General features: G+C 62.2%; 395 protein-coding genes, 3 tRNA genes, 1 other RNA gene, 34 pseudogenes and 4 riboswitches (2 of these 437 running past the window's edge). Of the genes and pseudogenes, 201 read left to right on the top strand and 232 right to left on the bottom strand.

The genetic code is table 11. From position 1 onward, the window contains the following. Positions 1 to 1472: the 3' portion of a glycerol kinase GlpK gene (glpK, locus tag RA167_RS02345; RefSeq protein WP_076786119.1), read on the top strand. Its footprint begins 31 nt before the window's first position; 1472 of the gene's 1503 nt are visible here — the last part of the coding sequence; its start codon lies off the left edge, out of view; it ends in the stop codon at positions 1470 to 1472. On the opposite strand, the pseudogene RA167_RS02340 reads toward glpK, so the two are convergent. Next, a pseudogene (locus tag RA167_RS02340) lies at positions 1436 to 1776 on the bottom strand (hypothetical protein); the annotation flags it as partial. The gene glpK and the pseudogene RA167_RS02340 sit on opposite strands and share 37 nt — an antisense overlap. A gap of 124 nt (positions 1777 to 1900) precedes the next feature. Next, positions 1901 to 2078: riboswitch (FMN riboswitch) on the top strand. A 132-nt stretch (positions 2079 to 2210) separates the two neighbouring features. Between RA167_RS02340 and ribB the strand changes: the two are divergent. Next, positions 2211 to 2954 carry a 3,4-dihydroxy-2-butanone-4-phosphate synthase gene (gene ribB, locus RA167_RS02335; RefSeq protein ID WP_370643013.1) on the top strand — a complete coding sequence of 248 codons (744 nt, stop codon included), beginning with the start codon at positions 2211 to 2213 and terminating at the stop codon, positions 2952 to 2954. Here ribB and RA167_RS02330 read toward each other — a convergent pair. Beyond that, positions 2951 to 3262 (bottom strand): annotated as a pseudogene (locus RA167_RS02330) (MFS transporter); the annotation flags it as partial. The gene ribB and the pseudogene RA167_RS02330 overlap by 4 nt on opposite strands. A 294-nt stretch (positions 3263 to 3556) precedes the next feature. On the opposite strand from RA167_RS02330, the gene miaB reads away from it, so the two are divergent. The 13 genes from miaB to gloA all read left to right on the top strand — a co-directional run bounded on the left by miaB (position 3557) and on the right by gloA (position 17911). Continuing rightward, positions 3557 to 4918: a tRNA (N6-isopentenyl adenosine(37)-C2)-methylthiotransferase MiaB gene (gene miaB / locus RA167_RS02325; RefSeq protein ID WP_076786118.1), complete on the top strand. Its 1362-nt coding sequence runs from the start codon at positions 3557 to 3559 to the stop codon at positions 4916 to 4918. 22 nt (positions 4919 to 4940) lie between these two features. Further along, entirely contained in the window at positions 4941 to 6089 is a 1149-nt protein-coding gene (locus RA167_RS02320; protein ID WP_076786117.1) for a PhoH family protein, read from the top strand. After that, positions 6086 to 6559, top strand: a complete 474-nt coding sequence (ybeY, locus tag RA167_RS02315) for an rRNA maturation RNase YbeY (protein WP_076786116.1) — start codon at positions 6086 to 6088, stop codon at positions 6557 to 6559. The genes RA167_RS02320 and ybeY overlap by 4 nt, the downstream gene beginning before the upstream one ends. 25 nt (positions 6560 to 6584) lie before the next feature. Continuing rightward, positions 6585 to 7376 carry a gamma-glutamylcyclotransferase gene (locus RA167_RS02310; protein WP_083703709.1) on the top strand — a complete coding sequence of 264 codons (792 nt, stop codon included), beginning with the start codon at positions 6585 to 6587 and terminating at the stop codon, positions 7374 to 7376. A 52-nt stretch (positions 7377 to 7428) separates the two neighbouring features. Continuing rightward, a complete protein-coding gene (locus tag RA167_RS02305) occupies positions 7429 to 8319 on the top strand; it encodes an HlyC/CorC family transporter (RefSeq protein ID WP_076786115.1) in 891 nt (296 codons plus the stop codon). 56 nt (positions 8320 to 8375) lie between these two features. Beyond that, positions 8376 to 10010 carry an apolipoprotein N-acyltransferase gene (lnt, locus tag RA167_RS02300; RefSeq protein ID WP_370643016.1) on the top strand — a complete coding sequence of 545 codons (1635 nt, stop codon included), beginning with the start codon at positions 8376 to 8378 and terminating at the stop codon, positions 10008 to 10010. Positions 10011 to 10496: 486 nt separating this feature from the next. After that, positions 10497 to 11498, top strand: a complete 1002-nt coding sequence (locus tag RA167_RS02295) for an aminoglycoside N(3)-acetyltransferase (protein WP_237573963.1) — start codon at positions 10497 to 10499, stop codon at positions 11496 to 11498. A gap of 185 nt (positions 11499 to 11683) precedes the next feature. Beyond that, a complete protein-coding gene (gene glyQ, locus RA167_RS02290; RefSeq protein ID WP_076786113.1) occupies positions 11684 to 12697 on the top strand; it encodes a glycine--tRNA ligase subunit alpha in 1014 nt (337 codons plus the stop codon). A 24-nt stretch (positions 12698 to 12721) separates the two neighbouring features. Next, positions 12722 to 14824 (top strand): glycine--tRNA ligase subunit beta, encoded by a 2103-nt coding sequence (gene glyS, locus RA167_RS02285; RefSeq protein ID WP_076786112.1) that lies wholly within the window; start codon positions 12722 to 12724, stop codon positions 14822 to 14824. Positions 14825 to 14867: 43 nt separating this feature from the next. Further along, entirely contained in the window at positions 14868 to 15419 is a 552-nt protein-coding gene (gene gmhB, locus RA167_RS02280; protein ID WP_139337063.1) for a D-glycero-beta-D-manno-heptose 1,7-bisphosphate 7-phosphatase, read from the top strand. Positions 15420 to 15461: 42 nt separating this feature from the next. Beyond that, positions 15462 to 16241 carry a lysophospholipid acyltransferase family protein gene (locus RA167_RS02275; RefSeq protein WP_076786110.1) on the top strand — a complete coding sequence of 260 codons (780 nt, stop codon included), beginning with the start codon at positions 15462 to 15464 and terminating at the stop codon, positions 16239 to 16241. A 59-nt stretch (positions 16242 to 16300) separates the two neighbouring features. Continuing rightward, positions 16301 to 17383, top strand: coding sequence for a M48 family metallopeptidase (locus tag RA167_RS02270; protein ID WP_237574350.1), 1083 nt, complete (start codon positions 16301 to 16303; stop codon positions 17381 to 17383). Between the two features lie 138 nt (positions 17384 to 17521). After that, positions 17522 to 17911 carry a lactoylglutathione lyase gene (gloA, locus tag RA167_RS02265; protein ID WP_076786109.1) on the top strand — a complete coding sequence of 130 codons (390 nt, stop codon included), beginning with the start codon at positions 17522 to 17524 and terminating at the stop codon, positions 17909 to 17911. A gap of 212 nt (positions 17912 to 18123) precedes the next feature. Here gloA and RA167_RS02260 read toward each other — a convergent pair whose 3' ends face one another. The 6 genes from RA167_RS02260 to RA167_RS02235 all read right to left on the bottom strand — a co-directional run bounded on the left by RA167_RS02260 (position 18124) and on the right by RA167_RS02235 (position 24817). Beyond that, positions 18124 to 18513: a type II toxin-antitoxin system VapC family toxin gene (locus RA167_RS02260; RefSeq protein WP_076786108.1), complete on the bottom strand. Its 390-nt coding sequence runs from the start codon at positions 18511 to 18513 to the stop codon at positions 18124 to 18126. After that, on the bottom strand, positions 18510 to 18779 hold the full coding sequence (locus RA167_RS02255) for a type II toxin-antitoxin system Phd/YefM family antitoxin (protein ID WP_076786107.1): 270 nt from the start codon (positions 18777 to 18779) through the stop codon (positions 18510 to 18512). The genes RA167_RS02260 and RA167_RS02255 overlap by 4 nt, the downstream gene beginning before the upstream one ends. Before the next feature lie 261 nt (positions 18780 to 19040). Beyond that, positions 19041 to 19901: a 16S rRNA (adenine(1518)-N(6)/adenine(1519)-N(6))-dimethyltransferase RsmA gene (gene rsmA, locus RA167_RS02250; RefSeq protein WP_076786106.1), complete on the bottom strand. Its 861-nt coding sequence runs from the start codon at positions 19899 to 19901 to the stop codon at positions 19041 to 19043. 86 nt (positions 19902 to 19987) lie between these two features. After that, positions 19988 to 20995, bottom strand: a complete 1008-nt coding sequence (pdxA, locus tag RA167_RS02245) for a 4-hydroxythreonine-4-phosphate dehydrogenase PdxA (protein ID WP_370643015.1) — start codon at positions 20993 to 20995, stop codon at positions 19988 to 19990. 17 nt (positions 20996 to 21012) lie between these two features. After that, positions 21013 to 22371 (bottom strand): peptidylprolyl isomerase, encoded by a 1359-nt coding sequence (locus RA167_RS02240; RefSeq protein WP_076786104.1) that lies wholly within the window; start codon positions 22369 to 22371, stop codon positions 21013 to 21015. Positions 22372 to 22441: 70 nt separating this feature from the next. Further along, the gene (locus RA167_RS02235; protein WP_076786103.1) at positions 22442 to 24817 is read right to left on the bottom strand and encodes an LPS-assembly protein LptD; all 2376 of its coding nucleotides are present in this window, start codon (positions 24815 to 24817) and stop codon (positions 22442 to 22444) included. Between the two features lie 170 nt (positions 24818 to 24987). Here RA167_RS02235 and RA167_RS02230 point away from each other — a divergent pair, with 170 nt between their 5' ends. The 11 genes and pseudogenes from RA167_RS02230 to RA167_RS02180 all read left to right on the top strand — a co-directional run. Beyond that, the gene (locus RA167_RS02230) at positions 24988 to 26037 is read left to right on the top strand and encodes an aminoglycoside phosphotransferase family protein (protein WP_076786102.1); all 1050 of its coding nucleotides are present in this window, start codon (positions 24988 to 24990) and stop codon (positions 26035 to 26037) included. Between the two features lie 12 nt (positions 26038 to 26049). Further along, entirely contained in the window at positions 26050 to 26787 is a 738-nt protein-coding gene (gene murU / locus RA167_RS02225) for an N-acetylmuramate alpha-1-phosphate uridylyltransferase MurU (RefSeq protein WP_235091113.1), read from the top strand. A gap of 21 nt (positions 26788 to 26808) precedes the next feature. Then, the gene (locus RA167_RS02220; protein WP_076786101.1) at positions 26809 to 28413 is read left to right on the top strand and encodes an aminopeptidase P N-terminal domain-containing protein; all 1605 of its coding nucleotides are present in this window, start codon (positions 26809 to 26811) and stop codon (positions 28411 to 28413) included. Between the two features lie 39 nt (positions 28414 to 28452). Further along, complete coding sequence (locus tag RA167_RS02215; RefSeq protein WP_237574362.1) at positions 28453 to 29733, top strand: UbiH/UbiF/VisC/COQ6 family ubiquinone biosynthesis hydroxylase; 1281 nt, start codon at positions 28453 to 28455, stop codon at positions 29731 to 29733. Between the two features lie 147 nt (positions 29734 to 29880). Beyond that, positions 29881 to 30933 carry a tRNA dihydrouridine synthase DusB gene (dusB, locus tag RA167_RS02210; protein ID WP_076786100.1) on the top strand — a complete coding sequence of 351 codons (1053 nt, stop codon included), beginning with the start codon at positions 29881 to 29883 and terminating at the stop codon, positions 30931 to 30933. 8 nt (positions 30934 to 30941) lie between these two features. Continuing rightward, positions 30942 to 31175 (top strand): Fis family transcriptional regulator, encoded by a 234-nt coding sequence (locus RA167_RS02205; protein ID WP_013436270.1) that lies wholly within the window; start codon positions 30942 to 30944, stop codon positions 31173 to 31175. A 69-nt stretch (positions 31176 to 31244) separates the two neighbouring features. Further along, the gene (purH, locus tag RA167_RS02200; protein ID WP_076786099.1) at positions 31245 to 32810 is read left to right on the top strand and encodes a bifunctional phosphoribosylaminoimidazolecarboxamide formyltransferase/IMP cyclohydrolase; all 1566 of its coding nucleotides are present in this window, start codon (positions 31245 to 31247) and stop codon (positions 32808 to 32810) included. A gap of 60 nt (positions 32811 to 32870) precedes the next feature. After that, positions 32871 to 33413: a crossover junction endodeoxyribonuclease RuvC gene (ruvC, locus tag RA167_RS02195; RefSeq protein ID WP_076786098.1), complete on the top strand. Its 543-nt coding sequence runs from the start codon at positions 32871 to 32873 to the stop codon at positions 33411 to 33413. 62 nt (positions 33414 to 33475) lie between these two features. Then, complete coding sequence (gene ruvA / locus RA167_RS02190) at positions 33476 to 34057, top strand: Holliday junction branch migration protein RuvA (protein WP_076786097.1); 582 nt, start codon at positions 33476 to 33478, stop codon at positions 34055 to 34057. Between the two features lie 64 nt (positions 34058 to 34121). Beyond that, positions 34122 to 35183: a Holliday junction branch migration DNA helicase RuvB gene (ruvB, locus tag RA167_RS02185; protein WP_076786096.1), complete on the top strand. Its 1062-nt coding sequence runs from the start codon at positions 34122 to 34124 to the stop codon at positions 35181 to 35183. Positions 35184 to 35234: 51 nt separating this feature from the next. Then, positions 35235 to 35457: pseudogene (locus RA167_RS02180) on the top strand (oxygenase MpaB family protein); the annotation flags it as partial. Here the strand turns inward: RA167_RS02180 and dtd are convergent. Together dtd and tyrS are read right to left on the bottom strand one after the other, a co-directional pair. Beyond that, complete coding sequence (gene dtd, locus RA167_RS02175) at positions 35457 to 35918, bottom strand: D-aminoacyl-tRNA deacylase (RefSeq protein ID WP_076786095.1); 462 nt, start codon at positions 35916 to 35918, stop codon at positions 35457 to 35459. The pseudogene RA167_RS02180 and the gene dtd sit on opposite strands and share 1 nt — an antisense overlap. 46 nt (positions 35919 to 35964) lie before the next feature. Then, the gene (gene tyrS, locus RA167_RS02170; RefSeq protein WP_076786094.1) at positions 35965 to 37209 is read right to left on the bottom strand and encodes a tyrosine--tRNA ligase; all 1245 of its coding nucleotides are present in this window, start codon (positions 37207 to 37209) and stop codon (positions 35965 to 35967) included. A 138-nt stretch (positions 37210 to 37347) separates the two neighbouring features. Here tyrS and RA167_RS02165 point away from each other — a divergent pair, with 138 nt between their 5' ends. After that, the gene (locus RA167_RS02165) at positions 37348 to 38601 is read left to right on the top strand and encodes a M23 family metallopeptidase (protein WP_076786093.1); all 1254 of its coding nucleotides are present in this window, start codon (positions 37348 to 37350) and stop codon (positions 38599 to 38601) included. 175 nt (positions 38602 to 38776) lie between these two features. Continuing rightward, positions 38777 to 39866, top strand: a pseudogene (locus RA167_RS02160) (anhydro-N-acetylmuramic acid kinase). 150 nt (positions 39867 to 40016) lie between these two features. Here the strand turns inward: RA167_RS02160 and erpA are convergent. The 3 genes from erpA to rplM all read right to left on the bottom strand — a co-directional run bounded on the left by erpA (position 40017) and on the right by rplM (position 41452). Continuing rightward, positions 40017 to 40382, bottom strand: a complete 366-nt coding sequence (gene erpA, locus RA167_RS02155) for an iron-sulfur cluster insertion protein ErpA (protein WP_076786092.1) — start codon at positions 40380 to 40382, stop codon at positions 40017 to 40019. A 236-nt stretch (positions 40383 to 40618) separates the two neighbouring features. Then, entirely contained in the window at positions 40619 to 41011 is a 393-nt protein-coding gene (rpsI, locus tag RA167_RS02150; protein WP_076786090.1) for a 30S ribosomal protein S9, read from the bottom strand. A 12-nt stretch (positions 41012 to 41023) separates the two neighbouring features. Next, the gene (rplM, locus tag RA167_RS02145) at positions 41024 to 41452 is read right to left on the bottom strand and encodes a 50S ribosomal protein L13 (protein WP_013436283.1); all 429 of its coding nucleotides are present in this window, start codon (positions 41450 to 41452) and stop codon (positions 41024 to 41026) included. 611 nt (positions 41453 to 42063) lie between these two features. Here rplM and RA167_RS02140 point away from each other — a divergent pair. Then, positions 42064 to 42486, top strand: coding sequence for an OsmC family protein (locus RA167_RS02140; RefSeq protein WP_076786089.1), 423 nt, complete (start codon positions 42064 to 42066; stop codon positions 42484 to 42486). Between the two features lie 19 nt (positions 42487 to 42505). On the opposite strand, the gene rnpB is transcribed toward RA167_RS02140, so the two are convergent. The 3 genes from rnpB to pyrC all read right to left on the bottom strand — a co-directional run bounded on the left by rnpB (position 42506) and on the right by pyrC (position 44941). Beyond that, an RNA gene (gene rnpB, locus RA167_RS02135) (RNase P RNA component class A) lies at positions 42506 to 42913 on the bottom strand. Positions 42914 to 42926: 13 nt separating this feature from the next. Then, positions 42927 to 43835 (bottom strand): DUF3025 domain-containing protein, encoded by a 909-nt coding sequence (locus RA167_RS02130; RefSeq protein WP_076786088.1) that lies wholly within the window; start codon positions 43833 to 43835, stop codon positions 42927 to 42929. Positions 43836 to 43840: 5 nt separating this feature from the next. Continuing rightward, positions 43841 to 44941, bottom strand: a complete 1101-nt coding sequence (gene pyrC / locus RA167_RS02125) for a dihydroorotase (protein WP_076786087.1) — start codon at positions 44939 to 44941, stop codon at positions 43841 to 43843. Positions 44942 to 45126: 185 nt separating this feature from the next. On the opposite strand from pyrC, the gene RA167_RS02120 reads away from it, so the two are divergent. Together RA167_RS02120 and RA167_RS02115 are read left to right on the top strand one after the other, a co-directional pair. Further along, on the top strand, positions 45127 to 46038 hold the full coding sequence (locus RA167_RS02120; RefSeq protein WP_076787682.1) for a class II glutamine amidotransferase: 912 nt from the start codon (positions 45127 to 45129) through the stop codon (positions 46036 to 46038). Positions 46039 to 46433: 395 nt separating this feature from the next. After that, positions 46434 to 47471, top strand: coding sequence for a hypothetical protein (locus RA167_RS02115; protein ID WP_235091208.1), 1038 nt, complete (start codon positions 46434 to 46436; stop codon positions 47469 to 47471). A 64-nt stretch (positions 47472 to 47535) separates the two neighbouring features. Here the strand turns inward: RA167_RS02115 and RA167_RS02110 are convergent, their stop codons facing one another. The 6 genes from RA167_RS02110 to RA167_RS02085 form a co-directional block, all read right to left on the bottom strand. After that, positions 47536 to 48261, bottom strand: a complete 726-nt coding sequence (locus RA167_RS02110) for an amino acid ABC transporter ATP-binding protein (RefSeq protein ID WP_076786085.1) — start codon at positions 48259 to 48261, stop codon at positions 47536 to 47538. Then, positions 48258 to 48935, bottom strand: coding sequence for a glutamate/aspartate ABC transporter permease GltK (gltK, locus tag RA167_RS02105; protein WP_076787680.1), 678 nt, complete (start codon positions 48933 to 48935; stop codon positions 48258 to 48260). The genes RA167_RS02110 and gltK overlap by 4 nt, the downstream gene beginning before the upstream one ends. Further along, positions 48935 to 49675, bottom strand: coding sequence for an amino acid ABC transporter permease (locus RA167_RS02100; RefSeq protein ID WP_076786084.1), 741 nt, complete (start codon positions 49673 to 49675; stop codon positions 48935 to 48937). Before RA167_RS02100 ends, gltK begins: the two co-directional genes overlap by 1 nt. Before the next feature lie 90 nt (positions 49676 to 49765). Further along, positions 49766 to 50659 (bottom strand): glutamate/aspartate ABC transporter substrate-binding protein, encoded by an 894-nt coding sequence (locus RA167_RS02095; RefSeq protein ID WP_076786083.1) that lies wholly within the window; start codon positions 50657 to 50659, stop codon positions 49766 to 49768. A gap of 250 nt (positions 50660 to 50909) precedes the next feature. Beyond that, entirely contained in the window at positions 50910 to 52229 is a 1320-nt protein-coding gene (locus RA167_RS02090; RefSeq protein WP_139337061.1) for a Glu/Leu/Phe/Val family dehydrogenase, read from the bottom strand. A gap of 242 nt (positions 52230 to 52471) precedes the next feature. Next, positions 52472 to 53422: a LysR family transcriptional regulator gene (locus RA167_RS02085; protein WP_076786082.1), complete on the bottom strand. Its 951-nt coding sequence runs from the start codon at positions 53420 to 53422 to the stop codon at positions 52472 to 52474. Positions 53423 to 53874: 452 nt separating this feature from the next. Here RA167_RS02085 and RA167_RS02080 point away from each other — a divergent pair, with 452 nt between their 5' ends. After that, positions 53875 to 55200 (top strand): MFS transporter, encoded by a 1326-nt coding sequence (locus RA167_RS02080; RefSeq protein WP_076786081.1) that lies wholly within the window; start codon positions 53875 to 53877, stop codon positions 55198 to 55200. A 421-nt stretch (positions 55201 to 55621) separates the two neighbouring features. Further along, positions 55622 to 56023 carry an acyl-CoA thioesterase gene (locus RA167_RS02075; protein ID WP_076786079.1) on the top strand — a complete coding sequence of 134 codons (402 nt, stop codon included), beginning with the start codon at positions 55622 to 55624 and terminating at the stop codon, positions 56021 to 56023. Positions 56024 to 56222: 199 nt separating this feature from the next. Here the strand turns inward: RA167_RS02075 and RA167_RS02070 are convergent, their stop codons facing one another. Then, positions 56223 to 57665: an F-box protein gene (locus tag RA167_RS02070; RefSeq protein ID WP_076786078.1), complete on the bottom strand. Its 1443-nt coding sequence runs from the start codon at positions 57663 to 57665 to the stop codon at positions 56223 to 56225. A 439-nt stretch (positions 57666 to 58104) separates the two neighbouring features. After that, positions 58105 to 58578 carry a nitrate reductase associated protein gene (locus tag RA167_RS02065; protein WP_076787676.1) on the bottom strand — a complete coding sequence of 158 codons (474 nt, stop codon included), beginning with the start codon at positions 58576 to 58578 and terminating at the stop codon, positions 58105 to 58107. Positions 58579 to 58706: 128 nt separating this feature from the next. Between RA167_RS02065 and fdhD the strand changes: the two genes are divergently transcribed. After that, on the top strand, positions 58707 to 59717 hold the full coding sequence (gene fdhD, locus RA167_RS02060) for a formate dehydrogenase accessory sulfurtransferase FdhD (protein ID WP_235091217.1): 1011 nt from the start codon (positions 58707 to 58709) through the stop codon (positions 59715 to 59717). Between the two features lie 79 nt (positions 59718 to 59796). Here fdhD and RA167_RS02055 read toward each other — a convergent pair whose 3' ends face one another. From RA167_RS02055 to RA167_RS01965, 19 genes are all read right to left on the bottom strand, one after another. Beyond that, on the bottom strand, positions 59797 to 60561 hold the full coding sequence (locus tag RA167_RS02055; RefSeq protein ID WP_076786077.1) for an enoyl-CoA hydratase: 765 nt from the start codon (positions 60559 to 60561) through the stop codon (positions 59797 to 59799). Positions 60562 to 60720: 159 nt separating this feature from the next. Beyond that, positions 60721 to 61920, bottom strand: a complete 1200-nt coding sequence (locus RA167_RS02050; protein WP_076786076.1) for an acetyl-CoA C-acyltransferase — start codon at positions 61918 to 61920, stop codon at positions 60721 to 60723. A gap of 24 nt (positions 61921 to 61944) precedes the next feature. Beyond that, complete coding sequence (locus RA167_RS02045) at positions 61945 to 64380, bottom strand: 3-hydroxyacyl-CoA dehydrogenase/enoyl-CoA hydratase family protein (RefSeq protein WP_076786075.1); 2436 nt, start codon at positions 64378 to 64380, stop codon at positions 61945 to 61947. Positions 64381 to 64412: 32 nt separating this feature from the next. Next, positions 64413 to 66200 (bottom strand): acyl-CoA dehydrogenase C-terminal domain-containing protein, encoded by a 1788-nt coding sequence (locus tag RA167_RS02040; RefSeq protein WP_076786074.1) that lies wholly within the window; start codon positions 66198 to 66200, stop codon positions 64413 to 64415. 54 nt (positions 66201 to 66254) lie between these two features. Continuing rightward, positions 66255 to 66857 (bottom strand): TetR/AcrR family transcriptional regulator, encoded by a 603-nt coding sequence (locus RA167_RS02035; RefSeq protein WP_076787672.1) that lies wholly within the window; start codon positions 66855 to 66857, stop codon positions 66255 to 66257. A gap of 275 nt (positions 66858 to 67132) precedes the next feature. After that, a complete protein-coding gene (locus RA167_RS02030; RefSeq protein WP_076786073.1) occupies positions 67133 to 68467 on the bottom strand; it encodes a phospholipase D-like domain-containing protein in 1335 nt (444 codons plus the stop codon). Positions 68468 to 68480: 13 nt separating this feature from the next. Continuing rightward, a complete protein-coding gene (nudB, locus tag RA167_RS02025; RefSeq protein ID WP_076786072.1) occupies positions 68481 to 68951 on the bottom strand; it encodes a dihydroneopterin triphosphate diphosphatase in 471 nt (156 codons plus the stop codon). Positions 68952 to 68975: 24 nt separating this feature from the next. Further along, positions 68976 to 70778 (bottom strand): aspartate--tRNA ligase, encoded by a 1803-nt coding sequence (gene aspS / locus RA167_RS02020; RefSeq protein WP_076786071.1) that lies wholly within the window; start codon positions 70776 to 70778, stop codon positions 68976 to 68978. Between the two features lie 78 nt (positions 70779 to 70856). Beyond that, the gene (locus tag RA167_RS02015) at positions 70857 to 71525 is read right to left on the bottom strand and encodes a DUF502 domain-containing protein (RefSeq protein ID WP_139337059.1); all 669 of its coding nucleotides are present in this window, start codon (positions 71523 to 71525) and stop codon (positions 70857 to 70859) included. Positions 71526 to 71535: 10 nt separating this feature from the next. Next, complete coding sequence (locus RA167_RS02010; RefSeq protein ID WP_076786070.1) at positions 71536 to 71892, bottom strand: FmdB family zinc ribbon protein; 357 nt, start codon at positions 71890 to 71892, stop codon at positions 71536 to 71538. Positions 71893 to 71953: 61 nt separating this feature from the next. After that, entirely contained in the window at positions 71954 to 72286 is a 333-nt protein-coding gene (locus RA167_RS02005) for a TPMT family class I SAM-dependent methyltransferase (RefSeq protein WP_237574364.1), read from the bottom strand. Next, positions 72283 to 73884, bottom strand: a complete 1602-nt coding sequence (gene ubiB, locus RA167_RS02000; RefSeq protein WP_076786069.1) for a ubiquinone biosynthesis regulatory protein kinase UbiB — start codon at positions 73882 to 73884, stop codon at positions 72283 to 72285. The genes RA167_RS02005 and ubiB overlap by 4 nt, the downstream gene beginning before the upstream one ends. An 11-nt stretch (positions 73885 to 73895) precedes the next feature. After that, positions 73896 to 74660 carry a ubiquinone biosynthesis accessory factor UbiJ gene (locus tag RA167_RS01995; protein WP_139337058.1) on the bottom strand — a complete coding sequence of 255 codons (765 nt, stop codon included), beginning with the start codon at positions 74658 to 74660 and terminating at the stop codon, positions 73896 to 73898. 103 nt (positions 74661 to 74763) lie between these two features. Then, positions 74764 to 75819 (bottom strand): Tim44 domain-containing protein, encoded by a 1056-nt coding sequence (locus RA167_RS01990; RefSeq protein ID WP_083706024.1) that lies wholly within the window; start codon positions 75817 to 75819, stop codon positions 74764 to 74766. A gap of 19 nt (positions 75820 to 75838) precedes the next feature. Further along, positions 75839 to 76570, bottom strand: coding sequence for a bifunctional demethylmenaquinone methyltransferase/2-methoxy-6-polyprenyl-1,4-benzoquinol methylase UbiE (gene ubiE, locus RA167_RS01985; protein ID WP_076787659.1), 732 nt, complete (start codon positions 76568 to 76570; stop codon positions 75839 to 75841). Positions 76571 to 76629: 59 nt separating this feature from the next. Then, positions 76630 to 77046, bottom strand: a complete 417-nt coding sequence (locus RA167_RS01980) for a gamma-butyrobetaine hydroxylase-like domain-containing protein (protein WP_076787662.1) — start codon at positions 77044 to 77046, stop codon at positions 76630 to 76632. A 19-nt stretch (positions 77047 to 77065) separates the two neighbouring features. Then, positions 77066 to 77545: an HIT family protein gene (locus RA167_RS01975; RefSeq protein ID WP_076786068.1), complete on the bottom strand. Its 480-nt coding sequence runs from the start codon at positions 77543 to 77545 to the stop codon at positions 77066 to 77068. Continuing rightward, positions 77542 to 81615: a DUF3683 domain-containing protein gene (locus tag RA167_RS01970; protein WP_076786067.1), complete on the bottom strand. Its 4074-nt coding sequence runs from the start codon at positions 81613 to 81615 to the stop codon at positions 77542 to 77544. The genes RA167_RS01975 and RA167_RS01970 overlap by 4 nt, the downstream gene beginning before the upstream one ends. Before the next feature lie 366 nt (positions 81616 to 81981). Next, positions 81982 to 83454 carry a beta-1,3-glucanase family protein gene (locus tag RA167_RS01965; RefSeq protein ID WP_076786066.1) on the bottom strand — a complete coding sequence of 491 codons (1473 nt, stop codon included), beginning with the start codon at positions 83452 to 83454 and terminating at the stop codon, positions 81982 to 81984. A gap of 373 nt (positions 83455 to 83827) precedes the next feature. Between RA167_RS01965 and ilvA the strand changes: the two genes are divergently transcribed. The 3 genes from ilvA to RA167_RS01950 all read left to right on the top strand — a co-directional run bounded on the left by ilvA (position 83828) and on the right by RA167_RS01950 (position 86976). After that, the gene (gene ilvA, locus RA167_RS01960) at positions 83828 to 85351 is read left to right on the top strand and encodes a threonine ammonia-lyase, biosynthetic (RefSeq protein WP_076786065.1); all 1524 of its coding nucleotides are present in this window, start codon (positions 83828 to 83830) and stop codon (positions 85349 to 85351) included. 14 nt (positions 85352 to 85365) lie between these two features. After that, positions 85366 to 86190 carry an NADPH-dependent 7-cyano-7-deazaguanine reductase QueF gene (gene queF / locus RA167_RS01955; protein ID WP_076786064.1) on the top strand — a complete coding sequence of 275 codons (825 nt, stop codon included), beginning with the start codon at positions 85366 to 85368 and terminating at the stop codon, positions 86188 to 86190. A 240-nt stretch (positions 86191 to 86430) separates the two neighbouring features. Further along, positions 86431 to 86976 (top strand): YaeQ family protein, encoded by a 546-nt coding sequence (locus tag RA167_RS01950; RefSeq protein WP_076786063.1) that lies wholly within the window; start codon positions 86431 to 86433, stop codon positions 86974 to 86976. Between the two features lie 175 nt (positions 86977 to 87151). Here the strand turns inward: RA167_RS01950 and RA167_RS01945 are convergent, their stop codons facing one another. Together RA167_RS01945 and RA167_RS01940 are read right to left on the bottom strand one after the other, a co-directional pair. Beyond that, positions 87152 to 87679: a MarR family winged helix-turn-helix transcriptional regulator gene (locus tag RA167_RS01945; protein WP_076786062.1), complete on the bottom strand. Its 528-nt coding sequence runs from the start codon at positions 87677 to 87679 to the stop codon at positions 87152 to 87154. Positions 87680 to 87682: 3 nt separating this feature from the next. Further along, the gene (locus tag RA167_RS01940; protein ID WP_076786061.1) at positions 87683 to 89281 is read right to left on the bottom strand and encodes an MFS transporter; all 1599 of its coding nucleotides are present in this window, start codon (positions 89279 to 89281) and stop codon (positions 87683 to 87685) included. 126 nt (positions 89282 to 89407) lie between these two features. On the opposite strand from RA167_RS01940, the gene RA167_RS01935 reads away from it, so the two are divergent. Continuing rightward, the gene (locus RA167_RS01935; RefSeq protein ID WP_170872426.1) at positions 89408 to 90325 is read left to right on the top strand and encodes an EcsC family protein; all 918 of its coding nucleotides are present in this window, start codon (positions 89408 to 89410) and stop codon (positions 90323 to 90325) included. A 21-nt stretch (positions 90326 to 90346) separates the two neighbouring features. Here RA167_RS01935 and RA167_RS01930 read toward each other — a convergent pair whose 3' ends face one another. The 3 genes and pseudogenes from RA167_RS01930 to RA167_RS01920 form a co-directional block, all read right to left on the bottom strand. Continuing rightward, entirely contained in the window at positions 90347 to 91261 is a 915-nt protein-coding gene (locus RA167_RS01930; RefSeq protein ID WP_076786060.1) for an alpha/beta hydrolase, read from the bottom strand. 67 nt (positions 91262 to 91328) lie between these two features. Continuing rightward, positions 91329 to 91672, bottom strand: a pseudogene (locus tag RA167_RS01925) (transposase); the annotation flags it as partial. Positions 91673 to 91803: 131 nt separating this feature from the next. Then, complete coding sequence (locus tag RA167_RS01920; RefSeq protein WP_076787656.1) at positions 91804 to 93027, bottom strand: MFS transporter; 1224 nt, start codon at positions 93025 to 93027, stop codon at positions 91804 to 91806. A 192-nt stretch (positions 93028 to 93219) separates the two neighbouring features. Between RA167_RS01920 and RA167_RS15585 the strand changes: the two genes are divergently transcribed. Together RA167_RS15585 and RA167_RS01910 are read left to right on the top strand one after the other, a co-directional pair. After that, on the top strand, positions 93220 to 93522 hold the full coding sequence (locus RA167_RS15585; protein WP_139337057.1) for a transposase: 303 nt from the start codon (positions 93220 to 93222) through the stop codon (positions 93520 to 93522). Positions 93523 to 93566: 44 nt separating this feature from the next. Continuing rightward, on the top strand, positions 93567 to 94220 hold the full coding sequence (locus RA167_RS01910; RefSeq protein ID WP_422393161.1) for an acyl-CoA dehydrogenase family protein: 654 nt from the start codon (positions 93567 to 93569) through the stop codon (positions 94218 to 94220). A 39-nt stretch (positions 94221 to 94259) separates the two neighbouring features. Here the strand turns inward: RA167_RS01910 and RA167_RS01905 are convergent. Continuing rightward, positions 94260 to 94400 (bottom strand): annotated as a pseudogene (locus RA167_RS01905) (IS701 family transposase); the annotation flags it as partial. Positions 94401 to 94463: 63 nt separating this feature from the next. Here RA167_RS01905 and RA167_RS01900 point away from each other — a divergent pair. Then, positions 94464 to 95414, top strand: a complete 951-nt coding sequence (locus RA167_RS01900; protein ID WP_076786059.1) for an Rpn family recombination-promoting nuclease/putative transposase — start codon at positions 94464 to 94466, stop codon at positions 95412 to 95414. A 999-nt stretch (positions 95415 to 96413) separates the two neighbouring features. Here RA167_RS01900 and RA167_RS01895 read toward each other — a convergent pair. After that, positions 96414 to 96932, bottom strand: a complete 519-nt coding sequence (locus tag RA167_RS01895) for a single-stranded DNA-binding protein (RefSeq protein WP_076786058.1) — start codon at positions 96930 to 96932, stop codon at positions 96414 to 96416. A gap of 54 nt (positions 96933 to 96986) precedes the next feature. Further along, entirely contained in the window at positions 96987 to 98162 is a 1176-nt protein-coding gene (locus RA167_RS01890) for an MFS transporter (RefSeq protein WP_235091464.1), read from the bottom strand. On the opposite strand from RA167_RS01890, the gene RA167_RS01885 reads away from it, so the two are divergent. The 3 genes from RA167_RS01885 to RA167_RS01875 are packed head-to-tail and all read left to right on the top strand — an operon-like array spanning position 98083 to position 102386. Beyond that, positions 98083 to 98283, top strand: coding sequence for a hypothetical protein (locus RA167_RS01885; protein WP_235091483.1), 201 nt, complete (start codon positions 98083 to 98085; stop codon positions 98281 to 98283). The two genes, RA167_RS01890 and RA167_RS01885, sit on opposite strands and share 80 nt — an antisense overlap. Positions 98284 to 98328: 45 nt before the next feature. After that, the gene (uvrA, locus tag RA167_RS01880) at positions 98329 to 101202 is read left to right on the top strand and encodes an excinuclease ABC subunit UvrA (protein WP_076786056.1); all 2874 of its coding nucleotides are present in this window, start codon (positions 98329 to 98331) and stop codon (positions 101200 to 101202) included. Positions 101203 to 101261: 59 nt separating this feature from the next. Continuing rightward, entirely contained in the window at positions 101262 to 102386 is a 1125-nt protein-coding gene (locus RA167_RS01875) for an AI-2E family transporter (RefSeq protein ID WP_370643022.1), read from the top strand. A gap of 143 nt (positions 102387 to 102529) precedes the next feature. Here RA167_RS01875 and purU read toward each other — a convergent pair whose 3' ends face one another. The 5 genes and pseudogenes from purU to RA167_RS01850 all read right to left on the bottom strand — a co-directional run bounded on the left by purU (position 102530) and on the right by RA167_RS01850 (position 107309). Next, complete coding sequence (gene purU, locus RA167_RS01870) at positions 102530 to 103399, bottom strand: formyltetrahydrofolate deformylase (RefSeq protein ID WP_076786054.1); 870 nt, start codon at positions 103397 to 103399, stop codon at positions 102530 to 102532. 77 nt (positions 103400 to 103476) lie between these two features. After that, a complete protein-coding gene (locus tag RA167_RS01865; protein ID WP_076786053.1) occupies positions 103477 to 104388 on the bottom strand; it encodes an NUDIX hydrolase in 912 nt (303 codons plus the stop codon). Positions 104389 to 104491: 103 nt separating this feature from the next. After that, positions 104492 to 104626: pseudogene (locus RA167_RS01860) on the bottom strand (LysE family translocator); the annotation flags it as partial. Between the two features lie 33 nt (positions 104627 to 104659). After that, positions 104660 to 105226 (bottom strand): adenine phosphoribosyltransferase, encoded by a 567-nt coding sequence (locus tag RA167_RS01855; RefSeq protein ID WP_139337056.1) that lies wholly within the window; start codon positions 105224 to 105226, stop codon positions 104660 to 104662. Between the two features lie 79 nt (positions 105227 to 105305). Further along, entirely contained in the window at positions 105306 to 107309 is a 2004-nt protein-coding gene (locus RA167_RS01850; RefSeq protein WP_076786051.1) for a monovalent cation:proton antiporter family protein, read from the bottom strand. 152 nt (positions 107310 to 107461) lie between these two features. Here RA167_RS01850 and RA167_RS01845 point away from each other — a divergent pair, with 152 nt between their 5' ends. The 11 genes from RA167_RS01845 to RA167_RS01795 all read left to right on the top strand — a co-directional run bounded on the left by RA167_RS01845 (position 107462) and on the right by RA167_RS01795 (position 116739). Then, a complete protein-coding gene (locus RA167_RS01845; protein ID WP_076786050.1) occupies positions 107462 to 108445 on the top strand; it encodes a KpsF/GutQ family sugar-phosphate isomerase in 984 nt (327 codons plus the stop codon). Between the two features lie 7 nt (positions 108446 to 108452). Further along, entirely contained in the window at positions 108453 to 108983 is a 531-nt protein-coding gene (locus tag RA167_RS01840) for a KdsC family phosphatase (RefSeq protein ID WP_076786049.1), read from the top strand. Positions 108984 to 108986: 3 nt separating this feature from the next. Beyond that, on the top strand, positions 108987 to 109592 hold the full coding sequence (gene lptC, locus RA167_RS01835; protein WP_076786048.1) for an LPS export ABC transporter periplasmic protein LptC: 606 nt from the start codon (positions 108987 to 108989) through the stop codon (positions 109590 to 109592). A gap of 63 nt (positions 109593 to 109655) precedes the next feature. Beyond that, positions 109656 to 110324, top strand: coding sequence for a lipopolysaccharide transport periplasmic protein LptA (gene lptA, locus RA167_RS01830; RefSeq protein WP_076787652.1), 669 nt, complete (start codon positions 109656 to 109658; stop codon positions 110322 to 110324). Then, positions 110321 to 111100: an LPS export ABC transporter ATP-binding protein gene (lptB, locus tag RA167_RS01825; RefSeq protein WP_076786047.1), complete on the top strand. Its 780-nt coding sequence runs from the start codon at positions 110321 to 110323 to the stop codon at positions 111098 to 111100. The genes lptA and lptB overlap by 4 nt, the downstream gene beginning before the upstream one ends. A 171-nt stretch (positions 111101 to 111271) precedes the next feature. Beyond that, the gene (locus tag RA167_RS01820) at positions 111272 to 112795 is read left to right on the top strand and encodes an RNA polymerase factor sigma-54 (RefSeq protein WP_076786046.1); all 1524 of its coding nucleotides are present in this window, start codon (positions 111272 to 111274) and stop codon (positions 112793 to 112795) included. A gap of 187 nt (positions 112796 to 112982) precedes the next feature. Beyond that, the gene (hpf, locus tag RA167_RS01815) at positions 112983 to 113333 is read left to right on the top strand and encodes a ribosome hibernation-promoting factor, HPF/YfiA family (RefSeq protein WP_076786045.1); all 351 of its coding nucleotides are present in this window, start codon (positions 112983 to 112985) and stop codon (positions 113331 to 113333) included. Positions 113334 to 113586: 253 nt separating this feature from the next. After that, positions 113587 to 114042, top strand: coding sequence for a PTS sugar transporter subunit IIA (locus RA167_RS01810; RefSeq protein ID WP_076786044.1), 456 nt, complete (start codon positions 113587 to 113589; stop codon positions 114040 to 114042). A gap of 97 nt (positions 114043 to 114139) precedes the next feature. Further along, positions 114140 to 115108, top strand: coding sequence for an HPr(Ser) kinase/phosphatase (gene hprK / locus RA167_RS01805; RefSeq protein ID WP_041754506.1), 969 nt, complete (start codon positions 114140 to 114142; stop codon positions 115106 to 115108). Positions 115109 to 115161: 53 nt separating this feature from the next. Next, entirely contained in the window at positions 115162 to 116076 is a 915-nt protein-coding gene (gene rapZ / locus RA167_RS01800; protein WP_076786043.1) for an RNase adapter RapZ, read from the top strand. 24 nt (positions 116077 to 116100) lie between these two features. Next, a complete protein-coding gene (locus RA167_RS01795; protein WP_076786042.1) occupies positions 116101 to 116739 on the top strand; it encodes an LON peptidase substrate-binding domain-containing protein in 639 nt (212 codons plus the stop codon). Between the two features lie 55 nt (positions 116740 to 116794). Here RA167_RS01795 and RA167_RS01790 read toward each other — a convergent pair whose 3' ends face one another. Then, positions 116795 to 117874: an A/G-specific adenine glycosylase gene (locus RA167_RS01790; protein ID WP_237574373.1), complete on the bottom strand. Its 1080-nt coding sequence runs from the start codon at positions 117872 to 117874 to the stop codon at positions 116795 to 116797. 84 nt (positions 117875 to 117958) lie between these two features. Beyond that, the gene (gene mutM / locus RA167_RS01785) at positions 117959 to 118789 is read right to left on the bottom strand and encodes a bifunctional DNA-formamidopyrimidine glycosylase/DNA-(apurinic or apyrimidinic site) lyase (protein ID WP_076786040.1); all 831 of its coding nucleotides are present in this window, start codon (positions 118787 to 118789) and stop codon (positions 117959 to 117961) included. Between the two features lie 91 nt (positions 118790 to 118880). Here mutM and RA167_RS01780 point away from each other — a divergent pair, with 91 nt between their 5' ends. The 7 genes from RA167_RS01780 (at position 118881) to pth (ending at position 125049) form a co-directional block, all read left to right on the top strand. Continuing rightward, the gene (locus tag RA167_RS01780) at positions 118881 to 120671 is read left to right on the top strand and encodes a tetratricopeptide repeat protein (RefSeq protein ID WP_076786039.1); all 1791 of its coding nucleotides are present in this window, start codon (positions 118881 to 118883) and stop codon (positions 120669 to 120671) included. A 110-nt stretch (positions 120672 to 120781) separates the two neighbouring features. Then, complete coding sequence (gene lolB, locus RA167_RS01775; RefSeq protein ID WP_076787650.1) at positions 120782 to 121369, top strand: lipoprotein insertase outer membrane protein LolB; 588 nt, start codon at positions 120782 to 120784, stop codon at positions 121367 to 121369. Between the two features lie 35 nt (positions 121370 to 121404). Then, positions 121405 to 122307, top strand: coding sequence for a 4-(cytidine 5'-diphospho)-2-C-methyl-D-erythritol kinase (ispE, locus tag RA167_RS01770; protein WP_076786038.1), 903 nt, complete (start codon positions 121405 to 121407; stop codon positions 122305 to 122307). A gap of 52 nt (positions 122308 to 122359) precedes the next feature. Beyond that, positions 122360 to 122436 (top strand) — tRNA-Gln (locus RA167_RS01765). 81 nt (positions 122437 to 122517) lie between these two features. Then, positions 122518 to 123471 (top strand): ribose-phosphate pyrophosphokinase, encoded by a 954-nt coding sequence (locus RA167_RS01760; RefSeq protein ID WP_076786037.1) that lies wholly within the window; start codon positions 122518 to 122520, stop codon positions 123469 to 123471. A gap of 186 nt (positions 123472 to 123657) precedes the next feature. Continuing rightward, positions 123658 to 124275, top strand: coding sequence for a 50S ribosomal protein L25/general stress protein Ctc (locus tag RA167_RS01755; RefSeq protein WP_076786036.1), 618 nt, complete (start codon positions 123658 to 123660; stop codon positions 124273 to 124275). Between the two features lie 174 nt (positions 124276 to 124449). Beyond that, positions 124450 to 125049, top strand: a complete 600-nt coding sequence (pth, locus tag RA167_RS01750) for an aminoacyl-tRNA hydrolase (protein WP_076786035.1) — start codon at positions 124450 to 124452, stop codon at positions 125047 to 125049. Positions 125050 to 125105: 56 nt separating this feature from the next. Here the strand turns inward: pth and RA167_RS01745 are convergent, their stop codons facing one another. The 3 genes from RA167_RS01745 to rsmD form a co-directional block, all read right to left on the bottom strand. After that, complete coding sequence (locus tag RA167_RS01745) at positions 125106 to 125378, bottom strand: YfhL family 4Fe-4S dicluster ferredoxin (RefSeq protein WP_013436365.1); 273 nt, start codon at positions 125376 to 125378, stop codon at positions 125106 to 125108. A gap of 207 nt (positions 125379 to 125585) precedes the next feature. After that, positions 125586 to 126089 carry a pantetheine-phosphate adenylyltransferase gene (coaD, locus tag RA167_RS01740; protein ID WP_041753866.1) on the bottom strand — a complete coding sequence of 168 codons (504 nt, stop codon included), beginning with the start codon at positions 126087 to 126089 and terminating at the stop codon, positions 125586 to 125588. Positions 126090 to 126239: 150 nt separating this feature from the next. Continuing rightward, positions 126240 to 126953 carry a 16S rRNA (guanine(966)-N(2))-methyltransferase RsmD gene (rsmD, locus tag RA167_RS01735; RefSeq protein ID WP_076786034.1) on the bottom strand — a complete coding sequence of 238 codons (714 nt, stop codon included), beginning with the start codon at positions 126951 to 126953 and terminating at the stop codon, positions 126240 to 126242. A gap of 224 nt (positions 126954 to 127177) precedes the next feature. Between rsmD and ftsY the strand changes: the two genes are divergently transcribed. Beyond that, on the top strand, positions 127178 to 128617 hold the full coding sequence (gene ftsY / locus RA167_RS01730) for a signal recognition particle-docking protein FtsY (RefSeq protein ID WP_076786033.1): 1440 nt from the start codon (positions 127178 to 127180) through the stop codon (positions 128615 to 128617). A gap of 29 nt (positions 128618 to 128646) precedes the next feature. Here the strand turns inward: ftsY and RA167_RS01725 are convergent. From RA167_RS01725 to RA167_RS01715, 3 genes and pseudogenes are all read right to left on the bottom strand, one after another. Beyond that, positions 128647 to 129217 (bottom strand): annotated as a pseudogene (locus RA167_RS01725) (LysE/ArgO family amino acid transporter). Then, the gene (locus RA167_RS01720) at positions 129214 to 129420 is read right to left on the bottom strand and encodes a hypothetical protein (RefSeq protein WP_076786032.1); all 207 of its coding nucleotides are present in this window, start codon (positions 129418 to 129420) and stop codon (positions 129214 to 129216) included. Before RA167_RS01720 ends, RA167_RS01725 begins: the two are co-directional and overlap by 4 nt. 92 nt (positions 129421 to 129512) lie before the next feature. Further along, complete coding sequence (locus RA167_RS01715; protein ID WP_076786031.1) at positions 129513 to 130208, bottom strand: fumarylacetoacetate hydrolase family protein; 696 nt, start codon at positions 130206 to 130208, stop codon at positions 129513 to 129515. 250 nt (positions 130209 to 130458) lie between these two features. Here RA167_RS01715 and ybiB point away from each other — a divergent pair. Then, a pseudogene (ybiB, locus tag RA167_RS01710) lies at positions 130459 to 131468 on the top strand (DNA-binding protein YbiB). A 202-nt stretch (positions 131469 to 131670) separates the two neighbouring features. On the opposite strand, the gene RA167_RS01705 reads toward ybiB, so the two are convergent. From RA167_RS01705 to RA167_RS01695, 3 genes are all read right to left on the bottom strand, one after another. Next, the gene (locus tag RA167_RS01705) at positions 131671 to 131796 is read right to left on the bottom strand and encodes a hypothetical protein (protein ID WP_255710790.1); all 126 of its coding nucleotides are present in this window, start codon (positions 131794 to 131796) and stop codon (positions 131671 to 131673) included. A 562-nt stretch (positions 131797 to 132358) separates the two neighbouring features. After that, a complete protein-coding gene (locus RA167_RS01700; RefSeq protein ID WP_076786030.1) occupies positions 132359 to 132742 on the bottom strand; it encodes a nuclear transport factor 2 family protein in 384 nt (127 codons plus the stop codon). A gap of 46 nt (positions 132743 to 132788) precedes the next feature. Next, on the bottom strand, positions 132789 to 133367 hold the full coding sequence (locus tag RA167_RS01695) for an acyloxyacyl hydrolase (protein ID WP_076786029.1): 579 nt from the start codon (positions 133365 to 133367) through the stop codon (positions 132789 to 132791). 312 nt (positions 133368 to 133679) lie between these two features. Between RA167_RS01695 and rpoH the strand changes: the two genes are divergently transcribed. The 5 genes from rpoH (at position 133680) to cydX (ending at position 138036) form a co-directional block, all read left to right on the top strand. Continuing rightward, complete coding sequence (gene rpoH, locus RA167_RS01690; protein ID WP_076787648.1) at positions 133680 to 134606, top strand: RNA polymerase sigma factor RpoH; 927 nt, start codon at positions 133680 to 133682, stop codon at positions 134604 to 134606. 204 nt (positions 134607 to 134810) lie between these two features. Continuing rightward, a complete protein-coding gene (cydP, locus tag RA167_RS01685; protein ID WP_076786028.1) occupies positions 134811 to 135089 on the top strand; it encodes a cytochrome oxidase putative small subunit CydP in 279 nt (92 codons plus the stop codon). After that, positions 135079 to 136695: a cytochrome ubiquinol oxidase subunit I gene (locus RA167_RS01680; protein ID WP_076786027.1), complete on the top strand. Its 1617-nt coding sequence runs from the start codon at positions 135079 to 135081 to the stop codon at positions 136693 to 136695. Before cydP ends, RA167_RS01680 begins: the two co-directional genes overlap by 11 nt. Before the next feature lie 39 nt (positions 136696 to 136734). Continuing rightward, positions 136735 to 137874, top strand: a complete 1140-nt coding sequence (gene cydB / locus RA167_RS01675; RefSeq protein WP_076786026.1) for a cytochrome d ubiquinol oxidase subunit II — start codon at positions 136735 to 136737, stop codon at positions 137872 to 137874. A 39-nt stretch (positions 137875 to 137913) separates the two neighbouring features. Beyond that, positions 137914 to 138036: a cytochrome bd-I oxidase subunit CydX gene (gene cydX, locus RA167_RS01670; protein ID WP_076786025.1), complete on the top strand. Its 123-nt coding sequence runs from the start codon at positions 137914 to 137916 to the stop codon at positions 138034 to 138036. Positions 138037 to 138455: 419 nt separating this feature from the next. Here the strand turns inward: cydX and RA167_RS01665 are convergent. The 7 genes and pseudogenes from RA167_RS01665 to RA167_RS01635 form a co-directional block, all read right to left on the bottom strand. Next, positions 138456 to 138707: pseudogene (locus tag RA167_RS01665) on the bottom strand (N-acetylglucosamine-6-phosphate deacetylase); the annotation flags it as partial. A 293-nt stretch (positions 138708 to 139000) separates the two neighbouring features. Next, on the bottom strand, positions 139001 to 139804 hold the full coding sequence (locus RA167_RS01660) for a MetQ/NlpA family ABC transporter substrate-binding protein (RefSeq protein WP_076786024.1): 804 nt from the start codon (positions 139802 to 139804) through the stop codon (positions 139001 to 139003). Between the two features lie 171 nt (positions 139805 to 139975). Then, on the bottom strand, positions 139976 to 140536 hold the full coding sequence (locus RA167_RS01655) for an SCO family protein (protein WP_076787646.1): 561 nt from the start codon (positions 140534 to 140536) through the stop codon (positions 139976 to 139978). A 110-nt stretch (positions 140537 to 140646) separates the two neighbouring features. Continuing rightward, complete coding sequence (gene cyoE / locus RA167_RS01650; RefSeq protein WP_076786023.1) at positions 140647 to 141552, bottom strand: heme o synthase; 906 nt, start codon at positions 141550 to 141552, stop codon at positions 140647 to 140649. Positions 141553 to 141559: 7 nt separating this feature from the next. Continuing rightward, positions 141560 to 142669 (bottom strand): COX15/CtaA family protein, encoded by a 1110-nt coding sequence (locus tag RA167_RS01645; RefSeq protein WP_076786022.1) that lies wholly within the window; start codon positions 142667 to 142669, stop codon positions 141560 to 141562. Positions 142670 to 142710: 41 nt separating this feature from the next. After that, positions 142711 to 143331, bottom strand: a complete 621-nt coding sequence (locus tag RA167_RS01640; protein ID WP_076787644.1) for an SCO family protein — start codon at positions 143329 to 143331, stop codon at positions 142711 to 142713. Between the two features lie 203 nt (positions 143332 to 143534). Continuing rightward, the gene (locus RA167_RS01635) at positions 143535 to 144251 is read right to left on the bottom strand and encodes an SURF1 family protein (RefSeq protein WP_235091467.1); all 717 of its coding nucleotides are present in this window, start codon (positions 144249 to 144251) and stop codon (positions 143535 to 143537) included. Positions 144252 to 144323: 72 nt separating this feature from the next. On the opposite strand from RA167_RS01635, the gene RA167_RS01630 reads away from it, so the two are divergent. Next, positions 144324 to 144533, top strand: coding sequence for a twin transmembrane helix small protein (locus tag RA167_RS01630; protein WP_076786020.1), 210 nt, complete (start codon positions 144324 to 144326; stop codon positions 144531 to 144533). 68 nt (positions 144534 to 144601) lie between these two features. Here RA167_RS01630 and RA167_RS01625 read toward each other — a convergent pair whose 3' ends face one another. From RA167_RS01625 to RA167_RS01600, 6 genes and pseudogenes are all read right to left on the bottom strand, one after another. Further along, positions 144602 to 145459: a cytochrome c oxidase subunit 3 gene (locus RA167_RS01625; RefSeq protein ID WP_076786019.1), complete on the bottom strand. Its 858-nt coding sequence runs from the start codon at positions 145457 to 145459 to the stop codon at positions 144602 to 144604. A 77-nt stretch (positions 145460 to 145536) separates the two neighbouring features. Next, positions 145537 to 145764 carry a DUF2970 domain-containing protein gene (locus RA167_RS01620; protein ID WP_076786018.1) on the bottom strand — a complete coding sequence of 76 codons (228 nt, stop codon included), beginning with the start codon at positions 145762 to 145764 and terminating at the stop codon, positions 145537 to 145539. Positions 145765 to 145988: 224 nt separating this feature from the next. After that, positions 145989 to 147599, bottom strand: a complete 1611-nt coding sequence (ctaD, locus tag RA167_RS01615) for a cytochrome c oxidase subunit I (protein ID WP_076786017.1) — start codon at positions 147597 to 147599, stop codon at positions 145989 to 145991. Between the two features lie 60 nt (positions 147600 to 147659). Continuing rightward, a pseudogene (gene coxB, locus RA167_RS01610) lies at positions 147660 to 148868 on the bottom strand (cytochrome c oxidase subunit II); the annotation flags it as partial. Beyond that, positions 148862 to 149182, bottom strand: a complete 321-nt coding sequence (locus RA167_RS01605) for a DUF2244 domain-containing protein (protein ID WP_255710792.1) — start codon at positions 149180 to 149182, stop codon at positions 148862 to 148864. The pseudogene coxB and the gene RA167_RS01605, both read right to left, overlap by 7 nt. A gap of 174 nt (positions 149183 to 149356) precedes the next feature. Continuing rightward, entirely contained in the window at positions 149357 to 150415 is a 1059-nt protein-coding gene (locus RA167_RS01600) for a methyltransferase domain-containing protein (protein WP_370643023.1), read from the bottom strand. A 68-nt stretch (positions 150416 to 150483) separates the two neighbouring features. On the opposite strand from RA167_RS01600, the gene RA167_RS01595 reads away from it, so the two are divergent. Beyond that, positions 150484 to 151392 carry a ComF family protein gene (locus RA167_RS01595; RefSeq protein WP_083706021.1) on the top strand — a complete coding sequence of 303 codons (909 nt, stop codon included), beginning with the start codon at positions 150484 to 150486 and terminating at the stop codon, positions 151390 to 151392. 76 nt (positions 151393 to 151468) lie between these two features. Beyond that, complete coding sequence (gene trmL, locus RA167_RS01590; protein WP_076786015.1) at positions 151469 to 151939, top strand: tRNA (uridine(34)/cytosine(34)/5-carboxymethylaminomethyluridine(34)-2'-O)-methyltransferase TrmL; 471 nt, start codon at positions 151469 to 151471, stop codon at positions 151937 to 151939. A 29-nt stretch (positions 151940 to 151968) separates the two neighbouring features. Here trmL and RA167_RS01585 read toward each other — a convergent pair whose 3' ends face one another. The 5 genes from RA167_RS01585 to RA167_RS01565 all read right to left on the bottom strand — a co-directional run bounded on the left by RA167_RS01585 (position 151969) and on the right by RA167_RS01565 (position 154970). After that, positions 151969 to 152502 (bottom strand): O-acetyl-ADP-ribose deacetylase, encoded by a 534-nt coding sequence (locus RA167_RS01585; RefSeq protein WP_076786014.1) that lies wholly within the window; start codon positions 152500 to 152502, stop codon positions 151969 to 151971. A gap of 57 nt (positions 152503 to 152559) precedes the next feature. Beyond that, entirely contained in the window at positions 152560 to 153564 is a 1005-nt protein-coding gene (locus RA167_RS01580; RefSeq protein WP_076786013.1) for an NAD(P)H-dependent glycerol-3-phosphate dehydrogenase, read from the bottom strand. Between the two features lie 91 nt (positions 153565 to 153655). Further along, positions 153656 to 154141, bottom strand: coding sequence for a protein-export chaperone SecB (secB, locus tag RA167_RS01575; RefSeq protein WP_076786012.1), 486 nt, complete (start codon positions 154139 to 154141; stop codon positions 153656 to 153658). A 149-nt stretch (positions 154142 to 154290) separates the two neighbouring features. Beyond that, positions 154291 to 154551: a glutaredoxin 3 gene (gene grxC, locus RA167_RS01570; RefSeq protein ID WP_076786011.1), complete on the bottom strand. Its 261-nt coding sequence runs from the start codon at positions 154549 to 154551 to the stop codon at positions 154291 to 154293. Beyond that, the gene (locus RA167_RS01565) at positions 154548 to 154970 is read right to left on the bottom strand and encodes a rhodanese-like domain-containing protein (protein ID WP_076787638.1); all 423 of its coding nucleotides are present in this window, start codon (positions 154968 to 154970) and stop codon (positions 154548 to 154550) included. The genes grxC and RA167_RS01565 overlap by 4 nt, the downstream gene beginning before the upstream one ends. Before the next feature lie 123 nt (positions 154971 to 155093). Between RA167_RS01565 and gpmA the strand changes: the two genes are divergently transcribed. The 3 genes from gpmA (at position 155094) to RA167_RS01550 (ending at position 158403) form a co-directional block, all read left to right on the top strand. Next, positions 155094 to 155840 (top strand): 2,3-diphosphoglycerate-dependent phosphoglycerate mutase, encoded by a 747-nt coding sequence (gene gpmA, locus RA167_RS01560; RefSeq protein WP_076786010.1) that lies wholly within the window; start codon positions 155094 to 155096, stop codon positions 155838 to 155840. A gap of 113 nt (positions 155841 to 155953) precedes the next feature. Further along, positions 155954 to 157528: a S41 family peptidase gene (locus tag RA167_RS01555; protein ID WP_076786009.1), complete on the top strand. Its 1575-nt coding sequence runs from the start codon at positions 155954 to 155956 to the stop codon at positions 157526 to 157528. A 101-nt stretch (positions 157529 to 157629) separates the two neighbouring features. Next, positions 157630 to 158403 carry a HesA/MoeB/ThiF family protein gene (locus RA167_RS01550; protein ID WP_076786008.1) on the top strand — a complete coding sequence of 258 codons (774 nt, stop codon included), beginning with the start codon at positions 157630 to 157632 and terminating at the stop codon, positions 158401 to 158403. A 12-nt stretch (positions 158404 to 158415) separates the two neighbouring features. Here RA167_RS01550 and ptsP read toward each other — a convergent pair whose 3' ends face one another. The 7 genes from ptsP to RA167_RS01515 all read right to left on the bottom strand — a co-directional run bounded on the left by ptsP (position 158416) and on the right by RA167_RS01515 (position 165949). After that, on the bottom strand, positions 158416 to 160161 hold the full coding sequence (ptsP, locus tag RA167_RS01545; RefSeq protein ID WP_076787636.1) for a phosphoenolpyruvate--protein phosphotransferase: 1746 nt from the start codon (positions 160159 to 160161) through the stop codon (positions 158416 to 158418). Between the two features lie 248 nt (positions 160162 to 160409). Then, positions 160410 to 160679, bottom strand: coding sequence for an HPr family phosphocarrier protein (locus RA167_RS01540; RefSeq protein WP_076787634.1), 270 nt, complete (start codon positions 160677 to 160679; stop codon positions 160410 to 160412). Between the two features lie 76 nt (positions 160680 to 160755). Next, entirely contained in the window at positions 160756 to 161274 is a 519-nt protein-coding gene (locus RA167_RS01535; protein WP_076787633.1) for a PTS sugar transporter subunit IIA, read from the bottom strand. Positions 161275 to 161345: 71 nt separating this feature from the next. Next, positions 161346 to 162296: a glutathione synthase gene (gshB, locus tag RA167_RS01530; RefSeq protein WP_076786007.1), complete on the bottom strand. Its 951-nt coding sequence runs from the start codon at positions 162294 to 162296 to the stop codon at positions 161346 to 161348. A 72-nt stretch (positions 162297 to 162368) separates the two neighbouring features. Then, positions 162369 to 163658 carry a glutamate--cysteine ligase gene (gene gshA, locus RA167_RS01525; RefSeq protein ID WP_076786006.1) on the bottom strand — a complete coding sequence of 430 codons (1290 nt, stop codon included), beginning with the start codon at positions 163656 to 163658 and terminating at the stop codon, positions 162369 to 162371. Between the two features lie 378 nt (positions 163659 to 164036). Next, positions 164037 to 165539, bottom strand: coding sequence for an ammonium transporter (locus RA167_RS01520; RefSeq protein ID WP_076786005.1), 1503 nt, complete (start codon positions 165537 to 165539; stop codon positions 164037 to 164039). 71 nt (positions 165540 to 165610) lie between these two features. Then, positions 165611 to 165949 carry a P-II family nitrogen regulator gene (locus tag RA167_RS01515; protein WP_076786004.1) on the bottom strand — a complete coding sequence of 113 codons (339 nt, stop codon included), beginning with the start codon at positions 165947 to 165949 and terminating at the stop codon, positions 165611 to 165613. Positions 165950 to 166344: 395 nt separating this feature from the next. Here RA167_RS01515 and RA167_RS01510 point away from each other — a divergent pair, with 395 nt between their 5' ends. Together RA167_RS01510 and RA167_RS01505 are read left to right on the top strand one after the other, a co-directional pair. After that, positions 166345 to 166602, top strand: a complete 258-nt coding sequence (locus tag RA167_RS01510; protein ID WP_076786003.1) for an accessory factor UbiK family protein — start codon at positions 166345 to 166347, stop codon at positions 166600 to 166602. Positions 166603 to 166656: 54 nt separating this feature from the next. Further along, positions 166657 to 168189, top strand: coding sequence for a YifB family Mg chelatase-like AAA ATPase (locus RA167_RS01505; RefSeq protein WP_076786002.1), 1533 nt, complete (start codon positions 166657 to 166659; stop codon positions 168187 to 168189). 433 nt (positions 168190 to 168622) lie between these two features. Here RA167_RS01505 and RA167_RS01500 read toward each other — a convergent pair whose 3' ends face one another. Continuing rightward, positions 168623 to 169084: a hypothetical protein gene (locus tag RA167_RS01500; RefSeq protein WP_237574367.1), complete on the bottom strand. Its 462-nt coding sequence runs from the start codon at positions 169082 to 169084 to the stop codon at positions 168623 to 168625. Between the two features lie 285 nt (positions 169085 to 169369). Between RA167_RS01500 and RA167_RS01495 the strand changes: the two genes are divergently transcribed. Further along, positions 169370 to 169885 carry a TlpA disulfide reductase family protein gene (locus RA167_RS01495; protein ID WP_076787629.1) on the top strand — a complete coding sequence of 172 codons (516 nt, stop codon included), beginning with the start codon at positions 169370 to 169372 and terminating at the stop codon, positions 169883 to 169885. A 91-nt stretch (positions 169886 to 169976) separates the two neighbouring features. On the opposite strand, the gene lipA is transcribed toward RA167_RS01495, so the two are convergent. The 3 genes from lipA to RA167_RS01480 all read right to left on the bottom strand — a co-directional run bounded on the left by lipA (position 169977) and on the right by RA167_RS01480 (position 172152). Further along, positions 169977 to 170990 carry a lipoyl synthase gene (gene lipA / locus RA167_RS01490; RefSeq protein ID WP_076787624.1) on the bottom strand — a complete coding sequence of 338 codons (1014 nt, stop codon included), beginning with the start codon at positions 170988 to 170990 and terminating at the stop codon, positions 169977 to 169979. A 34-nt stretch (positions 170991 to 171024) separates the two neighbouring features. Next, a complete protein-coding gene (gene lipB / locus RA167_RS01485) occupies positions 171025 to 171723 on the bottom strand; it encodes a lipoyl(octanoyl) transferase LipB (protein WP_076787626.1) in 699 nt (232 codons plus the stop codon). Between the two features lie 102 nt (positions 171724 to 171825). After that, a complete protein-coding gene (locus RA167_RS01480) occupies positions 171826 to 172152 on the bottom strand; it encodes a DUF2917 domain-containing protein (RefSeq protein ID WP_076787622.1) in 327 nt (108 codons plus the stop codon). A gap of 157 nt (positions 172153 to 172309) precedes the next feature. Here RA167_RS01480 and RA167_RS01475 point away from each other — a divergent pair, with 157 nt between their 5' ends. After that, complete coding sequence (locus RA167_RS01475) at positions 172310 to 173251, top strand: transcriptional regulator GcvA (RefSeq protein WP_076786001.1); 942 nt, start codon at positions 172310 to 172312, stop codon at positions 173249 to 173251. Positions 173252 to 173386: 135 nt separating this feature from the next. Here the strand turns inward: RA167_RS01475 and RA167_RS01470 are convergent, their stop codons facing one another. The 8 genes and pseudogenes from RA167_RS01470 to RA167_RS01435 all read right to left on the bottom strand — a co-directional run bounded on the left by RA167_RS01470 (position 173387) and on the right by RA167_RS01435 (position 179988). Next, positions 173387 to 173656 carry a DUF493 family protein gene (locus tag RA167_RS01470; protein ID WP_076786000.1) on the bottom strand — a complete coding sequence of 90 codons (270 nt, stop codon included), beginning with the start codon at positions 173654 to 173656 and terminating at the stop codon, positions 173387 to 173389. A gap of 89 nt (positions 173657 to 173745) precedes the next feature. Further along, positions 173746 to 174953 (bottom strand): annotated as a pseudogene (locus tag RA167_RS01465) (D-alanyl-D-alanine carboxypeptidase family protein). Positions 174954 to 175131: 178 nt separating this feature from the next. Then, complete coding sequence (locus RA167_RS01460) at positions 175132 to 175776, bottom strand: alpha/beta hydrolase (protein ID WP_076785998.1); 645 nt, start codon at positions 175774 to 175776, stop codon at positions 175132 to 175134. A gap of 4 nt (positions 175777 to 175780) precedes the next feature. Continuing rightward, a complete protein-coding gene (locus tag RA167_RS01455; RefSeq protein WP_076785997.1) occupies positions 175781 to 176116 on the bottom strand; it encodes a (2Fe-2S) ferredoxin domain-containing protein in 336 nt (111 codons plus the stop codon). 73 nt (positions 176117 to 176189) lie between these two features. Continuing rightward, positions 176190 to 176846 (bottom strand): ABC-type transport auxiliary lipoprotein family protein, encoded by a 657-nt coding sequence (locus RA167_RS01450; protein WP_076785996.1) that lies wholly within the window; start codon positions 176844 to 176846, stop codon positions 176190 to 176192. A 53-nt stretch (positions 176847 to 176899) separates the two neighbouring features. Then, positions 176900 to 177859 (bottom strand): MlaD family protein, encoded by a 960-nt coding sequence (locus RA167_RS01445; protein WP_076787620.1) that lies wholly within the window; start codon positions 177857 to 177859, stop codon positions 176900 to 176902. 1 nt (position 177860) lies between these two features. Beyond that, positions 177861 to 178817 (bottom strand): ABC transporter ATP-binding protein, encoded by a 957-nt coding sequence (locus RA167_RS01440; protein ID WP_076785995.1) that lies wholly within the window; start codon positions 178815 to 178817, stop codon positions 177861 to 177863. 7 nt (positions 178818 to 178824) lie between these two features. Beyond that, positions 178825 to 179988 carry an MlaE family ABC transporter permease gene (locus RA167_RS01435; RefSeq protein ID WP_076785994.1) on the bottom strand — a complete coding sequence of 388 codons (1164 nt, stop codon included), beginning with the start codon at positions 179986 to 179988 and terminating at the stop codon, positions 178825 to 178827. 73 nt (positions 179989 to 180061) lie between these two features. Between RA167_RS01435 and RA167_RS01430 the strand changes: the two are divergent. The 3 genes and pseudogenes from RA167_RS01430 to RA167_RS01420 all read left to right on the top strand — a co-directional run. Then, positions 180062 to 180976, top strand: a pseudogene (locus tag RA167_RS01430) (biotin--[acetyl-CoA-carboxylase] ligase); the annotation flags it as partial. A gap of 234 nt (positions 180977 to 181210) precedes the next feature. Continuing rightward, positions 181211 to 182068: a type III pantothenate kinase gene (locus tag RA167_RS01425; protein WP_076785993.1), complete on the top strand. Its 858-nt coding sequence runs from the start codon at positions 181211 to 181213 to the stop codon at positions 182066 to 182068. Positions 182069 to 182108: 40 nt separating this feature from the next. Next, on the top strand, positions 182109 to 182366 hold the full coding sequence (locus RA167_RS01420) for a hypothetical protein (protein WP_076785992.1): 258 nt from the start codon (positions 182109 to 182111) through the stop codon (positions 182364 to 182366). Here RA167_RS01420 and rfaE2 read toward each other — a convergent pair whose 3' ends face one another. The 5 genes from rfaE2 to RA167_RS01395 form a co-directional block, all read right to left on the bottom strand. Next, on the bottom strand, positions 182367 to 182846 hold the full coding sequence (gene rfaE2, locus RA167_RS01415) for a D-glycero-beta-D-manno-heptose 1-phosphate adenylyltransferase (RefSeq protein WP_076785991.1): 480 nt from the start codon (positions 182844 to 182846) through the stop codon (positions 182367 to 182369). It abuts the gene before it with no gap. 4 nt (positions 182847 to 182850) lie between these two features. Then, complete coding sequence (locus RA167_RS01410) at positions 182851 to 183729, bottom strand: ferritin (RefSeq protein WP_076785990.1); 879 nt, start codon at positions 183727 to 183729, stop codon at positions 182851 to 182853. Between the two features lie 255 nt (positions 183730 to 183984). Then, a complete protein-coding gene (locus RA167_RS01405) occupies positions 183985 to 184995 on the bottom strand; it encodes a MerR family transcriptional regulator (RefSeq protein ID WP_083706015.1) in 1011 nt (336 codons plus the stop codon). Between the two features lie 310 nt (positions 184996 to 185305). After that, the gene (locus RA167_RS01400; protein WP_076785989.1) at positions 185306 to 186868 is read right to left on the bottom strand and encodes a PhaM family polyhydroxyalkanoate granule multifunctional regulatory protein; all 1563 of its coding nucleotides are present in this window, start codon (positions 186866 to 186868) and stop codon (positions 185306 to 185308) included. Between the two features lie 46 nt (positions 186869 to 186914). Further along, positions 186915 to 187751, bottom strand: coding sequence for an enoyl-CoA hydratase/isomerase family protein (locus RA167_RS01395; RefSeq protein WP_076785988.1), 837 nt, complete (start codon positions 187749 to 187751; stop codon positions 186915 to 186917). Positions 187752 to 187812: 61 nt separating this feature from the next. Between RA167_RS01395 and RA167_RS01390 the strand changes: the two are divergent. The 3 genes and pseudogenes from RA167_RS01390 to RA167_RS01380 form a co-directional block, all read left to right on the top strand. Next, positions 187813 to 188511, top strand: a pseudogene (locus RA167_RS01390) (IclR family transcriptional regulator domain-containing protein); the annotation flags it as partial. An 80-nt stretch (positions 188512 to 188591) separates the two neighbouring features. Further along, positions 188592 to 190130, top strand: a complete 1539-nt coding sequence (locus tag RA167_RS01385) for a DUF3108 domain-containing protein (protein ID WP_237574370.1) — start codon at positions 188592 to 188594, stop codon at positions 190128 to 190130. 222 nt (positions 190131 to 190352) lie between these two features. Then, positions 190353 to 190610, top strand: coding sequence for a BTH_I0359 family protein (locus RA167_RS01380; protein ID WP_076785985.1), 258 nt, complete (start codon positions 190353 to 190355; stop codon positions 190608 to 190610). 77 nt (positions 190611 to 190687) lie between these two features. On the opposite strand, the pseudogene RA167_RS01375 reads toward RA167_RS01380, so the two are convergent. Further along, positions 190688 to 190948, bottom strand: a pseudogene (locus RA167_RS01375) (IS3 family transposase); the annotation flags it as partial. 20 nt (positions 190949 to 190968) lie between these two features. Between RA167_RS01375 and tnpB the strand changes: the two are divergent. From tnpB to RA167_RS01365, 3 genes and pseudogenes are all read left to right on the top strand, one after another. Next, positions 190969 to 191073: pseudogene (tnpB, locus tag RA167_RS15580) on the top strand (IS66 family insertion sequence element accessory protein TnpB); the annotation flags it as partial. 64 nt (positions 191074 to 191137) lie between these two features. Then, positions 191138 to 191413: pseudogene (locus RA167_RS01370) on the top strand (transposase domain-containing protein); the annotation flags it as partial. 232 nt (positions 191414 to 191645) lie between these two features. After that, complete coding sequence (locus RA167_RS01365) at positions 191646 to 191792, top strand: hypothetical protein (protein ID WP_170872370.1); 147 nt, start codon at positions 191646 to 191648, stop codon at positions 191790 to 191792. 114 nt (positions 191793 to 191906) lie between these two features. Here RA167_RS01365 and RA167_RS01360 read toward each other — a convergent pair whose 3' ends face one another. The 4 genes from RA167_RS01360 to RA167_RS01345 form a co-directional block, all read right to left on the bottom strand. Next, positions 191907 to 192254 (bottom strand): putative toxin-antitoxin system toxin component, PIN family, encoded by a 348-nt coding sequence (locus tag RA167_RS01360; protein ID WP_083706012.1) that lies wholly within the window; start codon positions 192252 to 192254, stop codon positions 191907 to 191909. Beyond that, a complete protein-coding gene (locus RA167_RS01355) occupies positions 192151 to 192486 on the bottom strand; it encodes a type II toxin-antitoxin system Phd/YefM family antitoxin (RefSeq protein ID WP_083706087.1) in 336 nt (111 codons plus the stop codon). The genes RA167_RS01360 and RA167_RS01355 overlap by 104 nt, the downstream gene beginning before the upstream one ends. A gap of 296 nt (positions 192487 to 192782) precedes the next feature. Further along, positions 192783 to 194138, bottom strand: a complete 1356-nt coding sequence (locus RA167_RS01350) for a hypothetical protein (protein WP_076785981.1) — start codon at positions 194136 to 194138, stop codon at positions 192783 to 192785. A 263-nt stretch (positions 194139 to 194401) separates the two neighbouring features. Further along, a complete protein-coding gene (locus tag RA167_RS01345) occupies positions 194402 to 195775 on the bottom strand; it encodes a hypothetical protein (protein WP_076785980.1) in 1374 nt (457 codons plus the stop codon). A 415-nt stretch (positions 195776 to 196190) separates the two neighbouring features. Here RA167_RS01345 and RA167_RS01340 point away from each other — a divergent pair. The 3 genes and pseudogenes from RA167_RS01340 to metH form a co-directional block, all read left to right on the top strand. After that, positions 196191 to 196488, top strand: a pseudogene (locus tag RA167_RS01340) (IS3 family transposase); the annotation flags it as partial. A gap of 151 nt (positions 196489 to 196639) precedes the next feature. Next, positions 196640 to 197689 (top strand): homocysteine S-methyltransferase family protein, encoded by a 1050-nt coding sequence (locus RA167_RS01335; protein WP_076785979.1) that lies wholly within the window; start codon positions 196640 to 196642, stop codon positions 197687 to 197689. Then, on the top strand, positions 197686 to 200403 hold the full coding sequence (metH, locus tag RA167_RS01330) for a methionine synthase (RefSeq protein ID WP_235091319.1): 2718 nt from the start codon (positions 197686 to 197688) through the stop codon (positions 200401 to 200403). The genes RA167_RS01335 and metH overlap by 4 nt, the downstream gene beginning before the upstream one ends. A 95-nt stretch (positions 200404 to 200498) precedes the next feature. Here metH and RA167_RS01325 read toward each other — a convergent pair whose 3' ends face one another. Then, positions 200499 to 200825 (bottom strand): DUF1840 domain-containing protein, encoded by a 327-nt coding sequence (locus tag RA167_RS01325; RefSeq protein ID WP_076785977.1) that lies wholly within the window; start codon positions 200823 to 200825, stop codon positions 200499 to 200501. A gap of 193 nt (positions 200826 to 201018) precedes the next feature. Between RA167_RS01325 and argS the strand changes: the two genes are divergently transcribed. From argS to RA167_RS01285, 8 genes and pseudogenes are all read left to right on the top strand, one after another. After that, positions 201019 to 202827: an arginine--tRNA ligase gene (gene argS, locus RA167_RS01320; RefSeq protein ID WP_076785976.1), complete on the top strand. Its 1809-nt coding sequence runs from the start codon at positions 201019 to 201021 to the stop codon at positions 202825 to 202827. Between the two features lie 125 nt (positions 202828 to 202952). Then, positions 202953 to 203720, top strand: coding sequence for an SPOR domain-containing protein (locus tag RA167_RS01315; protein WP_076785975.1), 768 nt, complete (start codon positions 202953 to 202955; stop codon positions 203718 to 203720). Positions 203721 to 203834: 114 nt separating this feature from the next. Further along, a complete protein-coding gene (locus tag RA167_RS01310; RefSeq protein ID WP_076785974.1) occupies positions 203835 to 204482 on the top strand; it encodes a thiol:disulfide interchange protein DsbA/DsbL in 648 nt (215 codons plus the stop codon). 20 nt (positions 204483 to 204502) lie between these two features. Then, positions 204503 to 204915, top strand: a pseudogene (locus RA167_RS01305) (SDR family NAD(P)-dependent oxidoreductase); the annotation flags it as partial. A 191-nt stretch (positions 204916 to 205106) separates the two neighbouring features. Then, a complete protein-coding gene (locus RA167_RS01300; RefSeq protein WP_076787612.1) occupies positions 205107 to 206666 on the top strand; it encodes an ABC transporter substrate-binding protein in 1560 nt (519 codons plus the stop codon). 121 nt (positions 206667 to 206787) lie between these two features. Beyond that, positions 206788 to 207762 (top strand): glycosyltransferase, encoded by a 975-nt coding sequence (locus RA167_RS01295; protein ID WP_076787608.1) that lies wholly within the window; start codon positions 206788 to 206790, stop codon positions 207760 to 207762. A gap of 1 nt (position 207763) precedes the next feature. Continuing rightward, complete coding sequence (locus tag RA167_RS01290; RefSeq protein WP_076787610.1) at positions 207764 to 208153, top strand: GtrA family protein; 390 nt, start codon at positions 207764 to 207766, stop codon at positions 208151 to 208153. Position 208154: 1 nt separating this feature from the next. Then, positions 208155 to 210023 carry a hypothetical protein gene (locus RA167_RS01285; RefSeq protein WP_076785973.1) on the top strand — a complete coding sequence of 623 codons (1869 nt, stop codon included), beginning with the start codon at positions 208155 to 208157 and terminating at the stop codon, positions 210021 to 210023. Between the two features lie 178 nt (positions 210024 to 210201). On the opposite strand, the gene RA167_RS01280 is transcribed toward RA167_RS01285, so the two are convergent. Further along, entirely contained in the window at positions 210202 to 211284 is a 1083-nt protein-coding gene (locus RA167_RS01280) for an MBL fold metallo-hydrolase (RefSeq protein WP_076785972.1), read from the bottom strand. A gap of 80 nt (positions 211285 to 211364) precedes the next feature. On the opposite strand from RA167_RS01280, the gene RA167_RS01275 reads away from it, so the two are divergent. The 8 genes and pseudogenes from RA167_RS01275 (at position 211365) to bioB (ending at position 218667) form a co-directional block, all read left to right on the top strand. Next, positions 211365 to 211793, top strand: a complete 429-nt coding sequence (locus RA167_RS01275) for a MerR family transcriptional regulator (RefSeq protein ID WP_076787606.1) — start codon at positions 211365 to 211367, stop codon at positions 211791 to 211793. Next, entirely contained in the window at positions 211793 to 213625 is a 1833-nt protein-coding gene (gene aceK, locus RA167_RS01270) for a bifunctional isocitrate dehydrogenase kinase/phosphatase (RefSeq protein ID WP_076785971.1), read from the top strand. The genes RA167_RS01275 and aceK overlap by 1 nt, the downstream gene beginning before the upstream one ends. 46 nt (positions 213626 to 213671) lie before the next feature. Then, on the top strand, positions 213672 to 214487 hold the full coding sequence (gene can, locus RA167_RS01265) for a carbonate dehydratase (protein WP_076787603.1): 816 nt from the start codon (positions 213672 to 213674) through the stop codon (positions 214485 to 214487). A 40-nt stretch (positions 214488 to 214527) separates the two neighbouring features. Beyond that, a complete protein-coding gene (locus RA167_RS01260) occupies positions 214528 to 215751 on the top strand; it encodes an acetyl-CoA C-acetyltransferase (protein ID WP_076787601.1) in 1224 nt (407 codons plus the stop codon). 41 nt (positions 215752 to 215792) lie between these two features. Next, positions 215793 to 216218, top strand: coding sequence for a YchJ family metal-binding protein (locus RA167_RS01255; protein ID WP_255710802.1), 426 nt, complete (start codon positions 215793 to 215795; stop codon positions 216216 to 216218). Between the two features lie 142 nt (positions 216219 to 216360). After that, positions 216361 to 217179, top strand: a pseudogene (locus RA167_RS01250) (dienelactone hydrolase family protein); the annotation flags it as partial. 44 nt (positions 217180 to 217223) lie between these two features. After that, a pseudogene (locus RA167_RS01245) lies at positions 217224 to 217370 on the top strand (adenosylmethionine--8-amino-7-oxononanoate aminotransferase BioA); the annotation flags it as partial. Between the two features lie 223 nt (positions 217371 to 217593). Further along, positions 217594 to 218667 carry a biotin synthase BioB gene (gene bioB / locus RA167_RS01240; protein ID WP_370643024.1) on the top strand — a complete coding sequence of 358 codons (1074 nt, stop codon included), beginning with the start codon at positions 217594 to 217596 and terminating at the stop codon, positions 218665 to 218667. 87 nt (positions 218668 to 218754) lie between these two features. Here the strand turns inward: bioB and RA167_RS01235 are convergent, their stop codons facing one another. Then, a complete protein-coding gene (locus tag RA167_RS01235; protein WP_076785967.1) occupies positions 218755 to 219774 on the bottom strand; it encodes a sulfate ABC transporter substrate-binding protein in 1020 nt (339 codons plus the stop codon). Positions 219775 to 220057: 283 nt separating this feature from the next. Between RA167_RS01235 and hemN the strand changes: the two genes are divergently transcribed. Next, positions 220058 to 221449, top strand: coding sequence for an oxygen-independent coproporphyrinogen III oxidase (hemN, locus tag RA167_RS01230; RefSeq protein ID WP_076785966.1), 1392 nt, complete (start codon positions 220058 to 220060; stop codon positions 221447 to 221449). A gap of 92 nt (positions 221450 to 221541) precedes the next feature. Here the strand turns inward: hemN and RA167_RS01225 are convergent, their stop codons facing one another. Together RA167_RS01225 and RA167_RS01220 are read right to left on the bottom strand one after the other, a co-directional pair. Continuing rightward, positions 221542 to 222849: a solute carrier family 23 protein gene (locus RA167_RS01225; RefSeq protein WP_076785965.1), complete on the bottom strand. Its 1308-nt coding sequence runs from the start codon at positions 222847 to 222849 to the stop codon at positions 221542 to 221544. Positions 222850 to 222970: 121 nt separating this feature from the next. Then, complete coding sequence (locus RA167_RS01220; RefSeq protein WP_076785964.1) at positions 222971 to 224644, bottom strand: Na+/H+ antiporter; 1674 nt, start codon at positions 224642 to 224644, stop codon at positions 222971 to 222973. A gap of 170 nt (positions 224645 to 224814) precedes the next feature. Here RA167_RS01220 and RA167_RS15575 point away from each other — a divergent pair. Continuing rightward, a pseudogene (locus RA167_RS15575) lies at positions 224815 to 224952 on the top strand (EAL domain-containing protein); the annotation flags it as partial. Positions 224953 to 225120: 168 nt separating this feature from the next. Here the strand turns inward: RA167_RS15575 and RA167_RS01215 are convergent. Further along, positions 225121 to 228753: an indolepyruvate ferredoxin oxidoreductase family protein gene (locus tag RA167_RS01215; protein ID WP_076785963.1), complete on the bottom strand. Its 3633-nt coding sequence runs from the start codon at positions 228751 to 228753 to the stop codon at positions 225121 to 225123. A gap of 629 nt (positions 228754 to 229382) precedes the next feature. Between RA167_RS01215 and RA167_RS01210 the strand changes: the two genes are divergently transcribed. Continuing rightward, positions 229383 to 231137, top strand: coding sequence for a peptidoglycan D,D-transpeptidase FtsI family protein (locus RA167_RS01210; RefSeq protein ID WP_076785962.1), 1755 nt, complete (start codon positions 229383 to 229385; stop codon positions 231135 to 231137). On the opposite strand, the gene RA167_RS01205 is transcribed toward RA167_RS01210, so the two are convergent. Further along, the gene (locus RA167_RS01205) at positions 231134 to 232141 is read right to left on the bottom strand and encodes a bile acid:sodium symporter family protein (protein ID WP_076787596.1); all 1008 of its coding nucleotides are present in this window, start codon (positions 232139 to 232141) and stop codon (positions 231134 to 231136) included. The genes RA167_RS01210 and RA167_RS01205 overlap by 4 nt on opposite strands. A gap of 264 nt (positions 232142 to 232405) precedes the next feature. Between RA167_RS01205 and RA167_RS01200 the strand changes: the two genes are divergently transcribed. From RA167_RS01200 to RA167_RS01190, 3 genes are all read left to right on the top strand, one after another. Then, complete coding sequence (locus RA167_RS01200) at positions 232406 to 233092, top strand: hypothetical protein (RefSeq protein ID WP_237574375.1); 687 nt, start codon at positions 232406 to 232408, stop codon at positions 233090 to 233092. A 71-nt stretch (positions 233093 to 233163) separates the two neighbouring features. Then, a complete protein-coding gene (locus RA167_RS01195) occupies positions 233164 to 233316 on the top strand; it encodes a hypothetical protein (RefSeq protein ID WP_175972423.1) in 153 nt (50 codons plus the stop codon). Positions 233317 to 233426: 110 nt separating this feature from the next. After that, positions 233427 to 234461: a LysR family transcriptional regulator gene (locus tag RA167_RS01190; RefSeq protein ID WP_076785960.1), complete on the top strand. Its 1035-nt coding sequence runs from the start codon at positions 233427 to 233429 to the stop codon at positions 234459 to 234461. Here the strand turns inward: RA167_RS01190 and RA167_RS01185 are convergent. Next, positions 234418 to 235377 (bottom strand): NAD(P)H-dependent flavin oxidoreductase, encoded by a 960-nt coding sequence (locus RA167_RS01185; protein ID WP_076785959.1) that lies wholly within the window; start codon positions 235375 to 235377, stop codon positions 234418 to 234420. The two genes, RA167_RS01190 and RA167_RS01185, sit on opposite strands and share 44 nt — an antisense overlap. 263 nt (positions 235378 to 235640) lie before the next feature. On the opposite strand from RA167_RS01185, the gene RA167_RS01180 reads away from it, so the two are divergent. Then, the gene (locus RA167_RS01180) at positions 235641 to 236498 is read left to right on the top strand and encodes an alpha/beta fold hydrolase (protein ID WP_076787593.1); all 858 of its coding nucleotides are present in this window, start codon (positions 235641 to 235643) and stop codon (positions 236496 to 236498) included. A 533-nt stretch (positions 236499 to 237031) separates the two neighbouring features. Here the strand turns inward: RA167_RS01180 and RA167_RS01175 are convergent. After that, on the bottom strand, positions 237032 to 238165 hold the full coding sequence (locus RA167_RS01175) for an IS701 family transposase (protein ID WP_076785958.1): 1134 nt from the start codon (positions 238163 to 238165) through the stop codon (positions 237032 to 237034). 209 nt (positions 238166 to 238374) lie between these two features. On the opposite strand from RA167_RS01175, the gene RA167_RS01170 reads away from it, so the two are divergent. Continuing rightward, a complete protein-coding gene (locus RA167_RS01170) occupies positions 238375 to 239133 on the top strand; it encodes a Mut7-C RNAse domain-containing protein (RefSeq protein WP_076785957.1) in 759 nt (252 codons plus the stop codon). Here RA167_RS01170 and RA167_RS01165 read toward each other — a convergent pair. Further along, a complete protein-coding gene (locus RA167_RS01165) occupies positions 239108 to 241012 on the bottom strand; it encodes an ATP-binding cassette domain-containing protein (RefSeq protein WP_076785956.1) in 1905 nt (634 codons plus the stop codon). The genes RA167_RS01170 and RA167_RS01165 overlap by 26 nt on opposite strands. After that, the gene (locus tag RA167_RS01160) at positions 241009 to 241941 is read right to left on the bottom strand and encodes an extracellular solute-binding protein (protein ID WP_139337044.1); all 933 of its coding nucleotides are present in this window, start codon (positions 241939 to 241941) and stop codon (positions 241009 to 241011) included. The genes RA167_RS01165 and RA167_RS01160 overlap by 4 nt, the downstream gene beginning before the upstream one ends. 538 nt (positions 241942 to 242479) lie before the next feature. On the opposite strand from RA167_RS01160, the gene RA167_RS01155 reads away from it, so the two are divergent. After that, entirely contained in the window at positions 242480 to 243346 is an 867-nt protein-coding gene (locus RA167_RS01155) for an SDR family oxidoreductase (RefSeq protein WP_076785955.1), read from the top strand. A 34-nt stretch (positions 243347 to 243380) separates the two neighbouring features. Here RA167_RS01155 and RA167_RS15570 read toward each other — a convergent pair whose 3' ends face one another. Further along, positions 243381 to 243593 carry a hypothetical protein gene (locus RA167_RS15570; protein ID WP_353647132.1) on the bottom strand — a complete coding sequence of 71 codons (213 nt, stop codon included), beginning with the start codon at positions 243591 to 243593 and terminating at the stop codon, positions 243381 to 243383. Between the two features lie 425 nt (positions 243594 to 244018). Beyond that, complete coding sequence (locus tag RA167_RS01150; RefSeq protein WP_076796501.1) at positions 244019 to 244528, bottom strand: hemerythrin domain-containing protein; 510 nt, start codon at positions 244526 to 244528, stop codon at positions 244019 to 244021. Between the two features lie 578 nt (positions 244529 to 245106). On the opposite strand from RA167_RS01150, the gene RA167_RS01145 reads away from it, so the two are divergent. The 8 genes from RA167_RS01145 (at position 245107) to RA167_RS01120 (ending at position 250148) form a co-directional block, all read left to right on the top strand. Then, positions 245107 to 245625 (top strand): DUF6496 domain-containing protein, encoded by a 519-nt coding sequence (locus RA167_RS01145; RefSeq protein WP_076785953.1) that lies wholly within the window; start codon positions 245107 to 245109, stop codon positions 245623 to 245625. A 1034-nt stretch (positions 245626 to 246659) separates the two neighbouring features. After that, a complete protein-coding gene (locus RA167_RS01140; RefSeq protein WP_175972422.1) occupies positions 246660 to 247790 on the top strand; it encodes a replication protein RepA in 1131 nt (376 codons plus the stop codon). 391 nt (positions 247791 to 248181) lie between these two features. Next, entirely contained in the window at positions 248182 to 248736 is a 555-nt protein-coding gene (locus tag RA167_RS15565; protein ID WP_422393155.1) for a hypothetical protein, read from the top strand. After that, a complete protein-coding gene (locus RA167_RS01135; protein WP_235091357.1) occupies positions 248733 to 248978 on the top strand; it encodes a hypothetical protein in 246 nt (81 codons plus the stop codon). Before RA167_RS15565 ends, RA167_RS01135 begins: the two co-directional genes overlap by 4 nt. A 173-nt stretch (positions 248979 to 249151) precedes the next feature. Further along, on the top strand, positions 249152 to 249277 hold the full coding sequence (locus RA167_RS15560) for a hypothetical protein (RefSeq protein WP_353647129.1): 126 nt from the start codon (positions 249152 to 249154) through the stop codon (positions 249275 to 249277). A gap of 93 nt (positions 249278 to 249370) precedes the next feature. After that, positions 249371 to 249649, top strand: coding sequence for a CopG family ribbon-helix-helix protein (locus RA167_RS01130; RefSeq protein ID WP_076785951.1), 279 nt, complete (start codon positions 249371 to 249373; stop codon positions 249647 to 249649). After that, positions 249637 to 249927, top strand: a complete 291-nt coding sequence (locus tag RA167_RS01125; RefSeq protein ID WP_076785950.1) for a type II toxin-antitoxin system RelE/ParE family toxin — start codon at positions 249637 to 249639, stop codon at positions 249925 to 249927. Before RA167_RS01130 ends, RA167_RS01125 begins: the two co-directional genes overlap by 13 nt. 2 nt (positions 249928 to 249929) lie before the next feature. Then, positions 249930 to 250148, top strand: a complete 219-nt coding sequence (locus RA167_RS01120; protein ID WP_237574377.1) for a hypothetical protein — start codon at positions 249930 to 249932, stop codon at positions 250146 to 250148. 79 nt (positions 250149 to 250227) lie between these two features. On the opposite strand, the gene RA167_RS01115 is transcribed toward RA167_RS01120, so the two are convergent. The 7 genes and pseudogenes from RA167_RS01115 to RA167_RS01085 form a co-directional block, all read right to left on the bottom strand. Then, positions 250228 to 250560: a hypothetical protein gene (locus RA167_RS01115; protein WP_235091359.1), complete on the bottom strand. Its 333-nt coding sequence runs from the start codon at positions 250558 to 250560 to the stop codon at positions 250228 to 250230. Positions 250561 to 251897: 1337 nt separating this feature from the next. Next, positions 251898 to 252797, bottom strand: a pseudogene (locus tag RA167_RS01110) (tyrosine-type recombinase/integrase). A 106-nt stretch (positions 252798 to 252903) separates the two neighbouring features. After that, a tRNA-Ala gene (locus tag RA167_RS01105) sits at positions 252904 to 252979 on the bottom strand. 57 nt (positions 252980 to 253036) lie between these two features. Continuing rightward, positions 253037 to 253435 carry a c-type cytochrome gene (locus RA167_RS01100; protein ID WP_083706006.1) on the bottom strand — a complete coding sequence of 133 codons (399 nt, stop codon included), beginning with the start codon at positions 253433 to 253435 and terminating at the stop codon, positions 253037 to 253039. Continuing rightward, complete coding sequence (locus tag RA167_RS01095) at positions 253435 to 254220, bottom strand: BON domain-containing protein (RefSeq protein ID WP_076787585.1); 786 nt, start codon at positions 254218 to 254220, stop codon at positions 253435 to 253437. The genes RA167_RS01100 and RA167_RS01095 overlap by 1 nt, the downstream gene beginning before the upstream one ends. A 22-nt stretch (positions 254221 to 254242) precedes the next feature. After that, entirely contained in the window at positions 254243 to 254830 is a 588-nt protein-coding gene (locus tag RA167_RS01090) for an SIS domain-containing protein (protein ID WP_076785948.1), read from the bottom strand. 32 nt (positions 254831 to 254862) lie between these two features. Beyond that, complete coding sequence (locus RA167_RS01085) at positions 254863 to 255237, bottom strand: YraN family protein (protein WP_076787580.1); 375 nt, start codon at positions 255235 to 255237, stop codon at positions 254863 to 254865. Between the two features lie 314 nt (positions 255238 to 255551). Here RA167_RS01085 and rsmI point away from each other — a divergent pair, with 314 nt between their 5' ends. Further along, on the top strand, positions 255552 to 256379 hold the full coding sequence (rsmI, locus tag RA167_RS01080; RefSeq protein ID WP_076787583.1) for a 16S rRNA (cytidine(1402)-2'-O)-methyltransferase: 828 nt from the start codon (positions 255552 to 255554) through the stop codon (positions 256377 to 256379). A 59-nt stretch (positions 256380 to 256438) separates the two neighbouring features. Here the strand turns inward: rsmI and RA167_RS01075 are convergent, their stop codons facing one another. Further along, positions 256439 to 257068, bottom strand: coding sequence for a septal ring lytic transglycosylase RlpA family protein (locus RA167_RS01075; RefSeq protein WP_076785947.1), 630 nt, complete (start codon positions 257066 to 257068; stop codon positions 256439 to 256441). A 605-nt stretch (positions 257069 to 257673) separates the two neighbouring features. On the opposite strand from RA167_RS01075, the gene RA167_RS01070 reads away from it, so the two are divergent. Both RA167_RS01070 and RA167_RS01065 read left to right on the top strand, forming a co-directional pair. Beyond that, positions 257674 to 258321, top strand: a complete 648-nt coding sequence (locus tag RA167_RS01070; protein ID WP_076785946.1) for an MBL fold metallo-hydrolase — start codon at positions 257674 to 257676, stop codon at positions 258319 to 258321. 11 nt (positions 258322 to 258332) lie between these two features. Then, entirely contained in the window at positions 258333 to 259013 is a 681-nt protein-coding gene (locus RA167_RS01065; RefSeq protein ID WP_076785945.1) for an exonuclease, read from the top strand. A gap of 19 nt (positions 259014 to 259032) precedes the next feature. On the opposite strand, the gene RA167_RS01060 is transcribed toward RA167_RS01065, so the two are convergent. Beyond that, on the bottom strand, positions 259033 to 260166 hold the full coding sequence (locus RA167_RS01060; protein WP_076787578.1) for a glycosyltransferase family 4 protein: 1134 nt from the start codon (positions 260164 to 260166) through the stop codon (positions 259033 to 259035). Between the two features lie 249 nt (positions 260167 to 260415). Here RA167_RS01060 and RA167_RS01055 point away from each other — a divergent pair, with 249 nt between their 5' ends. After that, positions 260416 to 260874 carry an Lrp/AsnC family transcriptional regulator gene (locus tag RA167_RS01055; RefSeq protein WP_076785944.1) on the top strand — a complete coding sequence of 153 codons (459 nt, stop codon included), beginning with the start codon at positions 260416 to 260418 and terminating at the stop codon, positions 260872 to 260874. A 13-nt stretch (positions 260875 to 260887) separates the two neighbouring features. On the opposite strand, the gene RA167_RS01050 is transcribed toward RA167_RS01055, so the two are convergent. From RA167_RS01050 to RA167_RS01040, 3 genes are all read right to left on the bottom strand, one after another. After that, positions 260888 to 262054: a cation diffusion facilitator family transporter gene (locus RA167_RS01050; RefSeq protein ID WP_076785943.1), complete on the bottom strand. Its 1167-nt coding sequence runs from the start codon at positions 262052 to 262054 to the stop codon at positions 260888 to 260890. A 487-nt stretch (positions 262055 to 262541) separates the two neighbouring features. Continuing rightward, entirely contained in the window at positions 262542 to 262841 is a 300-nt protein-coding gene (locus RA167_RS01045) for an H-NS family nucleoid-associated regulatory protein (protein WP_041753907.1), read from the bottom strand. Between the two features lie 458 nt (positions 262842 to 263299). After that, positions 263300 to 263959: a HugZ family protein gene (locus RA167_RS01040; protein WP_076785942.1), complete on the bottom strand. Its 660-nt coding sequence runs from the start codon at positions 263957 to 263959 to the stop codon at positions 263300 to 263302. Between the two features lie 528 nt (positions 263960 to 264487). Here RA167_RS01040 and RA167_RS01035 point away from each other — a divergent pair. Continuing rightward, a complete protein-coding gene (locus tag RA167_RS01035) occupies positions 264488 to 265708 on the top strand; it encodes an MFS transporter (protein ID WP_076785941.1) in 1221 nt (406 codons plus the stop codon). Positions 265709 to 265864: 156 nt separating this feature from the next. After that, complete coding sequence (locus tag RA167_RS01030; RefSeq protein WP_076785940.1) at positions 265865 to 266563, top strand: dienelactone hydrolase family protein; 699 nt, start codon at positions 265865 to 265867, stop codon at positions 266561 to 266563. A gap of 166 nt (positions 266564 to 266729) precedes the next feature. Here the strand turns inward: RA167_RS01030 and RA167_RS01025 are convergent, their stop codons facing one another. The 3 genes from RA167_RS01025 to RA167_RS01015 are packed head-to-tail and all read right to left on the bottom strand — an operon-like array spanning position 266730 to position 270262. After that, entirely contained in the window at positions 266730 to 267974 is a 1245-nt protein-coding gene (locus RA167_RS01025; protein ID WP_076785939.1) for a multifunctional CCA addition/repair protein, read from the bottom strand. A gap of 7 nt (positions 267975 to 267981) precedes the next feature. Continuing rightward, positions 267982 to 268230 carry an NAD-dependent epimerase/dehydratase family protein gene (locus RA167_RS01020; protein WP_076785938.1) on the bottom strand — a complete coding sequence of 83 codons (249 nt, stop codon included), beginning with the start codon at positions 268228 to 268230 and terminating at the stop codon, positions 267982 to 267984. 58 nt (positions 268231 to 268288) lie between these two features. After that, complete coding sequence (locus tag RA167_RS01015; RefSeq protein WP_076787576.1) at positions 268289 to 270262, bottom strand: lytic transglycosylase domain-containing protein; 1974 nt, start codon at positions 270260 to 270262, stop codon at positions 268289 to 268291. A 33-nt stretch (positions 270263 to 270295) separates the two neighbouring features. On the opposite strand from RA167_RS01015, the gene RA167_RS01010 reads away from it, so the two are divergent. Further along, positions 270296 to 270919, top strand: coding sequence for a 5-formyltetrahydrofolate cyclo-ligase (locus RA167_RS01010; protein WP_076785937.1), 624 nt, complete (start codon positions 270296 to 270298; stop codon positions 270917 to 270919). 16 nt (positions 270920 to 270935) lie between these two features. On the opposite strand, the gene RA167_RS01005 is transcribed toward RA167_RS01010, so the two are convergent. Then, the gene (locus RA167_RS01005) at positions 270936 to 271448 is read right to left on the bottom strand and encodes a winged helix DNA-binding protein (protein ID WP_076785936.1); all 513 of its coding nucleotides are present in this window, start codon (positions 271446 to 271448) and stop codon (positions 270936 to 270938) included. Positions 271449 to 271637: 189 nt separating this feature from the next. Here RA167_RS01005 and pxpB point away from each other — a divergent pair, with 189 nt between their 5' ends. The 5 genes from pxpB (at position 271638) to RA167_RS00980 (ending at position 275944) form a co-directional block, all read left to right on the top strand. Continuing rightward, entirely contained in the window at positions 271638 to 272291 is a 654-nt protein-coding gene (gene pxpB / locus RA167_RS01000; RefSeq protein ID WP_076787574.1) for a 5-oxoprolinase subunit PxpB, read from the top strand. A 61-nt stretch (positions 272292 to 272352) separates the two neighbouring features. After that, entirely contained in the window at positions 272353 to 273381 is a 1029-nt protein-coding gene (locus tag RA167_RS00995; RefSeq protein WP_076785935.1) for a biotin-dependent carboxyltransferase family protein, read from the top strand. 15 nt (positions 273382 to 273396) lie between these two features. After that, on the top strand, positions 273397 to 274173 hold the full coding sequence (gene pxpA, locus RA167_RS00990) for a 5-oxoprolinase subunit PxpA (RefSeq protein ID WP_076785934.1): 777 nt from the start codon (positions 273397 to 273399) through the stop codon (positions 274171 to 274173). A gap of 74 nt (positions 274174 to 274247) precedes the next feature. Further along, positions 274248 to 274988, top strand: a complete 741-nt coding sequence (locus RA167_RS00985; protein ID WP_076785933.1) for a DUF969 domain-containing protein — start codon at positions 274248 to 274250, stop codon at positions 274986 to 274988. Beyond that, a complete protein-coding gene (locus RA167_RS00980) occupies positions 274988 to 275944 on the top strand; it encodes a DUF979 domain-containing protein (protein ID WP_076785932.1) in 957 nt (318 codons plus the stop codon). The genes RA167_RS00985 and RA167_RS00980 overlap by 1 nt, the downstream gene beginning before the upstream one ends. On the opposite strand, the gene RA167_RS00975 is transcribed toward RA167_RS00980, so the two are convergent. Next, positions 275865 to 278573 (bottom strand): hypothetical protein, encoded by a 2709-nt coding sequence (locus tag RA167_RS00975; RefSeq protein ID WP_076785931.1) that lies wholly within the window; start codon positions 278571 to 278573, stop codon positions 275865 to 275867. The genes RA167_RS00980 and RA167_RS00975 overlap by 80 nt on opposite strands. A gap of 202 nt (positions 278574 to 278775) precedes the next feature. On the opposite strand from RA167_RS00975, the gene pcp reads away from it, so the two are divergent. Then, a complete protein-coding gene (gene pcp / locus RA167_RS00970; RefSeq protein ID WP_076787571.1) occupies positions 278776 to 279435 on the top strand; it encodes a pyroglutamyl-peptidase I in 660 nt (219 codons plus the stop codon). A gap of 181 nt (positions 279436 to 279616) precedes the next feature. Here the strand turns inward: pcp and RA167_RS00965 are convergent, their stop codons facing one another. The 21 genes and pseudogenes from RA167_RS00965 to RA167_RS00865 all read right to left on the bottom strand — a co-directional run bounded on the left by RA167_RS00965 (position 279617) and on the right by RA167_RS00865 (position 316717). After that, positions 279617 to 280705 carry a TraB/GumN family protein gene (locus RA167_RS00965; RefSeq protein WP_076785930.1) on the bottom strand — a complete coding sequence of 363 codons (1089 nt, stop codon included), beginning with the start codon at positions 280703 to 280705 and terminating at the stop codon, positions 279617 to 279619. Further along, entirely contained in the window at positions 280698 to 281705 is a 1008-nt protein-coding gene (locus RA167_RS00960; RefSeq protein ID WP_076785929.1) for a peptide ABC transporter ATP-binding protein, read from the bottom strand. The genes RA167_RS00965 and RA167_RS00960 overlap by 8 nt, the downstream gene beginning before the upstream one ends. Beyond that, entirely contained in the window at positions 281702 to 282874 is a 1173-nt protein-coding gene (locus tag RA167_RS00955) for an ABC transporter ATP-binding protein (RefSeq protein WP_076785928.1), read from the bottom strand. Before RA167_RS00955 ends, RA167_RS00960 begins: the two co-directional genes overlap by 4 nt. Beyond that, complete coding sequence (locus RA167_RS00950; RefSeq protein ID WP_076785927.1) at positions 282871 to 283797, bottom strand: ABC transporter permease subunit; 927 nt, start codon at positions 283795 to 283797, stop codon at positions 282871 to 282873. Before RA167_RS00950 ends, RA167_RS00955 begins: the two co-directional genes overlap by 4 nt. Positions 283798 to 283799: 2 nt before the next feature. Next, entirely contained in the window at positions 283800 to 284810 is a 1011-nt protein-coding gene (locus RA167_RS00945) for an ABC transporter permease subunit (protein ID WP_076787569.1), read from the bottom strand. A gap of 128 nt (positions 284811 to 284938) precedes the next feature. Continuing rightward, on the bottom strand, positions 284939 to 286582 hold the full coding sequence (locus tag RA167_RS00940; protein WP_076785926.1) for an ABC transporter substrate-binding protein: 1644 nt from the start codon (positions 286580 to 286582) through the stop codon (positions 284939 to 284941). Between the two features lie 140 nt (positions 286583 to 286722). Beyond that, complete coding sequence (metF, locus tag RA167_RS00935) at positions 286723 to 287553, bottom strand: methylenetetrahydrofolate reductase [NAD(P)H] (protein ID WP_076785925.1); 831 nt, start codon at positions 287551 to 287553, stop codon at positions 286723 to 286725. Between the two features lie 48 nt (positions 287554 to 287601). Continuing rightward, positions 287602 to 287967, bottom strand: coding sequence for a phage holin family protein (locus RA167_RS00930; protein ID WP_076785924.1), 366 nt, complete (start codon positions 287965 to 287967; stop codon positions 287602 to 287604). Positions 287968 to 288043: 76 nt separating this feature from the next. Next, the gene (gene ahcY / locus RA167_RS00925; RefSeq protein ID WP_076785923.1) at positions 288044 to 289465 is read right to left on the bottom strand and encodes an adenosylhomocysteinase; all 1422 of its coding nucleotides are present in this window, start codon (positions 289463 to 289465) and stop codon (positions 288044 to 288046) included. A gap of 29 nt (positions 289466 to 289494) precedes the next feature. Beyond that, a riboswitch (S-adenosyl-L-homocysteine riboswitch) is annotated at positions 289495 to 289609 on the bottom strand. A 32-nt stretch (positions 289610 to 289641) separates the two neighbouring features. Next, a pseudogene (locus RA167_RS00920) lies at positions 289642 to 290264 on the bottom strand (LrgB family protein); the annotation flags it as partial. 52 nt (positions 290265 to 290316) lie between these two features. Next, positions 290317 to 290424, bottom strand: a pseudogene (locus RA167_RS00915) (carbamoyltransferase N-terminal domain-containing protein); the annotation flags it as partial. 60 nt (positions 290425 to 290484) lie between these two features. After that, complete coding sequence (locus RA167_RS00910) at positions 290485 to 304026, bottom strand: non-ribosomal peptide synthetase (RefSeq protein WP_076785922.1); 13542 nt, start codon at positions 304024 to 304026, stop codon at positions 290485 to 290487. 1193 nt (positions 304027 to 305219) lie between these two features. After that, positions 305220 to 306848: a pyridoxal-dependent aspartate 1-decarboxylase PanP gene (gene panP / locus RA167_RS00905; protein ID WP_237574379.1), complete on the bottom strand. Its 1629-nt coding sequence runs from the start codon at positions 306846 to 306848 to the stop codon at positions 305220 to 305222. Between the two features lie 1144 nt (positions 306849 to 307992). After that, a protein-coding gene (locus tag RA167_RS00900; RefSeq protein WP_370643028.1) for an IS3 family transposase occupies positions 307993 to 309122 on the bottom strand; the annotation gives its coding sequence in 2 pieces (ribosomal slippage) (positions 307993 to 308861 and positions 308861 to 309122; 1131 coding nt in all). 80 nt (positions 309123 to 309202) lie between these two features. Next, positions 309203 to 309844, bottom strand: a pseudogene (locus RA167_RS00895) (condensation domain-containing protein); the annotation flags it as partial. 651 nt (positions 309845 to 310495) lie between these two features. Further along, positions 310496 to 311287, bottom strand: a pseudogene (locus tag RA167_RS00890) (transposase); the annotation flags it as partial. Positions 311288 to 311451: 164 nt separating this feature from the next. Continuing rightward, positions 311452 to 312069, bottom strand: a complete 618-nt coding sequence (locus RA167_RS00885) for a PepSY-associated TM helix domain-containing protein (RefSeq protein ID WP_235091367.1) — start codon at positions 312067 to 312069, stop codon at positions 311452 to 311454. Further along, on the bottom strand, positions 312066 to 312752 hold the full coding sequence (locus RA167_RS00880) for a Fe2+-dependent dioxygenase (protein WP_076785915.1): 687 nt from the start codon (positions 312750 to 312752) through the stop codon (positions 312066 to 312068). Before RA167_RS00880 ends, RA167_RS00885 begins: the two co-directional genes overlap by 4 nt. A 28-nt stretch (positions 312753 to 312780) precedes the next feature. Beyond that, complete coding sequence (locus RA167_RS00875; protein WP_076787566.1) at positions 312781 to 314976, bottom strand: TonB-dependent receptor; 2196 nt, start codon at positions 314974 to 314976, stop codon at positions 312781 to 312783. A 265-nt stretch (positions 314977 to 315241) separates the two neighbouring features. Beyond that, positions 315242 to 316282: a serine/threonine protein kinase gene (locus tag RA167_RS00870; RefSeq protein ID WP_076785914.1), complete on the bottom strand. Its 1041-nt coding sequence runs from the start codon at positions 316280 to 316282 to the stop codon at positions 315242 to 315244. 222 nt (positions 316283 to 316504) lie between these two features. After that, positions 316505 to 316717, bottom strand: coding sequence for a hypothetical protein (locus tag RA167_RS00865; protein ID WP_076787564.1), 213 nt, complete (start codon positions 316715 to 316717; stop codon positions 316505 to 316507). Positions 316718 to 317071: 354 nt separating this feature from the next. On the opposite strand from RA167_RS00865, the gene RA167_RS00860 reads away from it, so the two are divergent. Both RA167_RS00860 and RA167_RS00855 read left to right on the top strand, forming a co-directional pair. Beyond that, entirely contained in the window at positions 317072 to 318478 is a 1407-nt protein-coding gene (locus tag RA167_RS00860; RefSeq protein WP_076785913.1) for an amino acid permease, read from the top strand. A gap of 150 nt (positions 318479 to 318628) precedes the next feature. After that, positions 318629 to 319396: a BPSS1780 family membrane protein gene (locus tag RA167_RS00855; protein WP_076785912.1), complete on the top strand. Its 768-nt coding sequence runs from the start codon at positions 318629 to 318631 to the stop codon at positions 319394 to 319396. Positions 319397 to 319518: 122 nt separating this feature from the next. Here the strand turns inward: RA167_RS00855 and metK are convergent, their stop codons facing one another. Continuing rightward, complete coding sequence (gene metK, locus RA167_RS00850) at positions 319519 to 320706, bottom strand: methionine adenosyltransferase (protein ID WP_076785911.1); 1188 nt, start codon at positions 320704 to 320706, stop codon at positions 319519 to 319521. Between the two features lie 253 nt (positions 320707 to 320959). On the opposite strand from metK, the gene RA167_RS00845 reads away from it, so the two are divergent. The 7 genes from RA167_RS00845 to dksA all read left to right on the top strand — a co-directional run bounded on the left by RA167_RS00845 (position 320960) and on the right by dksA (position 328048). Continuing rightward, complete coding sequence (locus tag RA167_RS00845; protein ID WP_076785910.1) at positions 320960 to 321844, top strand: lipid A biosynthesis lauroyl acyltransferase; 885 nt, start codon at positions 320960 to 320962, stop codon at positions 321842 to 321844. Between the two features lie 22 nt (positions 321845 to 321866). Beyond that, positions 321867 to 322745 carry a diaminopimelate epimerase gene (gene dapF / locus RA167_RS00840; RefSeq protein WP_076785909.1) on the top strand — a complete coding sequence of 293 codons (879 nt, stop codon included), beginning with the start codon at positions 321867 to 321869 and terminating at the stop codon, positions 322743 to 322745. Positions 322746 to 322884: 139 nt separating this feature from the next. Then, the gene (locus tag RA167_RS00835; RefSeq protein ID WP_076787562.1) at positions 322885 to 323688 is read left to right on the top strand and encodes a DUF484 family protein; all 804 of its coding nucleotides are present in this window, start codon (positions 322885 to 322887) and stop codon (positions 323686 to 323688) included. A gap of 29 nt (positions 323689 to 323717) precedes the next feature. Then, positions 323718 to 324656 (top strand): tyrosine recombinase XerC, encoded by a 939-nt coding sequence (gene xerC / locus RA167_RS00830; RefSeq protein WP_076785908.1) that lies wholly within the window; start codon positions 323718 to 323720, stop codon positions 324654 to 324656. Positions 324657 to 324727: 71 nt separating this feature from the next. Further along, on the top strand, positions 324728 to 325939 hold the full coding sequence (locus tag RA167_RS00825) for a class I SAM-dependent rRNA methyltransferase (protein ID WP_076785907.1): 1212 nt from the start codon (positions 324728 to 324730) through the stop codon (positions 325937 to 325939). A gap of 200 nt (positions 325940 to 326139) precedes the next feature. Further along, a complete protein-coding gene (locus tag RA167_RS00820; protein WP_076787560.1) occupies positions 326140 to 327210 on the top strand; it encodes a CobW family GTP-binding protein in 1071 nt (356 codons plus the stop codon). A gap of 418 nt (positions 327211 to 327628) precedes the next feature. Beyond that, on the top strand, positions 327629 to 328048 hold the full coding sequence (gene dksA / locus RA167_RS00815; protein ID WP_076785906.1) for an RNA polymerase-binding protein DksA: 420 nt from the start codon (positions 327629 to 327631) through the stop codon (positions 328046 to 328048). Positions 328049 to 328123: 75 nt separating this feature from the next. Here dksA and RA167_RS00810 read toward each other — a convergent pair whose 3' ends face one another. Then, positions 328124 to 328300 (bottom strand): hypothetical protein, encoded by a 177-nt coding sequence (locus RA167_RS00810; RefSeq protein ID WP_338877025.1) that lies wholly within the window; start codon positions 328298 to 328300, stop codon positions 328124 to 328126. Between RA167_RS00810 and hslV the strand changes: the two genes are divergently transcribed. Next, positions 328299 to 328835 (top strand): ATP-dependent protease subunit HslV, encoded by a 537-nt coding sequence (gene hslV, locus RA167_RS00805; RefSeq protein WP_076785905.1) that lies wholly within the window; start codon positions 328299 to 328301, stop codon positions 328833 to 328835. The genes RA167_RS00810 and hslV overlap by 2 nt on opposite strands. Positions 328836 to 328934: 99 nt before the next feature. Beyond that, positions 328935 to 330272, top strand: a complete 1338-nt coding sequence (gene hslU, locus RA167_RS00800) for an ATP-dependent protease ATPase subunit HslU (protein ID WP_076787558.1) — start codon at positions 328935 to 328937, stop codon at positions 330270 to 330272. A gap of 27 nt (positions 330273 to 330299) precedes the next feature. On the opposite strand, the gene RA167_RS00795 is transcribed toward hslU, so the two are convergent. Together RA167_RS00795 and RA167_RS00790 are read right to left on the bottom strand one after the other, a co-directional pair. Beyond that, positions 330300 to 330842 (bottom strand): response regulator transcription factor, encoded by a 543-nt coding sequence (locus tag RA167_RS00795; RefSeq protein ID WP_076785904.1) that lies wholly within the window; start codon positions 330840 to 330842, stop codon positions 330300 to 330302. After that, positions 330839 to 332107 (bottom strand): ATP-binding protein, encoded by a 1269-nt coding sequence (locus RA167_RS00790; RefSeq protein WP_076785903.1) that lies wholly within the window; start codon positions 332105 to 332107, stop codon positions 330839 to 330841. The genes RA167_RS00795 and RA167_RS00790 overlap by 4 nt, the downstream gene beginning before the upstream one ends. Positions 332108 to 332442: 335 nt before the next feature. Here RA167_RS00790 and argB point away from each other — a divergent pair, with 335 nt between their 5' ends. From argB to RA167_RS00755, 7 genes and pseudogenes are all read left to right on the top strand, one after another. Continuing rightward, positions 332443 to 333342 carry an acetylglutamate kinase gene (gene argB / locus RA167_RS00785; protein WP_076785902.1) on the top strand — a complete coding sequence of 300 codons (900 nt, stop codon included), beginning with the start codon at positions 332443 to 332445 and terminating at the stop codon, positions 333340 to 333342. Positions 333343 to 333344: 2 nt separating this feature from the next. Further along, positions 333345 to 334145: a pyrimidine 5'-nucleotidase gene (locus tag RA167_RS00780; protein ID WP_237574380.1), complete on the top strand. Its 801-nt coding sequence runs from the start codon at positions 333345 to 333347 to the stop codon at positions 334143 to 334145. A 35-nt stretch (positions 334146 to 334180) separates the two neighbouring features. Then, positions 334181 to 334428, top strand: a pseudogene (locus RA167_RS00775) (nucleoid occlusion factor SlmA); the annotation flags it as partial. A gap of 244 nt (positions 334429 to 334672) precedes the next feature. Continuing rightward, the gene (gene metX, locus RA167_RS00770) at positions 334673 to 335818 is read left to right on the top strand and encodes a homoserine O-succinyltransferase MetX (protein WP_076785900.1); all 1146 of its coding nucleotides are present in this window, start codon (positions 334673 to 334675) and stop codon (positions 335816 to 335818) included. Further along, positions 335815 to 336423, top strand: coding sequence for a methionine biosynthesis protein MetW (gene metW / locus RA167_RS00765; protein WP_076785899.1), 609 nt, complete (start codon positions 335815 to 335817; stop codon positions 336421 to 336423). The genes metX and metW overlap by 4 nt, the downstream gene beginning before the upstream one ends. Positions 336424 to 336449: 26 nt before the next feature. Continuing rightward, positions 336450 to 337733 carry an AmpG family muropeptide MFS transporter gene (locus RA167_RS00760; protein WP_076785898.1) on the top strand — a complete coding sequence of 428 codons (1284 nt, stop codon included), beginning with the start codon at positions 336450 to 336452 and terminating at the stop codon, positions 337731 to 337733. Beyond that, positions 337718 to 338686: a M48 family metallopeptidase gene (locus RA167_RS00755; RefSeq protein WP_237574381.1), complete on the top strand. Its 969-nt coding sequence runs from the start codon at positions 337718 to 337720 to the stop codon at positions 338684 to 338686. The genes RA167_RS00760 and RA167_RS00755 overlap by 16 nt, the downstream gene beginning before the upstream one ends. A 44-nt stretch (positions 338687 to 338730) precedes the next feature. Here RA167_RS00755 and RA167_RS00750 read toward each other — a convergent pair whose 3' ends face one another. The 5 genes and pseudogenes from RA167_RS00750 to gatC all read right to left on the bottom strand — a co-directional run bounded on the left by RA167_RS00750 (position 338731) and on the right by gatC (position 343016). Continuing rightward, on the bottom strand, positions 338731 to 339519 hold the full coding sequence (locus tag RA167_RS00750) for an exodeoxyribonuclease III (RefSeq protein ID WP_076785896.1): 789 nt from the start codon (positions 339517 to 339519) through the stop codon (positions 338731 to 338733). Positions 339520 to 339583: 64 nt separating this feature from the next. After that, positions 339584 to 339730: pseudogene (locus RA167_RS00745) on the bottom strand (polyphosphate kinase 2 family protein); the annotation flags it as partial. Beyond that, positions 339729 to 341204 carry an Asp-tRNA(Asn)/Glu-tRNA(Gln) amidotransferase subunit GatB gene (gatB, locus tag RA167_RS00740; RefSeq protein WP_076787557.1) on the bottom strand — a complete coding sequence of 492 codons (1476 nt, stop codon included), beginning with the start codon at positions 341202 to 341204 and terminating at the stop codon, positions 339729 to 339731. The pseudogene RA167_RS00745 and the gene gatB, both read right to left, overlap by 2 nt. Continuing rightward, complete coding sequence (gene gatA / locus RA167_RS00735; RefSeq protein ID WP_076785895.1) at positions 341201 to 342694, bottom strand: Asp-tRNA(Asn)/Glu-tRNA(Gln) amidotransferase subunit GatA; 1494 nt, start codon at positions 342692 to 342694, stop codon at positions 341201 to 341203. The genes gatB and gatA overlap by 4 nt, the downstream gene beginning before the upstream one ends. A 22-nt stretch (positions 342695 to 342716) precedes the next feature. Next, positions 342717 to 343016 carry an Asp-tRNA(Asn)/Glu-tRNA(Gln) amidotransferase subunit GatC gene (gatC, locus tag RA167_RS00730; protein WP_076785894.1) on the bottom strand — a complete coding sequence of 100 codons (300 nt, stop codon included), beginning with the start codon at positions 343014 to 343016 and terminating at the stop codon, positions 342717 to 342719. A gap of 336 nt (positions 343017 to 343352) precedes the next feature. Here gatC and RA167_RS00725 point away from each other — a divergent pair, with 336 nt between their 5' ends. The 5 genes from RA167_RS00725 to rodA are packed head-to-tail and all read left to right on the top strand — an operon-like array spanning position 343353 to position 349492. Further along, a complete protein-coding gene (locus tag RA167_RS00725; protein ID WP_076785893.1) occupies positions 343353 to 344396 on the top strand; it encodes a rod shape-determining protein in 1044 nt (347 codons plus the stop codon). A 35-nt stretch (positions 344397 to 344431) separates the two neighbouring features. Further along, positions 344432 to 345448, top strand: coding sequence for a rod shape-determining protein MreC (gene mreC / locus RA167_RS00720; protein ID WP_076787555.1), 1017 nt, complete (start codon positions 344432 to 344434; stop codon positions 345446 to 345448). Continuing rightward, positions 345445 to 345957, top strand: coding sequence for a rod shape-determining protein MreD (gene mreD / locus RA167_RS00715; RefSeq protein ID WP_076785892.1), 513 nt, complete (start codon positions 345445 to 345447; stop codon positions 345955 to 345957). The genes mreC and mreD overlap by 4 nt, the downstream gene beginning before the upstream one ends. Before the next feature lie 17 nt (positions 345958 to 345974). Next, entirely contained in the window at positions 345975 to 348335 is a 2361-nt protein-coding gene (mrdA, locus tag RA167_RS00710; RefSeq protein ID WP_083706004.1) for a penicillin-binding protein 2, read from the top strand. An 8-nt stretch (positions 348336 to 348343) separates the two neighbouring features. Then, entirely contained in the window at positions 348344 to 349492 is a 1149-nt protein-coding gene (gene rodA, locus RA167_RS00705; RefSeq protein ID WP_076785891.1) for a rod shape-determining protein RodA, read from the top strand. Between the two features lie 33 nt (positions 349493 to 349525). On the opposite strand, the gene queD is transcribed toward rodA, so the two are convergent. The 4 genes from queD to RA167_RS00685 form a co-directional block, all read right to left on the bottom strand. Next, on the bottom strand, positions 349526 to 349972 hold the full coding sequence (gene queD / locus RA167_RS00700; RefSeq protein WP_076785890.1) for a 6-carboxytetrahydropterin synthase QueD: 447 nt from the start codon (positions 349970 to 349972) through the stop codon (positions 349526 to 349528). Between the two features lie 18 nt (positions 349973 to 349990). Next, entirely contained in the window at positions 349991 to 350632 is a 642-nt protein-coding gene (gene queE, locus RA167_RS00695) for a 7-carboxy-7-deazaguanine synthase (protein WP_076785889.1), read from the bottom strand. A gap of 22 nt (positions 350633 to 350654) precedes the next feature. After that, the gene (gene queC, locus RA167_RS00690) at positions 350655 to 351389 is read right to left on the bottom strand and encodes a 7-cyano-7-deazaguanine synthase QueC (protein ID WP_076785888.1); all 735 of its coding nucleotides are present in this window, start codon (positions 351387 to 351389) and stop codon (positions 350655 to 350657) included. 145 nt (positions 351390 to 351534) lie between these two features. Next, positions 351535 to 352764, bottom strand: coding sequence for a glycosyltransferase (locus RA167_RS00685; protein WP_076785887.1), 1230 nt, complete (start codon positions 352762 to 352764; stop codon positions 351535 to 351537). Between the two features lie 611 nt (positions 352765 to 353375). Between RA167_RS00685 and RA167_RS00680 the strand changes: the two genes are divergently transcribed. From RA167_RS00680 to RA167_RS00640, 9 genes and pseudogenes are all read left to right on the top strand, one after another. After that, on the top strand, positions 353376 to 353582 hold the full coding sequence (locus tag RA167_RS00680; protein WP_076787552.1) for a type II toxin-antitoxin system VapB family antitoxin: 207 nt from the start codon (positions 353376 to 353378) through the stop codon (positions 353580 to 353582). Further along, positions 353579 to 353959, top strand: a complete 381-nt coding sequence (locus RA167_RS00675) for a type II toxin-antitoxin system VapC family toxin (RefSeq protein ID WP_076785886.1) — start codon at positions 353579 to 353581, stop codon at positions 353957 to 353959. Before RA167_RS00680 ends, RA167_RS00675 begins: the two co-directional genes overlap by 4 nt. A gap of 1552 nt (positions 353960 to 355511) precedes the next feature. Further along, positions 355512 to 356632, top strand: a protein-coding gene (locus RA167_RS00670; RefSeq protein WP_139337038.1) for an IS3 family transposase whose coding sequence is annotated in 2 segments (ribosomal slippage) — positions 355512 to 355770 and positions 355770 to 356632 — 1122 coding nt in all. Because the reading frame shifts where the segments join, the coding sequence is not laid out codon by codon here. Between the two features lie 67 nt (positions 356633 to 356699). Beyond that, on the top strand, positions 356700 to 356918 hold the full coding sequence (locus RA167_RS00665; RefSeq protein WP_076785883.1) for a hypothetical protein: 219 nt from the start codon (positions 356700 to 356702) through the stop codon (positions 356916 to 356918). A 5-nt stretch (positions 356919 to 356923) separates the two neighbouring features. Beyond that, complete coding sequence (locus RA167_RS15555) at positions 356924 to 357127, top strand: hypothetical protein (protein ID WP_076785748.1); 204 nt, start codon at positions 356924 to 356926, stop codon at positions 357125 to 357127. Between the two features lie 43 nt (positions 357128 to 357170). Beyond that, complete coding sequence (locus RA167_RS00655; protein ID WP_286132988.1) at positions 357171 to 357689, top strand: hypothetical protein; 519 nt, start codon at positions 357171 to 357173, stop codon at positions 357687 to 357689. Positions 357690 to 357855: 166 nt separating this feature from the next. After that, entirely contained in the window at positions 357856 to 360648 is a 2793-nt protein-coding gene (locus tag RA167_RS00650) for a toprim domain-containing protein (RefSeq protein ID WP_076785749.1), read from the top strand. A 515-nt stretch (positions 360649 to 361163) separates the two neighbouring features. Further along, positions 361164 to 361367, top strand: a pseudogene (locus tag RA167_RS00645) (hypothetical protein); the annotation flags it as partial. Positions 361368 to 361480: 113 nt separating this feature from the next. After that, complete coding sequence (locus tag RA167_RS00640) at positions 361481 to 362602, top strand: tyrosine-type recombinase/integrase (protein ID WP_076785880.1); 1122 nt, start codon at positions 361481 to 361483, stop codon at positions 362600 to 362602. Positions 362603 to 362667: 65 nt separating this feature from the next. On the opposite strand, the gene RA167_RS00635 is transcribed toward RA167_RS00640, so the two are convergent. After that, a tRNA-Arg gene (locus tag RA167_RS00635) sits at positions 362668 to 362743 on the bottom strand. A gap of 372 nt (positions 362744 to 363115) precedes the next feature. Between RA167_RS00635 and RA167_RS00630 the strand changes: the two genes are divergently transcribed. The 7 genes from RA167_RS00630 to RA167_RS00600 all read left to right on the top strand — a co-directional run bounded on the left by RA167_RS00630 (position 363116) and on the right by RA167_RS00600 (position 374201). Continuing rightward, a complete protein-coding gene (locus tag RA167_RS00630; RefSeq protein WP_076785879.1) occupies positions 363116 to 363730 on the top strand; it encodes a c-type cytochrome in 615 nt (204 codons plus the stop codon). A 181-nt stretch (positions 363731 to 363911) separates the two neighbouring features. Further along, entirely contained in the window at positions 363912 to 366050 is a 2139-nt protein-coding gene (locus tag RA167_RS00625) for a UvrD-helicase domain-containing protein (protein ID WP_076785878.1), read from the top strand. 282 nt (positions 366051 to 366332) lie between these two features. After that, positions 366333 to 366436, top strand: a riboswitch (glycine riboswitch). Positions 366437 to 366495: 59 nt separating this feature from the next. Then, a riboswitch (glycine riboswitch) is annotated at positions 366496 to 366639 on the top strand. A 63-nt stretch (positions 366640 to 366702) separates the two neighbouring features. Next, on the top strand, positions 366703 to 367821 hold the full coding sequence (gene gcvT, locus RA167_RS00620; protein ID WP_076785877.1) for a glycine cleavage system aminomethyltransferase GcvT: 1119 nt from the start codon (positions 366703 to 366705) through the stop codon (positions 367819 to 367821). A 94-nt stretch (positions 367822 to 367915) separates the two neighbouring features. Next, entirely contained in the window at positions 367916 to 368296 is a 381-nt protein-coding gene (gcvH, locus tag RA167_RS00615; protein ID WP_076785876.1) for a glycine cleavage system protein GcvH, read from the top strand. Between the two features lie 64 nt (positions 368297 to 368360). Then, positions 368361 to 371363, top strand: a complete 3003-nt coding sequence (gene gcvP / locus RA167_RS00610) for an aminomethyl-transferring glycine dehydrogenase (RefSeq protein WP_076785875.1) — start codon at positions 368361 to 368363, stop codon at positions 371361 to 371363. Positions 371364 to 371714: 351 nt separating this feature from the next. Continuing rightward, positions 371715 to 372728: an alginate lyase family protein gene (locus tag RA167_RS00605; protein ID WP_255710659.1), complete on the top strand. Its 1014-nt coding sequence runs from the start codon at positions 371715 to 371717 to the stop codon at positions 372726 to 372728. Positions 372729 to 372812: 84 nt separating this feature from the next. Beyond that, complete coding sequence (locus tag RA167_RS00600; RefSeq protein ID WP_076785873.1) at positions 372813 to 374201, top strand: L-serine ammonia-lyase; 1389 nt, start codon at positions 372813 to 372815, stop codon at positions 374199 to 374201. A 141-nt stretch (positions 374202 to 374342) separates the two neighbouring features. Here the strand turns inward: RA167_RS00600 and RA167_RS00595 are convergent, their stop codons facing one another. The 23 genes and pseudogenes from RA167_RS00595 to RA167_RS00490 all read right to left on the bottom strand — a co-directional run bounded on the left by RA167_RS00595 (position 374343) and on the right by RA167_RS00490 (position 403545). Continuing rightward, the gene (locus RA167_RS00595; protein ID WP_076785872.1) at positions 374343 to 375494 is read right to left on the bottom strand and encodes a branched-chain amino acid ABC transporter substrate-binding protein; all 1152 of its coding nucleotides are present in this window, start codon (positions 375492 to 375494) and stop codon (positions 374343 to 374345) included. 89 nt (positions 375495 to 375583) lie between these two features. Next, positions 375584 to 379366 (bottom strand): trifunctional transcriptional regulator/proline dehydrogenase/L-glutamate gamma-semialdehyde dehydrogenase, encoded by a 3783-nt coding sequence (gene putA / locus RA167_RS00590; RefSeq protein WP_076785871.1) that lies wholly within the window; start codon positions 379364 to 379366, stop codon positions 375584 to 375586. Between the two features lie 708 nt (positions 379367 to 380074). Next, a complete protein-coding gene (locus RA167_RS00585) occupies positions 380075 to 382366 on the bottom strand; it encodes a primosomal protein N' (RefSeq protein ID WP_076787550.1) in 2292 nt (763 codons plus the stop codon). A 455-nt stretch (positions 382367 to 382821) separates the two neighbouring features. Further along, positions 382822 to 383910: a uroporphyrinogen decarboxylase gene (gene hemE, locus RA167_RS00580; protein WP_076787548.1), complete on the bottom strand. Its 1089-nt coding sequence runs from the start codon at positions 383908 to 383910 to the stop codon at positions 382822 to 382824. A gap of 449 nt (positions 383911 to 384359) precedes the next feature. Beyond that, on the bottom strand, positions 384360 to 386090 hold the full coding sequence (locus RA167_RS00575) for an AMP-binding protein (protein ID WP_076785869.1): 1731 nt from the start codon (positions 386088 to 386090) through the stop codon (positions 384360 to 384362). Positions 386091 to 386303: 213 nt separating this feature from the next. Beyond that, a complete protein-coding gene (locus RA167_RS00570; protein WP_041752940.1) occupies positions 386304 to 386729 on the bottom strand; it encodes a F0F1 ATP synthase subunit epsilon in 426 nt (141 codons plus the stop codon). 105 nt (positions 386730 to 386834) lie between these two features. Next, positions 386835 to 388226: a F0F1 ATP synthase subunit beta gene (gene atpD / locus RA167_RS00565; RefSeq protein ID WP_076785868.1), complete on the bottom strand. Its 1392-nt coding sequence runs from the start codon at positions 388224 to 388226 to the stop codon at positions 386835 to 386837. Between the two features lie 71 nt (positions 388227 to 388297). Then, positions 388298 to 389182: a F0F1 ATP synthase subunit gamma gene (gene atpG / locus RA167_RS00560; protein WP_076785867.1), complete on the bottom strand. Its 885-nt coding sequence runs from the start codon at positions 389180 to 389182 to the stop codon at positions 388298 to 388300. A gap of 79 nt (positions 389183 to 389261) precedes the next feature. Then, positions 389262 to 390803 carry a F0F1 ATP synthase subunit alpha gene (gene atpA / locus RA167_RS00555; RefSeq protein ID WP_076785866.1) on the bottom strand — a complete coding sequence of 514 codons (1542 nt, stop codon included), beginning with the start codon at positions 390801 to 390803 and terminating at the stop codon, positions 389262 to 389264. A 66-nt stretch (positions 390804 to 390869) separates the two neighbouring features. After that, a complete protein-coding gene (locus tag RA167_RS00550) occupies positions 390870 to 391418 on the bottom strand; it encodes a F0F1 ATP synthase subunit delta (protein WP_076785865.1) in 549 nt (182 codons plus the stop codon). 2 nt (positions 391419 to 391420) lie between these two features. Next, positions 391421 to 391891 carry a F0F1 ATP synthase subunit B gene (locus RA167_RS00545; RefSeq protein ID WP_076785864.1) on the bottom strand — a complete coding sequence of 157 codons (471 nt, stop codon included), beginning with the start codon at positions 391889 to 391891 and terminating at the stop codon, positions 391421 to 391423. A 121-nt stretch (positions 391892 to 392012) separates the two neighbouring features. Beyond that, entirely contained in the window at positions 392013 to 392282 is a 270-nt protein-coding gene (gene atpE / locus RA167_RS00540; RefSeq protein ID WP_041752938.1) for a F0F1 ATP synthase subunit C, read from the bottom strand. Between the two features lie 61 nt (positions 392283 to 392343). After that, positions 392344 to 393192 (bottom strand): F0F1 ATP synthase subunit A, encoded by an 849-nt coding sequence (atpB, locus tag RA167_RS00535; RefSeq protein ID WP_076785863.1) that lies wholly within the window; start codon positions 393190 to 393192, stop codon positions 392344 to 392346. 51 nt (positions 393193 to 393243) lie between these two features. Then, positions 393244 to 393783 carry an ATP synthase subunit I gene (locus tag RA167_RS00530; RefSeq protein ID WP_076785862.1) on the bottom strand — a complete coding sequence of 180 codons (540 nt, stop codon included), beginning with the start codon at positions 393781 to 393783 and terminating at the stop codon, positions 393244 to 393246. A gap of 220 nt (positions 393784 to 394003) precedes the next feature. Further along, a complete protein-coding gene (locus tag RA167_RS00525) occupies positions 394004 to 395113 on the bottom strand; it encodes an SLC13 family permease (protein ID WP_076787546.1) in 1110 nt (369 codons plus the stop codon). 104 nt (positions 395114 to 395217) lie between these two features. Next, positions 395218 to 396108 carry a ParB/RepB/Spo0J family partition protein gene (locus tag RA167_RS00520; RefSeq protein ID WP_076787544.1) on the bottom strand — a complete coding sequence of 297 codons (891 nt, stop codon included), beginning with the start codon at positions 396106 to 396108 and terminating at the stop codon, positions 395218 to 395220. 69 nt (positions 396109 to 396177) lie between these two features. Then, positions 396178 to 396948: a ParA family protein gene (locus RA167_RS00515; RefSeq protein WP_076787542.1), complete on the bottom strand. Its 771-nt coding sequence runs from the start codon at positions 396946 to 396948 to the stop codon at positions 396178 to 396180. 68 nt (positions 396949 to 397016) lie between these two features. Next, the gene (gene rsmG, locus RA167_RS00510; RefSeq protein WP_076785861.1) at positions 397017 to 397727 is read right to left on the bottom strand and encodes a 16S rRNA (guanine(527)-N(7))-methyltransferase RsmG; all 711 of its coding nucleotides are present in this window, start codon (positions 397725 to 397727) and stop codon (positions 397017 to 397019) included. After that, positions 397724 to 399733 carry a tRNA uridine-5-carboxymethylaminomethyl(34) synthesis enzyme MnmG gene (gene mnmG, locus RA167_RS00505; protein WP_076785860.1) on the bottom strand — a complete coding sequence of 670 codons (2010 nt, stop codon included), beginning with the start codon at positions 399731 to 399733 and terminating at the stop codon, positions 397724 to 397726. Before mnmG ends, rsmG begins: the two co-directional genes overlap by 4 nt. Before the next feature lie 323 nt (positions 399734 to 400056). Then, a pseudogene (locus RA167_RS00500) lies at positions 400057 to 400752 on the bottom strand (ABC transporter ATP-binding protein). Positions 400753 to 400805: 53 nt separating this feature from the next. After that, a pseudogene (locus RA167_RS15550) lies at positions 400806 to 401269 on the bottom strand (metal-dependent hydrolase); the annotation flags it as partial. Then, positions 401217 to 401510, bottom strand: coding sequence for a hypothetical protein (locus RA167_RS15545; RefSeq protein ID WP_076785859.1), 294 nt, complete (start codon positions 401508 to 401510; stop codon positions 401217 to 401219). The pseudogene RA167_RS15550 and the gene RA167_RS15545, both read right to left, overlap by 53 nt. A 1159-nt stretch (positions 401511 to 402669) precedes the next feature. Then, the gene (locus tag RA167_RS00490; protein ID WP_076785857.1) at positions 402670 to 403545 is read right to left on the bottom strand and encodes a helix-turn-helix domain-containing protein; all 876 of its coding nucleotides are present in this window, start codon (positions 403543 to 403545) and stop codon (positions 402670 to 402672) included. Positions 403546 to 403810: 265 nt separating this feature from the next. On the opposite strand from RA167_RS00490, the gene RA167_RS00485 reads away from it, so the two are divergent. Both RA167_RS00485 and RA167_RS00480 read left to right on the top strand, forming a co-directional pair. Further along, positions 403811 to 404338: a class IV adenylate cyclase gene (locus tag RA167_RS00485; RefSeq protein WP_076785856.1), complete on the top strand. Its 528-nt coding sequence runs from the start codon at positions 403811 to 403813 to the stop codon at positions 404336 to 404338. After that, a complete protein-coding gene (locus RA167_RS00480) occupies positions 404335 to 404637 on the top strand; it encodes a 4a-hydroxytetrahydrobiopterin dehydratase (RefSeq protein ID WP_076785855.1) in 303 nt (100 codons plus the stop codon). The genes RA167_RS00485 and RA167_RS00480 overlap by 4 nt, the downstream gene beginning before the upstream one ends. A gap of 31 nt (positions 404638 to 404668) precedes the next feature. On the opposite strand, the gene RA167_RS00475 is transcribed toward RA167_RS00480, so the two are convergent. Next, complete coding sequence (locus RA167_RS00475; protein ID WP_076785854.1) at positions 404669 to 404890, bottom strand: DUF3717 domain-containing protein; 222 nt, start codon at positions 404888 to 404890, stop codon at positions 404669 to 404671. A 75-nt stretch (positions 404891 to 404965) separates the two neighbouring features. Between RA167_RS00475 and RA167_RS00470 the strand changes: the two genes are divergently transcribed. Next, positions 404966 to 405652 carry a response regulator gene (locus tag RA167_RS00470; protein ID WP_076785853.1) on the top strand — a complete coding sequence of 229 codons (687 nt, stop codon included), beginning with the start codon at positions 404966 to 404968 and terminating at the stop codon, positions 405650 to 405652. A 56-nt stretch (positions 405653 to 405708) separates the two neighbouring features. Then, the gene (locus RA167_RS00465) at positions 405709 to 407199 is read left to right on the top strand and encodes a sensor histidine kinase (RefSeq protein WP_237574192.1); all 1491 of its coding nucleotides are present in this window, start codon (positions 405709 to 405711) and stop codon (positions 407197 to 407199) included. A 56-nt stretch (positions 407200 to 407255) separates the two neighbouring features. Here RA167_RS00465 and RA167_RS00460 read toward each other — a convergent pair whose 3' ends face one another. The 6 genes and pseudogenes from RA167_RS00460 to mnmC all read right to left on the bottom strand — a co-directional run bounded on the left by RA167_RS00460 (position 407256) and on the right by mnmC (position 414938). Next, a complete protein-coding gene (locus RA167_RS00460) occupies positions 407256 to 407813 on the bottom strand; it encodes an SET domain-containing protein (RefSeq protein ID WP_076785851.1) in 558 nt (185 codons plus the stop codon). A 130-nt stretch (positions 407814 to 407943) separates the two neighbouring features. Then, a pseudogene (locus tag RA167_RS00455) lies at positions 407944 to 408127 on the bottom strand (oxidoreductase); the annotation flags it as partial. Positions 408128 to 408160: 33 nt separating this feature from the next. Next, on the bottom strand, positions 408161 to 408805 hold the full coding sequence (locus RA167_RS00450) for a MarR family winged helix-turn-helix transcriptional regulator (protein ID WP_076785850.1): 645 nt from the start codon (positions 408803 to 408805) through the stop codon (positions 408161 to 408163). A 684-nt stretch (positions 408806 to 409489) separates the two neighbouring features. Beyond that, complete coding sequence (locus tag RA167_RS00445) at positions 409490 to 410605, bottom strand: YbdK family carboxylate-amine ligase (protein ID WP_076787538.1); 1116 nt, start codon at positions 410603 to 410605, stop codon at positions 409490 to 409492. Between the two features lie 70 nt (positions 410606 to 410675). Continuing rightward, positions 410676 to 411878, bottom strand: coding sequence for a cation:proton antiporter (locus RA167_RS00440; protein ID WP_076785849.1), 1203 nt, complete (start codon positions 411876 to 411878; stop codon positions 410676 to 410678). 1071 nt (positions 411879 to 412949) lie between these two features. Further along, on the bottom strand, positions 412950 to 414938 hold the full coding sequence (gene mnmC, locus RA167_RS00435) for a bifunctional tRNA (5-methylaminomethyl-2-thiouridine)(34)-methyltransferase MnmD/FAD-dependent 5-carboxymethylaminomethyl-2-thiouridine(34) oxidoreductase MnmC (RefSeq protein WP_076785848.1): 1989 nt from the start codon (positions 414936 to 414938) through the stop codon (positions 412950 to 412952). A 346-nt stretch (positions 414939 to 415284) separates the two neighbouring features. Here mnmC and RA167_RS00430 point away from each other — a divergent pair, with 346 nt between their 5' ends. Further along, positions 415285 to 415563 (top strand): HU family DNA-binding protein, encoded by a 279-nt coding sequence (locus RA167_RS00430; protein WP_076785847.1) that lies wholly within the window; start codon positions 415285 to 415287, stop codon positions 415561 to 415563. A gap of 115 nt (positions 415564 to 415678) precedes the next feature. Here the strand turns inward: RA167_RS00430 and RA167_RS00425 are convergent, their stop codons facing one another. The 3 genes and pseudogenes from RA167_RS00425 to RA167_RS00415 form a co-directional block, all read right to left on the bottom strand. Continuing rightward, entirely contained in the window at positions 415679 to 415855 is a 177-nt protein-coding gene (locus tag RA167_RS00425; protein WP_175972421.1) for a hypothetical protein, read from the bottom strand. Next, positions 415827 to 416000, bottom strand: a pseudogene (locus tag RA167_RS00420) (GTP-binding protein); the annotation flags it as partial. The gene RA167_RS00425 and the pseudogene RA167_RS00420, both read right to left, overlap by 29 nt. 107 nt (positions 416001 to 416107) lie before the next feature. After that, entirely contained in the window at positions 416108 to 416557 is a 450-nt protein-coding gene (locus RA167_RS00415) for a lytic transglycosylase domain-containing protein (protein WP_076787535.1), read from the bottom strand. Between the two features lie 496 nt (positions 416558 to 417053). On the opposite strand from RA167_RS00415, the gene gspD reads away from it, so the two are divergent. From gspD to gspF, 3 genes are read left to right on the top strand one after another with little or no spacing between them, the layout of a single operon-like run. Next, complete coding sequence (gene gspD / locus RA167_RS00410; protein WP_076785846.1) at positions 417054 to 419495, top strand: type II secretion system secretin GspD; 2442 nt, start codon at positions 417054 to 417056, stop codon at positions 419493 to 419495. A 32-nt stretch (positions 419496 to 419527) separates the two neighbouring features. Then, a complete protein-coding gene (gene gspE, locus RA167_RS00405) occupies positions 419528 to 421018 on the top strand; it encodes a type II secretion system ATPase GspE (protein ID WP_076785845.1) in 1491 nt (496 codons plus the stop codon). Between the two features lie 12 nt (positions 421019 to 421030). Then, a complete protein-coding gene (gspF, locus tag RA167_RS00400; protein ID WP_076785844.1) occupies positions 421031 to 422248 on the top strand; it encodes a type II secretion system inner membrane protein GspF in 1218 nt (405 codons plus the stop codon). Between the two features lie 49 nt (positions 422249 to 422297). Here the strand turns inward: gspF and RA167_RS00395 are convergent, their stop codons facing one another. Further along, positions 422298 to 422729: a general secretion pathway protein GspC gene (locus RA167_RS00395; protein ID WP_076785843.1), complete on the bottom strand. Its 432-nt coding sequence runs from the start codon at positions 422727 to 422729 to the stop codon at positions 422298 to 422300. A gap of 237 nt (positions 422730 to 422966) precedes the next feature. Between RA167_RS00395 and gspG the strand changes: the two genes are divergently transcribed. From gspG to RA167_RS00350, 9 genes are all read left to right on the top strand, one after another. Further along, positions 422967 to 423431: a type II secretion system major pseudopilin GspG gene (gene gspG / locus RA167_RS00390; RefSeq protein WP_076785842.1), complete on the top strand. Its 465-nt coding sequence runs from the start codon at positions 422967 to 422969 to the stop codon at positions 423429 to 423431. A gap of 22 nt (positions 423432 to 423453) precedes the next feature. Next, positions 423454 to 423990 carry a GspH/FimT family pseudopilin gene (locus RA167_RS00385; RefSeq protein ID WP_370642877.1) on the top strand — a complete coding sequence of 179 codons (537 nt, stop codon included), beginning with the start codon at positions 423454 to 423456 and terminating at the stop codon, positions 423988 to 423990. Then, the gene (gspI, locus tag RA167_RS00380; protein WP_076785841.1) at positions 423962 to 424372 is read left to right on the top strand and encodes a type II secretion system minor pseudopilin GspI; all 411 of its coding nucleotides are present in this window, start codon (positions 423962 to 423964) and stop codon (positions 424370 to 424372) included. The genes RA167_RS00385 and gspI overlap by 29 nt, the downstream gene beginning before the upstream one ends. Further along, positions 424350 to 425009 carry a PulJ/GspJ family protein gene (locus RA167_RS00375; protein WP_076785840.1) on the top strand — a complete coding sequence of 220 codons (660 nt, stop codon included), beginning with the start codon at positions 424350 to 424352 and terminating at the stop codon, positions 425007 to 425009. Before gspI ends, RA167_RS00375 begins: the two co-directional genes overlap by 23 nt. Next, positions 425006 to 426139 carry a type II secretion system minor pseudopilin GspK gene (gene gspK, locus RA167_RS00370; protein WP_076785839.1) on the top strand — a complete coding sequence of 378 codons (1134 nt, stop codon included), beginning with the start codon at positions 425006 to 425008 and terminating at the stop codon, positions 426137 to 426139. Before RA167_RS00375 ends, gspK begins: the two co-directional genes overlap by 4 nt. Positions 426140 to 426206: 67 nt before the next feature. Further along, positions 426207 to 427634, top strand: coding sequence for a type II secretion system protein GspL (gene gspL, locus RA167_RS00365; protein ID WP_076785838.1), 1428 nt, complete (start codon positions 426207 to 426209; stop codon positions 427632 to 427634). Next, complete coding sequence (gene gspM / locus RA167_RS00360; protein WP_076785837.1) at positions 427610 to 428140, top strand: type II secretion system protein GspM; 531 nt, start codon at positions 427610 to 427612, stop codon at positions 428138 to 428140. Before gspL ends, gspM begins: the two co-directional genes overlap by 25 nt. 16 nt (positions 428141 to 428156) lie before the next feature. After that, positions 428157 to 428936 carry a type II secretion system protein N gene (locus RA167_RS00355; RefSeq protein WP_076785836.1) on the top strand — a complete coding sequence of 260 codons (780 nt, stop codon included), beginning with the start codon at positions 428157 to 428159 and terminating at the stop codon, positions 428934 to 428936. Between the two features lie 269 nt (positions 428937 to 429205). Beyond that, positions 429206 to 430750 carry an efflux transporter outer membrane subunit gene (locus tag RA167_RS00350; protein WP_139337034.1) on the top strand — a complete coding sequence of 515 codons (1545 nt, stop codon included), beginning with the start codon at positions 429206 to 429208 and terminating at the stop codon, positions 430748 to 430750. A 99-nt stretch (positions 430751 to 430849) separates the two neighbouring features. Here RA167_RS00350 and RA167_RS00345 read toward each other — a convergent pair whose 3' ends face one another. Further along, a complete protein-coding gene (locus RA167_RS00345; protein ID WP_139337418.1) occupies positions 430850 to 431218 on the bottom strand; it encodes a hypothetical protein in 369 nt (122 codons plus the stop codon). Positions 431219 to 431419: 201 nt separating this feature from the next. Here RA167_RS00345 and RA167_RS00340 point away from each other — a divergent pair, with 201 nt between their 5' ends. Then, on the top strand, positions 431420 to 432184 hold the full coding sequence (locus RA167_RS00340; RefSeq protein ID WP_076785833.1) for a phytanoyl-CoA dioxygenase family protein: 765 nt from the start codon (positions 431420 to 431422) through the stop codon (positions 432182 to 432184). Between the two features lie 77 nt (positions 432185 to 432261). Here the strand turns inward: RA167_RS00340 and RA167_RS00335 are convergent, their stop codons facing one another. Both RA167_RS00335 and RA167_RS00330 read right to left on the bottom strand, forming a co-directional pair. After that, complete coding sequence (locus RA167_RS00335) at positions 432262 to 432465, bottom strand: DUF3185 family protein (RefSeq protein WP_041753951.1); 204 nt, start codon at positions 432463 to 432465, stop codon at positions 432262 to 432264. Positions 432466 to 432652: 187 nt separating this feature from the next. After that, positions 432653 to 434089 (bottom strand): MATE family efflux transporter, encoded by a 1437-nt coding sequence (locus tag RA167_RS00330; protein WP_370642879.1) that lies wholly within the window; start codon positions 434087 to 434089, stop codon positions 432653 to 432655. A gap of 448 nt (positions 434090 to 434537) precedes the next feature. Between RA167_RS00330 and ada the strand changes: the two genes are divergently transcribed. Next, on the top strand, positions 434538 to 435665 hold the full coding sequence (ada, locus tag RA167_RS00325) for a bifunctional DNA-binding transcriptional regulator/O6-methylguanine-DNA methyltransferase Ada (RefSeq protein ID WP_076787529.1): 1128 nt from the start codon (positions 434538 to 434540) through the stop codon (positions 435663 to 435665). Positions 435666 to 435745: 80 nt separating this feature from the next. On the opposite strand, the gene gshA (RA167_RS00320) is transcribed toward ada, so the two are convergent. Beyond that, positions 435746 to 437362 (bottom strand): glutamate--cysteine ligase, encoded by a 1617-nt coding sequence (gene gshA / locus RA167_RS00320; RefSeq protein WP_076785832.1) that lies wholly within the window; start codon positions 437360 to 437362, stop codon positions 435746 to 435748. A gap of 29 nt (positions 437363 to 437391) precedes the next feature. After that, entirely contained in the window at positions 437392 to 439020 is a 1629-nt protein-coding gene (locus RA167_RS00315; RefSeq protein ID WP_076785831.1) for an ATP-binding domain-containing protein, read from the bottom strand. A 403-nt stretch (positions 439021 to 439423) separates the two neighbouring features. On the opposite strand from RA167_RS00315, the gene RA167_RS00310 reads away from it, so the two are divergent. From RA167_RS00310 to RA167_RS00300, 3 genes are read left to right on the top strand one after another with little or no spacing between them, the layout of a single operon-like run. Continuing rightward, entirely contained in the window at positions 439424 to 440428 is a 1005-nt protein-coding gene (locus tag RA167_RS00310) for a sodium:calcium antiporter (RefSeq protein WP_076785830.1), read from the top strand. A 47-nt stretch (positions 440429 to 440475) separates the two neighbouring features. After that, the gene (locus tag RA167_RS00305) at positions 440476 to 440952 is read left to right on the top strand and encodes a copper chaperone PCu(A)C (RefSeq protein WP_237574189.1); all 477 of its coding nucleotides are present in this window, start codon (positions 440476 to 440478) and stop codon (positions 440950 to 440952) included. A gap of 39 nt (positions 440953 to 440991) precedes the next feature. Next, the gene (locus RA167_RS00300) at positions 440992 to 442146 is read left to right on the top strand and encodes a methyltransferase (protein WP_076785829.1); all 1155 of its coding nucleotides are present in this window, start codon (positions 440992 to 440994) and stop codon (positions 442144 to 442146) included. A gap of 7 nt (positions 442147 to 442153) precedes the next feature. Here the strand turns inward: RA167_RS00300 and metE are convergent, their stop codons facing one another. After that, entirely contained in the window at positions 442154 to 444433 is a 2280-nt protein-coding gene (gene metE / locus RA167_RS00295) for a 5-methyltetrahydropteroyltriglutamate--homocysteine S-methyltransferase (protein WP_076785828.1), read from the bottom strand. 105 nt (positions 444434 to 444538) lie between these two features. On the opposite strand from metE, the gene RA167_RS00290 reads away from it, so the two are divergent. Beyond that, positions 444539 to 445438 carry a LysR family transcriptional regulator gene (locus tag RA167_RS00290; RefSeq protein ID WP_076785827.1) on the top strand — a complete coding sequence of 300 codons (900 nt, stop codon included), beginning with the start codon at positions 444539 to 444541 and terminating at the stop codon, positions 445436 to 445438. 2 nt (positions 445439 to 445440) lie between these two features. Here the strand turns inward: RA167_RS00290 and RA167_RS00285 are convergent, their stop codons facing one another. The 10 genes from RA167_RS00285 to RA167_RS00240 form a co-directional block, all read right to left on the bottom strand. Next, complete coding sequence (locus RA167_RS00285) at positions 445441 to 445866, bottom strand: PPC domain-containing DNA-binding protein (protein WP_076785826.1); 426 nt, start codon at positions 445864 to 445866, stop codon at positions 445441 to 445443. Beyond that, positions 445863 to 446465, bottom strand: a complete 603-nt coding sequence (locus RA167_RS00280) for a hypothetical protein (protein WP_076785825.1) — start codon at positions 446463 to 446465, stop codon at positions 445863 to 445865. Before RA167_RS00280 ends, RA167_RS00285 begins: the two co-directional genes overlap by 4 nt. 577 nt (positions 446466 to 447042) lie before the next feature. Next, positions 447043 to 448200, bottom strand: a complete 1158-nt coding sequence (locus RA167_RS00275) for an iron-containing alcohol dehydrogenase (protein WP_076785823.1) — start codon at positions 448198 to 448200, stop codon at positions 447043 to 447045. Further along, positions 448197 to 448505: a putative quinol monooxygenase gene (locus RA167_RS00270; protein WP_076785822.1), complete on the bottom strand. Its 309-nt coding sequence runs from the start codon at positions 448503 to 448505 to the stop codon at positions 448197 to 448199. Before RA167_RS00270 ends, RA167_RS00275 begins: the two co-directional genes overlap by 4 nt. Next, positions 448502 to 449113, bottom strand: a complete 612-nt coding sequence (locus tag RA167_RS00265) for a glycerol-3-phosphate responsive antiterminator (protein ID WP_076785821.1) — start codon at positions 449111 to 449113, stop codon at positions 448502 to 448504. Before RA167_RS00265 ends, RA167_RS00270 begins: the two co-directional genes overlap by 4 nt. A gap of 9 nt (positions 449114 to 449122) precedes the next feature. Continuing rightward, positions 449123 to 450682: an FAD-binding oxidoreductase gene (locus RA167_RS00260; protein ID WP_076785820.1), complete on the bottom strand. Its 1560-nt coding sequence runs from the start codon at positions 450680 to 450682 to the stop codon at positions 449123 to 449125. After that, positions 450679 to 452358: a glycerol-3-phosphate dehydrogenase/oxidase gene (locus RA167_RS00255; protein WP_076785819.1), complete on the bottom strand. Its 1680-nt coding sequence runs from the start codon at positions 452356 to 452358 to the stop codon at positions 450679 to 450681. Before RA167_RS00255 ends, RA167_RS00260 begins: the two co-directional genes overlap by 4 nt. 18 nt (positions 452359 to 452376) lie before the next feature. Beyond that, on the bottom strand, positions 452377 to 453984 hold the full coding sequence (locus tag RA167_RS00250; protein WP_076785818.1) for an FGGY family carbohydrate kinase: 1608 nt from the start codon (positions 453982 to 453984) through the stop codon (positions 452377 to 452379). Beyond that, positions 453981 to 455444 (bottom strand): MFS transporter, encoded by a 1464-nt coding sequence (locus RA167_RS00245; RefSeq protein WP_076785817.1) that lies wholly within the window; start codon positions 455442 to 455444, stop codon positions 453981 to 453983. The genes RA167_RS00250 and RA167_RS00245 overlap by 4 nt, the downstream gene beginning before the upstream one ends. Before the next feature lie 148 nt (positions 455445 to 455592). Next, on the bottom strand, positions 455593 to 456045 hold the full coding sequence (locus RA167_RS00240) for a hypothetical protein (protein WP_139337032.1): 453 nt from the start codon (positions 456043 to 456045) through the stop codon (positions 455593 to 455595). A 705-nt stretch (positions 456046 to 456750) separates the two neighbouring features. Here RA167_RS00240 and RA167_RS00235 point away from each other — a divergent pair. Further along, the gene (locus RA167_RS00235; RefSeq protein ID WP_076785815.1) at positions 456751 to 457656 is read left to right on the top strand and encodes a helix-turn-helix domain-containing protein; all 906 of its coding nucleotides are present in this window, start codon (positions 456751 to 456753) and stop codon (positions 457654 to 457656) included. Here the strand turns inward: RA167_RS00235 and RA167_RS00230 are convergent. The 3 genes from RA167_RS00230 to RA167_RS00220 all read right to left on the bottom strand — a co-directional run bounded on the left by RA167_RS00230 (position 457625) and on the right by RA167_RS00220 (position 460726). After that, on the bottom strand, positions 457625 to 458404 hold the full coding sequence (locus tag RA167_RS00230; RefSeq protein ID WP_076785814.1) for an SDR family oxidoreductase: 780 nt from the start codon (positions 458402 to 458404) through the stop codon (positions 457625 to 457627). The genes RA167_RS00235 and RA167_RS00230 overlap by 32 nt on opposite strands. Further along, positions 458401 to 460113 carry an ATP-binding response regulator gene (locus RA167_RS00225; protein WP_139337031.1) on the bottom strand — a complete coding sequence of 571 codons (1713 nt, stop codon included), beginning with the start codon at positions 460111 to 460113 and terminating at the stop codon, positions 458401 to 458403. The genes RA167_RS00230 and RA167_RS00225 overlap by 4 nt, the downstream gene beginning before the upstream one ends. A gap of 112 nt (positions 460114 to 460225) precedes the next feature. After that, positions 460226 to 460726: a molybdopterin-dependent oxidoreductase gene (locus tag RA167_RS00220; protein WP_076785812.1), complete on the bottom strand. Its 501-nt coding sequence runs from the start codon at positions 460724 to 460726 to the stop codon at positions 460226 to 460228. A 402-nt stretch (positions 460727 to 461128) separates the two neighbouring features. Between RA167_RS00220 and RA167_RS00215 the strand changes: the two genes are divergently transcribed. Next, positions 461129 to 461373 carry the 5' portion of a hypothetical protein gene (locus RA167_RS00215; RefSeq protein WP_175972419.1) on the top strand. It continues 28 nt past the right edge of the window, so only the first 245 of its 273 coding nucleotides appear in the window; it begins with the start codon at positions 461129 to 461131; its stop codon lies beyond the right edge, outside the window.

Genomic DNA, 461373 nt, shown 5'->3' with positions numbered 1-461373 from the left:
AGGGCACTACCAGTTCGCGCGCGATTGTGTTCGATCACGGTGGACATGTCGTGTCCGTGTCGCAGAAGGAATTCCGCCAGATCTATCCGCAGCCCGGCTGGGTCGAGCACGATCCGCGCGAAATGTGGTCGACCCAGGCCGGCGTCGCCGCCGAAGCCGTGGTCGGAGCTGGGCTCAGTGCCACGTCGATCGCCGCAATCGGCATTACGAATCAACGCGAGACCACGATCGTCTGGGACCGCGATACTGGCGAGCCGGTCTACAACGCGATCGTGTGGCAGGACCGCCGCACCGCCGGCTTGTGCAACGAGCTAAAGGCGCGCGGCTTGGAAACGACGGTGCGCGAGAAAACCGGCCTGCCGATCGATGCATATTTTTCCGCCACCAAAATCCGCTGGATCCTGGATCACGTCGATGGCGCGCGCGCCAAGGCGGCGCAGGGTAAGCTCGCCTTCGGCACCGTCGACAGTTGGCTAATGTGGAACCTGAGCGGACGCCAGTTGCACGTGACAGACGCGACCAACGCGTCACGCACGATGCTGTTCAATATCCATACCCTGCAGTGGGATGATGCGCTGCTCGCGCTGTTCGACATCCCGCGTTCGATGCTGCCCGAGGTATACCAGTCCTCGCAGATCTACGCCGACACACAGACGAGCCTGTTTAACGCCACCATTCCGCTCGCCGGTGTGGCCGGCGATCAGCACGCCGCGCTGTTCGGCCAGATGTGCACGGGTGCCGGCATGGTCAAAAACACCTACGGCACCGGCTGCTTTCTGGTGATGAATACGGGCGAGCAGCCGATCGAATCGCGCAACAACCTCGTGACCACGATCGCATGGCAGATCGGTAACCAGGTAACGTACGCGCTGGAAGGGAGCATTTTTATCGCCGGGGCGCTCGTGCAATGGCTGCGCGATGAACTGGGCATCATCCGGCACGCACGGGACATCGAAGCACTGGCGCGCTCGGTCGAGCATACGGACGGCGTGACAATCGTGCCCGCTTTCGCCGGACTGGGCGCACCGCACTGGAACGCCAACGCGCGGGGCACCGTGTTCGGCATTACGCGTGGCACGCAGGTCGGCCATCTTGCCCGGGCGGCCCTCGAGGCGATCGCTTATCAGTCGATCGACGTGGTCCGCGCGATGGAAGCAGACGCTGGACTGCACATCGGCGAGCTTCGCGTGGACGGGGGTGCGGTGGAAAACGACCTGCTAATGCAGATTCAAGCCGACCTGCTCGGCGTGGACGTAGTCCGGCCTCAAATCCAGGAAACGACTGCGTTGGGTGCTGCCTATCTGGCCGGACTCGCGGTCGGCTACTGGAACGATATTGCCGAGCTACAGCAGCAATGGCAAATGGATCGGCGTTTCGTACGCCACGCACGCGCTGAGGACGTCGAACGCGGGCTGGCGGCGTGGCATCGCGCGATTCATGCCGCGAAGGCGTGGGCCGATGCAGCGTCATGAACCGCACTGTGGCCGGCCCATCTCACTGCCGTTGTATGGCGAGCGAGTGCATAGCTGTCGCCTCGTGTGCGGCCCTCACTCCCCACCTGCAGCGGCCGCAGCGGCGTCGGTAGCGATATGTCATTTTTCGCGGCCGCGACTTCTGGGAGAATCGAGATCGCGATTTCCGGCGGCGTGCGGCTGCCGATATAAATGCCAACCGCAATGCCGACCGCCCGTACAGACCCTACAGTCTGGCGAGTTGCGCACCGTTCAAGTCAAATTCTTGGAGCCACGCACGCCGCGCCGCATTGTTGCGATGCGACGCGAATCGAATTAACTGATGGACGGCACGCCGCTACCAACCGTGCGCAGCACAACGTCGCGTGTTGTTGTATGCTCGCGGATGCCGCTCGTGCGTCATCGAACCGACGCCCGGTGGCACGTTAATGCGTCTTCAGGGCGGGGTGAAAGTCCCCACCGGCGGTATGCCGCGCACCGGTCCTTCTTCGACCGGCGCGCGACGAGCCCGCGAGCGCCGATGCGGCATGCAAACGCCGCGTCGGGTCAGCAGATCTGGTGCGATGCCAGAGCCGACGGTCATAGTCCGGATGAGAGAAGATGTGAGGGCACGACGCCGACAGCGCGCACACGGCCAGTTCGCCGTGCCGGCGGCTGCCCGTGTCGGTCTTCCTTGGGTTGTCTCTTGCCAGCCGTTGCCCTGAAACGTTTTTCGCCAACCCTTGCGAGGAGCGTTTCATGTCGAAACCCACACCGTTGTTCGAGCCGCCGACAGGCTCGGTTCTGTACCCTCGTTATCACGCCGATCCCCACGCGATCCCGACGCGCATCGCCGCCGCATTGCAGGCGATACGCGCCGGGCGTCCTGTCGTGTTACAGGATGACTTCAATCGCGAGAACGAGGCCGACCTGATCATTGCGGCCGAAAAGCTCACGATCGAGACGATGGCGCTGTTGATCCGCGAATGCAGCGGCATCGTGTGCTTGTGCCTGCCAGATGCGAAGATTCGCCAGCTTGCGCTGCCGCAGATGGTGGCGGCCAACCAGAGCCGCCACGGCACTGCCTTCACCGTATCGATCGAAGCACGTGACGGCGTGAGCACCGGCGTCTCCGCAGCCGACCGGCTGACTACGATTCGCGCGGCCATCGCGGACCAGGCCAAACCGACCGACATCGTTCGTCCGGGGCACGTGTTTCCGTTGCGCGCACAACCCGGCGGCGTGCTCGCACGCCGTGGCCACACCGAAGGAACAGTCGACTTATGCTGGCTGGCCGGGCTGAAACCGGCCGGTGTGCTGTGCGAACTCATGAATCCAGACGGCACGATGACGCGCGGTGACGATGTCGAGCGTTTTGCGACGCAGCATCGACTGCCGATGCTGACAATCGAGGAATTGGTCAATTTCCGGCGCGCACTGGAGCAGCCGGGCACCGACGCGTCGATCCCAGCGCCCGCGGCACTCGGCTTGAGCACCTGCTAACTGGCGCAGGGGTTCGCGCGGCCGATACGCGCGGCGCGATGCCCGACGCCGGCGACGAGCAACGTCACCGCGAGCGCCGCCAACGCAACGGTTGCGACGGCCCACGGCAGCGCAGTCAAACCCGCCGCCGTGGGTGATCACCACCACCAAGCCATGCCGCACCCGCATTGCCGAAGTCGAACGCGTCGATATTGAGCGTGGAGACGAGAGTTCGGCGCCACGTGCGCCTTCTCAACCACGCGCATTTGCAGCGGCGGTACAGTGGCAAAAGCAACGATACCCCACGCGAACACCGTTGTGACCGTCGCTCAAAGCGACGGCAGCGTGGCTATGACATCGCGTACAAGTCGATCTAAGATATTGGCAGCGACGTGCGCGCAGGCCACCTGCAAATCGTGATGCCGGCATGGCACGGTCATCCGCGCCGCTGAACGCGATCGCCCACCACAACCGATACCGATCGCCGCGGCTGCGCTTGCTGCTCGACTTCCTGGCGGATCGTTTTGCCGGCACCCTTCGCCGACATGAGGGATGTCACCGGCTAGGCGTATAATTCCAGATTCTTCCCCGCCCCCAGATAAACGACTGCGAACGGCGACACTATGCCCAAAAAAGTCTATATAAAGACTTTTGGCTGCCAAATGAACGAGTACGATTCCGACAAGATGGTCGACGTACTTGGCGCGGCCGAAGGTCTTGTCAAAACCGACTCCCCGGAAGACGCGGACGTCATCCTGTTCAACACCTGCTCGATTCGCGAAAAGGCGCAGGAAAAGGTCTTTTCTGACCTAGGCCGGGTGCGCGAACTCAAGCAGGCGCGCCCCGACCTGCTGATCGGCGTCGGCGGCTGCGTCGCCAGCCAGGAAGGCGCGGCGATCGTCGCGCGCGCGCCCTACGTCGATCTCGTGTTCGGCCCGCAGACGCTGCATCGGCTACCCGCGATGATCGATGCGCGGCGCGCGAGCGGCCACGCGCAAGTCGACATCTCGTTTCCGGAGATCGAGAAATTCGACAACTTACCACCGCCGCGCGTTGAAGGCCCCACCGCGTTCGTATCGATCATGGAAGGCTGCAGCAAGTACTGTAGCTACTGCGTCGTGCCGTACACGCGCGGCGAAGAGGTATCCCGCCCACTGGACGACGTGCTAACCGAGGTGGCTGGCCTGGCGGACCAGGGCGTGCGCGAGGTCACGCTACTCGGGCAGAACGTGAACGCCTATCGGGGTGCGCTCAGCGCCGGCACCGCCGAGATCGCGGATTTTTCGATGCTGATTGAGTACGTCGCGGAGATCCCGGGAATCGAGCGGATTCGCTACACGACGTCGCACCCGAAGGAATTTTCGCAACGGCTGATCGATACGTACGAAAGCGTGCCCAAGCTGGTGAGCCACCTGCACCTGCCGGTACAGCACGGCTCGGACCGGATCCTGATGGCGATGAAGCGCGGCTATACGGTACTCGAGTACAAGTCGATCGTGCGGCGGCTGCGCGCGATCCGGCCGCAGCTCTCGTTATCGACCGACTTTATCGTCGGGTTCCCTGGTGAGACCGACGACGACCATGCCAAGACAATGAAGCTGATCGACGAAGTGCAATACGACACCAGCTTCTCGTTCATTTTCAGTCCGCGCCCCGGCACGCCGGCCGCGACCCTGCATGATGACACGCCGCGCGACGTGAAGCTTGCGCGGCTTCAGCAATTGCAGGCCGCGATCGAAGCACACGCGGCGAAGATTAGCGAATCGATGGTCGGCACCGTGCAGCGCATCCTGGTCGAGCGCTCGGCCCGCAAGGATCCGAACGAGTTAGCCGGACGCACTGAAAACAACCGCGTGGTGAACTTTCCGGCGCCGCAGGCTTCGCACGCCCGCCTGCTCGGCCAGATGGTCGACGTCGAGATTGTCCACGCCTATCCGCATTCACTGCGCGGGGAACTCGCGCTAACGCCAGCAAGCACGCATTGACCGGCGCCCATTCTCACGCATCTTGAAGACACCTCTGCCCACGCTCGAGTTCACCGCGCCTCGCGACGACAACACGCGACTGGCAAACCTGTGCGGTCCGCTCGACGAAAACCTGCGCCAGATCGAGCAGGCGCTCGATGTGACACTGTCTCGCCGCGGCCACCGAATCACGGTTCGCGGCCGCGCCGCAAAAGTCGCTCTGACCGCGCTGGAGAACTTCTACAATCTCGCACGCGACCCGCTGTCCGTCGACGATATTCAACTCGCGCTGGTCGAGGCGCGCTACAGTGCCGAGCACCCGGCACGCGCTCTGGGCCGCGCCGCCAGCCGCGGCAGCACCCGCGCGGCGGGTGCCGAAGGCACCGAGCCGCAGCCGGCTGCAGGTGCCGACGCGACGCGGGATGAGGCAGCGCCGTTGCGCCTACGCGGCGATCCCGACCATCCCTTCGATGGATCAGCCGACGCCGACCTGCTCGACGACGAACGCGGACCAACGCTGTACACGCGGCGCGCCGACCTGCGCGGACGTACGCCAGCGCAGCGCGATTATCTGAAGCAGATTCTGCAGCACGATGTGACGTTCGGGGTTGGACCGGCCGGCACCGGCAAGACGTACCTGGCGGTCGCCTGCGCGGTCGACGCGCTGGAACGAGACCAGGTCAAGCGGATCGTGTTGACGCGTCCGGCAGTCGAGGCCGGCGAGCGGCTCGGCTTCCTGCCCGGCGACCTCGCGCAGAAGGTCGACCCGTACCTGCGCCCGTTATACGACGCGCTGTACGACCTGCTCGGCTTTGATAAGACGGCCAAGATGTTTGAGCGCCAGATGATCGAAATCGCGCCGCTCGCGTACATGCGCGGGCGCACATTGAATCACGCGTTCATCATCCTGGACGAGGCGCAGAACACCACGCCCGAGCAGATGAAGATGTTTCTCACGCGCATCGGCTTCGGGTCCAAAGCGGTGATCACCGGCGACATCACGCAGATCGACCTACCGCGGGGCAACAAGAGCGGACTGGTGGAGGCACAACAGGTACTGCACAACGTGCGCGGTATCGCGCTGACGCATTTCACGAGTGCCGACGTGGTGCGGCATCCGCTGGTCGCACGCATCGTCGAGGCCTACGATGCACACGCCAAGCGCCATCCGGACGGCGCGCATCCGGCATGAACGCGCCCCCTGCCCCGAAGCTCACGCTCAGCGTGCAGTTCCCGGCCAAGGCGTTCGCCGCCCATAAGGCGTTGCTGCCGCGCGCTAGGATCGCCGGTTGGGTCCGCGCCGCGCTCTTCGCGCCCGCTGAGTTGACAATCCGTTTCGTCGACGAGCAAGAAGGCCGCGCGCTGAACCGTAGCTATCGCGGCAAGGACTACCCAACGAACGTGCTCACGTTCGCGTACGGGGAATCGGATAATGAGTCGGTCAGCGGCGACCTGGTGCTCTGTTGCCCGGTGGTCGAAAGCGAGGCGCGCGAACAGCACAAGCCGCTGGACGCACACTACGCGCACCTCATCGTGCACGGCGTGCTGCACGCGCAGGGTTACGATCACGAAGATGACGAGCAGGCGCAGGAGATGGAATCGATTGAAACCGATATTCTGGCGCGGCTCGGCTATCCGGACCCGTACGCGCAACAGGGCTAAACAAGCCACAGCCTGCCTACCGAGAATGATGCAAGACGAACGTGGCAACCACGCCGAACCTGACGAACGCGAGCACGATGCACCGGCGCCGCCGTGCCCCCACACGCCGGCCGTGCGCACCAGTGCCGTGCCGCCCGGGGCGGTGCCGGGTTATCCGCCCACGATCGGCGATGCACGGCTGCTGACGGACGCGGAACTGGCGGCATCGATCGAACATACGCTGGTGCATTGGGACCGCGCGAGCGACTTGTGGCTGTTCGGCTATGGATCGTTGATTTGGAATCCCGGTCTGCCAACAGTCGAATCGTGCCGCGCACGCGTGATGGGCTATCACCGGGGCCTATACCTGTGGTCGCGGATGAACCGTGGCACCCCCGAACTGCCCGGCCTGGTGCTCGCGCTGGACCGTGGCGGCTGCTGCCCGGGCATTGCGTTCCGGCTCGATGGGCACAGTGCGATGCCGCACCTGCAGGTGCTGTGGCGGCGTGAAATGTCGATGGGCTCGTACCGTCCCGCGTGGCTGCGCTGCATGCTCGATGACGGGCGCGATGTACGCGCGCTGGCATTCGTGATGCGCCGCGAAGCGGCAACCTATGCTGGCCGCGTGTCGGACGACGTCATGCGTATCGTGCTCGCCCGGGCAAGCGGCCGCTACGGCACCACTTATGACTACGTCGCGCGCACCGTCGAGGCGCTGCGGGCGCACAAAATCCCCGATGTCGCGCTCGAGAAAATGCTCGGGCGCTGCTCGGGCAACGGCGTCCGGTCAGCAACCACTACCATCGTGCGCGGCGTCACAGACGCGCATTTCGGTTAGTGTATCCTTTGTTTATCTCCATCGCGCGTCCAGTCCCGCGGGACGCTTGAAAATGAACGACCCGTATCCCAGTCGGAAAAGTCACTCGAAACATCCAGACAAACCGCGCTCGCTGCTGGAGCGCTTGACCGATCTCATCTCGCCCGAGCCGGAATCCCGTGCGGAGTTGCTCGAAATCCTGCAGGACGCACACGCACGCAACCTGATCGACGCCGACTCGCTATCGATGATCGAGGGCGTGTTCCAGGTCGCTGACCTGTGCGCCCGCGACATCATGGTGCCCCGGGCGCAGATGGATGCGATCAACATCGCCGACAGCCCCGATCAGTTTATTCCATTCGTGCTGGAGAAAGCGCACTCGCGCTACCCGGTGTACGATGGCAATCGCGACAACGTGATCGGCATCCTGCTCGCGAAGGACCTGCTGCGCTACTACGCGGAAGAGGAATTCGACGTGCGCGGCATGTTGCGCCCCGCCGTGTTCATTCCCGAGTCCAAGCGCCTGAACGTGCTGTTGCACGACTTTCGCGCGAACCACAACCATATTGCGATCGTCGTAGACGAATACGGCGGTGTCGCCGGATTGATCACCATTGAAGACGTACTCGAGCAGATCGTCGGTGACATCGAGGACGAATATGACTTTGACGAAGAGGAAGGCAACATCATCGCGACGCCGGACGGCCGCTACCGGGTACGTGCGCTGACCGAGATCGAGCAGTTCAATGAGACGTTCGGCACGCACTACTGCGATGACGAGGTCGACACGATCGGCGGCTTGGTCACGCACCGCTTCGGCCGCGTGCCGCACCGTGGCGAAAAAGTGCGCATCGACGACTTCGTGTTTGAAATTCTGCGTGGCGACGCGCGACAGGTCCATATGCTGCTTGCTAAGCACGTGCCAGCTGGCGCGCTCGCGGCCCGCGACCGCGATGATCATTAAACTCAGGGCAACCCCCACGCACGTCTTTCCTATACCGACAGATGGTCGATAAACCGATCGCCGATCCCGCGCCGCGCGCTGCCTCACCTGGCTTCCCGCCATTGCAACACGCGTCGCGCAGCCGTCGTGCGGCGGTACTGCATTTGACGCTGGCAGGCACAATCGGCGCGCTAAATACGCTTGCGTTCGCGCCCACGCCACACGGCGGCTGGCTTGAGGTAGCGATCTTCGCCTGTGCGTTCTGGCTCGTTTCGCGCACCCGCACGCTGCGCGGCGCGTTGCTCACCGGTGGCGCATTCGGTTTCGGTCAATTCGTCAGCGGGGTGTGGTGGTTATATGTGAGCATGCATTTCTATGGCTACATGCCCGCGCTCATGGCCGGTGCCGCCGTCGTGCTGTTCTCGCTCTATCTGGCCCTTTATCCGGCGTTTTCGGCCGGACTATGGCATTTATGTCGCGCACCGCGCGGGCAATGCGCGACGTTGACGCCCAGTTGGCATGCGAGCGTGGCGTTCGCCTGCGCGTGGACGTTGGGCGAATGGTTGCGCGGGACCGTCTTCACTGGCTTTCCGTGGCTCGCAAGCGGATACGCGCAAATTGACGGACCACTAGCCGGCTTCGCGCCGCTCGTCGGCGTCTACGGGGTGGGCTGGATCCTCGCGCTCGTCGGCGCGTTGATCATACAGGCAGCCATGCGTATTGGTGGGGCGCGCAGTGCGGTCACGTGGCTCGTGCCCGCCGCCGTTGCTTCAGGGCTGCTCGTTTGCGGCATGCTGCTCGCGCGCGTGACGTGGACCCAGCCGAGCGGGCCCGCATTGTCAGTACGCCTGCTTCAAGGCAACGTCGGGCAGAGCATGAAATTCGATCCGGTCGGCATCCATCACGCCATTACACTGTACCAGCAGCTCATCACGGAAAAGCCGGCCGATCTGGTCATAACGCCCGAAACTGCAATCCCATTGCCACTGTATGAAGCGCCGCCCGAGTTCGGCACGGCGGTACGGCGCTTCGTGGACGCCACACACACATCGGTCCTGTTCGGTGCGGTCGGCACAACAATGACCGAAAACGGGCCGAAGAATTTGACCAACGCACTGTACGGGATCACGCCGGAATCGTCGGGCCTATACCGGTACGACAAGCATCACTTGGTACCATTCGGCGAGTTCATCCCGTGGGGCTTCCGGTGGTTCGTCGACATGATGAAGATGCCATTGGGCGACTTCTCGCGCGGCGGCTCAATACAGCCACCGTTCGTCGTGCATGGGCAGTCAATCGCGCCGAATATCTGCTACGAGGACATTTTCGGCGAAGAGATCGCCCGCACGCTGCGCAGCCAGCCGCAACCCGCCAGCGTGCTGGTCAACTCGACGAACCTCGGCTGGTTTGGCAATACGATTGCCCTGGATCAGCACCTGCAGATGGCACGGATGCGCGCGCTCGAGACCGGGCGGCCGATGCTGCGCGCCACCAACACGGGTGCCACCGCGATGATCGATGCAGACGGCTCGGTCAAGGCCCAATTGCGCCGCTTCACAGTGGGCGCCCTTGACGTACGCGTGCAAGGCCGCAGTGGCATGACGCCCTACATCATAGCCGGCAATATCATCATATTGGTCATATCGCTGGTCGGGTTGGCGATCGGGTTTGGGATGGGACGCGGCGCCCGCGCTGGCCGCCCATGCAAATAGGCACGCCGCTTCTCCCCGCAGCGTTGTTGGAAGTCCTGCTCCAGCATTGCCCGCGCCGCGTCACGCAAAGCTCTTTTGCGCCGCCCTTCGGGCAAGCGTTCGATGCCGTACTACAATTGCGCCACCGTCACCGCGGTAAGCAACAGCGCATGCGACGCTTGGCGATCCAGCCAGGCCAGCCCCCTGCGTCGGGCTGCGCGCGTATCAACTCCGACAGGACATGGGTGTCAAGGACGATCATTCAGGCAGTGCGGCCGGCCGGGCCCTTTCTGTGCGCGGTGGGAATTCCAGTTCAGGTTCGGATAACGCCGCAAAACGATGGTGGTTCCGGCGGCCCAGCCCGCCTTGCGGACTGGGCAGCATCAGTGCTTGCACTGGCATGAGCTAGAACAAGTCTTGCAACAGCGCGCGCGATATTTGGGGTCAAGTACCGTGACAAGATAAGATTGTCGTGCCGTTGAACGATCAACCACACAGGAGCCGAGCATGAAACGACCTTTCTTTTGCGGTTGCCGCCGCGCGTTCACGTCATCTGTCTTCAAGGGCGTACTCGCGTTGCCGTTGGGTGCGCTGATGTCTCAAGTACGCGCGCAGTCCAGGCCGGATACGCATGAACCCCTTAGCCAACAGCCTGTGCTCCAGGACGCGCCTCGATTGACGAATTCCGTGATGACCGAACATAACCTCATCCTAAAAACCCCTGTGCCGCGAACCCGATCGAGTCTCGCCCGGCAGCTCGCGGAAGGTGGCGTGACGGCAGGTAGCACAATCCTCGTGCATTCGTCCCTCAGCTCGCTTGGGTGGGTCGCCGGAGGAGCCGTGGCCGTCATTCAAGCGCTAATGGACTGCGTCGGGCCTAACGGGACACTGGTCATGCCAACCCACACCGCCCATTTGACCGATCCCGCAGAATGGGAAGCGCCGCCTGTGCCATCCAGCTGGGTCGAGACCCTTCGCGAAGAAATGCCGGCGTACGATCCGGCGACCACCCCGACTCGCAACATGGGCGCCGTGGCTGAACTATTTCGTACTTGGCCCGGCGCCCGCCGCAGCCTGCACCCTACCTGCTCGTTTGCTGCAATTGGGCCGCGAGCCGATCAGATCACAGCCGACCATGCGCTCGAGAGCCCGCTTGGTGAAAGGTCACCATTGGCCAAGCTCTACGACGCAGACGCCTTCGTTCTCCTTCTGGGCGTAGACTTCGACGTTTGTACGATGCTCCACCTAGCAGAACAACGGGCGTGGCCGAACAGGCCAAAAACGCGGGAAGGCTCGCCGATCCTCGAGAACGGTATCAGGCGATGGGCAGTCTACGAGGCCCCTGCCCTCCTTGACTCCGAGCACTTCCTACCGGTGGGCCGGGCGATGAAAGACCGCGGGGCAATCAAGACGTTCAGCGTGGGGAATGCACGCAGCATGCTCTTCTCTGGTCGTGAGGCGGTCGACTTTGCGATCCACACTTGGAGAGGCCAGCTCCCTCCTGCCTAATCGGCCTACGTGCCCTGTCCCGCGCCGTGGGGGCGCCCGCAGGCGTGGGCGACCCCGGTACGCGGCAAAGCGATCGGTCCCGCGCCCTTTTCCGCTAAAATCTCCCCCTTTAGCACTTTTCTTGCCCCCGGGGCGGCGGCGTGTGCCGGTGCGCACGTCCAGACGCTTCGCCTGAAAGGCATTTCATGCTCACGTTCCAGCAAATCATCCTGACCCTGCAGTCCTACTGGGACAAACAGGGCTGCGCGCTCCTGCAACCGTACGACATGGAAGTCGGCGCCGGCACGTCGCACACCGCAACGTTTCTGCGCGCGATTGGTCCCGAGCCGTGGCGCGCTGCCTATGTGCAGCCGTCGCGGCGTCCCAAGGATGGCCGCTACGGCGAAAATCCCAACCGGATGCAGCACTACTACCAGTATCAGGTCGTCCTCAAGCCAGCGCCAGAGAATATCTTGGACCTGTACTTGGGCTCGCTGCAAGCGCTCGGACTAGACCTGAAGCAGAACGATGTGCGCTTTGTCGAAGATGACTGGGAGAACCCGACGCTGGGCGCTTGGGGCCTAGGGTGGGAAGTGTGGCTCAACGGCATGGAGATCACGCAGTTCACGTACTTCCAGCAAGTCGGCGGGCTCGATTGCAAGCCGGTGCTCGGCGAGATCACGTACGGCATCGAGCGCCTGGCCATGTATCTCCAGCAGGTCGAGAACGTGTTTGATCTGGTATGGACCGAATGGAAAGAGGATGGCCCGGCCGGCAAGGTGCTGCGCCGGCTAACCTACGGCGACGTATTTCACCAGAACGAGGTCGAGCAGTCGACATACAACTTTGAGCAATCAAATGCCGAGCTGCTGTTCACGTTCTTCAACGCGTATGAGAGTGAGGCCCGGCGCATTATCGAGCAACGACTTGCGCTGCCGGCCTACGAGTTGATCTTGAAGGCCGCGCATACGTTCAACCTGCTCGATGCTCGCGGGGCGATCTCCGTGACTGAGCGCGCCGCGTACATTGGCCGCATTCGTGCGCTGTCGCGGCTGATTGCGCAGGCGTACTACGATTCGCGGGAGGCACTCGGCTTTCCGATGCTGGGCGAGGTGGCCGGCGCGCATGCGCGCGGCACCGTCACCGCTCAGCAAGAGGCCGCCCGCCCCGATTGGGTGCCGCCGCTGAAGGTCGAGCGCAAGCTCGAAGACGACGCCTGAGACGACAGAAGAGAAGCCATCCCAATGAGTCAACCATCCACCCTGCTCGTCGAACTGCTGACCGAAGAGCTACCGCCGAAGGCGCTCGCCCGCTTGTCCAATGCCTTTGCTAACGGTTTGGTCGAACGACTCGCCGCGCGCGACCTGATCGACGTCGCTGACGGCGGCTCGCCTTCATTCGAGCCGTTCGGCACGCCGCGTCGGCTGGCGGTCGCGATCCGCAACGTGCGCGCCGTGGCGCCGCAGCGCCAGGTGCGCGAAAAAGTACTTCCCGTTTCCGTGGCACTCAACGCCAACGGGCAGCCCAGCGCGCCGCTAGCCAAAAAGCTCGCCGCGCTGGGCTTTCCGGACATGCCGCTCACGCAACTGGAGCGCGCGATGGACGGCAAGACCGAGGCGTTCTTCCTGAATTACGCCGCACCGGGCGTGACATTGGAAGATGGTCTGCAGGCCGCACTAGACGAAACCCTCGCCAAACTGCCGATCCCGAAGGTCATGACGTATCAGCGGCCGGACGGCACGAGCGTGCAGTTCGTGCGCCCGGCGCACCGGCTTCTTGCGCTGCACGCGAACCGTATCGTGCCAGTCACGGCGCTCGGATTGGATGCGGACGCGGTCACGCTCGGCCACCGGTTTCTGTCCGAGGGTCGCGTCGCGATCTTGCATGCAGACGACTATGCGCGCACGCTTGAGCAGCGCGGCAAGGTCATCGCCAGCATGCGGGCCCGCAAGGAGGCAATCCGCGCGCAATTGCTCGAGCATGCAGGCGCGGACCACGTACTGATGCCCGAGGCGCTGCTCGACGAAGTCAATGCGCTGGTCGAATGGCCGATCGTCTACGAATGCCGTTTCGATGACGCATTCCTGCAGGTGCCGCAGGAATGCTTGATCCTAACGATGCAGACGAACCAGAAGTATTTCGCGCTGACCGACGCCAACGGCAAGTTGCGGTCACGCTTCCTGATCGTGTCGAATGTGCAGACCCACACGCCGCAGCAAATCGTGCTGGGCAACGAGCGCGTCGTGCGTCCACGGCTGGCCGACGCGAAGTTCTTCTTCGAGCAGGACCAGAAAAAGACGCTCGAGCAACGCGTGCCGCTGCTGGCCAATGTCGTGTACCACAACAAGCTGGGCTCCCAATTGCAGCGCGTCGAGCGACTCGAGGCGCTGGCGGCGGTGATCGCGCCCGGCGTCGGCGTCGATGCGCAGCGGGCAGCGCGCGCCGCGCGGCTGGCTAAGGCGGACCTGCTCACCGACATGGTAGGCGAGTTCCCAGAATTGCAAGGCACGATGGGCGCCTACTACGCGCGCCACGACGGCGAACCCGACGATGTCGCGCTGGCATGCTCGGAGCACTACCGACCGCGCTTTGCTGGCGACGAGCTACCGTCCACCGCGATTAGCACCGCGGTCTCGCTCGCCGATAAGCTCGAGACGCTGGTGGGCATCTGGGGCATCGGCCTGCAGCCGACCGGCGAGAAGGACCCGTTCGCGCTGCGCCGACACGCGCTCGGCGTGCTGCGCATCGTGCTCGAAAAGCGGCTGCCGCTGGATCTGATGGACTTGTTGCGGCATGCGTACGCGCAATTTGCGTCCCAGCCGCAGGTAGCCGACCCCACCAGCGCGTTGTACGGCTTCTTCATCGACCGGCTACGCGGTTTGTTGCGCGAGCGCGGCTACGACGCGAACGAGGTGGACGCGGTACTGAGCCAGAATCCGACCCGCATTGACGACATCACCGGCCGACTCGATGCGGTACGTGAATTTGCCGCGTTGCCCGAGGCAGCATCGCTGGCAGCGGCCAACAAGCGGATCACAAACATCCTGAAGAAATCCGACGGCGCGGCCCAGCACGTCGAGACAAAGCTGTTGGTGGAACCGGCGGAACACGCGCTGTTTGAGCAGTTGCACAACGTCACGCCGACCGTGCAGGGTCGGCTTAACTCACGCGACTACACAGGCGCGCTGTCAGCGCTCGCCTCGTTGCGCGACGCGGTCGATACATTCTTCAACGACGTCATGGTCAACGCCGACGATGCTGCATTGCGAGCGAACCGGCTGGGCTTGTTGGCGCGGCTGCACGAGCAGATGAATTGCGTGGCCGATATCTCGAAGCTCGCAGCATGAGTGACGGCCGATTCTCTTTCCCGGCAAACAGCGTGAATTGACGATGCAAAAGAAACTCGTGATCCTCGATCGTGACGGCGTCGTCAACCAGGACTCCGACGCGTTCATCAAGTCGCCCGACGAGTGGATCCCGATCCCAGGCAGCCTCGAGGCGATCGCGCGGCTGAACCAGGCGGGCTACCGCGTCGTAATCGCGAGCAACCAGTCGGGCATCGGTCGCGGCCTGTTCGACATGGCCACGCTCAACGAGATACACGAGAAGATGCACCGCAAGCTGACGGCGCTGGGCGGGCGGGTCGATGCCATCTTCTTCTGTCCGCATACGCCCGCCGACCATTGCGATTGCCGCAAACCGAAACCCGGCCTGCTCGCGCAGATCATCCGGCGCTTCGAGATCGATGCCGCCAGCACGCCGGTGGTCGGCGATTCGCTGCGCGACCTACAAGCCGGTGCAGCGCTGGGATTCAGCTGTCACCTGGTGCTGACCGGCAAGGGCCAGAAAACGCTGGACGCGGGCCATTTGCCGGCGGGCACGACAGTCTATTCGGACTTGCATGCGTTTGCGCTCGACTTCCTTGCCGCCGAGGCCGACTGAGCTGACGCGCCCGCACCGCCCAAAGCCTTGTACCAAACCATCATGCACGTGATTCGCTCGACGCTGTTCTTCGTTTACTTGATCGTCTATACGATCCCGTATGCATGCGCCTGCTTCATTGTTTTCCCGTTTCTGAACGCACACCGGCGCTATCGGATGGCCGTCGGCTGGTGCCGCTCGACGCTGTGGACGCTGCGGCACCTGGTCGGCGCGAGTTGGCACATCGAAGGCCTGGACAACCTGCCCGACGGCCCGGCCGTGCTGCTGTCCAAGCACCAGTCCGCGTGGGAAACGCTGGCCTTCCCGGCAATCATGCCGCGTCCATTGTGCTATGTCTTTAAGCGCGAGCTGCTGTACGTGCCATTTTTTGGTTGGGCCCTCGGAATGCTGAAGATGGTGCACATCGATCGCAACAAGGGACACAGCGCGTTCAAGTCGGTGATTCGGCAGGGCAAGGAACGGATGGCCGAGGGCTCATGGGTCATCATGTTCCCGGAAGGCACACGGGTGCCAGTGGGCAAGCGTGGCAAATATAAGACTGGCGGCACGCGCTTCGCGGTCGCTGCCGGGGTACCCGTGGTGCCGATCGCGCACAACGCCGGACACGTGTGGCCGCGCAACTCCTTCCTGAAATTTCCGGGTATAGTCACAGTGTCGATCGGCAAGCCCATCGACACCCGTAACCTGAACGCTGACGAAGTCATGGCGCGCGTCGAGGAATGGATTGAAACCGAGATGCGTCGCATCGATCCGCACGCGTATCCTGCGCAGGACGAAACGCCGGTGTATGTCAAACGCGCGTCGTCGTCCGACGCGGTCTGAGCGCGCTCCGATACGATAGCCAGCGACCCGCGCAGCGACACCCCGTCGAACCGATAGCTATGGCTCACGCGCCCCTGCCGCGCCGCGCGGCGCTCGATTCGCGTCAACTCGACCTGCCGCTGTTCGACAGCAGCAACGCGTTGCCGGGCCTATCCGTCGAAGTCCCGGCCGGGCCAGAGCCCACCTGCGCGGCGGCACCCACCGGCGGCGCCTGCTCACCCCGGCCCGGTGCCGAATCGATGCAACCACCGTCGGCGCCGTTGCCCTCGTTGCCACCGTTGCAGGCGCAAACGCCGGTGGAGCCGCTTGCCGCACTGTTGCCATCGTTGCATCCGTCCCCCGGCCCGGCAAACGCGACGCCAGCGCCATTACTGCCGACGGGTGCCACGCCGCGCAACGAGACTCAGCTGCCGGACGGCAACCGGCTGCGCTGCGTGTACCTTGGCTCGCACCGGCTCGATTATCGGCTCAAGCGTTCCGCGCGACGCACTATCGGATTCTCAATCGACGGCAACGGACTGGCCGTCACTGCACCACGTTGGACCACGCTGGCTGATATCGAAGCGGCGCTCGCCGACAAGCAGCGTTGGATCTTCGCCAAGCTGGCCGAGTGGCAAACACGCACGGAACAACGCGCACTGCCGCGGATCGTCTGGACCGATGGCGCGACCTTGCCCTATCTAGGCAAGCCGTTGACCGTCGCTATCACGTCGTCAAGCGGCACGTTGCGGCATGACCCCGAACGGGCCATGCTCGAGCTGGGCTTGCCGCCGGATGCGCACGCGCAGCAGATCAAGGATCGTGTACAGGGCTGGCTGCAGCAGGAAGCCCGACGCCTGTTCGGCGAGCGGCTCGACCTCTATGCACAACGCCTCGGTGTGCGACATAGCGCGTACGCGCTGTCATCGGCGGCAACCCGCTGGGGGAGCTGCTCGAGCGACGGCAAGATCCGGCTAAACTGGCGCTTGATCCATTTTCCGCTGTCGATCGTCGACTATGTCGTCGCGCACGAACTCGCGCATTTGCGTGAAATGAACCATAGCTCGCGTTTCTGGAATACAGTCGCGTCGATCTTCCCGGAATTTCGCGAGGCGCGCAGCTTGTTGAAGAACCATCCGCCCGAGCTGCTGCCCACGCTGTGACGCTCACCGGCGCCGTTTGGTCGCATCGCGCAAAGCCGTGCTGCGCGGGTTAAAATCCTCGCCGTATCGCGCCGTGCCTGCCGTACGGTGCTGTTATCGCGTTCCCCACAACGCCATCGACATTTCAAGGATCCCACCATGCGACTTCTTCATACAATGCTTCGAGTCGGCAACCTGGAGCGATCGCTGGACTTCTACACGAACGTGCTAGGCATGCAATTGCTACGCAAGCGTGACTATCCGGAAGGCCGCTTTACGCTTGCGTTCGTCGGCTACGGTAACGAGGACGACCATACGGTGATCGAATTGACCCATAATTGGGACACCTCGGTCTATGAGCCGGGCACTGGCTTTGGCCATCTGGCGATTGCCGTGGACAACGCCCGTGACGCGTGCGACGCGGTGCGCGCGAAGGGCGGCAAGGTCACGCGCGAGGCCGGCCCGATGAAGCATGGCACCACGGTGATCGCCTTCGTCGAGGATCCGGACGGCTACAAGATCGAGTTCATCGAGAAAAAACGTCCTTAATCCAGGTGGCTGTTACCGCCGCGTTAGTCCGCAAGCCGTTTGATGCCTTCGCCATCGTGTGCTGGCACTGGCGGGCCCAACCGGCACCACCCATGTGGCCGAGTGGACGCTCGTGGCCGTCGTCGGCCTCGCGTAGCGTTGATGCTCCCCAACCTAAACTCCTGAGCTTTACCCACAACGATGTATGCGAATCACCCCCATTCTGGCTATCGTTAGGCTTGCAGCATGAGCGTCGGGTGATAGCGCCACATTTTCGGGTCAGCGCTTAACAGCGCGATCCCCTCGTGGAGGGCTTGCGCTACCATAAGGCGATCAAACGGATCGGCGTGATCTTCATGCGTTGGTAGTAATGCGACCATCTCTGCATGGTCATTGATAATCGGTAGCTGCGCGAAGCCCGCTAGACGGAACGCCAAGCGCGCTTCACGCGGATGAATGCGCAGATTGCCCTTCGCGTGTTTGATTGCAATTTCCCAAATGGCCGCCGCACTGACCAGCAGCGTATTGGCCGGATTCTCGATGATTTCGATGGTTTGGGCAGACAGCTGCGGTGCACCTTCTGCCGCCCACAGCGCAATATGCGTGTCAAGTAGCACTTTCACGGCAAAAGACCTTGCCCTGCACTCGCCTCAAAGTCAGCTGCGATGACATCGTCGTTCGCGTTAAATGCCTCAACGGTAGTCGGCACGCCCAATCCGGCGAGTAAATGCCGTGCCGCGCCAATCCGTTTGGGGGCGGTAAAGGGCACCAACCGTGCGACGGGCGTGCCATGCCGGGCAATGATCACCTCGCTTTCTTGCCCCACTTCAAGTTGTTCAACCAAACTCGACAGCCGCGATTTAGCGTCGTGCATGTTCACAGTCAACATATCGGCCCTCCCACCCAAGTTAGCTAATAAATATTAGCTAACAGTGTAAGTCCAAATCCCAGACAAGGCAATGCGCTGCTGCATCATTCCCACTCTGACGCCGGCCGCGAGCCTCTGCGTGCTGAATGTCAGCGTAAGTTTGCAGCACTCGACCTCCGAGAGGCCCGGCATTTTCTAACCCTACTCGTTAATCAGCACGACCCATGTTTGATTGAAATGGGAACGTCACGGCACGCCGCACGAAGCGGGCAGGCAGACGTGTTAACGCGTCGATTCAGGATCCAACGCACCACCCGCGCCTACGCTACCCATCGAGCCTGCACCGGCGTCAACCTGCTGCGCCAGCGCGACGTATTCAAGCACCGGCACATCCTCGGCACGACGCGCAAGATCAAAGCCGAGCGCGTCAAAATCGACTCGACTCCGATAGGCCGCCAGCGTATTGCGCAACATTTTGCGGCGCTGCGAAAACGCGGCCGTCACGACTTCGCCAAGACGAGTGATATCGACCGGCGGCACGTCGCCGGCGGCGCGCGGAATCATCCGCACCACCGCCGAGGTCACCTTCGGCGCCGGCTCGAACGACTCAGGCGGCACCTCGATCAGTTTGTCGATCGCATATCGATACTGCAGCATCACGGTCAGGCGGCTGTAGTCCTTACTCCCCGGCTCGGCGATCATTCGCTCAACCACTTCGTTCTGCAGCATGAAGTGCTGGTCAATCACGTCATCGGCAAACGACGCGAGGTGGAACAACAGCGGACTCGAGATGTTATACGGCAGATTCCCAACCACCCGGAGCGACGCGCCGATATGCGCCGAATCAGCCAGTGAAGCGAAGTCGAACGCCAGCGCGTCGCCTGCATGCAACACGAGCCGGCTGCCAAAACGCTGCTGCAGCCGCGCGATTAGGTCACGGTCAAGCTCGAGCGCATGCAATGTTTGCACGCGCTCGAGTAGCGGCGCGGTCAACGCGCCCAGGCCCGGGCCGATCTCCACGAGTCGGTCCGCGGGTTGCGGGCGGATCGCCTCCACGATTGCGTCGATCACGCCCGTGTCGACAAGGAAATTCTGGCCAAAGCGCTTGCGCGCAAAGTGGCCTTGGTGCTGACGATGACTCATGAAGCAGCTCGTTTCGAATCAGATGCATGGCGGCGGCCAGCGCGATGCCCGGCACGCCGCCGCGTTCAGCGGGTCATACGCGGCCGTTAACGGCCTGCCGCCGCGTGCCGTCGATGGCGAGCCATCGACACAGCGGTATCGATCGCCGCAATCAAACTGCCGCAATCGGCGCGGCCGGTGCCCGCCAGGTCGAGCGCCGTGCCATGATCGACGGAGGTGCGCACGATCGGCAATCCCAGCGTGACGTTGATGCCCTCACCGAACGTGGCGAACTTGAGCACCGGCAAGCCCTGGTCGTGGTACATCGCCAACACGCAATCGGCATCGCGCAGGTAGCGCGGCTGGAACAGCGTATCGGCCGGATACGGCCCGCGTGCATCGATGCCCGATGCACGCGCGCGCTGCAATGCCGGTGCGATCACGTCAATTTCCTCGCGGCCCAAATAGCCGTTCTCGCCCGCATGCGGGTTGAGGCCCGCGACAAGGATACGCGGCGACGCGATGCCGAAACGCGCGCGCAAGTCACGATCGACAATTGCCAACGTGTCGACCAGCCCGTCGATGCTCAACGCATCGGGCACGTCGCGAAGTGCCAGATGCGTGGTGGCAAGGGCTACGCGCAGCGGCTGCTCGCCGGTGCCGGACAGCATCATCACGACGCGTGGCGTACCGGTACGCTCGGCCAGGTATTCGGTATGGCCGGTGAACGGCACGCCGGCATCGTTGATCGTGCTTTTTTGCAGCGGCGCGGTGACAATGGCATCGAACGTGCCGTCCAGTGCGCCGTCAATCGCCGCATCCAACAGCGCGAGCACATAGCGGCCGTTTGCCGCGTCCAGCACGCCGGCCACACTCGGCGTGCCGAGCGGCACATCGCGCAGCACGACAGCGGCGCCCGCCGCGGTCGACCACACGGCAGGATCCACGCCCGCCTGCTTCGCGCGCTCGGCCAGCAGCCGGCGATCGCCGAGCACCGTGAAGTGCGCGTCCCCGCGCCAGCGCCCGACCTCGCGCGCAAATGCTTGCGCGGTCAACTCCGGACCGACGCCGGCCGGCTCGCCGGTGGTGATCGCAATGCGAACGGGTGTCGTCACGTTCCGCTCCGCGGGGCTCAGGCCGGTCCGTCCAACTTGTACTGCACATACGAGCTGTCACGCAGCTGCCGCAGCCAGTCTGCGTAGGCCTGCTCGGCTTTGCGCTGGCCAATCGCCTGCCGCGCGATCTCCTGCTGCTGCGCAACAGAGCCTTGCGCTTCGCGGCGGCCGATCACCTGGACCAGGTGATAACCGTACTCGGTCCGGATGGGTTGGCTGATTTCGCCATCCTTCAGGTTGTTCATTGCCCGCTCGAATTCCGGCACGGTCTCGCCCGGGCTGATCCATCCCAGGTCTCCTCCCTGCGATGCGGAACCGTCCTGCGAGTAGGTACGGGCGAAATTCGCGAAGTCGCCACCTGCCTCGATCTGTGCGCGCAGTTCAACCAGCTTTTGCCGTGCCGCCGGCTCCGACTGCCCTTCGCCGATCCGGATCAGGATGTGTCGCGCATGCGTTTGCACGAGCTTCGGCGCTTCGCTGCCCGTGCCGCTGGACACCCGGCGATCGACGAGCCGCACAATCTCGAAACCTTCCGGCGTGCGCAGCACCTCTGGATTAACCTGCCCCGGACGCAGCTGCGAGGCCGCCTGCGTCATCGCTTCGGGCAACGCCGACATCGAACGGAATCCGAGGTCGCCGCCGTTGGACGCATCGGGCGCCTGTGAGTTGTCTTTCGCGAGCCGCGCGAAGTCCTCGTTCGCCAGGGCGCGCTTGAGCAAATCCGATGCCTTTTGCCGCGCGGCCTCGATCTCAGTCTGCGGCGCGTTCAGCGCGGCCTTGATCAGGATATGTTCAAAGCGCAGGTCCTGATGCACGCGCTGCGTCGGCCCACGCTGGCTGGCAATATAGTTGGCCACTTCCGCATCCGACACGGTGATCCGGCTGTCCACTTCCTTCTCGCGCAGCTTCGAGAGCAGCAACTCGTTGCGCGCATCGGCGCTAAACACCGACCAGGGCACGCCCTCGGCCTCCAACCGTGCGCGGTACATGTCGAGCGACATGTTGTTCGCCTGCGCGAGCCGGGTCAGCGTGCGTTGCAGCGTCGCATCGTCAATCACGATGCCGTCGTCCTTGGCCCGCTGCAGCTGGATGCGCTCAAGAACTATTTGATTCAGCACCTGCAGCTGCAACTGGTCCGGCGACGGCAACGGCGCGTTCTGCTGCTGCAAGCGGCGTGTGATCAGCGCCATACGCAAGTCAAGCTCGCGGCGCGTGATCACGTCATTGTTCACGACCGCGACAATGCGATCCACCTCCTGTCCGGTCTGATGCGACGGCAACGCTTGCGCGTGCGCACCGTTGAGCGGCGCCAGCGCGCCGAGCGCGGATAGCGCAAGCACGCACTGCAGAAGTGCCGAGCGTATCGTCTTCATCATTCCCACCATTACTCCGTTCAGGTAAAAACCGGCGCGGGCCGGACACCGTCCGCCACCCACCGACATTGTCTCATTGATAGTGAGTGAACCGAGCCTGCGGTGCAGGCAGCGGCGGCACCGGCTGGTAACCCGGCACGCTCGCTCGGAATTGCGGCCCCAGTCCATTGTCGATCGTCGCAAAGCCCTTGAGTTGCAGTTGCGCGAGCATCCGTGTCCCGGTGGACGGCTGGTTCGAACTGTTGACGCCGTTTGCGTATTTCTGCAACCCGATGCCGAATGACCAGCATTGCGCATCGTACTCGAAGCCCGCCAACGCGTCGACCAGGCGGTGCCGGACGAGGTCGTAATTCACCCGGCCCACGCCGTACAGGCGTCGCGCAAGCGGCCACTGCGCGGAGATCACCAACTGGTTGATCGGCTCGTAGGATAGCGTCGTGTTCGAGCGCGTATAGCGGTACGCCGCGTTCAGCACGCGACGCTCGGCCGGGCTCCATGAAAACCCGAGGTTCGTGCGCACCAGCTGATTGTTGTTCTGGTTGTACTGGAACGCCTGTTCGGTCGCAAAGCCGTCGCCGAGCTTGAACGACGAACCGATGATCACGTCCGAGTGCGCGGCCTGTGACGTCGGTTGCGATGGCGTGAACGTCACGCGCTGGTTACGAAAATAATACTGCTGCGCGATCACGAAGCGCGCCCGCTCGTCGCCGGATGCCGCGTCGATGAAGCGTGACGTGAGCGCCGCAGTCAGCCGGTTTGCATCGGCGATGCGGTCATTGCCGACAAAGCTGTTCGCCGTGAAAATCTCGGCCAAGCCGAAGTCCGCCTCCGCGGTATCGAACAATGGCGCAAACTGCTGGTTCCGGTACGGCGTATACACATAGTACAGGCGCGGTTCCAGCGTTTGGATGTAGTCCTGGCCAAACAGGTGAAGGCTGCGGTCAAACACCAGGCCGGAGTCAAGGCTCAGCGTCGGCACGCTGACGTTGAAACGCTTGGGCTGGCCGCCGGGTGCGTCCGCGCCGATCGTGGATAGGTCGTATGACGTGAAATGCCACTGCACCTTCGGCGTGAAGAAGTAACCAGGGCGCAGGATCGGATACGAGACGTACGGGTTGAACACGAAGCGCGCGCCCTCGGTCGCATCGGCCGTGGTGATCGAAAAGCGGGTCGCGTCAACCTCGGCGCCAAAATCCAAGCCGCCGACGTTATAGCGGCTGTATTTCACGTTCAACTGGGGTTCGCGGCCATACGGCGCCGTCGATGGTGGCAGCGTCTGCCAATGCTGCTCGCGCAGCAGTGCGGCCCACGGACCACTGTTGTAAGTCAAGCCGATTTCCTGCTGGTACAGCATCTGCGTGCCGAGCAGGAACGAGTTGCCCGACGCGAGATCCTCCGGATAGGTCTTGTCCGACACTCGGTTGTAGTAGATATATCCGCCGAAGCCGTTGCCAAAGTTCTGGCTGTGGTTGAAAAACACCGCATAGCGCTTGGTGTGCGTGATGCGGTCATACGGCAGGTACTCGACGGTGAGGTTGCCCGAGTACGTCGGCGATAGGTAGCGAAAACTGGGCGCAATTAACACGCCACGCCGCGACATCATCCGGGGCGTAAGCGTCAGATCGTAGTTCGGCGCGAGATTGAAATAATACGGCAGCGACATCTCAAAGCCGGTGGTCGAGCTCATCGTGCCGGTCGGCGGCAGCAAGCCGCTCTGGCGCCCGCCCGAGAGAGGAAACGACAGCCACGGGCTGGCAAAGATCGGCACGCGCTGGAAGAACAACACGCCATTGTGCGCCACGCCCAAGTTGGCGTCGGTATCCATGTTGAACTGCGTGGCCCGCACGTACCACGCCGGATCGCTGTCGCATGGGCATCCGGTATACGTACCGCGGTGCACGACCGAGCGCGCATCGTCGATTATGTCGATCCGCTCGGCAGCACCGGAGCCACCGGTTAGGTTGAAGTGGTACTTCGGCCGCGTGATATAGCCCTCAGACGCGCCCACCTTCAAGTGCGCGTCCGGTCCCGCAAACGCATTGCCATTGTTGACGATATGCACATTGCCGAACGCATCGGCCAGATCGGTGTCCACGTCGTAGTGAATCGAATCGGCCTTGATCACGGACGTGTAGCGGCGCAACTCGGCACTGCCCTCGAGCGACGCGTTGCGCTCCGCGGTGCCGCTAGCCACCTCGCCCAGCCCGAACACTGCCGGCGGCGCGCCTGAGGGCAGCACATGCTCTTCGAGCTGCGGCGCGACGCGTAGTCCCCACGGCGCATCCAGCCGGGTCGGCTGTGCGGCTGCACCGGTCAATTGCGCGTGCGCAAGCGCTGGCAGGAATCCCGGTACCGCAAGCAATGCGGCGGCGACGTGCGTCAGGCGAAGCACGCGTCGCGAATGGGGCGCGGGTGGCAAATTCGTTCGATCGAGCTGTGTTGGCGGCATGAATGCAGTAGACGAAGCGACGCCGCCCCGGTATGAGCGGCCGCCCGGGTAACGTCGCAGCAAAGCTGCCCGCCCCGGCCTCGGGGCCTGCGCCGCGCGCCGGTGCTGGTCGCATCAAAAAAGTCGTGGGGTATTATAGGGCAAGACGTTTTCGTATCCCCGCAACTTTCATGACGCAGACCTGCGCAAGCCCCTCTTTCGCCATTGCCGATCCCCAGCTGGATTTGCTGCGCGACTGGCTCGGCTCGCTGCCCGCAGCACTGGGGCTCGCGCCCGACACACTGACGCTCGCCTCCTCGGACGCGGGCTTTCGCCGCTATTTCCGGGTCGCGGCAAGCTCGGCCGGCGAACGCGGCACGTTGATCGCGATGGACGCGCCACCGCCGGAAAAGTGTCGCGAATTCGCCGCGATCGCCGCGCTGCTGCACGACACGGGTCTGCACGCGCCCCAGGTGTTCGCGCAGGACGTCGAGCACGGCTTCATGCTGCTGACCGATCTGGGCACGAGCACCTACATCGACGTGTTGAACGAGGCTAATGCGCGCGCGCTGATGCGCGACGCACTGGACGCGCTGATCCGGTGGCAGTCGGCATCGCGCCCCGGCGTGCTGCCGGTGTTCGATGAACCGTTCATGCGCCGCGAAATGGAGCTAATGCCGCAATGGTACGTCGAGCGGCATCTGGGCTTGACACTGACCGACAAGCAACGCGCGACGCTCGACACGACATTCGCCGCGCTCGTGCGCAGCGCGCTCGCGCAACCCCAGGTGTTCATGCTGCGCGACTTCATGCCCCGCAATCTGATAGTGGCCGAGCCCAATCCCGGCATCTTGGACTTTCAGGATGCGGTGCACGGCCCCCTCACCTATGACGTCGCATCGCTGCTACGCGATGCGTTCGTCAGCTGGGACGAGTCGTTTGAGTTGGACTGCTTCGCCTGGTACTGGGAGCGGGCGCGCAAGGCCGGCCTGCCGGTGGACGCGGATTTCGGCGAGTTCTACCGGCAACTCGAATGGATGGGCTTGCAACGGCACATCAAGATCATTGGACTGTTCGCCCGCCTCCACTACCGGGACAGCAAGCCGCGCTACCTCACCGACGTGCCGCGCTTTATCGACTATGCGCGCAAGGTGGCCCGACGCTACCGGGAATTGACGCCGTTCGCCGTACTGTTGGACGAACTCGAAGGGCGCGCGGTGCAAGTCGGCTACACGTTCTGAGCGGGGCGAATGATGTTCAAATGCACAGCGCGAGGTATCGATGCGACGCTGGATACCGCGATGATCTTTGCCGCCGGGCGCGGTGAACGGATGCGGCCACTGAGCGACACCTGTCCGAAGCCGCTGCTCGAGGTAGGCGGACGGGCGTTGATTGAGTGGCAGATCGAGCGGCTGGCCGCAGCCGGCTTCACCACCATCGTGATTAACCACGGGTGGCTGGGCGAACAGATCAAAACGCGCCTGGGCAACGGCCAGCGCTTCGGCGTCACGCTGCGCTACTCGCCGGATGCGCTGGAAACGGCCGGCGGCATCGCACAGGCCCGTGCCCTGCTGGAGCACCGCGGCACGCCAGCGCTCATCGTGGCCGTGAGCGGCGACATCTACTGCAACTACGATTACACGCGGTTACGTGCGGCAGCACAACAGCTGACCGCGCTCGACGCGCCGGGCATGCACCTGGTGATGGTGCCCAACCCACCCTTTCATTCATGCGGCGACTTCGTGTTGAACGGCGCCTCGCTGAGTTTGGACGGCGCGCCGCGCTACACGTTCGGCAACATCGGCGTGTACGACACACGGATGTTCGCCGACTTGCCGCGCGGCACGCGATGTGCACTCACGCCGTACTATCGCGCGACAATTGCTGCAGGCCGCGCCAGCGGCGAGCTGTTCCTCGGACAATGGGCCAACGTCGGCACGCCAGCGCAACTAGACGCACTAGAGCGTGCGCTACGCGCGGCCCGCACGTAGCCGGCGCTACAATCTCGCGCCATGGATACTCCAAAGACGAGCCCCGTCGCGCAGCGCGACATGCCAACGGATACGCGCTCCCCTACCCCAGCCGACGGCCCGCCCCCCAAGGCGGACGACGCACTACCGGGGCCGCCCGCCGGCCCGGCGCTGTATCGCGCCCGCCGCGAGCGGGTGATCGATGCACTGCGCGCGCATGGCGGCGGCGTGGCGATCGTGCGAACCGCACCGATCGCGATCCGCAACCGCGACACCGAGTATCCGTATCGGCATGACAGCGCATTCTTCTACCTGAGCGGGTTCACTGAACCGCACGCCTGGCTGGTCATCCGTGCCGACGCAGCGCAGTCGTTCACGACGCTGTTCTGCCTGCCGCGCGATATCGAGCGCGAAACTTGGGACGGGGTGCGGTACGGACCGCAACGCGCACAGCAGCTATTCGGCGTGGACGCCGCCTACTCGGTCGATGAACTCGACGCTCGGATGCCAGCGCTGCTGGCCAATGCGCACACGCTGCATTACGCACGCGACACCTCGCCGGAGCTAGACGAGGCCGTGCAGCGATGGCGGGAGGTAAGCAAAGGCGGCAGCGGCCGCACTTTGCCAGCGCATCAGGTCGATCTGTCGATCCTGCTCGATGAGATGCGTCTGATCAAAGACACGCACGAGCTGTACACAATGCGCCGGGCCGCTTCGATCTCGGCGCGCGCGCATCTGCAAGCCATGCGGGCATGCAAGCCGGGCGTGCGCGAATACGAACTTGAAGCGCAATTGCTGTACGCTTTTCGCCGCCACGGTGCGCAGGCGCCGGCATACGGCTCGATTGTCGCGGCAGGCGCTAACGCTTGCGTGCTGCACTATCCTGCCGGCAACGCGCTCGTGCGAGACGGCGACCTGGTCCTGATCGACGCGGGTTGCGAACTGGACGGCTACGCGTCCGATATCACCCGCACGTTTCCGGCCAACGGTCGCTTCACGGCAGCGCAGCGTGATCTGTACGATGTCGTGCTAGCGGCGCAACAGGCTGCGATCGACGCGACACGCGCCGGCGTGCCGTTCGACGTGCCGCACGATGCGGCGGTGCGTGTGCTGGCGCAGGGCATGCTTGACTTGAAACTGCTCGATGCGGCCGTGCATGGCACGCTCGACGATGTCATTGCCAGCCGCGCCTATACGCGTTTCTACATGCATCGCACCGGTCACTGGATCGGTCTGGACGTGCACGACTGCGGCGACTATCAGGAGCCAGATCCCGACCCGGACAGCCAGAACTCGAATACTGCCTGCCCGAATACCGCCCGCCCGAATGCCCGCTGCGCGCACGCCGCCTGCCCGGATGCCACATCCCTGGATACCCAGCACGCTGGAAGCTTGGCGCGCGATACGACCGAGCGCGACGTGCCGCGTCCGTGGCGCCGCTTGCGCGCGAACATGACGCTGACGATCGAACCCGGCTTGTACGTGCGTGCCGCACCGGATGTGCCGCGCGCGTACTGGAACACCGGAATCCGCATCGAGGATGACGCCATCGTCACACCGCACGGCTGCGAACTGATGACCCGAGAGGTGCCGGCACACGCCGACGATATCGAAGCCTGGATGCGCGATACACCGGCGCGCGCGTGACGCGCGGCCGCGCGACAGAATCCCACGGACATCTGCCCCATGATCGAATCGAATCTTGCCCAACCCCTGCACGATACGGCGCCGGATGCACGCGCCGACGCAGTGCGATACGACTATGACGTAGCGATCGTCGGCGCTGGGCCAGTGGGACTGGCACTCGCCGGCTGGCTCGCACGCCGCGGCGGCACCCGTGCATTACGTGTTGCGTTGATCGACGCGCGCGAACCGGATGCATCGCTGGACGACCCGCGAGCGCTCGCATTGTCGCACGGCAGCCGCATGCTGCTCGAGCCGCTTGGCTGGCCGGTCGACGCGACACCAATCGAGCGCATCCACGTGTCGCAGCGCGGTTACCTCGGTCGCACCGTGATCGAGCGCGACGAGCACGGCGTGCCAGCGCTCGGCTACGTGGTGCGCTATGGCGCGCTAGTGCATGCGCTAGCCACAGCGGTACGTGCCACCGGCTGCGACTGGATCAGCTCGAGCGTGGCTCGCGCGCCGCGGCAAGACGAACACGGCGTCTCGCTGCCGATCGAGCCGGTCGGCGCCCCCTCCGTTCCCGATGGTGACGCGAGCGCCGCGGCACCGCAACGCGTCGTGCGTGCGCGCCTGGTCGTCAACGCGGAGGGCGGGATGTATCACGAAGCCGCGGCGACGCGGTTGGCCGCCGGCCAGCACGCCCAGCGCGACTATCGCCAGACGGCGCTGGTGGCCGTAGTCAGCGTGAGCGCGCCACAACCGCGCGTCGCATGGGAGCGCTTCACGCGCGAAGGGCCCCTTGCGCTGCTGCCGCTCGGCGGCCCACGGCAGGCGGACTATGCGCTGGTCTGGTGCTGTGATCCGGCACAGGCCGCACGGCGCATGCCGCTGTCCGACGCACAGTGGCTGGACGAGTTGCAATGGGCATTCGGCGACAGAATGGGCCGCTTCGAGAAGGTTGGCGCGCGCGCAGCCTTCCCACTTGGGCTCAATGCGCTGACCACGTTGACCGATCGCCGCGTTGCATCGATCGGCAACGCGGCGCAAACGTTACATCCAGTCGCCGGACAAGGACTGAACCTAGGCCTGCGCGACGTGCACGCGCTGGTCGATGCACTCGCGCACCACGGACCCGAGCCGGCTGCGCTGCGTGCCTTCGCCGCACGCCGCGCGCTGGACCGGCGCGTGACCATCGCCGCGACCGACGCGCTGGCACGCGCCTTCACCGTCGACTTTGCGCCGCTGGCGGCGCTGCGCGGCCTGGCGCTCGGTGCGCTGGACCTGGTGCCACCGGTCAAGACAACGCTCGCGCGGCAGATGATGTTCGGGCAACGGCGCTAAGCGGGGCCAAGTCTATGACAGCCGTGACGCTCATTAAACTTTCAAAGCGCTCGGGGTTCGCCGCCGGTTAACGCTAAAATACGCCCCTTTCCAACGTCTTTCGGATCGCGCCGCGCCCAGCCGGGTAGCGGCGCGTCGCCCTTTCCGATGCCTGTAATCGGCAAACATGTACTGCGCAACAATCTGTTCGTCGCCCCGATGGCCGGCGTAACGGACCGCCCGTTCCGCCAGTTGTGCAAGCGAATGGGGGCCGGTTACGCGGTGTCAGAGATGGTCGCGTCCAACGCGCAACTGTGGAAAAGCGAAAAGACGATGCGCCGTGCCAATCACGACGGCGAGGTCGAGCCGATCGCCGTGCAGATCGCCGGCGCCGACCCAGCGATGCTGGCGCAGGCCGCACAATACAACGTCGCGCATGGCGCACAGATCATCGACATCAACATGGGCTGCCCGGCCAAGAAGGTTTGCAACGTCGCGGCAGGCTCCGCGCTGCTGCAGAACGAGGCGCTGGTGGCACGCATTCTCGAGGCAGTCGTGCGTGCGGTCGGCACCGGGCCGGATGCCGTTCCCGTCACATTGAAGATCCGCACCGGCTGGGATCGCGAACACCGCAATGCGCTAACGATCGCGCGGCTCGCCGAGCAGGCCGGCATCTCGATGCTCACCGTGCACGGGCGCACACGCGCGGACTTGTATCATGGTCAGGCCGAATATGACACGATCGCCGCGGTCAAGGCATCAGTGCGCATCCCAGTAGTCGCCAACGGCGATATCACGACACCGCACAAGGCGCGCGAAGTGCTGTCGATCACCGGCGCGGACGCGATCATGATCGGCCGCGCAGCGCAAGGCCGGCCTTGGCTGTTTCGCGAAATCGAGCACTTCCTGGTGACCGGTGAGGTGCTGCCACCGCCACGGATCGACGAGATCCAGCAGTGGATGAACGAGCACCTGCAAGACCATTACGCCTTTTATGGCGAATTTACCGGTGTGCGCACCGCACGCAAGCACATCGGCTGGTACACTCGCGGCCTTTCCGGCGCCAACGCATTCCGGCATCGAATGAATACGTTGGATTCCACCCGGGAACAACTGGCGGCAGTCAACGTGTTCTTCGACGCTCAAAAGACGCGATCGGAGCGCCTCGTCTACGTCGACGACCCATCCGGCACGCACGACACGCTACCCGACACCGACTAATTAGCAGCATGAGCAAGCACAACATCGAACAATGCGTCCGCGACAGTCTCGGCATGTATTTCCGCGATCTGGACGGATCCCGCCCACACGACGTCTATGAAATGGTGATGTCCTGCGTCGAGAAGCCGATGCTGGAAATCGTCCTCGAACAGGCGCGGGGCAACCAGTCTCTGGCAGCCGAATATCTCGGCATCAACCGCAACACGCTGCGCAAGAAACTGCAGGAGCATGGTCTGCTGTAGCGCGGCGCCCGTGCCTGGCGCACATTTGTCATTCGCGCGCAAGCGCGGCTTCGGGTTCTTTTTTTCATCATGATCAAGCAAGCGCTCATTTCTGTTTCCGACAAGGCAGGCATTGTCGACTTCGCCAACAGCCTGCATGAGCTTGGCGTCACCCTGCTGTCCACGGGCGGCACTGCAAAGCTGCTCGCCGACGCGGGCCTGCCGGTCACCGAGGTGGCTGACTACACTGGCTTTCCGGAAATGCTCGACGGCCGCGTAAAGACGCTGCACCCGAAGGTCCATGGCGGCATTCTCGCGCGGCGCGACCTGCCCGCGCACATGGCTGCACTCGAGCAGCATGGGATCCCGACGATCGACATGCTCGTCGTCAATCTGTATCCGTTCGTGCAAACTGTCGCGAAGGAGAAATGCCCGCTCGACGAAGCCATTGAGAACATCGACATCGGCGGCCCAACGATGCTGCGCTCGGCCGCGAAGAACCACCGCGACGTGACGGTGATCGTCGATCCGGCCGACTATGCGGCGGTGCTCGACGAAATGCGCGCGAACAGCAACACGGTCAGCTACGCAACCAACTTCCGGCTCGCGGCCAAGGTGTTTGCGCACACCGCGCAATATGACGGCGCAATCACGAACTACCTGACTAGCCTCGGCGAGGACCTGCAGCATGCGACACGCAGCGCGTACCCAGCCATGCTGAATCTGGCCTTCACGAAGGTACAGGACCTGCGCTACGGCGAAAACCCGCACCAGGGCGCAGCGTTCTATCGCGACCTGCAATCTGCCGAAGGCTCGCTAGCCAACTACCGGCAACTGCAGGGCAAGGCGCTGTCGTACAACAACATCGCTGATGCCGACGCGGCATGGGAATGCGTGAAGACGTTCGATGCGCCGGCATGTGTGATCATCAAGCATGCAAACCCGTGCGGCGTCGCCGTGGCGGCAACGCCGGCCGATGCGTACGCCAAGGCGTTGCAGACCGACCCGACTTCCGCATTCGGCGGCATCATCGCGTTCAATCGCGAAGTCGACGAAGCGGCGGCGCAAGCGGTCGCCAAGCAGTTTGTCGAAGTGCTGCTCGCGCCGTCGTTGACCGACGCGGCGCGACAAGTCTTCGCCGCGAAGCAGAACGTGCGCGTGCTGCAAGTGCCGCTGGGCAATGCAGCCAACGCGTACGACCTGAAGCGCGTCGGCGGCGGCTTGCTGGTGCAGTCGCCGGACACGAAGAACGTGCAGCCGCACGAGTTGCGCGTGGTCACGAAACGGCATCCGACGCCCAAAGAAATGGACGACCTGTTGTTCGCGTGGCGCGTCGCGAAGTTCGTCAAGTCCAATGCGATCGTGTTTTGCGCGAACGGCATGACGCTGGGTGTCGGGGCGGGTCAGATGAGCCGCGTCGATTCGGCTCGCATCGCCGGCATCAAGGCGCAAAACGCAAAGCTGTCGTTGACCGGCTCGGCGGTCGCCTCCGACGCATTCTTCCCGTTCCGTGACGGGCTCGATGTGGTCGTCGCGGCCGGTGCGACCTGCGTGATCCAGCCCGGCGGCTCGATGCGCGACGACGAGGTAATTGCAGCGGCCGACGAGCACAATGTCGCGATGGTCGTTACCGGCACGCGGCATTTCCGTCACTGACGCGGTGAGCGCCGCCGCGCCGTCCGCGTCGGGACAACACCAGTCGGTTATAGTGGCGCGATGAGAATACTTGGCATTGATCCGGGCTTGCGCGTCACCGGCTTTGGCGTCATCGACAAGCACGGACACGCGCTCACCTACGTGACCAGCGGGGTGATCCGTACCGCGGACGCCGATTTGCCGAGCCGCCTGGGTACGATCTTCGACGGCGTGGCGACGCTGATCCGCGAGCACCGCCCGGATCAAGCCGCGATTGAGAAAGTATTCGTCAACGTCAATCCGCAATCGACGCTGCTGCTGGGGCAGGCGCGCGGCGCGGCGATTTGCTCACTCGTATCGGGCCACGTACCGGTGGCCGAATACACCGCGCTGCAACTCAAGCAAGCAGTGGTCGGCTACGGGCGCGCGACCAAGAACCAGATGCAGCAGATGGTGGTCCGGTTGCTGAACTTGAGCGGCTTGCCCGGCACCGACGCCGCCGACGCGCTCGGCATGGCGATCTGCCACGCGAACAGCGGCGCGGCGATCAACGCGCTCGGCACGCTCGCGCCGGCATTGACGAAGAAAGGCTATCGTGTTCGACGCGGCCGGCTGATCGGTTAACCCGGCGCAGTGTTTATGCCGCGATACGCTACACTCGCGCATCCACTCTATATTGATTCGTCATGATCGGTCGCATTGCGGGCATCCTGCTCGAGAAAAACCCGCCTCATCTGCTAGTCGACTGTAACGGCGTCGGCTACGAGGTCGATGTGCCGATGAGCACGTTCTACAACCTGCCGGGCACTGGCGACAAAGTCACGTTGCTGACCCAACTGATCGTGCGCGAGGACGCGCATCTGCTGTATGGTTTTCTCACGCAGCAGGAGCGACAAACGTTTCGCGAACTGCTGAAGATCAGCGGGATCGGGGCGCGCATGGCGCTCGCGGTGCTCTCCGGGATGAGCGTGAGCGATCTTGCGCAGACAGTGACGTTGCAGGATGCCACCCGCCTGACGCGAGTGCCGGGCATCGGCAAGAAAACCGCCGAGCGACTGTTACTCGAGTTGAAAGGCAAATTGGGCGCCGACATCGGCGCGGCCGCCTCCGCCGCCTCATCGTCCGACCACGCGCCGGACATCCTGCACGCTCTACTCTCGCTCGGTTATTCCGAGAAGGAAGCGCTTGCCGCGATCAAGAACGTGCCGGCCGGCACCGGTGTGTCGGACGGCATCAAACTCGCTCTGAAGGCCTTGTCGAAGGCATGAGCTCCACGCGGCGCAGCACGGCATGGCAACTGGCATGCCGGCTACATCGCGGTACAATCAGCATATGATCGAAACGGACAAACTCGGCTCGGAGCGCGTCATTGCAACGACCCCCGCATCGCCCAATGAGGAGGCGTTCGAGCGGGCGCTGCGCCCGCGGCTGCTGGACGAATATGTCGGGCAGGAAAAGGTTCGCGGGCAGCTCGAGATCTTTATTGAAGCGGCAAAGCGCCGCTCGGAAGCGCTCGACCATGTGCTGCTATTCGGCCCCCCGGGGCTGGGCAAGACCACGCTTGCGCACATCGTCGCGCGGGAAATGGGCGTCAACCTGCGCCAGACGTCCGGACCGGTGCTCGAACGGGCCGGCGACCTGGCTGCGCTGCTGACTCATCTCGAGGCGAACGACGTGCTGTTCATCGACGAGATCCACCGGTTGTCGCCGGTCGTCGAGGAAATCCTGTACCCAGCGCTCGAAGACTATCAGATCGACATCATGATCGGCGAGGGACCGGCCGCACGCAGCGTCAAGCTGGATCTGCATCCGTTCACGCTGGTGGGGGCCACGACGCGCGCTGGCATGCTGACCAATCCGTTGCGGGACCGCTTCGGCATCGTCGCCCGGCTCGAATTCTATACCGCAAGCGAACTGGCGCGGATCGTCGAACGCTCGGCCCACCTGCTCGGCGCGCAAATCCAGCCCGAAGGCGCGCTGGAGATCGCGCGGCGTTCGCGCGGCACGCCACGGATTGCGAACCGGCTGCTGCGTCGCGTGCGAGACTATGCCGAGGTCAAGTCCGACGGCCGCATCACGGCGACGACGGCCGATGCGGCACTGGCGATGCTCGATGTCGACCCGGTCGGCTTCGACTTGATGGATCGCAAGCTGCTGGAGGCGATCCTGCACAAGTTCGATGGCGGCCCGGTGGGCCTGGACAACTTGGCCGCCGCGATCGGCGAGGAACGCGACACGATCGAAGACGTAATCGAGCCTTATTTAATCCAGCAAGGCTATCTGCAACGCACGCCGCGCGGACGCGTCGCGACGCTGCTCGCCTATCGCCACTTCGGCCTTGCAGCGCCGGATGCGGGACCGATCCGCGACCTGTGGAGCACCAGCGGCGAATAGCCGATCTGCGTGGTGCGCATTTGTGGGCTGGCCAACGGCATACTGAACTGACTGCGCCGGCGCGTAGCGGCCGGCGTCACTGAACTCACGAGCGGCAAAGGCCCCGCGATCGACTATTCATCACCGCCGGACAATCCGAGGCTGTTCGGCCCGCAGGCAGTGTACTGGACAGGGCATGCCGACTTCACGTCAATGATGATTAGCGGCATCCAGCGCATGATTGCTACAGGCATGGCATCCGCGGGCACTCGCCGGCGTGCTTGATCACTCAAGTCATGCGGCCGGCACGCGCAGCCAAAAGGTTACCGGACCATCGTTGACCGACGATACCTGCATCGCGGCGCCAAATTCACCGGTCTGGACGATGGGATGCTGCTGCCGCGCACGGGCGACGAAATAGTTGTACAACCGCCTGCCTTCGTCCGGTGGTGCGGCGGGGGTAAAGCTGGGGCGCAAGCCGCTATTCGTATCAGCCGCCAGCGTGAACTGCGACACGATCAACAGCCCGCCTGCGCCGCCGGCACCGTCGATGTTCCGCACGGACAGGTTCATCCGGCCCTGTGTATCGCTGAATACGCGATAACCCAGCAGCTTGTTGAGCAGCTTGTCCGCTGTAGCCTCGCAGTCGCCGCGTTCCGCGCAGACCAGCGCGAGCAGCCCGGGGCCGATCGCGCCGATCACCTGCGCATCGACTTGCACGCTGGCTCGCGCAACCCGTTGGATCAATGCGATCAATGCAAGTCCTCGCTATGGTTCGGCTGTCGTCGGGTTGTCCGTTGCTCTAAGCGCGCAGTGTCACGCGCGCAAAACGCCGTTTGCCGACCTGCACGACATACACGCCTGCCTCAAGCTTCAGCCCTTTGTCGGTGATCGTCGTGCCGTCGATCTTCACGCCGGACTGTTCGATGTTGCGCAATGCCTCGCTGGTGGACGGCACCAGGCCAGCTTGCTTCAGCAATTGCCCGATTGGCAGCGGCGCGCCACTCAACGCCATTTCCGGAATATCGTCAGGCACCCCGCCCTTCGCACGATGATTGAAATCCTCTAGCGCGCGCTGCGCATCGGCCTGCGAGTGAAAACGAGCGACGATTTCCTGCGCAAGCAGCACCTTCAGCTCACGTGGGTTGCGGCCGGCCTGCACCTGCCGCTTGAAGTCTGCAATCTCCTCGAGGCTACGGAACGAAAGCAGCTCAAAGTAACGCCACATCAGCGTGTCCGAGATGCTCATTAGCTTGCCGAACATGTCGGACGGCTTCTCGCTGATACCGACGTAGTTGTTCTTGGACTTGGACATCTTATCGACGCCGTCCAGCCCTTCGAGCAGCGGCATCGTCAGGATGCACTGCGGCTCCTGACCATACTGCTTCTGCAACTCGCGGCCCACCAGCAGATTGAACTTCTGATCGGTGCCACCCAACTCGAGATCCGATTGCAGCGCGACCGAGTCATACCCTTGCATCAGGGGATACAGGAATTCATGGATCGAGATCGGCACGCCGCTCTGGAACCGCTTGGTGAAGTCGTCACGCTCGAGCATCCGCGCCACGGTGTAGCGTGACGCAAGCTTGATCATGCCGTCGGCGCCCAGCGGCATTGACCATTCGCTGTTGTAGCGGATCTCGGTCTTTTCGCGATCGAGCACCAGCGCGGCCTGTTCGAAATAAGTCTTCGCATTGGCCTCGATTTGCTCGCGGGTGAGCGGCGGGCGCGTCTGATTGCGTCCAGACGGATCGCCGATCAACGACGTGAAGTCGCCAATCAGGAAAATAACGGTATGACCCAGGTCCTGCAACTGGCGCATCTTATTGAGCACCACGGTGTGTCCGATGTGGATGTCCGGCGCGGTCGGGTCGAGCCCGAGCTTGATGCGCAATGGCTTGCCAGTTTGCGCGCTCCTTGCCAGTTTCTGCGCAAACTCGTCCTCGATCAGCAACTCGTCGCAACCACGACGCGCTATCGCCAGTGCGGCACGGACTTCATCGGTAATGGTCAGGGACGACCCGGCAACGCTGGACTCGGTACTCATTAGGCGGGAACTTTTCACGAAACTGTCATCGAATCACGAGCGGCACGGCGGCGCTCGTCACGCGCCGCACCTCGCAACCCTGCCTCAAACAACCCTCAAGGCCGTCGCTTTTCTCGTGCAAGAACTGGATTTTACGTGATGTGGTACTGCTTCCGGCAGGTTTTTGCACTCGCGCGCAGCGGCACCGTATCGCTGCGTCACTTCGCCGCGCGGCGCCATCAAGCGATCATTCACCCGATCGCCGCCGCGTCCGTGAGCTTGAGCGTAACGATCGCACGCACGATCCCGTACGCTCCCGCTGTGATATCCGCGCTCGCGATACCGGCGCATTCGGCATACACGTCGGCGCGCTCAGCGGCCACGCAAGCCCAGGTCAACAGCAGCATGTTGCGCGCCATCAGTTGGCGCAGCACGGCGCTAGGCCCGTATGGCGATTACGTGGCCGCCGCGCTGGCCACTTCTGCGCCCCCAGCCAGCGCCGCTACCGAGACATTCGCCGCGGAACATCCGCCACAAGCGGCCGGCGCGCTGTCAAGTGCCAGCCCCCTACGGCTGGACGAGCCACACCGCGCTACCACCCCATCCGAGCGCGTGTTCTCGGGCGCGCTCGACAGCCAGTTCGCCAGCGCGATGCGACAAGCCGGCGTATTGAGCAGCTCGATCGACGCAGCGCTCGATGCGCTGCCGACCATGCGCGCGCTGGCCGGCCCGTTGCGCGGACAGCGCTACCGCGTGCTACTGGGCGCAGCGGCCGGCGAGTCATCCCGCACTCGACGCATCCTCGTCCTCGAGGTCCATGCCGTCGGCACCGCGCCCGTGCGTGCCATCTGGTACCGTCCGCCGAGCAAGCGCGGCGGCCACTTCTATGCCGCCAACGGGCACTCGCTGCAGCGCGGGCTCGATCCGCGTCCCGTTGCCAGCGCCCGACTGTCGTCGCGCTTCGGCGAGCGCGTGCATCCGATTTCCAAACGCCGCGCGTTCCACAGCGGCGTGGATTGGGCCGCGCCACGCGGCACACCGGTGCGGGCAAGCGGGGCCGGAACTGTCGCATTCGCGGGGTGGCGGCACGGGTATGGCAAGACGATCGTGGTACGCCATGCTCAGCACTATGAGACTGTGTATGCCCACCTGTCGCGAATCCCACCGAAACTGAAAACCGGTGCGAAAATCGCACGCGGCGATGTGATCGGCTACGTTGGCAGCACCGGCTGGGCGACCGGCCCCCATTTGCACTATGAGGTGCGGCACCAAGGCCGCCATGTCAATCCGCTCGCGGCATCGGTCGGTCAACCCGCGTCATTGCGTGGCGCCACGCTACACGCGTTCGAGCGATACTCGGCTAATTTGTTGATCGACAACGACGTCCTGCCACCGCGCGTCGCATCACAATGACAGCAATACAGCCTGGCAGCAACGCCGCCGCGGCGTGCCACATCGATCGTGCACGCTGACCATTGGGCCGGCGCACCGCTCAACGCCACTGGGGGCTTTAGGTGAGACAACCCAGCGCCGAATACGACGACAGCCCCGACAGACGCATGATGCCGACGGGCTGTATATCGGCCTGATGTCAGGCACGAGCATGGATGGTGTCGACGGCGTGATCGTCGACTTTACGCAAGGACGGCCCCAGGTCCGTGCCGAGGCCTTCATTAGCTTGCCGCCCGAGTTGCGCGACACCTTGTTCGCGTTGCAAGCTGCAGCGGATGACGAAGTGCACCGCGAGGCCCGTGCCGCCAACGCGCTGGCGACGCGCTATGCGGCGTGCCGCCACGCGCTGCAGACCAGCGCACAGGTATCAGCCGAGCACGTCCGCGCCATTGGCGTGCACGGACAGACGATCAGACACCGCCCCGAACTCGGCTATACGCGGCAGATCAACAATCCGGCGTTGCTGGCGGAGTTGACCGGTATCGACGTCGTCGCCGATTTCCGCGCGCGCGACGTGGCGGCGGGCAGCCATGGCGCCCCGCTCGCGCCGGCGTTTCATGCGGCGACGTTCGCGCACGAGCACGAGACCCGCGTAGTGTGCAATCTCGGAGGCGTCAGCAACATTACGATTTTGGATCCGCACAAACCGGTCCGCGGCTTCGACTGCGGCCCGGCGAACGCGTTGCTCGATCTGTGGGCACAACGCCATTTGGACAGACCATTCGACGAGAATGGTCGGTTCGTCGCCCGTGGGCAGGTCAACGATGCGTTGTTGCGCGCGTTGCTCAACGAACCGTTTTTCAGCGCGCCGCCCCCGAAAAGCACCGGCCGGGACTTGTTCAACGAGTCATGGTTGTGCAGAGCCGGCTTTCGTCGTTTGCCGACGTGGCGCCGCACGACGTGCAAGCGACGCTGGTCGCGTTGACAGCTCAGACCGTCGCGCGTGACATCGGACATCATGCAGGCGACTGCCAGGCCGTCTACGTGTGCGGTGGCGGCGCGCGCAATACCGTCCTGCTGGCGGCGTTGCAAACCGCGCTGCAGCGTTTTGATACGGCGGGCGTTCGCGTCGAAACCATGGATGACCTCGGCATGGCCCCACACCAAGTCGAAGCGCTAGCTTCGCTTGGCTGGCGATGCGCCACGTCGCACGCCTGCCTGGCAACCTGCCAAGCGTCACCGGTGCCGCTGGCGACCGCGTGCTCGGCGCATTGTATCCGCGCTAGGCTGTGTCGCTTGCGTAGTTCTCGGCGGCATGCGTCAGCGGCGGTGTGCAAACGACAACGGGAGCTGATCCGCCCTCGTAGTGAACCGACTCGTGATGGGCCGGCCAACTTATTTTGGCAAGTATGCGCTTATATTTCGGTAGTGAACGCTTACACCGAGAATGACGAGCCGCAGCCGCAGGTGGTGGTCGCGTTCGGGTTCTTGATCACGAATTGCGCGCCGGTCAAATCGTCCTTGTAGTCGATTTCCGCGCCCAACAGGTACTGGTAGCTCATCGAGTCGATCAACAGCCGGACGCCGTTCTTGTCCATCACGGTGTCATCCTCGTTGACTTCCTCGTCGAACGTAAAGCCGTATTGAAATCCCGAGCAGCCGCCGCCTTGCACGAACACGCGCAGCTTCAGTTCTGGGTTGCCTTCTTCATCGATCAGCTGTTTGACCTTGTCGGCGGCTGCATCCGTGAAGACGAGCGGGGCCGGCATTTCGGTCACAGGGGTATCGGTCACAGCGTCCATCGAGTTCTCCAAAAATGCCTTTAACGCTATTCTAGGACTGTTCTGAACATCGTGCCGAAGGCCCTGAAATCAACAGGGACTTGCATCCGCAGAACAGGGACTTGCATCCACAGAAGTGCGCCCATGCTGGGCGCACCAAGAAAAAAACCGCGGATCGGCTGATCCGCGGTTTTTTGCACGATGCCGACGCCTGCAGGTGAACCTGCGCGCCGGTCCATCGCGGCGCACGCGCTCGCTTAGCGCTTGGAGAACTGCTTGCGACGACGTGCCTTGTGCAAACCTACCTTCTTACGCTCGACTTCACGTGCATCGCGCGTCACGAAGCCAGCGTTCGACAACGTCGGCTTCAGCGTCGCATCGTAGTCGATCAGCGCACGAGTGATACCGTGACGCACGGCGCCAGCCTGGCCAGTTTCGCCGCCACCGACCACGTTGACCTTGATGTCGAACGTGTTCGCGTGGTTCACTAGATCCAGTGGCTGACGCACGATCATCAGCGACGTCTCGCGCGAGAAGTAGTCGGCGATGGGCTTGCCGTTGACGACGATGTCGCCCTTGCCAGCCTTGATAAACACGCGAGCCACTGCGCTCTTGCGGCGGCCGGTACCGTAGTTCCAATTTCCGATCATCTGACTGGCTCCTTAGATCTCGAGCGCCTTCGGTTGTTGTGCGGTGTGCGGGTGCGTCGCGTCCGCGTAGACCTTCAGCTTCTTGATCATCGCGTAGCCGAGCGGGCCCTTCGGCAGCATGCCCTTGACGGCCTTCTCAAGTGCACGGCCCGGGAAACGCTCCTGCATCTTGCCAAAAGTCGTTTCATAAATGCCGCCCGGATAGCCCGAGTGACGGTAATACTTCTTATCGGTCGTCTTGTTGCCAGTGACCTTCAGCTTGCCAGCATTGACGACGATGATGAAATCGCCGGTATCGACGTGCGGCGTGAACTCCGGCTTGTGCTTGCCGCGAAGGCGGCGTGCCACTTCGCTGGCGACACGGCCGAGGACCTTGTCCGTCGCGTCAATCACGTACCATTCGCGCTTCACCTCGTGGGCTTTGGCGGAAAACGTCTTCATGATCGATCCAAATGAGATACTCTGCCCTTCTGTGGTCCTGCTTGTGGATGCGCATCATGGCGCGGTGCAGGCTCTCCCTGATTCTTCTTCCGCGGGCATTTTCGGAAAAGTTTTAAATTATAAAGGGTTTTCAGGCCAGGTGCTACCCTAGCCCTAACCTAGCCCACATAATGGTGAAAAAAACCGAACCAATGTTCGGGTTCAATCCACCAAAGGAGGAGGTGGAGGAGACAAGCAGAGGTCGAGCAAGCGTGCATCGACCAATAGACGACGTTATGGGACTTACTTACGCTGATAAGCCGCAAGAAAAACTACGTGGCTAAACACACCGCCATCATACAAAATATTGGAATCACACCATAAATAGCCAATATTTCCTTTCAATCAATAGGTTAATGATCTCTCGCCAACACTGCGGCCTAAACGAGCGCTTCACCTAACGACGCCGGACAACCAGGACGATTTCGCCGCCGTCCGCAACCGGCTCGGTCCACAGCGGCGGGTTCCCGTTGCTTGGCGTCGGCCGATGCGACGCTCACGCGGCAGCGACGCGCGACAGCGCTCGTGCGCGTTCGTTACAATGTACAAAAACTCAAGTCTGGAAACGCGCAATGGAATGCAAGGTCAGCTGGTTGGGCAAGGACGGAATGGCTTTTGTAGCCGAGACGGGCAGTGGCCACATGGTGGCAATGGATGGCGCCCCGGAAGGCGGTGGCCGCAACCTAGCCCCGCGACCGATGGAAATAGTTCTGCTGGGCACCGGGGGCTGCACAGCGTACGACGTCGTGATGATTTTGAAGAAAAGCCGTCAGGACATTGTCGACTGCAACGTCACGCTGAAGGCCGAGCGGGCAAGCCAGGATCCGAAGGTATTCACGAAGATCCATTTCCATTTCACGGTGAGCGGCCGGAACTTGAACCCGGCGACCGTGGAGCGCGCGATCAACCTGTCACACGACAAGTATTGCTCCGCCTCGATCATGTTGGCCAAGAGCGCGGAACTCACGCACTCGTTCGAGATCGTCGACGCATAGCGCGTGTCGCGAAAGGAGGGAACAAAGCAGGCCGGTAAGCCGGATTCTGTGCGTGCGCCGGTTACCCGGCACGCGTGACAGCCATTCCTCTAGGCGCGCCATTGCTGACGCGCTCAAGCTTCCTACCCGCAGGTCAAGACGGGGCCCGTCCTTGCGCCTTGCTGCCGACGCACGCCTGCCTACTTGGAATTGCTCCGGGTGGAGGTTACCGTGCCGGACTGCGTCGCCGCAGCCGCGGTGCGCTCTTACCGCACCATTTCACCCTTACCTGATCCCGGCTTGCGCCAGGCCATCGGCGGTTTGCTTTCTGTTGCCCTATTCCGCGTGTCGCCACGGATGGCCGTTAGCCATCACCCTGCCCTGTGGAGTCCGGACTTTCCTCGCCTCCCGCGCGATGCGCGGCAGCCGCGGCTGTCTGGCCTACTTTGCAAGCCATCATCTTAGCATGGGTGGCGCGGCCCGCGCCGGCCGCTGCGGAACACCGACGTGTCCGCGTAGAACCGCGGATTGGCGTTGGCCGCCCACCAGCCCGGCACGCCCAGCACAGGCAACGGCGAAAACCGCGCGATCGTCAGCGCCCCGCCCTTTTGGGCAAGCTCGCGCGACGCCTGCCGTGGCGGGCACTCGACGACGTTATCATCGACCAGTGCCGCGGCGACACGGACATCCACGTCGGCCTGACGCTGCACCGCGGGCGCATCGAACCAGTCCGGCTCGACTTGGCAGACCCATGCATGCGCAGTGCATGCGCGATACGGCGCGAGCAGCTTCTCCAGCAGCGCATGGCCGTACACGTATACAGCACAACGCGCAGGCCACGCCTGGCGATGCTCGACAAACAGACGGCGCCAGTCAAAAGCGTGCAGCGCTTCAGCTAACGAACCATCGGAAGTCACAAAGATTGCGCCGTTTTCGTCAAAGTGAGTCAGCGCATCGCGTACCGGCCCCCTGCCGTTGCCGGGCGCGGGCGCACCTGCCTGCCGCCGCGCCTCGGCCATGCTGCAGCCAATCGTGGCGAGTTTGGTCCGCGGAAAGGCAAACCAACTCGCCGCGTTGAAGAAATCGTGCAGATTATCGCGCGTGGGCACGCAACCTGTCGCAGCAATGTGCGCTTCGTAACGCGTGCCGGGCGGCAACAGAGACTGCGCCACGAAGGTCAGCGGCAGGCCAGCGCCGATGCACAGCGACGCCGCTTGGGCATCCTGCGTCATCGTGCTGAGCCACGCGCCGGCCCCATGAGTATCGAGCACCCGTTGCCAACGCATCCCATGGGCCCGGAACGGCTCGAACCACGGTCGCGACCAGTCGATCCGCGCCACGGCCTCGCGCAGCGGTGACATGTCCGCCATGCGTGTCAGCGCAGCTTCCAGCCGAGCGCTTCGCCGGCCTTGAGCGGCACCACGCTGATGCCGCCTGCGTCGATGGCCTCCGGCAACGTCCAACTCGCGCGCTCGAGCGTCACCGTGTCGGTGGCACGCGGTAATCCATAGAAGTCGGCGCCATAAAAGCTCGCAAAGCCTTCCAACCGATCCAGGGCGCCGGCCTCGTCAAAGGCCTGCGCGTATAACTCCAGCGCATGCAGCGCCGTGTAGCAACCGGCACAGCCGCACGCGTGCTCCTTCAGGCCCTTCGGATGCGGCGCGCTGTCGGTGCCGAGGAAAAAGCGCGGATGACCCGAGGTGGCCGCCTCGACGAGCGCCACGCGGTGCGCCTCGCGCTTAAGCACCGGCAGGCAGTAATAATGCGGGCGGATGCCACCGACCAGCATCGCGTTGCGATTCAGCAGCAAGTGGTGGGCGGTAATCGTTGCGCCCAGCGTGCCCGACGCTGCATCCGCGTCGCGCACATACTGCGCGGCGTCGCGCGTCGTGATGTGCTCGAACACCACCTTGAGCGCAGGGAAATCGCGCCGCAACGGCTCGAGCACTCGGTCGATAAACACCTTTTCGCGATCGAACACATCGATCGATGGGTCTGTCACTTCGCCGTGCACCAGCAGCGGCAGGCCGGTCTGCTGCATCGCCTCCAGCGTAGCCGTGCAGTGGCGCAGATCCGTGACACCGGCGTCCGAGTTGGTCGTCGCACCGGCTGGATACAGCTTCACGCCATGCACGAAGCCGCTTTCGCGAGCCCGCCGGACTTCGTCCGGCGACGTGTTGTCGGTCAGATACAGCGTCATCAGCGGCTCAAACGCTGCACCAGGGCCGTGCGCGGGACGCGCGGCAAGGATTCGCTGCCGATAAGCGCCGGCCTGCGCGGTCGTGGTGACCGGCGGCTTCAGATTCGGCATGATGATCGCGCGGCCAAACTGCCGGGCAGTATGCGGCAGCACCGCTTCGAGCAGCGCGCCGTCACGCACGTGCAAATGCCAATCATCGGGACGGGCGAGAGTCAGCGCAGTGGCGCCCGACGAGCCGACGCCGGCTGCGGTGGAATGGGACTGGGACGAGTTCATGTCGATCGGCAGTTAAGCATGCGCATCACGCATGCGAAGGCTCGCCCGTGGCCACGCATTGAATGCGAAGCGGCGACGCATACGTCGCTGTTTCGGCGTGGGTGGCCCAGGGCTCGGTGATATGCTTCAAAAACATCATTGTAGCGGGCGCTAAGCGCGCTCGCGAAGCATTGCGTGCTCGCATCATGTGCCAACTGCTTGGAATGAATTGCGCGGCGCCCACGGACGTAACCTTTTCGTTCACGGGTTTCGCGGCGCGCGGCGGCGTCACTGACCATCATGCCGATGGCTTCGGCATCGCGTTCTTCGAGGACAAAGCCTGCCGGCTGTTCATTGACCACCAGGCGTCGGCGACCTCGCCGATCGCCGAGCTGGTCAAGCAATACCCGATCAAGTCGAAAAACACGATCGCACACATTCGCAAGGCCACGCAGGGTCGCATCGTGCTGGAGAACTGTCATCCGTTCCAGCGCGAGCTATGGGGCCGGCATTGGATCTTTGCGCACAACGGCGATCTGCGCGACTATGCGCCAGCACTCGGCGGCGTGTACCTGCCGGTCGGCACGACGGACAGCGAGCTCGCGTTCTGCGCGATCATGCAGCACCTGCGCGAGTGCTTTCCCAGCACCCACCCACCGCTAAACGAGCTATTCGACGCATTGGCACAGGCCACACGCGAGATCACTCGGCACGGTGTGTTCAACTTTTTGATGTCCAACGGGCAGGCATTGTTCGTCCACTGCTCGACCCATTTGTATTACCTCGTGCGCAGCTGGCCGTTCTCGACCGCGCACTTGATCGACACGGACGTCACGATCGACTTTGCGCAATACACGACGCCAGAGGATCGCGTTGCGGTGATTGCGACGCAGCCGCTCACCGATAATGAAACGTGGACGCGCTTTGCCCCGGGGGATCTGGCGATGTTCCAGGCGGGCCAATTGTTGTGCAGTGTCAACGTGCCGGTGCCTGCCGACGTGGCGGCCAAGGCGCGAGAGCCGCTGTGCAAGGCCACCGTCGAGTCAGTGTTGAGCACCAACGAGGACGGCGAGTTCACCATCGAATCCGCGTACAACGCCGCAGCAGTGCCATCGTAAAGTTGCCCATTCCGCCCGCCGCCGGTAACCCCATTTGAACTGAATTAACCGGTTCGGTACGACATTGCCCGTTTCGCGCTTAGCGGTGCCGCGCCTCACCTGCGAGATACCCTTCATCGGTTATCGACGTCGCCGATACTATCGCGCCAGCAGAGCCGGCTTTGCGTCTATGCTTTCCATGTACGCCACGAAGGATATCCCGCACCATGCTGAAATGCTTCCCTGTCCTCGGACGCGGTTCGGCGCCGTCCACTTCATCGACAAGCGCCCCCACCCAAGCCGATGGTTTCAAACCGGACTGCATCGGCAATCGTACAGCAACAGATCAGCGATCGACGGGCTTACCGGTGCCTGCCGATTCGCCACTTGCAAAGTTCCGCGAAGCGGTCCGTAAGGTGAGTCGAGACAATCGGCCGGTCAGTGTGCGCGCCATACCGGGCACGGGCATCGTCCACGTGAAGATCCAGGGCGACTCCAAAGTATTCGACAGTGTCGGCATGAAAGGGATCGATACATCGAACGGCCCAAAACGGCTTGAGTACCTGTCAATCCCCGCAGACAGATATGTGCCACATCTGGCGGGCGGCGGCAAACAACCGTACGTCGTCAGCGCCATGTCAGATAAAGAAACGCGGCGATTAATGTCCCCAAATCAGTCTTTGAAAAGCAAGCTGCTGTCTCGCGACCCGCTCGGCCCTATCGCGTACATCAATGGGGGATTCTACGGACACACCGGCATCCGGGAAGACGAGATCGATATCAAATCGTACGCAGCCAACGCCCCGATCGGCGGCGCCAAAGTCAAAGGAATCAAACAAATCGAAGGTGTGCGGCCCCAAGACGCCTATGAGGACGACTATCATAAGGTGACTTTTCCAAACGGATCCTACGTGACCCTCGCGCCATTGCTGGCGCAGATCAACGAAACCACGGGTCAATACGAAAACAAGTTTCCCGCGGAAAAGGCGGCCAATCCGAAATATGCGTTCGAGAATACGCCACTGAACCGCCCTGGAGAACTCGGCCACGCGTCGCACCCGAATGCACGCAGCGCAATTGATTTTCCATCGTCGTCTCGGCCCGCGGCCTCGCCCACCGCACTGAAAACGAATCGGTACAGGACGGTCATCGCCGGAGATGATAGCGGCGTACGCGGCGTCAAGTCGACAGGCATGCAGATGACCGAGATAGCCATCACGGTCACTCGGCTTGGGACATTTAACCGCGACCCGGGTTATGCCATCGCATGCGATGGCGGATCGTCGACAACAATGGGCGTCATCGACGGTAAGGGCAAATCGCTACTTAGCGTCCAAGGGCTGCTCAACGAATCGTCAGCCGTTAATTTCGTCGCGCTCGCATTATCGAACCCGCCAAAACAGACTGAAGACGCAACGGTCAAGCTGACGCCATACGACGTGACGAACCCGTAGCATGCGACCCGCCGGTGGCAACAGGCCGCTCCCCGGACAGTAGATACCGCCGGGGACGCAACGGTCAATGCAGGATCTTGGCCAGGAAATCCTTCGCGCGATCTGATTTCGGATTCGCAAAGAAGTCTTCCTTGCGGTCATCCTCAACGATCACCCCCCGGTCCATGAAGATGACCCGGTGCGCAACCTTCTTTGCAAAACCCATTTCGTGCGTCACGCACATCATCGTCATGCCTTCCTGCGCTAGCTCGACCATCACGTCCAGCACTTCATTGATCATCTCCGGATCGAGCGCCGAGGTCGGCTCGTCGAACAGCATCGCGATCGGGTCCATCGACAGAGCGCGTGCAATCGCCACGCGCTGCTGCTGACCGCCGGACAACTGCCCAGGATACTTGTCGGCATGCGCCTTCAGGCCGACACGATCGAGCAACTTCAATCCCTTGGCGCTCGCCTCGTCCTTCGAGCGACCAAGTACCTTGATTTGCGCAAGCGTCAGGTTCTCGGTGATCGACAGGTGCGGAAACAGCTCGAAATGCTGGAACACCATCCCAACTTTCGCACGCAGCTTTGACAAGTTTGTCTTAGGATCACTGACCGATTGCCCATTGATCATGATCTCGCCTTTTTGAAACGGCTCTAGTCCGTTGACCGTCTTGATCAACGTCGACTTGCCCGAGCCCGACGGGCCGCACACGACTACCACCTCGCCTTTCTTGACCTCGGTCGAGCAGTCCGTCAGCACCTGGAAGGACCCATACCATTTTGAAACATTCTTGATCGAAATCATCTTGCGACCTTTTTCTGAAGACCCTTGACGAGGCTTGACGCCACCGCGCAAATCACGAAATACACGGCGCCCGCGAACAGTACCATCTCGACGATCGTGCCGTCCCGGTCACCGACGTTTGCCGCGGTCCGGAAGAAATCCGCGACGCTGATCACATAGACGAGCGACGTGTCCTGAAACAGCACGATGGCTTGCGTCAGCAACAGCGGCACCATCGCGCGCAGCGCCTGTGGCAACACGATCAGCCGCATGCCCTGGCCGTAGGTCATGCCGAGCGCGGAGGCAGCGCTGAGCTGTCCGCGCGGCACGGCCTGGATGCCGGCCCGGATGATCTCCGAGTAATACGCGGCCTCGAACAACGAGAACGCGACCATCGCCGACACGAGCCGGATATCGACATCAGGCGACACGTCCAGCAACCGCTGTAGCAGCTGGGGCACCAGCAGGAAGAACCACAACAGCACCATCACCAGCGGAATCGAGCGGAACAGGGTCACATAGCCGCGCGCGAACCATTCGAGTGGCTTGAGTCCCGACAGCCGCATGAGCGCGAGCAGCGTGCCCCACACGATGCCCACAACGATCGCCAGCACGGTGACCTGCAATGTCATCACCGCGCCAGTCCACAGCGTCGGCAGCGCATCCGGGATGCCGGACCAGTTGAACTGACGCATCATTTGCCTCCAATGTAGCCCGGCAGCCGAGTCTTTTTCTCGACCCAGCGCATGCAGCCCATCACGACCAGGTTGATCAATACGTAAGCGAGCGTCACCGCAATGAAAGACTCATACGCCTGCGCAGTGTAGTCAACCAGTTGCCGTGCTTGCGCGGACAGGTCCAGCAGACCGATGGTTGACGCCACGGCGGAGTTCTTAAAAATATTGAGAAACTCAGAGGTCAGCGGCGGCACGATGATTCGGAACGCGACCGGCAGCATCACATAGCGATAGGTCTGCGGCAACGTGAAGCCCAACGCCAGGCCTGCGGCGCGCTGCCCGCGCGGCAACGCATTGATGCCCGAGCGCACCTGCTCGCAGACTCGGGCCGCCGTGAACAGCCCCAGACACAGAATCGATGCCGAGAAGAATTGCGCATCCGGCGGCAACTGCTTGAACCACGTGCCGATCGACGGCGGCAGGATCTCCGGCAGCACGAAGTACCAGATAAAGAACTGTACGATCAGCGGGATGTTGCGGAACACCGCGACGTAGACCATGCCAATGCCGCACAGCCATTTGTTCGGCACGGTGCGCAACACGCCCATCAGCGCGCCGACGAGCAGCGCGATCACCCACGCGCATAACGACACCGCGACCGTATTCCACAGCCCCGAGATCAGCCAGCCCAGATAGGTCGTCGGCTCGCCGGTCGAAACCGGGGTCATGAAAATGCCCCAATTCCAGTGATAACCCATGACTCAACTCCAAAAAGAAACGGAAGGCGCGCCCGCAAGCATCCCTTCCGTTTCAGTCACGCCTGTCAGTGAACGATGCGGCCGAGCGGATCAGTCCATCGCCTTGTCGTTCGGATTCTTGAATAGCGCCTTCATGTCGTCGGACAACGGAAAGTTTAGGTTCAGCCCTTTCGGCGGAATCGGGGACTCAAACCACTTCTTGTAGATCTGCGCCGCCTCACCAGATGTCTCGACCTTCGCGATCGCCGCATCGACGACCTTCTTGAACGCCGGGTCGTCCTTGCGCATCATGCAGCCGTACGCTTCGTGCGTTTGCGGGGTGCCGACGATCACAAAGTCGCCCGGATTACTCGACTTCGCACGTTCGCCGGCAAGCAGAGCATCATCCATCATGAACGCGGCGGCACGGCCGGTCGACAGCGTCAAGAATGACTCGCCATGGTCCTTCGCACTGACGATGTTCATGCCCATGTTGTGGTCCTGGTTCATCTTGCGCAGCAACCGTTCGGACGTTGTGCCAGCCGTGGTCACGACCGTCTTGCCCTTCAGGTCAGCGAAGTCCTTGATGCCCGAATTCCTCTTAGTCATCAGCCGCGTGCCGACCACGAAAATCGTGTTCGAGAACACCGCCTGCTTCTGCCGCTCCAGGTTGTTAGTGGTCGAGCCGCACTCGATATCGATTGTACCGTTCTGTACAAGCGGGATGCGGTTTTGCGACGTGATCGGAATCAACTTAACCTTCAGATCGGGCGTCTTCAGTTCATGCTTGACTGCCTCGACGATCTTCAGCGCAAACTCCTGCGAATAACCCACGACGTTCTGCTTCTCGTCATAGTACGAGAACGGAATCGACGACTCGCGGTGCCCCAACACCATGACGCCCGAATCCTTGATTTTCTTCAGCGTCTCCGTCTCCTGCGCCTGGGCAGCCCCGATAAGGGCGGCCAGTGCAGCCAGTGTGAATGCGGCTTTCTTGATGTTCATCCACGATCTCCTTCGCGAAAAGTCGTGTCAGTTTAGCAAAGTAATTATTATGAAAGTAATGAGTTGAAGTACTAATCTACGAGCTTTTGCGTTCGTTGTTCCGTGAATCGCTTCGCGCCGGCTCGCGTATAGGCCGCCACCGCGTTGCCGGTGATCGCGCCGCGCGCGGCCAATGCAAAGACAGACCGCGGGCTCGCGCCACGCGGTCTGTCTGAATTGCAGCAATAGGACTTAGAGACTTAGCAATGGATCACGGATACAGGCCGCGCATCTCGCGCGCCATCAGGATGCGCTTGCACGCAATGATATAAGCCGCGGTGCGCACGGACACGTCATTTTCCTGCGCGACCTGCCAGACGCTGGCAAACGCTTCACGCATCACGCGCTCCAGCCGATGGTTGATCTCGTCCTCAGTCCAGAAGAAGCTGGAGAAGTCCTGCACCCATTCGAAGTAGGACACCGTGACGCCGCCAGCGTTGGCGACCACATCGGGGATCACCAGCACGTTGTTCTCGCGCAGGATATCGTCGGCGAGCGGCGTAGTTGGGCCATTCGCCCCTTCGACCACGATCTTCGTGCGGATCCGCGATGCGTTCTTCTCGTTGATCTGGCCTTCGAGCGCAGCGGGAATCAGAATGTCGCTCTCGATACCCCAGAAATCCTCGTCGCCGAGCGGCTCTGCGCCGGCGAAGCCGGCTACGCCGCCTTGCGCCGCAACATGCTCGAGCAACGCATGCGCGTCGATGCCGGACGGCTTGTAGAGCGTGCCGGTGTGGTCCTGGACCGCGACCACTTTCGCGCCCGCCTCGACGAACAGCTTCGCGGCGATCCCGCCGACATTGCCAAATCCCTGCACCGCGACGCGCGCCGATGCGATATCCAATCCGATGCGCCGTGCTGCCTCGCAACCGACGGTGAACACCCCGCGCCCGGTCGCTTCGCGCCGGCCCAGCGATCCACCCAGCGAGATCGGCTTGCCCGTCACCACGCCCGTCGCCGTTTGGCCGACGTTCATCGAGTACGTGTCCATCATCCACGCCATCACCTGCTCATTGGTGTTGACGTCGGGCGCCGGAATGTCGGTGTTCGGCCCGATGATAATGCCGATTTCGCTCGTATACCGGCGCGTGACTCGCTCGAGTTCGCCGCGCGAGAGCTTGCGCGGGTCAACGCGGATACCGCCCTTCGCGCCGCCATACGGCACGTTGACCGCCGCATTCTTGATCGACATCCACGCGGACAGCGCCATCACCTCGGACAGCGTCACGTCCTGGTGATACCGCACGCCGCCCTTGCCGGGCCCGCGCGATGTGTTGTGCTGAACCCGGTAGCCTTCAAAATGCGCGATCGTACCGTCGTCCATCTCGATCGGCACATCGACGACCAGGATGCGCTTGGGACGCTTGAGCGTCTCGATCCAGCGTGAAAGCGAGCCCAGGTGCGGCGCAACACGATCGATTTGCTGCAGGTAGGAGCCCCACGGACCGAGCGAATCGGCATGTAAATAGGAAGGCAAGGCGTGCTTGGAAGGCATCGGTGAATCGTTCGAAACAGTTTGCTGCGCGGACATGAATGGTCCTCTTCGGTCAAGATGGCCGCCATTGTGAAAAAGCGGCACGACTAAATCCAATGCCGAATTATCATGCTCTATGCTTTCCTTGCATAACGTGCGGCGGCGCACGCAGCGCGCCAGTAACTCGCCGTGGCATCGCTGTCTTCGGAATCGGCCGCACCGTCGACGCTCGGCGGCCGGCGACAGCGGCTGAAGCTAGCGCCCAGAGCCAGAGACCAGCGCCCGAAGCCCGCAGCTGGTTACGCGCCGACAGCCAGCCCAGCCGCCAGGCGCCACACCGTATCCACCAGCTCGCCGCGCGCTTCGTCCCTGTGCGACGCTAGCTTGTCGCGATACAACCGGATCTCCATCGCGAGCGTAAACCGGTCAGCCGTCACGCCCCGCGCCGGCCGGTCGAGCCGCACGAGGCGCTCGGCCGCCACCGCGTCCTCCACCGCGCTGTGCGGCAGGAAGGCGACGCCGTGACCCGCCAGCGTCATCGCCTTGAGCCCCTCGGCCATGTCGGTCTCGTACACTTTATCTAGGTACAACGGAACCGGCGCAGTGCCGATAATCGTCTCCGTCATCCGCCCTAGATAGGCACTCGGCGTATACGACAAGTAGGGAACCGGTGCATCCTTCGTGCCTGGCAGCGTAAAACGCGCACGGCCGCTACGCGTGGTCGCGGCGAACGGGCTAATCGGCTCAATTCCCAGCACGAGCATGTCGTAGCGCGCGGGGTCCAGCGCAACAGGATGACTTGGATGATGATAGCCCATCACCAAGTCGCAACCGCCCTCCACCAGCGACAGTACCGCATCGTGCACGTTCAACGCACGCAGCCGCACATTGACCCGCCCGGTATGCTTCTCGATCCTGTCCAACCAGCGCGGAAAGAAGGTCAACGACAACGTATGCGGCACGGCAAACTCAATCGTCGCAGCCGGCGCGCGCCCGTGGCCGCGCAATACGGTACGGGCTTCGTGAAACTGGGACAGCATCGTCAGCGCCTGCTCGTAGAATACCTGTCCGGCTTGCGTGAGCCGCGTCGGGTACACTGAACGATCGATCAGCTCGGTGCCAAGCCAAGCCTCCAACGCCTGAATGCGCCGCGAAAACGCAGGCTGCGTCACATGCCGCAGTTCGGCTGAGCGGCTGAAACTTCGCGTCTCGGCCAGCGACACAAAGTCTTCCAGCCATTTCAATTCCATGCAACGACTCCATTGGCCATCCCCGCACCGCGCTGCACCCACGCGTCGGACCGTACGGCACCGCGCTGCGCCGCACCAGATGACAGCCACGGCGCAGCGCGCAGCCTCCATGGTAGCGTTTAGCGCCCGTCATGCCGCCAGCGACTACGCAGCAACCGACAACGTACCGTACAGTGCCGACGCGACAATTCCCCAATTAATGCATTTTACGCACAAATTGTTCCACGGCTGCTGTCATGTTCGGCGGCACACATCACCGGCGCGGCGGCGCTGCGAAAGCGTGCCGGCCAGCGCACGATGCCGGCATGCCGCACCGTAAAGTAATGGCACGGTCGTTGCGGTAACGCGTCGGTCGAGGGGAAAACCGGGGCACATCGCACGTTGCGCCGCCCAGCGAACAACACGACGCGATGCCGTTACTCCTCACCATCTGCTCAGCGAGGCATATCTCGATGAAAAACCTGCTCGGCTTGCTCCGAAGCGGCGACTGGCGCGCGCTGGTGGCCTGCTTTCTTTATCTTGATACTGGCTTCACCGTTTGGGTACTGTTCGGCCCGCTCGCACCGTTCATCAACAAAAGCCTGACCATGACACCCGCGGAACAAAGCTTCCTGGTCGCCGTGCCGGTGTTGTCGGCCGCCATCCTGCGCGTGACATTGGGTAACCTGTACCAGTGCACAAATGGCCGAGTAATTGCGCTGGCCGCAGTGGCCTTATCAGCAATCCCGACCATCGTGCTGCCGGCCTATCCGGGCGTGCCTTCGTACACGTTGCTGCTGGTGCTAGGCGTATTCCTGGGCGTAGGCGGAGCGAGCTTCGCGGTCGCGCTGCCGATGGCTGGCAGCAACTATCCGCCGCGCGTGCAGGGGCTCGTGCTCGGGCTGGCTGCCGCCGGCAATATCGGTGCGGTGCTCGACGGGTTCTTGCTCCCGCAATTGGCCACGCACGCGGGCTGGCAGGCTGCCACGCTCGGCGCGTTGCCACTGCTGGCGCTGGCCGGCCTGGCACTGTTCTTCTGGGCCAAGGACAGCAGCATCAAGTCAGGCAGCACAGCTCGCGCAGCGAGCAGCTTCGCCATCACGCTGGTGGGACTCATCGCGCTGGTGCAACTGGTGCATGCCGGCATGCTCGGCTCCGGCACAACCGGCACATTGCTGTTGCCGCTGGCCGGCGCACTGCTTGCGATCGCGGTGCTGCCGCAACGCTACCGCGCCGTGCTGGCCGAGCGCGACACCTGGGTGATCATGCTGGTCTACAGCATCACCTTTGGTGGCTTTGTCGGCATGTCATCCTACGTGACGCTGCTACTCACGGACCTGTACGCACTGCCCAAGCTCGAGGCCGGCTTATTCATGTCGCTGCTGGCGGCGGTCGGTGCCATCGTGCGCCCAATCGGCGGTTTGGTTGCCGACCGCGTGAGCGGCGTGCGAACATTGCTCGTCCTGCTCGCGGTCATCGGCTGCACCGATCTGCTGTTTGCCGCGACGATGCCGCCGTTGGCTAGCGGCATCGCGCTGCTGCTATGTCTATATGTCGCATTCGGGTTAGGCAACGGCGCAACCTTCCAATTGGTGCCGCGTCGCTGGGCCGGACGCACTGGGCTACTGTCAGGCATTGTCGGCGCGGCCGGAGGCATCGGCGGGTTCTACCTGCCAGTCGTCATGGGCATGGCCAAGGAAAGCACTGGCAGCTATCAGATGGGTTTTGCCGCCTTCGGTATGTTGGCGGCCTGCGCCTTCACGCTGGTGCTCACGCTGCGCGGCGAGTGGATCGCTTAGGCAGTGCCGGGCAATCGTGCGCACACGGGCTCGCAACGCGGCGAGGTGCTGCACGCGACGCAATAGCCGGTCGCATGCGGCCATGCGCGCCTAATCGCAAGCCGGACTTAGTGCTAGGGCTCAGCATGCCGAACTCAATGCGCTGGGCCTGGCCCGCCGAACCAGCACGCCAGACCCCGTGCGCCTGAGAAGCCGAATAGTAGTCCACCTCATACTTGACAATGAAACACCCCAGCACCAGCAGCGAATACGGGATCGGCCGGCGGCGGCTCAGCGGCGGCATAGCAGCGCATCGCGGATCGATTGCCGGTAAAATAATGGGCTCCTATTCTCGCAGAAGGCCGCACGATGCGCCGGCCTGGCATCGACATCCACCACTGACTGGCTCGTCGGCCGGCCCACCAATACACAGGAACCGCTCATGACCACTTTCCTGACTGAATTGCCTCATGACAAACCGGTGGCGCTACGCGTCGTGCCGCAGCCTCACGATGCAAATGTGCATGGCGACGTGTTCGGCGGCTGGATCATGGCTCAGGTTGACATCGCCGGTTCAATCCCGGCATCGCGGCGGGCGAACGGCCGCGTCGTCACGGTCGCGGTCAATTCGTTTGTCTTCAAGCAGCCGGTGTTCGTCGGCGACCTGCTCAGCTTCTATACAGATATCATCCGCACCGGCCGCACATCGATCACTGTTGACGTGTCGGTCTATGCACAACGTATGGGCCTGGCCGGCGAGACCGTTAAGGTTACCGAAGCGACGCTGACCTACGTCGCGACCGATTCGCAACGCCGTCCGCGCGTATTGCCGCCGCTCGGCTGAGGCCTGCCGCTTGCGAACAGCGCAGGCGTGCCGTATCAACAATTTAGTCCAAGCAAGACGAAGATGACGCGAGCCAATTGATCCGCTGCGCCGGTAACCTTGAAGCGCGTACAGCTTGTCTATCGAGGCAAAGCCGACATGCAAAGTCGGCTACATTGAGGTTAGTGACGCAAGCTGAAAAGAAAGTTAAACCGGCTGTCTAACGCCGAAACCGCTGATGGAGTCGAATGTTCTGACCACAAACTCCCCGCCATCGAGAAGTAATCGAGAGAATAGAATGAATACTCTCGAGTTGTGTGGCACGAGCTTGCTCAGTGTAGCGGTTCCGATCCATAAAAGCTTGAAGTTCGTCAATAACATATTCCCATTGCAATTTCGTACCGTACAACAAAATATGCGACTTGCTAAGAACCTCTGATAATGCCGTGTCGCTGCTGCCATCGAGCAATTGCAGCGCATGCCGCCACACCTGCTTTGACAGCGCATCGTCCAACTCTGGTGTGTGCTTCAGCAGATCAGTTGCGACTTGGACGCGCTGGGTAGGCGGCACACGCGGCAGCGCAAACGCCAGTCGTTGAAATTCGGGCGTGCGTCGCTCGAGTGGCACGCTACTCAACCCGGCTGCAAAACCGGGCAACGCAATGCCCAGTTGCTCATCCGGAAGCGAGAGTGCCAAGTGTCGCATTTCTGCATAGCGTGCTGCACGCTCCGCCTCGGGCAGCGTTTCTACAGCGGCGGCCAACGTGCCGACCGGTGCGCCTTGAACGGATGCAGGCAACGATAATGTCTGCTGCTGCAATATCGCATAGGCTGAGGAAACACTGCCTCCACCACGAAAAAAAATTCTCGCGTTCAGTTGATTAGTCAACCGTGAAACGAGTTCGGCTTTCTGAAACGAGTCCAGGTGTGCGAGCTGGTTGAGCAGTGCCTGATACCTTGCGACGTACCCCTGATATTCGCTTGATTGCCTTGATGCGATTGATAGGTCTAGCTTTATACTCCAAAGCGCATGGGCCAGTTCAGGCCAAAAATTGTCTTGATCGGGTCGCCGTCTCTCGGCCATCGCATAGGCAAAATCAAATATCCTGGCCCGCTGGCGGGGGTGAATGCGACGCATGGTGGGCCCGGTAAGCATCTTTTTTTGTATTTGAAGACTTTGCTCTGGCAGGCGGTCGGCTGCTGCGAACAGCCGTTCAAAAGCCTCGCTTTGCTGCTCGTAGGGTAAACACGGTAATCGGTTTGACAGTGTGATGAAGGGTTCGGCCCGCAGGCCCGGTTCAGCCTGAATACGCTCGATGTCATCAATCAACTGTTGCCACGACGCGAGGTTGGAGACCTTGGACGTTTGCTCGCCGCAACGTGCGGCCCATCGCCTCTCCTCCATCAGATGATAAGTGCGTTTGTTCACTTGTGAAAACGCGGCAAGATCGGCAAACGACAGATGATCCGCAATATTCAACATCACTTCATCCGGCAGCGCAGTGTGCGTTTTTGGCTTTTTTAGCGGTGTATCGGATACGGGACTTGCCAATCGTTTCACACTCGTAGGCGGTGCAGCCGTGGCCTGCGGGCGGGCTTGTTCGTCCATCGCATAAATGGCGCTCTGCGTGTTGTTCAAAGCGGCGTTTAAATCGAAGTCCATCGGCAAGCTCAGCAAGAAGTGAGAAAGACGCAACGCAAAGCGATGCTGCGTAGCAGGCTAGCTAAAAGCGGGCGGATCAGCGCAGTGATGAACAAAAATGGCAAAATTTTTGGCGGATAGAGAAGGCATTGACCTGCCTGGGCAGCAATGACAGGCCGATGTTGCATTCAGACCAGCTCTGACACCGCGGCCTCTGGCGATATTAGCTTGAGTCGTATCAATGGGGTCTTTTGGGCAGTAGGCATGCGACCATGTTGACACATCACCCTATTAGTACGCCGATTTAAAGTGAAGCGCCTTATGCGGCTCAGCAGCCTTGCCCGGGTTACGCAGGACGGCATTGGCCGAGTTGCGCTAACCCGTGTGGCCTAAGCCTGCGCTAGCCGGCGTTGCCCCGCTTTGCGTTAAACGGCATCCCCAGGTTGCCCGACATGATCAGTCAGATCAGGCCGAAGGACTTCATCGCAGGCACGAAATCGTGGTTCGCCACCGGCCTTCGTGACAGCTTGGTCAGCACATATCGGTGAAACCGCGGCAGTGTGGCCCAGCGGGCGACACTGACTGGGGTCACCCCAGCCAGTGAGCATTGCCTGCGCAACTCGTCGGGCACCGCGTCGGTACGCTGCCATGCGGGCGACACGTCTGGCGCCTGCACGGACGGCTCGGCGTTTAGGTGGGTACGCAGCATCTCGGCAAGCGCCTGGTCAAAGCGGCGCTCAATCTGCGGATCATCGTCCAGCGGAAAACACGCCAATAGCACGCGATCCGCATGCGGCAATGTCTGCCATTGCGTCAGCGAGATACGCACGCCGAAGCGGTCCAGGTTGTAGCGGACCGCCAGCGGGATGTACGTAAGGTTTTCACACGATGAAACCTCAAAGTCGAGCAGCAACGGAGTATCGAGCAACGGCATGGTCGTGAGCGCCCAAAAAAGGTGGTGAATAGCACGGAACATCGGCAGGCCGACCGCAGATGCATCGCATGCAGCCAGCATCGTGCGTTTTTCAGGTATTGTAGGACGATCGAATCGTCATCCCTTCATTGCTCCCCATGCCTTTGCATACCGAGCCTCGCGCCGCCCACCCGCACGGCCCAGACGCCGACCCTGGTGCCAGTACCAATATCGCTGGCACTGCCAATACTACTGGCACTGACACTAGCTCTAGCCCCGACAGCACCAACCCCGACGCCAACACCAATACAGGCCCGATTTCCCGCAACGGGGTCGACATCGACGCTGATACCGGAAAATCCGGCTTGCTGGAGCGCCCCGTACTGCGCACGGCAGCGGGCGGGCGGCGGGTAGAGCACGATGTCGTCGCCGACGAAGTACCGGTGGCGCTGGTATTTAACGGGATTTCGCACGCTGTGATGATGTGCACGCCGCGGGACTTGGATTTGTTCGCAGTCGGCTTTGCGCTGACTGAGGGAATCGTATCGTCAGGCAGCGAAATCCATGACATTGAGGTACTGATGTACGATGAGGGCTACGCGCAGGTGCAGCTCACGCTGGTGCAGCACGCGTTCGCGTCACTGAAGGACAGACGCCGTGCCCTGGCCGGGCGGACCGGTTGCGGCGTGTGCGGCATCGAGAGCGTGCAATTGCTCGACCTAGAGCCGGAGCGCGTCGAGCATACCGGTTTCCTGCAGCGTCTGGCCACGGATGCGCTCGCGTGCGCGGTGCGGGAATTACCAGCACACCAGCCGCTAATGCAGGCATGCGGCGGCGTGCACGCGGCCTCGTGGTGCGATGCCCACGGCACGATCCGCTATGCGTTCGAGGATGTCGGCAGGCACAATGCGCTGGACAAGCTGATCGGACAACTCGTGCTCGCGCGCGAGGACATGCGCGACGGCTTTGTGTTCCTGTCGAGTCGAGCCAGCTATGAACTGGTGCGCAAATGCGCGCGCGTGAGCGTGCCGATGGTGGCGACGATCTCCGCGCCGACCGCGCTCGCCGTGTCAATCGCGGCCAAAGCCGGCATCCGACTGGTCAGTTTTTGTCGCGAATCCGGCTACGTCGAGTACAGCGCGCCGGCACCGCCCCGCTAGATGAGCACGGCCGGCGAGGAACCGTGGCGGCGCCGCGCGACATCGCAGCCCATTGTCCGGCGTTCGTGCGGCGTGGCAGTCACTCGAATGGCGAGAAGTCCGGCTTACGCTTTTGCAGGAACGCGCTCATTGCTTCGCGCGCCTCGGGTGAACGCAGCATCCGGCCGAATTGCTCCGCCTCCTCGGCAATGCGTTGCACGACCTGCGCCTGCGCGTCGCGCTTGAGCAACATCTTGGTCACACGCAGCGACGACGCGGGCAACGCTACTAGCTTGGTCGCCTGCGCCAGCACGAATTCGTGCAACTGTGCGAGCGGCAGGACCTGACTCACGATACCGATCGCTTGAGCTTCATGCGCATCGAACGGCTCACCAAGCAGCAGCTTCTGCGCGGCGCGCTGGTAGCCGGCCAAGCGCGGCAGCAATAGGCTCGACGCCGCCTCGGGACACAGCCCGAGCTGCGTGAACGGCAGCGAGAAGCGCGCATCGTCGGCCGCATAAACAAGATCGCAATGCAGCAGCAGCGTCGTGCCGATGCCAACCGCCGGGCCCGACACGGCGGCGACGATCGGCTTGGCCGCCGTACTGATCTGCTGCAGGAACTGGAGCACCGGGGCATCCGGCCCGGACGGCGGCCGCTGCATGAAGTCCTCCAGGTCGTTGCCTGCGCAAAACACCCCGTCATGGCCGCGAATCAGGATCGCACGCACCGATGCATCGTCGCGAGCCTGGGCGAGCGCGTCGGCCATCGACTGGTACATCACGGCAGTCATCGCATTTTTCTTATCCGGCCGATTCAACTGGAGAGTCAGCACGCCGCGCTCGCGTTTAATTACGATATCCATCGTCCGATGTCTCCTCGGTGGACCGATCGCACGCGGCACGGGGGTAGGGCAACCCGGCACGTGAGTGGCGAATAAATGGCTCGCGCAACAACGCTGCTCACGAGCAGTCGAGCCGTTGAGGCGTCGCGCCAGGTATACATCCCGACGCATCGGCGTGCGTTATACCCGTTCGAGGATACCGGCAGCCCCCATGCCAGTACCAACGCACATCGTCACCATGCCGTACTTTTGCTTGCGCCGACGCAGCCCGTGCACGACCGTAGCGGCGCGGATCGCCCCCGTGGCGCCCAACGGGTGACCCAACGCGATCGCGCCACCCAGCGGGTTCACCTTGGCCGGGTCAAGCCCCAGATCACCAATCACCGCCAGCGCCTGCGCGGCAAACGCCTCGTTCAGTTCGATCCAGTCAATGTCCTGCAGTGCCAGGCCGGCGGCCTTCAGCGCGGCCGGAATGGCTTCCTTTGGGCCGATGCCCATGATCTCCGGCGGCACGCCGCGCACCGCAAAGCTCACGAAGCGCGCCAGCGGTGTGAGGTTGAATTGCTTGAGGATCTTCTCCGACACCACGACCAGCGCACCGGCGCCATCCGAGGTCTGCGAGCTGTTGCCGGCCGTCACCGTGCCCTTGTTCGCGAACACGGCTTTGAGCTTGCCGAGCCCTTCCAGCGTCGTGTCGGCACGAGGCCCTTCGTCCAGCGCGATCTCACGTGGGTTCACGACGATCCGGCCACTCGCCAGATCCGGCATGCGGTCCGTCACCGTGTACGGCGCAATTTCGTCGGCAAATTCGCCCGCCTGCTGAGCGGCCAACGCCTTTTGGTGCGAGCGCAGCGAGAACTCATCCTGCGCCTCGCGTGACACTTCCCAGCGCTGTGCCACACGCTCGGCGGTCAGCCCCATTCCATAGGCAATGCCTATATTCTCGTCGGCATCGAAGATAGGTGGCGGCAACGAAGGCTTGTTGCCCATTATCGGCACCATGCTCATCGACTCGCAGCCGCCGGCGAGCATCACCTCCGCTTCGCCGACACGGATGCGATCGGCCGCCATCGCCAACGCGGTCATGCCGGACGCGCAAAAGCGATTCACCGTAACGCCGCCGACGCTGGGCGGTAGGCCTGCCAGCAGCGCGCCGATGCGCGCGACGTTCAGGCCCTGCTCCGCCTCCGGGATCGCACAGCCGACGATGGCATCCTCGATCAGCTTCGTATCGAGTGCTGGCACCTGCGCGAGGGCCGAGCGGATCGCGTGAGTCAGCAACTCGTCAGGGCGCGTATGGCGCAAAGCACCGCGCGGCGCCTTGCCAATCGGCGTGCGGCTAGCCGCGACGATGTAGGCATCTTGCACTTGTTTGCTCATCTCAAGACTCCTTGTCGGGCCGCGTTAATTGCGCACCGGCTTGCCGGTCTGCAGCATGCCCATGATCCGTTCCTGCGTCTTCTGCGTGCCGAGCAGCGCAACGAACGCACGGCGCTCGAGCGCGAGCAGCCACGCCTCATCAACAGTACTGCCTGCTTCAACGTCCCCACCGCAGATTACCTCGGCGATGCGGCAGGCGATCAGGAAATCATGTTCGCTGATAAAGCGTCCATCGCGCATGTTGACCAACGACGCCTTGATGGTTGAAATTGCCGAACGTCCCGCCACCGGAATCGCGTTGGCTGGCAGCGGCGGGCGATAGCCGGCCGCTGCCAGCGCGCGTGCTTCGTTCTTTGCGGTGTCGAGCAATTCGTGCACATTAAAGACAATCGTGTCAGACGGCTTCAGATAACCCAGCGTGCGCGCCTCGTGCGCGGACGACGACACTTTCGCCATCGCCGCTGCCTCGAAAGGCTTTTGCAGGAACTGCAGCAGATTGCCCGTCGCTCCCGCATCAGTTGCGGCCTGAGCCGCGCGCAGCGCCGCCTCCTTGAGCCCGCCGCCGGCCGGCACCAGCCCCACGCCGACCTCGACCAGCCCGATATAGGTCTCCACGTGGGCGACGCGCTTAGCGCTATGCAGCAGCAGTTCACAACCGCCTCCCAGCGCAATGCCCGACGCGGCCGATATCACCGGCACATTCGCGTACTTCACACGCAGCATGCCCTGCTGGAATTTTTGCACGAATGGCTCAATGCCCTGGGCGCCACCCATCATGAACGCGGGCATCGCTTCCTCAAGATTTGCGCCAGCGGAGAACGGGCCGCCCGGCGCGCCGAGCTTCAGCGACGTCGGCTGCCAGATCACCAGCGCCTTGTATTGCTGTTCAGCAACGTCGATCGCCTGCGTGATTCCGTCGATCACACTCGGCCCGATCGTATTCATCTTCGACTTGAACGACAGAATCAGCACGTCGTCCTCGCCGGCCCGCTCGTCGACCCATGCGCGCACCACGTCGGTCTCGAACACCGTCTTGCCATACGTGCGCGGATCGTTGCTGGCCTCGCCAACCAGCGATGCACGGAACACCTGCTTGCGGTAGACCGGCAGCGTGCTACGCGGCACGAACGTGCGCCGCGCCGGCGACCACGAGCCCTGCGCGGTATGCACGCCGCCCTGCTCCCCAACAGGGCCGTCCAGCACCCATGCCGGCAGCACCACGTCGGCCAATGCCTTGCCGGCGCGGATGTCTTCCTGGACCCATTGGGCAACCTGCTTCCAGCCGGCGGCCTGCCACCCTTCGAACGGCCCCTCGTTCCAACCAAAGCCCCAGCGGATCGCCAAGTCGACGTCGCGCGCGTTATCGGCGATCGATTCAAGGTGCACGGCAATATAGTGGTACACATCACGGAAGATCGACCACAGGAATTGCGCCTGCGGATGCGTGGACTCGCGCAACAGCTTCAGCCGCTCAGCGGGCGCACGCTTTAAGATGCGGGCGACCAGCTCGTCGGCCTTGGCGCCACTGTCCACGTACTCGCCGGTCTTCGCGTCCAGCACCTTGATGGCCTTGCCTTCCTTCTTATAGAACCCTGCGCCGCTCTTTTGTCCGAGCGCTCCCTTGGCCACCAGCGCGGCGAGCACCGGCGGTGTCTGGTAAACCGGGAAGAACGGATCGTCGGCCAGGTTGTCCTGCATCGTCTTAATGACGTGCGCCATCGTATCCAGGCCAACCACGTCGGCGGTACGGAACGTGGCCGACTTTGCGCGGCCTAGCCGTGAGCCGGTCAGGTCATCGACTTCGTCAAAGCGCAGTCCGAACTTGGCTGCCTCGGCGATCACCGCGAGGATCGAGAAGATGCCAACACGGTTCGCAATGAAGTTTGGTGTGTCCTTGGCACGCACCACGCCCTTGCCGACCACGCTGGTGAGCACGGTCTCGAGTTGATCAAGTACCTCCGGGCGCGTATGCTCGGTCGGAATCAATTCGACCAGATGCATGTACCGCGGTGGATTGAAAAAGTGCACGCCGCAAAAGCGCGCTTTCAGGTCATCGGACAAGCCTTCCGAGAGCCGGATAATCGACAGCCCCGACGTATTGGTCGCGAAGATCGCCTTCTCGCCGATATACGGGGACACCTTCTTGTATAAATCGTGCTTCCAGTCCATGCGCTCGGCGATCGCCTCGATCACCAGGTCGCACTCGCGCAGCTTGTCCAGATCGTCCTCGTAGTTGGCGGCAACGATATGCGCGGCATCGCCCTTCACGCCGAGCGGCGCCGGCGACAGCTTTTTCAGGTGCTCAATCGCGTTGAGCGCGATGCCGTTCTTGGGCCCCTCCTTCGCGGGCAGGTCGAACAGCAGCACCGGCACCTTCGCGTTGATCAGGTGCGCCGCGATTTGCGCGCCCATCACGCCGGCGCCCAGCACCGCCACCTTGCGAATGATCAGATTGCTCACGTGTCTCTCCAATTAGAGCCTGCTCCCACCCATTAAAACAGCGCTTCGTCGATCTCGGTCAGCGGCTTGGCGCCGGCACGCGCAGCGCGGATCGTGAAAGCCGTCTCGGGCAACAGCTTCGCGAAGTAGAACCGCGCGGTCGCGAGCTTGGACCGGTAGAATGGGTCACCGCTACCCTGCTTGTCCAGCGCCAGACGGGCCATGCGCGCCCAGAAGTACGAGAACACGAAATGCCCGACCGTGCGCAGGTACGGTACCGCCGCGGCGCCGACTTCGTCCGGGCTCTGCATCGCCTTCATGCCGATTTCCATCGTCAGCTTCTGTACCTTCTCGCCGATATCCGCCAGCGGATTGACGAACTCCTGCATGTCGGGGTTGATGCCCTCGGCCTCGACAAAATCCTGCACGAGCTTGCCAAACTTCTTCAGCTTCGCGCCCATGTCGCCGAGCACCTTGCGCCCCAACAGGTCCAGCGACTGAATCGTGTTGGTGCCTTCGTAGATCATGTTGATACGCGCATCGCGCACATATTGCTCCATGCCCCATTCAGCGATATAGCCATGGCCGCCAAACACCTGCATGGCGTTGTTGGTCGCCTCGAACGCGTTGTCGGTCAGGAACGCCTTGATGACCGGTGTGAGCAACGCCACCAGGTCGGCCGCATCCCGACGCACCGCCTCGTCCTCGTGCGACAGCTCTTTGTCGATCTGCAAAGCCGCCCAGTACGTGAACGCGCGACCCGCCTCGACATAGGCCTTCTGCGTCAACAACATGCGCCGCACATCTGGGTGTACGATGATCGGATCGGCCGCTTTGTCCGGCGCTTTCGGACCGCTGAGCGAGCGCATCTGCAGCCGCTGCCTTGCGTAGGCGAGCGAGTTCTGGTACGCGACCTCGGTCAGCCCCAGGCCTTGCATGCCCACGCCAAGCCGCGCCGCATTCATCATCACGAACATCGCATTCAAGCCCTTGTTCGGCTCGCCGACCATCCAGCCCTTGGCATCATCCAGGTTAATTACACACGTCGCATTGCCATGGATACCCATCTTGTGCTCGATCGAGCCACACTTGACGCCGTTGCGCTGCCCAGGCTCGCCGTTGTCGTCCGGGATGAACTTGGGCACGATGAACAATGAAATGCCCTTGGTCCCCGCCGGCGCGTCCGGCAACCGCGCGAGCACCAGGTGGACGATGTTGTCGGCGAGGTCGTGCTCGCCACTCGAAATGAAGATTTTCGTGCCGGTGATCGAGTACGAACCGTCGCCGTTGGGCTCGGCCCGCGTGCGTAGGATCCCGAGGTCGGTGCCGCAATGCGGCTCGGTCAGGCACATCGTGCCGGTCCATTGACCGGATACCAGCTTTGGCAGGTACTGCTGCTGAAGCTCGGGCGTGCCGTGCGCGTGCAGGCATTCATACGCGCCGTGCGACAGGCCAGGATACATGGTCCATGCTTGGTTCGCCGAATTGAGCATCTCGTACAGCGCGTTGTTCACGAACGCGGGCAAGCCCTGGCCGCCATAGGCCGGATCGCAGCCTAGCGCCGGCCATCCGGCCTCGACATACTGCTGGTACGCTTGCTTGAAGCCCTCGGGCGTGGTCACCACGCCGTCGCCGACGTACGTGCAACCCTGCTGGTCGCCAACCTGGTTCAACGGAAACAGGACCTCGGAGCAGAACTTGCCCGCCTCCTGCAGCACCGCATTGATCGTATCGGCATCCAGATCCGCGTGCTTAGGCAGTTGCTTCAGTTCGGCTTCGACGTTCAGCAATTCGTGCAACACGAATTGCATATCGCGCAACGGTGCGGCGTACTGTCCCATGACTCTCTCCGTTTTGACTAAGGCACCGGCGATGCGCGGAGTGCTCTGCCCGCGTCAGCGACCAGCGTCGCTTTGATACGATACAAAAACTTTGTCGAGCACCCGCCACGCGACCTCGACCGCATCCGGCAAGCGCAGGAAACGCGCATCGTGGTGCAGCCCGAGCGTCACGCTGTACAACTCGAACAGCATTAGCCGCGGGTCGGTGTCTGCACGCAGATGCCCTTCATCCTTGGCTTGCAAGATGGCACGGATCAGCGTGCCGCGCCAAGTACTGACGCTGCGTGCGAGTTCCTCGCGCACGGCGCTGGCGGCTCGATCATCGTACTCGACGGCACCACTGATGTAGATGCAACCCGTGGTGACCTCTTGGATCCGCTTCTCCATCCATCGGCCAACCAGCGCCCTAAGGCGCGGCAACCCGCGCGGCTCCCGGATCGCCGGGAAGAACACTTCCTGTTCGAAGCGCTGGTGGTATTCCCGGATCACCTCAACTTGCAAATCCTCGCGCGAACCGAAGTGCGCGAACACACCGCTCTTACTCATCTGCATGCGCTCGGCCAGCAGACCGATCGTCAACCCCTCGAGCCCATCCCGGCTCGCCAGGGCCAACGCAGCATCCAGAATCGCCGCACGGGTTTGTTCGCCTTTTCGTATCGCCATTTTTACCGTCCATTCATTGCACCGCAAAATAGAACGGCCGTACTATTATTATGGGCGGCCGCCCGCGGAAACAAGCTATTTATTAGAAATGAGTTTCTAACAAGCACGACCGTGCTGTATAGCGCGATGATCGGTCATCAACGTGATGATGTGATTCGATGCTCGTGCTCCGGTCCCGCGCGTTTTGGGTGCTGCGTGGCGCACCGTCGAACCCGCATGTGCGCCATTTCAAGTGATTTTGCGCACCGGATCAAGAATGGATTGCATCGTCAATCGTAGCTGCCGATGGTGAGCAGCTTCATGGCGAGCCAATATCCGTTGTACGCAATCCAGTTCGCCACTCGCACCAGCCACGGCCGCGATGCGTAACGCTGCGGGTCGATGGCGCGCGATTGTTCCACAGCCTCGAGGATGGCCGCGCGTATGCCGGCCACCTCGGGATGCCGGAACAACACTAGATTGGCTTCATGGTTGAGCACCAGCGATAACGCATCGAGGTTGGATGATCCGATCGTGCCCCAAACGCCATCCACCACCGCGACTTTGCCATGCAGCATCGTACGGTCATATTCGGCAATCCGGATACCCACGCGCAGCAACGACTGATAGAGAAACGGCACCGCGTAGTCCAGCGCGACAAATTCGTTGCGTCCGATCACCAATGACACCCGCACGCCACGGCGTGCTGCGCGGACCAACTCGCGGCGCATCCGGCGGCCGGGCACGAAGTACGGGTTAGCCACTAGGATCTCGTCCCGCGCCTGCCGAATCGCCAGCCGATAGGCACGCTCAATCGCGCGTCGATTATTGACGTTATCGCGTGCGACAAACGCGACCTGCGGTACGTCTGCCGGCGTGTCAAGCGCCCCGAGCGCACGGCGGCGCGCCCGAGCGGGACGCGGCGTGGCCTCGCCGGGAGGGTCCCGGCCAGCGGCAGTTAAGCAGCGGGCTGCCGCGGCATCGGTTACCGGGGCGCCGCCCGGTCCGTGCGCCAGACGTTCGTGCGGCACTGCTGGCGGCGGCGGAATCCGAGCTTGGTCGATACGTCGCCATTGCAGGTCGAACGCCTCGACCAGATCCACGACGGCGGGACCGATCACCTCAGCCGAATAGTCCCATCGGGCAAACGGCAACGGTTGGCCCGCTTCCAGCCGGTCGTCTATGACGTTGTGTCCGCCGCAAAAACCATAGCGTCGATCGACGGCAGCCAGCTTGCGATGGGTGCGGGAAAATCCGAAGCGGATACTGAAGACGCCCGGATTGTAGATACGGTGCTCGATGCCGGCATCGTGCCATGCACGTAGCAATTCACTGCGCGGAGTGCCGATGCCGTCGATGATCACCCGCACGTGCACGCCCCTCGCGGCGGCACGCGCCAGCGCCGCGCTGACGCGCGCGCCGCATGGATCGTCGCGGAAAATATACGTCTCGAGCGCGACCTCGTGTTCGGCCGCGTCAATTCGCTCAATCAACGCATCGAACAGCGCGGTGCCGGATCCAAAGATCCGCACGTCATTGCCGGCGGTAAAGCGCAACCGAGGCTTACGATGGCCATCCAGCATCGTCTGTCGAAGCCGAACCAGACGCCTGATGGTGGCCACCATTGCCGCGCTCCGCTTAACTGGCAGCGAGTCGCCCCGGCAACTGCAGGATCGCGTCGCGATTCGATGCCGAAAAACAACGCGCCGCGGCGTCCCGGTAAGGCAGCCACGCATACGCGACGTGCTCACGCGGTGCCAGCGTGATCTCAATGGATTGCGGCACGCAGAGGCTAAACCAGTGCTCGATATTACGCTTCACGCCGGGCGCATAGCGATAGCGCCATTGCGGGTAGATCTCGTACTCGATCGCATGGCACCAATCGAGCAGCGCGTCGGCCGGCACCTGCGCCGTGCCAACCGCGATGCCTGTCTCCTCGAACACTTCGCGTGCCGCGGTCAGCGCAAGCGGCTCGTCGGGCGTGTCCTTCGAACCAGTCACCGATTGCCAGAAACCGGAGCGATCGGCGCGTTCGAGGACCAGCACGTCCAGCTTGGCGGTGTGAATCACCACCAGCACCGACTCCGGGATCTTAAACGGCCGGGACATCGGCAACTTGCGCCGCGCGCCGTACTACGCGTTCACCGGCTCGGCGTTGCGCAGCCGGATATGCAGGTCGCGCAATTGACGCTCATCCACCTCGCTCGGCGCTTGCGTGAGCAGGCACTGCGCACGCTGGGTCTTCGGGAACGCGATCACGTCGCGAATCGAATCCGCGCCGGCCATCATCGTGACGATCCGGTCCAGGCCGAATGCAATGCCACCGTGCGGCGGCGCGCCGTATTGCAACGCGTCGAGCAAGAAGCCAAATTTCGCACGCGCTTCCTCCGGGCCGATCTTCAGCGCGCGGAACACCTTGCTTTGCACGTCTTCGCGATGGATCCGCACCGAACCGCCGCCAATTTCCCAGCCGTTGAGCACCATGTCGTACGCTTTTGCAAGGCAACGACCCGGATCAACCTCGAGATATTCGAGGTGTTCGTCCTTTGGGCTGGTGAACGGGTGATGCGCGGCAACCCAGCGATTATCCTCGTCGTCGTAATCGAACATTGGGAAATCGATGACCCACAGCGGTTTCCAGCCCTGCTCGACCAGTCCGGCACTGCGGCCGAACGCCGAGTGGCCAATTTTTAACCGCAGCGCACTGAGACTGTCGTTGACCACCTTGGCGCGGTCCGCGCCGAAGAAAAGGATGTCGCCGTCCTGCGCGCCGGTGCGCTCGAGGATTGCCGCAATGCACGCATCATGCAGGTTCTTCACGATCGGGCTTTGCAAGCCGTCGCGCCCCTTGGCCACCTCGTTGACCTTGATCCACGCAAGACCCTTTGCACCATAGATGCGCACGAAGTCCGTATAGCCGTCGATATCGCCACGCGTCAGCTCCGCTCCGTTGGGCACGCGCAGCGCGGCCACCCGGCCGTCCTTCGTGTTCGCCGGCGTGCTGAACACCTTGAAATCGACGTCCTTCATCACGTCGGTCAACTCGGTGAATTCTAGCTTCACGCGCAGGTCGGGCTTGTCCGAGCCGAAGCGGCGCATCGCTTCCGCATGCTGCATGACCGGGAATGGATCGGCAAGCTCGACGTTGATCGTCGCCTTGAACACATGGCGAATCATCGCCTCGAATAGGTCGCGGATCTCCTGCTCGTTCAAGAACGACGTCTCGCAGTCGATCTGCGTGAACTCCGGCTGCCGGTCCGCGCGCAGGTCCTCGTCGCGAAAGCATTTCGTGATTTGATAATACCGGTCAAAGTTCGCCACCATCAGCAGCTGCTTGAACAGCTGCGGCGACTGCGGCAACGCGAAGAACATCCCTGCGTTCACGCGCGACGGCACCAGGTAGTCGCGTGCGCCTTCCGGCGTGCTCTTCGTGAGCATCGGCGTCTCGATGTCGATGAACCCCTGCTCGTCCAGGTACTTGCGCGACTCCATTGCGACACGGTAGCGCAGGCGCAGGTTGTGCTGCATCTGCGGCCGGCGCAGGTCCAGTACGCGATGCGTCAGACGTGTGGTCTCCGACAGGTTCTCGTCGTCCAGCTGGAACGGCGGCGTCACTGATGCATTGAGTACCGTCAGCTCGTGGCATAACACCTCGATCTGACCACTGGTCAAATTCGCGTTGAGGGTGCCTTCCGGGCGTGCCCGCACGATGCCGACCACACGCACACAGAACTCATGGCGCACCCCTTCGGCGGTCTTAAACATGTCCGGCCGGTCGGGGTCGCACACCACTTGCACCAATCCCTCGCAGTCGCGCAAGTCGATGAAAATGACACCGCCATGGTCGCGGCGCCGATGCACCCAGCCGCAGAGCGACACCGATTGGCCCAGCAGTTTTTCAGTCACCCGACCACAATATTCAGATCTCATCGACATGATGTTCGTCTTTCATTCGTAAAGATAGGCGACGGCGCGATCGGCATCATGCCGGCGCGCGGGCGACGCCCGCAATAATCAGAGCAGCGGCTCGACGGGACGGCGCGGCGGCGCAACGGCCGGCACCGGCGATGCAACCGGGGCCACCACGCCCATTGACACGATGTACTTCAGCGCGGCATCCACCGTCATGTCCAACTCCACCACCTCGTTTTTTGGCACCATGAGGAAGAAGCCCGACGTAGGGTTCGGCGTGGTCGGTACATAGACGCTGACATGATCGCCATTCAAGTGGTTAGCGACGTCACCGCCTGGAATCCCGGTCAGAAAGCCAATTGTGTACGAGCCCTTGCGCGGATATTCGATCAGCAACGCCTTGCGGAACGCATTGCCGCTGGACGACAGCAGCGTGTCAGATACCTGCTTGACACTCGTGTACAACGGACCGACGACGGGAATATGAGCCAGTAGCTTTTCCCACCAGTTGACGAGCGTCTGCCCGATCAGGTTCTGAGTCAAGAGGCCGACCACGAAAACGAACGCCAGCGTCAGCACCGCACCCAGGCCGGGCAGGCGAAAGCCGAACACGCGCTCCGGCTGCCACGCTTCGGGCAGCAACAGCAGCGTCTGGTCCATCGTGCCGATGATCAACCCCAGCACCCACAGCGTGATTGCCAGTGGCACGAGCACCAGCAGCCCGGTCAGAAATACGTTCTTCAGCGTCTTCTTGGTCGTCTTGATTTTCATGGATCGATGCTCAGGCAGACGTGCCCGCGTTGGACGACGGCGTCGCGCTGCCTGCCGCAGCCGGTGCGGTGGACGCACCGGCGCTGGTCGCGCCGTCCGCGCTGCCGCTGCCCGCCTCCTTCGCGGCGGGCGCCTTGCTCGCGCCGCCTTCCCCGCCCTCGGATTGGTTATTGCCGCCCGAGTTACCGCCGCGGAAATCGGTCACGTACCAGCCGGAGCCTTTCAATTGGAATCCCGCTGCAGTGACCTGCTTGCGGAACGTGTCGCGGCCGCACTCGGGACACTGGCTCAGCGGTGCATCGCTAAGTTTTTGCAACGCGTCTTTCTTAAAGCCGCAGGACTCGCAACGATATGCATAGATCGGCATCGCCCTATCACCCCTCAAGGATCTCGCAAAGCCTTGAATTATAGCCGGAAATGGTGGCGTCTTACGCACGCCGACGCCAGCTTATCCAGCGCTCATGTTGACCGAACACCGGCAGTGAGCCGTTGACCGGACGCTCGTCCACCCGTTCGAACGACGAGTTCAGCAGCGTGTCGCGCTCGATGCCAAACGGCGGGCCTTTCGGCGTCACACCGACAAAGAAAAACCCGGCGAGCAATGCGCCCGGCGGCGCCAGCGCCGTTATTCGGACAGCATACCCGAGCCAGCATCGCGGCGGCATCGAGCACAGGAACGCGCGTTTGTCTACCCATTGCGGCACGTCCTGTTGCGGGCCAAATCCGCCATCGCGGCACGAGCCGCCGCTCGCTGAGTTCATCGGGGACCTCCGATACACGACTCGATACCAACCAGGGACGCCAGCCCGAAGTGGGCCAGCAGCACGCCGGCGCCGACCGCCACCCCGAATACCAGCAGTCCTTGTAGCAAACGGTTGGTCCGTTGCTGCTCAATCAGTATCCGCCGCATCAAAGCCTCGGTCGCACGCGGCGGCTGATCGTGATGCCGGGACAACGCATGATGGATCAGGCGCGGCACTTGTGGCAGCGTCTTGCTCCATTGCGGCGATTCGATTTTCAGCCTTTCCATCCAACCGCGCCAGCCAATCTGATCGTTCATCCAGCGCTCGAGATACGGCTTGGCCGTTTTCCACAGATCGAGTTCCGGGTCAAGCGCGCGGCCCAGGCCCTCGACGTTGAGCATCGTCTTTTGCAGCAGGACCAATTGCGGCTGGATCTCGACGTTGAAGCGCCGCGACGTCGAGAACAGTCGCATCAGCACCTGGCCGAGCGAAATGTCCTTCAGCGCGCGGTCGAAGTACGGCTCGCACACCGCGCGGATCGCGCTCTCCAGTTCCTCGACCCGCGTGTGCGGGGGCACCCACCCGGATTCCAGGTGCAACGTCGCGACCCGGTGGTAGTCGCGTTTGAAAAACGCAAGGAAATTCTGCGCCAGATAATTCTTGTCGAAATCCGACAGCGCGCCGATGATCCCGAAGTCCAGCGCGATATAACGGCCGAAATGGTCCGGGTCTAAGCTCACCTGGATGTTGCCGGGGTGCATGTCTGCATGGAAGAACCCGTCGCGAAACACCTGTGTGAAGAAGATCTCCACGCCTTGCCGCGCAAGCTTCGGGATGTCGACGCCGGCCGAGCGCAGCGTGTCTACCTGGCTGATCGGCACGCCAATCATCCGCTCCATCACGATCACCGTCGACGTGCAATACTCCCAGTACATCTCCGGCACCAGCAGCAGGTCCAGTGCAGCAAAGTTGCGGCGCAGTTGGCTTGCGTTCGCCGCCTCGCGCATCAGATCCAATTCGTCGTGCAGGTACTTATCGAACTCCGCCACCACCTCGCGGGGCCGCAGCCGCTTGCCGTCAGCCCACAGCCGCTCGGTCCAGCGCGCGATGTCGCGCAATAGCGCGAGATCGGAGTCGATCACCGGCAGCATGCCGGGGCGCAGCACCTTGATTGCCACGGGCTTGCCGGCGTGCGTGCCGCTCTTCAGGCGCGCGAAGTGCACCTGCGCGATCGAAGCGCTGGCCACCGGCACCCGTTCGAACTCGTCGAACAGCACATCGACCGGCTTGCCCAGCGACCTCTCGATCAACGCGGTCGCCACCGCAGAATCGAATGGCGGGACCTGATCCTGCAGCTTCGCCAGCTCGGTCGCGATATCCACCGGCAACAGGTCGCGCCGGGTGGACAGGACCTGACCGAACTTCACGAAGATCGGCCCGAGACTTTCCAACGCCAGGCGCAACCGCTGCGCGCGCGGAATCCGGATCGGACGGCCGAACGTCATCACGCGCACCAGCAGCTTCACGCGCCAGTCGGCAATGTGCCCCAGCATCACCTCGTCGAGTCCGAAGCGATAGACTGTAAATAGTATTTTGAAAAAGCGTAGGATTCTCATGGGCGGCCGGATCAGTGCAGGTCGTCAGCCGAGCGGGAGCGTGCTCCCGTGGATGACGCGGCGCCGCCCGGGCGCGTCGCGACGCCGCATTCGGCGCGCTCGATGCGCTTCTCGATCCGAGCAAGCGTGTCGCGCGCGCGCGCGAGCTCATCGCCGAATTGCTCGAATCGTGCGCGGCGGACCAGTTGCGGATTCTCGTCCAGCAGGTATTCGGTCAGCGAACCGACTAAGCCCCCTGCGGTGCGGCGCGCGTAGGCCGAGACGGCCCGCGCCACCGACGCAATGCGGTGGGCTGGCACGTCACCGATCAGACGTGCGAGATCCTCCTCGGCCTCCCAGCGCAAATGCTCCGCGAGCTTCGCGATCGTCGCCGCGAATTCCGCGTCGCCCTCGATCCGCACGTGCTTGAGGATCGCCGCCTGCCCACCGGCAGTGAACGCAGACAACGCCGACGGCGGCACCGTGATCGTTACGTCGACCGTTGGGGGCATAGGCGCGTGCGACGCCGACGCGCCGTCCCGCGCCGCGTGCGGTGCCTTGGCCCACACGTCGCACGCCCCGCCGGATGCGGCCGGTGCCAGCGCAGTGGCGCCGGCAGGCGGACGCTGCCGCACAGCGACCGTGCCATCGCCCTGCACGGCCAACTCTAGCACGGCCGGAGACAACACCAGCCGCGCGGTTTTCCCCGCGTACGGCAGCAGGCGCTCGCGCGCCCACGCTTCGCGGATCAGTAAATGGTTGACGACGGCAACGAAAGGCTTGGCGGCAATGGTCATCGGGGCAGAAAGAAAGCCCGCGCAAGCGGCGCTCGCGCGGGCTGTTATTGTAACGTCCGTGGCGGCGCTTGCCTGCGCCGCCCGATTCCGTGTAGCCGGATCGTCAGGACAGTTGCTGGATGCCGGCCAGCACCCAGCCTTCACCGCTGCGCGCGTTGCGGCTTAAGTTCCACATTTCGGCGAATGGCTCGGCCGCGGCACCCTGGGCCTCGCGCAGCAGACCATGGAAGCGCACCGACGCCACGTACTCGTTGCCACCCCGGTCCTCGACGCCGACCAGATCGGCGTTCAACTGCACCACGTCGGTGCGGTTTTCACCGTGGCGTGAATCGAGATCCAGCTTAATCTCGGCAAACATTTCGGGCGTCGTGAACTCGCGGATGTCGTCGAGATTGCCGGCATCCCAGGCCGCCTGTAGCCGCACGAACGCCACCTTTGCCTGGCGCATGAATGCGTCGACGTCGAAGCCGGCTGGCACCACGGGAACGTCAAGCACGCTAGGATCCGCGGTGACGCGGGCCTGGCCCTCGGGCACGACGCCCGTTTGGCCCAAGCCGTCCGCTGCGGGTACTTGCGACGGCGCGGCCACCGGTGCGTCATATTGCCGCAGTGACGCACTGGAAGGCGGCTCGAAGCCACCATGCGCATAAGCGGCAGCAGGCCGTGCGTTGCGATTAGCGAACTTGCGGAACAGCCACAACCCGACGAGCGCAACCAGGGCAATCAGGATCACGTTGCTTAGTACGCTGGCCAACGCGCCGCCGAGTCCAAAATGCGACAACAACGCCGCCAACCCAAAGCCGGCGGCCAATCCCGCGAGTGGCCCCATCCAATTACGCTTGGGCTGGGCCGCCGCGGGCGGCGGGGTTTGCCCGCGGGCCGCCTGCGCGCCCTGTGCGGGCTGGGACGGCGTGCCCTGCCGCGGCGCGTTCGGTTGTGCGGGCGGCGTCGCCTGCCGCGTGATCTGTGACTGCTTGCCGATCGAGCGGCCGCCGCCCATGCGCTTTGCGTCGGCATCGAATGCGCTGAACGAGCCGATAGCCAACAAGCCGGCTGCTGCAATCACGCCGAACCGGCGGCTGATGCGTGTGCTCAGGCGCGGTGCGCCGGTAGCGGGCAAATGGGAGGAATGACTGGAAAAACGGGACTGAGCCGACATCTGATCTCCTGGACGGTCGCTAGTATTTGGTGGCGACATGCAGTGCAACAACGCCACCTGACAGATTGTAATATTTGACGGCGTCTAGTCCAGCTTGTTCCATCATTGTTTTTAGCGTGTCCTGATCCGGGTGCAGCCGAATCGACTCGGCCAAGTACCGATAGCTGTCGGAATCGCGCGCCACTTTCTCGCCGAGCCACGGCAACACCTTGAATGAATACACATCGTAGAACTTCTTCAGCGGTTGCCACACTTTGGAGAACTCCAGTACCAACAGCCGGCCGCCAGGCTTGAGCACGCGGCGCATCTCGGCGAGCGCGACCTCCTTGTGAGTCATGTTGCGCAGACCGAACGCGACACTCACCACATTGAAGTAATGGTCGGGAAACGGAATTTTTTCCGCATCGCACAATAGCGTCGGCGTGACGATGCCCTGGTCGAGCAGGCGGTCGCGCCCCACGCGCAGCATCGACTCGTTAATGTCGGTATGCCATACCTGTCCGGACGGTCCGGCTTGCCGGGCAAACGCCTTGGCTAAGTCGCCCGTGCCACCAGCCAGATCCAGCACGCTGTAGCCGAGACGCACCCCGGCCTGGGCGATGGCGAAGGCCTTCCACATGCGGTGCAGTCCGCCCGACATCAGGTCATTCATCACGTCATAGCGTGAGGCCACGGAATGGAACACTCCAGCGACCTTATGCGCCTTCTCGCTCTCATCGACGGTCTGATAACCGAAATGGGTCTTCGTCATGGCGGCGGTTCCTTGCGTGAAAGAGCGCGGCATGCGCCGCGGTAATGCGTGTGGGGATGTCAGTGGCGGTGGCCGTCGCGCGTGCGCGCCGCCTCGCCCATCGGCGCGTCACGGTCCACGCCGGCGTCCGCCAGCTTGTCGAGATAGGCTTGCCAGTATTCGGCTTGCCGAGTCGCGAGATCGTACAGCAGATCCCATGAATAGATGCCGGAATTGTGTCCGTCGGAAAACGTCGGCTGCAACGCGTAGTGGCCAACTGGCTCGATTGACACGATCGTCACGTCGCGCTTGCCGGTCTGCAGCGTTTCCTGGCCCGGGCCGTGCCCGCGCACCTCGGCCGACGGGGACCACACCCGCAGGTACTCGAAAGGCAGCCTGTAGCATGCACCGTCCGCATAGCGCAGTTCCAGCACGCGCGATGCCGAATGCACGACGATGCCAGTCGGCACCGGCGTATCGGGAGACAAACCTGCCATCGACAACTCCATTCTCAGTTCAGCCAAATTCGCGCTGCAACGCGTCGCGCACCGCGGCGCCCAAGCCGGCCGCCGCCGCAACGCGTGCGGCATGCTGCCGCGCAGACGGCTCGCGGCACCGGGCGGCCCACACGGGTGCCGGAAAATGCGGATCGTCGGCAAAGCGCGGGATCACGTGCCAGTGCTGGTGAGCGACCATGTTGCCCAGACTCGCGATATTGATCTTGTCCGGATTCAACGTCGCGCGCAATGCGCGCTCGAGCGCAGCCAGCGCACGTATCAGATGCTCACGCTCTTCAGCCGACAGGTCGCTAAACTCGGTGACATGCGCGTTCCACACGAGCCGACAAAATCCCGGATAGTCCGGCTCGTCCGCCTCGATCACCCGCAGCCACGCGTCGCGCCACCACACGGTGCCCCCCTCCTGCGCACAGAACACGCACGATGCCGCGTCGCGCGACGCAACCTCGGCCGACCCAGCAGGCGTACCAGCGTTCATACAAGCACCCGTTCAATGCCGCCGCTGTTCGCCCGTTGCACGTAATCGGCCATCCAGTTCTCACCGAGCATATGGCGAGCCATCTCCACGACAATGTAGTCCGCCTCGATGCCCGCGTCCTCGTTATAGCGCGACAATCCCTGCAGGCATGACGGGCAGCTGGTCAGAATTTTCACGTCGCCGTCGAACGCGGCGCGCGGCGCGTCCACGCCGGTGCCGGTCACGGGCCCGCCGGGCACATCGGCCGGCGCGCCGGCGCCGAGCGGCGCTGCTGCAATCGGCATGCCGCGCAATTTGGCCGCCCCCTTGCGGATTTCCTCCTCCTTGCGAAAGCGCACTTGCGTGGACACGTCAGGACGCGTGACCGCGAGCGTGCCCGATTCGCCGCAGCAGCGATCGTTCTTCTCGATCCGGTAGCTCTGCTTCTGGCTGCCGACCAGCTCGTTGACCAGCTTCACCGGGTCCACGGTCTTGATCGGCGTATGGCACGGGTCGTGATACATGTAGCGCACACCGGACACGCCGTCCAGCTTAAGGCCCTTCTCCAATAAGAATTCATGGATGTCAATGATGCGGCAGCCGGGGAATATCTTGTCGAATTCATAGCCGGCGAGTTGGTCGTAGCAGGTTCCGCACGAGACGACGACCGTCTTGATGTCCAGGTAGTTCAACGTATTCGCGACCCGGTGGAACAGCACACGGTTGTCCGTGACGATCTTCCCAGCCTTGTCGTACTGTCCGGCGCCGCGTTGCGGGTAGCCACAGCATAGGTATCCCGGCGGCAGCACAGTCTGCACGCCGGCCTCCCACAGCATCGCCTGCGTGGCCAGTCCGACCTGCGAGAACAAACGTTCCGAACCGCAACCGGGAAAGTAGAACACCGCCTCTGTGTCCACTGTCGTGGTCTTCGGATTGCGGATGATCGGCACTACCTTGTTGTCCTCGATGTCGAGCAACGCGCGCGCCGTCTTCTTCGGCAGATTACCCGGCATCTTCTTGTTCACGAAGTGGATCACCTGCTCAACCGCCCTGGGACGGCCGGTGGTCGCCGGCGGGCGCTGCGTCTGCTTGCGCCCGAGCGTCTTGAGCACGTCGCTGGCCAAGCGCTGCGCCTTGTAGCCGATGTCCATCATCACCACGCGCGCGGCATGAATTGTCTGCGGATTGGTCGCGTTCAGAAAGAACATGCCCGCAGCCTGCCCGGGATTGAATTGTTTCTTGCCCATTTTGCGCAGCAGGTTGCGCATGTTCATCGTCACGTCGCCAAAGTCGATCTTGACCGGGCACGGCGTCACGCACTGATGGCATACGGTGCAGTGATCCGCGACGTCATTGAACTCGTCCCAATGCTTGATCGACACGCCACGCCGTGTCTGTTCCTCATACAGGAACGCCTCGACCAGCAGCGACGTCGCTAAGATCTTGTTGCGCGGGCTATACAACAGGTTCGCACGCGGCACGTGCGTCGCGCACACCGGCTTACATTTGCCGCAACGCAAGCAATCCTTGACCGAATCGGCGATCGCGCCGATATCGGACTGCTGCATGATCAGCGACTCGTAGCCCATCAACCCGAAACTCGGCGTATACGCGTTGCGCAGATCCGCGCCATCCAGCAGCTTGCCTTTGTTGAAGCGGCCCTGCGGGTCGATCTTTTGCTTGTACGCGCGAAATTCGGCGATCTCCGCTTCGGTCAGGAACTCCAGCTTCGTAATGCCGATGCCGTGCTCACCAGAGATCACGCCGTCCAGTGATCGGGCCAGCGCCATGATCCGCGCCACTGCCGTGTGCGCGTCCTGCAGCATCTCGTAGTTGTCCGAGTTCACCGGGATATTCGTATGCACGTTGCCATCGCCAGCATGCATGTGCAGTGCGACAAACACGCGGCCGCGCAACACCCGCTTGTGCACCGCCTGCGCCTCGTCCAGGATCGGCTTGAACGCCCCACCGTTGAAGATCTGCCGCAATTCGGCGCGGATCTCCCGCTTCCACGAGATCCGGATCGTGCGATCCTGCGCGAGATCAAACACGCTCGCGTCGGGCTGCGCATCGAGCCGGTCCGCAAATTTCTCGGCCAACGCCTCGCAGCCCAGCTCGCGCAGCCGCTGACGCGCCTGCGCGAGCGGCGCGTCGAGATTGTCGCGCACATACTGCCAACGAGCGCGGACCTGGTGCAGCAACGCCAGCGCCTGCGCGACACGGTCCTCCAGCAGCTCCGCGCTGGGAATCTCGTTCGCGTCATCGCTCTTGCCCAGCGGCAGATTGCCTGCAACGAAGAACGCCTCGAGCGCATCCACCAGTTGCAGCTTGTTCTTCAGCGACAGCTCGATGTTGATCCGCTCGATGCCGTCGGTGTACTCGCCCATCCGGTTCAGCGGAATCACAACGTCTTCGTTGATCTTGAACGCGTTGGTATGCTTGGCAATCGCCGCCGTGCGTGAACGGTCCAACCAGAAGCGCTTGCGCGCCTCGGCCGAGACCGCGACAAACCCCTCGCCGCTTTTGCCGTTGGCCATGCGCACGACTTCCGATGCCGCCTCGGCGACCCGGTCCGCATCGTCACCGACGATGTCGCCAATCAGCACCATTTTCGGCAATGCGTTGCGCTTGGACTTGGTCGCGTAGCCAACGGCGCGCAGATAGCGCTCATCCAGGTGCTCCAGCCCGGCCAGGATTGCGCCGCCCGCCTTCGCGGTCGCGAACAGGTGCGCCTTGATCTCGACGATGCTCGGGATCGCATCGCGCGCCTGGCCGAAGAACTCCAAGCAGACGGTGCGCGTATGGGCCGGCATCTTGTGCAGCACCCAACGCGCCGATGTGATCAGTCCGTCGCAGCCTTCTTTCTGCACGCCGGGCAGACCCGCGAGGAACTTGTCGGTCACATCCTTGCCCAGCCCCGCCTTGCGAAAGCGCCAGCCCTCGATGGTCAGCGTCTCGCTGCGCAACAATTTTTCGCCGGGCGCCGCGCTGCCGTCATACCAGCGCAGCTCGAAAGTGGCGCTCGGCACGTCGTGGATCTTGCCCAGGTTATGGCCGACGCGCGTGACCTCGAGCCAGTTGCCATCCGGGTCGACCATCCGCCACCACGCCAGATTGTCCAGCGCGGTCCCCCACAGCACGGCCTTTTTGCCGCCGGCGTTCATCGCGATATTACCGCCGATGCACGATGCGTCGAGCGAGGTCGGATCCACGGCGAACACATACCCGGCCTGCTCGGCGGCCTGCGTGACGCGCCGCGTCACGACGCCGGCCCCAGAGAAGATCGTTGCGACCTTGCCTGACACACCCGGCAGCTCAGTCAACTCGACCGGGCCGAGTTGCTCAAGCTTCTCGGTGTTGATGACTGCGGAAAACGGTGTCAGCGGCACCGCTCCGCCGGTATAGCCTGTGCCGCCGCCGCGCGGGATCACCGTCAAGCCCAACTCGAAGCAAGCCTTCACCAGGCCAGCCATTTCCGCTTCAGTGTCCGGCGTCAGCACGACGAACGGATACTCGACGCGCCAATCGGTTGCATCGGTCACGTGCGACACGCGCGAGAGTCCGTCGAAGCGGATATTGTCCTTTTCGGTCCAGCGTCGCAGTTCGCGCGTCGCACGGCGTCGCAGCGCGGCAATTTGCTCGAATTGCGCCGCGAACGCGTCTACCGCACCGCGTGCGGCCGTGACCAGCGAGCCGACGCGGGCCGCGCGGCCGTGACCAGCCTCGTCGCCGTGCTCACGCAGATGGGCATGCCGGCGCTTGTCGATCTCGTTGAGCCGATGGCTCAGCGCGTCGATCAACATCGCGCGGCGCTTTGGGTTGTCCAACAGATCGTCCTGCAGGTACGGATTGCGGCGCACGACCCAGATGTCGCCGAGTACTTCGTACAGCATCCGTGCCGAACGTCCAGTGCGCCGCTCGGCACGCAACTCGTCCAGCGTACGCCACGCATCGTCGCCAAGCAGGCGAATGACGATCTCACGGTCGGAAAACGACGTGTAATTGTAGGGAATCTCGCGCAAGCGCGGCTCAGTATCCAGCGCAACGGCGGCAGCCGCGCCATGAGGATCGAAGGCTTGAGGTGCGTTCATGTTTTGCAATTCAGTTGGCCAGCGCGTCCAGGCAGTCGCGGGACTTGAGCGCCGACGGCGCGGTAACGCGCTGTGGTCTGCAAGGTCTGGAGGCGGAAAGCCTGACGGGCGCCTGTTCTGTCGCCACGAGGTCTTGTGGACCAGCATTGACGGTGTGAGGCTTCGCCGGTGTCACCGGCAGCGGCACGATCGCGAGCTACGCGCGAGCCGCTCGATAGCCGACGGCGCCGGCCAGTTGCAGCGCGGCTCAACGGTCGAAAAAGCGGTTCGGGTCTGCCAATGCATCGTTCGATCCTGATTCCAGACCCCGATTGTACTGCAACCGCAGGCGGCGCGTTGTCAGTGCGCACGGCCACGCCGGGTACTTCACATCTGGCCGAACTGCACGATCAACTCGGAATGGCTGCCAAAATACACGGCCGGATCGGTCCCGTACACGTCGTCATAGGAAAACGCGTACGCCCGTGCGTCGATGCCGAACGCGTGTAGCAACTTCGCGTACCAGAAGATCGGCATGCGCGGCGTATCCACGCCATCGCCCGCGCCGTTGTAGAACCGCGCCGGATCAATCCATGACACGCAGCCGTCGTCCAGGTGCATGACGCCGCGACAGATCGACATCGCGATGGCGATCGCCGCCGGATCGCTGGCCCAATGCGCACCGTCGCCGGCCTGCGCGCCAGCGTTACCAGCCAGCAGAAATCCCCAGTCGATCGGACCTACGGACGAATCCGTATTATGAAACAGCGACGGATTGCCATCGGCCGGGGAATAGTCAGGCTGCCCCCAGCGCGCGCTAGGCCGCGGCAGCGTCGGGACGCGGTACGGCACCGTGTACGCCGCATCGGTGAACAATGACAGCGTCATGCCGTCGGGCGCGACGCGGCCGTAGAATACCCGCTTGTCGGTCAAATCCTTGCCGTAGAAGGAAAAGAGGCGATTCGGCCGCCAGCACAACTCGTTCACGTAGCGATCCCAGAAGTGCGTGAAGCGCTGCGCCAAGGCCAGCCGGGTGGCATCGTCCCTCCCCCAATCGGTGAAACGGGCCTGCTTGGGCGACAGTATCCGCGTGAGCCGGCCATCGTTCGCGCTCACCCGCAGCGCCTTGAAGATGCTAGGATTGCCGAACGGCTCCGCCGCGTCGGGCACAGGGATCGAATCAAACGCGGCGATCATGTCGGCGCGCCGGTGCGGATAACCCACCACGCGCCGTGTCCCAGTGTTCGCGTCGATTGCCGAAATCGTGAAGGGCACGGACCAGAAATCGGCATTGGTCAGTTTGAAGTTCGGGTGGTCAGCCGTATGCAATTCGAACTTGTCGTACAGCACCGGATTGTCCGCGCCATTGGATGGCCCACCCGCGCCGAATGGCGGCATTGCGTCGAACCCGCGTCCGAACGCGAAATACACGCGGCCGCTGGCCAACGGCGGGATGGTCAGCGTCAGTGACTGGCCGCCGTCGCGCCGCAATGTCGACACGCTGAACGTCATCGTCGCGCTGTCGAGCCGGAAATCGGCTGCGCTTCCCGTCGGATGAAACGTGCCGCGCACCGGGTCAACATAACCGAATACGTCTGGCGCCCATGGCGCGCGGCCCAGCACGGCAACGAATATCTCGTCGGGACGAAACGAAAAATGGTCAGGAAACACCAGCAGCACCGTGGTCATCGACCCAGTGCCCGTGTCGTGCGACGCGTCCTTGATGGACACCGGCAAGCGGGCGCTCTCACCGTTGTCCGAGCCGCCACCGCCCGAGCCGCCGATGCGCGTGTTGCCACCGACCAACGCGGTCGTGGCCACACCCACGCCCACCGACGCGGCCAGCGCGCCGAGCTGCACAACGGAACGGCGCCTGCGATCGACGCGGCTGGCTGGGCTAGCAACCTGAGTGCCGGCTTTCCGATGCCGTCCTTTTGAGGAGAAAACCATTCGACCCTATGAATTGGTGCATCCGGGGCAGCCACGCCGCCGGATGCGGCTCGCCGCGCCACCCGCATCTTGTATTCCATCCGGAGCACGCCATGTCAGCTTATTGCGGCCATGCGTTCGACATTGTCCGTTTGAACAATATCTCAGCTGATCCAGGCCACTTCACGGGTCTCTAATCGGCCGTTGCGGCATCGAATGCACGCCTACATACGAACGCGGCGCCGGATAGCGCTATGATTGATCCTTTTCCCGCCGTTTCAGATCCATACCTTTGCAGACTGCCATGTCCTCGCCCGATTATCTGAAGAAAATCCTGACCGCCCGCGTCTACGACGTGGCGCGGGAAACCGAACTCGAACACGCACGCAACCTGTCGGCTCGAATTCGGAATGCGATTTATCTGAAGCGCGAGGACAATCAGCCGGTCTTCTCGTTTAAGTTGCGCGGCGCATACAATAGGATGGCGCAATTGCCGCGCGACGCGCTGGCGCGCGGCGTGGTGACCGCGTCGGCCGGCAACCATGCACAAGGGGTCGCCTATTCGGCGGCCCGACTCGGCTGCAAGGCTGTCATCGCGATGCCGATCACCGCACCGCAGGTCAAGATCGATGCGGTGCGCGCGCACGGTGGCCCGACGGTGGAGGTCGTGTTGCACGGCGAATCGTATTCCGATACCTACACGCATGCGCTGCAGATCCAGCAGCAGTACGGGTTGACGTTTGTGCATCCGTTCGACGATCCGGACGTGATCGCGGGCCAGGGCACCGTCGCAATGGAAATCCTGCGCCAGCACCAGAGTCCGATTGACGCGATCTTCGTGCCGATCGGTGGCGGTGGCCTAATCGCCGGCGTCGCGGCATACGTCAAGGCGCTTCGCCCGGAGATCAAGGTCATCGGCGTACAAACCGACGATTCATGCGCGATGGCGCGCTCGATCGCAAAAGGTGAGCGCGTCGCGCTCAGCGAAGTCGGCCTGTTCAGCGATGGCACGGCGGTCAAGCTCGTCGGCGAAGAGACATTTCGGCTCGTGCAGCAATACGTCGACGGTTTCGTGACCGTGGACACCGACGCGCTATGCGCGGCGATCAAGGACGTTTTTCAGGATACACGCAGCGTGTTGGAACCGGCCGGCGCGCTGGCCGTCGCCGGCGCCAAGGCCTATGCCGAACGCGAAAAGTCGGAGGGCCGCACGTTTGTTGCGATCACCTCGGGCTCGAACATGAACTTCGATCGGATGCGTTTCGTTGCGGAACGCGCCGAGGTGGGCGAAGCACGCGAAGCGGTGTTCGCAGCGACGATCCCTGAGGAGCGCGGCAGCTTCAAGCGCTTGTGCGAATTGATCGGCGCACGCAACGTCACCGAATTCAACTATCGGATCGCCGACGCTGAGCAAGCGCACATTTTCGTCGGCCTGCAGATCCAGCGTCGCGACGAGTCGCAGCTGATTGCCCAGACCTTCGAGAAACATGGCTTTGCGATCGTCAATCTGACCAACGACGAGCTATCCAAACAGCACGTGCGGTACATGGTCGGCGGCCACTCACCGCTGGCCCGCGATGAGCGCCTGTACCGATTCGCGTTCCCGGAACGCCCGGGCGCGCTGATGAAGTTCCTATCATCGATGGCGCCCGACTGGAATATCAGCCTGTTCCATTACCGCAATGGCGGCGCGGACTACAGCTCGATCCTGGTGGGCCTGCAAGTGCCGATGGACGAAGACGCCCAGTTCCAGCAGTTCCTGGCGGCGCTGGGGTATCCCCATTGGGACGAAACAGCCAACCCAGCGTACAAATTGTTCCTCGCTTAAGTTCGAGCCGCAACATGACACCCGACCAATCCCCTTTGGGCAAGCCGGTAGGCTATGCTCAGCAGTATGACCCGACGCTGTTGTTCCCGATCGAGCGCAGGCAAGGCCGCGACGCAATCGGCGTACCGGCAGTACTGCCGTTCTTCGGCACCGATATTTGGAACGCGTACGAGCTATCTTGGCTGAACGAGCGCGGCAAGCCGCAGATCGCGCTGGCTACGTTCCACGTGCCAGCCGAATCGCCCAATATTATCGAATCCAAATCGTTCAAGCTGTATCTAGGGTCGTTCGCGCAGACACGTATTGCGTCGATCGACACGCTGCGCGAGACTATCCACCGCGACGTCTGCGCATGCGCGGGCGCGAACGTGTCGGTACGGCTCACGCCGCCGGCCGAATTCGCGACGCTGGCGCTAGATGAACTTGCGGGAACGTCGCTAGACCGGTTGGATCTGGACACCGATATTTACACGCCTGACCCGTCACTGCTGAGCGCTGACACCCACCAGGCGCCTGTCGATGAAACGGTGTTTTCGAATCTACTTAAGTCCAATTGCCCGGTGACCGGGCAACCGGACTGGGGCAGCATCCAGATCCGGTACGTCGGCCCACCGATCGACCACGCCGGCCTGTTACGCTACATCGTGTCATACCGCGACCACACTGGGTTTCACGAGCAATGCGTGGAGCGCATCTTCATCGACATCCAACGCGTGTGCAAGCCGATCAAGCTGGCAGTCTACGCACGCTATACGCGACGCGGCGGGCTGGACATCAACCCACTGCGCACCAATTTCAACCTGCCGTTGCCGGACAACGCGCGAACCGCGCGCCAATAAGCCGTGCGACCGTGCCCCATCTTGATGCATCGCATACACGCTTACGCGGGCTGTGCAGTCCGCGCAGGCTATGCACGTCCACACAGGCTGTGCATGCTGCGTAAAAAGTGTTCAGCATCGAAGCGGTGCCGATCACGCGAGCCGGTACGCCACAGAAGCGACGGCGGTCACGCGGATTGCACAGACCATGCGGGTCGTGCAAGTCCCGGCGCGGCACTCGCAACGAATACTGTTTAACCGATGGCGCTGAAATCAACAATTTACAAAGCCGAGCTGCAGATCGCCGACATGGATCGTCATTACTATGCAGACCATTCGCTGACGCTGGCCCGGCATCCGTCCGAAACCGATGAACGGATGATGGTGCGCCTGTTGGCATTCGCGCTGTATGCACACGAGCGGCTCGAGTTCTGCAAAGGGCTGTCCGATACCGACGAGCCGGACCTGTGGCAAAAGGACTTGACTGGCGCAGTGCAACGATGGATTGAAGTCGGCCAGCCGGACGAGCGGCGCATCGCTAAAGCGAGCGCGCGGGCAGACGACGTGGTCGTGCTGGTATACGCTGGACGCACATCCCGGATCTGGTGGGACGCGATCCAGGGCAAGGTCGCGCGACTGCGCAATGTCACCGTATTGAACCTCGCTGAAGGCGTCGCGCCGGCGCTCGCGACGCTGGCCGAACGCACGATGCGGCTGCAATGCACGGTCCAGGACGGCGACGTATGGCTGGGCAGCGCTGTCCATCAGCCGGTGCAGGTCGAGATGGCGCACTGGCTGCCCGCCTAGGACATGGAACCTGTAATGTGGGGCAAGCGGCGCGGCACTGAGCCGGGCCGCGTGGCATCGTTGCGCGCGCCGCGCCGGATACCAGGCCCCGTGGCGAAGCTTTGCCTGCGGAGAAGTCACCCGGATGATGGGCCCGCATGCCTATCGGCGGGTCAAGCTGTCGCGGGTCAAGCTGTCATTCAATGGCTGGCGCGTCGCCGTGCTCGGCCAGGACCGACGGCTCGCCATGCGTCACGCAACACTCGATGTTCTTGAGTGCTTCCTCGAGCGCATGCAGTGCATCTTCGGACAGTGCCCCGAGCGCACTTGCAAGAAACGCGTTGCGGCGCGGTAATCCGTGCTCGACTGCCTGACGCCCTGCGTCCGTTAGCACGACATTGGTTAACCGGTTGTCCCGCTCGTCCGTACTGCGGGCGATCCACCCGAGGCTTTCAAGCTGCTTTAACTGCCGGGTCAATGCGCCCGGGTCGATGCTGAGCCGTTCCACGAGCCGCTTTTGCGACAGGCTTGGTCCGCCGTGCGGCGTATCGTCGCCGCTCACCGCCCCCGCCCCCTGCTCGACAAGCCGTGCGTGGTCGTAGAGTGCCAGCAGAATCCGCCAGCGGGGCAACGGCAAACCGACACGCGACTCGAACGCGGTCATGAATGCACGGTAGGTCCGGCCAAATTGTTGAAATATCGCGATTCGCTCTTGCAGTTCCACGGCCTACTCCGTCATTGTCGGCTCATGCTTGGCGGAGCGCGCCAGCTGGATGCGTGGCACGCGCCGGGCGTGCCACACCGCCCATACTGCGACGAGCGCAGCAAGCGCGACGCCCAGGTGGATCGCCCCTACCAATGCCTCGCGCGCGCCCTCCAGGAGCGCGACACCATCGTGCCCGGCCGCGTCGACCTGCTGAACCAGCCTGTGCTGAGCTTGCTGGTTGATCAGCACTTGTGGATCGCCGAACGCGTCGAACCAGGCACCGGCATGGCTGCGCGCAAGCGTATCGCGCACTCCGCTCGCATACCAATGAGACACCAATGTTCCGGTCACTGCGGTGCCGAGCATGCCGCCGATCATGCGCAATGACTGCAGCAACGCCGTGACAATGCCCAGATGCTCGCGACTGGCGCTTTGCTGCGCGAATACCGTCAAGTTCGGCGTCACGAGGCCCAGCCCGAGTCCGCCGAGCGCCATGCACACCATCAGCCACGCCTGCGGCATCGCCCGCGTGGACACCACCACGCCCACACACGACAATGCGAGCAGCGCAAAGCCAACGTGCAGCAGCGCATTGGGATGACGGATCCGCGTCACAATGCGCCCGTTCAGGATGCTGCCTAGCGTGATGCAGACCACCAGCGGTGTGACGACGATGCCCGCATCGCGGGGCGACAGACCGAAACCGCCCTGGAGCAGCAACGGTGCATAGAACAGCAGCGAGAACATCGAGAAGCCCACCAACAGCGACAATGCAAATAGCACAGACAAGCTTTGATGCCCGAACATGTCGATGGGCAGCATCGGCTGCGCGACGTGCCGCTCCCACTTCCATAGTCCCACCGCGCACAGCGCGCTGACCACAAGCAGCGCGCCAGTGCCGCACGTCAACCCGTGCCTGGGCAACAACTCAACGAATAGTTGCAAGCCACATAGCGACGCCGCGATCAACACCGCGCCAAGCCAATCCACCCGCATCCGACCCTGGTGCTGCGCCTGCCGCAAATGCGGCAAGCAACGCCAGACAAAGAACAGCGACAATAATCCGACTGGCAGATTCACGTAGAACACCGAGCGCCATCCGCCATACTGCGTTAGGAATCCGCCGAGCGACGGGCCGACCGCATTCGCGATGCCGTACGCCGAACTCATCATCACTTGCCAGCGCAGCCGGACGTGAGCATCGGGAAACAAATCCGGAATACAGGCGAACGCCGTGCCAACCAGCATGCCACCGGCCACACCCTGCAAGGCGCGCGCGAGCACGAGAAATAGCATGTCGTGCGCGAGCCCGCACAGCGCCGAAGCCGCCGTGAACAAAATGATAGATGCCATGACAAACGGCTTGCGGCCGTAGTAGTCACCCAGCCGCCCAAAAATCGGCACGGTAATCACCGACGCCAACAAGTACACGGTAGCGACCCACGCGTACAGGTCAAAGCCTTTGAGGTCTGCCACGATGGTGGGCAGCGCGGTACCCACCACGGTCTGGTCGAGCGCGACAAGCATCGTCACAAACGAGAGGCCCAGCATCGCAAGCAGCGATTCGCGAAACGGCAGTACCTGCCCGCTCGAATGTTGAGCGGAAGAGTCGAATGGCATATTTGCGTATACAATAATTGCCTTATCAATTGATTGAAATTATAGCAAGAAAAGCCGCTCTAACGAATTCAGATGGACGGTCACGGCCGTCCTCGAATCGTCTTTTTTGTTCCGGAGTTCAATGCGATGTCAAATGCGCTCATTGCCCCATCGAATGCGACCATGCGCGATGCCGACCTGAAGGCGTTGCGCAGCGCCAGGCAACTGTTGGAGCGCCCCGGCCTAGCGATCAAGCTGACCAGCTTGATCGGCGCGCCGTTCGAGGCATTGCTGTCGCGCCTGCCGGCCGGCGCCAACGATAAAGTGCTCGATGCGACTCATATCGCGCTGCGCCGATGCCTGCGCGCTGCGCTGCACAGCCTTGGCCACCGCGACAGCGCGTTGCCGTTGTCCACCGAATACGATCCGGCGATGGCCGATGCAGAGGCACGACCCACCACGCTCGGGGCGATTGCGGCCCCGCGGCCGCGCAACTGGCTACATAAGGTCGCGGTGGCAACCACGGGTGCGGCCGGCGGCGCATTCGGGCTCGTCGCACTGCCGATCGAGTTGCCCGTCACGACGACCTTGATGTTCCGCTCGATCTGCGACATCGCTCGGAGCGAGGGCGAGGATCTGTCCACACTCGACGTGCAACTCGAATGCTTGTCGGTGCTTGCCATGGGTCACACCGCAATTGGGCCAGGCCGCGCGGAGATGGGCTACTTCTTCGTGCGAGGCGCGCTCGCGCAAGCGGTATCGAAGGCCTCCTCCGACGTCGCGGCCAAAGGTTTCGCGCATGGCATGGCTGCCCAGGCATCCACTGCATTGGCCCGGTTAATCCATGCCGTCGCTGCGCGCTTTTCGGTCCAGGTCAGCGAGCAACTCGCCGCCAAATCCGTGCCAGCGCTCGGCGCGGTGCTTGGCGCGCTGGTTAACGCCGCATTCATCGAGCATTTCCAGAATATGGCCCACGCGCACTTCACGGTGCGCCGGCTGGAACGACGCTATGGCGAGCCGGCGGTGCGGGCCGCTTATGATGCGATCGCGCAGCACGCGCCATGATGGGGGACGACGCGCGCCGCGTCACGCCGCAACGCACGTCACGAACTGTGCCGCCTCCCGCAGTGCACGTCGCCCCTCCGGGAGAAACGGCGCATAGATCTGCCACACATGCGGCATGTCCGGCCATATCCGAAACTGCGTCGTCACGCCGGCCATGCGCGCATTGTGCGCGACGCGCACCGAGTCATCGAGCAGCACCTCGGTGCTGCCCACCTGGATGAACAGCGGCGGCAACCCGTGCAAATCTGCGTAGACGGGGGAAACCAGCGGATGGTCCGGCGACGCGTCGCCAAGGTACAGCTTCGCCGCGCGGCCAATCACCGACCCAGCAAACATCGGGTCCTGTCCATGATTGGAGACGATCGACGCGCCGGATGCGGCCAGATCGGTCCATGGCGAGAACAGCACGGCCCCGGCCGGCAGCGGCTCACCCGCATTGCGCAGCGCGACCAGCGTTGCCAGCGCGAGGCCGCCCCCCGCTGAATCGCCAGCAATCACAATGGAACTGGGCGCGTGCCACGCAAGCAACGCGCGGTACGCCGCGAGCGCGTCGTGCAGCGCGGCTGGAAACGGATGCTCGGGTGCAAGCCGGTAGTCCAGCGCGAACAACGCGGCCCGTGCCCGCGCCGTCAACTCGAACGTGATCGTGCGATGCGTACGTGGTGAACAGAAGTAATAGCCGCCGCCATGCAGATAGAGGACCATCGGGCGCTTGCGGTCCGGCACCGGCGGCTCAGGCTCGAGCCATTCGCCGACGAGCGGCGCACACTCACTGCCATAGCGCTCGCGCAGCCGGAATCCGGCCGGTACCCTGGGCGTCCACAGACGCTTGTTGACCTGCGCGCGCACGCGGCTCACGCTGATATCCGGCAGTTCGGTATACGGCCGGAAATACCGGCGCAGTCCCCACGACACGACGACGCGTTGCCAACTCACCGCGGCCTCCCATTACATGCCGGCCTCATCATAACGGCGTTGCAGCATCAGCGCGTGGGCAAACGGCTCTAGCACGCTCCCATAAAGAGTGGTCCCACACCGTATCGTCCATCGCCAGGCCGGCAAACCAGCGAAACAGCATGTTGTAGAAATTTGCTCCATCAGCATGCACTCGCTTCGAATCGAATACAGCACCTGCAACAGCAACGCGCGAATCAGCTTCTGCGGGGCGATGCTCGGGTGGCCGCCCTTCGCGTCACTCTCGTCCATGCGTACGAACACCGGCTCCATACGCTTGAGCGCGTCGTTCAGCCAGATACGAATTGGGCGCAAGAGGTGGCTGGCCGGCACGAAGTCATTGAGCTTCACCATGGTGAACATAGCCTCGGTGTAGCCGTGCGCTCTGCGCATCGTTTCGGCCTCTATGCTGGCCGCTCCCTTGTTTCAACGTTTACCCCTCCCGCTTCGATGACGACGAGGTGAACTATTTCAACAGCCTGCTAGACTATAGCGCTCATAGCAGTGCATGCCGTGATTCTGTTTCACGTGCCCGACAATTGCCTCGATGGCTGGTTAGCGTTTAGATCAGGCGCAGTCCACTGTCGCAACAATCGGTTCAATCTAAGCATGCCGCCCAGCAACAGGAGTGCGCCGACAAGCCACACCCAGCCAGTCCATGATGCGTAGGACAATGCGTAGAGTGTAGTGGCCACCAGCGGCCCAATCCCCCCTACCAGGCTCAGCACACTGGCCAATGCGCCTTGTAATTCCCCTTGCTTATCTTGTGCCACGCGCCGCGATAGTAGCGCTTGCAGCGTGGGCAATACGATTCCACCGGTGACCAGCATCGGCATCACGGCAAATACGACCCAGCCGCGGGACGCAAAAGCCATGATGACATACGCCAATCCCTCGATGCCCAGACCCAGTAGGATGGCTCGCCGTTCGCCCAGTCGCGCTGAGGCCGGCTTGACCATCAAGCTCTGCGTGAGTGCGCGCAGTAAGCCAAACACCGCCAGTGACATCCCGATCATGCGCGGGTCCCAGCCAAAACGGTTTTCGTTATAGATCGGCCACAATGAATGCGGTATACGGCCTGCTAACGCTATGATGAAAAATACGGCCAGCAGCGGCAGCACACCAGTGTGCCGAATGACACCCTGCAACGCGGCAAAAGGGTGAATCTCTTTCCAGGCCAGCGCGCGACGGTGCGGGTGATGGGATTCGGGCAGCGCCCGCCAGGCCAGCACAAAAGTCAGTGCGCTCAATAGCGCAGCAAACATAAACGGATACCGTAACGAAGCCTGGCTTAGCAAGCCTCCCAGCGCGGGTCCGGCCACCAGACCCAGGCCAAAGCAAGCGTGCAGGTAACCATAGTGACTGGCGCGTTGCCCACTAGGTGCGATATCGGCAAGATAGGCGGTCGCCACCACCAAGTTAGCGCTCGTCATGCCGGCCACCAAGCGGCCGATTATCAACACCCACAGCGAGGGGACGATGGCCATCACGGCATAGTCAATCGTGGCGCCGATTAGCGAGGCCAGCAGCATCGGGCGGCGCCCGAAACGATCACTGAGCGCGCCGAGCATGGATGAACACAGGCACTGCGCCAGCGCGTAGATGGCCAGCAGCATGCCGTACTGGCTGGCGACTGACTCAGTGGCGCTCAACTCGTGCAGCAGGCTGGGCAACACAGGAATGACAATGCCGCCGCCGATGGCGGCGAGTGTAACGATCATCAAAATGATGCCAAGAGCCGGGTTCATAAGGAAGTACGGTACGTTGACGAGTTGAATGATGACGCTCACGACCATCAATGGACGGCGACGGTAGTGCGGTGCACGAGACGCGATAATACAGCGTGAAAGCCTATAGCCTGGTGTTAGATTTAGCGTGGATGGAATACTGATCTGCTTTAGGAATTCTGGACCGACTCGAAAGCGAGTTTTGCGGCAAACTTGGCCCTGAACGAGGTAGTTTGTCATAAAACGCAAGCGTTTTCGCTCGAACAAATTGTGGTTGTACTCAAGCAGGCGGGACTGGGGATGCCGATGGCGGACTTGATTCGCCAGATCGGCATTTGCGAGCAGACGTTCTATCGGTGGAAGAAGCAATACGCTGGGATGCAGTCGGACCCAGTGCGTGAGTTCAAGCAATTGCAGGACGAGAATGCACGGCTCAAGAAGCTAGTTGCTGAACTGAGCCTGGACAAGACTATGTTGCAAGATGTTGCCTCAAAAAAGTGGCCCGGCCCGCGCTGAGGACAGAGGTAGTGGGTTACGTGGTAAGCCGCTACGGATTGACGATGGGGCAGGCCTGCCGGCTCGTAAAGCAACCGCGCAGCGCTCAGTACTACCGCAGCGCCAGGACCCTCGTGCTGAGTTCACGCACGCATGCGCGAAATTGCCTACACATGCGTGCGCTACGGCTATCGGCGTGTCCCCATGCTATTACGCCGCGAAGGCTGGCAGTTGGGGAAAAGTCAGGCGTACCGGGGCGGGAGGGACGAGGCGTCAAGGTCTTTGGAAGTGCCATCGAATATGAACGTGGACGCATTCTTGCCATCACGTTGGGAGCCATGCGCCGCCGCCTTGAAGCATGCATTACCCACGCGCGTACCTGCCGCCAGTTCGGCCAACCCATTGGGAAGAACCAGGCCACCTCCCATCGCCTCGCCGACATGAAAGTCAACCTCGATGCCGCGTGCGAACTCGTCTACCGGGTAGGGCGGCTCAAGGATGCGGGCAAAGATGCCACGCTGGAAGCGGCCTGTGCGAAGCTGTTCGTCTCGGAAACGTACACGAAGTTTTCGATAGACGCACTGCGCATTTACGGTGCGCAAGGTTATCTCGCTCAAACCCCTACTGAAAGAGGACTGCGCGACGCCATCGCATCCCTCCTCTATTCGGGAACCTCTGATATTCAACGCAACATCATCGCCACCGAACTGGGATTATGAGCTGACCTAGCGATGCACCAGCGCAGCGTCGCGATCGAATCAGGCATGTGTCGCTGTACGCGCTGTGCGGCCGCGCGGCATGTAGTGCGCAGGTAAGGCAGGCGGGCGGCGGATGTCGGCGTTTTATTACTGTCGAATGAGGCATGGTGCAACAAGAAATCCATAGGCAGCGATGCACAGCAGCGTGCGGGCATCGAGAGCAGGCGATGGTAAAATAAGCGGTTCCCCTCATTCACGTTCGGCATGAAACGCTCATCGACGATGACGCCGCACGACGCGCTCTTTAAGCAGTTTCTCACGCATCCGGACACCGCGCGGGATTTCTTAAGCCTGCATTTGCCCACGCAGTGGTTGGCGCAGTGCGACCTGAACACATTGCGTCTGGAGTCGGGCAGCTTTGTGGAAGAAGATCTGCGCGCTTACTATTCGGATGTACTGTGGTCGCTGCAGACCCGGCAGGGCGAGGGGTATGTCTATGCGCTGATTGAGCATCAAAGCCGGCCGGAACGTCACATGGCGTTTCGGCTAATGCGTTACGCGATAGCCGCCATGCAGCGCCATCTAGAAGCCGGACATGACCAGTTGCCGCTGGTGATTCCGATGCTGTTTTATCACGGGCAAGTCAGTCCGTATCCGTACTCAATGCGGTGGTTGGACAGCTTCGAGGCGCCTGAGTTGGCGTCGCAGCTGTATGCGGGAGGCTTTCCGTTAGTGGATGTCACGGTGATTCCGGATGATGAAATCCTCACGCATCGGCGCATGGCGATGCTAGAGTTGCTGCAAAAGCATATCCGGCAACGTGATTTGGCGACGCTGCTGGAGCAACTGGCAAGCCTGTTGATCGCGGGGTACACTACGCACGAGCAATTGGTGTCGCTGATGCATTATATGCTGCAGTGGGGCGACACGACGGATCCGGAGCGATTTATGCGAGAGTTGGCGATCCGTTCCCCGCAACACGAGGAGGTCTTGATGACGATTGCACAAAAGCTCGAGCAAAAAGGCGAGCAAAAAGGTCTGGAGCGCGGCCGGATGTTGGGACGTGAAGAAGGACGTGAAGAAGGGCGCGAAGAAGGCCACAAGGAAGCCGCACTGAAGATCGCGCGCACGATGCTAGAAAGCGGATTGGAGCGCGAGACGGTCAAACGTATGACGGGCTTGTCCGAAGCCGACATGAAGCAAATCTGCCACTAATCATCCGGGCAATTCAGGGCTTAGGCCCCTACTTCGCGTGCTGACAATGCCAAGCGTGCGCTGCGCTCGGGTGCCGTGGCATGCACCATTGTCACCGGCCAGCTGCGCCGCTATCGGGCAACAAAGTCCCCGTTAACAGCGCTTACCGAGAGGCAGCGCGTGTTTGTGAAGGCGGCCGCACACGGGTGACCTACTCAACCGAACATAGCCCTCCACGCGGAAATGGAAACGACGCATGCGTGGTTGCCACAATCCGCAGCAACCCCAAGCGTTTTTGTCGTGTGCTGTTTAGCTACGCGTGCCTCACTCAGTACGTCTCATATCACTGCGATGGAGCAGGCCTCTTGTCGGCTAACTTGTATTAGCCGGAACTTGAGCTGGCAGGTAGTCGGGCTGATAAAGAAGAAAAGGTTAATGGAGGATGAGTTTCTCCTTGGCCCTGCGCGGCAACCAGATGGCGCTGCTGCATCAGCGCGCCAAGCGCTCGGCGCCGCGCATGAAGGGGACAAATCGCCTGCACGGTTTGCCAAGGAGCTATCAATACGATGTGTGATGGTGATGACACTGCGCGGGCGGGTGCGCCAATGACACCGGCAGTTACTTCCACGTCTATTAGAAACACAACTAACCATGTTGCCGATGGACTTTGATTCGAACTCTGCCGCCCACGGCGCCAAGTGGCGGTTATGCCATGCAGAACCATCAAGCCGGTCGCTCTGCGACAGCTGCCCCACCTAATTGCCAAGTCTGACGGCGTCTGACAACACACGTGCGCGGCAACGCTTGGTGCCATGCCCGCACAATGACTCAACGGGCCGCCCGACGACGTACGATGAACTGCCGAACATAGCGTATCCGGACACCAACGGAATCACCATCGACTTTGGAAAGACTGTCCCTTGCCTTGGCTCGATTTGATAAGAGTGAAACCGCAATAAGAAAAAGCCCGTATGCATAAGGCGTACGGGCCTCCTAGTTACATCATCCTAAAAGTACTCGCTAGAACGGAATATCGTCGTCCATCTCATCGAATCCGCCGCCGGCAGGCGCGCTGGGCCGGCTCGCACCGCCGCCCGCACCCTGGCGTGCGCCACCCGACGCGCGCCCTCCACCGGCGCCACCGCCTTCGCCCCGCGATCCGCCTGACGTGCCGCCGCCGAAGTCATCGCCACCGCCTGAGCCGCCACGGCCACCCAACAACTGCATGCTGTCCGCGACGATTTCGGTCGAGTAACGGTCCTGGCCGCTCTGATCCTGCCATTTGCGGGTGCGGATACGCCCTTCGACGTACACCGGCGAGCCCTTCTTCAAGTATTCAGCGGCGATCTCCGCCAAGCGGCCGAAGAACACCACGCGGTGCCACTCGGTCAGTTCCTTAAATTCACCCGATGCCTTGTCCTTGTACCGGTCCGTCGTGGCCAGACGAATGTTGGTCACCGCATCGCCGCTTGGCAAGTAGCGCGTTTCCGGGTCGGCGCCGAGATTGCCGACAAGAATCACTTTGTTAACGGATGCCATATGCCTTTCTCCAGTTTGATTCGATACGCGTTACACGAGGCGTCGGATGCGCGGTCAATGCGCGCCGCGGCTGCCCGCTGGCGGCGGCACCTTCATCGGGGCCGCAATGATAAGCCAAACGAACACCAGCACGGAACAGGCCAGGAATACCGACGCATCGCCATGCAGCTTGAGCAGCCAGCCGCCCATCACACCACCCAGCGCGAGCCCAAGCGCCTGCGTCGTGTTATAGACGCCCATCGCGGCGCCCTTGCGCGTGCCCGGCGCGAGCTTCGATACCATCGACGGCTGCGACGCCTCCAGCACGTTAAATCCAGTAAAGTACACGAGCAGGATAACCGCTACCGCCATCATCGCATGGCCGACCTGGGACAGCGCAAGCTGGCCAATCAGGATAGCGATGATGCCTGAGAGCATCACGGCCTTCATCTGGCCCCGCTTTTCTGCCGCGATAATCGCCGGCACCATCAGCACGAACGCCAGTGCCATGACCGGCAGATAGACCTTCCAGTGCGACGCGACCGGCAGCCCGGCGCCGACCAGGATCCGCGGCACGACGACGAACAGCGCGGTCTGCGTCGCGTGTAGCGCGAACACGCCGAAGTTCATCCGTAGCAGTTCGCGGTGACGCAGCACCTCAGCGAACGGCGCCTTGACATGGACCGGCGGTGACGCTGGATCGGGCACAATCCACAGCACCACTGCGATCGCTAATACCGATAGTACGCCGATTGCCGCGAACAGCCCACTCATGCCGATCACCGCATACAGCACCGGCGCGCCGACAATGGCTACTGCAAACGAGACGCCAATGCTGCCGCCGACCATCGCCATCGCCTTCGTACGGTGATGCTCGCTGGTCAGGTCGGCGATCAGCGCGAGCACGGCCGACGAAATCGCACCCGCACCTTGCAGCGCGCGGCCGACGATGATCCAGTGGATAGTGTCCGCGAGCGCGGCCACCGCGGCCCCAAGCGCGAAGATCACCAACCCGGCGACGATCACCGGCTTGCGCCCGATGCGGTCGGACAACCATCCGTAGAAAATATACAACGCCGCCTGCGTCACGCCGTAGACGCCCAGCGCGATACCAACGAGCACCGTGTCGTCGCCGCCCGGGATCGTGTGGGCATAGACGGAGAACACCGGCATGATCATGAACAAACCGAGCATGCGCAACGCGAAAACCGACGCAAGTGAGACGGTCGCGCGCAACTCCGGCGCGCTCATTCGAGAAGAAGAAGCGGACGACGTGGGCATCGAGATGAATTTCCGTCCATTCATGCACCCTGACCGGGTGTCAGCTCTGCCCGTTGGGCGCTGGTACGGCGGTGAGGAAAAGTCGTTATAGTAGCAGGTTTGGCAGCAACGCCCGCGAAGCCGGCACCATCGCTCAATGGAAGAGATTCGCATCCGTGGGGCCCGCACCCACAACCTGAAAAACGTCAACCTTGATCTGCCGCGCCACAAGCTGATCGTGGTCACAGGGTTGTCGGGTTCCGGTAAGTCATCGCTCGCCTTCGACACGCTGTACGCGGAGGGGCAACGACGCTACGTCGAGAGCCTGTCCGCGTATGCGCGGCAGTTCCTGCAGTTGATGGAAAAACCGGATGTCGACCTGATCGAGGGTCTGTCGCCGGCCATCTCGATCGAGCAGAAGGCGACGTCGCACAACCCGCGCTCCACGGTCGGCACCGTCACCGAGATCCATGATTACCTGCGACTATTGTACGCACGGGTGGGCACGCCGTACTGCCCGGATCACAGCATCGCCCTGCAGGCACAAAGCGTATCGCAGATGGTCGACGCCGCGCTGTTTCTGCCCGAGGATACGAGGCTGATGATTCTCGCGCCGGTCGTGGTCAACCGCAAGGGCGAGCACGCCGAGCTATTCGAGCAGATGCAGGCGCAGGGCTTCATCCGCTTCCGAGTGCGCTCCGGCGGCGGCACCGCGCACGAAGGGACCGCGCAAATCTATGACGTCGACGCGCTGCCCAAGCTAAAAAAGAACGACAAGCATACGATCGACGTCGTCGTGGACCGGCTCAAAGTGCGCCCAGACATGAAGCAGCGGCTCGCAGAGTCGTTTGAGACCGCGCTGCGGCTCGCCGACGGTCGCGCGATCGCGCTGGAGATGGACAGCAACACCGAACATCTGTTTAGCGCAAAGTTCGCGTGCCCGGTCTGCTCTTACTCACTGCAAGAACTTGAGCCGCGGCTGTTCTCATTCAACAACCCGATGGGTGCATGCCCGGAATGCGACGGCCTGGGACAAATCACCTTCTTCGACCCGAAGCGGGTAGTCGCGCATCCGTCGCTGTCGCTGGCCGCCGGCGCAGTGAAGGGCTGGGACCGGCGCAACCAATTCTATTTCCAGATGCTGCAAAGCCTGGCGGCATTCTACGAGTTCGACATCGAAACAGCATTCGAGGACCTGCCCGAGGCGGTGCGCCAGTCCGTGCTGTACGGTTCCGGCGAACAGGCCATCCCCTTCTCGTACATGAACGAGCGCGGCCGCGCGTCGGTGCGCGAGCATCCGTTCGAAGGCATTATCCGCAATTTGGAGCGCCGCTACCGGGAAACCGATTCGGCGGCGGTGCGCGAGGAACTGGCCAAATACCAAAACAACCAGGCGTGCCCCGCATGCGAGGGCACCCGGCTGCGGCGTGAGGCGCGCCATGTGAAGATCGGCTCCGACGACAACGCGCGAGCAATCTTAGAGGTGAACAGCTGGCCGCTGCGCGACGCACTAGGTTACTTCCAGACGCTGAAGCTGGACGGCGCCAAGCGTGAAATCGCTGACAAGGTGGTCAAAGAAATCGTCGCGCGCCTGATGTTCCTAAACAACGTCGGGCTCGATTACCTGTCGCTGGAGCGCAGCGCGGACACGCTGTCCGGCGGCGAGGCGCAGCGCATCCGCCTCGCGTCGCAGATTGGCTCGGGCCTGACTGGCGTGATGTATGTGCTCGACGAGCCTTCGATTGGGCTGCATCAGCGCGACAACGACCGATTGATCGCGACATTGAAGCACCTGCGCGATCTAGGCAACTCGGTCATCGTCGTGGAGCACGACGATGACATGATCCGGATGGCCGATTACGTGGTAGACATGGGCCCGGGCGCCGGCGAGCACGGCGGCATGGTGGTCGCGCACGGCACACCGCAGCAAATTGAGAGCGACGCTGCCTCGGTCACCGGCCAATATCTTTGCGGCGCGCGGCGAATCGCGGTGCCGCAGCAGCGGCGCGCACCGGATGAGCGCCGGCTGCAGATCATGCGGGCCTACGGCAACAACCTGAAGCATGTAACGCTGGACCTGCCGGTGGGTCTGCTCACCTGCGTGACCGGCGTATCAGGCTCAGGCAAGTCCACGCTAATCAACGACACGCTGTACCACGCGGTCGCACACCATCTGTACGGCTCGGCGGCCGAGCCCGCCCCGCACGAGGCCATCGACGGATTAGAGCATTTCGACAAAGTAATCAACGTCGATCAGTCGCCGATCGGCCGTACACCGCGCTCGAACCCGGCCACCTACACCGGCCTATTCACGCCGATCCGGGAGTTATTCGCCGGCGTGCCGTCGGCCAAGGAGCGCGGCTATGATCCGGGACGATTTTCGTTCAACGTCAAGGGTGGACGCTGCGAGTCGTGCCAGGGCGACGGCGTGCTGAAAGTAGAGATGCACTTTTTGCCCGATGTCTACGTGCCATGTGACGTGTGTCACGGTAAGCGATACAACCGGGAGACGCTCGAAATCCAGTACAAGGGCTGCAGCATCAGCGAAGTGCTCGACATGACGGTCGAACACGCGTATGAATTCTTCCGCGCGGTGCCAGTGGTGGCGCGCAAGCTCAAGACGCTGCTCGACGTGGGGCTCGGCTATATCCGGCTGGGCCAGTCCGCGACCACATTGTCCGGCGGCGAAGCACAGCGAATCAAGCTTTCGCTGGAACTGAGTAAGCGCGACACTGGTCGCACGCTTTATATCCTGGACGAGCCGACGACGGGATTACACTTCCACGATATCGCACTGCTGCTGGAAGTCATTCACCGATTGCGCGATCATGGCAATACGGTTGTCATCATCGAGCATAATCTTGACGTGATCAAGACGGCGGATTGGGTCATCGACCTCGGACCGGAGGGGGGCGCCGGCGGTGGTCAAATCATCGCGCAGGGCACGCCGGAACACGTGGCACAATCCAAGGCAAGCTTTACCGGCAAGTACCTGGCGCCCCTGCTCGGCGCACGCCAGACGCAGGCCTAGCGCATGTGCTACGCTGCGCCAACGTCCGTGCGGACAAATAGTCGTAACGAGGATTGGGGATGGCAACAGAATATGAAGCGGCGCGTCCGAGCGATAGCAATGACGGACGCGGCTCGGCGCAGGGGTCGCGTCCGGTGCAGCCGCTTCCGACACACAACGTGAATCGACCGGGCCCTGCGTCGTTGTCCCGGCTCGCGCTGGTGGATATCGCCAGCTACCTATTCATGATCGCCGCGATGGTGCTGGTCATCGAGCTGAAATTGCTCGGCGCGCTGCTGGCGGGGCTACTTGTTTATCAGGTCGTGCACCAAATCTCGCCGCGCCTGGAACGTCATTTGTCCAGCCAGCGCGCGCGGTGGTTCGCGGTCGTGTTCGTCGCCTGTGCGGTGGTCGCCGCCTTCACCGGCATCTCGTTGGGCATCGCACAGCATCTAGAAAAGCACGTCACCAGCGTACAAGCGCTGTTCGAGCAGGTGATGCGGTTCTTCGATCAAGCGCGTGCGCGGCTTCCGGCTTGGGCGTTGACGTACCTGCCAAGTAACGCCGCCGAGATCGAATCGAAGATTACTGTCTTGTTGCACTCGCACGCGACGCAGTTGCAGGAGGGCGGCAAAACGGCGATGCGCGGCATCACGCACGTGCTGCTCGGCATGATTCTCGGCGCAATCGTGGCCGTCGACGCGCAGCATCATGCGACTCGCGCGCCGCTGTCCGCGGCGCTAGTCACGCGGGTGTCGCGCTTGGCCGACGCGTTTCGGCGGATCGTGTTCGCACAAGTCAAAATTTCAGCGGTCAATGCGTTCTTCACCGGCCTCTACCTGCTTGTCGCCCTGCCGCTGTTCCATTCGCGGCTGCCGCTGTCCAAGACGCTGGTGATCTTCACGTTTGTGGTTGGCCTGTTGCCGGTGGTCGGCAACCTGATCTCGAACACCGTGATCGTGCTGATCTCGCTGGCTTCCGGGATCGGCGTCGCGATTTCGTCACTCGCGTTCCTGGTGGTGATCCACAAGCTCGAGTACTTCCTGAACGCGCGTATCGTCGGCGGCGAGATCGAGGCCAAGGCGTGGGAACTCCTGATCGCGATGCTGGTGATGGAAGCGGCGTTTGGGCTGCTTGGCGTCATCGCGGCGCCCATCTTCTATGCCTACATCAAGCGTGAATTGGTGCTCTCCAAGCTGATCTGAGCGCGCGGGCGGCGCACGGCGCACGCTGCCGCACCTAGCCCGCTCGCAGTGCACGACGCGTTGGTCAACGCCCATGCCCCGCCAACACCGATGTGCTGAGCGTGTCCGTGGGCGGTGCACTTGTCCGTGGGCGATGCACTGAGTCAGCGAAATACCACGGTTTTCGTGTCGTTGAGCACGATGCGGTGCTCAACGTGCCACTTCACCGCCCGCGCAAGGGTCACGCATTCGACGTCCCGGCCCACGGCTGTCAGTTCGTCGGGCGTCATGCTATGGTCAACGCGTTCGACTTCCTGCTCGATGATCGGACCTTCATCCAGATCCGTGGTCACATAGTGCGCAGTGGCACCAATCAGCTTCACACCGCGATCAAACGCCTGGTAGTACGGTTTCGCCCCCTTAAAGCTGGGCAGAAACGAATGATGAATATTGATGGCCCGGCCGGCCAGCTTCTCACACAGCTCGCCCGACAGAATTTGCATGTAACGCGCCAGCACGACAAGGTCCACGCCGTGGTGCTCGACCAACTCCAGGACGCGGGATTCCTGTGCCGCCTTCGCCTGCGGCGTGCCGTCGGCCAGCGGTAGATAGTGGAATGGGATGTTGTAGCTCGCCGCGAGTTGGTAGAAGTCCTGGTGGTTCGACACGATCGCCGGGATCTCGATCGCAAGCTGTCCGGTGCGGTAACGGAACAACAAGTCGTTCAGACAATGACCGATCTTGGACACCATGATCATCACGCGCGACTTGACGTTCGCATCGTGCAATTCCCAGCGCATGCCAAATTGCTCGGCCAGCGTCGCGAAACTGGCGCGCAGCGCGTGTAGGCCGGGATCGCCGCCCACCTGCTGGAAGTGCACACGCATGAAGAACTCGCCGGTGCGACTATCGCCGAACTGTGCAGAATCCAGAATATTGCTGCCTCGCTCGAACAGAAATCCGGACACCGCATGCACGATGCCGGGCCGGTCGGCGCAGGCGAGTTTGAGAATGAAGCTGTGTTCGGTGGCCATGCCATAACCCCTTGTTTAATTCGTCACCGGGTAATACGGTTGGATAGGTCTGCCGGTGCCAGCCGACGCAGCGGCGTTCAATCGCCGGGCGCCTGCAGCAGTACGTCGAAAGCGCCGCATTCGGCGGAATCAAGCCAGCCGCGGCGCAACAGGCAATCAAGCGTCGCCAGGCTCGCATCGACGGTCATCCGGCCAGCTCGAACGATGTCGAGCAATTGCGTGCGCGACACCAGCCGGTGCTCGGCGACTTCCCCGTCGGTATTGCGCGGCGCGAAATCATCGGGCACCAGCAGATCGTAGACGAACAGTTGCTCGGCCTGCGTGCCCTCGTCAATTTCCTGCAAAACATGAATCGTGCGCCCCGCGCTGGCCGTGCTCACGAGCAACGACGCATCGATGCCGGACTCTTCGTACGCTTCCTTTACCAGTGTGTCGAACACCGGCAGCCCCCAGCCGATTCCGCCGCCAACCAGGCTGTCGAGCATGCCGGGATCGGTCGGCTTCGTGTCGCTGCGGCGCGCGATCCAGAAATACGGTTCACTGTCCGCGCCGCGCGGCGCAACCGGCGGGGCGGCACCGCCGACGCGCAGCGGCGGCGCCTCGCGGTCGAGGCCCACCACCACGCCGTTCAGATGGACAGCGTATGTCGTCGTGCCAAAGAACCGCGACGCCGCACGTTCGATAAAGGCGAGCGGCGGGTCGTCAAATGCATTGCGTATCGCATAGGTCTCGTTGCGCCATCCGCGAATCAGGCCGTGCGCGGCCAGCGCACCCATGACCGAGCCCAGTGCGGCGCTGCGCGCCTGGACGGTATCGAATGCATCGGCCATCACGACGCAGCGCTCACTGATGGCGAACACGTCCGGCCAGTGCGCGAGCCAACGCACGTCGCCCGCGCGGATCCAGCCGACCGGCTGCCCGCCGATCACGAACCGCAGATGCTGGTCGCGCCGGAAACGGCGCGCGGCGTCAATGCAGCCCCAAGTCATCGCCGATGCCCTTTGCGCATAAAACCAATGATTCTAACGCCTCTTCAACTCTGCGACGCGGCAACCCGAGCGTCGAAGGCGATGAAGGTCACGCCCGCCAGCCCGCCCAACCTAACGCCCACACGCGGTCAACGGCGCGCCCCGGCGAGACGTCCCGCGCGAGTACTGACAAGTAGCCCGGACCCGACGCGACGGTGATCGCCACGGACGTGGCGAGGAACAGCGGCAATTCAGACATCGCCTTGCTCCAGCAGATCATGGCCGCAGCGGCTCAAAACGTGCATACGGTATAGAGCGGTGCCCCGGCATTGCGCAGCAGCGTCGAGCCTCCCAGCTCGGGCAGATCGATGATCGCCGCGCACTCGACGACGCGTGCACCGAGCCGCTCCAGCAGCGCGTGCCCGGCCATCATTGTGCCGCCCGTGGCGATCAAGTCATCGATGAGCACGAGGCGCTCGCCCGGGCGGCATGCATCTGCGTGGACTTCGACCGTCGCCTCCCCATATTCGAGCGAGTAGGACGCTGATACGGTCGTGAACGGCAGTTTACCTTTCTTGCGGATCGGAATAAAACCCACGTTCAGCTCGTAGGCAAGGATTGGTCCGACGATGAATCCTCGCGCATCAAGCCCTGCGATATAGTCTAGCCGCTGGTCGATATAGCGCTGCACGAACAAGTCGACCAGCACCCGCAGGCATTTCGCGTCCTGCAGCAGCGGCGTGATGTCGCGAAATTGCACGCCAGGCTGCGGCCAGTCGGGCACAGTACGGATATGTTGGCGGATATAGGCGGCAGAATCGGTCAGCACCGCCGGTGGCGGCGCAGCGCGCTCTTGCATGGTGGTCTCCATTGCGGATCGGGCGCCGGGTGTCAGCCCGCGCCGGGTTCATTCGGACGTCATTCGACTGCGTGCCGCGCTAGGCCGGCTTCGTTGCCGCACCACGCCGCGCGCGCAGCAGCCGCTCCTCGGCCAGCGCGAGCGCGTTGGGCAAGCCGCGCAGCACGACGATGTCATGCGCGCGCAGTTTCGTGTCGCGATCGGGCTCGACACCCCGTATACCATGCCGGCGGATCGCAGTGACTTCGATGCCCATTTCGAACAACCCGAGCTCATCCAGGCTCTGGCCGACTGCGTCAGCGCTTTCGTCAATCGGCACCGATTGTAGCCTCACCTGCTCGATGCCATCCTCATCCAAGTCGTCCGCGCCGTGGAAATAGCCGCGCAACAGGCTGTAGCGCTTGTTGCGCAAGTCTTCGATGCGCCGCAGCACGCGGCGCATCGGCACGCCGACCAGCACCAGCGTATGCGATGCGAGCATCAGACTGCCTTCTACGATCTCCGGGATCACCTCAGTGGCGCCCGCGGCCAGCAACGTGTCTAGGTCGGCGTCGTCCACCGTGCGCACGATCACCGGCAGGGTTAGCTTCAGCTCATGTACGTTATACAGCACCTGCAGCGCCGAGGGCGTATTCGCATAGGTGATCGCGAGCGCCGCCGCCCGATGGATACCGGCGGCCAGCAGCGATTCCCGGCGCCCCGCGTCGCCAAACACGACTTGCTCGCCGGCCGTCGCCGCGGCGCTCACGCGGTCCGGATCCAGATCCAGCGCGACATACGATAGGCCCTCGTGCTCGAGCATCCGAGCCAGGTTCTGCCCGTTGCGCCCGTAGCCGCAGATGATCACGTGCCCCTGCTGCGTGATGCTCTGCGTCACGATACGCGTCATCTGTAGGGAGTGCATCATCCATTCGCTCGAAGACAGGCGCAGCACGATCCAGTCCATCGTATCGATAACGAACGGCGCCGCCAGCATCGACAGCAACATCGCCGCCAGGATTATTTGCATCAGTTCGTCCGAAATCAGGCGTTGCTCGCGGACCAAATTCAGCAGCACGAAACCGAACTCGCCGGCTTGCGCGAGCGCGAGCCCGGTGCGCATCGCCGCGCCGGGCATCGCGCCGAACAGACGAGCCAGGCCGGTGATTAGCGCCGCCTTGAACAGCAACGGACCGACCAGGAACAACAGCACCATCAGCGGGTGCTGCCATAGTACCCGCGGATCGAACACCATCCCGGTGGTGATGAAGAACAAGCCCAACAGCACATCGCGAAACGGCTTAATGTCCTCTTCGACTTGATGCCGATATGGCGTCTCGGAGATCAGCATGCCAGCAATGAACGCGCCGAGCGCCAGCGACAATCCGAACGTCTCCGTGATGAACGCGGCGCCCAGCGTCACCAATAGCAGGTTCAGCATGAACAGTTCCTGCGAGCGCCGCCGGACCACCACATTGAACCAGCGAGTCATGAACCGCTGTCCGACAAACAGCAAGATCGTGAGCACCACGGCGGTCTTGACCACAGCCCACCCGAGTGCAATCGCCAATTCCTTCGGATCAGCCCCGAGCGCGCCGATCACGAGTAGCAGCGGCACCACGGCCAGGTCCTGGAACAACAGGATGCCAAAGATGGTGCGCCCGTGCGCAGACTCGAGTTCGAGCCGTTCGGCGAGCAACTTGCTGACAATTGCAGTCGAAGACATTGCCAGCGTACCGCCGAGCGCAACGCTCGCCTGCCAACTCAGGTGCAGCCAGGCGCGCGTGGCCATACCGGCGAGCACGGCCAACGCAATCGTGGCCATTACCTGCGACAGGCCCAGCCCGAACACGATCGTGCGCATCGAGCGCAGCTTGGCGATCGAGAACTCCAGCCCGATCGAGAACAGCAGGAACACCACGCCGAATTCGGCTAGATACTGCACCCGCTCCGAATCGCTCACCATGCCCAGCGCATGGGGACCGACGAGCATGCCCACGCTCAAGTAGCCAAGCATGGGCGGCAAGTTCAGCATGCGAAAGATCACGACCCCGACCACCGCGGCCAGCAACAAAAAAAGCGTGAGTTCGAGCGGCGATGTCATACGGGCCCTTGCGCCGGTCCTTTCAGTGGTCAGCCGACGTGCGCAAAACCAGGCAGTAACGGCCGGTACACACGCGGCAGCGCCATCAACGCTTCGGGAGCCGCGCCGCCGGGTGCGCCGCGAGCCAAATGCGCGTTTGCTATACTCCGCGCATGATAGCGAAAATCAATGGCGCCCGGGCATTGCAGCTGGCGCAGCACGTGCTCGACATCGAGGCAGAGGCCATCCGGAGCCTGAGTACGCGCCTGAACGGCGAGTTTGTCGTCGCCGTGGAAATGTTGCTGGCCTGCAAGGGGCGCGTGGTAGTCTCCGGCATCGGCAAGTCAGGCCATATTGCGCGCAAGCTGGCGGCCACGCTGGCGAGCACCGGCACACCCGCGTTCTTCGTGCATCCGGCCGAGGCGAGCCACGGCGACCTGGGCATGGTCACCGCTAACGACGTGTTCATCGGTTTGTCCAACTCCGGCGAATCGGAAGAACTGGTTGCGATCCTGCCGCTAATCAAGCGGCTCGGCGCAAAATTGATCGCGGTGACCGGACGGCCGGAATCGAGCCTGGCCAAGCTGGCCGACGTGCACTTGAATGCGCGCGTGGAAAAAGAGGCATGCCCGCTGAACCTCGCGCCCACGGCCAGCACCACAGCCACGCTCGCGCTTGGCGACGCGCTGGCGGTAGCGGTGCTCGACGCGCGCGGCTTTTCTGCCGACGATTTTGCGCGCTCACATCCGGGCGGCACGTTGGGCCGGCGCCTACTGACCTATGTGCGCGATGTGATGCGCACCGGCGACGAGGTGCCGCGCGTGACGCTGTGCGCGACGGTGCGAGACGCATTGTTTGAAATCACTGCGAAACGGCTAGGCATGACCGCGATCGTGAATGAGGATTCACACGTGGAAGGCATCTTCACCGATGGTGATTTGCGCCGCGTGCTGGAGCACAAGGGCGACATCCTGGGCCTGCCGATTACCGACGTGATGACACACAAGCCGCGCACGATTAGCGCCGAACAACTCGCAGTGGAGGCCGTGGAACTGATGGAGCGGTTCCGCATCAACCAGATGCTGGTCGCCGACGCCGATGGCACGCTGATCGGCGCGCTGAACACGCACGACCTTTTCTCCGCCAAAGTCATCTGATCCGACCATGGCCCTGACCGCAATTGAACGTGCCGCGCGCGTCAAGCTGATGATATTCGACGTGGACGGCGTGCTAACCGACGGCACGTTGTACTTTACGCCAGACGGCGATGCAATGAAGGGCTTCAACTCGATGGACGGCCATGGGTTGAAGCTGCTCGAGCAGGCCGGTGTCGCGACCGCGATCATCACCGGGCGCGATTCGAAGATCGTCGAGTTGCGCGCGCGCGAGATCCGCGTGTCATATCTGTACCAAGGGATCAGCGACAAACTCGTCGCGTTCGACAAGTTGCTGGATGCCGCCGGCGTCACCGCCAACGAATGCGGGTACATGGGCGACGACTGGCCTGATCTGGCGGTCATGCTGCGCGTCGGTTTTGCCGCCGCGCCAGCGGGCGCGCACCCCGAGGTACGCAGTCGCGCGCACTGGATCGCCACCGCACGCGGCGGTCACGGCGCCGCTCGCGAGGTCATCGATACACTGCTGCGCGCACAGGGCCGGTATGACGGTCTGCTCGCGGCGGCGTGCGAAGGCTAAGCGATGCGCGAGATACGCCTGTCCGCCTGGTTGCCGCTCGTGATCATGGCGGTACTCGCCGCCGGCACGTACTGGCTGCTGCAGAACACATTGCCGCGCCCGTCGCAGGGGGTATCGGCGACCAAGGCGCATACGCCGGACTATTTCGCCGACCACTTCTCGATCTCGATGCTGGACGAAAGTGGCGTAACGCAGTACCGGATCGCGGCCGCGTCGATGGTCCACTACGAGGACGATGCGGCGACGCACGCAACGCTGCCAGCAATCCGCGCGTTCGCGCCGGGTCAGCCGGTCGTCACCGCCACCGGCAAGCACGCTGTCATTAATGCGGACGGCTCGATCGTGGACCTGTACGACGACGCGCGCATCGTGCGCGACGCGGGTCCGACCGATCCGCGGATGCAAGCTGATTCCGAGCACTTCCGCGTGCTGACCAACGACGATATCATCGAAACCGAAAAGCCGGTTAAACTGCTACGCGGCCCGTCCCAGATGACGGCCAATGGCATGATCTACAACAACGTGACCCGCGAAATGCATCTGCTCGGCCAGGTACGCGGCATGATTGCCGCGTCCGACACGGCGGCGGGCGGACCGTTCAGTCAATGACGGGCACCTCTTTCTCGCACGACGCGCATGAACCCAATGTTTGACCGCCCCGTGCCTGCGCGCATGCTGCATCCGCAGCGCTGCGCCAGGGCGAGCCGTGCCCGCACGGCAGGCAGGCGGATCGTGTCGACGCTGGCCGTCGCGCTGCCGCTTGCGCTGTCGCTGTCCGTTGCGCACGCCGAGCGCGCGGATCGCGACAAGCCGCTAAACATCGAAGCGGACAACATGACGTACGACGACCTGAAGCAGCTGACGGTCTTCACCGGCCACGTCGTCGCGACCAAGGGCACGATCCTGATCCGTGCGGACCGCGTGGAAGTCAAGCAGGATCCGCAAGGCTACCAGCACGCCATCGGCACCAGCAACGGCAGCACACTGTCGTACTTCCGGCAGAAGCGCGACGGCATGGACGAATACATCGAAGGCAACGCGGTGCGCATCGACTACGACGGCAAGCAGGACCTGACAACGTTGACCACGCGCGCCGTTGTGCGGCGCTTGCATGGGTTGTCCAAACTCGTCGATGAGGTGCGCGGCAGTGTGATCACCTACGATGGTCAAAAGGACTTTTACACCGCGCAGTCGGGCAAGGATGTCGCGGGACCGGGCAATCCAAGCGGCCGCGTGCGCGCGATGCTCACCCCCAGCACGGGGGGCGGCGCGCTGCCTCAACCGGCCGGCGACGTGACGCTGACCCCGTCCACGACGCTGCAAGGAACGTCGCAACCATGAACGCATCGGTTCTCCCCGTGTCTGCTCGGACTGCGGCCAGCACGCTGTCGGTGCGCAACTTGCGCAAACGTTACGGCGCGCGCACCGTCGTCAAGGACGTGTCGCTTGACGTGAAAAGCGGCGAAGTGGTTGGGCTGCTCGGACCGAACGGCGCCGGCAAGACGACCTCGTTCTACATGATCGTCGGACTGGTGCCGCTCGATGCCGGCGAGATCATGCTCGATGACACGCCGATCAGCGTGCTGCCGATCCACCAGCGCGCCCGGATGGGGTTGTCCTATCTGCCGCAGGAGGCATCGGTATTCCGTAAGCTGTCTGTCAACGAGAACATCCGCGCGGTGCTGGAGTTGCAACTAGACGAGCATGACAAACCGCTGTCCAAGCAAGCGGTATCGGTGCGTGCCGACGCATTGCTCGAGGAGCTGCAGATCGCACACTTGCGCGACAATCCGGCGATGTCGCTGTCCGGCGGCGAACGGCGCCGTGTCGAAATCGCGCGCGCACTCGCCACCCGCCCCAGCTTTATCCTGCTGGACGAGCCGTTTGCCGGCGTGGACCCCATTGCCGTACTGGAAATCCAGAAGATCGTGCGCTTTTTGAAGGAGCGCGGCATCGGCGTGTTGATCACGGATCATAACGTGCGCGAGACACTCGGCATCTGCGACCACGCGTACATCATCAGCGACGGCAGCGTGCTCGCGGCCGGCGCGCCCAAGGAAATCATTGCGAACGAGAGCGTGCGCCGCGTGTACCTGGGCGAACATTTTCGTATGTAGTCCCTTTACTGGGGCGGGCTCCCGCCCCAGCCAGCGCCGACCTGGCGACACTGCCGCGCCAGCGGGTGGCTCGCGTGCGCCGACTCGTTCAAACATGCACAAAATGGGCCAACGTGTTCCCTCAAGGTTCCGCCAACGTGGCAAACTGTCTACAATAAAAAGCAATCTGCCATGAAAGCAAGCCTTCAACTCCGTCTATCGCAGCATCTGGCACTGACCCCGCAATTGCAGCAGTCGATTCGGCTACTGCAGCTGTCGACGCTCGAATTGCAGCAGGAGGTCGCCACGGCGATCGCGCAAAATCCTTTACTGGAGAACGAGGACGACTGGATCGCGAGCCCGTTGCGGGTCGCCGCGGACGGCTCACTGTTGCCGTCGCAAAGCAGCGCGCTGCCCACCGGCATGGCCGAGGCACCAGCACCGGTGCTCGGCAGCGCCAACGGCGTGAACGGCGAGCGCGCGGAAAGCGCGGAGCCGGCCGCCGTCGACGAATACAACGGCATGAACAGCGACAGCGGCACCGACACGGCGTCGTGGAATTTGGACGACTATGTGCGTCCCGGTGGCACCTCCGACGACGACGACATGCCGCCGCTGCAGTTGCACGAATCCACGGTCAGCCTACGCGAGCATTTGGGCGCGCAATTGCGCCTGACCAAGGCTAGCCCGCGCGACCGCGCGCTGGTCACGTTTCTGATCGAGTCGCTGGACGACGATGGCTACCTGAGCGCGAGCTGCGACGAAATCCTCGCCGACTTGCCGGCCGAACTTGAGGTCGACGCCGATGAGTTGAACGCGGCGCTCGCGCTGCTGCACAGCTTCGATCCGGCTGGGGTCGGGGCGCGCTCGGCGTCCGAATGCCTGAAGCTGCAATTGTTGCGGCTGGAGCCAAGCGCCACGCGCACGCTGGCGCTGGAAATCGTGTCGAACTACCTGGAGTTGCTGGCGGCGCGCGACTTCACGCGTCTGCGCAAGCACCTGAAGGCCAGCGACGACGCGCTGCGCGACGCGCATGCGCTGATCCGCTCGCTCGAGCCGTTCCCCGGCGCCGCGTACGGCAAGGCCGAGGCCGACTACGTGGTGCCGGACATCATCGTGAAGAAAACCTCACAGGGGTGGCAGGCGGAGTTGAACCGCGAAGTCGTGCCGCGGCTGCGGGTCAACCACTTATACGCGAACATCCTGCGCAGCAACCGGGGTGACCCAGGCAGCGGTTCGTTGCGCCAGCAACTGCAGGAAGCGCGCTGGCTGATCAAGAACATCCAGCAACGATTTGAAACGATTTTGCGCGTCGCACAAGCAATCGTCGAGCGTCAGCGTAGTTTTTTCGTGCATGGCGAGATCGCGATGCGCCCCTTGGTTTTACGAGAAATTGCTGATACGCTGGGCTTGCATGAGTCGACCGTATCGCGGGTCACGACCGGGAAGTACATGCTGACGCCCTTTGGGACGCTCGAATTCAAGTACTTCTTTGGCTCGCACGTGTCGACCGATACGGGGGGCGCGGCGTCATCGACCGCGATCCGCGCGCTCATCAAGCAACTGATAGGAGCCGAAGACCCGAAAACCCCTCTTTCAGACAGCCGCATCGCTGAACTGCTGGCCGAACAGGGCTTCGTGGTCGCACGCCGAACTGTGGCGAAATATCGCGAAGCGCTGAAGATCCCGGCTGTTAGCATGCGTAAGTCGTTATAGCCTACTGCATGTTGCGGTGGGCGTTTACCGGCCGCGGCGCTTAGATAGAATATGGTCAGGAGCCGGCCGATATCGGCCCGCCGCACCTTTTTCGTCACAACGGGGTGCACGCTACAAGCGGGACGAGGCTCGAGCGGCGCCGGATCATGCCTTTGCGCCAGCGGCTATTGAGCACGGAGAGGCAGCTATGAATCTGAAGATCAGTGGACACCACCTGGACGTCACGCCCGCCCTGCGCGAATATGTGGTCGCGAAGCTCGACCGAGTGCTCAGGCATTTTGACCAGGTGATCGATGGCACTGTGCTACTGGCCGTGGACAATCACAAGGAAAAGGAAAAACGGCAAAGGGTGGAGGTCAACCTGCACCTGAAGGGCAAGGACATCTTTGTCGAGAGCGCGAATGGCGACCTGTACGCGGCGATCGACATGCTGATCGACAAACTCGACCGTCAGGTATTGCGTTACAAGGGCCGGCTGCAAGGCCACCAGCATGAGGCGATCAAGTACGTGCCTGTTCCCGAGCAACCGGCACCCTGAGCGCGGATCGGGTCCGCGTTGGCAAGCCGCCCGCACCGGGCGGCTTTTTCATTACCCGCACCGTTGTATCGCGTAGACCGGACCCGCGTTGGCGCGTTGCACCATACGCAACTCGCCTGATCTATAATGCTTTGGTTACCATAGTTGCCACCTATAAAATCATCAGCCGGAAAGCGTCTGCCGTGAGTCGTCGCGCGGCCCCCAGTGCTGGCCGACAGCCCGTGCGCGATACAATTGCTTTTCGCCTGTCCCTATGAATCGTCTAGCTAAAATCCTGCCCATTGAGAATGTCGTGCTGGGTCTGTCCGTGACCAGCAAGAAGCGGGTTTTCGAACAAGCCGGCCTGATCTTTGAAAATCAAAACGGCATTGCCCGTAGCGTCGTCACCGATAACCTGTTTGCGCGCGAACGGCTCGGCTCGACCGGTCTGGGCGAAGGCGTGGCGATCCCGCATGGGCGCATTAAGGGGCTGAAGCAGCCGCTGGCGGCATTTGTGCGGCTTGCCGAACCCATTCCGTTTGAGTCGCCGGACGGCCAGCCGGTCCAATTGCTGATCTTCCTGCTTGTGCCAGAACAGGCGACGCAGCAACATCTCGAAATCCTGTCCGAGATCGCACAACTGTTGTCGGACCAGCAAGCGCGCAAGAATCTGTCCACCGAGCCGGACCGTGGCGCGCTGCACCAACTGCTGACTCAGTGGCAACCCTAATCGCCGCGACGCGTGCGCTTCTAACACAATAGATTCAAGCGCATGCGTCGCATACCGCGATGAGCAGCGCCGCGCGACGCAACCCGAGAAGGCCACCATGGATACGTCCAGCATCAACGCGCAAAGCATCTTCGACGACAACGCCGCTTCGCTGAAGCTAAGTTGGCTGACGGGTCATGAAGGCTGGGACCGCGGTTTTTCAACGGAAACCGTCGCCAATGCGACCTCCAGCGCCGATCTGGTCGGCCACTTGAACCTGATCCATCCGAACCGGATCCAGGTGCTGGGCGAAGCCGAGGTCAACTACTATCAGCGGCAAAGCGATGAGGATCGCTCGCGTAACATGGCCGAGCTGATCGCCCTTGAACCGCCGTTCCTAGTCGTGGCCGGCGGCGTAGCGGCGCCGCCGGAGTTGGTGCTTCGCTGCACGCGCTCCTCGACGCCGCTGTTCACCACGCCGATGTCCGCCGCCGCCGTGATCGACAGCTTGCGGCTATACATGTCGCGTATCCTGGCGCCGCGCGCAACGCTGCACGGCGTGTTCCTCGACATCCTCGGCATGGGGGTGCTGCTGACTGGCGACTCGGGGCTGGGCAAGAGCGAACTGGGGCTGGAGCTGATCAGCCGCGGCCACGGGCTGGTCGCAGATGATGCGGTCGACTTCGTGCGGCTCGGCCCAGATTTCGTCGAAGGCCGCTGCCCGCCGCTACTGCAGAACTTGCTGGAGGTACGCGGACTCGGGCTGCTCGACATCAAGACGATTTTCGGCGAAACCGCGGTGCGCCGAAAAATGAAGCTCAAGCTGATTGTACAGCTGGTGCGCCGCCCCGACGGCGAATTCCAACGCCTGCCGCTAGAAAGCCAAACGGTTGACGTGCTAGGCTTGCCAATCAGCAAGGTCACGATCCAGGTTGCGGCCGGCCGCAACCTGGCCGTGCTGGTCGAAGCCGCCGTGCGCAATACGATTCTGCAATTGCGCGGCATCGATACATTGCGCGATTTTATGGAGCGCCAGCGGCTTGCGATGCAGGATCCGGACGGACAATTTCCAGGCAAGCTAATCTGAGCGGCCCGAAGCGCTACAGCGCTGCTATGATGAAACGCATGAACCCTGACTCGATGCGAATCATCCTGATCACCGGCATGTCCGGGTCCGGCAAATCGGTGGCACTCGCGGCGCTCGAGGATGCCGGCTACTACTGCGTCGACAACCTACCGCCACGGTTCCTGCCGGAACTCGTGGCGTTCCTGTCCCGGGAGGGACAGGCGCGGCTCGGCGTCGCGATCGACGCGCGCTCGGCGCGCTCGCTGGACGAAATGCCGGAAATTATCCGTGCACTTGGCCACACCCACGACGTTCGCGTGCTGTTCTTGAATGCGAGCACGCAATCACTCATCCAGCGATTCTCCGAAACGCGCCGCAAGCACCCGCTGTCCGCGTCAATGGCGGACGACGCGCTCGATGGCATACAGGCTTCGCTGGCCGATGCAATCGAGCACGAACGGGAGCTGGTGGCCAATCTGGCGGAATTCGGGCACCAGATTGACACCAGCAGCCTGCGCGCGAACACGCTGCGCGCCTGGGTCAAGCAGTTCATCGAACACGATCAGACCGGTCTCGCGCTAATGTTCCAGTCGTTCGGCTTCAAGCGCGGCATTCCGCTGGACGCCGATCTGGTATTCGACGCGCGGACTCTGCCTAATCCCTATTATGACCGGGAGCTGCGGCCGCTGACGGGACTCGATCGGCCGGTGATCGACTTTCTTGCCGCCACGCCGCTGGTCGGCACGATGATCGACGATATCGCCGAGTACCTGTCCAAGTGGTTGCCGCATTTCTGCGACGACAATCGTGCGTACCTGACCGTGGCGATCGGCTGCACCGGCGGGCAGCATCGCTCCGTCTACATTGCCGAGGCACTCGCCGCGCGCTTCGCAAGCGCCGCAAACGTGCTGGTGCGGCATCGCGAGATCGCCGGCGCGCATGGTGACAGCGCGTCGTTTGCCAGTACATCGGCCCGAGCGTCCGGCTAGCCGCGCCAAACCGAGCACGAACGTATGTCAACTGTCCCATCCGATACCCTTGCTAAGCTGCCTCTGTTCCCGTTGCGCACGGTGCTGTTTCCTGGTGGCCTGCTGCCGTTGAAGGTGTTCGAGGCCCGCTACCAGGACATGACCCGTGACTGCCTGCGCGATCATGCGCCGTTCGGCGTATGCTTGCTCAAGAGCGGCAGTGAAGTGATCCAGCAGGACGAGCCGCCAGTACCCGAATCGATCGGCTGCCTGGCCGAGATTGTCGATTGCGACGTAGAGCGTTTCGGCCTGATGCATATCCGCGCCCGAGGCACGCGCCGCTTCCGGTTATTGTCGCATCGGACTGAGCCCAACGGCTTGCTACGCGGCCAGGTGCAGTTACTGCCCGAGGACCGCCCGCTGAACGGCGACGAGCGCGTCGCGAAGTTCGGCGCGTGCGCAGAGGTGCTCGAGCGAATCGTTGCCACGCTGTCCGAGCGCAGCCCGGGCAATCTGCCATTCATCGAGCCGTACGCATTCGACGATCCAAGCTGGGTATCCAACCGGCTCGCCGAGGTCCTGCCGGTCTCCGCGCGCGCGCGGCAAAAACTAATGGAAGTCCTCGATGCCGGCGCGCGGATCGACGTCGTGCACCACTACATGCTGCAGCACCAACTGCTGTAGCCTGCTCTACCCACTCCACTGCTGTAACCTGCATCACCCACTGCTGTAACTTGGGCTACAACAACGTTCCGTCCAGCGCATCGAGCAGCTTGCGCACCGGCGCGGGCAAGCCATAGTCGCCGATGGCATCCAGCCGCACCCATGCAGTGTCCGCCTGCGCGTCGCGCACTGCGGCCCGCGGTTCGTCCACCAGTTGCGCGAGCCGCGGCTCGATTTCGAGGCGAAAATGTGTGAACGTATGCGCCAGCGGGGCAAGCGGCGCCAGCACGACCGGCGCACCGCCGAGTTGCGCCGCACGCGCGGCAAGCGCGTCCACGTCCGGCGCCTCGGGCAAGCTCCAGAGCCCGCCCCAAATGCCCAACGGCGGGCGTTTCTCGAGCAGCACCTGATCGGCACTGCGCAGCACCAGCATCATTGTGCGGCGTGTCGGCACGGGCTTTTTGGGCCTAGCGGCCGGCAGTTCACGCTGTCGGCCCGTCAGATTGGCCACACACGCGTGCGCAAACGGGCAGCGACCGCAATCTGGCCGGCCCCGTACGCACAGCGTCGCTCCCAGGTCCATCAGTCCTTGCGTATACGCCACGATGGGCTCGACCGGTGCGCCATCGCGCTGGCGTACGCTATCGGCTGCGTCATTGGACGCCTTCCCGGACGCCTTGTCGGATGCGTCACCGGCCGTCGGCAGCAACGACTCAGCTAGCGCCCACATCGCGGTCTCTACGCGCTTGTCGCCCGGAAAGCCGTCAATCCCAAAAATCCGCGCGAGCACCCGCTTGACATTGCCATCCAGGATCGGCGAGCGCACGCCGAACGAGAAGGCGGCAATCGCCGCCGCCGTCGAACGGCCGATTCCCGGCAGTGCCGCGAGTTGCTCAACAGTCTGCGGGAACGCGCCGCCATACTGCTGGACGACGACCTGCGCGCACCGGTGCAGGTTGCGCGCGCGAGTGTAGTATCCCAGTCCACTCCATAGCGCCATCACGTCGTCAGCCGCGGCAGCCGCCAATGCGTGAACGTGAGGAAAGCGTGTGAGGAACCTCGAATAATACGGAATCACCGTCGAGACCTGCGTTTGCTGCAGCATGATCTCCGACAGCCAGACTCGATATGGGTCCCGGCTGCGCTGCCACGGCAGGTCGTGCCGCCCATGCGTGTGCTGCCACGCGATCAGGCGCGGCGCGAAGTCAGCTGGTTCTATATTGGCCTCCAAGGGGTCGATTCAGCGCTGGCAGCGCGTGCAGTAATAGGTCGAGCGCTGTCCTTGTACGATATGCCGGATCGGCACACCGCAGGCATGGCAAGGCAGGCCGGCCCGATCATAGACGAAATAGTCGAGTTGGAAATAACCGCTCTCGCCGTGGCTGCCAACAAAGTCGCGCAACGTACTGCCACCCTTGTCGATTGCCGCCGCCAGTGTCGCGCGAATAGCGTCGGCCAGCAGTTCATAGCGCGGCAGCGACACGCGTCCCGCCGGCGTACTCGGCCGAATGCCGGCGCGAAACAGACTCTCGGATGCATAGATGTTGCCCACACCGACGACGATGTCGCCGGCCAGCAGCGCCTGTTTGATCGACACCGTGCGCCCACGCGTGCGACGATGCAGCAGCGTGCCCGAAAATGCGCTCGAAAAAGGCTCGACTCCAAGGCTGGCCAATAAAGGATGCTCGAGCACGCCGCCCGACGCGCGCGGATGCCACAACACCGCACCGAAGCGACGCGGGTCGCGAAAACGCAACACGAACTCATCGAAGACCCAGTCGATATGATCGTGCTGGGCGGCGGGCGGCAACGCGGGCAGGTTGTGCAGCACGCGCAGCGTACCGGTCATCCCCAGGTGCACGATGAGCCATCCGTCGTCCAGCTCGAACAGCAGGTACTTGCCGCGCCGTTCCACTTTGTGGATCACGCGTTGCTCAAGCTCGCGCGCCAGCGTGGCCGGCACCGGCCAGCGCAGCGCAACATTACGCACCTCGACGCGCTGCACGCGTCGTCCAGCGACATACGGTTCAATTCCGCGTCGCGTCACTTCAACTTCCGGCAGTTCTGGCATGTCTAATAGGCAGGCAGGTGGACACACCGTGGTCCACGCCCACTATTGTAGCCACCGCGTTACAATCCATCGAAACATTGACTGGATTTCCATGAACCTGCTTCTTGCCAAGCTGCTCCACCGAGGCCCAGCACGCCCGGCGGCGGCTGCCGCGTTGCTCGCCGTCTCGCTCGTGCTCACACGGCCCGCCGCCGCGCAGGACAACGACTCGCCGGAATTGACCGATATCATCAGCACGCCAACGCCCGATGAGCAGAAGGCGCTGCCGCGCCTGCCGCTGACCAGCCAGGTGGTCTACCAGGTGCTGGCCGCCGAGGTTGCGCTGCAGCGCAACCAGCCCGCACCGGCCTACCAGACTTACCTGGCATTGGCCCGCGACACGATGGACCCGCGCTTCGCGCAGCGCGCCACGGAAATCGCGCTGCTTGCGCAAAGCCCGGTCGACGCGCTGAACGCGGCACAGCTGTGGCAACAGTACGCGCCCCAGTCGGATCGTGCCGCGCAAATCGATGCCTCGCTGCTGGTGCTGGCTGGCAAGCCCGAGGAAGCCAAGCCGCTGCTGGAGCAGCAATTGGCGAAAGTTGCGCCGGATAATCGTGCCAATGCGCTAATCGGGGTGCAAATGCTGCTGGCGCGCGGCCCGAACCGCACGTCGGGCCTGCATGTGCTGCAGAGTTTGTTGCGTCACGACATGGACAAGCCAGAGGCGAACTACGCGATCGCCCGACAGCAGGCACTTACGCAGGATCGCGATGGCGCGCGCCAGTCGCTGCAAGTCGCGCTGAAGGAAAAGCCCGACTTCCTGCCCGCAGTGCTACTGCTCGCGCAGCTCGGCCCACAGGATCGCGCGGAGGCCACGCAGCGGCTGTCGCAATACGTGCGTAAGAATCCGCAGGCGCGCGAGGCGCGGATGTCGCTGGCCCAGTTGTATCTGGCCAGCGATCAGCTGGACGACGCGAAAATCGAGTTCACGCGACTGGCCAATGACGACAGCCACGACCTGCTGCCGTTGATGGCGCTCGCGCTGATCGAGATCCAGCAGCGGCACTGGTCGAGCGCGAAGCAATACCTGCAACGGTACGTCGCGGCCGCGCAGCGTCAGCCAAACGCCGATCCGGGCCAAGCGTACCTCTATCTGGCACAGATCGCGCTCGAGCAAAAGGATGACCAGGCTGCGTCGCAATGGCTGGACAAGATCTCGCCCGGAAGCACGCAACACCTGGCGGGACAAATCACGCGCGCGCAGATCATCGCCCGCGAGGGCAAGGTCGACGACGCACGCAACCTGCTCGCCGAACTCAAGCCGATGACGCCGCGCGAAGCGGCGCTGATCGCGCGTACCGACAGCGCGATCTTGTTTGACGCCAAGCGCTATGCCCAAGCCGAGGCGCGGCTCGCGCAAGCGGCTAAGGCGTTTCCGGACGATCCGGACCTGGCCTACGACTACGCGATGGCCGCCGAGCGCAACGGTCACTACGACGTAATGGAAAAGCAATTGCGCGATCTAATCCGGCTGCAACCGGAAAACCCGCAGGCTTATAACGCACTCGGCTATTCGCTCGCGGACCGCAACCAGCGGCTGGACGAGGCCAATCAGCTGATCGAAAAAGCATCATCGCTGGCACCGGACGATGCATTCATCATGGACAGCGTCGGCTGGATCAAGTATCGGCTCGGCGACAAGGTTGGTGCAGTGAAGGTGCTGCGTCGCGCGTACAACTTGCAGCCGAACGCGGAGATTGGCGCGCATCTAGGCGAGGTGCTGTGGGAAAATGGCGATCGTGACCAGGCCCGCGCGGCGTGGCGCGACGCACGGAAGCTGGAACCGCACAACGACACGCTGGTCAAGACGCTGAAACGCTTCCAGATCGACGACCTGTGATGAACCAAGTTCCACTACTGGCCGACGTGCGCGCCCGGCCTGCTCGTTGTGTTTCGTCTGTTCGCCGCGTGTTGCGCTGCGCTGCTGGCGGCCTGCGGCAGTCGCGCGCCATGCGCCACGGGTGTGGCGCGCTCGGGCTCGCTGCGCTGCTGAGCGCCTGTGTGACGCCACAACAGCGGCCCACTGCGCCCGTTGCCGGCACAGGCAGCGCGCAGGCCGGGCAAACCGTGCACGCGTACCATGGACGCTTCGCGGTCAGCTACGAGGACCAAAATGGGCAGCCGCGCAACGCGTATGGCAATTTTGATTGGCAGGAAGCCGGCCAAACCGTCAAGCTGCAATTGCTGAGCCCGCTCGGTCAGACGCTGGCCATCGTCGCGTCGGCACCAGGATTGGCCACCCTCGAATTGCCCAACAAAGCGCCACAGATGGCGCCAAGCGTATCCGAGCTAATGCAGGGCACGCTGGGCTTCTCACTGCCGGTCGAAGGGCTGCGCTACTGGTTGCAGCCATCCGTGTCGCCAGACTCGCGCGCCTGGACGGCGACCGACGGCGCCGGCCGCCTGAGCCGCGTCGAGCAGGACGGTTGGACGATTGAATACCTAGCGTACGTCGCCGCGCCGGTAAGCCGCGTCAAGCGCGTAAACCTGACGCGGCAGGCGCCACCGCTGTCGGTCAAACTCGTACTGGACCAATAAGCCGCGCACAGGCATCCACGGCGTGATGAACCCCCATGACTGAAACCGAAGACATACTGCGCGACTGCGCAGCTCCCGCGAAGCTCAACCTTTTCCTACATGTGACTGGCCGCCGCGAGGACGGGTATCACGAGCTACAGACGGTGTTCCAGTTGCTGGACTGGAGCGACGTGCTGCATTTCCGGCGCCGCGACGATGGCACGGTGCGCCACCTGCGGCCACTGGACGGGGTCCCCGAGCAGGCCGATCTAAGCGTTCGAGCGGCAAAGCTGTTGCAACAGCGCAGCGGTTGTCGCTACGGTGTGGAGATCGACATCGACAAGCGCCTGCCGATGGGAGCCGGCATCGGGGGCGGCAGCTCGGATGCGGCAACCACGCTGCTCGCGTTGAACCGGCTGTGGCGGCTGTATCTGCCGCGCGCGACGCTGCAAGCCCTGGCACTAGAACTGGGCGCCGACGTGCCGTTCTTCGTGTTCGGGCGCAATGCCTTTGCGCAAGGCGTGGGCGAGCAACTGCAACCGGTTCAGCTGCCAGCACGCACGTTCCTGGTGGTTAAACCCGCGGTACATGTGCCGACCGCTGAAATTTTCCGCTCCGAGGCATTGACAAGAGACACCAAACACATCACAATTGTGGACTTTCTTGCACGGCAAAACATCGCTGATGACAATAAGGCAAGCGAGGCGGGTTGGCCAGATCATTTTGGTCGAAACGACATGCAGCCGGTTGTCGCGGGAAAATATGCAGAAGTGGCGCAAGTGTTGGATTGGTTTTCGACAATCGCGCCCGCCCGTATGACGGGATCGGGTGCGAGTGTATTCGCAGCATTTCCCAGCAGGGCGCAAGCGGAGTTGGCGCAAGCAAAGCTCCCTGCCGGCTGGCAAAGTGCGATAGCATCGAGTCTGGACCGCCATCCGTTGTACACTTTTGCGTCATAAAAGGTTTCGCCGTGTCGGGTTCGCGAGTCCCGACCAGGCAGACGGTTCGTGTAGGGGAGTCGCCAAGTTGGTTAAGGCACCGGATTTTGATTCCGGCATTCGAGGGTTCGAGTCCTTCCTCCCCTGCCAGTTACCCATAGCGCGGGCATGATCTTGCCCTAGCGCCACACGCTCCATCCCATGCCACGCCCCCCGAGTAGCAGGTGCACGATGAACAGTGACGGCCTGATGGTATTTACTGGCAACGCGAATCCCTCGCTTGCACAGGAAGTCGTCAAGACCCTGGGTATTCCTCTTGGCAAAGCGATGGTCAGCCGCTTCTCGGACGGAGAAATCCAGGTCGAGATCCAAGAGAACGTCCGCGGCAAGGATGTATTCGTCTTGCAGTCCACCTGCGCGCCGACGAACGACAACCTGATGGAATTGATGATTATGGTCGACGCGCTCAAACGCGCATCGGCCGGACGGATCACGGCAGCCATCCCCTACTTCGGCTATGCGCGGCAGGACCGCCGCCCGCGCTCGGCGCGCGTTGCGATTTCCGCGAAGGTCGTCGCCAACATGCTGGAAATCGCCGGTGTCGAACGGATCATCACGATGGATCTGCATGCCGATCAGATCCAAGGTTTCTTCGACATTCCGGTTGACAATATCTACGCGACGCCGGTGCTGCTCGGCGACCTGCGCAAGCAAGCGTACGACAAGCTGCTGGTCGTGTCGCCGGACGTCGGCGGCGTGGTACGCGCGCGCGCGCTGGCAAAGCAGCTGAACACCGATCTGGCGATCATCGACAAACGCCGCCCGAAGGCGAACGTCGCCGAGGTGATGAACATCATCGGCGAAGTTGAGGGTCGCACGTGCGTGATCATGGATGACATGGTCGACACTGCCGGCACACTGTGCAAGGCCGCACAAGTGCTGAAAGAGCGCGGCGCGAAGAAAGTGTTCGCGTATGCGACGCACCCGGTGCTGTCCGGTGGCGCGATCCAGCGCATCGCGGACTCAGCGCTCGATGAGCTGGTCGTGACGGACACGATTCCGCTGGGCAAGGAGGCACTGGAATGCTCGCGGATTCGCGCGTTGTCATGCGCCGGCCTGCTGGCTGAAACTTTCTCGCGGATTCGCCGCGGCGACTCGGTGATGTCGCTGTTCGCCGAACATTAAGAATAGCTGTATTCCGGCAAGGCCGCCCTCGAGTGGCACTGCCAGCCCGTGGTGCGCAGTTACGAACGCGCGCCGCGTATTTCGGGACCGACGGGATCCGTGTCGGATTCGATGGTCCCGTTTTGATGACCCGGGCAATTTGCCCGGACCCACTGCCTGGTCGCGGGCAGTCATTGGAGAGACAACATGAAAGTAGTCGCTTTCGAGCGTAGCCAGCAGGGAACGGGTGCGAGCCGCCGCCTGCGCAATGCCGGCAAGACGCCGGGAATCGTGTACGGCGCTGGCACCGAACCGAAGTTGATCGAGTTGGACCATAATGCGCTGTACCACGCGCTGAACAAAGAAGCATTTCATTCGTCGATTCTCGATCTCGAGATCGCCGGTGCGACCGAACAAGTACTGCTGCGCGACGTCCAATATCATCCGTTCCGTCGAATGGTGCTGCACGTGGACTTCCAGCGTGTCGACGCAAAGACGAAAATCACGGTGAAGGTCCCGCTGCACTACATGAACCAGGAAGGCTCGCCGGCGGTGAAACTCGGTGGCGGCGTGATTACGCACGTGCTGAACGAAATCGAAGTATCGTGCCTGCCGGGCAACCTGCCCGAGTTCATCGAAGTCGACCTGGCCAACTTCGGGTTGAACCAGTCGTTGCACGCGAAGGATGTCAAGCTGCCGGCCGGGGTTGAACTGACGCCGCACGTCGAGCAGGAAAACCCGGTGATCGTGTCGGCGACGCTACCTGCTGGCGCGGTATCAGATGAAGCAGGTGAATCGTCAGAAGGCGGCACGCCGGCTGCATAACGCAGTACGGACACTGCATACGGGGACGCAATGCTGCGTGCCCGTCACATAGTAGAATCGATCCTCTCGATCCGCCGGTACGATGCAACGAAGTCGGATCAGCGGGACGAAGTGACCCGCCGAGGCCATGCCCGGCGGGTTTTTTTAACTGAATTCACGAGTGGCACGACCATCATGATCAAGTTGATCGTCGGACTCGGCAATCCGGGCGCTGAATATGCGGCCACGCGGCATAACGCGGGATTCTGGTTCATCGGCCAGCTCGCACACAAAGCAGGCGCCACGCTGCGCGACGAGCGGCGCTTTCACGGCGCCTATGTGAAGGTGCGCCTGCACGGCGAGGAAATCCACTTGCTGCAACCCCAAACGTTTATGAACCGGTCTGGGTTGTCCGTGGTGGCAGTGGCACAGTTCTTCAAGATTCTGCCCCAATCCATCCTCGTCGTTCATGACGAGTTGGATTTGCCGCCGGGCGTCGCGAAACTGAAGTTAGGCGGCGGCAGTGGCGGACACAACGGCTTGAAGGATATTTCCGCTCATCTGTCAACGCAGCAATATTGGCGTCTGCGTATCGGCATTGGCCATCCGCGGGAGCTGATTCCGGAGGGCGCGCGCGCGGGCGCCAAACCTGACGTGGTCAATTTCGTGCTGAAACCGCCGCGCAAGGAAGAACAGCAACTTATCGACGCAGCCACCGACAAAAGTCTCGCGGTGATGCCGCTGATTGTCAGCGGGGAAATGGAACGCGCAATGATGCAACTTCACCGCGCTTAAGTACGATAGAGAAGCCGCAACGGCGGCACAGGACAATTAGATTGGCGCGGGGTGGCTCAGCGCTCACCGTCGGCGCGCTCATCGACCGTCATCAGCGCGCGATACTTGTCCATTAGCTGCTCGCGGGTCTCAACCCGCTCGGGATTCACCGGGATACATTCGACGGGACACACCTGAACACATTGCGGCTCGTCGAAATGACCGATGCACTCGGTGCATTTATCCGGATCGATCAGATAGATTTCCGGCCCCATCGAAATCGCGCCGTTCGGGCACTCGGGCTCGCAAACGTCACAATTGATGCACTCGTCGGTAATCATCAAAGCCATACGGCCACCAACTTTCCGAGAAAAAACAACACATTATAACTTTTCTGGCCTGCTTCTCGGCTGCGCAACATTGCATGTCAGCGTAACGTGAGAATGTCCGGTCCGTGCAAAGTAAGAACGTCCGCTCGGTGGCCTCCGAGTCAGGTGCGATAGACCGCGCCGCTTCGACAATACCGCTGCCGCTGCGTCAGTAGTGCAAGCGGTAATTCAACCGCCGGCCGCGGCCCGAGAGGCCCCGGCGACCTTGTCCTTGAGCCACCTCTCCACCGAAGGAAACACGAATTTGCTGACGTCACCGCCTAACTGCGCGATTTCCCGCACGATCGTGCCCGAAATGAATTGATATTGATCAGACGGCGTCATGAACATCGTTTCGACGTCCGGCAGCAGATAGCGGTTCATCCCCGCCATCTGAAACTCATATTCGAAGTCCGACACCGCACGCAGGCCGCGCACGATCACCCGGGCATTATTGGCGCGGACAAAGTCCTTGAGCAACCCCGCGAAACTCATCACCTTCACGTTCGGATAGTGACCCAGCACCTCCTGCGCGATGTCCAAACGCTCCTGCAACGAGAAAAAAGGCTTCTTGTTGCGACTGTCGGCGACTCCGACCACCAGCGTGTCGAAAATGCTCGAAGCACGGCGCACAAGATCTTCATGACCGCGAGTGAGCGGATCGAACGTACCGGGATAGACCGCAACTACCATCAATATTCTCCTCTCGCTTAACAAGCCGGTGGCACGATGCGCGGTCGCGCTGGCACTCGCCGCCAATGCCCGGCGGCAAGCGGGACCGGTACAGCGGTGGCCGGCGTGACGTCGCGGTAAAACGCCGCCAGCTCGTTTTTGGAAAGCGCATTATTCACCATTTTCGCACCGCAGCAAATGATAATGCACCGCGCCGGCGCGCGCGTGGCGTACGATGCGCCATTCCTGCAGCGACGGCCAGCCGGGCGTGGCAGCGACGCCCTGCTGCGCTTGAGCGTCCCGCACCGCAGCCAATGGCGCATCGGATTCGACATAAACTGCACCGCCAGGCGCCACCAGCGGCAACGCAAGCGTCAGCGCGCGCCCAAGCAGTTCGGCATTGAACGGCGGGTCGAGGAACACGATGTCGAACCCCGCCGGCGCGAGGCCGGCCGCCAGCCGCAGCGCATCGGCCTGCACAATTTCGATCGTCTGCGCATCCAATTTTTGCCGGATCGCGTTTAGTTGTGCAACCGCGCGCCCATCGCGCTCGACCATTACCACACGTTGCGCGCCGCGCGATGCAGCTTCGAAGCCGAGCGCCCCGGTGCCGGCGAATAGGTCCAGGCACACCAGGCCATCCAGTTGCTGGCCCAACCAGTTGAACAAGGTTTCGCGCACACGGTCCGGCGTCGGCCTGAGCCCCGCCAGATCGAGCACCGGCAGCAGCGTACGCTTCCAGATGCCGCCGATGAGGCGGACCTGGTGCGGCGCGTGACGCGTCGCGGCAACGCGGCGCGATGCTGCGGCACCGGCGGCACGCGTTTGCGCACCGTCGGGGGCGGCAAAAGGCGCACGGGCGCGCGTGCGGGACGAGTGGTTCATCGATTCATTCCATTAGGCTGTCGTGACGCGGGAACGGACGCCGTCGCCGCGCGCAACCAGCCATCCTCCCGCGCCGGGGTGGGGAGAGGCAACCTTACCATAGCCGGAGCACAAACTCAGAAGCCCATGCGGCGCTCTGCTAGAATGTCCGGTCTGCCACCGGCGCTCCGTTGCCGGCCCCGACGTCGCCCGCCCGCGGCGCGCGTACCGCCACATTGCGAACCATGTTCAGCTTTTTCAAACGATTCAGGAAGAGCGATGCGTCCAGCCAGAAGCAAGACGCGCCCGTAGCGGATTCCGCCTCGCAAACCACCACGTCCAGCACGCCGGCCGCCCCGGACACGTCTGAAGCGCGTGGTGCGCCAGCTGCGCCTGCTACGACCACTGCACCTGCTGCAACCACAGCACCTGTCACACCACCAGCACCGGCGTCGGCCCCTGAGGCAGCGCCAAGCGGCACGCTGGGCGCGATCGGCGCGCCAGGGCCCGAGCCCTCCTCCCTCGAATCAGCGCAGCCGGCAGGATCAGTCCAGCCGGCACCCTCATCAGCATCCGGGACGTCATCCTCACCCGCGGCTTCGCCGGCGCCGGCACTCTCGCCAGCCTCTGCGGCGCCGCTTGCGGAAGTCTCGGCCCGATCCGCGTCCGGCGTGGCACCGCAACCCGTGCCCGCCAAGCCCGCTGGAACCGCCACGCAGCAGCTCGTCGGCGGCGCGGACGAAGAGATCGTTGAGATCGTGCCGCCCCCTGCTCCCGAGCCGACCGCCAAGCGCTCGTGGCTCAGCCGGTTGAAATCGGGGCTGACCAAAACCAGCTCGAGTCTGACCGGCATTTTCATCGGCGTGAAGGTCGACGAGGCGCTGTTCGAGGAGCTCGAGACCGCATTATTGATGGCTGATGCCGGTGTGGATGCCACTACTTACCTGCTCGATGCGCTACGTCAGAAGGTCCGCAGCGAGAGACTGACTGACGCACAACAGGTCAAGGCGGCGTTGCGCACGTTGTTGATCGAATTGCTCACGCCGCTTGAGCAATCGATGGTGCTTGGCCGCACACAACCGCTGGTGATGATGATTGCCGGCGTCAACGGAGCCGGCAAGACTACAAGCATCGGCAAGCTCGCCAAGCACCTGCAGTCGTTTAACCAGTCGGTGATGCTGGCCGCCGGCGACACGTTCCGCGCCGCCGCGCGTGAGCAGTTGGTGATCTGGGGCCAGCGCAACAACGTTGCTGTGATCCAGCAGGAAAGCGGTGACCCGGCCGCGGTGATCTTCGACGCGGTCGGCGCCGCGCGCGCGCGCGGCATCGACGTGCTGATGGCAGACACCGCCGGACGCTTACCGACCCAGTTGCATCTGATGGAGGAGCTACGCAAGGTCAAGCGGGTAATCGGCAAGGCGATGGACGGGGCCCCGCACGAAATACTGCTGGTGCTCGATGCGAATACCGGCCAGAACGCGTTGGCCCAGGTCAAGGCGTTCGACGAGGCGCTGGGGTTGACTGGACTCATCGTCACGAAGCTAGACGGTACCGCCAAGGGCGGCATCCTGGCCGCCATTGCGCGCCAACGCCCAGTGCCGGTGTATTTCATCGGCGTTGGCGAGAAGGTCGAAGACCTGCAACCGTTCGTCGCCGCCGAATTTGCCGACGCGCTGCTCGGGTAAGCACGCGGCGCAACGCGTGCCCCTCCCTGTTAACCGCCTGACACCAGCATCAGCGCGATCCAACCCATCACGCAGGCGATCAGCACATCGAGCACGCGCCACGCGACGTCTTTCTCGAACACCGGCCGTAACAGCCGCGCGCCGTAGCCGAGCGCGCAGAACCATACGAGTGACGCGCTCATTGCACCGAGCGCGAACCACAGGTTGGCCGGCCATGGATGGCGGCCACCGACCGCGCCGAGCAGCACGACGGTATCGAGATAGACATGCGGATTAAGCAGCGATAATGCGACGATCGTGCCGGCCATGCCAACCGCCGACTGCGCATCGTCTCGATCCGATGGCATCGAGGTACCCCGGCCCTTTCCACGCGCTATACAGCGCGCGCAGGCCATACAGGAATACGAACAGCGCGCCGACGTATTTGACCACCACGAGCAACGCCGGCATCCGTGTCATCAACGCGCCCATGCCAGCGACGCCCGCCGCGATGAGCACGATATCGATTGAGGCGCCGATCGCGACGATCAGGCTCGCGCACAATCCGAAGCCCGACGCATAGGTCGATCCGAACACCGGCAATGATTCAGCCCAGCTCATTTGGCATCCGGCTGAGCGGCGGGCACAGCATGGCGGAATGCGTCTAATTGCATCGCGTTGTCGAAGAGGCGCTGGATCGCGGCAAAGGGCGCCAGGTCGATGTTGAAGCGCTGCGCGTTGAAAACTTGCAACACGATGCACAGGTCAGCGAGGGTCGGCGTGTCGCCGATCGCAAACTTGCCGATGCGCGAATCGTTCGCCAACTGCGCGTTAAACGCGCTGAAGCCCGTCTCGATCCAGTGGCGGCACCACGCGTCTTTTTGTGCCTCATGAACTTGCTCCTACAGCGCGCGTGTCAGACTACACGCAATGTCAGTATGTCGAATCCGTCCAGGCCGCCTTCGAGCACATCGCCCTTCGCCACCGCCGCCACCCCTTCCGGCGTTCCGGTATAGACCAGGTCGCCCGCCGCCAGAGCAATGAACCGCGATAAGTAGGCGATCGTTTCCGGCACTGGCCAGAGCATCGTCGACACGTCCGCGTGCTGTCGCGGCACGCCATTGACCGTCAGCCACAATTGGCCGGCAGCGACGTGCCCGACCTGCGATACCGGATGGATCGGCCCAATTGGCGCAGACAGGTCAAAACCCTTGGCCATGTCCCAGGGACGGCCCAACTTCTTAGCCTGCGCCTGCAAATCGCGGCGTGTCATGTCAAGCCCGAGCGCATAGCCGTACACATGCTCCAGTGCGTGCTCCACCGGGATGTCGCGCCCCCCACGCCCGATCGCCACGACCAGTTCCATCTCGTGATGGACCTCGCCCGACTCAGGCGGATACGGAAATTCGCCCACGGTCCCGGGCGCCACATACAGCACTGCGTCGGCGGGCTTGCTAAAGAAAAAGGGGGGCTCGCGTTGCGGGTCGTGGCCCATCTCGCGCGCGTGCGCTTCGTAATTGCGGCCGACACAATAGATACGGCGCACCGGAAACACATCGGACGACTGCACTACCGGCACCGCGGGGTTGGGCACCTCGAATAAATAAGCCATCACATGCTCCCCTGACGAGTGTGAGCACTACATCGGTATCCGCCCGCGGAACAACCGGCGAGGCGTACGCCTTAGACGAAACACCCAAGTTTAAACCGGTGGCGATCGCCAGTCCGGCGCGGCATGCCTTGCGCGCTTGCCAGAAAGCCTCGAATGCGGTACTCAGTGTGGCTCCTGCATTCCCGAAGTGAAGCGGCTGATCGTATCGGCACATGCGCTTACATAGCCGGTGCATTGGTCGCCCGATGCCATGACTGAATCGAACCCGTTATCCGACAGCACGCCCGGCGGCGCAAGTTTTCGTTGTGCGCCGTTGATTAAGGAGATCGGGCGAGGAGCGCGCGGCGCCCGCGCGCTTTCGCATGACGATGCCTATGCGCTCTATACCGCGATGCTCGACGGGCGCGTCTCCGATGTCGAGCTGGGCGCAGTGGTGCTCGCTTACAGAGTCAAGGGCGAGACGCCGCAGGAGCTTGCGGCGATGCTTGCTGCGGCGCAAGCGTCGCTCAGACCACTCGCCACGCGCGGCGATCACTACCGCCCTGTGTCGATACCGAGCTACAACGGCGCGCGCAAGCAACCAAACCTCACACCGCTGCTCGCCTTGTTGCTTGCGCGTCGCGGCGTGCCGGTACTCGTGCATGGCGTGACAGTGGACCCGGGACGGGTGACCAGCGCCGAAATCTTTGCCGAATTGGACCTGCCGGCTGCGCGCTCGATCGACGAAATCGACCCGGCACTCGCTCACGCGCGGGTCGCATTTGCGCCGATCGACGTGCTCGCGCCCAAGATGTCCCGCTTGCTCGGGCTACGCGCGACACTCGGCGTGCGCAATACGACCCATACGCTGGTCAAGCTGCTACAACCGTTCGCCGAACCGGGACTGCGGCTGGTCAACTTACCCATCCGGCTTACCGTGACAGCCTGTCAGCGCTGTTCCGCGATTTCCCGCAGGCAGCAGCCGGTGGTGTGTTGCTGGCGCGTGGAACCGAAGGAGAAGCCGCGGCCGATACCCGGCGCCGGGTGCAGGTCGATTGGCTGCATGATCAGGTATGCGAGACGCTGGTCGATGCTGAACGTGCATCGACGCAAGCACCCGTGGTCGAACTGCCCGACGCTTTGGATGCGGCAACGACCGCGCGATGGATAACGGACGTACTGGATGGTCACGCGAGGGCACCCGAGGCCATCGTGAAGCAAGTCGAACTCATCGAGCGCGTTGCCCGATGGAGGGAATCGGGACAGGCACCGTGCGCGTAAGCGCATCGACCGTTGCGGCCGATCAGCAACGCTGTCCACCTGTGTTGCCTGCACACGCTATGTTCCATGCAACGGCTCAACGCGTGGCGACATGTTTGTGATTCGCTCGCTACGTTGTGCTGGCGTATCGCTGCGACAGCGTCGGATAGCCGCAGCGACACACGTTGCTACCTGCTGCAAATACTCCTATAGCACCGCAAGGTTAGTTGCAGTAACGGGCCATGGTGCCACACGCATAGCTGCTTTGGCTCGTTGCCACAGCAATACCCGTCACGGCCGATACGGTCAACGCAACTGCCATCACTACCTTCATTACTTTGTATCCCATATCAATCTCCATATTGTTTCGGATAACGCACTTTTTGTACGCGACATCAATATAGCATTTTGGCATCGTGGCCAAATTACCTCATGCGCGAGTCGCTCACGCGCATTCGCACAACGGCACAGTGTTTCGCATCGGGCCGCAAAATCCTTTCTTCGCGCTGACATTCGGACCGACCTGCGTCCGGCAGAAACCGCATCAACCCGCCGTTGAGCAAGCCCTCGCCGGTCGTTTGACAGCGACCATGCTATCGCCTCATCGGCCGTTCGGCTTTGACCGGACCGCAAGGGCGACAACAACGCAGCCCGCGCTCAACGATGAACCCAGGCCGCCGGCTACGCCTGCGATGCAACGCTGGACATGCGCCTGCGCTCGTGCCGATGGCCTACTCGGTCCATAGCCGACGCGCCGGTGTGAGCACCGATCTGGGTCGCACGCTACTGTTGAAAACCCAGCCCATGGCGGCAAGCGGATGACGCTCGCCACTGCAGCGACGACTGGCACGCGGCAACCCGCTGCCGCAGCCGCCTTCCGGCTTGCGGACACGACGCCCGGTGGCGCCGGCTCACTCCACCGCGCAGCGCGTCGCATGCCAGACGACCAGACGCCAGTGCCCGTTGTCGTTTGCCTGAACCGCCGTGTAGGCAATCGGGTACACAAGTGCGCCGCTGTTGGCTTCCATCTCGATCAGCACGCGCCCGTTCACCATGCAAATATCGTGGGACAGCGGCACGATCTCCTGGCTCTGCACCTCGATCTGCCGATAGCGCCGCCGGCCGCCGACGATCGAATCGATCACTTGCTGTTTGCTTTCGCGCTTGCCATTCGTATGCACATAGCTGGCGTGGTCGGCAATTAACGTGTCCAACAACTCGCTGTTGCCGTCAACCATCGCTTGAAAGCGCTTGCGCTCCAATCCCCGGATCGTCTCAATAACCTTGGCCGCCATCTGTGCCTCGCTTCGAACGCGAAACGGGCCGAGCGTGACGCCCGCTTCAGAAGTTGTATTGCAGATAAAGCTGGGTGAAATTTATACCAGGATTCGGCTGCTTGATACCGCCATTGGACACATGTTGGAAACGAAATCCCGCCTGGTACTGCTGGCGCTCGCCGAACTGCGCGCCCACGCCAACCATGTCCGCGAACTGGAACGCCGACGAGACGGTGAAACGCGCTGAGATGCGCGGGCGCGTCAACCACCGTACGCCCACGCCGGCCTCGACATACGGACGGACCTGGCCGCTGTTCTTGATGAAACGCACCACCGGCGTCATACCAAACTCGCCGATGTTCGAATGCCCATCGCCTTCGTCCGTATGCCAATACGACACATGCATTTCGCCGACCAGCGCAAAGTGCCAGGATCCCGTATCCCACCACGTCATGTCCGGATCCCATACCAGCGCCAGGTCGCCCTTCTTGATGTGGCGGTCGCCGATCCCGCCGCCGAGTTGGACGCCAAACCGGTCCGCATGGGCTGCCGCGCTGGCAGCCAGCGCCAGTGCCGCCAACGCTGCGCGCAGCACGCGCTGCGCTGGCGCCGCCGGGCCGTGCTTCGTCGTGAACGTACTCATTGTTCTCCAAATATTAAGCAAGCACTGACAACGTGGTTCGCCCGCCATTTTAGGTTGCCGCGCGGATCGCTGCTCACTGCGTACTCTTTGCCGCCTTCTGCCCCTTATATTCAGCCCGCACGCCGGAGGAAACTTCTATCCGCGTCCGCGGGTCAAAAAAACTATTAGAATATCCATATCAATAGTTAAACAGAACCGGCTGCGCCACTGTCAGCCTAACGGTTTAGCACTCTGTGGCATTGAGTGCTAAGATGTAGCGGAACGCCGTTTGCGCAGTAGCGCATGAAGCTGCCGATACAAGGAGTAACACGAGTGAGCAACGCAATGAGCCTACCGAGCTCTGCAAGCTTGACGCCGGCTGGCGCAGGCGCGCTGGCGCTCGCCTCGAATTCGATGCTGCCGGGTACGCTGGGCAATCTGGACGCTTACATTCAGGCAGTCAACCGCATCCCGCTGTTGTCGCAGACCGACGAAACGCGCCTTGCGACCGAATACCGCGAGCAGAACAACTTGGATGCCGCGCGCCAGCTGGTGCTGTCGCACCTGCGGCTGGTCGTGTCGATCGCGCGCAACTACCTGGGTTACGGCCTACCTCACGCGGATCTCATCCAGGAAGGCAACATCGGCCTGATGAAGGCCGTCAAGCGCTTCGATCCGCGTCAGAACGTACGGTTGGTGTCGTATGCGATTCATTGGATCAAGGCCGAGATCCACGAATACATCCTGCGCAACTGGCGCATGGTGAAAGTCGCAACGACAAAGGCGCAGCGCAAGCTGTTCTTCAACCTGCGCAGCCACAAGCAGGGCATGCAACCTTTCACGCCGGACGAGATCGCAGGGCTCGCGAAGGAACTGAACGTCAAGCGTGAAGAAGTGACCGAGATGGAGACGCGGCTGGCCGGCGGCGATATCGCGCTCGAAGGACAGTTCGAGGACGGCGAGGAATCATTCGCGCCGATCGCCTACCTGGCCGACTCGCGTACCGAGCCGACCGCGGTGCTCGCGTCACGCCAGCGCGACCTGCTGCAGACTGAAGGCCTGGCTGATGCGCTTGAATCCCTCGATGCGCGTAGCCGTCGTATCATCGAAGCGCGCTGGCTGCAGGTGCAGGACGACGGCTCGGGCGGCGCGACGCTGCATGAACTGGCCGACGAGTTCGGCGTGTCCGCTGAGCGCATCCGCCAAATCGAGGCGAGTGCGATGAAGAAAATGCGCGGCGCGCTGCAGCAATACGCGTGAGCGTTTGCCGCGTGCACTCACCGGACCCGGCTTCGGCCGGGTTTTTATTTGCACCGCGACAAATCGACACAATACTGATGCGCGAGGCCGCAGCGCGGTGAAAATGCGGCGGTTTGACGCGCTGCAATAACTGCCCCTCATTTCCCCCCATCTATAAAATAAGTTTCGTTGAAGTCGCGCCTGCCGCACAGCCCACGAAACACTATGTTTAGCCATGACGTTCGCCATAGCACCGATATCAACCGTGCCGACCCTGCGCAGCGCTCCGGTCTGCTAGCCGCGATCCTGCACCGCCCTGGACTGGTTCGCGAGTTGACACTGGTTGTGATGGCCAAGGTCGCGATCTTGCTCGTCTTCAAGTACACGTTGTTCAGTCATCCCCAGGCACCGCACATGGAACTGCCGCCGGCCCAGGTCGCGCAAGCGCTGTTGTCGGTGCCCGCAACACATCCGCCCGCTTCAGGTGATCATCATGATAAGTAGCGAAGTCGTCGACCTTTCGCGGCTGCAGTTCGCCATTACTGCGCTGTACCACTTTCTTTTCGTCCCACTGACGCTGGGTCTGTCCTGGCTGTTGGTCATCATGGAAGCCGTCTATGTGATGACCCGCAAGCAGATCTACAAGGACATGACCCAGTTCTGGGCCAAGTTGTTTGGCATCAACTTTGCGATGGGCGTGGTGACCGGCATCACGCTGGAGTTCCAGTTCGGCACGAACTGGTCGTACTACTCGCACTACGTCGGCGATATTTTCGGCGTGCCGCTCGCGGTAGAAGGTCTGATGGCATTCTTCCTCGAATCGACGTTCGTTGGACTCATGTTCTTTGGCTGGAACCGGCTGTCGCGCGTCGGGCATCTGATCGTCACGTTCCTCGTCGCACTTGGCTCGAACCTGTCGGCGTTGTGGATCCTGATCGCCAACGGCTGGATGAACAATCCGGTCGGCGCTGAGTTCAATTACGAAACGATGCGCATGGAACTGACCAGCTTAGCTGAGGTGGTGTTCAATCCGGTCGCGCAGGTCAAGTTCGTCCATACTGTGTCGGCAGGCTACGTGACGGCAGCGATGTTCGTGCTCGGTGTATCCTCGTGGTACCTGTTGAAGAAGCGCGATGTTGACTTCGCATTGCGCTCGTTTGCCGTCGCGGCCGGTTTTGGGCTGGCCTCAACGCTGTGCGTGATCGTACTCGGCGACGAGTCGGGTTACACGACCGGCGAAGTTCAGCAAGCCAAGCTCGCCGCGATCGAATCGGAATGGACCACCGAGCCGGCACCGGCTGCATTCACCGTATTCGGATTGCCGAACCAGGACGAGCAGCGCACCGACTACGCGCTGCGCATACCCTACGCACTGGGACTAATCGCCACGCGCTCGATCGATGAGCCCGTGATCGGGCTGCGCGATCTGATCTCTCAGAACGAGCAGCGCATCCGTAACGGTATCGTCGCGTACGGAGCGCTGCAAAAGATGAAGCAGGGCGACATGTCCGATGCAACGCGCACGGTGTTTGACACCCACAAGAACAACCTCGGCTACGGGCTGCTCGTCAAGCGCTATGCACCGGAGGTGCTGAATGCGACTGACGCGCAAATCGCCGAGGCAGCCAAGCACTCGATTCCTCCCGTGGCACCGGTGTTCTGGTCATTCCGGCTGATGGTCGGTCTGGGCATCCTGTTCCTCGTGACATTTGTGCTCGCCTTCTGGTTCTGCGCCACGCGCAGCGTGGCGCATGAGAGCCGGCGCTGGTTCCTGCGCTGGTGCGTCTGGGCGATCCCGTTGCCGTGGCTCGCCGCCGAGTTTGGCTGGATCGTCGCCGAAATGGGCCGCCAGCCGTGGACGATCGCCGGTGTACTGCCGACGTTCTCGTCAGCCTCCAGCCTGGCGCCTTCAGACCTTTACTGGAGCATCGGCGGGTTTGTTTTGTTCTACACGGTGCTATTTATCGTCGAGATCACGCTGATGTTCAAGTATGCAAGACTCGGGCCGTCGTCGCTGCATACCGGCCGCTACCACCACGAGCAGCCGCAGCCGCATGACGACGCAACAGCTTACGAAACCCGACAGCTGTCTCACGCAGGGCAAGCCTGATGCCGTGGATCGAAGCCTTTGTTACTGGACAAAATCACTATGTTTGACTATCCGACTTTGAAGGTCATTTGGTGGGTGCTAATCGGCGTCTTGCTGCTCGGCTTCGCGCTCACCGACGGCTTCGACATGGGTGTCGGTACACTGCTGCCGTTCATCGGCAAAACCGACACTGAACGCCGCGTGATCATCAACGCGATTGGCCCCACCTGGGAGGGCAACCAGGTGTGGCTGATCACGGCCGGCGGTGCAATGTTCGCCGCGTGGCCGCTAGTCTACGCCGCTTCCTTTTCCGGCTTCTATTTCGCGATGCTGCTGGTGTTGTTCGCGCTGTTCATGCGACCGGTCGGCTTCGAGTACCGCGCCAAGCGCGACGATCCGCGGTGGCGCACGAGCTGGGATTGGGCGTTGTTCGCCGGCAGCGCGATTCCGGCGCTGGTGTTCGGTGTCGCGTTTGGCAACCTGCTGCAAGGCGTGCCATTTTGCTTCGACGACGATCTGCGCGTGAGCTACCATGGCGGCTTCTTCGCGCTGCTGAACCCGTTCGCGGTGCTGTGCGGTGCGGTCAGCGTCGGCATGCTGGTCGCGCACGGCGCCGCGTTCCTGCGCATCAAGACCGAAGGGGCAGTAGCGCGCCGCGCGTCGCACGTGCTGCGCATCGCGTCGCTGATCACAGTCGTGCTGTTCATCATGGCCGGCATTCTTGTGGCCACCCGCATCACCGGCTTCGAAATCACCCGCGCGGCGCCGCTGGACGCGCTGGCCAACCCGCTGCTCAAGCGCGTGGCCGCCGCGCCCGGCCTGTGGATGGCCAACTACATCGCCTACCCATGGATGATGCTCGCACCGGCGCTAGGCATCGTGGCCGGCGTGCTCGCACTGGCGCTTGCCTCATCGCGCTTCACCGTGGTGGGCTTCATCATGACGGGGCTGCTGGTGACCGGTGTGATCCTGACCGCTGGCTTCTCGATGTTCCCATTCATCATGCCATCGTCGCTGGACCCGGCCAGCAGCCTGACGCTGTGGGACTCGACGTCGAGCCACCGCACGCTGGGCATCATGCTGATCGTGGTGATCGTGTTCGTGCCGCTGATTATGCTGTACACCAGCTGGGTCTATCGCGTGATGCGCGGCAAGGTCACCGAGCAAGGGGTGCAAAGCAACACGCACTCGATGTACTGAGCCGCCTTACTTCAATCGACCGATCTGACGGAGCAGAGCATGTGGTATTTCAGCTGGATATTGGGTATTGGCGTCGCACTCGCGTTCGGCGTCATCAACGCGATGTGGCTCGAGTCGCATCGCGACGCACAAAGACTGACAGAGCCTAACGCGAAGAAATAACACGCTGAAATGGCCGGTGCCGGCTGACGGTTTTCACCGCTCCCGCGCACCTCGCCTACGCCGCATGAAGCGTCGGCATGCGGACTGTCGGCCGGGCATTAGCGGGAGAAAGGCCGCGCGACGCCCCATTCCGGGCAGCGTACTTCGGCCGTACGCGCGGCGCTAACTCGCGCCTTAGGAGGGCAGTCAATTTCGAATGCCGCCCCCTAACGGGACCATCGACACAAGCACGGTCAAACGCCCGGCGCCTAGCAGCCGCGTCGCCATCGTCTTCGCGTAGCGCTCGGCCGGCATGGCCGCACACGATGTGGAACGTATCGGCAACCCGCGAGTTAGCCGGCCAGCGCCTGCAGCACTGCGCAAGTCACACTGCCGGGGCTAGTTGCGCGGCCACGACTTCGGACAAGGCCAACGCCTCGTTAAGCATCGTCGACAACGGCTTCTCCTTCGACGTACGTGGTAACGAGCGTCAGTTCACGATCGCTCACCACCACGTCGGCCCATGTGCCCTGCTCGATGCGGCCACGGTCACCCAGCCCCAGGTAATCTGCCGCATGACGCGACAGACGTGCCGACACGTCGGCGATCGGCAAACCAATCGAGGCGAGATTGCGCAGCGCTTGGTCCATCGTCAGGGTGCTGCCCGCCAGTGTGCCGTCGGCCAGCCGCACGCGTTCTGTACGTGCGAGAAAGGAGGGAAAGGCAAAAACCGGGATCTGTGGTTAGTGGATAACGTATGCACCGTGATAGCGAGCGCGTCGTCGCAGGACACGGCCGTGAACATGCGCTTATCGCGCGCCCCAAGGGCGAGCTCGTCGGCGCGGCGCTTATGCGGGCTCAGCGCCTTCATGCGCGGCCGACATGGCCGGGCGCGGTAAGCCACCCATACGGCGAGCGGCCCCGTGTGGAGGTAGGCCCTGTAGCCGGACCACCCTGCCCGGCAGCCGGCCACGGGCGTCACGCCTTAGAAGGCGGGCAAGATCGCACCCTTAAATTGCGTCTCAAGGAACTTGCGAATATCGTCGGACTCGTACGCGGCCACCAGCTTCTTCACCCACGGCTTGTTCTTGTCCTGCACGCGCACGGCAATCAGGTTCGCATACGGCCCCTTCAGGTCTTCGATCGCGATTGCATCCTTGATCGGCGAGAAGCCAGCGCCCACCGCGTAGTTGTTATTGATTGCTGCGGCAGCCAGATCATCGAGCGAGCGCGGCATCTGCGCGGCATCTAACTCGACCAGCTTGATCTTCTTTGGATTCTCAATCACATCCAGCGGCGTCGCGTTCACGCCGCCCACGCCCGCACCGGCCTTCAGCTTGATGATCCCGTATTTCTGCAGCAGCAACAGCGCGCGGTTGCCGTTGGACGGATCGTTCTGGATACCGACTTTGGCGCCTTCCGGCAGGTCTTTCAACGACTTGAACTTTTTCGAATAAAAGCCCATCGGCGACACATAGGTTAGGCCCACGTTCACAATCTTGTAGCCGCGCTGCTTGATCTGGCTGTCCAAGAACGGCTGGTGCTGGAAGCCGTTCGCGTCCAGGTCGCCGGCATCAAGCGCGGCATTCGGCTGCACGTAGTCATTGAATTCGATGACTTTAATCTTCAAGCCGTTCTTCGCCGCCACCTTCGCCACTTTCGCCCAGATCTGCGCGTCCGGGCCGCTCATCGTGCCCACGCGCAGCACCGGATCGGCTCGCGCAACATTCGACAATGCAGCTGCCATTGCGACGATGGACAGCGTTTTCAGTAGTGTTCTGCGTAGCATGGGTACCCCACTTCGATTTTGAGAACGCGATGGTCGCATGGCAGCACCAACGAAGTGAACTACCGAATACGCATACGCTTATGCTTTTACGGGAGAGACCATCGGGCTACTGGCTGCCGACCACCGACGCCGACCACCGACCACCGATTACCAACTCCGACTACGGGCCACCTAGTCGAGCAACAACTTGATATCGTGCACCCACGGCATCGAACCCTGGCCGTCGCGCGCGAACAGCCGCAGCTTGCCGGCGGGATCGAACACGTAGCTCGCGGCAGTGTGATCCACCATGTAATCGGCACCATCCTTGCCCGGCTCTTTCGCGTAGTACACGCGAAACGACTTGGTCACCTTCGACAGCTGCACGTCGTTGGCAGGCCGCAGGCCGATGAACGACGGGTTGAACGCCGCAACGTACTGTGCGAGCAACGGTGCACTGTCGCGTTTCGGGTCAAGCGTGACGAACAGCACCTGCACGCGTTTTGCCTGGTCGCCCAATTGCTGCATCGCTTGTGCAAGTTCGGCCATCGTCGTCGGACACACATCTGGGCAGTGCAGGTAGCCGAAGAACAGCACCACCACCTTGCCTTTGAAATCGGCCAGTGTACGTACGTGGCCGTTGGTATCGGCAAGCGCGAAGTCGGTGCCGAACTGGCTCGCGCCAGTGATGTCGACGTTCATGAACGCCGGCTTGTCGCCGCAGCCAACCAATGCGAGCGCCGTGCCGACCATGACTGCGGCCACCGCGCGCCGCAACCCGCCGTGGCTCGCACGAGCCGCTTCGCGTAGACCGGATACTACCCGGGCCGCTGCCAGAAGATGGGAAAAAGCGCGCGCCGACATCAGAAGCCGATCCAACCGCGCGCGTAGTGATCGATCAGCAATGCAACGAACAACAGCGACAAATAGACGATCGAATACCGAAATGTCTTGCGCGCAATCTCGTCCGAATAGTCGCGATACATCTTCCATGCATAGCTCAGAAACAGTACGCCGAGCACGACCGCGCTGGCGAGGTACAGCACCCCGCTCATGTCTGACACGAATGGCATCAGCGTGACGGCGAACAACACGAGCGTGTACAACAGGATATGCAGCGCAGTGAAGTGCACGCCATGGGTAACGGGCAGCATCGGCAACTTCGCGCTCTCGTAGTCCTGGCGACGATACAGCGCCAGCGCCCAGAAATGCGGTGGCGTCCATACAAAGATGATCAGCACGAGGATCCACGCGTCGCCCGGCACCGTGCCCTGCACTGCCGCCCAACCCAGCGCAGGCGGCATCGCGCCCGAGGCGCCGCCGATCACGATGTTCTGCGGCGTAGCCGGCTTCAGCAGGATTGTATAGATGACCGCGTAACCAATAAACGTCGCGAACGTCAACCACATCGTCAACGCGTTCGTGAACGTGTACAGCGTCCCCATGCCCAGCCCACCGAGCACCGCGGAAAAAGTCAGAATCTGCGCCGGTGTGATCTCGCCGCGCGCCGACGGACGCCACGCGGTACGCCGCATCATCGCGTCGATACGCTGCTCAACCAGGCAATTGATCGCAAACGCCGCGCCGGCGAACAGCCAGATGCCGATCGTGCCGCCAACCAATTTCTGCCACGGCACCATGCCGGGCGTGGACAGGAACATGCCGATCACCGCGCAGAACACGGCGAGCTGGGTGACACGCGGCTTGGTCAACGCAAAATATTGTGCGATGCGGCTGCCGGACGAGTGACGAAGCGTTGTACTGTCCATTCGTGAATCACGCGGTGACGGGGCTCGATTCCGCCGACGAGGCGGCAACGGCGCGGCTGGAGGCAATGCGCCAGTTTAACATGACAACCAGCAACAGCAGGATTGCCGCGCCGCCGTTGTGCGCGACAGCGACGGGCAGCGGCCATTGCAGCACGATGTTGGACAGGCCGGTCAGAAACTGCAGCACGACGACCGCCAGCACGCCATCGGCCAACCGTGTCAGCGTCTTCACGCGCCGGATGCGCCACGCCCATCCGAGCAGATAGGCAATGACGATTATCGCGAACGTGCGGTGGGTCCAGTGAATCGCCACGAGCGCGTCCTGCGTGATCACCTCGCCGTTGGCATCCAGGCCGAGGGCCCGCCATAGGTGGAATCCCTGCGCGAAGTCCATTGGCGGCACCCATTGCCCATTGCAGGTCGGGAAATCGGGGCACGCGAGCACCGCATAATTCGTGCTGACCCAGCCACCGAGTGCGATCTGCGCGATCAATAGTGCAAGCGCGACGAGCGCGGCCACGGAACCGCGGCTGGCGGCCGGCTCCCGCTGCGGTGCTGGCGTCATGCGCGCCGCGAACAGGCCGAGCGCCGCCAGCAAGCCAAGGCCAAGCAACAAGTGCGTGGTCACGATCACCGGCTGCAACTTCAACGTCACGGTCCACGCACCGAATGCCCCCTGCACCAGCACCAGCGCCAGCAACGCGGTCGGCCACCACGGCGAAGCCGGCAAGGGCTGGCCACGCCATCGTCGGATCCACGCGATGGCGGTCATCAGCACGATCAGCAGCCCAATCGCCATCGCAAAATAGCGGTGGGTCATCTCGATCCAGGCCTTCATCACACTGACCGGTCCGCTCGGCATCGCCGCATACGCGGCGGCGATCGACGCATGCGCAGCAAACGGCGACGAACTGGCATAGCAGCCGGGCCAGTCCGGACAGCCCAGGCCCGAGTCGGTCAAGCGCGTGAAGCCACCGAACATCACGAGGTCCAGCGTCAGGAACATCGTCAGCCAGGCCAGCTTGCGATAGCGGTCCGAGCGCACCCGCAACAGGATCCAGCCGAGAGGCAACAGCGCGACCGCCGCGCCGATCAACGCAAGCTCAACGACAAACATGGCAATGGTGTAGGGACTTCATCGAAAGGCAGCCCGACCGTTCAGCCGATTCTCGACCATTTGAGCAGCTTGGTCAGGTCCTGCTTGATCCGCGACGGATCCGGATCGCGCGGAAAGCGCATCATCAAGTTTCCGTTCGGGTCAACCAAGTAAATGTGCGAGGCGATCGAATCGCCAGCCACATCCGGATCGGGCGGCAGCCACGCGGCGACCTGCGCCGGCGGCACGATCAGCTTGGGCGTGTCCGGGTACGCACCAGCGACGCGCGCCGGTATCGCGCCGTCGTCGGTGCGCAGCCATACAGTAAGGACTCGCTCACGTTCGGCGCCCTGCGTCGCCCGCACCTGCCGCATGAAGTACAGCTTTTTCGCGCACGCGTCATCGCAGGCGCTCGGATCGACCGACAACATCAGCCATTTCCCTTTCAGCGAATCGAGCCGCATCGGATGACCCGTTTCATCACGCACGATAAGATGATCCGGAATCGGCCGTTGCGGCTGGATCAATTGGCCGTAGCTAGTCGAGCCACCGCCGGGCTTGAATACGTAGTACATCAAGTACGATGCGACGACGGGCGCGGCACAAACCGCGGCCAGCAACAGCAGCATCCACCGCGTACGCCGCCTGCCACGATGCGATGCGGGCACGCCGCCGGTGACCATCGGGTCGACGCGGCGCGTACCGGGCACCTCGGAACCGGGTTCCGATCGAGAAGAATCGGTCAACGCTACACTCCTTCACACTTCATTCACAACATCGGTTGCCGCGCTGGCTACGCGTTGCACGCGCCGCCACACTGCCACACTGCCACACTGCCACACTGCCAAGTCACCAAGTCACCAAGTCACCAAGTCACCGTGCAGGATCATGCCTGAGCGTCGTTGCCGCCCCGCGCAGCGCGGCGCGCCGCATACAGCCCAAAGGCAAGCGCCGCCAACGCCATGCCCCACCACTGCACCATATAGCCATAGTTACGTTCGACACCGGTGTCCGGTGCCGGCCAGTCACGCACCAGCCCGTCCGCCGTGTCATTGGTCTGTTGCAGCACAAACGGCTCCAGCGGCAAACCGGTCTCCGCTGCGTACGATCCCACATCCAGGTTCTGGCGGATCGACTGGTGCGGCGCCGCCCCCCCTCGCCCGAGTTCGAACGCGCGCGACGCATCCGCCCGAGCCACGCCCTCGATCGTCACCTCGCCGGAAGGCGTACGATAGGGTGCGATCACGCTGCGCTGCTGCGCGTTGCGCGGCAGCCAGCCCCGGTTGACCAGCACGTAGCCGCCAGCCGCCAGCTTCAGCGGCGTGACGACATAGAAGCCGGGCTGGTCGTTGTACAGCCGATTGTCCAAATAGACCGTCGCATCCGGCACGAACCGGCCGCGCACCACGACGCGGTGGAACTCGATGTCCGCCAGCGCCCATCTACGACCATCCAGCGATATCGGGGTCGCATGCTCGAACCGCTCGATACGCGCCTGCAGCGCCTCTTTCTGGTGTGCACGGTCACGCTGCCAGAATCCGAGCCGGACGGTCACCGCGATAACGATCAGCACCGCCAACGCTGGCCAAAAGCGGATTTTCAGCATGCCGGCACGACAGCGCGTACCATCCAACATAGTGGGATAATATCCAAACAGCTTTTTTCGGCCTTCTTCATGGGTATCCTTGTTGCCATCGCGTTCACACTGATTATTGCCAGTATGGCGTGCGCACTCTATTTCATGATGCGCGACCGCGGCACCACCAAACGGATGGTGTGGTCGCTCGCGACGCGCGTTGGCTTATCCATCTCACTGTTCCTGTTCATCCTATTCGCGCACTGGATGGGTTGGATAGAGTCGACCGGCATTCCGTACGGACGATAAATGTCGTCGCTTCCCGCAAAATGCAAAACGCCGCCTTGAAGAAGGGCGGCGTTTTGTCACAGTGAATATCACAACCAGTAAACAACCACATACAGTCCAAGCCAGACGACGTCAACGAAGTGCCAATACCATGCGGCGCCTTCAAACGCGAAGTGATGATCGGGCTTGAAGTGTCCACGGATCAGTCGCACCAGCACAACGGCCAGCATCAACGCGCCCATCGTCACGTGAAAACCGTGAAACCCAGTCAACAAAAAGAACGTCGAGCCGTAGACACCGGAGGTCAACTTCAGGTTCAGTTCGTTGTACGCGTGAAAATACTCATATCCCTGCATGAATAGGAAAATCACGCCGAGCAACACCGTCGCGGCCAGCCACACAATCGCCTTGTTACGATGATCGTCGCGCAACGCATGGTGCGCAACCGTTAGCGTCGCGCCCGACGTTAGCAGCAATGCGGTATTGATCGTCGGAATGGGCCACGGCTGCATCGACTTGAAATGCGCGACCAGATTGGACGGGCCGTTGTTCGGCCACACTGCGGCAAAGTCAGGCCATATCAACTTCGCATCGAGATTACCCAGGTCGTGCAACGCGAACTGCCGCGCATAAAACAACGCGCCAAAGAACGCGCCAAAGAACATCACTTCGGAGAAGATAAACCAGCTCATGCTCCACCGATACGACGTATCGACGCGCTTGCCGTACATCCCGATCTCGGACTCACCGATCGAATCGCCGAACCAGTGCCACAGCACAAATAACAACCACGCGAGACCGAGTGCAAACGTGAGTGGCGCGAGCGACACGCCGTTAATCCAGCCGGCGAGCGAGCCAAGCATGACCAGCAAGCCCGCTGCCGCGGCGATCGGATGCTGCGACGGATTGGGTATGAAGTAATACGGGCTCTCGTTTTGTCCGCTCATTGTTGATTCTCCACTTCAGTCCAGTTCTTTCTTGATGCAGGTCCTGTCTTGTCCACCACCGACGCCGGCTTTCGCGATTAAGAAGTCGGCTGCGTCACCCAGTGAACGACCACTAGCAGGATCCCGATGAACATCGCAGCGCAGACAACGCCCGCAACGATCACGTGCAACGGGTTCAGGCTTGCCAGATCGCGTTCATGATCTTTGCCCTTGCGTACGCCAAAAAACGACCATAGCACCGCGCGTATCGATTGGGTGAAACGCGCGACGGCGCCCGCCTTCAAGTCCCGCGGCCGATCCGACATGACCGTCCTCCCGCTTTTCATGCGACCCGATGCTTGAGCACGACACTCATAAAGAAGACGGCAACAATCGCGATCAAAATAGCCAGCAATCGGCGGTTGGCCGCACGTTGCTCAGCTGGCGTTCGTCTTTTTTGTGAATCCGTTCGCACCATTTTGCGGCCCCGGCGCCCGCCAGGGCCCCCCATCACAGTAACAGCATGTTCGTTTCGATTACCGTCCAATGCTCATTTAACCGTCGGCGGCGTTTCGAACGTATGGAATGGCGCCGGGCTGGGCACGGTCCACTCAAGACCCGTTGCACCATCCCATGGTTGGTCTTCCGCTTTCACGTGTTCGCCATGACCACGATACGCCGGCAATGCGACCGCCAGCAGGAAGTACACTTGTGCAAGCCCAAAACCGAATGCACCGATCGTCGCAATCTGGTTGAAATCGGTGAACTGCGCCGGATAGTCAGCGTAGCGGCGCGGCATACCGGCCAGCCCAAGGAAGTGCATCGGGAAGAACGTGATGTTGAAGAAGATCATCGACGTCCAGAAATGAATCTTTCCGCGTGTCTCGTTATACATCCAGCCGGTCCACTTCGGCGACCAGTAATACCATCCAGCAAACAGCGCGAACAGCGATCCGGCAACGAGTACATAATGGAAGTGCGCGACCACGTAATACGTGCCGTGAAGCGGGACATCGAGCGGCGCCATCGACAGGATCAATCCGGTAAAGCCGCCCATCGTGAACACAAAGATGAAGCCGATGGCGAACAGCATCGGCGCCTCAAACGAGAGCGCACCACGCCACATCGTTGCGACCCAGTTGAATACCTTGACGCCAGTGGGCACCGCAATGAGCATCGTCGCGTACATGAAAAATAGCTGGCCGGTGACTGGCATACCGGTCACGAACATGTGGTGCGCCCACACCATGAACGACAGGATCGCAATCGACGCCGTGGCATACACCATCGAGCTATAGCCGAACAGCGGCTTGCGCGAGAATGCCGGTACGACCTGCGAGATGATCCCGAACGCCGGCAAAATCATGATATAGACTTCGGGGTGACCGAAGAACCAGAAGATGTGCTGATACAGCACCGGATCACCGCCGCCGGCCGGATTGAAAAACGCCGTGCCGAAATGCCGATCAAACAGCAACATGGTGATCGCACCGGCCAGTACAGGCATCACCGCGATCAACAGAAATGCGGTGATCAGCCAGGTCCAGCAAAACATCGGCATCTTCATCAGCGTCATGCCAGGCGCGCGCATGTTCAGGATCGTCACAATGATGTTGATCGCGCCCATGATCGACGACGCACCCATGATGTGCACCGCGAAGATGCCGAGATCCATGCCCGGCCCCATTTGCACTGACAGCGGCGCATACAGCGTCCATCCCGCGGCGGTCGCGCCGCCCGGCGAGAAAAACGAGCCGACTAGCAGTACCGCGGCAACCGGCAGCAGCCAGAAGCTGAAGTTATTCATCCGCGCAAACGCCATGTCGGCCGCGCCGATTTGCAGCGGCACCATCCAGTTCGCAAAGCCGACAAACGCTGGCATGATGGCGCCGAACACCATGATCAGCCCGTGCATCGTCGTGAGCTGGTTGAAGAACTCGGGCCGCATGATCTGCAGGCCTGGTTCAAACAACTCCGCGCGAATCAGCAGCGCCATCACCCCGCCCGACAGAAACATCACGAACGAGAAAATCAGGTACAGCGTGCCAATGTCCTTGTGATTGGTCGCGAACAACCAGCGCCGCCAGCCATGCGGATGCTCGTGCGCATGGTCGTGTGCGTGATCGTGACCTGCCGCGACGTCGTGTCCGATCGTTGACATAACACTTCTCCTAAAACGAATTCCGGGGCCGAATCAACGGTTGCATGCGGGACATCAGGCGCCGTTGCCGGCTACCGCGACGGCGGGCATTTTGCCGTTGCGCGCGTCTGTGACCTGCCGTGGTTGCAATACCACACCGTTGTGGTTGTCCCACGTATTGCTCACAAACGTCATGACCGACGCAATGTCGACGTCGCTTAGCGTCGGCCCCCACGCCGGCATTTGTCCCTTTCCATTCAGCACGACGTTCAGGTGTCCGGCAATCGGGCCTTTGACGACCGGGCTGCCGTCAAGCGCCGGGAACGGCCCGGTGCCCTTGCCGGTCGGTTGGTGGCAAACCGCACAGTTGGCCGCGTACACCTTTGCACCCTGCTCCTTCAGCTCATCCATCGTATACGTTTTGTTCGGCTCGTTTGCGGACGCGCTCATTTTCTTTTGCTCGTCGGCGACCCATTTCGCATAGTCGTCCGCGCTCTTGACTTCAACGACAACCGGCATGTACGCATGCTCTTTACCGCACAGCTCGGTGCAGAAACCACGATACGTACCGACCTTTTCGGCCTTGAACCAGGTTTCGCGCGTGAAGCCGGGAATCGCGTCCTGCTTGACACCGAACGCAGGCACGTACCAAGAGTGCACAACGTCCGCGGCCGTTGTGATAATCCGAATTTTCTGGCCCACCGGCACAACGAGCGGATTGTCGACTTCCTGCAGATAGGTATCGGAAATCGGCTCCTTGCCGTTGATCATCGAGCGTGGCGTCGTCAGCGTCGACAGAAAGCTGATCCCCTCGCCCAGCCCCTTCACGTAGTCATAACCCCATTTCCATTGGTAGCCGGTGACCTTGATCGTCAAATCCGCGTTGGACGTGTCTTTCATCGCGACCACCGCCTTCGTCGCAGGCAACGCCATCAGCACGACGATCAGGAACGGCACGACGGTCCAAATAATTTCGACGGTGGTGCTTTCATGAAAGTGGGCGGGTTTGAAGCCTTTCGATTTGCGGTGCACGAGGATCGAATAGCACATCACACCAAACACGCCGACAAAGATCACCGCGCAGATGATCAACATCATCGTATGCAAGCCGTAGAGCTCCTCGGCGATCTTGGTGACGGGCGGCTGGAAATTCAGTTGGTTGACCGCCGGGCCGCCCGGCATGTCATTGACCGCCTGGGCCGTGCCTGCGACGAGCCACGTACTCGCGGCAAGCATGCCCACGAGGGCTCGCTTGATTGTTTTCATAGCTTCCTTACCCAAAATTACCATTCAGACTCGCCTTCCGCCCTGCTGCCCCAGTGCCCGCACGACGCGCTCTGCTTGAGCCACGCGCGCAACTCGCGCGCAAATTCGGCGCGATGGCCGAACGCAAGATGCCGCCCAACCGATATCAACACCCGACCCGATGCCACGGTCACATATTGTCGCGACTCGCGGCCCGGCTCGATCCGGACACAGCGCGGGTTGAACTCGAATTGCGTGACGTTGCCGGCGCTCACCCGTCGAATCAAAAGATGGTCCGGGCACAGACAAATGTATGCTACGTGCCCATCGCCTCCATATTGCGGAACCCCGGGTGACAAACTGACGCATTATAGGCGGGTTCATGGCCATCCACAAGCAACGCCAAACCGGCTCGAACCTTTGCCCGACAAGCCTCTGCGCCATTTTGACGCAGTTTGCGACAGTCATTTTCAGCAGCGATTTCCGGGATAACGAAGTACCGGTCTCGCCGCCCACGCGCGCCTGCCGATGCATCAGGAAGACGTCCTGCGCCCACCGCGCGACAGATGGCCGATCTCGTCGATGCGCACGATGCCATGGCCTTCAGGCGTCACGCGGGCCACCGCCTTCCACGCATGACCGTAGACCACCTCGAAGGTGAGCGGTATCGTGCCGTCGGGCTGCCGTTGGGCTTCCAGCGCGTCGAGCAGGCGACGATACGTGCCGCGCGAAATCAGGCCACGCGACACATCGGCGCGCGCGTCGCCGCGCCGCGCACCTTGCGGCGGCATCGCCCCCCAGCGGCGCACATCCGCCAACAACGATTGCGCAGACGAGTACGTGATGGTGAGTGTCTCCATGTCCATCACCGGAATCTCGAAGCCGCTGGCAACCAGCATGTCGCCACAGTCGTGCATATCGACGAAGTCGAGCACGTGCTGCGCCGCGCCGCCATCCGCGACCGCCCATGCGCCACGCAACTCGCGCAGCGTATCAGGACCGAGCGTGGAAAACATCAGCAGCCCGCCGGTTTTCAGTACCCGCTGCCACTCGGGAAACACCAGGTCCGGACGCGCATGCCACTGCAGCGCCAGATTTGACCATAGCAAGTCAAAGCGCTCCGGCGCAAACGGCAGCGCGCCGAAGTCGGCCTGCACCCGGTCGCGCGGTTGGGCGCGGCCCGGCGCGAGATGACGCAGTGCGGCCGGCAGCAAGCGACGCCAGCCGCCTGCTGGGGCGAGCTGCCCGCACGCCGCGTCGGCGCCGCCGCAACTCGACGAGTGCGCGGCGCCGAGCATCGCTCGCGATAGGTCCACGCCATAGACGGTGGCCTGCGCGAAGCGCACGCGCAGCGTATCGATGTCCTCGCCCGCACCGCACCCCGCGTCGAGCACCCGCGCCGGCTGCAGCTTGATGTACTGCAATCGTTCATGCATGCGCTGCGCGATCTCGCGCGGCAGGAACGCCACGTCGCAAAATTGCGCGGCACGGCGATCAAAAATCTGCCTGAGCTGGCGCAACCCGGGGGTGCGCTGCGCGCCCACATCGGTGTCTTGGTCCGCCGGGCGGTCGTGATCGGTTGGCATGAGCATAGGCTTGCGGGAAGGGCCGCAGTATACTCGTTCGACCGCCCTGAGCCAGTATCCCTTTCCATTTCTTGATGAAGCAGTCTACCCCGTTGCCCACACCAGCCCGCGACAGTATATCCGTCAACGATCACAGCAGTGGCCGACAGCAGGGCCACGGGTGGCCCGCTGCGGCGGCGGTGCGCATCGCCCACCCAGGCCGCGCCCCCGTCGCGCCGCGCACCGGCCGTGGGCAGCGCCGCTGGGTAGCCACGCTGCGCGGCTTATGTCGCAGCGCTTGGCGCACTGCATTACCAACGCAGTGCGCGCTCTGTGGCAATTTGTCGCACGATGTACTGTGCAACGCCTGCGATGAAATTTACTGGAATGAAACACGGCTGCGCTGCCCGCGCTGCGCACTGCCACTGCCACTGCCACTGCCACTGCCACTGCCACTGCCACGCAATGTTGCAACGCAATGCTCGTTTTGCGTACAGGCACGACCGGCGTTCGACGCCACCGTGACGCTTGCCGATTATGCGCCGCCGCTCGACCAGTTGGTGGCCGACTTGAAATTTCGCTCCCGTATCGAGCTTGGGCGCGATTTCGCGCGCCGGCTGGCACTCGCGTCGCAAGACCTGCCTGAGTTGCCCGACGTGTTGATCGCCGTGCCACTTTCAGCGCCGAGGCTCTCAGCGCGCGGCTACAACCAGGCTTGGGAGATCGCACGTGCGCTCGCCCGGCGCCTCGGCGTGCGCGCCGATCCGCGCGCCGTCGTGCGTGTGCGCGACACCGGGCAACAAGCGCTGCTCGGTGCAACCGCCCGGCGCGCGAACCTGGCTGGCGCATTCGCGCTGCGCAAGACGGTCCGCGGCCAACACGTGGGCATTGTCGACGACGTGATGACATCCGGGGCGACGCTCGATACGCTCGCGCGAATGCTCAAGGATGCTGGCGCGCGACGCGTCACCAATTTCGTCGCGCTGCGCACGCCGCGCGCATAATCCGCCCCGGGCGGCCACGATCACGACCGGCACTCGTCCGGCAACACCCACGCCAGCCACCTCATTGACTCATTCCATGTTCAACGTCGTTCTAGTCGAACCCGAGATTCCGCCGAACACCGGCAACATCATTCGCCTCTGCGCGAATACTGGCGCCACGCTGCACCTGGTCGAGCCGCTGGGCTTTCCACTGGACGACGCGAAGATGCGCCGCGCCGGTCTCGATTATCACGAATACGCGCAGATGCGCGTACACCGAGACTGGAACACACTGCTCGCCACAGAGCAGCCCGACCCAGCCCGGATGTTCGCATTCACGACCCGAGGCTCGTCGATGTTCGGAAACCGCGCGTTCCATCCCGGCGATTGGTTTGTATTCGGCGCCGAAACGCGAGGCCTGTGCGACACAGTGCTGCAGCACTTTGCCGCCGACCAGCGTGTACGCCTGCCGATGCGCGTCGGCAGCCGCAGCCTAAACCTGTCCAATACGGTGGCCATCGTGGTATTCGAGGCGTGGCGGCAACATGGCTTCGAGGGCGGCGCCTGAACGGCGCGATAGTCGTCGCCAGTTATCTCTTAGCGCGCGAGTTCCGCCTCGTAAAGCCGTAGCATGGCCGCATCGAAGCACGCAAAGATCACGTGCTCGAGCGCCGGAACGGCGCGCAACGTGTCAATCACGGTCGATACGGCGATCTTTACGGCCTGCGGCGCCGGAAAATGGAAAACTCCGCAACTGATTGCCGGAAACGCGATGCTGCGGCACTGGGACTCGTGCGCCAATTCCAGCACGCGGCGGTAGCAACCGGCCAGCAAGTCGGGTTCACCGTGCTCGCCGTCGTGCCAGACGGGGCCAACCGCGTGGATCACATACCGCGCCGGCAACCGGTACGCGCCAGTGATCCTGGCATCGCCGGTGCGGCAGCCGCCGAGTGCCCGGCACGCCTCAAGCAACTCAGGACCGGCCGCGCGGTGAATCGCGCCATCGACCCCGCCCCCACCGTGCAGTGACGTATTAGCCGCGTTGACGATCGCGTCAACCTTTAGGGTCGTGATATCGGCTTGCCGCGCTCGAAGCACACAACCGCCGATCAACAGTTGGGCTGACTGCATGATGACCTCCTACATGCCGTGCCCGGCAAACGAACACCTCGACTCGACCGCCCCCGTTCAGTTCGTCTCGGCCTTCACATCCCGCCGCAACAGCGCACCGACTGCGGCGCGGGGCGCCACGCCGTCAAACAGCACGCCGCAGACGGCTTCGGTAATCGGCATCTCGATTCCATGCTGACGCGCAATGGCCAATACCGCGCGCGCGCATCGCACCCCTTCGGCGACATGCCCCAACGCGGCCAAGATCTCATCCAGCGCGCGTCCAGCCGCCAGTTGGAAACCCACGGTGCGGTTGCGCGACAGATCGCCGGTCGCGGTCAGGATCAGATCACCCAACCCGGTCAGACCGGTAAAGGTATCGTACCGTCCACCGAGCGCGACGCCGAATCGCGTCATTTCCGCCAGCCCGCGCGTGATCAGCGCAGCACGTGCGTTCAGGCCGAGCCCGAGCCCGTCGGCAATGCCGGTGGCGACTGCCAGCACGTTCTTGACCGCACCGCCCACTTCGACGCCGACGACATCGTCTCCAGTATAGACGCGCATCGAGCCATGATGGAATGCATCGACGGTGCGCCGCCGGCATTCGGCGCTCGCGCTGGCGACGGTCAACGCGACAGGCAGGCCCTGGGCCACTTCCCGCGCGAAGCTCGGGCCAGACAGCGCGCCGCAACTCGGGTGCGCGCCTAGCACATCGGCAACGAGCTGATGCGGCAAATGCATCGTGCCCACATCGAAGCCCTTACACAACCAAACAAGGTGTGACGGCACGTGGCCCGCATTGCGCATCGCGGTGCAGGCGTCGGCCAGCCCCGCGACCGGTGTGCCAAGCACGCACAGCGCATCGTCCGCAAGCGCATGTTGCAGCGCGCTCCCCAGGTCGGACTCGTAGCGCAGCGCGGGGTCCAACGCAATGCCTGGCAGATAGCGGCGATTCTCGCGCGCGGCAGCAAGGTCGGCTAGGAGAGCCGGATCGCGGGCCCACAACAGCGTGTCATGGCGCTGCGCGAGGTGACTAGCCAGCGCAGTGCCCCACGCACCGGCGCCGAGTACGGCAACTTTCATTTCCGGTACCTCGCATCAGCAACCTCGTTGCAGTCCGTCCAGATACTCGGCGCCACAGCGATCGGCCGTGCGTCGATCATCTGCGCCGCGCTCAGTGCGTGGTCGCGGAGCCTTCGTTGGCCGCGCCGTTGCCTGGCTGGTTATTGACCTGCGCCAGCCGCTGCTCGTACAGCGCCTGAAAGTTGATTTCGGCCAAGTGGATCGGTGGGAAGCCGGCACGGGTGATCGCATCGGCGACGTTTGAGCGCAGGTACGGAAAAATAATCGTCGGGCAGGCGATGCCGATCAGCGGATCGATCTGCTCGTTCGGAATGTTGCGTATGTCGAAGATACCAGCTTGCTTGGCCTCGATCAGGAAGGCAACCTTGGTGGCGACCTTCGCCGTCACGGTGCCCGTCACGATCACCTCGAACACGCCGTCAGCAAGCCGCTCCGCCTTAACGTCGACTTCGACTTCAACGCCGGGCATCTCCTGCTCCAAGAAGATTGCTGGCGAATTCGGCTGCTCGAGCGACAAATCCTTTAAGTAAATGCGCTGGATGTTAAAGAACGGCTGGTTGTTCTGCTGGTCGGACATGGACTTTCCTTCGGTGAAAGGGGCGGGTGCGCCCGGCATCGAGCCGCTGCACGCCGCGCGAATGGCGCGGCCCAAGCGAGACCGGGGCGCGCGTATAACGGCTTGCCGACGCCGCGGGAGCGTCGGCAAAGGTGTCAATCAGACGAGCGTCAAACTGCCTCGAGCAGCGGCATCAGCCCGCCGGCACGGTCGAGCGCGGACAGGTCATCGTAGCCGCCGACGTGGGTCTGGCCGATAAAGACTTGCGGCACTGTACGCCGGCCGGTGCGCTCCATCATTTCCGCCCGACGTTCAGGATCGCGATCGATTAGCACTTTCTCGATGTGCTCGACACCGCGCGACTTCAACAGCCGCTCAGCCATCTGGCAATACGGACAGACCTGGGTGCTATACATGACCACCTTGTTCATTTCGCCGCTCCTTGCTTGACGACCGGCATGCCGGACTGCTGCCACGCGTTGACGCCGCCTTGCAGCATGAACACTTCCGCGTAACCGGCTTCCTTCAGCACATGCTGCGCCCTGGTCGAATGCCCGCCGTTTTGGCAGACTAGCAGCACTGGCGTGTTCTTGTTTTTGGCCACCTGCGCAACTTTACTCTTCAACTCGTCGAACGGCAGATGACGCGCCTGCGGCAAGTGGCCCTGCGCGAATTCATCGGCATCGCGCAAGTCGATGACGACCGCATTACGGCGGTTGATCAGTTGCGTGGCGTCCGCGGCGGACAGGCCGCGGTCGCGCCGCGTGATGACCGGCCACAGCAGCAGTCCTCCGGAAATGAGGGCAATGGCGATCAATACAAGGTTAGCTGGCTCGGTGAAAAATTTCACGGATGGCATTCGCACAAAGAAGACAATCCAACATTATAAAATATCCGTATGATGCGCTAACGTGCGCCGTTGGATCGGCGTGCGCCGGCGGCCTACCGCTTCCTGACTACCGTTCACATTGACATGTACAAGCTCGTCCTCATCCGCCACGGCGAATCGACGTGGAACAAGGAAAACCGCTTCACTGGCTGGGTCGACGTCGACCTCACTGACAAAGGCGCGGCCCAAGCGCGGCACGCCGGCGTGCTGCTCAAGCAGGCCGGCTACACGTTCGACATCGCGTATACGTCCGTGCTCAAGCGCGCCATCCGCACGCTGTGGCACGTGCAGGATGAAATGGATCTCATGTATATCCCCGTCGTGCACTCGTGGCGCCTGAACGAGCGGCACTACGGCGCGCTGTCCGGGCTGAACAAGGCTGAAACGGCAGCGCAGTACGGTGACGAACAGGTGCTGATATGGCGGCGCAGCTACGATACGCCACCGCCGGCGCTCGAGCCGTCCGATCCGCGCACGTCGTACAATGACCCGCGCTACGCCAAGGTGCCGCGCGAGTCGCTGCCGCTCACGGAATGCTTGAAGGACACGGTCGCGCGCGTGCTGCCGATCTGGAACGAATCGATCGCGCCGGCCATCAAGTCGGGCCGCAACGTGCTAATTGCCGCGCATGGCAACTCGATCCGCGCACTGGTCAAATACCTGGACGACATCTCGGATATCGATATCGTCGGGCTGAACATCCCGAACGGCGTGCCGCTCGTCTACGAGTTGAACGAAGCACTCAAACCCATCAAGCACTATTATCTAGGTGACGCAGCGGCGATCGCCAACGCGCAGGCCGCGGTCGCGAACCAGGGTAAGGCTGCCTAATTTTCCGAACCGTGCCGCCAGTGGCCTGTCCAACGGCGGTTATACTTGCTCTCCGATGAGCGCCCGCCGGGCGCTGCCGCGCGTCATAACACGCCACCGCAACTGTTTACTTTATGCGCAAGACTCTGAAGAACGCAGGTCTGATCGCCGCCGGCCTCGCGACCGGCATGTTCGCCACGCTCCAATTTTCGGCGTCCGCCGCGACCAGCACAACCGCGCCACTGCCGCTAGATCAGTTGCGGCTGTTCGCCGAGGTATTCGGCCAAATTAAGCACGAGTACGTCGAGCCAGTCGATGACAAGAAGCTGTTGACCGCGGCGATCAAAGGCATGGTGTCAAGCCTGGATCCGCACTCATCGTACCTGGACAAGACTGATTATCAGGAATTACAGGAACAGACCAAGGGGCGCTTCGCGGGGCTGGGCATCGAAATCTCGCAGGAGGACGGCCTGGTGAAGGTCATCTCGCCGATCGAGGATACGCCGGCGTTTCGCGCCGGCATCCGCCCGGGCGACCTGATTACGCGGGTCAACGACAAGCCGGTGCGCGGCATGACGCTGGACCGGGCGGTTAAGCAGATGCGCGGCGAGCCGGGTACGAAGGTCACGTTGACCATCTATCGCAAGAGCGACGAGCGCACGTTCCCGATCACCGTCACTCGCGCGGTGATCAAAGTCCAGAGCGTGAAGACAAAGATTGTGCAACCGGGCTATGCGTGGGTGCGAATTACAAGCTTCCAAGAGCGCACCGTGCCGGACCTGGCGGCTAAGCTCACTGATATCGCACACCAGCAACCGCAGCTCAAGGGCCTGATCCTGGACTTGCGCAACAACGGTGGTGGCCTGCTGCAAAGCGCGGTCGGCGTGGCCGGCGTATTTCTGCCGCCGGATTCGGTGGTCGTGTCGACCAATGGCCAAATCGCCGATGCCAAGCAAACCTATCGCGACACGTTCGACAACTATCGGTTGTCGACCTTCGACAGCGACCCGCTAAAGAACCTGCCCGCGATTTACAAGACGGTGCCGATGGTGGTGCTGGTCAACGCGTACTCGGCGTCGGCCTCCGAAATTGTCTCCGGCGCACTGCAGGACCAGCATCGCGCGCTGATCATGGGCAAGACCACGTTCGGCAAGGGGTCGGTGCAGACGGTGCGCCCGATGACCGCCGACACTGCACTGCGCCTGACGACCGCGTACTACTATACGCCGAGCGGCCGTTCGATCCAGAATAAGGGTATTCGTCCCGACATCCCGGTCGACCAGTTCGCGGACGGCGATCCGGACGATGCCCTGGTCACGCGCGAGGTCGATTATTCGAATCACCTGGCCAACACGCAGGACCCGAACGAGAAGGCCGAGCAGGAAAAGCGCGAGCAGAACCGGCTCGACCAATTGCGTCAGCTTGAGGAGCAGAATTCGAAGAAGACGCAGGAACAGCGCGAGAAGGAACGCAGCCGTCCACCGATCGAGTTCGGTAGCAGCGATGACTTCATGCTGCAGCAGGCGATGCACCAGCTCAAGGGCGAACCGGTGCAAGTCTCCAAGTCGCTGACCGAGCGCAAGATGGCCGAAAATAAGCCGCCCCGCTCCGCGTCCGCGCCGATCGCGGTGAAGCCCGCGCTACCTGCGGTGCCGAGTACTGACCATGTCCCGGCATTGGCGCCCGCCGGCGCGTCCGCGCCACGCTAGACACCAGGCGCGCATTGTCGGCCGACATCGCACACGCCGGCGGCGGCGTGTCGGCGGTGATGTTGCCGACACGCCGCGCATGAACTCCGACGAATGCTGCAATGAACGACGACCAACTGCTGCGCTATTCGCGCCACATCCTACTCGACGAAATCGGTATTGAGGCACAGCAGCGCTTTCTGGACGCGCACGTGTTGGTTATCGGGGCCGGCGGCCTCGGTTCGCCGGCTGCGATGTACCTCGGTGCAGCGGGCGTTGGCACGCTGACGCTGGTCGATGCCGACACCGTCGATCTGACCAACCTGCAACGACAGATTCTGCATTCGAGCGACACCATCGGACAGGCCAAGGTCGCCTCGGGACGTGCAACGCTCGCCCGCATCAATCCCGACGTACGCGTGAACGCGATCCGCGCGCGCGCGGACGATGCACTGCTGCAGCAATGGGTGCTGCACGCCGACGTCGTGCTCGATTGCAGCGACAATTTCGCGACCCGTCATGCAGTGAATCGCGCATGCGTCCGGCATCGCGTGCCGCTGGTATCCGGCGCGGCGTTGCGCTTTGACGGGCAGATCAGTACGTTCGATGCGCGCGATCCGACTTCACCCTGCTATGCGTGCGTGTTCGCGCCAGACCAGCCGTTCGATGAAGTCGCATGCTCGACGATGGGCGTGTTCTCCCCGTTGGTGGGCATCATCGGCGCGATGCAAGCGGCCGAAGCGCTGCGCGTGATCGCCGGGATCGGGCGTACGCTGGTCGGACGGCTGATGATGCTCGACGCGATGACGATGGACTGGCAGACGATGCGTATCGGCCGCCAGGCCGATTGCCTGGTGTGTGGCGTGCCGCATCGCGGCGCTGACACCGCGCCGTAGCACGCCGCCGCGTTACGCTTGCAGCAACCGGTCGAGCGCTGCCTGGATTTCTTCCGGCTCGTATGACGCCAGGACGTCCTCGACCGGCTTTTCCAGACTTTTCAATTGCGCGCGCAGCACCTCCTGCTTGACCAGCAACAACTGGCTCGGATGCATCGAGAACTCGGTCAGCCCCATCCCGAGCAGCAGCCGCGTCAGCGCCGGATCGCCGGCCATTTCCCCGCACACCGACACCGGCACGCCGGCTCGCCTGGTTTCGCGCAGTGTCATGCCGATCAGTTGCAGTACCGCGGGATGCAGCGGGTCATATAAATGCGCGACCGCATTGTCCGCGCGATCAATCGCCAATGTGTATTGAATCAGGTCGTTGGTGCCGATCGACAGGAAGTCGAGGCGCTTCAGGAACAGAGGTAGCGCGATCACGGCAGCCGGGATCTCAATCATCGCGCCGACCCGCACGTTCGGATCGTATGCCAGGCCCGCATCGTCGAGCTGGTGCTTGGCCTGCGCGATCAAGTCCAGCGTCTGGTCGATCTCGCACGCATGGGCGAGCATCGGCACGAGAATCTTCACGGGCCCAAACGCCGAGGCACGCAGGATGGCCCGCAACTGCGTGAGAAACATCTGCGGCTCAGACAAGCTCCAGCGGATCGCACGCAATCCAAGCGCCGGGTTGGGCGCTGTCTCGAATTCGTCGCGCGAATCGAGCGGTTTGTCGGCGCCAACGTCGATTGTGCGGATCGTCACCGGCAAGCCGTTCATCGTCTGCACGACGCGTCGATACGCGTCGAATTGCTGTTCCTCTTCCGGCAACTCGCCACGCGGGTTCATGAACAGAAATTCGGTGCGGAACAGCCCGACGCCGACTGCGCCGGCGTCCAGCGCGGCGCGTGCATCGTCCGGCAGCTCGATATTTGCCAGCAGATCGATCTTTGTGCCGCATACGGTCTGCGTCGGCGAAAACTTCAGCCGCTGCAGCTTGCGTTGCTCAAGCAGCTTTTCGCTTTGTCGGTATGTATACTCCTCCAGCACGATCGGCGCCGGGTCGACGATCACCACGCCACGCTCGCCATCGACGATGATCATGTCGTCCTGCCGAATTAGCGAGCTTGCGTGCTGCATGCCCACCGCCGCCGGGATGCCCAGGCTGCGCGCGACGATTGCAGTATGCGACGTGCGCCCGCCCAGGTCCGTGACAAACCCGCGAAACGTCTGCGTCTTGAATTGCAGCATGTCGGCCGGTGCAATATCGTGCGCGACCACAATCATCTCATCGATGCCGCACCGCGCGCCGTTGGCCATCACGGCGGTCGCCGGTGATCCGGCCAACGCCTTAAGCACGCGCTCGACGACCTGCTCCAGGTCTGCCTTGCGCTCGCGCAGGTACTCGTCGTCGATGTCGTCAAAGTGCTTGGCCAGGCGCTCCAGCTGCTCGGTGAGCGCCCATTCGGCGTTGTAGCGCCGCACGCGGATCAGTTCGATTACCGCCTCGACCAGCATCTCGTCGTGCAGGATCAGTGTGTGGACGTTGAGGAACGCGCCCATCTCGCTGGGCGCATCCGCCGGCAGCTCGGCTCGCAACGTATCGAGTTCGTCGTGGACAGCCTGCTGCGCCGCGACGAAGCGGGCCACCTCGGCCTCGACATGGTCGGGCTCGACTAAATAATGGGCAACGTCCAGCGCGGCAGGCGCAATCAGGTACGCGCGGCCGATCGCGATGCCTCGAGATACAGGGATTCCATGCAGCGTGAACGACACGCGCACCTCCTCTAGTTGTGTTTGGGCAATTGGGGGCATCGGACGCGCGTGGTCAACCAACCCGCGCTGGGCGCCATCATGTCTGCCCGGCCAATGTCTGACGCAGCCTCAGACCGTCACGCCCATTATAGGTTCTGCCCTGTTTGGCCGCAGCCCGCGATGCAGTATCGGGCAATGCGCCGCGATGTCGCAGTAGGGATCGCGGCACGCGTTGACACTACCTGGCCGCCAGCACCGATTGTTTGGCGTTACTGACCTTCGCCGAACTTGTCCGCGATCAGCGCGAGGATCGCATCCATCGCCGCCTGCTCGTCGGGACCCTCGGTCTCGATGGTGATCGTGCTGCCGATACCTGCCGCGAGCATCATGACCCCCATGATGCTCTTTGCGTTGATCCGTCGGCCGTTGCGCGCCATCCAGATCTCGCACCGAAAGCTGCCAGCGAGTTGCGTCAGCTTGGCCGATGCCCGTGCATGGAGCCCTAATTTATTAACGATCGTTGCTTCTTTTTGAATCATGTTCTGGTTGGGATTGAAACGATGGAAAGCCTGCATCGGGCGCACGCAGGCTCGATGCGGCACGCGCGCCTGCCGCTCAGCCCGTCGGGCCGCACGGCATACTCGTCGCGGGATCCGCGGGCAGATCGGCGCTGCACGGCGGCAACGCAGTCCCGTGGGCCGCCGACGCCATTTCGGCGCACGGCAGGCACGCCGCTGTGGCAGGCGTGCCCGGCACGACGCCGTGGATGCCCTTGGCTCCGCCTTGCAGTGCCTTGTCCGCCAACGTGTCGATCGGCAGCGTCCGATAGCACACCGCACGCACCAACATCGGCAGATTGGCACCCGCCACCACCCGCACGTGCGGCAATGCCGCCAATTGCGCCGCAATGTTGGCCGGTGTCGCCCCGAACATATCAGTCAATACCAGTGCACCATTGTGCTCGGTCACCTGCTGTAGCTGCGCGTGCGCGTCGGCCAGCGCCGCGACCGGATCGCAGTCCGGTGTCACGTCCAGCACGCCGATGCGCGGTGGCAAACTGCCGTAGAAATGCGCGACACAATCGCGCAACGCCGATGCCAGTGGCACGTGGGCAATGATCAAGATGCCAGCCATGTCAGCCTGCGTCAAAATCGCCATGAACTTCAATAGTTTATCAGGCTGGCGCAGATCGTCTCGGTCCCGTGTCAGCCAACCGCGCGCTCTAGCGCGTCGACGAACATCGACGCGACATTGAACCCCGTTTGCTCGGTGATCTCGCGAAAACATGTCGGGCTCGTCACGTTGACCTCCGTGAGCCAATCGCCGATCACATCCAAGCCCACTAGCAGCAGGCCGCGCTCGGCCAGCACCGGGCCGAGCGCGGCGGCAATCTCGCGGTCATGCGGCGCCAGCGGCTGCGCGCAGCCTACCCCACCAGCGGCCAGGTTGCCGCGGATCTCGGTGCCCTGCGGGATCCGCGCCAGCGAATAAGGTACCGGCTCCCCGCCAATCAACAGGATCCGCTTGTCGCCGTCCTTAATCTGCGGGATATACCGCTGCGCCATCACGGTGCGCGCGCCATGGTCGCTGAGCATCTCGATTGTCGAGCCCAGGTTCATGCCGTCCTCGCGTATCCGGAACACGCCCGTGCCACCCATGCCATCCAATGGCTTGAAGATCACGTCGCGGTGCTCGCCGTGGAATGCCCGCAGCCGTGCCGCGTCGCGCGTGACTAGTGTGGGCGCGGTGAACCGCGCGAACTCGCCGATCGCCATCTTCTCGGAGTGGTCGCGGATCGCTCGCGGCTTGTTGAAAATGCGCGCGCCGTGCTGCTCGGCGATCTCCAACAGCCAGGTCGATGTCACATACTCCATGTCGAACGGCGGGTCCTTGCGCATCAACACCGCACCGAATGTGCCCAGGCCGCGATTCTCCGGGAGTTCCGCGTCGTACCACTGACCCGGGTTCGTGTGATCGCCAACAATCGAGAAACGCCGTACCGTGGCCTCGACGCCGCCGCCCGCATACGCGAGGTGCCGCGGCTCACACGCATAAAGCGCATGGCCGCGGCGCGCGGCCTCCGTCATCATCGCGTACGTCGTGTCCTTATAGATCTTGAACTGCGACAACGGGTCGGCAATAAAGAGAATGTCCATTGGGTCGTTCCGGCGCAAAGCGGCTATCCAGCGTGCATTATCGCGCAGTGGAAGCCCGCGTGCGCCAGCGGGTCACACCAGGATCGCCTCGGGATCGGTCTTCTCCAATTCGACCGATGCAGCCAGCAGTGCCAGGCGAGCAACAACACCGTACATATAGAAGCGATTGGGCGGCGCGGCACCGGGCTTGGCGTGCACGTCCGGCAGCGCCGTATGCTCAAAGGCCAGCGGCACGAAGTGCATGCCCGGCGCGTTCAGGTTCTGATTCGGCGCACGACCCGCATGGACGCGGTAGAAGCCGCCGACCACGTAGCGATCGATCATATAGACGACCGGCTCGGCCACCGCCTCGTTCACGTGCTCGAACGTCTGCACGCCTTCCTGGACAATGACGTCGTGCACCTGCAGCCCTTCCTTGACGACCGCCATCCGGTTGCGCTCTCGCTTGTTCAACCCGGCAAGCTCCGATGCGTCGTGCACGGTCAGCAAGCCCATCCCATAGGTGCCAGCATCGGCCTTGATCACCACGTACGGCCGATCCTTGATCCCGTACTCGCGGTACTTCTTCGCTACCTTCTTCAGCACCGCATCGACCGCGTCGGCCAGCGCCTCGTCATGCAAGCGCTCGGTGAAATCGATGTCCGACACGCGAGTGAAGTATGGATTAAGCATCCACGGGTCGACGCCAATGAACTTGGAGAACTTCTTAGCCACCTCATCGTAGCAGCCGAAGTGGTTCGATTTGCGCCGCACCGCCCATCCGGCATGCAGCGGCGGCAGCAGAAACTGCTCGTGCAGGTTCTCCAGCACAGGCGGGACCCCAGCCGACAAGTCGTTGTTCAACAAGATCGAGCAGGGATCGAAGTTCTTCAGCCCGAGACGGCGTGCCGAGCGCTCCAGCGGCTCGACCACCAGAGCCTGACCGTCAGGCAACGGCAGCGTAACAGGCTCGGTGACGGTTTCGTCCAGCGTGCCCAGCCGCACGTTCAGACCCGCTTGGCGCATAATCGTGACGAGCCGCGCCAGGTTGTCCAGGTAGAACGCGTTGCGCGTATGGCGCTCCGGGATCAGCAGCAGATTCTTCGCGTCCGGGCAGATCTTCTCGATGGCCGCCATCGCGGCTTGCACGGCGAGTGGCAGCACTTCGAGGGGCAGGTTGTTGAAACCGCCCGGAAACAGGTTCGTATCGACCGGCGCAAGCTTGAAGCCGGCATTGCGCAGGTCCACCGAGCAATAGAACGGTGGCGTGTGCTCCTGCCATTCGAGGCGGAACCAGCGCTCAATCGCGGGCGTGGCGTCCAGAATCCGCCGCTCCAAGTCGAGCAGTGGACCATTGAGCGCGGTGACGAGGTGCGGAACCATAGAAACTCGAGGCTTACAGGCTCAAAAAAGCAATTGTAGAGGGTTGCTTCTTCCAAATGGGGGTGTTTTGCCTCGTTGCAAGGTCCGCGTCAGCATCGCCGCGCACCGCCCCTACCCGCTCTGACGGCAGAGTGGCTACCATTCGATGCGGCCCGAGTTACCACTCGATGTAGTTTAATACCGCTCGACGCCGCTCAAATACTACTCAATACAGCGCCAATACTGCTCGATACGGCTGAAGTTCATGGCTGACGTTCAATGGCGGGAACCGGATATAAAAAACCCCGCTTCGCGGCGGGTCAAACGCTGTGCCGCTTCTCACTATTGCGCGATTGGCCCGCCACGGCGTGCCTGCTGCCCGCCGGGCACGCCACAGGTTCATTCGACATGCTCGCCGTGAAGCACCACATCCAGTCCCTCACGTTCTTCCTCCTCGGTCACGCGCAGGCCGATGACCGCGTCGATGATCTTAAGCAGGACGAACGACACGAGGCCGCTGTAGATCAGCGTGGTGACCACGCCCTTAAGCTGCAGGATCACGCTACCGTCGGCGCCGCCGATATCCTTAAGCGCGAACACGCCGGTGAGAACCGCACCAATGATTCCGCCAACGCCGTGTACGCCGAATGCATCGAGCGAATCGTCATAGCCAAGCTTGTTCTTGAGCCATGTCGCCGACAGAAAGCACAGCACGCCGGCCACGATGCCGATGCTCAGCGCGCCCGATACGCCGACGAAGCCGGATGCGGGTGTCACCGCGACCAGACCTGCCACCGCACCGGATGCAATGCCCAACACGGACGGCTTGCCTTTGCCAATCCATTCCGTGAACATCCACGCGAGCGCCGCGGCGGCCGTGGCGACCTGCGTGGTTACCATCGCGAAACCGGCGCGACCGTCGGCGGCGAGCGCCGAGCCCGCGTTGAAGCCAAACCAGCCCACCCACAACATCGCCGTACCGACCAGCGTCAGCACTAGATTGTGCGGCGCCATCGCCTCGCGGCCGTAGCCGACGCGCTTGCCCAACACCAGCGCGCAGACCAACCCGGCAATACCTGCGTTGATATGCACAACCGTGCCGCCGGCAAAGTCAAGGATGCCTGCTGCGGACAGCCAGCCGGTCGGCTCCCACACCATATGCGCAATCGGCGGGTACACCAAGATCGACCACAGGGCCATGAACACCAGCATCGCCGAAAATTTCATCCGGTCCGCGAACGCACCACAGATCAATGCCGGCGTGATGATCGCAAAAGTCATCTGGTAGATCATGTAGACTGATTCGGGGATCGTCGGGGCCAGATGACTCACTGTCAGCGTGACGCCCTTGTCACCCTTGACAAAGCTCATGCCCGACAGCAGCACGCGTGAGAACCCGCCGATGAACGCGTTACCGGGCGTGAAGGCCAAGCTGTAGCCGAGCACCACCCAGATGATCGTCACCAGACAGGTGATCGCAAAGCTCTGCATTAGGGTCGCCAATACGTTTTTCTTGCGCACCATACCGCCGTAGAACAACGCGAGCCCTGGGATCGTCATGAACAGCACGAGTGCCGTGGAGATCAGCATCCATGCGGTGTCGCCAGAGTTGATCTTTGATGCGTCAAGCACCACCGGTGCCGTCGGTACGGCAGGCGCGCTGGCCGCCTGTTCGGCGCTGGCGCCCATGGCTGGCGCGGCACTCGGCGCTTCAGCCTCGGCCGCCACCGGGGTCGGGGCCGGCCCCGCACTGGCGGCATGGGCCGTATCCGTCGCGCTCGACTCGGGCGCGGACGCTGCAACGGCACCCGGCGCGCCGTCGGCCAACGCCGGCGCCGAGAGCCCGATGCCAGCCGCCAACAGCAATACGACTATCAGGAACGTCCTCAAAATCTTACGCATAGTGATTTCTCTTGTTCCTTGCCCTTCATTCGAATTCGTTTGCAGACGCTGCGCGGCCCCGACACTTTGCGTCAAAGCGCGTCGGCACCCGTCTCCCCAGTACGAATGCGGATCACCTGCTCGATCGGCGTGACAAAAATCTTGCCGTCGCCGATCTTGCCGGTACGCGCCGCACACTCGATCACCTCGATCGCCTGCTCGACGACGTCCTCGGCCACGGCGGCCTCGATCTTGACTTTAGGCAGAAAGTCAACGACATACTCGGCGCCGCGATACAGCTCGGTATGCCCCTTTTGGCGACCAAAGCCCTTGACCTCGGTCACCGTCATACCCGAGACGCCGATCGCCGACAGTGCCTCACGTGCTTCATCCAGCTTGAACGGCTTGATGATTGCGGTAATGAGTTTCATGGAATCCTCTTGGTGGCTGACCTCTTGCGCTGGGGCCACTTAAAGCAATGATCATGCCGTATGCTGCGCCCACGGACTGCAAGTGGTTTGAAAGTGTCAACGTGGTACGTCGCGGACACTGCGCCCAGCAGGGCTCGACCGGATGGTCAACGCCGCACTCACCGTGACAACGCGGCGTGTCGGACGTGCTAGAGTCTTTCCATCGGCTGCGCGACCGGGATGGCACGCAGCCAAACCGCCCGCGGTGAGCTGCGCCAAAAACAGGCGACTGGTCGATTTTGCACCAAAATCGTGCATTTGTGCGACAAAACGCGCCGTGCATCACATCGCGCCGCGATGGCGGCAATCAGAGGTAATGCACGGGCTTTATGCCACTTTTAGATTGAGGAATAGTGATGAAACAGCCAAACGACGTGTTCAACGATTTGCAGACCCGCTTCAGCGAAATGCTGAAAAACTCGCCGGCGAAGGATGTCGAGCGCAACGTCAAGGCGATGCTGTCGCAAGGCTTCTCCAAACTGGACCTGGTCACGCGCGAGGAATTCGACACCCAGGCCCAGGTGCTAGCCCGCACCCGGCTCAGGCTCGAGGAACTGGAGCGGCGTGTGGCCGAGCTCGAGCAGAGGCTGTCCGCGCGCGTGGACAGCGTGTAGGCGCGCAAGCTCCGGGACATTCCGATCGGCGGCGACATGCCGCAAGGAAGAGCCATGTCGCTAGCCGTGGTCCGCAGCCGCGCGCCGTTGCACGCGCTCGCGCCCGAAGTCACTGTCGAAGTCCATTTGGCGAACGGCCTGCCGTCGTTTGCGATCGTCGGGCTGCCTGACCTGGAAGTGCGTGAGAGCCGGGAGCGGGTGCGGGCCGCATTGGCCCATTGCGGTTTCGACGTGCCCGTGCGGCGAATCACCGTCAATCTGGCCCCGGCGGACTTACCGAAGGAATCCGGGCGCTTCGATTTGCCGATCGCACTGGGCATCCTGGCCGCGAGCGGGCAATTGCCGTGCAATGCACTGACCGGCCGCGAATTCGCCGGCGAATTATCGCTCAGCGGCACGCTGCGGCCGGTCCGGGGTGCGTTCGCGATGGCGTGCGGCACCGCGAGACAGGCTGGGCCCGACGCGGCGTACCCGGAACTGTACGTGCCGTTGGACAATGCGGCGGAAGCCGCGCTGGCGCCAGGCGTGGCCGTGTACGGAGCTGCCGACCTGGCCACGCTCGTCGCGCATCTGAAAGGCGAGCCCGAGGCTCGCATCGAGCGCGCGCAGCCGAGCGGCGTCGCCCTACCCGCACAACCCGCACCGGATATGGCTGATGTGATCGGCCAACCTGCCGCGCGCCGGGCGCTGGAGATCGCTGCCGCCGGCTCGCATCACATGTTGATGGTGGGACCGCCCGGCGCCGGCAAGTCGATGCTGGCGCAACGTCTGCCGGGCATACTGCCACCGATGTCGGACGACGACGCACTGGCCTGTGCAATGCTGCGGTCCGCCAGCGGCCGTGGCTTCACGGCGGCAGACTGGCGGCGCCGTCCGTTTCGCGCGCCGCATCATAGTGCGAGCGCCGCCGCGCTGGTCGGCGGCTACAACCCGCCACGGCCCGGCGAAATCACACTAGCGCACCTGGGCGTACTGTTCCTCGATGAGCTGCCCGAGTTCAGCCGCGCGGTGCTGGAGACCCTTCGCGAGCCGCTCGAAACGGGCAAGATCACGATTTCTCGGGCAGCTGCGCAAACCGACTTTCCCGCCGCATGTCAACTGGTTGCCGCGATGAACCCGTGCCCTTGCGGCTTGCGCGGCGATCCGCTAGGACGGTGCCGATGCACGCCCGATCAGATCGCCCGCTATGTCGGCAGGCTGTCTGGACCACTGCTCGATCGGATCGACATCGTCATCGACGTGCCTTCGCTGTCGGCCGCCGAGCTTGCCCGCCGCACCGGCGCGCGCGGCGAAGCGAGCCACGTGATCGCGGCGCGTGTGCGGCGCGCGCGCGAACGTCAATTGGCACGCCAGCATAAGGCCAATTGCGCGTTGAATGCTGAGGACCTCAACCGCTGGTGCCCACTCGATCCGCGCAGCGAAGCGTTACTGCAAATCTGCGGCGAGCGCCTGGGGTGGTCGGGGCGTGCCTTCGACAAGGTACGCCGCGTTGCGCGCACCATCGCCGACCTTGATCTGAGCGATGACGTACTCGCTGTCCACGTCGGCGAGGCGGTGCAATACCGGCGCGCGTCGATCACGGTCTGATCCTGGCCGCGACTCACAACCGCACGCCGGTCGCATGCGAGCACATAGCCCGCCCGGGCGCACCGGCATGTGAGAATTCAGCCCGAAAGCCAACCTTCGGAAGAAAACAACCCTTGACTTATGCACACCTGTTTTGATAGCGGCACCGCTTCTGGGCCGAATCCGGCAGATCTCCGACGGTTTACCGCAACTCCATGAAAATAAAAGAAATGCATGAACTGCCTGACATCACATTACCCCCTCTACACGTGACGTCACAGCGTGCTCCCGAGCCGCGACCCGGGTACTTTTCAACAAAGTTATCCACAGTGTATGTGGACAGCTTTAAAAACCAATAAGAATCGTGTGGTTAGTGTCCATAGCTCATTTGAAAAATGAACATAGGTGCGCAGCGCAACCACAAGGTTGCTCCAGATATTGAAAAAATAGAGCCTCAATCCGCCTTCAACGACGCAAAAAACTGTTCCAACTGCACTGGGTCGAGCTCACGCCTGGACACGACCGCAGCCTGGTACACGTGTCGATCACGCGCAACAAACTGCGCGTGGATCACGCGCTGCTCCTGTGTTTGCATATGGGCTACCGGACCGGCCACATCCATCGCGATGCGCGTTTCACCCCCGGCGTCATGGCTGCCCGGACTCCGGACCACGTACAACATGGGCTGCGCCCCGACGTTGCGCGCCAGACCGTTTTGCAGGTACGTGAGCACTTGCGCACGAAGCGCGGGATCGTCGGCGGGAAGCGTCACGGCCCCAACGGCGAACATCGCGTCGCCGACCGTCGCCGTTTGCATTTGCATCTTCAGCGTGTGCCCGGCGATCGTAAGCACTCGCTCGTCAAGCAACGGCTTGGCCGGCAGCATCACCGTATAGTGGCCCTCGTCGTTGCGCACCGTGCGCCAGTCAAATTGTGGCGAACAGGCGACTATCAGCAGAGAAATAACCCATATCATCCAGCATAAACGTCGGTTTAACATTGGACCAGCCCCCGTCGCGCAGCCACGGCTGGAGATCGACGCGGCATAACGCAAAAAAACGACAATTATCGCCGACGCGCCGATCAGGCCACAGCGGGCACGCACGCCTCACGGGTACCGCGAATCAGCGATAGAATGTCGGCTATCGTTGTTATGCTATCCAGCGACGCCACCGGCGTTGTGTCAGCCGAAAATACGCCGATGAGCCAGCCCGCCACTTCCCGCCCATCCCGTTCATGGATCGCAACCGCGCTTGTCGCCATCGCGCTGGCCGTCGGTGCGTATTTCGCTTTTAGTACGCACAAGCAGGCACCCGTAGCAAGCTTCACGCTGCTGTCCGGTCAGAAGCTGACCACCGAGGACCTGAAGGGCAAGGTCTATCTGGTCAGCTTCTGGGCGACCAGTTGCGACACGTGCGTGAAGGAAATGCCGCAGATGGTCGACACGTACAACCGGTTCAAGGGCAAGGGTCTCGAATTCGTTGCCGTCGCGATGCAATACGATCCGCCGATGTACGTGGCCAACTATGCGCAAACGCGGCAACTGCCGTTCAAGGTGGCGATGGATGATGGTTCCGCCGCTAAACAGTTTGGCAACGTCCAGTTGACACCGACCACGTTCGTGATCGGCCGCAACGGCCAGATCCTGAAACGTTATGTCGGTCCGCCGCAATTCGCAGAACTCGACCAGTTGCTGGAAAAAGCGCTGGCAGCCTGACAATAGGCCTGCGCAGGCAACCTGGTGGACCGGCCCCCTCTCTCGGTTCGCGACGACGCCCGCGCGTCACCCGGCGATAGCGCCCGCTGCTTCAGCCCGCGACGACACCCGCGCCCTGCGCCTGTACGTCCGCGTGATAGCTAGAGCGCACCATTGCGCCGACGGCCGCGTGCGTGAAACCCATCGCATAGGCTTCTCGCTCGTACATCTTGAAGGTGTCCGGATGCACGTAGGCGCGCACCGGCAGATGGTGCTCCGAGGGTTGCAGGTACTGGCCGATCGTCAGCATGTCGACATCGTGCGCCCGCAAGTCGCGCATGACCTGTAAGATCTCCTCCTCGGTTTCGCCGAGCCCGACCATCAACCCCGACTTGGTCGCGACGTCTGGATGCAGTGCCTTGAAGTCCTTCAACAGCTTCAATGAGTGTGCGTAGTTGGAGCCTGGACGCGCTTCTTTGTATAGTCGTGGCACGGTTTCGAGATTGTGGTTCATCACGTCCGGCGGCGCTGCGTTGAGAATGGTCAGCGCGCGGTCCAACCGGCCTCGGAAGTCCGGCGTCAGGATCTCGACCCGGGTTTGCGGTGACAGCTCCCGCACCTGCCGGATACACTCAACAAAATGCCCGGCGCCGCCATCGCGCAAGTCGTCGCGGTCCACGCTGGTGATCACGACGTAGCGCAGCTTGAGCGCGGCGATGGTACGTGCCAGGTTCACCGGCTCGTCGACATCCAGCGGATCCGGTCGCCCATGCCCGACGTCGCAGAATGGGCAACGGCGCGTGCACTTGTCGCCCATGATCATGAACGTCGCCGTCCCCTTGCCGAAGCATTCGCCGATATTCGGGCAACTGGCTTCTTCGCAAACCGTGTGCAGGTTGTGCTCGCGCAGGATTTGTTTGATCTCGTAAAAGCGGGAGTTGCCGGTCGCGGCCTTCACGCGGATCCAATCCGGCTTCTTCAGCTTGTCGATCGGCACGACCTTGATCGGGATCCGCGAAGTCTTGGCCTGAGCCTTCTGCTTCGCGCTCGGATCGTAGGTGGCGGAAGAAGCGTGCGCCGCAGATGCGGCGAGGGTGGCGGATGGGTCGGGAACAGCAATCGTCATGTCGAAATCCAGTGCAGTGGCGGCCGCATCCTGCTCAGCCAACCACGGGGTTGCCCCTTTCGCGTGCTGCATCGGGCGATGCGGCGACGGCAACCGGCGGCAGGTTGCCGGTCAGCCGCTCGGCGAGTGTTCGTGCCACGTCGTGCCAGTACGCCGACACGCCGAGCGAAGCCATATCGATCGTTTCGAGACCAACGTAGCCACATGGGTTGATGTCGCGGAACGGCTGCAAATCCATCCGCACGTTAAGGCTCACGCCATGATACGAACAGCCATTGCGGATTTTCAGGCCAAGCGCTGCAATCTTCGCACCGGCATGGCGATGCGTAGATCCGGCGGCGACATAGATGCCTGGTGCGCCGATCCGGCGCTCACCGACTATATTATACGCTGCCAGCGTGTCAATCACCGCCTGCTCGATGCGCGTCACCAGGTCACGAACCCATAGCCGGCGCCGCCGTAGGTCGACCAGCAGGTACGCGACGACTTGGCCCGGCCCGTGGTAGGTGATCTGCCCGCCGCGATCGACCTGGACCAGCGCGATACCGTTATGCGCGGCCAGCAGATGGGCCGGATCGCCGGCTTGGCCCAGCGTGTAGACCGGCGGGTGTTCAACCAGCCAGATTTCATCCGTAGTGAGCGGCGTGCGTGCGGCGGTGAACGCGCGCATCGCGTCGAAGCTCGCTTCGTAGGGCTCGAGGCCACGCCAGCACACGACGACATCGTTGGACATCGCCGCCAATGCGACAAGCTCGGTGTTAAATTCAAATGACGGCGCGGGCATGATCCCGTCAGTTTACCGAAAAGCGAGTCCGCCCGCCCGTACCCGCGACAATCAGACTAACAGCCATCCGGTATGCCAGCTGAACCGGCTGGCGGACAGCCGTCGCGACCACCATGACGCAACGCGTTGAGCATAGTGAGGGCGCAGAGCCACGGTCACCCGCGCCGTGCGCGTGCCTTCTGTGCCGAGCCACATCAACTCGCCAGGCCGCAGCGACAGCGATTCGCCTGGGGCCACCCAATAGTCGTGCTCGTCCGCGCTGCGGGTGATCCAAACGCGCTCGCCTTCGATGGTGAGCGCCACGCCCCGGCTCACGCGCAATGGCACGGTCTGCCCGGGTTGAACCTCGAACGTGATGCTTGAATAAAGGGGTTTCATCGTACGCTCCTGCCCACGCCCCGGATGCACCAGGATAACTAGAATCGTAGCGATGGCCAGCCCCGGCGCAAAGCGATGTTTTTTCGCCGGCTTGTGAGCATAATTAACAAGCACGGCCAGCGCCGCGACGCCCGCCACCTATCGAAGAGGAACCGCCATGGACCTGCGCCAATTGCCCAATCTAGGCACGTTGAAGGCTTTCGAAGCCGCAGCCCGGCTCGAGAGCTTTTCGCGCGCCGCGCAGGAACTGTTCGTGACGCACAGCGCGATCAGCCATCAGATCCGTGCGCTGGAGGCCGAACTCGGCATGCCGCTGTTCAAGCGTGATGGCAAGCGGGTCGCGTTGACCGACTGCGGGCGCCGCTATGCGGCCCAGGTGCGCGCCGCCCTGTTCGACATTGCCGCGGCCACCGATGCGGTTCGCGCCGGTGACCGACAACGCCGGCTCGTGATCAGCGTGCTGCCGCCGTTTGCCGCACGCTGGATGACGCCGCGGATCGGACGCTTTATCGAGCGGCACCCGGAAATCGACGTCGAGCTGCTGTCCACCAACGCGATCACGCACTTCAACCGGGACGATGTTGACGTTGCGCTGCGTTTTGGCGGCGGCAACTATCCGGGGTTGTTCGTCGAGCCGTTGCTCGACGAGGTGTTTTTCCCCGTATGCACGCCCGACTTCAACGGCGGCCGGCTGCCGAAAACGCCGGCCGACCTGTCCGGCCTGACGTTGCTGCGCAACGACGACGAGATGTGGGGTCCATGGTTTCAGGCGGCGGGTCTGAGCGGCTGGAGCGAGCCGCGGCGCGGGGTGCTATACCAGGACTCGTCGATGCTGCTGCAAGCCGCGCTGGAGGGACAGGGCATTGCGCTGGTGCGCCGCTCGCTGGCGATGCAAGAGGTGATCAACGGTCGGCTCGTGCGGCTATTCGACATAGACGGCCCCAGCCCGGGGACGTACTGGTTCGTCTGTCCAGCACCGCTGCTGGAGACACGCCGGGTCGCGGTGTTACGCGAATGGCTGCACGAGGAAGCCGGGCGCTTTCGCGCCCTGTACGCGCAATGCCCGAGCGGCGTACCCTTGTCCGCGGCCGCCGCGTAAGTGCTACATCAGCGCACATCGGCGCCACACAACGCGTTACGGGTGCAGCCGCGCGATGGCGGCACTAGCCACCGCGTTGCATCGCGACGGCGCGCCACGCACGACGATTATCCGCGCACGACGCTCGCCCAGTTGTCATAGCACGACCTTCACCATCGGGTGCCCGGTCAGCGCCCGGTAAAGGTCATCGAGTTGTGTACGGCTGGTCGCACGCACAGTCACCGTAAGGCCGACGTAGTTGCCGCCGTTGGACGGCCGACTCTGGACCCGGCTGTCGTCGAACTCGGCATCGAATTGCCGAATCACCTCAACGATGACTTGCTGGAACTGCGGGTGCGCCTTGCCCATCACCTTGATCGGGAAGTCGCACGGAAACTGCAGCAGTGATTCGCTGGATGAGTTCATGACAGTGTTCCTTCAATCCTCGGTTTCATGCATACGACGCACCCGCGCGGGGCGCGCCGGCCTCGGCGGCCGATCGCCTAATCCTCGGCTTACTTCTTGGCCAGCGTCAGCAGCGCCGAATCCCACAAGCGCCCGAAGATGCCGGCCTGCGGCACGGCTTGCAGCGCCACGGCCGGGAACTGCGTCAGTACCTTGCCATCGGCGACGACCTTCACCGTGCCCACCACCTGCCCGTCGGCGATCGGGCCGACCAGCGGACCATGGCGCTCGAGCACCGGCTTGATCTTGTCGCTCCCCCCCTCGGAACCGTGATGTACTGGTCGCTTTTGACGCCGACCGGCACCGCGTCCTGCTGGCCCTTGTACACGCGCGGCGAATCGATGACCTGATTGGCCTTGTACAGGCGCAGCGTGTCATACGCCGCGTAGCCGTAGTTCAGCATCTTCAGGCTGTCCTGCGTGCGATCGTGCTCCTTAGGCTCGCCCATCATCACGCTCACCAGCCGGCGCGACGCGTCCGGCACCCCCGGCAGCGGCCGTTTCGCGCTGGCGATCAGGCAAAAGCCGGCCGCCTTCGTATGGCCGGTCTTAACCCCGTCCACGGTCGGGTCGATCCACAGCAGACGGTTGCGGTTCGGCTGCTTGATCTTGTTGTACGTGAAATCCTTGACTGCAAAGATCGGATAATACTCAGGATAGTCTCGAATCAGGTGCGCTGACAGTACGGCCAGGTCGGCCGCGCTCGTGTAGTGCTGGGGATTTGGCATGCCATTTACGTCGGCGTAATGCGTGTTCTTCATGCCCAGCTTCTGCGCCGCCTCGTTCATCATCTGCACGAAGTGCGCTTCGCTGCCGCCAACAAGTTCGGCCAACGCGATCGCCGCGTCGTTGCCCGACTGCACGATCATCCCGTACACCAGGTCGTGCACGGTCACTGGCTTGTTCGCCTCGATGAACATGCGCGACTCGTCCGCGCGCACGCGACGCACCGCCTCGCTCGGGATCACGGTCTGGTCCATCGAGATCTTCTTGGTCTTCAACGCATCGAACACCAAGTACGCGGTCATCAACTTGGTCAACGAAGCGGGCTCGACCCGCTCGTCGGCATTGGCCGACGCAAGCGTCTGCGCGCTGCTGGCATCGACGAGCACCCACGAGCGCGCATTGACAGCCGGAGGCGGCACTTGCGCGAGCGCGTCGGCGGGAACAATCAGAGCGGAAGCGGCGAGTGCGGCAGGCAGCACGCACGCGAGCGTTGCCGCGCGGGCGACAACGGTCGGGACAAAGGTCAAACGCATAGCAATCGAATCGACGTTAAACGGGGGAGTTCGGGAAGCGGCCCGCTACGGCGGCCCGCGGCGCAAGCCGATTGGACTGGCGAACGAACCAAGCGTTCGTGTCCACGCGGCGAACCAACACCGGCTCGGCACGGGTGATGCGCCCCCCGCCTGTGCAGCGGCAGCGACGCGGCACCCATTATACGCGCCAGCGCTCGGCAATCACTCGCTTCAGGATGTGCAGCTTGCGGTGGAAAAAATGCTCGGCACCCGGGATCACCACGACCGGCAGTTCCTGTGGCCGCGCCCAATCGTACACTGACGCAATCGACACCGTATCGTCGAGTTCGCCGTGAATCACGATGGTGTCGGACGGCACGTCAGCGACCTGCCAACGGCTCGCCGCGGTCCCAACGAATACCATGCGCTCGATCGCGTCACCGCGTTCGCGCAGTCGCTGCGCCACGTGTGACAGCACGAATGTGCCGAACGAGAAACCCGCCAGTACCAGCGGCACACCGGCCAGCCCCGGCAGCATGCGCGCGTGATCGATCACTGCAATCAGGTCATCCTGCTCGCCGCGCCCGTCATCATGCTCGCCTTCGGTGGCACCGACACCGCGGAAGTTCGGTCGCACCGCCACGTAGCCGAGTTGCACCAACGTGCGCGCCAGTGTCTGCGCGACCTTGTTGTCTAACGAGCCGCCGAACAGCGGATGCGGATGTGCAACCAACGCCAGCCCACGTGGCTCGCCCCCCGCGTCGCCACGATCCGGACGATCGATCGCGATCTCGATCTTGCCGACCGGACCATCGATCCGATACTTCTGCGTTTGCGCGTTCATCCGGTCACACTCCGCCGCGCGGCGCGTCGATCAACAGGCGCTCGACGATCCGGCCGCCGACCAGATGCGAATCGATAATCTCGTCAATATCCGCTTCATCAACATAGGTGTACCACGTCGCATCGGGGTACACGACCAGCACAGGACCAAGCTCGCACCGATCCAGGCACCCGGCCTTGTTGATGCGCACCTTGCCCTCGCCGGCAAGGCCCAACGCCTTGATACGCCGTTTCGCGTATTCCTGCATCGCTTGCGAACCGCAGTTTGCGCAACTCGGGCGCTCGCCCGGATCGCGCTGGTTCAAGCAGAAGAAAACATGGTGCTGATAAAAAGAAGTCATTGGAAAGCGGTCCCGCCATCGGCATTGAGTCAATTATAACGACGGGGCAACCGGCACGCCGTGCCCCCGTCGCTCAGCGCGCGAGCGCCGGCTGACTGGCCAGCCAGTCAACTAGTTGCGACAGCGCAACGTCGCTGGCCTGCGCGAGGGCGCGCACACCGCCGATCGCATCGGCGGACGGCGCCGGCGCATCAGCGCGGAACGTCGCCTGCATGAACTGTCCGCCCCGCCGCAGCAACGTCGCACGCAACGCGACAACGCCACGGCTCGCGCCGGGCTTGTCGAAGATCTGCTCGAAGTCCAGCAACTCGACCCTCAACACCGGTGCCGACACCGGGTCGCCGGGCGAAACCACCACGCCGCGTGCGCCGAGCAGTGCGCGCAAACGTTGCGTCAGCAACTGTGCCGGCGTCGCGGTCCAGCGGTTCGACGTGTAAGTGCGCAGCTGCTGCGCGTGCGCATAGGCGAGCCGGTAGACGATGCCGTCCGAATCCAAGCCCGCCGGCGCGCCCATGTCAACCAGCTTAAACGGACCGAACGCCGGCGACGCGGCGCCGGCGCGAGATGCCGCCGCGTTCGGGCTCATGGGACCGGGGTACACCGCCATGGCCGGCGCGCCGAGATCGTAGCGATAGGCCACCGGCGAAGCGCGGTGTCCGGCCGTGCCGCATCCGCCGAACGTGAACGCACCCAGCAACACCGCAAGCGAACCAATAATACGTAATGACATCGATGATCCTTGTCGAATGGACGCCCACCGTGCAGTGCGGCAACGTGCGCGCGTTAGTGCGGGGAGCCGGACGACCACGAGAAACCCGGCTCGCCGGGCCCGGGCTCGGGCGATGGTGCACCGAACAGTAGTGCGCGCGGATTCGCGTTGATCGCGCCTGCCGCGCTGTTGACCGACCGCATGGCCTGCCTGACGTCGTCGGCCAGCGAATTCACGCGGGGCAACGTCTCGTAGCCGACTCGCGCGGTCAGCTCCTGCATCGATGTATTAAGCTGCGCCAATGCCACACCCGCCTGCTCGGCCGCCTGGCCCACCCGATTCAGATTGGCCGCAACGGGTCCATTAGGGTTGGATAGGCTGGTCGCCAGCATGTTGACCGAACCCATCGTCCGGTTCAGCTCGTCGATCATACCCGGCAGCTTGCGTGTCACCGGCTCCAGGTGCTGCGTGAGCGCAGCCACACCGCTGGCCGCATCCTGGATACTGCGCGCGGTGGCCAAGTATTGCCGACGGTTCGGTTCGTCGGTCATTTGCTGCAGGTTGACCGCAATCTTCTCCATTTGATTGAGTAAGGCCACGCCATGCCGCTGCAAATCGTCGACCAAGCCAGGCCGCATCGGAATCTGCGCGACGTTCTCGTTGGACGAGCTCAGGGGGTGCGGATCGTCGCCGGTATCATCCAGCTGGATAAAGCCTAATCCAGTCACGCCCTGAAAGCCGAGCGACGCGAAGCTCGAGTTGGTCAACGGCACGCGCTTGTCCACGAGGATGCGGATCACAATCCGGCCGGGGCGGTGCGTGTCGAAGTGAATGTTCTGCACCTTGCCGACCGCCAGTCCGCGATAGCGCACCGCCGCGTCGGCGCGCAGACCGGTTACATTCGTCGTGGCGACCAAGTCATACGGAACGCGCTCGGTGCGATCCATGCTGAACCACGCGATCGTCAACACGATCGCCGCCAGCAGCACGATCGTAAACAGCCCGGCCCAGAATGCATGTGACTTGTTTTCCATCTCAGCTTCCCTCCACGCCAACGCCCGGTCGACGATGCTCGCCGCGATGCCCACGCCGGGCGGCATGCTCGACTTCGAGCAATGCGTCGTCGGGTATCGGCTCGAGCGCGTCCGCCGGCAGCTTGGCACGGCGCGACGCTGGCAGCGCCTGCAGTGCACGACGGCCGCGCATGCCCAAAAAATACTCGCGGATGAACGGGTGGTCGACGCCGGCAACTTGCTCGAGCGGCGCCGCGACGATCACCTTGCGATCGGCCAGCACCGCCACACGCGTGGACAACGACACCATCGTGTCCAGGTCGTGCGTGACCATCACCACCGTCAGGCCGAGCGCGCGATGCAGCGTCGCAATCAACTCGACGAACTCCTCTGAGGCCTGGGGATCCAGGCCGGCAGTCGGTTCGTCCAGGAACAGCAGTTCCGGCTCCAACGCTAACGCGCGTGCCATGCCCACGCGCTTGACCATCCCGCCGGACAGCGTGGCCGGCATCTTGGTTGCGTGCCGGCCCGACAGCCCGACCATTTCGAGCTTCAGCATGACGATATCCGACAACAGCGCCGGCGGGATCTTGCCCAGTTCGCGCAATGGCTGTGCGATGTTGTCGAAAACCGTCATCGCGGAAAACAGCGCGCCATGCTGAAACAACATGCCCGAACGGCTGCGTAGCAATCGGGCCGCGTGCTCGCTCATCGTCGCGGTATCCTCGCCGAAGATGCGGATCGTGCCCGAACTTGGCGCCTCAAGCCCGAGAATCTGCCGGATCAGCGTCGTCTTGCCGGAGCCGGAACCACCGACCAGCGATACGATCTCGCCGCGCCGCACCTCCAGGTCCAGGTGCTCGTGGATTACCGTACGGCCATAGCGCTTGGTCAGGTCGGTCACCTCGATAACAGGCTCGGCCACCGGCGGCGCGCCGTGTGCGAGGGCCATCGAGGTCAGCGCGTGCGGTCGGATCATGCACGCCTCACGACAACCCGATCCGTTGGAACATGATTGCGAACACCGCGTCGGCCAGGATCACGACCGTGATCGAAGACACGACCGACGTGGTCGTTCCCTCGCCCAGGCTTTGCGAATTGGGCTTGATGCGCAAGCCGAAGTGGCAACCGACCAGCGCGATCAGCATGCCGAACGCCACGCCCTTGCCCAGGCCGATGTACAAATTCGCCACCGGCACCACGTTCGGCAACGAACGGATGAAGAAGCTCATGTCGATATTGAGCACCAGTTGCGCGGCCAGCATCCCGCCGGTCAGCGCGATCGCGTCGGTCCACATCACGAGCAACGGCATCGCGACACCCAGCGCGATCACCCGCGGAAAAATCAGCCGCAGCCCATGCGAGATCCCCATCACGCGCATTGCGTCCAACTCCTCGGTCACGCGCATCACGCCCAGCTGAGCGGTGATCGCCGAGCCGGAGCGGCCGGCCACGAGAATCGCCGCCAGCACCGGGCCAAGCTCCCGAATAATCGACAGCCCAAGGATGTTGACAATGTAAGCGTTCGCGCCGAACAACCTCAGTTGCTGTGCGGACAAATACGACAGTACGATGCCGATCAGAAATGCAACCAGCGCGGTGATCGGCAGTGCTTGCGCACCGGCCGCGTAGACGTTTGCGGAGATCTCGCGCCACGGGATGCGGCGCGGGTCACGCAGCAGCCTGCCGCCATCCATCACCAGGCCACCGAGCAGTGTGATGCCGTCGCGCAGGTGCCCGGCAAAATCGAACATAGCGAGCCCGAGCCGTGTGATCGGATCGATTGCCGCCGCCGGCTCGGCCGGTTCCCGCGTTGCCTCAAGCAGCGTGATCCGGTTGAAGATCTCGCGCTGCGTACTGGTCAAGCTGATGCCGGGCGGCAAGCGCCGTCCCCAAATCTGCCACAGCGCCTGTGCGCCGACATGATCCAGCCTCTGGATTGGCGACAGGTCCCACAGCGTATCGGCCCGGGCCGCCGCGTCGTGCATCGTGCGCAGCTTGGCTGCGATGCCGCCGCGCCGTTGATCCAGCGCCAGCGAGAGCGCGGTCCATTGGCCACCTAGGCGAATCGCCGTACCTGACGGCACGGACCGGTCCTGGCTCGGTTTTACGGCATCGATAGTGAGCAGCGGCGGCGTCTCGAAATCCAAAGCGGGCACGGCAAAGGGTCAACGTAGCGTCATTGTATCGAAAGGCGCAGCACAGCCTCGCTACAATAGCAAGATGTCCGATCCTTCTTCCCTCCAAGATTCGCCCGGCATCCCGGGTGAGACCACCGCCAGCGGCGATCCGCGGCCGGCGGCCCGCCACATCGAACGCGAGCGACTCCTCGAGCTGCTCGACCCATGGCCTTCGCGCTGGGCAATCGAGGTAGTCTACGAGACCGGCTCGACCAACGCGGATCTCGCCGCACGGCTGAAAAAAGCACGCGGCGTGCCGTTCGAGCCAAGCGTGCGCGTTGCCTATTCGCAGACGGCGGGACGAGGGCGGCGCGGCCGGCCGTGGTTGGCCACCCCGGGCAATGCGCTGCTGTTCTCGCTCGGCTACTTGATGCCGCGCGCGCCAGCCCGGCTCGCCGGGCTGAGCCTGGCGCTCGGTGCAATGATCGTGGACGGGCTGCGTACTCTGCCGCTGGATGACAGCGGGAGGCTCTCACTCAAGTGGCCAAACGACATCCTGTTGGACGGCGCAAAGCTAGCCGGCGTGCTCGTGGAAACCGTATGGAGTACGCGCGACGCCACCGCGCTGGTAGTCGGCGTGGGCCTGAACATCAATGGCGCCAACGAGTTGGAGCAGCAGATTGCGTCGTTGCACGAAACGCTTCGCGCCACGCTGCCGACCATGCCTGGTGCACTATCCCGCGCGTGGCCGCATGCTGCGCTCACCCCCGTGCTCGGCGCAGTGCTCAATGCGCTGGCAGTCGGACTGGAGCGCTTCGGCCGGCATGGCTTCGAGCCGTTCCGTGACGCCTGGATCGCCGAGCATGCGTATGCAGGCCAGGAAGTCGTCGTCTTGGAGCAAGGCGACGAGATGGCACGCGGCACCGCATACGGCGTTGACGAACAAGGACAATTGCTGATACGCACGCCACAAGCAATCCGGGCAATCGCCACAGGCGACGTGTCGCTGCGGCTTGCCGCAAGCATCGATGCGCCGGCGCAGCCGGCGCCCGGTTCGTCTACTTGCGGTGCGGGCACGGGCGCACTGCCAACGGCTGCCGTATCCACCGCAGGACTGCGTCCGTCCGGATTGCCCCCCGGCGGCGTGCCCGCGTCCGACGCGCCCGCCCCCGCGCTCCCGGGCGCTGGCAAACCGCCCGCTACCGGATGCGCGCGTGAACAACAGCCGCACAACGACGACGCGTAAGCCGCCATGATCGATTCTGACCTTGCCGGCACGACCGGCCACCGCCTGGTGATCGACGCGGGCAATAGCCGCACCAAATGGGCGCTGGTGCATGCCGATGGCAGTCTGCGGCAACTCGGCGCGTTCTCGCACGAAAACCCGCTAGACGACGCGCAGGGCGACGTCGCCGCACGCGCGGCGGAACTGCAGTGGGACGACTTGCCGACACCAGCCGATATCTGGATCTCCAACGTTGCGGGCCAGCACGTCGCCGCGCGCCTGTCGACGATGCTCGATGCGCGCTGGCCAGGCATCGCACGCACGACCATCGTATCGCGCCGCTCGCAGTGCGGGGTGACAAACGGATATGGCGAGCCGGCACAACTGGGCACCGATCGCTGGGCCGGCATGATCGGGGCACGTGCGGCCTACCCGCGTGAGCATCTGCTGATCGTCACGCTCGGCACCGCGACAACGATCGAAGCGCTGCGCGCTGACGGCATCTTTGTCGGCGGTTTGATTGCACCGGGATGGTCATTGATGATGCGCTCGCTCGGCGAGCATACCGCGCAGTTGCCGACGCTGACGCCGGCGGGCGCACGCTCCGCGCTGGCCGGCAAGCCGGGCCTGACGTTCGGCGCCGACACGCCCGCGTCGCTGTGCGCCGGATGTGCGCTCGCACAAACCGGCTTGATCGAGCATGCTTACTTGACATGGCGTGCTGAACTCGGCGGCGCGTCGGTACGCATGGTGCTTGGCGGCGGCGCCGCCGACGCGTTGGCGCCAGCGCTGACTGTGCCGCACACGCGGCACGATCATTTGATACTGTCTGGGCTCGCGCTGATTGCGCAGGACGAGGTGACGGCGCACAGGCACGGCGCCTGACGCAGCGGCCCCTCTAGAGAAGAAGCACGGAGAATCGCAGATGCTGCGCTGGTTGATTGCAGGATTGCTAGTGGCGAACGTACTCGGATTCGTGACGCTCAGTGGCGCGTTTGGCCCGGCTCCGGCGGCCGGTCCCAGGGAGCCGTTTCGCCGGAGCAGCCAAGTACGTCCGGATGCACTGCGCGCCCAGCCGCTCGACCCGGCACAGCCGCAACCGCAACCACAGCCACAGCCACAGCCGGTGATCGGCGGGCCGGGCCAGGATTCGGGGATGGCCGCGTACGCGCTCAGCCCGTGATCAGCGGGAGCGTACGCGCTGCAACAGCTTCGTCGTCGAGCGGTCGTGCTCAAACGGAATCGCTAGTGCGCGGCCGCCCCAACTGCGCACCCATGCCGATTCCGGCAGCTTGTCCATGTCATAGTCGCCGCCCTTGACCAGAATGTCCGGGCGCAACGCGCGGATCAACTCGATCGGCGTCGGCTCGTCGAACAACACAACGTAATCAACGCTTTCCAGCGCGGCAAGCAACGCCATGCGGTCCGCTTCCACATTGATCGGGCGATCGTCGCCCTTGCCGAGCTGCCGCACCGACGCATCGCTGTTGACGCCGACCACCAGGCACGCGCCCAACGCGCGGGCATCGTCTAGATACGTCACATGCCCTCGATGCAGGATATCGAACACACCATTGGTGAACACGACCGGCGCACCGAGCGAGGCTCGGCACCCGAGCAACGTTTGCCACTCGACGATCTTGCGCTCGAATGAAGCCGGCATGGGCCTACGCCGGCTGCGCTGTGCCGCTCACGTCGGTATCGCGCTGCAGTCGCGCCACCAACTCCTTGCGGTAACGGTTCAATTCCTGCGCCGTCGTGAACGTGCGCTCGAACAGCAGCGACAAATTGTGCAGGATCCGCTCGATCACCTTTTTTTCCCACGTGTCGTCGAATCGGATCTGTTCGTCCAGCCAGCGCTCAAGCCATTCCGGGTCGGGCAGTCGCGATTGCACGGTGTCCCGCGGAAACAACTGTCGGTTCACGTGCAGGTTCGTCGGGTGCAGCGGCTTCTCGGTACGCCGAGCCGACGCCATCAGCACGCCGATTTTCGCGAATGCGGCGCGCGCGGAGTCGCCGGCCGTGGCCAGTGCCTTCTTCATATACCGAAGGTAGGCACCGCCATGCCGCGCCTCGTCGCGTGAAATCGTCTCGTAGATGTGCTTGATTACCGGCTCTGTATGCCACTCGGCCGCACGGCGGTACCAGTGGTTCAACCGGATCTCGCCGCAGAAATGCAGCATCAGCGTTTCCAGCGGCGGCGCCGGGTCGAACGGGAAGCGCACCGCGTGCAACTCCTGCTCGGTCGGCACGAACTCGGGGCGGAAGCGCCGCAGATACTCCATCAATACCAGCGCATGCTTTTGTTCCTCAAAGAACCAGACGCTCATAAACGCGCAGAAGTCGCTGTCGTTATGGTTATCGCGCAGGAACATCTCCGTCGCCGGCAACGCGGACCATTCGGTGATCGCGTTCATCTTAATTGTGTTCGCTTGTTCGTCAGTCAACATCGACCCATCGAACTTGTCCCACGGGATGTCCTTTTCCATATCCCAGCGAACCGATTCGAGCGAGCGGTAGAGTTCCGGATAAAGCATGGTGTTCATGGTGCCACCCTATCAACCTGAAAAGCGTAGACTGCGTTGCGCCCGTCATCGATATCGTGCGCCGCATGGTTCGACCCGGCAGACGGGCAAACGCAGGATTTTACGTGAGCGCGGCCCGCCCAGGTGCGGAAAAATGCCGCAGCGGGCGACGCCTTCCGAGAGAGAATCCGCGTTGCCACGCAGCGTCTGTTATCCATCGTGTTTGGCTGTTGCGCGGCGCCAATGTGCGGCGGGCGCCAATGTGCGGCGTTCCAATTATGATAGCACGCGGTGTTGACGCCACTGCGCGACTGCACTATCGATGTGCGTCATCGACACCAAGTGTTGGATCCCCTGTTGCGCGAGGCGGCGCGGGACGTTGCCGCCGCTGGTCCACAATTGCACTTGCGGCGGCAGCCGAGTCTGCAGCTCGCTGGCCGCGCGCGCCGCAGACTCGGCGTCGGGTGCGGCTGCCATCGATAACACGACCATGTCAACATCGCTAGCGCGCGCCGCGTCGGCGATCTCATCAATCGATACATCAGCACTCATCACCGTGCAACGGCAGCGGGAGAGCACAAACAAGACTTCCATCATCGCCAGTTGCACATCATGCGCCGCGCCCGGGACCGCTGCCAGTAACGCGCAGGGCCGGCCCCGTACGCCATCCGTGAGCAGCCGCACCGCACGTCGGAAAACGTCCTGCAGCACTTGTCCAAGTGCCGGCGCATGCGCGGCGCTCGGCGATCCGCCCGCCGACGCCTGGACTACCCGCGCGCCAAGCGGGATCGCGATTTCGTCGATGAAGCGCTCGATGCCCACGCGCACCAGGCGCCACATCAGTTCGTCGCGCAGCGCCGGCCAACGCTCGGTATCGATCAGTTCGAGCAGCGGCACCAAGTCCACGTGGGGTGACACCGGCGTGCTCTGGCGCACCATCGTACGCAAAACCGACTCAGAATGCAGCAACACGTTGCCCGGACGATGCCCGGCCTCCAGCAACTGCTTCACAAGCCGCAGCTTGCGGACCTGCTCGGCCGGATACAGGCGTTCGCCACCCGTGTTGCGCAGCGGCCGAGGAAAACCGTATCGGCGCTCCCAGACGCGCAACGTATCCTTCGTCAAACCGATTTCATGGGCAAGGGCACCAATGCCGACCGGCGATAGTGACGGCTCGGGCACGCCAGTATCGTCATTGTGCATCCGGCCACTCGCGCCGTCGCCATGCGCCGGCCCCCAATCTGCTGCCTCTGCCGTTTGCCCATCGGCGGAAATGTGCTTGGCCATAGGTGTCGTGAAGCTTCGCCAATGCGGCGCGCCCCTTATTGTTCAAACGTGGCCGCCAATCCTAACCCTAATTCACGCTTTTGGGGACAGAAGAAAGCGGTTTGTAACCGACAAATTCGCAGCTATACGCGGACAAATCCCGGACAATAGGGCAAGATGGGTTCGTTTGGTTCGCAGGTGCCGGCCACATCATGGGGTATGACGATGGCGGTCTACAGGTCGAGCAACACGCTGGCCACGGTCTGCTGGCCGATCTACGCAAGGGTCGGGCAGCCAGCGGCGCAGGAGCATCCGGCATCGATGTCCGGTGCTATTCGGCGGTCCGGCCGCGGCGCCCGCGCACGCTGGCCGCCGGCATTGTTCCCTTGGTGCGCCTGCGGGCCGCTGACGGCCTATTGTCCGCGTCGGCGCTACTGCCAGTCACGGCCTTATTGCCTGTCGTGGCCGTGCCACTCGTGGCGTTACCATGAGTGGCAGCGTTGCGAGCCGTTGGGACCTTGCGACCCGTCGCCGTCGCCAACTTGATGCGCGTCGCAGATTTATCCTTCGCAGCGGACCCGCCGTGCTTCGCCGAGCCACCGTGCTTCGCCGAGCCGCTGCGCCTCGCCGACTTGCCTGCCGCCACCGACGTGCCGCTTGAAGCCATCCCGCTTTCCGCCATGGCGCCGCCCTGGGTCGCCGATCCGCTTGCAGCTGCTGCCGCGCGCTTGGACAGCGCGCGGACCTTTGTAGCGGATCGGCCCGCTCCCGCCGAAGCGCTCGGCGACGAACACCCCAGCCCCTCGTCGACCCGCTGCCGCATCGCTTCCTTGATATCGTCGGCCGACACCGATGCACCGGGCATCGTATGCGGCGCAACCGCGAACCGGGCAATCTGCTCGAACTGCGTCTGCAGCAAGTTCCACCAGGCTGACACGTCGAGCGGCTCGCCAGCCCTGGACGCGGCCGCGCGCTCGCCGGCACCAGCCGCCGCGGCAGCGGCGGCGGCTTCACCCCGCGACGTATCCGGTGTACGGCGATCCGCTGGCGCGCCGTCCTGCGTATCGGGCCCCCGCTGTCCGGCAACCGGTTCGCCCGTCTGCGCCGCCCGTATCCCGTGCGCCGCCGGCGCGTCCCGTTGCGGCGATGCCTCGCCAGGGGCGGCCGGGTCCGCGTCGGCAGGTCTGGTGGCGCCGGCCGCGCCTTCCATCGCACCCTTTACCACATCGCTCGCGACATCGTAAAACGCCCTTGCGAACGCAAACGGATCCGCGGCCGCCGCTTGCTCTGGGGGATCGTCAGCCGCAGGCGCCGCATGCGAGCCGGTCCGCCGGGCATCATCCGCTCCGTTTGCTCCGTTTGCTCCGTTTGCTCCGTTTGCTCCGTTTGCTCCGTTTGCTCCGTTTGCTCCGTTTGCTCCGTTTGCTTCGTTTGCTTCGTTTGCTTGACCCGCTGCGGCCGGCGGCGACCATGGCTCACCGCGCGCATCGCCACTTATGCCGGACTCGCCCGACGGACGGCCTGCGCCAGACGCGCCGTCCGGCGCAGACGTCATCGGCGCCTGCACGAATGCGCCGAACGCGCGCAGCGTCGCAAGCGTCGAGCGTTGCACCTGCAGCGCCTGGATCATCGACTGCAGCATCGACAAGTTGAGCTTGAGCCACTGTTCGACCGCTTGAAGATCGATGATGCGCTTATCGAGCTCCTCGACGCTCATCAGCTGCGCGACGATATCCGGCCTGGGCCCGAGCGGTGACGACGTCGACCCGCCGCCGTCTGCAAAACTGTCCGGCATGCGCATCAGCTTGAGCAAGCTGTCGAACATCTGATAGCCGGCATTCGGCGAAAACTGCGGGAATGACGAAAATGGGTTATTGTCGCCTGACTCGCTCATTGATCCTGCCTCCCTCTGCCACTCGGTCATAATGGGCATCGTCCAGTCAGAACGGCGCACCGTCTGGAAACCGTGGCGCGCGACGCTCGCGCAGCGAATGAATGCCTTCGTGCACGTCCTGCCCACCGAAGCCGAGGAATTCCAGCGCCAGCGATGTATCGAACGTCGGGCCGGCGCTGCGTAGCCAGTTGTTCAACGCGTACTTGGTCCAACGGATGGCGCTTTGCGAGCCGTTGGCCAATCGCTGCGCCAGCTCAAAGGACTTCGGCACCAGGTCGATATCGTCGACCGTCAGCGACACCAGGCCAATACGCTCGGCTTCGTCGCCGGACACCGGCTCGCACAGCAGCAGGTGATACTTGGCCTTGGCCATGCCACACAGCAGCGGCCAGACGATCGCCGCGTGATCGCCGGCGGCCACACCCAGCCGCGTATGTCCGTCGATAATGCGCGCGCTTTTCGCGGCGATTGAAATATCGGCGAGCAAGCCGGCCACCAGGCCAGCCCCCACCGCCGGACCGTGCATCGCTGAAACCACCGGCTTGCTGCAATTAACCAGGTTGTAGACGAGGTCACGCGCCTCGCGCCATACCCGCGCGCGCACCTGGAAGTCGTTGGCCATCTGCTCGACCAATGCCAGATTGCCGCCGCCGGAGAATCCCTTACCTTCGCCGCGGATGATCGCTACCCGTGTGTGCGGATCAGTGTCGATGTCGCGCCAGATATCCGCCAGTTCGCGATGCATCCGTTCATCGGCGGTGGCCAACGCGCTCTTGTTGGCCCCTTCACCACTCATGATCACTTCGAGAATCCCATGCTCGTGTCGGCGCAGCTTTAGCGCTTCGTAGCGGGCGTAGTGTAGGTCGTTCGGAAAATCGTTCATCGGCCTGTCCGGAAGCGGGCGGCACGCCCGATAGTCTGAACACTAGCAGACGCCCGCCACAATGGGAGAGGAAGTTGAAAACGAGCGCGGTGATATCGGCGAAGACAAGGTGCGCTCTGGCATTCAGTCGATCGAGGTCGGCTTTAAGCTGCTCGCGGTGTTGATCAACAAACCACATGCAATGATGCTGCGCGATTTGGCACAGCGCTACGAACTCGGCGACTTTACGCTGCAGATGGGCCTGGCGCGACTCGTGCGCGTGGACGGCATGAAGCTCGCGAATCGCATTGACCAGACTACGTGATCAGCTCGACCAGACGGTGGGCATCGCAGTTTGGGGCAATCAGGGCCGACTGTCGTACACTGGACGGAGTTGAGCCATCCAGCCAAAGCCTCGCTCAAGCTCGGCGATGTAATGCCATTGCTCAGTTCGGCCACTGAGCGACTGTTTGCTACCTACCTGCCGTGCAGCGGCGATAATCGAGCACGAACTGCGCGATGCACGCGCGTCGCAACTGCCCAATGCCCCGCGCACGCAGCGGATGCCAAAGCGCTATTTGCCACGGTTCGCAAACACGGTGCCGCACGGACGCAGGGCATGCTGCTGCCGCCGCTCTATGCGTTCTGCAGGCCAGTGTTCGATGCCACTGGAGCGCTCGCGCTGATCGCGGCCGGACAGGAAGGCACGTTTGATATCCGCTGGGGCGGCGAAATCGACGTGGCGCTGCGCGACTGCGCGCAATGGCTGTCCTATGCAATGGCTGTCCTATGCAATGGCTGTCCTATGAACTGGGGTACGATCGCGCATGCAACGCGTAGTGCCCGCCTGCTTGGAAATCCATGGCGGAATTGTCTTCGCACGCCGCATCGCGGCGGCCCAGCACGATCGTTGCCAGCCACTCATGCCGCCGGCATGCACGCGGGCCAGCCACGCGCTGGGTCGTCACCTTGGCGCTGGTATTGCTCGCCCATGCGCTAGCTGGCGTGTGGTTAGAACGCGTGCCTGGACTGCACCCCGCACTGATGCCGAGCGAGATCCCCATCCAGGTCGCCGTGCTGATACCGCGGCCGATCGACTCGGCGATGCAGCACGAGCGCGCCGCGTCGGTGACCGGTGATGCGCCACACGCGGCGCCTCTCTCGCCGTCCAGCGCGGCAGCCCTGCCGTCCAGCGATGTCTTGCAAGCGGTGGTACCACAGCCGAACACGTCCCGTGCTACGCGCGCCGACACCGCTGGCCTGCCGCCCGCCCGGACACCGCGCGCGAAAGACAACACCGGGCCGGGCGCGCTGACCCCGCACACACCGGCTGACAAGGCCGCACAGGCCTTTGCCGGCACACGCGGCCCGCTCGCCGGCGAATACGGCGCCAGCTGGCAACCGCAGCCGGCCACGCGCGACGCGGTGGCGAGCGGCGCGTCGCCGCTGGACGAGGCGTCGCGCGCAGCCGATGCTTCGGCTACTTCGGCTACTTCTGGTACTTCGACCGCTTCGAGCACATCAGCCGCCTCAGCCCTGTCGCCGGCCTCCGCGCCGCTCACGCCCGGCGGCGAAAAATTCGCGCTGCCCCCGAGCGCAGATATCCGGTACGACACTTTCTACAACGGCGTGCAAAATCAGGCTGGCACGCTGCGTTGGACCACCAATGGCACACGTTACCAAATGGTCGTCTCGATGACGCTGCCGTTCGTGGGCACATACAGCTTCACCAGCGAGGGCCGCGTCGACGCATTCGGGCTCGCGCCACAACGCTACGTGGAACAGCGCGGGCGCCGAGGCACCGATACGACGCGCTTTGAGCGCGACACGCAGCCGGGACGCATCGCGTTCTCGCGTTCGCCTCAAATCGTGCCACTGTCCGACGGCGCGCAAGACCGCTTCAGCATGGTGATGCAATTAGCCAGCCTCGTGCGCGGTAACCCGTCGGCCTATACACCGGGCGTCGCGCGTCAGTTTTTCGTCGCCGACAGCGACAGTGGCGAGACCTGGTCGATCGAGATGATTGGCACCGAATCGGTGCAGACTCGGCAAGGATTCGTTGATGCATTACATTTCATGCGCCTGCCACGCCGCAATGGCGACCGACGACGCATCAACGTATGGCTCTGCCCCATGCTCGATTACTTGCCGGTCAGGCTAGTGCAAACCGAGCCAAACGGCACGCAAGTCGAATTACTGTGGCACGGCAAGCTGCCGGCGAACAGCGGGACAGGCCGGCCCATCCTATCCGAGGCGACCGGCATGTCCGAAGAAAAGACCGTCGCCCCGGCCGAGCCTGCTCAGAAGCGTCCGGCGCCCGCGACCGCCGATGCACCCACATCTGTGCCGGGCATAGGCCATGCTGAATCATCGCCATGGCAAGCACCGGCGCAACCGTAGCGCGGATGCTTCGCTTGGCCGTTCAGTGCGTCGGCCTAGCGCTGGAATCCTTTTTCTGCACCGGCGGTCGAATCGGTAGATTCGGAACGGCAGTCAGCTCAACAACATAACGTAATGTAATCGCAGGGAATACCCGTTCCGGGTCGGCCCCTTGAATTTCTGATTAACCTCTCCATCTACGGTGCAAACCGTGGCAGAGCAACAGAATTGAGGAGTGTCGCCATGCAAATGATCTACAACAGCCCGAACTACTGCGTTGTCGAATTTGCCCCCCAAGCTGAGCACGGCACCATGCTGTCCGGCGGATTCGAGATCGTCGACAAAAATGCGCAGCGCGAGATATTCATCGACGGCTCGATGGCGGCGCGCTTTCGCGAGCACGTGCAGCGCCTGATCCAAGCGCAACCGTCGCTGGAGGAAGTCGACGAATTCCTCGGGCAATTCGACAGCCTAATGAACCAGCCCGTCGTGCTGCACTGATCTTCGATCGCTGGCGGACTCCCCAAGCCCCCTACCGGATGTGAACCGACCCCGCAAAGTTGGACAGTTTCGGAAAGCTAGGGCTGACTGGGCTGAGTCCTGTATTGCACAGGACTCAGCCCTTTTAATTTGAGCTTGATGCAATCATGGTTGTAGTAGTGGAGTAGCGTGCCAGACTGATCTATAGTTCATCCAGGTTGTGCAAGCTCATCCAGGTTGTGCAAGCGCTCAAAATGGAAGAGTTCGGACTTAAGCGTGCCGAAGAAATTCTGCATGGCGGCATTATCCAGACAACTGCCCTTGCGAGATATGCGTTGGGTGAGCACGCGCTGCTTAAGTAGGCGGCCATACGCGGGCATTGGGTACGGCCATTCATTTTTGCGGCAAGCGCGCCGATTTGCTCAAGCTGTTGTGGTGGAGCGACAATGGCATGTGCTTATTAATGATGCGACTCGAGCAGGAATCCTTCATATGGCCGCCAGCCGGCAGCGGCGTCATTTGCTTGAGTCCGGCACACTTCGCGCGCTGCAGAAGTCGAGCATCTGAAGCGGCTCATTGCCAAGTTGCGACGCATGCAGTTCGGCCGCAAATCAGAGAAATTGGATCACCAACTCAAGCTACACCTGGAGAGTCTACAGGCGTATCTGCGAAATGTGCTGGGGCGCATCGCGGATCATCCGATTAACCGGATCGATGAACTGCTGCCGTGGCATCTGGATCAGTCATCGTGCTCGAGTGGTGTATCGGCGTATTTAGAACAACGGTGTGAACGCGGACCTCACATCAATCCCGGAACAACTTGAGCGTTTGGTTACGCGGGCATAGCTCCGGATCATCGGCATCATCCATGAGAATCAGAAACGCCGACGGTTCCTCACGCGCATCCTCGAACGTGATCGTGGCATGGGAAGCAACAGGATCGGCCGCCTTGGCCCATCGACAAACGGCGCGTTGGGCAGAATGATCGTGACAACCCGGTTCGTAACGTAAAGTGGCTCTAGCGGCATGCGGTGGGTCCTCGTGTCAGAAGGCCAAATGCTAAAGCAAGACGATCCCGCAACGCTTACGCGCGATCGTGTCGTGCTACTCAAACGCGAGCGTGCCGGATCAATACACGAGCCGAAAAATTACGGCATTGACATATCAACGCTGGCGCGGCTGATCGAGCGAGGCGAAATCTGATCCATTTCAATACGAATACCTCTTTTACGAAAGGTACGGCGCCCCTTTCACTGTCGGAATAAAAGGTAGCTACAGGTCGTGCATTCTAGAACTCGCATCACCAGCCCATTTCAACTAGGTCCCATCGCGCGTCCAGAAATCCGTAGGCGTGGCGATGGGATACCGATCCGCCAGCGCCAACAAATCCTTGTCCCCCGTAATGAGATACTGCCCTTTCGCTGCCAGCAGCGTAAGTAATACGGGCTGATCAGCGGAATCGCGCAAACTTGCGTCCTGTGCGCCCTCTGGCTCGACTACATCGGCCAATAACATAAAACTGTCGGCTAGGTCGCGAATTTGCGCCGGTGTCATGCCTGCCCTAGGCAACCGCGGTAGAACCCGGACCATCTCGTTTAAGAGGTAGTGCGACAGTGCCACCTCCAACCCGCCCTGGCGCCAAGCCGCGACGATGCGCCCAGGCATGCTGCTCGAGTAAGCCAAGCCTGATACCAGCATAGGCTTCGGCGATTCGGTCGCTGAGCGCATCGAAGCAGTCCTGCATACGCCGGATGCGGGTGAATAATTCGGCGTCGACGAGCGCTGCGACCGGCTTGCCGTCCTTATTGATCACGATACTGTCGTTGCGATACTGTACCTGATTGAACATTTCACCTAGGTTTTGTCGGAAGTTCACGGCATTGACTTCGGTAATCATCGCACCCTCCTTTGCCATATTAATCATAATGATCATATGGCTAGAAATGAGCGCGGCGTCTAACTCCGGATCGATCGAGCGTGACAGTCGCCTAAACTTAATTTGTCACGGCGGGTGGCGCAGATAATGTGCTGGCGCCTACATTAATGGAAGAGAGAGGTATCCGGTGGTCCATGGTGAATCCTAGGATGGTGTCACCACTTGAAGATAGACGGTGAACTGACATCACCCTGTCCGACTTGCGAAGGATCCCCCGGATAAACGAAGCATGCGGGTTCAGCCACTGGTTAATATAGTTAATGTGGCAGACTTCTGAGCCAAGGCACGCTGTCCTGGAATCGCGCCCGGGCCGGCTCGGAGAACTGGTTGGCTTCCATAAAGCGGGTGATTTCAACCACCGCCATATTCCATTGATGATCGTCTAAGTTACTTATCGCACCCTGCGCTCGAAGTCTGCTAAGCACATCGCATAAGGTAGCTTCGCTCGCGCCATTCAGTAGGCTCAACCCCCGCTGCCAGACCCACTTTGCCAGTGCATCGTCCAGTCTGTGGGTATACATGAATAGGCCGAGTGCGGCCTGCGCACGCTGCGCTGGCAGTACGCGAAGCAATGCCGGTTCCAGTAACTGCAGTTCGTGTGCATAATGCTCGCTCGGTAAATCCGTCACCCCCTCTAGAAGATAGCGTAGCGCAGCGCCCAACTGCCCGTCAGGCAGCGACAGCGCTACATCACGCAGCTGCGTGTACTGGGCGAGCCGCTCCGCGTACGGCAAAACCCATATGGCACTGGCTAACATGCCAACCGACTCGCCTTGATGAGAGGGCGGCAGCTGCAATGCTTGTTCGCGTAACACCGCATACAGCCCAGGGAGGCGGTCGTTGCTTCCAGCAAAGTGAACCATTCGCCGACACAATACCGGGATCAGCTCCGCTTGCTCGGACATCCTTAAGGACGCAAGCCGAGCCACGAGCGCCTGATAACGCTCGATAAACTCAGCTGAGCCAAACAACAAGAATCTCAAACTGTCAGCGAGTTCCGTCCAAACATTATCTTCTTCGGGTGCACGCCGCTGCGCCATCGCGTAAGCGAAGTCGAATAATTCATCCCGATGGCTCCAATGAAAATCGCGCAATGAGTGCAACAACAGCGCTTTTTGTATTTGCACGCCATCCTTCGGAATGCGCTGCGCCGCCGCGTACATGCGCTTAAAGGCTTCGCCCTGCTCGCGATATGGCAACGCTTCCAACCGCTGGCGCAGCGCGTCAAGCGGCTCGACGTGCTGCGCCGGATCGGCGAGCGTGCCGTCCATCTCACTGAGCAGCTGGTTGACTGACGCGAGGCTCACGGCTCGATTCGCTCGTTGCCAGTAACGGTAGACTACGCGCCGACTTTGCATCGCATGATACGTACGACGATCGGCTGCTGAAAAGTTTCCCACGTCTTGGACGGGCACGTAGTCACCGATCTGCTCAATCAGTTCGCGCGGCAGGTCATGATATGTCGTAGGCCGGCTGGCCGACGGGCTCGCCAGCCCACCGCTTGCTGGTTTCAGTATCGGCGGGGGCGCCGACGCAGCAGGCTGCGGGCACGACTCCAACGCATACATGTAGGCTTGGTAGTCGTTCAAAGCGGCATGCAGATCGAAGTCCATCTGTAAGCTCGGCAGTCGATAAAAAACGGCGCAATACGAAGTGAGGCCGCGCAGCAGGCTAGCTGAAAACGGGAAGCTGAGCACAGCGATGGACTGTGAACGCCATGTTCTTGGCGGATAGTGCCATGCCAATATGCGGAAATTGTTACATCGTCTGTTGACAACTCACACTTCTGAAGAAGCTTGTGCGAAGCTAACAGTGATAATCAGCAAGCAGCCGAAACAACGTGAGGATCAAATAATTGATGATGCAGATTCAGCTATTAATCTGGCCGACTTCTGAGCCAGCACGCACTGTCTTGGATCCGCGCCTGGGCTGGTTTGGAAAACTGGTTGGCTTTCATAAAGCGCGTGATCTCGCCCATCGCCACTTTCCATTGGCGATTGTTCCGACGCCATAGCACCCCATTGGCCCGAAGCTCGTTCAGTACCTCCCATAAAGCAGCTTCACCCGCCCCGTTCAGTAGACTCAATCCCTGCTGCCATCCCCGCTTGGCTAGCGTGTCATTGATGAAATAGATACTTCTAATGAACCCGACTGCTGCTTGCGTGCGCTGCGCCGTCGGCACGCGCGTCAAATAGCGTTCAAGCAACGCCAGCTCCTGCGCTTGTCGCTTAGGGGAGAACCTACCCAGTCCTTCGGGCAAACGCTGCAGCGCGACCCCCCATTGGTCGTCAGGCAGCGACAGCGCCCAGTCGCGCATTTGCACATACCGCGCGGATTGTTCCGCTTCCGGCAATTGCCACACGTAACTTGCTAACGCGCCGACCGATGCGCCTTGATGAGAGGGGGGCAGGCGTAACGCGTAGTCGTGTAAGAGCGTATAAAGTTCAGGGATGCGCGGGTCTGCTTGATTAAATTTATCTAGTAAACGGGTCAATGTGGGAATGATCTGCGCTTGCTCGGCTACGCTCAACGACGGCAGCCGTGCCAGAATCTTGTAATACCACTGAGCAAACGTAGGGGTTTCAGGTGTGTCGAGGGAAAAATTCGACAGCCCAAGCGCCAGTTCCGGCCATACATTGTCCTGCCCGGGCTCGCGCTGTTCGGCCAGCGCGTAGGCAAAGTCAAACAGTTCCATCCATTCGCGCTCATAGGTGAAATCCCGGTGCATGAGCAACAGCGCTTTTTGTATCTGCACGCCGTCTTGCGGGATACGCTGCGCGGCTGCGAATAAACGCTTAAATACGCGGGTGCGCCCGGCCTCCAACGTTTTCAAACGTTGGCACAGCGCGTCCAGGGGGTCGGCGTACTGCGCTGGATCAGCGAACGTGCCGTCCATCTCATCGAGCAGGCGGTGGATCGACTGAAAGGTCACCGCTTGTTTTGCTCGTTGCCAATAGCTATGAACAAGGCGTCGAGTCTGCATCGCATGATACGTGCGCCGGTCAACGGTGGCAAACGGCATCACGTCTTGGACGGGCACGTAGTCACCAATGCGCGCGATGATTTCGGTCGGCAAGTCCTGGTAGGTGGTGGGCTGCTTGGTCAAAAGGGGTGTCAGCGCGGCGTTGGATGGCTGCGGCGGCGGTGCTGCCGACGAGGCGGGTGCCGGGCGAGCCTCTAACGCGCAGATATAGGCCTGATAGTCGTTTAAAGCGGCATTCAGATCGAAGTCCATCGGCAAGCTCAGCAAGAAGTAAAGAAGACACCACGCGTAGCAAAGTTGCGCAGCAGGCTAGCGAAAAGTAGGCACAGGCGCGCAACGATACTTCACAAGCGCGAGGTTTTTGGCGGAGGACATAAGCTGGCGGATAAGCCGCGGTATGACAGGCGAGTGATGCAAGCGGGTAACGACAGCGGGCATCTGCCAGGCAATAACTCAATGTGCGTAGCACGTCAGGTCGTTTCAGCTAATACATTTCAGCCAAGCGGATCACATGACTTGACAATCGCCTGTAATACGCCGCACTTCGCTTAGTCGGTCAAGTGATCACGCTCGCGCGCAATGCGCAGTGAATATCGTTCAAGTTGCTGGTTCTCGATAACCAGCAATACGCTAATGTCGCCAGTGGTGTGAGCCAGCCCATTTGCTATTTGGACGAACTTGAGGCGGGCATAAGCTTGACCTTTTGCCGCTGCTGGACTTGTACAACGGCGAAATCGTCGCTGACGAGACCAGCCGCTGTTCGGCGTTCGAGGTAGTGAGCGCGATGCTCAAAAAGGCGCTGGCGCGATTGACGCGGCACGCTCAAGTCCGAGCTTTTCCATCTTGAGCGCTTGCGCAACCTGGATGAACTGCAGTTCAGTCTGGCACGCTACATCCACGACTACAACCACGATCGCATCAAACTCAAACTAAAAGGGCTGGGCCGTGTGCAATACAGGGCCCAGCCCAGTCAGCCCTAGCTTTCCGAAGCTGCCCAACTTTTCGGGTCAGTTCAATGTCCAGTGGTTTTTTTCTTTTTAGATGTTATATTGTGGCGCATTTGGGCACGCGCCGCCGCCGACCGTCACGACGTGACGCAACGTGGTCAGCCGCGATTCGCGCATTCATTCCATGCAAAACGCATACAGCCTTCGCTACACCCGGGGCAGCGCACTGCCCGCGCTGCTCGCGCGCCGCATCCTGATACTGGACGGCGCAATGGGCACGATGATCCAGCGCTACAAGCTGTCCGAAGCCCATTACCGGGGCGAACGGTTCGCCACGCTGGACCATGATGTCAAGGGCAACAACGAGTTGCTGTCGATTACGCAGCCGCAGATCATCGGTCAAATCCACGAGCAGTACCTGGCCGCCGGCGCGGATATCGTCGAGACGAACACGTTCGGCGCGACCCGGATTGCCCAAGCCGATTACCGAATGGAGGCGCTTGCGATCGAAATGAATATCGCTTCGGCCCAGCTGGCGCGCGCTGCATGCGACCGGTATTCGACGCCGGACAAGCCACGTTTTGTCGCCGGGGCGATAGGGCCCACGCCGAAGACCGCGAGCATCTCACCAGACGTCAACGACCCGGGCGCGCGCAATGTCACCTTCGACGAATTGCGCGACAGCTACTACGAGCAAGCGCAAGCGCTGCTCGATGGCGGCGCGGACTTATTCCTGGTGGAGACGATCTTCGATACGCTCAATGCGAAAGCCGCGTTGTTCGCGCTCGACCAATTGTTCGAGGATACCGGCGAAGTGCTGCCGATCATGATTTCCGGCACGGTGACCGACGCGTCTGGACGAATCCTGTCCGGACAGACCGTCGAGGCATTCTGGAACGCGCTGCGCCATGCGCGGCCGCTAACCTTCGGGTTGAACTGCGCGCTCGGGGCAGCGCTGATGCGGCCGTACATCGCCGAGTTGGCGAAGCTGTGCGACACGTACGTGTCGTGCTATCCGAACGCCGGGTTACCGAACCCGATGAGCGAGACCGGTTTTGATGAGACACCGGAGGTCACCTCCGGACTGCTCAAGGAATTCGCCGACACGGGCCTCATCAATCTGGCTGGCGGCTGCTGCGGCACAACGCCCGAGCACATTACAGCGATCGCCGCGCGCCTGGCGGACGTCAAGCCACGCACATGGGCGCATTATCAAGAAAAAAACGACTCATGACCGACCATACGATGCGCCTTTGCGGGCTCGAAGCGTTCAACGTCACGGACACGACACTGTTCATCAACGTCGGCGAACGCACCAATGTGACCGGCTCCAAAGCCTTCGCGCGCATGATCCTGAACAGCCAGTTCGACGACGCGCTCGCCGTCGCGCGCCAGCAGGTGGAGAACGGTGCGCAGGTGATCGACGTGAACATGGACGAGGCGATGCTCGATTCACGCGCCGCAATGGTCCGCTTCCTGAACCTAATCGCGTCAGAACCGGACATCGCACGGGTGCCGATCATGATCGACTCGTCCAAATGGGACGTGATCGAAGCGGGACTGAAATGCGTGCAAGGCAAGGCGATCGTGAACTCGATCTCGCTGAAGGAAGGCGAGCAGGCGTTTCGCCACCATGCGAAGCTGATCCGCCGCTACGGCGCGGCGGCCGTCGTGATGGCATTCGATGAAAACGGCCAGGCCGACACCTTCGAGCGCAAGTGCCAGATTTGCCAGCGCAGCTACGACATCCTCGTGAACGAAGTGGGCTTTCCGCCCGAGGACATTATCTTCGATCCAAATATCTTTGCGATCGCCACCGGCATCGACGAGCACAACAACTACGCGGTCGACTTCATTAACGCGACACGCTGGATCAAGCAGAACCTACCGTATGCCAAGGTGAGCGGCGGCGTATCGAACGTGTCGTTCTCGTTTCGCGGTAACGACCCAGTGCGCGAGGCGATCCATACGGTGTTCCTGTATCACGCGATCCAGGCCGGCATGGATATGGGCATTGTCAATGCCGGTCAGCTCGGCGTGTACCAAGAGTTGGACCCCGTGCTGCGCGAGCGCGTCGAAGACGTCGTGCTTAATCGTCGGCCCGATGCGACGGACCGGCTACTGGAGATCGCGGACAAGTATAAGAGCGGTGCGGCTAAAAAAGAGGAAAACCTTCAATGGCGAGAGCAGCCGGTCGAGCAGCGGCTGGCCCACGCGCTCGTGCACGGCATCACGACCTTTATCGTTGAGGATACCGAGCAGGCGCGCGTGAAAATCGCGCAAGCTGGCGGGCGACCGATCAACGTGATCGAAGGGCCGTTGATGGACGGCATGAACATCGTCGGCGACCTGTTTGGACAAGGCAAGATGTTCCTGCCGCAGGTGGTGAAGTCGGCGCGCGTGATGAAGCAGGCTGTCGCGCACCTGATTCCCTTCATTGAGGAAGAAAAGCGCCAATTGGCCGCCGCCGGCTCGGACGTGAAGCCTAAGGGCAAGATCGTGATCGCCACGGTCAAGGGCGACGTGCACGACATCGGCAAGAATATCGTGTCCGTGGTGCTCCAGTGCAATAACTTCGAGGTGGTCAACATGGGCGTGATGGTGCCGTGTACGGACATCCTCGCGACCGCCAAGGCCGAGGGCGCCGACATTGTCGGGCTGTCCGGGCTGATCACCCCGAGCTTGGAGGAGATGGCCTACGTTGCCGCCGAAATGCAACGCGACGATTATTTCCGTGGCAAGAACATTCCGTTGCTGATCGGCGGCGCGACCACCTCGCGCGTGCACACCGCGGTGAAGATCGCGCCGCACTACGATGGTCCAGTTGTCTACGTACCCGACGCGTCGCGCTCGGTCTCGGTCGCCTCCAGCCTGCTGTCCGACGAGGGCGCGGCCCGTTACATCGACGAGTTGCGCGCCGACTACGATCGGATCCGCGAGCAGCACGCGAACAAGAAGGCCCAGCCGCTGGTCACCCTGGCGCAGGCACGTGAGAACAAGACCCGCATCGACTGGGACGGCTATGTGCCCCCCAAGCCCAAATTCGTCGGCCGGCGCACATTCAAGAACCAGGATCTGGCCGAGCTTGCACACTACATTGACTGGGGCCCGTTCTTCCAAACCTGGGACCTGGCCGGACGCTTCCCGGCGATCTTGGACGACGAGGTGGTCGGCGAATCGGCGCGGCGCGTGTTCGACGATGGCAAGGCGATGCTCGCGCGGCTGATCCAGGGACGATGGTTGAGCGCGAACGGCGTGATCGCGCTGCTGCCCGCCAACACGGTGAACGACGATGACATCGAGATCTATACCGACGAGAGCCGCACGCAGGTTGCGCTGACGTGGCGCAACCTACGCCAGCAAAGCGTGCGGCCCGTCGTAGACGGCGTGATGCGGCCCAACCGCTGCCTGGCCGATTTCATTGCACCGCGCGCCTGCGGCATCGCCGACTACATCGGCTTGTTCGCGGTCACGGCGGGATTAGGAGTCGACGCGCGCGAGAAACAGTTCGAGCAGCACCATGACGACTACAGCGCGATCATGCTGAAGGCACTCGCCGACCGGCTTGCCGAAGCGTTCGCCGAACAACTGCATCAGCGCGTGCGACGCGACCTGTGGGGCTATGCGGCCGACGAGGCACTGAACAACGATCAGTTGATTGCCGAGCAATACGCCGGCATTCGGCCCGCGCCCGGCTATCCAGCGTGTCCGGACCATTTGGTCAAACGTGACCTGTTTGCGGCGCTGCAAGCGGACGAGATCGGCATGAGCCTGACCGAATCGCTGGCAATGTGGCCGGCGGCCAGCGTGTCGGGCTTCTATCTGTCCCACCCGGACAGCCAATATTTTACCGTCGGCAGGATTGGCGACGATCAACTCGAGGACTACGCGCGCCGCATGGGCCTGTCACTGGAGGACGCGCGGCGCGCGCTGGCGCCGCAACTGTGATCCCGCCCTTGGGCACGCAATCAGCCGTTCACCGGCTGTGCCCGGCGGCGGCGCGGCGCGCGATCGAGCACCCGCATTACTCGGACGGTTGGCGCTCAAACGCCCCAGATCACGTCCGAGTTCTCCTTGTGCGCCTGCCGCAGCATGTCGAGGAACGGATAGGCGCGCTGCGCCAGGCCAATCGGCGCCTCATGCGCCTCGTGATCCCCCCCCTCGTCATCGGCATGGCCGTCGTGTTCGGCCCGGCGTTGCTTGTCCTGCGCAATGGCCGCCTCGAGCTTGGCGATCGCCGGCTGCAACTCGTCATGCGCGATGACGCCACGCTGCCCGAAGCGCTTGCCGATGATCGCCAACAGGAATTGCGCGAGGTTTTCGAGCATCGTCACATCCACGGTGGCCCGAGACTTAAACGTGATCAGCATGGCGGCTCCTTGTTCGCTTCGTCGATCCGGTCGCGCCCGCGTCGCGGCGCCGCATACGCACCGCACCGGCTTGGACCTGTATTCGACAGTTTAGCACCTGCTAAAATCCATCATTCTCGCTTTGTGGCGTGTTCGCGAGGCAGGCGGCCAGCGGGTCGCCGCGCCCGCCTGTTCCGATAACTGCCGTCATTCCATGCTGCCCGCACAGAAACACATCATCGAATTGATCCTAGCAGATGCCGTCGCCGGAGCCGTTCAGGCGTCGCCGGCGGCCAGCGATGCAGCATTCATACAGCCGACCATCGCGTTGGACCGGCCCAAGATCGCCGCACATGGCGATGTCGCGTCGAACCTGGCGATGCAGCTGGCCAAGCCGCTGCGCGCCAATCCGCGCGCGCTCGCGCAACAACTGGCCGAGGCCACCCTTGCGCACCCGCGCGCGGCCGGGCTGATCGCCGGCGCGGAAGTCGCCGGCCCAGGTTTCCTGAACCTGCGGCTGACCGACGCCGCGAAACAGCAGACCGTGCACGCGGTACTGGCAGAGCGCGAGCGCTTCGGCTTCGCGCCGCCGGGGCACGGCGGCCATGGTAAGCAAGTGCTAATCGAATTCGTGTCGGCCAATCCGACCGGGCCGCTGCACGTGGGCCACGGCCGGCAGGCGGCACTCGGCGACGCCCTCGGCGCACTGATGCAGACACAGGGCTGGACCGTGCACCGCGAGTTCTACTACAACGACGCCGGCGTGCAGATCAACACGCTTGCGCTCTCGGTGCAGGCGCGGGCGCGCGGCTTCAAGCCGGGCGATGCGCAATGGCCGGAAGCGGCCTACAACGGCGACTACATCGCGGATATCGCACGTGACTACCTGGCCGGCGAAACGGTGTCGGCCAGTGATGGCACGCCCGTAACGGGCGCCGGTGACGTCGACAATCTCGATGCAATCCGGCGCTTCGCCGTGACTTACCTGCGCCGTGAGCAGGACATCGACTTGAAGGCATTCGGTGTCAAGTTCGACCAGTACTACCTGGAGTCGTCACTGTACGACGAAGGCCGCGTCGAGCGCGCGGTCCAGGCGCTGGTGACCGCCGGCAAGACGTACGAGGACGATGGCGCGCTGTGGTTACGCACCACCGACTACGGCGACGACAAGAACCGGGTGATGCGCAAGAAGGACGGCACCTATACCTACTTCGTGCCGGACATCGCCTATCACGTCACCAAGTGGGAGCGCGGCTTTACAAAAGTGATCAACGTGCAGGGCTCGGATCACCATGGCACGATCGCGCGCGTGCGCGCCGGCCTACAGGCGCTGGCCATCGGTATTCCGAGCGGCTATCCGGACTACGTGCTGCATAAGATGGTCACCGTGATGCGCGACGGCCGCGAGATCAAAATCTCCAAGCGGGCGGGCAGCTACGTGACGGTGCGAGACCTGATCGTATGGTCCGGCGGCGGCAATCCGGACGAGTCCGCCGCCTCACTGAGCCCTCAGCAACTGGACAGCGACATGCTGCGCAAGGGCCGCGACGCGGTGCGCTTCTTCTTGATTTCGCGCAAGGCCGATACCGAATTCACATTTGACATCGACCTCGCGCTGAAGCAAAACGACGAGAATCCGGTCTACTATGTGCAATACGCGCATGCGCGGATCTGCTCGGTGCTGTCGGAGTTGCACGCACGCTACGCGGACGATCCTGAGGACTGGTCGCAGATCGATTTGACGCCGCTCGGCACCGAGCGGTCCAAGGCGCTGCTGCAAAAACTGGCCGAATATCCGCAAATGCTGGAGCACGCAACAAACGAACTGGCCCCTCATGCGGTCGCATTCTATCTGCGCGACCTGGCAGGCGAGTTCCATTCGTTCTACAACGACCGCGCCGAACGGGTGCTCGTGGACGATGCGCGCGAGCGCCTGGCCCGCGCGGCACTGCTGGCCGCAACGCGCCAGGTGCTAGCCAACGGGCTCGCGACGATCGGGGTATCGGCGCCCGCGAAGATGTAGGGAACGGAATGCGCGGGGACCGTATAATCGGCGCTTCCCGGTCACGGATGACGTGGGCGCGACGGCGGCATGACGGCCACGGTTTCATCCGCGCGGTTTCATAGAGATACAGGTAATCAAACACGATGGCAAAAGCACGACGATCTTCCTCGCCGAATTCGAAGCAACGTGGAGGTACGTTCCTCGGTATCGTATTGGGATTGATCGTCGGGCTGGCGATCGCGATTGTGGTGGCGCTGTACATCAGGGGAGCGCCAACGCCGTTCGTGTCCAAAGGCAACGCGCCCGCGGCAACCTCCGACACGGCAGGCAGCGGCGCGACGTTTGATCCGAATCGGGTGCTGGCTGGCAAGTCGCCTGGTCAGCCGGTACCGCCGTCGGGTACCCAGCCGCCGCCGAACACGGCGCCAGGCCAAAGCTCGCAGCAATCGCAGTCAACGGGCGTGCTGGAAGAGCCGCAGATCATCGAGGTCCCGTCCACGGCCAGCGCCACACCAGCGCAGCCCAAGCCCGGAGCGCCTTGGAGCCCGTCCGCGACGTTGGCGCCCCATCCCGCGCCGCCCGGCGCCAGCGCCAACGCGCCCACCCCTGCCTCGGCCAAGCTAGGCGCTGGCACGCCGGCCGCCCCGCAAAAGCCGGGCGCGAGCGAGGCCAACACCGGCTATTTCCTGCAGGTCGGCGCGTACCGCACGGAACAGGATGCGGAGCAGCAGCGCGCACGGCTGGCGCTGCAGGGATTCGAGTCCAAGGTCACGCAGCGCGACGCCGGCGGGGTCGTGTACTACCGCGTGCGCATCGGCCCGTTCTCCCGCTTCGAAGACATGAACAGCGCCCGGCAGCGGCTATCCGATGCCGGCATCGACACCGTCGTGATCCGTTTTACGAAGCCATAGCCTCGCGTCCCGCGCCACACGCGCGTGGCGCACGCTCTTGAACCGGCGGTATCCTTATCAGTCTGAACAGGTTCGTGCCGCTTTTTTCTTGCCACGCTTTTGCCACGGTCCACTATGAAGAAAACCCTCAGCGCTGCCCTGCTCGCCGTCGCTGTCACCCTCGGCGCAGCCCCGTTCGTCCAAGCGTCACCGTCCGCGCCGGTCGCCGGCAAGGACTATACGGTGCTCACGCCAGCCCATCCGGTGAAGGCCCCGGCCGGCAAAGTCGAAGTAACTGAATTCATGTGGTATGGCTGCCCGCATTGCGGCGAATTCGACCCATACCTTGAAAAGTGGAAGGCCAAGCAAGGTGCAAACATCGTGTTCCGGCGCGTGCCGGTCGCGTTTCGCGACCAATTCATTCCACATTCGAAGATGCTGCTCGCGCTGGACGTGCTCGGCCTGAGCGACAAACTCGCACCGGTGATCTTTGACGAGATCCACGTCAAGCGGAACTACCTGCTGACGCCGGACGCGCAAGCAGACTTTCTTGCCAAGCAAGGCGTGGACAAGAAAAAGTACCTCGATGCGTACAATTCGTTCACCGTCGCGAGCGAACTGAAGCGCGTGTCACAAATGGCGCAGGACTACAAGATCGACGGCGTGCCGACGGTAGTCGTGCAAGGCAAATACGAGACCGGCCCGGCGGCGACCAACAGCCTGGAAGGTACCGTCCAGGTACTTGATTACCTAGTCGGGCAAGTAGCCGCGAAGAAGATGTAGCGAGTGCGTGGCATCCCGCGCCGCGCCATGCCACGATGGTCGCCGCCCGGCGCGGTACGCTGGTGGGTATTGCCAGCGTGGCGGACGTGCGCGGCCTGCCAGGCGCAGGCGCCTACAGCGCGTCCAAGGCGGCCGCGCTGAAGTACCTGGAGGCGCTGCGGGTCGAGATGCGCCCCACCGGCGTGGCGATCGTTACGATCGCACCCGGCTACATCCGTACGCCGATGCCGACGGTAACCCCTACCCGATGCCGTTTTTGACGGATCCCGACCGGTTCGCCGCTAACGCGGCAGCGGCCATCGCCGCCAAGAAGCGCTTCGCCATCTTCCCCCGACCAATGCGCGTGGTTGCCGCATTGCCGCACGTGCTGCCGCGCTGGCTCTACGATTTCGCGTTCGAGCGGGCGCCGCGCAAACCACGCGCCGCACGATAAAGCGACGCAACAGACAGCACGGTGGCGAAAAACGTATCAGAATAGCCGGATTCGGCCCCCGTCGCCTGGCAGTCGAGGCCACCATCAGAAACCGTGAAGAACAAGCTTTGGGAGATTGTATGCGTGTGAAACACCCCGTTAGCGTGCCCCGTGGACCGCGCGGCGCAGCCGCGTGGCTCAGCGTGGCGACCATGCTGCTGACCGCGCCCACCTGGTTGCAGGCCAAGCCGTTGACCGTGTGCACCGAGGCCAGTCCGGACGGCTTCGACATCGTGCAGTACAACTCGCTGACCACCTCCAACGCATCCGGCGACGTTGTCTTCAATCAATTGTTGCGCTACGATGAGGCGGCCGGCAAGCTCGCGCCGTCGCTCGCCGACCGGTGGGAGGTCAACCCGGACGGGCTCGCCGTCACGTTCCACCTGCGCCCCAACGTATCGTTTCAGACTACGGAAGAATTCAAGCCGTCCCGCGCATTGAACGCCGACGACGTGTTGTTCACGTTCAACCGGATGCTCGATCCGAATCATCCGTGGCACAAAATTGCGGGCAACGGCGGCTTTCCACACGCGCAGTCGATGAACCTGCCGAAGCTGGTTAAATCGGTCACCAAAGTGGACGACCTGACGGTGAAGTTTGAACTGTCCGAGTCCAATGCGGCGTTTGTGTCGATCTTGACGATGCCGTTCGCGTCAATCTACTCGGCAGAGTACGCGAGCCAGTTGGAAAAGGCGGGCAGACAAGCCGACATCAATGCGAAGCCGGTTGGCACCGGTCCGTTCGTGCTGAAAAGCTACACGAAGGATGCGGTGATCCGCTACGACGTTAATCCAACCTACTGGGGTCGTAAACCGCAGATCGACCGGCTGATCTACGCCATCACGCCTGATGCGGCGGTGCGCGCGCAAAAAATCAAGTCAGGCGAATGCCAGATTGCGCTGTCGCCCAAGCCGCAGGATGTACTGGCAGCCAGGAACGACAAGTCGCTGAAGGTCGTGCAAACACCAGCGTTCATGACCGCGTTTGTCGCATTGAACACGCAGCATAAGCCGCTGGACAATGACAAAGTCCGACAAGCATTGAACATCGCGTTCGACCGACAGACGTACATTAAGACGGTGTTTGGCAACACTGCAGTGGCAGCTGTCAATCCGTACCCGCCGAATACATGGAGCTATAACAAAGCGCTCGAACCGTACCCGTACAACATCGAACAGGCGAAAAAGCTGCTGACCGACGCCGGTTATCCGAACGGCTTCGAGACGTCGATTTGGGTACGGCCAAGCGCTAGCGTGTTGAATCCTAATCCGAAGGCCGGCGCGGAACTATTGCAAGCGGATCTCGCCCGGATCGGCGTCAAGGCGCAGGTCAAGGTCATCGAATGGGGACAACTGATCAAGGATGCTAAGCAAGGGCAGCATGACCTGCTTTTCATGGGCTGGTCCGGCGACAACGGTGATCCAGACAACTTTCTGACGCCGCAGTTTTCGTGCGCCTCGGTGAAGTCCGGCATCAATTTCTCCCGCTACTGCGACCCGCAACTGGACAAGTTGATCGCGGACGGCAAGCGCACCACCGATCAGCCCACGCGCGCGAAGGCGTACGCCGCCGCGCAGAAAATCATTCATGACAAGGCGTTGTGGATTCCCCTGGCGTACCCGAGTGCGGCCGCGCTGACGCGCAGCAATGTCAGCGGCTACCGGGTGAGCCCGTTCGGCCGACAAGACTATACAAGCGTGAAGGTCGACTAGGCTAACGTTGGCGATCTCGGATAGAACACGCTGACACACCGCATTTGTGAGCCTTATAATCGCTTTTCATTGAATGAACTGGCAGCCTATGCATCATTTTTCCCGCGCACAGTCGGCAGACATGCAAAAAACCACCTTGCCAACTGACGCGCAGCTCGCGAACCGCCGCGTCGCGGTGCTGGTGCCATGTTATAACGAAGCAGCCACAATCGACACGGTCGTGCGAGACTTTAGGCGCGCGTTGCCGCATGCTGAGATCTACGTATTCGACAATGATTCGAACGACGATACTATGCAGCACGCACGAGCAGCCGGCGCACAAGTACGCACGGTGCTTTACCGGGGCAAGGGGAATGTGATCCGGCGCATGTTTGCCGACATCGACGCGGACATCTACGTACTTGTCGATGGGGACGGTACCTATGATGCCGATGAGGCGCCGCGACTTGTGCAAAAGCTCATGACTGACGGGTTGGACATGGTCGTCGGCACTCGTGTTACGGAAGAGCGTGACGCATATCGGCGGGGCCATCGCTTCGGCAATCAGATCCTGACCCAATGCGTGGCAACGCTGTTTGGCCGTACGTTCACCGATATGCTGTCTGGATACCGCGCATTCTCACGCCGTTTTGTAAAATCTTTTCCGGCCCATGCGAGCGGTTTTGAGATCGAAACCGAGTTCACAGTGCATGCGCTGGAACTGCGCATGCCCGTCGCCGAAATTCCGACCGCGTATGGCGTGCGACCGCAAGGGTCTGCAAGTAAGCTTAACACCTGGACCGACGGTTGGCGAATCCTGATGATGATTGTGCGGCTGTTTAAAGCGGAGAAGCCACTGCTGTTTTTTTCGATGGGCTTCTTCGTGTGTGCACTGTCGTCGTTACTGCTGTCGCTTCCCGTCTTTGACGACTATTTGCATACCGGATTTGTGCCTCGGTTGCCAACCGCTGTGCTGTGCGCGGCATTGATGCTGCTTGGCGCGATCCTGCTTGCCTGCGGCATCATACTGGACACCGTGACGCGCGGACGCATCGAGGCAAAGCGGTTTGCCTACTTGTCGGTGGATGCACCACGGCCTGCGGCAAAACAAGACTAACGTGCGTTCGCAATTCCTTCGTTTCGCGCTCGCCGGTATAGCGGGATTCATTGTCGATGCTGGCACGCTATGGCTCATGCTGTGGATCGGGCTCGGCTACTTCGCTGGACGCGCGGCATCGTTTCTTGTGGCCGTCTGGGTCACCTGGCGGTTGAACCGGCAATTCACGTTCTCGGACAAGCGGTGCGGATCCGTATGGCGCGAATGGTGGCGGTACCTCACCGCGATGTTCGCCGGCGGATGCGTGAACTATGCCGCGTACAGCGTGGTGGTCCTTAATTTGCCGCCGCGCGTCTTTGTACCTTACGTCGGAGTAGCGGCCGGCTCGCTCGCTGGCCTTGCGGTCAATTTTTTTTCCGCCCGCTGGTGGGTTTTCCGTCGCGAGAGTTAACATGAAAAGAAACAAAAGCGAAACAGGTTTCTGTTGCGGAGCACTGCGAGCACGACTGGGGACAATCAATTTGAACACACCGCGTGCGCTTACGATCGCAAGGGTATGGGTGCCGTGCCTATTCGGCTTGTACTCACTGTGGCTGGGCGCGGACGCAAACTGGGATCTGTACAACTATCACTTATACAACGCATTCGCTTGGCTGCACGGCAAACTACAAACCGATCTCGCGCCAGCTGGCCTCCAAACCTACTTTAATCCGCTGCTCGACGTGCCATTCTATCTGGCCAATACGCATTTGCCGCCGCGGCTGGTTGGCTTTGCCATGGGTGCGTTGCATGGCTTGAGTTTTGTTCTCATTCTGGCCATTGCGCAGCGGGCGCTGCCATTGCTACCGGATACTGATCGCTACCGTGTACCGCTGCTACTTGCGCTAGCTGGTTGCCTGACCGCGAATTTTCTGTCCGGGCTCGGCAATTCGATGGGCGACGATACGACCGCGCTGTTCGCCCTCGCAGGACTGTTGGCACTGTTGACGGCATGGGAGCATCTTGGGCAATGGTCAGTACGCACGGTCGCGATGGTACTCGGCAGCGGCATGGTGGTCGGGCTCGGCACGGGGCTGAAGCTGACCAACGCTGTCTACGCGGTCGCGATGTGTGCGGCGTTGCTTAGCTATCCGGGCCGTGTCAGTGTGAAGCTGCGCATTGCGGTGTTGTTTGGCATCGGTGTGCTGTTTGGATTGGCGGCGACTGGCGGTTATTGGATGCTGCAGATGTGGCAGACGTTCGGCAATCCGCTATACCCGCAATTTGGCGTGTTGTTTCCGAATCCACTCATTACACCGGATGTGATGGGCGATGCCCGATGGCGGCCACGTGACTGGCTGGAGACTGTACTGTGGCCGTTCATTTTTACCGAAAATTCACGGCGGGTCGGTGAGACGCCGATTAGACAGATCATTTGGCCGATTACCTACCTGCTGTTTTGGTGTTGGATCGTGACGGCTGCGATACGGCGGCCCGTACGGGGGGCAGCTGCGGCGCTGGTACCACGCGCACGGTTTATCGTGCTGTTTGTTGCGATTGGATACGTCGTATGGATGAAGCTATTTAGCATCTATCGATACTTGGTGGTGGTAGAGGTGTTGACACCGCTGGTCATATGGATCCTGCTGCACCGGTTATTGCCGTATCGTCGTGCCGTACGTGTGGCGACCGTGCTGCTCGGTGTCGCGACCTTAGTCGTGGTAGCCGGCGGCGCCCGTACATGGGGACACGAGCGGTGGGCGGACCCGCTCTATCATGCTGAAGTGCCGACTATCGAACAACCTGAGCGTACTACAGTGGTGCTCGCGACAACGCGTGCTCGTGCATGGGCATGGCTCGCGACGCTGTTCTCGGACCAGGTTGCGTTTACGCAGATTGACAGCAGCTTTCCAGGTACGCCAGTGTTTCGCGAACGCATGCGTACCATCGCGGTGCAGCGTGGCGGCCCCATCTACGCAATTGTCGACGGTGAATATAATTGGCGAATCGACAATGTCGCGCGAATAGACCACATCGTCAAACGCATCGGTCTCACCGACAGCGAGCGCGGCTGTAAGCTGCTGCGCTCAGCCGTGGACCGGCTACACTTGCACGCCGCGGTGGTGACGTCGGCCGACCACGGGAGACAGTGCGAACTGGGTTTGCGTGCGGATGACGTCAGGGACATTCCTGCCGAGAACCGGGCCGACGTTGAGCAGTCACTGCCGATGTTTGAGCGCAACGGTTTTGTGCTCCACCCGGCGACGTGTATTCCTTATCGCGCTGGAATCGGTAAAGGCGTGATGGTGTATCAGTGGTGTCAGTTATCGCTGCATGAGTAGCGTGAAGCGACGGGGCGGTACTCCATAATACGTACTGCTGTGCTCTCGGTTCAAAGTGCTCTATCGTTTAGAGGCGACGGTTTGAACGCAATGCCTGTGATTCGCATGGCCTGCCCCGCCAACGTCGTCGTGTATCCAACTGGTCTGATGAGCACACGGCCCGGCACCGAACAGCACACTAATCCGCGTACGGCGCAAAGCGAATCACGCCGTCGTGCTCGACGCGCTCAAGCTCGCCGGAGTGCCACAAGAAATGCAAATGGGCCAGCGCCTCGCCAATCGCGAACGTCATCTGATGCAGGTCCAGCGGCCGCTTGAACATCAGCGGCACGATGTCGGCTGCGCTGCGCGGCTGCCGCACGCACGCCTCGAGTACTTCGCCCAGCCGCGCCGCGTGATGCTCGCGCAACTGCGCGATGCGCGTGTGCAGGCCGCGGAACGGCTTGCCGTGCGACGGCAACACGAGCGTATCCTCGGGCAATCCGTGATAGCGGCCGAGCGAATCCAGGTACTGCGCCAACGGGTTGCCGCACGGCTCGATCTCCAACACCGATATATTCGTCGAAATCCGCGGCAACACCATATCCCCGGAAATCAACAGGCGATCCGCGTCGCAATACAGCGCACAATGCTCGGTTGAATGACCCAACCCGGTGATGACGCGCCAGCGCCGCGAGCCGATCGTCACCGTATCCCCCTCCTGCATCCGCACGTACGACGCGGGCACCTGCGGGACCAGCGTGTGATAATACCCCTTGCGTACGCGGATCTTCTCGATCGACTGCGGATCGTTCAGGCCATGGCACGCGAAAAACCGCGCAGCTGCCTCACCGCCGGCGTTCGAATCCCCCTCCTTGGACGACGACAATAGACAGCCCATCAGGTATTCGCCCAGCGTCATCCACAGCGGGGCGCGCCAGCGGCCGCGTTCGCCACCGCCGCACAACCAATGCGCCAAGCCCAAATGGTCCGGGTGAAAGTGGGTGACCAGCACACGTAGCACCGGCAGGCCGCCCAGCACATCGTCGAAGATCCGCTCCCAATGAGCCTTGATCGTGTCGCTCGCGATCCCAGAATCGATGATCGTCCAGCCGGGCTGCGCGCCGAATTGGTCGCGCAGCAGCCACAAGTTGATGTGGTCGAGTTTGAAGGGCAACGGCATGCGGATCCACAGCACGCCGGACGCGACTTCGTGCATGGCGCCCTCGGCCGGTAGGGTATCGGCGAAAGCGTAGTCCAACTGATGTTCGAGCGCGTTCATGGGGGTCGGGTTTGCAGTCGTTGCGTTCCGGCAAGGTTGACGATAACGTAAACGTGCATTGTATCCATGTTGCCGCCGACATGCCGACGCACTACACCATTACTGAATTGGCCCGTGAATTCGGCGTGACGCCGCGGGCAATCCGTTTCTACGAGGACCAGGGCCTGCTGTCGCCGAGCCGCGAAGGCGCGAGCGGCCTGCGCCGCGTATTCTCAGCGCGGGACCGCACGCGGTTGAAGCTGACGTTGCGCGGCAAGCGGCTCGGCTTCACGCTATCCGAGGTCCGCACCCTGCTCGAGCTGTACGAATCGCCAACCGACACGGTCACGCAGCTTCAGGCCTTTCTCACCGCGCTAACCGAGCACCGGCAGGCGCTGGAGCGTCAATTGGAAGATTTGAGTGCGACGCTCGAGGATCTTGCCCAGTACGAAGCGCAAGCGCGAGCGCTGCTTGAGTCGTCGCAGCGGCATGATGCGGCGACTGAACCGCAGCAAAAGACGCTAAATTGATGAAACATTTCCTGAAACTGCTGTCTTCGCAGATCGGCTTTGACCTTGCGCAGACGATTCTGGATGGCTTTAACCGTCACTACCAGATCTTTCGCGAAGCCGCGATCGATGCGAAACGCCAGTTCGAGCGCGGCGACTGGCACGGGTTGCAAAAGCTCGCGCGCGAGCGGATCACCTCGTACGACGACCGGGTGCGCGAGTGCGTCAAGCTGCTCGAGGACGAGTATGACGCGGAGAACATCGACGACGAAGTCTGGCCGCAGATCAAATTGCACTACATTGGGCTACTGACCCACCACCGGCAACCCGAGTGCGCGGAGACGTTCTTCAACTCGGTGTGCTGCAAGATCTTGCACCGCTCGTATTTCAATAACGACTTCATTTTCGTGCGCCCGGCCATCTCGACCGAATACATCGAGAACGACGAGCCGGCGGCCAAGCCCACGTATCGCGCATACTACCCGGAAGCCGACGGGCTCGCGTCGACGCTGGAGCGCATCGTCACGAATTTCCAGCTCGATGTGCCATTCGAGGATCTGCCACGCGACGTGAGCTGCGTGATGCGCTCGATTCACGACGCGTTTGGCGAGTTCGACGCGGCGTTCAACTTCCAGATCCACGTGCTGTCGTCGCTGTTCTTCCGCAACAAGGCAGCCTACATCGTCGGGCGGATCATCAACGGCGAGCATGTGATCCCGTTCTCAGTGCCGATCCGCCATACCGCGGACAGCCGGCTGACGCTGGATACGGTGCTGTTGCGCCGCGAGCAAATCCTGATTATCTTCAGCTTCTCGCACTCGTACTTCCTCGTCGACATGGAGGTCCCATCGGCAACCGTGCAGTTTCTGCGCTCGATCATGCCGGGTAAGCCGAAGGCCGAGATCTACACGTCGGTGGGCCTGCAAAAACAGGGCAAGAACCTGTTCTACCGCGACCTGCTGCATCACCTATCGCACTCCAGCGACAAGTTCATCATCGCTCCCGGCATCAAGGGCTTGGTGATGCTGGTGTTCACGCTGCCCTCGTTCCCTTATGTGTTTAAGCTGATCAAGGACAGTTTCCCGCCGCCGAAGGAGACGACGCGCGAGCAGATCCAGGCCAAGTACCAGCTCGTCAAGCGGCACGACCGCCTCGGCCGAATGGCCGACACGCTCGAGTATTCGGACGTCGCGTTGCCGCTGTCGCGGTTGGACGATGCGCTGATCAAGGAACTGGAGAGGTACGCGCCGTCAATGATCGAGTACGAGGGCGACACCGTAGTGATCCGCCATCTGTATATTGAGCGCCGAATGACGCCGCTGAACCTGTATCTGCACAATGGCACGGACGAGCAGATCGATCACGGCATCAAGGAATACGGCGACGCGATCAAGGAATTGATCAAGGCCAACATTTTCCCCGGCGACATGCTATATAAGAACTTCGGCGTGACGCGTCACGGCCGCGTCGTCTTCTACGATTACGACGAGATCGAGTACCTGACGGACTGCAATGTGCGCCGCGTGCCGCCACCGCGTCATGATGAGGACGAGATGTCGGACGAGCCCTGGTACGCGATCGGCCCGCACGATATCTTCCCGCAGACTTACGGCACGTTCCTGCTCGGTGAGCCGCGCGTGCGCGCCGCATTTCTGCGTCACCACCCGGATTTCTTCGACCCGGCGTTGTGGCAGTCGACAAAAGAGCAGTTATTAGCTGGCATGTTACCCGATTTCTTTCCCTATGAACGCAGCGAGCGATTTTGCGTGCGTTACCCCGAATGCTTCGCGGCGGCCCGCGCCGCGAAGCCGCTGGCCAACATACGCCACGCGCCGCCGTTGCATGAGACCTGACCGACAAGCAATGTACGAAGCACGACCCACAAACGAAACGATGACCATGGATCAAAAACCGTCCTCTCCCCAAAAACCGTCCACTCCCGCGTCCGAACCGCTTGCACACCTGTTTGAAAACAACCGGCTGTGGGTCGAACGCAAGCTCAGTGAAGACCCCCAGTACTTCGCGAGACTGGCCGAGCAACAGAACCCGGAGTACCTGTGGATCGGCTGCTCCGACTCGCGCGTGCCCGCAAACCAGATCATCGGCTTACCGCCCGGCGAAGTGTTCGTGCACCGGAACATTGCCAACGTGGTCGTGCACTCGGACCTGAACTGCCTGTCAGTGATCCAGTTCGCCGTCGAGTTGCTCAAGGTCAAGCACATCATGGTGGTTGGCCACTATGGCTGCTCTGGTGTGCGTGCCGCGCTGTTCGGCACGCGCGTCGGATTGGCTGACAACTGGCTGCATCACATCCAGGATGTGCACGGCAAGCACGCGGCGCTGCTTGCCGAATGGCCGCTGGGCCAGGCACGGCACCACCGGCTCGTCGAGCTCAACACGATTGAGCAGGTGGTCAACGTGTGCCGCACGACGATCGTGAGCGATGCGTGGCAACGGGGCCAGCAGCTCACCGTGCATGGCTGGGTGTACGGCGTGCACGACGGCAAGATGCGCAACCTGGGCATGACGATCTGCGAGCCGGGCGAGCTGGATACAACCTATGCGCTATGCGTGGATGCCCTAAAGCGCAACCGTCCAGCCGATGCGGCGCCGCCGCCTCATCCAAACGACGTGCTCGCTGACGATGCGGCGCGCCTGGCGGCAGCCGTCGGCCACGTACACCAAGGCGAACCAGCTGCCAGCGTCACGCGCTGAATCGAACCAGGAAACCCCTCGATTTGAACACAACACCCCGATGACTGACTCCATCGAACGCGATCCGATCGTGATCGCCAGCGTCGCCCGTACGCCGATTGCTAGTTTCCAGGGCGGTTTCGCGTCGCTGACCTGCCCGCAGCTCGGCGCTGCGGCGATTAGCGCTGCACTGCAACGGGCGCGCTTGGAGCCCTCGCAGGTCGACGAGGTGGTGATGGGGTGCGTGCTGCCCGCCGGAGTTGGCCAGGCGCCGGCGCGCCAGGCAGCTTTGGGCGCAGGGCTGCCGCTGTCCACCAGCTGCACGACGGTCAACAAGATGTGCGGTTCCGGCATGCGCGCCGCGATGTTCGCGCACGACATGCTGGCGGCGGGCACCGCGCAGGTCGTCGTAGCCGGTGGCATGGAAAGCATGACGCAGGCACCTTACCTACTGCCCAGAGCCCGCGCTGGGCTGCGCATGGGTCATGCGCAACTGATCGACCATATGTTCTTCGATGGCCTGGAGGATGCGTATCTGAAGGACGAGCGCGGCGGCGGTCGGCTGATGGGCGCCTTCGCCGAGGAGTGTGCGGCGTCATATGGATTCTCCCGTGAAGAACAGGATGCGTTCGCGCTCGCCTCGCTGCAGCGCGCGAAGGCAGCCAGCGAGAACGGCTTGTTCGACTGGGAGATTGTGCCGGTTACTGTGAACGCGCGCGCCAGCCAGGCGATCGTGTCACGTGACGAGCAACCGTTCAAGGCAAACCTAGACAAGATCCCGACGCTCAAACCAGCGTTCCGCAAGGACGGCACCATCACGGCCGCCAATGCATCGTCGATCTCCGACGGCGCGGCCGCGCTCGTGATGATGCGCGCTTCGCGCGCCGACGCGTTCGCGTACACTGGCGAGTTGCGCCCGGTAGCCCGAGTGGTCGGCCACAGCACGCATGCGCAGGCGCCCAATCTGTTCACGACCGCGCCGGTCGGCGCGATCGCGAAGCTGCTCGACAAGAATGGTTGGCGCGCGCAGGACGTCGACTTGTACGAAATCAACGAAGCGTTCGCGGTCGTCACCCTGGCCGCGATGAAGGAACACCGCTTACCCCACGAGAAAGTCAACGTGCATGGCGGCGCCTGTGCTCTGGGCCATCCGATTGGCGCCTCGGGTGCGCGCATCATCGCGACGCTGATCGGCGCGCTGCGCCAACGCGGCCTGAAGCGGGGTGTCGCAAGCCTGTGCATCGGCGGCGGCGAAGCCACCGCGATGGGGATCGAACTGTTTTGAACAGCACACCGCACACGCCCCGCGCATGGCCCGCAGCACGTCTGCACTTGTCGCCCGAGGCGCCGTGCCCCTGCGGCGCAATGCAGCAAGGCCGCTCGGCACGTTATGGCCCCTGCTGCGCGCGCTTCATCGAAGACGGCGAAGCGGCGCCCTCGGCGCTCGAGTTGATGCGCTCGCGCTATACCGCCTATACGCTCCATGCGTTCGACTACTTGCGCCAGACGTGGGATCCTGCCACCTGTCCACCGGATCTCAGCTGCAACGCCGATACACCAACCCGCTGGCTCGGCTTGACGGTCAAGCAACACGTCAGCGACGATGATGCGCATAGCCGGGTCGAGTTCATCGCGCGCTACCGAAGCGCCGGCGCAGGTGGCGGGCGCGCACAGCGGCTGCACGAGCTGAGCCGGTTTTGCCGCGGTGACGACGGTCGGTGGCGCTACGTTGACGGCGACATACTCGATTAATCACCACCGGCGATTTTTGATTGCTTAAGCTTGAAGCCTTGCCGATGAGGCCGACCCTGCATCATATCCCGTCACCGACCCGCGTGCCGCCTGCCGCGATTGTGCGACGCCGGTGCATCCGATATGAGCAGGGGCAGGCGAAGCGCCGAATTGGCAGGGTTTCGCGCAGTCGGGCGGCGCCTATGTCGAGCACGGTTGCGATGTCGCCGACAATGGCTTGGCCCAGGCGCAAGATGTAACGGCCACGATCGCCTACATGTCAACGCAGCCGTATATCGACGCGCAGCATATCGTCGTAGCCGGCGCTTCGCACGGTGGGCTGACGACGATCGCGTATGGGCAGCGGCCGCAGCGCGGCGTACGCGGCCTGCTGAACTTTGCCGGCGGACTGCGTCAGGACGCATGCAGCAGCTGGCAGCACAACCTGACGCACGCGTTCGCCACTTATGGCGGTAAAGTGCGGCCGCCGTCGCTGTGGTTCTACGGCGAAAACGACTCGTTCTGGTCACCACAGCTGGTGGCGCAGATGTACAGTGCTTACGTAACCGGCGGTGCACATGCAGAACTTGTGGATTTCGGCTTCTACAAGGACAATGCACACCGGATTGTCGGGGATCGCGACGGGGTTGCGCTCTGGTGGCCGCCAACCCAGCAGTTCCTCACGCAGATTGGCATGTCCACCGCCGTGCGCTATCGCGTCGAGGATACGCCTGCTGTGCAGCCGACCGGCTATGCGTCGATCGACGCGATTGATGCAGTCCCCTACATAAATGACAGCGGCCGCAAAGGCTATGAGACATTCCTGAAACAATACCCGAGCCGCGCGTTTGCGCTGTCCGACAGTGGTGCGTGGTCATGGGCCGAAGGGGGCGACGATCCCGTATCGGTCGCGCTGGACAATTGCCAGAAACACAGCCGCGATCCGTGCCAGCTGTACGCAGTGGACAACGCCGTCGTCTGGGCGGGCCGTTGACTGGCGCCGGGTAATTCGTATGACTGTAGACTTTGAAGAACAATTCGTCTGATCTGATTTCCCGTAGTCTGCGCGCAGTGTGGCATCCGTGCACGCAGATGAAGCACCATGAGCAGTTGCCATTGATCGCCGTTGCGCGCGGCGCCGGGGCATGGCTCTACGATCGCGACGGCAAGCGCACTGAGGAAACGGCAACGTACATCGATATCGACGCACTGCTCGAGCGACTTGGGCACTGACGCGCGCTAGTCCGGGCCTTGGCGGCAAACCATACCCCGTTGGTAAATCTGCTTACGGAATCCGACAATCGGCGCTGCCTAGGACGTACCCCCGTGGGAAACTGGCCGATGTGCATCAATCCGCGCACATTCAAGCGGATTCGACAGAAACGGGGATAGACCGATGACTATGACCCAAAGCACGGCCCACACTGGCCTGCCAGCGTCCATTGCTCGGGGCGGTTCAGATACATGCGCGCTGGCCGACATCAGTACAGCGAGGGCCGAACGCAGCAGTACCACCGATGTCACGCGTAACCAGCACACCATGCGCTGGAGCACCTGCGACATCGCTGCCTTGTACGAATTGCCTCTGGGCGATCTGCTGTTGCGTGCGCAGCAAACACATCGCGACCACTGCGCTCCAAACGCCATCGAGCTGTCAGCGCTGCTGTCGATCAGAAACGCCGGGTGCGAGGAAGACTGCGCCCGCTGCCCTTCATCCGCTCACCCTGGCATGGGACTGAAGGCGGCGCCGCTCATGTCGCTGCACGACGTGCTCAGTGCAGCCCGCGCGGCCAAGGAAAGCGGCGCGAGCCGGTTCTGCCTAAGCGCCGCATGGCGCAATCCCAAGGCGCGGCATTGGGACAAGATCCTGGAGATGATCCGCGGCGTTAAGGCGCTCGGGCTCCAGACCTGCGCCACGCTGGGCATGCTCAACGACGAGCAGGCCAAGGCACTGCGCGATGCGGGACTGGACTACTACAACCACAATCTCGACACCTCGCCCGAGTTCTATGGGCAAATCATTTCGACCCGCACTTATCAGGACCGCCTGGACACGCTCGAGCGAGTGCGCAATGCGGGCATCGCGGTGTGTTGCGGCGGCATCGTCGGGCTGGGCGAGTCGCGCCGCGACCGGGCCGGGTTGATTGCACAACTGGCGAACATGACGCCCTACCCAGAATCGGTGCCAATCAACGCTCTGATGCGCGTGAAGAGCACGCCGCAAGCCGATGCCACGGCGCTCGACCCGTTCGAGTTCGTCCGCACGATTGCCGTCGCGCGCATCACAATGCCCACGGCAGTGATCCGCCTGTCGGCCGGACGCGAGCACATGGACGATGCGCTGCAGGCGCTATGCTTTTTTGCCGGCGCCAACGCCGTACTCTACGCAGACCCCTTGCTGGAACCGGGGCACCCGCAGCTGGCCAAGGACTGCGCGCTGTTCGCCCGGCTGGGACTGCACATCGCGTAACGCTCGTACTGGCTATAGCCGCAGGAGGCAGCCGCCCCCCGCTTGAACGGCGCGCGGCACTTCATGCACGCCGTGTATCTCAGGCCGCTATCGACGCTTTTGCGGAACTATTTCGTCAAGCGTTCCGCCGTCGATAAAATGCGTTTGCTCCGCTTTAGCCCAACCACCAAATACCTGTTCGACAGTAAACGTCTTAATTGCTGGAAACTTCGCTGAATGCATCGCCAATATCGTCGCGTCGCGTGGTCGAAAATGGTGATTTGCGATGATTTGCTGCGCCTTAGGCGACCATAGGTAATTGAGATACGCCTGGGCTTGCTCACGCGTGTTGCGCTCGTCGACGACCTTGTCCACCAGGGCAACCGGCGGCTCAACAAGCAAGCTTATCGACGGATATATCGCTTCATAGTTCTCTCCCCCTTCGCCACCTATGATAGAAGCCACTTCATTCTCGAACGTCACGAGTACGTCGCCGATACCATGCTGCGTGAACGTCATCGTTGCGCCTCGCCCCCCGGTATCAAACGTCGGCGTATCAGCCATAATCGCTTTCACAAATTTCTTCGCCTGAGCGTCATCCCCTCCCCGCTGCAGTTTGTAGCCCCATGCAGCCAAATAGGTATAACGGCCGTTACCCGATGTTTTGGGGTGAACCATAATGACCTGAATACCCGGCCGCGCGAGGTCATCCCAGTCCCTAATCTTTTTCGGATTACCCTTGCGCACAACGAACACCACCGTAGTCGAATAAGGGCTGCTCGAATTCGGCAGCCGCGTACGCCAGTTTTCAGGCAAAAGTTTCCCACGCTGAACGAGCAGATCGATATCCGTTGGATGGTTCATCGTTACGATATCGGCCTGCCGCCCGTATAGCACGGACAACGCCTGGGAAGTTGATGCACCGTGCGACTGCCTGATCGATATGGATTCGCCTGTGCTCTTCGTATAGCTGGCGACGAAGCTGGCGTTGATATCCTCATAGAGTTCGCGCGTAACGTCATATGACACATTCAGCAGCGACTCGTTGGCACGCGCGCCCTCCGTCGCTGCTAGCGCTAATATCAGGCACACCGCCAACACGAGCCATTTTGCACGGTGAATCGCCATCCCCTTTCCCCGGTCTAAAAATCGCATTGTAACCAGCGCCCCAAAGTAGGGCAGCCGAAGACCATGGCACTTGTTGCGCCTGCTGGAGAGCAAATTTCGTTCCGGTAGCGCATGCCGTCGGCACAGAATAGGCGCTCGCCATGCCAAGATAGACCTGCTTTGATTTCTGTCAATGGGCCGAACCGCTGGCACTGGCATACTCGTATGTGGACTAAAGTTTGTTGCCGCTGCTCGGCTCCAGAGCCGAGCAAGCCACCGCGCACCGCACAAGGACATCACCCGCATGACGACCACCCGCGACCTGTTCGATGCTGAGTTGATCAGCCGCTACGCGCTCGACGGCCCCCGCTACACGTCCTATCCGAGCGCGGCGTTGTTCAATTCATCGCTGAACGTCGAGACATACCAAGGCGCCATCCAACGGTCCAATGCGCGTGGCGGGGACTTATCGCTGTATGTGCATCTTCCATTTTGTGACACCGTTTGCTTTTACTGTGGCTGCAACAAAGTCGTCACGAAAAACCGCAGCCGCGCCGACCGCTACGTCGAAACGCTGAGCCGGGAGCTTGCGCTGCAATCGACGCTGTTCGGACAAGGCCGGCGGATACGCCAACTGCATTGGGGGGGCGGCACGCCAACGTTCCTGTGCCGGCTTCAAATCATGCAGTTGATGAACTGGATCGGCGAGCATTTCACACTCACGCCGGATTGGAACGACGTCGAGTATTCAATCGAGATCGATCCTCGCGCGATTAACGATTCGACAATCGCAGTGCTGCGCGAGATGGGCTTCAACCGTCTGAGCCTGGGCGTACAAGATTTCGATCCGCTCGTGCAGCAAGCGGTCAACCGGCTCCAGCCACACGAGACGACAACCGACGCGATCCGCCAGGCACGCGAGAGTGGCTACAAGTCGATCAGCGTCGATTTGATCTATGGGTTGCCGCACCAGACGGTATCGAGCTATGCGCGCACGCTCGACACCATCATCGAACTTGCACCGGACCGGCTGTCAGTGTTCGCTTACTCCCACCTGCCGCATCTGTTCAAGATGCAGCGCCAGATCGATTCGAACGCGCTGCCATCGCCCGCGCAGCGGCTGGCGATCCTGCAGTTAGTCATCGAACGGCTCAGCGACGCCGGCTACGTCTATATCGGGATGGATCATTTTGCCCGGCCGGACGACGAGCTGGCGATCGCGCAACGCAACGGCACGCTGCACCGCAACTTTCAAGGCTACAGCACCCACGCTGACTGCGACGTATTGGGCATCGGTGCGTCCTCGATTGGCCGCATCGACGATGTCTACGCGCAAAACGAAAAGGACGTCGAGCGCTACGAGGCTCGGGTGCGCCGCGGCGAGCTGCCGCTTTCTCGTGGCTGGCGGCTGAACGCCGATGACCAGCTGCGACGAGACGTGATAGGGCAATTGATGTGTGCATTCTCCTTGCGCTTCGCGCAGGTCGAGGCGACGTACGGCATACGCTTCTCGTCGTATTTCGAGCAGGAGCTGGAGCGCCTGCGTGCACTGCAAGCCGACGGGCTGGTGTCGGTAGACAATGAAGGCATCGTCGTACCGATGCGCGGCCGGCTGCTGATTCGCAATATCTGCATGACGTTCGACCGCTATGTGGATACCTCCAGCGGCGCGGTGCAGTACTCGAAGACGGTCTGAATGGCCGCCGATCGCGGTGCGGTGCTCGAGCGCGATGAGCCGGTCGCTGGCCTCGTACAACGCAAGCGCGGGTACTAACGAGGGCAGGCGTGCTAGCGCCCGTGCCGGCGCAACAGCGCGTACAGCAAGATAGCGCCGAACGTCGCGGTGCCAAGGCCGCCGAGCGCGAAGTTGCCCAGGTGCACCGTAAAGTCGCCCGCGCCCAGCACCAGCGTGACTGCGGCCACGATCAGATTACGGTTTTCGGTGAAATCGACGCGGTTCTCGACCCAAATGCGCGCGCCGGTCACCGCGATCAGCCCGAATACGACGATCGATACGCCGCCGAGGACGGGGCCTGGGATCGTCGCGATGAGCGCACCGAACTTCGGCGAGAAACCGAGCACGACCGCGATCAGCGCGGCCACCACGAATACGAGCGTCGAGTAGATCTTTGTGGCGGCCATCACGCCGATATTCTCCGCGTATGTCGTCACGCCAGTACCGCCAGCGAGGCCCGACACGATGGTGGCCAAACCGTCGCCGACGAACGCACGGCCAATATATTGGTCCAGGCTCTGGCCGGTCATTGCGCCGACTGCCTTGATGTGACCAAGGTTCTCCGCGACCAGGATCACCGCGACCGGCGCCAGCAGCGACATCGCCGGCATTTGGAATACCGGCGTCGCGAATCGCGGCATCCCGAACCAGGCGGCGCGAGCAACGACCGAAAAGTCGATCGGCTCGCCCAGCCCAAGCCCGTTGGTGACGAGCGCATACATCGCATAGGCAAGCGCCAGTCCGACGAGAATCAACAGCCGTTGCACGATGCCGCGCGTGAACACGGCGATTATGCCGACGGTGACCACGGTCAGCAACGCCATCGCCGCATCGAATGTCGTCGCCGTGACGCCCTTAACTGCGATCGGCGCAAGGTTCAGGCCGATCACGGCCACCACCGCGCCGGTGACCACCGGCGGCATCAGCTTCTCGATCCAGCTCGTGCCGACCACGGTCACCCACAGCCCGATCGCCGTATAGACAACGCCGCACGCGACGATGCCGCCCAACGCGACCGGCACGTTCAGATTCGGACCCTGCCCAGTGTAGCCCGTGGCGGCGATCACCAGTCCAATGAACGCAAAACTCGATCCGAGGTAACTCGGCACGCGGCCGCCGACCAACACAAAAAACAGCAGCGTGCCGATACCCGACATCAGGACGCACAGGTTCGGATCGAATCCCATCAACAACGGCGCGAGTATGGTCGAGCCGAACATCGCGACCACATGCTGCACGCCCATCGCCAGCGTCTGTGCGACCGGCAGCCGCTCGTCGGGTGCAATGACGCCGGGCGGCACGCTGGAGCGCCCGGCTACGCCGCTGACCCTACGCCAGCATGGAAAGTAGGAATCAAACATAAAGGCTATCCTTCGATTGTCGTTGTTGGCTGTCGTTGCTTGGTTGTCGTTGCTTGGTTGTCGTTGCTTGGTTGTCGTTGCTTGGTTGTCGTTGTTCGCTCATCGTTGTACGCGCCCGCCATCATAACCGTCGCTTACCGGCGCGCGTGGATAGCGCCGTCTCGGACAGGTCGATCTCGCGAATCAGCTTATTCAGCGTCACGTCGTTGATCCGATTGGCCCCGCGCAACCGCACCAGCGCCATGCGCTCCGCGCGCATCGCGGCAAAACGCATCTGCACCTCGACGCTCTCGGTGAGTCGCGCCTGCTGCCGTTGCGCTTGCTCCTCGCCCAACCTGGCCTTGCGATGCCGGTATGCGTCGCACAGGCGCGCCGCCACGTCGCCAGCAGCCGCTGCGCGTGCGGTGTCCTCGCCGGCGCTCAGTGACGTCAGCTCGCCATCGATTGCGCGGATCGCTGCGTCGGCGGCCGCCACGCGCGCGTCGCGCTCTTCTTGCGCGTGCGGATCAACGCCGCGCCGCACACCGCTCGTGAGCAGTGGCAGTCCGATTAGGCCAATGGCGAGCGACGCTAATATCACGCTCGACGCAATGAACACCGCTAGCTCCCGAGCGGGCAGCGGCGTGCCATCCGGCAGCGCGATCGGCAGTGACAGCACGCCGGCCAGCGTGATCGCACCGCGCACGCCGGCCACGGTCGTCAGCGCGACGATCCGCAAGCCCGGCACCGCGCCCTTGACACCTTGCCGAGACGCGCGGCGGCTGGCGAACCAGCGCAGCAACCAGACCCAGACGAAGCGCAACGCATACAGCACGATAATCACTGCAGCGAGCTGGCTGAGCAACGTCCAGAAGTCTGTCGCGCCACTATGATGCGCGTCGATCAGCACCGGCGCGATCAGGTGCGGGAACTGCATGCCGAGCAGCGTGAACGCGACGCCGTTGAAAACGAATTCGATCAGCGACCATGCACTCTGCGTACGCACCCGTATATCCAGCGGACCCACGTGCGCGATCGGCGCATAGTTCATTGCCATCCCAGCCGACACCGCAGACAGGATGCCGGACAATCCCAGATGTTCGGCGAACAGGTACGCAGCAAACGGTATCAGCAACGTGACCAGTGCGCCGGCCGCCGGGTCACCGTCGCCGGGCAGCTGCGACAGGCGGCTGGACACGAAGCTGACCGCCCATGCGATGGCCGCGCCGACCAGCAGCCCGCCGGCGGCGATCAGCACAAAACCGATCGTGGCGTCACGCAGCGAAAACACGCCCGTGACCGCCGCGGCGACCGCGAACTTAAACGCGACCAACCCTGACGCGTCGTTCATCAACGCCTCGCCTTCGAGAATGTGCATCAGGTGGGGTGGAATGCGCCCAGGGCCGGCGACGCCGCTGAGCGCGACTGCATCGGTCGGCGACAGTACAGCAGCCAGCGCAAAGGCGACCGGCAGCGGCATCTGTGGGATCATCCAATGGATGAAGTAGCCCAGACCGGCGACGGTGAAAAGCACCAGAAACAGCGCCAACATGAGGATCGCGCGGCGTTGCCTGAAGAATTCGCGCTTCGGGATCCGCCATCCGTCGGCAAAAAGCAGCGGCGGAATGACCAGCAGCATAAAGATCTCCGGGTCCAGCCGCAGCTGCGTCGCCAGGTCCAGCGGCGCGAAGGCAAGCGCGGCGCCGACGAGGATCTGAATCAGCGGCATCGGCAGCGGGACGTGTACCAGCCGGTCGATCAGCCCCGACGCCGCGACGGCCAACAGCAGAATGAGAATATTAAAAACGATTTGCATGTGCACAATGAGGTGAAACGAAGATACACAGTTCCGCGTGACGGATTCCCCCGATGAAGTACGCGCACCATACTGGTACGCGCGAAACCGGGCGCGGCGCGCCGTTGCGGTGTCCATCGCGGCCAGCAAGCATCACAGAACGAGTACAGAGCTGGCTTTCTCATCCGATGAAGCGTGCGGCACAGCGGTTTGCGGCCGGCGAGCCGTTGTCCGCGGTATGCTGGAACTTCCTGTCGCTGGAGCACGCGTCGCGATGCTACCTGCTCGATGAGACGGCCGCTGCCGATCGCTACGTGGGTCGGCGAGCGACCGTGCATGCTGTGCACCGACGTAGATTGGCGGCCGGATCCGGCCGACGAACGGCCCAGCGGCACCATCGCAGTCGCCATGATCTGACGCAACAGGCGGCATCGCCGGCCAACCGACCAGCAGGCCGACGCGCCACTAGGCCAGCCACCGCGCTCGCGGCTGACAAATCAGCGCGCCACCACCGGTATACCGCGCAACGCGCCGGTCGCGGGCGCCTGCTCGAGCGCGGTCCGCACCGCGTCGCCGGTCGCCGGCTCGATGCCAAGCCGCCGCGCGAGCGCGCGCTCGCGGGCCTTGGCTGCGACCACGCTGGCGAGCTTGACCGGTCCATAGCCACGCACTTGCTGCATGACTTCAGCCAGCCGCACCGCGTCGGACAACGTATCGGGTGAAAGCACGCCAAGCAGCGCATCGATGCTGGACTCATAGTCCAACGCGAGTTGCCGCTCCATGCGCCTTTCCAGCGTTCTGCCGAACGGATCCAGCGGCGTGCCACGCAATCCCTTGAGCCGGGCCAGTACACCGAGTGCAGGCCACATCCATTGGCCCAGCCGCACCTTCTTCGGCCGCTGCCCGAGAGCTGCGTGCGTGAGTGCCGGGGGCGCCATGTTGAACTCGATACGGAAATCGCGTCCCGCCACACCGTCAAATTGCGCCTGCAGCGCCTGCCGGAATGTACCGTCGCTATAAAGGCGCGCGACCTCGTATTCGTCTTTGACGGCCAGCAGCTTGAAGAAGGTCGTCGCCACTGCACGCGTCAACGGTTCACTGCGGTGCCCGGCTGCCGCGCCACCGGGCGCCAGGCGCCGCTCCGCCTCACGTACCTTGTCGAGCAACGCGCAAAAGCGCGCAACGTACCGCGCCCCGCCATAGGCGAGCAGCCGAGCCTGGCGATCGGCAATCACTGCGTCCACGTCGGTGGCGACATCGGGCGTCACCGAGAACGGCAGCGTCGGGGCCTCGGCACGCGGCGTATGAAGCAGCCCGTCGAGCGCCGCCGCATCCGCGGCGGCGACCCGACCGAGCGAGAATGCCACCTTGTTCGCGCTGACCGCGACGTTGTTCAACTCGATCGCGCGCAGCATCGCATCGAGTGATACCGGCACGAGGCCACGCTGCCACGCATAGCCGAGCATCAGAATGTTGGAGCCGATCCTGTCGCCGAGAAACCGTTGCGCGAGCGCCTGCGCATCGCAGGTCTCGAGTCGCTCGTCACCTGCTGCGTAGCGCATCTTATCGAGCAACGCTGGCGCGTGAAGGTCTGCATCAGGATTGCCGACAAACGAAGCGGTCGGAATGGGATGGGTATTGACGATGATGCGGGTACGGCCATGCCGGACCGTTTGCAGTGCGTCGGCGCCCGCGCCCACGACCATGTCGCAGGCCAGCAGCAAGTCGGCCTGCTGTGTATCGATACGCGCCTGGTTCAGCAGCGCGTCGGTCGCGGCAAACCGCACGAACGACAGCACCGCGCCACCTTTTTGCGCGAATCCCATAAAATCGAGCACTGATGCACTCTTGCGATCCAGGTGGGCAGCCATCGAGATCAGCGCACCCGCGGTGACTACACCCGTGCCGCCCACGCCGGCCACCAGAATATCGTACGGTGCATCGCCCAATGGCGTTGCCGGCCGTGGCAGCCGCGCCGCCACCGCGGATAATGCATTGACGTCAAATGCAGTGCCGGCCGGCTGCTTCAGCTTCGCGCCCCGCACGGTCACAAAGCTCGGGCAGAAGCCGTTTACACACGAGTAGTCCTTGTTGCACGATGATTGCTCGATACGGCGCTTGCGTCCCAACGGTGTCTCCAGCGGCTCGACGGACAGGCAATTGGACTGCACGCCGCAATCGCCACATCCCTCGCATACCGCCTCGTTGATGAACAGGCGCCGATCCGGATCAGGGAGCTCGCCCTTCTTACGGCGACGCCGCTTCTCGGCGGCACAGGTCTGGTCGTAGATCAATACGGTAACACCGGGCGTGTCGCGCAGGCGACGCTGCACCTCATCGAGTTGCGCGCGGGGTTGAAACGTGGTGCCGCGCGGAAACAGCCCCTCGTGCCCCTGGTATTTCTGCGGCTCATCGCTGACCACGACGAGCGCTGCAATGCCCTCGGCCTCGACCTGCCGCGCGATCTGCGGCACGGAGATACTGCCGTCCACGGGTTGCCCGCCGGTCATCGCGACTGCATCGTTGTACAGGATTTTGTACGTGATATTCGTACGCGCCGCCACCGCCTGGCGAATCGCCAGCAAGCCGGAATGGAAATACGTGCCATCGCCCAGATTCTGGAATACGTGCGGCGTCTTCGTGAACATCGAGTGCGAGGCCCAATCCACCCCCTCGCCGCCCATCTGGGTCAGCCCGGTCGTATCCCGCTCCATCCACGAGGCCATGAAGTGGCAGCCAATGCCCGCCTGCGCGATCGACCCCTCCGGCACGCGGGTCGACGTATTATGTGGACAGCCGGAACAAAAATACGGCACCCGGCGCACCACATCGGCCGCGTTCGACAGGATCTGCGGTGCGACCAGTTCGACCACCCGCTCGCGGCGGTCCAACGCCGGCTTGTGGCGTGCCAACCAATCGGCGAATACCGGTAGCACACGCGACGGACGCAGCTCGCCGAGCGCCGACAGCAATGGCCGCCCCTGCACATCGTGCTTACCGATTACCACGGGCCGCGCATCGGCGCGGCGGTTGAACAAGTTATCCTTGATCTGCTGCTCGACGACCGGTCCTTTCTCCTCGATCACGAGTACTTCTGACAGCCCGTTGACGAAGGCGTCAATGCGGGTCATCTCGAGCGGGAACGACAGGCCGACTTTGTAAATGCGAACACCAGCGGCGTCCAGATCCTGCACCGTGAGCCCGAGCCGCCGCAAAGCTTCCATCAGGTCCAAGTGTGCCTTGCCGCACGTGACGATGCCCACGTTCGCATGCGTACTGCGCGCCACCCACTTGTCGATGCTGTTGACACGCGCAAAATGTCTGACCGCGTCAAGCTTAGCCGCCATGCGCGCCTCGATGGCCAGACTTGGCAAATCGGGCCAGCGGTTGTGTAGCCCGTGCGGCGGGCTGACACAGTCGGCCGGCGCGGACCATTCGGTTCGCAACGCGTCCAGGTCCACGGTCGAGCCCGATTCGACCGTCTCAGAAATCGCCTTGAAGCCGACCCAGTTTCCCGAAAACCGCGACAGCGCCCAGCCGTACAAGCCGAACTCGAGCATGTCGGCGACATTCGCCGGATTGACGATCGGCATCTGCCACGCGATCATAGTAAAGTCGCTCTGGTGCGGCATTGACGAGGACACGCAGCCATGATCGTCGCCGGCCACCACCAGCACGCCGCCGTGCGGCGACGAGCCATACGCATTGCCGTGCTTGAGCGCGTCGCCGGCGCGATCCACACCCGGGCCCTTGCCATACCACATCGCGAACACACCGTCGACGGTGCGCTGCGGGTCGGCCTCCACGCGCTGCGTGCCGAGTACCGCGGTGCCACCGAGTTCCTCGTTGACGGCCGGCAGGAAGCGGATGCCACCCGCATCGAGATGGGGCTTAGCCTTCCACAATTGCTGATCCACCATGCCCAACGGCGAGCCGCGATAGCCGCTGATGAACCCTGCCGTATTGAGCCCCCGCGCCTTGTCTAGCGCGCTTTGCATCAACGCGAGCCGCACCAGCGCCTGCGTCCCGGTGAGAAAGATGCGGCCACGGGTGGCGCGCAGATTATCTGACAGCTGGTAGGCAAACAGTAGCGGATCCTGCGATCCGAACGGGAGGCGATCGACGCCCATATTTGTCTCCTGTGTATTTTGGGGTACCGGAGAGGCCTCGCGGCGGATACCGGGAGATGCGCCGTCCAAGGGGGACGCGAGGCGCTTGGCAATACACTATTCTTCCGCAGAAACGCGGGAAGATTTTTACGAAGATCGGTGCACACACAGCGCTTGTGCGGTAAATTTGCCACGAAACACCAAGTTACGAGCGAATTCGCCTGCTCTGCGCCCAACAGGCCAAAGAGGCAATAGTGCCGCCAGCACCGACGTGCGGGCGCCTCGCGCACGCCAGCTAAGCCCCATGACAGACGCGAGTCAATCCGACGGCCATCGTCATCGTACATCAGGGTTGCCGTTCGCCGAGAATGCGAGGCGCGAGCGATGCTCGCCGTATCAATGCCCTTCGTGTAGATGCTATCGGCCATGGTCCATCTCGGTGCACTGTAGACCGTTCGCGCTCGTGGAGGGCAGTCATCAGGCGTGTACGGATATCAAGCATGTACGAATTCTTGGTCAGTATGCACATATCCGATCGTCGCTTAGAGATATCGGACGACACGTAAATTCTGGACGACGCACGCTTGCCATCGAAAGGAGATTGAAAGCAAAATACACGTCAACCGCCGCTTCGGAACGCCGTACCCGCCATGTCGCTTTGGAATAAAAGGTTGTTGCGTGATCCTTATGCACCGTTAAAAAGCCCCCTGCTCGCGGTCCGTATGCCACGCTGGCGCTCCAGGCTGGTCCTGGCGTTGATGATCGTTGGCTTCGCTGCGTTGGCCGCGCGCGCGTTGTGGGTACAAGTCATCGACCGGGATTTCTATACTGCCCAAGGCCAAAAGCGCTATCAGCTCACGTTGCCGCTGGATGCGACGCGCGGGCGCATCGTCGACCGACATGGCGCATTGCTTGCCGTTAGCGTAGCGACCTACGAGATCTGGGCCACACCCGGGCTGGTCAAGCCGCACACAGTGGCACCACTAGCCAAGCTGCTGGACATGCCGGTGGCCGAACTCGAGCGCCGGCTCGCGCCGCATCGTGGCTTCGTGCTGCTCAAGCGCCAGATCGACGAGGAAACCGCAACCCGCATCGAGACGCTCGGCGGCGCGGGCATCACGCGCGTGGCCAGCGAGAAGCGCGTCTATCCGGAAGGCGAATCGGTCGCGCAAATCGTGGGCTTCACCGACCTGGAGAACAACGGCTTGGAAGGCGTCGAACTAGCGTTGAACGACGCGCTCAAAGGCAATGCTGGCCAACGCGAGGTAGTCCGCGACCGGCTCGGGCGGTTCCTGTACGATGCGCGCCCCGTCACGCCGGCCCGGCATGGCGACACGATCCGGCTGACGATCGACCGCCGTATCCAACAGCTGGCCTATGCGCAGCTCGAAGCCGCGATCAAGCAACACCAAGCCAAGGCGGGCAGCGTCGTGGTGCTCGATGCGCGCGGCGGCGAGATCCTGGCGATGGCAAACTGGCCGACCTTCGATCCAAACGATCGGGCGGCCCGGGTGTCGGGCCAGGTCCGCAACCGCGCCCTGACCGACACGTTCGAGCCGGGCTCGACGATCAAGCCGATGATCGTTGCGCTGGCACTGGATGCGGGCAAGGTACGCCCCGATACGCTGATCGATACGTCCCCCGGCACCTATCGGATCGGGCGCAACGTCATCCACGACACGTCGAACTACGGCATGATCACCGTCGCGCAGGCGATCCAAAAGTCCAGTAACGTCGCCATGGCAAAACTGGCGCTGTCGCTGCCGGCCGAGACGATCTGGTCCAAATACCAAGAATACGGCTTTGGCCACCCGCCTGCCATCACGTTTCCCGGCGCCGCTCCGGGCAAGCTGCGTCCGTACAAACACTGGGTTCCGATCGACCAAGCCACGCATGCGTACGGGTATGGACTGTCGATGTCGCTGATGCAGGTTGCCCAAGCCTACACCGCGTTTGCCGGCGACGGCGTGATAAAGCCGGCCAAGCTGGTGATCAGGGACGAACCGGACACGGCCACCGGCGGCCATCGCGCCGTGACGACACCGGACACGGCGGCATCGATCCGCGCGATGCTGGAGATGGCGGTCGGCCCCGGCGGCACCGCGCGCGCCGCGATGATCGATAGCTACCGCGCCGGCGGCAAAACGGGCACCGTGCGCAAGCTCGCCGGCACCAGCTATGCAAAGGACAAGTATCGCGCACTATTCGTCGGCATGGCGCCGATGAGCGATCCGCGTGTCATCGTCGCGGTGATGATCGATGAACCGGCAGGCCGTTCATTCTATGGCGGCTCGGTCGCCGGACCGGTGTTCGCCGCGGTGACCGGCGAGTCGCTGCAATTGCTCGGCGTGCCGCCGGACGCCACGCCGCTGCTCTCGGGCACATCAAACGACGCCAGCGCTTAGCCGCGCCGCGACGACGCACCAACGATTAGGTCGCGCCGGCGGGGCGCTCGCGCACTCCAACGTTGCGCTAGCACCGCGCAGGTCATCAGTTGGATCTGATGGAATAGCATCAGCGGTAACACGATCGCGCCCAGCGCGTGACCAGCGAAAATTACCTTGGCCATCGGAATACCGGCTGCGAGGCTTTTTTTCGAACCGCAGAAAATAATGGTAATCCGGTCTCCCTCATCAAAGCCAAGCCGTCGGGCGGCAAAGCCGGTGAACAGCAACGCAAGTGCGAGCAACAGCATGCATGAGAACAGCAGTGCGAACAGCGCCGATAGCGGAATCTGGTGCCACAACCCCTGATTGACCGCCTCGCTGAACGCGGTATAGACAACGAGCAGGATCGAGCCCTGGTCGACCAGCTTCAGCACCACGGCATGACGGGCAATCCAGCGGCCAATCCATGGCCGCAGCAGTTGGCCTGTAACGAACGGCACCAGCAGCTGCAGCACGATATTGAATACGGTGTGCCACGACTCGCCACCCGCGGTTTGCTTAGACAGGATCATCCCGGCAATCAACGGCGTGGCGAAAATACCGAGCAGACTGGAAGCGGACGCGCTGCACACCGCGGCCGGCACGTTGCCCTTGGCGATCGACGTGAAGGCGATCGAGGACTGCACTGTCGAAGGCAACGCACACAGGAACAACATGCCGGCATACAGTTCCGGCGTCAACAGCGGCGCGATCAGCGGTCTGAGCGCCAGCCCAAGCAGCGGAAATAGGGCGAACGTGCACAGCATCACGACCAGGTGCAGCCGCCAATGGGTCGCGCCAGCGACGACCGCCTCGCGCGACAGCTTCGCGCCGTGCAGGAAGAACAGCAAACCAACGGCACAATTCGTGAGCCAGTTGAACGCCAGCGCCGCGCCGCCGCGACACGGCAAGAAAGTCGCGATCGCCACCGTCGTGACCAACGCGAGGGTGAAGTTGTCGGGTAGCAGTCTGGATCGGGCCATGGTCATCTCGGCGCCATGCGGCGTCATCGTGTCGGGCATCGCCTGCGGCCCTCTCGGGCCAGGGGCGCGCCCACGTGGAGAAAGTACCTATTGTCGGCGCCCAATTATCTAATAGACAAATTCATTTTTCTCTCCTTTTTATGCAAATTCCTCATAGATTTGGCGCTTGTCCCGTCTGTTACATGCCGTTACAACACGGAAACTCACCTAACATTTTTCGGCTCGACACGCACAGGCTACGTGAATAGATTAGCTCGATAATCGTTGCAATCATCGACTTTCATGCTGCTGCGTGGCGGCCGTACGTTTTCGTTACTGAGCATGTCCGCCGTCGCAATCGGGGCGGTGATCGCGCTCGGGCTAGTTGCCGGGACACTCACGCCGGGCCGTGAGGAGATGCAGCCATTCATTTTGGCGCTGCGGTTACCCGGCTTCACGCCGCAGGATACGCGTCCGGCGGACGGTAACGTCGGGACCTCGGCCCGTCTCCACAACACCGCTTCCGGGGCCCTGCCGGCTGTGGGCGCCGCCGACGCCGGCAGCGCGCATGTTGATCCGCAAGGTCCACGCGCGCTGGCCGGTGCACTGTCCATGCAGGCCGGGACGTTCGGTTCGGCAGCGCAGTGGGTTACGGCAGCGCGCGGGCAAGACGGCAAGATCAAGCTCGGCAGGCCAGCCCAGCCATTCGTCGCACCCGGCGCCGCGCAGCGCGACATGACCGTGCGGATCGGTGCGCCGACACCACAATTGCGTCCACAGAGCCCGATCGTGCCGGTTTCGGTCGATATACGTGTGGCATCCTGGCCCGATATGGATCGCAGCGCGGTGCGCGCCGGCTCACTTCGGGCGGACATCACCCGGTACAATACGGAGCATCGCCATGTGCCGCCGGCACGCCGTGCACCGCCGTATGTTCCGCCCCCTCACGACGCCTGGCCCTACGCACACTGACGCCATTGCCGCAGCGGTAAAATACAATACTGGTCGGCGTGACACCGCGTTTAGCAAGATTGCCATCGCCCTTGAGCGTCGTGCGAGTGTCAGGCGCGAGGGCACTCGGCGATGACTATCTGCTGTCCAAGCGCACCGACTTGTATGCGGCGTACAGGTACGACAAGTTCACTGACCAGTCGACCGTCGGCACGTTCGGCGTGAGCCTATGCAGGCGGTTCTGATCGTGAGTCAACACGGCACGCAACGCACACTTGCCTGCCGTCCTAAAAGCGAACATTATTCCCTGGCACGAACGAATAAAGCGCCGGCCACGGCGTAAGCGCACGCAATCATGGATACGCTGGTCAGCATGAAGGTGTTTCGCCATGTCGTCGAAGCCGGCAGCTTCGCGGCAGCAGCTGAGCGCATGCACCTGTCACCTGCGATGGCCAGCAAACACGTAATGCACCTCGAGGCACACCTAGGCGCACGGTTGCTGAACCGCACCACACGCCGTATCAGCCTCACCGAAGCCGGGCGAGGCTATTACGAGCGGTGCGTGCAGGCGCTCACTGAGCTGGAGGAGGCCGAGCAAGCCGTCAGTGACGCGAGTGTGGTGCCAAAGGGCACGCTGCGGATCAATGCGCTATCGACGTTCGGCAATCGGTACCTGATGCCAGCCATTGCCGAGTACACGCGCCAGCACCCCGGCGTGCAGGTGGACATCACAATGAGCGACCGCGTCGTCGACCTGGTGGAGGAAGGCTACGACCTGGCTATCCGCGGCTCGCACTCGTCCAAACTGCGGACTTCATCATTAATTGCCCGCCAGATCGCCCGCACGTATTTTGTCATCTGCGCGTCGCCTGACTACCTGTGCCGGCAAGGCGTGCCACAGGTGCCGGAGGACCTGCGCGCGCACAACTGCCTGCGTCTGGCCGCCAATGGCGCGCACGCGCGCGAGTGGCCGCTGGGCAACGCCGAAAACGGCGGCGGCGTGGTCACCCGCGGCAATATCGTGGCCGACGACATCGAGGCACTACGCGCCGCAGCCATAGCCGGCGCCGGCATCGCCTATCTGGGCACCGATTGCGTACGCGATGACCTGGAAAACGGCACGCTGGTGCCGCTGCTGCTCGAGCACGTAGGGCCGCGCGAGCTGCCGATCTTCGCGGTTTACCCCAGCCGGCGCCACTTGTCGGCAAAGGTTCGCTCGTTCGTCGACTTCATCGCCGAGCGCTTTGCTGGCGACGCGTACTGGCCGACCCGCGAACACGTGACGATGCTGGCCACACGCGGTGCCGCCACCTGCCAGCAAGCCGGCGGGAACACGACGAGCCGCGCTACAACGCAAGCCTCACGCGGGCGGCTTGGTATTCGTCTTTGAGCCGCGCGACAAGTTCGGCCACGCTTGGAATATCGTCCATCAGGCCAACCCCTTGGCCGGCGCCCCAGATGTCCTTCCATGCCTTAACCTTGCTGCTGCCATCGCCAAAGTTCATCTGACTTTTATCGGACATCGGCAAGTTGTCTGGATCTAAGCCGGCCGCCACGATGCTCTGCCGCATGTAGTTGCCATGCACGCCGGTGAACAAATTCGTGTAGATGATATCCGCCGCGCTGGCCTGTACGATGGCCTGCTTGTACGCGTGCGCTGCATGCGCTTCGCGCGTGGCAATGAAACGCGTGCCAATGTACGCCAAATCCGCACCCATTGCCTGGGCGGCGAGAATGGACGCGCCATTGGCGATCGCCCCGGACAGGACCAGCGGCCCATCGAATAGCTTACGCACTTCACCGACCAGCGCGAACGGCGACAGCGTACCCGCGTGCCCGCCGGCACCGGCCGCGACCAGGACCAAGCCGTCGACGCCCGCCTCCAGCGCTTTTTGCGCATGACGCAGATTGACCACGTCGTGCAGCACAATGCCGCCGTATGAATGGACCGCGTCGATCATCTCCTTGACCGGCGCGCGCAGACTGGTGATGAAGATTGGCACCCGATGGTCGATGCACACGCGCACATCGCGCTCCAGACGGGCATTAGACTGATGCACGATTTGATTGACCGCGATCGGGCCGATCACCGCGTCCGGATGCTCGGCACGGTGCTGCGCCAGCGCCTGCTGGATTTGCGTGAGCCATTCGTCGAGCAATTCCGGCGGCCGCGCATTGAGCGCAGGAAAAGATCCGACGATGCCCGCCTTGCACTGCGCGAGCACCAATTCCGGATAGCTAACGATAAACATCGGCGACGATACAACCGGCAGCGACAAACACTGCAGTAACGGGGGCAAGGCCATGCTGAACGTCTCCTGGAGCCGGGGCGATCGAACGACCGCTCTATTATACGTAGCGGCTAACAGAAATTTACTTTAATGCACGTCCGTTCTTTTAACTGAAGAAGTGTTCGGCTTCGATAAAAATTGCGTGATTCAGACGGACAAAGGAAATAGCGTGCTTCTACAATACGCCCTTCACTGACCGCCCCGAGGGGACCATGACGCGTGCGACCGAATCGATCGCTGGATTTCGCCACGTAAGTGTGCATGTTGTCGACACGGCGATGGGGCGCTCCGACATCGAGATTTTCGCCGCCCTAGGAGGCGACGGGCCGCCGCTGCTGTTGCTGCACGGTCATCCTCAAACGCACATGATCTGGCATCGCGTCGCGCCGCAACTGGCGGAGCGGTTCACCGTGATTGCCGCCGATCTGCGCGGATACGGTGCGTCGTCAAAGCCGGCTGCCGACGATCCGCAACACGTGCTTTATGCCAAGCGGACAATGGCGGCCGACCTCATGCAGTTGATGCACGAGCTTGGCCATGAACACTTCTTCATCTGCGCCCATGATCAGGGCGCGCGCGTCGCACATCGAATGGCGCTGGACTACCCTGGCGCGGTGGAGCGGCTGATGCTGCTGGACATCGCGCCGACGCTGGCGATGTACGAGCAAACCAACCGCCATTTCGCGACGCAGTACTTTCACTGGTTTTTCCTGATCCAACCGGAACCGCTGCCCGAAACGCTGATCGGCGCGGCACCGCACGTCTATATTGAGCGGCTCATGGAGTCGCAGCATGCCGGTCGGGAGGCATTCGCGCCGCACGCGCTGCACGCCTATCGTCAAGCGCTGGCGCAACCCGGCGCCGTGCACGCGATGTGCGAGGACTATCGTGCGTCGGCCGGCATCGACCTGCTGCACGAGCGCGTTGACGTCGAGCGGGGCAGCAAGCTTGCCTGCCCGTTGCGCGTGCTGTGGGGCGAGCTTGGCGTGCTCGCGCAGTGCTTCGATCCTCTGGCGCAATGGCGCCGCGTCGCCCGCGACGTCAGCGGCCGAACGCTGCCGTGCGGCCACTATATTCCGGAGGAGGCGCCGCAAGCGCTATTGGAGGAAATCGATGCTTTTTTCGATTACCGATAAACAGCGTGAAATCGATAATAGAACGACTAGAGCAACTGATTTTTCCATCTACATGAATCATTGCACCACACGCCATTCCATTCACGAAGTGGTATCCTAAAAAACGAAATTTGCGTATCCGTGGCACTCAAATAACGCGGTTAACTTAAATTCATGCCGCCATAATCTGTAGGGAAAATACCAATTCTGCGAGGTTGATACATCGGATAACATCCTTGCGACGCTGATCACGTCGTACGATATTCCGCCGTTCGCCACTCGTGGACGGCTTTTTTCTTTTTTGGCATACCGGATGTTACAGTCAAGCCACTGCATGTTGCGGCCGGCCTGCTCCTGTTGTATCTAATACTACAGCCGTAACTATTCACGGTGGCGCGCAACCACGAGCGCGATAATGAGCCTGCTGCGCTCGCCATTGATGGGTGCGACGCCAGATTGACCATCGCAGAACAGCGTTAATCGAGCTCAATCCCCTCCATAAAAGACGGCATAGCAATCGGCGAATCTCCTGCACGCTCAGCGGCACCCTGCCTTCAGGCGTTTTTTTTACTGCGCGCGCTAAGCGTCACCAGAACAGCATGGGCTAGCAGCGCGAGGGTGATATGGCGATACCAGCCCTGCCATCGGCGCACCTCGTACTGATCCAAACCGCATTCGCCCTTGGCTGCCTCAAAGCTGGTCTCAATTTGCCATCTGCGCCCCGCCACATTAACCAGTGCCTGCTTCGAGGCCTTGCTGCGGGGCGCATAGACGAGGTAATAGGCATGCTCCCGTTTCTCATCGAGGCTGCGCCGTACCAGCAAATAGTGTCCGAAGCGGTGCTCCTCAGCGCTAGTTTGCAAGCGCCACAGCTCAATGAGTGCCCAGTCGTAGAGGCGCTCGCCTTTCGCTCCAGCGCCTGCCGACAAACGTTGCCATGCCCGGGCAGGCACGCTCTGTGCAATGCGCTGCGCACGAACATACGTCGGCCCCTGCCACCATAGCGGTTCATTCTTTGCCACCGCCATTACAAACGGCTGCTTGCGCGATTGTAACCATAGCCTCAACCTGCGATCGCCCCCGTACACCTCATCGCCCGTCACCCACCCACAGGGCACGCCCGCCTCCAGGGCGCGCTCAAGCATCTGTCGAGCCAATTGAGGCTTGGTGGCAAACTTGACCGTCTCAGGAACGCCCGCCGCCGCGCAACGCGCCGGCTCTTCTGTCCAGGCTTTGGGCAGATAAAGCTCTCGATCAATGAAGGCACTGCCCTTCTCGCCGGCATAACAGAGAAACACCCCAACCTGGCTGTTCTCGATGCGCCCCGCGGTGCCACTATACTGACGCTGCACGCCAACCGAGTGCTCGCCCTTCTTGACGAATCCTGTTTCATCCACAATCAGCACGGCATCCGTGGCTCCCAGCTGTTCGACCACATACTGGCGCAGCACGTCACGCACGGCGTGGACATCCCACCTGGCCCGATCAAGCAGATACTGTACGCTGTCTGGTGTCGATTCACCCATCCATTCTGCTAGCTGCCAGCCATTCTTGCGCTCCACCCCACCCAACAGAGCCTTCAAATAGGCCAGTGAGCGCTGTCGCGATTCTGAACGACTGAACTGGCATGCAATCCTTTCGTGCAACGCCACTAGCTCACGCTCCCATCCTTGCACCAGTGTCTTCATCAATCGTGCGCCACATACAATCCCTTCGTAATTTTAATCCATTATAGTTACGACTGTAGTACTAAGCTGGTGTACGCCATGTGCTGCGTGCGCGACTGCACCGGCTGATCGACCGGATCGCGGGGCTGGCGCTAAACTTATTCGGCGTGACCAAGATCCGGCGCGCGCTGTAGCGCGTCGCGCCGCGAGCCGCCGCCGGAGCGACTGTAATGACCACGGCAACCTTCCGTTTCCACGCTGAACTGAACGCGTTCCTGCCGGCAGGACTGCGTCAGCGGACATTCGCCGCATCGTACGCGCGCAATGCGTCGGTCAAGCATACGATCGAGGCGCTGGGCGTGCCGCATACCGAAGTGGGACGGATTGTCATCAATGGTGAGGCGGCCGGCTTCGAGCGACCGCTCGCCGACGGGGACAGCGTGGTCGTGTATCCACCCAGCGAGCGCGCCCCGGTGCCGCTGCGCGGCGCGCTACCCGACCCGTTGCGGTTCCTCGCTGACGCCCACCTAGGCCGGCTCGCGCGCCTGCTGCGCATGGCGGGCTTTGACACGTTGTACGACAATCGCATCGACGATCGCAACGTCGAGCAAATCGCCGCGCAGGAGCGACGCATTGTGCTCACGCGCGACCGAGAATTACTCAAGCGGCGCAGCATCGAGCATGGGTGCTATGTGCACGCACTCGATCCACTCGAACAGCTGCGTGAAGTCGCCGCGCGGCTGTCGCTGCACGCACAGGCACGGCCATTGTGCCTATGCCTGCACTGCAATGCGCCCTTGCGCCGAGTCGATAAAGCTGACGTGCTCGCGCGGGTTCCGCCCAACGTGCGCGAGCGATGCGACCGGTTTGTGACCTGCGACGTATGCGGCAGAATCTACTGGGAAGGCTCGCATTGGAAGCGGATGAGCGAGCTGATGGACGACGTGCTGGGCGGACGAGCTGCTACGGCATCACGGGCCACACCGTAGTCGTGCCTGCCGCGATATCGACACGGCAACAGCGGCCTTCGCAAACATGCAGCCCGAACGCTGTGCGCGCGTCGGCGTCCGATGGCGCACGGCAATGAAGCAGCGCGGTGCCCAGTCGCACCGCCACGCGCGTCTCGCCGTGCGATTCATACACCCGTTCCACCACTGCGGTGTGCTGGCCCTGCTCTGTCATCGAGACGCCGCGCGCATCGACGCGCCACATCAGCCGTGTACCAGCTGGCAGACCGTCGTCGCGCACATCGAGCAACACGCCGCCGATATCTACCTTGCCGCCGGCTACCAGTGTGCCCTCGCCGACGTTGTCGATACCTAGCAACTGCGCCACCTTCAGGCTGGCCGGCCGCTCGAATAGCGCGCGCGTCGGCCCTTGCTGCAACACGCGTCCACGGTCCAGCACAAGAATCTCGTCGGCCAGCAACGCCGCATCCTCTGGATCATGCGTGACGAGCACCGTGATCGCATCGATCTCCCGCTGCAACGTGCGCAACGTCTCGCGCAACGTACGCCGGCGCGGGGTGTCCAGCGCGGAGAACGGCTCGTCTAGCAAGATCACGCGCGCCTTGCGCGCCAATGCGCGCGCCAGTGCCACGCGCTGCCGCTGGCCAAGCGAAAGCTGGGCTGGCAGACGCTGCGCCAGTGGTGCGATCCCCAAATGCAGGCTCCAGTAGCGCGCGGCGTCCGGGTCGGCATCGGCGGCGAACGTAAGCTGTCGCGCAACGCTCATATGCGGAAAAAGACCGTAGTCCTGCGGCACGTAGGCCATGTGCCGCGACTGCGGCGCGCTAGCCGTCAGCACTTCACCATCGACGATTACCGATTGCGTCGCGCCGTGCTGCAGACCGGCGATCATGCGCAGCGTGAGGGACTTGCCGGACCCAGACGCGCCAATGATCGCCAACCGCCGGCTGCGCGCGCTCCATTGAACATCGAGCACGAAATCGCCGAGCGTGCATGTGAAGTGAAACGCAAGCGTGCCACCTGACGAATGACGTGGCACTGGCACGACTTCCCGGGCGAGCGAGCGCAATGGGTCAAGCTCGTCGCCCGGGGCGGCCATGGCGACCGGGCACGATGGCCGCAGACGGACGGTGACCGCCAGCGACAGTGCCAGCGCGATGCCCAACGTCGGCGCGAGTAACGGCAGCATCGCGGGTAGACCCACCGAGCCGAACATCACATACGTATACACCGGCAGCGAGTACGGATGGTAGGCCACCATCATCGTAGCGCCGAACTCGCCGAATGCACGCAGCCACGCGAGCACCATGCCGGCGCGGATGGACGGCCAGGCGATCGGCAGCCAGACGCGCAGCAAGCGCGTGCGCGCGTCATGCCCCAGCGTAGCCGCGACGTCGTCAAGGACCGGATCGACGGAATCGAATGCCGAACGGGCAGCCACAATCAGAAACGGCGCGGACACGAAAGTTTGCGCGAGCACGATGCCCACGAACGAATCAGTTAACCCGCCGCCAGTTAACGTACCGAGCGGACTGTACGGACCGATCAGGAACAACAGGAGCACGCCGCTGGACAGCGGCGGCAACGCCAGGGGCAATTGCACAACAAAGCTGAGCACGCTCGCCCATCTAGAGCGTGAACGCGACAGCAGATAACCGAGCGGGATCCCGGTGAGCGCGATCAGCAGCGTAGCCAGCGTCGCGCTGCCAACCGACACGGTGGTTGCCTTGACAAGCGCCCCGGGCTCGATCGCGCGCCAGTCGGCATGCGCGAGCTGCGGCAGCATGGCAATAAACGGCGCGCACAGATAAAGCGCCAGCAAGGCCGCAAGCCACCTCAGGGGTGTGGCGCGCCGCCGCCCCGCGCCACTGCCACTGCCACTGCCACGTTGCAGCATCATCGCGCCGCGTCGAGCATGGCCTGCACGCGTGCGGGGAGCTGTGTGCGCTCGCCGCCAACACTCGGCACAATCACGTCGATGCCGGCGTCACGCAGTAATGCGCGCGCCTTCGCGCCGAGCAGAAACGTCACGAAGTGCATCGCGCCTTCCTGGTTTGGCGCGTCGTTCAGGATCGTGATCGTATAGCTGGCCTTGACCGCGAGTTCGGCCGGCAATTTCACTGTCGGGATGTGCAACTGCGCCGTCTCGGTCGAATAAAAAAAGCCCACGTCGAGCTGCCCTGACTGCAGGCGGCCCATTAGTGTTTCTTCCGGCAACACCTGTTTCGGATTGTCCGGTGTTCCGAGCATGCGCCGCACCAGGTCAGGCTGCCGATACAGCGACGCGGCGCGAGTCACTGCCTCGAGCGTAAAGGCCCCCTTCGGATCGAGCTTCGGATCCGTGCGCCCAATCCGGATGCCCGGCTGCAGCAACACCTTGTCCCAGCGTTCAGTCTTCAGCGCCGCTGCAAAGCGGCTGTTTGCGTTGTAGCCGAGCAGCAGCGGCGACTCGCCAAAATTCACATACCAGCTAACCCGATTGCCGTTCGCAGCACCGCCCAGGCTCGCATTGACCTTCGGCGTGGCGCTGATGAACACGTCACCGCGCCGCAGCTTACCCTTCAACTCGTTGGCCAACTTGTTTGAGCCGGCGCTATAGCCAGAGAACGTCAGCCCTGACGCCTTTTCGAATGCCGGCCCGATGGAGTGCTCCATCACATGCACCAGCGACCCGGCGTACAACACCCGGACCGTGCCAGCGTCGCCGGCCAGCGCGACACCGGGCGCCGCCGCCACGGCCACCGCCGCCAGCACGAGCGCACTGCGCACAAGCCAAGACAGCGATAGGCACAGCGCTTGGGCGTTCGCCGCGAAACGTTCATCCAACATTGCGTTCCCCGTCTTCGTTGTATTGGGCCATATATTACGCTGTCGGGCGCGTTGACTTTTGCGCGCCGCCGTCCCATGTTGCGGCAGCATTGTCATCCCACACGCACGCTCGGTCAGCTAGACTGCACGAGGGTCCGCACCCAAACTGCCAAGGTATGCGAACGAGTCGCGCTTGCACTAAGAATGCTCGCGCCGCCACTTCACCCATGAAAAATTAGCAACGGCTATTTCCAATTGAGGTACTGATGCGCCTGTCGTTGAGTGTACTGTCCAGCACGAGTTCATCGGGGCAGACGGTTGGCCAGGACGATCGGATGGAATGCAAATGAACGCTCATTGTGCAGCAAAGTCGCAGCGGCGTTGAGTGGCCCACTTCCGACGGGGAACCCAATTACCGCGGCAAATTATGATCAGTATGGCGCAACGTCGTACGGCTCCATCGTGCGCTGAGCGGAGCGCGCGCGCGGCAGGCCTGTTGGTTGCTTCACCTACATGTGCGCGCCGGTGTCGCGCGACAATCAACGAATAGGAGCGTGTCATGACTGAAAATCAACGTCCAGAACCCCCACTGCCACACCAACAGCAAACTACAGTGCCTGGCCACACTGGGGACATGCAACCGCAACCCGACCATGGCGAGCATTCATACCAAGGCTCGGGCCGTCTTGCTGGCAAAGCGTCGATCATTACCGGCGGCGATAGCGGAATCGGACGCGCAGTCGCCATCGCTTTTGCTAGGGAAGGCGCTGACGTGTTGATTGCCTATCTTAATGAGGACGACGATGCGCGCGAGACAGCGCGCTGGGTTGAGCAGGCAGGACGACGCGCCGTGCTCGTGCGCGGCGATGTGGCACAGCGCGAGCACTGCGCGCGGATTGTCCAGCAAGCCGTTGACGCATTCGGCAAAATCGATGTTGTGGTCAATAATGCGGCGTTTCAAATGACGCACGAGTCGCTGGACGAGATCTCAGACGATGAGTGGGACAACACATTCGATACGAACATTGGCGCGATGTTCAGGATCACCCGGTCCGCGCTGCATCATATGAAGGCGGGCGGCGCCATCATCAACACCACATCGATCAATGCCGACCGTCCGAATCCGACGTTGCTGGCGTATGCCGCCACCAAAGGGGCGATCCAAAATTTCACGGCGGGATTGGCACAATTGCTCGCGCAAAAAGGCATTCGAGCAAACTGCGTAGCGCCGGGGCCGATTTGGACCCCTTTGATCCCCGCGACAATGCCGGCGGAAAAGGTCAAGCAATTTGGCACGCAGGTGCCGATGAAACGGCCCGGACAGCCAGCCGAAGTGGCCCCCGTGTATGTGATGCTCGCGTCCGACGAATCGAGCTATGTTTCAGGCGCAACGGTTGCGGTAACGGGTGGCGCACCGATGCTTTAATCATACGTCAGGCAGGCGGCTTGCGCCCAGCACGCTATGCGGTGTGGTTTCGTACTGCGGCGTTGGGCCGCTTGTACGCGCCGGCGTCCTCACTCCCGGTGCCGTGCAGGTGCAGATAAACGAAATCGGCCACAAGGTCCTCGATGCAGGGCCAATGTCCAGCGGCATTCAACACAACCCCAGTAGCATAGCGGCACAGCAGACGAATGGGCAATAGATCGACAAAGCTCCCATGGCGCACGTCGATCGTATGCCTAAGCTTATGGTTATATTTGATTGCCCAATAGGCTGCGTGGTCAGATGGTCATGTCCGCTGGCAAGCTCCGTCGCCGTCATCATGTCCCGGAGCCGCATCGCGAAGAATGCCTCGAAGCGCGCTGCATCGAATTTGAACAAGGGTGGAAACTGCCACAAGATCGGCCCAGCTTGTCATCAAACACTACTCCTGGCGCGGGGTCCCTGCCGGCACCTGAGCGAACCTAAGCCAGCTCGGGATAACCTAGGCCGGCCAATCTGCGCTGACTTGTGCTGCTCTGAGTCAATTTAAGCCAACCTGTGGCAAGCCTGCGCGCACCACCTGTTCCGACGTCAGTCCAACGGCGGCGCGCCCACAGCAATATCAGCCTGCCTTGCCAGGCAGGCTGACCCAGCGCACCAAGGGTCGTTCACGCATTAAGTACGGTCACCGACATCCTTTGACACTTTTGCCTGCAACTGCGCCTTGCGCTGTGCGATACGAGCGCCGAGTTCATCTAGGTCGACGCCCGCTTTGCGCAGCGCAGGGAATAGCACCGATTCTTCCTCGCTGACATGATGCTGGACGTTTTCCGCCAACACCTTGAACGCCGCATCAAAACCATCGTCGCCTGCCCGGGAGGCCCGGAGTTTCTCCATCAACGTCTTGACAAGAAAATGCTCGACATAGGCCTCGTCAACTTCCTTTTGCGGCTGTCCTGACAGCGCGCGATGCGCGGCCGGATACAGGATCTCTTCCTCAATAATCGTATGCATGGCCAACTCGTCGCATGCGCGCGTAACCAGGGTTGCCTTGGCATCAAGGTCGTTATCGGGCGTCTTCTCGAACGTATCGAATAGCCGCTGGACTGCGCGATGGTCCGCCTCCAGCAGCGCAATCGCGTCCTGTTCGGCTGCACGCGCCATATCGACGCCATGAGGTGGCATCGTCGAGGATCGCGTAGATTTTTGGTGTGTTGCAGTAGTGGTCATGTTCGCTCCTATGAAAAAGCCTACTGCATTTAGCAATCAACGCGCCCGCCCTTTGTGTCGCCGGGCCACCGCACGGCACGGCGTGAGCATCGCTCCCGCTTCCCGCCCGAAGCCAACCCCGCACGCGGGCAGCGGGTCGGGCACTGGCGGCCCATACTGCACGCTCATCTTGTGCTCGCAGGTAACGATGTTTTATCGATCGTATGCCTGAACATTGAAGCCGTTCCGCGTCCAAAAGCCGCTGCGGTAACGGCTGGCGAGCCGATACCACATCGGCTTTCGGGACCAGCTGACGGCGACCGAGATCGCACAAGCACTGACTTTTGCGCGCTCGACATGGGGCAATCAGGCTGCATCGGTGAATCGGGCTGCACCGGTACCGATTCGGGACGCCGAGGGCATGCGTTGCGCCATCTCGATGGCCTAAAACCATCCGATCCATGCGAGCGCAGGGCCAGCGCCTGCCGCAGCCACGCGTTGGCACTGAGTTTGCTCAATCTGCGCATACAGCATCTCTTTCAAGGAGGATTGTCATGCCAGAAAGAAAGACTATGGCTCGAGCGCAGGCCGACAAGCGCGCAGGGAAATCGGCCAGCACACAGGCCGGCGAATTCGTCAAGGAAGAGGTTGAGCATGTGCGAGCCGGCAAGCATGGCGTGCGTTCGACCAAGCAAGCCGTGGCAATCGGGTTGTCAAAGGCGCGGCGAGCCGGCATCGACCTGAAACCGCCGAAGAAGGGCACCAGCAGCGAGGCCACCCGCAAAAAAGCGGCCAAAGACAGCGCGGCAAGCCAACACAAGACGACGGGTTCCGCAAGCAAGGAGACCCAGGCTAAGCGCTCGCGCACGACGACTTCCGTACTGCGACGCGAGCATTCAGACGGTGCCACACGCGAGTCGATGTCAAAGCAGGCCAAGTCCGCCGCGGCGAAACGGCCGGCCGCCAGCCGCTCCGCTGCGGCCAAGCGTGCCGCCAGGACCAAGGGCGCGGCAGGCCGCTCCGCCGCCGCCAAGAAGGCTGCCCACACGCGCGCCGCACGTGCACACCATTAAGGGACGGACGCGGGTCCGCGGGGTCGCGCCACGCGATCCCGCGTAGCCGCTTCCCCGCGCAGCCATCCCGGCGTCTGTGCCGTGACTGGCCAACATGGCCCTGCTCTACGCGCCCTCGAAGCCGCTGGCTGATAAGCGGCTGGCCGATAACGAACGAATAATGCTGGTGATCGGCGCAGGAGGCCCGCGAAACTTGAATTATATCGGTACAGCCCGGTACAATCAGCCCAGTTATTGCTTTGGCCGTCGCTAAACGGCCAGCTTTCTCCCCAACCTGCTTGAGCAGGCCGTCAGACTGGAAGGAACCCCGGTTGACGTTTCGGGGCAGAGCCAGCGACAGAGCACTGATGCCTCTTTGAGGCCGTTCTACCGACGAAGCAGGCCGCGGCGGGACGAAGAAGAGCCTGTAAGGAAAGCCATCGAGGAATCGGCGGATCGATGGTGAGTACCGATTCCAATGTACAGATGCGCGGGCGATTGCAGAAGGCGTACGTCCATGCAACGCTCCAAACCTCCGTTTTTTGCCGGGCATGCCGGCAGCTCGCTTCCGTACTTGTCGTCGCTGTACCCTCCCGCCCTGTCGATTGCGCAGGTGGCGGAGATCACCAGCGAAGCGCCGCAAACTACCCGGAATCGCCTCAGCAAAGGCACGTACCCGATAGAATCCGGGAAGGTTGGCCGCAAGCGCGTCTTTCGGCTCATCGATGTTGCGGCGCTTATCGATCAGCAAATTGCTGTTGACCCGTGCAACCCCGCCAACCGACCAGCCCAGCGAGGCCGGCCGACGAAGGCGGAGCAGGTAGCGAAACTGCAAGCGCGGCTAAGCGTCCCCTCATCCGGGTTGGCAGGGGGTACGCGATGAACGTCAAGGTTCGAATCAACCCATCGGCATGGCAAGCGGGGTTCAACGTTGGCCAGGCCGGCCGCCCAATGAGCCCATAACCCCACAACCTTGATCCGTTTTCCTATTTCTCGGGATGGATCGAGGGGGACGCAAAAAGGCAAGGATGCGAATACAGCCAAGGAGGTTCGCTATGACGAGCCTTCAGGCTGCGCGTGTCATCCTGGAGCAATCCGATCGGAGCGCACATAAACTGACGACTGACGTGGTGACCGCCAGCTGGTGCTCCACACACAACGAAGCTGCAGCCAAATTATGCGCCGCCGATAGACGCATACAGCTTCGCCAGGTACAGGCCGAGATCGACTATCTCGCTGGTAAGGTGCCGGCATGGGTGCAAGAGGTGATCGAGGCGCACCTTGCCATTGAGAAGGAGGACGCCAAGAGCGCCGGCTCGCTGGGTTTCATGGCGCGCGCCCTGGTCATCGCTACGATGCCCTACAAAGACCCTAAGGTGGACGTGTTCAAGCGCGAGAACGGCGACTTCCGCTTGCGAATCGTCGCGGATTACGAAGGCGGGATTCCCTTCTGGATCTATCCCCGCTTGCTCATGTCCTGGGTTGCCACCGAGGCCGTGCGAACGCAATCGCCGCTTATCGAGCTGGGCGACTCGCTTTCGGTATTTCTCCGCGACGTGCTGGATATTCGACGCGGCGGCGGCAAGCGCGGTAGTTCTACGCGCGTTGCCGAACAGATGAAGCGCTTGTTTGGCTCCCTCATCACGGTACAGTACACGGGCGACATGCAGCATCGCGGCTTCCAGTTGCACAACGTAACGATTGCCGATCGCCTGGAGCTACACGAACAGGAATTGCGGCTTGAGCTTCCGGAGCTGCCAGCGCCGGTCAACAGCAGCACTCTATGGATTCCTCAGGCGCGGGAACTGGCCGGCACCTGGAAAAGCAAGGTGCGGCTCTCAGAAAGTTTTTTCCGAGAGTGCGTCGATAAACCAGTGCCTATCGACCTACGTGTCTACAAAGCACTGCGGGGCTCACCGCTTGCGATGGATGTGTACACTTGGCTTACCTACCGCATGAGCTATACGCAGCGTCGCAGCCGCCCCATTCGATGGGAGGCCCTTATGGGCCAATTCGGTAGCAACTATGAGACGCATCGTGCCGTACTGGACTTCAAGAAAGCCTTCCTCAAGGCGTTGAAGGCTGTCCAGATTGTCTATCTGCGCGCCAATGTCGAAGTGACCGACAGTGGTGTGATCCTGTTACCGTCCCCGCCTCATGTGCCGCGGCAGCCGGAACTGTTCTGACGGACTCAGCGATTCCGTAATCAGAACTCCAACGCTTAATCACCCCTCCGACCTAGGCAGCGTCACAGCGAAGCGCCCGTGATGATGAACTCTCACGGGCGCTTTCGCCTGTGGATAAGGCTTGTAAACAAGTCGGCTTATCCGTGATGAGCAACTCTCACTGAAACGCTAGCAAAATCCGTTAAGGCCAGCGATGGCGCGGCTTCCCGGAGATTTGTCTCGATTCTCCTGTATCTATTCCTTTATGTCTTTTCCTTTAGATATACTTAGTAGTTTATCACTCGAATTTGTGGGGAAAGTGACATGTTTACCGCAGCAAAGACCGTCTATCTTCCCAGGGCTTACGCTACGCACCCCGTCCCTTCCAATGACCTGATACCGCCCTAGGCCTATGGTGGGATATCTACCAAGGCGGCAACTTCACAACCTGCTCGCGAAGTACGGGCTCGAACTGCGCGAAAAAGGGCGGGGGTTCGCAATCTATGACGTCAACTCAGGCGACACTACGCCAACCAAGGCCAGCGACATGCACGAGGAGCTGGGCAAAACGCGGCTGACTAAACGGCTCGGCCCATTCAAACCTTCGATGTCGACGACCGACGCCGTTCTTACCTACGACAAGTATCGGCCGCTGAAGCATGATCCCAAGATCCGCGAGGAGCGCCGGCAAGAGCACGCCGAAGCCCGACGCGAGCTACGCGCCCGGTACGGCGAGTACAAGAGGGCGTTCGTGTATCGCGACTCGACCCGGACACCGTGCGGCAGCGATCCTTGGACATCCGCGAGGCGGCTCGTCAGAAGCGACGCGAGATCCGAGAAACGGTTCCGGTCGCCGCAGCCCGTAAAGCGCTGTATAGCGTCGTTGCATTCGAGTCTCTGCGGGAGCGCGATCGGCTGCTACGCGAGATCCGCAAAGAGCGTCAGGCGATATTCGCAGACCCAATGAATCGCAGACTGTCATACCGCGAGTGGGTCGAATGGCAGGCGGCCGCTGGCGACGGTGCGGCTATAGGGCAGCTACGCGGCTTCGTCTACAGTGAAAAGCGACGTACGCGAGAGCTGGTGCAAGCCCTCGCCAATGACGAGGCCGACGGCGTCGTGCACATTGATGATGTGGACCCGGTTGCGCGAAACGTCGCCGAGGGACTGTATTTCCGTGTTCGCCGGGACGGCGCGGTTATCTATTGATTGGACGATGGTCGTGACGCTTTCGTTGATCTCGGTCGAGGCATCGACGTACTCGCCAAAGGCGACGGTGACGATATGTCGATTACGACTGCGCTCCGGTTGGCCGCGGAGAAGTACGGGGCACATTCGAGCTCACTGGCAGCGATGAATTCAAGCGACGTGCGATCGACCTGATGGTCAAATATCGAATTGATGTCCGCCTACGAGGCGCCGACCAAGAAGCACTGCGCCGTGCCGCAGCAGCGGCTGCGGCGAGGCACGCGCGCCGGCGAACGCCCAGCCGTCCCAGCAAGCCATGAACCGGTTCGCCGAATTATTGGGGTCGCGTGGACACGAATTGCACTTAGGTCTATAGTAGTCGCAGGTATTACCTTCGCTACGGAGGCCATGTCATGGTTACGGCAACATCTATCAAGATTGATGATGAATTAAAAGGGCGGGTTCAGCACTTGGCCGAGGCTCGTCGGCGCACTCCGCATTGGATCATGCGTGAAGCCATTGAGCAGTATGTCGAGCGCGAGGAAAAGCGTGAGGCGTTGAACCAGGACACGCTCAAGGCATGGGATGAATTTCAGGCGACTGGCCTGCACGCGACCGCCGAGGAAGTGGAAAAGTGGCTCGCGAGCTGGGGAACTGAAAACGAACTGCCTCCGCCAGAATGCCACAAGTAATCTTTGCGCCGGCGGCTATCCGAGATATGCAGCGGCTGCGCGACTTCCTGCGACCGAAGAATCCTGATGCCGCGAGGCGGGCTGGTGAAGCGATTAGACAAGGCGTACAAGCTCTCGGCGCCCACCCTCGAATGGGACGTCTCGTAGAAGGTCTGCCCGAGCAGTATCGAGAGTGGCCCATTGATTTCGGGGATAGTGGTTACGTAGCTCGGTACCGCTTGGATGCCGATGCCGTCACGATCTTGGCTGTCCGACACCAGAAGGAAGCGGGGTATTGATCATGACCAACGACGAGGTGAAGGCGCGGATCAACGTGCTCCACGACGAGGCGGCGGCTATTCTGGCCAAGCGAGGACTGTCGCCCCTGCAGGTTTACCGTCTGATCCTGGAGCAGGTCACGGTTCGGCACGAGCCTACGTTGCGGTTGTTCGCCGATGCTGTAGCGCATGATCAATGGTTCCGGCTAATACATCTGACGATGAAGGCTTGGCGGCTATAATCGCCGGAGCGATTCGCCGCTTGGGTGATCTCTCCAAGCGTCGTGCCCTCAGCGAGTGCGGGGGTCGAGACGAAACCGTTCAGAAGCGCGGTAAGGAAAAAGGGGGCTGCGTTTCATGCCTGCTCTCCCTTCTGGTGCTTCCCGAGCTCGGGATCGAGCACGCTGACAAACCAACCGGGCTCTCGCATGAAGTCGCTAAGGCTGCCGTGCTCTGCTCGGACAGTCGGCGGTTGCGGACCTGCCAGAGGCGAAATTGCACATCCAAGCTGGCCATGAACATCACCGGCAATCCGGCGACAAGCGTGAAGATGCCGAGCACGTTGCCGCGTGAAATTGCATAGGCCGCTATCAAAAGAAAAGCTGTCCCCGTTCCAATGGCAAGCCGTTTTTGAAACCGGAACCGTTTCTCCAACTCCGCAATGCTTGGTGCACCGATTGATCGACTCCGCATCATTTCGTCGAATCCCAGCTCGTGAGCGGTGGTGTCCTCAATCTGCCGTTCAGCGCGAACCTTCTTCTTCGCGCGCTCGTATAGCTCCTTGATGAAGATGACGTTTTCGTCATGCTGCTGTTTGGCTGCCTTGATCGATTCCAGGTTCTTTCAGAACGCGTATGTCGGGATAAAGAGGCGCTTTGCGATCTCGACTCCAGCCGACTTTGCTTGTTGCTTGATATTCCCGACAGGGCTCTCCTGCGACGGCTCTAAAGCGCTCATGAGCGTCTAACGCGAGGATAAGAAGCACTGCTGCCGACGCCAGCCACATCCAGTTGAAAGAGTGGGATAGGAATGCAGCAATCAAACAGGCCGCAAAGCACACGATCCATCCGCGCTTCGTCCATAGCAGTACCGGCGCGGATTCGCTTGCCGTGGCCTTGGAAGTAGCCGGCGTGGTCTTATTGGAGTTTCGCCTCATTGCTGCCCCCCACGGTTCTGCTCAATCCAGGAGAACACCTCATGCTCGTACCAACAAAGCCTGCGACTATGTGGCATCTTGAAAGGCGTGGGGATGAGGTACCGATACCGGTCCTTTGCAGCGAAGGTCCGGATCGTGGCTGGGGTCTTACCGATCAATTCGGCAAGTTGTTCGATAAAAATGACACGCGGAGATCCGCAATCTGCGGCTACCAAGGGGCGCACGTCTACCTTTCACACACGAGAAAAGCGCGTGTGGGGTGTCGTCCCCCACGTGTGAGAGCCCCTTGCAGGTGGCTAGCGGACTGACAAACCGATTCAGCAATGCAACTTCGCGCAGATTGCAGAGCCTGGTCGGTTCCCTACGCTCTCGGGAGCGCAGCCGTTTTCTGAGTTATCCCTTCACTGACTTGACTCAGCGGCACCAGCATCATCACAGCCCCGATTGGGATTCGGTGCTGCGAATTGTGCTGATCAATCTAGAGCAAAGCAGCAGAAAATTCAATATTTCCATTTAAAAACAATAATATACGTAATTACGTACGCATGTATGTATGCGGCGGCCTTGATCGTTACTTCAGTCTCGCTTCACCAAGTCCTCAGTTCGAGGACCGTAGTGCCGCGTGCAGCGCCGGACATCGCGCTCGAAAAGGCATCGAAGAACGACACTCCGGCGTGATGCCATCAATCAGTTCGAAAATTTTGTTGCCACTCGGCTGACTCATCGCCATATCGGCTGCGCCCTATCGCTGCCGTTCGGCGAAATACGATCGTCCGCCAAGCAACAAGATGGCCTTGCTGATCGTCGCGTACATATGTACGTATGTACGCAGCCTCTATCTAAGTCGTTTTGCCAGATCTTCTGCTTTGGGGTGGTAATACCGCATCAGCATCCGCGGATCGCGGTGGCCGGTGATCTTTGCAAGTTCGTGCATAGGGAAAGTAGACGCGAGCCGGGACGTAGCTTCGTGCCGCAAGTCATGGAAACGAAGATCGACTAGATACTTCGTGTCGGGTACCTTGCCTGCGTCTTCGCATTCCTGCTCTTAAATCTTCCGAGCTCGATCTACGGCCCGCTCAAACGCGCGGGTTACAGCGTCTCCTTTGATGGAAAAGACGCGTCGGGCGCCGGCGCGCTGGCCGTCGGAAGCCTTCCGCCACTCTTTCAGCGCCTCGATGGCACGAGGCGAAAGGGGGACATCTCGGGAGCTACCATTCTTAGTGTCGAGAAGGTGAGCAACGTGACGTTTTGCTTGCGGTTTGCGTACGAGCTCGACGGGATTGGAAAGGCTCTCCATTCCCCATTCCTTGCGGGCAATGCTGGAGACGTGCGAGAGAACGGCCAGGCGCCGCAGTACCGTCGCGGGCTTCAAAGGTGGATCTGCCTGCTTCAGCCAGTCGTCGCGTAGCTTGGCCACGTCCGAACTGCGCACTGACGCCATCGATCGTTGTGCGATCGGAGCTGCTTTCCACGTCCGCAGGGAAGAAATTTCTTGTGCTTTCCCTTTCTTCAGCGGCGCAATTTCACGCTCGTACCGATCAAGTACCTCGCACAGGGTTGTCGACTCGGCTTCCGTTCGGCTGACGAACATGCCGCGGTCGATCTCGGACTCGATCTGTCGAGCCCAAGCTTCGGCTTCCGCGCGCGTATTGAACGTCTTGGTCTGTACGGGGTAGCCCTTCCGGCGAACGCGGGCCTGCCACTGAAGATCGCCTCGACGGATGATAGATGCCATTCACTGCTCCTCGAGCTTCGACAGGCCGAGTGGCGCAAAATTGGCGCAATAAATCGAATCTACCAAAGAAAAAGGGCCTAGCCATCGGCTAAACCCTTGATTCTGTTGGTGGAGCGGAGGAGGATCGAACTCCCGACCTTCGCATTGCGAACGCGACGCTCTCCCAGCTGAGCTACCGCCCCACATAAAGCGATAAGTATAGCAGAAATGCAAGCCTCGAAAGCAAGACGTTTCCCCTCCTACTTCCGCGGCGCCCCTGCCAGCACCCAATCCACCAATACCTTCGCATCAGCCTCACTCAACCGAGGTTGCGACGGCATCGGAATCGGTCCCCATACCCCTGCTCCACCCCGCATGACCTTCTTGACCAGCCGCGCGGGCGCCGTCGCATCCGCCTTGTACCGTTGCGCGATCTCAGCAAAGCTGGGCCCGACGAGTTTGCGCTCGATGGCATGACAACCAAAGCAAGCATTCTGCTTCGCCAGGGTCTGCGCGCGCTCGGCATCATACGCATGTGCACCGGTGGACGTCCCCGCCAGCACAACGGCCACGCCCCAACACAACAGTCCCCACTGAACAGACCTAAACCCAACCAACAACCAAACCTCGTGCCGACGCACCTGATTGACGCCACTCATCAATTTGAAGCCTCCGGGTTACCCGGCTTGATCGCCGAGTTGGACACGGGAGCGGGCGGTTGCTGATCAAGCGGTTGCGCGGTCACCCCTGACGGCGGCACCTCGCCCACTGTCGCCCCCGTCGGCTGCTCCACCTCGGGTGCAGAAGCCGCGCTAGCACCGGATGCCGGCGTCGCCACCAGCGACTTCGCATCCTCGGGCTTCACGTACTGAAACAACTTGACGACCTGCTTCACACCGGTCACGCGACTGACGACATCCGCTCCACGATTGCCTTCATCAACCGTCACCAAGCCCATCAAATAAACAATGCCGCGCTCCGTGGTCCATTTGTAATAGTTCGCCGAGATATCCTTGCTGCCAACCAACGCGGCCTGCACCTTACTGCTGATATACGTATCGCTGGTGCGCGAAGAAAACGAGCTCGCGGGCTGCACGGCCAGTTCATTGGCGATACTGCTCACATTAGTGATATCACGCACAATCGACTCGGCCTTTTGCTTCGTGGCTTCATCCGGCACCTCACCGGTCAACAACACGCGACGGTTATAAACCGTTAGGTTGACGTGGGCTGTGTCCGGTAATGCACCGCCGATCCGTTTCAATGCCTTGATTTGGATCTCGCGGTCCTCCGTCTGTGCCCCGAGCGTGCGCCGGTCAACAGCAACCAGCGTACCGCCGGCCGCGCCGCCCAGCAGCAGCAGGCCGCAGCCCTGGAGCGATGAAGCAAGGCCCACGGCCAGGACGGCATGCATAAGCGTTTTGCGAACGCAAGTGGCAGTCATCAACAAGCTCTCCCTGATTTGGTCAGTCTTCTTCCCCGAGCAACATTGCATCGATCCCATCGCACAAGCAGTGGATCGTCAGCAGTTGAAGCTCATGAACCCGCGCATGACGCTGCGCAGGCACGCAAATATGGATGTCGGTATCGGTCAACGATTGGGTCAGCGGCCCGCCGCCGGCCCCAGTCAGCGCGACGACGATCATCTCCCGCTCATGCGCAGCATCGATGGCCGCAACCAGCGCCGGTGCCTCATCGTGCACACCGATCGCAAGCAGTATGTCGTCGCCGTGTCCCAGCGACCGCACCTGGCGCGCGAAGACCTCGTCGTGCGCCTGGGTGCCACCCAACGCTCTCATCGAGTCATCGTTGGCCAGCGCAAGCGCCGGCAACCCCGGACGCTCACGCTCGAAACGGCCGACGAGCGCTGCCGCGAAACGCTGCGCGTCCGATGCGCACACGCCATCCCCGCATGTCAGGATCTTGCCGCCGTTCGCCAGTGTCGCGAACATAGCATCGATCGCCGCGGCAATCGGCACTCCCAGTGCGTCCAATGCAGTCAATTGCAACTCCGCGCTCTCACGGAACTGCCGCTGAATTCTCTCGATCGACATCAATTGCTCATGCTCGTTTCTCGCCCGCGAGTTTACCGCAGTCGCGGATCTTCACTGAAGGCATCGACGACCCACGTCAGTTGGCCTCCCTCGAACGCGACGATGTCAAACCGGCAAGGCGGCACCGCCCGTAGGCGCCCGTCTGCCAGACGCGTAGCCAGGAAAGCCCGGGCGGCGGCCATCAGGCGGTATTGCTTGCGCACATCGACACTGGCGAGTGCTCCACCATAATCGGGGCGATTGCGAGCACGGACCTCAACAAATACGATCGTCCCATCGGTGGTCCGCATAACAAGGTCAATCTCCCCGCGCCGATAACGTACGTTGCGCGCTACTAGCGCCAACCCGTGGCAGCTCAAATGGCGCAGCGCATGCGACTCGAAAACACGACCGACCCGCTTCGACATCGGCCGGCGCGAAAAGTTGTCTAACGCCCTTTCGGCCCGCGTCGGCTGTGTCGGCTGTGTCGGCTGTGTCGGCTGTGTCGGCTGTGTCGGCTGTGTCGGCTGTGTCGGCTGTGTCGGCTGTGTCGGCTGTGTCGGCTGCGTCGGCTGCGTCGGCTGCGTCGGCTGCGTCGCCGGCCGGGCAGTATCAGTCGCTATACCATGTCGTGGCACAATGGCGGGCGCTTCGTTGCTCATCGCTTCTCCTGAGGTATTCCGTGATCGATTCCCTCGCGCTCGCCGAGAACCAGCACTATCCGGCACCAGCGCTTTATGTGATGGCGACGCCGATCGGCAATGTCGCCGACATCACGCTGCGCGCGTTGCACGTGCTTGCGCTGGTGGACCGCATTGCGGCGGAAGATACGCGCAACACGGCACAACTGCTCGCGCGTTACCAAATCACGCGCCCCTTGCTGGCGGTTCACGAACACAACGAACGCGAAGCCGCGCAACGCGTCGTTGATTTCCTGCGCGCGGGCGAGCGTATCGCGTACGTATCAGACGCGGGCACGCCTGGCATCTCGGATCCGGGCGCACGGCTGGTCGACGCAGTACGCGACGCAGGACTGGACGTGGTGCCGATACCGGGCGCCAGCGCGGTGACCGCGGCGCTAAGCGTGGTCGGCGACTGGGCAAGCACGTTCACCTTCGCCGGTTTCTTGCCGACCAAGCCAACGCAGCGGACCGCCCGGCTCCAAGCATTGGCGTCGCGTGAAGAAGCGCTTGTTTTCTATGAGGCGCCGCACCGCGCGCTCGAGACCGTACGCGCGTTGGCCGAAACGCTTGGCCCGTCGCGTCGAATGTTGATCGCGCGAGAAATCACCAAGCTACACGAGAGCCTGCATCAGTGCAGGTTGGCCGAAGGGCCAGCATGGCTTGCCGCGGATCCGAACCGGCTGCGTGGCGAGTTCGTCCTTGTGGTCGAAGGTGCTGGCGCACCCACGCAAAGTGATGCGCACCAGCACGACGCAATACTGACGACATTGCTAAACGAAGTGCCAGTCAGCACCGCGGTCAAACTGGCAGTCGCACTGACGGGCGCATCACGTGGCGTGCTCTATGCGCGTGCGCTTGAATTGAAAAAGGACGGACCGGGAAGATAAAAAGCCGCGATTGAACCGCGGCCCGGGACAGAGCATATTGCACCAACCTGCAGTTTCGATCATCTGACCGACGCGAGTTGCTCGGCCATCGCCACGCGGGCCTCGTCGCGCGACAAGCCTTGCAGCCGCACTCTTGCGGTCCCGGAATGCTGCAGCCCAAGTGCACTCGCCGCCGCCTGCGACACGTCAATAATCCGTCCGCTGTGATACGGCCCACGATCGTTAATCCGCACCACCACCGATCTCTTGTTCGCCACGTTGGTCACACGCACGAATGATGACAGCGGCAAGCACCGATGCGCAGCGGTCAACGCATTCTTGTCGAAGCGCTCGCCGTTCGCAGTACGACGGCCATGGAAACGGGGGCCATACCAAGATGCGCGCCCTTCCTGCTTGAAGTCCGACACGTCAGGCGCATCCGCGACCAGCGGCTCGGCATCGGCAAGCGAAGAGACATGACGTGCGGCCGTGTCGGCCGGCGCATCGCCCGACTCCCCGCGCGCGAGTGCATCTAGGGCTAACTTTGCGCGGCTTGACACCGACTGGACGACCGCCGCACTGCTTGCCCCCGCTCTTCCCATCGTCGGGCTCACCGTCGTTGGCTCCTTGCGACCGCTGTCCGTCGCGCAACCGGCCAGCAGAAGAAGAGCGCAAACGGTCCCATAACATCGAGGCCATCGAGCTTTCATAGGTACGTCTTCACTATTGTGAGCCGCCGCCAAGGGCCACGGCTCTGGGCGAACGAACGGATGCGCCACAGCACCGAACAGGCAGGCTGCGCACGGTGGGCGACGATCGCGAAACGGCAAGCGCCGTGATCCGCCAGGTTTTAAGGCACGTCTGGCCGCCCCTTTTTAGAGACGTCAACCAGACCCGAATCACCGCTGACGACGTTACAACGGTTGGCATGGCGCTTGCAAAACAAGCGTCATGTCGACCAGCGGTGAAGGCTCCGTACCGGTGCCGGGCTACGCCGGGAATCAGGCGCCCCGCGCCCAACCGGATGGAACGTGTCGCACCGACTTGCAATGCTGGATGCCGCCGCGTTTCGTACGCGGCGTTGTTATTGGACGGCGCCCTTTTCTACTCCGCCGGATGGTGCAGGGGCGTCCGACTTGGCATGCACAATTAAGGTGCATGCCGGCCATTATACCCGATTAGTGCAGATCGTCATTTTCCGCAGTACGCTACTGCGGCCAGGCGAACGTGCAGATGCGCGGATGCGCGGATCGGGACATGACGACTACAATGTTGCCTTCATTCAGCCAAGCCGTTCAGTGCGCTTCCGAACCCAATGCAAGTCAAGCTGATTCCCGTCACTGCCTTCATGCAGAACTGCTCGCTGCTCGTGTGCGAGCAGACTCAACGCGCCGCCATTGTTGATCCGGGAGGAGATCTGGAATTGATCCAGGCGCAGGTGCAAAAGCACGGCGCGAGCGTAGAAAAGGTTTTGTTGACGCACGGACACGTCGACCATTGCGCAGGTGCCCGTGCATTGGCAAGCTACTACGGCGTGCCGATCGAAGGACCGCATCCGGATGAACAATTCTGGCTGGCATTGCTGCCGCAGCAGAGCACGCGTTTCGGCCTACCGGCGGCGCAAGCGTTCGAGCCGGACCGCTGGCTACACGATGGCGATACCGTGCGGTTCGGCAATGAGATACTGGAGGTCCTTCACTGCCCGGGACACACGCCGGGACACGTGGTTTTTTTCAGCCGCGAACATCGACTTGCGCTGGTCGGTGACGTACTGTTCGCGGGATCGATCGGGCGGACAGATTTTCCGCGCGGCAATCATGCAGATCTTATCTCGTCGATCCGCAAGAAGCTGTGGCCGCTCGGTGACGACGTACGCTTCGTCCCCGGACACGGTCCGATGTCGACCTTCGGCGACGAGCGGCGCACGAACCCATACGTGGCGGACCACATTACTGCCAGTTAACCGGATACTCAATGGACGAAATCTATGTCAGCACTGATATCGAGGCTGACGGCCCAATTCCCGGCCCGCATTCAATGCTGAGTTTCGCATCAGCGGCCTATACCGCGGACAAACAACTGATCGCAACGTTCTCTGCCAACTTGGACACGCTGCCCGGCGCGTCTGCGCATCCGATTCAGGACGCGTGGTGGAAAACGCAACCCGACGCTTGGGCAGCATGCCGTACAGATACGCGCGCGCCCGAAGAAGCACTGCCCGCCTATGTCGATTGGGTCGAGGCTTTACCCGGCAAGCCCGTCTTCGTGGCTTATCCGGCCGGCTTCGACTTCACGTTCATGTTCTGGTACATGATGCGCTTTGCTGGCCGCTGCCCGTTTTCCTGGTCGGCGCTAGACATCAAGACGCTGGCGTTTGCAATGACCGGGCTGCCTTACCGGAAGGCGATCAAGCCGCGACTGCCGAAGCACTGGTTCGACGCCCATCCGCACACGCATGTGGCGCTCGACGATGCGATCGAGCAGGGGGCATTGTTTTGCAACATGCTGTCGGAGTTGCGCGTCCACCAGGCGGCGCATGCCCAATGGCTGGCGGAGACAACGAACGACGGACTCGCGAAAGCAACGCCTCTCGACCCAACGGCAGGCCCCGCGGAGTCCGAAACGGAACCCGGACAACAGGGCGGCGGCCTTTGAGCCCCTAAGCCGCCAGCCGTCACGCTACCGGCATGTCAGTGATCCTCAATCCAATCCGCTGCATCGCTTCTAGATAGCGCTCAATGACGATCCGTTCGTCGTAGCGCTGCTCAACCATTCGTCGCCCGCGCGCGCCCATGGTCGCGCGCGCGTCGGGCCCCATTTCAATGATGTGCTGAAGTTTGCGCGCCAGGTCCGCGGCATCCCTGGGCGCGCACAACAGTCCGGTTTCGCCGTCGACTACGACTTCCCGGCACCCGATCACCTTCGTCGCCACCAGCGGCTTGGCCATCGCCGCCCCCTCCAGCAGCGTACGAGGCACGCCTTCGCGATAGGACGGCAATACGAGGCAATCAGCGCGCGCGATGATATCGCGTACGTCTTGCGTCGTGCCGAGGTACTCGACCACGCCTTCGGCGGCCCACGTGCGCATCTGCTTGGCACTGATCGCACTTGGATTGGCAACGTCGGTCGCGCCGAGCAATTGGAACACCGCCTGCGGATACACCGCGCGGACAAGGCGGGCAGCCTCGACGTATTCGCCAACCCCCTTATCCCACAGCATGCGGGCGATCAGCAGAAAGCGCACCTTGCCGTCGGGCATGCCCGCTGCACGCGGCGCGAAATGGGCGAGGTCGATGCCCTCGCCGGGCAACACCTGCGTCTTGACCGGATCGACCAGTCGCTGCGCGACGAAGTCCTGCCGGTCGTCACCGTTGAGGAACCACACCTCGCGCGGGAAACGAAAAGCGAAGCGGTACAGCACCTTGGCCACGCGCGCGACGAGATTGGTATTCACGAACGCGTAGCCAAGTCCGGTGGTCACGGCGATACACGGCACGCCAGCCAACTTGGCCGCGATCGAACCATAGATATTCGGCTTGATGGTGTAGTGGAACACCAGGTCCGGTTTCAGCGCACGGTAGCACGTCACGAGCGTGCGCACCAACCCGAGATCGTGCAGCGGGTTCGTGCCTTTCGCGGACAGCTCCAGCGGGATGACCCGCACGTTCAGTTCGCGTGCACGTGGCAACGTATCGTCGACAGGCGCCATCACGACGACATCAACCCCCATTCCAACCAGCGTGCGCAGCAGCCCTGGACGAAAGATGACAATGGACCACAGCGTATTGGCCACCAGCATGACGCGCATGATAAGAGCGTAAAAAATTTTTTGTTGCGAGCGCGCGCAGTCTAATGGAGCCGCCCGACTCACACAATTGCCAATCGCAAAAACGCCGGCCCGCACGCCAACGCGGCGAATATGGGCACTATGAGTAAAAGTGCCGCGGCAAGTAGACCGGACAGAGACCAAGTCACTCAATACAACCGATACGAATTGCGTTTTATTCGCGACTTCTCTACCATTCAAGAAATAGAAACGCGCTAAAGGGAGGCACTCTTGGCACTCGATGCGTTTTCTCAAAAGATATTGCGCCTGCTGCAGCTCGATGCGCGCCGCTCGGTACAGGAAATTTCCGATCAAGTCGGTTTATCGAGTACGCCGTGCTGGCGACGAATCAAGGAAATGGAGCAGTCGGGGGTGATCCAGCGCTACACTGCGTTGCTCGACCGGGAAAAGCTCGGATTACCTATGTGCGCGCTCGCCCATATCCATTTGACGCGCCATACCGAGGGCGGCGTGGAGCAATTTGAGCGGGAAATCGCGACCTGCCCGGAAGTCACCGAATGCTATAGCACGACGGGCGAGGCCGATTACATCCTAAAAATCGTTGCAGCCGATATCAAAGCTTACGACACGTTCCTGCACGAGCGCATTTTCACGATTCCAGCCGTCGCGCAAGTCCACACCAGCATCGTACTGCGGGAAATCAAGTTCGACACGCAATTGCCGCTTTGATACGGTGTGCACATTAGGTCGTCGCGTGCACCGCAGCCGGACCAACCCTCTGCTGCAGCCGGATCTGGCACACGCCGAGACGCTGGGCGACGGCATCGAGATCGAGCGCCTGAGTTAAGTCATGGTCACCACCGGCTTGCGCGCCGCTGCCCGGTGTGAGCAGCAAGTCAAGCTCGACGCCGTGCCGCAGATAATGGATGTCGAACGACACGAACTGCACGCCGTGAGGGAAGAGTTCGCGCTCCAGATTCTTGCGCAACTGATCGCGCGGCGGCAACGCTTCCCACGCGATGCGCTCGTCGTCGCTCTCCGGATCAACGTGGATCAACGCATCAAGCACGTGCGGCTCCTTCAGCACACGCAAACGGGCCGTCTCTGCGATATAGTGCCCCTCGGAAACGGTGATTCGAGGTTCTACGAGAATATGGGCATCGACCAATGCCGCATCGCCCATCTTGCGCGTTCTCAGTTCATGCACCCCTTGTACGCCAGGTGTCGATAGCAGCATTTCGCGGATCCGACGTGTCGTCTGTTCGTCCAATGCTCGGTCCGATAAGTCCTGAAGCGCATCCCAGCTAAAAATCCAGCCCATCCGGACAATCATGAAGCCGACGACGGCTACCGCGATCGGATCCAGCCACCGCCAGCCCGCCAGACTGCCGACGATGCCGATCGCAACCACGAGCGAGGACGCGGCATCGGATCGAGCATGCCATGCATTGGCCACCAGCATCGCCGAACGCACCCGCTGCGCCTCGCGCAACATATAGCGGAACAGTAATTCCTTGGAAAACAACACCGCCACGGCGACGACGAGCGCGGACACATGCACGGGCGGAATGCCATCGAGATCGGCGATGCGCTGCGCGCCGCGCCACATCATGCCGATGCCCACGACGATCAGCAGGCTACCCAGAAAAAGCGAAGCAACGGTTTCGTAGCGGCTATGGCCGTAGTTGTGATCGGCGTCCGGGTGGGCCCCGCTGTGCCGATTGGCAACCAGCACGACGAAGTCAGACACGAGGTCGGCCAGCGAATGCACCCCGTCGGCAACCAGCGCTTGCGAATGGGCAAGCACGCCGACCACGATCTGCGTCATCATCAGCACCGTATTGAGTACGATGCTCACCAATGTGGATTTCTGTGCGACGACTTGGCGCTCGGGCAACGGAGCGGTCATGAAAAATAGATCAGGGCGGCGAAGACCATTGATTGGATGGCTATTTTATCAGCCGAATCTGGTTCGCGCCGCTCTCACGATTTTTCAGAATAAAATCATCAGTTTACGATGATGTGACGCATTCTCATTCCACGTCTGCAACACGCTGCAGGGCTATCACACGCCATTTCGCAGTATCCGTCAGAGTACGCAGCCGGTATGGTTTTGAATCCACCATGGTTTGACGCCCGGCTTGTTTCGCGTCCGGTACAGTTTCGCATCCGACACAGTTTCGCATCCGACACAGTTTCGCATCCGACACAGTTTCGCATCCGACACAGTTTCGCATCCGACACAGTTTCGCGTCCGGCACAGTTTTGCGCCCGGCACGGTTTGAGACGCAGCAATAAAAAAGGCCAGTGGCCCTTGTCGGGCACACGGCCTTCTCTTTGTGGGCGATCCGTGGTTCGGCACACCCTCGCTATAACCGCTTGCGCGGCCTCCTGACTTATTGCTGAATCAAATACTGATCCCGATTCTTTCCAGCAATCCACTTCGGCGGTTTGCCACGACCCGACCAAGTGCTGCCACTAGCAGGGTCGCGATATTTCGGCGCCACACCTGCACGAGGCCGTCCCGCCTTCGCCAGCTTGCCCCGGCCAAAGCCGAGATCAGCCAGTGTAATACCATAATCGGCCATCTTTTGTTTGATGTCGTTGACAACTTCAGCAAACTCTTTGGCCTTTGCCTCTTCGATTTGCTTTTCCAGCTTTTCACGCTGTGCAAGAAGCTCTTTGTACGATGACATAGGGGTCCTTGGATAGTAGACACGACTCGGTTCTGCGCCCGTTAAGTCGCTCCAATAGAGATCACCTCGGAATAGTACCTAGTGAATTTAACACAAAATGCGACTGAGACAAATAGCTGATATACAGATTCAGCATTGGATTGACGTCATGTTACAAAAATATGCTCGCGCGACTGCCTATTACAGCGGCGAACGCAGTGACCAGTGATCAACAATCATCCGGAGACCATGGCAATCGACATTCGAGTTCGATTTTATTTGATAAACCGCTAAAGCGTGGGCCCTCGCGTATTGACTAGTCCAGACTTTTCCTGACCGCAAGGAAGCGAGGCACTATTCTACTGCCGACGAATGGTCAGATTAATTAATACGTCGGGTTTAACTCTTTCAGCAGAAGAATGCGCACGCGTTCGTGTTTCAAATAATTTCGTGTAGCGAACGCGCCACCGTCCGGGCAGTCAGCTGAGTTGACGCAGTTCGGCGGCAAGCGCCGCGCGCAACGCCTCCAGATCGTTTTGCGGCTCGTTCAGCGCTACACGTGCACGGCAGCCGTGTTGCACCCAATCCGCGCCGAAGCGATCGACCCCAAGCAGGCGGAAACCGCGTGCTGCCGCGTCGCTCGGCGTCAATGCGTCGATCAACGCCTGCTCTTCGTGCTCCGCAAGTGCAGGCAAACCATCCCATTGCGCGGCGTCCAGCCATCCCATTGTGCCAAATCCGCCGATGTAGCGGATGCGCTGCGGCCTGAGCACGTAAAACACAAAGTCGCCCAGCGCCAAATATTGCTCAGCCTCTGGATGATAACGCAAATATCGACGCGCCAGCGTCGCCCCTGTCTCATCGGTCGGCTCGAACCGCCCGACGATCGTGACCCGTTCGGTGTTCGACACGTCAACTGCGGGATCGTAGACGAGAAAACCCGCGCGCGAATCCGCGGCAAGATTGCGCGTGTGCTCTGCCAGACGACTGACTAGGACAACCGGACGATGGTGCGCATCCAACGCGTAGGACAAAACCGTCGGAAATGGAAATCCTGTTGATTGGCGAGCATGCGTCGCCAGCACTCCCACCGGTTGGGCGTGCAGCAGATGAATCGGAGCAGTTACAGGGATGTTCAAGAATCACCTCGATCAGTCACGCTACCGCCGCTCACGGGCGACGAGTCCTATTCCGTTCCCGCGTGGTACCTGCGGCAGGCATCCTCTGCTGTGTCTTCCCCCTCCGGCATTGGGCCTACGGCACGGCACGGCACGGCACGGCACGGCACGGCACGGCACGGCACAGCACAGCACAGCACAGCACAGCACAGCACAGCACAGCACAGCACAGCACAGCACAGCACAGCACAGCACAGCACAGCACAGCACAGCACAGCACAGCACAGCACAGCACAGCACAGCACAGCACAGCACAGCACAGCACAGCACAGCACAGCACAGCACAGCACAGCACAGCACAGCACAGCACAGCACAGCACAGCACAGCACAGCACAGCACAGCACAGCACGCAATGATCTTAACGGCTCGCTGGCGACGCGGGTATCAAGCGTTCGCTAAAATGAGTGGTCTTGCCGCGCGCTGGACGCGGTCCCGTTCACTTCAGCTCGGCGCCGCCCCATTCGGCGGGCTCGCCGCGGGGTTCACTTGTGTCCGATCAATACTCTTCGAATGTGCCTGACCCGGTTGCCACGTCGCCCTCCTCCACCGCGCGGCGATTGCCGCGCTCGACACTATGGCGCGCGCGCATCGCGACGATGGCGGTCTTCTTCGTGAGCGGCATGCTGTACGCGTCGTGGGGCGTAAACATACCGACGGTACGCGACAAATTCGCACTGGACGCCGCACAATTGTCCGTCGCGCTACTTGCAGTGGCCGGCGGTTCGATTGCGGCGATGCTGTGTGTCGGGCCATGGCTCGCGAAGGTGGGTACACGCCGCGCGTACCTGATTACCGGCCCCGCAATGGGAGTCAGTGCGTCGCTCGTGCTCACCATGCCTTCCTATATTGCACTGCTGGCCATGCTTGCACTGTTCGGGGTCACGATGGCCACCATCGATGTTGCAATGAATGCCGAAGCCAGTGCGATCGAGAACGCTGCTGCCAGGCCGATCATGTCGTCGTTGCACGGCATGTGGAGCATCGGCGGCATGGGCGGGGCGGCTGCCGGTGCGGCGTTGCTTGGCCTAGGTATTGCCCCTGAACTGCATATGGCTGTAGTGTCATTGATAGCCACCGCGGTCCTACTCGCGGCGCGTGGCCGCGTGTTGCCGCATGTCGCCGAGAATAGGCATCCGCCGCCGGGCAAGCCACACAGCGGCTCGCGTGAGTTGGCGCTGCTCGGCAGTGTCGCGCTGATCGCGCTAATCGCCGAAGGTGCAATGTACGACTGGACGACTGTTTATATGCGCGACATCGTACTGACCAGCCCCGCTTTTGCAGGTACGGCGTACGCGTCGTTTTCAGCCGGCATGGCCGTCGCACGATTCGCGGGTGACTGGATCCGCGCCCGTCTCGGCGCGCCCCAACTCGTCTGCATGAGCGCGTTGCTCGCCTGTACCGGCATGGTGATCGCGTTGCTGCTGCCTTTCCCGTATATCGTGCTGACCGGCTTCACGTTAATGGGACTCGGCATGGCGAACATGATGCCGGTACTGTTTGCCGCGGCGGCCAACGTCAAAGGCGTGCGCGCAGCGCAGGGCTTGGCACGTGTTGCGGGAATGGCATATGTGGGATTGCTGGTGGGCCCTGCGCTGATCGGTGGCGTGGCTCAAGCCACGACGCTACCGATTGGACTATCGATTGTCGCGCTGTGCGCAGCGCTGGTCGCCGTCGTCGGGCCGCGGGGCCTGAAACGCATCGGACTGTGAGTCGGCCATCAAATTAATTTAGGGGAATACTTTGACATGATTCATTCCGGTCACCGCCGCAACGCAATGCACCGGCGATGCGCGCGCAGCAATTGAAATGGTGGCACACTGACCAATTCTTTCCATTCGATTCTTTTTAGCGACTCGGAAATCAACGTGACTACGCATTCGACATGGCATGACATTGCCACCGACGACGGAACGTTCCAGGCGTATCTCGCGCTCCCGCACACCGGCAAGGGGCCCGGGATCGTACTGATCCAGGAGATCTTTGGGGTCAACCAGCACATCCGCGAAGTGGCCGACCAGTACGCGGCAGACGGCTACGTAGTGCTGGCGCCGGACATTTTCTGGCGCAGCGAGCCGCGAGTCGAGCTCGGGTATGAAGACGCGGATCGCAGCCGGGGCATCACGCTGATGCAGCAGGTCGACTTTGGCAAGACGCTGAAGGACCTCGCCACGACCGCGCAGGCGCTGCGCGCGCTACCGGAACAAGATGGCAGGATCGCCGCGATCGGTTACTGCTTCGGCGGGCTGCTCGCCTACAACATGGCCGCGCACGGCTCGGTGGACGCCTCAGTCGCCTATTATGGCGGCGGCATCCAGAACCAGTTGGACCGCGCGGCACAGGTGCATGTGCCGATACTGTTTCACTATGCCGAGGAGGACGCCAATATCCCGCTATCCGCGGTGGGTCAGGTAAAGGAGCGCTTCACGGGCCGGAACAATGCCCAATTCCATCTGTACCCAGGCGCACACCACGGCTTCAACTGCACGCATCGCGCAACTTACCAGCAACGCGCAGCCGCGTTGGCACATGGGCGCACGCTGACTTTCCTGGTCGAACATCTGTAGGCGACCGGCAGCACGGTCGGACGGATGTGCGCGGGGAACAGCTCGGCAACGAGCGCACCGGACCGTCCGCGCTAAGCACCGCGTGTATTACGCGGCGGCGCGGCACAGCATAGCAAGCTTGGGTGTCGCTGCAACCAGTGAAAGCCCCGGAATAGCCGCCGGCACGCTACCGTGCGCCCTCGCGTATCGCACACTCGACAGCCCGCACACGCGCCATATGCACGGCCTCCTTAATGCGGGCCGGCTCGCCGGCCGTGCGTTGCGCGATGGCGCCGGCGTCGACGCCGCGAGCGGCCATCAGCGCGACGCGCAGTCGTTCGGCCTGAGGATAAGGATGAGACGCGAAATTCAGGCGCCCGCGCAAGTCCGCCTCGCAGGCCTGCAGCGCCTGCGCAAACCGCGCAGGCTTGCGCAGCGCGTCGCTGCGCTCGAGCATACGTACCAGCGCGGCCGCCCCTATCTCCATCACGCGATGGACGTTGCCGTGTTCGCGCGCTACCAACACCGCCAGATCACGGCAATCGTTGGGGACCCTAAGACGTTCGCACAGCGGCAGGATGCGCTCGACGCTACGCGCCTCATGTCCAGTGTGGCGTGGCAGCACATGGGATGGCGTGTCGGCCTTGCCCAAGTCGTGCGTGAGCGCGGCAAAGCGTACCGGCAGCGCATAGTGCCGCGCCGCCGCATAGTCGATCACCATCATCACATGCACGCCGGTATCGACTTCCGGATGATAGTCGGCACGCTGCGGCACACCGAACAGCCTCGCCACTTCGGGCAGCACGCGCTCCAGCGCACCGCATTGGCGCAGTACATCGAACATCCGCGAGGGCTCGGCCTCCATCAAACCGCGCGCGAGTTCCTGCCATACGCGCTCGGGCACCAGCGCATCGGCTTCGCCCGCCGCGACCATCTGCCGCATCAACGCCAGTGTCTGCGGCGCAACGGTGAAATCGGTGAAGCGCGCGGCAAAGCGCGCCACCCGCAGAATGCGCACCGGGTCCTCGGCGAACGCGTCACTGACATGGCGAAACACACGCGCCTGGAGATCCGCCTGGCCGTTGAACGGATCGATCACGGGCCCGTGCAGCGTGCCATCGGACGACACCGCCCGCGCCATTGCATTAATGGTTAGATCACGCCGCGCCAGGTCCTGCTCCAGCGTCACATCCGGCGCATAGAAAAACTGGAACCCGTGATAGCCGGCTGCCGTCTTGCGCTCCGTGCGCGCCAACGCATACTCTTCCTGCGTGCGCGGGTGCAGGAATACCGGAAAGTCCTTGCCGACGGGGCGAAAGCCCTGCGCTATCATCTGCTCGGGTGTCGCCCCGACCACCACGTAGTCGCGATCCTGCACCGGTTTGCCCAGTAACTCGTCGCGGATGGCGCCACCCACTGCGTATACATTCATCAGCCGTTCACTTTTCCCGATCATACGCTTTGCGCTGTAGTACGCCTCGCACGTCGCACCGATCAGATACAGCAGCGCCACGCTCTGGATAGACATCGGCCTCGACCACGTCGACCGGCAGCCGCGTCAGATGCGCGGCATGTTGACACCGGCGCGTCGCGACGACGACCCGCTTGCCCGCATGAACCAGCGCGTTCACGACATAGCGGCCGATGAACCCAGACGCGCCAAGCACGACGACGCTCGTCTGTCGCATGATTCGCCTCCCGACGTGAACACGACGCGCGCTACCCACGCTCGTGCACGCTGATTCGTCACGGCGCGGGCAGGATCACGCCCAGGCGCGCCTTCAGCGACTGCGGCTGGCCCTCAAACAACGCGCCATAGTAGGTCGTGTTCGACAGCACGTTCTTCACATAATCCCGCGTCTCTGAAAACGGGATGGTTTCCGCGAAGATCGCGCCCTCCACTGGCCGGTTGAGACTCTTTTGCCACTGGCGCGGCCGGCCGGGGCCGGCGTTGTAGCCAGCCGTCGCGAGCACGGCCGAGCCGTCGAACTGATTGTAGATCATCGACAGATAGTTTGTGCCGAGCAGGATATTCGTGTCGATGTCGTTCATCTGCGCACGCGAGAGCCTGCCCAGGCCGATTTTTTTGGCAACCATCTGCGCGGTGGTCGGCATCAGCTGCATCAAGCCGCTCGCGCCGACGCCAGAGCGTGCGTTGATGATGAAGCGCGACTCCTGTCGCATCAACCCATATGCCCATTCGATGTCCAGCCCGGTGCGCTGTGCATCGCGCTCGACCGTCTGGCGGAACGGCGACAGGTAGCGCAGCGTGAAGTCGTGCTGCAGTTGCGTGCGCTCCGCAGTGTTTACCGCGCGGTCGAACAGTTGGATGCGACGCGCATACTCGGCGGCGGCGAGCAATTGCCGATCGCTCATCGGCCGCAGCGGCCAATTCCATTCGCGATTGCCTTCCAGGCGCAGGTTCAGCGCATAAAAGCGCTGCGCAAGCGCGAAGCCGGGCACCTTGCTCATCGCATCCACTTCTGCATCGGTGACCTCGGTGCGCGGTGGAACCGTCGTCTTGCGGCCGAGTTCCTCCGCGGCCAATTGACCGTAGAAGTGGAACTGCGATGCGATCGATTCGTATTCCTGCGCTGCAGCTTCCTTGTCGCCGGCCTGCGCCAGCGCACGGGCATGCCAGTAGACCCACGCGGGCTGCGCGCGCAACCTCGGCGGCATCTGCTCAATGCTCCAGCGCACCATGGCCCAGTCGCCAACCATCAATGCACTGCGCACCCGCCATTCGTAAGACGGCGGGCTCAACAGCGCACCGGTCGTCAGGCGGTACCAGTGCGCGGCCGCCGGCAGCCGCTTGATGGCGCCCTGGTATGCAATTGTTCCCCAACCAAGCGCCCGCTCCTGGGGGGTAAGCGCTTCACTGACCGACGCGAAGGTCGTCGCGGCTAGCACGGGATCATTGCGTGCCATCGCCGTGATCGCGACCAACGCCAATTGGTGTGCCGGCGTATTCGGCGCCATCCCGCGCGCCAGATACAGCGGCGGAGACGACGTCGCCTGCTCGTACAGCACTGAATCGGGCCGGTCGCTGCCGAGCGCCTCGACAAGCTTGGACGCCAGACTCGAGTAGCCTTGCTCGAGCGCCAGCCGAATCTGCGCCCATACGTCATCGGCGCTGAACTGGCCGCGCTGCGCCAAATCGGTGATCAGGTCGATGCAGCCGTCACCATACCATTTAGGCTCGACGAGCAGCGCACGCGCCGCATCGGCGACATCCTGGCGCCGTGCTGCCTTGGACTCGAGCGCGTAGCATTTGATCTGCGTATCGTCGTCGAGCACAAACCGCGCATATTGGGCGTCGAAATTGCGCCAATCATGGCGCGCGCCGAGCACCGCAAGGTAATCGCTGCGCATCCGCTCCGCAATCGCCTGGCCATCGTAGCGCGACAAGAAATCGAGCACCGGTGCGTCATCCGCATCGACACGCGCGTGGCCCTGGTCATCGAACAACGTGGGCTTGATCTGGAAGTACGTCAGATACGACGCAGCGGGATAATCGGGAATCAATGCCGCCAGCCGTGCAGCGCCGGCCGCGTCGTTCCTGCGTGCCGCCTCACGAAGCTGCATGAATATCTGGTCCGGATCGGACGGCACGGCGCCAGGTAGCGACCGTACCGCAAAAGCGCTGCCGCACACGACAAAGAGCGCCGCCGTCAACGCGCCTGTGACCGCACGATATACTCGGTGAACGCGCACGGGTATCTTCTTTTTCACGTTTAAACAAGGACTCTGCCAGTGATAAAAAGCATAGCACGCGAGCCAGGACTGCTGAGCGAAGAAAGCGCAACGCGATCGTCGCTGAAGACGGCGTTGCGCGCCCGGTTGCTGGCCGAACGCGAGCGCTTCGCCGGCACGCCGCAGCGCACGCAGGCCGACGTCGAATTGGCGGTGCGCCTGGCTGATGTGCTGCAGCGGTATGCGCCGCGTTGCGTGGGCCTGTTCTGGCCGGTTGCTGCAGAGTTCGACGCGCGACGCGTGGTCGCGCACTGGCTGAGCGGCGACGCCGCGCGGCGGGCAGCATTACCGGTTATCGTCGCGCCGCACGCGCCGATGGCCTACCACGCGTGGACACCCGACTCGCCGATGAAAGAAGGGCGCTATCGGATTCCCGTGCCGGCGCACGAAGTCAGCGTCGTACCGGACCTGCTGCTAGCGCCATGTGTTGGCTTCGACGCATCACGGTACCGGCTCGGCTACGGCGGCGGCTATTTCGACCGGACGCTGGCCGCCTGGCCGGCGCGCGCGGGCCCGCCGGTCACCGTGGGGATCGCCTATGAATGCTCGCGGGCGGACTCACTGCCGCACGAAGCGCACGATTTGCCGCTGGACGTTATCGTCACAGACGCGCTCTGCTATTGATCGCCGCCCGACGCGCTCAGAGCGACGTCGCGGCGCGCGCGGCCGTATCGTAGAGGCCTGACGCGGTGCGCAGCAACTGCGCGGCGTCACCGATCTGCGCATTGTCCAGGCCGGCTTCGGCCAACGTCACCATCAAGCAACTCTCGCGCACCTCGCGATACTTCAGGCAAAGCTCGCGGCCGGCCTCAGTCGCCGAAAAAAACACCTCCTTACCGGATTTCTCGCTGGCCACGTAACCGCGCGCGACCAGCTTTTTCAGCGCGTACGTCGCCACATGCGTATCCTCGATGTTCAGCACGAAACAGATATCCGCCAGTTTCTTCCTGCGCTCGCGATGTGTCACATGATGCAGCAGCGACACCTCGATTGCCGTCATGTCCTTGGCGCCCGCCGCGGACATACAGCGCACCATCCAACGATCGAACGCGTGGCTAGCCAGGATCAATCCATACTCGAACTCAGACAGCTCCGCGCTGGTTTCAGACATGAGGTGTTCTGACGAGACAATCTTCGTTGGCGTGCGGATCATGCCAAATGACCGTGGTTCGTTGCAGGGCCCCCAGTATAGCGGCGGACAAACGCTCGGCAATGTCTCGTGAAAACACTTATTGATAAATTCTCTATATTTTATTGACAATACGAGATAAAAATATGCCTGAGGCACGCGCGGATACGCGTCCCCTTCACCAGAATGCATGGCTATGGAGGCGAATCAATGATGACTGCACCAAGAATTTTCCCGCTGGGCGATCAGGCACTGGTGTGCGAGCTGCCACCGCCGGCCACGCTCGCGTACCAGCAGCGCGTGTGGCATGTGGCCCGGATGGCACGCGACTGGCCACATGTGCTGGACGTGGTACCTGGCATGAACAACGTCACCCTGGTATTTGACCCGCTACATGCCGATCCGGACGGGTTGGCGATACAGCTGCGCGGCGCTTGGGCGCGAGCCCCGGCCGAGGAGACAGCATGCCGCGTCGTCGAGATCCCGGTGCGCTACGGCGGCGAGGCGGGACCGGACCTGGAAAACGTGGCGCGGCACACCGGCTACTCGCCCCGCGAAGTGGTCGAGCGGCATGCGGCCGGTGAATACGTTGTGTTCTTTCTCGGCTTCCAGCCCGGATTCGCCTACATGGGCGGACTCGACGCAAGCCTGGCCACGCCGCGGCGGCACGAGCCGCGATTCGCGGTGCCGGCCGGATCAGTGGGCATCGGCGGCGAGCAGACCGGCATCTACCCGGCCACGTCGCCGGGCGGCTGGCAATTGATCGGGCGCTCGGACATGGTGCTGTTCGATCCAGCCAGGACACCAAGCACGACACTGCTGCCAGGCGATAAAGTCCGCTTCACCATCGCGGAGGTGCTGGCATGAAAGATGGACGGGCTTGCGCTGCGGTACTGCAGGCGCGCAATGACTGGGCAGGGAGGCACGCATGATCGAGGTCATCCGCGCGGGGACGCTGACGAGCGTCCAGGACCTGGGCCGCACCGGCCATCGCCAGTGTGGCGTGTGCACCGCCGGCGCGCTCGACACCGTGGCGCTGCAGGTAGCCAACCGGCTAGTGGGCAACGTCCCGGGGGCCGCAGGGCTCGAATTGACCCTAGGGCCGGTGGTGCTGCGGTTCCCGCGTGCCACACGCATCGCGCTGACCGGCGCCGACTTCCACGCCACGCTGGATGACCAGCCTGTCTACGCATGGCGCAGCCTGCCGGTGCAAGCAGGACAAACCTTGACGCTGCGCGCGCCGTCGATCGGCATGCGCGGCTACTTGGCGATTGCCGGCGGCATTGATGTGATGCCGATGCTGGGCTCGCGCTCGACGGATTTGGGCGCGCATTTCGGCGGGCTCGCGGGGCGGGTATTGAAGGACGGCGATCGCTTGCCGGTGACGCCACTGCCCGCGAGCGCGCGCAACCCCGCATTCAGCCCGGAAGCACCGGCGTTCGGGGTCAAGCCACCATCTTGGTGCGCACTAGAGTATCTTGAACAGGGCGCTGGTCACCGGCTCGGCGCCATCGCGACGCGCGTGCGGGTCATACCCGGCCCCGAATATGCAAGCTTTTCGACGCAGGCCCACGCCGCGTTCTGGAACGAGGACTGGTCGATCACACCAAACAGCAACCGGATGGGCTTCCGGCTAGCCGGCCCGGTGCTGGAGCGGCAAAGCCCGATCGATCTGCTGTCACACGGCGTGCTGCCGGGCACCATTCAGGTGCCACCGAATGGGCAGCCGATCGTGCTGATGAGCGACGCCCAGACCACCGGCGGCTACCCGCGGTTCGGCAGCGTGATCGCCGCGGACCTGTGGCTGCTCGCGCAGGCTCGGTTGAACCAACGGGTTCATTTCATCCAATGTTCGTTGGAACAGGCGCGCAACGCACTGGCGGAACTCAACAAATATTTGCGCCATATCGAGCTGGCCATTGCACTACAGCAGGAGCGCTGTAAGGCTGCGGCATGAATTGAAGGCAGGAACATGGAAGTCGATCTGAACGCCGATCTCGGCGAGGGATGTGGCAATGATGAAGCGCTGCTCGAACTAGTGAGTTCGGCGAACATCGCGTGCGGCTGGCATGCAGGGGGCCCCAGCATCATGCGTCAGAGTGTTCGCTGGGCCATCGAGAAAGGCGTGGCGATCGGCGCGCATCCTAGCTTCAACGATCCGGACAATTTCGGACGTGCCGAGATGGCGCTACCGCCTTCCGATGTCTATTCCGGCATGCTGTATCAGCTCGGCGCCCTTGCCGCAATCGTGCATGCCGAAGGCGGCAAGGTGGCTCACGTGAAACCTCATGGGGCCCTGTACAACATGGCCGCGCGCGATATCACGCTGGCCAATGCGATCGTTGCCGCGGTGCGCGACTTCGACCCATCGCTGGCCGTGTTCGGTCTGGCGAACAGCCGCCTGATCGAAGCGACCCGGCGTGCCGGTCTGCTCGCGATCGAAGAAGTGTTCGCTGATCGCGGCTACCTGTCCGATGGCTCGCTGGTGCCGCGCAAGCTGCCCGGCGCGCTGCTCGAGGACGAGGAGGCGGTGTTGGAGCGCACGCTGGTGATGATCCGGGACAAGCGCGTGAGGTCCGTGGACGGACATTGGGTGACGTTGAACACCCAGACGATCTGCCTGCACGGAGACGGTCCGCACGCACTCGAATTTGCCCGCCGCATCCGCGCGCGGCTGGCCAATGAAGGCATCCGGGTTGACGCAGCCCGCCACGTCGCAATGGCGGTGGGCTGTGCACCCGATGCTTGACAACACAGCCCGGTCCATGAAGCCGGGTTTTTCATGCTTGTTCACCACCGCTGGACTTGCCAATTGGAGATCTCATGCAAACTACCCTCAATCTCTGGCCACTGCTCGGAGTGGCCGTCATCATTGCCGGCTTCGTGCTGCGCTTCAATCCGATGCTCGTGGTCACCGCCGCCGCGATCGTGACAGCCGCCGCCGCTCACTATCCGCCGGCCAAGATCCTCGCGGAAATCGGTATCGGCTTTGTTAAGACGCGTAACCTTCCATTGATTATCCTGCTGCCGCTCGCAGTCATTGGCTTGCTGGAGCGTCACGGGCTGCGCGAGCGGGCTCACCAGTGGATTGCCGGCATCAAGTCCGCCACTGCGGGACGCCTGTTGATCGTCTACCTGTTCGTGCGGGAAGTGACCGCCGCGGTGGGACTGACCGGCCTGGGTGGTCATCCGCAGATGGTCCGTCCGTTGATCGCGCCGATGGCCGAAGGCGCCGCGCAAACGCGCTATGGCGCGCTTGCCGATGCGGTGCGATACAAGCTGCGGGCGTTCTCCGCGGCCACCGACAACGTCGGATTGTTCTTCGGTGAGGACGTGTTCGTGGCATTCGGCGCGATCGTGCTGATGACCACGTTCCTGCACGAGGCAGGCATCGACGTAGTGCCGTTGCACGTCGCGCTGTGGGGTATCCCGACCGCGATCTGCGCCTTTTTGATCCATGGCACGCGGCTGTACCTGCTCGACCGGTCGCTGGATCGCGAACTGCTGACCCAGCCGCGCGGCGCCGACGTCCCCCCCACCCAATCAAGCGGAGAACAAGCGTAATGCTGTCGATCAACTATCTTTACTGGCTGGTGGGCATCCTGCTGGCCATTGTCGCGGGCATGATCGTCACCGACACCACGCATCCAAAGCGCTGGCTGGCCGGCACATTCTGGGCCTTGGCGGCCATCATCTTCCTAATCGGCGAGCGCCTGCCGGCTGAACTGGTCGGCGCCTTCGTCATCGCAATGGCGCTCATCGCCGGATTCGGCGGCGTGGCCGGCGGCAAGGCGAAAATGCTATCGGCGGAGTTGCGCACGGCGAGCGCGAAACGACTCGGCAACAAGCTGTTCCTTCCGGCGCTGACGATCCCGGCCGTCACCGTCGTGCTCACACTGTCCGCACCGCATCTGAATGTTGGCGGCACACCGTTGCTGGACCCGAAGAACGTCACGCTCGTGGCATTCGGCATCGGCTGCCTCGTCGCCGTGGCGTTCGCATGCTTGCTCACGCGCGACACGCTTGCGCAGTCAACCCGGGAAACACGGCGCCTGGTCGATGCGCTGTCGTGGGCGGTGCTGCTGCCGCAGATGTTGGGCATGCTGGGACTGGTGTTTTCGGACGCTGGCGTGGGCAAGGCGGTTGCCCACCTGACCACGGCCTACATCAACATGGACCTGCGGGTAATCGCGGTCGCGGTGTACTGTATCGGCATGGCGCTCTTTACGGTCATTATGGGCAACGGCTTTGCCGCGTTCCCGGTCATGACCGGCGGCGTCGGCGTGCCGGTGCTGGTCGGTGTGTTCCACGCCGACCCAGCCGTGATGGCCGCGATCGGCATGTTCTCTGGCTATTGCGGCACACTGCTTACGCCGATGGCCGCGAACTTTAACATCGTGCCGGCAGCGCTGCTGGAGTTGCCCGACAAAAACGCGGTGATCAAGGCGCAAGTGCCGACCGCACTGGCGATCCTCGTGGCCAATATCGTGCTGATGAACGTGCTGGCGTTTCGCGCGTAGCATTGGGCTGGAGGGTGCCAGCCTGCGACACGAGGCTGGCCATCCGTTGTTCCCATGCCTGCCAAATGCGCGTGGCTTGGAGCTCCGTCTCGACCAGCTTGCCGCGCAGGTCCTTGTAGCGCACCGGCGCTTCCTTCATTAGGTACGTCGCCAAGCGATCGTGGCTGGCTTCCAGGTCCGGCAGCGGCATATCCGCATCCGGCAGCATGCCCTGTTGCGTGCTGATGAACTGTTCGATTGCGCAAGCGAGCAACTGCCGGCTGCCCGGGGTCCCCGCAGGCCGGCTCGCCAGCACGCTCAGTGCATCGCGCACGAGTACAGCCTGGCGGTATAGGCATTCGTCATTTTCGATGTCGCGGCTTAATCCCAGCACAAGCCGCTGTACCTCGGATGCGGCCACGTCCGGCATCGACGCGGCGACAGGGGCTGGCACGCCCGCCACGCCGCGACGATGCGCTGGCATCGCGCCTCTATCAACATTGAGCCCGCGCTCGATATGGCTATACGCGCGGTGCTTAGTTTCAAGCTTACGCTCCAAATAAATCAATTGTGTCTCGATCATTTGCTTGAGCACGCGCGCCTGTTCGGCATGATTCGCTGGATCGGCAAGCCACGCTTTTAGGCTCGTTCTTGTCAAATGGCGCCGCGACTCATTCCATGCATTGCGCGCCGCGCCGGATGCATTGCTCCACGCGCTGCGCGCGGCCCGCGAGGTCTGTGTCCGCGCATCCAGATGGACCGTACGAGCAAACGCCGATGCGGCCTTGGCCCGGCCTACTACTGCCTCCCCGGCACGCCGCGCGAACTGCGTCAGCTGCTGCTTACCATTAGGTTTAGGGCCCCGTCGGCGAATCACCTCGTCGTCGTCGGCTGTATAGGTATATTGATCGTCAAACCGCTTCGCGCATCGCGCAGCCACGTCAGCAAGGAAGGCCTGGCGCTGGTCCTCGCGTGCCGCCGCTTGATAATAGAAGACCTTACGCAGATCAAAACCCGCCCCCGGTCGATCGTCCGCGCATAACAAATCGACACTCGCCAAAAAATGCCGATCGAGTTCGGGGTCATCGTCGTGATAATAGCGCTGGTAACGCTGAAGTTTGCCGTGACCCTTCAGGTACTGCATTGAGAAAAAAATCATCGCGGCACTGGCTAGACCTGTCCCGGCCATCAGCACGACTGGCGCGGCTGGCGTCGCGAGCGCAGTGCCACCCGCCGCGACGATGCCAGCCAGCGCAAGCTTGGAGACCGTGCAAGCGGTATAAAGGCCACTACCGGCGACAAACCCTTTATTCCAGTCCGTATAGCGTGTGAAGAACGCATCGTGCTGCTGAGTCTTTTCGCGAAGAAAGCGTGCATAGCGCTCGCTGAGCGTATGCTCGTCATACGGCGGATCCATTGACGCGCCGCCTCGGCGCTGCGCTTCAGTTCGTTTTAGCCAAAAAGCTATTCTCGAATCCGTGCTTTGCTTTTCTGCACGGAACGCGTCGCGTTTTTTACGGGACTTGTGCAGCATGTAACCGCCGAGCGCCAGCGAACCGGCCGCAGCCATCGGACCCAGTGCTGCCGAACCAACCACGCCCGCAGCGCCAGCAGCAGTTGTTGCAACAGCGCTACCCTGCTGTCCGATGTAGACGCCCTTTAACGTGGTATCGACGATACATTTGGTTGCAATGGCGCTACCAGAGGCGAATGAACTAGCACCAATCACCTTGTCCGCATCGTTCTGCTTGCGCAGAAAGCGCAACGCGGCACGCCGCTCCTGCTGGATGGCCGTGAGCTTGGGCAGCGGCTGACCGCTTACAGGCGTCGCATTAGCGCCCGTACCCTCATCATTGCGCTGTTCTGCCGTGCCACCCACGTTGTGACGCCGCGCATCAAGCAACGCAGAGAGCGCCTGCAGCGCGACTATTTCTTTATCCACTTGATCGAGTGCCTGCGCCAACGCCTTGTCAGTCTTGCGCGCACGGCGCCATTCAGCAAGGCCCTCCTTGATCGCCAGCCCCGCCAGCGCCAGCAACGGTCCAGTCATGCCAGCGGTCACCGCCATATCCGCGATGCCATGCGGAATACCCGCGTCCTTGAGCCATCCGACCGGGTCATGCGCAAGCAATTCCGATGCTTGCCTGAACGCTGCTTCAACGCCGGCGCCGTCGCCCTTTGATACTTGAATCAGCGTCACGACCATCACATACAGGCAATGCACGAACTCATCGGCATCGATCGCCAGCGCACCACAATGCTCCGAGGTCTCGCCGAGCCGCTGCTCCACCAGTCGCTTCACTTGAGCATACAGCTCGCTAGGGCACTCCAGTCCCAGCATCGTGGCCGGGGCCGTACCGCGACGCCATGCTTTCAATTCGTCGAGCGTTGCAGCATGCTTATCGATGAGCGAGCAGGACGCTGTACCCCATCGAAGACGCTTCAGCGACGCCTTCCGGCAGGCAGGCGTGCCATCGCTGATGGCATTTAATTCATCTAGCAGCCCCGAACAGTTGGCAACGGACGCGATCTCCACGTCGATCTTCGGCGGATCGGAATGAACATCGGCCTTGTCTTGGTGAACGTACTTTTTCGCCCGCGAGGCGCCTAACAGAGGCAAGCCGATTGGACATGTAGAAAAACTTAGCATGGGTTGCGATCAAACAATGGACGCAATCCATATTAACGATAACCATTATCATTTACACTTTTAATCCGAAGCGAGACGCTTCCGCGCGCACGACGCCGCTAAGCGAATTAAATGGCTTTTGCCCATGCCACCGGGCATCATATCGCTTTGGCTGTGCGCCGCCTTGCTGTGTCACCATCACTTCATTCAGGAAAACCGTACGATGCACACCGTACTGCTAACCGGTTTTGAGCCATTCGAAAATGAACTGATCAATCCATCGTGGGAGGCCGTGCGCGCACTCGACGGCGCACGGATCGCGACCCCGTCTGGCGACGCCATCGTACACGCGCGGATGATGCCAGTGCGCTTTCGCACGCTCGACCAGGCACTGCTAGACGCGATCGAGGCAACGCATCCGTCGCTGGCAATCTGTGTCGGCCAAGCCGGCGGGCGTGCGGACTTGTCCATCGAGCGCGTCGCCATCAACGTGGACGATGCACGCATCCCGGACAACGACGGTTACCAGCCAATCGACGCTCCGATCGTCAGCGACGGACCGGCGGCTTACTTCTCCACGCTGCCGATCAAGGCGCTCGTCCATGCGCTACGCGAGGCCGGCCTCCCTGCATCGGTGTCGCAAACGGCCGGCACCTTCACGTGCAACCGTCTTTTCTACATCCTGTCGCACTACATCGCGACACGTGCACCGCAATTGCGCGGTGGCTTCGTGCATATACCCTATACGCCGCGACAGGCCGCGTGCCACCCAGGCCAGCCCAGCCTGCCAACCGCGTCCGTCATTGAAGGGCTGAAGGTCATTGTGCAGACTGCCTTGTCAGTCCGCATGGATGTGCCGGAAACGGGCGGCGCGTTGCACTAAGCTGGCCCCACTGGCCTGCCGCCTCGGCACGGCTCGGCCGCATCCGTACTAGCCTGCTGCCTCGGCACAGCCCGGCCGCATTCGCACGAGCCCGTCGCCTTGGCATGGCCCGGCCACATTCACACGATCCTGCCGCTTCGCGGCCAGCGCCGTGATAGCGACGCGAGCAGCCCGGCACATGTCAGCGCGGCACGACATCAAAGCCGCGATCGCGCAATAGCGCGAGCACGCCCTTTGGCCCGCCGAGATGCAGTGCGCCGATCGCGACGAAGATCGGTCTGTTGGGCTCGGCAAGCAGCAGCATACGTGCAACAAAGCGCTCGCTGCGCTGGTACACGATCCGATCATCAATGCGCCGCGACAACGTCGGCGAGCGCGCCAGTTTCGCCGATTGCCGCGCCTGCCAGTTTGCCATCGCATCGGCATCACCGGCATGCCATAGCGCATGCAGGACGCGCACGTCGGACACGTTGTCGGCCGGCATCTGCCGCAAGTCCTGCGCGAGCATCTCGCGCTGCTCGGCGAGCGTCAGTCCGGCAAAGGCGGCGATCTGCTCATCGCGCGTCTCGAGACCGACGATACGCCCCACGTATAGGTTTTCGAGCTGTGGCTCGGAACCGTACTCGGCCTGCAACCCGGCCGACAACGAGTCATAGGTCTCGATCAGCAGCGCCGCCAACCATGGGCGTGTCTTGCGGATTACCGCGAGCCCGGCAGGATTGCCGCGCATGCGACGCACGATCTTCGTCCACATATCGGCCGGCAGCAACCGTGGCAGACACGCATACGAGCACATGCCATAGCGCGTCACATCGTCCTGCGACATCACCAGATCGTCGGGCGAAAGCTCAAATGCCATGCACGACGCCGCACGCAACGCGTCGATGATCGGTTGCCGAAACGGTTGCTCGGCGGGATAGTCAGCCGGGTCGCCAACGTGCAGCGTGCCAAACAGGTACAGTGTCAGGGCGCCCCTGGTCGCGACATAGAACGGCATGTGCGCAGGCCGCGGCACACTCGCCTGGGCGGCGCCGGGCCGGCTAGGCGCCGTTCCGTCGTCGGCTTGCAGCGGCGGCGTGGCCGCCTCGGTCTGGTTGGCGGGTATCGGCACGGTCGGCGGCCCCAGCGGAACCTGCACCATGGACGCGCCGGACAATGCGTGCGCGGATGATGCGATACTGGCCAACAATCCGAAGGCGACCCACCACGTGAGCCACTTGGTCAGGCCGGTATTGCATCGCGCGCGGCGGCCGCGCCGCCACTCAAGCATCCATCTCCTCCGCACGGTGGCAGGCCACTTGGCGGCCGTCAACGTCGCGCAACCTCGGCTCTTCGGCCACGCACCGCTCGATCCGGTACGGACAGCGCTGATGAAATGTGCAGCCGCGAGGGGGGTTCAACGGCGACGGCAGCTCCCCCTCCAGCTTGATCTTAAGGCGACGGTCGGATTCGAAAATAGCCGGTGTGGCCGACATCAACGCGCGTGTGTACGGATGCCGCGGCCGCGCGAAGAGGGTCGCCTTGGCCCCTCGTTCCGCGATGCCGCCGAAATACATCACCATCACATCGTCGGCGACGTGCTCGACCACCGCGAGGTTGTGCGAAATGAACACGTAGCTGGTGCCGAACTTGTCCTGCAGATCCATAAACAAGTTCAAGATCTGCGCCTGGATCGACACGTCCAACGCTGACACCGGCTCGTCGGCTACGACGATGCGCGGCGTCAGGATCATCGCGCGCGCAATCGCCACGCGCTGCCGCTGCCCGCCGGAGAACATGTGCGGATACCGCTTCGCGTGTTCGGGTCGCAGACCGACCGTGCGCATCATCTCGGCGATGCGCGATGCCCGCTCGCCGGCGCTCATCCCGGTATTGATCGCAAGCGGCTCGGCCAGCGTCTGCTCGACCGTCTTGCGCGGGTTCAACGAGGCAAACGGGTTTTGGAACACCATCTGAACGCGTTTGCGCAACTCGGCTAGCTGCTCATGCGTGGCGGTCGCGACATTGGCGCCATCGATCAACAGGCGGCCAGACGTCGGGCTCTCGACCATCGTCAATTGCCGCGCAAGCGTTGACTTACCGCATCCCGACTCGCCGACGACCGCCAGCGTGCGACCACGGGCGAGCGAAAACGACACGCCGTTGAGCGCCTTCACGGTGGCCGTGCCGAATAGGCCACGGCGCACCTCGTAGTGCTTGGTCAGTTGGTCCGCAACCAGCACGGCATCCTCGGCCGTCGCCGTGTCGCGGGCATGCGCCACCGCGCTCATCGTTTACCTCCGTTCTCGTGCGCGCCGCGTGCGTGCGGGTCATGCCGGTCGTTGGCAACGCCGCTGGCAGGCGGCGCGGCCGGCGCCGCGACGCACTCGCCGGCGTCATCCCCCGGCGTCGCGCCGGCCAGCGCAATGCGCCCCGCATCGAGTATCGGCACCACGACCTTTTCCATATTTAGAGGACGGATGCATCGGGCACGCATCGCGTCGTCCTGCGCATCGAGTTGGGCGAGCGCGGGCCGCCCTATCCAACAATCGTCAACCCCATACTTACAACGCGGCGCGAACAGGCAGCCACTAGGGCGGTCGCCGTGACCAGGCACCATGCCGGAGAGCGCCGCGAGCCGCCGCGCACCGCGGTTGTGCTCGGGAATGGCCGCCAGCAGCGCCTCCGTGTACGGATGGTGCGGCGCCGAGAAAATATCCGGCACGCGGTTCATTTCGATGATCTCACCCGCATACATCACCGCGACCCGCTGCGCGACCTCGGATACCACAGCCAGATCGTGCGAGATCAGCACGAGCGCCATACCACGCTCCTTCTGCAAGCGCACCAGCAGGTCCATGATCTGCGCCTGGATTGTCACGTCCAGCGCGGTGGTCGGCTCGTCGGCGATCAGCAGTTTCGGGTTGCACGCCACGGCCATAGCAATCATCACGCGCTGATTCATCCCGCCCGACATCTGGTGGGGGAACGCGTTGATGCGGTTCTTCGCGTCCGGGATGCCAACTTGCTCGAGCAGGTCCAGCGCACGGCGCTCCAGGGCCGCACCGCGCAACCCTTCGTGCAAGCGAAGCACTTCCTTGATCTGGTAGCCGACCGTATAACTTGGATTCAGACTCGTGAGCGCGTCTTGAAACACCATCGCGATGTCCTTGCCAACGATGCGCCGGCGCTTAGCCGGCGACGCGCGCAACAGGTCGACGCCGTCAAAGCATAGTTCGTCGGCGCTGACGCGCCCCGGCGGGTCGATCAGCCCCATCAGGGCCATCGACGTGACGCTCTTGCCCGAACCGGATTCGCCGACAATGCCGAGCACCTCGCCGGCGGCCACCGACAGATTCACGCGATCGACCGCGGCCAGTCCGTCGAAGTCGACATGCAGGTTGCGGATCGTCAGCAACGGCGCACCTGCATCGCACGGTGCATTCGGATTCGGGCTCATGACAACCTCTTCAATTTCGGATCGAGTGCATCGCGCAACCCGTCGCCGAGCAGGTTGATGGCCAGCACGGTGATCAGAATCGACAAGCCCGGCATCGTGACGATCCACCACGCGTTGTCGATGTAGTCGCGCGCGGAGGCCAGCATCGCGCCCCATTCGGCTGAGGGCGGCTGCACGCCCAGGCCGAGAAAGCCGAGCGCGGCGGCATCAAGAATCGCGGTCGAGAAGCCGAGCGTGGCTTGCACAATCAACGGCGCGGTACAGTTAGGCAGCACCTGAGAGAACATCAGACGCAACGTGCCGGCGCCCGCCACGCGCGAGGCGGTCACATACTCCTTTTGCAGCTCGCCGAGCGCGGACGCGCGCGTGAGCCGCACGTAGGCGGGCAGCGCGACGATCGCAATGGCCAGCATCGTGTTGGTCAATCCGGGCCCGATCACGGCCACGACCGCCACCGCGAGCAACAATGACGGCAGCGCGAGCAGCACATCCATCAGCCGCATGATCGGCGCATCGCCCCAGCGCGGAAAGAATGCGGCGGCCAGCCCCAGTACGATGCCTGGCAGCAGCGCCAACGCGACCGACACCAGACCGATGAAGAACGACAGCCGCGCGCCGTACATTAGCCGCGATAGGATGTCGCGCCCCGCTTCATCAGTGCCCAGCACGAACTGCCAGTTGCCGCCAGCGAGCCACGCCGGTGGCAACTTGACAAACTCCCGGTACTGCTCGATCGGGCTATGCGGCGCCAGCAGCGGCGCGAACAGCGCGACCACGATCAATATCGTGACCACCACGAGCGCGCCGACTGCGCCGTGGTTGCGCGAGAATTGGGCCCAAAATTCGCGCGCCGCCAGCAAGCGTCCGGACGGCGGCGTCACCGCCTGCGGCGATGACAGGGGTGGGGTTGGCAAGTCTGCCATCGTTACCTCGTGTGGCGAATGCGCGGATTAAGCACGCCGTACAGCAAATCGACGAGCAGGTTGACCAGGATGACCAGCGTCGCGATCATCAGGATGCCGCCTTGCACGACTGGGTAGTCGCGGCGCGAGATGGCGTCGATCAGCCACTTGCCGATTCCAGGCCACGAAAACAGGGTCTCGGTCAACACCGCGCCCGCAAGCAAAGTGCCGACCTGCAGCCCAATCACCGTGACAACGGGAATCAGCGCGTTGCGCAGCGCGTGCACGAGGACGATCCGCACCGGCGACAAGCCCTTGGCGCGCGCAGTGCGGATATAGTCCTCGCGCAGCACCTCGAGCATCGACGAGCGCGTCATCCGCGCAACGACCGCCAGCGGAATCGTGCCCAACACCACCGCCGGCAGGATCAAATGCGACACGGCGGACTTGAACGCGCCCTCATCGGTGGACAGCAGCGAATCGATCAGCATGAAGCCAGTCGTATACGGGATGTCGTATTCCACCGCGATGCGCCCGGACACCGGCGTCCAGCCGAGCGTGACCGAGAACAGCATGATCAGCAGCAGTCCCCACCAGAAGATCGGCATCGAATAGCCGGTCAGCGCGGTTCCCATCACCGTGTGATCGAGCCACGAGCCGCGCCTAAGCGCCGCGGCAACGCCCGCCGGCAGGCCGAACAGCAGCGCGAACGCCATGGCGCAGACCGACAGCTCCAGTGTCGCCGGAAAGCGCGCGACGAACTCATCCATCACGCTGGTATTGGTGATCAACGACGTGCCGAGGTTGCCATGCAGCGCGCGGCCAACATAGTGCAGATACTGCAACGGCAGCGGCTCATCGAGCCCCAGGCGATGCAGCGCCTCGGCATGCATCTGCGGATCGACGCCGCGCTCGCCCATCATCACTTCGATGGGATCGCCGGGTATCAGATGAATCAGCGCGAACGCGAGAAGGGTGATGCCGATAAACGTCGGTATGACCATTCCCAGGCGGCGCAAGACAAAACGGATCATGAAAACTCCCGTTTGTGGGTGCCAGTGCGTGAGCGGCGGCGCGGGCTCGCGCCCGGGCCGCCGCAGTCCATGCTCAACGCTTGAGCGACGTGTCGTCGCCAGCGTCACGCAGGACGATGTCGAAACGCTTACTTCAAGCTCACGCCGTCAAAACGGGTGTAACCCAGCGGATCGATCTTGAAGTCGACAACGTTCTTCGCGATCGGCTGGTATGTCGTCGAATGCGCGAGCGGCGAGAACGGCAGCTCCTTGGCAAAGATCTTTTGCGCCTCGATGTACAGTTTCGTGCGCTGCGCCTGATCGGTGGTCTCGCGGCCCTTGACGACCCGATCGTCGAAGGGCTTGTAGCACCACCTATCAAAGTTGTTGCCATGGACTGCGTCACAGCTGAGCAACGTGCCGAGCCAGTTGTCGGGATCGCCATTGTCGCCGGTCCAGCCAATCAGCATCGCGTCGTGCTCGCCCGCATGGGCGCGCTTAATGTACTCGCCCCATTCATACGTGACGATCTTCGCCTTCACGCCAACCTTCGCCCAGTCGGCCTGGATCATCTCGGCCATCAGCTTGCCATTCGGGTTGTATGAGCGTTGCACGGGCATGGCCCACAACGTGACCTCGGTGCCTTTCTTGACGCCCGCCTTCTGCAACAACGCCTTGGCTTGCTGCGGATCATACGGCAACGCCTTGATCGATGCGTCGTACGACCATTGGGTCGGCGGCATTGGGTTGGTCGCAAGCTGGCCCGCGCCCTGGTACACCGACTCGATGATAGCCTTCTTGTTGATCGCCATATCCAGCGCGCGGCGCACCTGCGCGTTGTCAAACGGCTTGTGTTCGACGTTGTACGCCAAGTAGCCAAGGTTGAAGCCCGGCTTAGACGGCAATTGCACGTTCGGGTCGCTCTTGAGCGACTCGATGTCAGCCGGCCGCGGATAGACTGTGATCTGGCATTCGCCGCGCTTGAGCTTCTGGCTCCGCACGCCTGGATCGACAGTGATTGAAAAGATCAGCTTGCCGACCTTAACCGCGCCCGGCTTCCAGTAATCGGGATTGCCGTCGAAACGGATCGTCGCATCCTTCGTGTAGCGTTTGAAAATAAACGGTCCGGTGCCGATCGGCTTCTGGTTCAAGTCCGGCGCGCGATTGGCCTTGAGCAGCGCGTCCGCGTATTCGGCTGACTGGATCGATGCGAACTCCATCGCCAAGTTCTGCAGGAACGGCGCGTTGACCTCCTTCAGCGTGAACCGCACAGTATACGGATTGATCTTTTCGACCTTTGCGATCAGTTTGTCCAGCCCCAAGTCAGTGAAGTACGGGAACTGGACCTTGTACGCCTTGTTGAACGGCAGATTCGGGTCGAGCATCCGATTGAACGTGAACAGCACGTCGTCGGCATTGAAATCACGCGTCGGCTTGAAGATGTCATTCGAGTGAAACTTTACGCCATGACGCAAATGGAAAGTGTATTGCAGACCGTCCGGCGACACATCCCATTTTTCGGCTAGGCCAGGTTCAATCTTCGTGCCACCACGCTCGAACTCGACCAGACGATTAAAGACAGTGAACGTATTGGCGGTGAAATCGGTGCCGGTGGTGTACTGCGCCGGATCGAAGCCCGCGGGGCTGCCCTCGGAGCAATAGACTAGCGTCTTGTTGGGCAACGACGCGGCTTGCGCGAGCCCGGCGCCACTCAGTGCCAGCGCGGTCACCACGGCGAGCACGGCATGATAGGTCGCGCGGTAGGGTTCGGATAACGGACGGTTATGTGGCATGCTTGCTCCGAATTGTCGTCCCGGGATCTCCGGTGTAGGCGCGAGTGTACTGGATTTCGCCAAACCGGCAAGGCGGAAAAAAAACGCACGTTCGACAAATTCTCAACGGCCAACGCGCGCCGGGCCGTCCTTGTTGCGCTCTAGATGCGCAGACGCTCGCAAATCGCCTTGCTGGCCGCCGCGCCGTTCAGTGTGTAGAAATGCAATCCTGGTGCGCCGTTCACGACCAGCCGCTCGCACATTGCGGTCACGACATCCAGCCCAAATGCCCGAATGGCGTCACGGTCGTCACCAAAACTCTCCAGTCGCCGCGCAATCCACTTCGGGACTTCTGCGCCGCACATTTCGGAAAACCGCATCAGTTGCGCATAGTTCGTGATCGGCATGATGCCGGGCACGATCGGTGCGTCAACACCAAGCCTGCGCGCGTCGTCGACGAAGCGGAAATAGGCGTCCGCATTATAGAAATACTGTGTAATGGCTGAATTTGCGCCCGCCTTCACCTTGTGTGCGAAATTCTCCAGGTCCGCGCGCGGCGACCTCGCCTGCGGGTGGTATTCGGGATACGCGGCCACTTCAATATGAAACCAGTCGCCGTGCTCGGCGCGCACGAAGGCAACCAAGTCGCACGCATAGCGCAGCTCGCCGACCTCTCCCATGCCAGAGGGCAAGTCGCCGCGCAGCGCGACGATGTGCCTGATGCCGTGCTGGCGGTACTGCGCCAAAACGCCGCGCAAGCTCTCCTTCGACGCGCCGATGCACGACAAGTGCGGCGCGGCCTCGAAGCCCTCACCCGCCATTTCAAGCACGGTATCGAGCGTGCCCTGCTGTGTCGAGCCGCCGGCGCCAAATGTCACCGACATGAACTTTGGCTTAAGCGGCGCCAGTTGCGCACGCGTTGCGCGCAGTTTATCGACCCCTTCCGCCGTCTTCGGCGGAAAGAACTCGAACGAGATTTCAGGCAAGGACATAGGAGTATTGGAAAGAGATACGTGCCGCCGGCGTGCGTCCAGCGCGCGTTAGTACCAGCGCTCAACGGTAAAGCGATGCCCAAGGATCAACGCGCTCAGCAGATACGACACGATGCTGTACAGGATCGAGCCAAAGAATGCCGACCAAAAGCCGGAGACCTCGAACCCCTTGAGCAACGTCGCACTCAGCCAGAAGCACAACGCATTGATCACCAGAATGAACAACCCCAGGGTGAGCACCGTCAGCGGCAGCGTGAATAGGATCAGGAGCGGCCGGATAATCGCGTTGATCAACCCGAGCACGAGCGCGACGATCAACGCAGTGCCGAAGCTCTTGATTTGGATCGACGGCACGATATACGTGATGATCAGCAGCGCAAGCGCATTGATCAACCAGGTCAGCAATACAGTCATCGGGGGCTCCCTGTGATGCGGCCGGTGCGCGCCGGGGCACGTTATCGATCGTGCCCCGGCGCGCGTGCAGCCGCAGTTAGTAACGGTAGTGGCCCGGCTTGAACGGACCGTGCTTGTCTACGCCAATATACCGCGCCTGCGCGTCGCTGAGCTCGGTCAGTGTCGCGCCGATGCGCGCCAGATGCAGCCGCGCGACTTTTTCGTCCAGATGCTTGGGCAGCACGTAGACCTTGTTCTGATACTGGTCGCCGCGCGTGAACAACTCGATCTGCGCGAGCGTCTGATTCGTGAACGAATTGGACATCACGAACGATGGGTGGCCGGTCGCGCACCCCAGGTTCACAAGCCGCCCCTCGGCCAGCAGGATCACCCGCTTACCATCCGGGAAGATGATGTGGTCCACTTGCGGCTTGATATTTTCCCACTGGTACTGGCGCGTGGATGCCACGTCGATTTCGGAATCGAAGTGGCCAATATTGCAGACGATCGCGTTGTGGCGCATCGCCTTCATGTGGTCGTGGTTAATCACATGGTAGTTGCCGGTGGCCGTTACGAAGATGTCGGCCTTATCCGCCGCGTAGTCCATCGTGACGACGCGATAGCCTTCCATCGCCGCCTGCAATGCGCAGATCGGATCGATCTCGGTCACCCACACGGTCGCGCCGAGCCCGCGCAGCGATTGTGCGCAACCCTTACCAACGTCACCGTAGCCGGCCACCACGGCGATCTTGCCGGCGATCATCACGTCGGTCGCGCGCTTGATGCCGTCCACCAACGATTCGCGGCAACCGTACAGGTTGTCGAACTTGGACTTGGTCACCGAATCGTTCACGTTGATGGCTGGGAACGGCAGCTGGCCCTCGCGCTCCATCTGGTACAGCCGATGCACGCCGGTCGTGGTTTCTTCGGTGACGCCGCGAATATGCGCGAGACGCGTCGAGTACCAGCGCGGGTCCGTGTCGAGGTAACGGGCAATCGCGTTATACAACGCGACCTCTTCCTCGTTGAGCGGCTTGGCGATCACTGAGCGATCCTGCTCGGCCTTCGCACCCAGAATCAGCAGCAGCGTCGCGTCGCCGCCATCATCGAGGATCATGTTGGCGAACTGGCCGTTCGGCCATTCAAAGATCCGGTGCGCAAACTCCCAGTATTCGTCGAGCGACTCGCCCTTGTACGCGAACACTGGCGTGCCGGTTGCGGCGATCGCCGCCGCTGCGTGGTCCTGCGTCGAGAAAACGTTGCACGACGCCCAGCGCACGTCCGCGCCCAGCGCCTTCAGCGTCTCAATCAGCACGCCGGTCTGGATCGTCATGTGCAGTGAGCCGGCGATGCGGGCCCCCTTCAGCGGCTGCTCGGCCTGGTACTCGTCGCGGATCTGCACCAGACCCGGCATTTCGGTCTCGGCGATGTTCAGTTCCTTGCGGCCCCATTCGGCGAGCGACGGGTCGGCAACGACACAATCCTGGGATAGGTTTTTTTCGTAGACTACGGCGTTCATCACGCCTCCTTTTCTGTCAAGAGAAATAAAAGACGTGAGCGCCGTTGTGGCGGCGGCCGCGCGCGTTGACCGCGCAAATCGGAACCGCCGATCGAAACGTTTCGAGCCTGGCGGCTATTAGCCGTCGCAACGCTCCTCGAAACGAACGGTGATTGTAGCAAAACAGCAGATATCACTCAATCGAGCCAGACGGCCAGCAGCGGAGCCAGCAACACCCCACAGATCATCATCGTCAGGCTGGCGACAACGCCCTCTTGGCTGCCCAGCTCGCACGCCTTAGCGGTTCCGGCACCGTGGGCCGCCGCGCCGAGCAGCGTGCCGCGCGCCAACCGGCTCCTGAGCGACAGGATCGCCAGCACCCGTTTGCCGACCAGCATGCCGAGTCGCGATCACAAACAACGCGGTCAGATCGCGCGGCGCATGCAGCCGGTCGGACACCGCCAATGCGAACGGCGTGGACCCCGAACGCGTGAGCAGACTGTGCTGCAGGTCGGCGGACAAATGCAACCACCGCGCCAGCGCGAGTGAACCGGCGGCGCCGGACAGCACGCCCACGGCAACACCGACCGACAACGACAGCCAATGGCGCCGGATCAACTGTCGGTACTCATAGATCAGCACCGCGAATGCAACCGTGGCCGGGCTCAGCAGCCACATCAGCCAGCGAGTATCGCGGCAATAGACCGGGTACGGGATGCGCGCGAGCAGCACAATCACTGCCGAGCGCAACCGGCACGACGAGTAACGGCGTCAGCCAAGGCCAGCGAAAACGGGCATAGAGCGCCTTCGAGCCGAAGTACGCTGTTTTTCGGTAGCTCAGCCGGGCCACTTACAGACGCTTCTTTCGCATGCTTAATCCGTGTGAATCGCTCCTCTTCGAGCGCCGCTACGATTTTACCGTCGATGACAATCGACGCGGAGGATTCATGATAGGCGGAGTTGATGCCAAGGATTTTCATGTTTACGTCATCTTGTCAAAAATTGAAAAACCGATTTTTACCAAATCCACTATTTAATTATCATATTGTATATTCTTTTTCACTATCAGTTGTTTGATTCCTATGTAATACATTTAGCTTCTGGCGCAGAATACGACCGATCTGTGCAGTAGGCGCAGGCAACTCCATGTCGTAATGCTGGCAGGCGATGTCGTGAACCTCAATCTTGCCTAACACATAAGGCTGCCATACCTCTGGCGAGATAGGTTGAGTCCATGCATTTGGGGCCACTGCCGCCCTAAAAAACAACATGTCGCCACTGTAAATACGTGGCGAAAAATGTTGAACAAGCTGCACATTATTTTCAAGCACTGCACGGGTTTTCTCCCACAAATAATGGCCGGCTTCTGACAGACTGCCTGCAGCGTGACGTACGAACAGATGATACAAATCGTCTTCGGCAATCTCCGGCGTGTTATTCCGCTGCATATGATCCGGCGTAGTATCGAGCACCGCTAACAACGCAACTAGCTCGCCTTGTTGTTCAAGCTGCGTTGCCATGCTATGGACCACTTTTCCACCAAATGACCAACCTAGCAGATAGTAAGGCCCGCGTGGTTGAATGCGACGAATCTGCTGAATATAGTCTGCCGCCATCGCCTCGATCGTGACGGCGGGTGACGAGTCGCCGTCGAGTCCACGGGCTTGTAGGCCATAGACCGGTTGGTCTGCCTCCAAATGGCTCACCAGGCCTCGATAGTGCCAACTTAGCCCAGTCACAGGATGGACACAGAAAAGCGCAGGTCGAGCGCCATGAGGTTGAATGGGCAGTAGCACAGCAAAGGACTCATCCTGCATGTTCTCTTGTGCCGATACACGCTGCGACAGCGCGGCAAGGGTGGGTGCCTCGAATAGCGTGTGCATCGGAATGGAGATGCCCAATGCGGTGCGGCTGCGGCTGATCATCTGCACCGCGAGCAGCGAATGCCCACCCAACGCGAAGAAGCTGTCGTGGCGGCCCACCTGATCGACACCGAGCAGCTCGGACCAAATCTCAGCCAGCGTGGTCTCAAGCTTGCCCTGCGGTGCCTCATACGCCTGGTGTGCGAGCGCGTCAGCAGTCGGTGCCGGCAACGCTCGGCGATCCAGCTTACCGTTTGGTGTCAGCGGCAACGCATCGAGCCGCACAAACGCACTGGGCACCATGTACTCGGGCAACGCTGCCGCCACATGCGTGCGCAACGTGCCCGCTAACGCGTCATCGGGCTCGGCCACCACATACGCGATTAGCCGTTTATCTTGGTCTTCCCCCAGGGCCAGCACCACCGCGTCGTGCACCTGCGTATGCTGGGTCAGGCACGCCTCGATCTCGCCCAATTCAATCCGAAAGCCGCGAAGCTTGACTTGATGGTCGTTGCGGCCCAGAAACTCCAAGTTCCCATCGGGCAAGTAACGCGCCAAATCCCCGGTCTTGTACATCCACGCATCGGGCTCGGCCGAGAACGGGTCGCGCACAAAACGCTCGGCCGTCAATTCGGGACGGTTTAGGTAACCTCGCGCAACACCCGCCCCCCCAATATACAATTCGCCCACCGCACCTAACGGCACCGGCTGGCCATTGCGATCCAGCAAATAAATCTGCGTGTTCGCGATCGGCCGGCCGATCGGAACGGTATCGTCCGCATAATCCGATGGGCAGCTCCAGGCCGTTACGTCAATCGCCGCTTCCGTTGGACCATACAGGTTATAGAGCTGCACACTCGGTAGCAGCTTCTGGCAAAGCCGTACGCTTGCGCCAGGCAACGCTTCGCCGCTGCAAATCAGTCGTTTTATGGACGTGCACTGCTCAACCCCTTCATGGTGAAGGAACGTGCTAAGCATGGACGGCACAAAATGAGCCGTAGTGATGCGCTGCTGAATCATCAACTCCATCAAGACAGCGGGATCTTTGTGTACCTCGGGGGCTGCTATAACCAAAGTCGCCCCATTGAGCAACGTCCAGAAAAACTCCCAAACCGATACGTCAAAGCCAAAGGAGGTTTTCTGCAACACACGGTCGGCTGTCGTCAAACCATAGGCTTGCTGCATCCAGACCAGGCGATTGACAAGTGCACGATGCTCATTCTGTACCCCCTTGGGCACGCCGGTGGAACCGGACGTATAAATCACATACGCCAGATGCCGGGACGTGAGGGTGCACACCAACGGATTCGTCTGCGCCTGCGCCGGCTGCCTATTCGGGTCCAGCACCGTGCGATGAGCCAAGGCCGCCTCACCCAGCGCCGCCCGGCCCGCTGCATCGGCCAGCACAATCTCAGGCGCCGCATCCGTGAGAATATGCGCGAGCCGCTCGCCCGGATACGCCGGGTCCAGCGGCACATAGCCTCCCCCGGCTTTTAAAATCGCCAACAGCCCGATGACCATCGCCGGGGAACGTTCGACGCAGATCGCCACTCGTCCATCGGGCACAACACCCAGCTCGATTAACTGATGCGCGAGGCGATTGGCCCGCGCATTCAACTGAGCGTAGCTGAGCGTCTGGTCTTCATAGACTAACGCCGGCGCCTGTGGCGTCCGCTCGACTTGTGCTTCGAACAATTGGTGGATGCACAGATGTAAGGGGTAATCGCGTTGCGTCGCGTTCCACGTCTCAAGCAGTAGGGTCCGCTCCTCGCTGGGTAACACCTGCAGCTGCTGCACCGGCTGCTCTGGCGCTGTCTCGAGCGCCTCAGCCAAGCTCTCTAGCACCTGCTGCATATACCCGCACACCCGATCAGGGTCCAGCGACGCCACCGCCTGTGCCGTCAATCCCAGCGCTTGACCGAAATCTTCGACTGACAGGGTCAACGGGTAATTGGTGCGCTCCTCGGCCTTCAACAGCTCAACGCCCGGCAACCTGCCGCTCTCACCGGTGCTGATCGCATTGTGCCGATAGTTCAGCAGCGCACTAAAGAGCGGCGTGCCGGCCGGCACGCTACTACAGCGCTGCGCCAGCGCCAATGACGCATGTTCATGCTCCAGCAGCGCCGCGAGCCGCGCATGCATAGCGCGCACGGCTGCCTCTACACTACCGGCCAGGTCCACCCGCAGCGGCAGCGTATTGATAAACAGCCCCATCGCACTGTCGGCGCCCTCACCCGCTTGCATGCGCCCGAATAGGACTGTGCCGAATACAACTCGTTGTTGACCGCTGGCGCGTGCAAGCACCTGCGCCCACGCCAGGTGGCACAAGCTCGCTAGGCTTACACCCAGCCGCTTGGCGTGCGCCCGCAGCCGATCGTTCAACGCGGGCGGCAGCCTGCGGTGCGCTTCACGCACGTGGGTGGCATCATGATGCACTTGCGCCAGACCGAACGGTAGCGTTGGCTCGTCGATGTCGGCAAGCATCTCGGTAAAGAAGCGCTCGTGTTCAGCTTGACTGAGACCCAAGCGTGCTTGCGCGACCAGATTACGGAATGGCTGTGCAGCAGGCAGCGTCCGGCCTTGACCTGCAATGAACGCTTGCACCTCCGCGTGCATCATTTCAGCAGTCGAGTGGTCACCAATCAGGTGGTGCAACAGCTGAACTACCTGCCAGCAGCCATCGTTGTCCTGGGCAATCGCAAAACGCAGCAGCGGCGCTTGCGTCAGGTCCAGCCGCGTATGGCGGGGATCAAAACGCTGTGCCAACTGCTCGGCAATCGGCCCATCCTTCGCCTCCAGCGTCAGTTCGGTCACCGACAGCGGCGCATGTCGCCAGACCACTTGTGCGGGCGTGGACAGCCCTTCCCAGACAAACGCAGTACGCAGGATATCGTGACGATTGACGACCTGCTGAACGGCCTCCAGATACTGATCGAGCCGCTCGCGCGTATCAAAAGCCAGTTGCGCGCTCAGTAGATACGGATCACCCTCAGCCGACAGCAGATGGTGAAACAGGATGCCGTCCTGCAACGGCGACAGCGCATAAATGTCTTGGATGTTCGCGACCCCACCCGGTACCTGCTCGACAATACGATCGATATCGGCCTGCGTTAGCTCGATCAGCGGCAACCACTCTGGCGTCAGCGAGTTTGTCTCACGCGTGATGCGATTCGCTGGCACCACCACGTCACGTTGCTGGCCCAGCGACTGGGCCAGCGCGCTGAGCACCGGCGTATCGAACAGCGCGCGCACAGAAATTCCCAGACCGCGACGGCGCAACCGCTCAATGAGTTGCACCGCCAGCAGTGAATGCCCACCGAGCGCAAAGAAGCTGTCGTGCCGGCCCACTTGCTCCACACCGAGCAGCTCGGACCAAATCTCAGCTAGCGAGGTTTCGAGCTCGCCTCGCGGCGCCTCATACGCCTGATGCGCGAATGCCTCCGCGTCCGGCGCCGGCAATGCACGCCGATCGAGCTTGCCGTTCGGTGTCAGCGGCCACGCGTCCAGCCGCACAAACGCACTGGGCACCATATACTCAGGCAACACTGACGCCACATGCGTGCGCAACGTGCTGGCTAACGCGTCATCGGGCTCGGCCACCACATACGCCACCAAGCGCTTAGCTTGGCTTTCTCCCACGGCCAGCACCACCGCCTCATGCACCTGCGAGTGTTGCACCAGGCACGCCTCGATCTCACCGGGCTCAATGCGAAAGCCGCGAATCTTGACTTGATCATCGTTGCGGCCCAAAAACTCAATATTGCCGTCAGCCAAATAACGAGCCAAGTCGCCCGTTTTGTACATCCGCGCGTCGGCTTCTCGAGAAAATGGATCGCGCATGAAGCGCTCGGCGGTCATCTCAGGCCGGTTCAGGTAACCGCGCGCGACGCCCGCACCACCAATATACAGCTCACCGACCGCACCCAGCGGCACCGGCTGGCCATGTGCATCCAGGATATAGAGCCGAGTGTTGTCAATGGGCCGACCAATTGTGCGCCAGTTACTTTTGTCGTCGGTGACCTCATACACAGTCGCGGTCACCGTCGTCTCGGTCGGGCCATAAACGTTCAACAACCGCGGCCGGTGCCCATCGCCTGCAAACCAGCCCTCACGTGCTGACGCGCTTAACGCGTCTCCACTAATCATGACCACACGTACACTGTCTGGAAGGGGAACTTTTTCTTGGACCAATTGAGCCCAAAATTGAGTTGGTAAATCCGTCACACTGACACGGTTAGCCTGGCAAAGCGCCCAGAATGACTGAGCCCCGGCTAACCAGGCATCGGTGCGTAGCACTAATGTCGCACCCTGAGTGAGCGTGACAAACATTTCCCCAACCGACGCATCAAAGGATAAAGACGAACATTGCAGCATCCGGTCTTGCGCAGTTAAGCCCAGGCTACGCACCATCGCTGTCACCAAGTTGACCAAGCTGCGGTGTGAAACCATGACCCCTTTGGGCTGACCTGTGGAACCTGACGTATAAATCACATAGGCCGAGTGCTGCGCATTCAGCGACAACTCGCATACATCAGGATTGTGCGCGCTTTGGTGCGCCCACGGCGCTGCATCAGCGTGTAGATCCAGTACCGGCACACCCGCGCCTAAGCTTTGCGTCACTGCGGCAGGCGGTGTTCCCACGCTGAGTAATACGGTGGGCGCACTATCTGCCACCATATAAGCCAGGCGTTCTGCCGGATAGGTGGGATCCAGCGGCACATACGTGCCACCGGCCTTGAGCGTGGCGAGCATGCTCACGACCGTTTCCGGGCTGCGCTGAGCGCATAGGGCCACCCGCGCATCGGGTCCAACGCCTAACTCGATCAACTGATGTGCTAAACGATTAGCCTGTGTATTCAGTTGCGCATAGCTCAGTGTTTGGTCTTCGTACACCAGTGCCGTTGCCTCCGGCGTGCGTATTACTTGCGCTTCGAACAACTGGTGGATGCATAGGTGCGCTGGATAGTCCCGCTGCGTCGCGTTCCACGTGTCAAGCAACAAAGTTCGCTCAGCTGACGCCAACAACTCGACATGCGTGACGGGTTGCTGCCCATCCACGGCTATCGCCTGCAACATCGTCTGCAGATACCCGACATGCCGCTCAATTGTCGCGCGCTCAAACAACGCGGTCGCATAGCCCAGGCTGCCGACAATTTCCTCGCCCGCCTCGTACAGACCTAACTCCAGATCAAACTTGGCGACGTCGTAGTCCAGCTCCATCGGTTGCACAGTCAGGCCGGGCAAGTCCCAAGCCGCGATCTCACTGTCCTGCCACGCGAACATCACCTGAAACAGCGGCGTATGCTCGAGCCGGCGCGGCGGCTGCACGATCTCCACCACTTGTTCGAATGGCAAATCCTGATACGCTTGCGCGTCCAGCGTTGTACGCCGCACCCGCTCGAGCAACTGTGTCACACTGGGCTCGCCGGACAAATCCACGCGCAGTGCGAGCGTATTGACAAAGAAGCCAATTAACGGCTCGAGTTGATAGTGGTTGCGATTGGCGCTCGGTATGCCAATGACCAGATCATCCTGCCCCGACAGCCGCGCGAGCACCGCGCTCCACGCCGCGAGCACCGTCATGAACAGCGTTGCGCCGTGCGCTTGGCTCACGCGCTTCAGCGCCCCCGTGGTGTGGGCATCGATACGAATCGGCACCTGCGCGCCGGCAAACGATTGCTGCGCCGGACGAGGCCGGTCAGTCGGCAGCGCCAGCAATACCGGAGCATCGGCGAGCTGCGTGCGCCAGTACTCGCTTTGCGCCTTGAGCCGCTCGCCCGAGAGCCACTGTCGCTGCCAGGCCGCATAATCCGGATACTGAATCGCTAGAGGCGGCAATGGATCCGTCTGTCCGTCACAAGCTGCGCGGTACAGCGCATTGAGTTCGCGCACCAGCACCTCGATCGACCAGCCATCCGAGACAATATGATGCTGCACGAGCAGCACCATGTGCTCGTCATCAGCCAATTGAATCCCGCAGGCTCGCATCAGCGGACCACGGGTCAGGTCGAACGGCGCTTGGGCCGCCTCAGCACGGAATTGCGCTAACCGGGCTTCCCTATCGGGCACGCCGCGCAGGTCATGCCAGGTTATCGGCACGCCCGTCTCGGCGGGCAGCAGCTGCACCTGCGGCTGACCGTCAACGCTGACGAACACCGAGCGCAGCGCTTCGTGGCGCGCCAAGAGCGCATTCAGCGCCTGCTGCCATGCGCCCCGATTTAGCGGCCCCCGCACGCGCAGCGCAAGCGGTATATGATAGGCGTCGCTCGCCCCGTCGAGTTGCGCGAGGAACCATAGCCGTTGCTGCGCAAACGACAGCGGCAATGCTCCGTCACGCGATACGGGCGTAATCGCCGACGATACGCTACTGTCTGACGTGCATTGCGCACTGAGCACGGCAGCCAGCCCAGCCAGCGTAGGCGCGGCAAACAGCGCCGCGAGCGGCAATGGCATACCGAGTGCGGCCACCCGATTCATCAAACGTACCGCGAGCAGTGAATGGCCGCCAAGTGCGAAAAAGCTATCATGGCGGCCCACCTGTTCGACGCCCAGCAGCTCAGCCCAGATTTGCGCCAGTGTGGTCTCGAGTTCGCCTTGCGGCGCTTCATATGCTTGATGCGCAAGAGCGTCAGCGCTTGGCGCGGGCAGCGCACGCCGATCCAGCTTGCCGTTAGGCGTCAGTGGCCACGCATCGAGCCGCACGAACGCGCTAGGCACCATATACTCGGGCAACGCTGAAGCCACATGCGCGCGCAACGTGCTGGCTAGTGATTCATCAGCCTGGCTAATCACATAGGCGATCAAGCGCTTGTTCTGGTCGTTACCTGTTGCCAGCACCACCGCATCGCGCACTTGCGGGTGTTGCGTGAGACACGCTTCTATCTCCCCCAGCTCAATGCGAAAGCCACGAATTTTGACTTGATCATCGTTGCGGCCCAAAAACTCAACATTGCTATCAAACAAATAACGAGCCAAGTCGCCCGTTTTGTACATCCGCGCGTCGGGCTCAACCGAGAACGGATCGCGCACAAAACACTCAGTGGTCAGTTCCGGTCGGTTTAAGTAACCGCGCGCGACGCCCGCGCCGCCAATATACAACTCGCCGACTGCGCCCAGCGGCACCGGCTGGCCGTGGCGATCTAGGATATAGAGCCGGGTGTTATCAATTGGACGGCCAATTGTGCGCCAGCTACTTTCGTCATCGGTGACCTCATACACAGTCGCGGTCACCGTTGTCTCGGTTGGGCCATAAACGTTCAACAAACGCGGCCGGTGTCCATCACCTGCAAACCAGGCATCACGTGCTGACGCGCTTAACGCCTCTCCCCCAATGAGAATGGCACGTATCCGGCTGGCAACGGGCGCTGCGTCTTGCGCCAACTGTGTCCAAAACTGCACGGGTAAATCCACCACGCTCACCTGGTGACGTTCACAAAGCGCCCAAAATGGTTCGGCCCCGCTCAACCATGCATCCGTGCGCAGCACCACTGCCGCCCCCTGTGTCAACGGCGTAAAAATTTCCTCGACCGACGTATCAAAAGACAGCGGCGCAAATTGCAACATCCTGTCCTGCGTCGTGATGCCAAGCGCTCGCGCGATCGCGGTGACAAGATTGGCAATGCCTTGGTGGGGAACCATAACCCCTTTGGGCTGGCCTGTAGAGCCTGACGTATAAATCACATAGGCCAAATGCTGTGCATTCAGCGACAACTTGCACGCGTCAGGATTGTGCGTGCTTTGATGCGCCCACTGCCCTGCATCAGCATACAGATCCAGTACCGGCACACCAGCGCCTAAGCTTTGCGTCACTGCGGCAGGCGGTATTCCCATGCTGAGCAATACAGTGGGCGCACTATCCGTCACCATATAAGCCAGGCGCTCTGGCGGATAGTTGGGATCGAGCGGCACATACGCGCCGCCGGCCTTGAGCGTGGCGAGCATGCCCACGACCGTTTCCGGGCTGCGCTGAGCGCATAATGCCACCCGTGTATCAGGCACAACACCTAACTCGATGAGCTGATGTGCCAAGCGGTTGGCCTGCGCATTGAGTTGCGCATAGTTCAGTGTCTGATCCTCACAGACCAACGCCACCGCATCCGGTGTGCGTGCCACCTGTGCTTCAAACAACTGGTGGATGCACTGATGCAGTGGAGAGTCCTGCTGCGTTGCGTTCCACGTTTGAAGCAATAAAGTCCGCTCCTCGCTGGGCAGTACCTGCAGCTGCCCAATCGACTGGACGGGCGTTCCCTCAAGCGCATCGGCCAGGCTTTCCAGCGCCTGCTGCATATACCCGCACAGCCGATCGGGGTCCAGTGGCTCAACGATTTGCGCAATTAGTCCCAATGCCTGTCCAAAATCTTCAATCGACAGCCCGATCGGATAATTGTCACGCTCTTCGGCGTACAGTAGCTCCACACCGGGGAGGATGCTGCGCTCGTTTGAGTCCATCGCATTGTGCCGGTAATTGAGCAGCGCACTAAAGAGCGGCGTGCCCGCCGGCACGCCGCTGCAGCGCTGCGCGAGCGCCAGCGACGCATGCTCATGCTCAAGCAGCGCCGCTAGCCGCGCATGTGTGGCACGCACCGCTGCCGCCACACTGCCCTCTAAGTCCACGCGCAGCGGCAGCGTATTGATAAAGAGCCCCATCGCGCAATCGGCACCGTCGCCAGCGCGCATCCGTCCAAACAGCACCGTACCAAACACAACCGACTGTTGGCCACTAGCGCATGAGAGCACCTGTGCCCACGCCAGATGACACAGGCTCGCGACACTCACGTTTAGGCGCTTCGCATGCGCACGCAGCCTATCGTTTAGTGCCTGCGGCAGCCTGCGGTGCGCTTCACGCACATGTGCGCCGTCACGATGCACCTGCGCCAAGCCGAACGGCAGCGTTGGCTCCTCGATGTCGGCAAGCATGTCAGTAAAAAAGTGCTCGTGTGCGGCTTGGCTTATACCCAGGCGCGTTTGCGCGACTAGATTACGGAACGGCTGTGCAGCAGGCAGCGTCCGGCCTTGACCTGCAATGAACGCTTGCACCTCCGCGTGCATCATTTCAGCAGTCGAGCGATCGCCAATCAGATGGTGCAGTAGCCGTACCAGCAACCAGCGGCCATCAGTGTTCTGAGCAATCGCGAAACGCAGCAGCGGCGCTTGCGTTAGATCCAGCCGAGTGTGGCGAGAATCGAAACGCTGCACCAACTGCTCGGCAATCGGCCCGTCGGCAGGATCCAGAGTAAGCTCAGTGGTCGACAGCGGCGCATCACGCCAGACCACCTGCGCGGGCGTGGACAAGCCTTTCCAGATAAACGCAGTGCGCAAAATGTCGTGGCGATTCACGATTTGCTGGACCGCATCCAGATACTGATCGAGCCGCGCTCGCGTATCAAAGGCTAGCTGCGTGATCAGCAGATACGGATCACCGTCGCTGGCGAGCAGATGGTGAAAGAGAATTCCGTCCTGCAGCGGCGACAGCGCATAGATATCCTGGATATTCGCGACGCCACCGGGCACCTGCTCGACAATGTGGTCAATATCAGCCTGCGTGAGCTCAATGAGCGGCAGCATCGAAGGCGTGAGCGCCGTCGTCTCGGGCGTAATGACGTTGGGTGGCACCACTACGTCATGATGCTGGCTCAGCGTTTGCACCAGCGCACTGAGCACCGGGGTGTCAAATAGCGCGCGCACGGACAAGTCCAAGCCTAGTAGGCGCAAGCGCTCAATCAATCGCACCGCGAGCAGCGAATGGCCACCGAGCGCAAAGAAGCTATCATGCCGGCTGACACGCTCGACGCCTAGCAGCTCGGCCCAGATTTGAGCCAGCGTGGTCTCGAACTCGCCTTGCGGTGCCTCGTACGCGTGATGCGCGAACGCGTCAGCGCTTGGGGTGGGCAACGCACGCCGGTCTAGCTTGCCATTGGGCGTCAAAGGGAGCGCGTCAAGCCGCACAAAAGCACTGGGCACCATGTATTCAGGCAAGCTTGCCGCCACATGCGCGCGCAGCGTGCTGGCCAAGTGCTCGTCGGCCTCAGCGACCACATACGCAACCAGACGCCTGTCGTTGCCTTCGCCTCGCACGAGCACCACCGCGTCACGCACTTGCGAATGCTGGGTGAGGCATGCTTCGATCTCGCCCGGCTCAATGCGAAAGCCGCGGATCTTAACCTGATCATCGTTGCGGCCCAGGAACTCCAGGTTGCCGTCCGGTAAGTAACGGGCTAGATCGCCCGTCTTGTACATCCGCGCATAGGGCTCTTGAGAAAATGGATCGCGCACGAAGCGCTCAGCGCTCAGCTCCGGGCGGTTTAGGTAACCACGCGCCACACCCACGCCGCCAATATACAATTCGCCCACCGCGCCCAGCGGCACCGGCTGACCCTGCGCATCGAGCAGATAAATGCGTGTGTTTGCAATTGGGCGGCCGATAACTTCTTGTGGCAATATTTGGTCTACGCTGCCGTATTGATAACTCGTGACGTCACCATTAACTTCCGACGACCCATAAAAATTGAACAGCTGAATACTCGGCCATGTGGCAATAACCTGTCGCGCTAACTCGGGTGCTAACCGCTCACCGCTGCATATGAGCACTCGCAGTCTGTCAAGTTGGTTCTTTTCTCCTTCCAAAAAGCATTTAAGCAATGACGGCACGATAACTAGGTGGGAAACGCCAGTCTGCCGCAAGCGTTGCGCGAACAAAGACACATCTTTAACGGTGGTGTTGTCAAATACGACTAGCATGCCACCTGCGAGCAACGCCCCGAGCGTCTCGGTGATCGAATCCACAAAGCCGATACTCGTCTTCAATGCAGTGACCGGAGGTTCCTCTAGCACATTTTGAGTGAACCACAGCAGGCGGTTAGTCAGTCCACCAATGGTTGCTCCAACCCCTTTGGGCTGGCCCGTAGAGCCAGAGGTATAAATCACATAAGCTAGATGGTGCGGTGTCAAAGACGGCACTCGTAAATTATGCTCCGGGTAGTTCTGTTCAGCGCCGGCGTCCAAATCGATGACCGGCATTAGTTGCTTGCCAATCAATTCCCGTGTCGAAGCCTGGACCAGCACAATCATCGGCGCGGCATCCTGTAAAATATGCGCGAGCCGCTCGCCCGGATAGCTCGGGTCGAGCGGCACATACGCGCCGCCGGCCTTCAAAATCGCCAGCAGGCCGACGACCAGCGCCGGTGAACGCTCGGCACAGATCGCCACGCGCGCATCGGGCTTAACGCCCAACTCGATGAGCTGGTGTGCCAAACGGTTGGCCTGGGCATTCAGTTGCGTATAGTTCAGTGTTTGATCTTCATAGACCAATGCCGTGGCCTTGGGCGTGCGCTCAACTTGCGCTTCAAACAATTGGTGGACACACAGATGCGCTGGATAATCACGCTGCGTTGCATTCCACTCGACCAGCAGCCGATGCCGCTCTTCAGTGTCGAGCAGATCGATGCTATCAATCGGTTGCGTGGCATCGGCAGCTAACACTTGCACGAACCGGATAAACCGGCGCTGATGTGCGCCGAGCGCCTCTGCGGTGTAGCAGGCAGGATTGGCGTTAAGGTCGATCCGTAATTGATGGCTGCCTGGAATCCAATAGACACATAGCATCAAATCCTCGACCGGACCACTAAGCAAACTATGTCTTGTCGACGAATACCCACCAAACGACAGATCATGGTAAAACGGCATCATGTTGACTGTCGTACCAAACAACCGTTGTCCGGACGATAGCCAAAGTTGACGCCGCAGCGCTTCGCTCGGGTAGCGTTGGTGCTGCAGTCCGCTTTGCATCGCCTGCGCGGCCTGCGGCATGAATGACGACAGGTTCATTCCTGGTCGTATAGTGAGCCGCAGGGGCAGTATGTTGGATTTCATACCAGGAATATGCCGGTCGGCACCAAAGCGGGCCTTGACCGGAAGACCCAATACGACGTCTTGTTCACCCGTGAATCGATAAAGATACGCGGCCATCGCCGCCGTCATAAACTGTGCTAGCCGGCGAGCATCCGACGCAGTGTCGCCCAGCACCTGGGCGGCCAGATAAGTCGTCTGACGCAGCCGCTGCTGTAAGGCGGGGGCGGCGCGGCTTGCTAGCGTCGCAGGCTCAGGCCAATGGGCGCAGTGCTTGAGCCAATACGCTTCGTCTTGCACCCGTTGGTCGGATGCCTGGTATTGCGCATCGCTCTCTAATAGCTCCAGGACGGAGCCGAAAGTGCACGGCTCTGGCGCTACGCCCGCGCACAGCGCGCTATACACATGTGCGACGCGCTGGTTGATCAGGTACTGGCCATATCCATCCATCATGATATGGTGATAGCGCTGATACCAAATCCATTGCGCAGGCGCCACTTTCAGCAACGCATAGCCAAAAAGCGGTCCCTGCGTCAGATTGACCGGTTGCTGATAATCGGCCTGCATCCACGCCTGGGCCGCGGCATGAGGATCAGCTTGTGCCGTAAGGTCCAACACCGGCATTGACCATGCGGGTGTACCGATTCTCTGCCGCAGCCCGTCATCGCTATCGACAAATTGCAAGCGTAGGGTGTCGGCCTCATCGATGACTTGACGCAATGCCGCTTCAAAGGCGGCCGCATCAATCGTGCCTTCGATCACCGTGTACTGCGCAATGTTGTAGACAGGGCTGTCTGGATGCAGTTGCTGCGCGAGCCAGATCTCCGTTTGGGCAGTGGTTAATGCATACGTAACGGGCGTGATGCTAGCATCCATAACAAAGCTCCGATTCAGGTGACCGAGCGGCCTGATATTTAATAGGTATACAAATTAATATAATGACGCACTCAGAATCTCTCGTTGTTTTTCGGGAACTACTACGGCTTTTACGACACCTTTTGTGCAATCTTTAGCCATTCAATGCGGCGATCAGGGCCACTCATCGGCACGCATCAGTGCGCCGTTCGTATCACTTGGCCGACCAGTGATCACGCCACGGTCAATTGATGTCAAACTTTAGCGTACACACCTAGCATAACGGGCGTGACGCTGCGCGTGAATTGGCGTTTCACTCGGCCAAGCAAGACAGTTAAAACCAGTACGTCGCACAGGCGTGGCGTCATTGGGTTCGGCACTGGGGTACTTCTTCATTTTTCTCTCCAGACATCACTTTTTTAGCCATACGGCTACAGCAACGCACCCGTTTGCTGACTAATCAGCACAACGTTAACTGCTTGACGTCTTGCAATCACTGTACCCAGCTGTCAGGAGCCACTACGCAGATTCAGGTCATCGCGTCACTTAGCGCCTAATTAAAAGACTGTAACGCACTCGCCATAATGCACTCAAGCCTTTTATCTTTGCTTAAAACGACAGGTCTTGAACAAATGAAACGATAAAACCGAAATTTGCAACAGACAGCGGAAGGCAAGCCATTGCAGTTCGCCACTGTGCCAACCTACCAGCAAGGTTTGACACACTTTTAGCTGAGACTGCTTGGGCAGCAAAAAACCTAAGTCAATGCGCACGCTGTAGACGTCCATTTCTGCGCGCTTACTCAACAAAGCAAAAAGGCGTTGCTGTTGTACGAGTGTTGGTCAATACCGATGCCCCTACTACTATTCTGGGCCATTACAGTTTGAGTGCAGCTCAAGTCGACGTCGCCCAGTTAAACGATGTCGCACGGCAAAAGCTCCCACGCTATCCGGTGCCCTGCTTTCGTATGGGGCGCCTCGCCGTCCATGCTTCTTACCAGGGATGTGGGCTAGGGCGACTTTTACTGGGTTGTGCTGTTGCACGATGTCTGAAAGCCCGAAAACAGGTCGCTGCCTATGCCCTTCTTGTCGATGCCAAGGACGCTAACGCTTAAGGTAACCGTTTTTTATAACTGTAAAGCGCAAGTTCAAAAAACGCCAACCACAAGCCGAACCAGCCACCCGGCTTCTGTTTAACGCGCTTGCATGCGTGCCTTAACCGCATACTAGCGCCATCAAATCCGGTAGGCGCGAGCTCACGCTTGCCAACATGCGCTGCTCGGCCAGAATGTCGTCTAACATCGCGCGCGTGGTCGTCGGGTTTGCGAGGACCACGCGAAATACGACGATTGCCCTGCCCTGCCACCGCTCGGAGGTGATGCGTGTTCTGGACACAAACGAGCGGCCTGCGTCACGCTGCATTTCCTGTATGCTAACAGTCAGCGCATCAAGCGCATCTTGAATAGCGGACTGCAATGACGCGGGGCCGTTGGTTAATGCCTCGCGCACCGACTCTGGCACGTAACGATAAGTCAAAATGCAAAGCTGCGGCGCAGTGACAAGCTCAAAATCCCGCTGGCGTTCGATCAGCGACGCGAAATATCGCGCATTGTCGATACTCAGATCGATCAGCCGAGCGTACCCCCGGCGTCCGAGCAAGCGTAGATTCGTGTACAGCATCACCGACGCCGCGCCGCGCGATCCCTCAAGCGTATGACAGCCGAGATCTTTCGAACCCTTGCGCACGATGTAGTTGGCGTGCTGGCGGATCTCGGCCGTCCACGTCGGCTGTCTGAACAGTACCACGCCTGACCCCATCGGTACATACAGTTGCTTATGCGCGTCGATGACAATGGAATCGGCGCTCTCGATACCGGCCAATCGATGACGGTGACGCTCCGACATCAGACTTGCACCACCCCAGGCTGCGTCGACGTGGAAATGACAGTTGGCCTCGCGCGCCACATCGGCGAGCGCATCGAGCGGATCAATAGCGCCCGTCTCGGTAGTTCCCGCAATACCCACGATCGCCATCGGACAAATATTGCAGCGCTGCAGGTCACGCACGGCCGCGCGCAATGCGTCAATGCGGATTCGGTCCGCTGCATCCACAGGAATCCGGACCAGGTGATCGCAACCGATCCCAAGCACATCCGCGGCCTTGCGCAGCGAATAATGCCCGCGCTCCGATACAAGAATAGCGAGCCCGTCGTAGCCGTAATGGCGAAGCGCCTGCATGAGCCCGACGCGGTTGACCCCGGCGAAGCCAGCCCGGGAGCGCAGTAGATTATTGCGGCTTGCCCATAGTGCGGTGAGATTGGCCACCGTGCCACCCGAGCAGAATACACCGAGCGCATGATCGCCGCTATGCAGCCAACTTCGATAAAATGCATCGTCCTGACCAAAAACCAGCTTGTGCAGCATCCCGATGACCTGACGCTCAAGCGCCGTCATCGCAGCAGAGGTTTCTAGCTTCACGACATTTTGGTTTAGCGCGGTCAGCACCTTCGCGAGCGAGGGTAAAAACGACGGCAGCGACGAAGTCATGTGCCCAACGAAGGTCGACGACGCAACCGGCATGACGCGACTAAACACGTCGTCGAGCAAGTGTGCGGCGTGTGCGTCAGGCAACGCCGCTGTCTCGGGGAAATCGACCATCGAGAACGTCGTTTCGGCATCGGGATGCGCACCACCTGGCTTGAAACGGTTGCTTGCAAAAAACGCGGCTGGGTGCTGCGCGATCAGCTGCTCAAGCCACACGAATTCGCCGCGGTCCGCGTCGAACCATTGCAACACATCGTTCAGCTCACGTGCGGCATTCTCGTTATCGGGCAGGCTAACCATGACCATTCTCGGTTAGCGCGATCAAATTCGCGCTTAAGGTTATTGAACGTTTCTGCACTACAAAGTTTATCGTACCGCATTTGTCTGGCCTTGAGCTTATTGATTCTCCAATTCATTTAGCTTGCGGGCTAGGATGGGACCAATGAAGGCCGTCGATTCCGGCTTGAGCATTGCTCCATGACTGCAGTGCGCACTGGATAACGGTTGTGTAACGGGCGTGATGCTAGTAGCATCCGTAACAAAGCTCCGACTCAGGAAACCGATCGCCCTATTAATTAATAGATGTGCAAATCAATATTAATGCCGCACTCAAAATCTCTCGTTGTTCTTCGGGAAATACTACGGCTTTTATGACACATCGCGTGCAATCCTTAACCATTCACTACAGCGATCAAGGCCACTCATCGGCACGCGTCAGTGCGCTCCTCGTGCGACTTGGCCGGCCAGTGATCACACCACGACCAATTTATGCCAAGCTTTAGCAAAAATACTAGGCATAACGCGCGTGACGCTGCGCGCAAATTGGCATTACAGTCGGTCAAGCAAAACAGTCAAAAAGAACAGGGCAAGCCAGTGCGTCGCACAGGCACGGCGTCATTGGGTCCAATACTGGTTTACTTCTTCATTTTTCCCTCCAGACATCACTTTGCTTAGCCATACGGCTACGGCAATACACCCGTTCGCTGACTAATCAGCCCGCCGTTAACTGCTTGAAGTCTTGCAATCACTTTACCCAGCTATCAGGAGCTGCTACACAGATTCAAGTAATTGCAACGCTTAGCGCCTGGTTGAAAGACTGTAACGCACTCACCATGATGCACTCAAGCCCATTATCTTTGCTTAAAACGACAGATCTTGAACAAATGAAACGATAAAGCCAAAATTTTCAATAAAAAGCGGAAGGCAAGCCATTGCGGTTCGCCACTGTGCCGATCTATCAGCAAGGCTTGACACGCTTTAGCTGAGACTGCTTGGGGCAGCAAAACTCGTCAGATGCTGTTAAGTGTGAAGCCACCGCATCGTTGATATTGATCTGCTGTAGGAGTTTTGGACCGATTTGAAAGCGAGTTTTGCGGCAAACTTGGCCCTGAACGAGGTGGTTTTTCATAAAATGCATGATCCGCTTGGGTTTTCTAGACCAGATCTAGAGCGAGTTTTCCGGCGTTTCGGGTCCAGCCGGACCCGGCAAAAGCGCCAGCTGACGGGCAAATTCAGCTGGCGCCAACTCTTTGAGAGCAGAGTGAGGACGGCTCTCGTTGTAATCCCGGCGCCACGCCTGGACGATCGCTTTTGCTTCGCTCAACGTCTCGAACCAATGTAAGTTCAAGCACTCGTCACGGAATGATCCATTAAACGTCTCGATGTGGCAATTGTCCGTCGGCTTACCCGGCCGGCTAAAGTCCACTTTTGCGCGATGATGATATGCCCACATATCAAGCAGACGTGCGGAAAATTCGCTGCCATTGTCCACGAACAGGTGCCGTGGAGCGCCGCGTCTGGCTGCGATTCGATTCAGTGCTGACACTACGTGTTCGCCTTTTAATCGTTGTCCGACTTCGATGGCCAGTGCTTCCTTCGTGAAGACATCCACGATCGTCAAGGTTCGGAATTTTGAACCATCAGCCAGCTGGTCGGCCACGAAATCCATACTCCAGGCGTCGTTCGGTTTGGCCGGCATGATCTTGGCCACCCGTGTCACCACCATCTTTCGTCGCTTCGGCAGCTTCGAGCGCAGCTGCAACTTTTCTTCGCAATACAGCCGGTACGCCTGATTCTTGCCCAACTGCCAGCCTTCGCGGCGCAATAGCACGTGGACATGCCGATAGCCGTAGCGCACGCGTGTGTAGGCAATCTCGCGCATGCGCGCGCGAAGCTCAACACGAGGGTCCTTGACGCTGCGGTAGTATTGAACGCTGCGCGGTTGCTTTACGAGCCGGCAGGCCTGCCTCATCGTCAATCCGTAGTGGCTTACCACGTAATCCACTACGGTTCTCCTCAGCGCGGGCCGGGCCACTTTTTTGAGGCAACATCTTGTAAGATAGCCTTGTCCAGGCTCAGTTCAGCAACGAGCTTCTTGAGCCGTGCATTCTCATCCTGCAATTGCTTGAGCTCACGCACTGGGTCCGACTGCATCCCAGCGTATTGCTTCTTCCACCGATAGAACGTCTGCTCGGAAATGCCGATCTGGCGGATCAAGTCCGCCACCGGCATCCCCAGTTCCGCTTGCTTGAGCACAGCCACAATTTGTTCGATCGAAAAACGCTTGCGTTTCATGACAAACCACCTCCTGGTTCAGGGTCAAGTTTGCCGAAAAACTCGCTTCCGAGTCGGTCCAGAATTCCTAAAGCAGATCAGCTTGCCAGCGTTGCGGGCTCGGGCCAATTGGCGCAGTGCTGGAGCCAATAGGTTTCATCCCGCGCCCGTTGAGTAGACGCTTGGTACTGCGCATCGCTTTCCAACAGCTTCAGAACGGAGCCAAAAGCACATGGCTCTGGCGCAGTACCCGTGCATAGCGCACTATACACGTGCGCGACGCGCTGCGCGATGAGTACGCCGCCATACCCATCCATCACGATATGGTGATAGCGCTGGTACCAAATCCATTGCGCGGGCGAGATTTTCAACAATGCATAGTAAAAAAGCGGTCCTTGCGTCAAGTCCACCGGCTGGTCATAATCGGCACGCATCCACGCTTGGGCAGCCGCCTGCGGATTTGCTTCTGCAGTGAAGTCCAGCACCGGCACCGACCATGCGGGTGAACCGATCTTCTGCCGGAGCCCATCGTCGCTGTCAACAAATTGCAGGCGCAGGGTATCCGCCTCATCGATGACTTGACGCAATGCTGCTTCAAAAACGGCCACATCAATAGCGCCCTCGATGACGGTGTACTGCGCAATGTTGTAGACCGGGCTGTCTAGATGGAGCTGCTGTGCGAGCCAAATTTCTGTTTGGGCAACGGATAACGGATAGGTAACGGACGTAGCGTTCAACGACATGTTAGCTCCAATCCAGGCCACAGCAGCCCAGGTTTAAATACACAAGTTAATTACATACCAATTAAAAATTAAATATAGGGCGGTTAACATCGCTTGCAAAAAGCCATGTTGAACCTCATTGGTTTGGATGTGACATCCATGGCACATCACGGATGCACGTCACCTATGCCATGCCAAGGTCTTTGAAAAAATTTCGCTTGAAGAATGAGCAAGTGCTGTGCCGCTTATGATAGTGGCTGAATCACTTGCCTATATGGCGATGTTCTGTAGAACGGGCTCAGCACGTCTACCATACAAATTGATCAACATTAAATTAAACAACCACACGCTCACGTCGAGCAGAGGAGATAAACGTGAAACGATAACTCACTAGCTCGATTGGACTTGACACAGCAGCCTACGGACGATATACACGCCGATTACGCTTTATCGCTTACCTTATTCTCAGACTCAAACAGCTGTATCGCGCCGTTTGCCATAATGCGCACCAGATCCTTAGCTTTCTCATTCTATTTCTACGTACGAAATAATAACAGGAGCCGTTTCTCGCGCTCAAAGCCGCATTTTTGGATTGAGAGATGGCAAGGTTTGCTTAAAATGACGCACGCATGCCGGCTAGCTCAGCTTCACGACCCCACCATTGTCCGCCTAGATAAAGCGAGGTAACGGCCGGCCCGCAGCGATGCGATCCAGCGCCGCCACGACGTCTTCACCACGTAGCGTGGCGCCCACCTTGATGACCAAACATTCGCGCGTATCATGATCGACAATTGTCAGCGTGCGCAAACGCCGGCCGTCATACAGTGCGTCAGCGACAAATCCACGCTCCAGATCTCGTTGATCACGGTCATTATCTGCTTTAGCTGCTTCAGGCGCGCCGCCTTGTTCCGCCGCGGCTTCTTATGCCGCAATGACAGCTCCTGCTCGCGATAGAGCCAATAAACTCGTTTGTTGTCGCCCCAGCCTTGCCGACGCAGCATCATATGCACCCAGCGATAACCGGAGTGCACGCGTGTTTGCGTGATCTGCTTGATGCGCAGCACGATCGCACTCGAATCCCGTGCGATTGACTGATAGCTGTACACCGAACGCGACAGCTTCAGTACCCTACAGGCTTGGCACTGGCTTGCGCCAAAGCGTTGCGATCCGCGGTAAGTCCACACAGCCGGGAAGGCGTCAGAGCTTTTTTGACAGCTCATCCCGCAACATGGCTTTGTCCAGCGACAAGTCTGCCACCCGCCAATTAAGCTTCGCGTTTTCTTCTTCGAGTTGCTTCAGGCGACGCAGCTCCGACGAGCCCAGCCCCCCATACTTGTGCCGCCAGTTGTAAAACGTCGCATTGCTGATGCTCCTCTTGCAGCCCACCTCAGCCACTGGCGTGCCCAGCCCTGCCTGCTTCAACGCGAATGCAATCTGTACTTCAGTGTATTGGCTCATCTTCACGACATGACCTTTTGCTTGTCAGGGTTGCATCATGCCGAAGTTTTCTACTTTTGAATGGCCCAGTTTTTTTGGGTTAGCCTCACCGGCTCGCTGCGCCCCTATAACCGGCCAGCCTGCCGTTCGCGACGATGATGCTCAACGGTGATGCGGCGAACGGGCGCACATCACACGATGCCGCACACGACCATCGCGACGAGCGACACGACGAAAATCGCGACGCCGATTGTTTTGCGCCGGTTCAGTTCGGTCCACAGCAATACGCCGGTCAACGACAGCAGCACCAGACTGCCGGCGATCGTATCGACGAGCAAGGTCCAACCAATACCCATGCCGCCACCACGGTGCATATTGTTCAACATGGCGAGCAACGTCCCTTCGGTGCGCTTGACCGATACGGTCGGATTGCCTTGCCAGTATTCGATTAGAATCGACGTCTTCGGGCCGGCCAGCATTGCGCTCCAGCGCTCCGGCTGCATCACGCTGCGATTGCCCCACGCGACCTTGTGCGCCGGCTCGCGCTGCATGCGTCCAATACGGCCATCAAAGCGCAGTTCACGGCCGACCCACTCGGCGAGTGCTTGCGGGGAATCCGGAGCGGAATTGGGCAGCGGCAGCCGCATTTGCGACACTTGCGGCTCACCCGGCGAGATTTTCATCGGCCCGCCGCGGTGATTCAGCAGGAAGCCGGTCACGCCGAACATCAATCCCAGCACCGCGCCCCACAGGCCAATCCAGCCGTGCACGTTGCGCAGCCATTTGAGGAACGTCGAGCGGCGCGTCATGTCTCGCCCCACATGCGCAGAAGATTGTGATAACACCCGATTAGCTGCCGCCGCGCGACGTCATCGGCATGATCGCGGTTCAGGCGCTGGATCGCCGTATCCAGGTCGAACAACAGCGCGCGCCTGGCGTCGTCGCGCACCAGGCTCTCGATCCAGAAAAAGCTGGCGAGCCGCACGCCGCGGGTGACCGGCGCGACCCGGTGAACGCTGGTCGCCGGATAAACAACCATGTCACCGGCGGCCAACTTGACCTCGTGCGCGCCATAGGTGTCCTCGATCACCAGTTCACCGCCATCATATTCGTCGGGCCCGGCCAAAAACAGCGTCGCCGACACGTCGGTGCGCAGCTTCGCGTCATGTCCAGGCACGATCCGGATCGAACCGTCGACGTGGTCGCCGAACGCCATCCCGGCGCCATAGCGATTGAACAGCGGCGGATACACGCGGTTGGGCAACACCGCGCTAATGAACAGCGGATGCCGCTCCAGCTCGGCCAGGATCACGTCCCCCAGCTCGCGCGCAACCGGCGCGCGCTCGTCGATTTGCTGATTGTGCTTGAGCGGCGCGCCCTGGTAGCCGGCCGTGGCGCGACCATCGACCCACGCGTGGCCGGCCGCGTCCAGGGCGGCGCGTATCGCCTGCAATTGCTGCGGCGACAATACGTTCGGTATGGACACGATCATCTCACGTCGCCGGCTGTCAGCTGCATGGTTAGATCCGGTAATTGAACGTCGCCAGCAACGTGCGGCCCAGTCCCGGCACCGCGCGCCCGCCGTCGGACGGAATCAGTGCATCGTAGTAGCGCTTGTCCGTCACGTTCAGCAAGTTCAGCTGCATGTCGTACTGCTTGGCGTGATACGCGATCATGGCATCCCAGCGCGTATAGCCGCCAACAGACACTCGGTTGTTGTTCGCCGCATAGCGCGTGCTCATGTAATTCAGGCCACCGCCCGCCTGCCAGTGCGGCATGAATTCATATGTCGTCCACAGCGTCAACATGTTGCGCGGCGTATTTGCCGGCGTGTTGCCCTGCGTGCCGTCCTTCGCGCCCGTGATGCGGCTGTTCAAGTACGTATAGCCGCCGTATAGCTGCCACTTGTCCGTGATCCGGCCCGACGCACCAAACTGGTAACCTCGCACCCGCACGTCACCGTCGATCGAATACGCGCCGGTCGCATCCTGCGTGCGTGCGTTGGATTTGTCGATGTTGAACAGCGATTGCGAAATCGACAATGTGCCGCCCAGCAAGTCCCATTTGTTGCCCACCTCGTATGAGCGGTTCGTTTCGGGCTTCAGATTTTGCGTGCCATTGGTCAGCGTCAGCGCCTCGAGTGACGGATTGAACGACGTACCATATGATAAGTAGTACGACTGTGCATCGTCCGGCTGGTAGATCACGCCACCGCGCACGCTCGTGTAGCTGTTCGTCTGCGCGGCATAGGACGGAGCATTCATCGAGTTTGCGATATGGGCCTGATAGTGGTCCCAGCGCACGCCGCCAACCACCTTCCACTGCCGCGTCAGCGACACCGTGTCATTCACATATACACCAATTGAGTTCGCGCTGGACCTAGCCAGGTTGCCGATGCCCCGCACCACATCGGCTGGCCGTGGCACGTAAGCTGCACCGGTCAGAGGTACCACGCCGATCACGTTGCTCGGCATGCCGGCGCCGGTTGCGGTATAGGACTGGTTATTGTATGTCTCGTGCCCAAGCTCGATACCGGCGATCAAGTCGTGCTTCAGTGCCCCGGTCGCGACCTTCCATTCGACGTCCGTCGCGTTATAAAGCGAGTGATCGTTGATCACTCTATCCTTGCCCATCAGCTTCACGTACAAGTTCGATAGCGGCAGCGACGTGTAGCTGCCGTTGGACAGCGCACGCGAACCGGCGAGCGGCCCAGTCACCACACTGGCAGCGTTGGTTGCGCGCGCATCGGTCGCGTAGTGGCTAAACTGCGTTTGGTTGCGCAGCTTCAGTTCATCACTGAACCGATGCTCGATGCGCGCCGACAACGTCTGCACGTCTTGCACCGTGCGATCGCCCGTGTAGCCGTAAAAGCGCTCGCGGCCCACCGGCACCGGGTGCCCATTGACCGCCGGCACACCATAGTCCGGCATGTCGCGGTTATGCTGGATCAGCGCCGAGAGGGTAATCTCGGTAGGTGTTCCAATACCCAAGCGCACCTGCGGCGCAATACCGAAATCCTTGTTGCGCATCGCATCGCGCGTGGTGCCCACGCTCTGGCCAAATGCGTTGACCCGCACCGCCGCAGTATCGGAGATCGGCTGGTTCACGTCGACCGTGGTCCGGTAGTCGTCGCCCGTGCCGACAGTACCGCTTACCTCGGCCGAACGCGTCAGATTCGCCTTCTTGCTGGCCTGGTTGATCACGCCGCCGGTGGAGCCGCGTCCGAACAACATCGACGACGGCCCATACAGCACGTCGATCGATTCGAGGTTGAAGGTGTCGCGATAGTATTGCCCGCGATCGCGGAAGCCATCCAGATAGATATCGGTGCGGGCCGTGAAGCCGCGCAGATTGATGTTATTGCCGATCTGCCCACCCTCGGCCCCGCCAATCGTGATGCCCGGAACGTTGCGCAGCGCGTCGGCAAACGACGCGACGCCTTGCGATTGCATCAAGGCCTTGTTGATCACCACTACCTCCTGCGGGATGTCCCGCAGCGTGGTGGGGCGTTTTGCACCGACGGAGGCGCGCGTTACCTGGAAATCGGCCCGATCCGCATCGCCGGTGACCCGTACGGCGGGCAGCGCGGCACGAGCCACGGCGCCATGTTGCGTGTCTTGTGAATTGGAATCGGGTTGAGCGGACTGTGCAAGCGCCGGCATCGGCACGGTAAAAGCGGCCACCAGCGTCGTGGCGAGCGGCGTCATCTTCGTCATTGTCGGTATGTCCTGCGAAATGGCGACGCTCACGCCCTCGCGCTCGCATGACGTCGCCCGCACGGCAAAGCGCCCTGCGGCATGTCTTGATTGTCGGCTGGCTTACGCCGCTCCCTTACCGTTGTCACGGCACGGGTGAGCGTGGTGGGCTGGCGGCTCGTGTTCGCATATCCCGCATCACACTGAAATGCGAATCGTTATCATTACATGTATGACGTCTTTTTTCAACTGACGCATGGCGGACAGTCAATATCGGCAGCCCACCTCACACAGGCCACAGCGGCGGCTCCTGTAACGCCCCGACCTGCTCACGCAATTCCAAGATACGATCCTCCCAGTACCGGTGCGTGTTGAACCACGGAAATGCGACAGGAAACGCCGGATCGTCCCACCGACGCGCAAGCCATGCCGCATAGTGGATCAAGCGCAACGTGCGGAACGCTTCGATTAAGTGAAGCTCGCGTGAATCGAACTCGCAAAAGTCCTCGTAGCCCGCCAACACGTGACCCAGCGCACGGCTCGCCTGCGCGCGCTCGCCCGGTAGCAGCAGCCATAGATCCTGAATCGCCGGTGCCATCCGGCTGTCGTCGAAGTCGACGAAATGGGGGCCGGCATCGGTCCACAGCACGTTGCCTTGATGGCAGTCACCGTGCACGCGTAACGCGCGTACATCGCCGGCGCGTTCGAACGAGGCTTGCACCGCGTCCAGCGCCAGTTGGCTGATCGTCTCGTAGGCCTGACGCAACTCGAGCGGCACGAAGCCGCTGGCGAGCAGGTACGCAAGCGGCTCACGGCCGAACGTGTCGATATCCAGCGGCCCGCGAGCGACGTAGTCGCGCTGCCGACCGATCGAGTGGATGCGGCCGATGAAGCGTCCCAGCCATTGCAGCGTAGCGCTGTCCTCCAACTCCGGTGCTCGGCCGCCACGCCGCTCGAACAACGCGAAGCGGAAACCGTCGATCTCATGCAGCGTATGGTCGTCGAGCATGATCGCCGGCACGGCCGGGATCTCATGCTCGGCCAGCTGCGCGACGAACGCATGCTCCTCTAAGATTGCCTCATCGCTCCAACGCCCGGGCCGGTAGAACTTCGCTACCAGCGGCGCGGCGTCTTCGATGCCGACCTGATAAACGCGGTTTTCATAACTGTTCAGTGCAAGCAACCGTCCGTCGGTACGGCGACCGCCGCGCGCTAACACGGCATCAAGCGCGTCGAGCACGCGCTCGGGCGTCAGGCCCGCGTAGGGAGCCAGGGCGCCGGCATCGGCGCGCGGCGGATTGTTGAAGCTGCGATCATTGGGTTCCATCCCGCCATTGTGCCTGAGCGGCGCACGGCCCGAGCATCGCCGCACGCGGACGGGGACGAGACGCAGTCCTGTTCGTGGCATTATCCGCAGCAGTTCTCCGCCAGCACCCGCGCCAGTGCGCGAGGCAGACCCTCGCCAGCGCCCGTGCCAACACCCGCGGCAGCCCCGCCAGCACCCGCACCAGCGCGAGAGGCAGCCCCCGCCAGCCGCATCCAGGCTACATTAGTGCAACGGTGCGTCCGCCGGGCGTACCACCTCGCCGGTCTCGATCAAATCCACCAAGAAGAACGGCTCGGTGTTGAGCGGCTTGGATTGCCCCGGCTCGCCCTCGAACCATGTCACCATCGCCATGTCGCCCAGGATGCGCAATACGATGCCGCGCGCGTCGCGCGGCACTGCGATATGGCTGGAACGCACGATTGAACCTACCTTCATGATTTCCCCCTTTTGATGTTGGCCCGTCCGACAGGCATTGTGTCGGCGATGCGCATCCTGCGAAGCCCGAAATGGAAATATGGAACAGCCCAATTGCGACTGATCCATCACCTCTATACAACGACACGCGTCGCAGCGACCAGCCACCGTCCCGGTCCCGCCGACGCCTGCTGCCATTGTGCCGAATTTGACACGCCGGTGCTCGCCGCCCGCTGGCACGCACCGATTGCCTCATCGTGCCCGCAGCGTACGACCAATCAGCGCAACCCAGGGCGGACCGTTTGCACCAGTCAGCTAGAATAACCGGTTTTACCGAAGTCGGTTGCGCCGCTCCACGGCTGCCGAATACCCCTTATGTCATTGTTTCGAAAGAAAGATATTGGTCATATGCTGGCCCGCCGCAATGCTGACAACAGCTTGCACAGGGCACTGGGCCCACTGGATCTCACGCTTTTGGGCATCGGAGCGATCATCGGTACAGGCATCTTCGTGCTGACAGGAACCGGCGCGGTGATCGCCGGCCCCGCCCTGACGCTGTCCTTCGTCATTGCGGCGATCGCGTGCTGCTTCGCGGCGCTTGCCTACGCCGAATTCTCATCGACGATTCCGGTCGCCGGCTCAATCTATACTTATTCGTATGCGACGCTCGGCGAGCTTGCCGCTTGGATCATCGGCTGGGATTTAATGCTTGAATACGGGCTCGCGACGTCGGCGGTGTCGGTTGGATGGTCCGGCTACCTGCAATCGTTACTGTCCGGCTTCGGCATCACGCTGCCGCAAGTACTCACTGCGGCGCCTGGCACCGTACCCGGCCACACAACGTGGTTCAACCTGCCAGCGTTCCTCGTGATGATGGCCATCACATTCCTGTTATCGATCGGTGTGCGTGAATCCACCCGGGTCAACAATGTGATGGTCGCAATTAAGGTAGCCGTCGTGCTGCTGGTGATCGCGGTCGGCGCGTTCCATGTCCGGCCCACGAACTGGCACCCGTTCATGCCGATGGGCTGGTCCGGCATGTTCGGGGCCGCCGCGGTGATGTTTTTCGCCTTCATCGGGTTTGACTCGGTGTCATCCGCGGCAGAAGAGGTCAAGAACCCGAAACGCGACTTGCCGATCGGCATCATTGCGTCGCTCGCCGTCTGCGCGGCGCTCTATGTGACGGTCGCCGCCGTAGTCACCGGCATCGTGCCGTACGGTGAGTTCGCGAACGTGTCGCATCCGGTGTCCTACGTGCTGCAGAGGATCGGTGCGGACTGGGTTGCCGGCTTCGTCGATCTAGGTGCGGTGCTCGGCATGCTGACGGTGATCTTAGTGATGATGTACGGCCAGACACGCATCATCTTTGCGATGTCCCGGGACGGCTTGCTGCCCGCCGCGCTCTCGCGCATCCACCCGCGCTTCCAGACGCCGCTAATCACCACCTGGTTGGTCGGCATCTTTTTCGCGTTAATCGGCGCGCTGGTGCCACTGGACGTATTGGCGGAGTTGATCAATATTGGCACGCTCGCCGCGTTTTCGATGGTCTCTGTCGCCGTGCTGATTCTACGCCGCACGCATCCGACGCTGCCGCGCGCATTCCGGTGCCCAGGCGTGCCACTCGTGCCGATGCTCGCGGTCGCATCCTGCGTGTTTCTGATGGCCCATTTGCAGGCGATGACGTGGGTCGCATTCGTGGCATGGCTGGCACTAGGACTGGCCGTGTACTTCGGTTATTCACGGCGATATGCGAAGCTCGCTTTGAACCCCGAGCACGGATAGCGCTCGCGGCGGACCGCATTGTGCCTGGATACGCCCTGTTTCGCGTGCCCCAGCCGGGCGTCCAGTTATGATGCCGACCGCACCCGGCGATACGGCGGCGCACAGGCCGCCTGCGACGGATGCTCTACAGAATTTTGTGAAAAGGGCCTCATGAACGACGACACGCTGAACCCTCCGCTCGCTCCAGACGGCTCGGCGCCATCCGTCGAAACGTTGAATCTAGACGGACGCACGGTCACTGCGGCAGAAGGCTTGCGCTGGATCACAGACGCATGGACGCTGTTCAAGCGCCGTCCGCTGCAGTGGATCGGCCTGGCCCTGTTGTACATGGTGATCGAGTGCGCGCTGTCATTCGCGCCGGTGTTCAACCTGCTGTCGATGTTGGTCACGCCGATACTGCTGGGCGGGTTGATGTTCACGTGCGAGCAGTTCCGTGCCGACGGCGACGTGCGCATCGGCGGCCTATTCACCGGGTTCACGCGCAAGCTGGGCCCGCTAGCGTTGGTCGGCGCGCTCACGTTCGCGATCGTGATTATCGGTGTCGTGGTGCTCGCGTCGATCATCGGCTTCGACACATTTGCTCAGTTGGTCTCGCACCAGCCAGGCAACCCACCCCAATTGGGGGCATCGAGCCTCGTCGGGCTGCTGATCTATATCGCGATCGTCACGGTGGCGGTAGCCGCTGCATGGTTCGCGCCCGCGCTAGTGATACTGCATGACGTGGCGCCCATTCGTGCGATGCGGGCAAGCTTCAAGGGCGTGATGCGAAACTGGCGGGCGGGCATTGTCTATGCGCTGTTGCTGCTCGTGATGCTGGTGGTCGGTGCACTCCCGTTTCTGCTCGGCTGGCTGATCGTACTACCTTTGTTATTCTTGTCAGTCTACGTCGGCTATCGGGACGTGTTTATCACACGTTGAGCGCTGCCTGCGCCCCGCGCTAAGCGGGGATGAGCAAGCCCAGCCACAAAACCCCCGACTAGGCCGAGGGTTTTGTGGTGTGCCGGCAGCTCCGGCACGTCAGCGCAGTCATGCCTGTGCTGTCAGGCGACGGCGGCAATCGGCTTGATGCCAGCCGCGTCGGCCAGCACAATGGCCTTGTCGGTTGCTTCCCACGAGAATTCAGGTTCCTCGCGACCAAAGTGGCCATATGCAGCGGTCTTTTCGTAGATCGGCCGCAGCAGGTCCAACATCTGAATGATGCCCTTCGGGCGCAGGTCGAAGTGCTGCTGGACAAGCTCGGTAATCATCGAATCCGGCACCCGGCCGGTCCCGAAGGTGTTAACCATCACCGACGTCGGACGCGCGACACCGATTGCATAGGAGACCTGGACCAGGCAGCGCGACGCAAGGCCCGCGGCGACAATGTTTTTCGCGACATAGCGGCCGGCATACGCGGCGGAACGATCCACCTTGGTCGGATCTTTGCCCGAGAACGCACCGCCGCCGTGCGGCGCGGCCCCGCCGTACGTATCGACGATGATTTTGCGGCCAGTGAGTCCACAATCGCCTTGAGGACCGCCGATCACGAACCGCCCGGTCGGATTGACGAGGAACTTCAAGTCGCCCTTGATCAGCTCGTTCGGCAGCACCGGCTTGATGACGTCCTCAATCACCGCCTCGCGCAACGTGGACAGATCAATATCCGGCGCATGCTGCGTGGAGAGCACGACCGTGTCGATCGAATCCGGACGCCCGTCAACATAGCGCACCGTCACTTGCGACTTCGCGTCCGGACGCAGCCACGGAAGACGACCATCACGCCGCAGATCGGCTTGCCGCTCGACGAGCCGGTGCGACAAATAAATCGGCAACGGCATCAATTCGGGCGTTTCGTCGCACGCATAGCCGAACATCAGACCCTGGTCACCCGCGCCCTGATCCAGATTGTCGTCGTGCGCATTGTCCACGCCCTGCGCGATATCCGGCGACTGCTTGTCGTAAGCGACCAGCACCGCACAGCCGCGGTAGTCAATGCCGAAATCGGTATTGTCGTAGCCGATGCGCCGGATCGTGTCGCGCGCAATCTGGATATAGTCGACGTTTGCATGCGTCGTGATTTCGCCGGCCAGCACCACCAGGCCGGTGTTGCATAACGTCTCGGCCGCTACACGCGAATACCGGTCCTGCGTCAGGATTGCGTCGAGAATCGCGTCGGAGATTTGGTCAGCCACCTTGTCCGGATGGCCTTCAGATACGGATTCGGACGTAAAGAGATAGTTGTTCGCCACTTCGTTAGCTCCCAGTAAGTGAAGTCGGTCGCGTTTTCACGTTGCCGGCTTCGGATCGAAGCGGCGACGCTTTAGCGGATTACATGGTTCGGGCGCCGCTTCACTAGATGCCGCGCCCAATATCGCCCCGCAAGTTGTCCCATTAACTCGGCGATGCCCGTATTATATCGATTTCTGTCATTTTTCATAGAGTAGAGGCCGAATTGCCGTTTGCTTCACCCTACCAGCCGCTGAGAACATCGCGAGATCCACGATGCTAGGCCGCGCCGGAACCCAGCTCGCCATCCTGCTGCTAAGGCTGTTTGCACTATTACCCTATGGTTGGATCGCCCGCTTCGGCGATGCGATGGGCTGGTTACTGTATCGGATTCCGAACAGTCGCCGTCGCGTGGTCCACACCAACCTCAGGCTCTGCTTTCCACAGTGGTGCGAAGCGCGGCGCGAGCAGGTCGCCGAGCAGCATTTCCGCCATGCCATTCGCAGCTACGTCGAGCGCAGCGTGCAGTGGTTCGGCTCGGCACGCAAGTTGGAGAAGCTGATCCAACTCGACAGCGCGATCGACCTGCGCGACCCGAACTTGCCGCCGACCTTGTTCCTCGGAGCGCATTTTGTCGGTATTGAAGCCGGCTCGATTTTCCTAAACTATCAGTTGCGCCGGCAATGCGGCGCGCTGTACCAGCCGATATCCAACCCGCTGCTGGACAAGGTCGCGGTCGCCGCGCGCGCGCGCTTCGGCGCGGACATGGCCAGTCGCGCCGACAGTGCGCGTATCGTGTTGCGTTGGCTGCGCGAGCGCAAGCCGGTCATGCTCGGCGCAGACATGGACTACGGCATGCGCAACTCGGCGTTCGTGCCGTTCTTCGGCGTACCGGCGTGCACGCTGACCGCGGTGGGCCGGCTCGCGAAGGCAGGACGTGCCCAATTGGCGCCGTTCATCTGCGAGGTGCTGCCCAATTACAAGGGCTATCGACTCAAAATTTTCGCGCCGTGGCAAGACTATCCGAGCGGCGACGACATGGCGGACGCGCGCCGCATGAATGCGTGGCTGGAGCAGGAAATTCCGCGCGTCCCAGAGCAATACTACTGGATACACAAGCGCTTCAAAACGCGCCCACTGGGCGAAGCGGGCTTTTACTGACGCTCGACTACAATACGGTGCCATGAAGCTCAAATTCACCAAGATGCATGGCGCCGGCAATGACTTCGTGGTCCTTGACGGCGTGCGCAACGTGATCTCGCCCACGCTCGCGTTAGTGCGCTACCTCGCCGACCGCCACTTCGGCGTCGGCGCGGACCAGTTGCTGCTGGTCGAGCGGCCCACGCTCGATGGCGTCGATTTTAAGTACCGGATCTTCAACTGTGACGGCAAAGAAGTCGAGCACTGCGGCAATGGCGCGCGCTGCTTCGTGAAGTTCGTGCGCGACACCGGCCTGAGCCAGGCGCGCACGATTCGCGTGCAGGTGCAGCACGGCGTGATCACGTTGAGCGTGCAGGACAACGGTGAAGTGCTCGTTGACATGGGTGCACCAGCACTGGCCACGCCACAAGTGCCGTTCGACACGTCGGCACTGACACCAGCGCGCGATGGTGACGACCTACTGTGGCCGCTGGACGTGAATGGCTCGACGCAATGGATCTCGGTGGTCTCGATGGGCAATCCCCACGCGGTGCAGATTGTCGATGACGCCGACGTCGCGCCGGTGCTCAGGGACGGGCCGGTAATCGAGTCGCACGCGCGCTTCCCAAACCGCGTGAACGCGGGATTTATGCAAATCGTCTCGCGGCATGAAATCAAACTGCGGGTCTATGAGCGCGGCGCGGGCGAGACGCTCGCATGCGGCTCCGGCGCTTGCGCGGCGGTCGTGGCCGGCATCCGCCGGGGGGTACTGGACTCGCCGGTGCGCGTACGTGCGCGCGGCGGCACGCTGACCATCTCGTGGGACGGCCAGCGCAACAGCAACGCCCCGGTCATAATGGCCGGTCCGGCAACCACTGTGTTCGAGGGCGAAATCGACGTACCCGACGAGTTGCTCGCGTGAGCGCGATCACCGCCCTAGGCCGTCCGGCCAATTGACCCCGATGCGGCGCAACCTTTACTGTGTGGTATCCGCGGCGCCGCCCCTTCCGGCCCGCCTACCCGACGCGCGCCGCCCTTTTGAGCTCAAGCTGAAAACAATCATGAATGATCGCGAAGTCGCCGATTACCTACTGGCCAACCCGCAGTTCTTCGGCCGTCACGCCGAGTTGCTTGCCACAATCCGGCTGTCCAATCCGCACGGCAAAGCGGCGGTGTCGCTGCAGGAACGACAAATGGAGCTACTGCGCGACAAGTACAAGCAACTCGAGCGCAAGCTGGCGGAACTACTGCGCCATGGTCACGAGAACGACAGCCTGGCCGCGAAGTTCCAGCGCTGGACACTGCGCGTGATCGCCGAACGCGATCCACATGCGCTACCCGCCACCATCACCTCGGGCTTGCGCGAGATCTTCGACGTGCCGCAGGCGGCGCTGCGCGTCTGGGATGTCGCGAGCGCCTATGCGCAAGCGCAATTTGCCCGCAGCGTCGGCGAGGAAGTCCGCATTTTTGCCAGCAGTCTCGTCGCGCCTTACTGCGGCGCGAACGCCGGATTCGAAGCCGCGCAGTGGCTCAGCGCCGCCCCCGCCCCGCAAGGGGGCGCGGCAACGGGCCTGTCGCTCGCCGTCACGTCGCCGGACAGGGCGAACAGTGACGCGGACGCACCGTGTGCCGATGCGCAGCCGGGCAGCACGGCGGAAAACGACATCAGCGCGTCGCAGCAGACCGCATCGATCGCGCTAGTCCCGCTGCGCGATGCGCAGCAGGCCGATGCGGAAAACGTATTCGGCTTGCTGGTGCTTGGCTCCCCAGACCCGCGCCGCTTCCACGACGGCATGGCCACCGACTTCCTATCGCAGATCGGCGCGATCACCAGCGCTGCGCTGAGCCGGCTGCGTGCGCACTAGTGCGACATGTTGTCACCGCAGCCTGCCCGATGCCACCCTCCACCGACCCCATCGCGCGCTACCTAGACAGCCTCGCCCACGAGCGCCGACTCTCGGCGCACACGCTGCGCGGCTACGCGCACGAGTTGGACATGCTGCGCCAGTTAGCTGGCACTCGCGAGCTGGCGCAACTGACGCCCGTCGACGTACGAGGCGCGGTATCGCGAGCGCATTCGGGTGGACTCTCGCCCCGCTCGATCGCGCATCGTCTGTCAGTGTGGCGCAGCTTCTATCGCTGGCTCGCGCTACATCAACCTCTGACCATGAATCCGGTCGCTGGCGTGCGCGCGCCGAAGCGGGCGAAAACGCTGCCCAAGGCGCTGTCGGTCGACGACGCTGTCACGCTGATGGAAGCCTCGAGCATCGAAACACCTGACGCGTTGCGCGACCGGGCGATGCTGGAGCTGCTTTACTCGTGCGGGTTGCGCTTGGCCGAGTTGATCGGCTTGGACATCGCCTTTGTCAACACCGCGCAATATCGCTCGGCGGGCTGGATCGAACTAGGCACGGCCGACGTTACCGTGCTCGGCAAAGGGGGCAAGCGGCGCACGGTACCGATCGGCAGCAAGGCGCTTGACGCGTTGCATCGCTGGCTTGCCGTGCGCGATCAACTGCTCAAGCACGATCCGCATCCGCTGTTCTTGTCGGCGCGCGGCATGCGCATGTCTGCCGGCGTCGTGCGCGAGCGGGTCAGGCGGGCCGCGCTCGCCGCGGGCGTGCCATCCCACGTGCATCCGCACGTGCTTCGGCATTCGTTCGCGACGCATCTGCTGCAATCGAGCGGCGACTTGCGTGCGGTCCAGGAATTGCTTGGCCACGCGAGCGTCGCGGCCACGCAGGTCTATACGTCGTTGGACTTCCAGCATCTTGCGCGCATCTACGACCAAGCCCATCCGCGCGCGAAAAAGCGCGATCCAGGACAGCAATAGCCGTCTGGCACGCCGACATCGGCAAATCGCCGTGCTGCGCGGACGCGACCGCCCCTATACTGACTATTGCAATGAACACTGTCACGCTGAAACCAGGCAAGGAAAAACTGCTACTGCGACGCCACTCGTGGATCTATGCGAACGCGATCGAGCGCGTTGACGGTCGGCCCGCATCCGGCGCGACGGTCGTGGTGCGTGCAGCCGACGGGCGGTTTCTCGCGCGTGCCGCCTACAGTCCGCACTCGGCGATTCGTCTGCGGATGTGGAGTTTCGACGAAACCGAACCGATCGACCACGCGTTCTTCAAGCGGCGCATCCAGAACGCGCTCGCGTATCGTCGCGCGTTCGTGTCCGGTACCGGCGCGGTACGGCTCGTATTCGGCGAGGCCGACGGCCTGCCCGGACTGATCGTCGATCACTACAGCGGATGGAATGGCGACGGCGGCACGCCGCACGAGCAACTCGTCTGTCAGTTCATGGCGGCCGGCGTCGACGCATGGAAGCCGGCGATCGTGCAGGCCCTGCTCGGCGTGACCGGCTGCGCCAATGTCTACGAACGCTCGGACGTGTCGATCCGCGAGAAAGAGGGACTTGAGCAGACCACGGGCGTGCTCGCCGGCCAAGCACCGCCGCAGGCCCTGATGGTTGAGGAAAATGGCGTACGATATCGGGTCGATGTGCAGCGCGGCCACAAGACCGGCTTTTACATCGACCAGCGGGACAATCGGTTGCTTGTGCAACAACATGCGGCTGGGCGCGACGTATTGAATTGCTTCTGCTATACCGGCGGCTTTTCGCTGGCTGCGCTACGGGGCGCCGCCGCGCGGGTCGTGTCGATCGATTCATCCGGCGAAGCGCTGCAGGTCGCGCGCGCGAACTTGGCCGCCAACGACTTCGATCCGGCGCGGGCCCAGTGGCACGACGCCGACGCATTCAAGACACTGCGGCAGTTGTACGATGCGGGCGAGCGCTTTGACCTGATCGTGCTCGATCCGCCGAAATTCGCCCCGTCGCGCGAGCACGTCGATCGGGCAGCGCGCGCGTACAAGGATATCAACCTGAGCGGCTTCAAGCTGCTGCGCCCGGGCGGGCTACTCGCGACCTACTCGTGCTCGGGCGCGATCGACATGGACCTATTTCAAAAGATCGTCGCGAGCGCCGCGGCCGACGCCGGCGTCGATGCACGGATTCTGCGCCGACTGTCGGCCGGCGTCGATCATCCGATGCTGACCAGCTTCCCGGAAGGTGAATACTTGAAGGGACTGTGGTTGCAAAAACCCTAGTGCGCCCCACGTCGGGCGGGCCAGATACCGCGCCCGTCAATGTACCTTTTAATGCACCCGTTGACGCACCGCATCGTCGGCGCCCGGATAATGGTCACAACCCTGCCGCCGCATTTGTGCTTCAATAGAATATTTCGCGCTGCGCTCGCGCGGACCGTCTCGCAACTTCCACGGAACTTAAGTAAAGGCAGGCGATGAACATGATTCCCGTCACCATCCTGACCGGCTTTCTCGGCAGCGGTAAGACCACGCTGCTCAAGCGTATCCTAAACGAGCCGCATGGCATGAAAATCGCCGTGATCGAAAACGAATTCGGCGAAGAGAACATCGATAATGACATCCTCGTGCAGGAGTCGGCGGAACAAATCGTGCAGATGAGCAACGGCTGCATCTGCTGTACGATCCGCGGCGACCTATCCCGTGCGTTGTCGGACTTATCCGAGCAAAAGCGCGGAGGTAAGCTCAAGTTCGACCGGGTAGTGATCGAGACCACGGGCTTGGCCAATCCGGGACCGGTCGCGCAGACGTTCTTTATCGATGAGTCGATCGCTGACGAATTCCTGCTCGACGCGGTGATCACGCTGATCGACGCGAAGCACGCCAACCAGCAACTTGACGAGCACGAGGTCGTGCAACGGCAAGTGGGCTTTGCCGACCGCTTGTTCATCACGAAGGCCGATCTGGTGGACAAGGCGACGCTCGCCGATCTACGCCATCGACTGCTGCAGATGAACCCGAAGGCGCCGATTCAAGTGGTCAATTTCGGCAACGCCGATATCAAGGAGATTTTTGACCTGCGCGGGTTCAACCTGAACGCGAAGCTTGAAATTGATCCGGACTTCCTCGCCGAAGACGGACACGATCACGCGCACCACCACGAGCACGAGCACGAGCACGAGCACGAGCACGAGCACGAGCATTGTGACCATGAGCATGGACATTGCGCGCACGGTCACCACCATACGCATCACGATGACAAGATTAAATCGTTCGTGTACCGTAGCGACCGGGCGTTCGATCCCCAAAAATTGGAGGACTTTCTCGGCGGGATCCTACAAATCTACGGTGAGCGCTTATTACGCTACAAAGGCGTGCTGTTCATGAAGGGAATCGACCGCAAGGTGGTATTCCAGGGCGTGCACCAGATGATGGGCAGCGACTTGGCCGTGCGCTGGCTACCGGCTGAGAAGAAGACCAGTAAGATGGTGTTCATTGGCGTGGACCTGCCCCGGGACCTGATTACCGACGGCCTGGACGCATGCCTGGCGTGACGACGTCGTGCACCAGGTCACGGCAACGCACGAGATAGCGCGCCGACCTCTCTACCTGGGTGTGGCGGCGGTATCTCGCATTGGTAAATAAGGGGTGGCTTAGTCGAGAGTTCATTTCTTTTGGCGTATATTGAGGCATTCGCAACAACGCCGGAAGTTCTCTGTCGGACCGAGAAATACCGTTTCGGACAGGGTTTTCCGCCGCTATTGGCACCGATTGTGGTTCAGTTACAATACGTGCCCACTGGAGAATGATAACGACGCGGCGCTAGAAGGAGTTCGGCCCCGCAACGGCCGCCGCACCTGCCACGACGAATCCGGCGTGGCCGCCGCAAGGCACTCGGCCGCCACAATTGCGGGCAATGGTAAGTGCGGGTAATGCTTGATGCATCGCCTCACAATGAAGACAGTAAGCCAGATGACGACGACACGACTTTTGACCGAAGCCGAAATCCTGAAGATGAGCGACAAGGATTACATGAACGAGGATCAGCTCGCTTTCTTCAAGCACAGGCTCGAACAGTTGCAGGCGGAAATCCTGCGCAATGCCGGGCAGACGACGGAAAATCTCCGGGAAACCGTGATCGTGCCCGATCCGGCCGATCGCGCGACGATCGAAGAAGAGCACGCGCTTGAGCTTCGCACACGCGACCGCGAACGCAAGCTGCTGAAGAAGGTGCAGCAATCGCTCGCGCGAATCGAAACCGGTGAATATGGCTGGTGCGAGGAAACGGGTGAACCGATCGGCATTCCGCGCCTGCTCGCGCGGCCGACCGCGACGCTATCGCTCGAGGCGCAGGAGCGCCGCGAACTGCGCCAGAAGTTGTTCGGCGACTAAAGCGTAGTGCGCCGCATGGCGCGCGGTACGGTCCAGCCGGCTCCTGTCGGAAGGCACGCGATAGGCGTGCCTTTTTTATTTGTGGCGCGCTTCTTGCGCGAGCATTGTGCGCGCGCGTTGCGTCATATCGGCACCGCCCCGCGTGCGCACGCCTTGATATTGCGCCAGCCGCCCTAAAATAGGCGGGAACGCGCGACTTAAGTCCTGTCCCGCGCCGCTGGCGCGCGACCCCGCTTTAAAGGAATTCCACATGGAGCAATATCACGGCACAACCATCGTCTCGGTACGGCGAGGCAACAGCGTTGCATTAGGCGGCGACGGTCAGGTGACGCTGGGCAACATCGTCATGAAGGGCGGCGCCAAGAAAGTGCGGCGCATCTACGGTGGCAAGGTGCTGGTGGGTTTCGCCGGCGGCACCGCGGACGCATTCTCGCTGCTGGACCGCTTTGAAGGCAAGCTGGAAAAGCACCAGGGCAACCTGACCCGCGCCGCCGTCGAACTGGCCAAGGACTGGCGCACTGACCGCATGCTGCGCCGCCTGGAAGCGATGCTCATCGCTGCGGACGCGGAAACGACGCTGGTGATTACCGGCAACGGCGACGTGCTGGATCCGGAAGGCGGCATTTGCGCCATCGGCTCGGGCGGCGCATACGCGCAGGCTGCGGCCCGCGCGCTCGCGCAGAACACTGAGTTGAGCGCGCGCGACATTGTCGAAAAGGCGCTCACGATTGCCGGCGACATGTGTATCTACACGAATCACAACCGCGTCATCGAAACCATCGAATAAATGAAGCCGGGTGCCGGGCAACCTTGCGCGGCCCATTGTGCCCACGCATCGCGGCTTGCGGGCCGATTCAGGCCCGGCGCCACCTGAAGGATGTCGAACATGACTACCATGACTCCCGCTGAAATCGTCTCCGAACTAGACAAGCATATTATCGGCCAGGGCCGCGCCAAGCGCGCCGTCGCGGTCGCGCTGCGCAACCGCTGGCGCCGTCTGCAGGTGCCAGAGCCGTTGCGCCAGGAAATCACCCCGAAGAACATTTTGATGATCGGACCGACTGGCGTGGGCAAGACCGAAATCGCGCGACGCCTGGCCAAGCTCGCCGACGCGCCGTTCATCAAAATCGAGGCCACGAAGTTCACAGAAGTCGGCTACGTTGGACGCGATGTCGATAGCATCGTGCGCGACCTAATCGATATCTCGGTCAAGCAGACACGCGAATCGGAAATGCACAAGGTCCGCACGAAGGCACAGGACCTGGCGGAGGACCGCATCCTGGACATCCTGTTGCCGCAGGCACGGCCCGTCGGCTTCAGCCCGACCAGCGAGGAGAGCGAGCGCGAGAGCGCGACGCGCCAGACATTGCGCAAGCGACTGCGCGAAGGCCAGCTCGACGACAAGGAAATCGAGCTCGACATCGTGGCGCCACAGGTCGGCATGGACATCATGGGTCCGCCCGGCATGGAGGAAATGACGGAGCAGATCCGTTCGATGTTCGCCAATCTCGGCGGCGGCAAGAAGCAGCACCGCAAGGTCAAGATCAAAGAAGCCTTGAAGCTGTTGACCGATGAGGAAGCCGCCAAAATGGTCAACGAAGAAGATATCAAGACCCGCGCGGTACAGAACGCCGAACAGAACGGCATCGTCTTTCTCGACGAGATCGACAAGATTGCGTCGCGTCAGGAAGCCGGCGGTGGCGAGGTGTCACGCCAGGGCGTACAGCGCGACCTACTGCCGCTTGTGGAAGGCACGACGATCAACACCAAGTACGGCATGGTGAAGACCGACCACATCCTGTTCATTGCCAGCGGGGCGTTTCACCTGGCCAAACCGAGCGATCTGATTCCCGAACTGCAAGGACGGTTTCCAATCCGCGTCGAACTCGATTCGCTGTCGGTCGGTGACTTCGAATCGATCCTAGTACGCACCGACGCGAGCCTGGTCAAGCAATACCAGGCACTGCTCGCAACCGAAGACGTACACCTGGAGTTTGCCGACGACGGCATCAAGCGCCTGGCAGAAATCGCCTTTTCGGTTAATGAAAAGACTGAAAACATCGGCGCGAGGCGGCTGTACACGGTGATCGAAAAGCTGCTCGAAGAAATTTCGTTCTCGGCCGGCAACCATTCGGGCCAATCGGTCAAGATCGACGCTGCGTACGTGGACAGTGCACTGAACGACGTGTCGCAAAACGAAGACCTGTCACGCTACGTGTTGTAACGCGGCTCGCCGCCGTGCGTGCACCGCTCATTGCTTCACGGGCCGTTTCGCCAGCTTGCGTTGCAGCGTGCGGCGGTGCATGTTCAGCGCACGCGCGGTCGCCGAAATATTGCCGCCGTTGTCGGACAGCACGCGCTGGATGTGCTCCCATTCGAGCCGTGCCACCGACAGCGGTATCGGATTCTCGAGCGCCTCGTCGGCTTGTGACTCGCTTGCGTCCACGCGCAACGCCGCCAGGATCGTCTCCACGTTGGCCGGCTTGGCCAGATAATTGTCCGCACCGTCCTTGACGGCCTGCACCGCCGTCGCAATGCTCGCATAGCCGGTCAGCACGAGGATTCGCGCCTCGGGCTGTAGCTTACGCAGTGGTGCGATCAAATGCAGCCCCGAATCATTGCCCAGATTCAGGTCGACCGTGATTTGGCCGAACGGCAGCGCATCAGCGAGCTTCAGTGCGCTGTCGCGCTCGTGCGCCTGGTGAACGGTATAGCCGCGCCGGGTCAGGCCGCGCGCGAGGATGCCAGCAAATACCTCGTCATCGTCAATCACCAGAAAATTCATTTCGCTCATTGTACTTCTCCATTTGAATGCGCTTGGATCGCGGGCAGGCGCAGCATCGCACGGGTGCCCGTGGTGGCCGGCTGCGGCAACTCGGTCAGCTCGATCGAGCCGCCCAGCCGCGCCGCCGTCGTAAACGCGAGATACAAGCCAACGCCGTGGCCCCCTTGTGTGCTTTCGACCGGTGCCTGCCCGAGTTTGGCGCGCCGTTCAGGCGCAATGCCAGGACCGCGGTCGCGAATGTCGAAGACCAGCATGTCGCCGTCACACGCCGCCTCCAACGTCACCGATTCGCGGCAGGCCCGGGCCGCATTGTCCAGCAAGATGGTCAAGATCTGCCCGACCGCCACGGTATCGGCGACCAACACGTCGGCGGGCGCCGTGCCGATCCGCGAGAAATTCACATGCGGGTGACGCAGCCGCCACTGTTCGATGAATGCGTCGAGCCAACTGCCCACCGGTTGTTGGCCGGTGGGCAGCGCTGCCCGTGTGCGCAGCCGGGCGAGCGCTGAACGGCACAACGCCAGCTGTTGCTCGAGCAGGTCGAAATCGGCCTGATAGGGCGCAAGCGCCTGGTCGGTATGGGACAGGTCGCGCAACTCTTCGGCCACCATCGCGATCGTCGACAGTGGCGTGCCGATCTCGTGCGCGACGCTGGCGGCCTGCGCGCCCAACGCCACCACCCGCTCGTCGCGCAACAGCCGCTCCTGCGCCTCGCCCAATGCCGCATCCCCCTTGCGCAACGCGGACGACATGCGCGAGACAAACCACGAGATCAGCCCGACGCTGACCATGAAGTTTACCCACATGCCGGCCCGGTAGTAATCGAACAGGTTGGCCGGGTTGTCCATGTTCAACGGCACTGAATCGAAGCCGAGCAACCAATAGCAGGCGACTGCGAACGCCGCGAGCCATGCGGCCAGACGCCACGGCAACACCGCCGCCGCAATCGCCAGCGAAGGCAAGTACAGCGACACGAACGGATTGGTCGTGCCACCCGATAGAAACAGCAGCGCGGACAGCGCACCGAGGTCGACCCACAGCTGCCCCATCAGCTCGATGTGCGTTTCCGGCTTGGCTTGGGCCACGCGGATCCACGTCAGAATGTTAAAGATCACTTCCAACGCGATGACGATGAGCATCGCGGTGAGCGGCAAATGCACACCATAGGCGATCTGCACGACGGCGATAGTGACCAGTTGGCCAATGATCGCCAGGCAACGGAGCCAGAACATATGGCCGAGATTGACCCGGCCGGGATTTGCATACGGTGTCATGCGACAAGTTTACCGGTTTGACGTGGCACGACCCCGCAGTCAACTCAAGCTCGATCACGCTCGCGACACTATGACGCAAGTGCCAGCGCGCTGCAGTCGGGCACTGCAGCAGCGTGGCGTACGCGCTACGACAGGCGGGCGACACTTCGTGCCGGCCGCGTCACAGCACCACACTATCGGCACGCTCGATGATGGGGTTCCCAATGTCTGCGCGTCTTTTATCGGCAGCACGCCAGGACGACAAGACACGTCAAAAAAGCCCGGCGAGCGGCATCGTGCCGACACTTCAGTCCTGTACAATTCGCGGTTGTTTGCCTGCTCAGTCCGCTCGCACCATGTCCGACACCAACGATTTGCCTGCCATCTCACCCGCGCTGAAGGCCGAAATCCTCGCGGAAGCGCTGCCTTACATCCGCCAGTACCACGGCAAGACGGTCGTGATCAAGTACGGTGGCAACGCGATGACGCAGGAGCGCCTGAAGCAAGGCTTCGCACGCGACGTTGTACTGCTGAAGCTGGTGGGCATCAATCCGGTCATCGTCCATGGTGGCGGCCCGCAGATCGACCAGGCGCTAAAGAAAATCGGCAAGCAGGGCACGTTCATACAAGGCATGCGCGTGACGGACGAGGAAACGATGGAGGTTGTCGAGTGGGTGCTCGGCGGCGAGGTGCAACAAGACATCGTCACGCTAATCAACCATGTTGGTGGCCACGCGGTCGGCTTAACGGGCAAGGACGGCGGACTGATCCATGCACGCAAGCTGCTGATGCCGGACCGGGAAAAGCCGGGTGAATTTCTCGACATCGGCCAGGTCGGCGAGGTCGACTCGATCAATCCCGCGGTCGTGCGGGCGCTGCAAGACGATGCGTTCATCCCAGTCATTTCGCCGATCGGCTTCGGCGAGGATGGGCTCGCGTACAACATCAACGCGGACCTGGTCGCGGGCAAGCTGGCGGTCGTGCTGAACGCGGAAAAGCTGGTGATGATGACGAACATCCCGGGCGTGATGGACAAGAGCGGCACATTGCTCACGGATCTGTCGGCGCGCGAGATCGATGCATTATTCGCCGACGGCACGATCTCCGGTGGCATGCTGCCGAAAATCTCGTCAGCCCTAGACGCGGCCAGGAGCGGTGTGCGCTCCGTGCACATCATCGATGGACGCATCGAGCACTCGGTGCTGCTCGAGATCCTGACCGAGCAGCCGTTTGGCACGATGATCCGGTCGCACTGACCATGGCCACGCGCGCGCGCCGGCGGCGCATTGCCCACCCGCGCGGCCCGGTCTGGTTGTTCGACCTGGACGATACGCTGCACCACGCGTCGCATGCGGTGTTCCCGCAAATCAATCGGGCGATGACCGACTACATCGAGCGTGCGCTGCAGGTCAGCCGGGACGAAGCGGATCGGCTACGCGTGCACTACACGCGGCGCTACGGTGCGACACTGCTGGGACTCGCGCGGCACCATCCACTCGATCCTGACGATTTCCTCGCGCAGGTCCACCGATTCCACGATCTGCATTCGATGCTGCGCGCCGAGCGCGGGCTCGCCCGGCTGTTGCGCGCGCTGCCGGGGCGCCGGATCCTGCTGACCAACGGCCCGCGCCGCTACGCGCAGGCCGTGCTCGACGCGCTGGGCATCACTGAGCTGTTCGAACAAGTGATCGCCATCGAGCAGATGCGGTACCGCGGCCGCTGGCACGCCAAACCCGATGCCGGCATGCTGCGCCGCACATTGCGCCGCGCGCGAGTGCGGGCGCGCGACGCAACGCTGGTCGAGGATACCCGCTCGCATTTGAAACGCTACAAGCGCCTGGGACTGCGCACTGTATGGATGGTTGGGCACTTACCCCCCGTGCCCAAGGCTTCGAGCGGCCCGCCAGCGCTGGCGGGCACTGGACGTGCGCACTATATCGACTGCCGCATACGTTCGATAAAATCGTTACGACTCAAGCCTCTAAACGCATCGCGGAGGGCACCATGCGGCAGCCATCCAGACGCCCCGGCACGGCGCCCGAATCGCCGTGCGCACTGACCGACAGCGCCACGCCATCGTCCACGAACGGCGCCGGGCCGCACGCGCGGCTGACCGCACGCATGAGCCAACTCACCGAGCGCCTGCAAGCTTCGCTGCGCCAGCGCCTGAGGCTGGCGTGCGCCGAGCATGCCGATACGTTGCCGTGCGGCTACGATCCGGCGTTGCGCGCGGACCTTATCATCCGCTACGTGCTGGGGCGCTGGCACCACTATGCGCGCAGCGGCTTTCACAAAAGCCGTTTGAGCACGCCGCTGCACAGCTGCGGCTGTTGCTGCAATAGCGGCCATACCTGCGCCGCCTACGTCAGCGGAACAATTTCGTTTATACTTGTCGGTCACAAGCTTTCCTCTGCGCGCCGATTTGCTGACTCGATTGCGGGCGCGCGAACCCAAGCGGTTCAGTACAAATCCGGCTAAAGCGGTCATCAGCGGTCCATGCGTGCGCCCATACACGCAGCACCTTTGACCCTTTGCCGACTTGTTATCCGAACGCCCGCGCAAGCGGACAACAACACAGGCAAGGGTATGAGTTCGATCGGCATCGTCGTTCCACAAACGCTCCACTTCACCACACCGCTGCACCTGCAAAGCGGCTTGTCACTCGCCGGCTACGATCTGACGATTGAAGCCTATGGCACGCTCAACGCTGCGCGCTCCAACGCGGTGCTCGTCTGTCACGCGCTGAACGCGTCACACCACGTGGCCGGAGTATATGAACATGAGCCCAAGAACCTCGGCTGGTGGGACAACATGGTGGGCCCAGGCAAGCCACTCGACACGGACCGCTTCTTCGTGATCGGCGTGAACAATCTCGGCTCGTGCTTCGGCTCCACCGGTCCGATGAGCATCGATCCGGCCACCGGCCTGCCCTATGGCGCGCGCTTTCCAGTGGTCACCGTAGAGGACTGGGTCAATGCGCAGGCGCGCGTCGCCGATCATTTCGGCATCGAGCGTTTTGCCGCGGTGATGGGCGGCTCGCTCGGTGGCATGCAGGCGCTCGCCTGGAGCATCCTGTATCCGCAACGCGTCGCACATTGTGTGGTTATCGCCTCGACGCCCAAGCTGTCGGCGCAAAACATCGCGTTCAACGAGGTCGCCCGCTCAGCGATCCTGTCCGATCCGGATTTCCATGGCGGTGACTACTATGCGCACGGCGTCAAACCGCGCCGCGGCCTCAGGGTCGCGCGTATGATCGGGCACATCACGTACCTGTCCGACGACGATATGGCCGCGAAGTTCGGCCGCGCGCTGCGCCGCGCAGACGGAGCGATGGATGCCTACAACTTCAATTTCGACGTCGAATTCGAAGTCGAGTCGTACCTGCGGTACCAGGGCGACAAGTTCGCCGACTATTTCGACGCCAATACCTACCTGCTAATCACGCGCGCATTGGACTACTTCGACCCCGCCAAGGCATACGATGGCGACCTGACCGCGGCGCTCGCGCAGACACAGGCCAACTACCTCGTAGTCAGCTTTTCAACAGATTGGCGTTTTGCGCCGGCGCGCTCGCGCGAAATCGTCAAGGCGCTGCTCGACCACAAGCGCAACGTGACCTATGGCGAAATCGATGCGCCGCACGGCCACGACGCATTCTTGCTCGACGACGCGCGCTATCACAATCTGGTGCGCGCCTACTACGAACGCATCGCCACGGAGATCGGCGCATGAACCAGCAAGCCTTCGATACCCTGTCCACCCGCGCCGATTTCCGCATGATCGCGCGCTGGGTCGAGCCGCGCGCAAGCGTACTCGATGCCGGCTGCGCGGATGGCTCGCTGCTGGCCATCCTCGCTGAGGAATTGGACGTGCACGGCTACGGGATCGAGATCAACGATGCGGGCGTGCTTGGCTGCGCACAAAAGGGCGTCAACGTCATCCAGCAAAATCTGGAGGACGGCCTGCGGCTGTTTGAGGATCAGAGCTTCGATTTCGTGATCCTGTCTCAGACGCTGCAGACCCTCCACCAGACCGCGGCGATCCTGCGCGAGACCGTGCGGGTCGGCAAGGAATGCATCGTGTCGTTTCCCAATTTTGGCTACTGGCGGCATCGGCTCGCGGTGCTCCACGGCCGCATGCCGGTCTCCCAATCACTGCCCTACCAATGGCACAACACGCCGAACGTGCGCGTGCTGACGATCCGCGACTTCGAAACACTCGCTCCGGAGGTCGGCATCCGGATTCTGGAGCGAGCCGTACTGCACGGCGGCCGCGCGATCCGGTGGGGAACGAACTGGCGTGGTAGTCTTGCGGTCTATCGCGTCAAGAAAATTTGACCGTCCCTTTCGTTGACCGCAGATCCATGTCCACTCCACCTCACGAAGCCCGCACACTGGCCGCACGCGATCCCCACTCAGGCTGGCGCGCCTACTTCAATACACGCATGTTGATCTGCGTGTTCCTTGGATTCACCTCGGGACTGCCGCTGTTTACGCTGCTGGTTCTGGTGCAGGCGTGGCTGCGCAGCGGCGGCGTCGATATCAAAACCATTGGCCTGTTTGCATTGTTGCAGTTTCCCTATACGTGGAAATTCGTGTGGGCGCCGTTAATGGACCGCTTCGTGCCCGGGTTCGGCCGCTGGCGCCCTGGGCGACGGCGTGGCTGGATGTTGCTGACTCAACTCGGCGTGCTGTCGCTGGTCGCCACCATGGGCTTCGTGTCGCCGAGCAACTCAATCCGCACGGTGGCCGTGCTCGCAGCCGCCCTTGCATTCGCCAGCGCAAGCCTGGACATCGTGCTCGACGCGTACCGACGCGAGTTGCTGAAAGACACCGAGCAGGGCCTCGGCACGGCAATCCACGTGAACGCGTACAAGCTAGCCGCCCTTGTGCCCGGTTCGCTGTCACTGATCCTTGCAGACCACTTCGCGTGGTCGACGGTCTTTGCGGTCACCGCGGCGTTCATGCTGCCTGGCGTGATGACGGCGCTCGTGGTGCGCGAGCCGCAGGTGCAGGGCACACTGCCACGCACGCTGGAGGAAGCCGTGGTGATGCCATTTCGCGAATTCGTCGCGCGCGACGGTGCGAAGCAGGCGCTGATCGTGTTGGCGTTCGTTTTCCTGTACAAGCTCGGCGACAACATGGCGACGTCGCTGGCAACGTCGTTCTACCTGGACATCGGCTTTACGAAAACTGAGATCGGACTGGTGGCCAAGACCAGCAACTTTTGGGCGAGTATTGCCGGCGGCATTCTCGGCGGCATATGGCTAATGCGCATCGGCACGGCGCGCAGCTTGTGGATTTTCGGCGTCGCGCAGATGGTCGCAGTGCTTGGCTTCGCAGCGCTTGCCCGCACGGGCCATACGCTGCCTGGACTAGCCGTGGTCATCAGCCTCGAGGCGTTCGCCACAGGCCTGGGTACGGCCGCGTTCACCACATACATCGCCAGCACTACTGACCCACGCTATACCGCAACGCAGTTTGCGTTGTTCACCAGTCTCGCGTCGATGCCTCGCACATTCGCCAATGCCGGCGCCGGCTATATCGTCGCGCAGACCGGCTGGTTTGAGTTCTTTCTGCTGTGCGCCGTGCTGGCGATCCCGGGCATGCTGCTGCTGCCGCGGGTTGCACCATGGAGAGCACGCTGATGCGGCGCCCGTATGTCAGTTGGCGTCCTGGACGCGCTCGGTGCCCGCGGCCGCCTCGGGCAGGCGTCCTGGCGCTCGCCAGACGACTGGCTGGCGTGGCGCTGCTGATCGGCGGTGCCATCGCGCCGCCGTCCGGCGCGCAGCCGAGGACCGGCAACGCCGGGTCATATGATCCGGCTCAGGCGGTGCGCTTCGGCAACGCGGCGGCGTTCCGCCACCTGATTTCGCCGTCGATGCTTGAACAACAGGCCAGCGGCGAATACCGGCAATGGGTGCACAGCGCCCAGCAGCGAGGACAATTGCTGCCCGATGGCGACCCGCAGGTCAAACGGGTTCGCGCGATTCTGCAAAGGCTCATCCCGTATGCGCTGAAATGGAATGAACGCGCGAAACGGTGGCAATGGGAAGCCTATGTGGTACGCTCGCCGCACATGATGATCCGCTGCCTGCCCGGCGGCAAACTGCTGATCAACAGCGCGCTACTCACGCGTCTGCGCCCGAACGACAATGAACTGGCGATGCTGATGGGCCACATGGTGGCTCACGCGTTGCGCGAACACGCGCGCGAACGCCTGGGCCGGCAACAGGCCACGCAATTGGGCGCCGGCACGATCCCGCAGTTGTTTGGGCTGGCCGATCTCGGGTCCACGCCGCTGGACATCGGCACGCACCTCGCGCACTTACGCTACGATGCAGCCGACGAGACTGAGGCTGACGTGATCGGCGATGAGATCGCATCGCGCGCCGGTTTTGACCCAAGAGCCGCGCTGACGGTATGGAGCCGGGCCGCCGCCCTGCCGGGCGCCAGCAAGACGAGTTTCATCGCGGCCCATCCGATGACGCCGCAGCGCGCCGCTGACCTGCGCAAGCGATTGTCCGACATGCTGCCACTGTATGCAAAGGCGCTCGGCACGACTACCGACGCATTGCCGCGCTACCGACACAACCGTTAAGCCACGTGGCGACGCCGCAGCGGACGCGGCGAGCGCCGGCCATATCACGCCGCGCGGCGGCGCAGCGTGTAGTCATAGTCGATTGTTAGCGGCGCGTGATCACTGAACTTAATATCGCGAAAGATCGACGTGCGCCTGGCCGTCGAGGCAATGCCGGCTGTCGCGATCTGGTAGTCGATTCGCCACCCGACGTTTTTCGCATAGGCTTGGCCGCGGTTGCTCCACCACGTGTACTGCTCGGGCCGCGGATCCAGCGTGCGAAAAACGTCCACATAGCCAAGCTCGTCGAATACCTTGCTTAACCATGCGCGCTCTTCGGGCAAGCACCCGGAGTTTTTCTGGTTGCCTTTCCAATTCTTGATGTCGATTTCCTTGTGCACGATGTTGACGTCGCCGCAGAAAATCACTTCGCGCTCGCGCCGAAGCTCGTCCAGGTGCACATAGAAATCATCCATGAAGCGGTACTTGACCGCCTGCCGCTCCTCGCCGCTCGAACCCGACGGCACATAGACCGACACCAGCGACAGGTCGCCGTAGCGCAGCTCGACATAGCGTCCCTCGTGGTCGAACGCCTTGCTGCCGAAGCCGGCGATGAACTCGTCCGGTTCATGCCTCGTATAGAGCCCGGCGCCGCTGTACCCCTTCTTCTGCGCATGCTGGAAATAGCCGGTGAAGCCGTGCGGCGCGAGGAATTCGGGCGTCATGTCATCCTGCGAGCACTTGATTTCCTGCACGCAGACGATGTCGGCGTTCTGTTTGCCGAACCAGTCGAAAAAGCCTTTCTTCGCGGCGGAACGTATGCCGTTCAGATTGGCGGTGATGACTCGCAGCATGGTGTGTTGTTTCCTTGTTGACGGATGATCGTGGAAGCTGGCGGCACGCGCCAGCCTCTACGGATTACTTGACAACGATACCGTTGAGCGAGGCCTTGGCCGGTGGATAACGCAGGTCCAACCCCGCCAGCCGCCGCAACAATAGCTCGGCGACCATCAGGTTGCGATGAGTCTTCGAGTCCGCTGGCACGATGTACCAGCGCGCACGATCAGGACAGCTTTTTCTTTAACAGCTCGTTGACCTGCTGCGGGTTGGCCCGCCCCTTCGTGGCCTTCATCGCCTGACCGACCAGCGCGTTGAATGCCTTGTCCTTGCCCGCGCGGTATTCGTCGACGGACTTCGGATTGGCGGCAAGCACCTCGTCCAGAATCGCCTCGAGCGCGCCGCTGTCGGAGATCTGCTTGAGTCCCTTGGCGTCGATGATGCGGTCTGCCGCCGCGTCGTCGGTGGCCTTCTCGTCCCAGATCGCGCCAAAAATCTCCTTGCCGATCTTGTTCGAGATCGTACCGTCAGCGATCCGCACGAGAACTAGCGCCAATTGCGCGGCCGATACCGGCGACTGCCCGATGTCCAGCCCATCGCGGTTCAGCTGCGACGCAAGCTCGCCCATTACCCAGTTCGCCGCCATCTTCGCATTCGCAACGCCCACCTTGGACACCACTGCCTCGTAGTACGCGGCAAGCGCCTGTGACGTTGTGAGCACACCCGCGTCATAGCCGGGCAAGCCGTACTGTTCGGCAAAGCGACGCTTCATCGCGTCCGGCAATTCCGGCAGCGCGCGGCGGACCTCGGTGATCCACTCGCTGTCGATCACGAGCGGCATCAGGTCCGGGTCAGGGAAGTAGCGATAGTCATGCGCGTCTTCCTTGCTGCGCATCGAGCGCGTCTCGCCACGGTCCGGGTCGTACAGCCGGGTTTCCTGCACAACGGTGCCACCGTCCTCGATCAGCTCGATCTGGCGGTGCACCTCGTATTGGATCGCCTCTTCCAGAAAGCGGAACGAGTTTAAGTTCTTGATTTCGGCGCGTGTGCCCAATGCCTGCTCGCCGAGCCGGCGCACCGACACGTTCGCGTCGCAGCGAAACGAGCCTTCCTGCATGTTCCCGTCGCAAATACCTAGCCAGACGACCAGCGAATGCAACGCCTTTGCATAAGCCACCGCCTCGGCGGCGCTGCGCATGTCCGGCTCGGTCACAATCTCTAGCAGCGGTGTGCCAGCGCGGTTCAGGTCGATGCCGGTCATCCCGGCGAAATCCTCGTGCAACGACTTGCCGGCGTCCTCCTCCAAGTGCGCTCGAGTCAATCTGATCGTCTTCTCGTACGCATCGCGGCCAGCCTTTTCGTTCGCCTCCACCTGGATCGTGATCGAGCCGCCTTGCACAACCGGCAACTCGTACTGACTGATCTGGTAGCCCTTGGGCAAATCCGGATAGAAGTAATTCTTGCGCGCAAACACGCTGCGCGGCGCGATCGTCGCGCCGATCGCCAACCCGAAGCGTATAGCCCGCTCGACGGCGCCCCGGTTTGCGATGGGCAGCGCCCCGGGCAAGGCCAGATCAACTGCGCAGGCCTGCGTGTTTGGCTCGGCACCGAACCGCGTCGAGGCCCCGGAAAAAATCTTCGACTGGGTCGACAGCTGCGCGTGTGTCTCCAGCCCGATTACCACTTCCCACTGCATAGTCAGACTCCCGCGGGCACTTGCCGATGCCAATCGGTGACGCGTTGGAACGCATCGGCGACTTGCAGCATCCGCGCTTCGTTGAAATAGTTGCCGATGATCTGTAGGCCGACCGGCCGCGCCGCATGGGCGCCAGTGCCAAAGCCGCATGGCACGCTCATGCCCGGCAATCCGGCTAGGCTCGTGGACAGCGTATAGATGTCCGCCAGATACATCTGCAGCGGATCGTCGGCCTTCTCGCCCAGGTTCCACGCGACGCTCGGCGACACCGGGCCCATGATCATGTCGCATTGCTCGAACGCGTTCTGGAAGTCCTGCGCGATGATCCGACGAATCTTTTGGGCCTGCAGGTAGTACGCGTCGTAGTAGCCGTGTGACAGTACGTACGTGCCGACTAGGATGCGGCGCTTGACCTCGGCGCCAAAGCCCTCCGAGCGTGTCTTCTTATACATGTCGAGCAGGTCGCGGTACTCGGCCGCGCGATGGCCGTAGCGCACGCCGTCAAAACGTGACAAATTCGACGACGCCTCGGCCGGCGCGATCACATAGTAGACTGGGATCGACAGCTCCGTCTTAGGCAGCGATACGTCCACCAGTGTCGCGCCAAGTTCCTCGTATTGCCGCAGTGCCGCATCGATCGCCGCGCGCACGTCGCCCGACAGCCCCGCGCCGAAGTACTCGCGCGGCAACCCGATGCGCAGCCCGGCGAGCGGGCGGCCGGCGAGCGCGCCGGCATCCTGCCACGGCTTGCCAAGCCAGCGCGTGTAGTCTTCCGCGTCGCGTGGCAAGCTCGTCGAATCGCGCGGGTCAAAACCGCTCATTGCACCTAGCACGAGCGCGCAATCGGCGGCCGAGCGCGCCATCGGCCCTCCCTGGTCGAGCGACGACGCGAACGCGATCATCCCGTAGCGGGAGACGCGGCCGTAGGTCGGCTTGATGCCGGTAATCCCAGTCAGCGACGCCGGCTGGCGAATCGAGCCGCCGGTGTCGGTGCCGGTGGCCACCGGCGCCAGTGCAGCGGCCACCGCCGCGGCCGAGCCGCCCGACGAGCCGCCCGGCACCGTATTCCGGTCCCACGGGTTGCGTACCGGGCCGAAGAACGAATTCTCGTTGGACGAGCCCATCGCGAACTCGTCCATGTTGGTCTTGCCCAGCGTGACCATGCCCGCCGCCGTCAGCCGCTCGACGACCGTCGCGTCGAACGGACTCACGTAGTCGGCCAGCATCCGGGAGCCGGCGCTGGACTTCCAGCCGCGGGTCACGAATACATCCTTGTGCGCCACCGGCAGGCCAAGCAGCGGCCCACGCTCGCCGCGCGCGAGCCGCTGGTCGGCCGCGCGCGCCGCGTCCAGCGTCAGTGGCGGATTCACGTCGATGAACGCGTTCAGCTCGCGTGCGGCCTCGATACGCTGCAGGAAGTGCTGCGCAAGCTCGAGCGCCGATACCTGCTTTGTATCGAGCGCGGCGCGCAATTCAGTAAGGCTTTTCTGATGCATCGTGCGGTTTTCCTGCGTCGCGTTATTCGATCACTTGCGGTACCAGATACAGGCCGTCCTGCACCGCCGGCGCGCAGCGCTGGTTGTCCTCGCGCCGCACGTGCTCGGTCACGGCGTCCTCGCGCAGCCTCAGCGCGACGTCCTCGATCTGCTCGATTGGATGCGCGAGTGGCGCGATGCTAGTCGTGTCCACGGCCTGCATCTGCTCGACCAGGCCAAAAAACTGGTTCAATTGCTCGAGTATGGGCTCGGCCTCGCGTTGCCCGAGCTCAATGCGCGCCAGGTGCGCAATGCGGTTTACGTCAGTGGGGGTCAAGGCCATGCGGTCACCAAGGATGGAGGGGAAAAAGCGGGCAAAAACGTCCCCCGCTTTTCTTCGAATGAGCTGGAATTATAAGGTATCATTACGCGTTCGCCCTAAACCCGGCCGGCCTTACCGTCATCTTTCAGCAATGTCCTCCGCACGCGCATACTCCCGCGGCTGCGGCATTCGCGTTGCCCAGATGCGTGCACCGCCTGCGCCGGTAAAATTTTTGTTCCCGCAGCTTCGTGACTGCGCGGCGGCCGCCTTCCGGACCTCTGCCGAAGCTGTTGTTTTACCCGCCGCCGGCGCATACGCACATTTCCCGCGACCGGCATCCGCGAGACAGGATTTTTAATGTTCGGTTTTCTCCGCAGCTATTTCTCGAACGATCTGGCGATTGATCTAGGCACCGCCAACACACTGATCTACATGCGCGGCAAGGGTATCGTGCTCGACGAGCCGTCGGTTGTATCAATCCGCCAAGAAGGCGGGCCCAACGGAAAAAAGACGATCCAGGCCGTGGGCAGAGAAGCTAAGCAGATGCTCGGCAAGGTGCCGGGCAACATTGAGGCGATCCGCCCGATGAAGGATGGCGTGATCGCCGACTTCCGCGTCACCGAGCAGATGATCAAGCAGTTCATCAAGACCGCGCACGAATCGAGAATGTTCTCGCCGTCGCCGCGAATCATCATCTGCGTGCCGTGCGGCTCGACACAGGTCGAGCGCCGGGCAATCCGTGAAGCCGCGCTCGGCGCCGGCGCATCGCAAGTCTACCTGATCGAGGAACCGATGGCCGCGGCGATTGGCGCCGGCCTGCCAGTGTCGGAGGCGACCGGCTCGATGGTCGTGGACATCGGCGGCGGCACCACCGAAGTGGGCGTGATTTCGCTCGGCGGCATCGTATATAAGGGCTCGGTACGGGTCGGCGGCGACAAGTTCGATGAAGCGATCGTCAACTACATCCGCCGCAACTACGGCATGTTGATCGGCGAGCAGACCGCCGAGGCGATCAAGAAGGAGATTGGCTCGGCGTTCCCCGGCTCCGAAGTGAAAGAAATGGAGGTCAAGGGCCGTAACCTGTCCGAAGGGATCCCGCGCAGCTTCACGATCTCGAGCAACGAGATCTTGGAAGCGCTAACGGACCCGTTGAACCAGATCGTCTCGTCGGTCAAGATCGCCCTGGAACAGACGCCGCCGGAACTGGGCGCCGATATCGCCGAGCGCGGCATGATGCTGACCGGCGGCGGCGCACTGCTGCGCGACCTGGATCGGCTGCTCGCGGAGGAAACGGGGCTGCCGGTGCTGGTAGCCGAGGATCCGCTCACGTGCGTGGTGCGCGGCTCCGGCATGGCGCTCGAGCGGATGGACAAGCTCGGCAGCATCTTCTCGTACGAATGATCCGGCTGAAGTAAATGCGGTTTCGGGCGTCGACCATGGAATACAGTCCGCCGCCCCTGTTCAAGCAAGGTCCTTCGGCGCTCGCGCGTCTGTTCACGTTTGTCGGTCTCGCGCTCGTACTGTTGATTACCGACGCGCGTTTCCAAACGCTCGAAGTCGTGCGCGAAGTGATCGGCACGGGGCTCTATCCTTTACAACGCGCGGCGCTGGTGCCACGCGATCTAATCGTCGGCGGCACCGACCTATTCGTCACGATCCATTCGTTGCGCAGCGAGAACCAGACGCTGCGCGACAAGAACCTGCAGTTGTCGGTACGTGCGTCGCAAGCGGCCCAACTGCTGGCCGAGAATGAACATCTGCGCCGGCTGCTGCAGTTACAGCAGCATTCAACGATACAGACAACGCCCACCGAGATTCAGTACGACACGCGCGACCCGTTCACGCAGAAGGTCATCATCGCCGGCGGCAGCCAGCAGGATGTGCAGGCAGGCGCACCGGTGGTGAACGAAAAAGGCGTAATCGGGCAAGTCACACGCGTCTTCCCGTTGCAATCTGAGGTCACGCTGCTGACCGACAAGGACCAGGCGGTGCCAGTGCAGGTGGTACGCACCGGCATTCGCAGCGTCATCTACGGCACCCCTAAGGGCGACGTACTGGATCTAAGGTTCGTGCCGACCAGCGCTGATGTGAAGACCGGCGACGAACTGGTGACAAATGGGCTGGACGGCGTCTACCCGCCGGGACTGCCGGTGGCCAAGGTTATTCGCGTCGACCGCCAAGCGGACACCACATTCGCCCGGGTGGTCTGCGAGCCGCTCGCGCCGGTGCGGGGCGCCCGCCAGTTGTTGGTACTGCGCTACGATGCGCGCACGCCGCCGCATCCCACCGACACGGACACCGGCGCGGCCAAGGATGCCGGCAAGGCAAAGGCCAGGAAAGGCGCGAAGGCAGCCGCCGGCAAGAACGCCGCGACACCGGCTGCGACGGGCACCGGCTCGCCGGCATTATCTGCCCGAGCCGCGTCGGCCACGGTAACCAGAGCACGGCAATGAATCGACCTCATCACATCTTGCTGCCGGTCAATCCGTACTTCATTGCGTTCAGCCTGGCCGCGGCGTTTTTTTTGAATCTGCTGCCATGGGGCAAGTGGATCGGCGTGCCCGATTTCGTCGCGATCGTGCTGCTGTTTTGGAACGTGCATCAACCGCGCAAGGTCGGCATGGGCATCGCGTTCCTGCTTGGGCTGCTAATCGACGTGCACGATGCGAGCCTATTCGGCGAGCACGCGCTCGCCTACACACTGCTGTCGTACGGGGCAATCATGGTGCACCGGCGCGTGCTGTGGCTATCGCTGGGTGCGCAGGTCTTCGTCGTGATGCCGCTGCTGATGCTCGCGCAGGCCGTGCCGTTCGCGATTCGGCTGATTGCCGGCGGTGCATTCCCGGGCTGGGGCTACTTGCTGGACGGCTTCGTCGGCGCGCTGCTGTGGCCGGTTGCCAGCGTGCTACTGCTGTTGCCGCAGAAACGCGCGGCCGACCACGACGACACGCGACCGATTTGACCGGGGCCCGCTCGCAGATGACGCAGTTCAACCATCCCCGGCAGGCACTGGCGCGCTTCAAGCTTCGTGTGGCCGCCGCGGGCGTGTTCGTGCTCGCGTGCTTCGCGCTGATCGGCTGTCGCTTTCTGTATCTGCAAGTCTGGAACTACAACAAATACTCGCTTCAGGCTAACGAAAATCGCATCTCGGTCGCGCCGATCGTGCCGAATCGCGGCATCATCATCGACCGCAACGGCGTGGTGCTTGCGAAGAACTACTCGGCCTACACGTTGGAGATCACGCCATCGAAGATCGACGGCACACTGGATGAGGTCATCGAGCAGCTGTCGGACGTGGTCAATATCGATGCGCGCGACCGCCGTCGCTTCAAGAAACTGCAGGAGGACTCGAAAAACTTTGAGAGTCTACCGATTCGCACGCGATTGACCGACGACGAAGTGGCCCGCTTCACCGCGCAGCGCTATCGGTTTCCGGGTGTGGAAGTGCGCGCGCGGCTGTTCCGGCAATACCCGCTCGGTACGACCGCGGCGCACGTGATCGGCTACATCGGCCGTATTTCACAGCGCGACCAGGAGCGCATCGACGCGGCCAGCGAAAAAAACGACAGTGACCCGGAGCACTACGATCCGCGACTCGATGCGAACAACTACAACGGCACCGACTATATCGGCAAGATCGGCGTCGAGCAGAGCTACGAGACCGAGTTGCACGGCGTGACGGGCTTCGAAGAAGTCGAGGTGACCGCGGGTGGCCGCCCGGTGCGCACGCTGTCGCGCACCCAGGCCAAGCCCGGCAACAATCTGCGGCTGTCACTCGATATCGGCCTGCAGCAAAGCGCGGAGCAGGCATTTGCAGGCAAGCGCGGCGCGTTGGTCGCCATCGAACCGTCGACGGGCGACGTGCTTGCGTTCGTGTCGTCGCCCAGCTTCGATCCAAACCTGTTCGTCGATGGCATCGATCAGCCAACCTGGGATGAGTTGAATACGTCACCCGACCGGCCGCTGCTGAACCGGCCGCTACGCGGCACCTATCCGCCTGGCTCGACATACAAGCCGTTCATGGCGCTGGCCGCGCTCGCCACGCACAAGCGTACGCCGAATTGGAGCTTCCAGGATCCTGGCTCGTACACGTTCGGCGGCCACACATTCCGCAACGACGTGCCACAGGGACAGGGCTGGGTCGACATGTACCGTTCGATCGTCGTGTCCAACGACACGTATTACTACATGCTCGCACACGATCTGGGCGTCAACACGATTGCGAGTTTTATGAAGCAGTGGGGGTTCGGCCAGCAGACCGGCATCGACGTCGAGGGCGAAGCACGCGGTGTGCTGCCGTCCACCGACTGGAAGAAACGCGCCTATCGCAAGCCCGAGCAGCAGCGCTGGTACGAAGGCGAGACGATCAGTCTCGGCATCGGCCAAGGCTACAATTCGTATACGATCCTGCAACTCGCGCACGCTGTCGCGACGCTGGCGAACAACGGTGTGGTCATGAAGCCTCACTTGGTCAAGGATGTCGAGAACCCGATCACGCGCGAATTCCGGCTGACGGTGCCCAAACCCAGTGGCCGCATCCAAGGCATCACGCAGGCGGACCTCGACGTCGTCAAGCACGCGATGAAAAGCGTGATGGACAGCCCTTCAGGCACCGCGTACAAAATCTTTGGTAACGCACCCTATACGTCGGCCGGCAAGACTGGTACGGCGCAGGTGTTTTCGCTGCAGGGCCAGAAATACCGTGCGCATGCGCTGGCCGAGCACCTGCGTGACCACGCGCTGTTCATCGCTTTCGCGCCGGTCGAGCGCCCGCAGATCGCGCTCGCATTGATCGTCGAGAATGGCGGCTGGGGAGCCCGGGCGGCCGGCCCAATTGCCCGCAAAGTGCTTGACTATTACCTGATCGACCGCGTCAAGCCCGGTGCCGAAGCCGCCTCCGTCGCGATGGCAGCGTCGGCGACCGACCTCGGCGGCACGCCGGTGATCGGCGGCGCGCAAACCCCAATACAAGCCGCGCTGCCGGCGTCGGTGGTCAGCAGCAGCGCCGCCTTCGCGCCACAGGCGGCATCGAACCCGGCCGTCGCAGCGGCGGTGACGTCTGCGTCGGTGCTCGCGGATGCGGCGCGCAAGAGTACTCGCAGCGATCCGCCACGCGGCGCTGTGGGCGCTGCGGGCACTGTGAGCGCGTCAGCGGCAGGCGCCGCGGGCGGTGGTACCGCCACCCCGGACACCGGCAGCGGCGACGATATGCCCCCCGCCCAACAACCGATACCCGGTCCATACGAGCCCCCGTCGGAACAGGGGCCGCGTGCGCCGGCCGACACGCCAGCCACGTTGAATCGATCCGGGGGCGCGCATGGCGCTACCCCGGCGCACTAGGAATCGCCATGCCCATCGAGCCCCGCGTGCTGATTGGACGCGCAAAACGGATGTTCGCCGGCTTCGACAAGCCACTTGCGTTGATCGTCTTCTTGTTGCTATGCGTGGGTCTGCTTACGCTGTACAGCGCCAGCATGGACGTACCCGGACGCGTCGAGGACCAGGTCCGCAATATCTTGCTCACGTTCGTGCTGATGTGGGCGATCGCGAACGTACCGCCGCAGACGCTGATGCGTTTTGCCGTGCCCGCCTACTCGTTCGGCGTGGCACTGCTCATCGCCGTGGCGCTGTTCGGCTTGACTAAGAAAGGCGCCAAGCGTTGGATCAATGTCGGCGTCGTGATTCAGCCATCTGAAATCCTGAAAATCGCCATGCCGCTGATGCTCGCGTGGTACTACCAGCGACGCGAGGGCGTGATACGGTGGTACGACTACCTGATCGGCCTGATCATCCTGGCAGTGCCGGTCGGGCTGATCGCCAAACAGCCCGACTTGGGTACTGCGATCCTGGTGCTGTCCACGGGACTGTTCGTGATCTACTTCGCGGGCCTGAGCTTCAAGCTAATCGTACCGCTGTTGCTGGCGCTGGTGATCGGCGTCGGCTCGTTGATCGCAACCGAGGACCGGATTTGTCAACCGGACGTGCAATGGGTTCTGCTGCACGACTACCAGAAGCACCGCGTCTGCACGCTGCTCGATCCGAGTTCAGACCCGCTTGGCAAAGGATTTCATACGATTCAGGCGGTCATCGCGATCGGCTCCGGCGGGGCCTTCGGCAAAGGCTGGCTCAAGGGAACGCAGGCGCACCTGGAGTTCATTCCGGAAAAACATACGGACTTCATTTTCGCCGTGTTCTCCGAAGAGTTCGGCCTGGCCGGCGGGCTCATGCTGCTGTTCCTGTACCTGCTGCTCGTCGCGCGTGGCCTGTACATCGCGGCCAACGGCGCCACGCTGTTCGGCCGATTGCTGGCCGGGGCGCTGGCGCTGTCCTTCTTCATGTACGCATTCGTTAATATCGGCATGGTCAGCGGTATTCTGCCCGTAGTAGGCGTACCGCTGCCATTCATGAGCTACGGCGGCACCGCGCTGATCACATTGGGCATCGCGACCGGGATGATCATGAGCGTGGCGCGACAAAAACGCCTGATGCAAAGCTGACGACGGCGCGTCGGTGCCCGGCCCTGGCGGCGTTCAGTCGCGGCTGATATCGGCCCAGCAGTTGGGCGTCTCGTACAGGCGTACGTTGGCCAGCCGCAGGTTGATGCCGTAATGCGCATCATAGACGTGGGCCAGGATCTCGAACGCCTTAGCAGCCAAATTCTCGACAGTCGGGATCCGGTCCAGCACGACCGTCTTGTGCTCGGGCAGCGTATCGAGGAAAGAACGGACCATCACGTCCTGCTCATAGACGATGAACGCGTGATCCCACACGTTCACCAAGTGCTCCATCGCCAGCCGCTTCACGTCGGCAAAGTCCATCACCATGCCGCGATCCGGCGCGCCTTCCGTATCGACGAGTTCGCCTTGCAAGGTGATTTCCAGCACATACCGATGGCCGTGCAGGTTCCTGCACTGGCTGCGGTGATCCGGGATACGGTGGCCTGCGTCGAATGCGAGTTTGCGCGTGATAGTCAGCACGGTGGTCCAGCGCCTGGTTCAGGGAATATTCAAGTACTTATGCGTCTGCATCGACAGGCGCCATTGGGGATGCCGCTTGCACCAATCCACGGCCAGCTTCGTGTTCAGTTCGCGCGATGGACCATCCATCGGTTGCACGAGAAAGTGCTCGAAATCCAGCCGCGCGTATTCCGACAACTGCTGGTTGTCCTGCGGGATCACGACCTTCAGTTCGTTGCCGCGCGTCACCACGAGGGACGAACCAGCCTTCGGGCTTACGCAGACCCAATCGATGCCGGGAAGCACCGGCAGGGTGCCGTTGGTCTCGATCGCGATGACAAATCGTTCACGGTGCAGCGCGTCGATCAACGCCGCATCGAGCTGCAACATCGGCTCGCCGCCGGTACAAACGACAAAACGGTATTGTGCCGCAACCTCGCCAGGCGGCCACAGCGACGCGATCTTCGCCGCCAGCGCATCGGCATCGCGATATTTGCCGCCGTTCTCGCCGTCGGTGCCGACAAAATCGGTGTCGCAAAAGCGGCACACCGCATCCGCGCGGTCCTGTTCGCGGCCCGACCACAGGTTGCAGCCCGCAAAGCGGCAAAACACCGCCGGTCGACCGGCATTGGCGCCCTCTCCCTGCAACGTGTAGAAGATTTCTTTGACCGCGTACGTCATCTCACTGCCTACCCCTGAAGCGTCAAAGCGACGCGGGATCAACGCGCCCGCCATGCCGGAATGCGTGGTAGCCGCGTGCGCGCAACCTGCATGCCGGACACTCGCCGCAACCAAAGCCCCAATCGTGCAATTGAGCCCGCTCGCCGACATAGCATGTATGCGTCTCGACGCGGATCAGCTCGACCAGCGCTTCGCCGCCAGTCGATTCTGCAAGCCGCCAAGTGTCCGCCTTGTCCAGCCACATCAGTGGGGTTTCGAGCACGAAACGCTGGTCCATGCCCAGATTCAGCGCCACTTGCAGCGCCTTCATCGTGTCATCGCGACAATCTGGATATCCGGAAAAATCAGTTTCGCACATGCCGCCCACCAGCACATCGAGCCCGCGCCGGTACGCAACCGCTGCCGCGATCGTCATGAACATCAAGTTGCGGCCTGGCACAAATGTGTTCGGCAACCCGTTAGCCTGGGTCTCGATCTGGATCTCGCGCGTCATTGCTGTGTCGCTGATCGCCCCCAGCACCGACAGGTCAACGCGATGGTCGTCGCCAAGCGCCGGCTTCCATTGAGGGAACGCGCGGATCAACGCATCGCGGAACCTCTCGCGGCATTCCAGCTCGACGCGGTGCCGCTGCCCGTAGTCGAAGCCGATGGTTTCGACGCGATCGTAGCGTGAAAGCGCCCATGCCACGCAGGTGGCCGAGTCCTGTCCACCGGAAAACAATACGAGCGCGCCGCGTTGAGCGTCTGTCCGAGTCACCGTGGCACTCCTTCGATCAGATGCAGGCAGTATAGGCCGGCGCCGCGCGGGCCACTGCGCACGAGTGTTTACCGGTCATCGGCCTGCCGGAGGGCGGCGCAAAACAATGGATTTTATCATGCGGACCTGCTGGGCGCAGGCACGTTCAGCGGCGCGGCCCCTGCGCGCGCAGCCGCGTGGCGAGTGCCGTCATACGCCGGTTCGCTGCCTGCGGGGCGTATTCGTCCACGCGCGCCAAGCCTCGTGCCACAAGACGCTCGCGCAATGCGTGATGCGTCAGCACCTGCTCAAGCGCGCCGGCCATCGCGGCGGCATCGCCCACTGGCACTAGCAGTCCCGCATCGTCCGCAAGCAGCGCACGCGGACCGGTCGGACAGTCCGTCGCCACCACCGGCGTGCCCAGCGCCATCGCCTCAATTAGCACCATCGGCAAGCCTTCATATCGACTGCTTAATACCATCACTCGTGCATGTCGCATAAATGGGAAAGGATTCGGCTGGAATCCGGCGAATATCACGTGGTCCGTCAATCCGAGGTGCCGAACCTGCGCTTCCAGTACCGGACGGTGAGGTCCATCGCCCACCAGCACCAGCCTCGTACCCCCCATGCGCCCGCGCGCGAGCGTGCATGCATAGGCGTCCAACAACGTTTCGTGATCTTTTTGATCACCGTCGAGTCGCGCAACCGATACGATATACGGACGTGTCGGCAACTCGACCAATGCTTCAGACTGTGCCCGGATCACTGCAGGGTCGATGACGTTCGGCAATTCGATGACGTCGCGCAATCGCGCACCAAACATCTGCCGCGCCTCGCGCGCCATGCCCGTGTTGAGTGCCGCGACTGCTGCGTAGCGCGCGTATTGACGTGCGAGCCGCTTGACCTTGGCCGGCCGATTGCCGAGCCGGGCCGCGAGGCTGAAGTGGCTGATGCCGATCCATGGCTTGCCGCCGGCGCCCGCGTGCTGGCGCAGCGACAGATCGAAGTCGCAGATCAAGTCGTAGTGAGCCGCAAGGGCGCGAATCCGGCGCGCGAACACCTGTCGCAAGTACGGTCGCAATAACAGTTGTTGCACGATACGGCCAATTCGGCTGAGCCGGCGTTGCAGCCGCAGCGTCTCGAGCCGATACTGCCACGGCCGGTCGGCGAGAAAGTGCACGCGCACGTCGCCAGGCAGCTGCGCCCGGAAATGCTGTTCGAACTCCTCAGTCGGAAACCCGACGATCAAGTCGACGTCGAACGCGCCACGATCCAGCGCATGCAACCATCCCATCAGTGCGGTCTCGGTCCCGCCAAGTCCAAAATGGTGGATATGGAATGCGATGCGGGTGCGCGTGACCTCGGCCTCGCGCGCCGCATACTTGTCGTGTTGCATGATTCGTAGGATTCCTCGCCTGTCCGCGTTACCTGGAGCGTCGCACGCACCGACAGTGCAAGCCTCGCCTCCATGAACAGGCAATCAATAAACAAAAACCCAAGAACTTTTCGGCTCTTGGGTTTTTGTCAATCAATCGGTGGTGGCCTGGGGCGGAATCGAACCACCGACACGCGGATTTTCAAAACGTACCGCAAGAACCACACCCTTGTCTGACAAGGCTCCGCGGCCTCCCAAGAAGCGAAAAGCGGCCTGAAATACTATATAACTCGGCACAATCCTGGCACAGCTCGGTTCATTTTTGGCACACGCTGGCTTAGCCGATTAGCCCCGCCTGTCGTCGGCATTGTAACAAAGCCAGAAGTGGCCTCGGTTGTCATGAGCCCGGCGCACCCATGCTCGCGATGAACCGGAATGCTCGGTCACGTTGAGTCGGAATACCCACTCGACCAACTGCGGGCCGACACCGGGCGCACCGAAAGCTGAATGACGCGGTCACCGGCATACGGTCAAGCCCCCCGCGAGGGGCGACGTAGGGTGGAGGAAGCGCTGAGATTGAAAAGATGCTAAAATTGATGCTAAATTGCATCAAAATTAGAGGAAAAGTCTTCATGCGAACCACTGTCACCATTGACGATGCTCTTTACCAAAAGGCGCTGGAAATCGCCGATCCCAACATGGACAAATCGGACATCTTTCGTGAAGCCATCAAGACTTTCGTGAGGGTACAAGCAGCCAAGCGTTTAGCTGCGCTGGGCGGTACGATGACAGATATACAAGACGTGCCACGTCGCCGTACGGAGCCAGGCGAAAGATGAGCGTACTCGTCGATACTTCGGTATGGGTGAGCCACTTCAGGAGCCGCAACAATGCTTTGATCGACTTGATCGAAGCCGACTTGGCACTGACTCACCCTATGGTCTTGATTGAGCTTGCCTGCGGGACACCCCCGGCTCCACGTACCCAGACACTCAACAATATCGGGTTGTTGCAACCCGCCAATCAAGCGACCTTGACAGAAGTGATGGCGTTCATCGAACACGAAAAGCTGCATGGGCTTGGCTGCGGGCTAGTTGACGTGGCATTGCTCGCTTCAACGTTGATCACGCCAGGCGCGCAACTATGGACACTGGACAAGCGCCTTGCCGATTTGTCGGCACGTTTTGGTGTGGCGCATCATTCCAAGTTGCACTAGAAAAGGGGTTCGACGATTGGGGCGCCAAAGTACGACTCCGAAACGAGCCGACATCAACGTGCTCGCGTGGGCATCTTCTCAACCGGTCGCCGCGCAGTTTTTTCCTCGATGCCCTGGTAGCTAACGTGCGCCACGCAGCGTAGTTGTTCGCGCGCGTATATCAAGCGAACACTGCCTTCGGGGTTTTACCCACATCCCCCGCCTCTGTTTTTAGACCCCGGCACGCAAAAAAGCCCAAGGGTTCGGCGCGGCGCTGGATGATGTACGTCGGCGTACTGCCAAGGGCTCCATAAGGCAAACCATAACAAAGGATGTTTCCTAGTGCCAGACTATGTATGTCCTTACCATCGCCAAATAGGTGCATTGTGGCGCGATGCCGTGCATGAAAACGCACGATTCCCGTACACCGGAAAACGCTCGGAAACCCACGCCACAAGGGTGGCGAGCCGGGCAAACAGGTTAACCACGCTGTTAAGCGAAGCGGGCAGGCAAGGAAAGGTTACTCGCAAATATCAAAAGTTGACGCTCTTCCGAATCGATGGCAAGCTAATTTAAGGTGCTAAACACACCTTTTCGTAGACGGAAAACCGCTCCCGTCAGTCAAGCGGCTTTTTTGTGTCCATAGGTTCCGTGTTGTCCTAGTTACGCTGGCAGCACTTACTTATGGCCGGGTGACGCACAGCTATACAAGACCCGTAAGGGGAAATCTGTGGGCGGCCCTACGACCGTGTTCAAGTGCCCGGCCGCCTCTCTGAACAGGAGGCGAAACTGAACGATTCGTAGGAAGCTAATATGGCCGCGTGCACCCCTTCTCTTCAACCCTTTCAATGGGATGAAATAGGTCTTCACAGGCGGAAAACTGCTCCCCTCAGTCAAGCGGCTTTTGCGTCCATAGGCTCCGTGTTGTCCTAGCTACGTAGGCAACACTCTTTTATGGCCGGGTAGCGCGCAGCTATACAAGATCCGCAAGGGGAAATCTGCGGGCGGCCCTGTGACCGTGTTCAAGTGCCCGGCCGCCTCTCTGAACAGGAGGCAAAATTGAATAAATTCACAGGAAGTCCCTATATCCGCCTTATAAAGTTGACGCTCTTCCGAATCGATGGCAACCTATCGTGAGGTGCTCAACACACCATCACAGGCGGAAGCCGCTCCTGTCAGTCAAGCGGATTTTTTACGCCCATAGGTTTTGCGCTGCCATCGCTACGATGGTCGCTTGCTTATGGCCGGGTGGCGCGCAGCTATACAAGACCCGCAAGGGGAAATCTGCGGGCGGCCCTGTGACCGTGTTGAAGCGCCCGGCCGCCTCTTTGAACAGAGGCAAATTCAACAAATTCACAGGAGGTCTCTCATGTCCTCCTCTCCCTCCAGTCTCTTCAATGGAGCGATATTAATCTTTCCCAGATTGTCCACATCAACGGCACTCCCTACGAGACGAAAGCCGCGATCGGCAAATGGCTCGAATACGCCGGTCTGCGTGATGCGATTGACCTGCCCCCTGCAAGCAGGGCCAGCCAGAACCTAGTAAAGTTCGTTTTCGGAGAAGAAGACGAACATGAAAAAGCGCTTTACGGAAGAACAGATCATCGGGTTTCTGAAGGAAGCCGAGGCCGGCAGGCCGGTCAAAGAGTTGTGCAGGCAGCACGGGTTCAGTGACGCGTCGTTCTACACGTGGCGCGCGAAGTTTGGCGGCATGGAGGTGTCGGAAGCACGCCGGCTCAAGGAACTGGAAACCGAGAACGCGCGGCTGAAGAAGCTGCTGGCCGAGGCGATGCTCGATATGCAAGCGTTGAAGGTTGTCGTCAAGGGAAAGCCCTGAGCCCGCAAGCCAAGCGCGAAGCAGTGGCGGTGATTCGGGAGAAGGTAAACATCTCGGAGCGCCGCGCCTGCCGGCTTGTCGGGCTTTCTCGCAGCGTGTTGCATTACGAGGCGAAGCTGGACCACGACAATGATGCGCTGAAGGCGCGTCTGGTGGAACTGGCGCACGAGCGTCGGCGGTTCGGTTATCGGCGATTACACGCAATGATGAAGCGCGAGGGTATCCAGGCGAACCATAAGCGTGTGCATCGCCTTTATCGTGAAGCGGGGCTTGCCGTACGGCGCCGTCGGCGGCGCCACGGCGTCATGATTGAGCGCGAGCAGTTGGCGTTGCCAAGCGGGCCGAACGAGGTGTGGTCAATCGATTTTGTGATGGACGCGCTGTCCAATGGGCGGCGTCTGAAGTGCCTGACCATCGTCGACGATTTCACCAAGGAGGCCGTGGATATCGTGGTGGACCACGGCATGTGCGGCTTGTATGTCGCGCGAGCGTTGGAGCGAGCCGCGCGTTTCCGAGGCTATCCGAAAGCACTGCGAACGGACCAGGGACCGGAATTTACGGGCCGAGCGCTTGACCAATGGGCGTATGCTAACGGCGTGAGCTTGAAATTGATTCAGCCGGGCAAGCCGACACAGAATGCTTACATCGAATCGTTCAACGGCAAGTTCCGCGATGAGTGCCTCAACGAGCACTGGTTCACGAGTCTCGCGCACGCTCGCGCGCTCATCGCCGCGTGGCGCCAGGACTACAACGAGCAACGGCCGCACAGCGCACTGAATTACCTTTCGCCCGCACAGTTTGCGGCGAAACACCGGGCAACAGCGGATGCTCCTGCCGCTTTCCAGGAGCTGGTATAAAAGGACTTTGCTAGAAGCCCGTTGGCCCTACTGAAGGGGGCAGGTCACCTACAAAAAGGAGATCCGCATGGCCACCCTCGCTTCTGCTCCGCTCGTTCTTCCCTTCGATCCAGCCTCGCTGCCCATGGAGCAGCGCCGGCAGTACCTGCGCACCCTTTGGGATGCCGACATCGACCCGTTCGTGTTCGCAGGTACCGCGCGCAGGCTCGGCTATGTGATCCATTGCAAATGGGACATCGCTGCCGGCATGCCCGTTTTGCTGCCAATGGTGGCCACGCTGCATTGATACCGATGCATACGTCTATCTCAGACAGCGAGCTGCGACGCGCATGGCAGCGCCTTCGCATGGTCGGGGACTTCGATACCGCCATGCGCCACACCGCTGTTCGTCGTGTAGTGGAAAGCGCCGCGCGTGCCATGCGGGCTCGCTCGACGGACCGCAAGCGGCCTACTGTCCACCGCCGACGCACAACCGCCAAGGACCAAGACGAGTAACACAACCGCGCCGGCCGCCGGCGCACTCACAAGGAACCACGCCATGAAATACTACGTTTTCTGCACGACAGTGCTGTTCATGCTGTTCTTTTCATTGACCGGGCTGTATCTCGCACTCCATAGCGTCCTGCGTCACCTCGATCCGCTATTGGGGCCAGCCACCGCATTCGCCGTCAGCATCTTTACGCTCTGCGCGCTCATTGTTGCGCTGGCATGGTCGGTCCCATCGCGAGGTGACGCCATGAAAAGGTCCTTTACCTTCAACACCGTCACGGATGAGTATCTCGCGGGACTGAAACACCCAGCGCAGTTTCTGCTCATTGAATACGGCGACCGCGACGCCTGCGAGGCGGTCCCTGCCCTAACCGCTGGACGCATTCGACGCTGTGTACGCAGCGTGCCAATCGCGGTGTGCCACGCGCAGGCAACCCACCTCGAACGTAACCGTCGCCGATTGCGGCACATGCTCGATGAGGCGAGCGCTGCGCGTGCCAATCTGCAACGCGCGGCGTATCCCATCGAGCGCAACCGGCTTGCCCCTTCGGTGCAGGCTCGCGCATGAACGTCTGACCGGCGCGGCGCCGTGCGACGCGACGCCACGCGCTCGCCTCGCTACGCCATGTGAGCAGCTTGCCAACGCGCTGTGCACGTGGCTTGGCCCCCCGCCATGGCGAGCCATTCCATCCGAGCCGCTATCCCATGCAACTACCTAAGCAACATCCATCACGATGGCCTCGATCGACGAACTGAAACAACGCATCGACCTGCACGACCTCGCCGACCGGCTCGGCCTAAGGCGCGGTCGCGGCGGCGACAAGGCGCTCTATCACTCCCCGCAGCACGAGGACAAGAGCCCGTCCCTGTCGATCTATGTGAACCATCCGAAGCACGGCACCGGCTGGCGCGACCACAGCGCCGACGCCGGCGGCTCGTGCATCGACTTGGTGATCCACGCCCGTGGCGGCACCGTCGCCGACGCCGTGCGCTACCTGCACGATGCCTACGGTATCCCACTGGACCGGCCAACGCACGCCGAGCACCGCGAGAAATCGACCGTCGAATACATCGCCGATCGGTGCTTGGCCGAACGCGATCGCGTGCGCGGCTACCTCAGTGGCCGCGGTATCTGCGCCGCGGCGATGGACACGGCGATCGCCGCGCGCACCCTGGGCTTCAACACCTGGACGAGCTCGAAGGTCGCCGCCGGCGAGGTCGGCCACGCCGGCCCGGCCGCCGCGTTCATCGTGCGCGCGCCGGGCGACGGCCGCGTCGTCGCCGTCGATATGCGCTATGTCGATCCCACACTCAACGGTGGCGTTAAGACGCAGACGCAGGGCGACAAAGCCGGTTACGGCTGGAGCGCTGATCCTCGCCAGCTCGACAAGGCGAAGCGCGTGTTCATCGTCGAAAGCGCGATCAATGCGCTGTCGGTCGATACCTGCGCAATGTCCGGTACCGCCGCGCTCGCGCTGCGCGGCCTCGCTAACGTCAACGACATCGACTTCGCGTTCCTGCGCGGCAAACAAGTCGTCATTTGCCTGGACAACGACGAGCCGTTCTCGGACGACCACCCGCGCGCCGGCCACCGGCCGGGGCCTGAAGCTGCGTGGGCACTCTACGAGCGGCTCACGAGCCTAAATATCAGTGCCGTGCTCGTTGACCAGGCCGGCTGGCTCGCTGACCTCGCGGACGGCGAGACGACACGCAAACCGATCAATGATGTGAACGACTACCTGCAACTGCGCGGCCCGACCGAGCTAGCGCGCGCGCTTGAGCAGATCGAGCCCTGGCTGATCGCAGGCCTGGCCGGCGACGCCACGCGCCGCGGCCGGCCACGCATCTTTCTGCCGTCGCACGACTTCGCGCAATACTGGCGCTTTCGCGTACGCCCGGACTTCACCAGCTACATCACAAAAATGGACCGCAACGAGGAATCCGGCGTTGAAACGCCCGTGATGACGGATCTGTGCGGCTTTCGCATCGCCGGTATCAGCCGCGTGTCGGTCGCAAGCGCAACGTCAACGATGACGGGCGACGCCGACCAAGCGCCGACCGTCTACTTCGCCGTGTCCGTGCAGGCGCCACGGCACGGCGCGCAGCTGATCCGCCGCGTGATGCTTGACGACCAGCTGCACAACGTCGACCAGTGGGGCAAGTTCGGCCCGATCTGGGCGCCAGCGCCGTTCAAGCGCATGGTCAACATCCTGGAGCGCGGCGCCAACCTCGGCGCGCGCCAGGCGGCAAACTTCGTCGGGCTCGCATGGCGCGACGGCCGACTAATCGTCAACGAAGGCCCAGACTGCTATTTCACCGAAGCAGACAAACAATGTCCGTATCACAATCTGACGTTCCCAAGCGGCCCAGTCAGCGACGCGCGCCGCGTCATCACCGCCTACCAAACGACGTTTAAACAGAACGCCGCGACAATCCCGCTTGTGTGGTCGCTGGGCGGCCATCTAAAAGCACTGCTCGGCTTCTGGCCACATATCACGATCCAGGCGAACAAGGGTGCAGGTAAGTCAACGCTGATCAAGCGGCTCGAACGCTCGCTTGCATTCACAATGTTCTCCGGGCAGTCGCTGCAAACGGAATTTCGCCTGCTGACCAGCATTAGCCACACGAGCCACCCGGTCGGATGGGAAGAGCTGTCCGCGCGCCGGCAGGACGTGATCGATAAGGCGGTTGGGCTGCTGCAAGAGAATTACCAGTACACCGTCACGCGCCGCGGCACCGATATGACCGAATACCTGCTGTGCGCACCGGTGATGCTGGCCGGCGAGGACGTACCGGTACGCAGTCTGCTCGGCAAACTCGTGCGCACGACGCTGACCGGCAAACGTGGCCCGCTGCTGCCCGACAATCTGCCGCGCTTTCCGGTCCGGCAATGGCTCGAATTCCTCGCCAGCCTGAACAAGCAGGCTGTGCTTGAGCAATACGCGAAGCTGCGCGACATGGCGCTGGCCCATTGCCGCGCGAGCGGCGAGGACGACGGCGCCAAGCGCATGGCCGGTAACTACGCGGCCGTCGCGCTCGCCTGGCGCTACCTGACCGAGTTCGCCGGCATGGACCCGAGCGAAGGCGACTTCCCGCGCGACCTGCTCACCGAGATGAACGGCCACATCGCCGAGACGAGCGCCGACCGCGAGCCATGGGTCTGGATCATGGAAACCGTGCTGTCCGAGATCGACGGCGGCAATTACAAGCATCCGTTCACGTTCGACACTGTCGATGGTGAGTTCTGTCTGCTGCTGCGCACCGGTCACGTGATGGACCACATCGCGCACACGAGCAGCCTACGTGATAAGTGGAACGGCCTGCCGGTAAAGTCCGACCGCGTATTCAAAGCGCAGCTCAAGCACGCCGGTGTCGTCGTCGGCGACAAGGAAGTGGAGCGTCGCATCTATACCCGTCGTGTGCCGTATCTCACACCGATCTCACTCGAACGCTTAACCGGCTTCGGCCTGCATGTGTCCATTCGTGAAGACTTGGCAACCGACGCGCTTGCAAGGGGGCACGTATGAACCGCTTTCAGCCCTTGCAACCACCGTGCGGCAGTAGCCGCTTCCTTCATTTCATCCAATCGCATAGCGGTCATAGATTGCGCTACTCAGTTCACTTCGCCCCACTCCCTAGCGAGCCGAAACGGCCGGGCAACGTCGCGAGCGGCGCGGGCGCAGGGCCGCACACGGGTTTTGCCACGCGGGAACCGCCCAGGTAGCGCATGCGAGTCGTGGTTTTTGGGGGGGTGCGCTCGTAAGTCCTTGATTCTTGAGAAGAGTACCGCCATGGGTCATGCTCGATTTGCCACGAGTTGGGCCTTTTTTGCCACGAGTCTGGTTTTTGTGCCGGCCCTCCCCACCCCTATCTTATCTCTCTCTAAATTATTGAAAAATAAGAAGAAAGGATACAAAGAAGGCAAGAAATCAGCCCCAACGCGCTGCCACGAGTCATGTGCGTTTTGCCATGAGTGACGAACGCTGCCTATTTTTTAGGCCACGAGTTTTTGACCCTTGCCATGCCTAAATGATGGCAATTGATGGCACAACAAATTGTTAAAAATCAATTATTTATGAGAATTCAGGACGCAATCCATCAATCCACGAGTTGCGCTGCGTGTGCTCCCGCCGCGCGAAGTTCGGCCGCCCCCCAGGCGGCAACGGTTGATTTGCTCGGCGCTGCCGCCATGCTGGGCGCGCATCCCGAAACCGTACGCCTGAAAGCCAAGGCCGGCACGTTGCCCGGTCGGAAGGTCGGCAAACGCTGGATGTTTTCGACAGTTGCTCTGCAGCGCTACCTCGCCGGAGAATGGATTCCGCGAGTTGTGCAGGGCGATCAGCAGGAGGAAGTTAGAAAATGTCGCTCTATAAACGCAGTAACAGTCCCAACTGGTATTACCGCCTCGCCCCGCCTGGCGGCGGTCCGGTCGTACAAGGCAGCACTGGCACCAGCAACAAAACGCAGGCCCAGGAGTTCTACGACCGCCTGAAGGTCGAGTTGTGGAATCAGGTGAAGCTCGGCCACAAGCCGCGCTATACCTGGAACGATGCAGTCATCCGGTATGTCGGCGAACGCGAGGGGTTGCCGAGCCTGGAAACATCGAAAACGCACCTGCGCTGGCTTGACCAACACCTATCCGGCGTCGCCCTGGTGGATATCGACCGCAGCCGCATCGACGCGATCGCGCTGGCAAAGCGGCGGGAACCCCGCGTAGTACGAACGAAGCGCGGCATCGTGACAACCGACAGGACGGTCAGCGCCGGCACGGTGCGCCGCGTCATCGGCGTGCTGAAGGCCGTGTTGAACGCTGCCGTCGAATGGGAATGGTTGGATCGCGCACCGATAACGAAGTGCGCGAAGGTCGTGCAAAAGCGGATCCGCTGGCTCACGCCGACGGAAGCCGAACGGTTGCTCGCCGAGCTGCCCGAACATCTTGCCGACATGGCGCACTTCAGCCTCGAAACGGGCCTGCGGCGCTCGAACGTGACCGGGCTGCAATGGTCGCAGGTTGACATCGTGCGCCGCGTCGCGTGGATTCATCCGGACCAGGCGAAGGCGAAAAAGGCGATTACGGTGCCGCTGTCCGATATGGCAATCGCCGTATTGCGGCGCCAACTCCCGAAGAAGCGTTCGCCCAAGTTCGTGGACAGCGTGTTCGTGTACCACGGTAAGCCGGTCTACCAGACGGTGACGGCTGCTTGGCGAAAGGCTCTGAAGCGCGCCGGCATCCGCGATTTCCGCTGGCACGATCTGCGGCACACGTGGGCGAGTTGGCACGTACAGCGCGGCACGCCGTTGCAGGTGCTCAAGGAGTTGGGTGGATGGGAAACGCTCGAAATGGTGCAGCGCTACGCGCACCTGTCGGCCGCTCACCTGGCGCAGTGGGTACGGCCACACCTACCGGCCGCTCAGGGTATCGAGTTACCGCAGGCAACATCGTCAGCAACGACAGAAACACGGCTAACCGCCGCCGGCTAACTGTAATTTCACTGTAGTGGGAGGTAACGGTGCTGTAGCGAAACCGCTGGAAGCCTTATCAGGCTTGGCGCGCCCGGCTGGGATCGAACCAGCAACCCCTGCCTTCGGAGGGCAGTACTCTATCCATTGAGCTACGGGCGCATCATATTGAAGGGCATCCGAGGAAAACGGACGCTAAAGCAGTCCAAAAGTATAACGCAACTCGACTGTGTCGTCCATCCGATATGGGGGGAAATACCAGCCCCCAGCCATCGCGGGTCCCGCAACGATTCCCGTACATAGACGTCCCCGGCTTACCAAGCTCTCAGTAGGTGATGACACGGGGTAAAGATTGGCACCGGTACATTCGGGCTTTGATTGGGTAAACACCCGCTTGATCGCACGGGAAGCTCCGTCACGTCCCGTTTCTTTGCGTCTATAATCGATCGACGGTTGTTATCGGCAGTCGTTTTGGCAGGTCCTGTCGTTCGCTACCACGCTTTACCGAATCCATTGTTAGAGAGACGAGACAGCATGAGCGAAGCACACGAAGCCCCGATCAAAAATCCGAAGCAGCTCATCGCGCTGGTCATTGCCAGCTTTGCGCTCCCGGTCATCATCATTGCGCTGCTCGTCAGTTATGTGGACAACGCCACCCGCACCGGTGCCGGCACCGACGGTTTGTCGCACGAGCAGGTTTCCCGCCGTATTGCACCCGTAGCCCGCGTGGAGATCCGCGACGCGAGCACCCTAGGCGAAGGCCAACGCGCGTCCGACACATCGGCCGCCGCAACGCAATCCGCCGCGGCGGCAAGTAGCAGCAGCGCGCAAGCTGCAGCCGCCGCAATCGCCGCGATTTCTTCGGCGCCGCCGTCCGGCAGCGCCGCCACGTCCGCAAGCGCGGACGCCACGCAGGCTGGCAAGGCACTGTACCAGCAGGTCTGCCAAGCGTGTCATGCCGCCGGCATAGCCGGCGCACCGAAGCTCGGTGACAAGGCGGCCTGGGCGCCACGGCTAAAGGAGTCGATGGACACTGTCTACCACTACGCGCTGCACGGCAAAGGTGCGATGCCGCCCAAAGGCGGCTCGAACGCTTCCGATGCCGACGTGAAGGCGGCCGTTGACTATATGGTAGGCGCAGCCAAATAGCCGGATCGGCACGAAGCGGCGCAGTCAACCCGTCTGCGAACTTTAGGCCCGCGCGGCGCGTCGGCTGTCCACGGCGCGCCGCTGTGTTAGCGCCGCTGTGTTAACATCCCGGTCCCAGCGAACCACATCGTTCGACGCGACGCATCCGTGCAGCGCGCGTCGTCGCCCTCCGCTACGCTCCATGTATGGCCTAAACCCCGCGCAAAGTGCCGCCGTCACCTATCTCGACGGCCCCTGCCTCGTGCTTGCCGGTGCCGGTAGCGGTAAGACGCGTGTCATCACGCAGAAGATCGCTTATCTGATCGAGGCAAAAGGTTTCGAGCCACGTCACATTGCAGCGGTCACCTTCACGAACAAGGCGGCAGCCGAAATGCGCGAACGGGTTGGCAAGCTGCTCGAGGGCAAAACGCTGACGACGCCTGGCAAGGAAGGCCGCAAAGTGCCCGTTAATCAGCTGACGGTATGCACGTTCCATTCACTAGGCGTGCAGATCCTGCGTCAGGAAGCAGCACATGTCGGTTTGAAGCCGCAATTCTCGATCATGGACGCGGACGATTGCTTCGCCATGATCCAGGAGCAGGTCGGCACGACGGATAAGGGACTGATTCGCAGGATCCAGTCGATCATTTCGCTGTGGAAAAACGGCATGGTCACGCCGGAGCAAGCCAGTGTGCTCGCGCAGAATGAGGACGAGATGCAGGCGGCAATCGTATTCCGCAATTACGCGGCAACGCTGCACGCGTATCAGGCGGTAGACTTCGACGACTTGATCCGGCTGCCCACGGAATTGTTCCGCGACAATGAGCCGGTGCGCGACAAATGGCAGAACCGGCTGCGCTACCTGCTGGTGGACGAGTACCAGGACACCAACGCGTGTCAGTACGAGCTGCTGAAGCTGATCGCCGGCCCGCGCGCGGCGTTCACGGCAGTCGGCGACGATGACCAGGCGATCTACGGCTGGCGCGGCGCGACATTGGAGAATCTTGCGCAATTGCAAGTGGACTTCCCTCGTCTGAAGGTCATCAAACTCGAGCAAAATTACCGCTCGACGGTGCGCATCCTGAACGCCGCGAACAGCGTGATCGCACAAAACCCGAAACTGTTCGAGAAGAAGCTGTGGTCCGAACATGGCATGGGTGACACGATTACCGTGACGCCATGCAATGACGAAGAGCACGAAGCGGAATCGGTGGTGTTCCGCCTATCGGCGCACAAGTTCGAACGCCGCGCGCAGTTCCGCGACTATGCGATCCTATACCGGGGCAACTTCCAGGCCCGGATCTTCGAGCAGGTGCTGCGCCGCGAGCGTATCCCGTACGTGTTGTCCGGCGGACAGTCGTTCTTCGATCGCGCCGAAATCAAGGACATCTGCGCCTATCTCCGGCTGATCGCTAATCACGACGACGATCCGGCGTTCATCCGCGCGATTACCACGCCGCGCCGCGGTGTGGGCAACACGACGCTAGAGGCGCTCGGTTCGTTTGCCGGCCAGGCGAAGGTGTCACTGTTCGAGGCAGTCTATATGGGCGGCATTGAGGCGCGGCTGTCGCCACGTCAGGTCGAGCCGCTGCGGGTGTTCTGCGATTTCATTCAGCGCATCGCGGCACGGGCCGGCACCGACCCGGCAACGACGCTGCTGGATGACCTGATGGAAGCCATCCATTACGAAGCGTACCTGTATGACGCATTCGACGAGCGCCAGGCGCAGACCAAGTGGACGAACGTGCTCGAGTTCCTCGAATGGCTCAAGAAGAAAGGCACGAAACCGGAGCGCGACGCCACGCTCGGCGGAGCCGACAAGCCGGGCGGCGAGGATGCCGACGACGATGACGAACAACATGCATACGGCTACGATAATGCGGACGGACTGGCCGATACCGGCAAGAACCTGCTGGGTTTGATTCAGACCGTCGCACTGATGTCGATGCTCGATGGCAAGGACGAGGATCCGGACGCGGTACGCCTGTCCACCATCCATGCGTCGAAGGGCCTCGAGTATCCACACGTATTTTTGGTGGGCGTCGAGGAAGGCATTCTTCCGCACCGAGGTGGCGCCGATGATGAGCCGATCGACGACGCGCGGATCGAGGAGGAGCGCCGCCTGATGTATGTCGCGATCACGCGTGCACAGCGCAGCTTGCATCTGAACTATTGCAAGAAGCGAAAGCGCGCGAGGGAGACGCTCGTGTGCGAGCCGTCCCGCTTTATTGCGGAAATGCGTCTGGACGATGCGCCGCCGCCCACGCAGGACGAAGCGCCGATGACGCCCAAGGACCGGCTGGCGAGCCTGAAGGCCTTGCTGCAGAAACAGCCAGGCTGAATACCGTCACGCCGCGCAGCGGACGCGGTCCGGTACGGTACGGCACGGCACGGCACGCCGCTGCCAGTCAGCGCCCGTGATGCGGCCGACGGCCTGGCAATCATCGAAAAGGCGCGTGAAAGCGCGGCAACCGGACGGCGCGTGGGCTTCGCACAATGAAAGCCCGTGCGGGTTCGCCGCCGTCGGCCACCACGACTGGCGCGTCCCGATCCGGATCGGCGCGGACACCGCATGCCGCACGCGCGAGCCGATTGACACAGCGGCGCGCGGCGCGCACAATCGCCACGCGCGCCGGGAGAGCGCACCGGCTTCATGCGACGAATCGCAAGCCGGTGCCGCCGAAGGGGCAACCCACAAACTCTCAGGCAAAAGGACCGTGCGCGCCGGACCGCCGACTCGTCGTCGCACGCCGCGCCGCCCATTGGCGCGTGTGCGCCAATGGGCGGCACCGCACTCTGGAGAGCGGTAGTAGCAGCCGTGCGCGTGCAAACGCAGCGGCGCAAGCTACCCACCGAAGGGGCGCGCGCCGATGCGTGGCAAGCAAGCCGCGCGGCGCAATCTCTCAGGTACCGAGGACAGAGGGGTCATGCATGCATCCACCGCTGCTCGGATGCTCGTGCGCCTTTTTGTGTTCGCGCTATCGAGAGCTTTCATGACTCAACTCAAGACCACCCCGCTCAACGCGGTCCATCGTGCGCTCCATGCACGCATGGTCGATTTCGGCGGCTGGGACATGCCGGTGAACTATGGCTCACAGATTGACGAGCACCGCGCGGTACGCAGTGACGCCGGCATGTTCGACGTGTCACACATGTGCGTCGTGGATATCGCCGGCGCTGGCGCACGGGCGTTCCTGCGCATGGCATTGGCCAACAATGTCGACAAGCTGCAAACGCCGGGCCGAGCACTGTACTCGTGCATGCTGAATGCGAGCGGCGGGGTGGTCGATGATTTGATCGTGTACTACTTCGCCGACGATGCGTTCCGCGTCGTAGTCAACGCCGGTACCGCGGATAAGGACATCGGCTGGCTCGGTCAACTCAACGCGGAAGGCGGCTTCGGCGTCACGCTGACGCCGCGCCGGGACCTGGCAATCCTTGCTGTGCAAGGCCCGAATGCGCGAGTGAAGGTCGGGCAGGCCGTGCCGGCGGTGCAACAGTCGGGCGAAGCGCTCAAGCCCTTTAACGCCGCGCGCGTGGACGGCACGCCGTTCGGCGCACTAATGGTCGCTCGCACCGGCTATACCGGCGAGGACGGCTTCGAGCTCATTGTCGAGGCCGCGCACGTGCAAGCATTATGGCAGGCGCTCGCCGCGCAGGGCGTTAAGCCATGCGGCCTGGGCGCACGCGATACGCTGCGGCTGGAGGCCGGCATGAATCTGTACGGGCAGGACATGGACGAAAACGTGTCGCCGCTTGACGCCGGCCTCGCGTGGACCGTCGACTTGTCGGGCGAGCGGGATTTTGTCGGCAGCGCTGCGCTGCGCGCACAGGGTCAGCGCGCGACGTTCGTGGGCCTGGTGCTAGACAAAGACCCGCAGGGCAAGCCGGCGGGTATCCTGCGCGCACACCAGAAGGTGCTCACTACACACGGCGACGGCGAGGTCACCAGCGGCACGTTCTCACCGTCGTTGCAGCAATCCATCGCATTGGCGCGCGTACCGACGGCTGTGTCGGCCGGCGATACAGTACGGGTCGTGATCCGCGACAAGGCGTTGCCCGCGCGGGTGGTTAAACTGCCGTTCGTGCGCCACGGTAAGCCGCTCGTCTGACGGCGGCGCGCCGCCACCGCCGCGCGCCGGGCACGGTGCGCCCGCGCCGCGCCGGCGCACCGATTCACGACCTCAACGATATCAGGAGTCATCCATGACCATCCCGGCCGAACTCAAATACACCGAATCCCATGAGTGGATTCGCAAGGAAGACGACGGCACGCTGACCGTTGGCATCACCGACCACGCGCAGGAAGCACTGGGCGACGTCGTGTTTCTCGAACTTCCGGAAGCCGGCAAGCAGGTCGAGGCCGGCGACGCGATCGCAGTGATTGAGTCAGTCAAGGCGGCCTCCGACATCTATGCGCCGGTTGCTGGCGAGATCGTCGAGTCCAATGACGCACTGATCAGTGCGCCAGACCAGGTCAACGGCGCGCCGTACGAGTCCTGGTTGTTCCGTATCAAGCCCGCGGATACCGCTGCGATAGAGCAACTGCTCGACGCGGCCGCGTACGGCCAGGCGATCGGCGCCTGATTGACCCCAACGGGTCCACGCCGGCCCCGCACGTCGCGGCGGTGTGGACCGACAGGATTTCGATATGAAGCCAGAACACCCGGATCACCTGATGACTCGCGCCAACCGCCCCACGTTCGCCGAGCTTGAACGACACGACGCTTTCGCCGAACGTCACATCGGGCCTAACGCCGACGATCAGCGGCAGATGCTGGCGGTGCTTGGCTTCGATCACCGCGACGCGCTAATCGACGCGGTGATTCCGCCGAGCATCCGGCGTCGCGACAGCCTGCCGCTTGGCGAATTCACCGCGCCGCGCAGCGAGGCCGAAGCGCTCGCGCGGCTGCGCGAACTGGCGTGCCAAAACGAAGTGTTCCGCAGCTACATTGGCCAGGGCTACTATGGCACACACACGCCCGCAGTGATTCTGCGCAACGTGCTCGAGAACCCAGCGTGGTACACCGCCTATACGCCGTACCAGCCCGAAATCTCGCAAGGCCGGCTCGAGGCACTGCTCAATTTCCAGCAGATGGTGATTGACCTGACCGGGCTGGACACCGCCAATGCGTCGCTGCTCGACGAAGGCACGGCAGCAGCCGAGGCCATGACGCTGCTGCAGCGCGTGGGCAAGCCGCGCTCGAACGTGTTCTACGTGGCCGACGACGTGCTACCGCAGACGATCGAGGTGGTCCGCACGCGCGCGCAGCCGGTGGGCATCGACGTGCGGGTCGGCCCTGCCGCAGCGGCGGCGCAAGCCGGCGCGTTCGGCGTGCTGCTGCAGTATCCGGGCGTCAACGGCGACGTGCGTGACTATCGTGACCTGGCTGCCGCGATCCATGAAGCCGGCGCGCACGTGGTAGCCGCTGCCGATCTGTTGGCGCTGACGCTGTTGACGCCACCTGGCGAATGGGGCGCGGATGTCGCGGTAGGCACCTCGCAACGCTTTGGCGTGCCGCTCGCGTTTGGCGGTCCGCACGCCGCGTATCTTGCCGTGCGCGACGCGTTCAAGCGGCAGATGCCGGGGCGGCTCGTCGGCGTGACCATCGATGCACAAGGCAAGCCCGCGTTGCGGCTGGCATTGCAAACCCGCGAACAGCATATCCGTCGCGAGAAGGCGACCTCGAACGTGTGCACCGCACAGGCATTGCTGGCCATCATGGCCAGCATGTACGCGGTCTACCACGGTCCGCGAGGCCTGCGGCAGATCGCCGAGCGCGTGCACCGCACCGCGGCAATTCTGGCGGCCGGCGTGCAGCAGCTCGGTTACGCGCTCGCCAATGACACGTTCTTCGACACGCTGACGATCGAGTCGGACACGCGCACCGAAGCGCTGCACGAGGCTGCGTGCGCGCGGCGGATCAACCTGCGCCGGATCGACGGCGCGCGCGTGGGCGTATCGGTCGATGAGACGACGACGCGTTCGGATCTGGCCGATTTGCTCGCGCTGTTCGCCGAAGCGGCTAATGAGGCGCCCGCGCTCGCCAGCGTGCAGCCGAGCACCGTGCACACACAAGACGGCGCGCCGACGTTGGACATCGACGCGCTGGACGCCAGCGTCGAAGACGCGCTGCCTAACGCGCTGTTGCGCCGCAGTGCGTACCTGACGCATCCGGTGTTCAACCGCCACCACTCCGAGACGGAAATGCTGCGCTACCTGCGCCGGCTCGCCGACAAGGACCTTGCGCTGGATCGCGCGATGATCCCGCTCGGTTCGTGCACGATGAAACTGAACGCCACGTCGGAGATGCTGCCCGTCACGTGGCCCGAGTTCGCGCAGATCCATCCGTTCGCGCCCGCGTCGCAAACCGTCGGCTATCGCAAGATGATCGAGCAGCTCGAGCAGATGCTGGTGGCATGCACGGGCTATGCCGCAGTGTCGCTGCAACCGAATGCCGGCTCGCAGGGCGAGTACGCCGGGTTGCTGATCATCCACGCGTACCACGCGTCGCGCGGCGAAGGACATCGCAACGTTTGCTTGATCCCGGCTTCCGCGCACGGCACTAATCCGGCATCCGCCCAGATGGCCGGCATGCAAGTCGTGGTCGTCGCGTGCGATGCGCAGGGCAATGTCGACGTCGAGGACCTGAAGACCAAGGCCGCGCGCCATGCAGACAAGCTGGCGGCGATCATGATCACGTACCCGTCCACGCATGGCGTGTTCGAGCAAAACGTGCGGGAGATCTGCGAGATCGTCCACGCGCACGGGGGCCAGGTGTACGTCGACGGCGCGAACATGAACGCCATGGTGGGCCTGACCGCGCCCGGCCAGTTCGGCGGCGACGTGTCACATCTGAATCTGCATAAAACTTTTTGTATCCCGCATGGCGGCGGTGGCCCCGGCGTCGGGCCGGTGGCGGTGGCCGCCCATCTGGCGCGCTTCCTACCGAACCAGCGTTCGGTAGGCTATGTGCGCGAAGACGCAGCGACGCCGGCTGGCAATCCGGACGGGATCGGCGCGATCTCGTCGGCGCCGTACGGCTCAGCTGCCATTCTGCCGATCTCGTGGATGTATATTGCAATGATGGGTGCGTGCGGCCTCAAGTCAGCGACCGAGACGGCGATCCTAAACGCGAACTACATCGCCAAGCGTCTCGCCCCGCACTACCCGGTGCTGTATTCGGGAGCCGGCGGCCTGATCGCGCATGAATGCATCCTGGACCTACGGCCGATCAAGGACGCAAGCGGCGTGACCGTCGAGGACGTCGCAAAGCGGCTGATCGACTACGGTTTCCACGCTCCGACGATGAGCTTCCCGGTGCCCGGCACGTTGATGATCGAGCCGACCGAGTCGGAATCGAAGGCGGAGCTGGACCGTTTCATCGACGCGATGATCACGATCCGCGATGAAATCCGCGCGGTCGAGCAAGGCCGCGCGGACCGGGACGACAACCCGCTCAAATATGCCCCGCACACAGCCGCGGTCATTGGTGCCGACACTTGGTCTCATGCCTACGGGCGCGAACAGGCTGCGTATCCGGTCCCGTCGCTGGCGGCCGGCAAGTACTGGCCGCCCGTGGGCCGCGCCGACAACGCGTACGGCGATCGCAATCTATTTTGCTCGTGCGTGCCAGTCTCCGACTATGCGTAGCGCGGCACTGTCATGTTAGCGCTGAACGAGCCCCACGCATGTGTCGTTCATGTTCCCGCGTGGGTTGTTCACTCGTCCAGTTGCTTCACGAACACATGGACCTTGCACGCGGCGCCGTCGCGACCGAGACTCGGCACAGTTCAGCGCACAGCACCGCATCGTTTGCGTGAGCCATCCGCGAAGAAAGGCTAACATCTCGATCTGACCGCAGCCGAGACAGTGGAGCCCCGCATAGTGGACGCGTTTCGATCTGATCCAACACGCCGCCGTGCCGCCGCATGCGCCACGATCGCGCTCGTCGCGATAGCGGGCCTGTTGGGCCTGCTCTGCGCGGTGCCGGTGCGCGCAGCGATGAACTTTTGCGCGGCGCCAGCGCTGCAGAGCAGCGAGCGCACCCATGCCGACCCCGGGGTGCAAGCGCTGGTGCAACAGAGCTTGGTGGGGCTCAGCAACGCGCCACGCGCGGTGGATCGATTGCATACCGAAGGCACGCTGCCCCACCAGGGCATCTACGATCAAAGTGTCGACGCGCAAAAGGATTTCGCGCTGATGCGCAACGCCGCGCTCGCGTGGCGCGCAACCGGCAACGAGCGCTTCCTGCGTTATGTTGCACGCCTGCTCGACGCGTGGGTCACGACTTACCAGCCAAGTTTCAATCCGATCGACGAGACGAAACTCGATGGCTTGATTCTCGCGTACGACCTGACCGCCAGCGCACTGCCGGTCAAGACTCGCACCGCGACGATCGCGTTCCTACGCAAACTGGCGCGCGGCTATGTCGAGCGCATCGACAGCCAACCCCGGCCACTTCGGCATACGTTCGCGAACAACTGGCAAAGCCATCGCGTCAAGCTGATCGCGATGGCTGCGTTCACGCTGGATGATCGCAAGTTAATCGCTGCCGCGCAGCGGTTATTCGTGGAACAGGTCAGCACAAACATTGCCTCGGATGGCACAACATGGGATTTTGACGAGCGCGACGCGCTGCACTACGTGACCTATGATTTGCAGCCGCTGGTGATGGCCGCACTGGCCGCGCGCCGGCATAACCGCAACTGGCTGCGCGAGCGCAGCGCCTCCGGTGCGACATTGGAGCACGCGCTCGATTGGCTCGTCCCGTATGCGCTCGGCCGCACAAGCCATGAGGAGTTCGTCCACAGCCGCGTGCCGTTCGATGAAACACGTCGCGCCGCCGGACTGCGCGGCTTCAGTGGTGCGTGGGATCCTAGTCGCGCAACAGAGCTGTTCCATCTCGCCGCGCGGCTAAACGGACGGTACCAGCCCGTGGCGCTGCACCTGGCGCCAATGCCGCCGCCATGGCTCGCCGCCTGCCTGCCGCTGCCCGCGCGCTCGAGCGAGCGATGAAACGACGCGAGCGCAACATCGACATTGCAACCGCCTACCCCGCTGGCCCAGCCGCGGGCGTGGCGTGACACATCTGGAGCCGTCATGGCCGTCAGCGTATTCGATTTGTTCAAAATTGGCATTGGCCCGTCGAGCTCGCACACGGTCGGCCCGATGCGCGCCGCACTGCTGTTCGCGCAAGGCCTGCAGCACGACCACTTGCTGCCAGCCGTCGCATCGGTCAAGGTCGAACTCTATGGCTCGCTCGGCGCGACCGGCAAGGGCCATGGCACCGACCGCGGCGTCATGCTCGGCCTGCTTGGCGAAGCGCCGGACACCGTGCAGGCCGAGACGATCGCAGACAAGCTCGAGCACGTCGCCTCGTCGCGCACGCTTGCGCTGCTTGGCACGCACCCAATCCCGTTCCTGCCGAAGGAGCACATCGTGTTCTACCGTCAGGCGTTGCCTGAGCATCCGAACGGCCTGAAGCTGCGGGCGCTCGACGCCGCCGGCAGCGTGCTGTGCGAGTCGACCTATCTGTCCGTGGGGGGCGGCTTCGTGGTCACAGCCGGTGCGTCCAACACACGCGTGCTTAATGCGTACGAGCAGCTGCCGCACCCGTTCTCGACCGGCAGTGAGCTGTTGCAGCGATGTACGCAGACTGGTCGCACCATCGCGCAACTGATGTTTGAAAACGAGCGGGTATGGCGCAGCGACGACGCGATCCGTGCTGATCTGCTGCGTATTTGGAATGTGATGCAGTCATGCGTCGCGCGCGGTTGTGGCATCGGCAATCCTGCGGCGGACGGCAACCTGCCGGGGCCGTTCCAAGTGCGCCGGCGAGCACCGCAATTATATCGCGACCTGTCGGGCAAGCCGGAGGTGGCATTGCGCGATCCGCTGTCGATGGTGGATTGGATCAATTTGTACGCGATCGCGGTCAACGAGGAAAACGCAGCCGGAGCCCGCGTGGTGACAGCGCCAACGAACGGCGCAGCCGGCATCATCCCAGCCGTACTGCATTACTACACACGGTTCGTGCCCGGCGCAAATGACGCGGGCGTCATCGATTTCCTGTTGACCGCCGGCGCGATCGGCATCCTGTACAAGCTCAATGCATCGATCTCCGGCGCCGAGGTCGGTTGCCAGGGTGAGGTCGGGGTCGCTTGCTCGATGGCGGCTGGCGCGCTGGCCGCGGTCATGGGGGCCACGCCCGCGCAAGTCGAGAATGCCGCGGAGATCGGCATGGAGCACAACCTGGGATTGACTTGCGACCCGGTGGGCGGCATGGTGCAAATCCCCTGCATCGAGCGCAATGCGATGGCATCGGTTAAGGCCGTCAATGCCGCGCGGATGGCACTGCGCGGCGACGGCTTGCACTACGTGTCGCTCGATTCGGTGATCAAGACGATGCTCGAGACCGGCGCCGACATGAAAACGAAGTACAAGGAGACGTCCCGCGGCGGTCTCGCCGTGAACATTGTCGAATGCTGACACGGTACGCGGATGCCCTGCTCACATACGGCGCCGATTGAATATTCTGCATGCCTGAAGAGAGATTTCTGGCGGTACTGGGCGCACATACGACGTGCCCGGCCGGATTCGCACCAACGTGTGCCGCCATGAAGCGGCGACTTACTTACCGCCTACGCTTTGCAGCGGGGTCCATTGGCCATTGACGACCTTGTACAGCGTGATGCCGCCGTTCTTCAAATCGCCCTTCGCGTCATACGCGACGTGCTTGGCCGTGACGCCCGACATATCGGTCTTCGCCAGCGCTGGCAGGTACTTCGCCGGATCGGTCGAGTTGGCCTTCTTCATCGCTTCGAACATGGCCATCGCGCCATCGTACGCATACGGTGAATAGGTTTGCACATCTTCGCCGAAACGCTTCTTGTACTTTGCGACGTAGTCCTTGCCACCTGGCATTTCTCCCAGCGGCAGGCCTGCCAGCGACGCGATCGTACCGTTGGCGGCGTCGCTCGCGAGCTTCAGGAACGTGTCGGTCTTGACCATTTCGCCAGCCATCAGCGGCGCCTTGATACCCAGCGCCTTCATTTGCTTGACCATCGGGCCGGCTTGCGCGTCCGCGCCGCCGTAGTAGACTAGATCCGGCATCATCGACTTCACCTTGGTCAGGATCGCCTTGAAGTCGACCGCCTTGTCGTTCGTGTACTCGCGGTCAAGAATCTTCGCGCCCGAAGACTTCGCGGCCTTTTCGAACTGATCAGCCAGGCCCTGACCATACGCAGTTCGGTCGTCGATGATCACAATCTTTTTTAGTTTCAGCGTCTTCGCCGCGAACGTGCCGGCCACCAAGCCTTGCTGCGTGTCAGAGGTCATCATCCGGAACGTCGTTTTGTAGCCCTGCTGCGTGTATTCCGGCGCGGTTGCCATCGCGATCTGCGCAATCCCGGCGTTCGCATAAATGCGCGATGCCGGTATCGTCGTCCCCGAGTTGAAATGGCCGAGCATGCCTTTGATACCGTCGTCGACAAGCTTTTGCGCAACGGTCGTACCGGTACGCGGGTCGGCCTGGTCATCGCCGGTGTCCAGCACGATTTGCACCGGCTTGCCGTCAATCACCGGCTTGGTTGCGTTGAAGTCCTCGATTGCAAGCACGATGCCGTTCTGCATATCCTTGCCATAGTGGGCCTGAGCGCCGGTCATCGGTGCGGCAAAGCCCACCTTCACCTGCTCTGCCTGCTGCGCGTACGCTACACTCCCCGCGACCGACAAGGCGGCGAGCAACGTCGCGCCTGTCAGCTTTTTCATCGTGTGCTCCATTGAGACATCTCCTTTTGGCTTTAAGGGTGAAGCGTCGCCCGGAGTCCGCCGTGCCCCGCCTCGCTTCGTGTCAAGTGACCCAGTGGTGTTTAGCCGATTGCCATCAAACTGGCATTACCGCCCGCGGCGGCCGTGTTGACGCTCACCGAGCGCTCGATCAACAGCCGCTCAAGCACATAGTCGTCGCCGGAGGAGCCATCGTCGAAAGCGCCCGCCGCAACGCCCTGCACGCCGACGATCGGGCCACCGCGCGCGGCGATTTGCCGCATCAGCAATTGCAACGCATCGCTGTCACCCTCGAACAGCACAGCATCATACTCGACGCCGAGGTCACCGTCGCAGCTCACCGCCGCGTGGCTGTGCAACGCGGCCGGCAGCGCACCGACCAGTTGCTCGCCGCTCGCGCCAATGAACAGCGCGCGATTGCCGGTGGCTAGCACCGCCGCCAGCTGTACGCGTGCGCCGCTGGCCGTCGACGCGATGCAGAGTACCGTGCCACGTGCGCTGAGCGCATAGGTATTGCACTCCCCCGTCGGGCCCGACAGCGCGGCCGTGGCGCCGACGAGCATCTGGTTCAGGTAGCCGTCGCAACGGGCAGCGAGTTGGGCATCACGCTCGCCGATCAACCAGTCGCGATACGCTGTGAGCGCCGGTCTGCCGCCGGCCGGCATCTTCTTGCTCAGCGATCTAGCCAGCAACGCGGGTATGCCATTCGGACGCTTGGCCAGCAGCCGCTGCAGGTACAGTGGTCCGCCCGCCTTCGGCCCCGTGCCCGAAAGCCCTTCTCCGCCGAACGGCTGCACGCCGACCACCGCGCCAATCATGTTGCGGTTCACATAGATATTGCCCACATGCGCGCGTTCGATGACATGGTCGATCGTCTCGTCGAGCCGCGTGTGGATTCCTAGCGTCAGCCCATAGCCGGTCGCATGAATGGCCTCTAGCAGCGATTCCAGCGCATGGCGGCGGTAGCGCACTACATGCAGCACCGGCCCGAATACCTCGCGTGCCAGCTCGTCAATGCTGTCGAGCTCGATCAATGTCGGCGGCACGAACATGCCATACTGACAGCCGTCCGGCAGCGGCAATTGGAACACCTTGCGGCCCTTATCGCGCATCGCCGCGATATGCGCTTCGATGCCGCGCTTGGCTTGGGCATCGATAACCGGACCGACATCGGTGGACAAACGCTCTGGATTGCCAACCGACAATTCGCGCATTGCACCGGTCAGCATCTGCAACGTGCGCTGCGCCACGTCATCCTGCAGGCACAGCACGCGTAGCGCCGAGCAACGCTGGCCGGCCGAGTCGAATGCCGACTGCAGCACGTCCGCGACGACCTGCTCGGCCAGCGCCGACGAATCGACGATCATCGCATTCTGGCCGCCGGTTTCGGCGATCAGCGCAATCGGCTTACCGTCCGGGTCTAGTCGTTCGGATAGCGTACGGTTGATGAGGCGTGCGACCTCGATGGAGCCGGTAAACATCACGCCACGGGTACGCGGATCGGCGACCAGCGCAGCACCCACCGTCTCCCCGTCGCCGGGCAGCAATTGCACAGCGCCAGTTGGAACGCCGGCCTCGTGCAAGATGCGCACTGCTTGCGCAGCGATTAGCGGCGTCTGCTCAGCGGGTTTCGCCAGCACCGTATTGCCGGCGGCCAGCGCCGCCGCCACCTGGCCCATGAAAATCGCCAGCGGGAAATTCCATGGACTGATACAGACGATCGGCCCGAGCGGACGATGCGTGTCATTGGAAAACTCGCTGCGGATCTGGGTCGAGTAGTAGCGCAGGAAATCAATCGCCTCGCGGATCTCGGAAATCGCATTCGGCAGCGACTTGCCCGCCTCGCGCACGACCAGCCCCATCAGCGTAGGGATCTGCGCTTCGAGCAGGTCGGCGGCACGGGCTAGGCAGTCGGCGCGCGCCTGCACGGGAGTGGCCTGCCAAATCGGCGCGGTGGCGAGTGCATGAGCGAGCGCGGCTTGCACGTGCTCTGCTGTCGCGTCTACCACCGTGCCGACTACGTCGCGATGATCGGCGGGGTTGCGCACCTCACGCGGCGTGCCGCTCACCACCTCGCCGGGCTGCAGCGTCGGCGCGGCATGCCACATCACGTTGGTGCTCGCGAGTAATGCCGACGACAGCGATGCGAGGCGATGCTCATTGGACAGGTCCAGCCCCATTGAATTGACTCGTTCGCTGCCATACAACGCGCGCGGCAACGGGATCTTAGGGTGCGGCGCACCGAGCGGCACGATCTGCAATGCCTCGTCGACAGGATCTGCCACCAGTTCGGCCACCGACACCGACTCATCGGCAATCCGGTTCACGAATGATGTGTTCGCACCGTTTTCCAGCAGCCGACGCACTAGGTACGCGAGCAGTGTCTCATGGGTACCAACCGGTGCGTACACGCGGCATGGGCGACTGAGCTTGTCGCGGCCGGTCACTTCCTCATACAGCGGCTCACCCATCCCGTGCAGGCACTGGAACTCGTACTGGCCCGGATAATAATTTTGACCTGCCAAATGGTAGATCGCCGACAACGTGTGGGCGTTATGCGTGGCGAATTGAGGGTACACCGCATCGGGAACACCCAGCAGTTTCTTGGCACAAGCGAGATAGGACACGTCGGTGTAGACCTTGCGGGTGTAGACGGGGTAGCCTTCGAGCCCATCCACCTGCGCCCGCTTGATCTCGCTGTCCCAGTACGCGCCTTTGACCAGCCGCACCATCAGGCGATGTCGGCTGCGGCGGGCCAAATCGATCAAGTAGTCGATGACGAACGGACAGCGTTTCTGGTACGCCTGCACGACAAAGCCGATACCGTTCCAGCCGGCCAGCTCCGGATCGAAGCACAACGCCTCGAGCAAATCCAGTGAGATCTCCAGCCGGTCCGCTTCCTCTGCATCGATGTTCAGGCCAATATCGTAGCGGCGCGCCAGGCGCGCCAGCGCCCGCACCCGCGGCAGCAACTCGCTCATTACACGGTCGCACTGCGCGCGCGAGTATCGCGCATGCAACGCCGACAGCTTAATGGAGATCCCCGGTCCGTCGTAGATGCCGCGCCCGCCGGCGGCCTTGCCAATCGCGTGGATCGTCTGCTCGTACAATGCATAGTAGTGCTGAGCGTTTTCCTCGGTCGTTGCCGCCTCGCCGAGCATGTCATACGAATAGCGGAAGCCGCGCGCCTCGTATTTTCGGCTGTTCGCCAGCGCCTCGGAAATCGTCTCGCCGGTGACGAATTGCTCGCCCATCAACCGCATTGCCATGTCCACGCCTTTGCGAATCAACGGCTCGCCGCCCTTGCCGATCATCCGCGTGAGTGCGCACGACAGGCCCGCCTCGCTGTTGGTCGCAACCAGCTTGCCCGTGATCATCAGGCCCCATGTTACGGCGTTGACGAACAGTGACGGAGCATGGCCGACGTGCGATTTCCAGTCGCCCTTGCTGATCTTGTCACGGATCAGCGCATCGCGCGTGGCCCGGTCCGGAATCCGCAGCAGCGCCTCGGCCAGACACATCAGCGCGACGCCTTCCTGGCTCGATAGCGAGAACTCATGGATCAATCCTTCGACGCCACCGCCGGTACGCTTGGCGCGCAACGCCTCGACCAAGCGCGTGGCGAGCACCTGCACGTCGCTGGCCAGCGGCACCGCCAGCTGCGCCTGCCCGATTAGGAACGGCACGCACTCTGGCTCCGCACGCCGATAGGCCGCGGTGATCGCCGCACGCAGCATCGACTGCGGCTGCACGTTCTGCGCAAATGCCAGGAACGGGTGCGGCGTGCGCTCCAGGCGCAGGGCCGCTTCTTTGAGCCGGGTCCGCAGCAAATCGTCGACCTTAACGCCAAGGGTGGTGCTAGCCATGATTCCTTTCCATCGGCGTCGCCGCCGGACCACTCGAAAAATCTGGCTGATCCTACTTCGTACATTAAAAAGGTGCAACCTTTCCGGCCGATGGTTGCGTCTGCATAAAATGTTTTATTTACAATGACTTACTAAGTTGCTCCCGCAACGAATCGAGCGGCTGGGCATCGGTGTTTTCCCTAGTCATCGGAATAGGGCCGCCCGCCGTTAACAAGACGAAGGGCGCAGCAAGACGGAGCGAGCGCATCGCACCCGTCGCGCGGTGACACGAATTAATCATCGAACCGGCGCCGGCGGCTATCGGCCACGCCAGGATCGAAGCACAAACTGAATACGGAGAGGCCTGCCATGATGTGCTCGAGACTTTTTGCGTCGGCGTCGCGGTGCCGGCAATCGGCACAACTACCGTACACCCGCATCGGCTCGCCGACGGACACGCCGCTGCGGCGCTCGCCCGTCACCGGGGAACGCATTGGCCAGCCCAGTAGTTACCGAACACGTGCACTGACAGCACGCAGCCGGCTACTCCGTTGACGGTGCGGCTCGTCTCCGTCTTCCGGTTCTGTCTCTGCGTTCCGCGGTTTTGTCTTTCCGTTTCGAGCGGCCAGTGCAGGTGCCGTCGCGACGCTGCCGCGCGATTTGAACCAGTCAGATGCGGCGCGCAAAGCGACGGCTTCGCCGAAGGATAGGGCGTCATGCTAGGCGCGCTTAGATATCTAGCGGATCGACTTCCACATTCCAGCGTAGCGCCCCCTTAAGTTCGCGCAGCCGCGGCACCCAGGCGCGCAGCGTGCGCTGCAGCGCGGCGCGCGAAGCGCTTTCGAGCAGCAGTTGTGCGCGGTGCACGTGCATCACCTTGACGATGTTCAGCGGCACCGGATCATAGCGCGTCACGCACTCGGCGCCGGGTACCGCGTCGAGTATCGCAGCGGCCTCATTGAGAAACCGCAGCGCATCGTCCAAGCTGCGTGCTTCGGCGCGCAGCAAAGCCTGGAAAACGAAGGGCGGCAGATGCGCGTCGCGTCGCTCGGCCAGTGTCGTCTCGGCAAAGCCCACGTAATCGTGGCGCGCCAGCGCCGCATATAACGCGTGCCGCGCATGCCCGGTCTGGATCAGCACCTCGCCGTGGGCGCCGCTCCGACCGGCCCGGCCCGAGACTTGCATCAATTGCGCAAACAGCCGCTCCCCCGCGCGAAAATCATGCGAGAACAACGCGGCGTCCGCATTCAGCACACCGACCAGCGTGACCCGTTGGAAGTCATGTCCCTTCGCGATCATCTGCGTGCCGACCAGGATATCGACATCGCCGGCGTGCACCCCTGACAACAAAGTCTGTGCACTGCCCTTGCGCCGCGTGCTGTCCGCATCGATGCGCAACACCCGCGCACCAGGTACCGCCGCACCGAGCGCCTCCTCGATACGCTGCGTACCGCGGCCGAACGGCGCCAAGTCGACGTTGCCACACGCCGGGCATGCCCGCGGGATGCGGCTTTCCCCACCGCAGTGATGGCATCGCATGCGCTGCTCGGGCTTGTGTAGCACCATATACGCGCTGCAGCGCGGGCAGCCTGCGACCCAGCCGCACGCGTCGCAGGCCAGCACCGGCGCGTAGCCCCGGCGGTTCAGGAACACCAAGCTTTGTTCACCGCGCGCCAAGCGCTCCTGCAACGCTTTCACGAGCGGCATCGACAACCCGTCCGCGCGATGGCGCCCCGCCTGTTTCTCCGCCTCCATGTCGATTAACCGGACCCTGGGCAATGCCGCGTCTGCTACCGCGCGCCGCGACAATGCCAATGTCGTATAGCGGCGCTGGCACGCGTGCCACCATGTTTCGAGCGACGGCGTAGCCGAGCCGAGCACGACGGGGAGGCCCAACTGTTTGGCTCGCCACACCGCCAGGTCCCGTGCAGAGTAGCGCAGCCCTTCTTGTTGCTTATAGGCAGGCTCGTGTTCTTCATCGACGATAATCAGCGCCAGCCGCGGCAACGAAGCGAGCACCGCCATCCGCGTGCCCAGTACGATCCGCGCACCAGCGGCGTGCGCCGCCAGCCAATTGCGCGCTCGCTCGCCGTCCGCCAGACCACTGTGCAAGGTCACCAAGGCGGTGGCCGGCCAGTGCGAAAAACGCGCCCGGAACACCGCTTCGAATTGCGGCGTCAGGTTGATCTCCGGCACCATCACCAGCGCCTGCGCATCGGGCCGGCGGGCGAACAAGGCAGCTAAGCCGTGCAGGTACACCTCGGTTTTGCCACTGCCGGTCACGCCATGCAGTACGAACGGTGCGAAGCCGCGGGCGGCATCGATCGCCGCGACCGCCGCACGCTGTTCAGCATTGAGATCGGGCACCGCGCACCGGTCCAGCTGTGACGAGACATCATGCCCGGCCCGCCCCGGTGGCTGCGTCGCGCCGCTCATTTCCAGTGCCTCGACGGCACCGCGCCATTGCACGTGGACCCATCCGTGCTCCTGCCACTGCTCGAGCGTCGCAACGGCCTTCGGGTGTATCACGCGGGCTTCATCGGCGCCCAGCGTGTCCGCCCGCAATAATGCTTGGGCAAGCCGTCGCAGCGCTGCCGCACGGGCCGGCAATGCGTCAGGCAACTTGTTGCGCCCGGCCGCCGTCAGCCGATAAGCCGGCTCGCGGGCGAACAACCGTGGCCAACGGGTAGCATCGCGCAACGCCTGCGGCAACGCTGGCAACGCCACCTCGCCGCGGCCGCGCTGATAGTAATCTGCGGCAAACGCGATCAATTGAAGCCAGTCCGCACTCAGCGGCGGACAATCGATGCACGCGCTCTGGACGTCTCGCAATCGATCCTGTGGCACGTCGGTCTCATCCGCGACCTCGATAACCAGTCCTACTGTCTGCCGGCGACCAAATGGCACTTGCACGAGCATGCCGGGCAGCGGCTGCAACGGCAGGGTCCAGCGGTAGTCGTACAGAACCGAAAGCGGATGGTCCAGCGCGACTCGGGCGTAACGAGAAAGCGTCGGTTGCATGGGTCGTGTGTCGGCGCAGCCACAGCGGTCCGAGCCGGCGCGGCGAAGCGTCACAAAAATAAGGGACAGGGCATTGTGAAGTTAAAGTAAAACATCGCAACCACCGCTAAACCATGGATTCATCATAACAATTCATGGTCGCTCGGCACCCTGTGGATAACTTTGTGTAAAAACCCGCAGCCATCGCCGTGGAACGACCAAGTGGCGCGCCTTTCACCGAAATCGGGCATTGTGTCGGCTCGATTCGAGTTCTTTACAAATCAACAACTTATTCAAATAGGCTGCACATGATGCTACCGTGCTACACCAAAATCCACGGCGTAGCAAAGGTGGCGAAAAACTGTGTATAAGTGGCCGTCGGCAGATCTTGACAAGTCGCGGCTACCGCGGTTTACGCGAGTCTGGGCCCCGGACGTTCAGCGCCCACGCTATGGCATTGCCGCAACGACCGGCGGTCATTCGCCGGCGCGCATCACGCGGCTGTACTGGTGTACTTCGTCGACCAGTTCGGTGACCGCCTGCGCTGGCGTGAATTGCGAAATGCCATGCCCGAGGTTGAATACGTGCCCTGGGTGATTGCCGTAGGCGTCCAGCACCTGCCGGGCCTGCGCGCGAATCACCTCGGGCGGGGCAAACAACACGTTCGGGTCAAGATTGCCTTGCAAGGCAACCCGGCCGCCCACTCGTGTCCGCGCCCGCGCCAGATCAACGGTCCAGTCCAAGCCCACCGCATCGACGCCGCTCGCGGCAATGGCCTCAAGCCACTGCCCGCCGCCCTTGGTAAAGGCAATCACGGGGACGTGCTCGCCGTCATGTTCGCGCTTGAGCGCCGCGACGACCTGGGACATGTACTGCAGTGAAAACGACTGGTAAATGCGGTCGGCCAGCACGCCGCCCCAGGTATCGAAGATCATCACCGCTTGCGCGCCGGCATCGATCTGTGCGTTCAGATAATCGGCGACCGCGCGCGCATTGACCTCCAGGATCCGATGCATCAGATCGGGCCTGGCATACAGCATCGACTTCACGGTACGGAAGTCGTCACTGCCACCTCCCTCGACCATGTAGCACGCCAGCGTCCACGGCGACCCAGAAAAGCCGATCAGCGGCACGCGCTGGCGGCCGTCGGCACCGGTTAACGCGCGACGGATCTGCGCAAGCGCATCGGTCACGTAGCGTAACGTCGCATCGATGTCAGGCACTGCGAGCCGGGCGACGTCGGCCTCGGTGCGCACCGGGCGCGCGAAGCGCGGCCCCTCGCCGGGCGTGAATTCGAGCCCCAGCCCCATCGCATCGGGGATCGTCAGGATATCCGAGAATAAGATGGCCGCATCGAGCGCGTAGCGATCGAGTGGCTGTAGCGTCACCTCAGTCGCGTAGTCGGGCTGCTTGGCCAAACCGAGAAAACTGCCTGCACGGGCGCGTGTGGCGTTGTACTCGGGCAAATAGCGGCCCGCCTGACGCATCAACCAGATCGGCGTGTACTCAGTCGGTTCGCACCGCAGTGCGCGCAGGAAAGTGTCGTTGGCGAGATTGTGGGGCACGGTGCGCTCTGCCTGGGAAAAGCACCATTTTAACGGACGCGCGCCGCGCATCGACGATTCGGGTAATGCTTGTGGAAAACGTGAACGACCGTAACACAAGGCCGCAACGCACGCGCGCAGCGACAGTCGGATTACGAAAACAACCCACTTGCAAATGGCAATCGGAAGGACGTTACAACCTGAAACACTTTGTTACCCCACGCATGGCGGGTTTCGCCCAAAATGTTTGTAATGGGTTCCAACACGGATGTGGTCTGACGTGTCGTATGAGCGGATACGACGCGTGAAGAACGGTCGGCACTGCCGAAGCCCTCCTGCACAGGGGCATCCTTGTTGGAGCCGCGTCAGACGCGGTAACGCAACGCCACCCATGGTCTCCTCGCGCTAACCCCGTAGCGTGTGGTTTTTAGCGGGCTCCGAGCCCGCTTTTTTTTGTCCGCGCTGGCTGCCTACGCGCTCTTTCCCGACGATAGCTTCAATTCGTCGATCATCTTGGCGCGCATCACAAATTTCTGCACCTTGCCCGTTACCGTCATCGGCAAGTCCGACACGAATCGTACGTATTTCGGGATTTTATAGTGAGCGATCTGGCCGTGGCAAAAGTCCCGGATGTCCTGTTCGGTCGCCGTCTCGCCGGGCCGCAACACGATCCAGGCGCACAACTCCTCGCCATATTGCGCGTCCGGCACCCCGAAGACCTGCACCGACTGTATCTTCGGATGTCGAAATAAGAACTCCTCGATCTCCCGCGGATAGATGTTCTCGCCGCCACGAATCACCATGTCCTTGAGTCGTCCTACGATACTGCAGTACCCTTGAGCGTCCAGGGTCGCCAGGTCGCCCGTATGCATCCAGCCGTCGATGATCGACTCGCGCGTCTTTTTGTCGTCGTCCCAATAGCCCTGCATCACCGAATAGCCTTTGGTGCAAAGTTCACCGGTCTGCCCGACCGGCACGATATTGCCCAACGCATCAATGATCTTCGCCTCCAGGTGCGGCTGGATCCGGCCCACTGTCGTGGTGCGCTTTTCGAGCGGGTCTGACGTCGAACTCTGGAATGACACAGGGCTCGTCTCGGTCATCCCATACGCAATCGTAAGCTCGCCCAGGTGCATGCGTGCGACAACCCGCTTCATCGTTTCGATTGGACACGGTGAGCCAGCCATGATGCCAGTGCGCAGTTGGCTCAAGTCATATTGCTCGAAATCGGGGTGGTCAAGCTCGGCAATGAACATCGTCGGCACGCCATGCAGCGCCGTGCAGCGCTCGAGCGCCACTGCGGCAAGCGTGGCCGCCGGATCGAATCCTTCCCCCGGGAATACCATCACGGCACCGGTGGACACACAGGCGAGCACCGCGAGTACCATGCCAAAACAGTGATACAGCGGCACCGGGATGCACAACCGGTCTTGTTCGCTCAGACGCATCGACATCGCAATAAAGCGCGCGTTATTAACGATGTTGTGATGGGTCAACGTAGCGCCCTTCGGGTTGCCGGTGGTGCCGCTGGTGAACTGAATATTGATCGGCTCATGCGCATCGAGCTTGCCGCTTATCGCGGCGAGCTGCGCCATGTTTAGGCGACTGCGTCCTTGCTGCACCAGATCGTCGTAGCGAAGCATGCCCGGCGTCTGGCCAGTGCCCATCTTGATCACGTGGCGCAGCTCGGGCAGGCGCGCTGCCTGCAGTTCCCCCGGCGCGTGCTGCGCAAGTTCCGGTGCAAGCGTCTGCAGCATTTCGGGATACCGCGACGCCTTGAATTGCTCCGCGGCCACAATCGCGCGGCAGCCAACTTTGTTCAACGCATAGTCGAGTTCGGCCAGCCGATAAGCGGGGTTAATGTTGACGAGAATCGCACCGATGCGCGCGGTCGCAAACTGCGTGACCAGCCATTCGACGCGGTTCGGCGACCAAATGCCGACTCGGTCCCCCTTGCCAATGCCCAGCGACGCCAACCCGGCAGCCAACACGTCGACCTCCTGGGAGAATTCGCGCCACGTCCAGCGCACGCCCTGCTCCCGGAACACGACGGCAAGACGGTCAGCGAAGCGGTGCGCGGTCAGCCCAAGGAACTCGCCCACCGTCGCCCCGGACAGTGAGACATCGGTACGGCCACGAACATAGGACAAACCGTCCTTGGGCTCGATTTGCGCCGGCGGCAAGGCGAGTGCAGTGGCCATGATCGTCTCCGGTTTTATCCTCTGATTCGTTCAGGGGAACGTTGACGTATTGGGAAACTTTCAATCGGATTGTGACCGTGCAATATCTCATTGGACATCGATTGAAACCCGGGCGCAACTGCAACGCTCAAAAAGGCGAAAAAAAACCCACATCGTTCGATGTGGGTCCGTTCAGACTGGCGTGGCCGCGCGCTTGCCGCAGCTACGTCTGGGTCAATGCTGTCCGCGACGACGACGCAGTTGCGCGATGGCCGCAAGTTGAGCAGTGGCATAGGCCAGCTCGGCTTGCGCCGTAGCGTACTCGAGGTTCGAGTCGGTGTTTTGCAAGGCCTCTTCGGCACGCTTGCGCGCCTGCTCGGCCTTCGCCTCGTCCAGTTCCGCGCCACGGATCGCGGTGTCCGCGAGCACCGTCACCGCGCCGGGCTGCACTTCGAGGATGCCGCCGGCAACGAACACGAACTGCTCGTCGCCATTCTCGTCCTCGATACGCACAGAGCCCGGGCGGATACGCGTGATGAGTGGCGTGTGACCGGGCAAAATACCCAGTTCACCCGCTTCGCCCGGCAGCGCGACGAATCTCGCGTGTCCCGAGAAAATACTTTCCTCGGCGCTGACGACGTCTACTTTGATGGTTGCCATATCGACTCCTGGTTGAGCGTGAATCGCTGGGGTGAGAACGGTCAGTTTTGACTATCCCGGCGCCCTCAACAAGAGGACGCCTCCCCGCTACGAACACCCGACCGATTAGATCTTCTTTGCCTTCTCGAAGGCTTCGTCGATCGTACCCACCATATAGAACGCCTGCTCCGGCAGATGATCGCATTCGCCATCGACGATCATCTTGAAGCCGCGGATCGTTTCCTTCAGTGGCACGTATTTGCCAGGCGAGCCCGTGAACACTTCTGCCACGTGGAACGGCTGTGACAAGAAGCGCTGGATCTTACGCGCACGAGCCACCGTGAGCTTGTCTTCCGGCGACAGTTCGTCCATCCCGAGAATCGCGATGATGTCGCGCAGTTCCTTGAAGCGTTGCAGCGTCTGCTGTACGCTGCGCGTGATCTTGTAGTGCTCCTCGCCAATCACGTTCGGGTCAATCTGGCGCGACGTCGAATCGAGCGGGTCGACCGCCGGGTAGATACCGAGCGACGCGATGTCACGCGACAACACGACGGTGGCATCCAAGTGGCCGAACGTGGTCGCCGGCGACGGATCGGTCAAGTCATCCGCTGGAACATACACGGCCTGCACCGACGTAATCGAGCCGGCCTTCGTCGATGTGATGCGCTCTTGCAGCTTGCCCATTTCCTCGGCGAGCGTCGGCTGGTAGCCCACCGCGGATGGCATCCGGCCCAGCAGCGCCGACACTTCCGTACCCGCCAGCGTAAACCGGTAGATGTTGTCGACGAAGAACAGCACGTCACGGCCTTCGTCACGGAAGTGCTCGGCCATCGTCAGACCCGTCAACGCCACGCGCAGACGGTTGCCCGGCGGCTCGTTCATCTGGCCGTACACCAGCGCAACCTTGTCCAGGACGTTCGAGTCCTTCATTTCATGATAGAAGTCGTTCCCTTCGCGGGTCCGCTCACCGACACCGGCAAACACGGAGTAACCGCCGTGCTCCTTCGCGATGTTGTTGATTAACTCCATCATGTTCACAGTCTTGCCCACGCCGGCGCCGCCGAACAGACCCACCTTCCCGCCCTTTGCGAACGGGCAAATCAGGTCGATCACCTTGATGCCCGTTTCAAGCAGCTCCGTCGATGGCGACAGTTCGTCGAATGCCGGGGCCTTCTGATGGATCGAGCGCGTGTTCTCGTGCGAGATCGGGCCCGCTTCATCGATCGGCCGGCCGAGCACGTCCATAATCCGGCCGAGCGTCGGCGTGCCGACTGGCACGGTAATCGGGTTGCCCGTGTTCTTTACCGTCAGCCCACGGCGCAAGCCTTCGGACGATCCCAAACAGATCGTACGCACGACGCCGTCGCCGAGTTGCTGCTGGACTTCGAGCGTCAGATCGCTGCCTTCCAGAATCAGTGCGTCGTAGATCTTCGGCATCTGCTCGCGCGGGAACTCCACGTCGATAACGGCGCCGATGCACTGTACGATCTTGCCTTCTACCAAAGCAGTAGTACTCATCGCATTTCCTTTAGATACTTGATTCTTTCCCCGCGCGCAGCGCGTGGTTCCGAGCTTTGTCCAGGCGTGGCTCAGACCGCCGCCGCACCGCCGACGATCTCCGACAGTTCCTTCGTGATCGCTGCCTGACGGCTCTTGTTGTAGACGAGCTGCAGGTCGTTGATCACCGTCTTCGCGTTGTCGGATGCCGCCTTCATCGCCACCATCCGTGCCGATTGCTCGGACGCCATGTTTTCGGCCACAGCTTGGTACACCAGCGCTTCCACATAGCGCACCAGCAGGTCATCGACCACCGCCTGCGCATCGGGCTCGTAGAGGTAGTCCCACGACGACTTCGGCGTCGGGCCCTCCTCTGCGCGTTTATCGAAACGTTCGTCGGTCAACGGCAGCAGTTGCTCGATCACCGGCTCCTGCTTCATCGTATTGACGAAACGTGTGTAAGCCAGGTACACCGCCGACAACTCGCCTTGCGAATACCGGTCGAGCTGGACCTTGATCGCGCCGATCAACTTCTCCAAGTGCGGGGTATCACCCAGATGCGTGACCTGCGACACGACCTTGCCGCCGAAGCGGTTCAAAAAGGCAAGGCCCTTGCCGCCGATTGCGGTTGACTCGGTCTTGATACCCTGTGCGTCGAGGTCCTTGAACTTCTGCACCAGCGCACGCAGCACGTTCGTGTTCATGCCGCCGCACAAGCCCTTGTCGGTGGTCACCACGATGACGCCCGCCGTCTTCGCGCCGACGTTCTTCACCATGAACGGATGACGATACTCCGGATTCGCCTCGCTCATATGCGCGGCAATATCGCGAACCTTGTCGGCGTACGGACGAGCCGCCCGCATGCGTTCCTGCGCGCGTCGCATCTTCGACGCGGCCACCATCTCCATCGCCTTGGTGATCTTGCGCGTGTTCTGCACGCTCTTGATCTTGCCGCGGATTTCCTTCATGCCAGCCATTGCTTACTCCTTGTCCGAAGCGGCGCGGCCCGTCGTGACGGCGCACGATGCAGGCCGCATTCTGTCCGCATTCCCGAGATCAGTAAGCGCCGGACTTTTTGAAGTCCTTGATCGCCGCATGCAACGCAGCTTCATCGTCCTTCGCTAAGTCCTTGTTGTCTTCGATACGCTTAATCAGCGCGGCATGACTGGTTTTTAGAAACTCGCCCAGGCCCTTTTCGAACGGCAGCACGTGCTTCACTTCCAGGTCGTCTAGGTAGCCGTTGTTCGCGGCGAACAGCGCGACCGCCAGCTCCCAAACCTGTAGCGGCTGATACTGCGGCTGCTTGAGCAGTTCCGTCACGCGACGGCCACGCTCGAGTTGCTTACGGGTCGCTTCGTCCAGGTCCGATGCAAACTGTGCGAACGCCGCAAGCTCGCGGTACTGTGCCAAGTCAGTACGGATGCCGCCGGACAGCTTCTTGATCACCTTCGTCTGTGCCGCGCCACCAACGCGTGACACCGAGATACCGGCGTTGATCGCGGGACGAATACCGGCATTGAACAAATCGGTTTCCAAGAAGATCTGGCCGTCGGTAATCGAGATGACGTTGGTCGGCACGAACGCAGTCACGTCACCGGCCTGCGTCTCGATCACCGGCAGCGCGGTCAGCGAGCCGCTCTTGCCCTTCACTTCGCCGTTCGTCAACTTCTCGACATATTCTTCGGACACGCGGGCCGCCCGCTCAAGCAGACGCGAGTGCAGATAGAACACGTCGCCAGGATACGCTTCGCGGCCTGGCGGACGACGCAGCAGCAGCGAGATCTGGCGGTACGCCCACGCTTGCTTGGTCAGGTCATCATAGATAATCAGCGCGTCCTGGCCGCGATCGCGGAAGTATTCGCCCATCGTGCAGCCGGCGTACGGCGCGATGAATTGCATCGCGGCGGAGTCGGATGCCGAGGCGGCCACGACGATTGTGTAGTCCATCGCGCCATGCTCTTCGAGCTTGCGCACGACGTTCATGATTGAGGACGCTTTCTGGCCGATCGCGACGTAAATACACGTCAGGTTCTTGCCCTTTTGGTTGATGATCGCGTCAACGGCCACGGCGGTCTTGCCGGTCTGGCGGTCGCCGATGATCAGCTCGCGCTGGCCACGGCCGATGGGCACCATCGAATCGATCGACTTTAAGCCGGTCTGCACCGGCTCGGACACCGACTTACGCCAGATCACGCCCGGCGCGATCTTTTCGATCGCATCGGTGGTCTTCGCGTTGATCGGACCCTTGCCATCGATTGGGTTGCCCAGCGCATCGACGACGCGGCCGATCAGTTCCGGACCGACCGGCACCTCAAGGATGCGGCCCGTCGTCTTGACCGTGTCGCCTTCGCAGATGTGCTCGAATTCACCGAGAATCACCGCGCCGACCGAGTCGCGCTCCAGATTCAGCGCCAAGCCGAACGTGTTGCCCGGAAACTCCAGCATTTCGCCTTGCATCACATCCGACAGACCGTGGATGCGGACGATACCGTCGGTCACGGAGACCACAGTTCCCTGATTGCGGACGTCAGCGTCGGCCTCCAGTCCCTGGATCCGGCTCTTGATCAGCTCGCTGATTTCAGAGGGGTTGAGTTGCATAATCGCTCCTGATGTTCAATTCTGTTGCGCGTCGCGTTGGCTTGACGCTGGCGGATCGCAATTCGGTTATGCGGTCAACGCCGTTTGCATCGCCGCGAGCCGCGCGCGGACCGAGGTATCGAGCACTTCGTCACCGACCGTCACCCGCACGCCGCCGATCAGTGCAGGCTCGAGCTTTACCGCCGGCTTCAGCTTGCGCTGGAACTTGCGCTCAAGCGCCGCGACCAGATCGGCAAGCGACTGCCCGTCCAGCGCAAACGCACTCTCGATGGTCACGTCGGCCGCACCTTCGTGTGCATTCTTCAATGCATCGAACTGGGCAGCGATTTCGGGCAGCAACTGAATCCGGTGGTTTTCCACCAGCAACTGCACAAAGTTCTTCGCGGCAGACGAGTCCTTTGCCGGCGACTTCAGCGCGGCAAGTAGCACGTCGACGACTTGCTGGCGGCCCACCTTCGGGCTCGATACAATCGACAGCACCTCGGGAAGACGCGCAACCTGCGCCAACTCCTGCACCAGTGCAGACCAGGCGGCCAGATCGGCGGCTCGATCGGTCGACGCTACGCCAAACAGCGCCTCGGCGTACGGACGGGCGATGGTTGCTAGTTCGGCCATGATCAGAGCTCGGCTTTCAGTTGGTTCAGCAGTTCGGCGTGCGCGTTCTGGTCGATTTCGCGCCTTAAGATCTGCTCAGCACCCTTGACCGCCAATGCGGCTACATCGCCGCGCAACGCGTCGCGGACCTTGACCACTTGTTGCTCGGCTTCGGCCTTCGCTTGCGCGATGATCCGCGCCGCTTCAGCTTGGGCGTTGCGTTTGACCTCGTCGGCCATGAGCTGCGCGCGCTTTTCCGCCTCCGCAATGCGCTGCTGCCCTTCGTTGCGCGCATTCGCCAACTCCTGGTCGATCCGCTTGTGTGCCGCCTCAAGTTCCGTCTTGCCCTTGTCGGCGGCGGCCAGCCCATCGGCGATCTTCTTCGCACGTTCGTCGAGCGCGCTGATCAGCGGTGGCCACACGAACTTCATCGTGAACCACGCGAGGACCAGGAACACGACCATTTGCGCAATCAAAGTTGCGTTCAGATTCACGGTGTTTCCTTAACGATAGCTTTGCCGGAATGGAAAGCGGGCGCGTTCGCAGGATCTAGCGAAGCTCGCGCCCGTTTCTTCAATACGCCGCGCATCATGCGGCGCGTGGTAACCGAAAACCTTAGCCAGCGAGCTTGGACAGCAGTGGGTTCGCAAACGCAAACAGCATGGCCACACCGACACCGATCAGGAACGCCGCGTCGATCAGACCTGCAAGCAGGAACATTTTGGTCTGCAGCGGGTTCATCAATTCCGGCTGGCGCGCGCACGCTTCGATGTACTTGCCACCCATCAACGCGATACCGAGGCAGGCACCGATCGCACCCAGGCCAATGATGATGCCGATACCGATGGCGGTCAGACCTTGGATGTTGGCGATGAAAGCTTGCATGATCACTCCTTTTTAAAAGACTTGAGAACTGAAAATCTGAACTTGTTAGGCCGGGGGCGCTTTAGTGGGCGTCATGTGCCTGGCCGAGGTAAACCAACGTCAGCATCATGAAAATGAAGGCTTGTAACAGCACGATCAGGATGTGGAAAATCGCCCAGATGCTGCCAGCCAGCACGTGACCGACAAAGCCGAGCACCGTGGTGTCCGCACCAAAGCTCCAGATACTGCCTAGCAGCGCGATCAGCAAGAACAGCAGTTCGCCTGCGTACATGTTCCCAAACAACCGCATGCCGAGCGAAACGGTCTTCGCGAGAAACTCGATGAGGTTAAGCAACAGGTTCGGCAACCAAAGCAACGGGTTCGAGCCGAATGGCGCCGACACTAGCTCACGTACAAAACCGCCGGGCCCCTTGATCTTCACGTTGTAATACAACATCAGCACGAGCACGCCGAGCGCGATACCCAGCGTGCCGTTCAAGTCGGCGGTCGGCACGAGCCGATGATGTGAAATCGTGTTCGACAGGCCGATCCATTCGATGATGCGGCCCGGCAGGTCGACCGGAATAAAGTCCAGCGAATTCATCAACGCAACCCAGACGAACACGGTCAACGCCAGCGGGGCGATAAAGCGACGATTGCCATGGACGATTGCCTTGGACTGGTCCTCGACCATCTCGACCAGCATTTCGATCGCGCATTGGAAACGGCCCGGAACACCTGGTGTCGCGGCGCGCGCAGCCATCGCCAATATCACGATCGTGACAAGTCCCATCGCAATCGACCAGAACAACGTGTCGAGGTTGATGATCGAAAAGTCAACGATCGAAGTCTGGTGCTTCGTCGCGAAATTCTGTAAGTGGTGCTGGATATACTCGGACGGATCCAGATGCGTTCCTGCGCTAGCGGCCATGACGTGTCAATCCAATAAATCGAAAACCTGCTTCGTCGGGTACCGCACCGCTCAGCGCCATGCCAGCGCGAGCCAGTACGTTTTCAGCGCAATGAGGTAGGTGACAAGCAGCGCCAGCCAGTGGACGTTCCGATACAGCATCGCGGTCGCAACAAACATCGCGACCGTCGATGCGATCTTGACCGCCTCGCCCAGCACCCAGGCAAGAATGCTCTCGGTGCTGCCCTTTCTCCTCAGGCGTGCCGCGAACAACGCACTCGGCACCCAGCATATCGCCCCGCCCAACACCGCGGACAGCGCAGCATGACCCGGCGACTTTGAAAACAGCCACCACGCGAGCGCCGCTGCCAGGGATACAACCATTTGCGCTGCCACGACCTTTGTCGGCGTGACACGCGATGGACGGCTCACCTGCGGCCCGAACATACGTTCGGCTTCGCCCCGGGTGAGCGGAACGATGTCGTTATCTTCCAGCTCGTCGTCCCGATCGTTGCGCGCAGTGGCGGGCCGGTTTGATGGCTTGCAAGGCGATGGCGTCGAACCCGACGCAACGGCCGGATCACGCTCGTTTTCCGGTACGCCGGTTGTCATCACAAATCCTCTGCAGCCCCACCACGCTTACGCGCGCCTTTCAGGGTAGGCAAGCTGATAAATCCGGGCGATTGTAAGCGATTGTTGCAGCGTATTCAAGGCTTTATTGCCGCCGGCACACGCGCATCCGGCCTGGCGTGCAGCGATGCACTGCATCGTTTGCCGCAGGTTTTTCCTTACTGCACGCTAACGCGGACAGGCGTCATGGGGCATGCCTGCGCTATAACAATACTCCGCCCAACAGCAACGCAAGCACGTAAAATGGCAGCGAAATCGCGTGAAAGCGCCACCAGCAGCCATGCGCACCGACCAAACGCATCGCAACGAGGTTCGCCAGCGAACCGATCGCGATGCCAAAGCCGCCAACGCTGACGCCGAATGCGAGCGCGCGCCAATTCTGCGAGAACTCGGCGAGCATGATCGCAGCCGGCACATTGCTAACGAGCTGCGACACCAGTGCGCCGGCAAGGTAAGCTGGCCCCGGCCGCGTGAGATCAGCGCCCGCTAGCAGCTGGTGCACGGTCGGCAACGACGCGGCACTGCGCAGCACGACGAACATCAGCACGAAGATCAGTAGCAACAGCCAGTCGATGCGCATCACGATGTCGCGCCGCCACGCCCCCAAGCCCAGTGCCACCAACGCAAGACCGATTCCGGCATGATGTGCGTCGGCCAGCGCCACGAAGCCGGCAAACGAGACCGCGGCGGCGCAGAACAACGGCCAATCAAGCATGCCCGGCAATGGATCACGCGACAGGACCAATGGCCGCGAGCGGCAGGTCACCAGCGTCAATGCCACCAGCACGGCCATCAGCGCGGCGCACAGCGGCGCAAGCGCGACGATGAACGCGAGGAACGACTCGCCGCTGCGCTGCCACAGGAACAGGTTCTGCGGATTGCCGAACGGCGTCAGGATGGAGCCGGCATTGACCGCCAAAGCCACGAGGACCACCAGGCGGCCGACGGGCAGCGGCACGAGCGCATGCAGCGACAGCATCAAAGGAACAACCACAAATAACGCAACGTCATTGGTGAGCAGCGTTGACAAGCCGGCGGCGAGCAGCACGAGCCACAACGCGAGGCCACGTTCACTATGGATACGACGCACCAGGCGATGCGACGCCCATGTCAGAAATCCTGAATATTCGACCGCTTTGGCCAGCATCAGCAGACCGGCCAGCGTCATCACGGTTTGCCAGTCGACTTGGGCCGGCATGGTGCGCCAGGGCTGCGGGTGAACGCACTGCAATAGTACGAACGCAGCGACCAGCGTCGTCAGTATGGGCTCCTTAGCAAACCCGCGACGCACTGCCACGATGACGCGACGGATCCGGCGATAGGCGGCGCCCGTGCTGCGTAGCACAGCGTCGGGCTGCGCGGAACCAGCGCCCTGCTCGCGTTGCACGAGGCGCGACGACTCCTGGTGAGGCAGCTTCACGCAGTCGCGTCGCGACGCAGGCGTGCCAGGATGCCATCCAATGCATCGAGGCTGCCAAAGTCGATTGTCAGCTGCCCACGGCCACGTCGGCCCATCTTAATCCTGACCGTGGCCGCGACCAGGTCAGACACCTCCTCTTCGAGCCGCATGATGTCACGGCTGCGCTCCTGGCTCGCCCGCTTGGCCGATGGCGGTGTCTCCTTGGCGGTGGCCGCAACCAGCTTCTCCGTTTCACGGACCGACAATCGGTGGTTGACCACCTGGTTCGCCAACGTAATCTGAGTCGCACCATCCACTGCCAACAGTGCCCGGGCATGTCCCATGTCGAGATCGCCCGCCAGCAGCATGGTCTGAACCGGCTGTGCCAGATTGAGCAGCCGCAGCAGGTTCGACACCGCGCTACGCGAACGTCCGAGCGACTCGGCTGCTTGCTCGTGCGTGAACTTGAATTCGTCGAGCAGTCGCTGGATGCCCTGCGCCTCCTCGAGCGGATTAAGATCCTCGCGCTGAATATTCTCGATCAGCGCCATCGCGGCCGCCGCTTCGTCCGCGACCTGCTTGACCAGCACCGGCACCTCGTCGAGGCCAGCGAGCCGTGCCGCGCGAAAGCGCCGCTCCCCGGCAATGATCTCGTAGCGCTGCGCCGCCACCGGTCGCACCAGAATTGGCTGCATCAACCCCTGCGCGCGGATGCTCGCAGCAAGCTCCTGTAATGCACCTTCGTCCATCTGCGTGCGCGGCTGGTATTTGCCGGGTTGCAGCCGGTCCAGCGGCAGCACGCTCGGCAAGCCCTGCTGCTTGACGGCCTCGGTAATGTCGGCACTGCCCCCAAGCAGTGCATCGAGGCCCCGGCCCAATCCCTTCTTCTTGACTGCTGCTGCGTTCATCATCGTCCCTCACGACACGGCTTCGCCGCGACGCCTGTTTCACCCGACCTGTCCATGCGCAAACAGGCCCTATAGCGCACGCACGCGCTCAATCATTTCTGCACCGAATTGCAGGTATGCCTGGGCGCCCCGTGAGGCACCATCGAATACGATGCCCGGCATCCCATAGCTAGGCGCCTCGGCCAACCGGACATTGCGCGGAATCACCGCATTGAATACCTTGTCGCCAAAATGCTGCTTCAATTGGTCTGATACCTGCTGTTGCAGCGTGATTCGTGGATCGAACATGACCCGCAGCAGGCCAATCACGGTCAACTCGCGATTCAGGTTCGCGTGAATCTGCTTGATGGTATTGACCAGGTCGGACAATCCCTCGAGCGCGAAGTACTCGCACTGCATCGGGATGATTACACCATGTGCTGCGCACAAACCATTCAGAGTCAGCAACGATAATGCCGGCGGGCAGTCGATCAGCACGAAGTCGTAAGCATCGGCGACCTTAGCTAGCGCGTCTTTGAGTCGTCGCTCGCGTTGCGGCGCGCTCACGAGTTCGACTTCGGCGCCCGCAAGCTCACGATTTGCCGGTAACACGTCGTATCCCGACGTCGGCGCGCGGGTGCAGGCATCGGCGATCGCCACGCCGTCGACCAATACCTCATAGACAGTGTTATCGCAATTGGCCTTGTCCACGCCACTGCCCATCGTCGCGTTGCCTTGTGGATCGAGATCGATCAGCAACACGCGCTGTCCCTGCATCACCAGGCTCGCGGCGAGGTTAACCGACGTCGTAGTCTTGCCAACTCCGCCCTTCTGGTTCGCGATACAAAAGATTTTGGCCACGGCTTGCTGGCCTGCGGGACTGGTCGCGTTCACCACGCGCGACTCGGCCAGGGTGTTGTCAGCATCGCTCATTCAGGCTCCACGGCTATTTCAACAAGATGACGCTCGGCATCGAGCGACGGAACAGTCAAACGAATGACCTGGCGCACTGTCGCGCCGGCCGGCAACCGAGCGATCTCCTCATCCGGACGAACGCCCTTCATGGCCCACAACGCGCCGCCTGGCGTGACCAAATGCCGAGCGAGCGTAACAAAATCGGCCAGCTCCGCGAACGCGCGCGATACGATCGCATTGAATCGACCCGGTACGTCAGTCTCAGCACGCAACGTCTGCACGCGGCCGGTCACGATAGACAGGTTCGGCAAGCGCAAGCATCCCTTGGCTTGCTGCTGAAATGCGGTTTTCTTGTGCACGATATCGTTGGTCACTACGTCGCAGAACGGCATAGCGAGCGCGATCACGATCCCAGGCAGACCACCGCCCGAACCGACATCAAGCAACGACGCTGGCGAACGGGACGCGATATGCGGCACGATCGCCAGCGAATCGAGCAGGTGCTGGATCACCATTTGGCGCGGCTCGCGGATCGCCGTCAGGTTGTAGACCGCATTCCATTTCGCCAACAAGCCGACATAGTCCAACAATCCGCCGATCTGCCCTTCCGACAGCGGAACGCCCAGCTCAGTGGCACCACTACGCAACAATCGCTCAAGCTCGGGCCGTTGCGCCGCGAAGTCTTCGGGCGTGTTGCGAACTGCTCCATTCCCGGTACGGATCATTGCGCGGTAGACCGAGTGGAGGAAGCGCCCGTTGTGGCATCGACGGCTTCCGATTCAGTGAGAGGGGTATTCGCCGCCACCGCGCTTTTTTTCGGTGTCGAGCGACCCAGACCTTTCTTCAGATGAACCATCAACAGCGAAATGGCCGCGGGTGTCACGCCGGAAATCCGTGAGGCTTGGCCGATAGTTTCAGGACGATGATGATTCAGCTTCTGGCGGACCTCGAACGACAACCCGCGGACCTGCGCGTAATCCAAGTTCGCCGGCAGCCGGGTGTTCTCATGCGCTTCGTTTCGCTCGATTTCGCCTGCTTGTCGCTCGATATAGCCTTGATACTTGATCCCGATTTCGATCTGGTACTTGACCTGCTCGAGTAGCCCCGGATCGTCGACCAATACGTCGGGTGGCGTATAGCGGCTGGCTTGCAGTGCCATCAAGCCGTCGTAGCCTACTCCAGGACGACGCAACAAATCCGCCAGGCTGTATTCATGGTCGATCGGCTTGCCCAGCAACGCAATCGCGTCCTCCTGTGGCAACGTCTTAGGATTGACCCATATCGACTTCAAACGGGCTGTTTCACGTGAAACAGCATCGCGTTTACGCGAGAATGCCTCCCACCGCGTGTCGTCGACGACACCCAATTCCCGGCCGATTTCCGTCAGCCGCATATCGGCGTTGTCTTCGCGCAGGCTCAACCGGTATTCAGCCCGGCTGGTGAACATGCGGTAAGGCTCGGAGACGCCCCGCGTCACAAGATCGTCGACGAGCACACCCAAGTACGCCTGGTCGCGACGGGGCACCCATGCATCGCGCTGTTGCACAAAGCGCCCTGCATTGATGCCCGCCAGTAGCCCCTGAGCGGCGGCTTCTTCATACCCGGTCGTTCCGTTAATTTGTCCGGCAAAAAACAATCCTGTGATCGCCTTCGTCTCCAGCGATGCCTTCAGTGCCCGCGGATCGAAATAATCATATTCGATTGCATAGCCCGGTCGCAGGATATGAGCGTGCTCGAGACCTTTCATCGAACGAATCAGGTCCAGTTGCACGTCGAACGGCAAGCTGGTCGAGACACCATTCGGATAGAACTCGTTCGTCGTCAGCCCTTCCGGCTCCAAAAAAATTTGATGGGAGTCCTTGGTGGCAAATCGATGAATTTTGTCCTCGATCGAGGGGCAATAGCGGGGGCCTACACCTTCGATCACGCCAGCGTACATCGGTGAGCGATCCAGACCATTACGGATGATCTCGTGCGTCCGCGCGTTCGTATGCGTCACCCAGCACGGCACTTGCCGCGGGTGCTGATCGACGCGACCTAGAAACGAGAATACCGGGATTGGATCCAAATCACCCGGCTGCTCTTCCAGCTTCGAGAAATCGATGGATCGGCCATCGATCCGGGGCGGTGTGCCGGTCTTCAATCGTCCCTGTGGTAGCTTCAGTTCCTTCAGGCGCGCTGACAGCGACACCGCGGCCGGATCGCCGGCGCGACCGCCCGTATAGTTGTTCAGGCCGACATGGATTTTACCGTCCAGAAAGGTGCCCGCAGTCAAGACAACCGCACGAGAACGGAAGCGAATGCCGACCTGCGTGACAGCGCCTGCTACACAGTCGCCTTCTATAATCAAGTCGTCGACGGATTGCTGGAACAACCACAGGTTCGGTTGATTTTCCAAACGGCGTCGAATCGCCGCCTTGTACAAGATACGGTCGGCTTGTGCGCGAGTCGCTCGAACGGCGGGGCCTTTGGACGAATTGAGAATACGGAATTGGATTCCGGCTTCATCGGTGGCAGCCGCCATTGCTCCACCTAAAGCATCGACCTCCTTAACCAGATGTCCTTTCCCAATGCCCCCAATCGAGGGATTGCAACTCATCTGGCCAAGCGTCTCGATGTTATGGGTCAGCAGCAACGTCTTCGCGCCCATCCGGGCGGAAGCAAGCGCGGCTTCGGTGCCGGCATGTCCGCCGCCAACCACAATGACATCAAATTCGGTGGGGTAAAGCATGATGATGACGCGCCGAACAACCGTGCGCGCCCCTGCAAAGAGATAAGGGAATCAGCGAATTATAGCGGCTCAGCCACGCTAGTGAATTAACCCGCACGACCTATGCGTGAAAAAAGCGTCGTGTTTCACGTGAAACAACTATGAATTATCGCCTCACCCTGGGCGAAGCGGCGCTGACTGGATGCCCACAGCATTGCGCCCCAAGGGTTTGCGCCGAAAACGACAAAGCCACCGGACGACTCCGGCGACCTTGTTAGCCCGTATCCCCTTCTCTGCGTCCCCGCCGCACCGGCCCTAGCCGCGAAGCCGGTCGCGAAGAAACGCTACGCTGCGGTCTCCTTGGCAGAGTCCAAGTAGGTCGCAATCATGCGTGGATTCAACGCACGCGATACCGCAGGGCCTTCCCACACCAAGTCGCCAGTCTCTGTCATGTAGTCGTAGTCGGGCGTCTGCAACGCGGCGTGCACGTTCTGCTCAATCAACAACGTCGCCACGCCGGTCCTGCGCAGGTTCGCGATGATATGCAAGACTCCTTCGTGATCAGCGGCGCCAATCCTAGGCTAGGCTCGTCGAGCATCAACAGATCGGGCTTGCCCATCAACGCGCGGGCTCACTGCCAACATTTGTCGCTCCCCCGCCGGACAGCGTGCCCGCGGCTTGCTTGCGCCGCTCCTTGAGCCGGAAGAACAAGCTGAAAACCGGCTCGGTCTGATCCAGGTAGTGGCGTCTCCGGCACGCTTGCGTCGATAGGCACAAGCAACAGGTTACCCTCGTCCGTCATCAACACAAACAACTCGCGCTTTTCCAGCACCAAACACGTGCTACGCGCGACGCGGCGCTCCACCTCGATGCCGTTGACGTCTTCGCCCAGATAGCGGATCAAGCCCTGAGCGTGGCCCGTTTTTGGCAACGATCCCATGATAGCGTTAGCAACGTGGACTTGCCCGCGCCATCCGCCCGATGACCGTAACGTTCTGCCCCGCGCCCACCTTGATGTGCGTATCGCGCAGCGCGTCGATCTTGCATAGTGCACGTCAAATGCGACACGTCGAGGATGGTTTTATCCGGATTGTTACCGGTGGCCTTCGGACTCTATCCCCAAATACGCTTCGAGCACTACGGGGTCCGCTTGCACTTCGCTGGGCAATCCCACTGCGATCTTCGTCCCGAATTCCATGATGACCCAATGGTCGGTCAAGTTCATCACGCAATCCATGCCGTGCTCGACCAGTAACACGCTCACGTCTTCAGTCTTGAGGCGACGCAATAACTCGGCAAACTACTGTTTTTTTCTGATATTGCAAGCCCGGCTGCCGGCTCGTCCAGCAGCCGCATTAGGTTGTAGCACAACGCGCCGGCAATTTTCAAAATCCGTTTTTGGCCAGGGCGAGGCTGCCAGCTTCGTCATACATCTGCTTCTTCAGCCCCACGCGCTTGATATGCATCGCCGCTTCACCCCGCAAGCGCATCTCGTCCGCGCGTTTCAATTTTCGTGATACTGCGCCATACGCCGGTCGTTCCATGCAGATGGTCGCCAAATCAGGTAGTAGATGCTGCGGCCACTATCCAGTATCCAACCGAACAACTCGAGCGCCGGGATACCGTTGATCCCGTCGTACTTGACCAGCAATTCCATATTGCCGAGCAGGCAGAACAGCGAAAGGCCCCAAGCAATCGTACTCAGCGGCAGGAAGTGCCCGGACAGCCGCATCATGAGGGCGCCGATCGCCAGCGCGGCCAGCGCCGTGATGGCGACGCCGCCACCAAGCCGATCCATGGCGAGATCCCATAGCGGATGGCCAGGAACGCAGTCGCATAGGCCTATAGCGGCAAAGTCGCGGCTCCGTATGCGCGCCCGTATGCCGTTGATTGACTATTTATTTAAATTATTAATATTATTTCGGAAAAACCGCGCGTCGTTTCCCCGACACTCAGCAGGCGAATGGGCATGTTGCGCATACATTGCATCGTCCGTCGACGACGCAGAAAAGACGGCGAATCGGTGCACGCCTTTAAGTCGAACAGATCTCACGCTTTCCTCCATTTCGCGATTCTCCATACGCCCGTTGCGCTAATACCGCATCGTGCACAGTGATCGGACGTACACCAACTTCGCCCGCACGCCGCTGCCGCGCATCAGACAATCGAGTTGGTCCACGTCAGGCTCGCTATACCCAACCGGCCGGTTATGTAATTTTGCATAGCGAGTGCGGCAGTGCAACGCGGCTGCGGCAAGCGCGATCGTGACGACAGGTGCGGCCGCCGGCGCAGGGTAGGCGCAGTCCGGGCACGATCGTAACAGTCATCATGATGGTGACCGCGCCCGGCACACGCAACAGTCACACCGCGTGACACGGCCTCTTGAATCGTGGCTGACATACAATCGGCGACCGCGCAATTGTCTAATAAATATTAATAGACGGTGTAAATAAAAAGCGCTGTTGGACACTTATCCAACAGCGCTTTCGTTTTCGGGCGCTTTACGCCACTTGTCTCCTCGTTCTCCACCTGCAATGCGGTGCGTCGAACGGTTTGAAGATTAAACAATCACTTCCCCAGTAACAACTAGCATTTACCCTAGTGGTGCATGACGCTCGAAATAGGTGCCCCCATTGCATCGCCGTGATACGCCACACCGCTGTTGCAGTCGCAACGCACGATACAGCCACGCAGGCGTCCTCTGTGTCCTCTGTCGCCCGCGATGGGCGGCGTGCACAGGCAAGCTCCCATGCACCCTTTCCAGCGAAATTGGGTTAGCGTTGAAACAAGTGGTCTTGCCGGTGCCGTTGGGTCCGATCAGTGCATGAATGGAACCGTGCCCCAGGTGCGGGTCGAATTCATCGCCGCGCCATTTCCGTGCGGCGTCGCTGCCGCTTGCCGTGTTGCACGGCAAGCGGTTTTCCCCCGGCACTGTTTGTTGCGCAGCGGCTCGTTTGTTATGGATGGCCCCCCACCTTGAGCCGACGCGCCAGTTCCACGGCTACCCAATTCAATCGCGCCGGCTTTTCAAAGGGTTTCACATCGTATTGCTGAATGACCCGCGCCACCTCATCCTCGTTCGCCTCGCCTGTCACCAGCTTGCCCGTGAGCAGCAAAATGGGTGCGTCGCCGTGACGCGACTGACGGATCGACTGGATAATCGCTTCGGCCGTGCCCGTCTCCAGTAGCCAGTCAACGATGAACCCGTCGAACACATTCTCCCCAAGCGCCGCGCGGAACGTGGCCTCCGTATTGTACGGCCGGGCAATATAGCCATGCGAATGGAAATACGAGCACATCTCTGCGGTCAATAGCGGATCGTCGTCCACTATCGCAATGACCGGGCTCGACTCAGGCGCGTCACGAGGGCGAATCAGAATCTGCTCCACCACGAAATAGTCGCCACCCGGTGCCGACTCTACCGGATACACCTTCCAGCGACTGCCCTCCCTTAGCGCAACGAACTCCAGCCCCGATACGTCATGCGCCCTCTCTCCAATATCGGCTAGGCAACGATACTCAGCATCTCCCACATAAAACACCGCTTCTTGCATCTTCGCGGCCAGCGCCCCAACCGGCTCGCCTGAGTCCAGCCCATCGAGCAGCATCGCCGCAGATTCACCATACGCTTGCGCCACAGCCTTGACCTGCGCAATGGTCCATGGATTGGCGCCCTTCATCTTCCGGTGAGCCTGCGAATAACTTAGCCCAAGGATGCGCTGTACCTCCGCCGCATGTTGGCGTTTGCCAACACCATGGCGGTTCAGTAAATCATGAATTCGCATGGCAATCGCCAGCGACTCTTCTGAAATCTTGTCTTCGCTTGAAAACATGTCATGTCTGGATCATCTGCTCGACCCCCGGCCCGGATGCCCGGATCCACCGAGAACCGGTTCGCCAGCATGCAGCATGGCGTGCCCGCCCCCACAATGATGTAGTCATACTCGCCGGCGCCACCACGAGCCAGCGATTGCTGCTGCGCTGCGACTAGTCGAACAACAATGGGCACAATGACACGATGATACGCTAAGCTGCATGAGCAGCCGCGCGGCAAGCGCCGTTCGGCCATTTACCGCACCCATCGTCGTGGAGAGATCAATGGCACGTAACATCGAAATGAAGGCCCGGATTCCGAACATCGACGCGCTGCGCGAGCGCGCGGCGGCGCTCGCCAACGGCGACGCCCCGTTGGTGTACCGCCAGCAGGATCACTTCTACGATGTGCCGCGCGGCAGGCTGAAACTACGACAGTTCGAGGATGGCACGCCAGCCGAGTTGATCTTCTACCAACGCGATGACCGCGATGGTCCAAAGGTGTCGTTCTACCAGCGCTGTCCGGTCGCGAATCCGCACGCCACGCATGCGCTCCTAGCTGCGGCACTGGGCACGAGCGGCATCGTCACAAAGGAGCGCACCGTCTACCTGGCCGGCCGCACCCGGATCCATCTGGATCGTGTCGACGGCCTAGGTGATTTCGTCGAACTTGAAGTCGTGCTCGCACAGGATGACGAGGAGGCGGGTGGCGAAGCTGAAGCACTCGATATCTTCGGCAAGCTGGGTGTATCCGACACAGACCTCGTGCCGCATGCCTATGTTGACCTGCTGCAGAAACAAGTGACGACATGATCCAGAAACTCAGCGCCGACGAGCGCTCGAAGCTCGGCTCGACATTGCCCGCATGGCAGCCGGTCAGCGGCCGTGACGCGATTCAGCGCAAGTTGCAGTTCGCCGACTTCAACGCGGCGTTCGGCTTCATGACTCGTGTGGCGATCAAGGCGCAGGAAATGAACCATCATCCGGAATGGTTCAATGTCTACAATCGGGTCGAGATCACACTGGCCACGCACGAGGCAGGCGGCATCACCACGCGTGACGTCGAGCTGGCCGGCTTCATCGATTCGATCGTCGGCGCGTCATGCTGTTAAAGGCTCGCGCGGGCGCTGCCTTTCACAAATGTCAGCGCCCGTTCAACCGTATGTAAGCCTGCCACGCCTCGCGCGCCACGGGGTCTAGCGCGTCCTCCGGAATGGCGTGCTGACGCGTTACAATCAAAAGCGCATAAGGTTTCGATAACGCGCTCGCCTCGTTGCCCAGGCGCAATTCATCACCGGTGGACGGCGAGCGAGCACGCCAGTAGTTGATTGCAGCTTCCAGTTCGTGAATCGAGATATTGGACATCGCGGGCCCTTGTGCAAAACGCGGGGCCTTGTCGCCCCGGCAGGCGGTCCAACCCATTGTACTTGAGCGACTTTCATGCGACTTCTCCTGATCGAAGATGACCGCCCCATCGCACGGGGTATCCAGAGCAGCCTAGAGCAGGCGGGCTTTACGGTGGACATGGTCCACGACGGCATTTTTGCGGAACAGGCCTTGACACAGAACCGGCATGAACTTGTGATTCTCGATTTGGGTTTGCCGGGCATCGACGGCATGACGTTGCTGGCGCGATTCAGGCAGACGAATCGCCATACGCCGGTCATCGTGCTAACCGCCCGCGACGAATTGGACGACCGCGTGCAGGGCTTGAACAGCGGCGCCGACGACTACATGATCAAACCGTTCGAGCCGGCCGAACTCGAGGCCCGGATCCGTGCGATCATGCGCCGCAGCGGGTCGCATGGCGACATGCCGCGTCCGGAGGTAAGCCTCGGCGGACTGAGGCTATCCGGCGTCGATCGGCGCATCTTCAACGACGACAAACCGCTCGAGTTGTCGCCGCGCGAGTTCGCGGTGCTTGAGATGCTGCTGTTGCGCCACGGGCGCGTGGTCAGCAAGGCGCAGTTGCAGGACCACCTAACGCACTTCGGCGGCGACCTCGGCGACACGGCGATCGAGGTCTATGTGCACCGCGTACGCAAGAAGCTCGAGCATTGCCGCGTTGAAATCGTGACCGTGCGCGGCTTCGGCTACCTGCTTCAGGAAATCCGCCAGAATCCGTGATTGCTGCCAAGAGTCTACGCCGCTCGCTGCTGCGCAAGCTGGCGGCGCCGTTGTCAATGCTAGCGTTGATGAGCGGACTCATCGCGTACTGGCTCGCGTGGGAATACACCGAGCGAGTCGTTGACCGTTCGATGATCGACCTGGCCAGCGCGATTGCACGGCAAGTCGAGCTGTCCGGGCCGGACGCGCCGCGGACCGTGCCGCCGCTCACGCATGCGATGTTTTCCGATCCGGTGCAGCAGTTAATCTACCGGGTGAGCCGCGGCAATCAGCTGATCGCTGGCGACCCGGCATTGCCGCTGCACGGCACGCGGGTGCGCCACATGCACTACGCGTACGTGTTCGACGCCCGCTATGGCGACAGCCTGGTGCGGGTGGCCCAGGTACGGGTCGAACAGGTAAACGGCGATGCAATCATCATCGAGGTGGGCCAGCACGTCACACACGGCTACCAAATCGCCGCTGAATTCCTCGTCGCGATCATGATACCGCTGCTAATTTTGCTGTTCGCCGGCTGGGCAATCGTATGGCGTGTAGTCAACCAGCAATTGAATCCGCTCACCGACCTGGCTGACTCGCTGAACCGCCAGACGCACCGATCGCTGGAGCCCGTGGATGAAACACACGTGCCACTGGAAATCCGCCCATTGACCAGTGCACTGAACGCGTTACTCGATCGGTTAAAAGCGGCGCTAGACGCACAGCGCAAGTTCATTGCCGATGCCGCGCACCAACTGCGCACGCCGTTGACCGCAGTCAAGCTGCATGCCGAACAGGCCAGCGTGGCCAAGGACAATACGACGTTGCGGCTTGCGCTACACGAGCTGCGCACCTCGGCAGACCGCGCAGTGCGCCTATCTAACCAATTGTTGTCGTTAGCCCGTGCGGAACCGGAGGAGCAAAACGCGCGATTTGTCGATATCGACCTGACCGAGCTTGCGTTCGACACCGGCGCGGAATGGGTGCCCCGTGCGCTGGCCGCGCAACTGGATCTGGGCTTTCACTACGATCCGCCACCGGATAGCAAACCGCTGATCGTGCGGGGTAATCCAGTGTTACTACGCGAGGTCATCGGCAACTTGATTGATAACGCGCTCAAATATGTACCACCGGCGCGGCCCAGCGGCGGCGGCACCGTCACGGTCACGGTCGGCCATGTCGATGTCCTGCTCTCCGAGGCCGAATCGGCCGACGATCGCGCGACTGTGGCCGTCGAATCAGCCGAGCGCGCCCCCGGAGCCCGGCCGCCCGCCAACCTGCGCCGCTGGGCGAAAGTGGTTGTCGAGGATAACGGCCCCGGTGTGCCGAAGGCGCTGCATGCCGACCTGTTCAAGCGCTTTTTCCGCGGCGATGCGCAGACCGGCAGCGAAGGGCCGATGGGCGCGGGCCTGGGGCTGGCCATCGTGCGGGACATCATCGCGCTGCACGGTGGCTCGATCCACTATGAAGACACGCCAGGCGGCGGATCACGATTTATCGTGCGCCTGCCGCTGCCGTCGTTGCGCCAGCCTGGACACGATGATCCGCCGCCGGGACCGGCCCACTGAACTCTGGCGCGGCCTACGAATACAACCCGGCCTGGCCGGCACGGGCCCCGCCGCGTTCAGCGCTTTTTCTTCACCGAGGCCAAATTGCCGTGCTGGCGACTGCTGTTGCGCGGCTTCACGTCGCCGCTGCTGGCACGCGGCTTTTTACCGCCGCTGCCGGACACCGGCGACGATGTTGCGAGCATCGTACCGCGGCACTTCTTCGCGCCGCACCGGCATTCATATTCCTTCTTCAGCTTCTTTGTCAGTCGTGCGTCGATGACCAGCCCATAGTCGTAGAACAACTCCTCATCCGGCTCGATCGTACGGATCGCATGGATGAATACGCGCCCGTCGACCTCCTGCGCTTCGCAGTTCGGCGCACACGAATGATTGATCCAGCGCGCACTGTTGCCGTCAACCTTACCATCGATCACTGTGCCATCATCTAGCGCAAAATAAAATGTATGGTTCGGCTGCTCAGGATCGTGCGGATGGCGACGCAGCGCTTCCTTCCAGGAAATGCGCTCTCCTTTGTATTCGATCAGCTGCTCGCCCGGCGCAATCCTGCTGGTCGCGAACACGCCTTTGCCATGCACTCCAGAGCGGCGTACGGCGATCCTGCGTGAACTCATCGAATCGTCCTTCCCCGAAGAATCAACTGTGAAACTCCGCATCGTACACGCACACCATTGCGCTGTTCAACGCGGGCACGCATCGAATGCATCGCGGATCGCACCGACGAGCCGTACCGCGCATGTCTCACAATCCGAGGTCCGCTGGCGTGATACGGCCAGCCGGTTCCACCGCGCTCGCCTCGATGGTCCAGTATGCCGGCCCTGGACAGCGCCAGTTGGCCCAAACTGATCATGTGCCAGTTTGCGGCCCGGCCCTGCAACGCTGAATACCGGCACATCGGCGACATGACGATCCGGTTCGCGAGCGTCATGTCGCGCAGCCGACGACGTTGCGGCACTCCCCCTCAGACAGCTTGCGAGAAGATCTTCCAGGTTCTCTTCTGTGTGGGTACGTCGGCTTCTTCAAAGACCGAACAATCGAGCCGCAGGTCTGTGTCGCCCATCGACAGATCGAGCAACTCGCACCGGTGCGGTGTCTTCTTCGGCGTTTTGCTCGGCACAAAATGAGTACATGAGACACACATCCGATGACGTGGAATATGGTCCTTCTCCTGCATCTGCCAGATCATCTTCAACAACGAGCGATAGAAGTGCGATTGTTCCTCCGTGCGCAGCACACTGAGTGCATGCCCGATGAAGTCGGGCCATTGCAACGCCTTTTTGGCAGCCGTCTTGCCACGCGCGCTCAGGCGCACCGCGAGCGCCCGCCCATCGTCCAGCGCGCGGCGTTTCTCGACCAAGCCCTTGCTCTCCAAGGTACTGACTGCATCGCTGGTGGTGGCCGGTGTCAATGCCGTTTCACGCGCGATCTCGCCTAGACGCATCGGTCCCTTGCGCTGCATCAACAACACCAGGATTTCTCCCTGGGTCGGCGTTAGGCCCACGCCTTCTGCCCAGCCCCAGGCCTGACTGCGCATTGCCGTACTCAGCCGCAGCAACCCATGGGTAATTCGACCGGTTACCCTATCGCCGTAGACCCCTTCGCTCATAGTCGTGTTTTGCAATCCATCCAAGATAATTATAAAGATGGGAACCTGCAGCAATGCACTGCGGCTCCCGCCGCCCGGTTCACTGTTGGCGCCGCGCAGCCATGCGCCAGAACGCCAACAATGAAAGTTCGTACCACGATGTTCTGTGGCCACGTTACCGGATCGACGTGTCCATTCTATGCGATCCTGAATGATAGGTCATGTCGCAATCAAACATAAACGGTGGATAAACCCGTGAAAAAACGGCGTCGATCATGGTGCATCAATTCTGAATAAGTGTCCGACGGTAGCGGCAAGCTAACCTCTGTTCATCGCGATCCAACGTAGCAACGCCGCAATCTCTATTGTTATCATTTTCATAACATATTGATGTACTAGTGTTTTCTGCAGTTTTCCACGCTGTGGGCCCGCCTTTGTTAACGACTATTATTGTTCTATACGAAAATTCTGATAATCTTGGTGAGGATGTCGAATCGAGCCCACTACCGTATTAAGCGCAAACATTTCGAACCTTTACCAAGCTTTCCGGATGCCTACATATTATGGCGGACAACGATAAATTACTGGGGTTCCGTGGGGCTATTCGTTATTCAATAAGTCGATCCGGGCGCGGCCACCACACGCCATACAGCCGGGATTACGAAACAATTGCCGGCACAGCGATAGTGGCAACGCGGCAATGTGTCAGCCTCGCCAGCGTAGCGTCTGCTGCCGCACCACTTCGGGTAACGACTGTTCCAGGCTGAAGACATTGCGCAGCCATGTCGCATCATTCTCGCCGCCTCGCGCAATTCGCTCGATATCGGTCAGCGCGCCGATCGAGCCCAGCGCGCGTGCATGCGGCTCTAGTGCAGCAAGCGTTGCCAGGATATCTTCACCGATCGTGCGCCGCTCACGGGTCTGTGGATTGACAAATACACCGGAAAGTCCGAAACGGCATGCCTCAAAACGGTTGAACGTATAGACGAGATAGTCGTCCTCGGACAGCGTCAGCGGCCGCTCGAGCAGCAAGTAACGTGCGAGCGCCTGGATGTACGACGCAATCGCCGCAGCCCGATCGATCGACAGCGGCGTATCCATCACGCGTACCTCAATGGTGCCGTAGCCGGGCTTCGGCCGGATGTCCCAGTAGAAATCCTTCATGCTGTTCACCACGCCGGTGCTGACCATTTTCGAGAAATACGTCTCGAAACCTTTCCACGTCAGCTCGTACGGCGCGCGGCCCGAGAGCGGAAATGCAAATACCGAATTTAGCCGTGCCGAATGAAATCCCGTATCCACACCTTGCACGTATGGCGATGAGGCTGACAACGCGATGAAATGCGGAATATACCGCGACATCGAATGCAATAGGAACAATGCACTGTCCGCGTCCGGGCAGCCGACGTGCACATGCTGGCCGAACACGGTGAATTGCTTGGCCAGATAGCCGTACAGTTCCGATAGATACTGGAACCGCGGCATGTCGAAGATCTGCCGCTCGTTCCATTGCTGGAATGCATGCGTGCCGCCGCCGCATAGCCCGACATTGAGTTGATCGGCCGCGCAAACCAGCATGTCACGCAGCGCGCGAAGCTCGTCCAGCGCCTGTGCATGGGAGCGGCAAATGCCGGTCGACAGTTCGATCATGCTTTCGGTGATCTCGGGTGTGACCACGCCTGGGGCCTTTTGGTCCTTGATCAGCCGCATCAGATCGGATGCGGCCTTGGTCAGGTCATAGTCGTGCGTATTGACGACCTGGATCTCTAGCTCGATGCCGAACGTGAACGGCTCCGAATTGATGAAGGGTTCGAGTGCCATAATCAACGCCTCTGGATGCTTCGCTTGTTGTACACCTGGCCGCAGCCGCATATCGCGGCTGCACCAATTGTCATTGACGCCGTTCACCCGCGCGCGCCAGTCCCCAATACACGAGCAGTGGCGCAGCCAGTTGCAGCGTGACAATCGAGCACATCAGCACGGCTCGAAACGCGGGGTCGAAGTCAGGATACAACGCATAGGTGTCGTCCATCAGCAAGTACGCGAGCGCGGACATCGGCGCAAGCGACACGCCCAGCGCAGTACCTTGACGCAGGTCGATACCGCTGGGCTTAGCAAATGCCAGTACACCCACCAGCTTGGCGACGAAGCGCGCGACGATTAACACAAGCGCGGCCAATCCACCCATGGCGATCTGCGACCATTGGAAGCTAAGTAGCGTCAACACAAACAGGATCACGGTTAGCAGCCAGCCGGCGCTGCCGAAATGCTCAGGCCACAGCTGCGGGCGCTCATCCAAGTTCTTGAAGATGATTCCCGCTGCGAGCAAGGCCAGAACCGTGGACAACTTGAACAGATGCGCGATGGCGATCGCCAGGAGCACGAGGCCAAAGATCGCGACAAATGAATGCTCGTCTTGCAAACCGATACGCCGGTACAGGAAATTACAACTGCGCGCAAGCCCATAGGCCAACACCGACGAGCCGACAATTAAGTAAATCGGCTGCACAATCGTGGCGAACGCGTTGCCGTAGTACTCCTGGTGCAACCAGCCAGACACCAGCTTCACCAATACGACAGCGTACATGCTGTTGAGTGCCGCGAGGGTCAGCAAACGCTGCGTGACCTGCCCCTGTGCACGCAGTTCGGTCTTTAACTGGATTACCATCGCAGGCGAAGTGGCGATCGCGATCGCCGCCAGCACGGTTGCCTCGACGACCGGCATCTTCAACGACAGCAATGCGCCAAACACCGCGATGAACGTCAACGCCCCCTCGGCCAGGCTCGATACGATCAGCCATGGATTCTTGCGCAACCAACGCAAGTCGACACGGCTGCCAAGCTCAAACAGCAATAAGCCGAGTGCCACGTCCATTAACAAGCGTGTCGAAAAACCCAATGTCGCATCAATCGCATGCGCACCGGTGCCCGAAGCCACCAGGCCGATGATCGCATAGCCGGTAATGCGCGGTAAGCGAAACGCCCGCCAACAGGCTTCACCGCACAACCCGGCGATCAGTAAGATGAGGCCGGCATAGAAAACCGCGTCGGGAACCAGCGGCCAGCTCGGAAAAAAAGAAAACGCCGACTTCATCGTGATGCCTTCTCCTGTCAAGTATCCAGCGTTTCTGCAAAGTATTTGCCTAGAGGACAGTCGTTGCGCACCACCGGCGCGGCTGGCTCATTATCTACGATCGTCGCCGGTTTGCGCGTGGCCGCCGGGCGGCACGCGTGGCGATATACCCTGTGCGAACACCGCATCGAAATACCACGGCGTGAAGCAATCCACAGCCTGATACGACCGGTTGGGCACGTTCCGTCAAGGTGGCGGCTGCGTCGCCTGACGGGCGCGTCCGCTGTTGCACCGCAGATCGTTGTAGCTATGTGTCCCGTGCGATGCCGGATAAGCCGGATTGGCTGCCCGAGCAAATACGAGCAGAGTAGAAAGTGCCCGATTTTGCCATAGCCCGGCTATCTCGAAGCAACTTTGTGGATTTCAAACGAAATCGATACGCCTGAGTCGGTAAAAACAACGTGGTACGCATTGGTTAGGCATGAGTGATGGGTGATTTTGACCGATGTATGCCACTCGCGATGCTATTTGAGGAGTTTGACGGATGTGCGTCTGTTCCCGAGTAGCTGCTCGATGCATTGGCACTGGGTCTTGTTCACTTGACTCCCACGTAATCAAACCACCCTTAGTACATGCGACAGCTGGGTTAGCAAACCGTACTGCATGGGTGTAATGGCCAATTGCTTACAGCGTACGAAGAACAGCGAGTAGTGAATTTAGTTGACTTGATGCATGACGAAACCTGGCTGTGTTGTGTAGGTGATCCTGACATATCGCCCATTTGTCTAACTTGGCATGACCGAGTGTTGGTTTTAAGATTTACCGTATATGTAAACGTAGTAGCAGTTAACAACGCGGTGCTCTACCTGTGGATAACCTAAGTTAACCTCTTGTAAACATCTACTTGCCATACTGAGAAGTCTTCGGAAAAAATGTGTGGCGCGCACTGCTTTCGCCGAACAACTTTCTGACCGCAAGTTCACAGCCAGCTGTTACCCAGAATGGGTCCACATGTCGTGCGTCAGTAACCCATACGGTTATCCACAGCACGAGGTGGATAACCGCGAACGGGCGTCAGGTCACTGCGCCGCTCTATCGCTGAGCTGCAGCGCGCAGTGCCCGCAGCAGGTAACGCGCCGGATCCAATGCGTCGGCCAGGTCCCGCTCCAGGGGCCAAGGCTCGCCGTTGATCTGGCTGGCGAGCAATTCGCCGCCTATCGCCGACCACACGAGTCCTCGTGAACCATAAGCGAATGCACCGTACAGGCCAGAGCGCCGTTGCAGATCCGGCAGCCGAGCGCCGGACTGGGAGGCGCCGGCTGCCATCGGATTCGCTTCGTCCGCTAGCGGACCAACCATGGGTAGCCGGTCACTGACCACGCAGCGTAGGCCCACCCGCCCCTGTACCTTGGCCCAGTCGATTGACGGCGCAATTCCCGGTATTAGCGCGCGCAGGCGGGCGAGATTCTCGTCGTGTGACGCGCGCCGCTCGTCCAAGCCGGTGTCATCCATGTCGTAGCTGGCACCGGTCATCAGGCGGCCGTTATCCAGTGCTAGTGCGTAGCCATCGCCCATTACGGGCACACGAAGCGAAGTCGGTGCGGCATGTGGCAATATTGTCAATTGCCCGCGGGCCGATCGCACCGGCGCGTGTGCTAAATGGCACAGACGGACCGCGTCGTGCGCGTTGGCGATGACCGCGACGGGTGCCGTGGCGATCCGCCTGCCCGCTGCATCAAGCGCGTGCCAGCCTTCCACATCATGGACGAGTTGCTCAACGCGCACGCCGAACAGCGTGCGCCACGCCGGGCTTTGGCCGTTTGCGGCGAGCGCGGTACGGGCCGCGGCCAATTGGGCGCAGCACAGCGATGGCGGCGCGATCCATCCGCCATAGGGAAACCAGACGCCGCCGCGTTCAAGCGTGACGCCAGCGTAGGCGCTGGCTGCATCGCGGTCCACCGCGACGGCGAATCCAGTCGGCAGTCGGGCCGCGGCGAGGGCGTTGCGTAACGCCGCGGCCTCGACGTCGTCTTGCGCGAGCTGCAGCAGCCCGCCGGCGTGCCAATGCAGCGTATGGCCGGCGTCGGCCAATGTTTGCCAGGCTCGCAGCGCATACAGAAAGCCCGCACTCGAGAGCCGCGTGGCGGGTGTCACCGTGCGCGCGATCATCGGATGGAACACGCCCGCCGGGTTACCTGACGCTTCGCTCGCCGGTGCTTCGCGCTGTTCCAGCAGTGTGATCGCCCAGCCACGCGCAGCCAGCCGCTCGGCTACTGCGCAGCCGGCCAGTCCCGCACCGACCACGATCGCATGGCGGTGCGTCCAGGCAGCGCGCGGCGGCGGTTCGTGGCGTCGGACCCGGTAGGCCGGTGCAAATTCACCGACCAGCATGTCGCGCTTGGCGCCGTAGCCCTGTGCCTTACGGTGCACGAAACCGGCGCCGGTGAGCGCGGCTTTGACCTTGCCGGCCGAGGTATAAGTGGCGAACGTGGCGCCGACTTCGGCCATCCTGGCCAGCGCCTTGAAGATGGCGGGCGACCATAGCGCGTCGTTCTTGGCCGGCGAGAAGCCGTCGAGATAGAACGCATCGGCGCGCACGGCCAGTTTGGGCAGCATTTGCGCTGCATCGCCCAGTGCCAGTGTCAATGTGACGCGTCCGTTGTCGAACACCAGCCGATGGAGGCCGGGCGTGAGCATGGGCCAGGCGCTTACTAGCTCGCGCGCAAGGCCTGCCAGTTCGGCATGCGAATCGAGCAGGCGCGTGAGTAGCGTGTCAAGATCGTCGCGGCTGAACGGATGTTTTTCGACGGAAACAAAATGTAGCCGATCGCATCGCGAGGGGTCGCCGCGCCATTGCGACCATGTGACGAGAAAGTTTAAGCCGAGCCCGAAGCCGGTCTCCACGATCGAAAACACCGCTTTGTGTTGCCAATTGGCGGGCAGTCGGTTTCCCGTAACGAATACGTGCAGCGCCTGGCCGATACCTCCCATCGCGCTATGGTAGACATCATTGAACAGCGGCGAATAAGGGGTGCCGTCCTCGCGCAATGCAAGCTGCGCGGCAATGAGCGGGCCAGTCATTGGGCTCTAACGTTGGCAAAAACCAACGCTGGCCGGGTTTTTATCGGGATGGGAGCGAACATCGCGTTCCTTTTCGGCATAAACTGCGCACAGCGCATGAAAGAGCAGGTAAATTCTGCAGAACCCTTGTCAATAAAGGGTTTGCCGTGGTTATCATAGCAAGTACCGTCTACGCACGTAGGGGTGCACCAGTTCGAGATGGGAGGCGGCAACGCTATACGTTGCATCGTCGCAGGTGGCTTGCGGAACGCTTGCAGCAAGATCGCGGGACTCGACGCCAGGGCTCGCACACGTATAATCGGCGCGTTTGTGGCGTTCATAATCAACCAACTTTAGAAGGATACGTATGAACAAACAGGAACTGATCGACACGGTCGCCGCGCAGACCGGTGCCAGCAAGGCGCAAACCGGTGAGACGCTCGACACGCTACTCGAAGTTATTAAGAAGGCTGTGTCCAAGGGCGACAGCGTCCAGTTGATTGGCTTTGGCAGCTTCGGCTCGGGCAAGCGCGCAGCGCGCACTGGCCGTAACCCGAAGACCGGCGAGACGATCAAGATTCCCGCTGCAAAGACGGTCAAGTTCACGGCCGGCAAGGCGTTCAAGGATGCCGTCAACAAGCGGTAAGCGCTGACGCAGGCAGCCGTGCCGCCCGCCGCCCGCGAGCGGGTGCACTTTCCCCGCGCCACGTCCGGCGAACGCGCCGGACGTGGCGCGCGGCACCGCGGTGTACATTGATCGGCTAGCGAACGCCGGCAACCCCGGGCGTGTTCTTGGGTGGGTCATCGGCATCGCTGACGTGATCGAACGCTTCGCTCCATTGCGGAAACGGGTCGGCGAATTCCTGCCATGCCGACGGATCGGCGTCCTCCTGTCCTGCTTGCCATTGCGTCGCGCAACGTGCAGCAGATGCAGCCATTCGAAAGCTCAACGAGCCGCTCATCGACGTGCGACAGCTCGCTCGCGCCGCGTACCAGTTGCGCATCGATATTGATCGACGCGACATCATTGACAATGACGGCCACGCGCAAGCCGGCGCGGTTCGCGAGGATAGGATTGAGCAGTGTGGTCTTGCCGGCGCCAAGAAAGCCGCAGAGTACGGTGACAGGGAGGGGGCGGAAGTCATCGTCACATTCTACGCCTGCCGCCGCCGTCGCTTGTGCCGCTTAGCTCAGCGTTGTGCGAGCAGGTTCCACTTGTTCAGGATCGCCATGATTTGCTTAGCGTACTTGTCGCGCAGCGCCGGTGTTTCGGAATGGTAAGAACCGACCGCCTGCCAGGTATTGCCGTATTTGTCCATTTGGCGCCGTAAGTGCCAGGCGGCGATGTAGACGGCTTTGCATGGTTCCATGAGCGTTTGGTGCGAGATGCCGTACGACGCAAGCTTGGGTAGGTGGATCGAGTTGATCTGCATCAGGCCGTAGTCGGTCGAGCCATTCGCGTTCTTGTGCAGCGCATCAGGTCGGTTGTGCGACTCCTGCCACGCGATCGCGCGCAGGATCAGTGGATTCACGTGATGATAGGCAGCCGCGTTGTCGAAGCAGTCCGCATGCGCGCGCGGTGACGTCAGCGCGAGCAGGCTGACGGCAAAGGCGATCGAGGTGACGGATCTCAATTTCATCGTTTCGGACAGGAGCAGTTTCAAGGCGGCACCCGGCGTGTACAATGCGACTCCGGCACGGCCGGCGCGTGCCGGCACGTGTACCCTCGTGCCACTTCGTCGCTCATGGTAACGCATTGGGATGCCCGGTCTGGGGCGTGGCTTCGCGCCGGCACGCGTCACTGCGCGGCACGCCACCGAGTTGTGCCGCGCGTGGCCCATTATCTGGCACGATAGGCGGCGGAACTAGGCGGTTGCTCACAGAGGCGGCAGGCGGAATAATCCGCCGCCGGCATTTTTGCCATGGTGAGCAATGCGTGCGCAAGTAAGGATCGGTTAGAGATAGCTTTTTGTCCGAATTCGACGAATGATCGTTCTTGTGATAGTTCAGCGTTAAAAAGCTGTTAATGTTGCAATTTTGGCACCCCGCATGGCATCTTTTGCGGCATCACACCAAACTACTTGCATAATTGATCGGCCTGGGCACCGCCCGGCCGGCGCCAAACACCACTATCCAATGACACAGAATCGTTTTCCTGCGCGGCGCATGGCGCGTTCGCTGCTGGTCGCGGGTCTGATCGCCGCCGTGCTCGGGGCGTCGCCCGCTCGCGCGCAGGTCACCTTGAATTTCGTCGATGCCGATATTGACCAGGTCGCCAAGGCAGTCGGCGCGGCGACCAACAAGACGATCATTGTCGACCCCCGTGTTAAGGGGCAATTGAACCTCGTTTCCGAGCAGCCGGTGCCGCAGGATCAAGCGCTCAAGACGCTGCAGTCCGCGTTGCGGATGCAGGGGTTCGCGCTGGTGCAGGACCATGGGGTGCTGAAGGTCGTGCCGGAAGCCGATGCGAAGCTGCAAGGCGTGCCGACCTATATCGGCAACACGACGCCGGCCCGCGGCGACCAAGTGGTCACCCAGGTGTTCCAACTGCGCAATGAGTCAGCGAACAACCTGCTGCCGGTGTTGCGCCCATTGATCTCGCCAAATAACCAAATTGCCGCCTATCCGGCGAACAATACGCTGGTGGTGACCGACTACGCGGACAACGTGCGCCGTATCGGCCGGATCATCCAGGGCATCGACACGTCGGCCGGGACACAAGTGCAGATCGTGCCGTTGAAGAACGCCAGCGCGGTCGATGTTGCGCAACAACTGGGCAAGCTGCTCGACCCGGGTGCAATCGGGGGCACCGATGCGACGCTGCGCGTGAGCGTGAACGCCGACCCGCGGACCAATTCGGTGCTGCTGCGCGCGGTGAGCCCGTCAAGGCTGGCGGCGGCGAAATCGTTGATTGCGACGCTGGACGCGCCGACGACGCAACCGGGCAATATCCATGTGGTGCCGCTGCGCAACGCGGAAGCGGTGCGCTTGGCCAAGACGCTGCGCGGCATGCTCGGACAGGGCAGCCGCGGCGCAACGGGCTCGGAATCGCTAGGCAGCGGCGGTAAATCCGATTCATTCGGCGGCGGTCTTGGCAACTCCACTGGCGCCTCTGGGCTGCCACCGCTGCCGTCGGGCTCGTCCAGTGCGATGAGCCGCAACCCGCTGTCGGGCAGTGGCGGCATCGGCGGATTCGGCTCCGGGCAGTCGAGGGACCAGAGTTTCAGCGACAAGGAAATTAGCAACGACGACAATGCACAGGGCGGCATCGTGCAGGCCGACCCAGCCACCAATTCGCTCATCATCACCGCGCCAGAGCCGTTGTACCGGAACATCCGCAACGTGATCGACCAGCTCGACCAGCGCCGGGCGCAGGTCTACATCGAAGCGGTAATCGTGGACATGAACGCGACCACCGGTGCCAACCTCGGTATCCAATGGCAGGGCGCGCTGTTGTCGAACAACGGCAACAATGGGTTGTATGGCGGCTCGAACTTCAATGCAAACGGCAGCCAGGGCATCGTCGGCTTGAGCGCCACCGGCGCCATCGTCGCGCAGGACCCGGCCACCGCGGCTGCACAGATTGGCCCGAACAATTTGCTCAACAACGGCCTGAACATCGGCCTGTTGCACCGCTTCGGTAAGGTCTTCGGTCTGGGCGGCCTGTTGCAGGCACTGGCCACGAGCAGCGATACCAACATCCTGTCCACGCCTAACCTAATCACGCTGGACAATGAAGAGGCGCGGATCGTGGTCGGCCAAAACGTACCGGTGGTGACCGGTTCGTACGCGACGCCGACCGCCAATACGACGACGTCGGTCAGCGCGTTCAACACGTTCGATCGCCAGGACGTGGGGATCACGCTGCATATCAAGCCGCAGATCAGCGAGGGCGGTGTGCTGAAGCTGCAAATCTACCAGGAGGATTCCGCCGTGCAGCAAGGCACGCAGTCCAACCCTGGTGGGGTGTCGATCACCAAGCGCTCGATCCAGTCCACCGTGCTCGCGGACGACGGCGAGATTATCGTGCTCGGCGGCCTGATCCAGGACAACTACATGAACGGCAATTCGAAGGTGCCGTGGCTGGGCAATATCCCCGTGCTCGGCAGCCTGTTCCGTAGCGAACAGAAGGCGCGCACGAAATCGAACCTGATGGTGTTCCTGCGTCCGGTGATCGTACGTGACCAGAGCACCAGTAGCCAGTTGGCGCTGGACCGCTACGAGTACTTGCGCGCTGAGCAGGCTGCATACCAATCGGATAACCGGATCATCAAGGACCGCGAAACGCCGTTGCTGCCGCCCGCGCCGCTGGGGCCGAACGAGGGAGGCGGGCCCGCAGCGAACAACGTGTTCGACCTGCGCTCGACATATGGCCGCGGCGGACCGTACCATGGCAATGGAGTTGATGCGCGCGACAATGGCGCGGCAGCGGCGAGCGCACCGCCCTCTGTTGGTACTGCACCGGGTGCACCCGGTGCAACCAACGCGTCCGTCGACGATGCTGCTGCACCGGTGGGCGCGTTGCCGGCGCCCGCGTCGCCGGTCGATTCCACGGTGACGCCCGAACAGCGTCCGTGACGCCCGCCCTTTCTGTAACGACAGGTCCGTTGATGCGTACCGTGACTGCTTCGAACGAAACCGTTGTCGGCCGCGAGCCGCCGTCGCCATTGGCCGCGCGGCTGCTGCCTTACGCGTTCTCGCGCAGCGGCCAGATCCTGATCGCGCACCAGCACGCCAGCGGACTGGATGTCTGGATCAGCGAGCGCACCAGTGCCGCGGCGCTGGCTGAGGTGGCGCGCAACTTCGGCGCGCTGACGCTGACCCGCTTGCCGTCAGATGAATTGACGCAGGCGATCAACAGCGCGTACGCGCGGCAGGATGGCAGCGCTGCGCAAGTGGTCGGCGAGGTCGAGGGCGAAGTCGACTTGTCCCGGCTGATGCAGGACATTCCGGAGGTCGAGGATCTGCTCGAGTCCGAGGACGACGCGCCGATTATTCGGATGATCAATGCGCTGCTCACACAAGCTGCGCGCGAAGGCGCGTCGGATATCCACATCGAGCCGTTTGAGCACACGTCGGTCGTGCGTTTTCGCGTGGACGGCACGTTGCGCGACGTGGTGCGGCCAAAAAAGGCGCTGCATGGCGCGCTGATCTCGCGCATCAAGATCATGGCGCAACTGGACATTGCCGAAAAGCGCTTGCCGCAGGACGGGCGCATCACGTTGCGCGTCGGCGGGCGTCCGGTTGATGTCCGGGTATCGACGCTGCCCACTGGTCACGGTGAACGCGCGGTGCTGCGGCTGCTCGAGAAGGATGCGCAGCGACTGAACCTAGAGCGGCTGGGAATGGGCCCCGATACGCTTGCGCAATTCGACAAGCTGATTGGACGCCCGCACGGCATCGTGCTGGTGACCGGCCCGACTGGCTCGGGCAAGACCACGACGTTGTATGCGGCGCTGTCGCGGCTGGAGACCGAGACGTCGAACATCATGACGGTCGAGGATCCGATTGAGTACGACTTGTCCGGCATTGGGCAGACGCAGGTCAATGATCGCATCGGGATGAATTTTGCTCGCGCGCTGCGCTCAATCCTGCGGCAGGATCCGGACATCATCATGATTGGAGAAATCCGCGACCTAGAAACGGCGCAGATCGCGGTGCAGGCGTCGCTGACCGGGCATTTGGTGCTGGCCACGTTGCACACCAACGATGCGGCATCCGCGGTGACGCGGCTTACCGACATGGGCGTGGAGCCCTATCTGCTTGCGTCGAGCCTGCTGGGCGTGCTCGCGCAACGTCTGGTGCGCCAATTGTGTCCGGTATGTAAGCGACAGAGCGTTGATGATGGCCGCGTGCAGTGGCATCCGGTCGGTTGCGACAAATGTGGCCACTCAGGTTATACCGGCCGCCGTGGCGTCTATGAGCTGTTGGTGATTGATGACGCGATCCGCACGCTGATTCACCGCAATGCATCAGATGCCGAACTGCTCCAGCGCGCACGCGCGGGCGGCATGCGTACCTTGCGCGAGGATGCGCAGCGCTGGCTCGACACCGGCGTGACCTCGCTCGAGGAAGTGCTGCGCGTGACCGGCGGGGAATAACACGGACCGCTTATGCCCGCTTTCCGATTCGAGGCGATTGACGCCACAGGCAAGTCGCAACGCGGCGTAGTTGAGGCCGACAGCGCGCGCGCCGCGCGTGCGCAGTTACGCACGCAAGGGTTGACGCCGCTACTGGTTGAGGCCGCTGGCAGCCGCGCGCGTGGCGAGCGCAGCCAGCGGCTGGTATTCGGTCGCAAGCTGTCGCAGCGTGAGCAGGCACTTTTTACGCGCCAGCTGGCTAGTTTGTTGATCGCCGGGCTGCCGTTGGACGAAGCGCTCGGTGTGCTGACGGACCAGGCCGAGCGCGAGTACATCCGCGAGTTGATTGCTGCCATCCGTGCCGAAGTGCTCGGCGGTCAGTCACTGGCCGGCGCGCTGGCGCAGCATCCGCGCGATTTCCCAGAGATCTATCGCGCACTGGTGTCGGCCGGCGAGCATACCGGCAAGCTTGGGCTCGTGCTGTCCCGGCTGGCTGACTATATCGAGCAGCGCAACGCGCTGCGCTCGAAGATCCAACTCGCCTTCACGTACCCTGCCATTGTCACGCTGGTGGCGTTCAGCATTGTGACGTTCCTGCTCAGCTACGTGGTGCCGCAGGTGGTCAGCGTGTTCGCGAGCACGAAACAGCAATTGCCACTGCTAACGGTGATGATGATGTCGCTGTCGTCGTTCGTGCGGCACGGCTGGTGGGCGATTCTGTTGACCGTGGTGGTCACGATCTGGCTCGTGCGTCGCATCCTGCAGCAAAGCGGGCCGCGCCTGGCGTTTGATCGCTGGTTGCTCGGCGCGCCGCTCGCCGGCAAGCTGGTGCGCGGCTATAACACGGTGCGCTTCGCGTCGACGCTCGGGATCCTGACCGCCGCCGGCGTGCCGATTCTGCGCGCGCTTCAGGCCGCCGGGGAAACATTGAACAATCGTGCCATGCGTTCGCTGGTGGATGAGGCGATCGTACGCGTGCGCGAGGGAACCTCGCTGTCACGCGCGTTGGGTAACACGCGTACCTTTCCGCCAGTGTTAGTGCATCTCATTCGCTCCGGCGAAGCGACGGGCGACGTGACGTCGATGCTCGACCGTGCATCGGAAGGCGAGGCGCTGGAACTGGAGCGACGCACGATGTTCCTGACCAGCTTGCTGGAACCGCTGTTGATCCTCGCGATGGGCGGGGTGGTGCTGGTGATCGTGCTGGCGGTGATGCTGCCGATCATCGAGTTGAACAGCATGGTGGGCTGAGCGCCGCGACGCGGCGGGGGTCGCCGCGCCGTGGTTCATTGCCTGTGGTTCAGCGCACGTAGATCGTTGGTTGGCCTTGTGCGTTGGGGGGCAGGAAGATTTCTGAGCGCCCGCCATTGCGTTCGACGACGATCGAGCGCTGCCGCACGGCGACGAGCTTCACACCCCGCGCAATCGGGCTGTTTAGCGATATCGCGCGGGCCGGGTCAGCGCCGTACGACACGATCGCGGCCGCGCCGTCGGCCAGCGCGAGGATGCCGGACAGGTGGATGTTGGCCGCACGCGTGTCGCCGGCGTGCGAGCCGAACAGGGTCTGCGCCGCGTCGATGGTGACCGGCAGACGGCCCGGCGCGGCGGCTGGAAGCGGTGCGGTGTCGCGGGAGCCGAGCGTGACGACCCAGTAAGTGACGGTCGCGCACAGCACGGCGAACAAGGCGAGCGATGCAAGCCGCACCGCAAGGCGTTGAGTCAGAAAGTTCATGGCAGATATTGTACGAGCTTATATGACATTGAGAAGAGTGCATGGCGTTAGATCACAGCAGACGGCATGGCGAGCGCGTGCGTCATGGCGCCACGGGGGAGCGCAAAACGGCGGCCGTGCGGACCGGTCGCCCGGACAGCGGCTTAAAATGGCTGCGGCACGAGGCTGGTCGATGAGCGCCGATGCACTGGCGCATCACGACGGCTTTTTTCAGTTAATTCGAGTAACGAGGTAGGAATGCAATACGCAAGACCAACGATTCGCCGTCAGGCCGGCACGTCGGCGCGCCGCCAGCGTGGTTTTACGCTGATTGAAATTATGGTCGTGATCGCGATCCTTGGGATCCTGGCCGCCCTGGTAGTGCCCAAGATTATGAGTCGTCCCGATCAGGCACGCCGCGTGGCGGCGAGCCAGGACATCCATACGATTATGGATGCGCTCAAGCTGTACCGGCTCGACAACGGCCGGTACCCGACACAGGAGCAAGGTTTGCGTGCGTTGATCCAGAAGCCGTCGACGGATCCGGTGCCAAACAATTGGAAGGAAGGGGGCTACCTCGAGAAGCTGCCGAATGATCCCTGGGGTAACCCGTATCAGTACCTGAACCCGGGCGTGCACGGCGAAATCGACGTGTTTAGCTATGGCGCCGATGGTAAGCCAGGCGGTGAGGGCAACGACGCCGACATCGGCTCGTGGCAGTAGTGCGCGAGCCAGCGCGCAGCTCATGGCTCGTGTGATGGGCGTGGCGATGATCGCCCGTGGCGCCGCGGCGCGCGGCGCTGGCTGTGTGCAGCCGTGCCGAGGCGCGTGCGGGGCGGCCGGCTTCACGCTGCTGGAAATGCTGGTGGTGCTGGTGATCGCGGGCATCCTGGTATCGATGGCGACGCTGACGATGACGCGCAATCCGCGCACGGATCTGAACGAGCAGGCGCAGCGTCTGGCGTTGCTGTTCGAGTCGGCCGGCGACGAGGCGCAGGTGCGTTCCCAGCCGATCGCCTGGGTGCCGGTAGCAGGCGGCTATCGCTTCGAGGTGCGTACCGCGGATGGCTGGCGTGCACTGCGTGACGATCTGCTTGCGCCGCGTCGCTGGGACACGGAAGTGACTGGGGTGGCGATACGTTATCCAGGATCGGACGAGACGGCCAGCCGGATCGTGTTCGGGCTGGAGAGCATCGACACGCCGGTGCAGGTCACGCTTTATTCGGCGATCGGTCAGGTCAGCATCGCCGGCAATGGCAATGGCCGCTTCGAGGTGCATTGAGATGAGGCGCGGCACACGTGGTTTCACGATGATCGAGGTGCTGGTTGCGTTGGCGATCATTGCGATCGCGCTTGCTGCATCGTTGCGTGCGGTCGGCGTGCTGGCCGTTAATAGCAGCGAGTTGAACAAGCGCATGTATGCGGGTTGGAGTGCAGACAACGAACTAGCCAGGCTGCATTTGACGAAGGCGTGGCCCAATATCGGCTCGCGCACGTTTGACTGTTCGCAGGGCAATCTCGCATTGAGTTGTACGGAGCGAGTATCGGCCACCCCGAATCCGATCTTCCGGCGCGTTGAGGTGTTTGTCGCCACCCCGGGGCAGCCGGGCTACCTGGTGCAAATGGTTACGGTCATCGCCAATGAAACCAGCCGCTCGCTCTGACCAGCAGCGTGGCTTCACGCTGATCGAACTGCTGGTCGCGATTGCGATCCTGGCGGTGATCGCCGTGCTGTCGTGGCGCGGGTTGGATTCGATCACGCGCAGTCGCGAGGCGATCAGCCGCTCAATGGAGGACGAGCGCGTCCTGGCGCAGCTGTTCGATCAGATGCGCGCGGACGCTCGACAGGCGGCCACCGATGACCAGGCGGGCACCGCGGCGGTGGCGATCGGTAATGGCGAGCTGCGCATCGTGCGTCTGCTGTTCGCCCAGGACAGTGCGCCGCGGTTGCAAGTGGTGCGTTACCGGCTCGACAATGGTCGGATCATCCGTCTCGCGTCGCCGCCGATCGCCACGCGGGGACAATTGCGCAGTGCGTTGCGTGGCGGCTTGGATGGCTGGAGCGAGGTGTCGCTGATCGGCGGTGTTAGCGCGATGCGCATGCGTCTGTTTGTGCCTCAAGTCGGTTGGACCCGTTCCATGGCCGATGTTGACGCGACCATCGCGAAGAGCATGAACAACCTCAGGGTACCCGGCTTGAACGCCGCGCCGCTGCTGCGCGCGGCCACAGGGCTGGAGGTGACGCTGCGCGCGCCGCAGGTCAGCGCGCCGCTCACGCGCGTCCTGTTGATCGGGGAATGATGATGTGCGCCCATCGCCGTCCAGATCTTCTGCGTTGCGCTCGGCCGCCACGGCGCACGCGCGCCGAGCGCGGTGCCGCGATCGTCACGGCGCTATTCGTGGTCGCGCTTGCGGCCATGCTGGTCTCCGCAATGCTGTGGCGGCAGCAGGTGCAGATCCGGCGGATCGAGAACCAGCGGTTGCTGGCACAGGCGCGCTGGATTTCGCGCGGTGCGACCGATTGGACGCGGCTGATCCTGCGCAGTGAGGGCGATACCACGCCAAGTTTTACATACCTGGGTGGTATCTGGGGCGTGCCCATCGCACGCACGCGCCTGTCCGACTTTCTCGGCCAGATCGGCGAGGTACGTGCCGAGGAAGGGGCCGCAACGTACCTGTCCGGTTCGATCGAGGATGCGCAGGCGCGCTTTAACTTGCGCAACCTGGTCACCATTCCACGCCCTGGTGTCATCGCGGTCGACTCGAACCAACTGCTGGCGTTCCAGCGACTGCTGTCGTCGCTGGGATTGGATGGACAATTGGCCGGCCGTGTCGCCAGTGCGGTGCGTGACAGCCTGGCGGGCTCCGCGACGCGCTTTCAGACGAATGCACAGGCGTCGCTTGGCGCGAGTGGCGCGTCCGTTCAGCAGGCAGTGGCCGGCTCAGCGATCAGCGGCGAGTTGACCGACAAGCCGGGACTCGAAGGCGGTGACGATGCGGCCGCGCGTCGGCCGATCCAGATGGTTGATGCAACCGCGCTGCTGGATGTGGCCGGTTTTACGCCGGAGATGGTCGCGCGTCTTAAGCCGTTTGTGATCGTGCTGCCAACCAGCACGGTGCTCAACATGAATACCGCCAACGCCGAAGTGATCGCCGCCACTATACCGGGTATGTCAATCGGTGCGGCGCAAGCGCTGGTGGCGCGCCGCAGCACGGTGTTCTTTCGCAATACGGGCGACGTGCAGCTCGCGCTACAGGCGGCTGGCATCCCCGCGGTGGGGAGGGACCTAAACACAATCGGCGTCGACACGAACTACTTTATCGTGCATGGCAAAGTCCAGCATGAGCGTGCCGAATTGATCCGTACGACTTTGATATACCGCGACGCGTTGACCAAGACCACGCGCGTCGTCAGTGTGAGGGACGAGTGATGCGCCAGCCTCGCGTCGCGCTTCCTTGCCTTGCAATTCAACCCCGTCATCGAACGAGGACTGCTTCTTGACCACGCTGATCGTCCAACTGCCGCCGCGCGACCCGGCGGTGCCGTCGCAAGAATGGCAACTGCCGGATCTGCCGTTTCTGCTGCTCGACAAGCAAGGCCGGACCCAACGCGCCGGCCGCGCGTCGCTGGCGTTGCTGCCACGCGCCACCCGTACCGTGCTGATACTAGCCGCGCGCGACCTGCTGATGCTGGCCGCGACAGTGCCGCCGCTCAAGGGCCCGCGCTTGCGCCAGGCACTACCCAATGTCATCGAGGATCACCTGATCCAGGATGCGCAGACCTGCCACATCGCGCTCGATCCGGCCGAGCCGATCGACGGCAAGCGCGTGGTCGCCGCGATTGACCGCGGCTGGTTCCGCTTTATCTGTGATGCGTTTCGCAGCGCTGGCCATACATCGCTGCGTGCGGTGCCGGTCACGCGATGCCTGCCGCAACCGGGCGCCGTGCAGCACGCACTGGACGAGGTTGACTCGCAGGCTGCCGCCGGCGCGGCACGGCCCCGGGTCGCGGCTGACGGCGGCGGCGCGGACCTGTCTAATGCTGAGGTGGGTGATGAGGCCGGCGTTCCTGCGCATTTGCCGATCGCCGCCGCGATCCTCGGCGATGTCGTGCGCACGAAGCCGGCCACGCTGCTCGGCGAACCGGGTGAGCTGGCTGGCGCATTTGGGCCGCATTGGGAGCTGGCGCTGGCGCGCGGTGCGCTTGGCGAAGGCTTTGCGGTGCCGGTCGATGCGCTGGAGCCGACGCTTGCTGCCCTGGCCGCCGATGTGCCGGTTACCCTTTATCGGCTCACCGGGGTGCCGGGCAGCGAGCTGCACGCCAGCCTTGATGGCAATGACGCGGCGGCGCCGGCCACGCATATTGAGGCCTTGCCGCTGACGTTCGAGACGCTGGCACACAACGCGCTGGCGCAGGACTTCGACCTATGCCAGTTCGAGTTCGCGCCGCAATTGTGGAACCTGTCCAGCGCCACGCTCGCGCGCTGGCGCTTGCCCATCGCGCTTGCGCTCGCGTCGATCGTCGCCGCGGTGATTGGCGTGAACGTGCAATGGCTGATGTTGGCGCGGCAGCGTGATGCAATCAATACACAAATGACCGAGTTGTTGCTCAGCGCCTTTCCGAAAACCACGGTCGTGCTCGATCCGGCCGGTCAGATGACGCGGCAACTGGACCAGTTGCGGCTGGCTGTCGGCGAGCCGGCGCCAGACGATTTTCTGTCGCTGGCCGATGCGCTTGCCCGCTCGCTGGGGCCAGTGCCGTCCAATACGATCGCGCAGCTGGACTATCGCAACCGCGCGCTGGAGGTGACGTTCAAGCCGTCGGTCGCCGTCGATAACGGACTGACGCAACGCCTGGCCCGCCATGGCGTAGCCGGCGAGGTAGATACCAGCACCGGCAAATGGACGATCAGGAGTGCACGATGAAAGGGAAAAGCGCCGTAGCGACGGCTCTGAGCGATTTTTGGGGCGAGCGGGCGCCGCGCGAGAAGAAGTTTATCACGATTGGCGGCGTCGTGCTGGCACTGGTCGTACTGTATTCGGTGGCGTTGGGCCCCGCACTGAGTGGCCGCGCAAAGCTGCGCGCTGACTTGCCCGCGATGCAGCGTCGCCTGGCGCAGATGACGGCCGACGCGAATGAGGTCCGCTCACTCGCCGTACAGGCGCAGGGCCGTGCGCCTACCGGCAATGCGCTTAAGGAGGCGTTGGCCGCGTCGCTCGCGCAACGCGGGCTGGCGGCGACGCAGTTGAACGTGGCCGGTCCCAACGTCCAGCTTCAATTGAAGAACGGGCAGTTCGGCAGTTGGGTTGCGTGGCTGGACGATGTGCGCCGGCAGTTCAAGGTTAAGGTTTCGCAGGCGCATGTCAGTGCATTGAAGGATGACGGCCAGGTGGACGTCACCGCGACGCTGCAGCCGGCTAATACAAAATGATCCGACGAGACCCACGATGAATTTTTTCTGGCACCGGATCGCGCGCGCGTTGCCTTGGATCGTCGCGGGCGGCTTGGCGGTGCTCATTACGCTGCTATGCATCGCGCCCGCCGCGTGGATCACGCCGCAGTTCGGGCGGGCCACCGGCGGACGGGTGAACTTGGTGGATCCGGCTGGCTCGCTGTGGCACGGGTCAGCCACGCTGCTGCTGGCGCCCGGCAACGATCGCGCCAATTCGACGCTGCTGCCTGGCCGGGTCGAATGGCACACTGCCTTTTGGCCGCTGTTCGGCGGCCGCTTGCACATGACGCTGCAGCATACCGAAGCCATGCACCAGCCGGTCACGCTGGACGCGTCGCGCAGCCAGGCCGTGCTCGGTGCTGGTTCACTGGCGTTGCCCGCCACGTTGCTCGAAGGGCTGGGCGCACCGTTCAATACGCTGGATTTGCAAGGTGACGTGCGGTTGTCCTGGACCGACATGCGCGTGCTGAACCAGCAGGCGTATGGACAGCTCACCGTGTGGCTGACCGACATGGCCTCGCGCATATCGCCGGTCCGGCCACTCGGCAGCTATTGTGCCACGTTGCTTGCGCAAGGCCCGGCGGCGGCGCTGCAACTGGCGACGCTGAGCGGCCCGCTGCAACTGGACGGCGCCGGGCAGTGGCAGCAAGGGCGCTTCTTGTTCAATGGCACCGCCCGTTCGACGAGCGAGGCCCGCGGCAGTCTGGCCGGGTTGTTAAACCTGCTGGGTCGCCGCATCGATGACGCAACATACGCGATCACCTTTGCGCGCTGAAACCTAGGCAGGTAGGTCAATGCAGCGAGAAAACATAGCCTAGGCTACCTTGAAGAAAAGATTGCATAGGCAATAAAATGGCGCTGCTGGTTTTTCGTTTTCGCCATCGAGGCCCTGTGTTGATCAGTCCGGCCGCGAGGTAGCGGCTTTGCAAGGGTCGTTTTGCCATGAAGTTCATCAACGCGCCGGCGTATTGGGTGGTTTATGCTTCGCATTGCGCGGCAGGCTGTTCAACGGGCCGAGCACCGCGTCCGGTTATAGGAATTTCAATGCATTTGGACTTTTGCGATTTTCCGGCGGCGCAACGCGATACCGCCACGCCTGACCGTACCTTCATTTTACGCTATGCGCTGGCGTTCGCACTATTGCTTAGCGGCTGCGCGGTGGGTCCCAACTACACGCGTCCGGGCGTCGTAGTACCGTCGAGTTTCAAGGAGGCCGCGCCCGGCTGGAAAGTGGCGCAACCAGCCGATCAGCAGGACCGTGGCAATTGGTGGGCTGTTTATCGCGATACGCAATTGGACGCGTTGATGGACCGGCTCAACGCCGCAAACCAGACCGTCGCGCAGTTCGCTGCGGCGTACCGGCAGGCGCGCGCGCTGACTGCCGAGGCGCGCGCAAGCTGGTTCCCGACCCTCAGCGGGTCGGCCTCCGGCAGCCGTGTCGGATCGGGCAGCGCGTCGCGCGGCACGACGACAAGCGGGGTGGCGACCGGCGGCTCGCGCGTATCGAACCACTTCAGTATGTCGCTGGACGCATCATGGGAGGCGGACCTGTGGGGTGGAATTGCCCGCGCAGTGGCGTTACAGAAGGCTGGGCAGCAGGCGGCTGCAGCCAATCTTGCCAATGCGCGACTGTCCGCGCAGGCGACATTGGCGCAGAATTATTACCTGCTGCGCACGTTGGACGCCCAACAAAAGATATTGGACGAGACCGTGGCCGCGTATCAGCGCACGCTCGAGTTGACCCAAAACCAATACAGGCAAGGTATCGTGCCGCGCTCGGACGTGATTCAGGCGCAAACACAATTGCAGTCGGCGCAATCCGCCGCGCTTGGCAACGGTATCGCCCGGGCACACTATGAGCATGCGATCGCCGTGCTGGTCGGCGAGCCCGCCTCGACATTCTCGCTGCCACCCGCACCGCTTGGCGTGACCCCGCCGGCGATCCCGGTATCGTTGCCCAGCGCGCTGCTCGAGCGCCGCCCGGATGTCGCCTCCGCCGAGCGCAAGGCTGCCGCGGCTAACGAGCAGATCGGCGTGGCGATGGCCGCGTTCTTCCCCTCGCTGACGTTGTCGGCACAAGGAGGATTCTCCAGTTCGGTGCTGGCGCAGTTGCTGCGGGCGCCGTCGCGGTTCTGGTCACTTGGCCCGGAGCTGGCCGCGACGATCTTCGATGCAGGCTTGCGCAGCGCAAAAGTCGACGCGGCACGTGCTGCCTACGACGAGCAAGTCGCGGTGTACCGGCAGACCGTGCTGGCGGCGCTCCAAGATGTCGAGGACAACCTGAGTTCTTTGCGGATCCTGGAGCAGCAGATCATGCTGCAGCAAGCCAGCGTCGATTCGGCTCAGCAGGCGCTGGACATCGTACTCAACCAATACAAGGCCGGTACCGCCGCGTACCTGTCGGTGCTCACCGCACAGGCGAGCCTGCTATCCGCGCGGCAGACATTGCAGTCGCTGGCTGGTCAACGCATGACTGCGTCGGTCGGACTGATCAAGGCACTCGGCGGTGGCTGGGACGTTGCGCGACTGGATATCGAAACCGGCTCGGTGGCGGCGCCGACCGCTGCTTCCGAGATCTGCGGCAGCTGATGCCGCGGCACGGCTCGACTGCAGGTAGGCGTCGCCGGCGGGCACGGCACGTGCGTCGCGCGCTGCCGGCGTGGCCCCGGTGTCCGGGGCCGGCACGGTTCAGCGGCTGCCGAAATACGGCGACCAGGGGCCGGATGGAGGGGCATGGCGGCGCGGCGCGCGCACCAGATGAAGGCGGGGCCTTTGGCGCGGATGGCGCAGCGCTCGCGCCGGCGCAACGCGCACCGAGCGGCCCAGCGAGGCACGCCAGATGCTGTGTAGACGCAGATGGACGAGCGAGTGCGCCCACGCGCGTACGCTGCTGCTGCTCCAGCGCTGCGCGATAGTGTGCGACAAATGCGCGGCCAGCGCGCGTGTGCGCGCGACATGATGGCGCAGTGAACGCGCGGCGCGCCGTTGTGCGATACGCGTGATGTGAGCGGCACGCCAGACGGTGGCGGACATGCGTTTAGACAAACGGGCTGACATGATCATTGACTCGATATTGAAAGCGCCGAAGCGCCATTTTGCAGCGGTAACGGACTCAGCTTACACCCGAAATAGCTTACCCAACAGTGGCACGGACTACGCCGCCGCGTGTGGGTTCAAGGGTAAAAACACAGGTTGGAAGCGTGCCACGCGTACTGCACGTAAAATCGTTGGAATCGAAGTCATTGAACCGGATATGCGATGGCGGAGCATTTCTCAAAGAGAGGGCAGGTCGAGTTGCTGAGGCAGCACGGTTTTGTCGTCGTGCCCGGATTGTTGCCGGCCGAGCGTTGCGAAGCGATCAAGCAGGCGGCGCGAGCCGAGCTTACGCAGCCGCAGGGACCGGTGGAATTTGAGGCGGATCTGCGCTATCCCGGCGCACCGCAATCGCACGCCGCGCCCGGCGGCAATACGGTACGCCGTTTGCTGGACGCCTACGCGCGCGATGCATTGTATCGACAGTGGGCCACGTCAACGGCAATCCGCAACTGGATGGAATTGTATTTTGGCGAGCACGTGTCGCTTTCGCGCGCGCATCATAATTGCATGATGACCAAGCACCCAACATACGGCAGTCTGACGGGCTGGCACCGCGACGTCCGGTATTGGGCATTCGAGCGTGAGGATCTGGTATCGGTGTGGCTCGCGCTCGGTACGGAGACCGTGGAAAACGGCGCGCTGTGGTTCGTGCCAGGATCACACGCGGTAGATTTTGCCCCGGAGCGTTTTGACGAGGCGAAGTTCTTTCGCGCGGACGTGCCCGAGAATGCAGCGTTGATCAGCACGGCGGTTTCCCCGGTGCTAAATCCGGGCGACGTAGTGTTCTTTCACTGCAACACATTGCATTCGGCGGGCAAGAACCTGACTGACGACGTCAAGTTCTCGCTGGTCTTCACCTACCATGGCGTCAGTAATGCACCGGTGCCGGGCACGCGCTCGGCGGCCAAGCCGGAAGTGCCGCTGTGAGCGCTGACGGGCGGTGAGCACGCGTGGCATCCGGACCGGGTGCACCACCGCGTGCTCACGCGCCAGTCCTGCGTACTTTAGCGCCGCGAGCTGAGCGCGAGCCCGACGATACCGGCAACCAATGCCACCGCGCCGGCGGCGAGCAGCGTGATGGTGCGTTCGGTCGGCGTGCCGGTGAACAGGCGTGACACGTCATTGCTGAATGAGTGCAGTGATGTGCCGCCGAAATACAGCAGCACGATACCGCCGACAATCAGCGCGATCGATACAGCGTTACCCATGAAAGTGTCCTCCGTTGTTGTGCGATGCGCGTCGAGCGTGACCCGATTATCGCCGACGCACCGTGCGCCGTGGCGCACTGGATCGTTTGATTGCGCATAGCCCTAGGATTTTTCGCATAAGTGGCCAAGCTGCCGTACAACGCTATTCGTTCGACACTGCAGTGCCGACCGTGCGGCCGCCGCGGTCTCATGCTATCGGCCTGTCGAGCGGGCTGTGGCACCACTTTGGTGATATCCTGCCCAACTGCGCGTCGATGCGCGGCAACACGCACGCCAGCGTGATACCGCGCGCCGCCATGAACAGCAGCAGTGACGCCCATAGCCCATCGTTGCCGAACGGGCCGGGCAGCGTCACCGTCCCCAGTATGAACACGGCGAACGATATTGCCATGGCCCACATAAGGTCCCGCGTGCGCGTCGCGCCAATGAACACGCCATCGAATAGAAAGCCCCAGACGGAGATCACCGGCAGCGCCACGGCCCACGGCAGAAAGCGCACGGCCGTATCGCGGACCGCATGCTGATCGGTCAGGCAGCCGATGATCCATGTGCCGCCGCTCGCGTAGACCAGCGAAAAAACCAGTGCGCCGAGCCCGCCCCACACCATCGTGGTCCGCACAGCCTGACGGAAGGCATCGCGTTGGCGCGCACCGATGGCGGCCCCAACCAGCGCCTCGGCGGCATGGGCGAATCCGTCGAGCGCATAGGCCATGAAGGTCTGGAAGTTCAGCAACAGTGCGTTGGCTGCCAGCACCAGGTCGCCCTGTGCCGCGCCGGCGTGCGCGAACCAGCCGAAACATGTCAGCAGGCACAGCGTACGCACGAAGAGGTCGCGATTGAGCGCAACCAATCGCCGCAGCGCGCCGGTATCCACAAGCGTGGCCCAGCGCAATGGCGGCAGCGCGCGTGGCCGCTGTCGCCACAGCAGCCACGCGCCCAGCGCGAAGCCGCACGCGTCGGCCGTCGCGGTAGCCGCACCGATACCGGTGATGCTCCAGTTGAAGACATAGACGTACAGCAGTACCGCCGCCACATTGACGGCATTGATCAACAGTTGAATGAACAACGCGACGCGCACACGCTGGCAGCCCAGCAGGAAACCCAGTATCACGTAGTTGCACAGTGCCAGTGGGGCGGCCCAGATCCGTGCGTGGCAATAGTCGCTCGCATACTGCTGCAGTGCGTTGCTGCCGCCGATGAGGCGCAACGCGGCACTGATCAATGGCGTGCGCGACGCGAGCACGACTAGGCCAATTATGGTCGCCAGTGCCAATGCGCGCAGCAGCGTCGCGCGCAACGCGACGGTGTCGCGTGCGCCGAATGCCTGCGCCGTGAGCCCGGTGGTGCCCATGCGAAGGAAGCCGAAGCCCCAGAAAACGAAATTGAAGAACAGGCCTGCAGCGGCGACCGCCCCCAGATACGCTGGGTCCGATAGGTGGCCCGCGACGGCCGTGTCCACCGCGCCAAGGATCGGCTGGGTTAGGTTTGCCAGAATGATCGGTATCGCCAGCGCGAGTACACGGCGATGCCACCGAGCAGCACTGATCGGTGTATTGGACAGGGACGCGGACAGCGGTTGGCACGGCGGCAAGCGGTCGTTGGATTCGTTCGTGGACAGCGCCATGTTGGGCAAGGCCGTCATCATGACGGAGAAGGGCTTGGAACGACGGATTCGCGTCCTGCGCGTGACAGCGACATAAAAAAAACCCGCTCATCAAGCGGGCTGAATCCATATCAGGAGGAGACATGGAGGAGACGGTTCTCACTATACTGATTCGGGTGCTGCAATGCAACATCTTTGCGTGGAAATTTTAGAGTAAGCATTCTATCGATCGGCGGATGATCCGTTCCTAATAGTGTCGAACCAGCGCTTTGTCCTGCCGAATGACAGCGCAAGATACGTGGCGCCCGGGTACGGCGACATCGATAAAGTGAATCACACGCTATCCATAGTAAAGGTCAGGTCCATTATGAGTGATCGAGCCACCATGCCAGTTTATCCGGCACACCGGGCCGGTTCACCGCGTGCGGTCGCCCCCGCGTCCCTGCCGAAGACGTATCATTCGATCGTCATGACGCACGATACAGCCAGTCCATCCAGCGGCGCGCCGGGCGATTACGCGAGCGATGATGCGCGTTGGAACGCGGTACGCGCGCACGACCCGTGCGCCGATGGGTATTTCTTCTTTGCGGTCCGCACGACCGGCGTGTTCTGTCGGCCGTCGTGCAAGTCACGTCCGCCGCGGCGCGAAAACGTGCGCTTCTTCGCGTCCGCCGACGCGGCCATGGCGGCGGGTTTCCGCGCGTGCAAGCGCTGCCAGCCGCTACGTGTTCCCCGCGAGGTCGAATTGGTCGCGCGGGCCTGTTCGGTGCTAGCCGAACGGATCGATGAGCGCGTCACGCTGGCGCAGCTCGGCGACGCGGTCCACACGAGTCCCTATCATTTACAGCGTGTCTTCAGTCGCATGATGGGTATCTCGCCGCGCCAATATCACGCGAATTTGCGCGCTGAGCGGCTGCGCGAAACGCTGCGTTCGGCCAGCAGCGTGACCGATGCGGCGTTGGACGCCGGCTTCGAATCTGCGTCGCCGCTGCGCAATGCCGCACGAGGGCATCTGGGCATGACCCCGTCGGCGTACCGCAAACATGGCGCCGGCATGACGATCGCCTATGCGATCGCCTCGAGTCGGCTGGGTCCGGTACTAATCGCGGCCACCGGGCGCGGCCTGTGCAAAGTGGCGTTCGGTGACGACGAAGCCTCACTGTTACACGCATTGCACGACGAGTTTCGCAACGCGAAGCGGGTCTGCGATCCTGAACGCCTCGCGCACTACGTCGAGCGTATCGACGCCTACCTGGACGGCCGTGCCGATCCGACGAACTTGCCGTTCGATGGGGTGGCGACTGCGTTCCAGCGCCGCGTCTGGGACGCGCTGCGCCGGATTCCGTACGGACAGACGCGCAGCTATACCGAGGTCGCGGCTGAACTTGGCGTGCCGAACGCGGTGCGGGCGGTCGCCGCCGCATGTGCCGCGAATCCGGTGGCATTGGTCATTCCTTGTCATCGCGTGGTTCAGAAAAGCGGTGCGTTGGCCGGCTACCGGTGGGGGCTGCAGCGCAAGGCGGCGTTGCTCGACGCGGAACGGCGCGATGGCGCGGTCCGCGCTGCAACGCTCGGCGCGGAACCCATCGATGCGTAATGCGTTCACCACGCCGATCGCTTATCGGCCGCTGTACGACTGGCCGACGCCGAAGCTGTCGCCGCGCGCGGCGGTGGGCATCAGACGCTGATCCGGTTCAGCGTATACGCGCGGTAAGCTGCGACGAACTGATCGAAGTGGCCGACTTCGGTGCGCTCGATCTCGGCTTGTTGCTGCAGCGAGCGCGCTGCCAGGGCCGCATAATGGGCATGCAGCCCGCGCGGCAGCGGCCGGGCACGCATCTGCGCAGCGTGCTGCGCACTGTGCTCGAGCGCGAAGCGTGTGAACGAGCGCCCGGTCGTGCGCATGTCTTCCAATACACGTGCCGAAGGGGTCAGCGAGAAGTCCTCGACCTTCGCGCGTTGCGCGGCCAGTGCGTCGCCATATCGGCTGCCGCCCTCCTGTGCGTCGAGCAACGCCGCGGCCGGCCCAATCCGCTCGAGCAATTCGACGGCCCAGTCCCGCAAGGGCACCGGGCGGCCGCCGCGGGACAATTCAAGTCCCGGACGCCGCCCCTGCGTCACCACACGGGCGAAGTTGTTGCCTGCTTCGGTGCACTCCGCCTCATGGAGCAAGGGGCTTGCGTCCAGCGCGCAAAACAACAAATACGCTTCGACAAAACGCGCGGTGGTGGCCGAGATCCCGGTGGCCTCGAACGGATCGATGTCCAGCAGGCGCACCTCAATGTACTGCACGCCGCGCGACGCGAGCGCGTGCAGCGGCCGTTCGCCTGGTCGCGTGACGCGCTTCGGGCGGATCGTCGAGTAGAACTCGTTTTCGATCTGCAGTACGTTGGTGTTGATCTGCAACCACTCGCCGTCGCGCTGGGTGCCAAACTGCTCATACGGCGCATAGGGCTGGCTGACCGCGTTTGCTAAGTTATGTAGATAACCGTCCAGGCTGTTGTAGTTTGCGTGCAATGCCGCCTGTGCGGATGTGTTCTGGTAGCCCAGGTCGCTCATTCGGAGACTGGTCGCGTACGGCAGGAACAGCGTGTCGGCATCGAACGTATCCAGCGCATGCGCGCGTGCGGGTACAAAGCTGCGTGACAGCGCTGGGGAGGCGCCGAATAGCAACGTCAGCAGCCAACTGCTGCGGCGGAAATTGCGAATTAGCGCAAGGTAGGCATCCGACTGGTACTGGAGCGGCGAGCCGTCGACCCGTTCGTGCTGTTGCAGCAGGCGCCAAATGTCCTCGTGCAACGAAAAATTGTAGTGAATGCCGGCGATGCACTGCATCGCCCTGCCATAACGCAGCGCCAGTCCGCGCCGATAAACGTGCTTGAGCCGGCCAATATTCGATGTGCCGTATTGCGCGATCGGGATTTGTTCCTCGGGCGGCAGCACGCAGGGCATCGACGCGTTCCACAGTAACTCGTCGCCAATCGATTCGTAGACGTAGCGATGCAGCGTATCGAGCTGCTCCAGCATTACATCGGCGGCGTGCCCGGCCGGCGTGATGATCTCGAGCAACGCTTCGGAATAATCGGTCGTCAGTTGCTCGTGCGTGAGCGCCGAGCCCAATGCGGCCGGATGCGGCGTGGGCGCCAGCGTACCATCGTGCTGAACCCGCAGGCTCTCCTTCTCGACGCCACGCAGACCTTGCGCCAGCAACGGGCGATGCGCGGGCTGCGCCAACAACGCCAGGCGTTGGGCATATGCATCCGTCGTCGGGAGGGCGGGCGTGTTCTTGAGCATTATTCGGCCAGATAAGGCTAAGCGGGCGTTTAGCGTCGCGGCAGCCGCGCCGCAGCGCGGGCGGACATCACGACGATCAGCTTCATCGTGGCGCGGGTTGCCCCGACAAAAAGCTTGCGGGCGGCCCGCTCGTCGAATGCATCAAAATCTACCTCGGTCAGGATGACACAGGGCGCGGCTTGGCCCTTGAAGCGGTGGATCGATTCGTACAGCACGTCGCCGTCGCGGTACTCGGGATTGCCGAACAGATCGTAACGGCCGGTGAAGCTGCGCAGCCGGTGCGGCCCGAGCTGTTCCAGTGCGGCAAAGCGTGATTTCTCACGGCCGCGGAACGACAGCAGCGCGATATCCTGTTTGCGAAAACCCAGCGACAATGCCTGAGTGATAGCGCGCTTGGTCGGCTCAAGGGGATCGTCGCCGTCATAGGTCGACACGGAAACGTCCGAGCCACCGAAGGGACTGCCGCTTTCGACGGTGAACGACGGGCCGATCACCTCACGCAAGTAGTCGAAGATCTCGCGTGGGCTGCGATAGTTGACGCTAGCATTCAACGTGACCCAACCTGGCAACGGGACTGGTTCGCGCATATACAAATTCTGCATCGGGTCTTCCAGCCACCACCATGCGCCGCTCGGCGCCAGTAGCCGTTGCAGCGCGGCGACCCAGTGCGCGCGGAAGTCCTGTCCCTCGTCGACGATCAACACGTCAAAGCGCCACGCCTCACCGGGGGGTACGTCGGCAAAGCGTGCGTCGAGCCAACCGAAGACATCCGGTGAGGCAAAGTCTGGCTCTTGCCCGCTGTCGCGCACGACCCAGTCGCACAGCTGGTGGTAGGTCGCGACCTTCACGCCCGGCGGCGCGACGCGCGCGATATGGTCCGCCAGTGGACGGTTGAAGCATACGTACAGCGCGCGCCGGCCCTGTGCGAGCGCGTCCTTCATCACCTGGATCGCCAATTGCGTCTTGCCTGAGCCCGCCGTGCCGGTCACGCGCAGCCTGAACGGCTCGAACGACAGGCGCCGCGCCCATTCGGCTAGGCCGCCGGAGAGCCGCGTGACCAGCGTGTCTGCCTGCCCGACCAGTGCGCTGGCGTCCGGCGTCAGCGCAAGGTGATCGGACAGAAAATGATGCAGCTTGGCAGCACAGTCGAAGGGGGCCTCGTCGGGCGGCAACGCGCGCTGGATGACCGCGGCGAGTTGGTTTTTACGCGTCGCATCGACGATGCGCTCTGGGGCGACGCCAGCAATGCCCGGGTCGCGCACGATATAGTCCGGGCAATACAGCAGCGCCTCGATGCAATAGGTGCCGGCGCCGAACGCCGCGGTGAAGCGTCGATGCAGGCCTTCGATCGTGCGGGCCAACTGGACTGCGACATTGCGTTCCTTTTGCAGATAGACCTTAACTAGGCCCGTAGACGTTTCGCGCAGGAATCCCGACTTCTGCTCGATCACCATCAGGCGCCCCGACGGGCCCACCACGACGAAGTCCGCTTCGCCGAATACTGAGAAGCCCTGGTTCACGCGGGTCCAATGCACGCCGTGATAGACCGTGTAGCCGTCCGGCAGTTGCTCGGCCAGCGTGGTCAACGTCTCGCGCTCGCGGGCGGCGGCGCCTGCTGCGTCCAGGTGTTTCCAGTCGTCGGGAATGATGCGCGCCATGTTCAGCAGTGTCTCGGATAAGGGCTAGCGGGTACGCGGTGCTGTGCAGCATTCATTCTATGCGAGCCGCTGCGTGTCGGTTAGAATACGCCAGTCTTTGGGGAGTAGCCTTTCCTGCGTTGCCGGGTCGCGGATGCGATGCGGCGGCCGGCCCGGTGGCCGCGTCGCGTGAGTCCGATGCCGGTACGCTAGGAAGATCGCGCCAACAGTCTCCGGCTCATGCCGTGGCGCGCTCGGCCCACCCGGGTTTGGCCAGACCATCGACGCCGCGCCTCGTCCCGGTCGGACCGTTGCGCCGCGTCATGGTTCATGTGTCCGACCGTGGAGATATCGTGCAACATCCCCATTCCCCTTACCCGCCTGCCCGTTGGGTCATGCCGCCCGTTGCGACGGGAGCGTGCGCATGACTTGGCTCGTGCTCGAACTCGTGCTGATGCTCGCGGTGATCCTGATCGCCGCCGAATTGTTCACGAACGCGCTAGAACACCTGGGCGAGCGGATGAAACTATCCGAGGGCGTGACCGGCTCATTGTTCGCGGCGGTTGGCACTGCGCTGCCCGAGACGTCGATTCCGCTGATCGCCATTGTGTCGGGACGCGGCGAGCGGCTCAACGAGGAGATTGGCGTGGGCGCGATCCTAGGTGCGCCGCTGATGCTTGCGACGCTGTCCACGTGTCTAATGACCGTTGCGGTATTGCGCCAGCGTGGGCTCTGCGGACGGATACGGCCGGAGACCGGCGGCATCAACCGCGATCTCAACTATTTCCTGTTTGCGTTTGCGTTATCGGCCGCTGCGATGTACGTGCCGCATACGAATGTGCTGGTGCGGGCAGGGTTGAGCACCGCGCTCGTATGCGTGTATCTACGCTACGTGTATGCGACGTTGCACGCCTCGCAAGCGTTGGTAGCTGGCGGACACGGCACCGAGGCGCCACACGTCATGCATCTGTCGCGCTTTGGTGTCCCGACCCGGCTCGTGACGATCGTACTGCAGCTGGGTCTCGCGCTGGCTTTGCTGGTCGGCGGCGCGAAGGGATTCATCCATGGCGTGGACGGAGTCTCCCAGCTGCTGGGCGTGTCGCCGCTGCTGTTGTCGCTGCTGATTATCCCGATCGCCACGGAGTTACCCGAGAAGACCAACAGCATCTTGTGGGTGCGTCGCGGCAAGGACACGCTCGCATTTGGAAACCTCACCGGCGCGATGGTGTTCCAAGGCACACTGCTGCCGGCGCTGGGCATTATGCTCACGCCATGGGAGCCGCGCATCGAGGTGCTGACTGGTATCGTGATCACACTGGTCGCGGCAGCGTGGTGCCGCGCGCTGTCGCGCGGTCGCGGCCTGCCGATCTGGGCGCTGCTGTTCAACGGCGTGCTCTATGCAGTCTATCTGGCCGTGACGTTGGCATAATGCTGCGATGCTGTTCGATTGTTCGCCGTTCGATTTCGGAGGTAGGAATGCAGGTTAAGTCTCTGATAGGCGCCACTGTGGCGCTGTTTGCCATGCTGGGCGCTGGCGTGCCCGCCGCCGCGCAGGCCACCACGCAGGCCGCTGGGCTGGCGGGGGTGCAGGTGAGCGGCTGCTGGGTGCGCACGATGCCGGCGACCCTGCCGTCATCCGCCTATTTCACGATAAGAAACAACGCAGACAAGCCGGTTTCGCTGCTGGGCGTCGATGCGCTGGCCTTCGGGATGGTCATGATGCACCAGACGCAGAGCAACGGCAGTACGTCGCGGATGGTCCATGTTGATGCGGTTGACGTGCCGGCCCACGGTACGCTGCAGTTTGCGCCGGGCGGTTATCACGTGATGCTCGAACAGCCCAAGAGCACGCTGAAAGTCGGCACGACGATTCCGTTGACGCTCGATTTCGGCGCTGCCGGCAAGCTGGACGTACAGTGCGAGCTTCGGCCTGCCTCGGCGTCGGCGCATTGAAGTCGCCGCGCCAACCGGTTTGTTGTCGCGGGTGACACGATGAGCGAACCTGAGTGCCCGATGCTGAACTGGACTGAAGGCGGCCAGACCCGCCATGCGCGCTGGCGCTCGCACGCTGGGCTGCCGCCGCCGCGGCGCGTCGTACCGGCCGATGACACGCTCAGTGCCGATCACGCTTATCGCCTGGCATGCGAGGGAACCGCAATCCTGTGGCGGGGCGACTTCAATAACGCGCGGCAGCTGCTGCAGGCCATCGCGCGGCGTGTTGAGCGTCGTCGGGCCAAGGGCGGTGCGACGCCACAGGAAATGTTCAACCTGCACCGGCTGGCGCAATCGCAACGGGCCCGCACGCTGGCGATGCTGCTGGTGCCGCTCGATGGGCATTACCGGATACCGCTGCGTCGTGCCCCGGACCTGAGTGAGGCGTGCGCGCACGCATACGGCCCGCCGCCCGGCGGCGATGCGGCAAGCGTCGTTTCGCTGCGTGAGTTGCTGGGGATAGTCGGCGCGTTCGAGTGGTATTGCAAGGGCGTGGTCATCGACGCGCTCGGCGGTGACCGGATCCATCCGCACTATGGCGTGTTTTCGCCCGTACGCGGCGAATACCTGGACCTGATAGCGCAGGCGCCGTTGCCAGAGGGTGCCGATGCGCTTGTTTTCGACATTGGCACCGGTACCGGCGTGATCGCTGCATTGCTGGCCCGGCGCGGCGTGCGGCGCGTGATCGCGACGGACGTTGATTCTCGCGCGCTGGATTGCGCGCGTGAGAATGTCGCCCGGCTGGGGCTGTCCGCGCAAGTGGAGGTCGTGCAGGCAGATCTTTTTCCGTTATCACGTCGCGCGCCGCTGGTGGTCTGCAATCCGCCGTGGGTACCGGCGCGCCCGAGCGCATCGATCGAGCATGCCGTGTTCGATCCGGACAGCCGCATGTTACGAGGATTCCTCGCCGGCCTGCCGGCGCATTTGACACCCGGCGGCGAGGGTTGGCTGATCATGTCGGACTTGGCCGAGCATCTTGGCTTGCGCCCGCGCGAAGCTTTCCTCGCGATGATCGACGCGGCCGGCTTACAGGTGCTCGACCGCGCCGATATCCGGCCGCGTCATCCCAAAGCGTCGGACGTCGCGGATCCGTTGCATGCGGCGCGGGCCCGCGAGGTGACGTCGCTGTGGCGCCTCGCGGTCCGAGGCCGTTGAGCGCGCGCTATGCAGTGCCGCGCAACGTATGCGCGGCGGCCACCATGTTGCGCAGCGCCGGGATGACTTCTGTCCATGCGCGTGTCTTCAACCCGCAGTCCGGATTAACCCACAGGCGTTCGGCTGGGATGCGCTCGGCCGCCTTGCGCATCAACTGGACGATGTGCTCCTGCGTCGGGATGTTCGGTGAATGGATGTCGTACACGCCCGGTCCAATCTCATTCGGATAGTTGAAGTGATCGAACGCATCGAGCAGTTCCATGTCGGAGCGCGATGTTTCGATTGTGATGACGTCTGCGTCCATATCCGCAATCGACGCGATGATGTCGTTGAACTCCGAATAGCACATGTGTGTGTGGATCTGCGTGTCGTCGCGCACGCCGTTGGCCGCAATGCGGAACGCGCCGACCGCCCACTGCAGGTACTCATGCCATTGCGACTTGCGCAGCGGCAAGCCTTCGCGCAAGGCCGCTTCGTCGATCTGAATCACGCGCACGCCCGCGCGCTCCAGATCAAGCACCTCTTCGCGGATTGCCAGCGCAAGCTGCTGACACGACACGGCACGCGGCTGGTCGTCACGCACGAATGACCAGTTCAGGATCGTCACGGGCCCGGTCAACATACCTTTCATCGGCTTGTGAGTCAGCGATTGCGCATATTGGATCCATTCGACCGTCATCGGCTTTGGCCGGCGGATGTCACCGAACATGATCGGCGGTTTCACGCACCGCGAGCCATACGACTGCACCCAGCCGAATTGGCTGAACGCATAGCCTTCGAGCTGCTCGCCGAAATACTCAACCATGTCGTTGCGCTCGGCCTCACCATGCACGAGCACGTCAAGCCCCAGCGCTTCCTGTTCGCGCACGCTGCGCGCGATTTGCTCGCGCATGGCCGCGCGGTAGCTCGCCTCGTCCAGTTCGCCGCGGCGGAAATGGCTGCGCGCCTGGCGGATGTCTTCGGTTTGTGGAAACGAGCCAATTGTCGTGGTCGGATACGGCGGCAGTTGCAACTGCTCGTGTTGTTTGCGCGCGCGCTCCGGGTAGTGGCTGGTGCGGCGTTCCATGTCGGCGTCGATGCGCGCGAGCGCCGCCTTGACGGCCGGGTTATGTACGCGCGCCGATACCTTGCGCGCCGCGATGGCGGCCTGATTGTCCCGCAGGTCAGCCTCTACGGCCTGCCTACCGTTGTTCAGTGCCGTAGCAAGCACGTTGAGTTCGTCCAGTTTTTGCAGTGCGAAAGCAAGCCATGAGCGTAGCTCGGCGTCGAGTTCGCGCTCACTGGCCAGATCCACCGGCACGTGCAGTAGTGAGCACGACGGCGCGAGCCAGAGCCGCTGGCCGAGTTGCCGGTGGATCGGCTCGAGCCAGTCGAGCGTGGCGACGAGATCGGTTTTCCAGATATTGCGGCCGTTGACGACGCCGAGCGACAGCACGCGCTCGGCCGGCAGCTCCGCGATGACGTCGCAGACTTCATCGCGCGCATTGAGCGTGTCCACGTGTAGGCCTTGCACTGGCAATCGGCATGCAAGCGGCAGGTTCTCCTGCAATTGGCCGAAGTAGGTAGCCAATAGCAGCTTAACGCGATCGGTGCGCAGCGTGTCGTAGGCGCGCACGAACGCTTGCTGCCACTGCGGATCGAGCTCGGTGACGAGGATCGGTTCGTCGATCTGCACCCACTCGGCACCGCACGCGGCGAGTTCATCTAGCAATTGCGCATAGACCGGCAGCAGTCTTGGCAATAGCGCAAGTTTGTCCGAGTCGTCCTTGGCTTTGCCGAGCCACAGGTACGTCAGCGGCCCGATGATCACCGGCTTGGCTTTCACGCCAAGGCGACGTGCCTGTTCGAACTCACCGAGCAGGCGCGATGCATCGAGCGAAAAGGTCGTGGACGCGCTCAATTCCGGCACGATGTAGTGATAGTTGGTATCGAACCACTTGGTCATCTCGCCGGCCTGCACGCCGCAGCTGCATGCGCCGTCCGTGGCCGAACGCCCGCGCGCGATCCGGAAGTAGTTGTCCAGCGAATCGCCGTCCAGTTCGCGTACTCGCTCCGGCAGGTTGCCGAGCGTGAAGCTCATGTCGAGCACCTGGTCATAGAACGCGAAATCACCTACCGGCGACCAGTCCAGTTTCGCCTGGTCGGCCCAGTGCTGCTGGCGCAGTTGAGCGCCCGCTGCCTTCAGTTCATTTAGCGAGGACTGTCCCTTCCAGTAAGACTCGAGGGCGAATTTCAATTCCCGCTTCGCGCCGATGCGCGGAAAGCCCAGATTGTGCGTGATGGCCATAATTTGATAGAGGGTGGGTCAAGAGTGCGTCGATCATAGGGGTTGGGATCCATGAAAAAAAGTGGCATTATTTCATCGGCCCATTAGTTATTTTCATATTTCAATATGCTCGAACGTATCCACCTGGCGATCGTGCGCGAGGTTGACCGGCGGGGTTCATTGACCGCTGCCGCCGAGGTGTTGTGCTTGACCCAATCGGCGCTGAGCCACACGGTCAAGAAGATGGAGCAGATGCTGGGCACGGCGGTCTGGCGCCGCGAAGGCCGCAATCTGCGGCTGACGCAGGCGGGCGAATACCTGTTATCGGTCGCCAATCGCGTACTGCCGCAGCTGGAGCACGCGCAGGCACGTCTGGTGCAGTACGCGCAGGGTGAGCGTGGCACGCTGCGCATCGGGATGGAATGCCACCCCTGCTACCAATGGTTGCTTAAGGTGGTGTCGCCGTACCTGGCACAATGGCCGGACGTCGATGTGGACGTGAAGCAGAAGTTCCAGTTCGGCGGCATTGGCGCGTTGTTCGTCTATGACATCGACATCTTGGTTACGCCCGATCCGTTGCACCGCTCGGGCCTTCGCTTCGAGCCGGTGTTCGACTACGAGCAGGTGCTGGTGGTCCAGCGCGGACATGCACTGACACGTGGCACGCACGTCGAGCCGGCGCAGTTGGCCGGCGAAGTGCTGATTACCTATCCGGTCGATATCGACCGGCTCGACGTGTATGCGCAATTCCTGGTGCCGGCCGGCGTGCGGCCGAAGCGTCACAAGACGATCGAGACCACCGACATCATGGTGCAAATGGTCGCCAGCGGCCGCGGCGTTGCCGCGCTGCCGCGCTGGCTGGTGCAGGAATATGCGGACAAGATGCCGATCGAGCCGGTGCGGCTGGGACGCGACGGCATCGACAAGCAGATCTTCGTGGGTATGCGCGAGGCGGATGCCGATACCGACTACCTGGCCGCCTTCGTCGCGCTTGCGCGGCATTCAGCCCGCTATGCGGCAGCGTAACGTCACGGCGTGGCGGGACCTTCGATGATGGAGTCGACCAGCCACTCCTGCAACGACACCTCGATTGTGATAAACGAGCGGTTGCCGCCTCGTTGCAAGCGTCCCGCGAACATCCGCCCGTTCGGGTCCGCGACCATGCCGCTGATCGACGACGCACAGCCCGTTGCGGCCATACGCGATATTTCGCCGGACAGGCTCAGGATTTCGACCCCGGGACCCTCGACCGTGATGGCCGCGCTCGTACTACGCTGCGGCAGCAGCAGTGTCGCGCCGAGTAGGCTGCCGACCGCACCGCGTACCAGCGCCCGCTCGACCCCGTGCGCGTCGCACAGGTGTTCCAGCGACGTGATCAGGTCCTCGTTAGGTTTGACGCGCGCGACGACCAGCCGCCCCAGGCGGCCCGATTCGATCATGACGTGGTCTTTCATACGAGCGGTGTCCTTATCGGTTGCAACAGGTCGTAGGTGGTTTCCGGATCATGGGAGACGACCAGTTCCAACTCGTCGAACAGGCATACCCTGACCCGCATCGGCTCATGGCCGACCACGGTCCGCTGCAGGTCCAAATGGCCGCCGTGGTGCCTGCCGCGGGCATCGATCATGCCGCCATGGCAATGCAGCACGCGGCTGCCGTCCTCGCACCGACCAATCGTGATCGTCGCATCCACTAGCGTGACGTCGCCGTCACAGACGATTGGCGGGCCATACACGTACGGTGGGCCAGCGTGCGCGGCACGAATGATGACGTGATATTCGACGTGCGCGCATACGCCGCCGCCACTGATGCGCGCACAGCCGCTGCGCTGCGTGAAGCCATCCAGTGTCCGGTGCAGTGCGGTTGCGAAGTTAGCGCCCGGCGGCAGCGTGATGAGTAGCTCGTGCGTGCTGTGATGAGTCAGCACTTGAGCGATGCGTGGCGATGTCGGAGGCCCCGGATGGACGAATGCTGGGGGATGATGTGCCGGGCGCGGATCGGCCAGTGACGGCCATATCGGCGCCGTGTCGGCAGGGGGCATCGTCGGATGCATGGTATCGACTCTCCTCGGCCTTCTTCGACAGACGTCGATGGTCGTGCGCAAGTTCGATGCCGGCTCGGGGATGGGCCTGGTCCACCGCCTTTTCCGACAGCCCTTTTGCGCCGGGCGCGCGCCCCTGCCGTCCCGCCAATCCCGTGGCCGACCAGCTTGATGATAGTCTGCTAATAGCGGTTTTCGGGCCGAATCTTCAGCGTGAAGCCGCATCGTTTGTAATGTGTGAGGATCGTATCGTAAAGGTACGGCACTGTCTGGCGCGGCGATATCAGAAACGACTCCCGGTGCAGCTCGGTGACATCGACCGTCGAGTGGTGCGCAAGCGGATGCTGCGCGGGCGGCGCTGCGCTACGTATGCGTGTTAATGAAACGAGATTGGCGTGCGTAGCCCGGCCGTGCATGAGGTCGCGGTACTCGGCATGCCCGACTGCGCGCTACACAGGTCCGCGCTTATTCGTGTTCTGGAACGCGCTGCCCAAGTCGGCCTATGGCAAGATCGCAAAGAAAGGCGTGCGGGCCGAGCCCACGGTCGCAAAGAAAGACATGTGGGCCAGGTCCACGAAACGTGGGCGTCCTACCAAGCCTGCTCGTAGATGGCGAGGGCGTCGGCTTCGCGGACTTCACGCGGATTGTTCACGAGCAGACGGGTCTGCAGCATCGCATCAGCGGCCATTCTCGGCAGATCGTGCCGGCCGACGCCGACTTCGCGCAGCGTCCTCGGGATCCCGGTGGCGGCAATCAGCGCGTCGATCCGTGCAATCCATACCGCGGTCCTGGCTTCGTCGCTGCCGCGTGCGTCGGGCGCGACGATCGACGCAAGCTGCGCATACTGCTGTGCGGCTGTGTTCGCGTTGAAGCGCAGCACGTGGGGCAGTACGAGTGCATTGGACAAGCCGTGGGGCACGTGAAACAGGCCGCCGATCGGATACGCGAGCGCGTGCACGGCGGCCACCGGTGCATTGGCGAAAGCCTGCCCGGCCAGCATCGCGCCGAGTAGCATTGCCTCGCGCGCCGCGCGGTCCTGCCCGTTGTCGCACGCCGGCAGCAGGTGGCGGGACAACAGCTCCAGCGCCTGCAGCGCGAGTCTGTCTGACAGCGGGTTCTTCAGGCGTGCCGACGTGTACGCCTCGATCGCATGCACCATGGCATCGATGCCGGTGGCCGCGGTCGTCGCACGCGGCAGGCCAAGCGTGAGTTCCGCGTCCAGAATCGCGACGTCAGCGAACAGCTGTGGCGCGACCACGCCCATCTTGCGCGCCTTGCCGAGCGTGACGATCGACACCGCGGTGACTTCCGAGCCGGTGCCCGCGGTGGTCGGCATTTGCACCAGTGGCACGCGCGTGCCGCGTACGTTGCCTACGCCGTACATCTCGGCCAGCGGTTGCTGCCCGGCCACCAGGATGGCGATCAGTTTGGCCACGTCCATTGACGAGCCGCCGCCGAGTCCGAGCACGATTTCGGCACCGACGGCCGAAGCACGCGCGGCGGCGTGGAGCACCACCTGTTCGGGCGGATCGGCCACCACGTCATCGATGACAGTGACATGCCAGCCCTGCGCGGTGAGGTCCGCCAGCGCGGGCCCGAGCAGTCCGCTGCGATGCAGGAACGCGTCGGTGACCACGCACAGTCGGCTCAGTGTGCCGAAGTGCTCGCGCAGCAATGCCCCGAGCCGGCGTGCCGCGCCGAACTCCACGATCACGGTCGGCACGGTCTGAAAGAGCAAGGGGGTCATTGGCTTGCTCCGTGAACCATGTGGCTTCTGACATCGCGGCGTTCAAGCATCGGAATGATCTGACCGTAACCGATCTGCTGAAAATGCGGCGTTTGCCGATGCTCGTCCAGCCCCGTTGCATCGGTATACTGCTCGAGGATCACAAAATGGTCAGGATCGTGCGGCGAGCGGAAGAACTGGTAGTCCAGGTTCTTCGGCTCATCGCGCGTGGCGCGCGCGAGCGCGTCGAGCAGCGTTAGCACGCGCTCACTCTGCCCGGGCTTGGCGAAATAGTGGGCAATGACCTGCAAGTAGGGCGGCTTCACTGTTGATTCCCTCTTCCACGGTTCGTCGCGCGTTCCGCGCGGCGATCCAGGTTCCACAATTGACTGTCGCTGGTGGACACCGCCACCGCGCCGTGCGCCTGCGCCTGGCGCACATCGTGCTCATTGCAGACGAAGCCCGACGCGACGATCGGTGGCAGCGCCGCACGGTTTTGCTCACGCAGGTGCGGCAGCATCGGCGCCGGCATCAGCTGCACCAAATTGGGATCGCTCTGCTCGATCGCCTTGATGCTGCGCGGCCACGTCGAGCGGTCCGTCACGAAAACCTTCTGCATTGTCATCAGACCGGCGCGGTTGGCGCGTTGCACCGTCGCCACGCGCGTGGACACTAAGCTGGTGACGCCAATATCGACGAGATATTCGACGCCGCCCTTGTCCTGCGACAGCCCATCGCAGCTGTCGATATTGACGATCACGGACTTGCCGGCCCGCGTCAGCGTGACCACGACCGCCTGCAGCTTGCGCAGCTCGACGTTGGCCACGATGCCGACCTCGGCCGCGCTGCCGATGAAGCTGTCAAGCTGCTCGGTGCCATACAGCGTTGCAATCACAGGATGTCGGGCCAGACGCGCTCCGAGGGACTTGTCCATATCGAAATATCAGCTTGCCGGCGGGACGATGTCGTCATCCAGGCCGAGCTTACCAGGGTTGAGAATGTTCTTCGGATCCAGCGTACGCTTGAGCGCTTGTAGCACGGGGAACGCGCTGCCCAGCGAGTCGCGCATGTAGGGCGCGCGCAGTAGACCTACACCATGGTGGTGGCTCAGCGTCGCATTGTATTGGATCAGCACGGCATTGGCCGCGTCCCACGCACGGCGGTACCACGCGGCGCGCTGCTCGATGGCCACTTCGCCGCGCAACGAGAAGTACAGGCATGCGCCGTCCACATAGGCATGCGACTGATGCGCGGAGCCCGCCAACGTACCCGGCACCGATTGCAGCGCATCGACCACATCGCGATAGATCGCGGCCAGATCGCGCCAGCGCCCCGCCATCTCCAGCGTGTCGGCGACGAACCCCGGGCTGCGTTTGAAGCCCTCCGCGCTTTTGCCGGTCAGGTACCGCGTGTCGAGCCACTTCTCAAAGATCGCTTCCCCGGCCAGCGGCTGCCCTTGCGGCTTGCACACCTGCTCGCAGACCGCAATCCCCGCATCCACAATCTCGCGCGTGCCCTCGTCGGCGATCAGCAGCACATTCGTGTCTGGCAGGCCGAACTGCACGCCGCTTTCGAGCGCATCGTACAGACGCAGCGCCGCTGGTTGGGCGCCGCGCTGCATGATTTCGCGGCATGCGTGCAGGCCGGCGGCGAACGAGTCGAAGCCATAGGCAATCGCCCGACCGTAGTCCGGTAGGCGGTGCAGCTTCAATCGTGCGCGCACGATGATGCCCAGCGTGCCTTCGCTGCCGATGAACAGCTGCTGCAGGTCCGGCCCGACCGCTGCGCGCGGATAGCCGCCGACGCTGATCAGCGAGCCGTCGGCCAGCACGACGTCCATGCCGTATACCATGTCCTCGATCTTGCCGTAGCGCGTGGACAGCTGTCCGGCGCCTCGGCAGGCGATCCACCCCCCCACGGTGCTGATACCAAACGACGACGGCCAGTGTCCCGTCGTCAACTTGTGCTCGCGCTGCAGCGACGCCTCGAACACGTCGCCGAACATACCCGCCTCCACCTCGACGAGCTGGCTTTCTTGATCTACGCTGAGTAGCCGGTTTAGGCCGCATAAGTCCAGCACGATGCCGCCACGCACCGGCAGCGCCGCGCCGGTGACGTTGCTGCGCCCGGCCGACGCCGTCACTGGGATCGACGCCGCATGCGCAATGCGCATTACCGCCTGGACCTGCGCGACGCTGGACACGCGCACGACAACGGCGTGCGGCGTGGCCGGCCGGCCGGCGGTTTCCGTGACCATCGAGGCAGCCCACCAGTCACGGGTCCACGCGACCACTTGTGCCGGCTGTGTGATCACCTCGTCGGCGATTTCCCGCAGCGCGTCGCATTGCCGCTCCGAGACCTGCACCGGTGCGCGTTGCATGCTGCCGGCCGGCGCGTCGTACGGCACACTGGGCAGGTTCAGCGAGTACGGTGGCGGCGTGTGAGCGCCGACGACATAATTGCCGCGGTTGTAGCCGCGCTGAATGGCTTCCTTGCTGATCATCCGTTATCTCCGATGAGGACCGATTTCTCGTATTGGACGGCCGCGACGTAGTCGCGCACCTGGCTGGCGACGAGCGCGTCGGACAAGCCGAGCTCCGCCTTTAGAATCTGACCCACGCGCGGTGCGGCGCGGGCTGACGCATCGCGCGCCATCAATCGTGCGCGCGTGCGCCGCGACAGCACGTCGTCTACGCTGCGCGCCAACTCATGGCGCGCAGCGTAGACCACTTCCGCTTCGCTGTACGGCAAGCCCTCGACGATCGGGGCGAGCAGTGACGGGCGTGCATCGATCAGGTCGCTGACAAAACGTGCCTCGGTGCCGTAGCGCTCGCCCAGATGCGCGGCCAGTCCGCCCGAGGCGACGATCGCCTGCGGGTCGTAGCCGGCCGCGCCCAGCAGGTAGGCCGATTTCGTGCGGCATGGCGCGCGTTTGCCGATGACTGTCTGCGCCGCGTCGATGGTCTGCTCCGCCATGTGCCGGGAGGTCGTCAGCTTGCCGCCGACAATCGTCACCAGGCCGTCGGGCGCGATGTGGATCTCATGGTTGCGGCGCATCTCGATCGTCTTGCCGCCGGGGGGGCCGACCAGCGGCCGGCAGCCGGCGATGCTGCCCACTACGTCGTGCGGCTGCAGGTCCGTCTTCAAAGCCGAGCGGGCGCCTTCCAGCAGGAAATCAAGTTCTTGCCGTGTGCAGTACACGTTGTCCAGGTTGCCGTCGTAGTCTTCGTCGGTGGTACCCAGGTACGAGACGTTGCCCCAGCGGGTGATCGTCGCACGCCGGTTGCGGCCCGGCACCGGGATCGTGACGGTGCAGTCGTTGCGAATCTTCAACCACGGAATCGCCACATGCACGCCCTTGGCCGGTCGTACCTGGAGCGCTGGTGCATCCCCCTTGCGGCGCCCGTCCCAGTCGCGCAGCCAGACGCCGGTTGCCATGATTACCACGCCGGCGCGCACGCGGATCTCGCGGCCGTCGGCATGCACGATTGCACCATCGACGCGTCCTTGCGCATTACGGGTAACCTCGGCCACGCGCGCATGATTGGCCAGCGCCGCGCCGTGGAACGCCGCGGTGCGCGCCAGCGTCAGCGTCAACCGCGCATCGTCCACGCGCGCATCGAAATACATGAAGCCGCCGGTTAAGTACGCTTCGTTGAACGTTGGGCAGTGCGACAGCACTTCAGCCTTGGTCAGTTTCTGGTGCAGGATGCCTTCGCGCCAGCCGCCGGCGAGGTCATACGTCCACAACAGGCTCTCGAAGGCCTTCGCCAGGCGCTTGTCGAATACGCCGTCGCGCTCCATCACTGGGAACAGGAACGGCAGCCGTTGCACTAGGTGGCGCGCATTGCGGCGCAGGCGCTGCCGCTCCAGCAGCGAGTGGCGCACCAGGCTGAGATTGCCCTGCTCGATGTAGCGCAGGCCGCCATGAACCATCTTCGAGGATTTGGACGACGTCCCGGACGCGAAGTCACTTTTCTCGACCAAAGCGACGCGGTAGCCGCGCAGGCTCGCGTCCAGTGCCGCATAGGCGCCGGTGACGCCGCCGCCGACGATCAACATGTCGAATGTGTCGCCGCCCAGGCGCGCGAGCTGTTCCTCACGCACTACGCGCAGTGGCGACGTGGCCGTCATCGCAGCCCGATCCTGCCTGGGCCGTCTGGATGGTAAGAAAATCATACTGGTGAATCTCCGTACTCAACCGTGATCGAAATCGGCCGCATGGGCAAGTTCAGATTGGATGCGCGCGTGCCATCTCGCGCGCCGTTGTTGTCGCAAGCCGGTGTCGGGCGACGGCTCGAACACCGCGTCGGTGACCAGCGTGGCGCGTGCCGCATCCAGCGAGTCCCACAACAGGCCCGAGGCGCCGGCCAGGAACGCCGCACCGCGCAGGCTCGCGCGGTCGCTCTCGCGGATACGCCGCACCGGCAGGCCGCTCAGATCCGCCTGGATCTGCAGCAGCACGTCGCTGCCCGATAGGCCGCCGCCGACCACCAGCTCATGCACGTCGATACGTGCCACCGCTTGGTTCGCCTCCATGCATGATGTCACCGAATGGCCAATGCCCTCGAGGAGGGCGAACGCGACCTCTTCCCGCGTGGTCGCAATCGATATCCCGGATAGCGATGCGCGGGCGCAGGGTTCCATTTGCGGCACGCGCAACCCGGTCAATGCGGGGACGAACAGCACGTCGCGCGCCGACGACACGGTGCGGGCCAGGGCGCTGATCTGCGCCGGATGGTCGAACCAGCGCAACGTGTCGCAAACCCAATTCAGTGCGCAGCCCGTCGTGGCGACGAAGGTTTCGAGCGAATAGTGTGAAACGCCGCCATGGCGGCGTGCTGTTATGGCCAGCGTTGCGCCGTATGATGGTGGGTGCTGGTGCTGGTGCTGGTGCTGGTGCTGGTGCTGGTGCTGGTGCTGGTGCTGGTGCTGGTGCTGGTGCTCATCCATGAGCGTGGTGCACGGTAAGGCCGGGCCCGTCAGCAGGTCGACGAAGCTGCCCGTGCCGTGTACGCACATCGATTGCCCACGGTCGAGGCACCCGAGTCCGATCGCGCCGGCAAGCTGGTCGCCCGCGCAGGCCAGGATCGGCACGTCGATCCCGAGTAACTCGGGCCGGGTGCGGCCGAACGTGTCCGCGTCCTCGCGCAACGCCGGCAACAGCTCACGCGGAAAGCCCAGCGCATCGATCCAGGCGTCGAAATACCGATGCTCGCCCAGCAAATAGGCACTCGCCGAAGTCGCATTGGTCGGCGTGGTCACGCATGTACGCTCGGTGGATAGGTGCCATAGCAGCCAAGTGTCGATCGTGCCGAACGCGAGGCGGCGGGCGCGGAACGCGTCGGCGACTGCCGGCACCGTGCGTAGTTGATGGGCCGCCCATAGATACGGCGAGCGCACGCCGGCGGGTCGGCCTACGCCTGCCACCAACCTGCGGTCCCAGGTGGCGGCCAGGCGCTCGAGATCGGCCGCATGACGCGTATCCTGCCAGACCATCGCAGGGACCAGTGCCCGTCCCGTGTGCGTGTCCCATAGTACGGCCGTTGCCCGCTGGGTGGCGATGGCCACCGCGACGACCCGCACCTTTTGCTGTGCAGCCCTTGCCAGCGTCGCGTAGCAGACCGCGATGGTCTTGTCCAGGATCGCATTCGCATCTTGCTCGACGACCCCTGGTTGCGGACTGTCCACGTGTAGCGGCAGATATTCGAGGCAGGATACGTGTCCACTGGCGTCGACTAGCGCGGCCCGTGTGCCAGACGTGCCTTCGTCGATCGCAAGGATGGCGTTTCGATGCGCGGTCATGGTTGGGTCTTCTCGATGGCGGGGTTCGTCAACGCCGGCTTGGACGACGGGGCATTCTTGAACTGGGGTGCGTCCGGCTCGTTATCCGGAGTGATCGTTGTGCGCGTGGGGTCCCAGCGAATCGTCAAGCAGATCACACTGGCGACAAATGGCACGACGGCCAGGATCAGGAAGGTCTGCTCCAGGCCGTATCGTTCCAGGAACAGCGGGAAGACGAGCAGTCCCAGCGCCGCACCGATCGAGCCGAGCGCGCCGACAACGCCGTTGGCACTGGCGCGCAGTTCGCCGCGGAACGACAGTGACGACAGACTCTTGCCATTCGCTCCCGGCCCGCCGGAATGAAGCAGAATGAACAACGATGGAATAACCACGCATGCCCATAGCGGCATCTGGGCATGGAACAGGCCTAGTATCAGCAACATCGCGAAGACCGCTGCAAATCCCATGGCTGATGCATGCCGCAAGCCCAGTCGGCGCGCGATCAGCGGCGAAGTGAAGCCACCCGCGATACCAAATACGTTGAACACCAGTGCACCGAGCGTCGCGTACACGAAATCCTTGCCGAACAGCGCCGCGCTGATCAGCGGCAAATACCAGCCGATGGCGAAGTACTCGATCGATTGTCCGATCTGCACGGTGGCCGCCAGGACCGTGCGCGGCAGGTACACACCGCGAAAGATCAACAGCACGTTGGCCAGCCCGCGCGTTGCCGGGTTAACCAGCGGCACGCGCTCATGCAGCGGCGCAGCGACGAATGGTCGACCATAGATTTGCGCCATCGCGCGGGCCGCGTCATCCAGTCTGTCCCTGCGAGCGAGCCAGATCGGGCTCTCAATCAGGAATGCAAACTGCATGAGCAAAATGGCGACGCCAAATACGGCAGTGGCCGCAACCGAGTAGCGCCAGATCGAATCCCCAACGTTCCATGAGTGGAACAGCAACGCCAACAACAAGTTCGTGCATACCGCCGTGTACCACATGCCTTGCCACGCGTTCAGGCGGCTTTTCAAGCGTGCTGGCGTGAACTCGGCCAGCATGGCCATGGCGATCGCGAAATCGATGCCATACGCCATGCCAACGAAGAAGCGCCCCAGCAGGATCACTTCAAAGCGCGGCGCGAATACCACCAGCACTGCGCCGAGCACTGACAGCAGTTTCGCGATGACTAGGGGGCGGATCCGGCCCCAGCGGTCGGCCATCCAACCGCCGATTGGATTGAATGCAATCGCCACCCATGATGCGAACGACGTCATGAGCGCCACCTGCGCCGCCGTCAGATGGAGATCGCGCGTCATTGGCCCGAGGCCCGCGCTCAGCGCTGAATTCGAGAATGCGTCGAGAAACAACCCACCGAGCGACAGCCACCAGATGAGGCCGGCTCTGCCCGCGATGCGGGGCTGTGAGTCGAGGAACGATATGATGTCTTCAATGCCACGAATCTTGATCGCGATGGCTTGCACTGCCGGCCTCCATTCCCATGATTCTGTAAGAGGCCTGAACAGACAACGCGATCGATGCGCGCAAGAGACCATCTTACAGATAGTCTCTTGTCTAGATCTGTGCGCTCACTTTACGGCGAGTGCGGGCGGCGTGTCAAGCGCGGATGAACTAGCCGGATCCTGCGCTCATGGATTGGCGATAGCGCTGTAAGACGTCGATGTCATGGCCCGTCAATGCGCGTGGCTCGTCCTGGATGGCCTGGCAGTAGGCCTGCACTTGCGCGTCGTGCCGCATCCCCTCCAGCAGCAGCGTGGCAGCCGGTTCGTCATCTTTGCCCAGCGGCCGATATCGATTGCTGCGCATCGCGCGCAAAATGGCCCAGAGCACGGCCAGATGGCCGATCAACAACGCCGCGGCGATTTTCCACTGTCCGCCGTGGCCTGCGTCGATATCCTGCAGCGCGCGATAAATAATCATCATGCACAGCAATACGATGACCGCCGCCGCGCCGATATGCAGCCATTTGGCCACCTCGAACGCGACAGCATGGCGGCTGAGCTCGTCACGTGTCAACGGCCGTTCCAAGGCGGCGTTCGCGCGTGGACCTGACTCGAAGCTCATGCCGCCACCTCCGATGCCGCTGTGTCCCGCCTTCGACACCCGTGGCACCTAACCCGCAAAGGTGGGACCGGTCCGTTCGTGTCTTGCTGTACTGTCGCCTGCTGTCCAGGCCTGCCTGCACTACGCTCGTTCATTGTCAGCGTTGTTGCCTCCACGTTAAGGGAAACGGCCACGTGGCTTTTGCCTTCACATTGGCCAGCATGATCGAACCGTACAGATAGGGCTGCGCGCCATCGGGAGCGGTTCGATGTCGTAGACGCGCCTCGTGGTTTGGATGAACCCGGCGGCGCAATGCGGCGATTACTGCCATGCAATGAATTGCATGGCCTTTTGCGTTATCAATCGTTTGAACTGCATGGGATTCGTCAATTGAGGGCAACCGGCTGACCAGTCCGTTCAGGCGTACGTCTTACCGTTGCAATATCGGCTCATCGAGTCCGCGACAAGCAACGCTGAATTGACGCGGGCATAGGCCATTCAATCCATTGCGTTTGCCCGAACCTATGCACCATGTCGGATTTATTACGTTCATGGCGGATACCCTTTACCCCATCAATGGCAAGTCAAATCGTTGTACGGAATGCAAGTATTAGCGGCTAAACATCGTATGTCAAGCAATATTTTGCTGGGTTTCTTAAAAGAACATTGCATGTGATGCGCGTTTTCTCCTAAAGTTGGGGCCGAGCAGAACGATTCGGACATTACATGTTTTCAAGCGAAGACAAGGTTTCAGAAGAGTCGCTGGCGATTGCCATGCGAATTCATGATTTACTGAACCGCCATGGAGTTGGCAAACGCCAACATGCGGTGGAGGTACAGCGCATCCTTGGGCTAAGTTATTCCCAGGCTCACCGGAAGATGAAGGGCGCCAATCCGTGGACCATTGCGCAGGTCAAGGCTGTGGCGCAAGCGTATGGTGAATCTGCGGCGATGCTGCTCGATGGGCTGGACTCAGGCGAGCCGGTTGGGGCGCTGGCCGCGAAGATGCAAGAAGCGATGTTTTATGTGGGAGATGCTGAGTATCGTTGCCTAGCCGATATTGGAGAGAGGGCGCATGACGTATCGGGGCTGGAGTTCGTTGCGCTAAAGGAGGGCAGTCGCTGGAAGGTGTATCCGGTGGAGTCGGCATCGGGTGGCGACTATTTCGTGGTGGAGCAGATTCTGATTCGCCCTCGTGACGCGCCTGAGTCGAGCCCGGTCATTGCGATAGTGGACGACGATCCGCTATTGACCGCAGAGATGTGCTCGTATTTCCATTCGCATGGCTATATTGCCCGGCCGTACAATACGGAGGCCACGTTCCGCGCGGCGCTTGGGGAGAATGTGTTCGACGGGTTCATCGTTGACTGGCTACTGGAGACGGGCACGGCCGAAGCGATTATCCAGTCGATCCGTCAGTCGCGTCACGGCGACGCACCCATTTTGCTGCTCACGGGCAAGCTGGTGACAGGCGAGGCGAACGAGGATGAGGTGGCGCGGGTCATTCAGCAATACGATGTGAAACCCTTTGAAAAGCCGGCGCGACTGAATTGGGTGGCCGTGGAACTGGCGCGTCGGCTCAAGGCGGGGGGCCATCCGGCTAGGGCCGCGGGGCGCGATGCAGATAGATGACGTCCTGCTGCACGGGTATCAGGTTCTGGCCGCTATCGATGACGAAGTCGGTGCCGTTGTAGGCGGGGGAAGCCAGCAGCAGGACCGCCGCTGCGACATCGGCCGGGCCTGCCACCCTACCCAGCAAGTTGGACTGGCGGGCCGCGTAATGAAAGTCCGCATCAGTCTGGCTGTCGCTGGGCAACATTAACCCGGGAAAAACCGCGTTAATGCGTAAGACCGGCGCGGCCGAGATCGCAAGCATTTGCGTTAGGTTGCCCAGCGCTGTCTTTCCGACCGTATAAGTGAAGTGGTCGCGGTGGAAGTTGCCTTTCACCTTCTGGTCCACAACATTGACCACTGCGCCGGTTGCACCCGTGGCTCTCGCGCAGTCGTGGAAGGCCCGCGTTAGCAGAATCGGAGCCCTGCAGTTCACCGCCCATGCCTGATCCAGCGCCTGCACGGAGAAGTCGACGAAATCGTCTTGCCAGAAAACCGCCGCGTTGTTGACCAGCAGGTCCAACCGGCCGAAGTGCGCGAAGACATCCTGGATGAGCTGGTCGATCTGCGCGGCGTCCCGCAGGTCACCGCTGAAGGCCAGTGCGTCATACCCGGCATGCTGTAGCGCCAATGCGGCCGTTTCCGCCTCATCGCGCGATGTGCACGCGTGTACGGCCACGCGATATCCATTCTTCGCGAGATGCTCCAGGATCTGTCTGCCGGCCCGCTTGGCCGAACCGGTCACCAGTGCTACCTTATCGACGCTCATGAAGACGCTCCATCCAGCAAGTTTTCGAATGCGGCGCGTAGCGCGTCAATCCGGACCGGCTTCATCAAAAGTTCATCAAACATGGCCAATTGCGTTTCACTGAGTAGCTCCGGTGCCGATGCGCTTACGCCAATCAATTTCGAATGAGGTGCGCCGGTTTTCCGGATCCATCGCGCTAATGAAGCGCCGTCTTCCCCCGGCATTTGCAGGTCAATGAGCGCGACATCCACTTCCCGCTGGCTAAGCATGACTCTGGCGTCCCATGCCGAGTCCACGGCAGTAACGGCCAGGCCCAAGCTGCGCATGAGCGCGACCAGCGCATCCCGCATCTGGGGCTGATCGTCCACCACCAGCGCCTGTTTGCCGCACAGCGGCGTGTCCGGCAGCGCGCTTCGGCTGTCGCCGTCGGGCTGCGCGCGACGTATCAACGAGTCGGTCGATTCGCGAAACGTGACTTCGAACGTCGATCCAACACCGAGCGTCGACGTAACGGTGATATGGCCGCCGAGCAGTCGCACCAGCCCGTCGACAATGGCCAGACCCATGCCGATGCCCGTGTGGCTTCGCGTGTTGCCGTCGTCAAGCTGCACGAACGGCTCGAACAGCTTTTCCTTGGCCTGCTCCGGGATGCCAATGCCGTGGTCGGTCACCGCGATCCGCGTGACGCATTCCGATGCAGCAATGTGCTGCGTCGCACGGATCAGCACGTCGCCTTGGGTCGAATACTTGATTGCGTTGTCGACCAGGTTGAGCAGGATCTGCCGTATCCGTTGCTGATCGGAATGAATCAACCAGACGATGCCGCGCGTGTCGATTCGTACAGACAGCCGCTTGAGCGCAGCCATCGGCCGCATCTGTGTGGCGACCTGCTGCACGATATCGATCAGATCCACCGGCGCAATGCGCAACTTGAGCTTGCCCGCGTCAAGCCTTGCATAATCGGCCAGGTCTCGCAGTTGCGCGTCGATCTGTTCGGCCGCCTGCTCCATTCGCAACACAGCGCGCATACTTCTTGTCGACAGTTCGGCGTCCGCGAGACTCGAAAGACCGGCCGATATGGTTTGTAGTGGCGTGCGGATCTCGTGCCCGATCGCCCCTAGAAACGCACTCTTAGCTTTTAATGATGCATTGGCTGCCGCCGTCGCGCTTTGCTCGGCGATTCTCCAGGTTCGCTCCCGCCAGGCGGCGCGCATGCCACGATATGTGGCGATGGCCAACACGATCAATAGCGTGCTCGTCAACGAAGCTGCACTGATATAGCTCGCCCACAGCACTCGCCGTTTGTGTCGGAAGTCCTCCAACGCAATGTCGCGACGTTTGTTTTCCGCTTCGCCGATGCCTTGCGCCAATCGAAGTGTTGACTCGTCCAGCGCGTGCAGGTGGCCGGCGATGACGCGTGCCGTCGACCTGTCGCCTGGCTGCAGATCGACGATGAGCGGATCGATCGTTTGCAGGCAATGTCGGATTGCCGCGATGGCCTGCACGTAGTCCGGCACGCTCAGCTGTACCTGGGTAGTATCCGACGGCTTCGAAATAAGCGAGAACTTTGACACCAGGATCTCATAGGAGCGCTGGATCTCATCCAGGTCCTGGCTGTCGCCGCTCGCATACCGCAAAAGCAGGTTTTCCAGGCGATCTGCATTGAACTTGAACTGAGCGGGTGCCCAGTAGTAGTTTTCCTGCGGACCGGCTAGCTTGTACACGGACATGGGTTCCGTGCTGGTCCATTGAAGTGCCGTATAGCCCCATGCCGCTATCACCAGCGCGAGCGCCACCCCCAACAAGGTGCCTGCCCGCGACCAACGAAGCCATTGACACGTATCATCTGACCTCAATCGACTTCACCTGCCACACGAACCGCCCGGCGATCTCTGAGCGATTCAACTCCTTTGGGAACCGGTCGCGGGGATAGACAAGAAACAGCGGGCCGAAGTCCCTGAGCGTCAGCTGTTTGCCGTTGATCTGGTCGGCTAGAATCACGCCGTACCGGTGCGCGTCGCTGATCGGGACCGCATACGATACATAGCCATCGTGTGCTGTCACCCGGAGCGTCGTTCCCTTTGCGCCCACCTTCGATAGCACATCGCTTAAAAGCACGCCGGAAAACTGCGACGAGGGCGTCCAGTTCGTGGCCGTGGTGAACTGGGCACGCGGCATTGACCGCCATTCCTGCTCCGTGAAACGGTACATGTGAGTACCTGGCACATTCGTGCGTTGAATATTGCCGGTGACATCCAATTGCATCGGCGTAGCCTGTGCAAGGCCACCGAAGACGAACAGGATGAGCACGAGGCCTCTCGCGAGCGTTACAAACTTGTTCATGCAGGTTCTCCTGACGAGCCCATTGGCTCAAGCGGTATCTCGGGATTCACATGCTAGACAAGCGGTCCAATTGGTAGCCACGGCGACTGGCTGTGGAATGCGACATGCAAACCGTCGCTCAAATGATTAAACGCGTTCGTAAACAGCCGACCGCGTTGACTGCAGTGCATATAGGGTATCGACAGTGGGTTTGCTTGCGTGCCCGTCGTTGCGGGATCGACGCAGCTTTTCAAAAAACCAGCGTACCCGTCCAGAACAGTCGGTGCGCCGCATACCTTGCAGTGACAAACGGCCACATCGCTATCGATATCAGATAAGCGGACCCTCGGTGCAGCCATTAATAAATGGACAGATTTGTCTGGACGAGGTTGGAAACCAGGTCAGCATATCGTCGGTGTCCGTGTGTCGCAATGCTTGCGTCCGACCTTTTTACAAACAGACGGAATGCTTGCTTTTTATGACGAGGTGGTGGGTTCAGTGATGCGGTGGCTAGCCCACGCTACACCAGCCCTTTTGCGTGCTGGCCGCGGCTGGCGTATCGGTGAAGCGTTTAGCGAAGCATTGGTGTATTGCCAATGTGCTGCTGGGACGTTGCGCGCGGTATCGGTGGTGCAAAGCTGGGTAATTGCGAATCTGACGCGGCGTCA

The organism is Mycetohabitans endofungorum, from assembly GCF_037477895.1.
GTDB lineage: Bacteria > Pseudomonadota > Gammaproteobacteria > Burkholderiales > Burkholderiaceae > Mycetohabitans.
This window is presented reverse-complemented; position numbering and strand designations above follow the sequence as displayed.

Coding starts and splice junctions, on each gene's coding strand:
- RA167_RS00885 (WP_235091367.1), bottom strand. CDS start 312,069: ATGACGCGCCGCTCGACGTTCCTCAAATGGCTGCGCAACGTGCACGGC.
- RA167_RS02240 (WP_076786104.1), bottom strand. CDS start 22,371: ATGATGAAGACGATACGCTCGGCACTTCTGCAGTGCGTGCTTGCGCTA.
- RA167_RS01695 (WP_076786029.1), bottom strand. CDS start 133,367: ATGAGTACGTTCACGACGAAGCACGGCCCGGCGGCGCCAGCGCAGCGC.
- RA167_RS01540 (WP_076787634.1), bottom strand. CDS start 160,679: ATGATTCAAAAAGAAGCAACGATCGTTAATAAATTAGGGCTCCATGCA.
- RA167_RS00875 (WP_076787566.1), bottom strand. CDS start 314,976: ATGACGAAGATGACGCCGCTCGCCACGACGCTGGTGGCCGCTTTTACC.
- RA167_RS00960 (WP_076785929.1), bottom strand. CDS start 281,705: ATGAGCGCGGTGGCGCATGCCCGCGACACGGCGACGGCCGAGGATGCC.
- RA167_RS01315 (WP_076785975.1), top strand. CDS start 202,953: ATGGCAAAAGCACGACGATCTTCCTCGCCGAATTCGAAGCAACGTGGA.
- ispE (WP_076786038.1), top strand. CDS start 121,405: ATGACTGAAACCGAAGACATACTGCGCGACTGCGCAGCTCCCGCGAAG.
- rpsI (WP_076786090.1), bottom strand. CDS start 41,011: ATGATCGGAAATTGGAACTACGGTACCGGCCGCCGCAAGAGCGCAGTG.
- RA167_RS01865 (WP_076786053.1), bottom strand. CDS start 104,388: ATGACTTGGGGCTGCATTGACGCCGCGCGCCGTTTCCGGCGCGACCAG.
- RA167_RS01295 (WP_076787608.1), top strand. CDS start 206,788: ATGCAAAAAACCACCTTGCCAACTGACGCGCAGCTCGCGAACCGCCGC.
- rplM (WP_013436283.1), bottom strand. CDS start 41,452: ATGAAGACGTTTTCCGCCAAAGCCCACGAGGTGAAGCGCGAATGGTAC.
- RA167_RS15565 (WP_422393155.1), top strand. CDS start 248,182: ATGGTGGGATATCTACCAAGGCGGCAACTTCACAACCTGCTCGCGAAG.
- RA167_RS01995 (WP_139337058.1), bottom strand. CDS start 74,660: ATGACCATTGCCGCCAAGCCTTTCGTTGCCGTCGTCAACCATTTACTG.
- RA167_RS01660 (WP_076786024.1), bottom strand. CDS start 139,804: ATGCTACGCAGAACACTACTGAAAACGCTGTCCATCGTCGCAATGGCA.
- RA167_RS00845 (WP_076785910.1), top strand. CDS start 320,960: ATGCTAGGCCGCGCCGGAACCCAGCTCGCCATCCTGCTGCTAAGGCTG.
- RA167_RS02220 (WP_076786101.1), top strand. CDS start 26,809: ATGGATACTCCAAAGACGAGCCCCGTCGCGCAGCGCGACATGCCAACG.
- ubiB (WP_076786069.1), bottom strand. CDS start 73,884: ATGAGAATCCTACGCTTTTTCAAAATACTATTTACAGTCTATCGCTTC.
- RA167_RS01445 (WP_076787620.1), bottom strand. CDS start 177,859: ATGGAAAACAAGTCACATGCATTCTGGGCCGGGCTGTTTACGATCGTG.
- RA167_RS02030 (WP_076786073.1), bottom strand. CDS start 68,467: ATGGTGGCCACCATCAGGCGTCTGGTTCGGCTTCGACAGACGATGCTG.
- gspK (WP_076785839.1), top strand. CDS start 425,006: ATGATGATGTGCGCCCATCGCCGTCCAGATCTTCTGCGTTGCGCTCGG.
- RA167_RS02085 (WP_076786082.1), bottom strand. CDS start 53,422: ATGGAATTGAAATGGCTGGAAGACTTTGTGTCGCTGGCCGAGACGCGA.
- pcp (WP_076787571.1), top strand. CDS start 278,776: ATGCACACCGTACTGCTAACCGGTTTTGAGCCATTCGAAAATGAACTG.
- RA167_RS01440 (WP_076785995.1), bottom strand. CDS start 178,817: ATGATCCGACCGCACGCGCTGACCTCGATGGCCCTCGCACACGGCGCG.
- RA167_RS00480 (WP_076785855.1), top strand. CDS start 404,335: ATGATCCAGAAACTCAGCGCCGACGAGCGCTCGAAGCTCGGCTCGACA.
- RA167_RS01450 (WP_076785996.1), bottom strand. CDS start 176,846: ATGTCATTACGTATTATTGGTTCGCTTGCGGTGTTGCTGGGTGCGTTC.
- RA167_RS01060 (WP_076787578.1), bottom strand. CDS start 260,166: ATGCGCGTCATGCTGGTGGCCAATACGCTGTGGTCCATTGTCATCTTT.
- atpB (WP_076785863.1), bottom strand. CDS start 393,192: ATGGCCGCTAGCGCAGGAACGCATCTGGATCCGTCCGAGTATATCCAG.
- RA167_RS00520 (WP_076787544.1), bottom strand. CDS start 396,108: ATGAACGCAGCAGCAGTCAAGAAGAAGGGATTGGGCCGGGGCCTCGAT.
- RA167_RS02080 (WP_076786081.1), top strand. CDS start 53,875: ATGAAAAACCTGCTCGGCTTGCTCCGAAGCGGCGACTGGCGCGCGCTG.
- gspF (WP_076785844.1), top strand. CDS start 421,031: ATGCCCGCTTTCCGATTCGAGGCGATTGACGCCACAGGCAAGTCGCAA.
- gspM (WP_076785837.1), top strand. CDS start 427,610: ATGGACGATCAGGAGTGCACGATGAAAGGGAAAAGCGCCGTAGCGACG.
- RA167_RS00265 (WP_076785821.1), bottom strand. CDS start 449,113: ATGGACAAGTCCCTCGGAGCGCGTCTGGCCCGACATCCTGTGATTGCA.
- RA167_RS00340 (WP_076785833.1), top strand. CDS start 431,420: ATGGCGGAGCATTTCTCAAAGAGAGGGCAGGTCGAGTTGCTGAGGCAG.
- RA167_RS15560 (WP_353647129.1), top strand. CDS start 249,152: ATGGTCAAATATCGAATTGATGTCCGCCTACGAGGCGCCGACCAAGAA.
- RA167_RS01405 (WP_083706015.1), bottom strand. CDS start 184,995: ATGGCCAAGCACATTTCCGCCGATGGGCAAACGGCAGAGGCAGCAGAT.
- RA167_RS01065 (WP_076785945.1), top strand. CDS start 258,333: ATGGACGAAATCTATGTCAGCACTGATATCGAGGCTGACGGCCCAATT.
- atpE (WP_041752938.1), bottom strand. CDS start 392,282: ATGCAAGCTTTCATCGCCAACATCCAAGGTCTGACCGCCATCGGTATC.
- mnmC (WP_076785848.1), bottom strand. CDS start 414,938: ATGACTGGCCCGCTCATTGCCGCGCAGCTTGCATTGCGCGAGGACGGC.
- RA167_RS00530 (WP_076785862.1), bottom strand. CDS start 393,783: ATGACAACCGGCGTACCGGAAAACGAGCGTGATCCGGCCGTTGCGTCG.
- RA167_RS02070 (WP_076786078.1), bottom strand. CDS start 57,665: ATGGACTTCGATTTAAACGCCGCTTTGAACAACACGCAGAGCGCCATT.
- gspD (WP_076785846.1), top strand. CDS start 417,054: ATGACACAGAATCGTTTTCCTGCGCGGCGCATGGCGCGTTCGCTGCTG.
- coaD (WP_041753866.1), bottom strand. CDS start 126,089: ATGGTAGTTGCGGTCTATCCCGGTACGTTCGATCCGCTCACTCGCGGT.
- mrdA (WP_083706004.1), top strand. CDS start 345,975: ATGACGCAGTTCAACCATCCCCGGCAGGCACTGGCGCGCTTCAAGCTT.
- mnmG (WP_076785860.1), bottom strand. CDS start 399,733: ATGCTTTACCCCACCGAATTTGATGTCATTGTGGTTGGCGGCGGACAT.
- lptB (WP_076786047.1), top strand. CDS start 110,321: ATGAACGCATCGGTTCTCCCCGTGTCTGCTCGGACTGCGGCCAGCACG.
- glyS (WP_076786112.1), top strand. CDS start 12,722: ATGAGTCAACCATCCACCCTGCTCGTCGAACTGCTGACCGAAGAGCTA.
- RA167_RS00315 (WP_076785831.1), bottom strand. CDS start 439,020: ATGGCGCGCATCATTCCCGACGACTGGAAACACCTGGACGCAGCAGGC.
- RA167_RS01070 (WP_076785946.1), top strand. CDS start 257,674: ATGCAAGTCAAGCTGATTCCCGTCACTGCCTTCATGCAGAACTGCTCG.
- RA167_RS02230 (WP_076786102.1), top strand. CDS start 24,988: ATGACGCAGACCTGCGCAAGCCCCTCTTTCGCCATTGCCGATCCCCAG.
- RA167_RS01135 (WP_235091357.1), top strand. CDS start 248,733: ATGAATCGCAGACTGTCATACCGCGAGTGGGTCGAATGGCAGGCGGCC.
- RA167_RS01555 (WP_076786009.1), top strand. CDS start 155,954: ATGCGCAAGACTCTGAAGAACGCAGGTCTGATCGCCGCCGGCCTCGCG.
- RA167_RS01625 (WP_076786019.1), bottom strand. CDS start 145,459: ATGAGCGGACAAAACGAGAGCCCGTATTACTTCATACCCAATCCGTCG.
- mutM (WP_076786040.1), bottom strand. CDS start 118,789: ATGCCAGAACTGCCGGAAGTTGAAGTGACGCGACGCGGAATTGAACCG.
- RA167_RS00575 (WP_076785869.1), bottom strand. CDS start 386,090: ATGGCCACTGCACTCGCCTTGCCGCCGGCGCAAATCGAGCCCAAGGAC.
- RA167_RS01900 (WP_076786059.1), top strand. CDS start 94,464: ATGAAACGCTCATCGACGATGACGCCGCACGACGCGCTCTTTAAGCAG.
- purU (WP_076786054.1), bottom strand. CDS start 103,399: ATGGCCACCGAACACAGCTTCATTCTCAAACTCGCCTGCGCCGACCGG.
- RA167_RS00965 (WP_076785930.1), bottom strand. CDS start 280,705: ATGCTTGAGTGGCGGCGCGGCCGCCGCGCGCGATGCAATACCGGCCTG.
- RA167_RS15545 (WP_076785859.1), bottom strand. CDS start 401,510: ATGGATCGGCTTGGTGGCGGCGTCGCCATCACGGCGCTGGCCGCGCTG.
- RA167_RS02130 (WP_076786088.1), bottom strand. CDS start 43,835: ATGGCGGACATGTCACCGCTGCGCGAGGCCGTGGCGCGGATCGACTGG.
- RA167_RS01950 (WP_076786063.1), top strand. CDS start 86,431: ATGGCGCTGAAATCAACAATTTACAAAGCCGAGCTGCAGATCGCCGAC.
- RA167_RS00330 (WP_370642879.1), bottom strand. CDS start 434,089: ATGGCGCTGTCCACGAACGAATCCAACGACCGCTTGCCGCCGTGCCAA.
- RA167_RS01145 (WP_076785953.1), top strand. CDS start 245,107: ATGCCAGAAAGAAAGACTATGGCTCGAGCGCAGGCCGACAAGCGCGCA.
- secB (WP_076786012.1), bottom strand. CDS start 154,141: ATGTCCGACCAGCAGAACAACCAGCCGTTCTTTAACATCCAGCGCATT.
- RA167_RS02140 (WP_076786089.1), top strand. CDS start 42,064: ATGGAATGCAAGGTCAGCTGGTTGGGCAAGGACGGAATGGCTTTTGTA.
- RA167_RS01260 (WP_076787601.1), top strand. CDS start 214,528: ATGACTGACTCCATCGAACGCGATCCGATCGTGATCGCCAGCGTCGCC.
- RA167_RS01845 (WP_076786050.1), top strand. CDS start 107,462: ATGATAGCGAAAATCAATGGCGCCCGGGCATTGCAGCTGGCGCAGCAC.
- RA167_RS01795 (WP_076786042.1), top strand. CDS start 116,101: ATGTCAACTGTCCCATCCGATACCCTTGCTAAGCTGCCTCTGTTCCCG.
- RA167_RS00955 (WP_076785928.1), bottom strand. CDS start 282,874: ATGAGCCCGAATCCGAATGCACCGTGCGATGCAGGTGCGCCGTTGCTG.
- gshA (WP_076785832.1), bottom strand. CDS start 437,362: ATGCTCAAGAACACGCCCGCCCTCCCGACGACGGATGCATATGCCCAA.
- RA167_RS00220 (WP_076785812.1), bottom strand. CDS start 460,726: ATGAACAAGTTTGTAACGCTCGCGAGAGGCCTCGTGCTCATCCTGTTC.
- RA167_RS01935 (WP_170872426.1), top strand. CDS start 89,408: ATGTCAAATGCGCTCATTGCCCCATCGAATGCGACCATGCGCGATGCC.
- rfaE2 (WP_076785991.1), bottom strand. CDS start 182,846: ATGCCGGCTTCATTCGAGCGCAAGATCGTCGAGTGGCAAACGTTGCTC.
- gatC (WP_076785894.1), bottom strand. CDS start 343,016: ATGGCCTTGACCCCCACTGACGTAAACCGCATTGCGCACCTGGCGCGC.
- mreD (WP_076785892.1), top strand. CDS start 345,445: ATGAATCGACCTCATCACATCTTGCTGCCGGTCAATCCGTACTTCATT.
- RA167_RS00930 (WP_076785924.1), bottom strand. CDS start 287,967: ATGACTGTATTGCTGACCTGGTTGATCAATGCGCTTGCGCTGCTGATC.
- RA167_RS01850 (WP_076786051.1), bottom strand. CDS start 107,309: ATGACATCGCCGCTCGAACTCACGCTTTTTTTGTTGCTGGCCGCGGTG.
- atpA (WP_076785866.1), bottom strand. CDS start 390,803: ATGCAACTCAACCCCTCTGAAATCAGCGAGCTGATCAAGAGCCGGATC.
- RA167_RS00550 (WP_076785865.1), bottom strand. CDS start 391,418: ATGGCCGAACTAGCAACCATCGCCCGTCCGTACGCCGAGGCGCTGTTT.
- RA167_RS01520 (WP_076786005.1), bottom strand. CDS start 165,539: ATGCGTAAGATTTTGAGGACGTTCCTGATAGTCGTATTGCTGTTGGCG.
- RA167_RS00395 (WP_076785843.1), bottom strand. CDS start 422,729: ATGAACTTTCTGACTCAACGCCTTGCGGTGCGGCTTGCATCGCTCGCC.
- RA167_RS00440 (WP_076785849.1), bottom strand. CDS start 411,878: ATGAAGTCGGCGTTTTCTTTTTTTCCGAGCTGGCCGCTGGTTCCCGAC.
- RA167_RS00475 (WP_076785854.1), bottom strand. CDS start 404,890: ATGTCCAATATCTCGATTCACGAACTGGAAGCTGCAATCAACTACTGG.
- ahcY (WP_076785923.1), bottom strand. CDS start 289,465: ATGAACGCCGTAGTCTACGAAAAAAACCTATCCCAGGATTGTGTCGTT.
- RA167_RS01140 (WP_175972422.1), top strand. CDS start 246,660: ATGACGAGCCTTCAGGCTGCGCGTGTCATCCTGGAGCAATCCGATCGG.
- RA167_RS02075 (WP_076786079.1), top strand. CDS start 55,622: ATGACCACTTTCCTGACTGAATTGCCTCATGACAAACCGGTGGCGCTA.
- RA167_RS00595 (WP_076785872.1), bottom strand. CDS start 375,494: ATGGAGCACACGATGAAAAAGCTGACAGGCGCGACGTTGCTCGCCGCC.
- RA167_RS01980 (WP_076787662.1), bottom strand. CDS start 77,046: ATGGCAGGTTTGTCTCCCGATACGCCGGTGCCGACTGGCATCGTCGTG.
- RA167_RS00255 (WP_076785819.1), bottom strand. CDS start 452,358: ATGATTTTCTTACCATCCAGACGGCCCAGGCAGGATCGGGCTGCGATG.
- RA167_RS02065 (WP_076787676.1), bottom strand. CDS start 58,578: ATGCCGTTGCTCGATACTCCGTTGCTGCTCGACTTTGAGGTTTCATCG.
- rsmI (WP_076787583.1), top strand. CDS start 255,552: ATGGCGACGCCGATCGGCAATGTCGCCGACATCACGCTGCGCGCGTTG.
- RA167_RS01120 (WP_237574377.1), top strand. CDS start 249,930: ATGACCAACGACGAGGTGAAGGCGCGGATCAACGTGCTCCACGACGAG.
- can (WP_076787603.1), top strand. CDS start 213,672: ATGGATCAAAAACCGTCCTCTCCCCAAAAACCGTCCACTCCCGCGTCC.
- RA167_RS00985 (WP_076785933.1), top strand. CDS start 274,248: ATGCAAACTACCCTCAATCTCTGGCCACTGCTCGGAGTGGCCGTCATC.
- RA167_RS00755 (WP_237574381.1), top strand. CDS start 337,718: ATGGAGAGCACGCTGATGCGGCGCCCGTATGTCAGTTGGCGTCCTGGA.
- RA167_RS01745 (WP_013436365.1), bottom strand. CDS start 125,378: ATGGCTTTGATGATTACCGACGAGTGCATCAATTGTGACGTTTGCGAG.
- RA167_RS00600 (WP_076785873.1), top strand. CDS start 372,813: ATGGCCGTCAGCGTATTCGATTTGTTCAAAATTGGCATTGGCCCGTCG.
- RA167_RS00235 (WP_076785815.1), top strand. CDS start 456,751: ATGTTTTCAAGCGAAGACAAGGTTTCAGAAGAGTCGCTGGCGATTGCC.
- RA167_RS00825 (WP_076785907.1), top strand. CDS start 324,728: ATGAACACTGTCACGCTGAAACCAGGCAAGGAAAAACTGCTACTGCGA.
- RA167_RS00855 (WP_076785912.1), top strand. CDS start 318,629: ATGAACGACGACACGCTGAACCCTCCGCTCGCTCCAGACGGCTCGGCG.
- hslV (WP_076785905.1), top strand. CDS start 328,299: ATGGAGCAATATCACGGCACAACCATCGTCTCGGTACGGCGAGGCAAC.
- RA167_RS01235 (WP_076785967.1), bottom strand. CDS start 219,774: ATGGCGATTCACCGTGCAAAATGGCTCGTGTTGGCGGTGTGCCTGATA.
- hprK (WP_041754506.1), top strand. CDS start 114,140: ATGGATACGTCCAGCATCAACGCGCAAAGCATCTTCGACGACAACGCC.
- RA167_RS00250 (WP_076785818.1), bottom strand. CDS start 453,984: ATGACCGCGCATCGAAACGCCATCCTTGCGATCGACGAAGGCACGTCT.
- gspE (WP_076785845.1), top strand. CDS start 419,528: ATGCGTACCGTGACTGCTTCGAACGAAACCGTTGTCGGCCGCGAGCCG.
- RA167_RS02310 (WP_083703709.1), top strand. CDS start 6,585: ATGATGCAAGACGAACGTGGCAACCACGCCGAACCTGACGAACGCGAG.
- RA167_RS00640 (WP_076785880.1), top strand. CDS start 361,481: ATGTCGCTCTATAAACGCAGTAACAGTCCCAACTGGTATTACCGCCTC.
- RA167_RS01175 (WP_076785958.1), bottom strand. CDS start 238,165: ATGAAGACACTGGTGCAAGGATGGGAGCGTGAGCTAGTGGCGTTGCAC.
- lptA (WP_076787652.1), top strand. CDS start 109,656: ATGCTGCATCCGCAGCGCTGCGCCAGGGCGAGCCGTGCCCGCACGGCA.
- RA167_RS01755 (WP_076786036.1), top strand. CDS start 123,658: ATGAAAGTAGTCGCTTTCGAGCGTAGCCAGCAGGGAACGGGTGCGAGC.
- RA167_RS02165 (WP_076786093.1), top strand. CDS start 37,348: ATGTGGTACTGCTTCCGGCAGGTTTTTGCACTCGCGCGCAGCGGCACC.
- RA167_RS00675 (WP_076785886.1), top strand. CDS start 353,579: ATGAGCGTACTCGTCGATACTTCGGTATGGGTGAGCCACTTCAGGAGC.
- metE (WP_076785828.1), bottom strand. CDS start 444,433: ATGGCCATCACGCACAATCTGGGCTTTCCGCGCATCGGCGCGAAGCGG.
- pxpA (WP_076785934.1), top strand. CDS start 273,397: ATGGAAGTCGATCTGAACGCCGATCTCGGCGAGGGATGTGGCAATGAT.
- RA167_RS01470 (WP_076786000.1), bottom strand. CDS start 173,656: ATGAACTCATCCAGCGAATCACTGCTGCAGTTTCCGTGCGACTTCCCG.
- RA167_RS00450 (WP_076785850.1), bottom strand. CDS start 408,805: ATGAGCGAAGGGGTCTACGGCGATAGGGTAACCGGTCGAATTACCCAT.
- aceK (WP_076785971.1), top strand. CDS start 211,793: ATGAAACATTTCCTGAAACTGCTGTCTTCGCAGATCGGCTTTGACCTT.
- tyrS (WP_076786094.1), bottom strand. CDS start 37,209: ATGAGTACCGAGTCCAGCGTTGCCGGGTCGTCCCTGACCATTACCGAT.
- RA167_RS00605 (WP_255710659.1), top strand. CDS start 371,715: ATGAACTTTTGCGCGGCGCCAGCGCTGCAGAGCAGCGAGCGCACCCAT.
- cydP (WP_076786028.1), top strand. CDS start 134,811: ATGTTTAGCCATGACGTTCGCCATAGCACCGATATCAACCGTGCCGAC.
- RA167_RS00780 (WP_237574380.1), top strand. CDS start 333,345: ATGGCCACGCGCGCGCGCCGGCGGCGCATTGCCCACCCGCGCGGCCCG.
- RA167_RS01300 (WP_076787612.1), top strand. CDS start 205,107: ATGCTGCTGACCGCGCCCACCTGGTTGCAGGCCAAGCCGTTGACCGTG.
- rsmG (WP_076785861.1), bottom strand. CDS start 397,727: ATGATCCGTACCGGGAATGGAGCAGTTCGCAACACGCCCGAAGACTTC.
- RA167_RS00975 (WP_076785931.1), bottom strand. CDS start 278,573: ATGCTAAGTTTTTCTACATGTCCAATCGGCTTGCCTCTGTTAGGCGCC.
- gshB (WP_076786007.1), bottom strand. CDS start 162,296: ATGGACATTCTCTTTATTGCCGACCCGTTGTCGCAGTTCAAGATCTAT.
- RA167_RS00305 (WP_237574189.1), top strand. CDS start 440,476: ATGCAGGTTAAGTCTCTGATAGGCGCCACTGTGGCGCTGTTTGCCATG.
- erpA (WP_076786092.1), bottom strand. CDS start 40,382: ATGGACGCTGTGACCGATACCCCTGTGACCGAAATGCCGGCCCCGCTC.
- pth (WP_076786035.1), top strand. CDS start 124,450: ATGATCAAGTTGATCGTCGGACTCGGCAATCCGGGCGCTGAATATGCG.
- RA167_RS01535 (WP_076787633.1), bottom strand. CDS start 161,274: ATGGCTGGCATCTTGATCATTGCCCACGTGCCACTGGCATCGGCGTTG.
- RA167_RS01495 (WP_076787629.1), top strand. CDS start 169,370: ATGAGCCAGCCCGCCACTTCCCGCCCATCCCGTTCATGGATCGCAACC.
- RA167_RS00300 (WP_076785829.1), top strand. CDS start 440,992: ATGAGCGAACCTGAGTGCCCGATGCTGAACTGGACTGAAGGCGGCCAG.
- RA167_RS01310 (WP_076785974.1), top strand. CDS start 203,835: ATGAAGAAAACCCTCAGCGCTGCCCTGCTCGCCGTCGCTGTCACCCTC.
- RA167_RS01550 (WP_076786008.1), top strand. CDS start 157,630: ATGAACGACGACCAACTGCTGCGCTATTCGCGCCACATCCTACTCGAC.
- RA167_RS01780 (WP_076786039.1), top strand. CDS start 118,881: ATGAACCTGCTTCTTGCCAAGCTGCTCCACCGAGGCCCAGCACGCCCG.
- RA167_RS00860 (WP_076785913.1), top strand. CDS start 317,072: ATGTCATTGTTTCGAAAGAAAGATATTGGTCATATGCTGGCCCGCCGC.
- RA167_RS02110 (WP_076786085.1), bottom strand. CDS start 48,261: ATGATTTCGATCAAGAATGTTTCAAAATGGTATGGGTCCTTCCAGGTG.
- RA167_RS00950 (WP_076785927.1), bottom strand. CDS start 283,797: ATGGCAGACTTGCCAACCCCACCCCTGTCATCGCCGCAGGCGGTGACG.
- RA167_RS00760 (WP_076785898.1), top strand. CDS start 336,450: ATGTCCACTCCACCTCACGAAGCCCGCACACTGGCCGCACGCGATCCC.
- argB (WP_076785902.1), top strand. CDS start 332,443: ATGTCCGACACCAACGATTTGCCTGCCATCTCACCCGCGCTGAAGGCC.
- RA167_RS00585 (WP_076787550.1), bottom strand. CDS start 382,366: ATGCAACCGACGCTTTCTCGTTACGCCCGAGTCGCGCTGGACCATCCG.
- RA167_RS01585 (WP_076786014.1), bottom strand. CDS start 152,502: ATGCAGTCAGCCCAACTGTTGATCGGCGGTTGTGTGCTTCGAGCGCGG.
- RA167_RS00995 (WP_076785935.1), top strand. CDS start 272,353: ATGATCGAGGTCATCCGCGCGGGGACGCTGACGAGCGTCCAGGACCTG.
- lptC (WP_076786048.1), top strand. CDS start 108,987: ATGCGCGAGATACGCCTGTCCGCCTGGTTGCCGCTCGTGATCATGGCG.
- rapZ (WP_076786043.1), top strand. CDS start 115,162: ATGCGAATCATCCTGATCACCGGCATGTCCGGGTCCGGCAAATCGGTG.
- RA167_RS01395 (WP_076785988.1), bottom strand. CDS start 187,751: ATGAACGATTTTCCGAACGACCTACACTACGCCCGCTACGAAGCGCTA.
- RA167_RS01970 (WP_076786067.1), bottom strand. CDS start 81,615: ATGAACGCACCTCAAGCCTTCGATCCTCATGGCGCGGCTGCCGCCGTT.
- RA167_RS01400 (WP_076785989.1), bottom strand. CDS start 186,868: ATGAGCGAGTCAGGCGACAATAACCCATTTTCGTCATTCCCGCAGTTT.
- RA167_RS01020 (WP_076785938.1), bottom strand. CDS start 268,230: ATGCGACAGACGAGCGTCGTCGTGCTTGGCGCGTCTGGGTTCATCGGC.
- RA167_RS01630 (WP_076786020.1), top strand. CDS start 144,324: ATGGGTATCCTTGTTGCCATCGCGTTCACACTGATTATTGCCAGTATG.
- RA167_RS01205 (WP_076787596.1), bottom strand. CDS start 232,141: ATGGCCCGATCCAGACTGCTACCCGACAACTTCACCCTCGCGTTGGTC.
- RA167_RS01475 (WP_076786001.1), top strand. CDS start 172,310: ATGGACCTGCGCCAATTGCCCAATCTAGGCACGTTGAAGGCTTTCGAA.
- bioB (WP_370643024.1), top strand. CDS start 217,594: ATGACTATGACCCAAAGCACGGCCCACACTGGCCTGCCAGCGTCCATT.
- RA167_RS01920 (WP_076787656.1), bottom strand. CDS start 93,027: ATGAACCCGGCTCTTGGCATCATTTTGATGATCGTTACACTCGCCGCC.
- RA167_RS01280 (WP_076785972.1), bottom strand. CDS start 211,284: ATGAACGCGCTCGAACATCAGTTGGACTACGCTTTCGCCGATACCCTA.
- RA167_RS00465 (WP_237574192.1), top strand. CDS start 405,709: ATGCTAGCGTTGATGAGCGGACTCATCGCGTACTGGCTCGCGTGGGAA.
- ruvC (WP_076786098.1), top strand. CDS start 32,871: ATGAGAATACTTGGCATTGATCCGGGCTTGCGCGTCACCGGCTTTGGC.
- ftsY (WP_076786033.1), top strand. CDS start 127,178: ATGTTCAGCTTTTTCAAACGATTCAGGAAGAGCGATGCGTCCAGCCAG.
- gcvH (WP_076785876.1), top strand. CDS start 367,916: ATGACCATCCCGGCCGAACTCAAATACACCGAATCCCATGAGTGGATT.
- RA167_RS02095 (WP_076786083.1), bottom strand. CDS start 50,659: ATGAACATCAAGAAAGCCGCATTCACACTGGCTGCACTGGCCGCCCTT.
- gspI (WP_076785841.1), top strand. CDS start 423,962: ATGGCAATGGCCGCTTCGAGGTGCATTGAGATGAGGCGCGGCACACGT.
- uvrA (WP_076786056.1), top strand. CDS start 98,329: ATGGAAGAGATTCGCATCCGTGGGGCCCGCACCCACAACCTGAAAAAC.
- atpD (WP_076785868.1), bottom strand. CDS start 388,226: ATGAGTACTACTGCTTTGGTAGAAGGCAAGATCGTACAGTGCATCGGC.
- RA167_RS02255 (WP_076786107.1), bottom strand. CDS start 18,779: ATGTTGACTGTGAACATGCACGACGCTAAATCGCGGCTGTCGAGTTTG.
- RA167_RS00385 (WP_370642877.1), top strand. CDS start 423,454: ATGGCTCGTGTGATGGGCGTGGCGATGATCGCCCGTGGCGCCGCGGCG.
- RA167_RS01075 (WP_076785947.1), bottom strand. CDS start 257,068: ATGAAAGCTCGATGGCCTCGATGTTATGGGACCGTTTGCGCTCTTCTT.
- RA167_RS00665 (WP_076785883.1), top strand. CDS start 356,700: ATGGCCACCCTCGCTTCTGCTCCGCTCGTTCTTCCCTTCGATCCAGCC.
- queF (WP_076786064.1), top strand. CDS start 85,366: ATGACACCCGACCAATCCCCTTTGGGCAAGCCGGTAGGCTATGCTCAG.
- RA167_RS00795 (WP_076785904.1), bottom strand. CDS start 330,842: ATGAGCGAAATGAATTTTCTGGTGATTGACGATGACGAGGTATTTGCT.
- rodA (WP_076785891.1), top strand. CDS start 348,344: ATGCCCATCGAGCCCCGCGTGCTGATTGGACGCGCAAAACGGATGTTC.
- trmL (WP_076786015.1), top strand. CDS start 151,469: ATGTTCAACGTCGTTCTAGTCGAACCCGAGATTCCGCCGAACACCGGC.
- gloA (WP_076786109.1), top strand. CDS start 17,522: ATGCGACTTCTTCATACAATGCTTCGAGTCGGCAACCTGGAGCGATCG.
- RA167_RS00345 (WP_139337418.1), bottom strand. CDS start 431,218: ATGTCAGCCCGTTTGTCTAAACGCATGTCCGCCACCGTCTGGCGTGCC.
- ubiE (WP_076787659.1), bottom strand. CDS start 76,570: ATGACGAAGACCCATTTCGGTTATCAGACCGTCGATGAGAGCGAGAAG.
- nudB (WP_076786072.1), bottom strand. CDS start 68,951: ATGTCCCGGCCGTTTAAGATCCCGGAGTCGGTGCTGGTGGTGATTCAC.
- RA167_RS01090 (WP_076785948.1), bottom strand. CDS start 254,830: ATGTCGATCGAGAGAATTCAGCGGCAGTTCCGTGAGAGCGCGGAGTTG.
- RA167_RS01025 (WP_076785939.1), bottom strand. CDS start 267,974: ATGAATGTATACGCAGTGGGTGGCGCCATCCGCGACGAGTTACTGGGC.
- RA167_RS01225 (WP_076785965.1), bottom strand. CDS start 222,849: ATGTTTGATTCCTACTTTCCATGCTGGCGTAGGGTCAGCGGCGTAGCC.
- RA167_RS01700 (WP_076786030.1), bottom strand. CDS start 132,742: ATGGCGGCCAAGGTTATTGAGACGATCCGGGGATTGGAGCGCAAGCGC.
- RA167_RS00415 (WP_076787535.1), bottom strand. CDS start 416,557: ATGAAATTGAGATCCGTCACCTCGATCGCCTTTGCCGTCAGCCTGCTC.
- purH (WP_076786099.1), top strand. CDS start 31,245: ATGATCAAGCAAGCGCTCATTTCTGTTTCCGACAAGGCAGGCATTGTC.
- RA167_RS00880 (WP_076785915.1), bottom strand. CDS start 312,752: ATGATCGTGTCCATACCGAACGTATTGTCGCCGCAGCAATTGCAGGCG.
- cydX (WP_076786025.1), top strand. CDS start 137,914: ATGTGGTATTTCAGCTGGATATTGGGTATTGGCGTCGCACTCGCGTTC.
- RA167_RS00375 (WP_076785840.1), top strand. CDS start 424,350: ATGAAACCAGCCGCTCGCTCTGACCAGCAGCGTGGCTTCACGCTGATC.
- RA167_RS01975 (WP_076786068.1), bottom strand. CDS start 77,545: ATGAACGCTGGTACGCCTGCTGGGTCGGCCGAGGTTGCGTCGCGCGAC.
- RA167_RS01365 (WP_170872370.1), top strand. CDS start 191,646: ATGCTAAAGCAAGACGATCCCGCAACGCTTACGCGCGATCGTGTCGTG.
- pyrC (WP_076786087.1), bottom strand. CDS start 44,941: ATGAACTCGTCCCAGTCCCATTCCACCGCAGCCGGCGTCGGCTCGTCG.
- gltK (WP_076787680.1), bottom strand. CDS start 48,935: ATGCGTCAGTTCAACTGGTCCGGCATCCCGGATGCGCTGCCGACGCTG.
- metF (WP_076785925.1), bottom strand. CDS start 287,553: ATGTCCTTGCCTGAAATCTCGTTCGAGTTCTTTCCGCCGAAGACGGCG.
- atpG (WP_076785867.1), bottom strand. CDS start 389,182: ATGGCTGGCATGAAGGAAATCCGCGGCAAGATCAAGAGCGTGCAGAAC.
- RA167_RS01910 (WP_422393161.1), top strand. CDS start 93,567: ATGGGGCAGGCCTGCCGGCTCGTAAAGCAACCGCGCAGCGCTCAGTAC.
- RA167_RS01215 (WP_076785963.1), bottom strand. CDS start 228,753: ATGGGCGTCGATCGCCTCCCGTTCGGATCGCAGGATCCGCTACTGTTT.
- RA167_RS02205 (WP_013436270.1), top strand. CDS start 30,942: ATGAGCAAGCACAACATCGAACAATGCGTCCGCGACAGTCTCGGCATG.
- RA167_RS01180 (WP_076787593.1), top strand. CDS start 235,641: ATGGGGCGCTCCGACATCGAGATTTTCGCCGCCCTAGGAGGCGACGGG.
- RA167_RS01420 (WP_076785992.1), top strand. CDS start 182,109: ATGCTGCGCTGGTTGATTGCAGGATTGCTAGTGGCGAACGTACTCGGA.
- lolB (WP_076787650.1), top strand. CDS start 120,782: ATGCGCCACGGGTGTGGCGCGCTCGGGCTCGCTGCGCTGCTGAGCGCC.
- ribB (WP_370643013.1), top strand. CDS start 2,211: ATGTCGAAACCCACACCGTTGTTCGAGCCGCCGACAGGCTCGGTTCTG.
- RA167_RS01095 (WP_076787585.1), bottom strand. CDS start 254,220: ATGACTGCCACTTGCGTTCGCAAAACGCTTATGCATGCCGTCCTGGCC.
- RA167_RS00650 (WP_076785749.1), top strand. CDS start 357,856: ATGGCCTCGATCGACGAACTGAAACAACGCATCGACCTGCACGACCTC.
- RA167_RS01645 (WP_076786022.1), bottom strand. CDS start 142,669: ATGTTTGTCGTTGAGCTTGCGTTGATCGGCGCGGCGGTCGCGCTGTTG.
- RA167_RS01185 (WP_076785959.1), bottom strand. CDS start 235,377: ATGGCCTTGCCCCCGTTACTGCAGTGTTTGTCGCTGCCGGTTGTATCG.
- RA167_RS01595 (WP_083706021.1), top strand. CDS start 150,484: ATGAAGCAGTCTACCCCGTTGCCCACACCAGCCCGCGACAGTATATCC.
- RA167_RS01130 (WP_076785951.1), top strand. CDS start 249,371: ATGGTTACGGCAACATCTATCAAGATTGATGATGAATTAAAAGGGCGG.
- RA167_RS00260 (WP_076785820.1), bottom strand. CDS start 450,682: ATGATCAGCAAGGAAGCCATTCAGCGCGGCTACAACCGCGGCAATTAT.
- argS (WP_076785976.1), top strand. CDS start 201,019: ATGCTGCCCGCACAGAAACACATCATCGAATTGATCCTAGCAGATGCC.
- RA167_RS00460 (WP_076785851.1), bottom strand. CDS start 407,813: ATGAGTTCACGCAGGATCGCCGTACGCCGCTCTGGAGTGCATGGCAAA.
- RA167_RS00790 (WP_076785903.1), bottom strand. CDS start 332,107: ATGACACCGTATGCAAATCCCGGCCGGGTCAATCTCGGCCATATGTTC.
- gpmA (WP_076786010.1), top strand. CDS start 155,094: ATGTACAAGCTCGTCCTCATCCGCCACGGCGAATCGACGTGGAACAAG.
- RA167_RS02235 (WP_076786103.1), bottom strand. CDS start 24,817: ATGCCGCCAACACAGCTCGATCGAACGAATTTGCCACCCGCGCCCCAT.
- RA167_RS01045 (WP_041753907.1), bottom strand. CDS start 262,841: ATGTCATCGTACAAAGAGCTTCTTGCACAGCGTGAAAAGCTGGAAAAG.
- RA167_RS01620 (WP_076786018.1), bottom strand. CDS start 145,764: ATGTCGGATCGGCCGCGGGACTTGAAGGCGGGCGCCGTCGCGCGTTTC.
- ilvA (WP_076786065.1), top strand. CDS start 83,828: ATGTCCTCGCCCGATTATCTGAAGAAAATCCTGACCGCCCGCGTCTAC.
- RA167_RS01085 (WP_076787580.1), bottom strand. CDS start 255,237: ATGTCGAAGCGGGTCGGTCGTGTTTTCGAGTCGCATGCGCTGCGCCAT.
- RA167_RS00290 (WP_076785827.1), top strand. CDS start 444,539: ATGCTCGAACGTATCCACCTGGCGATCGTGCGCGAGGTTGACCGGCGG.
- RA167_RS00820 (WP_076787560.1), top strand. CDS start 326,140: ATGATTCCCGTCACCATCCTGACCGGCTTTCTCGGCAGCGGTAAGACC.
- cydB (WP_076786026.1), top strand. CDS start 136,735: ATGTTTGACTATCCGACTTTGAAGGTCATTTGGTGGGTGCTAATCGGC.
- RA167_RS02215 (WP_237574362.1), top strand. CDS start 28,453: ATGATCGAATCGAATCTTGCCCAACCCCTGCACGATACGGCGCCGGAT.
- RA167_RS02040 (WP_076786074.1), bottom strand. CDS start 66,200: ATGGGACAGTACGCCGCACCGTTGCGCGATATGCAATTCGTGTTGCAC.
- queE (WP_076785889.1), bottom strand. CDS start 350,632: ATGACGTACGCGGTCAAAGAAATCTTCTACACGTTGCAGGGAGAGGGC.
- RA167_RS00490 (WP_076785857.1), bottom strand. CDS start 403,545: ATGTTTTCAAGCGAAGACAAGATTTCAGAAGAGTCGCTGGCGATTGCC.
- ctaD (WP_076786017.1), bottom strand. CDS start 147,599: ATGTCAACGATCGGACACGACGTCGCGGCAGGTCACGATCACGCACAC.
- RA167_RS01940 (WP_076786061.1), bottom strand. CDS start 89,281: ATGCCATTCGACTCTTCCGCTCAACATTCGAGCGGGCAGGTACTGCCG.
- RA167_RS01455 (WP_076785997.1), bottom strand. CDS start 176,116: ATGACTTCTTTTTATCAGCACCATGTTTTCTTCTGCTTGAACCAGCGC.
- RA167_RS01220 (WP_076785964.1), bottom strand. CDS start 224,644: ATGCAAATCGTTTTTAATATTCTCATTCTGCTGTTGGCCGTCGCGGCG.
- RA167_RS01810 (WP_076786044.1), top strand. CDS start 113,587: ATGAATCGTCTAGCTAAAATCCTGCCCATTGAGAATGTCGTGCTGGGT.
- RA167_RS01885 (WP_235091483.1), top strand. CDS start 98,083: ATGATCATGAACAAACCGAGCATGCGCAACGCGAAAACCGACGCAAGT.
- RA167_RS01380 (WP_076785985.1), top strand. CDS start 190,353: ATGCAAATGATCTACAACAGCCCGAACTACTGCGTTGTCGAATTTGCC.
- grxC (WP_076786011.1), bottom strand. CDS start 154,551: ATGAACAAGGTGGTCATGTATAGCACCCAGGTCTGTCCGTATTGCCAG.
- dapF (WP_076785909.1), top strand. CDS start 321,867: ATGAAGCTCAAATTCACCAAGATGCATGGCGCCGGCAATGACTTCGTG.
- putA (WP_076785871.1), bottom strand. CDS start 379,366: ATGGCTAGCACCACCCTTGGCGTTAAGGTCGACGATTTGCTGCGGACC.
- RA167_RS01505 (WP_076786002.1), top strand. CDS start 166,657: ATGTCGCTAGCCGTGGTCCGCAGCCGCGCGCCGTTGCACGCGCTCGCG.
- RA167_RS00870 (WP_076785914.1), bottom strand. CDS start 316,282: ATGGAACCCAATGATCGCAGCTTCAACAATCCGCCGCGCGCCGATGCC.
- metW (WP_076785899.1), top strand. CDS start 335,815: ATGAACCAGCAAGCCTTCGATACCCTGTCCACCCGCGCCGATTTCCGC.
- ruvA (WP_076786097.1), top strand. CDS start 33,476: ATGATCGGTCGCATTGCGGGCATCCTGCTCGAGAAAAACCCGCCTCAT.
- ruvB (WP_076786096.1), top strand. CDS start 34,122: ATGATCGAAACGGACAAACTCGGCTCGGAGCGCGTCATTGCAACGACC.
- glyQ (WP_076786113.1), top strand. CDS start 11,684: ATGCTCACGTTCCAGCAAATCATCCTGACCCTGCAGTCCTACTGGGAC.
- RA167_RS00865 (WP_076787564.1), bottom strand. CDS start 316,717: ATGAAGGTAGGTTCAATCGTGCGTTCCAGCCATATCGCAGTGCCGCGC.
- RA167_RS00750 (WP_076785896.1), bottom strand. CDS start 339,519: ATGCTGCGAGTCATCACCGCCAATCTGAACGGCATACGTTCCGCCGCG.
- lipB (WP_076787626.1), bottom strand. CDS start 171,723: ATGTCCAACGATGTCGTCGTGTGCTGGCGTGGCCTCGAGCCCTACGAA.
- RA167_RS00980 (WP_076785932.1), top strand. CDS start 274,988: ATGCTGTCGATCAACTATCTTTACTGGCTGGTGGGCATCCTGCTGGCC.
- RA167_RS01050 (WP_076785943.1), bottom strand. CDS start 262,054: ATGACCGCTCCGTTGCCCGAGCGCCAAGTCGTCGCACAGAAATCCACA.
- RA167_RS01715 (WP_076786031.1), bottom strand. CDS start 130,208: ATGGCTTATTTATTCGAGGTGCCCAACCCCGCGGTGCCGGTAGTGCAG.
- dksA (WP_076785906.1), top strand. CDS start 327,629: ATGACGACGACACGACTTTTGACCGAAGCCGAAATCCTGAAGATGAGC.
- dusB (WP_076786100.1), top strand. CDS start 29,881: ATGCCTGTAATCGGCAAACATGTACTGCGCAACAATCTGTTCGTCGCC.
- hpf (WP_076786045.1), top strand. CDS start 112,983: ATGAATCTGAAGATCAGTGGACACCACCTGGACGTCACGCCCGCCCTG.
- gmhB (WP_139337063.1), top strand. CDS start 14,868: ATGCAAAAGAAACTCGTGATCCTCGATCGTGACGGCGTCGTCAACCAG.
- RA167_RS01335 (WP_076785979.1), top strand. CDS start 196,640: ATGCAAAACGCATACAGCCTTCGCTACACCCGGGGCAGCGCACTGCCC.
- gatA (WP_076785895.1), bottom strand. CDS start 342,694: ATGCATCAGAAAAGCCTTACTGAATTGCGCGCCGCGCTCGATACAAAG.
- RA167_RS00445 (WP_076787538.1), bottom strand. CDS start 410,605: ATGGCACTCGAACCCTTCATCAATTCGGAGCCGTTCACGTTCGGCATC.
- RA167_RS00470 (WP_076785853.1), top strand. CDS start 404,966: ATGCGACTTCTCCTGATCGAAGATGACCGCCCCATCGCACGGGGTATC.
- RA167_RS02010 (WP_076786070.1), bottom strand. CDS start 71,892: ATGCCGATCTATGCATATCGTTGCGAGTCCTGCGGCTTTAAGAAAGAC.
- RA167_RS01170 (WP_076785957.1), top strand. CDS start 238,375: ATGACCACGGCAACCTTCCGTTTCCACGCTGAACTGAACGCGTTCCTG.
- RA167_RS15555 (WP_076785748.1), top strand. CDS start 356,924: ATGCATACGTCTATCTCAGACAGCGAGCTGCGACGCGCATGGCAGCGC.
- gcvT (WP_076785877.1), top strand. CDS start 366,703: ATGACTCAACTCAAGACCACCCCGCTCAACGCGGTCCATCGTGCGCTC.
- RA167_RS01840 (WP_076786049.1), top strand. CDS start 108,453: ATGGCCCTGACCGCAATTGAACGTGCCGCGCGCGTCAAGCTGATGATA.
- RA167_RS01580 (WP_076786013.1), bottom strand. CDS start 153,564: ATGAAAGTTGCCGTACTCGGCGCCGGTGCGTGGGGCACTGCGCTGGCT.
- RA167_RS01515 (WP_076786004.1), bottom strand. CDS start 165,949: ATGAAACTCATTACCGCAATCATCAAGCCGTTCAAGCTGGATGAAGCA.
- RA167_RS01820 (WP_076786046.1), top strand. CDS start 111,272: ATGAAAGCAAGCCTTCAACTCCGTCTATCGCAGCATCTGGCACTGACC.
- RA167_RS01460 (WP_076785998.1), bottom strand. CDS start 175,776: ATGAACGCGCAAACGCAGAAGTATCGGATCGATGGTCCGGTCGGCAAG.
- RA167_RS01990 (WP_083706024.1), bottom strand. CDS start 75,819: ATGTCGGCTCAGTCCCGTTTTTCCAGTCATTCCTCCCATTTGCCCGCT.
- RA167_RS00430 (WP_076785847.1), top strand. CDS start 415,285: ATGAACAAACAGGAACTGATCGACACGGTCGCCGCGCAGACCGGTGCC.
- RA167_RS02270 (WP_237574350.1), top strand. CDS start 16,301: ATGGCTCACGCGCCCCTGCCGCGCCGCGCGGCGCTCGATTCGCGTCAA.
- gshA (WP_076786006.1), bottom strand. CDS start 163,658: ATGGTTCCGCACCTCGTCACCGCGCTCAATGGTCCACTGCTCGACTTG.
- RA167_RS01890 (WP_235091464.1), bottom strand. CDS start 98,162: ATGAGCGCGCCGGAGTTGCGCGCGACCGTCTCACTTGCGTCGGTTTTC.
- RA167_RS00685 (WP_076785887.1), bottom strand. CDS start 352,764: ATGCAACACGACAAGTATGCGGCGCGCGAGGCCGAGGTCACGCGCACC.
- metH (WP_235091319.1), top strand. CDS start 197,686: ATGACCGACCATACGATGCGCCTTTGCGGGCTCGAAGCGTTCAACGTC.
- RA167_RS00425 (WP_175972421.1), bottom strand. CDS start 415,855: ATGGCTGCATCTGCTGCACGTTGCGCGACGCAATGGCAAGCAGGACAG.
- ybeY (WP_076786116.1), top strand. CDS start 6,086: ATGAACGCGCCCCCTGCCCCGAAGCTCACGCTCAGCGTGCAGTTCCCG.
- RA167_RS01640 (WP_076787644.1), bottom strand. CDS start 143,331: ATGGTCACCGGCGGCGTGCCCGCATCGCATCGTGGCAGGCGGCGTACG.
- RA167_RS02100 (WP_076786084.1), bottom strand. CDS start 49,675: ATGGGTTATCACTGGAATTGGGGCATTTTCATGACCCCGGTTTCGACC.
- RA167_RS02305 (WP_076786115.1), top strand. CDS start 7,429: ATGAACGACCCGTATCCCAGTCGGAAAAGTCACTCGAAACATCCAGAC.
- RA167_RS00225 (WP_139337031.1), bottom strand. CDS start 460,113: ATGTCCGTGTACAAGCTAGCCGGTCCGCAGGAAAACTACTACTGGGCA.
- xerC (WP_076785908.1), top strand. CDS start 323,718: ATGCCACCCTCCACCGACCCCATCGCGCGCTACCTAGACAGCCTCGCC.
- RA167_RS02090 (WP_139337061.1), bottom strand. CDS start 52,229: ATGTCCGCGCAGCAAACTGTTTCGAACGATTCACCGATGCCTTCCAAG.
- RA167_RS01190 (WP_076785960.1), top strand. CDS start 233,427: ATGGATACGCTGGTCAGCATGAAGGTGTTTCGCCATGTCGTCGAAGCC.
- RA167_RS02275 (WP_076786110.1), top strand. CDS start 15,462: ATGCACGTGATTCGCTCGACGCTGTTCTTCGTTTACTTGATCGTCTAT.
- RA167_RS01100 (WP_083706006.1), bottom strand. CDS start 253,435: ATGAGTGGCGTCAATCAGGTGCGTCGGCACGAGGTTTGGTTGTTGGTT.
- RA167_RS02005 (WP_237574364.1), bottom strand. CDS start 72,286: ATGAACTCAGCGAGCGGCGGCTCGTGCCGCGATGGCGGATTTGGCCCG.
- RA167_RS00680 (WP_076787552.1), top strand. CDS start 353,376: ATGCGAACCACTGTCACCATTGACGATGCTCTTTACCAAAAGGCGCTG.
- RA167_RS01385 (WP_237574370.1), top strand. CDS start 188,592: ATGGCGGAATTGTCTTCGCACGCCGCATCGCGGCGGCCCAGCACGATC.
- gcvP (WP_076785875.1), top strand. CDS start 368,361: ATGAAGCCAGAACACCCGGATCACCTGATGACTCGCGCCAACCGCCCC.
- RA167_RS00835 (WP_076787562.1), top strand. CDS start 322,885: ATGAATGATCGCGAAGTCGCCGATTACCTACTGGCCAACCCGCAGTTC.
- RA167_RS00625 (WP_076785878.1), top strand. CDS start 363,912: ATGTATGGCCTAAACCCCGCGCAAAGTGCCGCCGTCACCTATCTCGAC.
- RA167_RS01855 (WP_139337056.1), bottom strand. CDS start 105,226: ATGCAAGAGCGCGCTGCGCCGCCACCGGCGGTGCTGACCGATTCTGCC.
- gspG (WP_076785842.1), top strand. CDS start 422,967: ATGCAATACGCAAGACCAACGATTCGCCGTCAGGCCGGCACGTCGGCG.
- RA167_RS00485 (WP_076785856.1), top strand. CDS start 403,811: ATGGCACGTAACATCGAAATGAAGGCCCGGATTCCGAACATCGACGCG.
- RA167_RS01705 (WP_255710790.1), bottom strand. CDS start 131,796: ATGGGATACAAAGTAATGAAGGTAGTGATGGCAGTTGCGTTGACCGTA.
- RA167_RS00355 (WP_076785836.1), top strand. CDS start 428,157: ATGAATTTTTTCTGGCACCGGATCGCGCGCGCGTTGCCTTGGATCGTC.
- RA167_RS01510 (WP_076786003.1), top strand. CDS start 166,345: ATGAAACAGCCAAACGACGTGTTCAACGATTTGCAGACCCGCTTCAGC.
- aspS (WP_076786071.1), bottom strand. CDS start 70,778: ATGTCGATGAGATCTGAATATTGTGGTCGGGTGACTGAAAAACTGCTG.
- lipA (WP_076787624.1), bottom strand. CDS start 170,990: ATGACGATTGCTGTTCCCGACCCATCCGCCACCCTCGCCGCATCTGCG.
- cyoE (WP_076786023.1), bottom strand. CDS start 141,552: ATGGACAGTACAACGCTTCGTCACTCGTCCGGCAGCCGCATCGCACAA.
- RA167_RS01210 (WP_076785962.1), top strand. CDS start 229,383: ATGTCGCTTTGGAATAAAAGGTTGTTGCGTGATCCTTATGCACCGTTA.
- RA167_RS01275 (WP_076787606.1), top strand. CDS start 211,365: ATGCCGACGCACTACACCATTACTGAATTGGCCCGTGAATTCGGCGTG.
- RA167_RS02015 (WP_139337059.1), bottom strand. CDS start 71,525: ATGAAAATCAAGACGACCAAGAAGACGCTGAAGAACGTATTTCTGACC.
- RA167_RS00910 (WP_076785922.1), bottom strand. CDS start 304,026: ATGGATGCTAGCATCACGCCCGTTACGTATGCATTAACCACTGCCCAA.
- RA167_RS00275 (WP_076785823.1), bottom strand. CDS start 448,200: ATGACCCCCTTGCTCTTTCAGACCGTGCCGACCGTGATCGTGGAGTTC.
- RA167_RS00655 (WP_286132988.1), top strand. CDS start 357,171: ATGAAATACTACGTTTTCTGCACGACAGTGCTGTTCATGCTGTTCTTT.
- RA167_RS02120 (WP_076787682.1), top strand. CDS start 45,127: ATGTGCCAACTGCTTGGAATGAATTGCGCGGCGCCCACGGACGTAACC.
- RA167_RS02295 (WP_237573963.1), top strand. CDS start 10,497: ATGAAACGACCTTTCTTTTGCGGTTGCCGCCGCGCGTTCACGTCATCT.
- RA167_RS00940 (WP_076785926.1), bottom strand. CDS start 286,582: ATGCCACATAACCGTCCGTTATCCGAACCCTACCGCGCGACCTATCAT.
- RA167_RS01875 (WP_370643022.1), top strand. CDS start 101,262: ATGGCAACAGAATATGAAGCGGCGCGTCCGAGCGATAGCAATGACGGA.
- RA167_RS01360 (WP_083706012.1), bottom strand. CDS start 192,254: ATGCCTGGGCGCATCGTCGCGGCTTGGCGCCAGGGCGGGTTGGAGGTG.
- RA167_RS01895 (WP_076786058.1), bottom strand. CDS start 96,932: ATGGCATCCGTTAACAAAGTGATTCTTGTCGGCAATCTCGGCGCCGAC.
- RA167_RS00310 (WP_076785830.1), top strand. CDS start 439,424: ATGACTTGGCTCGTGCTCGAACTCGTGCTGATGCTCGCGGTGATCCTG.
- RA167_RS01125 (WP_076785950.1), top strand. CDS start 249,637: ATGCCACAAGTAATCTTTGCGCCGGCGGCTATCCGAGATATGCAGCGG.
- RA167_RS00570 (WP_041752940.1), bottom strand. CDS start 386,729: ATGGCAACCATCAAAGTAGACGTCGTCAGCGCCGAGGAAAGTATTTTC.
- RA167_RS01005 (WP_076785936.1), bottom strand. CDS start 271,448: ATGATCCGCACGCCAACGAAGATTGTCTCGTCAGAACACCTCATGTCT.
- miaB (WP_076786118.1), top strand. CDS start 3,557: ATGCCCAAAAAAGTCTATATAAAGACTTTTGGCTGCCAAATGAACGAG.
- rsmD (WP_076786034.1), bottom strand. CDS start 126,953: ATGAACCACTCGTCCCGCACGCGCGCCCGTGCGCCTTTTGCCGCCCCC.
- hslU (WP_076787558.1), top strand. CDS start 328,935: ATGACTACCATGACTCCCGCTGAAATCGTCTCCGAACTAGACAAGCAT.
- RA167_RS00725 (WP_076785893.1), top strand. CDS start 343,353: ATGTTCGGTTTTCTCCGCAGCTATTTCTCGAACGATCTGGCGATTGAT.
- RA167_RS00350 (WP_139337034.1), top strand. CDS start 429,206: ATGCATTTGGACTTTTGCGATTTTCCGGCGGCGCAACGCGATACCGCC.
- RA167_RS01160 (WP_139337044.1), bottom strand. CDS start 241,941: ATGTTGGATGAACGTTTCGCGGCGAACGCCCAAGCGCTGTGCCTATCG.
- ada (WP_076787529.1), top strand. CDS start 434,538: ATGACGCACGATACAGCCAGTCCATCCAGCGGCGCGCCGGGCGATTAC.
- RA167_RS01655 (WP_076787646.1), bottom strand. CDS start 140,536: ATGGTCGGCACGGCGCTCGCATTGGTTGGCTGCGGCGACAAGCCGGCG.
- pxpB (WP_076787574.1), top strand. CDS start 271,638: ATGACTGCACCAAGAATTTTCCCGCTGGGCGATCAGGCACTGGTGTGC.
- RA167_RS01760 (WP_076786037.1), top strand. CDS start 122,518: ATGAACAGTGACGGCCTGATGGTATTTACTGGCAACGCGAATCCCTCG.
- panP (WP_237574379.1), bottom strand. CDS start 306,848: ATGGTTAGCCTGCCCGATAACGAGAATGCCGCACGTGAGCTGAACGAT.
- RA167_RS02050 (WP_076786076.1), bottom strand. CDS start 61,920: ATGAGCAAACAAGTGCAAGATGCCTACATCGTCGCGGCTAGCCGCACG.
- murU (WP_235091113.1), top strand. CDS start 26,050: ATGTTCAAATGCACAGCGCGAGGTATCGATGCGACGCTGGATACCGCG.
- RA167_RS00280 (WP_076785825.1), bottom strand. CDS start 446,465: ATGCATCCGACGATGCCCCCTGCCGACACGGCGCCGATATGGCCGTCA.
- RA167_RS01425 (WP_076785993.1), top strand. CDS start 181,211: ATGATCGATTCTGACCTTGCCGGCACGACCGGCCACCGCCTGGTGATC.
- RA167_RS00810 (WP_338877025.1), bottom strand. CDS start 328,300: ATGTGGAATTCCTTTAAAGCGGGGTCGCGCGCCAGCGGCGCGGGACAG.
- RA167_RS00285 (WP_076785826.1), bottom strand. CDS start 445,866: ATGAAAGACCACGTCATGATCGAATCGGGCCGCCTGGGGCGGCTGGTC.
- mreC (WP_076787555.1), top strand. CDS start 344,432: ATGGAATACAGTCCGCCGCCCCTGTTCAAGCAAGGTCCTTCGGCGCTC.
- hemN (WP_076785966.1), top strand. CDS start 220,058: ATGACGACCACCCGCGACCTGTTCGATGCTGAGTTGATCAGCCGCTAC.
- RA167_RS01155 (WP_076785955.1), top strand. CDS start 242,480: ATGACTGAAAATCAACGTCCAGAACCCCCACTGCCACACCAACAGCAA.
- RA167_RS01355 (WP_083706087.1), bottom strand. CDS start 192,486: ATGATTACCGAAGTCAATGCCGTGAACTTCCGACAAAACCTAGGTGAA.
- metX (WP_076785900.1), top strand. CDS start 334,673: ATGAGTTCGATCGGCATCGTCGTTCCACAAACGCTCCACTTCACCACA.
- RA167_RS01350 (WP_076785981.1), bottom strand. CDS start 194,138: ATGGACTTCGATCTGCATGCCGCTTTGAACGACTACCAAGCCTACATG.
- RA167_RS02055 (WP_076786077.1), bottom strand. CDS start 60,561: ATGGATATCGTAATTAAACGCGAGCGCGGCGTGCTGACTCTCCAGTTG.
- RA167_RS01150 (WP_076796501.1), bottom strand. CDS start 244,528: ATGCCACCTCATGGCGTCGATATGGCGCGTGCAGCCGAACAGGACGCG.
- RA167_RS00335 (WP_041753951.1), bottom strand. CDS start 432,465: ATGGGTAACGCTGTATCGATCGCGCTGATTGTCGGCGGTATCGTGCTG.
- RA167_RS01410 (WP_076785990.1), bottom strand. CDS start 183,729: ATGAACACCATGCTTTATCCGGAACTCTACCGCTCGCTCGAATCGGTT.
- RA167_RS00630 (WP_076785879.1), top strand. CDS start 363,116: ATGAGCGAAGCACACGAAGCCCCGATCAAAAATCCGAAGCAGCTCATC.
- RA167_RS00230 (WP_076785814.1), bottom strand. CDS start 458,404: ATGAGCGTCGATAAGGTAGCACTGGTGACCGGTTCGGCCAAGCGGGCC.
- RA167_RS01285 (WP_076785973.1), top strand. CDS start 208,155: ATGAAAAGAAACAAAAGCGAAACAGGTTTCTGTTGCGGAGCACTGCGA.
- RA167_RS01165 (WP_076785956.1), bottom strand. CDS start 241,012: ATGATGCTGCAACGTGGCAGTGGCAGTGGCAGTGGCGCGGGGCGGCGG.
- rsmA (WP_076786106.1), bottom strand. CDS start 19,901: ATGAGTCATCGTCAGCACCAAGGCCACTTTGCGCGCAAGCGCTTTGGC.
- RA167_RS00945 (WP_076787569.1), bottom strand. CDS start 284,810: ATGATCCGTTTTGTCTTGCGCCGCCTGGGAATGGTCATACCGACGTTT.
- RA167_RS01480 (WP_076787622.1), bottom strand. CDS start 172,152: ATGAAACCCCTTTATTCAAGCATCACGTTCGAGGTTCAACCCGGGCAG.
- RA167_RS00240 (WP_139337032.1), bottom strand. CDS start 456,045: ATGAGCTTCGAGTCAGGTCCACGCGCGAACGCCGCCTTGGAACGGCCG.
- RA167_RS01600 (WP_370643023.1), bottom strand. CDS start 150,415: ATGCTCATGCCAACCGATCACGACCGCCCGGCGGACCAAGACACCGAT.
- RA167_RS01325 (WP_076785977.1), bottom strand. CDS start 200,825: ATGCTGATCACGTTTAAGTCTCGGGCCACCGTGGATGTGACGATGCTC.
- RA167_RS01680 (WP_076786027.1), top strand. CDS start 135,079: ATGATAAGTAGCGAAGTCGTCGACCTTTCGCGGCTGCAGTTCGCCATT.